At 46.5% G+C, this 408,856-nt stretch carries 388 protein-coding genes, 2 tRNA genes, 1 other RNA gene, 1 pseudogene, 4 riboswitches and 1 other annotated feature (1 of these 397 cut by a window edge); of the genes and pseudogenes, 114 read left to right on the top strand and 278 right to left on the bottom strand.

The features are described from left to right. Both GQ671_RS07470 and GQ671_RS07465 read right to left on the bottom strand, forming a co-directional pair. The coding region (locus GQ671_RS07470; RefSeq protein ID WP_246153191.1) for an adhesive domain-containing protein at nucleotides 1-1,538 on the bottom strand (1,538 nt) is incomplete at its 3' end. Between the two features lie 126 nt (nucleotides 1,539-1,664). Beyond that, nucleotides 1,665-3,308, bottom strand: a complete 1,644-nt coding sequence (locus GQ671_RS07465; protein ID WP_160654971.1) for a poly(glycerol-phosphate) alpha-glucosyltransferase — start codon at nucleotides 3,306-3,308, stop codon at nucleotides 1,665-1,667. Nucleotides 3,309-3,491: 183 nt separating this feature from the next. Next, nucleotides 3,492-3,591: riboswitch (TPP riboswitch) on the top strand. A 77-nt stretch (nucleotides 3,592-3,668) separates the two neighbouring features. On the opposite strand from GQ671_RS07465, the gene GQ671_RS07460 reads away from it, so the two are divergent. After that, nucleotides 3,669-4,259: a YkoF family thiamine/hydroxymethylpyrimidine-binding protein gene (locus tag GQ671_RS07460; RefSeq protein ID WP_160654968.1), complete on the top strand. Its 591-nt coding sequence runs from the start codon at nucleotides 3,669-3,671 to the stop codon at nucleotides 4,257-4,259. Nucleotides 4,260-4,302: 43 nt separating this feature from the next. On the opposite strand, the gene GQ671_RS07455 is transcribed toward GQ671_RS07460, so the two are convergent. From GQ671_RS07455 to GQ671_RS07445, 3 genes are all read right to left on the bottom strand, one after another. Then, entirely contained in the window at nucleotides 4,303-4,962 is a 660-nt protein-coding gene (locus GQ671_RS07455; RefSeq protein ID WP_160654965.1) for an O-methyltransferase, read from the bottom strand. A 66-nt stretch (nucleotides 4,963-5,028) separates the two neighbouring features. After that, on the bottom strand, nucleotides 5,029-6,303 hold the full coding sequence (locus tag GQ671_RS07450) for an MFS transporter (protein ID WP_160654962.1): 1,275 nt from the start codon (nucleotides 6,301-6,303) through the stop codon (nucleotides 5,029-5,031). Between the two features lie 43 nt (nucleotides 6,304-6,346). After that, nucleotides 6,347-6,868, bottom strand: coding sequence for a DUF1572 family protein (locus tag GQ671_RS07445; RefSeq protein WP_160654959.1), 522 nt, complete (start codon nucleotides 6,866-6,868; stop codon nucleotides 6,347-6,349). Nucleotides 6,869-7,513: 645 nt separating this feature from the next. Between GQ671_RS07445 and GQ671_RS07440 the strand changes: the two genes are divergently transcribed. The 7 genes from GQ671_RS07440 to GQ671_RS07410 all read left to right on the top strand — a co-directional run bounded on the left by GQ671_RS07440 (nucleotide 7,514) and on the right by GQ671_RS07410 (nucleotide 12,346). Beyond that, nucleotides 7,514-8,212 carry a class F sortase gene (locus GQ671_RS07440; RefSeq protein WP_160654956.1) on the top strand — a complete coding sequence of 233 codons (699 nt, stop codon included), beginning with the start codon at nucleotides 7,514-7,516 and terminating at the stop codon, nucleotides 8,210-8,212. A 96-nt stretch (nucleotides 8,213-8,308) separates the two neighbouring features. Continuing rightward, entirely contained in the window at nucleotides 8,309-8,878 is a 570-nt protein-coding gene (locus GQ671_RS07435) for an RNA polymerase sigma factor (protein WP_160654953.1), read from the top strand. Next, nucleotides 8,878-9,603: an anti-sigma factor gene (locus GQ671_RS07430; RefSeq protein WP_160654951.1), complete on the top strand. Its 726-nt coding sequence runs from the start codon at nucleotides 8,878-8,880 to the stop codon at nucleotides 9,601-9,603. Before GQ671_RS07435 ends, GQ671_RS07430 begins: the two co-directional genes overlap by 1 nt. A 118-nt stretch (nucleotides 9,604-9,721) precedes the next feature. Then, nucleotides 9,722-11,050, top strand: a complete 1,329-nt coding sequence (locus GQ671_RS07425) for a copper amine oxidase (protein WP_160654948.1) — start codon at nucleotides 9,722-9,724, stop codon at nucleotides 11,048-11,050. A 178-nt stretch (nucleotides 11,051-11,228) separates the two neighbouring features. Then, nucleotides 11,229-11,429, top strand: a complete 201-nt coding sequence (locus GQ671_RS07420) for a helix-turn-helix transcriptional regulator (protein ID WP_160654944.1) — start codon at nucleotides 11,229-11,231, stop codon at nucleotides 11,427-11,429. Between the two features lie 22 nt (nucleotides 11,430-11,451). Next, complete coding sequence (locus tag GQ671_RS07415) at nucleotides 11,452-11,946, top strand: hypothetical protein (protein ID WP_160654940.1); 495 nt, start codon at nucleotides 11,452-11,454, stop codon at nucleotides 11,944-11,946. Between the two features lie 10 nt (nucleotides 11,947-11,956). After that, nucleotides 11,957-12,346, top strand: coding sequence for a hypothetical protein (locus GQ671_RS07410; protein ID WP_211364897.1), 390 nt, complete (start codon nucleotides 11,957-11,959; stop codon nucleotides 12,344-12,346). A 38-nt stretch (nucleotides 12,347-12,384) separates the two neighbouring features. On the opposite strand, the gene GQ671_RS07405 is transcribed toward GQ671_RS07410, so the two are convergent. Beyond that, a complete protein-coding gene (locus GQ671_RS07405) occupies nucleotides 12,385-12,543 on the bottom strand; it encodes a hypothetical protein (protein WP_160654926.1) in 159 nt (52 codons plus the stop codon). 61 nt (nucleotides 12,544-12,604) lie between these two features. Beyond that, nucleotides 12,605-13,297: an iron-sulfur cluster repair di-iron protein gene (gene ric, locus GQ671_RS07400; RefSeq protein WP_160654923.1), complete on the bottom strand. Its 693-nt coding sequence runs from the start codon at nucleotides 13,295-13,297 to the stop codon at nucleotides 12,605-12,607. Nucleotides 13,298-13,478: 181 nt separating this feature from the next. Between ric and GQ671_RS07395 the strand changes: the two genes are divergently transcribed. Continuing rightward, nucleotides 13,479-14,339 (top strand): PPK2 family polyphosphate kinase, encoded by an 861-nt coding sequence (locus GQ671_RS07395; protein ID WP_160654920.1) that lies wholly within the window; start codon nucleotides 13,479-13,481, stop codon nucleotides 14,337-14,339. Between the two features lie 67 nt (nucleotides 14,340-14,406). Here the strand turns inward: GQ671_RS07395 and GQ671_RS07390 are convergent, their stop codons facing one another. Beyond that, entirely contained in the window at nucleotides 14,407-15,189 is a 783-nt protein-coding gene (locus GQ671_RS07390) for a glucose 1-dehydrogenase (protein WP_160654917.1), read from the bottom strand. Nucleotides 15,190-15,343: 154 nt separating this feature from the next. Between GQ671_RS07390 and GQ671_RS07385 the strand changes: the two genes are divergently transcribed. From GQ671_RS07385 to GQ671_RS07365, 5 genes are all read left to right on the top strand, one after another. Beyond that, nucleotides 15,344-16,006 carry a DUF1028 domain-containing protein gene (locus GQ671_RS07385; RefSeq protein WP_160654914.1) on the top strand — a complete coding sequence of 221 codons (663 nt, stop codon included), beginning with the start codon at nucleotides 15,344-15,346 and terminating at the stop codon, nucleotides 16,004-16,006. Between the two features lie 290 nt (nucleotides 16,007-16,296). Next, nucleotides 16,297-17,391 carry an iron-siderophore ABC transporter substrate-binding protein gene (locus tag GQ671_RS07380; protein ID WP_160654911.1) on the top strand — a complete coding sequence of 365 codons (1,095 nt, stop codon included), beginning with the start codon at nucleotides 16,297-16,299 and terminating at the stop codon, nucleotides 17,389-17,391. Nucleotides 17,392-17,437: 46 nt separating this feature from the next. Continuing rightward, nucleotides 17,438-18,421 (top strand): FecCD family ABC transporter permease, encoded by a 984-nt coding sequence (locus tag GQ671_RS07375; protein WP_246153201.1) that lies wholly within the window; start codon nucleotides 17,438-17,440, stop codon nucleotides 18,419-18,421. Beyond that, nucleotides 18,418-19,449, top strand: coding sequence for a FecCD family ABC transporter permease (locus GQ671_RS07370; RefSeq protein ID WP_160654907.1), 1,032 nt, complete (start codon nucleotides 18,418-18,420; stop codon nucleotides 19,447-19,449). Before GQ671_RS07375 ends, GQ671_RS07370 begins: the two co-directional genes overlap by 4 nt. Next, the gene (locus tag GQ671_RS07365; protein WP_160654904.1) at nucleotides 19,446-20,261 is read left to right on the top strand and encodes an ABC transporter ATP-binding protein; all 816 of its coding nucleotides are present in this window, start codon (nucleotides 19,446-19,448) and stop codon (nucleotides 20,259-20,261) included. Before GQ671_RS07370 ends, GQ671_RS07365 begins: the two co-directional genes overlap by 4 nt. An 80-nt stretch (nucleotides 20,262-20,341) precedes the next feature. Here GQ671_RS07365 and GQ671_RS07360 read toward each other — a convergent pair whose 3' ends face one another. Further along, nucleotides 20,342-20,899, bottom strand: a complete 558-nt coding sequence (locus GQ671_RS07360) for a GNAT family N-acetyltransferase (protein ID WP_160654902.1) — start codon at nucleotides 20,897-20,899, stop codon at nucleotides 20,342-20,344. A gap of 326 nt (nucleotides 20,900-21,225) precedes the next feature. Between GQ671_RS07360 and GQ671_RS07355 the strand changes: the two genes are divergently transcribed. Together GQ671_RS07355 and GQ671_RS07350 are read left to right on the top strand one after the other, a co-directional pair. Then, on the top strand, nucleotides 21,226-22,107 hold the full coding sequence (locus tag GQ671_RS07355) for a hypothetical protein (protein WP_160654899.1): 882 nt from the start codon (nucleotides 21,226-21,228) through the stop codon (nucleotides 22,105-22,107). 181 nt (nucleotides 22,108-22,288) lie between these two features. Beyond that, the gene (locus GQ671_RS07350; protein WP_160654896.1) at nucleotides 22,289-23,872 is read left to right on the top strand and encodes a hypothetical protein; all 1,584 of its coding nucleotides are present in this window, start codon (nucleotides 22,289-22,291) and stop codon (nucleotides 23,870-23,872) included. Nucleotides 23,873-23,911: 39 nt separating this feature from the next. On the opposite strand, the gene GQ671_RS07345 is transcribed toward GQ671_RS07350, so the two are convergent. Next, nucleotides 23,912-24,472, bottom strand: coding sequence for a DUF6241 domain-containing protein (locus GQ671_RS07345; RefSeq protein ID WP_160654893.1), 561 nt, complete (start codon nucleotides 24,470-24,472; stop codon nucleotides 23,912-23,914). 119 nt (nucleotides 24,473-24,591) lie between these two features. Then, a complete protein-coding gene (locus GQ671_RS07340) occupies nucleotides 24,592-26,244 on the bottom strand; it encodes a YhgE/Pip domain-containing protein (protein ID WP_160654890.1) in 1,653 nt (550 codons plus the stop codon). A 156-nt stretch (nucleotides 26,245-26,400) separates the two neighbouring features. On the opposite strand from GQ671_RS07340, the gene GQ671_RS07335 reads away from it, so the two are divergent. Beyond that, entirely contained in the window at nucleotides 26,401-27,003 is a 603-nt protein-coding gene (locus GQ671_RS07335; RefSeq protein WP_160654887.1) for a TetR/AcrR family transcriptional regulator, read from the top strand. 36 nt (nucleotides 27,004-27,039) lie between these two features. On the opposite strand, the gene GQ671_RS07330 is transcribed toward GQ671_RS07335, so the two are convergent. After that, on the bottom strand, nucleotides 27,040-27,597 hold the full coding sequence (locus GQ671_RS07330; RefSeq protein WP_160654884.1) for a GIY-YIG nuclease family protein: 558 nt from the start codon (nucleotides 27,595-27,597) through the stop codon (nucleotides 27,040-27,042). 183 nt (nucleotides 27,598-27,780) lie between these two features. Here GQ671_RS07330 and GQ671_RS07325 point away from each other — a divergent pair, with 183 nt between their 5' ends. Continuing rightward, complete coding sequence (locus GQ671_RS07325) at nucleotides 27,781-28,059, top strand: DUF5052 domain-containing protein (RefSeq protein ID WP_160654880.1); 279 nt, start codon at nucleotides 27,781-27,783, stop codon at nucleotides 28,057-28,059. A gap of 114 nt (nucleotides 28,060-28,173) precedes the next feature. Then, nucleotides 28,174-29,307 carry a M24 family metallopeptidase gene (locus tag GQ671_RS07320; RefSeq protein ID WP_407690715.1) on the top strand — a complete coding sequence of 378 codons (1,134 nt, stop codon included), beginning with the start codon at nucleotides 28,174-28,176 and terminating at the stop codon, nucleotides 29,305-29,307. 46 nt (nucleotides 29,308-29,353) lie between these two features. On the opposite strand, the gene GQ671_RS07315 is transcribed toward GQ671_RS07320, so the two are convergent. The 3 genes from GQ671_RS07315 to GQ671_RS07305 form a co-directional block, all read right to left on the bottom strand. Next, nucleotides 29,354-30,364, bottom strand: a complete 1,011-nt coding sequence (locus GQ671_RS07315) for a DUF916 and DUF3324 domain-containing protein (RefSeq protein WP_160654873.1) — start codon at nucleotides 30,362-30,364, stop codon at nucleotides 29,354-29,356. Nucleotides 30,365-30,443: 79 nt separating this feature from the next. Then, entirely contained in the window at nucleotides 30,444-31,145 is a 702-nt protein-coding gene (locus GQ671_RS07310) for a WxL domain-containing protein (RefSeq protein ID WP_160654870.1), read from the bottom strand. Nucleotides 31,146-31,190: 45 nt separating this feature from the next. Further along, on the bottom strand, nucleotides 31,191-33,002 hold the full coding sequence (locus GQ671_RS07305; RefSeq protein ID WP_160654867.1) for an Ig-like domain-containing protein: 1,812 nt from the start codon (nucleotides 33,000-33,002) through the stop codon (nucleotides 31,191-31,193). Between the two features lie 268 nt (nucleotides 33,003-33,270). Between GQ671_RS07305 and GQ671_RS07300 the strand changes: the two genes are divergently transcribed. Beyond that, entirely contained in the window at nucleotides 33,271-34,107 is an 837-nt protein-coding gene (locus GQ671_RS07300) for a DUF2382 domain-containing protein (RefSeq protein WP_160654863.1), read from the top strand. A gap of 145 nt (nucleotides 34,108-34,252) precedes the next feature. On the opposite strand, the gene GQ671_RS07295 is transcribed toward GQ671_RS07300, so the two are convergent. The 16 genes from GQ671_RS07295 to GQ671_RS07220 form a co-directional block, all read right to left on the bottom strand. After that, the gene (locus tag GQ671_RS07295) at nucleotides 34,253-34,420 is read right to left on the bottom strand and encodes a hypothetical protein (protein WP_160654860.1); all 168 of its coding nucleotides are present in this window, start codon (nucleotides 34,418-34,420) and stop codon (nucleotides 34,253-34,255) included. A 121-nt stretch (nucleotides 34,421-34,541) separates the two neighbouring features. Next, nucleotides 34,542-34,700 carry a hypothetical protein gene (locus GQ671_RS07290; protein WP_160654857.1) on the bottom strand — a complete coding sequence of 53 codons (159 nt, stop codon included), beginning with the start codon at nucleotides 34,698-34,700 and terminating at the stop codon, nucleotides 34,542-34,544. Between the two features lie 95 nt (nucleotides 34,701-34,795). Continuing rightward, nucleotides 34,796-35,617, bottom strand: a complete 822-nt coding sequence (locus GQ671_RS07285) for a PhnE/PtxC family ABC transporter permease (protein ID WP_160654854.1) — start codon at nucleotides 35,615-35,617, stop codon at nucleotides 34,796-34,798. Beyond that, on the bottom strand, nucleotides 35,617-36,429 hold the full coding sequence (locus GQ671_RS07280) for a PhnE/PtxC family ABC transporter permease (RefSeq protein WP_160654851.1): 813 nt from the start codon (nucleotides 36,427-36,429) through the stop codon (nucleotides 35,617-35,619). The genes GQ671_RS07285 and GQ671_RS07280 overlap by 1 nt, the downstream gene beginning before the upstream one ends. A gap of 11 nt (nucleotides 36,430-36,440) precedes the next feature. Further along, the gene (gene phnC / locus GQ671_RS07275; protein ID WP_160654848.1) at nucleotides 36,441-37,319 is read right to left on the bottom strand and encodes a phosphonate ABC transporter ATP-binding protein; all 879 of its coding nucleotides are present in this window, start codon (nucleotides 37,317-37,319) and stop codon (nucleotides 36,441-36,443) included. A 50-nt stretch (nucleotides 37,320-37,369) separates the two neighbouring features. Continuing rightward, entirely contained in the window at nucleotides 37,370-38,407 is a 1,038-nt protein-coding gene (locus tag GQ671_RS07270; RefSeq protein ID WP_160654844.1) for a PhnD/SsuA/transferrin family substrate-binding protein, read from the bottom strand. 100 nt (nucleotides 38,408-38,507) lie between these two features. Next, nucleotides 38,508-39,314, bottom strand: a complete 807-nt coding sequence (locus GQ671_RS07265; protein ID WP_160654841.1) for a PHP domain-containing protein — start codon at nucleotides 39,312-39,314, stop codon at nucleotides 38,508-38,510. Further along, nucleotides 39,311-40,009: a phosphonate C-P lyase system protein PhnL gene (phnL, locus tag GQ671_RS07260; protein ID WP_160654838.1), complete on the bottom strand. Its 699-nt coding sequence runs from the start codon at nucleotides 40,007-40,009 to the stop codon at nucleotides 39,311-39,313. The genes GQ671_RS07265 and phnL overlap by 4 nt, the downstream gene beginning before the upstream one ends. A 3-nt stretch (nucleotides 40,010-40,012) precedes the next feature. Next, nucleotides 40,013-41,206, bottom strand: a complete 1,194-nt coding sequence (gene phnM, locus GQ671_RS07255) for a phosphonate metabolism protein PhnM (protein WP_160654835.1) — start codon at nucleotides 41,204-41,206, stop codon at nucleotides 40,013-40,015. Between the two features lie 15 nt (nucleotides 41,207-41,221). After that, nucleotides 41,222-42,064, bottom strand: coding sequence for an ATP-binding cassette domain-containing protein (locus GQ671_RS07250; protein ID WP_160654832.1), 843 nt, complete (start codon nucleotides 42,062-42,064; stop codon nucleotides 41,222-41,224). Beyond that, nucleotides 42,061-42,903, bottom strand: coding sequence for an alpha-D-ribose 1-methylphosphonate 5-phosphate C-P-lyase PhnJ (locus tag GQ671_RS07245; RefSeq protein WP_160654829.1), 843 nt, complete (start codon nucleotides 42,901-42,903; stop codon nucleotides 42,061-42,063). Before GQ671_RS07245 ends, GQ671_RS07250 begins: the two co-directional genes overlap by 4 nt. Continuing rightward, nucleotides 42,900-43,970, bottom strand: a complete 1,071-nt coding sequence (locus GQ671_RS07240) for a carbon-phosphorus lyase complex subunit PhnI (RefSeq protein ID WP_160654826.1) — start codon at nucleotides 43,968-43,970, stop codon at nucleotides 42,900-42,902. Before GQ671_RS07240 ends, GQ671_RS07245 begins: the two co-directional genes overlap by 4 nt. Continuing rightward, entirely contained in the window at nucleotides 43,971-44,522 is a 552-nt protein-coding gene (phnH, locus tag GQ671_RS07235; protein ID WP_170288666.1) for a phosphonate C-P lyase system protein PhnH, read from the bottom strand. Nucleotides 44,523-44,542: 20 nt separating this feature from the next. Next, nucleotides 44,543-44,962 carry a phosphonate C-P lyase system protein PhnG gene (locus tag GQ671_RS07230; RefSeq protein WP_160654820.1) on the bottom strand — a complete coding sequence of 140 codons (420 nt, stop codon included), beginning with the start codon at nucleotides 44,960-44,962 and terminating at the stop codon, nucleotides 44,543-44,545. A 129-nt stretch (nucleotides 44,963-45,091) separates the two neighbouring features. Then, nucleotides 45,092-45,832: a GntR family transcriptional regulator gene (locus tag GQ671_RS07225; protein WP_160654817.1), complete on the bottom strand. Its 741-nt coding sequence runs from the start codon at nucleotides 45,830-45,832 to the stop codon at nucleotides 45,092-45,094. A gap of 482 nt (nucleotides 45,833-46,314) precedes the next feature. After that, a complete protein-coding gene (locus GQ671_RS07220) occupies nucleotides 46,315-46,836 on the bottom strand; it encodes a LolA family protein (protein WP_160654814.1) in 522 nt (173 codons plus the stop codon). Between the two features lie 296 nt (nucleotides 46,837-47,132). Here GQ671_RS07220 and GQ671_RS07215 point away from each other — a divergent pair, with 296 nt between their 5' ends. Further along, nucleotides 47,133-48,026 (top strand): phosphotransferase family protein, encoded by an 894-nt coding sequence (locus GQ671_RS07215; protein ID WP_160654813.1) that lies wholly within the window; start codon nucleotides 47,133-47,135, stop codon nucleotides 48,024-48,026. Nucleotides 48,027-48,088: 62 nt separating this feature from the next. Here GQ671_RS07215 and GQ671_RS07210 read toward each other — a convergent pair whose 3' ends face one another. Continuing rightward, nucleotides 48,089-48,514, bottom strand: coding sequence for a CBS domain-containing protein (locus tag GQ671_RS07210; protein WP_160654809.1), 426 nt, complete (start codon nucleotides 48,512-48,514; stop codon nucleotides 48,089-48,091). Between the two features lie 206 nt (nucleotides 48,515-48,720). On the opposite strand from GQ671_RS07210, the gene GQ671_RS07205 reads away from it, so the two are divergent. Further along, nucleotides 48,721-50,037, top strand: a complete 1,317-nt coding sequence (locus tag GQ671_RS07205; protein ID WP_160654806.1) for a S8 family peptidase — start codon at nucleotides 48,721-48,723, stop codon at nucleotides 50,035-50,037. A gap of 94 nt (nucleotides 50,038-50,131) precedes the next feature. Here the strand turns inward: GQ671_RS07205 and GQ671_RS07200 are convergent, their stop codons facing one another. The 3 genes from GQ671_RS07200 to nadX all read right to left on the bottom strand — a co-directional run bounded on the left by GQ671_RS07200 (nucleotide 50,132) and on the right by nadX (nucleotide 52,314). Beyond that, nucleotides 50,132-50,866 carry an MBL fold metallo-hydrolase gene (locus GQ671_RS07200; protein ID WP_160654803.1) on the bottom strand — a complete coding sequence of 245 codons (735 nt, stop codon included), beginning with the start codon at nucleotides 50,864-50,866 and terminating at the stop codon, nucleotides 50,132-50,134. Nucleotides 50,867-50,914: 48 nt separating this feature from the next. Beyond that, nucleotides 50,915-51,472, bottom strand: a complete 558-nt coding sequence (locus GQ671_RS07195) for a dihydrofolate reductase family protein (protein ID WP_160654800.1) — start codon at nucleotides 51,470-51,472, stop codon at nucleotides 50,915-50,917. 62 nt (nucleotides 51,473-51,534) lie between these two features. Beyond that, nucleotides 51,535-52,314, bottom strand: coding sequence for an aspartate dehydrogenase (gene nadX / locus GQ671_RS07190; protein WP_160654797.1), 780 nt, complete (start codon nucleotides 52,312-52,314; stop codon nucleotides 51,535-51,537). A gap of 169 nt (nucleotides 52,315-52,483) precedes the next feature. On the opposite strand from nadX, the gene GQ671_RS07185 reads away from it, so the two are divergent. Continuing rightward, nucleotides 52,484-53,524, top strand: a complete 1,041-nt coding sequence (locus GQ671_RS07185; protein ID WP_160654794.1) for an acyltransferase family protein — start codon at nucleotides 52,484-52,486, stop codon at nucleotides 53,522-53,524. Nucleotides 53,525-53,572: 48 nt separating this feature from the next. Here the strand turns inward: GQ671_RS07185 and GQ671_RS07180 are convergent, their stop codons facing one another. The 5 genes from GQ671_RS07180 to GQ671_RS07160 form a co-directional block, all read right to left on the bottom strand. Next, complete coding sequence (locus GQ671_RS07180; protein WP_160654791.1) at nucleotides 53,573-55,123, bottom strand: maltose/glucose-specific PTS transporter subunit IIC; 1,551 nt, start codon at nucleotides 55,121-55,123, stop codon at nucleotides 53,573-53,575. A 37-nt stretch (nucleotides 55,124-55,160) separates the two neighbouring features. After that, on the bottom strand, nucleotides 55,161-55,988 hold the full coding sequence (locus GQ671_RS07175) for a MurR/RpiR family transcriptional regulator (protein WP_322789463.1): 828 nt from the start codon (nucleotides 55,986-55,988) through the stop codon (nucleotides 55,161-55,163). Between the two features lie 42 nt (nucleotides 55,989-56,030). Then, nucleotides 56,031-56,699 carry an N-acetylmannosamine-6-phosphate 2-epimerase gene (locus GQ671_RS07170; protein ID WP_160654786.1) on the bottom strand — a complete coding sequence of 223 codons (669 nt, stop codon included), beginning with the start codon at nucleotides 56,697-56,699 and terminating at the stop codon, nucleotides 56,031-56,033. A gap of 539 nt (nucleotides 56,700-57,238) precedes the next feature. Further along, complete coding sequence (locus tag GQ671_RS07165) at nucleotides 57,239-58,705, bottom strand: 6-phospho-beta-glucosidase (protein WP_160654783.1); 1,467 nt, start codon at nucleotides 58,703-58,705, stop codon at nucleotides 57,239-57,241. Between the two features lie 10 nt (nucleotides 58,706-58,715). Next, nucleotides 58,716-60,632, bottom strand: coding sequence for a beta-glucoside-specific PTS transporter subunit IIABC (locus tag GQ671_RS07160; RefSeq protein ID WP_160654780.1), 1,917 nt, complete (start codon nucleotides 60,630-60,632; stop codon nucleotides 58,716-58,718). 166 nt (nucleotides 60,633-60,798) lie between these two features. On the opposite strand from GQ671_RS07160, the gene GQ671_RS07155 reads away from it, so the two are divergent. Continuing rightward, nucleotides 60,799-61,506 carry a GntR family transcriptional regulator gene (locus GQ671_RS07155; protein WP_160655068.1) on the top strand — a complete coding sequence of 236 codons (708 nt, stop codon included), beginning with the start codon at nucleotides 60,799-60,801 and terminating at the stop codon, nucleotides 61,504-61,506. A 105-nt stretch (nucleotides 61,507-61,611) separates the two neighbouring features. Here the strand turns inward: GQ671_RS07155 and GQ671_RS07150 are convergent, their stop codons facing one another. After that, nucleotides 61,612-63,546 carry an aconitate hydratase gene (locus GQ671_RS07150; protein WP_160654777.1) on the bottom strand — a complete coding sequence of 645 codons (1,935 nt, stop codon included), beginning with the start codon at nucleotides 63,544-63,546 and terminating at the stop codon, nucleotides 61,612-61,614. A gap of 203 nt (nucleotides 63,547-63,749) precedes the next feature. Here GQ671_RS07150 and GQ671_RS07145 point away from each other — a divergent pair, with 203 nt between their 5' ends. After that, complete coding sequence (locus GQ671_RS07145; RefSeq protein ID WP_160654774.1) at nucleotides 63,750-63,941, top strand: hypothetical protein; 192 nt, start codon at nucleotides 63,750-63,752, stop codon at nucleotides 63,939-63,941. A gap of 258 nt (nucleotides 63,942-64,199) precedes the next feature. On the opposite strand, the gene GQ671_RS07140 is transcribed toward GQ671_RS07145, so the two are convergent. Continuing rightward, nucleotides 64,200-64,622: an RDD family protein gene (locus GQ671_RS07140; RefSeq protein ID WP_160654771.1), complete on the bottom strand. Its 423-nt coding sequence runs from the start codon at nucleotides 64,620-64,622 to the stop codon at nucleotides 64,200-64,202. Nucleotides 64,623-64,804: 182 nt separating this feature from the next. On the opposite strand from GQ671_RS07140, the gene GQ671_RS07135 reads away from it, so the two are divergent. Then, nucleotides 64,805-65,080, top strand: a complete 276-nt coding sequence (locus GQ671_RS07135) for a hypothetical protein (protein ID WP_160654768.1) — start codon at nucleotides 64,805-64,807, stop codon at nucleotides 65,078-65,080. Between the two features lie 471 nt (nucleotides 65,081-65,551). Here GQ671_RS07135 and GQ671_RS07130 read toward each other — a convergent pair. The 11 genes from GQ671_RS07130 to GQ671_RS07080 form a co-directional block, all read right to left on the bottom strand. Next, a tRNA-Thr gene (locus GQ671_RS07130) sits at nucleotides 65,552-65,622 on the bottom strand. 210 nt (nucleotides 65,623-65,832) lie between these two features. Then, nucleotides 65,833-66,522 (bottom strand): copper homeostasis protein CutC, encoded by a 690-nt coding sequence (locus GQ671_RS07125; RefSeq protein ID WP_160654765.1) that lies wholly within the window; start codon nucleotides 66,520-66,522, stop codon nucleotides 65,833-65,835. 25 nt (nucleotides 66,523-66,547) lie between these two features. After that, nucleotides 66,548-67,495 (bottom strand): ROK family protein, encoded by a 948-nt coding sequence (locus GQ671_RS07120; protein ID WP_160654762.1) that lies wholly within the window; start codon nucleotides 67,493-67,495, stop codon nucleotides 66,548-66,550. A gap of 111 nt (nucleotides 67,496-67,606) precedes the next feature. After that, complete coding sequence (locus tag GQ671_RS07115; RefSeq protein WP_160654759.1) at nucleotides 67,607-68,992, bottom strand: M17 family metallopeptidase; 1,386 nt, start codon at nucleotides 68,990-68,992, stop codon at nucleotides 67,607-67,609. Then, on the bottom strand, nucleotides 68,982-69,980 hold the full coding sequence (locus tag GQ671_RS07110; protein WP_160654756.1) for an ABC transporter ATP-binding protein: 999 nt from the start codon (nucleotides 69,978-69,980) through the stop codon (nucleotides 68,982-68,984). The genes GQ671_RS07115 and GQ671_RS07110 overlap by 11 nt, the downstream gene beginning before the upstream one ends. Continuing rightward, a complete protein-coding gene (locus tag GQ671_RS07105; protein ID WP_160654753.1) occupies nucleotides 69,973-70,965 on the bottom strand; it encodes an ABC transporter ATP-binding protein in 993 nt (330 codons plus the stop codon). The genes GQ671_RS07110 and GQ671_RS07105 overlap by 8 nt, the downstream gene beginning before the upstream one ends. Before the next feature lie 11 nt (nucleotides 70,966-70,976). Then, nucleotides 70,977-71,807: an ABC transporter permease gene (locus GQ671_RS07100; RefSeq protein WP_380645464.1), complete on the bottom strand. Its 831-nt coding sequence runs from the start codon at nucleotides 71,805-71,807 to the stop codon at nucleotides 70,977-70,979. Between the two features lie 67 nt (nucleotides 71,808-71,874). Further along, on the bottom strand, nucleotides 71,875-72,795 hold the full coding sequence (locus GQ671_RS07095; protein ID WP_322789462.1) for an ABC transporter permease subunit: 921 nt from the start codon (nucleotides 72,793-72,795) through the stop codon (nucleotides 71,875-71,877). Between the two features lie 50 nt (nucleotides 72,796-72,845). After that, nucleotides 72,846-74,411, bottom strand: coding sequence for a glutathione ABC transporter substrate-binding protein (locus GQ671_RS07090; RefSeq protein WP_160654745.1), 1,566 nt, complete (start codon nucleotides 74,409-74,411; stop codon nucleotides 72,846-72,848). A 14-nt stretch (nucleotides 74,412-74,425) separates the two neighbouring features. Next, on the bottom strand, nucleotides 74,426-75,418 hold the full coding sequence (locus GQ671_RS07085) for an asparaginase (RefSeq protein WP_160654742.1): 993 nt from the start codon (nucleotides 75,416-75,418) through the stop codon (nucleotides 74,426-74,428). Between the two features lie 10 nt (nucleotides 75,419-75,428). After that, on the bottom strand, nucleotides 75,429-76,517 hold the full coding sequence (locus tag GQ671_RS07080; protein ID WP_211364895.1) for an ROK family protein: 1,089 nt from the start codon (nucleotides 76,515-76,517) through the stop codon (nucleotides 75,429-75,431). Nucleotides 76,518-77,076: 559 nt separating this feature from the next. On the opposite strand from GQ671_RS07080, the gene GQ671_RS07075 reads away from it, so the two are divergent. From GQ671_RS07075 to GQ671_RS07060, 4 genes are read left to right on the top strand one after another with little or no spacing between them, the layout of a single operon-like run. Beyond that, nucleotides 77,077-78,357, top strand: a complete 1,281-nt coding sequence (locus GQ671_RS07075) for an ABC transporter substrate-binding protein (RefSeq protein WP_160654736.1) — start codon at nucleotides 77,077-77,079, stop codon at nucleotides 78,355-78,357. Nucleotides 78,358-78,414: 57 nt separating this feature from the next. Further along, on the top strand, nucleotides 78,415-79,305 hold the full coding sequence (locus GQ671_RS07070) for a carbohydrate ABC transporter permease (RefSeq protein WP_246153190.1): 891 nt from the start codon (nucleotides 78,415-78,417) through the stop codon (nucleotides 79,303-79,305). Next, a complete protein-coding gene (locus GQ671_RS07065) occupies nucleotides 79,306-80,145 on the top strand; it encodes a carbohydrate ABC transporter permease (RefSeq protein WP_160654730.1) in 840 nt (279 codons plus the stop codon). A 19-nt stretch (nucleotides 80,146-80,164) separates the two neighbouring features. Beyond that, on the top strand, nucleotides 80,165-81,919 hold the full coding sequence (locus tag GQ671_RS07060; RefSeq protein ID WP_211364894.1) for a glycoside hydrolase family 2 protein: 1,755 nt from the start codon (nucleotides 80,165-80,167) through the stop codon (nucleotides 81,917-81,919). A 40-nt stretch (nucleotides 81,920-81,959) separates the two neighbouring features. Here the strand turns inward: GQ671_RS07060 and GQ671_RS07055 are convergent, their stop codons facing one another. From GQ671_RS07055 to GQ671_RS07040, 4 genes are read right to left on the bottom strand one after another with little or no spacing between them, the layout of a single operon-like run. Then, nucleotides 81,960-82,994 carry a family 43 glycosylhydrolase gene (locus GQ671_RS07055; RefSeq protein WP_160654724.1) on the bottom strand — a complete coding sequence of 345 codons (1,035 nt, stop codon included), beginning with the start codon at nucleotides 82,992-82,994 and terminating at the stop codon, nucleotides 81,960-81,962. Beyond that, nucleotides 82,991-84,466 (bottom strand): UDP-glucose--hexose-1-phosphate uridylyltransferase, encoded by a 1,476-nt coding sequence (locus GQ671_RS07050; protein WP_160654721.1) that lies wholly within the window; start codon nucleotides 84,464-84,466, stop codon nucleotides 82,991-82,993. Before GQ671_RS07050 ends, GQ671_RS07055 begins: the two co-directional genes overlap by 4 nt. After that, complete coding sequence (galE, locus tag GQ671_RS07045; RefSeq protein ID WP_160654718.1) at nucleotides 84,450-85,454, bottom strand: UDP-glucose 4-epimerase GalE; 1,005 nt, start codon at nucleotides 85,452-85,454, stop codon at nucleotides 84,450-84,452. The genes GQ671_RS07050 and galE overlap by 17 nt, the downstream gene beginning before the upstream one ends. 2 nt (nucleotides 85,455-85,456) lie before the next feature. Further along, a complete protein-coding gene (locus tag GQ671_RS07040) occupies nucleotides 85,457-86,641 on the bottom strand; it encodes a galactokinase (RefSeq protein ID WP_160654715.1) in 1,185 nt (394 codons plus the stop codon). Nucleotides 86,642-86,752: 111 nt separating this feature from the next. Here GQ671_RS07040 and GQ671_RS07035 point away from each other — a divergent pair, with 111 nt between their 5' ends. Genes GQ671_RS07035 through GQ671_RS07025 form a run of 3 tightly spaced genes read left to right on the top strand, consistent with a single transcriptional unit; the run spans nucleotide 86,753 to nucleotide 90,009 of the window. Further along, entirely contained in the window at nucleotides 86,753-87,841 is a 1,089-nt protein-coding gene (locus tag GQ671_RS07035) for an ABC transporter ATP-binding protein (RefSeq protein ID WP_160654712.1), read from the top strand. Continuing rightward, the gene (locus GQ671_RS07030; RefSeq protein ID WP_160654709.1) at nucleotides 87,838-88,851 is read left to right on the top strand and encodes an aldose epimerase family protein; all 1,014 of its coding nucleotides are present in this window, start codon (nucleotides 87,838-87,840) and stop codon (nucleotides 88,849-88,851) included. The genes GQ671_RS07035 and GQ671_RS07030 overlap by 4 nt, the downstream gene beginning before the upstream one ends. A gap of 15 nt (nucleotides 88,852-88,866) precedes the next feature. Then, entirely contained in the window at nucleotides 88,867-90,009 is a 1,143-nt protein-coding gene (locus GQ671_RS07025; protein ID WP_160654706.1) for an ROK family transcriptional regulator, read from the top strand. A gap of 166 nt (nucleotides 90,010-90,175) precedes the next feature. On the opposite strand, the gene GQ671_RS07020 is transcribed toward GQ671_RS07025, so the two are convergent. From GQ671_RS07020 to GQ671_RS06865, 32 genes are all read right to left on the bottom strand, one after another. Continuing rightward, a complete protein-coding gene (locus GQ671_RS07020) occupies nucleotides 90,176-90,967 on the bottom strand; it encodes a DeoR/GlpR family DNA-binding transcription regulator (protein ID WP_160654703.1) in 792 nt (263 codons plus the stop codon). A gap of 66 nt (nucleotides 90,968-91,033) precedes the next feature. After that, nucleotides 91,034-93,100 carry a bifunctional aldolase/short-chain dehydrogenase gene (locus tag GQ671_RS07015; RefSeq protein ID WP_160654700.1) on the bottom strand — a complete coding sequence of 689 codons (2,067 nt, stop codon included), beginning with the start codon at nucleotides 93,098-93,100 and terminating at the stop codon, nucleotides 91,034-91,036. Between the two features lie 100 nt (nucleotides 93,101-93,200). Then, nucleotides 93,201-94,874: a ribulokinase gene (locus tag GQ671_RS07010; RefSeq protein WP_160654697.1), complete on the bottom strand. Its 1,674-nt coding sequence runs from the start codon at nucleotides 94,872-94,874 to the stop codon at nucleotides 93,201-93,203. Between the two features lie 131 nt (nucleotides 94,875-95,005). Next, entirely contained in the window at nucleotides 95,006-96,772 is a 1,767-nt protein-coding gene (locus tag GQ671_RS07005; RefSeq protein ID WP_160654694.1) for an L-fucose isomerase, read from the bottom strand. Nucleotides 96,773-96,871: 99 nt separating this feature from the next. Further along, the gene (locus GQ671_RS07000) at nucleotides 96,872-97,984 is read right to left on the bottom strand and encodes an ABC transporter substrate-binding protein (protein WP_160654691.1); all 1,113 of its coding nucleotides are present in this window, start codon (nucleotides 97,982-97,984) and stop codon (nucleotides 96,872-96,874) included. Between the two features lie 28 nt (nucleotides 97,985-98,012). Then, a complete protein-coding gene (locus tag GQ671_RS06995) occupies nucleotides 98,013-98,993 on the bottom strand; it encodes an ABC transporter permease (protein ID WP_211364893.1) in 981 nt (326 codons plus the stop codon). Further along, complete coding sequence (locus GQ671_RS06990) at nucleotides 98,977-100,476, bottom strand: sugar ABC transporter ATP-binding protein (RefSeq protein ID WP_211364898.1); 1,500 nt, start codon at nucleotides 100,474-100,476, stop codon at nucleotides 98,977-98,979. Before GQ671_RS06990 ends, GQ671_RS06995 begins: the two co-directional genes overlap by 17 nt. Nucleotides 100,477-100,517: 41 nt before the next feature. Further along, nucleotides 100,518-100,946 (bottom strand): RbsD/FucU family protein, encoded by a 429-nt coding sequence (locus tag GQ671_RS06985; RefSeq protein ID WP_160655065.1) that lies wholly within the window; start codon nucleotides 100,944-100,946, stop codon nucleotides 100,518-100,520. Between the two features lies 1 nt (nucleotide 100,947). Continuing rightward, nucleotides 100,948-102,435, bottom strand: coding sequence for a rhamnulokinase (locus GQ671_RS06980; RefSeq protein ID WP_160654682.1), 1,488 nt, complete (start codon nucleotides 102,433-102,435; stop codon nucleotides 100,948-100,950). A gap of 31 nt (nucleotides 102,436-102,466) precedes the next feature. Further along, entirely contained in the window at nucleotides 102,467-103,120 is a 654-nt protein-coding gene (locus tag GQ671_RS06975) for a class II aldolase/adducin family protein (RefSeq protein WP_160654679.1), read from the bottom strand. Between the two features lie 333 nt (nucleotides 103,121-103,453). After that, on the bottom strand, nucleotides 103,454-104,482 hold the full coding sequence (locus GQ671_RS06970; protein ID WP_160654676.1) for a M42 family metallopeptidase: 1,029 nt from the start codon (nucleotides 104,480-104,482) through the stop codon (nucleotides 103,454-103,456). A 151-nt stretch (nucleotides 104,483-104,633) separates the two neighbouring features. Then, entirely contained in the window at nucleotides 104,634-106,385 is a 1,752-nt protein-coding gene (locus GQ671_RS06965) for a GMC family oxidoreductase (protein WP_160654673.1), read from the bottom strand. Further along, nucleotides 106,386-107,192, bottom strand: a complete 807-nt coding sequence (locus GQ671_RS06960; protein ID WP_160654669.1) for a gluconate 2-dehydrogenase subunit 3 family protein — start codon at nucleotides 107,190-107,192, stop codon at nucleotides 106,386-106,388. Nucleotides 107,193-107,421: 229 nt separating this feature from the next. Beyond that, nucleotides 107,422-108,558 carry a M24 family metallopeptidase gene (locus tag GQ671_RS06955; protein ID WP_160654667.1) on the bottom strand — a complete coding sequence of 379 codons (1,137 nt, stop codon included), beginning with the start codon at nucleotides 108,556-108,558 and terminating at the stop codon, nucleotides 107,422-107,424. After that, a complete protein-coding gene (locus tag GQ671_RS06950; RefSeq protein ID WP_160654664.1) occupies nucleotides 108,551-109,966 on the bottom strand; it encodes a sodium:solute symporter family protein in 1,416 nt (471 codons plus the stop codon). Before GQ671_RS06950 ends, GQ671_RS06955 begins: the two co-directional genes overlap by 8 nt. Before the next feature lie 221 nt (nucleotides 109,967-110,187). Beyond that, nucleotides 110,188-110,757 carry a YdcF family protein gene (locus tag GQ671_RS06945; protein WP_160654661.1) on the bottom strand — a complete coding sequence of 190 codons (570 nt, stop codon included), beginning with the start codon at nucleotides 110,755-110,757 and terminating at the stop codon, nucleotides 110,188-110,190. 119 nt (nucleotides 110,758-110,876) lie between these two features. Further along, nucleotides 110,877-111,881, bottom strand: a complete 1,005-nt coding sequence (locus GQ671_RS06940) for a GNAT family N-acetyltransferase (RefSeq protein ID WP_160654658.1) — start codon at nucleotides 111,879-111,881, stop codon at nucleotides 110,877-110,879. Nucleotides 111,882-111,937: 56 nt separating this feature from the next. Further along, nucleotides 111,938-113,092, bottom strand: coding sequence for an aminotransferase class I/II-fold pyridoxal phosphate-dependent enzyme (locus tag GQ671_RS06935; protein WP_160654655.1), 1,155 nt, complete (start codon nucleotides 113,090-113,092; stop codon nucleotides 111,938-111,940). A gap of 168 nt (nucleotides 113,093-113,260) precedes the next feature. Beyond that, nucleotides 113,261-114,430, bottom strand: a complete 1,170-nt coding sequence (locus GQ671_RS06930) for a glycosyltransferase family 4 protein (RefSeq protein ID WP_160654652.1) — start codon at nucleotides 114,428-114,430, stop codon at nucleotides 113,261-113,263. A gap of 73 nt (nucleotides 114,431-114,503) precedes the next feature. Further along, nucleotides 114,504-115,805, bottom strand: coding sequence for a hypothetical protein (locus GQ671_RS06925; protein WP_160654649.1), 1,302 nt, complete (start codon nucleotides 115,803-115,805; stop codon nucleotides 114,504-114,506). 12 nt (nucleotides 115,806-115,817) lie between these two features. Beyond that, complete coding sequence (locus tag GQ671_RS06920; RefSeq protein WP_160654646.1) at nucleotides 115,818-117,026, bottom strand: lipopolysaccharide biosynthesis protein; 1,209 nt, start codon at nucleotides 117,024-117,026, stop codon at nucleotides 115,818-115,820. Beyond that, nucleotides 117,016-118,863, bottom strand: coding sequence for a polysaccharide biosynthesis protein (locus GQ671_RS06915; protein WP_160654643.1), 1,848 nt, complete (start codon nucleotides 118,861-118,863; stop codon nucleotides 117,016-117,018). The genes GQ671_RS06920 and GQ671_RS06915 overlap by 11 nt, the downstream gene beginning before the upstream one ends. Nucleotides 118,864-119,624: 761 nt before the next feature. Beyond that, nucleotides 119,625-120,341, bottom strand: coding sequence for a CpsD/CapB family tyrosine-protein kinase (locus GQ671_RS06910; protein ID WP_160654640.1), 717 nt, complete (start codon nucleotides 120,339-120,341; stop codon nucleotides 119,625-119,627). A gap of 13 nt (nucleotides 120,342-120,354) precedes the next feature. After that, the gene (locus tag GQ671_RS06905; RefSeq protein WP_160654637.1) at nucleotides 120,355-121,029 is read right to left on the bottom strand and encodes a YveK family protein; all 675 of its coding nucleotides are present in this window, start codon (nucleotides 121,027-121,029) and stop codon (nucleotides 120,355-120,357) included. A 296-nt stretch (nucleotides 121,030-121,325) separates the two neighbouring features. Then, on the bottom strand, nucleotides 121,326-121,979 hold the full coding sequence (locus tag GQ671_RS06900) for a PIG-L deacetylase family protein (protein ID WP_160654634.1): 654 nt from the start codon (nucleotides 121,977-121,979) through the stop codon (nucleotides 121,326-121,328). A gap of 14 nt (nucleotides 121,980-121,993) precedes the next feature. Continuing rightward, nucleotides 121,994-122,899 carry a methionyl-tRNA formyltransferase gene (locus tag GQ671_RS06895; RefSeq protein WP_246153189.1) on the bottom strand — a complete coding sequence of 302 codons (906 nt, stop codon included), beginning with the start codon at nucleotides 122,897-122,899 and terminating at the stop codon, nucleotides 121,994-121,996. A 4-nt stretch (nucleotides 122,900-122,903) separates the two neighbouring features. Beyond that, a complete protein-coding gene (locus tag GQ671_RS06890) occupies nucleotides 122,904-123,497 on the bottom strand; it encodes a sugar transferase (RefSeq protein ID WP_170288657.1) in 594 nt (197 codons plus the stop codon). A 43-nt stretch (nucleotides 123,498-123,540) separates the two neighbouring features. After that, a complete protein-coding gene (locus GQ671_RS06885; protein WP_160654631.1) occupies nucleotides 123,541-124,308 on the bottom strand; it encodes a formyl transferase in 768 nt (255 codons plus the stop codon). Further along, nucleotides 124,308-125,279: a polysaccharide deacetylase family protein gene (locus tag GQ671_RS06880; RefSeq protein WP_160654628.1), complete on the bottom strand. Its 972-nt coding sequence runs from the start codon at nucleotides 125,277-125,279 to the stop codon at nucleotides 124,308-124,310. Before GQ671_RS06880 ends, GQ671_RS06885 begins: the two co-directional genes overlap by 1 nt. Nucleotides 125,280-125,686: 407 nt before the next feature. After that, on the bottom strand, nucleotides 125,687-127,090 hold the full coding sequence (locus tag GQ671_RS06875) for a PTS transporter subunit EIIC (protein ID WP_160654626.1): 1,404 nt from the start codon (nucleotides 127,088-127,090) through the stop codon (nucleotides 125,687-125,689). Then, the gene (chbG, locus tag GQ671_RS06870; protein ID WP_160654625.1) at nucleotides 127,087-127,839 is read right to left on the bottom strand and encodes a chitin disaccharide deacetylase; all 753 of its coding nucleotides are present in this window, start codon (nucleotides 127,837-127,839) and stop codon (nucleotides 127,087-127,089) included. The genes GQ671_RS06875 and chbG overlap by 4 nt, the downstream gene beginning before the upstream one ends. 24 nt (nucleotides 127,840-127,863) lie before the next feature. Continuing rightward, on the bottom strand, nucleotides 127,864-129,189 hold the full coding sequence (locus tag GQ671_RS06865; RefSeq protein ID WP_160654623.1) for a 6-phospho-alpha-glucosidase: 1,326 nt from the start codon (nucleotides 129,187-129,189) through the stop codon (nucleotides 127,864-127,866). A gap of 169 nt (nucleotides 129,190-129,358) precedes the next feature. Here GQ671_RS06865 and GQ671_RS06860 point away from each other — a divergent pair, with 169 nt between their 5' ends. Next, on the top strand, nucleotides 129,359-130,051 hold the full coding sequence (locus tag GQ671_RS06860; RefSeq protein ID WP_246153188.1) for a GntR family transcriptional regulator: 693 nt from the start codon (nucleotides 129,359-129,361) through the stop codon (nucleotides 130,049-130,051). Nucleotides 130,052-130,240: 189 nt separating this feature from the next. Here the strand turns inward: GQ671_RS06860 and GQ671_RS06855 are convergent, their stop codons facing one another. The 27 genes from GQ671_RS06855 to GQ671_RS06725 form a co-directional block, all read right to left on the bottom strand. Further along, complete coding sequence (locus tag GQ671_RS06855; RefSeq protein WP_160654619.1) at nucleotides 130,241-131,515, bottom strand: aminotransferase class V-fold PLP-dependent enzyme; 1,275 nt, start codon at nucleotides 131,513-131,515, stop codon at nucleotides 130,241-130,243. A gap of 161 nt (nucleotides 131,516-131,676) precedes the next feature. Next, complete coding sequence (kdgD, locus tag GQ671_RS06850) at nucleotides 131,677-132,615, bottom strand: 5-dehydro-4-deoxyglucarate dehydratase (protein ID WP_380645440.1); 939 nt, start codon at nucleotides 132,613-132,615, stop codon at nucleotides 131,677-131,679. Nucleotides 132,616-132,823: 208 nt separating this feature from the next. Continuing rightward, nucleotides 132,824-134,260, bottom strand: coding sequence for an aldehyde dehydrogenase family protein (locus GQ671_RS06845; protein WP_160654615.1), 1,437 nt, complete (start codon nucleotides 134,258-134,260; stop codon nucleotides 132,824-132,826). A gap of 547 nt (nucleotides 134,261-134,807) precedes the next feature. Next, entirely contained in the window at nucleotides 134,808-135,506 is a 699-nt protein-coding gene (locus tag GQ671_RS06840) for a FadR/GntR family transcriptional regulator (RefSeq protein ID WP_407690714.1), read from the bottom strand. Between the two features lie 211 nt (nucleotides 135,507-135,717). Then, entirely contained in the window at nucleotides 135,718-136,992 is a 1,275-nt protein-coding gene (locus GQ671_RS06835; protein ID WP_160654611.1) for a dicarboxylate/amino acid:cation symporter, read from the bottom strand. A 143-nt stretch (nucleotides 136,993-137,135) separates the two neighbouring features. Beyond that, nucleotides 137,136-138,326: a pyridoxal phosphate-dependent aminotransferase gene (locus tag GQ671_RS06830; protein WP_160654609.1), complete on the bottom strand. Its 1,191-nt coding sequence runs from the start codon at nucleotides 138,324-138,326 to the stop codon at nucleotides 137,136-137,138. A 301-nt stretch (nucleotides 138,327-138,627) separates the two neighbouring features. Beyond that, a complete protein-coding gene (locus GQ671_RS06825) occupies nucleotides 138,628-138,900 on the bottom strand; it encodes a YciI family protein (protein ID WP_160654607.1) in 273 nt (90 codons plus the stop codon). A gap of 124 nt (nucleotides 138,901-139,024) precedes the next feature. Then, entirely contained in the window at nucleotides 139,025-139,873 is an 849-nt protein-coding gene (locus tag GQ671_RS06820; protein ID WP_160654605.1) for a polysaccharide deacetylase family protein, read from the bottom strand. 16 nt (nucleotides 139,874-139,889) lie between these two features. After that, nucleotides 139,890-140,651, bottom strand: a complete 762-nt coding sequence (locus GQ671_RS06815; RefSeq protein ID WP_160654603.1) for an SDR family NAD(P)-dependent oxidoreductase — start codon at nucleotides 140,649-140,651, stop codon at nucleotides 139,890-139,892. A gap of 16 nt (nucleotides 140,652-140,667) precedes the next feature. Next, nucleotides 140,668-142,308, bottom strand: coding sequence for a sodium:solute symporter family protein (locus tag GQ671_RS06810; protein WP_160654595.1), 1,641 nt, complete (start codon nucleotides 142,306-142,308; stop codon nucleotides 140,668-140,670). Between the two features lie 113 nt (nucleotides 142,309-142,421). Then, on the bottom strand, nucleotides 142,422-143,093 hold the full coding sequence (locus tag GQ671_RS06805) for a helix-turn-helix transcriptional regulator (protein ID WP_246153187.1): 672 nt from the start codon (nucleotides 143,091-143,093) through the stop codon (nucleotides 142,422-142,424). 224 nt (nucleotides 143,094-143,317) lie between these two features. Beyond that, nucleotides 143,318-143,878: a sugar transferase gene (locus GQ671_RS06800; protein ID WP_160655054.1), complete on the bottom strand. Its 561-nt coding sequence runs from the start codon at nucleotides 143,876-143,878 to the stop codon at nucleotides 143,318-143,320. Nucleotides 143,879-143,946: 68 nt separating this feature from the next. Next, on the bottom strand, nucleotides 143,947-144,957 hold the full coding sequence (locus tag GQ671_RS06795; RefSeq protein WP_160654592.1) for an NAD-dependent epimerase: 1,011 nt from the start codon (nucleotides 144,955-144,957) through the stop codon (nucleotides 143,947-143,949). A gap of 21 nt (nucleotides 144,958-144,978) precedes the next feature. Then, entirely contained in the window at nucleotides 144,979-145,881 is a 903-nt protein-coding gene (locus tag GQ671_RS06790) for an ATP-grasp fold amidoligase family protein (RefSeq protein ID WP_160654589.1), read from the bottom strand. 24 nt (nucleotides 145,882-145,905) lie between these two features. Beyond that, nucleotides 145,906-147,126: a lipopolysaccharide biosynthesis protein gene (locus GQ671_RS06785; protein ID WP_160654586.1), complete on the bottom strand. Its 1,221-nt coding sequence runs from the start codon at nucleotides 147,124-147,126 to the stop codon at nucleotides 145,906-145,908. Between the two features lie 17 nt (nucleotides 147,127-147,143). Beyond that, the gene (locus GQ671_RS06780; protein ID WP_160654583.1) at nucleotides 147,144-148,538 is read right to left on the bottom strand and encodes an O-antigen polymerase; all 1,395 of its coding nucleotides are present in this window, start codon (nucleotides 148,536-148,538) and stop codon (nucleotides 147,144-147,146) included. Between the two features lie 32 nt (nucleotides 148,539-148,570). After that, entirely contained in the window at nucleotides 148,571-149,440 is an 870-nt protein-coding gene (gene galU, locus GQ671_RS06775) for a UTP--glucose-1-phosphate uridylyltransferase GalU (RefSeq protein WP_160654581.1), read from the bottom strand. 44 nt (nucleotides 149,441-149,484) lie between these two features. Continuing rightward, nucleotides 149,485-150,825 carry a UDP-glucose dehydrogenase family protein gene (locus tag GQ671_RS06770; RefSeq protein ID WP_160654578.1) on the bottom strand — a complete coding sequence of 447 codons (1,341 nt, stop codon included), beginning with the start codon at nucleotides 150,823-150,825 and terminating at the stop codon, nucleotides 149,485-149,487. 42 nt (nucleotides 150,826-150,867) lie between these two features. After that, nucleotides 150,868-152,034, bottom strand: a complete 1,167-nt coding sequence (locus GQ671_RS06765) for a glycosyltransferase (protein ID WP_160654575.1) — start codon at nucleotides 152,032-152,034, stop codon at nucleotides 150,868-150,870. 24 nt (nucleotides 152,035-152,058) lie between these two features. Further along, a complete protein-coding gene (locus tag GQ671_RS06760; protein ID WP_160654572.1) occupies nucleotides 152,059-152,922 on the bottom strand; it encodes an ATP-grasp fold amidoligase family protein in 864 nt (287 codons plus the stop codon). A gap of 184 nt (nucleotides 152,923-153,106) precedes the next feature. After that, on the bottom strand, nucleotides 153,107-153,970 hold the full coding sequence (locus GQ671_RS06755) for an ATP-grasp fold amidoligase family protein (protein ID WP_160654569.1): 864 nt from the start codon (nucleotides 153,968-153,970) through the stop codon (nucleotides 153,107-153,109). Further along, nucleotides 153,970-155,052: a glycosyltransferase family 4 protein gene (locus tag GQ671_RS06750; RefSeq protein ID WP_160654566.1), complete on the bottom strand. Its 1,083-nt coding sequence runs from the start codon at nucleotides 155,050-155,052 to the stop codon at nucleotides 153,970-153,972. The genes GQ671_RS06755 and GQ671_RS06750 overlap by 1 nt, the downstream gene beginning before the upstream one ends. A gap of 32 nt (nucleotides 155,053-155,084) precedes the next feature. Continuing rightward, on the bottom strand, nucleotides 155,085-155,936 hold the full coding sequence (locus GQ671_RS06745; protein ID WP_160654563.1) for an NAD-dependent epimerase/dehydratase family protein: 852 nt from the start codon (nucleotides 155,934-155,936) through the stop codon (nucleotides 155,085-155,087). 5 nt (nucleotides 155,937-155,941) lie between these two features. Continuing rightward, nucleotides 155,942-157,765: a polysaccharide biosynthesis protein gene (locus tag GQ671_RS06740; protein ID WP_160654560.1), complete on the bottom strand. Its 1,824-nt coding sequence runs from the start codon at nucleotides 157,763-157,765 to the stop codon at nucleotides 155,942-155,944. A gap of 20 nt (nucleotides 157,766-157,785) precedes the next feature. Further along, nucleotides 157,786-158,571: a tyrosine-protein phosphatase gene (locus GQ671_RS06735; protein ID WP_160654557.1), complete on the bottom strand. Its 786-nt coding sequence runs from the start codon at nucleotides 158,569-158,571 to the stop codon at nucleotides 157,786-157,788. Continuing rightward, a complete protein-coding gene (locus GQ671_RS06730; RefSeq protein WP_160654554.1) occupies nucleotides 158,568-159,278 on the bottom strand; it encodes a CpsD/CapB family tyrosine-protein kinase in 711 nt (236 codons plus the stop codon). The genes GQ671_RS06735 and GQ671_RS06730 overlap by 4 nt, the downstream gene beginning before the upstream one ends. Nucleotides 159,279-159,299: 21 nt before the next feature. Beyond that, complete coding sequence (locus tag GQ671_RS06725) at nucleotides 159,300-159,971, bottom strand: YveK family protein (RefSeq protein WP_160654551.1); 672 nt, start codon at nucleotides 159,969-159,971, stop codon at nucleotides 159,300-159,302. Nucleotides 159,972-160,237: 266 nt separating this feature from the next. Here GQ671_RS06725 and GQ671_RS06720 point away from each other — a divergent pair, with 266 nt between their 5' ends. The 6 genes from GQ671_RS06720 to GQ671_RS06695 all read left to right on the top strand — a co-directional run bounded on the left by GQ671_RS06720 (nucleotide 160,238) and on the right by GQ671_RS06695 (nucleotide 165,524). Next, nucleotides 160,238-160,855: a flavodoxin family protein gene (locus tag GQ671_RS06720; RefSeq protein ID WP_160654548.1), complete on the top strand. Its 618-nt coding sequence runs from the start codon at nucleotides 160,238-160,240 to the stop codon at nucleotides 160,853-160,855. Nucleotides 160,856-160,947: 92 nt separating this feature from the next. Further along, entirely contained in the window at nucleotides 160,948-161,388 is a 441-nt protein-coding gene (locus GQ671_RS06715; RefSeq protein ID WP_160654545.1) for a YtoQ family protein, read from the top strand. Next, nucleotides 161,388-161,870, top strand: coding sequence for a pyrimidine dimer DNA glycosylase/endonuclease V (locus tag GQ671_RS06710; RefSeq protein ID WP_160654542.1), 483 nt, complete (start codon nucleotides 161,388-161,390; stop codon nucleotides 161,868-161,870). The genes GQ671_RS06715 and GQ671_RS06710 overlap by 1 nt, the downstream gene beginning before the upstream one ends. A 168-nt stretch (nucleotides 161,871-162,038) precedes the next feature. Continuing rightward, nucleotides 162,039-162,308, top strand: a complete 270-nt coding sequence (locus tag GQ671_RS06705) for a hypothetical protein (protein WP_160654539.1) — start codon at nucleotides 162,039-162,041, stop codon at nucleotides 162,306-162,308. After that, nucleotides 162,292-162,666: a type II toxin-antitoxin system HicB family antitoxin gene (locus GQ671_RS06700; protein WP_160654537.1), complete on the top strand. Its 375-nt coding sequence runs from the start codon at nucleotides 162,292-162,294 to the stop codon at nucleotides 162,664-162,666. Before GQ671_RS06705 ends, GQ671_RS06700 begins: the two co-directional genes overlap by 17 nt. A 188-nt stretch (nucleotides 162,667-162,854) precedes the next feature. Continuing rightward, entirely contained in the window at nucleotides 162,855-165,524 is a 2,670-nt protein-coding gene (locus GQ671_RS06695) for a CDP-glycerol glycerophosphotransferase family protein (protein ID WP_160654534.1), read from the top strand. On the opposite strand, the gene GQ671_RS06690 is transcribed toward GQ671_RS06695, so the two are convergent. Both GQ671_RS06690 and tagD read right to left on the bottom strand, forming a co-directional pair. After that, nucleotides 165,521-166,684, bottom strand: a complete 1,164-nt coding sequence (locus tag GQ671_RS06690; protein WP_160654530.1) for a CDP-glycerol glycerophosphotransferase family protein — start codon at nucleotides 166,682-166,684, stop codon at nucleotides 165,521-165,523. The genes GQ671_RS06695 and GQ671_RS06690 overlap by 4 nt on opposite strands. Continuing rightward, on the bottom strand, nucleotides 166,677-167,072 hold the full coding sequence (gene tagD / locus GQ671_RS06685; protein ID WP_160654527.1) for a glycerol-3-phosphate cytidylyltransferase: 396 nt from the start codon (nucleotides 167,070-167,072) through the stop codon (nucleotides 166,677-166,679). The genes GQ671_RS06690 and tagD overlap by 8 nt, the downstream gene beginning before the upstream one ends. A gap of 137 nt (nucleotides 167,073-167,209) precedes the next feature. Between tagD and GQ671_RS06680 the strand changes: the two genes are divergently transcribed. From GQ671_RS06680 to GQ671_RS06665, 4 genes are all read left to right on the top strand, one after another. Further along, nucleotides 167,210-168,388, top strand: a complete 1,179-nt coding sequence (locus tag GQ671_RS06680) for a CDP-glycerol glycerophosphotransferase family protein (protein WP_281354837.1) — start codon at nucleotides 167,210-167,212, stop codon at nucleotides 168,386-168,388. Between the two features lie 35 nt (nucleotides 168,389-168,423). Then, on the top strand, nucleotides 168,424-169,245 hold the full coding sequence (locus GQ671_RS06675; protein ID WP_160655051.1) for an ABC transporter permease: 822 nt from the start codon (nucleotides 168,424-168,426) through the stop codon (nucleotides 169,243-169,245). Nucleotides 169,246-169,256: 11 nt separating this feature from the next. Then, the gene (gene tagH, locus GQ671_RS06670) at nucleotides 169,257-170,630 is read left to right on the top strand and encodes a teichoic acids export ABC transporter ATP-binding subunit TagH (protein WP_160654521.1); all 1,374 of its coding nucleotides are present in this window, start codon (nucleotides 169,257-169,259) and stop codon (nucleotides 170,628-170,630) included. Between the two features lie 79 nt (nucleotides 170,631-170,709). After that, nucleotides 170,710-171,465, top strand: coding sequence for a WecB/TagA/CpsF family glycosyltransferase (locus tag GQ671_RS06665; protein ID WP_246153186.1), 756 nt, complete (start codon nucleotides 170,710-170,712; stop codon nucleotides 171,463-171,465). 10 nt (nucleotides 171,466-171,475) lie between these two features. Here GQ671_RS06665 and GQ671_RS06660 read toward each other — a convergent pair whose 3' ends face one another. Continuing rightward, nucleotides 171,476-172,615, bottom strand: coding sequence for an O-antigen ligase family protein (locus tag GQ671_RS06660; protein ID WP_246153185.1), 1,140 nt, complete (start codon nucleotides 172,613-172,615; stop codon nucleotides 171,476-171,478). Nucleotides 172,616-172,917: 302 nt separating this feature from the next. On the opposite strand from GQ671_RS06660, the gene GQ671_RS06655 reads away from it, so the two are divergent. The 4 genes from GQ671_RS06655 to GQ671_RS06640 all read left to right on the top strand — a co-directional run bounded on the left by GQ671_RS06655 (nucleotide 172,918) and on the right by GQ671_RS06640 (nucleotide 176,105). Then, nucleotides 172,918-174,024, top strand: coding sequence for a glycosyltransferase family 4 protein (locus GQ671_RS06655; protein WP_160654515.1), 1,107 nt, complete (start codon nucleotides 172,918-172,920; stop codon nucleotides 174,022-174,024). Nucleotides 174,025-174,253: 229 nt separating this feature from the next. After that, the gene (locus tag GQ671_RS06650) at nucleotides 174,254-175,150 is read left to right on the top strand and encodes a hypothetical protein (RefSeq protein WP_160654511.1); all 897 of its coding nucleotides are present in this window, start codon (nucleotides 174,254-174,256) and stop codon (nucleotides 175,148-175,150) included. Nucleotides 175,151-175,165: 15 nt separating this feature from the next. Then, nucleotides 175,166-175,741 carry a hypothetical protein gene (locus GQ671_RS06645; RefSeq protein ID WP_160654509.1) on the top strand — a complete coding sequence of 192 codons (576 nt, stop codon included), beginning with the start codon at nucleotides 175,166-175,168 and terminating at the stop codon, nucleotides 175,739-175,741. 16 nt (nucleotides 175,742-175,757) lie between these two features. Further along, complete coding sequence (locus GQ671_RS06640; protein ID WP_160654507.1) at nucleotides 175,758-176,105, top strand: hypothetical protein; 348 nt, start codon at nucleotides 175,758-175,760, stop codon at nucleotides 176,103-176,105. Between the two features lie 74 nt (nucleotides 176,106-176,179). Here the strand turns inward: GQ671_RS06640 and GQ671_RS06635 are convergent, their stop codons facing one another. After that, nucleotides 176,180-177,358, bottom strand: a complete 1,179-nt coding sequence (locus tag GQ671_RS06635; RefSeq protein ID WP_160654504.1) for a glycosyltransferase family 4 protein — start codon at nucleotides 177,356-177,358, stop codon at nucleotides 176,180-176,182. Between the two features lie 160 nt (nucleotides 177,359-177,518). Next, complete coding sequence (locus GQ671_RS06630; RefSeq protein WP_160654502.1) at nucleotides 177,519-179,543, bottom strand: acyltransferase family protein; 2,025 nt, start codon at nucleotides 179,541-179,543, stop codon at nucleotides 177,519-177,521. Nucleotides 179,544-179,830: 287 nt separating this feature from the next. On the opposite strand from GQ671_RS06630, the gene GQ671_RS12990 reads away from it, so the two are divergent. Both GQ671_RS12990 and GQ671_RS12985 read left to right on the top strand, forming a co-directional pair. After that, nucleotides 179,831-180,466, top strand: a complete 636-nt coding sequence (locus GQ671_RS12990; protein ID WP_246153184.1) for an acyltransferase family protein — start codon at nucleotides 179,831-179,833, stop codon at nucleotides 180,464-180,466. A gap of 132 nt (nucleotides 180,467-180,598) precedes the next feature. Further along, complete coding sequence (locus tag GQ671_RS12985) at nucleotides 180,599-181,816, top strand: acyltransferase family protein (RefSeq protein ID WP_246153183.1); 1,218 nt, start codon at nucleotides 180,599-180,601, stop codon at nucleotides 181,814-181,816. Nucleotides 181,817-181,850: 34 nt separating this feature from the next. Here the strand turns inward: GQ671_RS12985 and GQ671_RS06620 are convergent, their stop codons facing one another. From GQ671_RS06620 to GQ671_RS06575, 10 genes are all read right to left on the bottom strand, one after another. After that, nucleotides 181,851-182,861, bottom strand: coding sequence for an accessory Sec system protein Asp2 (locus GQ671_RS06620; RefSeq protein ID WP_160654499.1), 1,011 nt, complete (start codon nucleotides 182,859-182,861; stop codon nucleotides 181,851-181,853). 65 nt (nucleotides 182,862-182,926) lie between these two features. Next, nucleotides 182,927-184,180: a nucleotide sugar dehydrogenase gene (locus GQ671_RS06615; protein WP_160654496.1), complete on the bottom strand. Its 1,254-nt coding sequence runs from the start codon at nucleotides 184,178-184,180 to the stop codon at nucleotides 182,927-182,929. A 383-nt stretch (nucleotides 184,181-184,563) separates the two neighbouring features. After that, a complete protein-coding gene (locus tag GQ671_RS06610) occupies nucleotides 184,564-184,824 on the bottom strand; it encodes a hypothetical protein (RefSeq protein ID WP_160654493.1) in 261 nt (86 codons plus the stop codon). An 86-nt stretch (nucleotides 184,825-184,910) separates the two neighbouring features. Continuing rightward, nucleotides 184,911-186,764, bottom strand: coding sequence for a hypothetical protein (locus GQ671_RS06605; protein ID WP_160654490.1), 1,854 nt, complete (start codon nucleotides 186,762-186,764; stop codon nucleotides 184,911-184,913). A 24-nt stretch (nucleotides 186,765-186,788) separates the two neighbouring features. Then, nucleotides 186,789-187,700 carry an ABC transporter ATP-binding protein gene (locus tag GQ671_RS06600; RefSeq protein ID WP_160654487.1) on the bottom strand — a complete coding sequence of 304 codons (912 nt, stop codon included), beginning with the start codon at nucleotides 187,698-187,700 and terminating at the stop codon, nucleotides 186,789-186,791. Between the two features lie 23 nt (nucleotides 187,701-187,723). Beyond that, the gene (locus GQ671_RS06595) at nucleotides 187,724-189,010 is read right to left on the bottom strand and encodes a glycosyltransferase (RefSeq protein WP_160654484.1); all 1,287 of its coding nucleotides are present in this window, start codon (nucleotides 189,008-189,010) and stop codon (nucleotides 187,724-187,726) included. An 11-nt stretch (nucleotides 189,011-189,021) separates the two neighbouring features. Beyond that, the gene (locus GQ671_RS06590; protein WP_160654481.1) at nucleotides 189,022-191,007 is read right to left on the bottom strand and encodes an acyltransferase family protein; all 1,986 of its coding nucleotides are present in this window, start codon (nucleotides 191,005-191,007) and stop codon (nucleotides 189,022-189,024) included. Between the two features lie 99 nt (nucleotides 191,008-191,106). Next, complete coding sequence (locus GQ671_RS06585; protein ID WP_246153182.1) at nucleotides 191,107-193,731, bottom strand: glycosyltransferase; 2,625 nt, start codon at nucleotides 193,729-193,731, stop codon at nucleotides 191,107-191,109. Further along, entirely contained in the window at nucleotides 193,731-194,627 is an 897-nt protein-coding gene (locus tag GQ671_RS06580; protein ID WP_211364892.1) for a hypothetical protein, read from the bottom strand. Before GQ671_RS06580 ends, GQ671_RS06585 begins: the two co-directional genes overlap by 1 nt. Nucleotides 194,628-194,669: 42 nt before the next feature. Continuing rightward, complete coding sequence (locus tag GQ671_RS06575; protein WP_160654475.1) at nucleotides 194,670-195,479, bottom strand: ABC transporter permease; 810 nt, start codon at nucleotides 195,477-195,479, stop codon at nucleotides 194,670-194,672. A gap of 288 nt (nucleotides 195,480-195,767) precedes the next feature. On the opposite strand from GQ671_RS06575, the gene GQ671_RS06570 reads away from it, so the two are divergent. Further along, nucleotides 195,768-200,498, top strand: coding sequence for an N-acetylmuramoyl-L-alanine amidase (locus GQ671_RS06570; RefSeq protein WP_160654472.1), 4,731 nt, complete (start codon nucleotides 195,768-195,770; stop codon nucleotides 200,496-200,498). A gap of 36 nt (nucleotides 200,499-200,534) precedes the next feature. On the opposite strand, the gene GQ671_RS06565 is transcribed toward GQ671_RS06570, so the two are convergent. Next, on the bottom strand, nucleotides 200,535-201,704 hold the full coding sequence (locus GQ671_RS06565) for a glycosyltransferase (protein ID WP_160654469.1): 1,170 nt from the start codon (nucleotides 201,702-201,704) through the stop codon (nucleotides 200,535-200,537). Nucleotides 201,705-201,895: 191 nt separating this feature from the next. On the opposite strand from GQ671_RS06565, the gene GQ671_RS06560 reads away from it, so the two are divergent. From GQ671_RS06560 to GQ671_RS06530, 7 genes are all read left to right on the top strand, one after another. Next, on the top strand, nucleotides 201,896-203,350 hold the full coding sequence (locus tag GQ671_RS06560; RefSeq protein ID WP_160654466.1) for an LCP family protein: 1,455 nt from the start codon (nucleotides 201,896-201,898) through the stop codon (nucleotides 203,348-203,350). 12 nt (nucleotides 203,351-203,362) lie between these two features. Then, a complete protein-coding gene (locus GQ671_RS06555; RefSeq protein WP_160654463.1) occupies nucleotides 203,363-203,827 on the top strand; it encodes a DUF2538 family protein in 465 nt (154 codons plus the stop codon). Between the two features lie 10 nt (nucleotides 203,828-203,837). Then, a complete protein-coding gene (locus GQ671_RS06550) occupies nucleotides 203,838-204,266 on the top strand; it encodes a GNAT family N-acetyltransferase (RefSeq protein ID WP_160654460.1) in 429 nt (142 codons plus the stop codon). Nucleotides 204,267-204,391: 125 nt separating this feature from the next. Further along, a riboswitch (TPP riboswitch) is annotated at nucleotides 204,392-204,490 on the top strand. Between the two features lie 115 nt (nucleotides 204,491-204,605). Continuing rightward, complete coding sequence (locus GQ671_RS06545) at nucleotides 204,606-205,598, top strand: ABC transporter substrate-binding protein (RefSeq protein ID WP_160654457.1); 993 nt, start codon at nucleotides 204,606-204,608, stop codon at nucleotides 205,596-205,598. 16 nt (nucleotides 205,599-205,614) lie between these two features. Beyond that, nucleotides 205,615-206,397 carry an ABC transporter permease gene (locus GQ671_RS06540; protein WP_170288656.1) on the top strand — a complete coding sequence of 261 codons (783 nt, stop codon included), beginning with the start codon at nucleotides 205,615-205,617 and terminating at the stop codon, nucleotides 206,395-206,397. Beyond that, a complete protein-coding gene (locus GQ671_RS06535; protein WP_160654454.1) occupies nucleotides 206,387-207,145 on the top strand; it encodes an ABC transporter ATP-binding protein in 759 nt (252 codons plus the stop codon). The genes GQ671_RS06540 and GQ671_RS06535 overlap by 11 nt, the downstream gene beginning before the upstream one ends. Then, nucleotides 207,138-208,199: an acyl-CoA dehydrogenase family protein gene (locus tag GQ671_RS06530; protein ID WP_160654451.1), complete on the top strand. Its 1,062-nt coding sequence runs from the start codon at nucleotides 207,138-207,140 to the stop codon at nucleotides 208,197-208,199. The genes GQ671_RS06535 and GQ671_RS06530 overlap by 8 nt, the downstream gene beginning before the upstream one ends. Nucleotides 208,200-208,229: 30 nt before the next feature. On the opposite strand, the gene GQ671_RS06525 is transcribed toward GQ671_RS06530, so the two are convergent. After that, the gene (locus GQ671_RS06525; RefSeq protein ID WP_160654448.1) at nucleotides 208,230-208,982 is read right to left on the bottom strand and encodes a MerR family transcriptional regulator; all 753 of its coding nucleotides are present in this window, start codon (nucleotides 208,980-208,982) and stop codon (nucleotides 208,230-208,232) included. A 158-nt stretch (nucleotides 208,983-209,140) separates the two neighbouring features. Here GQ671_RS06525 and GQ671_RS06520 point away from each other — a divergent pair, with 158 nt between their 5' ends. Beyond that, nucleotides 209,141-209,368, top strand: coding sequence for a hypothetical protein (locus GQ671_RS06520; protein ID WP_160654446.1), 228 nt, complete (start codon nucleotides 209,141-209,143; stop codon nucleotides 209,366-209,368). A 27-nt stretch (nucleotides 209,369-209,395) separates the two neighbouring features. Further along, nucleotides 209,396-209,695: a spore coat protein gene (locus GQ671_RS06515; RefSeq protein ID WP_160654443.1), complete on the top strand. Its 300-nt coding sequence runs from the start codon at nucleotides 209,396-209,398 to the stop codon at nucleotides 209,693-209,695. A gap of 44 nt (nucleotides 209,696-209,739) precedes the next feature. On the opposite strand, the gene GQ671_RS06510 is transcribed toward GQ671_RS06515, so the two are convergent. The 4 genes from GQ671_RS06510 to GQ671_RS06495 form a co-directional block, all read right to left on the bottom strand. Then, a complete protein-coding gene (locus GQ671_RS06510; protein WP_160654440.1) occupies nucleotides 209,740-210,156 on the bottom strand; it encodes a MarR family winged helix-turn-helix transcriptional regulator in 417 nt (138 codons plus the stop codon). Between the two features lie 220 nt (nucleotides 210,157-210,376). Beyond that, complete coding sequence (locus GQ671_RS06505; protein WP_160654437.1) at nucleotides 210,377-211,171, bottom strand: hypothetical protein; 795 nt, start codon at nucleotides 211,169-211,171, stop codon at nucleotides 210,377-210,379. Beyond that, the gene (locus tag GQ671_RS06500; RefSeq protein ID WP_160654434.1) at nucleotides 211,149-212,702 is read right to left on the bottom strand and encodes a hypothetical protein; all 1,554 of its coding nucleotides are present in this window, start codon (nucleotides 212,700-212,702) and stop codon (nucleotides 211,149-211,151) included. Before GQ671_RS06500 ends, GQ671_RS06505 begins: the two co-directional genes overlap by 23 nt. Nucleotides 212,703-212,797: 95 nt before the next feature. Continuing rightward, on the bottom strand, nucleotides 212,798-213,304 hold the full coding sequence (locus tag GQ671_RS06495) for a competence protein ComK (protein ID WP_160654431.1): 507 nt from the start codon (nucleotides 213,302-213,304) through the stop codon (nucleotides 212,798-212,800). Between the two features lie 208 nt (nucleotides 213,305-213,512). Between GQ671_RS06495 and GQ671_RS06490 the strand changes: the two genes are divergently transcribed. From GQ671_RS06490 to GQ671_RS06475, 4 genes are all read left to right on the top strand, one after another. Beyond that, on the top strand, nucleotides 213,513-213,992 hold the full coding sequence (locus GQ671_RS06490; protein WP_160654429.1) for a sigma-70 family RNA polymerase sigma factor: 480 nt from the start codon (nucleotides 213,513-213,515) through the stop codon (nucleotides 213,990-213,992). Nucleotides 213,993-214,087: 95 nt separating this feature from the next. After that, the gene (locus GQ671_RS06485) at nucleotides 214,088-214,294 is read left to right on the top strand and encodes a hypothetical protein (protein WP_160654427.1); all 207 of its coding nucleotides are present in this window, start codon (nucleotides 214,088-214,090) and stop codon (nucleotides 214,292-214,294) included. Between the two features lie 19 nt (nucleotides 214,295-214,313). Then, nucleotides 214,314-214,664, top strand: a complete 351-nt coding sequence (locus GQ671_RS06480; protein WP_160654424.1) for a spore coat protein — start codon at nucleotides 214,314-214,316, stop codon at nucleotides 214,662-214,664. Between the two features lie 197 nt (nucleotides 214,665-214,861). Further along, complete coding sequence (locus GQ671_RS06475; RefSeq protein WP_160655039.1) at nucleotides 214,862-215,038, top strand: YkvS family protein; 177 nt, start codon at nucleotides 214,862-214,864, stop codon at nucleotides 215,036-215,038. A 647-nt stretch (nucleotides 215,039-215,685) separates the two neighbouring features. On the opposite strand, the gene GQ671_RS06470 is transcribed toward GQ671_RS06475, so the two are convergent. The 7 genes from GQ671_RS06470 to GQ671_RS06440 all read right to left on the bottom strand — a co-directional run bounded on the left by GQ671_RS06470 (nucleotide 215,686) and on the right by GQ671_RS06440 (nucleotide 224,099). Continuing rightward, entirely contained in the window at nucleotides 215,686-216,540 is an 855-nt protein-coding gene (locus GQ671_RS06470; protein WP_160654421.1) for a bifunctional UDP-sugar hydrolase/5'-nucleotidase, read from the bottom strand. Between the two features lie 36 nt (nucleotides 216,541-216,576). Next, nucleotides 216,577-217,938: a TrkH family potassium uptake protein gene (locus GQ671_RS06465; RefSeq protein ID WP_160654418.1), complete on the bottom strand. Its 1,362-nt coding sequence runs from the start codon at nucleotides 217,936-217,938 to the stop codon at nucleotides 216,577-216,579. A gap of 216 nt (nucleotides 217,939-218,154) precedes the next feature. Next, entirely contained in the window at nucleotides 218,155-219,717 is a 1,563-nt protein-coding gene (locus GQ671_RS06460) for a S1C family serine protease (protein WP_160654415.1), read from the bottom strand. A 43-nt stretch (nucleotides 219,718-219,760) separates the two neighbouring features. Then, nucleotides 219,761-220,564: a TerC family protein gene (locus GQ671_RS06455; protein ID WP_160654412.1), complete on the bottom strand. Its 804-nt coding sequence runs from the start codon at nucleotides 220,562-220,564 to the stop codon at nucleotides 219,761-219,763. Nucleotides 220,565-220,818: 254 nt separating this feature from the next. Then, nucleotides 220,819-222,375 carry a peptide chain release factor 3 gene (locus tag GQ671_RS06450; protein ID WP_160654407.1) on the bottom strand — a complete coding sequence of 519 codons (1,557 nt, stop codon included), beginning with the start codon at nucleotides 222,373-222,375 and terminating at the stop codon, nucleotides 220,819-220,821. A gap of 10 nt (nucleotides 222,376-222,385) precedes the next feature. Continuing rightward, nucleotides 222,386-222,625: a YueH family protein gene (locus GQ671_RS06445; RefSeq protein WP_160654404.1), complete on the bottom strand. Its 240-nt coding sequence runs from the start codon at nucleotides 222,623-222,625 to the stop codon at nucleotides 222,386-222,388. Continuing rightward, nucleotides 222,612-224,099: a UDP-N-acetylmuramoyl-L-alanyl-D-glutamate--2,6-diaminopimelate ligase gene (locus GQ671_RS06440; RefSeq protein WP_160654398.1), complete on the bottom strand. Its 1,488-nt coding sequence runs from the start codon at nucleotides 224,097-224,099 to the stop codon at nucleotides 222,612-222,614. Before GQ671_RS06440 ends, GQ671_RS06445 begins: the two co-directional genes overlap by 14 nt. A gap of 159 nt (nucleotides 224,100-224,258) precedes the next feature. On the opposite strand from GQ671_RS06440, the gene GQ671_RS06435 reads away from it, so the two are divergent. Next, nucleotides 224,259-225,455, top strand: coding sequence for an MFS transporter (locus tag GQ671_RS06435; RefSeq protein WP_160655036.1), 1,197 nt, complete (start codon nucleotides 224,259-224,261; stop codon nucleotides 225,453-225,455). Nucleotides 225,456-225,569: 114 nt separating this feature from the next. Continuing rightward, nucleotides 225,570-226,715, top strand: coding sequence for a CapA family protein (locus GQ671_RS06430; RefSeq protein ID WP_160654395.1), 1,146 nt, complete (start codon nucleotides 225,570-225,572; stop codon nucleotides 226,713-226,715). 411 nt (nucleotides 226,716-227,126) lie between these two features. Here GQ671_RS06430 and GQ671_RS06425 read toward each other — a convergent pair whose 3' ends face one another. Both GQ671_RS06425 and GQ671_RS06420 read right to left on the bottom strand, forming a co-directional pair. Continuing rightward, entirely contained in the window at nucleotides 227,127-228,113 is a 987-nt protein-coding gene (locus GQ671_RS06425; RefSeq protein WP_160654392.1) for a nuclease-related domain-containing protein, read from the bottom strand. A 144-nt stretch (nucleotides 228,114-228,257) separates the two neighbouring features. Next, nucleotides 228,258-228,689, bottom strand: a complete 432-nt coding sequence (locus GQ671_RS06420) for a hypothetical protein (protein ID WP_160654389.1) — start codon at nucleotides 228,687-228,689, stop codon at nucleotides 228,258-228,260. 97 nt (nucleotides 228,690-228,786) lie between these two features. On the opposite strand from GQ671_RS06420, the gene GQ671_RS06415 reads away from it, so the two are divergent. The 3 genes from GQ671_RS06415 (at nucleotide 228,787) to tatC (GQ671_RS06405) (ending at nucleotide 232,204) form a co-directional block, all read left to right on the top strand. Next, nucleotides 228,787-229,563, top strand: a complete 777-nt coding sequence (locus tag GQ671_RS06415) for a gluconate 2-dehydrogenase subunit 3 family protein (protein WP_160654386.1) — start codon at nucleotides 228,787-228,789, stop codon at nucleotides 229,561-229,563. An 18-nt stretch (nucleotides 229,564-229,581) separates the two neighbouring features. Then, nucleotides 229,582-231,300: a GMC family oxidoreductase gene (locus GQ671_RS06410; RefSeq protein ID WP_160654383.1), complete on the top strand. Its 1,719-nt coding sequence runs from the start codon at nucleotides 229,582-229,584 to the stop codon at nucleotides 231,298-231,300. 85 nt (nucleotides 231,301-231,385) lie between these two features. After that, on the top strand, nucleotides 231,386-232,204 hold the full coding sequence (gene tatC, locus GQ671_RS06405) for a twin-arginine translocase subunit TatC (protein WP_160654380.1): 819 nt from the start codon (nucleotides 231,386-231,388) through the stop codon (nucleotides 232,202-232,204). 80 nt (nucleotides 232,205-232,284) lie between these two features. On the opposite strand, the gene galU (GQ671_RS06400) is transcribed toward tatC (GQ671_RS06405), so the two are convergent. The 4 genes from galU (GQ671_RS06400) to GQ671_RS06385 form a co-directional block, all read right to left on the bottom strand. Then, nucleotides 232,285-233,169 (bottom strand): UTP--glucose-1-phosphate uridylyltransferase GalU, encoded by an 885-nt coding sequence (gene galU, locus GQ671_RS06400; RefSeq protein WP_160654377.1) that lies wholly within the window; start codon nucleotides 233,167-233,169, stop codon nucleotides 232,285-232,287. Nucleotides 233,170-233,292: 123 nt separating this feature from the next. Then, nucleotides 233,293-234,159: a twin-arginine translocase subunit TatC gene (tatC, locus tag GQ671_RS06395; protein ID WP_160654374.1), complete on the bottom strand. Its 867-nt coding sequence runs from the start codon at nucleotides 234,157-234,159 to the stop codon at nucleotides 233,293-233,295. An 11-nt stretch (nucleotides 234,160-234,170) separates the two neighbouring features. Then, on the bottom strand, nucleotides 234,171-235,901 hold the full coding sequence (locus tag GQ671_RS06390; protein WP_160654371.1) for a GMC family oxidoreductase: 1,731 nt from the start codon (nucleotides 235,899-235,901) through the stop codon (nucleotides 234,171-234,173). Then, nucleotides 235,901-236,689 (bottom strand): gluconate 2-dehydrogenase subunit 3 family protein, encoded by a 789-nt coding sequence (locus tag GQ671_RS06385; RefSeq protein ID WP_160654368.1) that lies wholly within the window; start codon nucleotides 236,687-236,689, stop codon nucleotides 235,901-235,903. Before GQ671_RS06385 ends, GQ671_RS06390 begins: the two co-directional genes overlap by 1 nt. Before the next feature lie 82 nt (nucleotides 236,690-236,771). On the opposite strand from GQ671_RS06385, the gene GQ671_RS06380 reads away from it, so the two are divergent. Next, a complete protein-coding gene (locus GQ671_RS06380; protein WP_160654365.1) occupies nucleotides 236,772-237,179 on the top strand; it encodes a hypothetical protein in 408 nt (135 codons plus the stop codon). Nucleotides 237,180-237,350: 171 nt separating this feature from the next. Here GQ671_RS06380 and GQ671_RS06375 read toward each other — a convergent pair whose 3' ends face one another. After that, a complete protein-coding gene (locus GQ671_RS06375) occupies nucleotides 237,351-238,148 on the bottom strand; it encodes a M23 family metallopeptidase (RefSeq protein ID WP_160654362.1) in 798 nt (265 codons plus the stop codon). Nucleotides 238,149-238,269: 121 nt separating this feature from the next. On the opposite strand from GQ671_RS06375, the gene GQ671_RS06370 reads away from it, so the two are divergent. The 3 genes from GQ671_RS06370 to GQ671_RS06360 are packed head-to-tail and all read left to right on the top strand — an operon-like array spanning nucleotide 238,270 to nucleotide 241,345. After that, nucleotides 238,270-238,899, top strand: a complete 630-nt coding sequence (locus tag GQ671_RS06370) for a TetR/AcrR family transcriptional regulator (protein ID WP_160654359.1) — start codon at nucleotides 238,270-238,272, stop codon at nucleotides 238,897-238,899. Further along, the gene (locus GQ671_RS06365; RefSeq protein WP_160654357.1) at nucleotides 238,896-239,786 is read left to right on the top strand and encodes an ABC transporter ATP-binding protein; all 891 of its coding nucleotides are present in this window, start codon (nucleotides 238,896-238,898) and stop codon (nucleotides 239,784-239,786) included. The genes GQ671_RS06370 and GQ671_RS06365 overlap by 4 nt, the downstream gene beginning before the upstream one ends. Next, nucleotides 239,783-241,345: an ABC transporter permease gene (locus tag GQ671_RS06360; protein WP_160654354.1), complete on the top strand. Its 1,563-nt coding sequence runs from the start codon at nucleotides 239,783-239,785 to the stop codon at nucleotides 241,343-241,345. Before GQ671_RS06365 ends, GQ671_RS06360 begins: the two co-directional genes overlap by 4 nt. Before the next feature lie 86 nt (nucleotides 241,346-241,431). On the opposite strand, the gene GQ671_RS06355 is transcribed toward GQ671_RS06360, so the two are convergent. Next, the gene (locus tag GQ671_RS06355; protein WP_160654351.1) at nucleotides 241,432-242,166 is read right to left on the bottom strand and encodes an MBL fold metallo-hydrolase; all 735 of its coding nucleotides are present in this window, start codon (nucleotides 242,164-242,166) and stop codon (nucleotides 241,432-241,434) included. Between the two features lie 121 nt (nucleotides 242,167-242,287). Next, nucleotides 242,288-243,388: an AI-2E family transporter gene (locus GQ671_RS06350; protein WP_160654348.1), complete on the bottom strand. Its 1,101-nt coding sequence runs from the start codon at nucleotides 243,386-243,388 to the stop codon at nucleotides 242,288-242,290. A gap of 174 nt (nucleotides 243,389-243,562) precedes the next feature. Here GQ671_RS06350 and GQ671_RS06345 point away from each other — a divergent pair, with 174 nt between their 5' ends. The 3 genes from GQ671_RS06345 (at nucleotide 243,563) to GQ671_RS06335 (ending at nucleotide 246,491) form a co-directional block, all read left to right on the top strand. Beyond that, nucleotides 243,563-245,122 (top strand): alanine/glycine:cation symporter family protein, encoded by a 1,560-nt coding sequence (locus tag GQ671_RS06345; protein ID WP_160654345.1) that lies wholly within the window; start codon nucleotides 243,563-243,565, stop codon nucleotides 245,120-245,122. A 66-nt stretch (nucleotides 245,123-245,188) separates the two neighbouring features. After that, nucleotides 245,189-245,914, top strand: a complete 726-nt coding sequence (locus GQ671_RS06340; protein ID WP_160654342.1) for an alpha/beta hydrolase — start codon at nucleotides 245,189-245,191, stop codon at nucleotides 245,912-245,914. Between the two features lie 64 nt (nucleotides 245,915-245,978). After that, on the top strand, nucleotides 245,979-246,491 hold the full coding sequence (locus GQ671_RS06335) for a YjcG family protein (protein WP_160654337.1): 513 nt from the start codon (nucleotides 245,979-245,981) through the stop codon (nucleotides 246,489-246,491). Between the two features lie 105 nt (nucleotides 246,492-246,596). Here GQ671_RS06335 and fabI read toward each other — a convergent pair whose 3' ends face one another. The 6 genes from fabI to GQ671_RS06305 all read right to left on the bottom strand — a co-directional run bounded on the left by fabI (nucleotide 246,597) and on the right by GQ671_RS06305 (nucleotide 252,685). Further along, a complete protein-coding gene (gene fabI / locus GQ671_RS06330; RefSeq protein ID WP_170288654.1) occupies nucleotides 246,597-247,364 on the bottom strand; it encodes an enoyl-ACP reductase FabI in 768 nt (255 codons plus the stop codon). 180 nt (nucleotides 247,365-247,544) lie between these two features. Beyond that, the gene (locus GQ671_RS06325) at nucleotides 247,545-249,404 is read right to left on the bottom strand and encodes a cation:proton antiporter family protein (protein ID WP_160654335.1); all 1,860 of its coding nucleotides are present in this window, start codon (nucleotides 249,402-249,404) and stop codon (nucleotides 247,545-247,547) included. A gap of 10 nt (nucleotides 249,405-249,414) precedes the next feature. Continuing rightward, nucleotides 249,415-250,788, bottom strand: a complete 1,374-nt coding sequence (gene mgtE / locus GQ671_RS06320) for a magnesium transporter (protein ID WP_160654331.1) — start codon at nucleotides 250,786-250,788, stop codon at nucleotides 249,415-249,417. 78 nt (nucleotides 250,789-250,866) lie between these two features. Continuing rightward, on the bottom strand, nucleotides 250,867-251,661 hold the full coding sequence (locus GQ671_RS06315; RefSeq protein ID WP_160654328.1) for an NAD kinase: 795 nt from the start codon (nucleotides 251,659-251,661) through the stop codon (nucleotides 250,867-250,869). A gap of 28 nt (nucleotides 251,662-251,689) precedes the next feature. Beyond that, entirely contained in the window at nucleotides 251,690-252,313 is a 624-nt protein-coding gene (locus GQ671_RS06310) for a GTP pyrophosphokinase (protein WP_160654324.1), read from the bottom strand. Between the two features lie 27 nt (nucleotides 252,314-252,340). Then, entirely contained in the window at nucleotides 252,341-252,685 is a 345-nt protein-coding gene (locus tag GQ671_RS06305; RefSeq protein WP_160654322.1) for a UPF0738 family protein, read from the bottom strand. A 119-nt stretch (nucleotides 252,686-252,804) separates the two neighbouring features. On the opposite strand from GQ671_RS06305, the gene GQ671_RS06300 reads away from it, so the two are divergent. Genes GQ671_RS06300 through GQ671_RS06290 form a run of 3 tightly spaced genes read left to right on the top strand, consistent with a single transcriptional unit; the run spans nucleotide 252,805 to nucleotide 254,564 of the window. Further along, entirely contained in the window at nucleotides 252,805-253,407 is a 603-nt protein-coding gene (locus GQ671_RS06300) for a CYTH domain-containing protein (protein WP_160654319.1), read from the top strand. Beyond that, nucleotides 253,391-253,759: a globin domain-containing protein gene (locus GQ671_RS06295; RefSeq protein WP_160654315.1), complete on the top strand. Its 369-nt coding sequence runs from the start codon at nucleotides 253,391-253,393 to the stop codon at nucleotides 253,757-253,759. The genes GQ671_RS06300 and GQ671_RS06295 overlap by 17 nt, the downstream gene beginning before the upstream one ends. Before the next feature lie 13 nt (nucleotides 253,760-253,772). Continuing rightward, a complete protein-coding gene (locus GQ671_RS06290) occupies nucleotides 253,773-254,564 on the top strand; it encodes a DsbA family protein (RefSeq protein ID WP_160654312.1) in 792 nt (263 codons plus the stop codon). 432 nt (nucleotides 254,565-254,996) lie between these two features. Here GQ671_RS06290 and pepF read toward each other — a convergent pair whose 3' ends face one another. From pepF to spxA, 4 genes are all read right to left on the bottom strand, one after another. Further along, a complete protein-coding gene (gene pepF, locus GQ671_RS06285; protein ID WP_160654309.1) occupies nucleotides 254,997-256,796 on the bottom strand; it encodes an oligoendopeptidase F in 1,800 nt (599 codons plus the stop codon). A gap of 68 nt (nucleotides 256,797-256,864) precedes the next feature. Then, nucleotides 256,865-257,821 (bottom strand): competence protein CoiA, encoded by a 957-nt coding sequence (locus GQ671_RS06280; RefSeq protein WP_160654306.1) that lies wholly within the window; start codon nucleotides 257,819-257,821, stop codon nucleotides 256,865-256,867. 69 nt (nucleotides 257,822-257,890) lie between these two features. Beyond that, complete coding sequence (locus GQ671_RS06275) at nucleotides 257,891-258,541, bottom strand: adaptor protein MecA (RefSeq protein WP_160654304.1); 651 nt, start codon at nucleotides 258,539-258,541, stop codon at nucleotides 257,891-257,893. 176 nt (nucleotides 258,542-258,717) lie between these two features. Further along, complete coding sequence (spxA, locus tag GQ671_RS06270; protein ID WP_145284245.1) at nucleotides 258,718-259,116, bottom strand: transcriptional regulator SpxA; 399 nt, start codon at nucleotides 259,114-259,116, stop codon at nucleotides 258,718-258,720. Between the two features lie 298 nt (nucleotides 259,117-259,414). On the opposite strand from spxA, the gene trpS reads away from it, so the two are divergent. After that, entirely contained in the window at nucleotides 259,415-260,413 is a 999-nt protein-coding gene (gene trpS / locus GQ671_RS06265; protein WP_160654302.1) for a tryptophan--tRNA ligase, read from the top strand. 153 nt (nucleotides 260,414-260,566) lie between these two features. On the opposite strand, the gene fabF is transcribed toward trpS, so the two are convergent. The 7 genes and pseudogenes from fabF to GQ671_RS06230 all read right to left on the bottom strand — a co-directional run bounded on the left by fabF (nucleotide 260,567) and on the right by GQ671_RS06230 (nucleotide 269,132). Beyond that, nucleotides 260,567-261,808 carry a beta-ketoacyl-ACP synthase II gene (gene fabF / locus GQ671_RS06260; protein ID WP_160654299.1) on the bottom strand — a complete coding sequence of 414 codons (1,242 nt, stop codon included), beginning with the start codon at nucleotides 261,806-261,808 and terminating at the stop codon, nucleotides 260,567-260,569. Then, the gene (locus GQ671_RS06255) at nucleotides 261,801-262,763 is read right to left on the bottom strand and encodes a beta-ketoacyl-ACP synthase III (RefSeq protein WP_160654296.1); all 963 of its coding nucleotides are present in this window, start codon (nucleotides 262,761-262,763) and stop codon (nucleotides 261,801-261,803) included. Before GQ671_RS06255 ends, fabF begins: the two co-directional genes overlap by 8 nt. Nucleotides 262,764-262,875: 112 nt before the next feature. Continuing rightward, nucleotides 262,876-264,750 carry an oligopeptide ABC transporter substrate-binding protein gene (locus tag GQ671_RS06250; protein ID WP_160654292.1) on the bottom strand — a complete coding sequence of 625 codons (1,875 nt, stop codon included), beginning with the start codon at nucleotides 264,748-264,750 and terminating at the stop codon, nucleotides 262,876-262,878. Between the two features lie 297 nt (nucleotides 264,751-265,047). Beyond that, nucleotides 265,048-266,169 carry an ABC transporter permease gene (locus GQ671_RS06245; protein ID WP_322789461.1) on the bottom strand — a complete coding sequence of 374 codons (1,122 nt, stop codon included), beginning with the start codon at nucleotides 266,167-266,169 and terminating at the stop codon, nucleotides 265,048-265,050. Nucleotides 266,170-266,184: 15 nt separating this feature from the next. Further along, nucleotides 266,185-267,147 (bottom strand): ABC transporter permease, encoded by a 963-nt coding sequence (locus tag GQ671_RS06240; RefSeq protein ID WP_160654289.1) that lies wholly within the window; start codon nucleotides 267,145-267,147, stop codon nucleotides 266,185-266,187. A gap of 7 nt (nucleotides 267,148-267,154) precedes the next feature. Beyond that, a pseudogene (locus GQ671_RS06235) lies at nucleotides 267,155-268,086 on the bottom strand (ATP-binding cassette domain-containing protein). After that, a complete protein-coding gene (locus GQ671_RS06230; RefSeq protein WP_160654286.1) occupies nucleotides 268,083-269,132 on the bottom strand; it encodes an ABC transporter ATP-binding protein in 1,050 nt (349 codons plus the stop codon). Before GQ671_RS06230 ends, GQ671_RS06235 begins: the two are co-directional and overlap by 4 nt. A 489-nt stretch (nucleotides 269,133-269,621) precedes the next feature. Between GQ671_RS06230 and GQ671_RS06225 the strand changes: the two genes are divergently transcribed. After that, nucleotides 269,622-269,819 (top strand): YjzD family protein, encoded by a 198-nt coding sequence (locus tag GQ671_RS06225; RefSeq protein WP_160654283.1) that lies wholly within the window; start codon nucleotides 269,622-269,624, stop codon nucleotides 269,817-269,819. A 96-nt stretch (nucleotides 269,820-269,915) separates the two neighbouring features. On the opposite strand, the gene GQ671_RS06220 is transcribed toward GQ671_RS06225, so the two are convergent. Next, nucleotides 269,916-271,004, bottom strand: a complete 1,089-nt coding sequence (locus tag GQ671_RS06220; protein ID WP_246153181.1) for an NAD(P)H-dependent flavin oxidoreductase — start codon at nucleotides 271,002-271,004, stop codon at nucleotides 269,916-269,918. Nucleotides 271,005-271,206: 202 nt separating this feature from the next. On the opposite strand from GQ671_RS06220, the gene GQ671_RS06215 reads away from it, so the two are divergent. From GQ671_RS06215 to GQ671_RS06200, 4 genes are all read left to right on the top strand, one after another. After that, a complete protein-coding gene (locus GQ671_RS06215; protein ID WP_160654280.1) occupies nucleotides 271,207-271,758 on the top strand; it encodes a glycerol-3-phosphate responsive antiterminator in 552 nt (183 codons plus the stop codon). A 162-nt stretch (nucleotides 271,759-271,920) separates the two neighbouring features. Continuing rightward, nucleotides 271,921-272,739, top strand: coding sequence for an MIP/aquaporin family protein (locus GQ671_RS06210; protein ID WP_160654277.1), 819 nt, complete (start codon nucleotides 271,921-271,923; stop codon nucleotides 272,737-272,739). A gap of 50 nt (nucleotides 272,740-272,789) precedes the next feature. After that, complete coding sequence (gene glpK / locus GQ671_RS06205) at nucleotides 272,790-274,301, top strand: glycerol kinase GlpK (RefSeq protein ID WP_160654274.1); 1,512 nt, start codon at nucleotides 272,790-272,792, stop codon at nucleotides 274,299-274,301. Between the two features lie 69 nt (nucleotides 274,302-274,370). Continuing rightward, nucleotides 274,371-276,050, top strand: coding sequence for a glycerol-3-phosphate dehydrogenase/oxidase (locus GQ671_RS06200; protein ID WP_160654271.1), 1,680 nt, complete (start codon nucleotides 274,371-274,373; stop codon nucleotides 276,048-276,050). Nucleotides 276,051-276,180: 130 nt separating this feature from the next. On the opposite strand, the gene GQ671_RS06195 is transcribed toward GQ671_RS06200, so the two are convergent. From GQ671_RS06195 to clpB, 5 genes are all read right to left on the bottom strand, one after another. Beyond that, entirely contained in the window at nucleotides 276,181-276,960 is a 780-nt protein-coding gene (locus GQ671_RS06195) for an amino acid ABC transporter ATP-binding protein (protein ID WP_160655025.1), read from the bottom strand. Next, nucleotides 276,957-277,658, bottom strand: a complete 702-nt coding sequence (ehuD, locus tag GQ671_RS06190; RefSeq protein ID WP_160654268.1) for an ectoine/hydroxyectoine ABC transporter permease subunit EhuD — start codon at nucleotides 277,656-277,658, stop codon at nucleotides 276,957-276,959. Before ehuD ends, GQ671_RS06195 begins: the two co-directional genes overlap by 4 nt. Beyond that, nucleotides 277,658-278,320, bottom strand: a complete 663-nt coding sequence (gene ehuC / locus GQ671_RS06185) for an ectoine/hydroxyectoine ABC transporter permease subunit EhuC (RefSeq protein WP_160654265.1) — start codon at nucleotides 278,318-278,320, stop codon at nucleotides 277,658-277,660. Before ehuC ends, ehuD begins: the two co-directional genes overlap by 1 nt. A gap of 68 nt (nucleotides 278,321-278,388) precedes the next feature. Next, complete coding sequence (gene ehuB, locus GQ671_RS06180; RefSeq protein WP_160654262.1) at nucleotides 278,389-279,282, bottom strand: ectoine/hydroxyectoine ABC transporter substrate-binding protein EhuB; 894 nt, start codon at nucleotides 279,280-279,282, stop codon at nucleotides 278,389-278,391. A 246-nt stretch (nucleotides 279,283-279,528) separates the two neighbouring features. Beyond that, nucleotides 279,529-282,117 carry an ATP-dependent chaperone ClpB gene (clpB, locus tag GQ671_RS06175; protein WP_160654259.1) on the bottom strand — a complete coding sequence of 863 codons (2,589 nt, stop codon included), beginning with the start codon at nucleotides 282,115-282,117 and terminating at the stop codon, nucleotides 279,529-279,531. Between the two features lie 183 nt (nucleotides 282,118-282,300). Here clpB and GQ671_RS06170 point away from each other — a divergent pair, with 183 nt between their 5' ends. Continuing rightward, complete coding sequence (locus GQ671_RS06170) at nucleotides 282,301-283,122, top strand: undecaprenyl-diphosphate phosphatase (protein ID WP_160654256.1); 822 nt, start codon at nucleotides 282,301-282,303, stop codon at nucleotides 283,120-283,122. A gap of 134 nt (nucleotides 283,123-283,256) precedes the next feature. On the opposite strand, the gene GQ671_RS06165 is transcribed toward GQ671_RS06170, so the two are convergent. Beyond that, entirely contained in the window at nucleotides 283,257-283,565 is a 309-nt protein-coding gene (locus tag GQ671_RS06165; protein ID WP_160654252.1) for a metal-sulfur cluster assembly factor, read from the bottom strand. Between the two features lie 109 nt (nucleotides 283,566-283,674). Here GQ671_RS06165 and GQ671_RS06160 point away from each other — a divergent pair, with 109 nt between their 5' ends. Genes GQ671_RS06160 through GQ671_RS06150 form a run of 3 tightly spaced genes read left to right on the top strand, consistent with a single transcriptional unit; the run spans nucleotide 283,675 to nucleotide 286,698 of the window. Beyond that, nucleotides 283,675-284,487 (top strand): Cof-type HAD-IIB family hydrolase, encoded by an 813-nt coding sequence (locus GQ671_RS06160; protein WP_160654249.1) that lies wholly within the window; start codon nucleotides 283,675-283,677, stop codon nucleotides 284,485-284,487. Between the two features lie 19 nt (nucleotides 284,488-284,506). Then, nucleotides 284,507-285,349: a DegV family protein gene (locus GQ671_RS06155; protein ID WP_160654246.1), complete on the top strand. Its 843-nt coding sequence runs from the start codon at nucleotides 284,507-284,509 to the stop codon at nucleotides 285,347-285,349. A gap of 2 nt (nucleotides 285,350-285,351) precedes the next feature. After that, a complete protein-coding gene (locus GQ671_RS06150; RefSeq protein ID WP_160654244.1) occupies nucleotides 285,352-286,698 on the top strand; it encodes a CoA-disulfide reductase in 1,347 nt (448 codons plus the stop codon). Between the two features lie 105 nt (nucleotides 286,699-286,803). Here GQ671_RS06150 and GQ671_RS06145 read toward each other — a convergent pair whose 3' ends face one another. The 16 genes from GQ671_RS06145 to GQ671_RS06070 all read right to left on the bottom strand — a co-directional run bounded on the left by GQ671_RS06145 (nucleotide 286,804) and on the right by GQ671_RS06070 (nucleotide 307,325). Further along, nucleotides 286,804-288,207: an alpha-amylase family glycosyl hydrolase gene (locus GQ671_RS06145; RefSeq protein ID WP_160654240.1), complete on the bottom strand. Its 1,404-nt coding sequence runs from the start codon at nucleotides 288,205-288,207 to the stop codon at nucleotides 286,804-286,806. A 132-nt stretch (nucleotides 288,208-288,339) separates the two neighbouring features. Beyond that, complete coding sequence (locus GQ671_RS06140) at nucleotides 288,340-288,714, bottom strand: YisL family protein (RefSeq protein WP_160654237.1); 375 nt, start codon at nucleotides 288,712-288,714, stop codon at nucleotides 288,340-288,342. A gap of 54 nt (nucleotides 288,715-288,768) precedes the next feature. Further along, a complete protein-coding gene (locus GQ671_RS06135; protein WP_160654234.1) occupies nucleotides 288,769-289,671 on the bottom strand; it encodes a fumarylacetoacetate hydrolase family protein in 903 nt (300 codons plus the stop codon). 49 nt (nucleotides 289,672-289,720) lie between these two features. Then, nucleotides 289,721-290,830: a DUF418 domain-containing protein gene (locus tag GQ671_RS06130; RefSeq protein ID WP_246153180.1), complete on the bottom strand. Its 1,110-nt coding sequence runs from the start codon at nucleotides 290,828-290,830 to the stop codon at nucleotides 289,721-289,723. Beyond that, entirely contained in the window at nucleotides 290,820-294,263 is a 3,444-nt protein-coding gene (gene addA, locus GQ671_RS06125) for a helicase-exonuclease AddAB subunit AddA (protein ID WP_160654232.1), read from the bottom strand. Before addA ends, GQ671_RS06130 begins: the two co-directional genes overlap by 11 nt. Next, nucleotides 294,244-297,753, bottom strand: a complete 3,510-nt coding sequence (locus tag GQ671_RS06120) for a PD-(D/E)XK nuclease family protein (RefSeq protein ID WP_160654229.1) — start codon at nucleotides 297,751-297,753, stop codon at nucleotides 294,244-294,246. The genes addA and GQ671_RS06120 overlap by 20 nt, the downstream gene beginning before the upstream one ends. Nucleotides 297,754-297,796: 43 nt before the next feature. Next, complete coding sequence (lepB, locus tag GQ671_RS06115; RefSeq protein ID WP_160654226.1) at nucleotides 297,797-298,330, bottom strand: signal peptidase I; 534 nt, start codon at nucleotides 298,328-298,330, stop codon at nucleotides 297,797-297,799. 12 nt (nucleotides 298,331-298,342) lie between these two features. Then, the gene (locus GQ671_RS06110; RefSeq protein WP_170288652.1) at nucleotides 298,343-298,948 is read right to left on the bottom strand and encodes a TVP38/TMEM64 family protein; all 606 of its coding nucleotides are present in this window, start codon (nucleotides 298,946-298,948) and stop codon (nucleotides 298,343-298,345) included. Nucleotides 298,949-299,023: 75 nt separating this feature from the next. Next, nucleotides 299,024-300,346, bottom strand: coding sequence for a glucose-6-phosphate isomerase (locus GQ671_RS06105; RefSeq protein ID WP_160654223.1), 1,323 nt, complete (start codon nucleotides 300,344-300,346; stop codon nucleotides 299,024-299,026). 70 nt (nucleotides 300,347-300,416) lie between these two features. Further along, nucleotides 300,417-301,214, bottom strand: a complete 798-nt coding sequence (gene trpA, locus GQ671_RS06100; protein ID WP_160654220.1) for a tryptophan synthase subunit alpha — start codon at nucleotides 301,212-301,214, stop codon at nucleotides 300,417-300,419. Next, nucleotides 301,211-302,416: a tryptophan synthase subunit beta gene (trpB, locus tag GQ671_RS06095; protein ID WP_160654217.1), complete on the bottom strand. Its 1,206-nt coding sequence runs from the start codon at nucleotides 302,414-302,416 to the stop codon at nucleotides 301,211-301,213. Before trpB ends, trpA begins: the two co-directional genes overlap by 4 nt. Beyond that, on the bottom strand, nucleotides 302,400-303,023 hold the full coding sequence (locus tag GQ671_RS06090; RefSeq protein ID WP_160654213.1) for a phosphoribosylanthranilate isomerase: 624 nt from the start codon (nucleotides 303,021-303,023) through the stop codon (nucleotides 302,400-302,402). The genes trpB and GQ671_RS06090 overlap by 17 nt, the downstream gene beginning before the upstream one ends. After that, on the bottom strand, nucleotides 303,024-303,788 hold the full coding sequence (trpC, locus tag GQ671_RS06085) for an indole-3-glycerol phosphate synthase TrpC (protein ID WP_160654210.1): 765 nt from the start codon (nucleotides 303,786-303,788) through the stop codon (nucleotides 303,024-303,026). It lies immediately after the preceding gene. Nucleotide 303,789: 1 nt separating this feature from the next. Further along, entirely contained in the window at nucleotides 303,790-304,809 is a 1,020-nt protein-coding gene (trpD, locus tag GQ671_RS06080) for an anthranilate phosphoribosyltransferase (RefSeq protein ID WP_160655017.1), read from the bottom strand. A gap of 316 nt (nucleotides 304,810-305,125) precedes the next feature. Next, nucleotides 305,126-305,355, bottom strand: a binding site (T-box leader). A 98-nt stretch (nucleotides 305,356-305,453) separates the two neighbouring features. After that, the gene (locus GQ671_RS06075; RefSeq protein ID WP_160654207.1) at nucleotides 305,454-306,644 is read right to left on the bottom strand and encodes a MalY/PatB family protein; all 1,191 of its coding nucleotides are present in this window, start codon (nucleotides 306,642-306,644) and stop codon (nucleotides 305,454-305,456) included. An 81-nt stretch (nucleotides 306,645-306,725) separates the two neighbouring features. Continuing rightward, nucleotides 306,726-307,325 (bottom strand): TetR/AcrR family transcriptional regulator, encoded by a 600-nt coding sequence (locus GQ671_RS06070; protein WP_160654204.1) that lies wholly within the window; start codon nucleotides 307,323-307,325, stop codon nucleotides 306,726-306,728. A gap of 133 nt (nucleotides 307,326-307,458) precedes the next feature. Here GQ671_RS06070 and GQ671_RS06065 point away from each other — a divergent pair, with 133 nt between their 5' ends. After that, entirely contained in the window at nucleotides 307,459-310,761 is a 3,303-nt protein-coding gene (locus tag GQ671_RS06065) for an efflux RND transporter permease subunit (protein WP_160654201.1), read from the top strand. 68 nt (nucleotides 310,762-310,829) lie between these two features. Here the strand turns inward: GQ671_RS06065 and GQ671_RS06060 are convergent, their stop codons facing one another. From GQ671_RS06060 to GQ671_RS06035, 6 genes are all read right to left on the bottom strand, one after another. Beyond that, nucleotides 310,830-312,074, bottom strand: coding sequence for a Glu/Leu/Phe/Val family dehydrogenase (locus GQ671_RS06060; protein ID WP_160654198.1), 1,245 nt, complete (start codon nucleotides 312,072-312,074; stop codon nucleotides 310,830-310,832). Between the two features lie 70 nt (nucleotides 312,075-312,144). Continuing rightward, a complete protein-coding gene (locus GQ671_RS06055) occupies nucleotides 312,145-313,338 on the bottom strand; it encodes an ornithine--oxo-acid transaminase (protein ID WP_160654195.1) in 1,194 nt (397 codons plus the stop codon). Between the two features lie 72 nt (nucleotides 313,339-313,410). After that, nucleotides 313,411-314,952: an L-glutamate gamma-semialdehyde dehydrogenase gene (gene pruA, locus GQ671_RS06050; protein ID WP_160654192.1), complete on the bottom strand. Its 1,542-nt coding sequence runs from the start codon at nucleotides 314,950-314,952 to the stop codon at nucleotides 313,411-313,413. Nucleotides 314,953-315,250: 298 nt separating this feature from the next. After that, nucleotides 315,251-315,625, bottom strand: coding sequence for a S1 domain-containing post-transcriptional regulator Ygs (gene ygs, locus GQ671_RS06045; protein WP_160654186.1), 375 nt, complete (start codon nucleotides 315,623-315,625; stop codon nucleotides 315,251-315,253). A gap of 162 nt (nucleotides 315,626-315,787) precedes the next feature. Next, on the bottom strand, nucleotides 315,788-315,994 hold the full coding sequence (locus GQ671_RS06040; RefSeq protein WP_160654183.1) for a hypothetical protein: 207 nt from the start codon (nucleotides 315,992-315,994) through the stop codon (nucleotides 315,788-315,790). Nucleotides 315,995-316,117: 123 nt separating this feature from the next. Then, nucleotides 316,118-316,708: a peptidylprolyl isomerase gene (locus GQ671_RS06035; protein ID WP_160654181.1), complete on the bottom strand. Its 591-nt coding sequence runs from the start codon at nucleotides 316,706-316,708 to the stop codon at nucleotides 316,118-316,120. 190 nt (nucleotides 316,709-316,898) lie between these two features. Between GQ671_RS06035 and GQ671_RS06030 the strand changes: the two genes are divergently transcribed. The 7 genes from GQ671_RS06030 to mnhG are packed head-to-tail and all read left to right on the top strand — an operon-like array spanning nucleotide 316,899 to nucleotide 322,728. After that, complete coding sequence (locus tag GQ671_RS06030; RefSeq protein ID WP_160654178.1) at nucleotides 316,899-319,307, top strand: Na+/H+ antiporter subunit A; 2,409 nt, start codon at nucleotides 316,899-316,901, stop codon at nucleotides 319,305-319,307. Beyond that, entirely contained in the window at nucleotides 319,282-319,749 is a 468-nt protein-coding gene (locus GQ671_RS06025; protein ID WP_160654175.1) for a Na(+)/H(+) antiporter subunit B, read from the top strand. The genes GQ671_RS06030 and GQ671_RS06025 overlap by 26 nt, the downstream gene beginning before the upstream one ends. Continuing rightward, nucleotides 319,749-320,090, top strand: coding sequence for a Na(+)/H(+) antiporter subunit C (locus GQ671_RS06020; protein WP_160654172.1), 342 nt, complete (start codon nucleotides 319,749-319,751; stop codon nucleotides 320,088-320,090). Before GQ671_RS06025 ends, GQ671_RS06020 begins: the two co-directional genes overlap by 1 nt. After that, on the top strand, nucleotides 320,080-321,573 hold the full coding sequence (locus GQ671_RS06015) for a Na+/H+ antiporter subunit D (RefSeq protein WP_160654169.1): 1,494 nt from the start codon (nucleotides 320,080-320,082) through the stop codon (nucleotides 321,571-321,573). The genes GQ671_RS06020 and GQ671_RS06015 overlap by 11 nt, the downstream gene beginning before the upstream one ends. Beyond that, complete coding sequence (locus tag GQ671_RS06010) at nucleotides 321,574-322,053, top strand: Na+/H+ antiporter subunit E (protein ID WP_160654166.1); 480 nt, start codon at nucleotides 321,574-321,576, stop codon at nucleotides 322,051-322,053. Further along, nucleotides 322,050-322,349 (top strand): Na(+)/H(+) antiporter subunit F1, encoded by a 300-nt coding sequence (locus tag GQ671_RS06005; protein WP_160654163.1) that lies wholly within the window; start codon nucleotides 322,050-322,052, stop codon nucleotides 322,347-322,349. The genes GQ671_RS06010 and GQ671_RS06005 overlap by 4 nt, the downstream gene beginning before the upstream one ends. Next, nucleotides 322,342-322,728 (top strand): monovalent cation/H(+) antiporter subunit G, encoded by a 387-nt coding sequence (gene mnhG / locus GQ671_RS06000; protein ID WP_246153179.1) that lies wholly within the window; start codon nucleotides 322,342-322,344, stop codon nucleotides 322,726-322,728. Before GQ671_RS06005 ends, mnhG begins: the two co-directional genes overlap by 8 nt. Before the next feature lie 41 nt (nucleotides 322,729-322,769). Here the strand turns inward: mnhG and GQ671_RS05995 are convergent, their stop codons facing one another. The 6 genes from GQ671_RS05995 to GQ671_RS05970 all read right to left on the bottom strand — a co-directional run bounded on the left by GQ671_RS05995 (nucleotide 322,770) and on the right by GQ671_RS05970 (nucleotide 327,039). Further along, nucleotides 322,770-323,147, bottom strand: coding sequence for a PaaI family thioesterase (locus tag GQ671_RS05995; protein ID WP_160654155.1), 378 nt, complete (start codon nucleotides 323,145-323,147; stop codon nucleotides 322,770-322,772). Next, on the bottom strand, nucleotides 323,140-324,627 hold the full coding sequence (locus GQ671_RS05990; protein WP_160654152.1) for a leucyl aminopeptidase family protein: 1,488 nt from the start codon (nucleotides 324,625-324,627) through the stop codon (nucleotides 323,140-323,142). Before GQ671_RS05990 ends, GQ671_RS05995 begins: the two co-directional genes overlap by 8 nt. A gap of 11 nt (nucleotides 324,628-324,638) precedes the next feature. Then, entirely contained in the window at nucleotides 324,639-324,956 is a 318-nt protein-coding gene (locus GQ671_RS05985; protein WP_160654149.1) for a YuiB family protein, read from the bottom strand. A 71-nt stretch (nucleotides 324,957-325,027) separates the two neighbouring features. Next, a complete protein-coding gene (locus GQ671_RS05980; protein ID WP_160654143.1) occupies nucleotides 325,028-326,233 on the bottom strand; it encodes an NAD(P)/FAD-dependent oxidoreductase in 1,206 nt (401 codons plus the stop codon). Nucleotides 326,234-326,359: 126 nt separating this feature from the next. Further along, nucleotides 326,360-326,722: a HesB/IscA family protein gene (locus GQ671_RS05975; RefSeq protein WP_160654140.1), complete on the bottom strand. Its 363-nt coding sequence runs from the start codon at nucleotides 326,720-326,722 to the stop codon at nucleotides 326,360-326,362. A 53-nt stretch (nucleotides 326,723-326,775) separates the two neighbouring features. Beyond that, nucleotides 326,776-327,039 (bottom strand): YuzB family protein, encoded by a 264-nt coding sequence (locus GQ671_RS05970; protein WP_160654137.1) that lies wholly within the window; start codon nucleotides 327,037-327,039, stop codon nucleotides 326,776-326,778. Between the two features lie 103 nt (nucleotides 327,040-327,142). On the opposite strand from GQ671_RS05970, the gene GQ671_RS05965 reads away from it, so the two are divergent. Beyond that, a complete protein-coding gene (locus tag GQ671_RS05965) occupies nucleotides 327,143-328,201 on the top strand; it encodes an NAD(P)/FAD-dependent oxidoreductase (protein ID WP_160654134.1) in 1,059 nt (352 codons plus the stop codon). Nucleotides 328,202-328,244: 43 nt separating this feature from the next. Here GQ671_RS05965 and GQ671_RS05960 read toward each other — a convergent pair whose 3' ends face one another. Beyond that, entirely contained in the window at nucleotides 328,245-328,487 is a 243-nt protein-coding gene (locus GQ671_RS05960; RefSeq protein ID WP_145284074.1) for a NifU family protein, read from the bottom strand. 98 nt (nucleotides 328,488-328,585) lie between these two features. On the opposite strand from GQ671_RS05960, the gene GQ671_RS05955 reads away from it, so the two are divergent. After that, entirely contained in the window at nucleotides 328,586-328,894 is a 309-nt protein-coding gene (locus GQ671_RS05955) for a YuzD family protein (protein WP_160654132.1), read from the top strand. A 39-nt stretch (nucleotides 328,895-328,933) separates the two neighbouring features. Here the strand turns inward: GQ671_RS05955 and GQ671_RS05950 are convergent, their stop codons facing one another. From GQ671_RS05950 to GQ671_RS05935, 4 genes are all read right to left on the bottom strand, one after another. After that, on the bottom strand, nucleotides 328,934-329,476 hold the full coding sequence (locus GQ671_RS05950) for a biotin transporter BioY (RefSeq protein ID WP_160654130.1): 543 nt from the start codon (nucleotides 329,474-329,476) through the stop codon (nucleotides 328,934-328,936). A gap of 117 nt (nucleotides 329,477-329,593) precedes the next feature. Beyond that, complete coding sequence (locus GQ671_RS05945) at nucleotides 329,594-330,550, bottom strand: 2-hydroxyacid dehydrogenase (RefSeq protein ID WP_160654127.1); 957 nt, start codon at nucleotides 330,548-330,550, stop codon at nucleotides 329,594-329,596. After that, entirely contained in the window at nucleotides 330,551-331,354 is an 804-nt protein-coding gene (locus GQ671_RS05940) for a TIGR01457 family HAD-type hydrolase (protein ID WP_246153178.1), read from the bottom strand. Next, entirely contained in the window at nucleotides 331,305-331,736 is a 432-nt protein-coding gene (locus tag GQ671_RS05935; RefSeq protein WP_160654122.1) for a DUF86 domain-containing protein, read from the bottom strand. Before GQ671_RS05935 ends, GQ671_RS05940 begins: the two co-directional genes overlap by 50 nt. Before the next feature lie 88 nt (nucleotides 331,737-331,824). On the opposite strand from GQ671_RS05935, the gene GQ671_RS05930 reads away from it, so the two are divergent. Beyond that, on the top strand, nucleotides 331,825-332,091 hold the full coding sequence (locus GQ671_RS05930) for a DUF3055 domain-containing protein (protein WP_160654119.1): 267 nt from the start codon (nucleotides 331,825-331,827) through the stop codon (nucleotides 332,089-332,091). Nucleotides 332,092-332,140: 49 nt separating this feature from the next. Here GQ671_RS05930 and GQ671_RS05925 read toward each other — a convergent pair whose 3' ends face one another. The 6 genes from GQ671_RS05925 to GQ671_RS05900 form a co-directional block, all read right to left on the bottom strand. Further along, a complete protein-coding gene (locus GQ671_RS05925) occupies nucleotides 332,141-332,563 on the bottom strand; it encodes a YutD family protein (RefSeq protein WP_160655014.1) in 423 nt (140 codons plus the stop codon). 4 nt (nucleotides 332,564-332,567) lie between these two features. Beyond that, nucleotides 332,568-333,488 (bottom strand): lipoyl synthase, encoded by a 921-nt coding sequence (gene lipA / locus GQ671_RS05920; protein WP_160654117.1) that lies wholly within the window; start codon nucleotides 333,486-333,488, stop codon nucleotides 332,568-332,570. Between the two features lie 136 nt (nucleotides 333,489-333,624). Continuing rightward, entirely contained in the window at nucleotides 333,625-335,217 is a 1,593-nt protein-coding gene (locus GQ671_RS05915) for a Na+/H+ antiporter NhaC family protein (protein ID WP_160654115.1), read from the bottom strand. Between the two features lie 81 nt (nucleotides 335,218-335,298). Beyond that, nucleotides 335,299-335,461: riboswitch (Lysine riboswitch) on the bottom strand. A 48-nt stretch (nucleotides 335,462-335,509) separates the two neighbouring features. Beyond that, on the bottom strand, nucleotides 335,510-336,826 hold the full coding sequence (locus GQ671_RS05910; RefSeq protein WP_160654112.1) for a bifunctional metallophosphatase/5'-nucleotidase: 1,317 nt from the start codon (nucleotides 336,824-336,826) through the stop codon (nucleotides 335,510-335,512). Between the two features lie 10 nt (nucleotides 336,827-336,836). After that, a complete protein-coding gene (locus GQ671_RS05905; RefSeq protein WP_160654110.1) occupies nucleotides 336,837-337,658 on the bottom strand; it encodes a sulfite exporter TauE/SafE family protein in 822 nt (273 codons plus the stop codon). A gap of 75 nt (nucleotides 337,659-337,733) precedes the next feature. Further along, on the bottom strand, nucleotides 337,734-338,582 hold the full coding sequence (locus GQ671_RS05900; RefSeq protein ID WP_160654107.1) for a DUF72 domain-containing protein: 849 nt from the start codon (nucleotides 338,580-338,582) through the stop codon (nucleotides 337,734-337,736). 51 nt (nucleotides 338,583-338,633) lie between these two features. Between GQ671_RS05900 and GQ671_RS05895 the strand changes: the two genes are divergently transcribed. After that, entirely contained in the window at nucleotides 338,634-339,338 is a 705-nt protein-coding gene (locus tag GQ671_RS05895; RefSeq protein WP_160654105.1) for an ABC transporter ATP-binding protein, read from the top strand. Beyond that, complete coding sequence (locus GQ671_RS05890; protein ID WP_160654101.1) at nucleotides 339,335-340,096, top strand: ABC transporter permease; 762 nt, start codon at nucleotides 339,335-339,337, stop codon at nucleotides 340,094-340,096. The genes GQ671_RS05895 and GQ671_RS05890 overlap by 4 nt, the downstream gene beginning before the upstream one ends. A gap of 61 nt (nucleotides 340,097-340,157) precedes the next feature. On the opposite strand, the gene GQ671_RS05885 is transcribed toward GQ671_RS05890, so the two are convergent. Then, nucleotides 340,158-340,715 carry a thioredoxin family protein gene (locus tag GQ671_RS05885; RefSeq protein WP_160654099.1) on the bottom strand — a complete coding sequence of 186 codons (558 nt, stop codon included), beginning with the start codon at nucleotides 340,713-340,715 and terminating at the stop codon, nucleotides 340,158-340,160. 129 nt (nucleotides 340,716-340,844) lie between these two features. Between GQ671_RS05885 and GQ671_RS05880 the strand changes: the two genes are divergently transcribed. Next, nucleotides 340,845-341,786: an EamA family transporter gene (locus GQ671_RS05880; RefSeq protein ID WP_160654096.1), complete on the top strand. Its 942-nt coding sequence runs from the start codon at nucleotides 340,845-340,847 to the stop codon at nucleotides 341,784-341,786. A gap of 17 nt (nucleotides 341,787-341,803) precedes the next feature. Here GQ671_RS05880 and GQ671_RS05875 read toward each other — a convergent pair whose 3' ends face one another. From GQ671_RS05875 to GQ671_RS05865, 3 genes are read right to left on the bottom strand one after another with little or no spacing between them, the layout of a single operon-like run. Further along, a complete protein-coding gene (locus GQ671_RS05875; protein WP_160654094.1) occupies nucleotides 341,804-342,736 on the bottom strand; it encodes a prenyltransferase in 933 nt (310 codons plus the stop codon). A gap of 21 nt (nucleotides 342,737-342,757) precedes the next feature. Further along, nucleotides 342,758-343,084: a hypothetical protein gene (locus GQ671_RS05870; RefSeq protein ID WP_160654091.1), complete on the bottom strand. Its 327-nt coding sequence runs from the start codon at nucleotides 343,082-343,084 to the stop codon at nucleotides 342,758-342,760. Beyond that, nucleotides 343,081-344,622, bottom strand: a complete 1,542-nt coding sequence (locus GQ671_RS05865; RefSeq protein WP_160654088.1) for an NAD(P)H-hydrate dehydratase — start codon at nucleotides 344,620-344,622, stop codon at nucleotides 343,081-343,083. The genes GQ671_RS05870 and GQ671_RS05865 overlap by 4 nt, the downstream gene beginning before the upstream one ends. 295 nt (nucleotides 344,623-344,917) lie before the next feature. On the opposite strand from GQ671_RS05865, the gene GQ671_RS05860 reads away from it, so the two are divergent. Both GQ671_RS05860 and GQ671_RS05855 read left to right on the top strand, forming a co-directional pair. Then, on the top strand, nucleotides 344,918-345,451 hold the full coding sequence (locus tag GQ671_RS05860; RefSeq protein ID WP_160655011.1) for a M15 family metallopeptidase: 534 nt from the start codon (nucleotides 344,918-344,920) through the stop codon (nucleotides 345,449-345,451). Nucleotides 345,452-345,670: 219 nt separating this feature from the next. Further along, on the top strand, nucleotides 345,671-346,225 hold the full coding sequence (locus GQ671_RS05855; protein ID WP_160655009.1) for a M15 family metallopeptidase: 555 nt from the start codon (nucleotides 345,671-345,673) through the stop codon (nucleotides 346,223-346,225). A gap of 68 nt (nucleotides 346,226-346,293) precedes the next feature. Here GQ671_RS05855 and GQ671_RS05850 read toward each other — a convergent pair whose 3' ends face one another. The 14 genes from GQ671_RS05850 to GQ671_RS05785 form a co-directional block, all read right to left on the bottom strand. After that, nucleotides 346,294-347,163, bottom strand: coding sequence for a YitT family protein (locus GQ671_RS05850; RefSeq protein ID WP_160654085.1), 870 nt, complete (start codon nucleotides 347,161-347,163; stop codon nucleotides 346,294-346,296). Nucleotides 347,164-347,245: 82 nt separating this feature from the next. Continuing rightward, complete coding sequence (sufB, locus tag GQ671_RS05845; RefSeq protein WP_160654083.1) at nucleotides 347,246-348,643, bottom strand: Fe-S cluster assembly protein SufB; 1,398 nt, start codon at nucleotides 348,641-348,643, stop codon at nucleotides 347,246-347,248. A 5-nt stretch (nucleotides 348,644-348,648) separates the two neighbouring features. Further along, nucleotides 348,649-349,101 carry a Fe-S cluster assembly sulfur transfer protein SufU gene (gene sufU, locus GQ671_RS05840; RefSeq protein WP_160654080.1) on the bottom strand — a complete coding sequence of 151 codons (453 nt, stop codon included), beginning with the start codon at nucleotides 349,099-349,101 and terminating at the stop codon, nucleotides 348,649-348,651. Next, nucleotides 349,091-350,311, bottom strand: a complete 1,221-nt coding sequence (locus GQ671_RS05835; RefSeq protein WP_160654078.1) for a cysteine desulfurase — start codon at nucleotides 350,309-350,311, stop codon at nucleotides 349,091-349,093. The genes sufU and GQ671_RS05835 overlap by 11 nt, the downstream gene beginning before the upstream one ends. A 21-nt stretch (nucleotides 350,312-350,332) precedes the next feature. Beyond that, on the bottom strand, nucleotides 350,333-351,649 hold the full coding sequence (gene sufD, locus GQ671_RS05830) for a Fe-S cluster assembly protein SufD (protein WP_160654075.1): 1,317 nt from the start codon (nucleotides 351,647-351,649) through the stop codon (nucleotides 350,333-350,335). Between the two features lie 14 nt (nucleotides 351,650-351,663). After that, a complete protein-coding gene (sufC, locus tag GQ671_RS05825) occupies nucleotides 351,664-352,449 on the bottom strand; it encodes a Fe-S cluster assembly ATPase SufC (RefSeq protein WP_160654072.1) in 786 nt (261 codons plus the stop codon). Nucleotides 352,450-352,661: 212 nt separating this feature from the next. Then, a complete protein-coding gene (locus tag GQ671_RS05820) occupies nucleotides 352,662-352,997 on the bottom strand; it encodes a DUF4870 domain-containing protein (protein ID WP_160654070.1) in 336 nt (111 codons plus the stop codon). 146 nt (nucleotides 352,998-353,143) lie between these two features. Then, on the bottom strand, nucleotides 353,144-354,028 hold the full coding sequence (locus GQ671_RS05815) for a MetQ/NlpA family ABC transporter substrate-binding protein (protein WP_160654068.1): 885 nt from the start codon (nucleotides 354,026-354,028) through the stop codon (nucleotides 353,144-353,146). 38 nt (nucleotides 354,029-354,066) lie between these two features. After that, complete coding sequence (locus tag GQ671_RS05810) at nucleotides 354,067-354,762, bottom strand: methionine ABC transporter permease (protein WP_160654065.1); 696 nt, start codon at nucleotides 354,760-354,762, stop codon at nucleotides 354,067-354,069. Beyond that, on the bottom strand, nucleotides 354,759-355,778 hold the full coding sequence (locus GQ671_RS05805) for a methionine ABC transporter ATP-binding protein (RefSeq protein ID WP_160654063.1): 1,020 nt from the start codon (nucleotides 355,776-355,778) through the stop codon (nucleotides 354,759-354,761). Before GQ671_RS05805 ends, GQ671_RS05810 begins: the two co-directional genes overlap by 4 nt. A gap of 102 nt (nucleotides 355,779-355,880) precedes the next feature. Then, nucleotides 355,881-355,980: riboswitch (SAM riboswitch) on the bottom strand. Between the two features lie 38 nt (nucleotides 355,981-356,018). Further along, nucleotides 356,019-356,333, bottom strand: a complete 315-nt coding sequence (locus GQ671_RS05800; RefSeq protein WP_246153176.1) for a thioredoxin family protein — start codon at nucleotides 356,331-356,333, stop codon at nucleotides 356,019-356,021. After that, nucleotides 356,287-356,694 carry a toprim domain-containing protein gene (locus GQ671_RS05795; protein WP_211364891.1) on the bottom strand — a complete coding sequence of 136 codons (408 nt, stop codon included), beginning with the start codon at nucleotides 356,692-356,694 and terminating at the stop codon, nucleotides 356,287-356,289. Before GQ671_RS05795 ends, GQ671_RS05800 begins: the two co-directional genes overlap by 47 nt. 61 nt (nucleotides 356,695-356,755) lie before the next feature. Beyond that, nucleotides 356,756-357,136: a glycine cleavage system protein GcvH gene (gcvH, locus tag GQ671_RS05790; protein ID WP_160654057.1), complete on the bottom strand. Its 381-nt coding sequence runs from the start codon at nucleotides 357,134-357,136 to the stop codon at nucleotides 356,756-356,758. A gap of 68 nt (nucleotides 357,137-357,204) precedes the next feature. Then, entirely contained in the window at nucleotides 357,205-357,561 is a 357-nt protein-coding gene (locus tag GQ671_RS05785) for an arsenate reductase family protein (protein ID WP_160654054.1), read from the bottom strand. A 142-nt stretch (nucleotides 357,562-357,703) separates the two neighbouring features. On the opposite strand from GQ671_RS05785, the gene GQ671_RS05780 reads away from it, so the two are divergent. Then, nucleotides 357,704-358,021 (top strand): thioredoxin family protein, encoded by a 318-nt coding sequence (locus GQ671_RS05780; protein WP_160654052.1) that lies wholly within the window; start codon nucleotides 357,704-357,706, stop codon nucleotides 358,019-358,021. A 45-nt stretch (nucleotides 358,022-358,066) separates the two neighbouring features. Here the strand turns inward: GQ671_RS05780 and aroD are convergent, their stop codons facing one another. Next, a complete protein-coding gene (gene aroD, locus GQ671_RS05775) occupies nucleotides 358,067-358,810 on the bottom strand; it encodes a type I 3-dehydroquinate dehydratase (protein WP_160654050.1) in 744 nt (247 codons plus the stop codon). 249 nt (nucleotides 358,811-359,059) lie between these two features. Here aroD and GQ671_RS05770 point away from each other — a divergent pair, with 249 nt between their 5' ends. Next, the gene (locus GQ671_RS05770) at nucleotides 359,060-359,380 is read left to right on the top strand and encodes a DUF3243 family protein (protein WP_160654045.1); all 321 of its coding nucleotides are present in this window, start codon (nucleotides 359,060-359,062) and stop codon (nucleotides 359,378-359,380) included. Between the two features lie 44 nt (nucleotides 359,381-359,424). Here GQ671_RS05770 and GQ671_RS05765 read toward each other — a convergent pair whose 3' ends face one another. After that, nucleotides 359,425-360,882, bottom strand: coding sequence for a Mur ligase family protein (locus GQ671_RS05765; protein ID WP_160654042.1), 1,458 nt, complete (start codon nucleotides 360,880-360,882; stop codon nucleotides 359,425-359,427). Between the two features lie 101 nt (nucleotides 360,883-360,983). Further along, on the bottom strand, nucleotides 360,984-361,361 hold the full coding sequence (locus tag GQ671_RS05760; protein ID WP_160654040.1) for a YbgA family protein: 378 nt from the start codon (nucleotides 361,359-361,361) through the stop codon (nucleotides 360,984-360,986). Nucleotides 361,362-361,512: 151 nt separating this feature from the next. Between GQ671_RS05760 and GQ671_RS05755 the strand changes: the two genes are divergently transcribed. After that, nucleotides 361,513-361,968: a DUF305 domain-containing protein gene (locus tag GQ671_RS05755; RefSeq protein WP_160654037.1), complete on the top strand. Its 456-nt coding sequence runs from the start codon at nucleotides 361,513-361,515 to the stop codon at nucleotides 361,966-361,968. 278 nt (nucleotides 361,969-362,246) lie between these two features. On the opposite strand, the gene GQ671_RS05750 is transcribed toward GQ671_RS05755, so the two are convergent. After that, nucleotides 362,247-362,669 carry a universal stress protein gene (locus GQ671_RS05750; RefSeq protein WP_160654035.1) on the bottom strand — a complete coding sequence of 141 codons (423 nt, stop codon included), beginning with the start codon at nucleotides 362,667-362,669 and terminating at the stop codon, nucleotides 362,247-362,249. A 402-nt stretch (nucleotides 362,670-363,071) separates the two neighbouring features. Here GQ671_RS05750 and GQ671_RS05745 point away from each other — a divergent pair, with 402 nt between their 5' ends. Beyond that, the gene (locus GQ671_RS05745; RefSeq protein WP_160654033.1) at nucleotides 363,072-363,398 is read left to right on the top strand and encodes a hypothetical protein; all 327 of its coding nucleotides are present in this window, start codon (nucleotides 363,072-363,074) and stop codon (nucleotides 363,396-363,398) included. Nucleotides 363,399-363,543: 145 nt separating this feature from the next. Here the strand turns inward: GQ671_RS05745 and ssrA are convergent. The 16 genes from ssrA to GQ671_RS05665 all read right to left on the bottom strand — a co-directional run bounded on the left by ssrA (nucleotide 363,544) and on the right by GQ671_RS05665 (nucleotide 377,830). After that, nucleotides 363,544-363,909, bottom strand: a transfer-messenger RNA (tmRNA) gene (gene ssrA / locus GQ671_RS05740). Between the two features lie 71 nt (nucleotides 363,910-363,980). Beyond that, on the bottom strand, nucleotides 363,981-364,448 hold the full coding sequence (smpB, locus tag GQ671_RS05735; RefSeq protein ID WP_160654030.1) for an SsrA-binding protein SmpB: 468 nt from the start codon (nucleotides 364,446-364,448) through the stop codon (nucleotides 363,981-363,983). A gap of 2 nt (nucleotides 364,449-364,450) precedes the next feature. Next, nucleotides 364,451-366,793: a ribonuclease R gene (gene rnr / locus GQ671_RS05730; RefSeq protein ID WP_160654028.1), complete on the bottom strand. Its 2,343-nt coding sequence runs from the start codon at nucleotides 366,791-366,793 to the stop codon at nucleotides 364,451-364,453. A gap of 14 nt (nucleotides 366,794-366,807) precedes the next feature. Next, the gene (locus tag GQ671_RS05725) at nucleotides 366,808-367,554 is read right to left on the bottom strand and encodes an alpha/beta hydrolase (RefSeq protein ID WP_160654026.1); all 747 of its coding nucleotides are present in this window, start codon (nucleotides 367,552-367,554) and stop codon (nucleotides 366,808-366,810) included. Nucleotides 367,555-367,650: 96 nt separating this feature from the next. Next, a complete protein-coding gene (gene secG, locus GQ671_RS05720; protein WP_160654022.1) occupies nucleotides 367,651-367,881 on the bottom strand; it encodes a preprotein translocase subunit SecG in 231 nt (76 codons plus the stop codon). A 103-nt stretch (nucleotides 367,882-367,984) separates the two neighbouring features. Continuing rightward, nucleotides 367,985-368,950: a carbohydrate kinase family protein gene (locus tag GQ671_RS05715; RefSeq protein ID WP_160655002.1), complete on the bottom strand. Its 966-nt coding sequence runs from the start codon at nucleotides 368,948-368,950 to the stop codon at nucleotides 367,985-367,987. Nucleotides 368,951-369,079: 129 nt separating this feature from the next. Continuing rightward, a complete protein-coding gene (gene eno, locus GQ671_RS05710) occupies nucleotides 369,080-370,381 on the bottom strand; it encodes a phosphopyruvate hydratase (RefSeq protein WP_160654999.1) in 1,302 nt (433 codons plus the stop codon). A gap of 65 nt (nucleotides 370,382-370,446) precedes the next feature. Further along, complete coding sequence (gpmI, locus tag GQ671_RS05705) at nucleotides 370,447-371,973, bottom strand: 2,3-bisphosphoglycerate-independent phosphoglycerate mutase (protein ID WP_322789464.1); 1,527 nt, start codon at nucleotides 371,971-371,973, stop codon at nucleotides 370,447-370,449. After that, the gene (gene tpiA, locus GQ671_RS05700) at nucleotides 371,970-372,722 is read right to left on the bottom strand and encodes a triose-phosphate isomerase (RefSeq protein ID WP_160654018.1); all 753 of its coding nucleotides are present in this window, start codon (nucleotides 372,720-372,722) and stop codon (nucleotides 371,970-371,972) included. The genes gpmI and tpiA overlap by 4 nt, the downstream gene beginning before the upstream one ends. Nucleotides 372,723-372,758: 36 nt before the next feature. Next, entirely contained in the window at nucleotides 372,759-373,946 is a 1,188-nt protein-coding gene (locus tag GQ671_RS05695) for a phosphoglycerate kinase (RefSeq protein ID WP_160654015.1), read from the bottom strand. A gap of 102 nt (nucleotides 373,947-374,048) precedes the next feature. Next, nucleotides 374,049-375,053: a type I glyceraldehyde-3-phosphate dehydrogenase gene (gap, locus tag GQ671_RS05690; RefSeq protein WP_160654012.1), complete on the bottom strand. Its 1,005-nt coding sequence runs from the start codon at nucleotides 375,051-375,053 to the stop codon at nucleotides 374,049-374,051. Between the two features lie 32 nt (nucleotides 375,054-375,085). Further along, nucleotides 375,086-376,108, bottom strand: a complete 1,023-nt coding sequence (locus GQ671_RS05685) for a sugar-binding transcriptional regulator (protein WP_160654009.1) — start codon at nucleotides 376,106-376,108, stop codon at nucleotides 375,086-375,088. 120 nt (nucleotides 376,109-376,228) lie between these two features. Continuing rightward, nucleotides 376,229-376,486: a glutaredoxin family protein gene (locus GQ671_RS05680; RefSeq protein ID WP_160654004.1), complete on the bottom strand. Its 258-nt coding sequence runs from the start codon at nucleotides 376,484-376,486 to the stop codon at nucleotides 376,229-376,231. 2 nt (nucleotides 376,487-376,488) lie between these two features. Next, on the bottom strand, nucleotides 376,489-376,941 hold the full coding sequence (locus GQ671_RS05675; protein ID WP_160654001.1) for a threonine/serine exporter family protein: 453 nt from the start codon (nucleotides 376,939-376,941) through the stop codon (nucleotides 376,489-376,491). A gap of 11 nt (nucleotides 376,942-376,952) precedes the next feature. After that, nucleotides 376,953-377,717 (bottom strand): threonine/serine exporter family protein, encoded by a 765-nt coding sequence (locus GQ671_RS05670; protein ID WP_160653998.1) that lies wholly within the window; start codon nucleotides 377,715-377,717, stop codon nucleotides 376,953-376,955. A 41-nt stretch (nucleotides 377,718-377,758) separates the two neighbouring features. Further along, nucleotides 377,759-377,830, bottom strand: a tRNA-Arg gene (locus GQ671_RS05665). Nucleotides 377,831-378,010: 180 nt separating this feature from the next. On the opposite strand from GQ671_RS05665, the gene clpP reads away from it, so the two are divergent. Beyond that, the gene (gene clpP, locus GQ671_RS05660; protein ID WP_160653995.1) at nucleotides 378,011-378,604 is read left to right on the top strand and encodes an ATP-dependent Clp endopeptidase proteolytic subunit ClpP; all 594 of its coding nucleotides are present in this window, start codon (nucleotides 378,011-378,013) and stop codon (nucleotides 378,602-378,604) included. Nucleotides 378,605-378,713: 109 nt separating this feature from the next. Then, nucleotides 378,714-379,655, top strand: coding sequence for a TIGR01777 family oxidoreductase (locus GQ671_RS05655; protein ID WP_160653992.1), 942 nt, complete (start codon nucleotides 378,714-378,716; stop codon nucleotides 379,653-379,655). Nucleotides 379,656-379,706: 51 nt separating this feature from the next. Here the strand turns inward: GQ671_RS05655 and whiA are convergent, their stop codons facing one another. The 22 genes from whiA to GQ671_RS05535 all read right to left on the bottom strand — a co-directional run bounded on the left by whiA (nucleotide 379,707) and on the right by GQ671_RS05535 (nucleotide 404,746). After that, the gene (whiA, locus tag GQ671_RS05650; protein ID WP_160653989.1) at nucleotides 379,707-380,654 is read right to left on the bottom strand and encodes a DNA-binding protein WhiA; all 948 of its coding nucleotides are present in this window, start codon (nucleotides 380,652-380,654) and stop codon (nucleotides 379,707-379,709) included. 19 nt (nucleotides 380,655-380,673) lie between these two features. Further along, nucleotides 380,674-381,654: a gluconeogenesis factor YvcK family protein gene (locus GQ671_RS05645; RefSeq protein WP_160653986.1), complete on the bottom strand. Its 981-nt coding sequence runs from the start codon at nucleotides 381,652-381,654 to the stop codon at nucleotides 380,674-380,676. After that, nucleotides 381,641-382,525, bottom strand: coding sequence for an RNase adapter RapZ (gene rapZ, locus GQ671_RS05640; protein ID WP_160653983.1), 885 nt, complete (start codon nucleotides 382,523-382,525; stop codon nucleotides 381,641-381,643). The genes GQ671_RS05645 and rapZ overlap by 14 nt, the downstream gene beginning before the upstream one ends. A gap of 163 nt (nucleotides 382,526-382,688) precedes the next feature. Then, nucleotides 382,689-383,633, bottom strand: coding sequence for a thioredoxin-disulfide reductase (trxB, locus tag GQ671_RS05635; protein WP_160653980.1), 945 nt, complete (start codon nucleotides 383,631-383,633; stop codon nucleotides 382,689-382,691). Nucleotides 383,634-383,699: 66 nt separating this feature from the next. Beyond that, complete coding sequence (locus GQ671_RS05630; protein ID WP_160653977.1) at nucleotides 383,700-385,118, bottom strand: tetratricopeptide repeat protein; 1,419 nt, start codon at nucleotides 385,116-385,118, stop codon at nucleotides 383,700-383,702. Continuing rightward, nucleotides 385,111-385,599 (bottom strand): acyltransferase, encoded by a 489-nt coding sequence (locus GQ671_RS05625; RefSeq protein WP_160653975.1) that lies wholly within the window; start codon nucleotides 385,597-385,599, stop codon nucleotides 385,111-385,113. Before GQ671_RS05625 ends, GQ671_RS05630 begins: the two co-directional genes overlap by 8 nt. A gap of 3 nt (nucleotides 385,600-385,602) precedes the next feature. Then, a complete protein-coding gene (gene lgt / locus GQ671_RS05620) occupies nucleotides 385,603-386,430 on the bottom strand; it encodes a prolipoprotein diacylglyceryl transferase (RefSeq protein ID WP_160653972.1) in 828 nt (275 codons plus the stop codon). Next, complete coding sequence (gene hprK, locus GQ671_RS05615; RefSeq protein WP_160653969.1) at nucleotides 386,420-387,358, bottom strand: HPr(Ser) kinase/phosphatase; 939 nt, start codon at nucleotides 387,356-387,358, stop codon at nucleotides 386,420-386,422. Before hprK ends, lgt begins: the two co-directional genes overlap by 11 nt. Before the next feature lie 201 nt (nucleotides 387,359-387,559). Then, a complete protein-coding gene (locus GQ671_RS05610; protein ID WP_160653966.1) occupies nucleotides 387,560-388,717 on the bottom strand; it encodes a DUF4097 family beta strand repeat-containing protein in 1,158 nt (385 codons plus the stop codon). A gap of 1 nt (nucleotide 388,718) precedes the next feature. Then, a complete protein-coding gene (uvrA, locus tag GQ671_RS05605) occupies nucleotides 388,719-391,559 on the bottom strand; it encodes an excinuclease ABC subunit UvrA (RefSeq protein ID WP_160653963.1) in 2,841 nt (946 codons plus the stop codon). A 6-nt stretch (nucleotides 391,560-391,565) separates the two neighbouring features. Further along, nucleotides 391,566-393,545 carry an excinuclease ABC subunit UvrB gene (gene uvrB, locus GQ671_RS05600; RefSeq protein WP_160653960.1) on the bottom strand — a complete coding sequence of 660 codons (1,980 nt, stop codon included), beginning with the start codon at nucleotides 393,543-393,545 and terminating at the stop codon, nucleotides 391,566-391,568. Nucleotides 393,546-393,624: 79 nt separating this feature from the next. Then, nucleotides 393,625-393,861 (bottom strand): DUF2198 family protein, encoded by a 237-nt coding sequence (locus GQ671_RS05595; protein ID WP_160653957.1) that lies wholly within the window; start codon nucleotides 393,859-393,861, stop codon nucleotides 393,625-393,627. Nucleotides 393,862-393,864: 3 nt separating this feature from the next. Continuing rightward, a complete protein-coding gene (locus GQ671_RS05590; protein ID WP_160653954.1) occupies nucleotides 393,865-394,503 on the bottom strand; it encodes a YfbR-like 5'-deoxynucleotidase in 639 nt (212 codons plus the stop codon). After that, nucleotides 394,503-395,090, bottom strand: a complete 588-nt coding sequence (locus GQ671_RS05585) for a TlpA disulfide reductase family protein (protein WP_160653951.1) — start codon at nucleotides 395,088-395,090, stop codon at nucleotides 394,503-394,505. Before GQ671_RS05585 ends, GQ671_RS05590 begins: the two co-directional genes overlap by 1 nt. A 117-nt stretch (nucleotides 395,091-395,207) precedes the next feature. Then, complete coding sequence (locus GQ671_RS12945; protein ID WP_211364889.1) at nucleotides 395,208-396,341, bottom strand: C40 family peptidase; 1,134 nt, start codon at nucleotides 396,339-396,341, stop codon at nucleotides 395,208-395,210. Nucleotides 396,342-396,674: 333 nt separating this feature from the next. After that, entirely contained in the window at nucleotides 396,675-397,139 is a 465-nt protein-coding gene (locus GQ671_RS05565; protein WP_246153175.1) for a c-type cytochrome, read from the bottom strand. A gap of 339 nt (nucleotides 397,140-397,478) precedes the next feature. Beyond that, nucleotides 397,479-398,589 (bottom strand): peptide chain release factor 2 gene (prfB, locus tag GQ671_RS05560; protein WP_160653948.1). Its coding sequence is split into 2 segments (ribosomal slippage): nucleotides 397,479-398,516 and nucleotides 398,518-398,589, totalling 1,110 coding nucleotides; the frame shifts between segments, so codons are not numbered across the junction. A 17-nt stretch (nucleotides 398,590-398,606) separates the two neighbouring features. After that, nucleotides 398,607-401,129, bottom strand: coding sequence for a preprotein translocase subunit SecA (gene secA, locus GQ671_RS05555; RefSeq protein ID WP_160653945.1), 2,523 nt, complete (start codon nucleotides 401,127-401,129; stop codon nucleotides 398,607-398,609). 148 nt (nucleotides 401,130-401,277) lie between these two features. Continuing rightward, a complete protein-coding gene (gene hpf / locus GQ671_RS05550; RefSeq protein ID WP_160653942.1) occupies nucleotides 401,278-401,838 on the bottom strand; it encodes a ribosome hibernation-promoting factor, HPF/YfiA family in 561 nt (186 codons plus the stop codon). Nucleotides 401,839-401,893: 55 nt separating this feature from the next. Beyond that, a complete protein-coding gene (locus GQ671_RS05545; RefSeq protein ID WP_170288650.1) occupies nucleotides 401,894-402,559 on the bottom strand; it encodes a ComF family protein in 666 nt (221 codons plus the stop codon). After that, a complete protein-coding gene (locus tag GQ671_RS05540) occupies nucleotides 402,556-403,806 on the bottom strand; it encodes a DEAD/DEAH box helicase family protein (RefSeq protein WP_160653939.1) in 1,251 nt (416 codons plus the stop codon). Before GQ671_RS05540 ends, GQ671_RS05545 begins: the two co-directional genes overlap by 4 nt. Nucleotides 403,807-403,873: 67 nt before the next feature. After that, complete coding sequence (locus tag GQ671_RS05535) at nucleotides 403,874-404,746, bottom strand: DegV family protein (protein WP_160653936.1); 873 nt, start codon at nucleotides 404,744-404,746, stop codon at nucleotides 403,874-403,876. 100 nt (nucleotides 404,747-404,846) lie between these two features. Between GQ671_RS05535 and GQ671_RS05530 the strand changes: the two genes are divergently transcribed. Then, a complete protein-coding gene (locus tag GQ671_RS05530) occupies nucleotides 404,847-405,479 on the top strand; it encodes a YigZ family protein (RefSeq protein ID WP_160653933.1) in 633 nt (210 codons plus the stop codon). Here GQ671_RS05530 and GQ671_RS05525 read toward each other — a convergent pair whose 3' ends face one another. After that, complete coding sequence (locus tag GQ671_RS05525) at nucleotides 405,480-406,532, bottom strand: glycosyltransferase family 4 protein (RefSeq protein ID WP_160653930.1); 1,053 nt, start codon at nucleotides 406,530-406,532, stop codon at nucleotides 405,480-405,482. A gap of 144 nt (nucleotides 406,533-406,676) precedes the next feature. On the opposite strand from GQ671_RS05525, the gene GQ671_RS05520 reads away from it, so the two are divergent. Together GQ671_RS05520 and gdpS are read left to right on the top strand one after the other, a co-directional pair. Next, nucleotides 406,677-407,633, top strand: a complete 957-nt coding sequence (locus GQ671_RS05520; protein ID WP_160653927.1) for an LCP family glycopolymer transferase — start codon at nucleotides 406,677-406,679, stop codon at nucleotides 407,631-407,633. 22 nt (nucleotides 407,634-407,655) lie between these two features. Beyond that, the gene (gdpS, locus tag GQ671_RS05515; RefSeq protein ID WP_160653922.1) at nucleotides 407,656-408,702 is read left to right on the top strand and encodes a GGDEF domain-containing protein GdpS; all 1,047 of its coding nucleotides are present in this window, start codon (nucleotides 407,656-407,658) and stop codon (nucleotides 408,700-408,702) included. Nucleotides 408,703-408,732: 30 nt separating this feature from the next. Here gdpS and ytxJ read toward each other — a convergent pair whose 3' ends face one another. Continuing rightward, nucleotides 408,733-408,856, bottom strand: the 3' portion of a protein-coding gene (gene ytxJ / locus GQ671_RS05510) for a bacillithiol system redox-active protein YtxJ (RefSeq protein WP_160653919.1). 197 nt of this gene lie beyond the right edge of the window; the window shows 124 of its 321 coding nt (coding positions 198-321); its start codon lies off the right edge, out of view — the gene reads right to left on this strand; it ends in the stop codon at nucleotides 408,733-408,735.

The following is a 408,856-nucleotide window of genomic DNA, read 5'->3' as shown; positions in this document are numbered from 1 at the left end:
GTGCCGTCTTCAGCGATGATGCCTGTGCCAACCTGATTGCCGTCAGCATCGGAGACAACCACATCGTCGCCCGGTTCAGCGCCTGTTCCAGTGACTGCATAGCCGTCTGTGCTGTTGCCTGTGATGTCAGCCGAGTCAAGAACTGGAACTACATCATCGACATCTTCCGGTACGGTCACTGGCAGCGGCTCACTTACATTACCCGCATCATCGATTGCCTGTACTGTCAGGACTTCACCAGGAACAACGGCATCTGCCGCAACATCCACAGCGTAAGTGCCGTCTTCAGCGATGATGCTTGTGCCAATCTGATTGCCATCAGCATCGGAGACAATCACATCGTCGCCCGGTTCAGCGCCTGTTCCAGTGACTGCATAGCCGTCTGTGCTGTTGCCTGTGATGTCGGCAGAGTCAAGGACTGGTGCTGTAGCATCTTCGTCAAAAGTAATCACATCCGAACTTTGTAACGAGCTCAGAAGCTCTGCATCAATGACAGATGTGGTGATGCCTGCACCTTGAACTACGACATCTCCTTCAATACCAGCAGGGCGATTAACAAGTACGTTCGCGTTAACAGTAGTGTTTCCAACTACCTGAACACCTGCTAGTTCATTGCTTATATCAATTGCTCCACTAGTCAGATCTTGCTGAAGACCGTTAACAGTACTAGTGACACCAGAAACCAGAGGATTAACTATTGGGTTGATAACCAGGGTTTCCAGTATGCCACTTAAGAGAGGAGAGGAGTCCAACAAGGTTACGTTAACGTTGTCCACTGCTGTCAGAACATCGTTAAGTGCTGATTGAACGACATTTTCTACGGCAGCTTCTACATGATTGCCAAGGCCGTCCTCAAAGGTTACGACTACAGAGCCATCACCATTTATAACAACTTCAGCCTGCCCATTATACTGGGTAAGATCCTGCAATGCCGCATCAAGGTTATTCAAGCTCTCAAGAGCAGTACCCAGTTCGTCTAGACCTTCTACTTGGACGAGTCCTGCTAAACTAGTACCGTTGATGGTATTATCCAGAGTAGTGGTCAAGCCTGCAACCAGGTCATTGACAGATCCGGTAACACCAGCAATTGAATTGGAAAGCGCTGGTAGATCTTCTTCCAGAACAATCGGTAAGATTTCGACAGTGACATCTGCCGGACCATTGTTGGAAAGCTGTCCTGCCAACTCTTCTGCGTAAAATACAACAGAACGATCAGGATTTACCAGTTCCAAGTCGGCAAGACCAGTTCCTGTCAGCTGGAGGTTCAAGTTATAAAAGTCAGGGTTTCCACTATCCTGAAGGTCAGCATTTATATTTACATCTGATAATAATTGCACTTCTGCGAGTGAGGCAGCTTCTGCTACGTTACTCTGTCCTAGATTTTCGCCGAGGTATGTACCAGCAGCAGGAGCGATCAGCAGATTTGCGGCTACAAAGGCCATACCTGCTTTTTTCCTAAAGGAAAGGTCGGACTTGCGTTTGAATGCCTTCTTGTAATCATAATTATTGATTTTCTTCTTACTATGCTTACGGGACATTTTCTTCCTCCTCATAATATGAATATTCAGTCATTAACTTACTAAAAGTATACATTAATCACTTATTGTGTAAATGATTAATGTACATCTCATATACTAACAGACTTCCAAGGAAAATGTGTCAAATTAAGTAACTTTTTTATTATTTTTATAAAATTCCATGTATTGTATATATCCGGAAATATAATGCTGGATATCGTCGATTCTGACACGGTAGCCGTGATGCTTGATGAAGAAACTGCCTAAAATACTACCCGGATTCTTAAAATACATGGCAATTTCGGGATAGAAGTAGCCGGTTCTCTGGTAATCGACACGTTTTTCGATCGTCTTTTCAAACTTGTCTTTATTCAGGTGTTCTCCTATCAGATCATTCATCCCTTTTTCTTTCATCAGCTCGACCATTTTGTAACCGGCCATCAGCATTTCAAGAAATGTCGGGAATGTCGTTTCTCTCTGATAGATGAAATCGAGACGTCTGGATACATTTTTCAGTCCAAATACAAAATACTCTTCTTCAGGTTTCACCTTTGTCAGCTCATATGTGCAGTAGCTGAGCCAGTGGTCGGAATTTTTCCAGTAGTCATTGGCGATGAAATGGTCGAAAAGAAGTTCAACGGTTTCGAGCCATTTGGGATTCTCATCCATCTGATACAGTCTCATCAGTCCAAATGCCGCTTCCCCGTCATAGTAGATGACACGCTTTTCTTCCTTCACCGTCAGATTCGGGTAGTTCAGCACGTGGACGGTGTCCCCATCCTCTCCGATCATGCGCAGAGTACCATTGGCGATCTTTCTGGCCACACCCATATACTCATCACTACCGGTCATCATCATATACTTGGTCAGTGTTATGAGTGCGACACCATTCTGGCCCAGTTTGACTTCATTGATATTGTTAGTATCGTCAAATATATATGCAGACTCCGGTTCTTCAGGATCAATATAAAGATAATTATCAAGCAGGTAGTCGATGGTAAGTTTGGCCCATTCGATACCTTTTTTATCGTTTAGAAACTCGATTCCTTCGAGCAGCGAGTATGTTGTGGAAGTGTGCCTGAGCACATTATAGAACGCGATCCGCTTATCGAAGTGGGGGAACTTGCCGTATTCATATCTGCCGTCCGTATCTATCTGATCTTTCAGATAGTTTGTTGCGGTCTGTATCAGCCTGCGGTACTCGGACTTTTTCTGATGGCCGCCAATTTTCCTGATGCCATGCATATTACCGCCGGAGTTCAGCTCGAACATCTTGTCGACTTCAACGAGAAAGCCTTTCGTCTGAAACCGGATCACCGACTTGTTCAAATATTTCTTGTGGAAATAAATGCCTTTGTATGCCTTATATTTTTTTAGATATGTATTGATATTTTTTTCACTGACAAACATCTTCTTATCCTTATCGTTTGGAACCGGTCTGACGAAAGCATTCGCATTGATTTCTTCTGGCAGAAAAGCCAGACTGTAGTTTTTGTCGTAGGCAATACCATAATCGATGTAGTTGCGGCGTGTCTGCTGCATGTCATCCAGCACTTCCGAAAAAGGCGCCTCTTCTTCCGAAACGATGAAGTCGGCTTTGAGCCACTCGGTCGAATGTCCAAGATCGGATAATTTCTTCATTTCATCGTTGATCTTCTTTTGGAAAAAATTATTGTTCTTCACCTTGAAGACATGCGCTCTTCTATTCTTGAATCCTAAAGATATGATAATCCAGTCAGAGGTCAAAAGATCCTTCCTGTTGCGTAAATCCTCTATTAATCGAATGTTCATTGCTCTACCTCTTTCCACTGATATATAGTCTGAATCTTTAGTTACTTGTATGCCCTATTATATGCATAATGAGTAAAAATTGTAAAATAATCATCGGCTGCCATTATCATCAGACTCCGACTTACAACTTTACAATTTTTCCAATAGTCATTATCATTGGAAATGAAATGAAAACTGCATACCGATTTGCACTAGGGGCGCTGTCACAGGCTGAGACGGAGATTCCGGACCCTCAACACCCGATCTGGATAACACCAGCGTGGGAAAGTGCGGCGCGTATACGAAATCTTCTATACATCTGCTGCACTCCCTCGGGAAGTGCAGTTTTTTATTTTCAATAATATTATGGAGGTATGATGTATGGCAATGGAATGTGGAACAGAAAGGATTGCGGGCTGCCAGTTCAACTTGAGTGTGATGAGTGATGATTTTGTTGACGTCATATTAGGGTCACTGGATACGGTAGACATGTCGAAAGTCTGGCGCGACACGGATGATGTAACCACGTGTGTGCGCGGACGGCTCGAGCATGTATTCGATGTGGTCAAAGCGGTCTATATGCATGCGGTGAAAACCGGAAAGCATGTGGAGATGAGTGGTACATTTTCAATCGGCTGCCCTGGAGATTCCTCCGGTGATACGTATATGGACGCGACTGCTGAGCGTATGAATGAGGCGAACGTTTCTGATATTAGTCAGAAGGCTGGCTGTAAGTTCGCCCTCTACCCGATGAACACCAGCAACTATATGGATGTCATTTACGAACAAATCGACCTGTCGAAAGCGCGCGGTGTGGAAGTCAGCCCGAGCCACTATTCTACCCGGTTGGACGGGGAAGTGAATGATATATATAAAGCGATGGAAGAGGCTTTCACCAAGGTGCAGGAAGTGGTCAGCCATACGACGATGACATTCACCATTTCGGCGAATAGTCCTTCAAGCAAAAAATAGATGCACGACAAAAAATCTGGGTGACTAATCACCCAGATTTTCTCTATTTTACAACGCCCATCAGAAATCCATCGTATCCTTTCTGGCCAACGGTCTGTACTGCAGTTGTTTCGATACGGTCATCCTCCGCCAGCTGGTCGAACATGCGCCTGATATGCGGAACGGCTTTTTCCTCTGTGTCTTCAATGATTTTGCCACGGCGTACCACGTTATCCACGATGATGATGGCGCCCTTCTTCGACAGTTTCAACGCCCAGTTCAGGTACTCGGCATTGTTCTCTTTATCAGCATCAATGAAGATGAAATCAAATCGGGGATAGCCCTTTTCAAGAAGCACCGGGAGCGTTGACAGTGCCTCGCCTTCGATGACTTCGACCTTGTCTTCTACACCTGCAGACTCCAGGTTCTCCCTGGCCATTTCGGCATGCTTTGGATTTACTTCAAGTGTCGCCATGCGGCCTTCCTCAGGTAATGCACGCGCCAGCCAGACGGTGCTGAAACCGCCATGAGTACCGATTTCAAGAATCGTTTTGGCCTGCGTCATTTTGGCCATGAGATGAAGCATCTTGCCATGTGCGCGTGACACTTCAATTGTCGGCATGTCCGCTTCCTCGTTCTTCTTCAGAATATGCTCCATCGTATCATCCGTCATCACCAGTCTGTCTGCAAAATATTCATCCACTGCCCGCCACGTTTCTTCCATTTAAGAAACCTCCATCAATCTATTTCTGTATCCTTACCCGGAATGATAGTGATAGGAAACTATAAATTATGGCGAACCTTCAACTTTTTGTGGCCGTATCAGATAAAGCGCAGGAATAAGAATCAGGGAGAGGATGCCTCCAGTGAGTGAAAGCGATCCGAAACTCGCACCAGCAACGACCATGCCGGATAGGGCGCCGCCCGCTGCTCCGGACAGTGCGATAAGAACATCCACTGTGCCTTGGATACGGGCGCGGGACGCCGGGACTGTCGCATCGACGAGAATCGTGGTGCCGCTGATCAGACCAAGGTTCCAGCCGATACCGAGCAGCGTCAGTGACAGAATCATCATTGCGAGTGACTCCCCTGGTGCAGTTGCTGCAACGATGCCTGAGATGAGCAGGATCACTGCTGCTGCGATCGTCATCGCCACCCTGCCGATTCTATCGATCAGTATGCCTGTAAAAAGAGATGGCAGATACATGCCCGCCACGTGGAATCCGATGACCATGCCCACAGCACCAAGATCATGGCCATGATGGCCCATATGCACCGGCGTCATGGTCATGACAGAAACCATCACAATCTGGGTGACGACCATGATGAGCGCAGCAAGCACGATGCCATTGCGGTAGTTTGATATCCGTTCTGTATCATCCGCGGCGTTCGTCCGCTGACGCTCCACTTCAAGCCGCTGTGCCACCTTGAAGGGATCCGGACGCAGGAAAATCAGCAGCACAATGCCGGCCATGAAGAAGGCGGCTGATGCAAGTATGAATGGACCTGCCAGTTCCGGCACTCCGACGCTACGGGCGAATATACCCATCACTTCAACCAGGTTCGGTCCAGCGACCGCACCAAAGGTGGTACTGACCATTGCGATGCTGACCGCAGTTGCACGCTGACGTTTCTCGGCGAGATCCGTTCCAGCATAGCGCGCCTGCAGATTCGTTGCCGTCCCGGCGCCGTAGATGAATAAGGAAATGAAGAGCAGTGCCGGACTGCTTATGATTGCAGCTATAACCACACCTGCTGCACCAAGTCCCCCTGTCATGAAACCGGCAGCCAGACCCGTCCGGCGTCCTTTATTTTGTGAAAGCCTACCTATAAGTAATGCTGCAAGTGCAGAACCGAGCGTAAATAAACCGACCGGCAGGCCAGCCAGTGATTCCGTGCCAAGCATGTCCTGTGCCAGAAGTGCGCCGACGGTTATGCCAGCTGCCAGCCCTGCCCCACCGAAAATTTGTGACAGCACGACGATAAAAAGTGTCCGCCGATACAGCTTCTGCTTTTTTTCAGGATCCGTTATGTATATATCGAGGTGCTGTTCATTTCTTTTCATCTGATTTCTCCTCTATATAATGAAGAGGCGCCCATGGCGCCCCTTATTTTCCGTGTTTCAAATACTGTTCGGACTGTCCTTTCGGAATGCTCAATGACTGCCAGTCGGAACCTTTGACCTGCTTGCCGATGAACATCATCTGCCCGATGTGGGAGGCATAATGCGTATGCTGACGTTCGAGTGCCTCCAGTATTGTATGGTCTTCTCCCCGGATCTTCTGTGTCCTCAGCAAATCTTCAGCATCGAAACTTTCCAGTGTGGTCAGGAACAGCTGCCATCCCTCCTCCCACGCATCACTTACACCTTCAATTGTCTGCAGGTCATCCTCGAATTCACCATCCCGATGGCGATTTGGCTTCTCACCATCTGTTGTGAAAACATCCGTCCAGCGAGAATGCATATTTCCTCTGAGATGCTTGACCAGAATCGCAATTGTATTCGTATCTTCATTATACTGCCAATGAAGATCCGCTTCAGACAACTGTTCCAATGTACGATCGCCGAGACGCTTTATTTCCCGGAACCTTGATTTGATGACATTGAGATATTCCTGTTCAAATTTCATATGTCTCTCCCCTTATTTGTAGAAACTGTCTATTTAAATATAGATTATTTATGCTAGTATGCCAATGAAATGATGTTCCTCGAGGTTTATTGACACTTTTAATGGCGACGAAGATCGATATAGTGCCCAATTTGCACTGACCTAATCACTCAGTGCATGTTAGGCCTCCAATTTACATTGACCCAATCACTCAGTGCATGTTAGGCCTCCAATTTACATTGAACCAATCACTCAGTGTACGTTAGGCCTCCAATTTACATTGACCCAATCACTCAGTGTACGTTAGGCCTCCAACTTACACTGACTCAACCACTCAGTGTACGTTAGACCTCCAATTTACATTGACCCAATCACTCAGTGTACGTTAGGCCTCCAACTTACACTGACTCAATCACTCAGTGCACGTTAGACCGCCAATCTACACTGACCCAAATGCTCAGTGCACGTTAGGCCTCCAATCTACACTGACCCAATCACTCAGTGCATGTTAGGCCTCCAATCTACACTGACCCAAACGCTCAGTGCATGTTGGACACAAATTGTTCACCTGAACGGAACAATTTCATTTCAAAATGTGATCCGATCATGCCTATCCTGCGTATACTGTACAAATAAAGGATGATGATATGAAAAGGAGAGGGTTCCATGCGATATTTGTTATTTCTGATGATATTTCTGCTCGCCGCCTGTGGTAGTCAGGCGGAAAACGATGAGACCAGTCCGGAGGACAATGTAGCTTCTGATGCCACGGTTTCTGATGAATCCAGTGAGGAAGCAGAATCATCGGAAGAGCCGCAGCAGACGAAGGAATCAGAGACCGAGGAAAATAACTCCAGTGAACCGATACCGCCTGAAGAACGGGTTGAAATCATAAAAGATGAACGCGCAGGTCTCATCCCTGAGAGGATCGAAATTCCAGCCATCGATGTCGATGCATCCGTCAAGCACCTGGGTCTGCTTGATAATGGTGAGATGGCGGTACCGGAGTCACTGCATGATACGTCCTGGTTCGAGCGGGGATATGAAGTCGGGGCTCGAGGCAATTCGGTCATCGCAGGCCATGTCGATGACACGGTCAACCCCGGTGTCTTCAAGCAGCTTCATACACTTGAGCCTGGAGATGAGATCATCGTTCATGGAGAATCCGGCGACCAGCTGACATTCGAAGTGTACGACAAGCAGCTGTTCGACGCCGACGAAGCACCAGTGGAAAAGATATTCGGTTATTCGCAGCGCAGCCTTCTGAACCTGATTACTTGTGAAGGACCCTACAATTATGATGTCGGTGGGACACCGAACCGCTGGGTCGTCTATACTGAACTGGTAACCTCGCAGGAAAGCTAGACTTCATGTGTCTCAGCTTTCTTTTTTATTCCTTATTCACGAACTCTCCTTTCTATGTATATAATAGTATGAAGACTTCAAACAAAGGAGAATACTATGACGCAAACAGAGGCGGAACTGTATGAGCAGATTCAATCCGGGGATCGGAACGCACTTGAATCGCTCTATATGAAATATGAAAAACTGCTTTTTTCCTATGCTTTTAAAATGACATCGAATAGAGAAATGTCTGAAGAGATCGTACAGGATGTGTTCATGAAGGTATGGCACAAAAAAGGGGGGTACGATCCGAGCAAAGGCAAGCTTTCCACCTGGTTGATCACCATGACAAGAAATGCCACCATCGATGTTCTGAGACGGCAGAAAATACAGACATATGAATACGATGAGCGGGATGATGTCGATCCTGCGCAAAACGCACAGAGTTCGTCTGTCGAAGCAGCTGTCGAAGCCGGCGAAGACAAGGCGATGATCCAGAGTGCAATGGATGGTTTGAGCCGTGAACAGCAGCGCATCATCAATTTGTTCTATTTCAGAGCCTGCTCCCACTCGCAGATTGCCAAATCGCTTGATCTGCCGCTCGGCACCGTGAAAAGCCGGATCCGTCTGGCGCTGACCCATCTGAAGAAAAATATTGAAACCGTAAAGAAAGGGGGGGACAATTGATGAATCATAAAGAAGCTTGCGACCTGCTGATCGACTACTACAACGACCAGCTGGAGCCAGAGGAAAAAGAAGCATTCCGACAGCACCTCAAAACATGCGATTCATGTCAGGAAGAACTGGCGGAATGGGAGGCGCTGAACGCTGAACTTATAGAAGCGATTCCACTTGTCGATCCCCCGGAAGGCATGAAGAATCGTGTACTTGGCAATGTATTCTCCGAAGAAACACCGCAATCCGACCAAAAAGTACAACCAATGAAGAAAAAGCAAAGGTCATTCAGAGTGCCATTCATGGCCGTGGCAGCTGCGCTGCTGCTTTCTGTAATCGGTAACGTCTATATGCTTGCTGGGCGGGAAGAGACCAGAGATCTGGCACAAGTGCTGCTTGAAGAAGAAAGCGCAATTTCACTCTCCCCCGCTTCCGAAACGCTTGATATGGACGCCAAGGTCGCGATGCACGAAAGTGAAGAAGGACAGACGCTCGTTCTCGAGGCGACGAATTTCACCAACCTCAATGAAGATGAAGTCTATCAAGTATGGCTATTGAGAGAAGGAGAGCCTTATCGTGCCGGTACGCTTGTACCGAATGAAGAAGGTCAGGGCTACGTCGTCTTCAATCTGGATGAGGAAACCGAAATCGATTGGGACATGGTGGCAATCACTGTCGAACCATCTCCGCATAACCAGCTGCCCGAAGGCGATATCGTCATGTCGGCAGAGTTCTAAATCATATCGTTCCGGAAATTTCCGGAACGGTTTTTTTATTTTTTTAGAAAAATAGTGATCCAAATCAAATCCACTCACGTATACAGGGTGTAAACAAAACAAAGGAGTGTGATTTTGGATGAATTTCAAGAAATTGCTGATCGTACCAACAGCAGCCGCCCTGCTCGCGACGAACGCGGGTCTTGCACAGGCAGATACCCATGAAGAGACGATGGTGACGGTGGATACCGAAGCTGCTGATCTCAGATCGACATTGGACCACCTGCTGAGTGAACACGCCTTCCTCGCAGTCGAAACGATGAGAAAAGGTGCTGACGGTGCCGAAGATTTCGAAGATAGTGCCGCTGCACTAAGTATGAACACCGACGAACTTTCCAGCACAATCGGTTCTGTCTACGGCGAAGAAGCCGGACAGCAGTTCAAAACAATGTGGAGTGAACATATCGGCTACTTCGTCGACTATGTGAACGCAACAGCTGCAGAGGATGAAGCTGCCAAGGAAACCGCGCTGAATGAACTGTCACAGTACCGCGAAGATTTCTCCATGTTCCTTGAAGGTGCAACGGATGAACGCCTTGAAGCAGGCGCTCTAGCAGATGGTCTCCAGATGCACGTCAATCAGCTGATCGGCGCATTTGACGCTTACGTCATGGGCGATTATGAAACAGCATATGCATACGAAAGAGAAGCCATCCACCACATGTATATGGTAAGTAAAGGACTATCTACAGCAATTGCTGACCAGTTCCCTGAAGAATTCAATAACACGGATCCAGCAACGAAAGCCGCAGATCTGCGTTCCGACCTGAACTACCTGTTCAGTGAGCACGCTGGACTTGCAGCAATGGCGATGCAGAACGGCATTGATGGTGCAGAAGACTTTGAAGCATCGGCTCAAGCATTGAGCAACAACACGGCCGATCTGACGGAAGCAGTATCAGGCGTCTACGGCGAGGAAGCCGGACAGCAGTTTGATGCAATGTGGGCTGAGCATATCGGCTACTTCGTCGACTATGTAACAGCAACAGCTGAAGAAGATACTGCTGCACAGGAAGAAGCGCTCAACAACTTGAATATGTATAAAGAAGAATTCTCCAAATTCATGGAAACTGCAACCGAAGGCAATCTTCCAAGTGAAGATCTCGCTGAAGGACTGCAGATGCACGTCAACCAGCTGATTGGTGCATTCGATGCCTATTCCAGCGGTGACTACCAGGTAGCCTACGAACAGACACGTGAAGCATATCACCACATGTTCATGACAAGTGAAGGCCTGTCAGGTGCAATTGTAACGCAGATGCCGGATATGTTCATGTCCGAAATGCCTGAAGAAATGCCGAATACCGCAATGGCACCAGAACAGAACAATGCACTGTTGATCAGCATCATTGCCGGTATCGCACTGCTCTCAGCTGTACTGTTCAGACTTAGAGCAAGAAACCAATAATCAAGCGTTCCAACCCATACCAATAGATTGAACCATCAGCCAGCCCTTCCTCCAGGGGCTGGCTGTTTTAGTATCCAAAAATGTTTACATCTACATATTTCGTCTATATACTTATTAAAGGTAATATATATTGTACTTTTAGAACAATATAATACACTCTAAAAGGAAAGGTGATGTCATGGCAAAGAACTTGAAAATGAAAAGTGCGCGTGCCGCCCATGATTTCACACAAAAGGATCTGGCTCTAAAGACAGGCGTCAGCCGGCAGACCATCAATCTGATCGAAAAAGGAGAATACAATCCTTCACTCGCATTGTGCATCAAAATATGCAAAGCACTCGGCTGCACATTGGATGAACTATTTTGGGAAGAAGAATAAATGGCAAAGGATGGAGATATTCATGGAAAAGCTGTTTGACCGCTTCATAGGAGATGAACGCAAAAGAAAGGCGGCCGGAGATGCCGCCCTGATCACTCTGCTGCTCATGTGGGGATATATGATTATCCGCATGCTGCTTGTCGCAATGGAAATCTGGGAAACGAATATGGTACAGAATGATCTTTACTTCGTCATGCTGTCGATTATCATATTCAACGTCATTGCATTCAGAAATGAAACCGATGATCTGATCTACTCGCCAATAGCGAGAAAAGAACTGCCCTACAAGAAAGGACGCTTCTCCGGAAGATTTGGCATCTACCTGATGGAATCCATTGCCGGTGCGATTTTCATCACTATAGTGGAAATGCTGGTCAGAAGCCTCATCGATCGCAGTTTCAGCTTTGACTTTCTGATGTTCATCAGTAGTATCATCTCATTCACAATTATTCTGATTTTTGTTAATATTGTATCAGGTGAAATGCGCGTCAGACGTTTCCGCAAAATGGAAGAGTGATAAGGGGATGATGTTCATCAATATCCACAGAATACTTGCCGCGATGCTTGTACTTATCGTTACATTCATGATTGTCCTGGATCACTTTTCAGGTCTGCCCATCTCAACGATCGGAAGCCAGGCAGTCGCTTTCGTACTGCTCATTATCATTGCCATTATAGGCAGTATCGCCAACCATGTTGAATTTATGGAAACCGGCGTAAAAAGACAGGAGTCATGGCAGTTTGTTCTGCTCTTCGAGATGTACATTCTGTCCCTGATTGTAGTACTGAATCAATTCGGTGGCGAATCGCATATCGGTTTCTATCCAGGTTCAACCGTTTTCTGGTTCGCGATGGGGACTGCAGTGGTAAGCACGTTCTTCACGTACCGCAGAAATCAGAAAGCCGCCGTACAGTAAAAGGGAAGGCATCCTGGATGCCTTCCCTTTTACTGTCTTTAGCGGATGATCAGGTGTTTGACGAAAGTCCACACTCCCCAGAGTGCAAACTCGATGATCGTGTCAGGTTTTCTTTGAACGTTCAGCTGCAAGGGTTCATAGTCGTTTTTACGATATTCCACCAGATAGTCGTCTCGCCCAGTGTAGTGTCTACTCATTCATCACACCCCTTTTAATCATCATATCATTAACTGAATATTACAACAAATGAATTATGATCTACATTGCGCTTTTCACTCTTTCAAACAATACATTGTTTTCAAGATGGACGTGGTCAAATGTATCCTTCTCAATCTTTTCGAGTCTTGCATAGACCAGCTGATAGGTTCCGCAGGCTGCTTCATGCGGTGTGAAATCATCTGTAATATCCCGCATTTCCTTCAGTATGTCCCCGACTGCTTCATGATCGGCTTCGAGCCCATCGACATGCGGTTTTACTGTCTCGACAAGACCAGAAGCCGGGTCCTTCATAAATTCGATGATCAGTGGAAATACATGCCTATCCTCATCTTCCGTATGTGCGATCATTTCATTCTTCAAAGTTCGGTATAGCTCCTGAAGTCTGACGAGGTGGGGCTCACCCGGTCCATGCTTTCTGGCAAGCTTTGTCACATACGGCGTAAGTGCCGAAAGTTCGTTTAATAATTCCTGATGATACCTGTTCTGAATGAAAGTGATGATACCCGCCTCATCCAGGTATCTCACATCAAGGCCACCGCCTTCATGCTGGTCGATGCTGTTTATTTCCTCCATCACACTCTCAAGGTCGAGTCCTCGTGCTTCAACGGCTTCTCCGAGCGGCATTCTGCCGCCACAACAGTAGTCAATCCTGTTTCTTCTGAAAATATCTGCGCTTTTGGGAACTTCCTTGACGATATCACTGACCCACATCTTCTCACTGACTGCAGTCATATTAACACTCCCGTTTAAACATATATTTTTTATACATGTTCAATGTATCACATATCAAATGCTTTGAATCAAGACTTAAATGTGAATAATTGAACATTTAGTGACACCGTGCCCATATTACATGCACTTTGCGTTTAAATGGATCTGCCATGGGTACAACTCTACAAAGGAGCGGATGCAGATGAATCTGAATCGCTATAAGATAACAGGAAATGAAAGAATAAACCTGAACGACTACCCGACGACTGAAAATAAATCCCATGACAACGAAAAGATCAGAGATGAAATCATCCCGCCACTGGTGGATAGGCTTAAGGATCTTCATCTTAGAATGAACGCCGAGGAGAAGCATGGTGTACTTGTTGTACTGCAGGCACTTGATGCTGCCGGGAAGGATGAATCCATCAGTTATATATTTTCCAACCTGAATCCCCAGGGTCTGAAGACGACGACTTTGGGCAAACCGACGGAGGAAGAGATGAAGCACGACTATTTATGGCGGCTGCATGATGCCCTCCCCGCCCGGGGTGAAGTCGGTATTCTGAACCGTTCCCATTACGAGGAAGTCATCGCTCCCCGCATTCATGATGTACTTCTTGAAGGAGATTATCCCGAAGGTACAGATGAAAACACAATCTGGCCATTCCGTTTCGAGCAGATTAGAAATTACGAAAAGTATCTTCACGAAAACAACTTCCATATCGTCAAGTTCTTCTTCAATATGTCGAAGCATGAGCAGAAAGAACGTCTGCTTGAGCGGATGAAAGATCCGGATAAGCAGTGGGAGTTCTCCTTTTCCGATGTCGAAGAGCGTGAGTACTGGGATGATTACCAGAAAGTATTCGAAGAAATGCTGAACGAGACAGCCACCGATTACGCGCCGTGGTATGTCCTCCCCGCAGATGACGAGTGGCACAGCCGCCGCCTCGTCAATGAAATTATGGTCGATCTGCTAGAAAGACTGGACCCGAAATACCCGGAAATGACCGGGGAAGATAAAGAGAAACTGGAAGAATATATCAAGAGACTTGAAAGTGAATAGAAGCCAGAAATGAAAAAACCCGACTCCACTTCAGGAATCGGGCTTGATTGCTTCTACTTATTTTTCTCTAATATTTATAGGACTGTCCGCCATCAATCGGAATCGTTGCACCATTGATGAACTGGGATTCCTGACTGAGCAGGAAGGAGACGAGGGCTGCCACTTCTTCTGGCTTGCCGAAGCGTTTCATCGGATTGACGCTGACGAATTCCTTGCCGGCTTCCTCCCAATTGTCTCCACCCATCTGACGCAGGGATCCTTCGACCATTGCGGTCATGATGGCACCCGGTGCAATCGCGTTGATGCTGAGGCCGAATTCTCCGTATTCCACTGCAGAGTTTCGTGTCAGGCCGACGACACCGTGCTTGCTTGCTGCATAGCCTGACTGGTTGCCGACACCGCGGATACCGCCAACTGATGCTGTGTTGACGATGGATCCTGATCCCTGTCGCTTCATCACTTCAAGGACGTATTTCATACCAAAGAATACTCCGTTCAGGTTGATGCCGACCACTTTGCAGAATTCATCGCTGCCATAGTTCTCTGTCAGATTCTGCTTGCCTTCAATACCGGCGTTATTGAAGAATCCATCAATGCGTCCGAACTCGGATACCGTCTGATCAACATAGTTCTTTACAGCTGCTTCATCTGAAACATCGGCAGTGATCATCAGTACCTCGGCATCGGATACGTTATCTTTGATGATTTTCTGCGTTTCTTCAAGTGTTTCTGCATTCAGATCGACGAGTGACAGTTTTGCGCCTTCTTCTGCTGCACGGATGGCTGCGGCCTGTCCCAGTCCGCTTGCGCCGCCAGTAATCAGAATGATCTTGTTCTGTAATCTTCCCATTGTATGACCTCCTAGAGTTGTGTAACCACAGGGATGCGGTTTCATTCATTACGTTAGATTAAAAGTTACAAAAAGTAAACTGATTGGCACTTGTCATCATTTCATGTAGATTGGAGGTAAGCAGAAAAATAAACGCGTAAAGGGTGGTTATTCCATGATAGAATTCAATACTTTCTCCATTACGGCCAGGTGTCCGAAAACAGGACAGCTGGGGGTTGCGGTCTCAACAAAGCTGCCGGCTGTCGGCATGCTGGTTCCGTTTGTAAAGTCAGGAACTGGTGCGATCGCGACCCAGTCGTTTGTCAATCCGTATATCGGTATCAGAGGTCTGGAGTATCTCAGCTTGGGAATGGGCGCCGAGGAGGCGAAGGACAAAATCATCTCTGAAGAACAGGATCTCGAGTTCAGACAGTTTGCGATTGTGGATGCCGATGGTAATACTGCAGCTTTCTCAGGCAATCAGTGCGAAGGGTACTATAATCATTTCGAAGGAGATGGTTTTGTCGTGGCCGGCAACATGCTCGTCAATGAGAAAACACTGACGGATATGCAGCGGACGTTTGTCATCCATTCAGATCTGGAACTTTCGGAAAGGCTGCTCCGTGCCCTTCAGGCAGGACAGAAAGCAGGTGGCGATAAGCGCGGCAAGCAGTCTGCATCTCTCAAAGTCTACGATACGGAGGACTACCCGCTTGTGGATCTCCGCGTGGATGAGCATGAAGATCCGGTAGCGGAACTGACGCGCATATACGAAGTGGCGAAAAAGCAGCTCTTTCCATTCATGCCGGAAATGCCGAAAAAACACAACGGCAATTGAATACTATGAAAAAGCCTGACCTTCAAACCACCATCTGACATGGTGGTTTTTCATTTGAATCCTTATTTACATGTACCTTGCATACATATTTTATCTCTATTCAGAAATGTTTAAACTTTTGCTATAAGTTACTACAAACACACTTGACAGACGATTAGGAAAACTATAGATTAAGGTTAATTGGTAATGAGAATCATTTTCAATTGAGCGAAGACAAGTACATATTGACGAGGAGGACAGCGGCTACCCAGCAGTTATCACTCAATCATAGATCTGAAAGGAAGAATAGAATGAACAGAATCGGTAAACGACCATTTCTACCACTGATTGTATTTGCATTGATATTCGTATTCATCGTAGGTTGCTCCAGCCAGGAAGAAGCAGCTTCCACCGAGGAAGCAGGCTCTGATAGCGCTTCAAATGAAGAAAACACAGAAGAGAGCACTGAAGCATCAACGGACGAAAGCGCCGGTTACCCGCTTACAATCGAGCATGCTTTTGGCGAAACAGTAATCGAAGAAAAACCTGAACGTGTGGCGACCGTCCAGTGGGGCAACCAGGATGTCGCACTTGCCTTGGGAGTAGAGCCGGTTGGATTCTCAGCTGCCAACTTCGGTGTACAGGATGACAGCGGCCTCCTTCCATGGACGAAAGAGAAGCTCGATGAACTGGGTGTCGAAGATCCGAATGTCTTCCAGGATACGGATGGACTTGATTTCGAAGCCATTTCCGATTCCAACCCGGATGTCATTCTTGCAGCCTACTCCGGTATTACACAGGAAGACTACGATCTTTTGACTGAAATCGCACCGGTTGTCGCCTACCCTGAAGCAGCATGGGCAACATCATGGCGCGAACAGGTGACGATGAATGCCAGAGGCATGGGCATGGAAGAGGAAGGACAGCAGCTGATTGAAGAAACTGAAACACTCGTCGAAGAAAAACTCGCAGAGTACCCTCAGATTGACGGCAAAAAAATGGTCTGGACCAACTTCTCCGGGGATGACCTGTCACAGCTGCACATCTACACACCAGCAGATTCCAGAGTGAAGTTCCTGAATGAAATGGGATTGACCTTCCCTGAGAGTGTTACAGATCTCATTGAAGACCCTGAGAGCTATTCACTCAACTTGAGCAGTGAAAATGCCCAGGCACTCTCCGATGCAGATATACTCATCGGATATGGTGAATCAGAAATGCTTGAAACATTGCAGAATGATCCACTCCTTGGCGAAATACCTGCCATCAGGAGAGGATCGGTCGCCTTCATTGAAAGTGATTCTCCGATTGTTGCTGCCGGCACACCGAACCCACTCTCCATTTCATATACCATTGATGAGTATCTGGAACTGATTGGTGAAGCAGTTGACAAGGCCGCCGAGTAGCGTCCTCCCCCTGATACGAAAACGGAAGACACATGTTCCGGCACTACTGATAAGATGGTCACTGATATTTTTCATCCTCCTTGTCCTATCTGCCGCAGCTTCGCTGGCATTCGGCTCACGCATGGTCGGCATGGATGGGCTGATGGATGGACTATTCAACCCATCAGTGGAAACATATGAAGCAAATATCGTCAGAAAAAGAATCTCAAGAACAGTGTTCGCCCTACTTTGTGGGGCGGCACTTGGCGTTTCCGGAGCTTTGATGCAGTCAGTCACCCGGAACCCGATTGCAGACCCGAGCATACTCGGTGTCAACACGGGCGCCTCACTCTTCATCGTCTCTGGCATTGCGTATTTCAACATCAACAGTGCAGCCAGCTATATGTGGTTTGCTTTGGCAGGAGCAATCATTACCGCTGTTTTCGTATTCGGTATCGGGTCGCTCGGGAAAAATGGCGCAACACCTCTGAAACTTGTGCTGGCAGGCGCTGCAACAAGTGCTGCACTGTCCTCCCTGGTGACGGCAGTCATGATTCCGCGCTCACACGTCATGGACCAGTTCCGCTTCTGGCAGGTCGGCAGCGTCGGTTCCGGCAGCTGGGACAACATTACACTGTTCTCCCCTTTTCTGCTGACCGGCATTATCATCGCAGTCATCTGTTCACCTGCGCTCAATGCGATGGCGCTCGGGGATGAGGCAGCCAAAGGGCTCGGTGTCCGCACCGGTCTGATCCGTCTCGTTTCTTCATTTGGCGCCGTCATCCTATGTGGTGCAGCCACCGCCCTGGCGGGACCGATCGGTTTCATCGGACTGCTGTCGACCCACCTTGTGCGACTGATCCTCGGTCCGGATCTCAGAATGGTCATCCCCGCTTCTGCACTGCTCGGTGGTGTCATACTGACAGCTTCCGATGTGCTTGGCAGAATACTCGGCAGTCCGGGTGAGCTCGAAGTTGGCGTGGTCACGGCCTTTGTCGGCGCGCCGTTGCTGATTGCACTGGCCATCCGGTCGAAAGTAGGTGCGCTATGATGAATGACAGTATCACACTCATCAAAGCTGGAAGACGACAACGTCAGCGCCGCTGGATCATTGCTACCACACTACTTGTAATCCTGACGGTCGGATTATCGATGATGATGCTCATGCTCGGCAACACCATACACCCTGTCGGTGAAGTCTTCCGGGCACTGTCCGGTGAAACCATCCAGGGTGTATCCTTCGCAGTGACAACCCTTCGGCTGCCAAGAATGCTTGCAGCCATACTCGTCGGATTTGCATTCGGCATTGCCGGTGATGTATTTCAGACGATGCTGCGCAATCCGCTCGCCAATCCGAATGTGCTCGGCATTACAACAGGTGCCAGCGTGGCCGCAGTATTCTGCATTGTCATACTGGGTGCAAATAACTCGGTGATATCGACTGCCTCCATCATCGGTGGTCTCACCACGGTCATTGTCATGTATGTACTTTCCAGAGGAAAGGGGTTCTCGATCGGTAAACTTATTCTGATCGGCATCGGTATCCAGGCCATGCTGAATGCAGCCATATCCTACATGATGCTGATCAGCGCGGAGCAGGATATTCCATCTGTACTCAGATGGCTGAATGGCAGTCTGAACGGTGTAACAATGTCCGCTATACCAACACTTGCAATTGCGGTCGTTATACTCGTTCCGCTCATTCTCCTGTTCAGCAGAAGTCTCAGCATGCTTGAACTGGGAGAGCAGATGGCGACAACACTTGGCGTCAGAACCGATTTCACGAGAGTCATCCTGATACTCGGGTCAGTCGCGATGATTTCCATCGCAACATCCATCACTGGACCGATCGCTTTCATATCGTTCCTGGCCGGCCCGATCGCAAAACGGCTGAGTGGACCAGGATTTTCAAGTCTCCTGCCGGCGGGACTCGTCGGTATCGTGCTCGTACTGGCAAGTGATCTCGTTGGCCAGTTCGCCTTTACGACAAGATATCCGGTAGGCGTCATCACCGGCATCATCGGTGCCCCTTACCTGATCTATCTGCTTATAAGAATGAATCAAAAAGGAGAATTATGATGTCAGAACATGTATATAAAGCCGATGGCCTCGTAGCCGGCTATGATAATAAACCGATTCTTCACGATATCAGTCTTGAGATTCCGAGCAATAAGATCAGTGTCATCATCGGGGCCAATGCCTCCGGTAAATCGACACTGCTGAAAACGATGGCCAGACTGATCAAACCATCAGAAGGTGCACTTGAACTCGATGGCAGGCCGGTGTCCAAAATACCGCCGAAGAAGTTTGCCCAAGTGCTCGGCATGCTCCCCCAGTCGCCGATTGTGCCTGAAGGCATCAAAGTTTCGGACCTTGTCGGCCGCGGCCGCTTCCCGCACCAGTCCATGTTCGGTGGATGGTCCAACGCCGACTATGAAGCCGTCGCAGATGCGATGGAGGCAATGAATATCACGGAACTTGCAGACCGCAGCATCGATGAGCTCTCCGGTGGACAGAGACAGCGTGTATGGATCGCCATGGCGCTCGCACAACAAACGGACATTCTGTTCCTCGATGAACCGACGACGTTTCTCGATATCACCTACCAGATCGAGATTCTCGACCTACTGATGGACTTCAACAAGATCCACGGCACGACCATCGTCATGGTTCTGCACGACATCAACCTGTCGGCAAGATACGCCGACCATATCTTTGCGATGCGCAAAGGACAGCTGGTCGCAGAAGGCGCGCCGGATGATGTCATTACATCCGATCTTATCAAGCGGGTATTCGAACTCGAGTCCGTTGTAGTGGAAGACCCGATTTCAAGTACTCCATCCGTCATTCCGGTGGGCAGGCATCATACGAGAAGCGCAGCGATGGTATGAATGATATATATGTAACAGATCAGATCAATCATGTACCTAAAAAGGTCAACAGACATCATCTGGATGTCTGTTGACCTTTTTCAAGTATTATAATAATCACTCCGGATCATGCCATATAGTGCCGAATCACATATTCCCTGATTATTTACATCCGATCCTCGTGTCGTCCCTTCATAAAGCAGCCCGCATTTCTCCATCACTTTTCCGGAACTTGCATTTCTTACATCATATTTCGATTCAATCCGGTTCACTCCGACTTCTTCGAAAAAGAATTTAATGAGACGGCTGAGTGATTCTGTCATATAGCCTTTGCCCCACCACGGCTTGCCCATGCAATAGCCGATATGTACCATGTCAACCGAGTTGTCATGAGCCACTACGCTGATGGTACCGATCGGTCCTTCTGTACCGTGGGGCACGATGGCCCATTGGTAGAAATCATTTTTAACGTATTGCGACGTCCAGTGTCTCAGCGTCAGTCGTGTCACATCCATCGACTGATGTGCCGGCCATGTCAAATACTCTGTCACATCAGGATCCGATGCCCAGTTGTCGAACATCGCTTCAGCATCTTCCATTGCAAGCGGTCGTAAGAGCAGACGTTCTGTCTTTAGCTGTTTCGTTCCCAGATGATTCATGTGCATCACTCCTTGATTCAAGCATATCCTTATTAAATAGTAATCTGCAGAAAATTTAAAGTATTTATCATTCTAATCTCTGAATTCCAGTTTTAGATGGTTAGTATACGCATGTCGGGGCTATCTATATAGTATAGGCATTACTATTAATAGATACCTGCATAAACTGAGAAGAATGTATCGGCATCCAGTTCCATACATACATTGATATGCGGAAAAATAATACCTCCTCGGAAGATTAGAACGACTACCTCTCACCCCGGATAAAAAAGTTGAAGTTCCATTCTGGATATTGTGTAGAAGGTCAAAATATAAAGGAGCATTCGATGAAGAAACCCTTGAGTATTTTGCTGATGACACTATTCATTGCAGGTTGCAGCGGCAATGATGACACGAACGATACGCCGGATACGGAAGAACAGACAGAGGAGGCGACAACCGAGGAAGCAGTTGAAGTTACGTCCGAAGAGCCTTCAGAAGAAGCATCCGACGAGACGGCTCAGGATAATATGGGCTCACAAGCCGAAGAATCCGAAGAGGAAGTGACGGAGGAAACGGAAACAGAATCGATGGATGAACCGACCGAAGAAGGAGCGGGTGGATCTGTCTCGGGACCCTATGAACAGGACAGAGTTACACACCTCACTGCCGAAGACTGCATCATGAGCCGTCTCGATCCACAGTACTGTAACGGTCTGACACTCCAGCAGAAATTTCTCGCCTATCATGCACTGGCATTCCGGAATAAGCTGCCGACTTCACCGAATATCGGCTGTTTCGAATGCATGGTGGACTACTCGTTCGCTGTCATGGATGGCGATCAGGAATATATTCAGATTCCTGAGATGGATGGAAAAGGCGCCCCTTTCATGCCTGGAATTCAGACGTTCATGATTTCCTACGCAAATGAACTGGCGAATTACTTCAACGGCCACCCGGCCCGTCTGCCGGAATATATCGACAGGGACAGCCCCGCAATGACATACCTCTCAAATAACCGTGCATCCGGCAACTATGCAGACCACACCACACATGCCGTCGAAATAGAAGATATCGAGCAGATGAAAAGTGGACTATATGAAGTCCGCATGTTTCGTGAATATGAACATGCCACTTCAGATGGCGTCAGCAACAGTACTGTCGAATATACTGTGCGCAAGACATCCCACGCTTTTGAAATCATCGATTTCAGTGCGGTGGAAAACTGATGGAATGAGGCCACCATTTTGAAGGTGGCCTTTAAAATTACACCATAACACTATCATCGCATCCGAATTCAGCTCCTCCTTTCCATCATTTCATTAAGTGAACCTCCATTTATAGGGTAAAAGTAGGTTAAACCTGAAATTCATGCAACTAGAATTTCAAAGAGACCGAGAGGTGAAGATGATGAAATATCCATATGCCGCTGCATCCCACGGAGCATTGAAAGCAGGGAGACATGGTCGTGCACTGGCGCTGTTTCAGAAAGGGCTGACTTATCGCCTGGGTGAGAGTGAACCCTCCATCAATGTATATTTAAGGTTTTCACAGCATGCATACCTCCACAGCCAGCTGGATATGCTGGATCTCGCGAAGGACTATAAATGCTATCTCAGAAGTCTGGTCTATCGACATGAGAAAGACTATCATGCCGCCTGGAAAACAGTTGAGGGGATTGGTGACGAACGCCTGATCCCTCTCAAAGTCAAAATTCTCTGCGACATGCGCGAAAAGGATAAGCTGATGGCGTTGTCCAATGAAGGGGTGGATGTTCTGTCATATCTGGAATTGGACCGGCAAAAGTCACTGATTACAGCCATGGTCCGGAACCATGAAACTGCCATGGCAAGAAAGATAATCGACAGGACGAAACTGGACAGGGAGCGGTTATACGCTTTACTTGATACAGAAAGCTATCAGCCCGTCATCAAATATAGCTGGCAGTCAATCAAAGAGGAGCATTTGAATGTGGAGGCCGACCCGCTGCCCGAAGACTTGCCATTCTTACTTGAAAGAGTCGATATGCTGGAAACATCACTGCAGCATGCAGCATATGTCCATCTCATCAACCACTTTCATGACCGCCCCCAATACCACAGGATTCTTAACACGCATACGGTCCCCTTCATTGAAGACAATCCCGATCTGCTTGAATATATCACCATCGAGGCCCGCTATTCACTTAAATTCAAAACTGAATCGCTCGGTCCGGCCACTTCACAGCTCGATATGCTTCTCGGACATTATCATAGTGGCAACCACAGTAGAACGGTCACCCGTGCCATCCACCAAATATTGCCGGAGGTCAAGTTGAACGACAGCTACATCCGCTCGATCCGCAAGATGGTACTCGATGGCAATCTCGACCTCTACAACGAGAGGCTGATCCATCTGTTCAAAGAAGACAAAGAGGCGTACAAGGTCTTCCAGTACCCGGCGCTATTCCTCAATACGTCAGTCAACAGAGCAGTGGATAACTATGTTCATTTCCATTTTCCAAGCAGAATCCGGGAACGGATATTCCGACCCCTTGTGGTCGAGCTGGTGGAATCAACCGAGAAGACCACACTGCCAAGGTATTTCGTCAACTATCTGCAAAGAACCCGGCACAAAAAGCTTTCCAATATGTATATCCTCGTCCGCCACACCTATAGAAAAGGTGACAGAGTACAAGTTGAAGACTATGTCAGAGAACTGGTACCGGATAAACAGTTCAAGCTGAGGCTGTATCTGGCTAAATATCTTTATGGTTTCAATGAACTCGAAGATGCGCTGGCCGAGACCAAAGCTGCAGAACGTCTGAACAGTCAGGATGCTGAGCTCTATCAGCACTTCATCAAGATCTACAAACGCATGGGAGATACTGAAAACCTTTTGAAGTACACTGTGAAAATGAAGACAGACTATCCCAAAAAACTATCCGACAGTGAATACGAAAAAGTGAAAGCAGCTCATGAAAACTCAAATAATGACAGGACGCAATCACAGTAAATAAGCGGACATCCAGAGATGTCCGCTTATTCCTATATTCTAGTCAAAATGCTCGATCTTGTATTTCATCTCTTCCTCTGGTGTCAGCAACCTTATCGCCCTGCCGACACTGCCGTTACGTTCATTCCAGATGACATTATGTACTTCGACTGCATTGGAGAAGTCTCCATCCATCCAAGCCTCGAGGGTTTCCATGTAGAAATCCCGATATGCATAATCTGAATTTTTTGCTGTTTCATATTTCTGCTCCAGCCGCTCATCAGTGATTTCAAGGTGCCCCCACTTTTCGGATGCTCTTATTTTCTGATGGGTCATATGATGGAGGCTGTCTGCAAACTGGCGTTCACTCGGCATGCCTGTACTGGTAGCCTCGTCGGATACTTCAAATTCTTCCTCCGATTCTTTCAGCGTGTCCAGCTCCCTCGAAATAGACCCTGAGTTTGCTTCCGATGCACTCTCAGAGCCATTTCCAACCTTTTCTGTTGCCAACCAGTTCTGGGCACTGTCTGTGAAAAACAACATTATGATACTTGCCGCAATCAAACCGACGACAAGTATTGATGATAGACCCCACACTATGATTTTAGTCGATTTCTGCAAAATAGAACGTCCTCTCCTGATGTATAGTAATATAATGAATTAAATCCATATAATGGTTTTTATTTTATCATCAACTACTATCACAATGTAACCCCATCAGGAAAGAACGGTTATTGATTCTAGTATTCTACACGACTCATTGTACGTGTAATATTTTCGAACTTCGTGAATTTCCATTTCAGTGCATTGATGACTGTAAACAGTACAAGCCCGGCACCGATGACCACAACCAGGTAGATGAGTGCATCGCTCGTTGCGAGTGCAGCCTCGAAGTCGAATACGGCTTCACGCAGTGCTGTCACGACATAGCTCATCGGGAGTAATGGATGCAGATATTGGTATAGCGGCCCGGTCGTCTGAATCGGGAATGTGCTCGCACTGGATGATATTTGCAGAATCAAGAAGATGATTGCGATGAATTTACCGACGTTACCCAACAGTGCCACCATGACGGTGATGAACATCATGGCTCCGAGATTCCATAGGACGAGAATCAGAAGGAACATTCCAAGATTTTCGATTTTCAGGTTGAATCCGAATATCAGCACGGCAATGAGCAGTAGTGAAGTAATCAATGTCTGTGCCAAAATCAACAGTAGCTTGCTGATTGTCATATGCATATGGCTTTTGTAGTTCAGGGCAGCACGGTTGATCGGATAAAGTACACTGAAAGCGACACTGCCGAGGAACAGGCTGACAGAAATGATGAACGGTGCAAATGTCTGGCCGTAATTGTCGATATGCGTCACTTCGGATTCCACCACTTCCACCGGATCTGCGATGGAAGACGCATTTTCTTCGGTCAGTGATAACTCTTCCAGCTGTGCATTGCCTTCTGACACCTGCTCAATCATCTGTGTCAGCGAGTCATCCAATGCATTCAACCCTTCCGTAACAGACGCATTGCCCTCTGCAAGCTCACCTGTACCGGATGCGACGCCAGTGCCAAGGTCCTCTATACCGGACTGGACCGACTGGTTGCCTGAAATCAATTCATCTACACCAGCCTGCATCGATGCGACCGGCTGTGCCAGCTCAGGTGTCACCTGGCTTTCATACCCCGCCAGATTTTCATTCAGCTGGCTCAGCCCATTTGTCACCTGCTGATTTCCTGCTGCGAGATCCGAGGAAGAGGAATCGACATTTGTACCGATATCTTCGATACCGGTCTGAAGGTCTTCACTGCCGGTAATGAGCTCATCGATACCGGACTGCATTTCATTCAATGCATCGATCAGTTCAGTATTGCTTGATTTGATATCTTCAAGGTTTTCAAGTAGATTCTCAGTATAAAGTTCCGTAATCGACTGGCCGATCTCGTCTTTGATTGCTGTTCCGGCCTGGCCTCCCATGACAGATCCCAGGTAGTTGTACCCTGGATTCGTCTCTATTTCGATGGATACTTTTTTCGGTGTTTCGTCAAGCAGCGTTGCGGCATCGCTTGAAGCCGACTCTGGTATGACGACAACAGCGTACGCTTCACCCTGTTCCAACGAGGTATCGGCCGCTTCACGGTCTGACATATTCCAGTCGAATTTATCATTATCCTCCAGCGCTTCCGTAATATCTGCACCTAGGTTGATATCTTCCCCACCTACAGTTGCCCCTTCATCATGATTGACCACATGTATCTTCAGATTGTCCGTCTGGGAGTAGGGATCCCACATCGAGCCCAGGAAGATTGACGTATAGATTGCAGGAATCGTCGCTATCGCGAGTAGTGAGATGATCAGTATGGGCCTTGTCATCAGATGTTTAAAATCTTCGAACATTGCATTTCCTCTTTCCAAAGTATAATATATTAACAAACACTGTGTTCATTATTTTACTCGGTGTCGCTTAAAGTTCAACCATCAATAAATACACGAAAGTTGCTTATTCAACACATATTACGCAACTGTCGCTTATCTGGAAAGAAGAGAAAAGTTATGGTAAATGATAAAAAGGACCTGCGAACCATCAAAACTAAGCGAGCCATTGATGCTGCATTCACAAAACTCATTCAAGAAAAAGGATTTGAAGCAATGACGATTAAAGACATTGCTGAGGAGGCAGTAATTAATCGAGGCACATTCTATAAGCATTATCTGGATAAGTACGATCTGCTGGAATCTTATGAGAATGCACTGCTCCAGGGGGTCGCGGAAATATTGACACGTAATATTGAAGAAAAGCAGAATCCATTATCGATGGGCATGCCAAAGAAAATCGCCACACAAATGTTCGAGTACGTGGATGAGAATGCAGATAAGATTATTACCTTATTTAATAATCATGGGGGAAATCAGTTCGAACATAAAGTGCGCACTTACATGTACGACTACTATCAGACGCATAGTTATATGCTGGTTGATGAGACGAAATTACGCGTTGACCGGTCCTACTTGATTGCTTATATTACCAATGCACATGTCGGACTCATGCGGACGTGGCTTGAAACTGGAAGAAAGGAATCCAGTGAAGCACTTGCTGACATTCTTGAAATACTGACCGTCAAAGGACCATTCTACGCTGCGGGTCTGATCGATTAGAAAAGGAGCCTTAAAAGGCTCCTATACATTGATGATTTATGCTGTTGTGCGCTTATGGCTCGTTCGTTTTCTGCGTGCAGTATCAAGTTCATCATCTGTACTACCTAATGTCTGTTTCAAGTATTCCGGCACCTGATTATACGTGATGATTCGATCGAGCGTCTTCCTGAACATATAATTCTTTTCATCCGTAATTCTGTAGATGGCGATGCTCATGTTTCTTTTTTCAAGTACAGAATTGAACGGTTTCTCACGCTTCTCCTCACGGCTCACTTTCTTCTCGAACGGTTTGCTGAAATGCCGCTTCAGCCGTCTGGCGATATTGGTACTGTGTCCAACATAGAAGAGATCCGATCCTTTATAGATCATGTAGACACCAGTAAGTGTCTCCTCTTCCGAAAGATTGAATGCCTTCTGGAGCTTTCGATCCAGATCCTTAAGGTCGACAGCTCTTCTGCCATCATCCGTCTTGATGATGGATGGGGAGACCTGTGCCGATTCAATCCCCTTTTTCCAGATCTGGTTCGCATCCTTGCCGAACTGCTTCATGATGCTGTCCATTTCCTTATTCATATTGCGCAATTGTCTCGCCATTTATAATCACCTCATCGTCTATATTCCCCAAAAGCACCATAAAGATACATGATTCGATTGAATATATGATTCTGCCTCCTATCAATTTCCATATATATGCATATGTCATTCATCAAGTGGATATCTTCATGATAAAATAGAGATGTAATATTCAATCATATATGGTACATAAGGTGGAGGAAAATGAAGAAACTTCTAATGTCTTCAGTTTTAGCAGGAGCTGTTCTTTTGAGCGGATGTACAGTCTGGGATGACACTGTTACCAACTTCAAATCCAACACGGAAGGTCTCGATCGTAAAATCACCGTCTATAGTCAGACCGGCGAAGTGATTGCCGAGTACGAAGGCGAAAATGTCAGAACCGAAGTCAATGATGGCGGCCAGCTGATCATCAACCTCAATGGCAAGCGCGTCCAGGTGCTGAACGCCAATGTCATCATTGAAGAAAACACAGCAGAATAACGTAAATCCATCATGGTACACTCGTCAAATTGTGATGAGTGTACTTTTTGTTGTTGCGTAACATATGATAATATTTTTGTTTATTGTTACAATTCAGAAAAGGAGATGAATACATTGCAGATCAAACAACGGACAAACCGCTTGAAAACATTCATGAAAGATAATGCTATCGATGTCGCTTTCATTTCAAACTTTGAAAATCAGTTCTACTTCAGTGGACTGAAGGCCATCCTCTACTCGAGACCCATTCTGCTGGTCATCGAAAAGGAACAGGAGAGTCTTGTCATTCCGACACTCGAAGAAGCGCACGCAAAAGAGAAGACGGATGCTGACCATCTGTATGTTTACCACGAAGTCGAAAACAGGAAAGGCGGAATGTCATATCACGAGCAGGTCGATACCGTCATTTCAAAACTCGAACCTGGCAGCACGGTCGGCATCGAATACAATGCACTGCCGACGGATATTACACTGAAACTCATGGAACAGGGATTCGATATCCGTAATATCCAGAACGAGGTTGCGACGATGCGCGCAGTCAAAAGCGATGAGGAGATCGAGGCGATGCGCCACTCCGGCCGACTCGTCAGCAATGCATTGGAGCAGACGATTACAAATACAAAAGCGGGCATGTCGGAACTTGAAATCGACTACTACGGCAATGAGTATCTGTTCAAGGAAGTACCGAAGCATTTCCCGAACTCGACACTGGACTACTTCGTCATGTCCCCTTCCGGACTGTCCAGGACAAATATGCCGCATGTCTTCTCGAACACCAGACAGCTCGAGAATCAGGACATCATCATCCATAGCCGTCAAGTCGGACTCAATGGCTACCGCGCAGAATGCGAACGTACATACTTTGTCGGAGAACCAACAGAACGCCAGCGGGAAGTCTTTAACGTCATGGTGCGTGCACAGCAGGCTGCCCTTGATTTCATCAAGGTGGGTGTGACAGCGAAAGACGTAAACCAGCAGGCACTGGATGTCATTAAAGCAGCCGGACTCGAAGAATATGTTGTACACAGAACCGGACACGGCATCGGTGTGGGCTTCCATGAAGAACCTTCACTTCGCTTCGATAATGACCTTGTACTGGAAGCCGGCATGGTGTTCTGCATCGAGCCGGGCATCTACATTCCTGATGTCGGTGGCTTCAGACATTCCGATACAGTCGTGCTCACTGAACAGGGCACAGAAGTCATTACAGACTACCCGAAAAATATTGATTCATTGATTATCAGATAAAAATTATAGAGTCCCCGAGCAAATTTTGCTCGGGGACTCTATAATTTTATTTTTTACTTTGCTTCTTCAATCGTCTGATATAGAAGATCAAACCGGCGATGATGATCAGAAGTACAGCAATACCTGCTATGAACCAGTAATTTATAGACTGCTCATCTTCCAGCTCCACCGCTTCTTCGTTGATTGTTTCATCCTCTGCGCTAATCTGAAAACTTTCATCCCACTGCCATTTATTTTCACCATCTGTTGCGGTCATCTCCAACCGATATTCTCCCGCTTCAAGCGGTTCATTCTCCCAGTTGATGATAAATGGCATGACAGAATTCGGTGCCATTCTAATTCCTTCCTGCTCGACTGTACGGAGAGGAGATGTCTCCTCCTCACGGAACACATCAGCTGTTATGGATACTTCGGACATCATGACGGGCTGTGTATTGCGGACATTTGCCGTCACAGCAGTTCGATAGTTGACGAGACCAGGTATAACACTGGCCAATTCCAGCTCAGGATCGACAGTTTCATCGTTTTGGGATAATCTGACTCCGATAACGTAGGCATATTTATTCTGAATGCTGACACCTTCCGCTTCATCCACTTCCGCATCGGCCTTTTGAAAATGCAGTCCACCGAGTTTGATACCATCAAATGTTGTATCGTTCATATTGATTTGTGTCTCGATTGTCCTGGACTCTCCTGCTGGGATAGTCCATTCATTTGCGGACAACTCGACCAGCTCAGTTACAGGTTCAGTCAGGCTCTCATCGACTTCCTTCTCTTCATAGACAACCAGCCCATTGCTGTTCGTACTTGCGTTCAGCACTTCACCATTGACAGTAAGTTCCTCATTCTCATGGTTATAGATGGTGAGTGTCAACGTCTGTTCGTGATTCCGCTCCACTCGAAGATCATAGTACGTAACGGACGTATCCACTTGATTATCAGGCAGTTCTGCCTCAACCGAGAATCCTACTCTATCCTCTGCGCCTGCATCAGTCGTAAAACTGGTGCTCATGAGCACCATACCCAAAACCATAGCTGCTTGCATCAACCTGACCATTTTAAATCTCCTTCCAATCGTAAAACTAAAAAATATCCTCCTGACTTCACGTTAAAGTAATGTCTGGAGGAAATGTGTTTTATTGCGGTGTATTTTCTAGAGTCCAAGTAATCGTTGCTGTATGATCTCCGAGGGTTGCAGCTCCTGCTGGTACTTCGAGTGTTACATTATCATTTGACGTTGCACCAGTTGCTGATGGAAACCAACGCGCGATCCATGATCCTAGACCTGTGTCTGCACCTGCATTTACTACTGTTGAAACTGTACCATCAGAACTCAGTTCAATCGTATCAGATGGTGTGGGTGCGCCACTTGAGCTTGTAGTGTTCATTGTTGTTCCAGTTAGAGTAAGTTCTGCACCCGGCAAGGAAGAGATAGCTGTATCACCTTCACCGGTAGTAAAACTGCTCATTTCAGCAGTCACATGCCATCCTGCGCCAGTACCACGACGGTCCGTAACTTGTACAAACGGTCGCAAAGTCGTTGACTCATATGTTTCCAAGCTGGATTCAATCTGATGACTGCCAAATTCCAAGGATGATACATAATCGAGCGTCAAAGGACCAGTTTCTCCTGTAGGTGGGTTTGTAGGATCACCTGGCGTACCTGATTCTGGATCATACGTTTCTTCTGGTGTTGTTGGATCAAGCACATCCGGTGCGCCATCTCCTGGTGTAAATGTAATCTCAGCCTCGGAATCTGCAGCACTTGCAACGCTGCTAAGAGAAGATACGGAAAGTGACGTGACCAAAAGTGCTGTCAAAACTGTTTTGAATTTCATTTTTTTCTCCTTTTATATAATCTTTTAATTTGATATATCTATAACTTAAGGGGCATCTACGATGGTCCATGTAATCGTGGCACCGTAAGTGCCGACACGCACATCTCCTGGTGAGACTTCTACCAGTGGCCCTTCATTTTCAGGCCAATTGATTTCAGATATCGGATCATTGCCTGTCTGACCAGAGTAGACTTCTACAGGTTCGTTGTTCAATGACTGGCTGTTCGAGGCCGAATCGACGTAGACAAGCCCATCCGAAATTGTATGCATGCCATCAGAAGCTCTCAATTCTGTGGCTTCTGCCATGATGGTGAAGGGACTGCCAGCGCCTCTGGTGTCTATTACTTCGAGACTCCAATTAGTATCCGCTCTCGGTATCCTTGCTGATATGGATTCAATTGAAGTGGTCTCAAAAGCTATCCGGCCCGGAACAGTTTGGAAAGCAATAGTCGCCTCGATTACCGTTACCTCAGCAGATGGGCTTACATTGCCAGCTTCATCGACCAACTCGACAGTGATCACCGTATCAGGTGCTTGGGAAGGTATACTCACTGAAAAATTGCCTTCTGAATCCACACTACCTTCATACTCCTGCCCTTCTATCTTAACCAGAACTGTTGTGCCCGGTTCTCCGTTGCCCTCTACAGTCGTTTTATTACTATAGACCGGGTTGACGATGGGCTGCTCTGGTGGTGTTGTGTCCGGGGCTTCGAGAACGACAATTCTTGTCTCCGCACTTTCGTATCCCGAAGCATCGATGATACGCCCGACAATTTCACTCCCGACCTCTAAAGACGGTACTGAAACCGTAAAGTCACCGGTCCTATCAACTTGAGCTTCATAGGTATCACCGCTAATTTCCAACCTGATTGTCGTGTTCGGTGCACCAGTACCTGTAACTACTGTGTCTGTTGCATAAACCGGATCGTCAAATATTGGTGCTTCGGGACGGGTTGGGGCAGCCAAGGTCGTCGTTGCCGGATTCCCTGATATTACAGACAAATCGACCAATTGCCTCGTCGCTTCTGAATAGAATCTGTATTCTCCTGTGTCTGTCAGTGGCAGCTCTTCGAGATCGATGTTAAGAGTATAGGTGTAATAGGAAAGCAAACCTAGCGTAAGTAGATTCCTGACTTCCATATATACTTGGTTGCCTTCAATCTGAATCTGTTGGGTAGTGAAGTTTCCACGATTTCTGCTGACTAGTCCAGGCACATTATATGATGCTGTCAAATTGGACTTGGTAATCGTATTCATGATCTCAGGAGGTAGTGAAAAAATGGCATAGGCGTTCGATACAAGACCAAGGTTTAGAATACTATCCCCCCGGTATGTCAACGTGATTCTTTCCTTTCCATTCACCGTACTTCTCTGGGCATTCAATGTTGTATTGGTCAGGAGCCTGAGATCAAGCAATCCAGGATCTTGAACTTGAAAGGGCTGAAATACCACATCCTGTTCTTCCTCTTCTGTTAATTCCTCAGATGTTACTTCCTCTGTTTCTTCTTCTGGAACCGCGAGATCAGTATCCGGCACTTCGCTCGATTCTTCGATTACTTCTTGTGAGTCATCAACATCCGCCTCTTGCTGATCGACAGCTCCAGATGATTGCTCATTCTCCTGTTCCATATTTGGAACCCCTTCAATGGACACCTCACCGGATTCTGTCTGATCTAATTCATTCTCATCTATGTGTTCTTCTTCTGGTCGTGGATTTATATCTTTTATTTCTGTTGCATCTTCAGCTGAATTCTCGGTTTCACCATAAACATAGTTTTTGCTATCTATAGAAAATATGGAGAACCATACCAATAGAACGACAAACAGATATCGATTGCAGCAATTTTTATGTCTCATGATCCTCTCCCTTCGTTTTGGATTAAAAGTATTATAGCATGAAGTGTAAATTAATGGTATATATATTTTATATTTACATAAACACTATTAGTTTACATATAACAACTTAGTATATAATTACAACTTGATTTCAAAATACATGCTTTAAGCATATTTATTCTGATCTCATCAACCGTATCTCACTCCATTTCGTTTAATCCTATTATCCGGGGGTATCTAACTATTAAATATAATACGCATTAAGGTATAGACAATGGAGGCGTAACATATGGGAAGAATTGAATCATTCGCAAGTGAGACGGATCTGCTTGGCAGAATAGAGCATCTGAAATTGAATGGTGTACGGGAAGAACAGATGACTGTCGTTACCAACGAAAGTCTTGAGGGTACGAAACTGGAACATCTAAATGTGAATACGAGGAGTACCGAGGTGGATACTTGGGATCGGGTCGTTGCTTGGTTCGCTGACGAAGATCCCGAAACTCAGGTGATGAACAGCATGCAACTGACGCCGGAAGAGCAGGAGGAGTACAAGTCTGCACTGAAGGATGGCAAACTGCTGCTGCACATCGATGAGCGGACGGGTTCTGTAGATGAAAAGCCTGGAGCACCAAGCAGTAACTACACCTATAGGGATGAGGATACGCGTGCTGCTGGCCACAGAACGGCTGATCTCACTGCCAATAGATCATCATCTGCTGCCGAAGAGACGATGCAGCTTCATGAAGAAAGACTGAACATCGACAAGCAGAATGTCAAAGTTGGCGAAGTCGGCATCGACAAACATGTCGTGACGGAGCTTCAGGAATTTGACGTGCCGGTGGATCGCGAAGAAGTCACTGTGGATAGACTGCCAGTCGAAGGTAGTCCAACGGTCGAAGCATATAGCCGGGATGACTCTGATGATGAAGAGGGTGTCATGCGCATCCCGCTTACGGAAGAACGTATACGGATCGTTAAGGAAAAAGTGGTGACTGAAGAGATTGTCATCCGAAAAAACATCGTAACGGACAAGGAGCATATCTCAGAAGAAGTGCGTCGTGAAGAAGTGGACATCACAGAAACAGACAACAATTCAGTTCGCTACGATGACCGAAGAAGATAGAATCAGAATATTCTAAGGCAGTGCCGAATAATTGGCACTGCCCTTTTTTTATATATAGAAAATTTCATCGCAAACAAAGACTATGACAAAAAACACCCGGACCTTCGTGGTCCGGATGTTTGATAAATCTCTGCCTATAAAATAACTAGTCGTCCGCTTCGTTCTCATCATCCTCTGTTTCCTCTGCCTCATCTTCACTTTCATCCACTCCGGCACCGCCCGTTCCGGGGTCGAGTTCAACGTCTTCCTCCGAGCAGGCAGCCAGTGCGATGATGAATACAGGGACCATCAGAAGCCTCATCAATTTGGACATTACATTCACTCCTTGTCATAAAATGCTCTGATATGGAAAGTACCCGCAGCTGGTCTATGTAAACACCCGAACCTGCTGATCCGGATGATCTTAAGGATATATGACGCTGATAACAGGTCACCTAGTCCCCTTCTTCGTCGCCAGCATCGTTCTCTTCCATTTCTTCCTCTGCCTCATCTTCTTCGACTTCAGTCTCATCGACTTCCACCGTGTCACCGTTGCAGGCTGCCAGTGCCATCGCAAACATCGGTACCATCAGCAGCTTCATTCTTTTAGACATCATGTTCACCCCTCATCATAAATGCTTTGATTTAGAAGTACCCTGTTTATTCATGAATAAACCCCGACCACAATGGACCGGGGAGTAGTATAAGTTCATGCTGCTGCCTTCAGCTTGTTTGCAACCACTTCAAGCAGGATGGCAACAATCAGGATCATATAGGTGATCATGCCCACTTCGTTCATATCATAGTAAAAGCCGCTCGACATGAACAGTGCATACCCGATGCCCCCCGCACCTGCCGCCGCTCCCATCGCAACGGCGACTCCGAAATTGATTTCGAATCTCAGGAAAGTCCAGGCGATGAGAAATGATTTTGTCTGTGGGATGACGACATGGAACAAAATATGAAAATAATTGGATCCTGTTGCCCTCAGTGCCTCGATCTTACCTTCATCTATCTCCTCGAATGCTTCCGAGTAGGCCTTCACCAGATAAGCGATGGAGTGGAAGACCATCCCGATGATGGCTGCCACAGATCCGAGTCCTGCAGCAATCGCGAAGATAAGCACCCATAGTACTGTCGGTACCGCTCTGACGATGGTGATGAACGTTTTGATGGTCTGACTGACCCATGGTTTCGACAGGTTCATCGCTGCACCGAATGCGAGAAACAGTGAAATCACTGCGCCCAGTATGGTGGACAGGAAAGCCAGGGATAAGGTGATGATGACCTGCCATATGGCACTGCCGAGAGTAATCTGATTTAACTGGGGCATGAGGAACATGTCTCTTAGATTTACAAGCGTTCCGGTGATTGCGGGCCATAACTCGAGTCCTTTATAGTCCATCATGAAAAATCCAGCGATGGTGAAAAGGATGGTTGCGATGATGAGCATCCGGAACTTCAGCTGTCCCTTGTTCGGTCGGCTGATCTTGATCTTGCCTTTACTGCTGCGATCGACATATGTACTCATTATAGTATTTCCCTCCTTATCAGGTTGGAGATGGCCTCGATAATAAGGACGGCGACAACGATTGCGAGCGTGATGAGCGATACCATCTCATAGTTCAGCTGCTTATAGTAGAGATCGAACAGGTACCCGATACCCGTCCCGGTCAAAAGTCCGACAAGCGTGGCACTTCTGATGTTCGTCTCGATCATGAAGAGCACCCAGCTGAACATCTGCGGCATGCTTTCCGGAATTACAGCTTTTGAAATGACCTGAGGATACGTCGCACCCGTCGCTTTCAGTGCTTCGACCGTATCACCGGATGTTTCATCGATGGTTTCGATGAATGCTCTCACCAGGAAACCGAACGTCCCGAAGAACAGTGCCAGAAAGCCGGTCGCAGCATTTGTACCGAAGCTGAGTACTAGGATGAGTGCCCATGCGACCACGGGTATATTACGGCTGATGGATGCAACGAGCTTTGCAAAATACATCAGGAAGCCGTTGACGCTTGTACGCTTCGAACCGACAATCGCAAAAATCATGGCGAAGAATGCGGCTGTCGTCGTCGACACGATGGAGATGAGTATCGTTTCCCAGAGCAGTCGCAGTACAGTCGGCAACCGGCTTAATGTACTGCCACTGAAGTACATGTTGGCAAACAGCCACTGGAGCGCGGCAGGGATCGATGCCAGACCGTCGATATGATTGTAGTTGGTGATGCTGCCGCTCACAATGATCAGTGCGAGAAGGATGAGCCCGGTAATAAAGAGCTTCATGTGCTTCTTTCTTATGATATTGATGTCCGTCGCATGGATTGAACTTGATTTTTCCATCTGTACCACACCTATTCCACTATCAGCTCTTCAAGATTCGAGCCATATATGTGATTGATTGATTCAGCCGTAATGGCTTCCGGAACATCATTGAAGACGATGCTGCCGTCATTGAGTCCGATGATCCGGTCGGAATACTGCTTGGCGACATCCAGCTGGTGGAGATTGACGATAATGGTGATATCCTTCTCCCGTGAAATGCGTCTCAAATATTCCATGATGATCCTGGACGAATTCGGGTCGAGGGAGGCGATCGGTTCATCACACAAGATGATCTTCGGGTCCTGAATCAGTGCGCGGGCGATGCCGACACGCTGCTTCTGTCCCCCACTGAGTTCATCACAGCGACTATAGATCTGCTCTGAGATCCCAAGTTCCGAGATGATTTCAACAGCCTTCTCCTTCTCTGCTTCCGAATACATCGAGAAGATGCCTTGGAGGCTGCTCTTATAGCCGAGGCGACCATGCAGCACATTTTCGAATACACTCAGACGGTCGACAAGGTTATAGTGCTGGAATATCATACCGATGTCGGTCCGCATATGCCGCAGTGCTTTGCCCTTCATATTGAGGGTGTCTTTGTCCTGGAAACGGATGACACCGCTATTCGGTTCGATCATCCGGTTGATGATCCGAAGCAGTGTGGACTTGCCGGCACCGGAAGGACCGATGATGGAGAGTACCTCCCCTTTCCTGATGTCAAAAGAGATGTCTTTGAGCACTTTGCTACTTCCCGAATACGACTTGTCAATATTCTTGATTTCCATTATGACCGGTACGTCCTCAACCGACAGCTTCTCCTGCGCCGCTTCCTCGGGAAAAGGAAAGACGACTTCCTGCGTCTTTTTTTCCGCTGTATTATCTGGTCTGGTCAGCGTTTCTACATTCATCGATTACCCTCCAAAATAAAGAAGAGAGGCGTGCCTCCCTTCAAAAGTTTTTACTGTCCAAGCTCTCTGATCGGATCGAACCAGGAATCCTCCACATGTACGAACTGTTCTTCTCCAGATTTAGAAAAGAGTCCATTCATATCGGAATCTTCCGGCAGGAAGATGCTTTCATTATTCGCCACTTCTTCGGAGGTGAATGCCTCCGTGAGTGCTGTGATTGCTTCTTCATCAACTGTATTGCCATTGGCAATGAATGGTGCATTCAATACCGGTGTTGCTGACAGGATGCCGAATTCTTCTCCTGCAAGATCCTGGAAAGGCGCTTCTGCACCTTCAGAAACTTTGTAGATTGAACCTGGTACATTATCTTCGCCTTCTGAAAGTTCGACATAGTTCTCAACACAGCTGTCGCAGAATGCTGCGATATCCGCTTTGCCAGTCAGAAGATTCACTGCGGAACCTTGGTGCGTGTTGCCGAACATCACTTCATCGAATAGGGTACCGCTTTGGGCAAGCTGGTCGATCTCAAGGTTTTCATAGCCTTCCTTTTCACCGAAGTGGCTGACAAGTGTTGTACCCGGCACCTTGAAACCAGAAGTGGATGATGTGGATACGAATGAGAAGTTCTTGTCCTCGAAGTTATCCAGACCATATTCTCCTTCGCCACTTTCATATTGGCTCATATTCTCAGGTGTCGCTGCAAACCAGCTGTAGTAGAGTGCGTCTTCTTCTGTACCGCTTGGACCGGAAGCAACAGCAATCGGTGTCAGTGCGTCATTTCTCTCTTTTGCCTGTATGTAGCCTTCTGCGCCGGTGAATGCGATATCCGCATTGTCATTGACCAGACTTTCGATTGCGATTGCATAATCGGTTGTGAGTTCATGTTCCACTGTACGTCCGGTCGCTTCCTCGATGATGCCGCCGATGGCATCGCGTGCATCTGTAAGTTCATTGCCGGATTCATTCGGGTACCAGACCATCGTCAGTGGTTCTTCGCTCGATGCATTTACTTCTCCTTCGCTACTTTCGCTGTTGCATGCGGAAAGAACCAAAGTAAGTGACGTCAGACCTATTAACCATTTTTTCATCAATTGACAACTCCTCAGTTTTGTTTACATATTCATTTAACCTGAACCGTCTCAGCAGGTAAACATGCTTTACAAACTATTAACACAACTTAGCACAAAGTTAATCAAACGGATAAACACTTAACGAATGCTTATCGATTCCAACATTGACACTGTCGCCAAAGTCACCATGAAAGTCGGAACCGCCGGTGGTGAAAAGTCTGTACTTGGTACACAGCCGAGCCACCCTGTCGATGTCTTCTGCATCGTGATCCGGGTGATGCTGTTCGACACCATCAAGCTGTCCTGCTATTTCTTCAATGAGTTCATAGCTATTGAGCTGGCCCGGGTGGGCAATGACCACCTGGCCGCAGTCCAGCTTTACTGCCTCGATCACGTCGTGGACATCGATATACCGTATATCCCCTGAAGCCGGGCCCTGACCCTTGAACAGCTTGCGGTAGAGTGCTTTATATTCATGTGAGTCATAGTGTGCCGACGTGATATCCGCCATGATGTGCTGCTTGTAGATCGACTGGCCCGGTTCCAGCCTGCTTTGGATGCGGTACACATCGACATCAAAGCCAGCAGACCTTATCTGTTCAATCTGCCACAGCGAGTGTGCATGCCGCCGCTCAAGCAGAGGCTGGCAGAGTTCGCTTATATGCAGTGCATCAAGATCGTAATTGTAGCCGAGCACATGCACTTTACGGTCCCGCTTGAAATCATAGGCTGAAATTTCGATGCCTGGAATGAGTGCTATACCCAGCTGCTCTGCATACGGCAGTGCACGCGTATATGTTTCTGTCATATCATGGTCGACGAAGCTCAGCGTTTCGACGCCATTGTCCGCAGCACGGTCGAGCACCTTTTCTAAAGAGTCCGAGCCATCAGACAGGCTGCTGTGTACATGCAGGTCTATTTTCATGCCAGAGCGTGCCTCATCTCCTGGTTCGACATGTCATAGACCGAATCACACAGCCCCTCCATGAATTCCAGGTCATGGAAAATGCCGACCAGTGTCGTCCCTTCGTCCTTGAGCTTCGAAATGGCTTCACGGACCTTCACTTTGGATGCATGATCCAGAGAAGCCGTCGGTTCATCGAGTAGCAGCAACCTTGGAGCCTTGACGGTTGCCCGTGCAATATTGAGTCTGAGCTTCTCCCCACCACTGAATGTGTTCGGATAGTTGTTCCATAATGACTCCGGTATATCATAGTGCTCGAGTGCGGTTTTCGCTTGTGCTTCGGCCTCGACGAGACCCACACCCATTTCAAGGAGCGACTGGGTCACGAGTTCAAGACTTGTCGTTCTCGGCATTACTTTAAGAAACTGCGACACATAGCCGATCTCGGTCTTTCTCAAATGGATCAGCGCGTGATCGCTGATCTCCATGATGTCGACCGGTCCATTTTCCTTGGAATCATAGATGATTCTGCCGCCATCCGGACGGTATGTGCCATAGATGCTTTTCAAAATCGTCGACTTGCCGCTGCCGCTTCTTCCGACGATGCCGAGGAATCCACCCTGGGCCACATTAAGATTGATCCCGCTGATCGCTTCCCGGGTCTGACCGAGATGATGGATGGTGAATGATTTGGATAGATCTTCAACACTCAGCATGGGTTATGCCTCCTCATCGATTCTATAGTGATACTGGGAAATGATGGCGCCATCCACGATGCACTCGGTGACGACCGGATAGTCATTATGGCACTGGATGACATTGATATCCGCCTTCTTGCCGATCGCAATCGAACCGATTTCATGGTCCATATGGACCGCCCTGGCCGGATTGATGGTGATCAGCTTCATTGCCTCTTCAAGCGGATGATTGTATTCATTGTGCAGCTTATAGACAGAATGAAGCATCGCAGCCGGATAGTAGTCACTGCACAGTATGGATATGCAGTCTGCCTCGATGGCATCTTTAGCGTTCAGATTGCCGGAATGCGAACCGCCGAGCATGATGTTCGGTGCACCAGCCATCGTATGCTGACCGCGTGAATAGGCATACTTCGCCACCTCCATGGTGATCGGGAACTCACTGATCGTCGTACCGATCGTCTCATTGAAATCGATGCGCTCCGTGCGGTCATCGTCATGGGAGGCAACGGCGATATTATGTACCAGTGCGAGATCGGCCACTTCCTTCATTTCGTCGTATCCGATCTGTGCATAACCGGCCTTGTCGACGATTTTCTGCTCTATTTCCGTGTCGCTCATGTTCTGATAGCTTTTCACCGTATCACGGTAGATGGACAGGTTCCTGTACTGTCCCTGCCCCGGTGTGTGATCCATGAAACTGAGCAGGTGGACATTGCCGGCTTCGATATGCTGCTTCAATATTGGCAGCATTTCGATCGCATCCAGTTCGAAACGGGTATGCAGCCGGTGGCGGATCAGATGCTTTTCATGGTGGGTCCGGGCGATGGCCTGGATCAGCTTCTCCACATTGCGCGGCTCGCGGATCGGCTTATGTCCGAAAAGATCCTCCCGGTAGATCGATAGTGAATGGAACATCGTCGTGATGCCATGGGAGCTGAGTATGCGCTCCGATTCCCGGATACCCATATTGACGTCCATCAGCGATGTCGGACGCGGTGCCACAATGCCTTCGATGTAGTCCGAGTGGATATCGATGAATCCGGGAGACACATAGCCGCCTCTGGCATCGATCACTTCCGTGACGAGAGCGAGTGCCGTATCCGCTTCTGCCATCGGCACGATATCCACGATGTACTGTTCGTCGATGACGACTGCAGCGTTTTCCAATATTTCATCTTCTGTAATGATATTGCCGTTTATGATTGCTTTCATGAATAGTGTCCTCCCTTAAAGGATTGAATATACCAGCTGCTGGGTGTATGCATGCTGCGGGTCCTCAAGTATCTGATCCGTAATGCCCGATTCGATGACGGAACCATCCAGCATGACCATCGTACGGTCGCACAGCATGCGGATGATGGCGAGATCATGGGAAACGACGATCATGCTGATGCCGAGCTCCCGCTGGATCTCCTTGATGAGTTCAAGTACATCCGCCTGGACTGAAAGATCGAGCCCCGTCGTTACTTCATCAAGCAATAGCACCGGCGGGTAGTTGGACAGCGCCTTGGCGATCTGCACCCGCTGCTGCATGCCGCCGGAAAAGTTTACCGGTGGCTCATACTTGCGGTTCAGTGGAATGTTCACCTTCCCGAGAAAGTGGTCGCCGGTCGCTGTCATGTCACCGACATTGCGCGAACCGCTCGCGATGAGCTTTTCCGCAATATTACTGATGGCTGAAAACTCCATTTTGAGCCCGTAGACCGGATTCTGGTATACCATGCCGAGAATTTCATTTCTGATCTGCCGCTTCTGCCGGCTCGACAGCTTCAGCACATCTCGATCGCCATCGAGAAAATCAGCCAGATGATATTCACCGGAGGAGGCCTCCTGGTCGAAATAAAGCATCTTCATCAGTGTGCTCTTGCCACTGCCGCTCTCCCCGACGATGCCCAGAATCTCTCCCTTATGAAGATCGAAGGAAATATCGCTGCATGCATGGATGGTTCCGCACTCGGGACAGATATTCCGGTCGAGTACCGCATCTTCATCCATGCAGTAGGCGCATCCGTCGCCATAGTGTTTGCTGAAGTTCCTGACACAGAGTGCCACATTGTCCGCTGTCTTCATTTCACAGATCCTTCCTTGTTCATTTCTTCGATCATATAGCTTGTGTCGTTCGTCATGTAGTACGTCTCTCCTGTCGTTTCATCGATCAGCTCATCCATGTAGACGCCCGTCAGTCCGGACTCACGGCAGGTCACATCATCGAATGACTCCACTTCGAATGGATGGTCCAGGAATGCAAGGGAGGTGACTGTCGTATAGGGCGGGACCGCGTAGATCTTCTTTTCACGTCCGGCACCAAGCAGGATCAACCCATCATTGCCCTCGAGTTTCGGATTGTCGAACCTCGGGATGGGACTCGGTGCCATGACATAGCGGCCGCCCACAAGCACCGGGTAGTCCGCATCATCCGTAATGGAGCCGTAGCGCATGATCTGTTCGAAAAGTCTCAGCCAGGCACCACTGTATTCCTTGTCCGCATGGAGCTGCTTGGTGATCCGCTCTGAAGGCTCGACCGGACGCAGTGGCTCCGGAAGCGGCACTTGCAGCACCAGGATCTGATACGGTTTCAGTGGCACTTCCGGTATCCGGTGCCTCGACTGGATCAGCGTCGCCTCATCCGTATGGATGGTATCCGTAACGCCAGTCGTATCCTGGATCAGGCGTCTGATATTGACTGCGTTGACCGATTCGTCAGATCCCTGGTCGATGACCTTCAGTATATCCGCCTGTCCGATCAGGGACAGTGTCAGCTGCAAGCCCCCTGTCCCCCAACCTCTGGCGATGGGCAGTTCCCTTGAAGCGAACGGTACCTGATAACCTGGTATTGAGATGGCCTTCAGTGTTTTTCTTCTGATTTCCTTTTTCGAATTCTCATCGAGAAATGCGTAATTCTGTCTCATTGTCCGTCCCCTCCCTTCGTCTGGCGTACCCGATCGAGTACAGACTGGAATGTGACATAGTGCGGCAGCTTCAGGTGTGAAATGAACCCTGTGGATTCCACACTGTCGATATGCAGTAATACAAATTCATCATCACTTGTTGCAGCATTCCCGACCGGATGCTCCAGACTGTAGTCGAGAACACTCATGGCGATCGCCTTCGTCTCGTTCTGACCGAATGTCAGCCCGTAGCCGATCTTGAACGTTTTCTCCGTACTGCCCGTATCATCCATTTCGTCTTCATCGGCAGGCATGAATGCTTCCACTTCCGTCAGCTCGATATCACCGATATAGTACGCATCACCCGTATCGTACGGATCGATATGCATCGGCTGCTGGCCGACACGCACTTCTCCGATATTTGGATGCGAAGAGTAACCGTACCCGCGTATTTCAGCATAGCCGAGTGAAGTGACGGCCCCCGTCTGACCGCGTGTCAGCGACTGCAGCCGTTCACTTCTCGAGCTCGGGAATTCAATCGTCTGTTTCGTGATATCATCCGGTTCATTGTCATCTTCCGGCTTTTTGGTAAATAGACCTTCCTGCTCCAGGTAGTCGATGACCTTCGGCAGTGCATCGAGTGAGTAGGTGTATGATGCTTCCACCGCTTCATCATGCATGCCGGTAAATGACTGGTCGTCATCCAGCAGACGATGAGTGAAGTCCGGGGAAGCACCGAGGATCTGTCCGCCCGGAATGTCCTTGAAACTCGCCGACACCCGGCGCTCGACAAACATGTCACGCGTATTAGTCACTGTCGAATAATAGAGCCTCGGCAATGTAGAACGGTGTGCACGAAGCAGAAATACCGCCTCCTCCATGTTGCCTTCCGCCTGCAGGATCGACAGGGCTGCGAGATCGCGGTCATATAGACTTGCCTCCGACATGATCTGATTGATCAGCTGGTTCATGTTCGCCTTGATATGGGCAACCTCAATTTCAAACCCTTTCGCATGCTGCTTGTCCTTGTACATGCGGACCGATGCCTGAATGGCCTTCGTGCCACCTTTCACTGCAACATAACCCATCTAGACCACCTCCACTGAAGTCGTTCTCGGTATGACTGTCATATGATTATCACGGTCGATCAGAATCAGATCGATGCCGATCGGGAACTCGATGCATCGCGTGTCACGGATTGCCATCCACTTCGGATCGAGACTCATGGCAACTTCATTGACCGTCTTTATGCCGGGACCCTGAAGGCGATATGAATATCCGCTTCCGATTGAAGCCACTTCGATGATCAGAGTTGCAGACTTTTCAGGAGAAGCCAGTGTACCCGCTTTGATTGTCTCCATCATCTCTTCGGTCAGATCACTTTCCTTCATGACAATAAAATCCGCCACGCTGTAATCTTCCGTACATTTTGCACCGGTCAGTGTCATGAACTCCTCACGGTCACCCTGCGCTGTAGTCGCGAAGCATATCTCGTTATCTAAAAGCGTCATTACCGTTGCCAGGACTGCATCTGAAAACCGCGTAAAATTCGGCATTTCCATCCGGCCCGCTCCCACTTCACCGGGTCTTGAAAAGAGATCAATCAGCTTTCTGTAATGCTGCTGCGTTTCATGTATCATCGTTGTCACAGAATTACCTCCTATTCCGCCATCATGTCGAAATCGACTTTAGTCTTGAGAATTTCGTTTGTCCTGCTTTTTATAAATTCAGCTTCCTTCAATTCCAGTTCAGCCAGAATGTCGACCAGCTCCTCCTTTAGCACTTCAAGTTTGAAACACAGGTCGATGAAGCTCAGTGCTTCACTCAATTTTGCATGCGAACCCTTCACGACACCGAGTCCGACCGTCTGCCCCTGCCTGATCTTCGTTTCCGTCACGAGCATCTCGCCGATGTAGAACAGGCTGTTCTCTGCATGCTCCCTGACCTTGATCATCGTCAGCCCTTCAGCCGGTTCGGAAATGATATCGAAATCGACTCGGGTTTCATATGTATTGAAAAACTCAATTGCTTCGTTTTCTCCATGTTTGATGAATAAAGACGTCCAGCGTTTTCTTTCCATTGTCATCCCTCCATAACTACATCCTAACTTGTTGCCAAGCTGGTGAATTTTAAGAATGCGTAAACTTTGTTAAGAGAGGATGTGTTTTATGAATAAAAAAGAAGATGACCTTGAAGTCATCTTCTTAGATCAGTTCACAGAACCGAGGGAGTGCTTGAACAGGTCACTCCGGTAAAGGATGCGTGTCTGTTCCAGTTTTAGATTTTTATCGACATCGGACGTATGTGATTCATAGACAATCAGCGGCACCAGTTCATGACACTCGAGCTGCCGTTGCTCATTGAGAGTTGGAAATGTCGTATGGATCTGCGTACCACCCGATGTCAGATTGCGATACCCTTTGTGATTGTAGTAGTTGAAAATGGAGGACAACTGATCCACCTCCCTGCTGATATCCGGCACCGCGTCCTCACGGATGAAGGAAATATGGATGGCACAAGGCACGTGGTTAACGATACGCAGCCGTGCAACCTTGAATATGTCGACCTCCCCACCGACACCAAGTTCAGTACGGTGTTTCTCCTGTTCCTTATCACTCGCATAATCTGCAAAAATCACCCGGCTTTCATAAGGGACCCCCTGCTCATGCATCTTATCAGAGAAGCTGCGCTTCCCCGTCATATCCAGTTCAATGACCGGCATCTTTTCCTTCACAAAACGGCCGATGCCCTGCCGACTGTCGAGGAGCCCCATCTTCTCCAGCTGAAGCAGTGCATTCCTAACGGCAATCCGCTTCATATTAAAAGAATCAGCCAGTTCATTTTCGCTCGGCAGCTTGTCACCCGGTTCCAGTTCATGGTTCATGATCATCTCCTGGATGGCATTCCGTACAATGCTTTCGTTGGATATATTGAAATCAGGTTGGGTCATAGTGGATCCTCCGATTTTGATTAATATACGAACGACAGTAGCTTAATTTTAGTAAAAAAAGACTTTTAAAGAATTCTGCAAAGAACCTTTAAAAGTCTTTTTCTATTAAATACTATGTATATATATAACCTACGAAAACCTTTAGATGATCATAAAGAGCGTTAACTACCAATCCAAGAATAATTTGAATCATAGTATCAACCTCCTTATAAACTAAACATTCCACAGTCACAAAAGTTGAAACTACAAAAAAAATGATAAAAATTAAATAGTGTTTTCGTAGGTTATAATTATTAACACAATTAACATAACATTTTTCATTTTTAAAGTAAAGTCATGGTGGGCGACATCAAAAGACGTACTAAAAGTCCAGCCAATGAACTGTGAGATATAACATCTGTAATAGCTTCATACTTTACAGAAGCTCAAGTATAAACCCCAAAAATATACTGTATAAAAGCCTATCTTTATTTTGCATCGCTCTACTGATCGACGATCTCCACACCTTCCGGCAGTTCCAGGTGGAACAGATCCATCGATGGCTCGATTCCGTCAATGAACGTGACAACTTCATATACCATCCGCAGCCCTTTCTGGTTCATTACTTCCTTCAGAACCAGCCAATGCTCCGAGTCGATCCAGAGATCCACTTTCGTACCGCTATTTGCCGTCTCCCGCTTCGGCGTGAAGGTCAGACGATGCCCTCTCCTGTCGTTTACATCTTCCATCCCCGCCCGTGCAGAATTATGTGATCTCTTGTACCGCTCAATCTTCTGCTTCACCACTTCTGATGAAGCAGGGAGGCTGGTGCCCTGCACGAGACTTTCACTCCGTATCGCCATATCCTCACCTTCCATATAGATGATGGCGTCCTGATCATTTCCGGTTATATACTGTGTAGGTGCTCCCGCACGTTCTATCTCTTTACGCGTGTGGAGCTCGCCTTCCTCCCAACAGAACCATTCCCTTGTCAACGTCTCATCCGCCCGACCATTCGAATACATAGTGACTTTTGATTCGAGATAATAGTTCTTTATACATGTCACCTCCAGTATGCTGATTCAACTTCTCATGCACCCGATGACTGATTATTTTCTGATTATTCTATAAACTTAAGTATACAATAAATTACGTCTATATATTACATAATCTAGAAAATAAATAACCTTGTTATATTTGTATACGAACTATCACTTATATTTTCATCGATTGAATAATGCATATCATCAAAAATGCTCTATGTTATACTCATTTATAATATTTTTAAAAGGTACTCTACAATTTACGAGGAGGTTGAACAATGAACATAAAAGACCGTTTCACCCATCTCAATATTGCTTCCATCGATAAACTGGATAAGGGCTGGTCGAGTGACGATAAGTACATTTTGACGGATGAAGAAGGCAAGAAATTTCTACTTCGCTTAGACAAAATAGAAAAAGAGAATCAGAAAATAGCAGAATATGAATTGATCTTGAAATGTGAAATGGCTGGTGTTCCGGTTCAGAAACCGGTGGAACATGGGGCACTGGATGATCGGTACTACATATTGCTTGAATGGATTGAGGGTGAGGAAGCTTCTGAAGTGCTGCCCAACCTCACTGGTGAGCAGCAGTATAAACTGGGATTTGAGGCTGGAGAGTATCTTAAAGGAATTCACGCGCTACCGACTGTCCAGTTTACAACGGACTGGAGAGAGAAGTTCAACCGGAAAATCGATAATAAAATAAGGATATATGAACAATGTGAATATAAATATGAGAAGGGGCATCTGTTTATTGAATACATAGAAGACCATCGTCATCTTTTGAATGACAGGACACAAGTGCCCCACCACGGGGACTACCATTGCGGCAACATGATCATTGGCGATGATCTGAACCTGCATATCATCGACTTCAATCGCCATGACATTGGCGAGCCATGGGAGGAGTTCAATAGAATTGTCTGGTGTGCGGCCCAAAGCCCACGCTTTGCTGCGGGGCGGGTGGACGGCTACTTTGATGGTAAAATCCCACATGATTTCTGGCAGCTGCTTCTACTATATATCTGCACCAATACACTTTCTTCACTACCTTGGGGTGTCCAGTTCGGTGAAGCACAGATTCAGGTGTTCAGAGATCAGGCAGAAGGAATTCTGGATTGGTATGATGATCTGAATACAGTGATTCCAAGCTGGTACAATGAGAAATAAACTGGATTTTGCGCAAAATAAATACCAGGCCAAGGAAATCCTTGGCCTGGTATTTATTTATTCTATTTGTCCGGTTCTGCTGGTTTGGAAATTTCCTCTAGTGCTACTTCGGAGTCCTCTGGGTCTTCCTCGTCCACTGCCACGTCACCAAGGGAGACAATCCCTACGACTCTGTTGTCTTCGATAATTGGCAGACGGCGAATCTGCTGTTGTGCCATGATATTTGCTGCTTCTTCCACATCCATATCCGGTGTTCCTGTTACATTGTCGGAGGACAGGATGCGATTTACTGGCGTGTCGAGTGAAAATTGGGCGGCAATGCCCCGGATGACCAGATCCCGGTCTGTGATGATGCCTCTCAAGTTGCCATCCTCTGTGACAGGAATGGAACCGACATCCAGTTCCATCATTTTGGATGCCACTTCCTGGATTGTCGTTTCAGGTCCGCATGTTTCGACTTCAGTCGTCATAATCTCGTTGACTTTCATCAATAATGCCTCCTTCTGGTTTGCATTCATCTTGCATGTAATACATTTACCACGTTCTAAAGGAAGTTAATCATTATTCCAGGGTTGAATAGATTCTAGAATGTTTAAATAATTATAGTATGGAAATAATCCAAGTAGAAGAAAAACGCTTTATAAGGATGATGAGATTTTTTGGCAGTCGCTGGAGAAGTAAGGAGGAGAAGAGAATGGACAGTAGAAAAAGAATCTGGTTCGAAGAAAGTGGCAACAGATTGGACCCTGGTCTGATCGAACAGCTGCGCATCAGTCGAAAAAGCACTTTTCAGGCAGCAAGCAGTAGTGAAATTCCTGTCATTATAAAATACAGGCGCAGCTGCGGCGAAGAAGAAAAGGATGATCTGCTCAGAAAATGCAACATTGATTCCCATAACCACCTGGAGCAGGAAATCCGTATCATCAACAGCACAAAAGGTCAGCTTACACCGGAAAAGATCAAGGAAGTAAAGGATCATGAAGCCATTGAACGGATCTACTATGATCGGCCTGTTTCAGCTTATCTGGACATCACGGATACACAGATCGGGGCTCGGGGTATCAGAGAGAAACACAACCTAAGCGGAAAGGGCGTTACAATCGCCGTTCTTGATACAGGGATCCACCCTCATGCCGATCTGACAACACCGGAAAACCGTCTTGTTGCCTTCCGCGATCTGATCAATGGGGAGACTGAACCCTATGATGACAATGGGCATGGGACGCATTGCGCCGGAGATGCAGCGGGTAACGGTGCATCCTCCGACGGAGCGTATCAAGGACCAGCGCCCGAGTCCTCCGTGGTCGGTGTGAAAGTGCTCGATGGTGCAGGGGATGGAAAGCTGTCGACCATCATCGGAGGCATCGAATGGTGTCTGGATAATAAAGAGACGTACGATATTCGTATTCTCTCCCTTTCCCTTGGCGGACCGGCCTATGAGTCATTCAGAGAGGATCCATTGTCACTGGCTGCACAGGAAGCATGGCACCGCGGCATGATCGTCTGTGCCGCCGCAGGAAATAGCGGACCGGCTGCTGGAACCACCGGCACCCCTGGCATCAATCCCTTCATCATCACAGTCGGTGCATCAGACGACCAGGATACAGTCGAACGCTCTGATGATGCGATTGCTGAATTCTCCAGCCGCGGGCCGACCATCGACCAGTTCGTAAAACCGGATATATACGCACCCGGCACAAACATCATTTCACTACTGTCCCCCGGTTCTGCAGTGGAAACAGAATTGGCAGAACAAATCATTGATGAAGACTATATCCAGATGTCCGGCACTTCGATGGCGACCCCCGTATGTGCCGGAGTCATTGCGCTGATGCTTGAAGCAAATCCTGACCTGAGCCCGAATGATGTCAAAAGCATCCTGCAGATGACCGGTGAGCCGGTATTCGGTAATGAGTGGGGATACATTGATGCCGAAAGCGCTGTCGAGATGGCAATCCGCTACGCAGAAAACCAGCATCAATCCGCCTCAATGGACAGTCAATCACTGTAATTCAATTGCTTTGAAAATAAATATGGCCGACCAGTTTTACTCTCAACTGGCCGGCTTTCTCTGTTATGCAGGATTTTCATAATACCACTTCATTCTACACTTCTATCTCCATGCCCGCTTCTGCAAGCGTGACATTCTCCCCGCCGGCTGCTTTCGCAGAAGCAGCGAGTTCATCCAGATCACCATAATGCGGAAGATGGGAAAGAATCAATCTCTTCACACCTGCTTTGGCTGCCAGGTTCCCAACTTCCTCGGCATTCATATGCCCCATCTTTTCACCGTCTGTTCCGGCGTACAGACTGCATTCGGATATGAGCACATCCGCATCCTCTGTAAAACGGATGAGACTCTTTCTATAGCTTGTATCAGCAGTATAAACCAGCACACGACCATTATCATCAGTGATGCGCATGGCATATGTTTCGACCGTATGTGCATTCTTATGAAACACAATCGAGAACGGTCCGACTTTGAATGTACTGTCCTTCCCATATGGATGGAACCTATTGTTCTTCACCTTATTCACCTGTTTCTCGACGCCTTTGTCACTCGGACCATAGAAATTGAGCACCTTATCCACTCTGCCAAGCTGTGTACTGATCATGCGTCCGAATAGGAAAGCACCGATATCGACGGAATGGTCATAATGGTAATGGGAGAGGAAAACATGATGCAGATCATTCAAGTCGATATGATTCTGTACATGGGCAGCCACGCCACTCCCTGCATCAAGCAGTATAGAAAATCCGTCCTTTTGGACGAGATAGCCTGAAGTCGGTTCACTCTTCTTCGGAAAACCGCCCCACATGCCGATGACTGTACATTTCATAAACATACCTCCGCTTCATCCAGATAAAGTAGTTTATTCCAACGCGTTCTAATCTCTGCCATAGATCAGCTGTACAACGCCCGACTTGAAGACTCGCGTGTCTTTCAAGTCCAGGTTCAGCCGTTCATCAAGATTGCCAAACAATGGCTTGCCTGCGCCAAGCACGACCGGATGTATGGATAGACGGTACTCATCGATGAGTCCTTGATTGATGAAAACAGTTATCAGTTCAGCGCCGCCATACAGCCAAAGATCTTTTCCCGGCTGCTGTTTCAACCGATTGATCGTTTCAGGAATCCCATCATTGATATAGATAATATTATCGTGAGAATGGTCTTGTGTTCTCGAAAATACGTACTTCTCCTTGCTGTCCATCAGCTGCCACATTACCACCTCCGCGTCAGAAGCATCTGACCCGGGTTTAAGCGATTCTGCCAGTTCGTAGCTCTTCCTGCCATAAAGAATCGTATCGACCGAGGCCAGAAAGCTCATGAAATCCATATCCGGATCCATGATGCACCAGTCGATTTCTCCATTCTCCCCTTCAATAAACCCATCCAACGTCACAGCCAGATCAAGCACCACCCGGCGTTTTTCATTTTCCATATATGTCCTCCTTCCAATACCATTTAAAAGTCCAGTCCCTGATGGAACTGGACGCGCAGGTGCTAGCCACCAATAATGAAATTGCGGTTCATTCTCTCCAGTGTACCGAGTATGCTGATGGCGGCCAGGTAGCTTGTGTTCTGATTTTCAGGCAGCGGGTCATTCTCTATTGTGAATGACGCCTTGCCGAATACCCCCTTCACTTCTATATGATGGGTGTTTTTGTCCGTACGCGGGTCGGCAATGAGTATGACCTGCGTCCTTTCCATGCCGATGCCGGCCATCGCCAGGATGACAGCGACATTCATGTTTTTCGGAAAATGCTGGATGGCATCTGCCGCCTTGCCTTCGAAGACCGCCTTTTCCGCTTCTATTCTCTCATATGTCAATGCAGCGGCCGGCTTCCGCGTCGTCAGTTTGACACTTTCCAGTTCTCCGTGGGATTGCGCGTTCTGCAGGAGATCGAGACCTCCGATTGCACCGGATGGCAGATGCAATGCAGTATCATTTGTTTTTGCGATCTGCATCAGCTGTGCCACGGTCTCCCCGTCCGCCAGTGCACCCACACTGATCAGCATGGCATCCTTTTCACGCAGTACTTGAGGCAGCACCGACTTTGCCACTTCCACATTTGCCGCTTCTACAACGATGTCTATGTCCGAGGCCAGAAAGTCATCTAGGTCGGTATAAAGCTGTATACCGAATTCTCTTTCCAGATGCTGATACTTCTCCATATCCCTGACGAGCACACTATTGACCTTCAGATTTTCATGCGCATCATGATTGATCCGTCCAAGCATCACATTTGCGATTGCCCCGGCACCGATGATTCCGATATTCATGATCTTCACCCTTTCTTCATTTAAGTATCCCTTTCTACTCTACCCGAACTGGCGGAAGGCATACATTTAAATCGAAGGACCTGCAATCAGATTGTAATGATAATGAAATGTATAGTTATCTTGTTTGCGGGTATAAACTTTAAATCAAGAACTGATGAGAGGTCATTCCATGTCACAACGCAGAAGATTCACCGAAATCGATTCATTGAGGGGACTGGCAGCACTGATTGTCGTCTTCTACCATTATACCGTCTACTACGACGAAAAATTCGGTCATGAACAATGGGGACAGATCGACCTGTTCACCTTCGGCCACTATGGCGTGCAGCTTTTCTTCATCATCAGTGGTTTCGTCATATACATGTCTCTGATGAAAGTGAAATCCGTGTCGGATTTTGCCATAAAGCGATCCATCAGATTGTATCCGGCATATATGTTCGCTGTTGCACTGACATTTCTTATCGTTTCCCTGGCTTCAGCAGAATCCCTTCGGACGACATTTCCTGAAGCGATGGTCAACCTGACCATGCTGCAGGACTTCATACCGGCTGTAAAAAATGTCGACGGTGTCTACTGGACGCTCAGGGTAGAGATGACGTTCTATATCATCATGGCCATTCTATTGTCTATGGGATTGGTAAAGAAGACGATGGTGATTGCCGGAACCTGGCTTGCTGCGTCCACTTTCATTCGAATGATGAACGCTGCTCTGGCAACCGACCTGACTGCCTTCATCGAGAAGTACTCCATGTCGAACTACAGCCAGATGTTCATCATCGGCATGATGTTCTACTGCATATGGCAGCATGGCGGGTCCAAGCGGTACTATGGAATGATCACTCTGGCCATCGGCTACGACTTCATATTTGAAGGGATCACCAACGGGCTGTTCTCCATACTGTTTGTCATCCTCTTCCAGCTTATCCTGATGAACAGGATGCAGTGGTTGAACTCCCCGATACTGCTATTCTTCGGTACCATATCCTATCCCTTGTATCTGGTCCATCAGAATATCGGCTATGTCATCATATACAAGATGGAATCTGCCGGGTTTCTGAGCATCACTTTCATTCTTGTGCCATTTTTGGCAAGCGTGTTGATCGCCTACGGCATCCACCAGTACATCGAGAAGCCAAGTCAGAATGTACTGCTTGGCATGTATAAGGACAAGCGGGAGGGATATTTGAAGCATCCCCTGATCAAAAAATAGCGTTCATGCCCAGTGAGATGCCTCTCATAGTGCATGAACGCTTTTAAGTTAATTATTTTTACCATCTTTCTCCTGATTCAAATATTCTTCGAGATCATTCTTGATATTACTGACTTGTGGTCCATAAATGACCTGAATGCCGTTTCCTTTTTTGACGATGCCATTTGAACCTGTGGACTTTATTGCTCCCTCATCGACCTGGTCCATATCTTTCAATGTCACTCTCAAACGTGTCGCACAGTTGTCCAGTTCACTGATATTATCTTTACCACCAAGACCTTTTGCCAGTACCAGAGTACGCTCGTTGGCATTGACGATCTGCGTCATATCCTCTTCTTCCCTTCCTGGTGTCTTCAATTTCATTTTCTGTATCAGGAAGCGGAATGTTACGTAATACAGCAAGAACCAGACAATGCCAATCGGGATGACATAAAGGAAGTTTGTTTTTTCATTTCCTTGAAGTACACCGAATAGGATGTAGTCAATGAATCCGCCACTGAAGGTCTGTCCGATTGTAATGCTGAAGATGTCAGCCATCATGAATGCCAGTCCATCATAAAATGCATGGATGACGTAAAGGATTGGGGCTACAAAAAGGAATGAAAATTCTATTGGCTCTGTAATGCCTGTGAAGAAGGAAGTGAGACCGGCAGAAAGCATCAGACCTCCCACCACTTTTTTGTTCTCAGGCTTTGCAGTATGGTAGATTGCGAGACATGCACCCAGCAGGCCGAACATCATGGTGATGAATCTTCCTGACATGAAACGGGATGTGCCTTCAAAGAACTTTTCCACATCAGGATCAGCAAGTTGGGCAAAGAATATGTTTTGCGTGCCCTGAATCAACTGTCCACCAACTTCCAGTGATCCTCCCAGACCTGTTTGCCAGAATGGCAGGTAGAATATATGGTGAAGCCCAAAAGGCCCAAGAAGCCTCAGAATCAGTCCAAAGAAGAATGTACCGAGTGCACCTGTACCGGTCACAAGATCCCCTGCACTGAAGATTACCGACTGGATAGGTGGCCAGATGAAGTACATTGCTATACCCAGAAACATGGCAGAAAAGGAAGTGATGATCGGGACGAATCTGGATCCGCCGAAAAATCCCAGGAACTGAGGCAAAGTAATCTTATAGTACCTATTATGTAGGATGGACGTCATAATACCGACGATGATCCCGCCGAACACACCTGTCTCAAGACTTTGTATTCCTACAGTCGTCCCTTGGCCGACAGCTGCCAGATTATCTTCTGCAAGGCTACCGGTGATGGCAAGTATAGCGTTGATGGTCGCATGCATAACGAAATAGCCTAGTACTGCTGCCAGCCCAGCGGTGCCTTTATCATTCCTTGCCAGACCGATGGCCACACCGACCGCAAAAATGATGGGCAGATTGGCAAAGACGATGCTGCCGGCAGCAGCCATTATGCTGAACAGACTTTGAAGCCATACTATATCCAGGATCGGATAGGCCGCAATTGTATTGGGATTGGATAAGGCACCACCAATACCGAGGAGCAGACCGGCTGCGGGGAGTATCGCTATGGGCAGCATGAAGGATTTTCCGAATGACTGTGCTTTAGAGAATAGATTTTTCATAAATTTCACCTCTCATAATATATTTTCTGCTGATTTTTTAGTACAATTTATTTGAAATGTTTTCAGATATGTTCATCTTTGTTTCTTCTGCCTTTTTGAAATTATTGATCGTAAGACCGGTACAGATCAGATCGATAACAAACAGTTGAGACACTTTGGATATCAATGATCCACTATCTAATGGACTCTCCTTTGCCGAAGATTTGAGTATACAGTCGGCATGCTTTGTCAGCGGTGATCTACTGTAATTGGTAATTGCGATTACTCTGGCGCCCTTCTCTTTCGCTGCACGCACACTATCTACAGTGTCTTTTGTACTGCCTGTGATACTGATGGCAATCACTGCCGTTCCACTGTCCATGGAAGCCGTCCTCATTACTTGTGAATGGGGATCCCCGAAGACTTCAATATTCTTTCCAATCCTGAGCAGCCTGTTTTGCATATCAAGTGCAGCGATGGACGAAGCGCCCACTCCAAATGCGACTACATCTTTCGCGTGATCCAGGATTTCTATCGCCTTTTCGAGCGCTTCTTCCTCTATTACTTCATAGGAATTTTCAATCGCATTGACCATGTTCTGCTTAACTTTGAAAATATATGAATCATTGTCTTCTTCATCGCCTGCCAAATCGACTTCCTTGGCGAGCGAGAACTTGAATTCCTGAAAACCTTTGTATCCGATTTTTCTGAAGAAGCGTAGCACCGTGGCCTCTCCCACACCACACGACTCGGCAAGCTCTGTCAGGGAGTGGTAGATGACCAGGTCGGTTTTTGCGATGATGTAATCGTAGATTTTGGATTCGGATTTCGTATAGCTATTTTTATATTGCTCCAATCGGATGGTCGCTTTCAGATCTTCTGCCACTACATCCACTCCTTTCATTTCAAAACCTGTCATCATTGAATGCTATAATGCTTTTACAAACTTCTCGGTTATCAGTTGTGGCCGTGTAATTGCACTACCGACCACAACAGCATATGCGCCCAGTTCAAGTGCTTTGGCTGCTTTTTCCGGAGTGTCCATATTGCCTTCAGCTATTACAGGAACAGAAATTACTTCCACCATTTTCTGAAGAGTCTCCAATGGGGTATCACCTTCCGAATGTTCGGTGTATCCAACGAGGGTGGTTGCTACAATATTCACTCCCGCCTTTTCCGCTTCAATGCCTTCCTCTACAGTGGAGACGTCAGCCATGAAGATCTGTTCAGGGTACTTCTCCTTAACTCTCGCAAAGAAATCTACAAAGTGACTACCTTCCGGTCTGGTGATCTTTGTAGCATCCAGAGCGACAATCTCCATACCTTCCCCCACCAGCGCGTCCACCTCTTCCATTGTAGGTGTAATATAGACACCGCTATCTTCAAAATCTCTCTTTATGATGCCTATGATGGGAAGATCCACTTCCTTTTTTATCGCCTTTATATCTTTTACAGTGTTAGCTCTTATTCCTTTTGCCCCACCCTGGGAGGCTGCCAATGCCATTTTGCTCATAATGTGTGAACTATGTAGAGGTTCATCTTCGAGAGCTTGACAGGAAACGATTAATGATCCTTTTAGATTTTGCAAATCGTACATCTTTATACCACCTTTACAGTAAACGCTTTCAAACAATATATCATTTTGATTTTTAATTGTCAAAATAAATTTTATTTTGACAATTAAAAATCATTAAAAGAATCCAATTATACTTTTAAGAAAATAAAAATCTTTCAACTGGCCTAGTTGAGAGAGTTATTTATAATACCCATGAAATTGTGTATTAAATTACTATATAACGCCCTGTATCTAATTGTATGTACTCTTTATATTCGATGGTTCTCATAAATTTCACCGCCTTTATCATTTTAAACTAGGTTCCGATCTGTCATATAGGCGCATCAATTTCATCGAGAAGCCAAGTCAGAATGTACTGCTCTATATGCATAAGAACAGGCGGGACGCTTCTACAAAGAACGCGATGCTGAAGCGCTGATAAAGAAGCAGTATATTAAAAAAAGATGTCGCAGGCTGGTTAAAGCCTGCGACATCTTTTTACATATGCCATATCAAAGCCATATCTTTCAATCGGCTTTTTATGTTGAAAAACAGTTCCTGGTTGCAACTTCCGTCGCTATTCAGGAAAGTTCTGTCGATACTCTCGATTTCAGTTCGGAACCATTTGATTCTATTACAGACCTGTACCATTCAAAAGAGGCCTTCTTGCTCCGCTTCATCGTACCATTTCCTTCATTGTCACGATCGACATGGATCATGCCGTACCGCTTCTTCATTTCACCTGTGGTGAATGAAACGATATCCATGACGCCCCACGGTGTATACCCGATCAGTTCCACACCATCGTAGTTCACTGCTTTTTCCATCTCTTCAATATGGGCACTCAGATACTCTATACGGGCATCATCCTGGATGGTCCCGTCTGCTTCCACATTGTCTACGGCACCAAATCCGTTTTCCACAATGAACAGTGGAATCTGATAGCGGTCATACAGGCGGTTCAGTGCATAGCGCAGGCCGACTGGATCGATCGCCCAGCCCCAGTCGCTGGATTTGATGAATGGATTGTCGACGCCATGCGGGAGCCCGCCGTTCACTATGTCCCCTTTATTGTCTGCGGTGACCTGGCTATCTACCGTAGTGGACATATAGTAGCTGAAACCGAGGTAGTCGACAATTCCATTTCTCAATATTTCCTCGTCACCATCCAGGATTGGAATATTCAGTCCTTCCCTCTCGAATTCCTTGAGTGCATACTTTGGATATTCTCCCCGTACATGTACATCAGGGAAGAAATAACGATGTCTCATGTATTCCTCTGCAAGCATCACATCATCCGGTCTGGCAGAGTATGGATAGATTGGCACGTGGGAGACCATACCGCCGATCTGAAACTCTGGATTGATTTCCTTGCCTTTCGCTACAGCCAAAGCACTGGCCAACAGTTCATGGTGTCCTGCCGTATACATGACTTCTTTCGGATTTTCACCTTCTTCTACACTGACACCGGAATTCGTCCAGAGGAAGATTGGGTTATTATAGTCCATCTTATTGTTGATTTCATTGAAAGTCATCCAATACTTCACTTTATCCTTGTACCTTTCAAAGACGGTTTCAGCGAATTTGACAAAGAAGCCTACAGTCTCGCGGCTTTTGAATCCGCCGTATTCCCTTGCGATATGAAGCGGCATTTCAAAGTGGGAAAGTGTAATGACAGGATCTATATCATATTTGAGCAATTCATCAAACAGGTCATCATAGAATTTCAGACCGGCTTCGTTCGGCTCGGATTCATCTCCCCTGGGAAATATTCTCGACCAGGCGATGGATGTCCGCAGACACTGCAGTCCCATTTCGGAAAACAGCTTTACATCACTTTCATAATTATTGTAGAAATCAACTGCTTCATGATTCGGATAGAACTTGCCTGCCTCGATTGTTTCCGTAATCTCCCTCGGTACACCATGTGCACCTGCCGTCATTACATCCACGACACTTGGACCCTTACCGTCCTGGTCCCAGCCACCTTCGAACTGGTGGGCGGCGAATGCGCCGCCCCATTTGAAATCTTCTGGAAATCTACTCATGAAAATCCTCCTATTTTACTATTGTCAGCATGATTTTGTCAGCAGCAATCGTCTCTGATAATACGATATCTGCATAATCTTTCGTGTTCGTCACGATTACCGGTATGAGCGCTCTGAGACCCTTCTGGTCTATCATCTCCCTGTCGAATGCCATCAGCAGATCCCCGGCTTGTACATGATCCCCGACGGATACTTCGATATTGAACGGCTTCCCATCCAGTTCCACCGTATCCAGTCCGACATGTATCAGCACTTCCACGCCGCCCATCGACCTGAGCCCGATGGCATGCTTGCTCGGGGCGATAAATGTGACTTCGCCTTCAAATGGTGCTGTCACCTTGTCATCCTCCGGCTCGATCGCTACACCTTTGCCCATGGCTCCAGAGGCGAATACCTGATCCGGAATATCTTCAAGTCTCACGAGACTGCCTTTGACTGGTATCAATACGTTCTCTTCGTTCATTACATTCTTTGCTGTTGGCGCAGATGTCTCGAGGTCACCGGTTTCATTCTGCTCCTCGACCAGTTCGTCGCTTCCCGCCTGTTTGGCCGTGTCATCGCCGTATCCGAATATCTGGATCAGGATAACCGGCAGGACGATGGCGATGGCCACACCGATGAGTACACCCCAGATCGAGGATGGATAGTCGGAACTGATGGCATTGACGAGCGTCAGTGGACCCGGAAGCCCTGCATATGCGAAGTAGTATGGATTGAAAAAGCTTGCTACGATACATCCGATCGCACCGGAGATGCTTCCGATGATGAATGGCTTCTTGAATCTCAGTGTGATACCGTAGATGGCCGGCTCCGTGATGCCGAAGAGACCGGTTACGGCAGCAGACGTCCCCACCTGTTTAATTTCTTTGCGTTTCGTTTTGATGATCACTCCGAGTACCGCACCCACCTGGGCGATGACAGCAATCGTCTGATAGGCCTGGAAGGAATCCATGCCGTACTGGTCATAGTTGGCGAGTACCATCGGCGTAATACCCCAGTGCACACCGAAGATGACGAAGACCTGCCAGAATGCGCCGATCAGGGCACCGGCCAATGCAGGAAAACTATTGGATAGGACGTTGTATCCGTCCGCAATCAGGTTCGCTCCAGCTGCCGTCACCGGACCGATCACCAGCAACGCCAGAGGCACTGCGATGATGAGCGCGAAAAACGGCGTGAACAGTGGACGGATCGTTTCATTCATGATCCTATCGAGGAATCTTTCCAGGTACGATAACCCCCACACCAGGAATAAAGCCGGCAGGACAGTTGATGTATAGGTGGTTTCACTGAGCGCAAACCCGATAAACGAAACCGTCTCCCCTTCACCGACACGGCCAGCCAATTCAGTCAGCGTCGGACTCACCAGTGCGCCAGTGGCAGCAATTGCAATGTAGGTGTTCGATCTGAAGTGCTTCGAAGCTGTAATTGCAATCAGGATGGGCAGGAATACGAACGGTGCCCATGAAATCAGACTGAACACTTCATATGTTCCCGTTTCCGCAAACGCCGGAACGACGAGGTTTATCAGAATCAGCAGCCCCTGCAGAATACCGGCCGCCGCTAAAATGTAGATGAATGGCGCAAATACGGCTGACATGGTGGCAATGACCCGGTTCACAATCGTCCCTTGCGGCTTTTCACCTTCCACCTGGGTATTCGAATCCAGATCCGTCAGATCGAGAAACGCCTGATAGACCTCACCGACATGCTGTCCGATGACAACCTGGAACTGCCCGCCCCTTTCCACGACACTGATGACTCCAGGCATCTCGGAAACCACCTTCTTGGCTTCAGGACGATCTTCTTTCAAAACTATGCGTAATCGTGTCGCGCATCTCGCAACATTCGAGACATTTTCTTTCCCACCGACTGCATCCAGAATATCTCTGGCGAGTTTCGGATAATCTCTTACCTTCCCTGACATTTATACCACACCCTTTTGTTTGTTTGAGTTAATTATAATTGTACCGGTATAATTTATCAAGACAAATATAATTGATTTTAAACAAATCATTGCTTCATCGGTGTTATAATATAAAGGAACATATATAGATGGCTAAATAAAGGAATGTTATAAGATGAAGGATAAGATGCTGAAATACCAGAGAATTGCTGAAGATATAGAACACTACATCGTTCACAATAGATTAAAGCAGGGAGATAAGCTTCCTGTGCTTGAAGAGCTCAGAAGAAAGTATGAAGTCAGCAAAAGTACAATCACAAAAGCACTTGAGCTGCTGGAGATGAAAGGAATCATCTATCAGGTGAGAGGCAGCGGTATTTTTGTCAGACGACATAAGAGAAAAGGATATATCAACCTTGATGAAAATCAGGGATTCAGATCCGGTCTTGATGAATTCCAGCTTACATCTGAAGTCCTTAAACTTGAAGTGATGAACCCCTCGGAAGAAGTCATGACCAATCTCTCGATTTCAGCTGAAGAAGAAGTCTATTATGTAAAACGCCTGCGTTTCATCCATGGACAACGCCTGTGCATTGAAGAATCATACTATAAGAAATCAGTCGTTCCTTTTCTGAATGAACAGATTGTTTCCGAATCCATATTCAATTATCTGAAAGAAGGATTGAAATTGGAAATCGGCTTCTCGGATAACTTCTTCCACATCGGTAAACTCACAAAAACCGAAGCGAATTTGCTGGCATTGAGAACCGGAGATCCCGGCATGTATTATGAATCGGTCTATCACCTTACAAATGGTGAAGCATTCGATTATTCAAAGCTTGTCTATAATTTCCAGGAAGCACAGTTCTATCTGCAGATCAACAGTCTTTCGTGAGACAAAACACCCTCCTCGATATCCCATGGGAATGGAAATCGGGAGGGTCTCTTTAGTTATAAACAACTTAAAAAGGCTCTTTTACAGAGCCTTTCTTCTCCCATATTACTGTCTCTGCTTGGCCCAGTTGATGATGCCACCGGCCAGCAGGATATCGAGATGACGGCTGGTCATGCTGTGCTTGACGGTGATCTCTTCGCCCGAGTCCTTCAGCCGGATGGTGAATGTATTTCCGTCCCGTATCGCCTGGTGGACCTTCCTGAACTCGATGACATCCTCCTGTTCTATCTTCTTATGGTCTTCTGCGTCGACAAAGGTCAGCGGCAGAATACCGAAATTGATGAGGTTCTGCAGATGGATTCTGGCGAAGTTCTTGACCAGCACCACTTTTAAGCCGAGATACCTCGGGGCAAGTGCCGCATGCTCACGGCTGGAGCCCTGGCCATAGTTGTTGCCGGCCACAATCATGTGCCCGCCTTCTTCCAGCTTTTCCTCCGACCTTTCCGTATATGTCTCATCGATGCCTTCAAATACGAATGTGCTGATCTTTGGAATGTTGCTGCGGAATGGCAGTACCCTTGATCCGCCGGCGAGTATTTCGTCCGTCGAGATATTGTCCTCCATCTTGAGCAGCACCGGCATATCGAAGTTGTCCTCAATCGGATCGAAATCAGGAATGGAAGTGACGTTCGGCCCCTTCGTGATTTCTATATTGCTCGTATCTTCCGGAGGGGCTTCGAGCATTTCTTCCATTTTGATGGCTGCCGCTTCCGCTATTTCCGGATGTTCCATATCGAGTGTGCGTGGATCTGTAATGACACCGCTCAATGCAGAGGCTGCTGCGGTTTCAGGACTGCATAGGAAGACACTGTCCTCCTTCGTGCCGGAGCGTCCGGGAAAGTTCCGCGGCGTCGTCCTGAGACTGTTCCGTTCTGTTGCCGGCGCCTGGCCCATTCCGATACAGCCGTTGCAGCCTGCCTGGTGCAGTCTGGCACCTGATGACAGCAGGCTTGCGATATGCCCGTTCTCCACCAGCTGCTGGAGCAGCAGGCGTGATGTCGGGTTGATGTCGAAAGAAATGCCGTTCGCAATCTGCCTGCCTTTGACGATCTCTGCAGCAATCGCAAAGTCCCGATACCCTGGGTTGGCGGAAGAGCCGATGTATGACTGGTAGATCTCCTCACCGGCGATTTCCTCGACCGGCACGACGTTATCCGGACTGGTCGGCTTCGCAATCAGCGGCACCAGTTCAGACAGGTCTATTTCATCATGTTCATCATACTCCGCACCTCGGTCCGCCTTCAGTTCACTCCACTCATCCACGCGGCCCTGTGTATCCATGAAGCGTTTCACTTCCTTGTCTGATGGGAACACCGAGGTCGTCGCACCAAGTTCTGCTCCCATGTTCGCGATGACGTGCCGGTCCATTGCGGAAAGATCATCAAGGCCTGGGCCGTAGTATTCGATGATCTTGCCGACGCCGCCATTCACAGTATGCCTTCGCAGCATCTCGAGAACGACATCCTTTGCACTGACCCAGTCCGGCAGTCTACCAGTCAGTTTCACACCCATGACACGAGGCATCTCCACGTAGTACGGTTCCCCCGCCATGGCCATCGTAACATCAATGCCGCCAGCCCCCATCGCAAGCATTCCCATGCATCCGTTTGCGCATGTATGGCTGTCCGAGCCGAGCAGCGTCTTGCCGGGTATCGCCAGCTCCTGCATGTGTACAGGGTGGCTGACCCCGTTCCCCGGTCTGCTGTAGTGTACGCCGAATTTCTGTGCTGCACTCCTGAGGAACAGATGATCATCCGGATTACGATGATCACTCTGTATCAGATTATGATCGACATACTGTGCAGAGACTTCCGTCTTCACTTTATCTATCTCCATCGCTTCCAGTTCCAGCATCACCATCGTCCCCGTCGCATCCTGTGTCAACGTCTGGTCGATCTTCAGACCAATCTCTTCCCCGGGTGTCATATCCCCCGATACCAGATGTTCCTGAATCAACTTCTGAGTCACATTCAATGGCATATTACCGTCCCCCTTAATACTATTTACCGTTCTGATAAAAATATCCTCTATAGTTACTATTACACTAACCGAGTCATTATAAACTGAATATTCCAAAATCAGTTATTAAACTTCCTGAAAATACCGTGTGTCTTATACTCATGGCTACTGGAGTTGTAGGTTTTTTAAAGCAGTATATAATGTAATAAAAGGTGGCGATTACAGTGAAGATATATAATCTGAAGGATCTGGATAAACAGAACAATCGTCGAAAAGATATCGCAATCAAAGCCGTAAAAAAAGTCGATCCGGATTTCTATAGAGGTAAACGTAAATTTGATATCCCTAGAAAAACCGAAGGTAAGCAGAAGATTCTGGACAGGCTTGAAAGAGAAGAAAATGAGCTACTCCATTAGTCATGCGAGAGAAGACCTGTCGAATATTAGCATTGACGAACCTCTGAGAGACAGCAGATGATATCGGTTTTAATCAAGTAGAGTCAAACCTGAAGAAGGTTGATGGAGAAGCACTTGCGGCTTTTGAAGAGTGGATAAAAATAGCTTTAGAAAAACAATAAACAAAACGCGACAGAGGTTCCTCTCAGAACCTTTGCCGCGGTTTTTTACCGAATGGACGGATTATATATTATTCATGGAAATCTACAACCTACTGCTTTATTCCCAATGTTCCGGCCTGTCATGCGTGACATACGTGCCGGCAAGAAAATCGTGGAGACTGCGCTTGTCTTTTCTCAATCCCACCATGAATGCTGATACAACCAAAGCAATACCGAATGTCATGACATAGATGAACCCGCCAATGACTTCACGTACAACCATCGCTCCAAAGCCGACATTCCCACCATCTTTTTTCACGATTCTAATATTGAGCAGACGCTTGGCAACTGTATAACCGTATACGAATACCGGTAAAAGCACGAAATACAGTATGCTTGCTACACTCTCAATTGTCTGTGTCACCCGACTCCCTGTATCCATCTGGAACAGAAAGACAAACGTTCCGATGACCATTCCGATCAGCAGGGCATCAAGCAACCGTGCGCCGAGCCTTACCCAGAATCCTGCTACGTTTGACATTTTCGTACCTCCAAACTATTTCTCTTTCCTCCATTGTAGCACTGACATGCACTGTTAATATATACATTCCTTCAACAAAAAAAAGCCATCCTCGCTTATCCTAATGAACCTGGATAAAAAGTCACATGCCGGTCATGTGTCCTATGTTACAATAGCTGTAATATAATCGAGGGGGGTACGACATGGTAATCTTATTTCTACTACTCTGGCTCTTTACCGGAATCGCAACACTGATACTACTCATATTTTCTATCGTTCAGCAACTCAGAAATAAACCCACCAAATCATTATGGATATTTACAGCATGCACTTTTGTAGCTAACATCATATTTCTGGCTGCCCTAGCGTTTAGTGGTCAATTGACAGACATAAATTTTAATGCAGCTGCTATCCCCTCTGTACCTTCAATTGAAGAATCAAACAGCATCGACAAGGCGGAATATAAAGAGATGATTTAGATAAATTTTACAATAATGATTATGAAAAAGGTAAGAATTTAAAAGTTACTAATCCAGAAGTTCTTGCTATTGAACCTAGTAACGAAGAGTATGTCTAGGGAATAGGCAATATTATTCATGCTAAAGTGGATGATCATCCTGTAATTCTCTGAGGTATGGTAGGACACGATGGAATAGATATAGGAGATATCTATACATTTTAAGGCTCATCAGACGATAATGAAGATATCGGATTGATACTAGTTGATTTAGAATAAAAAATAAGCCACCTCATGGGTGGCTTTAAGTATGTCCGTAGACCCGACTATTGTTATATTCGCCTGTCCACATGGATTTTATATAAAGGGCATTGTGCCCCCAGGTGTTACTCAGACGTACCTCATTCTTCCCCGACAACGCTTGTACGCTGACCCCTCTTGCCTGTGCAGCAGTAGCGCAGACCGTTGCAATAATGACATCGAAATTCTTAAAAGCCGACAACGAGAATCGAACTCGTATTGCAGCCTTACCATGGCTGTGTTCTACCATTAAACTATGTCGGCACAAAATAAAGGGTTACGTATTATTGACGTAACGAAAACCAATAGTAACATACTTGGACAAAATGTACATGCTTTTAGAGCAGTCAGACGAAGATGGATGCCATTCAAACTCTAAGTACTATCATACTACAATGCGCTCAAATTTCCAGTGGCTTTTTAATGCAATATTACAACTCAGTATCCCCTCGGGCTGACTGGATACTGACAGCTCTACCCATCAGAGACAAGTTCTTTTATTAACAGGATCTTTTCCTTGGAGACTGGATGGTCGTAGGACCCGTTGTGTCTAATACCAGTACCGAAATGCATACTTCCAGGCTTAAGACTCTGGAAAATACGGTCTATATTATCAACTTTCAAGCCACCACCCGGCATTATCGTAATACCAGTACCATCTGCTTTTTCAGTCAGTCGAAGCAACTGTTCGATATTATCTGTGGCAGAGCCTTTGCCACCTGAAGTAAGAACCGTCTTAATCTGGGGATATTGTGAGAGAGTTTCCAATGCCTCCGACTGATCCTCTACTTCATCAAAGGCTTTATGGAATGTGACCTCCATTTCATCAGCCGGAGCCAGCAGTTGTTCCAGTGCTTCTGTATCGATCATATGATTTGTAGTCAATGCGCCAATCACGATACCATTTACTCCATGAGACTTTATCACCTCGATCTGCTCGGCCATTTTCTCTATCACTTCTGAATTGTAGTGAAAAGAATGGTCATCCAGACGCACCATTACATTAATGGGGATATCAGAGCAAAGCACCGCCCTCCTTACAAGTTCAAGATCCGGAGTCAGCCCGTCCTGATCCATCGATTCACAAAGTTCGATTCTATCCACCCCGTAAGAATTAAGATTTTCAACATCTTTAAGGTTTGTTGCGATACCTTCAATAATCATTATTCTCCCTCCATTCCATCATTGATTATTGCTTTATCATTCTTCCAGTCTGCTTATAAATCAGGTAGGCTGCCCCTGTGATGCCAGCATCATTACCTAAATGTGCTTTTTCAATAAGAGTGGTACTGGCTATTTTGCTTAGTGAGAATGTATAAAACGAACTGGCTATATCATCAATGAACTTTTGACCCGCACTAGATACCCCCCCGCCTATCAATATCTTCTGAGGATTCATCATTGAAGCATAGTTGGCTAGAGCGAATCCAAGGGATTCCACTGCGTGCTGAATAACATTCTGACAAGTTGCATTCCCTTCTTCTGCCAACCTGAAAACATCCTCAGCTTTCATCTCATCTTCCGAAATTCCTTTTTCAAAAGAAACGGCATGTTCATCGAAAGCGTCGAGAGCTGCTCTGACAATACCGGTGCTTGAAGCAATAGTATCCAGACAACCCTTTCTGCCGCAATTACATCTGTATCCATTCCTATCAACAATACTATGACCGATTTCTCCTGTTATTCCATTTTTGCCCCGGAAAAGATCGGAATCAATTATAATTCCTGATCCGACCCCTGTGCCTAAAGTGACAAGAATCATGTCCTGAACCTCTCCTGTATCCTTCCAGAATTCTCCTAAAGCTGCAGCATTCGCATCATTCTCCAGAACGACAGGAATATCGGTGTATCTCTTGAATGCCTCTGCAATGTTGAAATCCGATAGTCCCATGTTGACCGCTTCTATGATTGATCCATTTTGATGATCCACCAATCCAGGTACACCTATTCCTATACCGACACATTCCTCATATTCAGGAATATTTTCCTGGATTGAATGCCATATCAGCTCCACAAGCTCGTCCCCGCCTCTGACGGTCTTGATCTGCCACTTGCTTTTAAGGTTCCCATGCTCATCAAACATACCAAATTTAACATAAGTGCCACCTATATCGAGTCCCAGTATCAATGGTTCCATTTACCTCTTCTCCTTCAGTCCCGTTTCTGTGTTCGTATGATAATTTATCCGGTCTTTTGGAAAAATTATGCATCTGAATCAGCACTTTTCAAAGTGGCTCTCCACTCTTAACTACTTCCCAGACCCGGCTGCACCATTATTGAATTCCTTAACCATCTCACATAACAGTCTGACTCCGAAGCCTGCAGCCCCTTTAGTATAGTATCCTTCTATTTTCCAAGGACGCACAGTGTTGGCCATGTCAATATGTACCCATCTGATATGGCTCTCAACGAACTTATTAAGAAAGACGGCTGCAGTGATTGCTCCACCGAAAGGTGTACTGCTCATATTATTGAAATCCGCTGTATCACTCTCTAAATAATGTTCATATTCTGTAGACAGCGGCAATGGCCACACGTGGTCTCCTGTCTCTCTTCCGATCGACACTGCATGTTCAGTGATGAATCGCTCATCGTTCGATAGTATGCCTGCATACTTCAAACCAAGTGCACTCCCCACACTACCTGTCAGCGTGGCAATATCTATGATGTTTTTCGCACCCTGCTCTGTAGCATATAGAATTCCATCTGCTAGAATCAGTCTACCCTCTGCATCCGTATTACCAACTTCAACATGTAAACCGTTGGAATATTTAACGACTGCTGAAGGGACATATGCCTCACTGCCAGATAAATTTTCGACCATCGGAATGATTCCGATGACATTTACATCGATTTTATTATCCAATATGTTCTTGAGAGCACCCACAACTGCTGCGGATCCTCCCATATCCATCTTCATTTCACCTATATCAGAGGCGGTTTTAACATTGATCCCGCCTGAATCGAATGTCACTCCCTTGCCGACCAGAGCAGTGAGCGGTTTTGACGGATTATTCGCGATTCTTATTACGACAACCCTCGGTTTCCGGCTGCTGCCGCTTCCAACCATTTTTACCGCCTGCATACTCCGTTCCATTTCCTCTTCACTCATAATAGATACATTTGCATCTGTATTTTCAAAGATCTTAAAAATCTTCTCAGCATATGTATCTGGAGTCAGGTAATTGGCGGGTTCATTGCATAGATCCCTGGCAACAGAAATAGCTGCTGCCTGCTGTTTGGAATACTCCAGAGTTTGCTCGTATCGTTCATCATGACTGACCTTGCACTGTAATGTCTTTTCCTGGTTCAGATAATGCTCGAAACGATAGAGTGATAACTGAATTCCTTCATAGATGAGCCCAGCCAATGCCTGGTCTTTATTTTCTCCGAGAGACGCGCTGATACTCTCGAAATCGATAAATACTTCCGTCAGTTTATTGGCAATGATGGCTTTACCAATCTTGCCGCCTATAAATCTCCAGTCTTCCGATTTCTCCTGTTCGGCAGATATATATGAATAAAGAATACCGGTATTGTAATCGAAAAATACATCCCCCGGATTTATACTTTCGTTATTTAAAAAGGGCAGGAAATGGGTGGGGTTGTTGATGAACCGTACTTTATGTTGCATTGTTAATCATTCCTTCCTCGTATAGATGACATGCGACAGTCTGCTCATCATTTAAAATGCGTTGTCTGGGTATGATTGTCTTGCATTGCTCCATGGCGAATGGGCATCTCGTATGGAATTTGCAGCCTGAAGGCGGATTCGAAGCAGATGGTATATCACCCTGCAGTGAAACTTCTTCCTCTTCACCTGATGTTTCTCCGATTTGAGGAATAGCAGAAAGTAATGCTTTAGTATAAGGGTGCTTCGGATCGTTGAATATTTTCTCCTTTGATGAAATTTCAACAATATCTCCGAGATACATCACACCAATCCTGTCACTTATAAATTCGATGACGCTGAGATCATGCGACACAAACAGATAGGTCAGATTGAATTCTTCCTGAAGATCTTTCATCAGATTCAAGATCTGTGATTGAATTGAAACATCAAGGGCTGACACAGGTTCATCTGCGATTATAAGCTGTGGTTGTAGAATCAGTGCCCGAGCGATTCCAATCCTTTGCCTTTGGCCACCACTGAATTCATGGGCATACTTATTCAGATGATATGGATTGATTCCACATTTCTTCAAGAGCAGTTCAACCCGCTCCTCCTTCTCTTTTTCATTCAAATTTTTAAAATGGATATTCAAAGGTTCCATCAAAATTTCTTTTACCGTCATTCTTGGGCTCAATGATGCATACGGATCCTGGAAGACCATCTGCATCTCCTTACGCACTTTACGCCACTGTTTTGTACTCAAGCTGTCGATTTGATGATTATTAAAGATGATCTCCCCCGAATCGGCATCGATCAATCCATTGATCAGTCGCCCAGTAGTAGACTTACCACAACCCGATTCTCCTACCAGTCCAAATGTCTCACCTTGTTTTATATTGAAGGAGATGGAATCTACTGCTTTGACAACCTTTTTTTCTTTCATAAACCCTTCTTTGATCGGAAAATGTTTTTTCAGTTCTTTGATTTCAAGCAGGTACTCATTAGACATGGCTCATACGCTCCTCTGCTATCTGATCATAAAGAAAACATCTGCAGCTGATATTGTCCGTTTCATAGAAGTCCGGATGTTCAGCATGGCATCTATCCATTACAAAGTTGCATCTCGGTGAGAATGTGCATCCCTTTGGCATGTCGTTCAAATTAGGCACAGTACCCGGTATTGAAGATAGCCGCTCCTGATTATGACCCAGTTTGGGGATGGATTCTATCAGCCCCTTAGTATAGGGATGCTTGGGGTGGTTGAATAGGTCCCTGGTCTCGGCCGACTCGACAATTTCTCCTGCGTACATCACATTGACGCGGTCGCAGATCTTCGAAACGACGCCTAGATCGTGTGTGATGAAGATGATGCCCATACCTGTTTTTTTCTGAATGTCCTTAAGAAGCTTCAGAATCTGTTTCTGAATTGTAACATCAAGCGCAGTTGTCGGTTCGTCTGCGATGAGCAGGGAGGGATTACAGGAAATCTGCATGGCAATGACCACCCGTTGCCGCATCCCACCAGATAGCTGATGAGGGTATTCATTCATGATATCCTTCGCACGCGGGATCCCCACCGATTCAAGTGTCTCTACGGCATGCTGATGTGCCTGTTTTCTATTCAATTCCGTATGCAGCAGGATGACTTCTTTCATCTGTCTTCCAATTTTTAAAACAGGATTGAGCGTTGTCATGGGTTCCTGGAAGATCATCGATACTTCCTTGCCGCGGTATTTTCTCATCTGCTTTTCAGTCAGTTTGGTGAGATCCGTCCCTTTGTAGTTAACCTCTCCACTCAATATTTCACCCGGTGTATCATGAAGTAGTCTCATGATTGACAGGGCTGTAACACTCTTTCCACTTCCCGATTCTCCGACAATACCCAGGATTTCTCCTTCTTCCAGGTGAAAATCAATGCCGCGGACAACTTTTAGAGTATCATTTGAATTTTTGAAACCAGTCTGCAGGTTATTGACTTCAAGAAGTTTAGCCATTCTATTTCCCCCTAATCTTTCAGTTTTGGATCTAGTATTTCCCTGAGCCCATCGCCGAATACGTTAAAGGATAGCACAGTCAAAAAGATGATCAGGCCAGGAAAGAATACTACATGGAATGCACTGCCAATATAGTCTCTTGATGTACTCAGCATGGCTCCCCAGTCAGGTGTTGAAGGATCGGCTCCAAGACCGAGAAAACTGAGGCTTGCTGCTGCCAGTATCGTTGTACCTATGCTCATCGTGAAATACACCATGATCGAAGGGAGTGTTTCCGGGAAAATATGTTTGAAAATAATTCGTCTTCTGCTCGCCCCCATGGAGCGTGCGGATTCCACAAACAGCTGCTCTTTGACTTCCAGGGTCGTTCCCCTTACGAGCCTCGCAAAAGATGGAACGCTGAAAAATGCAACCGCTATTACAACATTTCTCAGACCGGGACCCAGTATTGCGACAATGCCGATAGCGAGGATGATATCAGGAAAGGCAAACAGAACATCACAAACCCTCATTATGAGCTTATCGACAAGTTTGCCGAAAAATCCACTTACCAATCCTAATATTGTTCCGATAACAGCCCCGATCAGGACAGCCGATACACTGACAGAAAGACTGATCTGTGTGCCTGCAAGAATCCTGCTGAATATATCCCGCCCATAAGCATCTGTACCAAAAATATGCGCTAAAGAAGGAGGAGAGAGGATATTACTGTAATCTGGCGCAGCCGGATTATAGGGAGTTATCCACGGGCCGATTATGGCCGCTATGATGAGAATCATTATAAAAATTGAAGAAATCAGAGTCACTTTTTTACGCGTGATTTCTTTAACTATCTTCTGCATTCTGCTTTTTCGCTTGGGCAGATCTTTAGGTGATTCCATTGTTACTGTATTCATGTGCTTCCCTCCCTCAGTCATACCTGATTTTTGGATTGACAAAGCCATAGATGATATCGACTATGAAATTGACTAATATGAACTGTAGTGCGAACAGTAAGATGAGTGCCTGTATCACCGGATAATCCCTGAACTGTATCGAATCTATCAGCAAAGTGCCGAGTCCAGGGAAACTGAATACTGTTTCTACTACTACAGAGCCCCCAAGTAAGAAACCGAATTGTAGACCGGTTACTGTAATGACAGGAATAAGTGAATTCTTCAGAGCATGACCAAACACGATTGAACCCTTGCCAAGTCCTTTGGAACGGCCAGTGCGTATATAATCCTGCTTCAGACTCTCAACAAGTGAGGATCTTGTAAAACGGGCAATTATGGCCATGATTCCTGCTCCAAGTGCAAAAGAGGGCATAATATAACTTTGCCAGCTGCCTGCTCCACCTGTTGGAAACCATCCAAGCTGAACTGAAAAAATCTGTATGATTACAAGTCCCACCCAGAAGTTGGGTAGGGAGATGCCCGAAATTGCCGTAAGCATACCCAGCTGATCCGGCCATCTGTTTCTGAAAGTGGCCGAGAGGATCCCAATAAGCATACCGACTACAGTCGCCCAGACAATACTTGCAAATGTCAATCCGAGCGAAGGAAGTATCCTGTCAGATATGATCTGAGCCACCGATGCACCAGATTTGATTGAAAAACCCAGGTCGCCGACAAAGAGTCCACTCATATATATAAAATACTGTTGAAGCAGAGGCTTATCCAGATTGAGGACGGACCGCGCCAGTTCTACTTCTTCCCGTGTCGCATCCTGTCCCGCCAGAAGACGTGCGGGATCGCCTGGTATGATATGTACAAACATGAATACAACAAAAGAGACAATAATAAGGAGAGGGATCAGATTCAATATCCTCATAAATAAATACCTGTACACTTGAATCACATCCTAAAATAATGGAGCTTCATAAAGAAGCTCCAATTTTTTTATTTTACTTGTGCATTTTTAACAATTACAGAACCGTCCGGTCCAACATAAACACCTTCAAGTGCTTCGCTTCTACCTGCAAGATTTGTATCACTTGCAAGGAAGAGCCATGGGGCATCCTGATATACTGTGGATTGGATATTGGAATAGATCTCCTGCTGTTCTGATTCGTCAGTCGTCAAATTCGCTTCCTTGATCCACTCGGTCACTTCCTCGTTGTCATAGTATGCAGTGTTTGCACCATTTGGAGGGAAGTATTCGTTACTGAAAAGACTGCGTGTCGCTCCGTCGGCATCACGGGAAGATGGCGACCAGCTTACATACCACATCTGTACTTTTGCATCATCAGGTGTTTCCGGTGTATAGATTTCATCGGATAGAGTGCCTTCCTCCATCGACTTCACTTCAACGTCAATACCGACTTCTGCAAGCTGCTGCTGGACGAATTCCATCCCTTTGATGGATTCAGAACTATTGTTACCCCATATTTCCGCTTCAAATCCATCAGCGTATCCGGCTTCTTCCAATAGCTGCCTTGCTTTTTCTACATCATATTCATACATCTCCTGGCTTTCATAATACTGTGTCTCTGAAGCCATGGTGGAATCCAGTGGATTCCCGAATCCATTTTTCACCACTTGGATGAAAGTCTCCTGGTCGATCGCATGGTTCATCGCCTGTCTTACCTTAAGGTCGGTATATGGATCCTTATAGGTGTTGATTGAAACATAACGTGCAATTGAAGATGGCGATTCTTCGACTAATATACCTTCTTCATTCTCGAGATCTGATGCATTCTGCTGTGGCAGAGGATATATGAAATCTGCTTCCCCTGTTTGCAGCATTGCAACTCTCGAACCATTCTCCGCAACAGGTTGGAATGTCAGTGTATCAACATTTGTCGATCCTTCATCCCAGTATTCGTCAAATTTTTCTACTGTCAGTGTTGTCCCCTGCTGCCACTCGACAAACTTGAAAGTCCCTGTGCCATCCGGCTCTGATCCTACGGTTTCTTCTTCTATAGACTGTACACTGGTCATTGGAACCATAGTAAATTTATTGAGCATTGCACTAAAAGGCTCTGTAAGATTAAAAGTGATATCATAATCTCCATCAGTTTCTACCGAATCTATATACTGGAAATTCCTTTCTGCTGAAAGGTTGCCGGACATGATTCGTTCATAGTTGGCCTGTACTGTTTCTGCATTGAATGCTTCACCACTATGGAAAGTTACACCCTCACGCAGTTTGAAATGATATTCAAGACCATCTTCTGAAACGTCATACTCCTCTGCAAGTGCGGGTACGATTTCTCCGTCCTCATCAAATGTGACAAGTGACTCATACATCGACTTCAGACCAAAAATTGAAACAGTGTCTGACGCATCATGTGGATCCATCGTTACAAAATTCTGTTCGATTGCAACTGTAATTTCATTCTGGCCATCGTTGCTTTCCCCTTCATCGGACCCAGTTTCCGCTTCGAGTTCGTCGTAGTCCCCGCCACAAGCTGCCAAAATGATGCCTACAACAAGGACAAGCATAAATAGAATACTTTTCTTCATGGTTCAAACCCCTTTTATATGTTTATTTTTGTTTCCCCTACAATCTCTCCAAAATCATTTCTGATGTATTGAGAGTCCAGTGATTTCAAACTACTGATGGTTTCTTCATTGCTGTAGTTAATTTTCTCCAGTAGTTTTGCCACGAGGATCGGCCAGACTCTTTCCGATCCACTGAGAACTTTCAGTGCAATACTGATTTTTTCACGTTTCAGAGCCAGACAGTACACACCTTCTGCGCCTCCTTTGGCCACTATGTTGTCATCTTCCAACAGCACAGTACAGATGAAGTTTTCTGAGGCGATTATTTCAGGTGATGCACTCATAAGTCTGACAATCTTTTCAACAGAATTTCTTAATTCATTCGATTCAATTTTTTCAGGATCGGCGAACTTCATGTAGGATATTGCCATATTCTGCAATGGAACCGCATGTACGGGTACCCCACAGCCATCTACTCCCGAAATGATATCCTCTTCCTTCACTTCCGCCAGTTCGGATAGGCTATGTAGAATCTCCTGCTGGATCGGATGATCCATGCTTTCATATCCATCACTTGGGATGCCTTTCATTTTTGCAAACCCCATGAATCCCAGGTGTTTCCCAGCACAGTTATGCATCAGTTTGCGTTTTTCCTTGCCCTCTTTGATATACCGGACTTTAGGACTCTCATTCAGTGGATAGCTTTTTGCACAGACCAGTTCGTTTTCATCCACCATCATTTTCACCCTGACGGAATTCAACGATGTTTCGTGGTAGGACTCACCTCTTTGGGAAGCTATGAAAAGTGCCGCTTCCTGATTGGTCAAGTTGTACTTTTCAATGATATCCGTCTTGAAAACAGGAACAGCCTGTATCGGCTTCATTGCCGAACGGTAGAAGAGAGGTGTGTGGATGTCCCCTGCCGAATAAATTAATTCATGATTCTCGTCTATTATGCATATTGAACCGGTATGAACATTTTCCTGAAGACCATTTCGATAGTCTATTGCTATTGCATGATGTTCCATGTATATCCTCCTATGCCAAATGTTCGATATAGTGTCTCTGAATCATCAGGGATGCACCCATCAAAGCACCTTCGTCTTTCAACTGGGTCAGCTCGATTTTTAAATCTCCATTTCTAAAAGCATCTACTTCATGATAGCCATTTTCCAACTTTTCATGAATATAACGATGGTTCTCTATCAGAATCCCGGATACGTAGATTGCAGAGGGGTTGTAGATTCTGACAATATTGTTGAGGGTCAGGATCATATACGACACTGCCTTATCTAAAATACTGATCGCCCATTGCTCATTCAGCTGCGCTTTCTCGATCAATTCCTCCATACTTTCTATGTCGTGGGATTTTCGAGCATCACTCAGCAGAAAATCTTTAGCAATGTACGTCTGTAGACAGCCATATTTTCCACATGTGCACCGGGGCCCCATCGGATCGAGTGTAATATGTCCGATTTCACCGGAAGCATTGCTGCTGCCGCGGTATATATCATCATTAGTGATCAGAGCAGATCCAACCCCATTGCCGAATCCGACCATTACCAAGCTGCTTTCCTTTCTGATGGAATAATGATTTTCCGCTAAAGCCTTCAACTTTAATTCGTTATCTACTTTGACGTCATAGTCAGTCGCCTCTCTGATCATGTCTGCAAGAGGAACATCTTTCCAATTAAACTGAGTGGAAACTTTTACGGTTCCTGTGCTGGGGTTGATGATTCCGGGCATCGCAATACCAATACCAGTAACCATCTCATCACCATCAAGTTGTTTTTCAGTCATCAGCTTCACCTCATGACTGATTACTTGTACTACTTTGCTCGCATCCATAGTAGCGGCAAAAACTCGTGCTTCAGAAATGATCTCTCCTTTCAGATTTATTAAAGCAATTGTGACTGTATCAATATCAATTTCTATACAGATGTTGACTATCCTCTTCTTATTTGGAAGTAGAAGATTCCTCTTTCCCTTATTAGGACCATTGGAGATGTCTTCCACTACCAACTTCGAATCAAGCAGATAGTTCACAATACGTGTAGATGAGGTTGGACTCATATTCATCTTCTTGGCAATGATGGATTTCGAAATGGGTCCATTTCTGATTATCATTTCCAGCACTTCTCTTCGGTTCTGTTGTTTAATATATTCTTGGTTCTTTACTACCATATTATAACCTCATGTTATCTATTATTGATTTTTAAGTATATTTAACATAGATATCTGTGTTTTATCTTTTAATTATTAACCTGATGTTAATAATATATTAAGCGTTTTCATGTGTCAATATGATTTCTGAATTTTTTAAAAGTTCGTCTGCTATCGATCCTGCTTATATCCACCTACATTAGAAACTTCCATATGGTATAGCAATGCATATGATTGACTCACACGCCTTTCCTTGACTATCCATTCCTCTGCCAGTTTTCTCTGCAAATCAAGTTTTATGGTAAGAAATATTTGAAACTTCTATTATATGGATGTAGCTATGGAATTCCTCTTGCAGGTTGATGAAGTAACTACCTTTGTGCTACCCCTTTATTAAACTGAATCATAAATAATTTAGACCATTTTATAAAAACGCTTACAATTAATATTGACAAAACTCTCTGACAAGTATAGATTAATAGTATACTTAATTAAATTAATTAATAAACTTAGGAGGTTAGGTATGAAGAAATTATACTTGTTGTTTACTCTCGTTCTCGCGCTCGTTTTAAGTGCTTGTGGAAACTCCGGTACGCCAGAGGAAGGGGCTGAGAGCAGTGAAGGCAGCGCCGCTACAGGTGGAGATGCCAGTACAGTCAAACTTTACGCACCGTTCTCCGGTCCTGATGGGGAAAACATGAAGCAGATCGTTGAAGACTACAATGGCTCCCAGGAAGAAACTCAAGTGGACTTGCAGATCGTTCCACAGACGGACTACTATACTACGCTCGATCTGACACTTAGTGGCGGTGGCGAAGGTGATCAGCCGGATCTCATGGTCATGCACGGCGACCAGATCCAGACATATGTTGAAAACGGCAGCCTTCAGGAAGTGGCACCACTTCTCGATGGAGACCTGAACGAAGAGGACTATCACGAAAAGGCGCTTACAGGCGCTGAACATGAAGGCACACTTTATGGCATACCTTTTGACATCCATCCACTCATGTACTTCTGGAACAAGGATCTGGTCGAGGAAGCTGGATATGAGCCGGACTTTGTACCGGCAGACAGAGATGAATTCGTCGAAATGACACAGGCGGTTTCTGATCTCGGGGATGACAAGCATGGTTTCGTCGTACCGACACTCTGGCCGCAGCAGTTCATCTTCCCGACCATCGTCTACCAGAATGGTGGCCAACTGATTGCGGATGGCGAAGTCCAGTATACGTCACCTGAAGTGACGGAAGCAGCACAGTTCCTGCACGACCTGATCTATGAGCACCAGGTTTCACCGACCAATGTTCAGCAGGATGGGGAACTGACACTGTTCCTGCAAGGCAGTAACGCCGTGATGCTGAATGGTCCATGGATGATGAACCAGCTTGAAGAATCCGGCCTGAACTACGGTGTTGCACCTGTACCGATGCTCGGTACGGAACAGGAAGCGGTATTCGCAAACTCACACAACTTCGTACTCCCGACAACAGTTGAGGACGAAGCCAAGATGACAGCCATCAAGGATTTCCTTGGGTATGTTGCAGAGAACTCCATGGAATGGGCTGAATCCGGTCAGGCACCGGCAGCCAAGGCAGTCTATGAAAGTGAAGAATTCCAGGACATGGAGTTCCAGTCCAATGTTGCTGAACAGTTCGACTACGTCCAGTTCGCACCTGAAGTTGCAGATTGGGGACCGGTTTCCGACCCACTCTTCCAGAACCTGAATGAAGTACTACTGGATGAGAAAGAAGTCGAGCCGGCCATGGAAGACGCCCAGCAAGCTTCACAAAGCAGCCTCGAATAGAATGAAATCAAGGGAGTTTATCACATGATAAGCTCCCTTAAATTTAAGGTGATAATTATGAAAAAAGACGAAAACAAATTGACATCAAGTTTATTCATCGTCCCCTATCTGATCATGTTTGTCGTTTTCCTCATCTTCCCTCTGGCATATGGTGCCTATATCAGTATGCATGAGTGGAGTCTGATTGGCGGCAAAGGGGAATTTGTCGGACTGGCAAACTACATGGAAATACTATTTTCAGACGGCACATCCAGTAATATCTTCATGAATGGTCTGATCAATACATTGATATTTGTCGTACTCAGTGTACCGGCACTCGTCGTACTGGCACTGATACTGGCACTGCTGCTCAATTCGCTGCCAAAAAGGATACAGCCGTTCTTCAGAACGGTCTATTTCATTCCCTACTCCATTTCGGTATCCATCATCGCCGTCATATGGCTATGGATGCTCGATACGAATTCAGGGCTCGTCAACCAGTTTCTCGGAAATTTCGGCATCGGACCCATCCCGTGGCTGACGGATACGAACTATGCCTGGTTCTCGCTCGTCCTTGCCACGCTCTGGTGGACGGTCGGCTTCAATATGATCATCCTGATCAATGCACTGAACGAAGTATCAGAAGAACTGTATGAAGCAGGCAGCATCGACGGTGCTTCGCCTTGGCAGAAGTTCGTCCATATTACGATGCCGAGCATCCGTCCGATCATGCTTTTTGTCGTGGTTACAACGACAATCGCTTCGTTCAACGTCTACGGACAGCCGTACCTGATGACACGCGGGGGGCCGGGGACATCTACTGAAGTACTCCTGATGGGGATTGTCAGGCAGGCATTCGAACTTCGGGATGTCGGTGTCGCTTCAGCAATGGCCGTCATCATGACGCTGATCATCATCTGCATTTCTGCACTGCAGTTCAAATTCCTGAGAAACAAGGAGGGCGTCTAAATGAAAAAAGTCAATTTGCTGAGAAATATCGGATTGATCATTCTGGCAGTCTTCTTTGCGATCTTCTTTGCCGTACCGCTCATATGGATGATTTCCACTGCATTCAAGACCGACATGGAAGCGATGCTTGGCGGCGTCAACATCATTCCGGAAACGTTCACGTTTGAAAACTTCAGATACTTCTTTGAAGGGGCAAACAGTGATTCTCCGGTGTTCCGCTGGATGTTCAACTCGCTATTCTCTGCAACCATGGGGACACTGATCATCGTCTCCATCGATGCGATGGCAGCCTATGCACTTGCACGCTTGAACATACCCATGAAAAAGGCACTTTTCGCCATCATCATCAGCACACTGATGGTCCCGTGGGTCATCACGTTCCTACCGATGTACATGCAGTTCAGCCAGTTCAATATGCTGAATACATACGGCGCACTCATTCTGCCGTATTCAGCCAACGCATTTGGTGTATTCCTGCTCTATCAGTTCTTCTCCACGTTTCCGAAAGAGCTTGAGGAAGCGGCACGAATCGATGGCGCCAACAAGTGGCAGATTTTCATGCGGGTCGTTCTGCCTTCCGCGCGGCCGCTGATGGCTACACTCGCCATTTTCTCATTCATGACCATCTATAATGACTTCCTATGGCCGCTTGTTGCAACGAATACACCGGAAATGAGAACAATTACGACCGGTATCGCCATCATGTCACAGGGCAGCTTCGTTTCTTCATATGGCAAACTGATGGCTCTGACGACCATCGCAACAGTACCGATTATCATCGTATTCATCATTGGACAGAAACACTTCATCCGAGGCATCACGCAGTCCGGCATCAAATAACATGAAGGAGAATCATCAAATGAGAGAAATGTATCCAAGACCTGACTTCAAAAGGGACGATTGGCTGAGCCTGAATGGCTCATGGGACCTGAAATTCGATGACGCGGATCAGGGTCTGAAGGAAAAATGGTACAGAGGGTTCACTAAAGAACATGACATCACGGTGCCTTTCGCCTACCAGGCCGAACTCAGCACAGTCCAAGACAAGGAGAACCACGATATTCTCTGGTATCAGACATCATTTACAGTCGATAATATGGACAAATCCCATATCCTCAATTTTGGCGCGGTAGACTATGAAGCGTCCGTCTATGTCAACGGAGAGAAAGTCGGCACACATACGGGCGGCCATGTATCCTTCAAGTACGATATATCGCCCTATGTGGTAAGAGGAGAAAATGAGCTCATACTGCGGGTGTTCGACCCGATGCAGGATGAGACGCTGCCGCGCGGCAAGCAATACTGGAAGCATGAGCCCGAATCCATCTTCTATACGCGGACGACGGGCATCTGGCAGTCGGTATGGATCGACATCGTGAATAAAGAGCATTTGGATGCCTTCAAGTTTACACCGGATATCGACAGAGGGTCCATCAATATTGAAACCTACTTCGACCATGTGGACCTTGACCAAACCAGAAGATTGAAGCTCACCATCACCTTCAAGGGCCAGGTCATCAGCGAAGATGTCTACACTATCACGAATCGGTACCTTTCAAGGGATATCAACATCAGAAACCTTTTCACCCAAAGAAGCAACATTCATGATGACGGCTGGTACTGGACACCTGAAAGTCCGAATCTATTCGACGTAAAGTGTGAACTGCTGGATGCGGATCATGACGCTCTCGACACTGTGGAAACCTACTTCGGCATGAGGAAGGTCGAAGTGATGGATGGAAAGTTCATGCTCAACAACAAGGCATACTACCAGAAGCTCGTGCTGGATCAGGGGTACTTCCCGAGAGGTCTGATGACGGCACCGAGTGATGATGATCTGAAAAAGGATATAGAACTTGCCAAGGAGATGGGCTTCAATGGTGCACGCAAGCACCAGAAGGTTGAAGATCCGATCTTCCTATACTGGGCAGACACGCTCGGCTTCCTCGTCTGGGGAGAGATGGCCAATGCAGCAGAGTATGATGCCCGTTATGTGGAAAAGATCACTAAAGAATGGATCGAGGTCATAGAACGCGACTACAACCATCCTTCCATCGTCACATGGGTGCCATTGAACGAGAGCTGGGGCATTTCTAGAGTTGCACACGACAGCAGACAGCAGAACCATTCCCTGTCCATGTATCATCTGACGAAATCCATCGATCAGACACGTCCAGTCCTGTCCAATGAAGGCTGGGAGCATACAATTTCCGACGTGTGCGGCATTCATAACTACCATGATGCAGAAGATATCAGACAGAACTACCAGGATGTCCAAAGTGCCATTTCACATACACCCGCCAATCGTCTCATCTACGCACGGGGATATGAATACAACAACGTACCGATCATGATCACCGAGTATGGCGGCATCGCCTATGTCATCGATGACACGGGCTGGGGCTATTCCAGCGTGGACTCGGCCGATGCACTGGTTGACGGCTACAGAGAGTTGACCGAAGCCATCGGTGATAGCCCGATCCTGTATGGATACTGCTACACCCAGCTGACAGATGTCGAGCAGGAAATCAACGGTCTATTGACCTATGATAGAAAACCGAAATGCGACCTGTCGGCAATAAAAGCAATCAATGACAATGTGCGTAAATTCTAGAATTGAACCCCCTTCGACCAAGTCGAAGGGGGTTCTTATGTCAATTGACGTCAGGGCTGTGATCTATTTCAACTTGCGGCTGTCCTGTCTCGACGACAGGCCAACCGTCCTCGAACGTCATCGGACTCATCATCAGTGGCCGCCTTGTTGCGCCCATCGGCAAATACGGGGTAGCTGTGTCGATGGCGTGATAGATCAGCCAGTAGTCTTCGCTGTCATCAACGACCATTGTCGAGTGACCCGGGCCGACGAATGTCTTGCCCTCGCCCTCGTCATTTCCAGACAGCAGTACTGTACCACGTGCGTTCATGATGTCTTCGCCATCCTGATTCAAGTATGGTCCTCTAATATCATCCGCCTTGGCCATTTCAAGCTGATACTGGCTCGCGATGCCATCACAGCAGCTGCCGGTCGAGCCGATAAAATAAAATTCATCCTCTTTTTCAAAGATGTAGGTCGCTTCGAAGGCGTCACCGGCAATCTGGAATTTCTCGCCCTTTGTCGTAAAGCCGTCATCTTCCAGTTCGATGCCATAGATGCCATGGAAGCTCCCCCAGAATAGATAGTTCGGCTCTCCTTTGACGATGAATGGATCGATGGAGTTTTCGACACCGATGTCCGCGCTTGTAAAGATCGCCCCTCTATCCGTAAAAGGCCCTTCCGGATTCTCGGATACTGCGAGTCCGATTCCAGGATCAGGGTCCCCCCAGATGGAATAGGAATAGTATAGATGGTACATGTCATCGAACTTGATGATTTCAGGTGCCCAGAGGAAGCCATTGGACTTCCAGTCGGGTGCCTCTTCCAGTGCCTGTCCGACATATTCCCATTCGATCAGATCTTTGGACCGTACGATCGGGATGAGTGGCTGCCCTTTCTCTTCATCCAGGTAATCTTCCGTACCGTATGCATAGAAATAGCCATCATCAGCCTCTATGATGGTTGGATCTGCAAGCGTCGGTTCAAATACCGGATTTGTATATCCTTCATCTCCATCCATCAGCAGCAAAGCGGCTGTCGCAACGACGGCAATCACAACGAGCCCGGCAATGATAAGCATCAGTCTTCTTTTCATGATGTCTCCTCCCCATGGTCGATGCTCTCAAAAAACTTCAGGAAGTCTTTTTCATTTTTGAAAACACCGCATGCTTCAAGTATGCGTTCAAACTTGATGCCGAGCTCCTTATGGAACACCGCTTCAAAGTGCGTCTTTATATGATCATCCCCATACTTGCTGCGCCACGATTCAATCCATTCGGCATGCGTACTTTCCCCCAGTTCACCCGTCGTAAAGAATTCCTGCAGCTTTTCCGCATCCTGCTTCAGACGCGCAGGCAGCACGGCCAGCCCCATGGCTTCGATCAAACCGATGTTCTCCTTTTTGACATGGAAGTCCTCGGGGTCGACATGGAAAAGGCCATGTGGACGTGCGTCCGTCGTACGGTTGTTCCTCAGAATCATGTAGAGCGTATATTCCCCCTCAGTCTTTCTCGCGATCGGTGTAATGGTGCTGTGCTGCGCCTCCGTGCGCGACAGGATATCGATTCCAGGGGCATCATACCGGTTCCATGCATCCATGATGACTGTTGACTGACGGATCACGGATTCCCGGTCCGCCCCGCTCACTTTGATGGTGGATAGCGGCCACTTGAGCAGTTCAAGTTTCACATCACTGGCAACTGTTTCATGGAATGCTGCCGCCTTCTCGACCGGAAAGACGTGACGCCCTGCCTGATAGTGCTCATGCGACAGCATACTGCCGCCGACAATCGGCAAGTCGGCATTGGAACCGATGAAGTAATGCGGAAACTGGTCGACGAAGTCAGTCAGATTACGGAAGGTCTGGGCACTGATCTGCATCGGGATATGGTCTTTCGATAAGACGATGCTGTGCTCACTGTAGTAGGAGTACGGTGAGAACTGGAAGTACCATTCTCCCCCGCCGAGCTCAAGCCTGATGATCCGATGGTTGGCACGCGGCGGGTGATTGATATGACCGATATAACCTTCATTCTCTCGGCACAAGAGACACTGCGGATAGTCACTATCCGTCGCAGCACTCTGTGCCGCCTCGATCTCCTCGGTCGACTTTTCTGGCTTCGATAGGTTGATGGTCAGTTCCAGTTCTCCATACTTGGATTCCGAGGAAAATGAAATGTTCTGGCTGATCCTGTTCTTCTGGATGTAGTTCGAGAATACGGCTATATCGTAGAAGTCATCGGTCGCCTGATGGATGCCGGATACCCTGTGCCCATAGAACCGCGCTTCAATGTCCGACGGTTTCGGCAGGAAGACGTTCATCATATTGCTGGCGACAAGGTCTCTGGTATACACCTTATCCTCTATGACGCCGGATTCAGCCAGCCGCTCTGTAATATATTCAATGAGTGTATTGGAATCGGTCTTGCCCATACCAGCATCCTCGTGAAAGAACATATGCTCAGGTATATAGGCCATCATCTGGTTATGGATGTATGTGCGGTCCCGTTCTTCCACAAGTCCAAGATTCATCGCATCATCAAAGATAAAATTAATCAGTGCCTTCATGCGTCACCCACCCATCCGGATTTTTCTGATGCCACTGCCATGCGTCCGTAATGATCTCTTCGATATTATCATGCTGCGGCTGCCAGCCGAGCGTGTCCATCGCCTTATCCGCATTGGCCACGAGCACCGAAGGATCACCCGGCCTTCTTTCGCGATATTCGAAATCAATCTCCCTGCCCGTCACCGCTTCTGCCGTCCTGATGATATCGAGAATGGAATATCCACGATTATAGCCGAGATTGAAAATATCCGACGCACCACCGTCCATCAGATACTTCAGCGCCAGAATATGCGCATCAATCAGATCCTCCACATGGATATAGTCGCGAATGCATGTACCGTCAGCCGTATCATAATCGTTGCCGAAGACATAGAGCGCGTCCCTTTTCCCGGATGCATATTCGAGGACAATCGGGATCAGATGGGTTTCAGGCTGATGCGACTCCCCGATGCTTGCATCCTTGCTTGCACCGGCCACGTTGAAATACCTGAGCGAAACAAAACTCAGGTCCGTTGTCCTGCTCACCCAGCTGATGATACGCTCCATCATCAGCTTCGATTCGCCGTAAGGACTCGTCGGGCGCTTTTGTGTCTCCTCATGGATCGGTACCGTCTCCGGTTCGCCGTATACAGCTGCCGTCGAACTGAATACGAGATGCCTGACGCCATATTGGTTCAGCTTCTCAAGCAGAGTGAGCATCGTCCCCGTATTGTTCTGGAAATATTTCAGTGGTGCCTCCATCGATTCCCCCACCAGGGAGAAGGCGGCAAAATGCAGTACCGCTTCTATTTCATTCTCTTCGAAAACACGATCCATGCGCGTGTCATCCGCAATATCACATTCATAGAACGCTGCACGCGAATCGACAGCCTGCCTGAATCCCGTCGACAGATTATCCACTACAACGACCTTTTCTCCGCTATCAAGCAGTTTCTTCACTGCATGGGAGCCGATGTAGCCAGCCCCTCCAAGTACAAGAATTGCCATACTTATGCATCCCCTTTTGAAATGATTGTCGGTCCCGTCGAAAGCGCCACCTGATACAGACTCGGCTTGTAGCCGATTGCCGCTTCATACTCTCGCTCGATGACCGTCCTGAACTGATCGAAGTGGTTCTTTTCGATCAGTGCAATGGCACTGCCCCCAAAGCCCGCGCCGGTCATCCTCGCACCCAGCACATAGTCGAGTGTCTTCGCGCTATCTGCAATCCGATCGAGTTCTGTTCCGGTCACTTCGTACATTGTCCGCAATGACTCATGGGAATCGAACATCAGATTCCCGAACATTTTCAAGTCGTTCCGATTGAAGGCTTCGATTGCCTGCAGTGTGCGCAGGTTCTCATCAATGACGTGGTACGCGCGCCTGTAGAGTGCTCGGCTGCTGAAAGCTTCCTTCGATGCTTCCAATACTTGGTGATCGTAGCCACACAGATATTTTTCATTCCGTGAAGTGAATACATTCAGTTCTGTCAGGGCCTGCTCGCATTCGGCCTTGCGGTGCTTGTATTCGGAACTGATCAGCTCCCGCGGTTTATTGGTATTGATGACGACAAATTCGTGTGTCCCGTCCTGATACCGGCATATTTCATAGTCCATTGTGCGGCAGTCGAGTGCGATGGCCGAATGTGATTCGCCAAACGCGATTGCGAACTGGTCCATGATGCCACTCGGCAATCCGAGGTAGTCATTTTCAATTGTCTGGCCAAGCGCGGCCATCTCCATGCGATCGAGTGTCACACCATACACATCGCTGATGATGTAGAGCATGAGCAGTTCGATCGAAGCGGATGAGGACAGCCCGCTGCGGTTCGGCAAAGTCCCGTAGATCGTAATATCAAGACCATGGGTGAGATGCGCCCGCTCCTGGGTCACTTTGAATGCACCTGCAACGTAGCTTGCCCAGTCGTAATTGCCGCTTTCGCCAATATCATCGAGATCGATCGTCACAATGCCCCCATCCGGAAAGTTATGAGAATAGACCCGGATCTGCCGGTCCTCCCTTGCGCTGATGACGGCATAGGTACCGAGATCGATTGCCCCCGGGAAGACGGTGCCGCCATTGTAGTCCAGATGCTCACCGATGAGATTGATCCGTCCGGGCGAAAAGTAGAGGTTCGCATTAGGTGTGCGCTGATGGATCTCATTATGTACTTCAAAAAGCATTTTCTGCTCCATATGATGACTCCTCTCTTTATTATTCTATTTTAAAGTGGTACTATAAACTTAATAAATTAATTTAATTAAGTATATAATAATAATAACTACTATTCAAGCGAGGGATGCATGATGGGATCAATCAGTTTCAAATCAATCAATAAGAAGTACGAGGATAAGTTTCATGCCGTTAAGGATTTCAACCTGGAAGTTGCAGATGGGGAGTTTGTCGTGTTTGTCGGACCGTCCGGCTGCGGCAAGTCGACAACACTCAGAATGCTTGCCGGACTTGAAGAAATAACAGAGGGAGAAATATGGATCGAGGACCGGAAGGTCAATAATGTCGAACCGAAAAACAGGGATATCTCGATGGTATTCCAGAACTATGCGCTCTACCCCCATATGAATGCCTACGACAATATGGCCTTCTCTCTGAAACTCAGAAAGACGAGCAAGAAGGAAATCGATCAGAAAGTGATGGAGGCCGCCAACATTCTCGGCATTACGGAGCTTCTGAAAAAGAAACCGAAAGCCATGTCCGGTGGCCAGCGCCAGCGGATTGCGCTCGGCCGCAGCATCGTCAGAAACCCGGCAGTTTTCCTGATGGACGAACCATTATCCAACCTTGATGCCAAACTGCGTGTACAGATGCGTTCCGAACTGACCAAGCTGCACAAGAATCTCAATGCGACAGTCGTCTATGTCACCCACGACCAGACGGAGGCCATGACCATGGCCAGCCGCATCGTCGTCCTGAACGCAGGAGAAATCCAGCAGGTCGGCACACCGCGAGATATCTACGAAAACCCGAACAACAGGTTTGTCGCAGAATTCATCGGCAGCCCGGCCATGAATATTGCCAGAGTCACGCTCGAAGGCAATACGATCGTCTGGGAAGACTTCCGCATCGAGATCCCTGCAGGCAGGCTCGGTAAAATCAAAGATTATAATAAAGATGAAATCCTGATAGGCATCCGACCGGAGGATATGCATGACGAACCGGTTTTCAGCGAAAACACCACCAACAACAAGATCAAGCTCAAAGTGGAGGCTGTGGAACTCCTCGGTTCTGAGACCATCATCTTCGGTGATATTAAAGGCCAGGAGATCAAAGTGAAGCTCGATTCGAGGTTCGAGTATGAAACAGGCGATGTCATCGAACTCGCCATGGATCAGAACAAAATATCATTCTTTGATATCGACACCGAGGAAGCACTATGAAAGTGAACGTAAAAAACCATGAAGACAATGGCGCATCGAATTTCATCGGCATCAGCATCATCAACGGCGACAGAAAGATCAGCTTCCTCAATTATGGCGCAAGAGTATGCGAATGGATTGTGCCTGACAAGGATGGGAAGCATGAAGATATTCTGCTCGGACACGAGGACCCGACCGACTACCTGGTCCACCCCTACTACTTCGGGGCAGCAATCGGCAGGACAGCCGGGAGAATACGAAACGGAGAAGCGGTCATCGGTTCGACACCTCTCAAACTGACACAAAATGATGGTCCGCATCATCTCCACGGCGGCAGTCATGGCTTCGATACGCTCTACTTCGACCATGAGATTGAAGAGCAGGAAGACCGGGTTTCCATCATCTTCAACAGTACGCTTGATGATATGACAGACGGATACCCCGGCAATCTCGATATCGAAATCCGTTACACGTATACAGAGGATGACCGGCTGACGATCGACTACCGCATCACGACGGATCAGGAAACACTGGTCAATCCGACGAACCATATGTATTTCAATCTGAATGGCGATCTGAAAGACGACATCTTGAACCATACAGTCAATTTCGGTAACGCCGAGTATGGAAAAGTGGACGAGATGGTTCTACCACTCGGAGAAAATGGTATAATCAAGAGTAATGAAAAAACCATCGCGTTCCGTGAACTGGTCGAATCGCCCGATCCCCAGTTCAGTCAGTTCAATGGACTGGATCATCCATTCATGATGACAGAAGAATCCGTCGTACTCAGTACTCCGAATGGCAGAAGCATCATTCTGGAATCGGAGGACCCGGTTGTTGTAGTATTCACATCAAACGACTTTAATTTCAGTGATGCCACCGGAAGACGCTTCTATCCATACTGTGGACTGACACTGGAAGCGCAGATGCCGCCGGATGACATCAATATGAACCCGTCATCGAAAACGATACTTCCGGCCGGTGGCACATTTGCAAAACGGACCGTATATCAATTCAACATTCAATAGTGAGGATGGAGTCAAGTGGAGAGAGCAACATTTGAAAGCATGAAAAATAAAAATAAAAACCTGGTGCTGAACTACATTCGCAGCAACGATGGTATCAGCAGGGCGGTCATTGCCCAGCAGTCCGGTTTGACTCCTCCGACCGTAAGTTCGCTCGTAAAATCGCTGCTGGATGACAACATCATTTTCGAATCGAGTATCGGTGAGTCGAAAGGCGGAAGAAAACCACGTCTTCTGAAGCTGAATAATGATGACAATAAAGTCATCGGTATCTATATCGGACCAAAATCCGTAGAGACCGTCGTCGCAAATATCCGTGGCGATATTGAAAGTACGCTGATTCATGATATCGACAGCTCAATCTCCATGGATGATCTGGAAGCACTGGTCGTGGCAAGCATTGAAGAAGTGATGAAGCCAAGGAATAACTATCTCGGTATTGGTGTGGCCATGCATGGATTTGTCGATGTGGAGACGAATACATCCGTCTACGCCCCACTCCTGCTTCAGATCAAGAACTTCAATTTCGACTTCCTCACCGATACATTCGGTCTGCCGATTCATGTCGAGAATGACGTGCGCTGTAAGCTATGGGCGGAAGTATCCAAAGTGCACTCCGACCATCACAACATACTGTATGTCAATCTTGGACATGGTGTCGGGGGAGCGATTCTAATCGATAACCAGCTCTATAACGGCAGCCATAACCTTGCCGGGGAAATCGGCCACTCCATCATCCAGGTCAACGGCAAGCTGTGCGAATGCGGCAGAAGAGGATGTCTGCAGGCCTACGTTTCAGGGCTCAGCATCGCCAATAAGGCCCAGGAAAAAGGAATCATCGAAGGCAACCAGACAGCCAAAGACCTGCTCCAGCTTGCCGATCAGGGTAACGCGGCTGCCAAGGAAGAGATCGCAAACGTCGGTACATATCTCGGTACCGCACTCATCAATCATATCAACGTGATCGATCCAGATCTCATCATACTTGGCGGCGGCGTCAGCAACCTTCATCCCTACTTCATGGAAACCTTGAACGAGGTGCTCGAGAACGGCAATGCCTCCGCCAGCTTCGGTCAGGCCAAGATAGAGATCAGTAAAATAAAAAAATCCGCATCCTCTCAAGGTGCGGCACTGCTCATACTGGAAAAGATATTCAGTTAGAAGCTGATATATACGGAATAAAATTCACCTGAGGATTGTTGATAACACAATCCTCAGGTGAATTTTTATTATATGTTTTATACACTAAAATCGCATAAAACCGAGAACACAAAGTGGTCTGTGATAAGTAACAATAATCAATACATAATATTACTTTCAATTCCTACTATAGTTCACTCGAAGATGCTTTATCTAAATTCACTTTAGTCATATCCAAAGCCCTATCTTTTAGATTTTTGAATATATTGGGGTTCACTTCACTATCTGTAATGATGTGATCAATCTCATCGAGACTACAGATGTTCGAAAAAGCCTTTACACCAAACTTGCTATTATCAATCATTACATACACTGTATCTGAAATCTCAATCATTTTTCTTTTAATGCGTGCTTGCTGTTCATTGGAGTCGCTGATGCCTCTCTCCAAATGAAGCCCTTTGCAAGAAATAAAAGCTTTGTTTACATGATAAGATTCCATTGAACTTTCTGCGAGCGGTCCAACAAAAGAAAGAGATTTTGTCTGCAATATTCCACCTGAAGATATTACTTCAATCTGCTTTTTATTGCTTAACTCCATTGCTACTTTGATCGAATTGGTCAAAACAGTCAGTGGGATATCTGGAAGTGCTTTTGCTACATACCATGCTGTCGAACTGGCATCGAGTATGACTTTGTCTCCTTCTTTAATCAGTTTAGCCGCTTCTAAAGCAATTTCTTTTTTTTCACTTACATTCATTATCTCTCTTTGAAAATACGGAATTTCTGAATTATTGACAGAGGAAACGTAGACAGCGCCACCATGGCTTCGAGCGAGCTTGCTTTCCTTTTCCAATTTTTCCAGATCTCTTCGTATGGTCTCTTCAGTTACAGAGAAAATATCACTCAATTCTGATACCCTGATGCTTTTTCTTTCTTTTACCAACTCAACTATTTTTTGATGTCTCTCAGCAACAAGCATTGCCACCCTCCTCTTTCTTATATTAAGTTCGTTATGTATAGGCTCCCTTGCAGGGAACCCTCTAAATTATCTGGTGAATGCTGCGGCTACGCCCCCATCGACAGTAATCATGCAGCCTGTAGTCTTTTCGGCTTTGGAAGAAGCCAGGAATGCGATTGATTCTGCTATGTCTTCAGGCAGGATGTTCACATTCAAAATTGTACGTTTTCTATAGTGCGACTCAAGATCATCTGAACCGATGCCGTAGGAAGATGCCCTCTCTTCCTTCCAGTTTGAATCCCAAATTTTCGATCCACGTATTACAGCATCGGGGAGTACAGAGTTGACGCGAATACCAAATTCTCCACCATCGGCGGCGATTGTTCTGGCAAGGTGTACTTCTGCTGCTTTTGCTGTACTATAGGCAGCTGCATTTTTTCCCGCATAGATTGAATTCTTTGAACCTACAAAAACCATGTTTCCGCCTATATCTTGATGCTTCATCACTTTGAATGCTTCTCTTGCTACAAGGAAGTAGCCGGTGACCAGTACACCTATATTCAGATTCCATTGATCCATGGTCGTTTCATCAAATGGACTGGAGCTTGCAAGTCCTGCGTTATTGACAATAATGTCAACACCGCCATATTCAAGGACTACTTCATGAATTGCATCAATTACTTCCTCTTCTTTGGTTACATCCATTTTGACTGCCAGAGCTCTGTTTGCTCCATAAATGCTATTTATTTCCTCAGCGAGCTCCCTGGCGCCTTCAATATTGATGTCTGCAACGACGACATGGGCACCTTCTGAAAGCAGACGCTTGCACGTCGCACTGCCGATTCCTCCAGCGCCACCTGTTACGAATGCAACTTTGCGGGAAAATTCTGCCTCCGGTGGTGATAGACTCAGTTTATAAAGTTCCAGTGGCCAGTACTCTATTGCAAATGACTCTGATTCATTTAAAGAAACAAAATTCCCTAGAGTAGTGGCTCCTCCCATGACAGCAACAGCTCTTTTATACAGGGATTCGCTTATATTTGCAGCAGAAGCACTTTTCCCTGTATTTATCATGCCGATTCCGGGAATGAGAATTACGCGTGGCACAGCTTCAAACATCTTATCATCTTCGGATTTATTACGTTCAAAATATGCGATGTATTCTTCCTTGAAAGAAGAAATCCCTTTTTCTATGCTCTCAATCAACTTATCGATGTCTTTGCTTTCGGGTTCCCAATCTATATATAGCGGTACTCGTTTAGTGTGGACAAGGTGATCTGGGCAAGCTGCACCAATCTGTGACAGTTCCTCTGCACCTCTGCTATTGACGAATGTGAGAACTTCTTGACTACTATCATTGGTCACTATCATACGCTTCTCTTCACTGACATGTCCGCGAATCACAGGTAGAACTTTTTTCAATACAGCCTTTCTTTCTTCTTCTGGAAGAGACTTGTATTTCATCCCTCCGAAAAGTTCCGTGTTTTTGGCTTTGTCATCAATATATCTTTCTGCTTCCTGGATGATGGCAACTGTCCGATCATAGCTTTCCTTTGACGTGTCGCCCCAAGTCACCAGTCCATGCTTCTCCATGATGACCAGTTCTGCTGATGGATTTGCTTTCACACCTTCTGCTATCAATTTAGAAAGTTTAAAACCAGGTCTGATATATGGCACCCAGACAAAACGATTTCCATAAATTTCTTCGGCAACTTCCTTACCATTGTCAGCGCACGCTATGCTGATGATTGCGTCCGGATGTGTATGATCCACATGTGTATACGGTAAAAATGCATGGAGCAACGTTTCAATGGAAGAACGGGGGTGTTTTCGATCAAGCATACAATGACTCAGATAATCCGTCATCTCTTCATCAGGCATGTCTTCTTTTTCGATCAGTGGTCTAATTTCAGCAAGTTTCAAAGCAGTAAAATTTTCAGCCTGCATTGTTGCCAGATCCGAACCGCTACCTTTGACCCACAATACCTCGACTTCATCACCTTTAAAATCAGTTTCTGTCGTTTTAACCGAAGTATTGCCACCACCCCAATTTGCCACTGAGCGATCCTGCCCGAGCAGGTTCGAACGGTATACTAGTTCTTCCAGACCGGTATTAAGATTATCTTCTTTGTCATTCCAATGATTTTTTACCATCAAATATCCTCCTATTACTATACCTGAATTTTATATATTGAAAACACATACATTTATTGCTATCGCTGAATAGGAAGGCAAAACATTCGCCTGGAAAAGCCTAATGCCAAATTTTGCTCTCTGTACGCAGTGATAACAATGATTTCATTACCTTTGAATCTTTGCCGAAATAATTGTACAGATCGTTGAAATGCTCATATATCTTTTCATATGCTTCTACATTTGCAGCTATGGGGGTGATATATTCATCTTTTATGCGTTTCATTTTCTCTGCTGCTTCTTCAATATTATCAAACCCACCCTTTTCTTTGCCTGCAGCTACCGCACCATACATTGCTGCGCCAATCGCCGGTGTCTGGCTAGTATCGGCAATTTTGATGGTCCGATTTGTTATGTCTGCAAAGATCTGCATGAGAAGGCTATTCTTGTTTGGTAGCCCACCACACGCATATAACTCCTCTATGAGAATTCCATTCTGTTCGAATGTATCGATTACTTTTCGAGTTCCAAATGCTAATGATTCCAGAAGTGCCCGATAGATTTCTTCAGGTTTGGTATCGAGTGACATTCCAACCAGAAGTCCACTTAACTCGGCGTCCACTAATGTCGTTCTGTTTCCATTCCACCAGTCCAAAGCCAAAAGACCGGATTCACCCGGTTTCAATATTGCTGCTTCACGCTCAAGCCAGTCATGCAATGAAAGATCTTCTAGATTCGCAGCTTCTTCAACATACTTTGGAACGCTGTTATTTAAATACCATGCGAAGATGTCTCCACCAGCCGGCTGTCCTGCTTCATAACCATAAAAGCCAGGAATGATTCCATCCTCTACGACACCACTGATCCCTTCGACATCGACTTCCTCTTCCCCCAGTACGAGATGGCAGATGGAAGTTCCCATTGCCATCACCATCTTCCCAGGTCCAGTAATTCCCATTGCAGGTACTGATGCATGCGCATCAATTATACTGACTGCTACTGCAGTTCCAACAGGTAATCCTATGTCTGCCGCCAGCTCTTCTGTAAGTTCACCTGCTTTAGTACCAAGTGGATGGATTTCTCCGCGCAATTTTGTCTCTGTCAACTTTTCGAGATCGGGATCAAGCGCTTTGAAAAATTCGTTGGAAGGGTACTTTCCTTTATTCCACAACGCTTTATATCCTGCGGCACAACTGCTTTTCATATAATTTCCTGTCATCATTGAAACAACCCAGTCCCCCGCTTCAACAAAACGATCTGCTGCTTCATATATATCTCGGGACTCTTCATGGATCTGCAGTATTTTAGGAATCATCCATTCCGATGAAATCTTTCCTCCATATTTATGTAAGAAAGGTTCTTTCCTCTCTGACGCAATATGATTCAACTTATTGGCTGCTTTCTGGGCGGCATGATGCTTCCATAGTTTCACCCAGCTATTCGGGTCTTCGGCGAACTTCGGATTCAGACATAATGGAGTGTTGCTATCATCGACCGGCAGCATAGTACAAGAGGTAAAACCCACCCCTATGCCTACAATCTTTTCTGGTGATACCCCTGATTTACGTACTATTTCAAGGATGCTTACCTTGATGAAACCGATGTAATCATCAGGATGCTGCAAAGCCCAATCGGGTCCTAGCCGAACGTCCGAATAGGGTAACTTTTCATTGATGACACCATGCTGATAAACAACAACATGATCAGCTATCTCCTGTCCATTTTCCAATGAGACAAGTACTGCCCTTGCAGATTCCGTGCCAAAGTCCAAACCGACTGCAAAGTTACCGTCCATTATAGTACCTCCTTTGTTAGATGCACATGCAAGGTCACGTGATGAAATATCATCATCACCTGTTCATTGTTTCTCATATTCAACAATAGAGAGGTTGCAGTCTCATTCAACAGCAACCTCTCCTCCTGCATCTATTTATACAGCGGTCCAAAACTGCTGCATGCACGGAAGTCTGCTGACTCTAAACCTTGTGTTCCGAACATGGACCATACGTGTGGACGAAACACTTCATCTTTTTTCACATTATGCATATTTACTGGTATTCTCAGCATCGATGCCAATGTCAGCAATTCTGATCCGATATGTCCATAGGACACAGCACAGTGATTGGACCCCCAGAAGTCCATTACATTATAAGCGGATGTAAATGCTCCATCTCCTGTAAGGTTTGGTGCAAACCATGTTGTAGGCCATGTCGGATCGGTTCTTTGATCTATTTCTTCGTGAACCTCGTCAGGCAATTCTATGGAATAGCCTTCAGCAATTTGAAGAACTGGACCCAGTCCTTTTACAATGTTGATTCTCGTCATCGTCATAGGCATCTCGCCTTTAGTCTGGTAACGTGTGGAGTATCCACCTCCACGAAAATACTGTTTATTGGCCGGATGAAATGTAGTATTGCTCATCATCGCATCGACTTCTTCGTCGGTGACTTCCCAGAACGGTTTAATCACCGGTTTACCGTCTTGCTTCTGCTGACCTGTTCCATCTAGAGCTGATGCTCCTGAATTTTTCAAATGGATGAGACCATTGGATGCTTTGCCACTCAAATCATGTCCGGTAACCCTTTTGACAGCTTCTGGGCTCCAATATGTGCGTACATCTGCAAAAATCTGGGAAGTATTCGTCAACAGATAGTTGAATAGCATGGCAACCCCATTGTTATTATCATTCTCTGTAGCCATAACATAAGGCGCACGTTTCCCATTCCAGTCAAAAGAACTGTTCAACATTGTTTCCATGAAATCGCCATTAGGGAAATGATCTGTCCATTGACGTTGTCCCTGGAAACCGGAAAGTATAGCGTCATGCCCCATGGCTTCTTCCTCGTAGCCTTTTTCAGCCAGCTTCTCGTTACCAACCATCAAGTCGCGACCAATAAGCGCCATTTTAACAACTGTTTCCCAGTTACTCTCTTTTTCATCGTCCGTGAATCGCTGGTCTTCTTCATTATTATCGAATCCCAGAGTGGCATTCTCTCTAGTCCATTCCAATGCTTTTTCATATTCTTCCACATCATATATTTCTTCATTGATACGACGAACAAACTCAGTCATATCCACATATTCATTACGCATACCTAAAAATTCCTGGAAGAACTCATCTTTGACGATTGATCCTGCGATTCCCATCGAAACAGTTCCCATCGATAAGTAGGATCTATCTTTCATCAATGCGACTGCTAATCCGGCTTTTGCAAACTTAAGAAGTTTCTCAGTCACATCTTCCGGAATACTATCATCATCAGATTCCTGGACATGCTCTCCATAGATTCCAAACGCCGGTACGCCTTTTTGGGCATAGGCTGAAAGCACAGCAGCAAGGTATACTGCGCCAGGCCGTTCAGTCCCGTTGAATCCCCAGACGGCATGCGGCATTCTGTTATCCAAATCCATTGTTTCGGTACCATAGCACCAGCAAGGGGTCACAGTAATTGTCAAACCTACATTTTCTTGACGAAACTTCTCTTTACAGTCGGCTGCTTCCTTGACACCGCCTATAGTTGTATCTGCTATGACACATTGAACATTTTCACCGTTTGGATATTTCAACGTGGTTTCGATCAATTCTTTGACACTTGTGGCCATGTTCATCGTCTGAGCTTCTAGAGATTCTCTTACACCACGTCTTCTTCCATCAATCGTCGGTCTAATTCCAATTATTGGATATCTATTCATTTGCGGTCACTCCTATGGTATTTGGATACTTAAAAGGGTCACCATTTTTATTCTTTCGTTATGGTAACCGCTTTAACATTACTACTAAAACTGCACTGACTATTCGTAAACTAGAGCTTGGATTTCATCAGACTCAATATTTTCACTGTTATACCATTTTGCTCCTGTGTCGACATCACTGACTTCTTCTCCTCTGGTTGCTTTTATCGCAAGATCCACTGTATTATATCCAATTGAAACGGGGTCTTGAGTAACTGATCCGTAGAACTTTTCAGACTGAATTGCATCCAATTGAAGTGCACCAGAATCAAAACCTACTGCAACGACTTTATCCGGACCAATACGGCCACCGGAGATCGCGCTATCTGCATTAATGATTGCTTTGGCGGCAAACTCATTGGAACCATAAATCGCAATTAAATCTTCCTTGTTCAGAAGGGTCTGTGCTTCAGTCTGTCCAGCCGAATCCGTCAATTGTGCCGGTACTCTCGTTTCAATAATAAGTTTTGCGTCTCCTTCTGACACACTATTACTCAGCTTCTGGTGCCCTGTAACGGCGACAGTTCCTTCACCAAGTTCTGCTTCGCTGAGCTCAACCATCTTTTCAATAAAACCTTGTGTGCGCTGAGTAATTGATAATGAATTTACTTCTTGAGCTACAACACCGATGCGGACATCTCCCTCAGCCCCACTCACTTGCTCTTCAATCGCAGGATACATACTCTCTGCTGCAAGTTCACCTGCAGCATAATTGTCGGTAGATGCATTCGCATCAATTGCACCTTCTGGCGCATCAGGCACACCGGAATCGAAACCAATTATCGGTATATCTTTTTCCATTGCCTGATTGATAGGTCCGAGAAGGGCACTTGTATCAAGAGCCGCCAATGCGATAGCATCCGGATTTTTGTTAACTGCGTTATTCAGCATTTCCACTTGTTCGGCGATTGCCGATTCATCTTTAGGACCTACGAACTTCATTTCTACACCGTTTTCATCTGCTGCTTCCTGTGCGCCCTGTTTTACTGCACGCCAGAAATCATGCTGGAAACCTTTAGCTACAACCTCAACGACCATACCTTCGCTTTCTCCTTCTGTAGCTTCAGCTTCAGAAGATTCTTCATCGGAGCCATTACCACATGCTGCAATTACACTTACTGTCAAAATCAGAGCAACGAACATCATGAATCTGTAGAAACCTTTGTTTTTCATCTTAATTCCCCTTATAATTTATATTTCACTACAGTTTGTTACGACGTCTTACATCGAAATAAACTGCAATAATTAACACAATTCCTGTTATGAACAACTGATAATGTGGTTGGAGATCTATATAAGGCAGCCCGACTTTCAGAACACTCATTATGAAGACCCCAATTACTGTTCCGAGTATCGAGCCGATTCCTCCACTCAGTGAAGTCCCTCCAATGACCACTCCGGCGATGGCATCCAGTTCAAAACCAGCACCTTCACCTGGCAATATAGTTGTGTAGGTCGCAGCATAGGCGATACCTGCAATACCTGCGAAAAGTCCACTGATGATATAGGCGACTGTCTCCCAACGATTGACATTGACACCTGAAAGTCTAGTGGCTTCCCTGTTACTTCCGATAGCAAAAATATATCTCCCTATCTTCGTCTTATTGAGAACCAGCGCGGCAAGCAGCGCAAATCCAATGAGTACGAAAATACCTACTGGAAAGTTGTTGGGAAGACGGAAGAGGTTTACATAATAGCCAGCATCGGAACCACGTAATGGAAACGTGACACTCTGCACATTCGAAATGATGGAACCAAGGCCTTGTGCAATCATCATCGTACCGAGTGTAGCAATGAATGGAGGAAGTTTAAATTTGGCAATTAGTATACCGTTGAAAAGTCCGAACAAGCCTCCTATGGCGATGATTGCTATGAGGACCAGCCAAATCGGCAATCCCATCTGAAAAAGCACTCCACCAATGATTGCTGCACACATCATAACAGTTCCTATTGATAGATCGATTCCTCCAGTGATAATTACAAAAGTTACTCCTATAGCCAGAAAACCAATATAATATGAAGCATCAAATATACTGACAAGCGTATCTGTTGATCTGAAGGATTCACTGGATACAGCAAAAAATATATAGATGGCTACGAGCGCCAGAATGGCTATGAATCGTTGTGATGCCACTGCATTTTTTATAGAACTGATGAATCCATTGCTACTGTTGCTTTTCAAGCATATCTCCCCCTTCCCGTGCTGTTGCATAGTGCAGTATCTTCTCTTGTGTTGCTTCATCAATTGACAGTTCTTTAACTTTCCTGCCTTCACACATTACAATGATCCGATCACTCATTCTTAATATTTCTGTCAGTTCAGATGAAATCATGATGATGGATTTTCCAGTTTCAACAAGTCTGTTCATCAGGCTGTAGATTTCACTTTTCGCACCGACATCAATTCCTCTCGTCGGTTCATCGAATATCAATATGTCACTATTGTGCTCCAGCCATTTTGCAATGACGACTTTCTGCTGGTTCCCCCCAGATAAATTTCTAAGGAGTTGCTTTGTTGAACTGGTTTTTATATTTAAGTCATCTATATATTTTTCACTGATTTCGTGAATACGATCATCTTTGATCATCATATTCTTCACATACTTATCAAGTGAGGGTTGTACAACATTGTCGGCGACACTCATTCCGGTAACAATACCAAACTGCTTCCTATCTTCTGAAAGATAACCGATACCTCTATCTGCGGCATCTTTAGGAGTTGAAATTATAACCTTCTCGCCATTGATATGAATCTCTCCGGAGTCCATTGCATCCGCCCCAAAAATCAGCCTGGCAACTTCAGTCCTGCCTGCTCCCATAAGTCCAGAAAAACCGAGTATTTCTCCCTTGCGGAGATCAAAGCTTACGTTTTTCACATCTTTATTGCTCAAGTTCCTGACGGAAAGTACCACTTCAGCATCCTGATCAACATTTGGTTCCAATTTTGGATCTTCGTACACCACCCGGCCGACCATCATGTTGATCAATTCATCCTTGGTTGTCTCCCTGGTTTCAACCTGACCGACATATTCGCCATCACGCATAATGGTGATCTTATCGGTAATTTTGAAAATTTCATCCATCCTATGGGATATATATACAATTGCTATGTTGTTGCTTTTCAACTTATCGATAATCTTGAACAGCTCTTCAATTTCGGTCTCTGTCAAAGAAGCTGTCGGTTCATCAAAAATGACTACCTTGGCTTCCATGGAAACAGCTTTGATGATTTCGACCATCTGCTGTTTTCCGACCGAAAGTTTACCCACTTTTACAGTCGGATCAATATCCATGTTGAATAGTTTGAAAAGCTCTGCAGTTTTTCTATTGATATAGTGATCATCTGTAAAGATTCTGGCCTTGGTACTCTCTCTGCCAATAAAAACATTCTGTGCGACTGTCAAATGGTTCATCAAGTTCAGTTCCTGGTGTACCACAGATATTCCAGCATCCTGTGATTCTTTTGGGTTTTTGAACGCCACAGGTTGTCCTTCATATTGAATGTTGCCTGCGTCCCGATGATGGATTCCCGTGAGTACCTTTACCAATGTGGATTTTCCGGCCCCATTTTCTCCCATTAGAGCATGTACTTCGCCTCTGTTCAAAATGAGGTTCGCTTTCTTCAATGCTTTTACTACCCCAAATGACTTATCGATTTCCTTCATTTCCAAAATTGTATCGTGATTCAATATCTTCACCCCCTGCTTTATGAAATAACCCCTTTTTTCAATATGATGTTGGCATATAATGCTTTTTCGCTTGTCGTAACAATTGCATAAGCTTCCTTGCTTCTTTTATAGAAATCGAAGCGATCAATATACTCAATCTGTACGTTCTCTTCTTCAGACGCCTTCAGGATTCTGTTGTAGGATTGCCATATCTCCGGATCCTTTGCTGCACTATCACCCACTGCCATCAATGAAACTGGAGTGTCGACATATGTATCAAGAGGGAACAGTTCCAAGATCGATTCCAATAGCTCTGTCGTCCCCAAACCATCACAACGTATCAGTTTATTAGCATGTGAAGCTGCTGGAAAGTTGCCATCTCCAATGACGACTTCATCCCCATGTCCCATTTCCATCAATATTTTCAATAGATATGGAGACAAGGTTCTCGGGATTTTTTTCAGGATTTCAAACGCCCCCTTTAACTTTGGATTGGAGAATTCTACTGTAGTTGGTATATTGCTTTTCCCAGTCTGGGAAGTTTCTCCCCTGATACTTTTTGAGGTCGAAAGAAGTCCTGACAATCTGCCTCGCTTCTGTAACATCTTTTATGACACCGAGAGATATCAACTGGACAGCACTGTTGCCGATTACCGTTGCTTCGACAGGGCCTGCTATGACTTCCAGACCACTTGCATCCGCCACCATCTGGCAAAGGATCTCTGCCTGGGAACCACCACCGACAATATATGCATTCTTGAATTCTCTGTCAGTACTATCCATAATCTCTTCAAATACATGACGATACTTCAAAGCCAGGCTTTCATAAATGGTACGGAATATTTCACCGTCTGTCTGTGGTACCTTTTGATTTGTCTTCGAGGCATAATTCCTTATTCGTGAAGGCATATCCCCGGGTGGCTGAAAATCAGCAGCGTCCGTATCGATAAAACAAGTGAATGATCCGGATTGTCTGATCAGATCCGTCACTTCATCATAGGAGTAGTGTCTGCCTTCCTTTTCGAACTGCTTTACTGTTTCCTGAAGAATCCATAACCCTGTTACATTCTTCAAAAAATGTGTCGTGTCATTGTAACCGCTTTCATTTGTGATGTTATAGTGTGCTGATTTGGAAGAAATAATCGGCTCATCCAATTCTGTTCCAATAAGTGACCATGTTCCACATGAGATAAATAGAAACGATGACTCCTCGGCAGGTACACTGCCCACCGCACTTGCAGTATCATGTGAAGTTGTCGCTACCACTGGCAATTGCGGCACTCCGACTTCATTAGCCAGAGTTTCTGAAATCCGTCCAATTATTTCTCCAGAATCTACAACCTTCTGAAAAATACCCCTTGGTAAATCCAATCTATCAATGATGTATGAGTTCCAATCTTTCCTATAGGGGTCAAAAAGCTGCGTAGTCGATGCGATCGTTTTCTCTGTACATTTAACACCCGTCAAGAGGTAGTTCAAAAGATCTGGCATAAGTAGTAGTGATTCAGCCTGGTTCAGATTCTCCTCTTTATATTTTTTTAAATACATGAGTTGAAAAATTGTATTGAAGTAAATGATCTGATTTCCTGTCATTTCGTAAAGTTCCTGCTGTGATAAATATTTTTCCACTTCATTGAGCATACCTTCTGTTCTCGAATCTCTGTAGTGTGCTGGGTTTTGGATCAGTTTCCCCTCTTTGTCAAGCAGAGCGAAGTCGACACCCCATGTGTCGATTCCGATACTTTCGATTTTCGTGTGGCTGCCGATGTTCATCAATACTTTTTTAATTTCTCCAAAGAGCTGTTCAATATTCCAGCACAGTGTATCATCACAAATGATTGGCACGTTTTCAAAACGATGTACTTCATCCAGCTGGAGCGTACGTCCATCATATGTACTTATGATGGCTCGCCCACCGGATGCACCAAAATCAAAAGACAACACTTTTTTAAGCATTATCTTCCACCCCCTTTTTTGATTTCGATTATCACAGTTTTTGTTTTTTCAGAAGACTTGAACGATACGTCTCTGCCGATAGATTTCGTAAATCATCACATTCTTCCTCTGAAAGTATATTTGGTTTGCCTACCATGGAAGAAATAGCGTAAACCTTTGCCGCCTCTTCGGTCAATTGCATGTAGAAAAAAGCTTCTTTCATTGTTGCTCCCACAGTGAGTACTCCATGATTTCTCATCACTACAGCCTGACTTTCAGCCACTACTTCCCCCACTGCTTCAGCAATAAGATGATTGGTAGGAATCACATAATCTATATAGGAAACCTTTTTTACCATTGCCGGATAGTCTGGGAACATGGGCTGGATCTCTTGGCCTGCTGAAGACACCGCTATCGAATATGTCGGATGTGCATGCAGTACTGCTTTGATTCCAGGACTTCTTCGAAAGCACTCCAAATGCATTTCCAACTCTGAAGAAGGTTTCAATTCACTCATAACCTCTCCTGTCTCCAGCTTGACTTTGACCCAATCTTCTTCTGTGATTTCTTTTAGATCGTATCCGCTTGGAGATATATACATATATGTATCATCCCGAACACTCAAGTTTCCGCCAGCTCCGACAACCAGGTTAGTATCGACCATTTTTGCTGCATACTTGGATAATTCTTTCAAAATTTCACTCATACAGGAAAACTCCTTTTCAGTAAGGATTATCATCATAAAGTAAACGCTTTCATTTATTTTTAAAAAAAAGATGTATCTGTATTTATACCTTATTGACTAAGAACAACTGAACCATGGAATATCTTTGTTTGTTTATTTATATGTTTGTTTACTTTTGATATTTCACAGTATATCAGAATAAAACAAAATAATAAAGCTAATTTTCAAAATTTTTATTATTTTTATTTGATACCTATAACTGGTAAACAGAAATAAATACAGAAAAATTAATATTACAAATAAAAACACCGCTAAGTCATCATAGTGACAAGCGGTGAGTCAGTCAATGGAATATTAGTTTTCTATATACGCCATAATCAGTTCAAACGTATTCTCTATCGCATCCGTATGTGTGCGCTCCATACCGTGACTGCTCGCAACACCTGGACCGATCAGTGCGGCTTTGATGTTTGCACCGGCACCGAGTGCTGCAGATGCGTCGCTGCCGTACATTGGATAGATATCGACCGCGTAGTTGAGCTCCTTATCTTTCGCATGATTGATAAGGTCTGTCGTCATACCGTAGTCATAAGGCCCTGATGAATCTTTTGCGCAGATGGATACGTCGAACTCTGTACATTCGAGATCCAGTCCGATACATCCCATATCGACTGCGAGAAGTTCAGTGATCTCCTCTGGAATCCATGCGGCACCGTGACCCACTTCTTCATAGGTGGAGAAGATGAACTTCAGGTTTGTGGCAGGGACGATATTCTCCGCCTTTAGTCCTTTCAGTACACTGACCAGGATGGCCACAGATGCTTTATCATCCAGGAATCTGGATTTTACAAAACCTGAATCCGTGACGACGACTTTCGGATCGTAAGCAATAATATCGCCATTCTGGATGCCCAACTCTTTAACATCCTCTTTGCTCGTGACACGTTCATCCAGCTTGACGACGAGGCCATCGATATCCCGTTCCTTCGTTGCTGCGTCCTTATAGACGTGAATGGATGGTGACTTGGATAGAATCGTACCTGTAAATACCTTGTCGTCGCGGGTAATGATATCGCAGTATTCCCCATCAAGCGTTGGTGTAAGCGGCCCGCCGAGTTTGGTCAATGACAGTGTGCCATCATCGTTGATGGAACGCACCATCAGACCCAGTGTATCCACGTGGGCACTGAGCCCCCGGGTACGTGAAGTATCCTTGCCTGCTACACTGACAACCAGGTTGCCCTTCGGTGTTGTTTCGGTATCATAACCGACCGATTCAAGTGTTTCGCGCACATGATCCACCGCGTGTTTTGTATATCCTGACGGGCTGTTGATCGACAGTAGTTCTGTCAGAAATGAAATCGTCTCTTCTTTTTTAAACATATTAGTATGTATGAACAAATCCGTATTTATTCATACGCTCCCCTCCATCCTATGTATAATACAATAAATAAAAAACTGACAGCGGCCATATTATAGCATACCTAAAACAAAGATAACTCTGGAGAGAATGTGTCTCCAGAGTTATTCATGTCTAAGCTCTCAGTGTCCCTTTCGCGGTAGCCAGCTGCTCACCATTTTCCAGGAATTCTTCGATGCCTTCTGCTGCTCTGTAGGAAAGTGCACCGATGGTTGGTGTCGGGTGGTGTCCACCGAACTGTGGAAATGCAGATCCACCAACGACAAACAAGTTATCGACATCCCACATCTGAAGATAGTTGTTGACGACCGATGTTTCCGGATCCTCTCCCATAACGACGCCACCTGTATAGTGGCCACCGGAATAGACGTGATTGAACTCTTCAGGCACTTCATCATCCTGGATGATATCGGCGCCCATCTCTTCCATGATCTCATGACACTTCTCCACACCGAACTGCGCAATGGCGCGCTCTTGAGAACCAAACTTATACGTCGCACGAAGGAGCGGGTCACCGTATTCGTCAACATATGTAGGATCAAGATCCAAATAGTTGTGCCAGTATGACATGGCAATATTCGTGTACCAGATTCTTAATGCTCTGTACGCGTAGTGTAATGAATCTGCCTTATACTGTTTTCCCCAGCTTGGCGTATCGCTTGGGCGGTTATTACTGCTCGAGATGGCTCCGAAACCGTATTGTCTCAGCTCAATGGCACCGCCGCCAATGAAATCAAGATCTGTGTGGTCGAAGTTATCTGCTGCATAATCTGTCACTGCCGCACCGAGTGCACCCGCGCCCATGTAGAGATTGAACCTTTCATTTTCAAATAATCCTTGGGTACCGTTGAACGCGGAGTTGTACTGACCATTGAAATTGCGACCCAAGGTGCCTTCCCTTGTTTCCGGATCATACTGTTCTCCGATATCTGAAAGCATCAGCAACCGGTTATTCGTAAAGGCAAATGCTGCCAGTACAACGACGTCTGCGGGCTGTTCATATTCTTCCCCTGTCGTTTCGTCGACGTACATGACACCCGTTGCTTTTTGTGTTTCCTCATCATAGAGTACCCGTCGGACATTGGCGCGTGTTCTAAGTTCAAAGCTATCCTGCTTCAAAGCAGTCGGCACAACTGTCGCAAGTGGATCCGATTTTGCTGCAAAGTCACACCCGGCTCTTGTACAGAACGAACAGTACATGCACGCATTCAGCTGCTCACCATCCGGGTTCTCGTAATTCTGAGATAAGTTTCCGGCAGCCACTTGGAATGGATGCAGGCCGAGATTCGCTGTCGCGTCTTTGAATAGTTTCAATGATGGTGTTTCCATAAGAGGTGGGTTCGGCCATGGACGGTTGCGTTCCGGTGCCAATGGATCCTGTTCACCAGAGATGCCAGCAGTATACTCCCACTTCTCATAGTACGGTTCCATTTCTTCATATGAAATGCCCCAGTCCTGCAAGTTCATATCGTCAGGAATCTTATCCTCACCGTAGCGATCGATCGTCTGGCTTCTGATCTCAAATTCATACGGCCAATACCGGTATGTTGCACCCGCCCAGTGGAGGCTGGCGCCACCGATATCCGTACCGAGCTGCATATCTTTCGTTGTTCTGATCGGCAGTGCCGTGTCATCCACTTCGTTTCTCGATGTGACTGTATCTCCGGATAGATTCTGCATGATGTGGTAGCGGTTATCAAAACGCAGTTCATCCTTCACACCAATGAAGTCACTGCGCTTTTTGCTACTGCCTTTTTCCAAGCCCACAACACTTCTGCCGGCTTTCGCCAGTTCTGCAGCAATAATACCGCCCGCCCAGCCCATGCCAACGACAACAACGTCTACTTTTTCAAGTTCTTCAGCCATCTATACTCCGCCTCCTTGATATGATCTTAAACTTTCAGGCTCAAGGGATTGGAATTCCTCTGACTGGATATCGTTTGTCCAGCCCATACGTGGACCAGGATACTCTATCATCTTCCATCCTTGCATATCTTTGTTGCCGCCATACGCGGGATCGGCATAGACACCTTCTATCGTCGTATTGCGCAGAAGTGAAAAGAAAGCCTCTGCGCGCATGCCCGGTACTTCCACATCGCCTGATTCAAACATTTTCAGCAATTCGTCTTGAGTTTCTTCGTCCAGGTTATGAAACGCTTCATCGTGCTCTTCCTGGCTGACTTCCTGCAGACGTCTGATGCCAAGCAGGAACATGTCGCCTCGATTCAATTTTTCCTGACGACCATGGGTATCGGACGCCATCGGTCTAAACGGCCCCATTTTATAATCGGTACCGTTCGCACCCCAAAAGCCGTACAGCTGCTTGTCGATGAAATAAGGCACACCCAGTGCGATTGCACCTGGACCGTTATCATCTTCTGGATAGATTCTCTCAGTCGCAGCAGCAAGTGTTTCAAAGTCCTCACTCCGACTGAAGAAAGTCCGTGCGTCGTACGTTTCTGCTTGTGCTGTCTGACCACCCTCAGCACCATCACTCCCGGTAGCGCTTTCAGGCTGTTGCGCATTATTCGAACCATGCTCCATCCCAACCAGACCGCCGAGTAGAGACCCACCAACAATACCACCGGCGGCGACACCGGATGTTTTAAGGAAATCCCGACGTGAGAATGTCTTTTCCTTGTGTTCCTTGCCTTTCCGTTCATTATTATCCATAATTACCCTCCTTTTTCCAAAAATTGATCTAGCCTCAGTTCCAGTCTATGGATTGTTCACAAGTTTGTCAAAGTGAACTGGGAACGGTTTCAATAGTATTCTCGCAAATTTCATTATCAGGTCGTTGTTTTTCTGAAATATTAATTCACAACAGCGATTATGAATAAAAGAATCCAGAAAACGAATGTTTTCTGGATTCTTGGTGCTTACATTTGCAGTACAATATTCTTCATTGCATAACGAGACTCTCCAGATCTCTCGGATATTCCGTGATAATGTCTGCGCCATCTTCAGTCAGGACAACCGTATCGGAATGTCTGAACCCACCGACGTCCGGGATATAGATACCGGGTTCGACACAGAATACCATATCCGGTTCGAGCACAAGGTCATTATCGAATCGGAGTGAAGGTTCTTCGTGCTGTCCGATGCCGATGCCGTGCCCGGTCCTGTGGGAAACATATGCTTCATAGCCGGCTGGACGAATGATTTCGAGAGCGGCTTCATTGACGGCTTTTGCCGTTACGCCGGGCTTGATGAAATCAAGCGCTGCGAGATGGGCTTCCAGCATGACTTTGAACTCCTTCTCCTGCGCTTCTGTCGGCTGGCCGATGAAGCATGTCCGTTCACATTCTGCACGGTAGCCGTTCAGGCCGACCTGACGGCTGTGGATGATGACGTCCCCTTCTTCCAGTTTCCGGGTGTTGGAGAAGATATGCGGCATGTTGGTCCGCGCGACACCTGAAGGAGACATGACGAAGAAGTCCAATGTCGAATCGGTGTAGTGTTCGGACACCGTATCGAAAAGATACTGGTTGCCGTGGTAGTCGATTTCAAGCTCCGATTCCCCTGGCTTGGAGTTCTCGATCGTGTGCTTGAGTGCACCGCTCACCAGTTCTCCGGAACGCTTGATCAGTTCGATCTCTTCTGCACTCTTGATGGCACGCATCTGTGCAATATCTTTCTGGATATCGACAAGTGTCCCATTTTTCTTTTTGATCGAGGAGGACAGTTTTACTGGCAGCGACTCACTTTCAATCCCAATCCGACCGCCATCATTCAGCCCGGACAGTACTTCATCGAAAAGCGTAAGATAATCTGTACTGCCACCGTCATTGCCTCCCACTTCATGGTAGACATGGATATGGTCAGCTGCCGTCTTCTCCCTGGCATGCTTTTCTTCAAGCTTCGGAATGATCAGGCTCTGCTGGTCCCGTTCAACAATCATGATGATGGGTCTCGAGTAGGTGATTGCTCTCAGTCCACTGAAATAGAACTGATTTTCAAAATTGAATATGATGACTCTATCGAGCTGCTTTTCTGTCATGAGTGCTCTCAAGTTCTCGATTCTTTTCGCTCTATCCATTTTCCGGTGCTCCCTTCAGTTCGTTATGCTGTCCTTTGGTGAACATCGCTACGACGAACAGTACGATGAAGGCGATCGGCACAGAGATGATTGCCGAGTTGATGCCTGTCGACTGGACGAAGAAGAACTCCCAGAACAATGTGGAAACGAGTCCGGACGCCATGGACGCAAGACCGGCAGCCTTGGTGACTTTCGGGAACAGGAAGACTGCGAGCAGTGCCGGTGTGATACCTGCGCCATATACTGTATAGGCATACATCTGTACGGACAGTACCGTCGGGAAATACATCGTCAGCAGGAACGCGATGATACCGAGGATCGGGATGAGAATTCTTGTGTAGACGAGCTTCTGATGATCATCGATATCTTTCTTCATGTACTTTCCAACAAGGTCATAGACGACACTGGTTGCAGCAGACAATAGATAGGAGTTTCCTGTTGTGACGATGAATGCAGTGAGTGCCGCAATCAGTATGCCGCCGATGACAACCGGCAGTACACTTGTGATCGCAATCAGTGCCATGCCCGGGTCGATGTCGGGAAACATGGAACGGGATATGAACGCGAGAATGGAGATCAGGGGTGTCACGATGATCAGACCGATGATCCAGCCGGCTGTACCGAGCTTTGTGGATTTGTCATTCATTGAAGAAGACATCCGCTGATAGATGTTCTGGTCCCCGAGCAGCAGGAACAGTGTCGGGATATAATACCCCATAAGCTGTATGAAACTGAGTGATCCGGTCGCGCTCAGATGACTCTCCGGCACATTCGATGTGATCTCACTCCAGCCGCCGCCGACGGATAGTGCGATCGGCAGTGCAATGATCAGGCCGAAGATGACCAGGAATGCACTGAATGCATCCGTCGGTGCGACTGACATCAAACCGCCGATGCCGGCCAGGAATATGATGATGACTGCAGCGATGATGGTCGCTGTGCCGACAGGGATACCGATTGAAATGTTCAGGATGTATGCCAGCCCCTGGTACTGGTATGAAACGATGCCGACAAAAGCAAGAATGATGATGAAGGCAGCGAGCAGGCTTGCCGCCCTGCCGTATTTTACTTCAAGTATTTCTGCGACGGTGTATTTACCGTAGTTTTTAATCTTTGATGAAATCAGGAAAATCGTCCCGATCCCGATGAGTGATGGCAGTGTCGACATGAGCGCCGGCCATATGCCGAAGGAATAGGCCAGTGAGTTCTGTCCACCCGTTACTGAACCGCTTCCCACCCATGTTGCAAGCAGTGTCCCCATCAGAACGACAGGGCCGAGCGACTTCCCGGCGAGTATGAAGTCCTCGCTTGAACTGATCTTTTTTGAGTAGTACATGCCAAGAAGCAGCATGAATACGCCGTAACCAACGACAAACCAGATAAGCACGGGTTGATTCGTAAATTCCATTTATTATTTCCCCCTTTGTTTTGTGGTGCCTATAACAACCTAACACAATACAATTCTTATTTCATCCTCTACTCTATCAACAAGTGTCACAAATCCTATAAAGTCAAGAGATAGGCTCAAAAAAATAATTTAAAAACACTTCTTAATAAAATATTTCAAGAATAAATAAAAAACATTCTGAAATTGTATGCCAATCCCAGAATGCCTCGTTTTAGATGTTATTACTCACTGAACCAGTATATGCCCATCCGATAGACCCACATCTTGATATATTCACTGGACCAGATATAGAATGCATCGCTGCCCTCATGCCATCTCCCATCCTGCTCTGATAGTGCTGAAATATACTTGAATTCAAAACTGCCATCGTTCAGCTTGTCATAGATGTACTTCGACCGTTTGATGTGATAGTCGCTTGTGACAATGAGGGCTGAATCCATGCCTCGATCCTCCATGATATCAATCGTAATGGTGGCGTTGGTATAGGTACTGATGGCTTCATCCTCCAGTATGAGTGCTTCTTCTGAAATCCCATATTCCATTGCGAGTGCCGAACTCTGTGTCGATTCTTCCGATTCGACTACAGGTGTAATCAGTACTTGATCTGCATAGCCATCCAGGTACAACTGGGCGGCTTTCTGCATTCTCGCTTCATCGCCTCCTCCAAGCATCACAATCAGATCACTTTCTACAGGCGCGTCAGAATAGTTATGGCTGAAACTTTCAATCAATGATAGGACAACCAGCATCAGCGCAATGCAAACCACAATAATTATGATTCTTATTTTCATAGGTCCTCCTGATCGAGCATAATGATGCAGATGAATTCTGTTTCACTATCAGCCCAGATGACATCACTCAAAATCAGAACTGCATTCCAAAACAGGATTCCTGGAATGCAGCCTCTGAATCAATTTTCTTTTACAGCGATACGCGGTGCACGATAGGCAGGGAAATAATCGGTCTTTTTATCGATACCTTTCTGCCGGCATAACGCATCATACGCTGTCCTATTCCATATTTTCATGCCGATATGGAATTCGAACTCGGTATGGTTTGAAAAACGCTTCTTGAACTTCAGGACGGAGTCGTCTTCAGCATTGGAGACACCCCCGCCGTAATGGACGAGGGAGAAGTCATTCGCCTTCGCCCAGTTCATCATCGTGTATTTCAGAAGGTAGGCTGGTGAATGATGAAGATGTTCCGCCAGGGTGCCATTCAGATGATCGTGGATGATGTCTTCAGAAATGAAGTACAGCCCCATCGCAATGATCTGACCTTCAAAATAGACGCTCGTTGTGACCAGCCTGTTTCCGAATTTCCTTTTCAATCCTTCGAAATACGCACGGTCGAAATAGTAGAAATCCGTCGCATGATGGCGGTCCATCGTATCATTATAGATTGCAATGAAGTCTTCAATATCGTGGAAACCTCTCGCCAGTATACAGGAGAACTTCTCATCTTTAACCAGTTTTCTGACACGCCTGCGTGCAGTCGCACAGAATTCACTTTGGAAGATGTCGGTGGAACTTATCAGGTCTGTGCCTACAGTCTTTCTCATATACTTCACATCATAGACACTTCTGAATGACTCCTGGTTCTGGAATAAAGGATGGAATCTCACAAACTCGGATACGATGCTGTGCTTATCGCAATAGTCCATAAGTGTCTCTTCAAAAACTTCGATAAGCTTTTTCAGATTCACATATTCGTGGACGACCGGTCCTCCATATCCATATGGCGTGATCAGATCATAGTACTTTTCACCATCTATTCCGGTATCAATTTCTCTTTTTATGGCCGTATGGGTAATATGACCATACTCGCATTGAATTTCAATGGAAATTGCCTCTCCGTGTTCTATCAGCTCGTTGACCTCTGCATACTCTTTTGTAAAATAGATATCTCTATTCACTGTCCGTCCTCCAAATAAGTAGATTCACCGCTTATCATTTCTGCGAAGTTGTGCCATCAAGCGAAAAGTTCCTGGGCAAGGATGCGTTCCCTGCACAGACCGATGACCTCATTTATTTCCGCTTCAGTCATCTTCGTATCCGATGGCAGGCAGATGCCGTGCTCGAACAGATACTTCGCATTGTCATCTCCACCGTGGAAATACTCGGACCCGTCAAATAGCGGCTGCATATGAAGCGGCTTCCAGACATGCCTTGCTTCGATATTGCTTTCTCCAAGATGTTCGATCAGCTCGCCTGCGCTGACACCCACCTTCTTAGGGTCGATGAGCATCGTGGACAGCCATCTTGTATGGTATGACCCTTCGATCTCCGGCATGAATTCGATACCGTCTACATCTCCAAGCCCCGCCACATACTTATCGAAAATATTACGCTTCTGCTCGATGCGTTCTTCCAGCACTTCCATCTGTCCTCTTCCAATGCCCGCACAGACATTGCTCAGACGATAGTTGTATCCAACCGTTTCATGCTGATAATAAGCCGCATTCTCTTTGGATTGGGTCGCTTTCTTCAAGGCCCTTTCTATGAGCACCTCATCATTTGAAATGATCATCCCGCCCCCTGATGTCGTGATGATCTTGTTCCCGTTGAAAGAAAAGATGCCGAATCTGCCGAAGGTTCCACTCATCCTGCCCTTGTAGACGGCCCCAAGGGATTCTGCTGCATCCTCGATTATTGGGACACCATACCGTCTGCATATTTCGCCGATTTCATCCATGCGTGCCGACTGGCCATACAGGTTGACGACAACGACCGCTTTTGGCTTTTTGCCGAGCATCTTGTAGTATTTCAAAGCCTTTTCCAAAGACTTTGGACACATGTTCCAGCTGTCCATCTCGGAATCGATGAATACCGGCTTGCCGCCATGATAGAGAATCGGATTTGCACTGGCTACAAAAGTGAGTGATGAACAGAGCACAATATCGCCCTGTTCGACTTTCAGGAGATCAAGTGCAATGTGGATGGCCCCCGTCCCACTACTTAAAGCACATGCTGCATTTGCTCCTGTAAATTCCTTGACCTGTTCCTCGAATCTATCAACATTTTCTCCCAATGGTGCAATCCAGTTTGTACTGAACGCTTCCTGGACGTACTTCGTTTCAGTGCCACCCATATGAGGTGATGACAAAAGGATTCTGCGCTTCGACATAATCTGGTCACCTCTCCCTTAATTGAATTGTCTTACCCGTTCAATTCCGCACATCTCCAGCTTCCCGACAAAGCCGATGATGTGTGCTTCACAACTATATGGAACGTCGCATGACTCAAATTGGTCTCTCTCTATCCATGCACGCTCCACTTGATAGTGCCCTGCGTCCTATGCTTTCGAATATGCCACTTCTTCGTCGCCTGCCGTACCCAGCGTATTGTAGAAATCGAGAACCTTCTGCTGTATGAGCTCCCTGTCGAAGTTCTCTTTGACGAATATGCGGGCATCACGTCCCATCTGCTCCCGTTTTTCAGGGTGGATGACCATATCTTCGATGGCTTTCTCCAAGCCTTCGGCATCATTGCTTCTCACTATCAGGCCCGTTTTGTCATCTACAATCGTGTCTCTGACACCTGTGGAATCAAAACCGATGACCGGTACAAGCATCGCCTGTGCCTCTATACTTACTGTACCGAACCCTTCGCGGTACGTAGGGAATGCAAATACGTGCATCATGCCGTAGTAGTATTCCGGTTCGTTTGTATATGCACACAGTAGAATCCGCTCATGAGTCTCGATCATCTCCTTGTTTTCCGGTCTGATCGGATCTCCCGCTTCGATGTCACCGGCAAGCAGCAATTTGACATGCTCATGTTTCTCACTGAGTTTCACGAAGGCTTCCACAAGTTCATTGGTTCCCTTATCTCTCGTGATTCTTCCCATATAGCCGATGATGAAGTCAGTCGGCTTGATATCCAGTTCTTCCTTCATCCGTGCCAGCCGATCCTGATCAATCACACGAGGATTGAACCGCTCCATATCCAGGCCATTGACACTCCCCTTGCCGATCCGGACCACCTTTTTCGGATCCACCAGTTTTCTGCCGACCATTTCCGCTTCCAGACTGTCGGAGAGTATGACGACATGCGTGCTGAGCAGACATGTCAGCTTCTCCGTCGTCTGCAGAATCAGTTTCTTCACCCCCGTCACCGTCTCCAGACGCAGTCCCCACTGGGCAAATATTCTTGTCTCTGTGCCGTTCAGGTAGCCGGCGATCATGCCGAGCAGTCCTGCTTTCGGTGTGCTGAAAACAATGATATCCGGTTTTTTCCGTTTCAGATATCTGTAGAGCGCATAAAGGGTGGTCACATCCCTATAGATGCTGATTTCACGTTCAAAAGGAATATGCGTGAGCTTCAGACCTTCGTAATGTCTTTCAGGCATATTGTTGCATACTACTTCCACTTGATAGCCATTTTTCTCAATGAAGTGTATCTGCTCATGGATGAACAGTGCACTCATGGAAGAAGTTACCCCATGAATAATTTTTTTCTGCATAAGCTACATCTCCCAAACCCCTGTTTATTAGCAGCCGCACCCGTCGGGCTGCTTGCAAGACGTCAATCAATGCCTATACTTGCTTTTCCTTCATCGGTATCCCCGGACGTTTCTTCTCTTTCTCTCTATTCGCCCATATGACACCGACTGCCACAATGATGATGTAGAATATTTTGAACCGGTGTCTGAGGGCCGTTCCGGCGTTCGAAATGCCGATGCCAAAAATGATCCAGGTCACAACAATACTCAGCAGGATGACACCAAGTATCGGACGTCTTCTGATGAGCCCGAAATTTTTGATGAATACAGCAAGTACGAAGAGATAGAAAACCCCATCCAGCATGAAAGCAATGAGATCATTCGGATTCCTGATTGTCCACGGCATCGGTGAACCGATGAAATAGAGTACCTTGATCGGTGAAAAGGCAACCATCTGGTAGATGTTATTGACCACCAGTCCGCTCAGGTAGGCACTGCCTCCAATATCATCCGTGAATGCGTCCAAGAGGCTGTCATTGCCCCTTTGGACCTGATCGATCTTGTCATAGATCGGTAGCGCTTCTATACTTTCCGGGAAGATCAGAACATATGTCGTCGCCAGTGCAAAGAGACTGAACGGAATCATCGATTTCAGTGTAAATCTGAACGCGTTTTGATTATGCTGGTAGAATATGAAGCCGAACATGTAGCCGACCACGACACCGATGACTGCTGTATGGAACGACGCGCCGATCAGAACGATGATCACACTCAGAATCGCACTGGTCCATTCCCGACCTTTGTACCATCTGACAAAATAGTAGAGTGATAGTGCCATCATCAGCGTGATGACCGCTTCCCTCACCAGTATGCTCGAGAATATGATCGAATGCGGGAAGAATGACATGACCCCGACCATCACAACCTGGATCTTCGGCGGGACATCCAGCATTCTGAATATGTGTATGACAAGCAGTATGGCGGACAATGTCATCAGCACGTTCAGGAACTGTGCGAAAAGCCGGTCGTCACCGTACATATTGAAGATGACTGCCAGAAATTTCGTGTATATGCCCCCGTACATCTCTGCATTCATCAGTGCCATCTTCTCGCTGATATACTGCGCTGTCTTATAGTAGCTTTCAGAATCGATGCCACTATGCGGAAGTTTAGGCACCTTCGGCTGCAGGTCATACAGTACCGTCCCAAGCCTTGCGAGGAATCCCACATATAAGATCATGAGAAACTTTGTGTATTTCAAATACAGTATGAAGAACAGCAGAAGTGCTGTGATGACAATGAATGAAACAGTCAGGTAAGTCGTATCTGCGATATAGAGTCTGAACAGATAGCCCATTACCACATAGATCAGTGCGATCAACCAGATGATCAGCATGCGCTCCGCCTCCTAGGAACCTACTTTGTATTTCCAATGGTAGACCAGCACGCCGACCTGGCCTGCGGCCAGAATCATATAGTTGATGATCACCACGATAAATGCACCGGTTAAGCCATAAGGGATAATGATGATGAACGAAAATATGACTGCTGCAATGAATGTGGTTCCCTGCAGGAGCAGCTGAAGATTGTAGATATTGAATATGCTGAGCGCCATCTCGAACAGTTTCGTATAGACGGTGAATATCAGCAGGATGCCAAGGAGCAGCATCTCATTCTGATAGCCCATGAATGCTTCCCCATAGACCAGAACGAGTATATCGTTGCCGAACAGGAGCAGTATGGCTTCCCCTGCAATGATGATGACGAGAAATATCCCGCATAGCCTGAAAAACGACCGGTAGAACTTTTTCACACTTGCCTGTGCTTCCTTCGCGAGCCCTGCCACCACACTCTGGTTGATGGCGACTACGATGTTGTTGGTGATGATCATGAAGTACAGGATTGTCGCGAAAACACCGAGTGTCTCGACGCTATGGTAGTGTTCAAGAATATACCTTGGAATGTTCGAAACAAGCGAGTTGAGCACTTCAACCATCGATAGACCGATGCCAAGGATGAAGATGTTTCTGAACTCGATCCGCTTGATGCCGATCTTCGCCCTCTGTTCCGAGTAGGAGAATCTGCGGTCATAAAAGTAGTAGATGAGCATCTGTGAAACAAGCAGGCTCAGTACCGCCAGCAGGAGTGACCTGAAAAAGAATGCCGTGACTGTAAACAGAATGATTGTGATGATGCTTTTGTATATCTTCGATCTTGCCATGAAATCGATTCTCGACTCTGCAATATTCTCCGTATAGATGAATTCTTCCTTGTTCTCATAACACTTGTAGAGGACGAAGACCATGAGACATAGACTTTCGTACATGTTCAGATCGACAAAAATCATGACAATCACTGATCCTGCGATAAAAGCGTAGTTGGTGATTCTTCTGAACTCCTGGAATATCACATAATCATAGGACAGCTTCCTCTGCGTCGGTACGAGTACCGACAGCATGAAGCGGCTGAACAATACAAGCGGGCCTGTCAGAGCCAGAAAATATGAGAACAGGCCCACTTCGTAGAGACCGAGCAGACGCGTAATCAAAATGACCTGTACCCACTGGTTGATGGCAAACAGCAAGGTCCCTACGATGTTCATGATTTTAGCTTGCATGTTCCTGGCCAAGTTCTTCCGGATTCATATTTTCCTGTCTGACAAACTGGATGATACGCTCCTTCATTTCATTCTCGTCAATAGACAGGAACGCTTTGATCTGTGTTTCAATCAGACTGAGCGATGATTCGGAAACTCTGCCGCGATAGATTTTTGCGTAGACCTGCTCGGGATGGATCTCCCCTTCTTTCAACAGCTCTTCGTACAATTTTTCTCCGGGACGTATACCGACGAACTCGACACCGATATCGTCTTCTGCAAAGCCACATAGGCGAATCATATTCTTCGCCAGATCGACGATTTTGACCGGTTCTCCCATATCAAGTACGAATACTTCGCCACCCTCTGCGATGGTCCCTGCCTGAATGACCAGCCTTGAAGCTTCCGGTATGGTCATGAAGTATCGTGTCATTCTGGGATCTGTCACTGTAATCGGACCACCGGCCTGGATCTGCTTCTTGAATTTCGGTACGACCGATCCACGGCTGCCGAGTACATTGCCGAAACGTACAGCCACAAGTGTCGTATCCTTGCACCCTTTATCCAATGCCTGGACGATCATTTCCGCCATCCGTTTCGTCGCACCCATGACATTCGGCGGATTGACTGCCTTGTCTGTCGAAATCATCACAAATTTATTCGCTTTGAAATGGCATGCCGCCTCTGCTGTATTCTTCGTTCCGACGACATTATTTTTCACCGCTTCGCGGGAGTTGTATTCCATCATCGGCACATGCTTATGTGCGGCTGCATGATAGACGATGTCCGGTCGGTACTTCTCGAACACTTCGAACATACGCTGTCGGTTCTGGACATCTGCGATGATCGGTACATAACCGATGCTGTCGTCCTTGTTCTGCAGCACTTCTTCCAGGATGGTATAGATACTGTTTTCACCATGCCCGAGCAGCAGTATCTGACGCGGTTTGAACTTCGCAATCTGCCTGACAATCTCGGAACCGATACTGCCGCCAGCACCTGTAACGAGAATCGTCTTGTCCGTCACCTGTTCTTCAATGCCTTTAATATCGAGTTCAACCGGCTCACGTCCCAGCAGGTCTTCGACCTGGACGTGTCTCAGTGCATTGACTTCGAGCTTTCCTGAAAGGACATCTTCAATATTCGGCATCGTCAGCACATCGACATTCTCAATATTGGCCAGTTTATGAATTTCCTTCAGCTCCACCTTGCTGAGAGAAGGGATGGCAATAACCACCTTCTTGATGTCGTATGTCTTGATCAGCCGTTCAATATCCTGGCGGTTGCCTTCCACTTTGACACCACCGGCAAGCTCCATATTCTTTTTGGCAGGGTCGTCATCCACGACAACGACCGGGTTCATCCCCATTACTGGATTATCCAGCATCTGTTTGATGAGAATCGAGCCCCCTTTGCCTCCACCAAAAACCAGTGTCCGTGTCATCTTTACGCCATGCGATCTACGCCCATTCATTTCATAGGTAATCACTTTCCAGAACAACCTGGATCCACCGATCAGTATCAGATGCATCATCCAGGTCACAAGCATCAGTCGCATAAATGCCGTGTCGAATAGCAGGAAAGTCAAAACGATCGTCGCCATGACAGACCCACTGACAGCCTGCGTAACCGAAATCAGTTCCCTGACACTCGCATATACCCATGCCCTGTGGTAAAGGTTGAAAATATAGGCAAACAGGTGATGGTTCACGAGCAGTATGACGGATGTGACTCCGAGCATTGTCAGTGAATAGTCCGAGAAGAATGGTATGAGAATATAGTAGCCGATAAACACCGAGAAGGTGACGATGAGCGAGTCGACAAGCAGAAAGAGTAAGTAACGTTTTCTAGCGTCCATAATATCCTCTTCTTTCCTTTTTATTACCCTTTATTCAATTGTCTTTGTTTTGCACCCTTTATACCTTTTTGACCTCTATCAACAATCCCACCTTGACCTCTCCAGGTGAAATCATCGTTAATTGATGTCTTCATGTTCAGGACAGTTCTGTCACAGAGCAATCATCTACTCCATCAATCCGTTGGCAGCACCCCTGTTGACAACCGAAAGCATTATTGCAAATAGATGATCGTCCCATACGGATACCCATCACACCTGGTAAGGGTGGTCTGGTATCGACTGTCTGAACCGTTGTTCAGTAAAAATTCCTAGATAAAGTCTTCCGTCATTCCAATAGATCCATGTCCAAAATGATTCTGTCCTTCTTTCAATCAGCCGGTTCACTATCACGTTGGCAGCACCCCTGTTGCCAATCGATGTATGATAACGGCATGATCGCTCATTATCGATATCTGTCTCATCTGGTAAGGATGATATATCGACTTTATAGATCCGGTTTCATTAATGCCTACTAGGAAGATTCGTTCGATCAACCTGATAAATTCATGTTTTCCTACCCGGTTACACCTTAATTTGTGAAACTTTCCTTCGTTACGAATGATGGTCACATCAAGAACTGTTCCGTCCCGTTTTCAACCACCCCTTTTAATATTTCGCCGACAGCACCCTTGTTGCCAACCGAAATTATTATGGTAAAGGTCATGCATTACTGCCTTTGCCTGACTCACCTGGTAAGGATGACTAGGCATCGATTATATCAATCAGCTTTCAGCAACCGCCTCCGAGTAATAGTATTGCTCATCTGCGCCATGCTTCATTTCACGATAGTTCAGTACGACACCGATGATGTTTGCTCCCGCCTTATCGAGCAGATCCTTTGCTTCCACCAGCTGGTCACGGTTGTTGTTTTCGACATCGGTCACAAGCACTACACCATCCGCCTGCTTGCATAGAAGCTGGGGATCCGTCACGGAAAGTATCGGTGGTGAATCAATGATCACCATCTCATAGTTTTCGGTAAGTGAATTCATGAACTGTGCCATCTTTTTAGAAGACAGGAGTTCTGATGGATTCGGTGGAATCGGCCCTGAAGTAATCAGATCGAGTGTGTCGAATTCGGTTCTGGTGATCAGGTTTCCGAGTGGTATGTCATTGACCATCGCCGATGACAATCCGATTCTATTTGATACTTCAAATGTGTAATGTGTTGTCGGCCGTCTGAGATCCCCGTCCAGCAGCAGTGTCTTCATACCAGCCTGCGCGTAGGCGATGGCCATATTCGCTGCAATGGTCGATTTGCCTGCACCCGATATGGCGGAAGTGAATAGTACGGAACTGATTGGGTTATCCACACCTGAGTACATGATGTTCGTCCGGATTGTCCGGAACTGTTCGCTTGCATTCGCATGTGGTTTGTTCGCAACGACTACATTTCTTGCCTGTTCGACTTCACTTTTCTTCTTCTTCCTCTTGAACATGAGTATTTCCCCCTTAGTCCTCAAATTTCGCGAGTGATCCAACCACTGGCAGACCGAGCACATTATACACATCGATCTCATTTTTGACCGACTTGTCGAAGTAGGCTTTTGAGAAGGCCCAGATCAGACCAAGGATCAGTCCGGCCACCATACCGATTGCGATGTTGATTAAAGGTTGAGGAGATACGGGGTCAATACCCGGCGCAACATCTGCTGGTGCGTAGATGGAAATGTTGTCCACATACATGATTTCCACGATGCGTTCTTTGAAGACGATCGCGACTTCATTTGATATTTGCTCTGCCTGCTGGGCTGATGCATCAGTGGCTACGATTGACAGTACTTGCGACTGATCCTGGTTGGTGACTGTAATCTGCTTTGAGAGTTCCTCGACAGTCTGGCTGAGTCCAAGGTTAGTGATGACATCTTCAAGTATTGTCTTGCTTAGAATAATGTCCCTGTAGGTGTGGATCAGCTGCAGATTGGTTTCGATATTCTCAAAATTGACAATTACACTATCACTCGGTGAACTGACAAGCATCTGCGTCTCTGCTTCGTATTTCGGAGTCATTATAAAGTAGGTGATGAGTGTGGCGAGAACACCCACTAGAAGCATCGACGAAATAATCGATAGAATATTCCTCTTTATAATGTCCAAAGCCTTTTCGACATTTACAGAATCCTCCATATTTTCCCTCCCAAACATAATTAAACTTTATCTCTATCTATAAGTTTCAACCAATATACCATGGTTCCATAATTTTTGGAATATTCAATTTGTAATTTTTACAAGTATTTTGTATTTTTTCACTTTCATGGACAACCTTATGAAACTCGACACTATTGTCAAACCCTTGATAATAAAGACAAAAACGCCTCGTATTCGGAATAGAATCCGTATACGAAGCGTTTATAAAGATTATATGATTTTAATTCCTGATTTCAACCAAGGCCAACTTTTTTTAACTTCTCATCCCGGTCCAACTATTTTTTAATCGAACGGATCAGCATGAAACTTTCTGCGTGATCCACACAGATGCTTGATCCACGTACCATCGATAAGGCGCGGATTGCGTCCAGTGATCTGGGATGCGGATAGCTTCTAAGCTGTGACTCGTAGCATGCCATCGCTTCCAGTTTCTTATCTATCGTACTGGTGATATCCATGTAGACGTTCGGTATGAACAGATTATCGACTGTCGGCGTGTTCCATTCCGTTTCGGACAATGTTTCATACACCATAATTTCCCGCAGGGCAGGCACATTGAATGGGCGCAGTGCGACCATGGCTGCATACGTCGTTTCCGCATGATCAAAGTTCATATCCCCTTTATGAGGCAGGAAGACGATCTCCGGCTCTACCTGCATGACAACATCATGGATTCTGGCATTGATTTCGCTGGTCTCCATATGCCGAAGACCGATCATCGGCAAGTGAAGAAAGAACGCCTCCTTCACGCCGAGTACTTCATGTGCTGCACTTGCCTCACTTCTTATTGTTTCAACTTCCTCAGGATCAGGCCCACTGGTCACTCCGCATATGTACACATCATGGCCTTCATTGGCATACTTGGCTATGGCACCACCTGCGCCCAGTACCTCATCGTCGTCGTGTGGTGCAAAAACCAGAATGTTCATATCCCCATCTCCATCTATTTGAATTTGTTTCCGTCTATGAATCTGAAGTCCGCTACCGTTTCGTAATCTTCTATACGCAGTATGCCGTCCATACACAGAACGTCGATCGTCCCTGAATCCGAACGGATGATCTGGCCCGGAATACCGATATACTTCGTATTCGGATGCACACTTGCTTCCCATACGATGACCTTATGATCCTTGTAGAAAAAGAACGCACCGGGATACGGTCTCGAAGTGGCACGCACCAGCCGATATATATCGTCAGAAGCAGCGCTCCAGTCGATTCTGCCATCTTCCGGCGTCCGCTTCAGTAGATAGGTCGCTTCATCTTCGTTTTGCGGTGTTGCCTCCACCGCATCATTCTTCAATTTTTCAAGCACCCGCTCGAGCATCCTCTCGAGCGCTTCATTGGACGCATGATAGACATCATGGGCATAGTCATTGTCACCGATCAGATACGTCTCCTGATCGATGATGTCACCCGAATCCATGCCTTCATCGATGAAGAAGAGGGATGACTTGGATTCCTGCTCACCCAGGATGACGAGCCACGGCAAAGCAGCCCTGCCCCGATACTTCGGCAATGCCGTCGGATGATAACCGATCACCCCCCGAGCGGCTGCATTGATGATATCCTCCTTGATCAGCTGGGAGATGCCTACGACAAAAATGTAGTCCGGCGATATCGCCTTGATCTGTTCCACGCATGCCTGATCATTGATGTTCCTGAACGTCATACACGGAATATCGTGCTTTTCGGCTATGACGGACAGATCCACATACCCTGACACATTCGACGAATACTGAGGATCAAGACCAAATACCATTTCAGGCGGATATGCATTATTGATCATCGCGTCCAGTACAATCTTGCTCGATTCCACAGACCCGATCAGAACTGTTTTCATCTTACCCATTCCTTCACCCCTTTGAGATCTTTCTTTCCGTCTTCTTGAAATTGCCCTCTCCAAACAGGACGATCAGAATCGTCTTCAATATGATCCCTACATCCTGCTTCAAGGAATGGGTGTCCACATACTCGATATCATATTCGATTCGCTCTTCCCATGTCAGATACGTATTGCCGTTGACTTGAGCAAGACCCGTCATACCGGGTTTGACATCCAGCCTCCTCCGCTGATACGCGTCATACTCCTCCACCTGCTGCTCTATGGTTGGACGCGGACCGACAAGACTCATGTCCCCTTTCAGAACATTCAGCAGTTGGGGCAGTTCATCTATTTTAAGACGTCTGATGAGCCGGCCAAAGCTTGTGATCCTCTCCTCATCCTTATCAAAATCGAAACTTTCCTCTGCTGAACGATCGACTTTCATGCTTCTGAACTTGAGGATGTCAAACAGCTTCTGATGCATCCCGACGCGTCGCTGTCTGAAGAAAAGTGGACCGGGCATTGTCACTTTGATGATGACACCCGTAATAAGCAGAAGTGGCGAGAGTACCAATAGGAAAAATGAACTGACGATAATATCTGCAGATCTTTTGAGATTCAGCAAGATTGCCCCCTTCTTTCGCCATTATTATTTGAAGTACACACCACTACCTGACCTTCTTGAAGATTCTGCCATACAGATAGCTCACGATGGTCGGATGGGACCATATGGCGCTTTCACCCGTAATCGGTTCTTTTATGATGAATCTATCGTTCAGTACAGATTGAATAATTTTATTATATTCGAGTAAAGCATGTGCAATCTGCAAGTGAGAGTATGTCAGAAAGTTATCCGCTTCGTCCACCTTCACCACTTTCTGATCAAGGACTTCTCCGGAATCAATCCCCTTATCCACGAAGTGTGTCGTGACACCGACCAGATCATCGTCATTGTTATAGAGTGCCCAGTACGCACCGTGAACCCCTCTGTACTTCGGCGTGATACCGACATGAACATTGACGAATCTGGCATCGGTCACACTTAATACATCTTCTTTTATGATCGGCGTCCCATTGATGATGATCAGGTCAGGATCCACTTCTCTGATCTTGCACTTCATCTCCTCCGAATTCACCGAATGGACGTGCGTGATTTTCTTTGCCGTTATATCATCAGGATTCAGATTGAATTTCCATTGGATCTCCTTGACTCTTGAATCCACTTTTTTTGCCATGAATATTTTGGAGTAGAGAACAAAAATGATCTGACCGATCACTTTAAGCAGCCCGAGCCGCTTGATTCTCTTCTTTAAAAACACTTGCCTGTTTTCCTTTTGGACGACAATAACCGCTTCAACATGAAAGTCCCTGCTGACATGGTTATAAATATAATTGGTACTGGGTCCCAAAGTGCAGATCATCATTATCTTCTCCATCAAGCTCTCACCTTCTCTACATAGGACTCCATGCTTTCGGAACTGAAACCGTATTTCTCCTCCAACGTTTTGAAATGGGCAATGATTTCCTCAAGGAATTGAAAGTTCTCCTCTGGAGAGGCCGAAAAATTATGCGGATGCCACCAAAGGTGGTAGTAGTGATTATTTTCCGCGGCTTTGGTCATCTCATTCTTGATTCTTCTCAGCTGCAGACCTCTCGAAACCTTGTTTGTCCGATTTAATGGTCTGAGAAAACGGCTCGCCTTGATATCAAACATCTCTTCATCGGAATCAGGATGCGGGTGTGTATGGTTGCCTGTAATATTAAAATAAAGATCCACCAGTCTTAATCCTCTAATGAAGTAATTATGTGTACTTCGGGGCTTGTAGATGAAATGATCAGGCGTGCCCCTGAAGATATTGATGTCATACTTTTTGATGATTTCAAGGTGGCCCGGGTTGAACTGGTTACGTGGGAATACAATACTTTCAATTTCTATACCTTTCTTGTCGGAAACTTCCATGGCCAGCTCCATATCCTTTGTAAACTCGTCTTCAGACTGCCCATCCTCCAGACATAGATAGTGGGAAAAGGTATGTGTGCCGATAGTCTGGTAATCACTATTCTTCAGTTCCTCGACGATATCGCCCGCAAAAAATACACCTTCACAAAAATTTTTTTCCTTAAGAAGGTTTTCATAGTTATAGTAATTGTCTATTTCCCGCCTGCTATACTTGGGCTTCAGGATACGCGGTGTCATCTCGCTCAGTTCCTTCTTATTTTCCAGCATCAATAGACCGACCGTAGCCCACGTCACTTTCATTTCATGCTTTTCAAATACTTCAATCATTCTTGACGCAACACTCCGCGTCAGATAAAATCTGTCGACGCATTCGTTGTAATCCGTAAAACCCAAATAGCCCCAATACAGTTCAAAATCCACTGAGATAATAAATGTACCGTTCTTCATTGAACACCCCTATCGTGTCATATTGAATTTTACTTTGAACCCGCTTTGCAACCTCCAGTATGATTTCACTCTGACCCCTCGGAGCGAAATCACGTTCCGTTCTAATAAATTCATGCTTTCCTACCCGGTTTTTTTGCCTGATCCACCCTGCTCCCTCACCTCCTTTATTGCAATATCCACTGTATTCAACTAACAATCCATGCAACAATAGCTATTGTGTATCATTAAACAATATTTGTAATTATACTTCTTTTACAAATATATCATGTTGTTAATATTTTTGGAATATTCAATTTAAATTATGGCACTTAAAGTCCCCCTTCAATTTACCTGTTTGAAGGGGGCTGCATTAAATAAGAGAAATGTTCCATCTCTTTCATCAACGTACAATATTATATCTATTTGTACTACTTATCGACTTGCTTTCCAAACTCTTCCGTTACGACGTTCGCCTGCGGCCCTATGATGACCTGCACATGCTGATCATCAACTTTGACCACTCCGTGGGCGCCGGTCTGTTTTATCTTATCTTCATCGACCAGACCAGCATCCTTCACGACAAGTCGCAGTCGTGTCATGCAGTTCTCATAGTCTGTAACATTTTCTTTACCACCAACATTTTCGAGAATTTTCTTCGCCATATACTCAAACTTCGAGTGGCCGAGTTTCAGATCCTGCTCGGATTCATCTGACTCCTGGTCGAATTCCACGTCTTCTTCCCTGCCGATCACTTTAATGTCTCTTCTCACAATCAGTGTATAGAATGTGAAGTAGTAGAGTAAGCCAAATGCGAGTCCTATCGGTATGATGAATATGCCATTCTCGGCGATTCCCAAGTTCAGTGCGTAGTCGATCGCACTGCCGCCCCATGAGAATCCATGCCGGATGCTCAGCATATACAGTGTTGCACCTGCCAGGCCGGTATACACTGCGTGAATGAAATATAGCAGTGGCGAAGTGAATATGAATGTGAACTCTATCGGTTCAGTCAGCCCTGCGACGACAGAGGTCAATCCACCTGAACTCATCAGAGCTTTGGTCTTTTCCTTTTTCTTCTTATGTGCTGCTCTCGTAATTGCGAGCGCAATCGCAGGGACACCGAAAATCATGACGATGAAGAAGCCGCCGAGGAAGTAGCCGGCTGTCGGATCACCATTCAGAAACCTTGTGATTTCTCCTGTAACCACTTCTCCATCCGCTGTTTCGTAGCTTCCAAGTCCGAAGTAGATGTAGGTGTTCAGTACATGGTGCAGACCGAACGGCAAGAGGAATCTGTTGAGGAAACCGAACAGGAATATGCCGAATGCCCCCATGCCGACCAGTGACTGGGCGAACGAATCAATACCCGCCTGCGCATACGGCCATACGAGTGCCGATAGACCGGCAACCGGAATCATGATGAGTATGATCAGTGTAATCGGCCATTTCTCACCCCCGAAGAACGAGAACATTGCAGGCAGCTTCGTATCTTTGAAACGATTATAGACCGCCGCTGCAATCAAGCCCGAAAGCACACCGCCAAATACACTCATATCGAGTTCCGGATTCATGGTCTCCAATCCTTTGTTCAGAATAGTGATGGCAAGGTATCCGGTAAGTGCCGGAATTCCCCTATCTTTCGTCTTCGCCAGCCCCATCGCAATACCAATGGCAATGAGTGCATCCATGTTTTCGAAAATAACACCGGCTGCCTGGAAAAGGGTGATATTGAGCAGATCCTCAGCACTGAGACGGAACAGTATACCGGCAATCGGCATGGCAACGATGGGAATGAGCATGGACTTGCCCAGGTTCTGCATGAACTTTTTCATCTCGCAACCGCCTCCCCTTCAAGTCCACTGAACGTGATCAGCTCAAACTGACCACTTTCCTTGAATTTTTCTATTACTTCAGTCGATGTCATCGCATCCAGCTCTTCAATCCTTGGTGTTGCATAGCTCGAACTGTTCATCAGGAACTTGTCGATATAGGCCGGGTGGCACATGATTTCAACAGAGTCATAGTCTTTATACTTTTCAAAGATGCGTTCACTGTCGAGAAGTACGACATCAGGCTGATACTCGAAATAGTCCGTCGTCGTCAGTCCATGGTCCCTGATGCCTGCGAAATTGTTTCTGACTGGCAATTGGTATTCTCGTGCCAGTTTGATGAACATCGTTTGCATCGCTTCCAGATTATTCACATGATGGTGACTATCCAGATGTGTCGGTCTAAGTCCGGTACTCAAAAATTTTTCTATCTGTGCCTGCCACTCGTCGTACAATTCATCCGGATCCACATGGAACTTTGCCTGGTAGTGATGAAGCTTCTTGAAGTCGCCATTCGAATCCACCAGCGTATGATGGCTATCGAGCAGCGGCCTTCCGCATGTCAGTGTCAGATGGACACCGATTCCTAAAGACGGATGTGATTTAGCGAGTTCAAATGCATGCTGGGCACCCGGCATGTTCGTCATTAATGTTGTAGATGTCAGTACGCCTTCCGTATGTGCATCGATGATGCCATAGTTCACAGCACGGGAATATCCAAAATCATCTGCATTGATAATAAACTTTATCATGATCATCCCACCCCAATTGTTTTTCTAATGTAGTTCCGGCCAATACCCCTTGTTCTCTTCAATCAGATCATCCAGTATGAGTTTCGCTTTTTCCACATCTGTGACCGTCCTGTTCAGCGTGAGTGCCTGAAGCGCCTTGTTATAACTCTTCTCGAAATAGGCATCGACGACCAGTTTTTCATATGCCAGCTGATTTTCCATCATCCCCTTATAGAAAGTTGGAACCTCTCCGACCGAAAATGGTCTGGGTCCGCTTCTGGCCAGCATTGCAGGCACTTCGACCATCGCATCATGAGGAATATTCGAGATGATGCCATTGTTCTTCACCATGACGATATAGATCTCGTTCATGTGATACATCAGTGAAGCTGCCGCCTTGACCATATAGACACCATGGACATCATCCGTCAGTTCAATACCTTCAGTCGACTGCGTCGAAATGATATGGTCACACTGATCATGCACGCGCCTCTGCCTGCCGTTAATCACTTGCCGTGCCCGGGTGTTATCCGGTACTTCCTTGGCAGCAAGTGCCTCCGGATACAGATAGTACTGAAGATAGGTGTTCGGCAGAAACTCCGGAAAATCCATCAGCATCTTGCGTGCCTGGGCAAATGTTTTCTTCCAGGATTCATCATTCGCTATTTCCTCGTCTGTAGGAACGAAACCTTCATTGATGATCTTCTCTTTGATCACTTCCGTATAGTCCGTGCCGTCTTTATCTTCAATTTTCGTAAACCAGCCAAAATGGTTCAATCCGAAATATTCAGGTACAAGATCCCATACATCCTTACCCAGCATATCCGCATAACTTTTCATGATTGCAATCGGCATATCACAAATATTCAGCAGTCTATCATCTTCGGGGAATTCCCTCTGGAGTGCTTCTGCGACAATGGCGGCCGGATTCGTATAATTCAATATCCACGCATCGTCCGTATAGGATCTGATATCATGAATCAGCTCGATCATATCTGGAATCGACCGCATGCCATATGCCATTCCACCCGGTCCACATGTTTCCTGTCCGACCACACCATACTTCAAAGGAATCTGTTCGTCTTTTTCTCGCATCTTGAGACCACCCGTTCTGATCTGCAGGAATGCAACATCCATATCCGTAAATGCTTTTGACTTGTCCGTCGTATATTCGAAAGTCTCCAGCTCCGGATAGCGTTCTTTCAGTATCACTGCCGTCGCTTTGGCGATCTTTTCCTGCCGTTCGGCATCCGTATCGTAGAATACGAGCTTATTCAAAGGTAAGGTTTCTTTTTCTGCAATCAGACTCATGACAATACCAAGTGTATAAGTACTGCCACCTCCGACAATGACCAGGTTCTTCTTCTCCATCATGAAACCCCTTTCATATTTATTAAAACCAATTTAACACAAATAATGAATTATAACAATACAAATATAATACAAATTAAATAATATGTATTAGGAGAGGGATACAAGTGGTAGAATGATAGTAATGAAACAGAGAGGCTGATTATGAATGTGGAAATCGACGCTACCTTTGTATAAGCAAGTAGCAAAGAAGATAAAGGACGATATTGTTTCGAATGATATCAATCGGGGGGAGGCCATCCCGACAGAAACAAAGCTCGCTGAAATGTATGGTGTGAGCCGGGTCACCGTCAGACAGGCAGTCAAGATGCTGGTTGAAGAGGGACTGGTATATAGTGTCCAGGGAAGCGGTACGTACATCAGTGATAAGAAGATCGAGCATGACATTCATAAGCTGCAAGGATTCACCGAGGAAATGATCAGCCTCCATAACAATCCATCGAATGAAATATTGGAATTCCAACTGATGCTGCCGTCTGAAGAAGTGAAAAACTACCTTAGGCTGACAAACAACCAGAAGGTCTACTATATAAAGAGATTGAGACTGGCAGATGAAAAACCGCTTGTGCTTGAAGAATCCTATATGCCGTATGAACTGTTTCCAGATCTTTCAGTGGATGTGATGAAAGTATCAAAATACGAATACATTGCCTCGAAGGGATTCAACATCAACAAGAGACATGCAGAGCTCACCCCGATTCTACCGAGCGATGAGCTGATCGAACATCTCCATCTGGAAAATAAAGACCCGTTATTGTTGCTTGAAGCATACTCGACCTTTGATGATGGAATGATTTTTGAGTACTCGAAAGTCTACTTCCACCCAAAAAGATATACATTCAAGTTTGTTTCTGAGAAATAGAACGATCCCCTCTGCGTCATATTGTGCAGAGGGGATTTATACGTTCTTATATCTGTTTCTCAATCAGTCTTCCTTCAACGGTCCGGCGGCCTTCACTTTTATTCTTGTCGCATTAACCGGCAAGTAAGCAAATAGAAATGTATTTAGCATGGCTGTATTAAAGTATTGCATTAACTCATGTTCGACCAATTACATTTGCGCAATTTCTCTGGTCGCTATAAGGAACTTATCGACGTCATCCGCTGAATGGCAGTGTATTGGTGAAACTCGAACTATGGATTTCAAACCTACAGCTTCCAGAATCCTCTTGGAATACAAGCTCGAATCTTCACGTGCAAAGACTGTGATACTCCTTTGTTCATAACATTCCACAGCTTTGCTGTTGGAAATATTATCGAAGGTCAACGCCAAAATCAAATCTTGATTCAGACCATTCCTGTTTTCAAAATGGACTTCTACATTATCGATATCATTAATTCCTTCGACTGCATCCGATCCATTGAGCAGTCTTTCCAGTATTGCCTGTTCCTGACTATGGATTCTGGTCATACCTTCCACTATCAACTCTCTACGGTCTGGGCTGCTATTATAGAATTCACCAATCATGCATATATAATCTATCACTTTCGAAAAAACAGCATAATGTGCTGGCGTCTTACTGCCTAGATCCCACTCATCCGGACTTGTTGCCAACAGACGATGGTGAGGGAGTGAGGCCAATCCATCTGATAACCATGCAAACCCCACCCCTCTGTTGCCAAACATCTTATAGGGTGCTATATTCAGGCCATCAACTTCCCACTCCTGTATATCTATCATCTTATGAGGGGCACCTTGAACTGCATCTACAATAATATATGTATTGGGATTCTTCATCCTGATGCTATTTGTATACTTCTTCATATCATGTATCGCCCCGGTGATATTGGAAGTTGAAATGAGTGACACAATACGTGTATTTTCGTCAATCAGATCAATCATATTCTCCAGCGGGATACTTCCAGTGGTTTTATCTGCTTCTGCGACTCGAACCTCATGACCAAACTTATTGGCTGAAAATTGACAGGCATCATAGGAGGATGGATGTTCAATGGCGGTTGTAACGATGTTTCCCGGGTTTGATTGGCCAGCAACAGTTGCGATCATTTCAAACATCAACTCAGATGCAGTCAAAGAAGCTGCGATCTTACCACTTTTGGCATTTATCAATAAATTCACGTCTTCTTTTCCTTTGATGATTTTATTCTGAATATCTTTAGCGATGCTGTGGGATCTTTCAGGAGAATCAGGAATCGCAGAGAGTTTTGCCTGCTCTTCAATCGCTGAGCGCAGTCTCAAGGTGCCGCCGGCATTTTCGAAAAATATCCTTTCCTTTCCTTCAGCATCTTCTTTCAAGTAGAAAAACTTTTCGGTTATCTTATCCTGAAGCTCTTGAGGGAAGAATTCAGTATTTCTTTTTGTCATGTTTTTGCCTCCAAATTGATATGTCCCTTAATAGATTTCAAAAATGCACATATTATAGAATATCCCCTCAACATTTAAAGAAATACTAGTTTATCCATAAATGTTGAGGGGATTGATTCATACTCTGAAGAGAATAATAGTCATTTATTAAGTTTGTCTGATCAGGTGATCTTAGCTGTATACTTCTCATAGATTTCGTTCGGATATTTTTCAAGGACAGTCTTCAGTACCGCTTCCATTTCCTTGAAGTGTTCAGGAGACACAGCATCAATCGGCGCCCGGACAGTCTGGCCGACTGGCAGGCCAACAATCTCCATACCTGCTTTTATCAAAGAGACGGCATAACCTTCACCTTTGACTCTGATTCTATTCAATGGAAGAATCACATCTTCGTAGATTTCTTTTGCCGTTTCTTTATCTCCTGATTTAAGTGCCTCGAAATACTTGCGGGAAACATGAGGGATATAGTTTGAAATTGCAGATGAATAGGACTCATACCCAAGTGGCATATATACGGCCATAGTCACTTCAGCCATCGGTATACCGTTAAGAAAATCAATTTCCCCGGTGAATCTATGCGAGAATTCACTATTCTTCTCCATGTTTCCATCACCATCCTTAAATCCGACCACCTGTTCAATCTGTGCCAGTCTAGCCAATGTGTCAGCACTTAGAATAGCATTATTTCTCTGGTAGACAATGGCATTCAAATCTGTGGTTTTCGCAATTTGTGCAAAGTATTCATATAACCCATTCTGCGAACCTTTTATCAAGTATGGTGGCATGATCAGATAGCCATCAGCGCCCTGCTCCTCTGAAATTTCTGCTCTTTTCTTAGCTTCCTGGATATTGCCACCTACACCAGTGTAGACGGGAACTTTCCCAGCGACTGTTTCAACACATAACTTTACAAGCTGTTCATATTCCTGAGTGTCTAAACTTGTATATTCTCCGGCACCGCAAGCTGGGAAAATTGCATCCAGCCCGCTCTCCAATAAAAACTCTACATTCATAACAAAAGCATCTGTATCAATCTCTCCATTTTCTTTCATTGGTGTTACAGGAAATCCTAGAATACCTTTTGGTGATGTTTTATGCATGATCATTTTCCTTTCCCGGCTTCATATATTTTTGATTAATAACTACTTGCGTCATTTAGAAATTTTCTGTAACACATCATTCATAATGAATGTGGACATTAACCAGTTTTGATTCCGGTTGTATGAGTTCTCAAGATGGATGAATCGACCAGATAAGCATTCATTATAAAATCTTTACCTTCTAAACTGTGAGATGATACGTTCTTGATCAACTGAAAAACTTTATTGCGCATGTTTGTGTGTTCGTGTAGAAATCGAGTGCGGCTTGTCCCTGTTCTCTTGAATGTGAGCTGGACTGCTTCATTCCACCAAAAGGAGACTGGTATTCCACGCCCGCTGTTTCCTGGTTCACACGTGCCATCCCTGCTTCTATGCGATCAAGGAATTTATGAGCATGTCCCAGATTTTCCGTAAAGATGGCAGCACTTAACCCATAGATCGTGTCGTTTGCCAGATTGATCGCTTCCTCGAAGTTTTCCGCTTTGGATACAGTCGCTACAGGGCCAAATATCTCTTCTTTGACGAGAGCGTGGTCAGAAGGTGCATCAGTGATTACAATCGGAGAGATATAATAGCCTTCCTGATCGAAATCTATTTCCTTTTCAGCAACAATGGTCGCTTCCTTACGGGCAAGGTCAATGTATGAATTTACTTTTTCATATTGTTCTTTGGATGCAACAGGACCAAGATACGCTTCATTATCTAGCGCATGGGATAGTTGGATCTCCTCCACACCTTTTTTCAAGCGGTCGATCACGTCCTCGTAAATCTCACTTTCTACGATGATTCGACTTGTTGCTGTACATTTCTGGCCAGCTGATTTGAACGCGCCACTCAGTACAATCGGAATCGTCTTATCCAGATTGGCATCCTTCATAATGACAGCAACGTTTTTTCCACCCATTTCTGTTTGGAACTTGATGTTCCGCTTTGCACAAGTTTCTGCCACATAAAGACCAGTCGCTTCAGAACCTGTAAACGAGAGGCCATCAATATCTGCTTCTTCCAGCATCGCTTTTCCTACGATGCTCCCCTTACCTACAACAAGGTTAAGTACACCGCTGTCGACCCCTGCTGCTTCAAATAGCTCTATCATTCTAGTAGCTGTGAGTGCGGCATTTTCTGCCGGTTTCCATATCACTGCGTTGCCGCATATCAATGCTGGAGCCATCTTCCATACAGGAATGGCGACCGGGAAATTCCATGGAGTGATCAGGCCAACTAAACCAAGTGGCACTTTTTTGGAATACTGAAGTACATCTACATCACTGGATGGAATGACAGTGCCCTCTGGTCTGACACCTTCACCTGCATAATAACGTAATAGGTGAATACCGCGAGTGACCTCCCCTTTCATTTCTCCAATAGGCTTGCCCATTTCCCGGCTTCCGAGTTCTGCAAGTTGAACCAGGTTTTCCTCCAAGGCAGTTGCCATGTTATAAAGGACTTCAGCTCTTTGAGCGCCTGTCTTCTGTGCCCATTTCTTCTGGGCACTTTTGGCTTCTTCAACTGCCTTGAGTACATCCTCCCTGCCTCCCTGATTAACCGTACCTATTTTCTCCTGCAAATCAGAAGGGTTGTATACCTCTACCTGACTATCTGCAGGTGTGCTCCATGAACCACCGATCCAGTTTCTAGTTTCCATTTGGCAATCTCCTTTGTTGTTTGGTGAACATATCCTAAGTATCCGTTTTGATGATAAAGAGTCTTAATACCGTCGAAGGCTGAAATAATAGCGAGTGGAAAGGAATACGAAAAACTTACCTTGAAATGCTTAAATCACGACTATTCGATTACTCCATTTTTATTGTGGAAAAGACATACTCACTATTGAAACCGTTTTCTCTAAATATGAAAGACACAGAATTTCACCTGCCTTTATAATTGTAATACAAATATAAAGTATATTAATTATAAAGTCAATATGTTCAAACAATTTAAAAAATAAAGTCGTAAAGGTTTGCGTCATTCCATTAAATAGGACACTGATATACTAAACCAATTGTGGGAATTCACTAGTGAATGGAAAAAGTGAAATCAGGCGCCCACGTGAACCACTATATTGGAAAGACAATTAGGAAATAGAGAGATTAAAAAAAACTGCCTACCCTCTAAAATGATTCGAGGATAAGCAGTTGGTATGCCTGTACTTATTTAGTCACTTGCATTGTCACTGCTAGGCGCAGTGCCTACTATTCGTTATAGTTTGCAAGTATTTTTTTTCTTACATATTGCAGATGACGATACATCTGTTTAAACGATTCGACCGGATCCTTACTCTTCAAAGCTTCGTAAATCGCCCTGTGATGCTCTACAGTGATATCACGTTCACGGATCACTATCAGACTATCTGTTTTCTGATGGGCGATGAGGAGCGAATCAATCATACCGCTCACTACTGGGTTGTTGGCGCTATCTGCGATGATTCTATGAAATTCCCGATCTATCGCACCATAGTCCCCATCCTCCGTATTTTCTATAGCCGTAATCGTCTCTTCGAGACTTGCCAGCTGCTCTTCTGTGATTTTCTCAGCTGCAAGGGTTACCAGGCCAAGTTCCAATGACATACGCGCCTCAATCACTGCAGGGACATTATTTATGGACAAAGCCAACATTGCCCTAAACGGATTACTGCCTATCTTTTTGTTTATAAATGTTCCACCGCGGGGTCTTCTAGTGATTATTTCAAGTGTTTCCAAAGAACTGAGGGCTTCCCTGAGGACAGGTCTGCTGACATCGAACATATGCATCAATTCCATTTCAGAAGGGAGCTTGTCTTCAGTCTTCAGACTTCCATCCATCAGCAGTTCTATAAATTTTTCCAGGACTTGACGAGAGAGTGTGTTTCTTGCTACCGATCCAACTTTGAAATCGCTCATATTTTCACCCAATTAATTTGCTTTCAACAATTTTATTGAAAAACTTCAGACTTCTTCTATTGATATATAATTGTATGACAAGATGACGCTTCAGTCAAGTTTGCCCACCATTACCATCGGCTTGGCATGACACATATTCCCCCATGCACTCAAGCCGAATTACTCATTCCAAATTGAGACACGAACTGTATTCGTATTGAGTGCTTTCATCTGGCCAAGAAATTTATTCTTTTGATGCGATAACCCCTTGCTCGAAAGCAGTACTTTCTTCACGTTCAATGACTGAAGTCACTCTTCTTTCCTCTATGTTTGCCACTGCAAGGGTAACAGCCATATCTCCAGTTACATTCAAAGTAGTATGCCCCATATCAATGATTCTATATATCCCAGCAATAACACCCATAATTTCGAGCGGCAGACCCATCGTCGTCAGTAGGATTGTAACCATTACAATACCACCGCCAGGAATCCCCGGTGATCCGATTGAGAGAAGCGTTGCGATTAGAACAATCGTGATCTGTTCCGTAAGTGTCATGTTGAATCCATAAAGTTGAGAGACAAACACGACGGCCATCGGATAGAAGTTTGCCGCCCCGTCCATATTGATCGTTGAGCCGATTGGCAAAGAGAATTTTGAAATACTGTTAGGCACTTTAAGATCTTTTTCAACAACATTCATTGTATAAGGCAAAGTCCCTGAACTACTCGTCGTACTCATAGTCAATGGCCAAATCTTGGCCGCTGCTTTATAAAACTCTTTTAGACTGCTCTTCGCTATAAATTTAACTATAAATGCATATACAAGGAAACATATGACTAGAAGTCCCACGTAATCCGCAATTATGAGTGTTGCAATGGATCCGAACATAAGGGAACCATATTCTACAAAAGTTGTTGAAATCAATGCAGCTACACCAATCGGAGAAAATTTCATGACAATCCCTGTAATGGTATACATGATTTCTGCACCATTGTTAACAAACTTTTTGAAGGTGCTTGCTTTCTCCCCCAGTAATACGATTGCGATACCTACAAAGATGGCAAATACGATAATCTGCATCAGATTTCCTTCTACAAAAGACTGGAACACATTCCTTGGAATCATCGATAGTAGTGTTTCAGATAGCGATAGTGACTCTGGAGCGCTTACCTCTCCTGTTATATCCAAATCTTCCCTGTTGATGCGACTACCCGGTCTCAGAACGTTCGCGATGATCAAGCCTACAGTGCCTGCAACAGCAGTAGTGGCTATGTAAAATAAAACGACTTTTAATCCTACACTCTTCAATGCAGAGAAGTCATCCAAACTCGTAATCCCACTAATAATTGAGAAAAACACCAAAGGTACAACAATCATCAGAATAAGATTTAAGAATAAATCACCGAGGGGACTTATGATCAATGCTCTTTCTTGAAATATCAGTGCAATGAGTATCCCTGCCACGAAACCAATCAGAACTTTAGTACCTAGTGACATATTAAATATTTTCTTCATCATGCCTCATCCTCCCACTTTGTTTTGGATTATGAAATACCATGCAGACTCAAATGGAATATATTAGAAATATTTTATGAAACCCCTTTCATAAAATGGCAGATATTCCATCTGAAATCGTTTAAAAGCTACTCCCTGTTAATAGATTACACATTCACGTTACTATTGATGTTCACTACAAATTCTTCTATTCGTTTCATTGCACTTAATAGCTGCTCTTCCGATGCTGCAAAAGACAAGCGAAGAAACCCTTCCCCTGCAGAAGAAAATATGGATCCTGGTATCAGGGCGACCCCTTTTTCGCTCAATAGGCGTTCTGCAAACTCGACTGAGTTCAAACCAGATTGCTTAATGTTCAGAAAAGCGTAGAATGCCCCTTCTGGCAACGAGCAAGTAATGCCTTCTATGCCGTTCAGACCCTTGTATACTAAGTCTCTGCGCTTATTATAGGCTGAAATCATTGCTTCGAGATGTTTTTGATCTCCCCTGATCGCTTCAATGGCACCATACTGGGTAAACGTTGGTACACAGGTGACAGCATACTGATGTACTTTCAACATAGGTGTTGTAAGCTTCTCACTCGCAGCGACGTAGCCCAATCGCCATCCTGTCATGGCATATGCTTTAGAGAATCCATTGATTGTTATCGTTCGCTCTTTCATTCCCGGAAGTGCACCGATTGAGAAATGACTGCTTTCCTCATGAATTATCTTTTCGTATATTTCATCCGATACGACAATCAAGTCATGTTCTGTCGCTATTTCAGCGATTCTCTCCAAAGTTTCTTTCGGATAGACTGCGCCCGTCGGATTATTCGGTGAGTTCAGCAGCACCATCTTCGTCCGATCTGTTATTGCGCTTTCAATGTCTCCAGGGTCTACGATCCAATCCTTATCTTCCGATGTTGCGATAGGAACGGGAACGGCATCGGTCATGTAAGCCAACTGATTATATGACAGGAAGGAAGGCTCGATAACCAAAACTTCATCGCCAGGATTGCAATGGGCCAGAAAAGCCAACAGTAATGCTTGAGCCGCACCAGAAGTAATGATGACTTCTTTGTCAGGATCTACTTCTATATCGTTGTCCACCTTTAACTTTTTTGCTATCTCTCTCCTTAAATCCAGTACACCCCGATTCGGTGCATAATGCACATTGCCTTGAGAAAGAGCATCTTGAGTTACCTGAACTATATTTTCGGGGGTCGTGAAATCTGGCTCGCCTATCTCTAAATGAATAATGTCATGTCCCTGCTGCTCCAATAGCTTAGCCTTTTCGGCCACTGCTCTTATCTGACCAAGTTGTACATGCTCTAAGCGCATTGCCTCATTTATCATATAGATTCTCCTTTATATTAGATAAAAGTAATTGTAAGACAAATACTATTGATTGTCAATAAGTAATCAGATAATAAAGAAAATTTTAAAATCAAATTTATCTCAAAGTATGTTATGTTGATTTATCATTTTCTAATCTGACTTAATTTTGTAGGAAACGAGACACCTTGATTCTAAATGAGTACATTCTTATCGTCTTTGTAATTTATAAATTTTAACTGCCTCATACCAGCACTTAAATTAGCACGCAAAAAAAAAGAGCAGAATCATCTGCTCTTACCATCTATCAGTGTTTCAACTTTTAAAAATCATGATTCGACACCATTTCCCATTCCCTTATTGTATAGCTTCTGGCACCTGTCTTTATATACGGGTCCGCTTCTACAATAGACTTTACTGACTCAAGACTATCTCCTTTATAAATGACAAGACCACCACTGCCATCGGAAAACTTTCCATTCATCAGAACGGTTCCTTCATTCCTCAAGTTCTCCAGAAACTCAAGGTGATCGGGTCTGTACTGGATGCTTTTCCCTTCATCCTTCATGGATAGAAACACTGCAAAATACTTCATCAACTCACCTCCGTTAAACTTTTATATTTCCAAGTATATAATACTATTTAGAGCAACATTAAATCAGTGATTAGCCGTATAATCGCTATTTCATCTTCCACTTGTACATGTAGTAGAACCTTATCTACTCCGGCTTATAAACTCCAAAATTTTCACCTTCACTATAACGCGTCGCAATATCAGTCATTCTGCAGAAACGCAAATCTTGATCTACCATACTATCCAGCCAACGTTCCAGACCTAATAGGCGATGACCACGACCGATCACTTGAGGATGCATGGTCACAACGGTTACACCATTGTCAAAGTCTCTTTGCATGTACTGTATATCCTCATTCCAATTGGTGAACATATCAGCTGCAGTTTTTAATCCAGGTATGGTTCCGGTAGGTGTCTTCAAGAATTCAAAATAGGGGTAATCATCCAGCGACCAGGATACAGGGATCTCCACTACTTTCGACTTTTCTCCAAATACATACTCTCCTTGCTGATCAACAGAGTCATTCTTCCTGCTCGTATACACAGAGTAGTCTTGCCCCATCTGGCTACTGTCATACTGTATTCCGAGTGTTTCCAGGTATTCAATCGTTTTATGTGATAAGTCCCAAGAGGGTGAACGGAATCCTTTTGGAGATACTTCTATTATATCTTCAACGGCCTTAATGGATCGTTCGAGCACTGCCCACTCTTCTTCAGGAGATAAAGCCGTCACATTTTCGTGCAGATAGCCATGCATGGCAATTTCGTGTCCATCTGCTGATATTTGTTTACAGACGTCGGGATACGTTTCCAGCGTATGTCCTGGAATAAAGAACGTACATTTGATATCCCTTTTCTTAAGGAGGGTTAGAATTCTAGGAATAGCCACGACTCCAAATTCTCCTCTCGATATCGGAGTCGCAGTATTCATACCCCGCTGCATCCACAACGATATTGCATCAAAGTCGAAAGTCACACAAATGTTTCCATTCATAATAATCTCCTTTACTTTAGTAAGACTTGTCCATGGAGCGGCCACCGTCAATGACAAATTCTGCTCCTGTTGTATAGCTTGATTTTTCCGATGCAAGAAATAGAACAGTTTGCGCGACCTCTGCTGTCTCACCCACTCGGTTAAGCGGCACTTTCTGAGCCAGTTCGTTCTCTTCTGACTCCTCTGTCTCGCTTCGTTGCCCTAGCATACCGGTTGCTACAAATCCTGGATAGATCGAATTGACACGTATATTGTAAGGCGCGCCTTCAACAGCGGCATGCTTACTTAAAGCACGTATACTTCCTTTACTTGCTCCGTACAATGATACGCCTGGAGAACCGACCAGTCCGGCTGTGGAAGACGTATTGATGATCGATCCATGTTTCTGTGTCATCATAACCTTCATAACATATTTTAAACCAAGGAAAGTGCCGTTTACATTAATACTCATGAGTTTGTTCCAGTCTTCCAGTGTCGTTTCAATCAACGGTTTTATCATGAATGTGCCAGCATTATTAAAAAGTACATCTATTTTTCCATACTTTTCGATTGTAGTATTTACAACGTTATTCCAATCTTCTTCTTTGCTGATATCATGCCGGATAAAGATGCCTTCTCCTCCATTTTCATGAACATGTTCGACAGTTTTTCTAACATCATTTTCATTAATATCAGTAGCAACGACAATCGCCCCCTCTTTTGCAAACAATATTGCAGTTTCTCGGCCAATGCCATTCCCAGCTCCAGTAATAATCGCCACTTTTTCTTTCAAGACCATAAAATCATCCTCCATATTACTCAGCTTTTTCTTTGTTTTTTCTAGGGAGTATATATATCAGGAGCATTATCATACTTGCCGTAAGCGCAATCACAGTAATTGCAATCAGTAATGGCCATAGTGCCAGGTTCGTAAGACTGGCAATAAATGCAACGAATAATACAACCACTACAAGGAGCCATGGTATATCTTTCTTTGTGACAGTAGAGAAATCAAATAACTCTGCTTTGAATTTTTCTGGTGCAGAAGTCAATAAGCTTCCGCCGACTGTTCCAATGAGTGAAAAAATAATACCAATCAACACCGCACTGACAGATGTCTCAAGCACAGTAGCAATAATCGTTGCGCCGCCTCCAAATGCTTGTCCTGTTATCGCGCCAAAAGCGTTCATCCTTTTCCAATAGATACCTGCCAGAACAGGTATGAAGGTTCCGCCTGCAAATATACCTAACGTACTCAAAAGCAGATCAAGAATCGAAGTCGCCATCAAGGCAGCCACTGTACTGAATACACCTATGATTACAAGAGATGTACGGGTGACCCTTAAACTTTTTTTCTCAGTAATACTTTCTCCTTTACTTCTTTTATGCCGCTCGTATATATCTCGAGAAATATGTATCCCAGATCCCAAAAGATTGGAGTCGATTGTAGACATGCAAGCACCGAGGATACCCGTGACGATAATCATGCCGATGACAGGGTTGGTCACTTCCATGGCCAGCATTGGATATACAGATTCGGCATTCTCCAGACCAGGCAGTATCTGCTTGCCTATTACACCGATCAACGCAAGACCGAAGGCCATGAAAAGACTGATTGTAAGCACCATTAGCAGGCTGACGCGTTGAATCGTTTTTTGAGTTTTTGCAGCATATACTCTTTGGATCTGGTTCTGTGAAATTGTATTCAGTGGCGCAAATGTAACCGCCCAGGCAATAATAATCAGGAATGTAACCCCGTTAGTGAGGCTTAAGAAATCAGGTCCCAAATCATTTGTCAGCGTTTCCATTCCACTTGATAGGAAATTGACATTATCAGAGCTATCAGACAGTAGTACAAAACCAAATACAATGATAAGTACCATACCAAATATCATGATCATCGATTGAACCCAGTCTGTAACTGCAACACCCATCAACCCTCCGAAAGTGGTATAAACAATTGTAACGACTGCAGTAATCAGGATGGCAACAGTGGTATCAATACCCAGTATTGAATTCAATATGGTACCAACACCCAATATAGCGCCACCAGCACCGCCTACGACTGCTATGAGTGAAAAAGTCGTTGTCAGATAGGCTGCTTGCTTTGAGAAACGTAGTTCCATGATATCGGGTAACGTAAACACTTCGTGCTTTGCTGCAACACCACGAATTTTTCCAGAAATAAAAAACAAAAGAAAGTACGCAGAACCCGCACATATGTTAATCCAAATAATATTGAATCCGTCATTATATACTTGCCCACTGGTTCCCAAATATCCATTTGCTCCAAATACAGTCGCAAATATCGTCGCAAATAGTATGCTGCCATTCATTCGATTTGATGCCACGTAAAAATCAGAACGCGTTTCATTCTTTTTAGCTGCGACAACACCAATTACAACCATTAAAACCAAGTATCCCAGTGGAATAAGATATGTCCAACTCCAATCCATAGAATGCCTCCTGTAAAATAATTTTTTGTTGACTTTAAATCATTCATACAGCTCATTACTGGCTACGATATTATTTGAAAGTCAGGAATATAAAGAGACTAGCCCTGTGGAGTCTATTTCAAGTGATCATTTTCCACCTGAAAGTTATTTTTTGAACGTATTTTTTGGAGATAATTATAAATAGTATATTTCGATACACCCATTACTGTAGCTAGATAATCGGTGGATCCCTTTATCATAAAAACCCCTCTCATTTCCAACTGACCTACACATTCAACTTTTTCATCCATACTCAAAAGAGTGGGAGGCTTGTTATACGTTTTTAATACCTCATTGACTATATTTTCTATCACTTCTTGTACATCTGTAGAGAATGTTTCTTGTCGTTTTTTCTCTTCATCAAATGTAGTCACACTCTGTATCTGACCCTCCAACTGAATGAGCAGACTGATATCAACATTTATACATAGAGCCCCGATAACTGTACCTTCTGATTCTCTTAGAAATATCGTCGATGATTTTAAAACTTTGCCATCTTTTGAAAAAGTTTTATAGTTGGTCATATCCTTTACCCCATCTTTAGCACTACGGTATTCTCTTAGAACCAAATCAGTAATAGGTGCGCCAACTTTTCTCTCCGTTATACTTCCTGATAAATATATCAACGACTTATCCATATCTTTGAAATCATGGACAGCAACTTCACAGTTATTACCGAATGTTGCGACTAGAATATCAGCAGTTCGAATAGCTTGATCAAATATACTATCCATACTTTTATCCAATGGATTACCTCCCTTATCCACTATTGTTACTTTTTACAATAACATTAAGAAGGTATAATTACAATAAAATTTTAAATATTCTAATTTTATTGTAACTACTGATATATTTGGACTTTAAGCCTATAAACATTGTACTTATGATTAAACAAATGAAAAGTACCTCCGAGCTGAATTTTAAACTCAGCTCGGAGGTACTTTTTTATAATCAACTCATGAAATAAGAATTAATGACTGACGCCTTCTGATGATATTACATTCTTAAATGTCTTCCATATAACCCACATATCAAAAAGGAATGTTTGGTTATCAACATAGTACTTGTCGAACCTTACTTTTTCCTCGTCACTGATTTCATCACGTCCCATTACCTGGGCGTAGCCAGTGATACCAGGTTTGACTTTATGTACCCCTGCTTCAGTCCGCATTCTAATGAGATCATACTGATTGTAAAGAGCAGGTCTTGGCCCTACTACTGACATTTCCCCTTTAGCCACATTAATCAGCTGGGGAAGTTCATCTATGGATGTTTTCCTGATGAACTTTCCGGTCATGGTAATGTAGGATACACCTTCTCCAAGCTTTGCTGTTTCAACATTAGGTGTGTCTACAGCCATTGATCTGAACTTATAGATAGTAAAATGCTCATTATTTAATCCAGGACGCTTTTGTTTAAATAAAATTGGGCCAGGAGAATCCTTTTTTATCGCAAAGCTAATTATTGCAAACAATGGAAGAAATATTATGATGCCACTAGTAGAAGAAGAAAAATCAAAGAATCTTTTCAGCAATGTATCTCTTCCTTTCAATCTTTTTTATCACTTAGCTAAAATAAAAATAGTTGAAGTACTAATAATTATTTTACATTATAAAATTCTTCGTACCAGTCTACAAACTTTTTAAGACCCTCGTCGATAGTCGTTGAAGGGTAAAAATCAGCAACTTTTTGAATTTCGTCTATATTGGCGAATGTCGCTCTTACGTCGCCAGGTTGCATCTCAACATAATTTTTCTTTGCTTCTTTGCCCAAATGTTTTTCCAAAGTATTAATGAAGTCCAATAATTTAACTGGTTGATTATTGCCTATGTTATAAACTTTATAAGGAGCATAACTGAAACTTGGGTTTGGAGTGACTTCTTTCCAATTTTTTGCACCTTCAGGCACTTTATCCAAGAGACCGATAATACCATCTACAATATCATCTATGTATGTAAAATCTCTCATCATATCACCTTGATTAAAAATCTTTATCTCTTTATCATTAGTTATATTTTCAGCAAAAGAGAAATAAGCCATGTCGGGTCTACCGTATGGCCCATATACTGTGAAGAACCTTAATCCACTTGTTGGTATATTATATAAGTGACTATAAGTATGAGCCATGAGTTCATTTGTTTTCTTAGTAGTTGCATATAAGCTTACGGGGTGATCTACGCTATCTTCTGTAGAGAACGGCATTCTAGTGTTGCCACCATAAACAGAGCTAGACGAAGCATAGATCAGATGTTTAATTTTATACTTTTTACTAACCTCAAGTACATTTAAGAAACCACTTATATTTGAATCAATATAAGCTTGAGGATTTGATATGCTATACCTCACTCCTGCTTGTGCAGCCAAGTTGATTATTATTTCCACTTGCTCTTCTTTCATACAATTATCTAAACAACTAAAATCGTTTAAGTCAGCTTTATAAAATTTGAATCTCGGAAAACTCTTCAATACTTTTAGTCTTTCTTCTTTAAGCTCAACATTATAATAACTATTCATATTATCATAACCAATTACATCATGACCTTTTTCAATTAGTGCAATTGACAAGTGCATCCCTATAAATCCCGCTGATCCCGTAACAAGTATTTTCATTGTAAATTGCCTCCTAATTATTTAACTCTGGGGTAAAGTAATCCATTCCCCTTTTAATTTTTCGTAGTAAGACGGAGTGTATCTATAATATCCAGCCCCTGGGAAGAAGGTTAACTCTCCAAAATAGATTTTGTCGTTAATACTGTATAAATCTACTCTTATAAAAGCCAAATTTTCCCCTAGTTTTTTAGCTAGTTCCAACATCTTATCCAAATTCTGTGGCTTGTTTATAATAAAATCAGGATCATTTTGAATCTCAATTTTTAAAGGCAATAGATTCCAGTTCAAATCATAGATATTCCTTTTGTGATTTATATAACGGTTAAAATCTACTTGAATAACTTTAGGCTCTCCATTAAAAACAAAAAACTTATAATCTTTCAGATCATTTCCTGATTCATCGACCATTAGTTTCTCGCATACTATTCTTGGTTCTACATCTTTGTAAGGCCACTCTCTATGGGGATGATACAAGTTTTTTTTCAACCACTTATCAAGAGTAGATTTTAACTTTGTATGATTTATTTTATTTTTATCATTACAAATGTATACGTGTCCTGAGGTATGAGTAGATTTTAGAACAAATTGAGATGGTAGTGCATCGAAATCTATTTCTTCATACCTTTTATAGACACCGTATAAAGGAATAAGATATTCTTCACCTATTTTTTCAGAGACATACTTACGTACTTCGTATTTATCAACAATAGAGTTATACTTGGGTTTTCTATCATTGACTTTCAGCCATTGAAGTTTTTCATTAAAACTTTTAGGATCTTCAAGATTCAACTTTTCTTTTGTAGCAATATAGTAATAGATTTTTAAATACAACTTATCAGGAACATACCTTAGCAATTTACTTTTTTTAATGACAAATAGCAGAACTTTGGATGGTCTTTTTATAAGCTTTAATATTCTTTTCATACAAATCTCCTTAATTAATAAAAACTATAAAGCTCCTATTTTTTTTAACTTGTAGACTGTGGCCATTCCCCTTAAAATCATTTGTAAGAAATTGGTGAAAATCATAGTATAAGCAGCACCGTACAAACCATAATAGTTTATTGATACTATACTAAATACTATTGTTGCTAATAATACCACTGTTGCAATAATAGGTTGAATATTAATATAATCAAGCGCAAGTAGGGCCAAATCAAAATTCCATCCTATAAAATTAAATATTAAAGAAAAACTTAAAATCGTAAGAATATCCTGATACTGAGCGTATTCTTGACCATAGAAAAAATCTAGAACAAACTCTCCCAAGAAATAACAAAGGATTATAGCAGTTAATCCAATACTAATAGCCAATATATTCAATTCGGCAAAGACTCTTTTCTTGAATTTATTGTAATTTTTGTTGCTTAAATATCTAGAGAGTGAAGGGAGAAAGGTTTGTGTAACAGCTAGCATTAGTGTGTTTCCAAGAACTAGAAGGTAAGAAACAGCTGAAAAATAACCTAACACTTCGACACCAAGTAAATGTTCTATAACATATCTCGGAAAATTCGATTGAAAAGAAACAATCATTAGAACTAGACCTAATGGAACTCCTTTTTTTAAAATCACTATAATACTTTCAGACTCCATTTTGTCATGAGGTAAATACCTTTTCGTTCTTGGCTTTTCAATAAAGAAGAAAAATATTAATTGAACCAATAATTGAACAGCGAGAGATAATACTAAATCTCTAGTAAAATACAAAAGAACAAAAAATATCCCAAAACTTAATAAGTGTTTTGATACCATTAACTTTCCAATAAAGCTTAATTTCTCACTTTTATGAGGAATGGCATAGTATATTTCTGAATGAAGATCAAAAATCTTTATTAGACCCACTAGAAGAATTACGTAACTCATAGAAGTAGAGAATAAAACCTCTATAATAACAAGTACTAGAACTGAGATTATTGTCAAAAAATCTCTCGTTTTACTAAAACTTGAAAAATCAACATTGTTTCCAGCAACATATATACTTCTTAATTTCATATGCATGAACATGGCTAATGGAGCACTTAGAGCAAACGCGAGAGAATATACGCCTACATCTTTTGGTGTTAGTAAATTCGCTATCATAATAAGCACTAACCACTTCAAGAAAGCTATTATTAGATTGGCAGAAAACACCCAGGAAATATTTTTAAAGAAAGTTTTTTTATTGATCATCATACCATCCTAAATTTCTAATATATCTTAGAGTTGTTTTCATTTTGCATACCTTTGTTTTTTATTATATTTAGGAATTTGTTGATAAAGTATATCGCTATAAACGTTATAAAATACCATAAAATCTCTATTTGATCAGAAGTAGCCAAAAAATTAAAAGCAGATACAATAATCATAATATAGAAAATCAAAGCCGAATCAGAAAATTTATTAACAACCATTTTATAATAGAACTTATTAATTAAATATCCTGTAACGAAAGCAATAAGAATAACACCTATAAATCCAAAGTTATAGAAAGCCAAACCATATGGCCCTGGCGGTAGACCCCAATACTCACTTCCCATTAAAGCTCTGCCGACAACACCACTTTCATCTATCGGGGGCTTGTTTTGCCATATAGAGCTTGGAATAGGTGCATATAATATATTCATTAGAATCGCGCCATATTGGTAGTCAATCTTACCTTCCATTAATGATCCTACTAAACTAGGTAAGATTTCGCCTCCTTGGATGCTCATACCTACCTTACTCAAAATTTCATAGACATTACTAAAATCTAACTGAAACTCATTGTACAATCTATAATTACCTAAAGCGATAGCAAATATCATCATGACGAAAGCTAATGGTAATAATGTTACAAATCTTAAATTTTTGTATTTATAATGGTAAAAAACTAAGTACGGAAAAACGGAACTAAAGAACGCAGTACTTCTTCCACCATAAGATACTAGAAAAATAAAAGTGATAAGTATGAAAAAAAAGGATAACTTCTTTTTACCAGTGCTTAACAGAAACAAAGAACCAACTGTTATTAGAGTAGTTAGTAGTTTAAAATATCCCATACCCGCATAAGCTTCAACCCTATTATTCAAACCTGATATTACACCTTGTAATCCACCTTGCAAGAAGAAAATCAATGCGTAGCTCAAAAGCCCAATAAAAATAAGTATTACACCTATAGCTTTAGTATTATCAACCTTAAAAAACTTTTCCTTCTTTATTAACTCTGTTTTAGTTCTTGTAGCAAACGCATAACCTGCATACATAAAAATATACCAAATGATAACTATAAGTATGGACCAGGAAAAATATGTCTCATGTAAAGCAGGATCTAACGTACCGTATCTAAATGAACTCTTGTTATAGTGAATATCGATCATATTAAATATATAAAAAAATTGAGTACTTATTAGAAATATATTGAAGGGATGGAATAGATCACGGAATAGAAACAATGGAAATACGGCTATAGTAATAAGTAGAATAAACATAATAAAATTATAATTATACTGTTCATAGTATACATATAGCATAAAACTTATTAGCAAAGCGTATACTAAGAAAGTAGTGAAAATTTCTTTATATGTAAAACTACTTTTTGTAAGATTGCTATAGTAATTTGACATGGATGAACTCCTAATAACAAATTAAATGATTTTTAAATATCGTTGCCTAATTGAAGAATGTATTTTCTTACATCTTCACCTATTTCATCATTGGTAAGAGCAAATTCAATATTAGTCTTAATGAAACCTAACTTTTCACCAACGTCAAACCTTTTTCCTTTGAAGTCGTATGCATAAACTTTTTCTTTTTCGTTAAGATATTGAAGTGCATCTGTAAGCTGGATTTCTCCTCCTGCTCCTTTTTTCTGCTTTTCTAAATACTCGAATATTTCAGGAGTAAGTATGTATCTACCCATAATTGCTAAATTAGAAGGGGCTTTCTCAATTTCTGGTTTCTCTACTAAATCTCTTACCTGATACAATCTTCCTTCGTTATCAATTGGATCCACTATACCATACCGATTTGTCTCTTCTTTGTTAACTTGTTGCACGCCAACAATAGAACAAAGGGTTCTTTCGTATTGGTCAATTAGCTGTTTCAATCCTGGTGTGTCTGCTTGAACTATGTCATCCCCTAATAAAACAGCAAAAGGTTCATTACCAATAAATTTCCTACCACACCAGATTGCATGTCCTAATCCTTTTGGTTCTTTTTGTCTTATAAAATGTAGTTCAACATTAGAAGGATAGTTTACTTTTTCTAACATTTCTATTTTATTCTTTTCTTCTAAGTTTTTTTCTAGCTCCAAGTTGTGATCAAAATGATCTTCTATTGCTCTTTTTCCTTTGCCGGTGACGATGATTATATCCTCTATACCGGATTCAATGGCCTCTTCAACAATATACTGTATTGTTGGTTTATCGACTATAGGTAGCATTTCCTTTGGCATTGCTTTTGTAGCAGGCAAAAATCTTGTACCTAAACCTGCCGCAGGGATAATTGCTTTTTTTATTTTCTGCATTTTTAATCCTCCTAAAATTTTTACTTTAACTACCAATTATGAAGTTAGCTCTTTATCGTTTTTCTGACAGTGGCCATTCGACCGATTGAGTGATACTCTATTCCTGCCTCTTCCATTTCTTTTAAGTTAAAAATATTTCTACCATCGAAGACTAGTGGCGTTCTCATCAATTTATTAAATGTCTTTGGATTAATTTCTTTTACTTCTGGCCACTCAGTGAATATAAAGCAGACATTTGCTTCTTCTAAAGCTTCATTTACACTCGAAACATAAGTAATGTTCCCATTCAAATTTTTACCTTCTGGGTAATGCTGCTTAAAGTTCTCTGCACCTACAGGGTCAAAAGCATATATATCTGCACCCTGTGAAAGTAGTAAAGGTAAATTCGTTAAAGATGCTGCTTCCCTTAAATCGTCAGTGCCCGGTTTAAAAGTAAGTCCTAAAACAGCTACTTTTAAATTTTTAAAAGTGATGAGCCGCTCACTTGCCTTATTATATAACTTTAATTTTTGCTCATTATTTATGGCAATAGTAGACTTGATTGTTTTAAGCTCATAACCGTTCTGTTCTCCTATATAATCTAATGCTTTAGTATCCTTCGGAAAACATGATCCACCATATCCAATTCCTGCGTTCAAAAACTGGCTACCTATACGCGAGTCATAACTCATCCCTTCAGCTACATCTTGGATATCTGCTCCAACCAATTCACAAAGATTAGCTATTTCATTCATATAAGAAATCTTCAGTGCTAGAAAATCGTTTGATGCGTATTTGATCATTTCTGCTGATCTTCTATTGACTGAAACAACTGGAAGATTAAAAGGTTTATATATTTCTTTAAGTATTTCTTCAGCCCATCCACTTTCGGTACCAATTATTATTCTAGAAGCATGTAGAGTATCGTGCACAGCTGAACCTTGGGCTAAAAATTCTGGATTGGATGCCACTTCTACTTTAACATCGTTAACTAAATAATCACTTACAAATTTTTCTACTTTATCATTAGTTCCAATAGGAACAGTGGATTTTACAACAATCAAGCAGTCTTTTTCCAATGTTTCTGCAATCTGTCTTGCTACTGTTGCGATATAAGATAGATCCGCTGAACCATCAGGCTGTTCTGGTGTTCCAACACCAATAAATATAACATCAGCATCTTTATAAGCATTCTTATAATCAATTGTGTAATCCAATCTTCCTAGTGAATAGTTTCTTCTCATCATCTCTTCTAGATCTTTTTCATAAATGGGAGAATTCCCGTCTTTCATGTAATCAACTTTATCACTATCTATATCTACACAAGTTACTTGATGTCCCACTTCCGCAAATGCAACGCCTGAAACCAAGCCGACATAACCAGTACCTGCTACAGCTATTTTCATATAAGTCCCTCCGTTGTTTAAACCGCTAATTAAAAATATTACCTATTCTTCTGATTGTGCAAACTTTTTAAAGAATGTAGATCTACGACCCTCTATTTTATGATAATAATAATCTTCAGCTACTTTAAAATTCCTTTTTGCCTGCTCAATTAAATTTGTTTCATTAAAACTTAATAACAAGTTTGCTATTTCTTCAATATTCATTTTTCTATTAAAAATATATTCTTTTTCTAATAGTTCAGGGATGCCGGCTGTATTAGCGCCAATTGATGGGAGCCCTCTACTCATTGCTTCTATGACAGCGCGCGGCAACCCTTCTTGTTTACTCGGTTGAGCGTATAAATCTATGCTATCCAACCATTGAAGTACTTCATCATGAGTTTTAGGGCCTAAAAACTTCACTTTGTCCTCGACCTTATTGCTTTTAGCTACTTCTCTTAGATAATCTTGATTGCCATCACCAACCAGTTGATATTCAAAATTATTAATTCCTTTTTCTTTCAGTTTTCCTAATGCTTCGATTATATACTGCTGACCTTTGTACTTTACAGCTACAGAAGCAGTAGTTCCAATCATTGTTTTATTACCGTCATTATTCTTTATTTTCGATATTCTTTCTGAAAGTACACTGCCATCCACTTCTTCTACTATTACGTTGGAACAATTTATCGAGTGACCTTTAGTAGGATATCTATTCTGAAGAAATTCATTCGTTACGTACAATGTATATTGAGAATTCCAAACTTCTTTTTTTACTTTTTTATACATGTATGGCGCTACTAATTTACCTGTAGCACTATGGTTCCAGTAAGCATCCCAAGGGCAGCCAACTAACTCAATTAAATAGGGTTTATTGTACTTTTTTACGTATTTTAAAGCTTGTAACCCTATCATGCTGTGCAATCTTACAATAACGTAGTCAGTTTCTCTAATTGCACTTTGCATTACTTGATTAGCCTTGATTTTATTTTTAAGTATTCCAGTAGGCGAATTAACGTCGGGAACTTCTTTGACAGTAAAATTTTCCAAAGTAAGTTCTGAGAAATTTTGTATCTCAGATTCATTAATTCTTTTTACTCTTATTAAAGCCTCAATATTTTCAGCTATTACCTTATATCTATTGAATAAATCGTTATTGTGGGCAATACCATAATAATGATTCGCATCATCTCTTCTTATTGGTCCATCGTGCACGAATAGAACTTTCATAAACTGTCTCCTCGTTAATATAAGTTAAGATTTTATTGATAGCATGTCCCCAAATATCTTTTCATACTTCAATGGTTTCATCTTGATATTGCAATTGTCAGGATATAGTGTTAATTCCCCAAAATATATCTTACCGTCTATGTTATACAAATCTACTCTCAGAAACTCGTGCCCTGTTGATAACTTTCGAGCTATGTTCAACATTTCTTGATAATTCTCAGGCATATCAATCGGCTCTTCGGAGTGAGGATTAGCAAAATATAAGTCATCTATAAATTCAAAGTTCTCAGCATAATACATATTTCTTTTAACTTCACTAAGCCGGTCAACATTCACTTGGACAATTTTAGGCTCTCCATGGAAACACCAGAATTTATAGTCATTCGTCTTTCCTTGAGCATCGCTAATATACTCTTCAATTACAAACTGTTTTTCCAAACCATCGTACTGCCACTCTCGCGTTCTTTTATATGCATCATACTTCAACCACTTATTTATGATTGTTTTTTGCTTTTCCCAGTTTAAAGTGCTTTTGTCTGTACAAATCAGGTTGTTTTGAGCACCAAATGTCATTTTCAATACAAAAGCGCTAGGCAACTCCTCGAAATTTACTTCTTCTGGATCTTTATACACCCCTACTAAAGGGATGAGATGATCTGAGCCAATTTCTTTTTCGATATGGCTTCTCACATGATATTTATCGACTAGTCTCTTTAACTCGATGTTTTTATCTGTCAACTTTTTATGGACCATCATATCATTGAAGTAGCCAGTTTTATTATGATTGGGAAGTCTCTTATGTCTAAGTACAAAAGTGACATGGCTATAAAACTTATCAGGAAGAAATGATATCGAATAGGATAGAATATTTTTGACCGCTTTATTCATCATACTTTTTCCTCAATACGAGAAATTTGGCTGGATATGATTTAACTACAATTATTCTTTCATAATATCTAATGAATAATTCATTGTTATGAGTGATATCATAATAACTATTCTTATCACCTCTTCTTATTGGTCCATCGTGTACGAATAGAACTTTCATAAACTGTCTCCTCGTTAATATAAGTTAAGATTTTATTGATAGCATGTTCCCAAATATCTTTTCATACTTCAATGGTCTCATCTTGATATTGCAATTGTCAGGATATAGTGTTAATTCCCCAAAATATATCTTACCGTCTATGTTATACAAATCTACTCTCAGAAACTCGTGCCCTGTTGATAACTTTCGAGCTATGTTCAACATTTCTTGATAATTCTCAGGCATATCAATCGGCTCTTTTGAGTGGGGGTGCCCGATATATAGATCATCTATAAATTCAAAGTTCTCAGCATAATACATATTTCTTTTATGCCTATTATGCCTATCGACATCTACTTGGACAATTTTAGGCTCTCCATGGAAACACCAGAATTTATAATCATTCGTCTTTCCTTGAGCATCGCTAATATACTCTTCAATTACGAAACGTTTTTCCAAACCATCATACTGCCACTCTCGCGTTCTTTTATATGCATCGTACTTCAACCACTTATTTATGATTGTTTTTTGCTTTTCCCAGTTTAAAGTGCTTTTGTCTGTACAAATCAGGTTGTTTTGAGCACCAAATGTCATTTTCAATACAAAAGCGCTAGGCAACTCCTCGAAATTCACTTCTTCTGGATCTTTATACACCCCTACTAAAGGAATGAGATGATCTGAGCCAATTTCTTTTTCAATATGGCTTCTTACATGATATTTATCGACTAGTTTCTTTAACTCGATGCTTTTATCTGTCAACTTTTTATGGACCATCATATCATTGAAGTAGTCAGTTTTATTATGATTGGGAAGTCTCTTATGTCTAAGTGCAAAAGTGACATGGCTATAAAACTTATCGGGAAGAAATGATATCGAATAGGATAGAATATTTTTGACCGCTTTATTCATTATACTTCCTCCCCAATACGAGAAATTTGGGCTAGATATGAGTTGACCACAATTGTTCTATCATACTCTGACTCTACTTTCTTCCTACTATTTTCGCCCAATTTGACTTTCTTCTCATATGAGAGATCAATAAATCTTTCTATAGCTTCTATCAAAGCAGTGATATTTCTCGTTTCCACCAAGTAGCCATTGTATCCTTCCTCCACAACTTCTCTGCAACCTGGACGGTCTGTTGTAATGAGTGGTCGACCACAAGCAGCACTTTCGAGAAGAACATTTGATAAACCTTCAGGATAAAATGAAGGATGGACTGTGCAATGCACTTTTTCCAGAAATGGTCTGATATCCCTTTGCATACCGTGATACTTGACTATACCTTCATTATGTAGTTGTTTTAATCTTGCTTCGTAATCTTCTTCGCAAAAACCTAATATATGAAAAACACTTTGAGGATATTTATTTCTGATGTGTTTTGCAGCAGCAAGATACTCTTCTATCCCTTTTGATTTCATAATTCTTGAAATGAAAACGAACTCAATACTTTCTTTTTGAGGGTATTCTTGTAACTTAAAATGGTTCAAATTGACCCCTGAACCAGGTAACATCTTGTGAGTTTCAGGGTAAATATTTTGATTTTCAAAAAAAAGCTGGTTTACTCTGTTTTGGAAATAAATAGTATCTATTTTTCTAAATGCTATTTTGTAAAGTAGAACAGTTAACCTTTGCATCAGACCTTTTTCTTCAACAGCTGTTCCTAATCCAGTGATATTGGCTATATAAGGTATCTTCAGCATTGAAGCAACAAAACCGCCGTAAATATTAGGTTTGATTGTATAAGTCAGAACTACATCAGGGCGGACATCTTTGAGTATTGTCCTATAATGTTTCATTAACGCTAGCTCTTGAAACATATTTTTACCATGTCTGTTGACCTCCGTTTTGATGTAGATGCAACCTAATTTGACAAGTTCATCAATTCTTTCACCGTATGGGGAAGATATATACACTTGATACCCTTCACTTATGAATGCTTTGACTATTTCTAAACGAAAGTTATATATTACAACGTCATGGTTCACCATGAATAATACTCTCTTTTGAGATTTAATTTTATCTATTTTTGTTCAGTCCTTTCAATCGCCTCTTCTAAAGAATATAAATTATATTTACTTGGGTAGCGACTGATTTCCAAATCGTATGCAAGATTACCGAATAATTTATTCACTATATTAATTTTGGGAATCAATTCCCGAATCAGTGGATTAAATATCCTAACACAAATTAAACGCCGATTTTGAGATTTAGCCATCAGTTTTACCAAATTAGTAGTAGTCACATGCTGGTCATTTTGAGGATAAAAGGTACCTTGAGCTCTGTCATCAATCAATAACCTAATAAACTCACACAAATTATATATATATATCATGCTTCTTTTGTTTTCGAACTTTGGAAAAAAAGGCATAAACTTAATGTATTTAGAAAGTTTCTGGTAGTTACCTCTTGAGTTTTCTCCAAACACCATAGGAGATCTTATAATGCTAACTTTGAAGTCATCACTTGCTAATTCTTTTAATGACTTTTCTGCCTTCAGTTTACTATTACCGTAAAAGTCCAAAGGAATTTCTTCAGTATTTTCATTAATTATTCGTTGTGTATTACCGTATACAATAATGCTACTAAGAAAAATAAATTGTTCAACGCCACTTGCTTTAGCTTTTTCAGCTACTTTTTCTGTAAGCTTAAAATTTACTTTGTAGTATTTATCTTCTAAGTCTTTATCAGTAGAAACATGTGCTAAACCCGCAACATGAACTATGCAATCATAACTATTGAAATTTTGCTCTTTCCATTCATCACTTCTCATACTAATACGAGTAATATTATAGTTTTGAGGATGCTTTGATAGCCAATCCGTCAATGAATTACCTACGTAACTGTTCATTCCAGTGATTAAAATCTTTTTCATGCCATTTACACCTCGCTTTTCTGCTTCTTCTCTTTATTGACAAACTGCAGAAGATGTTCTTTTGTTGATTCTTCAGAACTTAAAATTGATATAAATTCATTTAAATGAGTTTCATCTATGTCCTCTACCTTACCTCTGTAAATTTTCTTATATACTTGTTGAGAGTGAACTTCTTCCTCTTTTAATAATTCTTCATATAATTTTTCTCCCGGTCTAATGCCACTGAACTCTATACCTACTTCCTCTTCACTAAATCCGCTTAAGCGAATCATATTTTTCGCTAGATCTACAATTTTGACTGGCTCACCCATATCTAAGACAAAAACTTCTCCACCTTCAGCCAAAGTACCAGCTTGTATGACCAAGCGAGAAGCTTCGGGGATAGTCATAAAATATCGAGTCATCCGTTCATCTGTTACAGTTACAGGTCCACCTTGTTCAATTTGCTTTTTGAATTTAGGTATTACAGAACCTCGGCTTCCTAGAACATTACCAAATCGTACGGCAACAAGAGTAGTAGTCTCTGTATATTTTTTATCAAGCGCCTGAATTACCATCTCCGCTACACGTTTCGTAGCTCCCATCACATTCGGAGGATTAACTGCTTTATCAGTAGAAATCATTACAAACTTTTTAGCTTTATATTTACAAGCCGCTTCAGCTGTATTCTTTGTCCCTATGATATTGTTTTTCACTGCTTCTTTGGGATTATATTCCATTAATGGTACATGCTTATGAGCTGCAGCATGATAAACCATCTCAGGTTTATAACTGTCGAAAACCTCGAAAATTCTCTTTTTGTCTTGCACATCTGCGATTATGGGAATATATTGAACGTTGTTTTTAAGCAATGTCATTTCTTCTAGAATACTGTATATACTATTTTCACCATGTCCAAGCAACACGATCTGTCTTGGCTGGAATTTGGTAATTTGCCTTACAATCTCTGAACCAATACTACCTCCAGCGCCGGTAACTAGTATTGTTCTATCTCTAACCTGATCCTCTATACCTTCTGTATCAAGTTCGACTGGTTCACGGCCTAGTAAATCCTCAACCTCTACTCTTTTTAACTCATTGACTTCTATCCGGCCAGACATCACATCATCAATGTTAGGCATAATCATTACGACTAGACTATCGTGATTTGCCAAATTGTATATTTCATTCAGTTCGGTTTTACTCAAAGAAGGAATTGCTATAACCACTTTACTGATTTCATATTTTTTGATAAGTCGTTCAATATCTTCTCTAGTTCCCTCTACTTTAACTCCACCAGCTAGTTCCATTCTTTGTTTAACCAAATCATCGTCCACCGCAACTACTGGCATCATTTTCATTGCTGGGGTATCTAACATTTGTTTAATAAGCAGTGAACCACCTTTACCGGCTCCTACAACTAACGTCTTAACCATATCGTTTTCATCATTATGCTTACCAATAATATGGTGACGTGATACTCTCCAAGAAAGTCTAGACCCACCTATCAATATCAAATGCATCATCCAAGTAATAATCATTAATCTTGTAAATGTTGTTTGAAAAAGCAATAAATTTAATATGTATGTAGTTACAATTGAGGCTGTCACTGCTTGTGCAATTGCCATTAATTCTCTTACACTGGCATATTCCCATGCCCTATGGTAGAGGTTGAAAGCATATGCAAATACATGGTGACTAATGAGAAGTATTAAAGATGTGACTAGCAATACCGGCCAAGTATACTCCAAGAAAAATGGAGCCAATATGTAATAACCGATGAATACTGAAAATGATACTATGAGTGAATCGATGATCAGGAGAAGAATATATCGTTCTTTCGCTCCCATAATTACACGCTTCTTTCCGTTTAGAATAGTCCTAAAAACTTTTTCTTCTTTTTCGTTTGGTAATGTGTTTTCATCTTCTGTGGTGCTTTAACTTTCACTTCCTTATTATGAAGGATAGCATCTGCATTAAACTGTAAAACTTCTGTAAAGTTTTCTCCCAGTTCTTCAGCAACCACTTTATAAGCTTCTTTCAATAAGAAAGGTCTTATTTCTGTGCTATGGGCATCGCTCGATATGACATGAGCAAGGTTGTTTTGAATCATGGCAAGACTTGTTTCTTTCAAGTTTTGTCCTAACGCTCCTGTAATAGATGAAGCGGTAATCTGAGCAATCGCGCCTTTCTCTACAATTTCGTATAGTCTATCAGGATCTTTAATAATCGGCTTGCATCGCTCAGGATGCGCAATTACAGGGACATAGCCTTTCATCTGCAGGTCATATAACAGTTTTTCCACATAATTCGGTACCTCTGTAAATGAAAACTCAACCAGCACATACTGCGATTGGTTGAGTGGAATACTGACACCAGACTGCAGCTCACTCACCATGTCTCCATTGATACGTATCTCCTGGCCTGGATGCACTTTGATGTCTAGTTGATGATCTTCTATTATTTTTGTAAGCTCTTCCATTTTTTCTACAATCTTAATTCTCGGATTCAAGAAAGCCCCACTGTGATGGTGGGGAGTTGCGATAATGTTCGTTATTCCATTGTCAATTGCCTGCTTTAATAATGCGACTGCCGCTTCCTCAGTCTGCGGACCGTCATCAATACCAATCAGTACATGGTTATGAATATCTATCAAGACTCATCACTTCCATAGTAATAATAGTAATTATCATTTTTGGTATTCATCTTCTTGTTGTTCATGATTACACCTAGAATGTTCGCATCGGCTTTTTCCAGCAACGCTTTAGCATCCTGGAGTCGTTCTCTGTTATTGCCAGTGACATCCGTCACGAGCACTGTGCCGTCTGCTATTCTACTTAGCACCTGTGCATCCGTTACAGCAAGAAGCGGTGGTGTATCAATGATGACCATATCGTAATGCATGGAAAAAGTTTTAAGTAGGTGCATCATTTTCTTTGAAGATAGAAGTTCTGCCGGGTTTGGTGGTATGGGGCCACTCGTTACAACATCCAAATTTTCAATGATTGTTTCCCTGAGGATATTCTCCACCGGCATATCATTGACAATTGCTGTCGAGAGTCCACGCTGATTCGTCAATTCAAATGTATAGTGCATCGTCGGACGACGCAGATCCGCATCAACCAGCACAGTCCGCTTGCCTGACTGCGCATAAGTAAGTGCGACATTCGCTGCGGTCGTTGATTTACCTGCACTCGGTGTTGCGGAAGTGAAGAGTACTGTCTTGATTTCTTTATCGACACTCGAATACATGATATTCGTTCTAATGGAGCGGAACTGCTCACTTACAGGTGATTTCGGTTCTTTTTCGACGATGAGTTGTCTGGGACCGGAGGTATATGCATGCTTGTCTTTTCTGAACATGATTCTATTTCCTTCCTGCTTTTAGAATTTGGCGATGGTGCCGAGTACCGGCAGATCCAGATGCTTTTGCATTTCTTCTTCCGTCTTCACGCGTTTATCTAGGAATGCCCTCAGGAATGCGATGCCGAGTCCGAACAGACCACCAAGAATCATACCGATTGCGATGTTGATCAGTGGCTGCGGAGAAACTGGCGAGGGATCTTCTCCAATATCCGCTGGTGCCAAGATGGACACGTTATCCACATTCATTACTTCCATGACTCTTTGCTGGAAAACGTTCGCTACCTCATTGGCGATGGTTTCTGCATTTTCAGGATTTTCATTTGCCACGGTTACTGTCACCACTTGTGACTGATCCTGGTTATTGACCGTAATCTGTTCTGCAAGTGCGCTTGTGGATTGGTCGAGGTTGAGGTTTACGACAACATCGTCAAGCACTGTCGGACTTTTGATGATATCCCTATATGTATTGATCAGCTGAAGACTGGCCTGTATGTTCTGATTATCCACTGCCACTTCTGAATCCTGTGACTGGCTGACAAGTATTTGAGTATTGGCTTCATATTGCGGCGTCATAAGAAATGCTGTGGCGAATGCAGCGATGGCACCAAAGAGCAGCACAAGGGCGATAATCATCGCCAAATTTTTCTTGATTACTTCCAGAATGTCTTCCAGATTCAGTGTTTCTTCCATATTGGCCTCCAAAAATTATATGTATAAATAATATGTATGTTTACAACTACCCACTATATCAGATTATGCTTTATTTTTGCATCTATTTTTGAAGTTATTTACAGAAAGCGTTCTCTTTATCTAAATTTTTCGCCGTTTGTCCTCTTAAATTACTGAAGGCCTTACTATCCTATTGCTTTGGGTCAATCCTGCGGTGCTTTTTGTGTTTTCATTGTAAAAGATAAGGGCATAGTAATACGTAGAGAAAAACGAATGGAGGAATATTTGTGGCATTGAAAGCACTGATACTCAACACGACATTGAAATACGGAGAAGACGAATCGAACACAGAAGCACTTTCCAGAGAAGTTATGGATATACACGAGAAGGAAGGCGTCGAAACGGAAATCGTTCGCGTAAACGACTACGACGTCAGATATGGTATTGCGGATGACATGGGTGACGGAGATGAATTTCCGTATATCCTTGAAAAGGTGAAAGCAGCTGACATCGTCATCATCGGTACACCGATCTGGCTCGGTGAGAAGAGCAGTGTTGCGACGTTGCTTATCGAACGCCTGTATGGCAGTGCTTCTCTGACGAACGACAAGAGGCAGGCCATTTTCTACAACAAGGTCGGTGGCGTTGTGGTTACAGGCAATGAGGACGGCGCAAAACATGCGGCACAAAGCATCCTGTATGGTCTTTCCCATATCGGTTTCACCATCCCGCCGAATGTGGATACGTACTGGGTCGGGGAAGCCGGTCCGGGAGCATCCTATATGGATACGGACAGGGATAACGACTTCACGAAGACACATGTTCAGATGCTTGCCTACAATACGATGCACCTGGCACGTATCCTAAAAGAGCATCCGATTCCGGCAGAAGGCAATACCATGTAATACTGATATCATGCCCCACTTTTGTGGGGTTTTATTTTAAAGAAAATGGATTTACGGTATCATTGAAAGAAATAGCATTCAGGAGGATGATTATGGAACTTACAGTATACTTGGCAGGGCAGATTCACGACGATTGGCGCGAGGATGTCAAAAGTCTGGCTGGTGAGAAGAACCTGCCACTCAATTTCGTCGGCCCGCAGACGAATCATGACCGTTCAGACAATATCGGAGAGGATGTTCTTGGTGAACAGCCGAGACCCTTCTTCAAAGATGATGCCGCTTCTGCCATCAACAATCTTCGCACGCAGGTACTCATGCAGAAATCGGATGTAGTCATTGCCCTGTTCGGGGAAAAGTACAAGCAGTGGAATACGGCGATGGATGCGAGTGCGGCCGTAACACTCGGCAAACCACTCATCATCGTCCGTCCGGAAGAACTCATCCACCCGCTTAAAGAGCTATCCAACAAGGCGAACATTACAGTAGAGACAGTAGAACAGGCACTTCAAGTCCTCGCCTACATCTACGAGTAATGCAGGTTTTCAGAGTCAGCCCTTCGCATGAAGTGAGCGCGCGATACCTGGATAACCGCAGGCTGAGCAAGCAGGTGCTCGAGCTGTATCAGATTCTGCGGGTCAATCTCAGTCTGCTTGAGCTGCTGGATACGAACACGCGCTATCGGCACCACCCGATTGTGAACCATATTTACAATAATGGGTATCCGTATATCACCGACACGTTCCGATTCCTTATGGCATGTGATGAGGAACACCAGCGGCGCGGGGGCAAGCGCAGTCCACAGTTCCGTGAGGATCTTGAAGCATTGAAGCAGCTGATTGCCGATCATTCACATGTAGGCTTATGGAGTGATGATCCATTGCCGCCATTCTATGTGTTCGGCGAGGATAAGATCTATGGCAATGCAGCATATGATCTCTATGTACAGCTTTTGAATGACAAGTGGAAGAATGATACCATCGCACCGCGGTGCGGGGTACGATTAAGGACTGATTAATCAGTCCTTTTTATCTTGGAGAAACACAAAAATATATCATTCTGGAGGATTCAGATTGTTTTTCGCTTGAGTCTAACGTTGTGTTTTACTAATCATTCCAACTATATTTATTCACATCTCTCAGGAAAAGCGTTATAATAACTAAAAGACCCCATAAGTGGTGGCAGATTGTCACGCAAAGAAAAACTATACCAAAAAATCAATAACAACCCTAGGAATGTCAGCGAACGTGACTTCAAGTCTGCCTTGGCGACGTTTGGATTCACTTTGGATGCCAAAAGAGGAAAAGGTGGGCATCAGGTGTATTGGCACGATGTACTCTCTCCAAATATTATTCCACAAAGAACAGTAAATTTTACACGTCCAATGCGCTATCATATCATCAAGAAGTTGATTAATGATATTGAGGAAGTGATGAATTATGAAGACAATCGATGAGTATATGAAATTCAACTATCGAATGACAGTTGTCCCAAAGAAAGATTTTGATGCCTCTGAATATTTTGTTGCCTATTTTGAAGAACTTGAAGGTTTGGAAGGGGTCGGGGATACTTTCCTGGATGCTATTGAAGACTTGAACGTGGCAAAAGAAATCTGGTTCGAGAAGATGATTGATAACGGTTTTGAAATCTCTCTTCCAAGAAATTATGAAGAACAAAAGCCAGTCAAAATCACTTATAGAATTCCAGTTTCTCTAAACAGAGAAATAGAAGATTATATGAAGCGCGAAGGAGTTTCGAAAAACCAAGCGATCAATTTGCTGGTTTCTCAATCTCTTCAAAAGCAAAAACATTAAATAATTTAAAATAGTAGATGACTCTTAAAGGCTCACCACCCCCGACAGTGAAGATTTTCATCGTCGGGGGTTTCATATTAAATTCCGCCCTGTTTCATCTTCTTCACGCCTCTATCTACAAGATCGAAACAATTAGGTATAATAAGCCAAAGAGAGTACACTATAGTACGAATTGAGGAGGTGTAAACATGCGTACATTCAGAAAAAAGCTGACAGGCAGAGTAAGAAACAAAATCCCTCGTCGCATCAGAGAACGATTCATCAAGAAAGTGACACTGCATGATGTTGAATCATATGAATCCCATTTCATCATCAACCTGACACTGGAAAACTTCATAAAATATAGACTGAAACGCAGGCTGACAATCAAGTGGATTCATGCTGGCATAGAGCATATCCTCAATTACCGTATCGAGCAGAATCGTCTGCGAATCGAGGTGCCCTACTCGATGCTCGATAATATGGACGGACGAATGACTATCCAGCTGAACTTCGGGCAAAAGCAGATGATTGTTGGATCAGACGGAGAGGAAGAACATCAGAACCTATCCTTCTTTTCGAATGGTAAATATTTTAATGTCTCGTCCCAAGGGGGGATAGTGGTTACGCATATGCTGCCGGACTACCGCTTCAATATGACACAGACGGTTGAGGTTGCACATCTGACTGCCGCTTACAATCAACTTGAAGTGACTTTCAAAGAAGCAGTGGATTCAAGTTGCCATCTGGCATTCCTATATCAGAGCAAACTCATAGTACTTCAAAATGTCTCTCTGGATGACGGTGTGCTACGGACGCTACAATTCGGTGCATTGACTGAGGGGCATCCTGCACTCTATCTTCTTAGAAGCAATGAACTGACCCCAATCAGTTATGATGACAAAGCTCTCTCGATGGATACCATGAAGCATGACATTACATATATCCCAGAAGACGGGTACTTGAATGCAGAAATTTCTACCCACGAAATTGAGCTGACGCGGTTCGACACCACTCTTGAAGATGAACATATAAATATGCATTTAACATTCAATTCGACTGTTCTTCTGGATACACTGCTGATTGTTGATACTTCCACAGAAGAAGTGGCATCAGTCCCCTTTGCAACTTCCGGTAATCAATCACAGATGCAGGTGTCTGTCCCACTTTCCGTATTGGTCGATACCATTTCCAGAAAGAAACTGATGCTGCAGACTGGCGGGGCGAAGCCGATCCGTCTCCAGCTGAACATCAGCAATCTCAAGACCATCAGTTTTGATGGGCCTGTCCAGGTGGAATACAATCATGAGATGTTGAAGGTCTCGTTCTATGCCCGGAAGGATGGTTTGCTTGGATTCAACGTGTCGGAGCGTCCTTTAAGACGACAGGTGACACAGATCAATGACTTTACGATCCAAGGCTATATTAAAGGACAGGATGCATTCATAGACGCCACACCCTGCATTTCATTCATCGACCGCTATTCACTCGAATCAGTACGTGTTGAAATAGACAGCCTTTTCCGGATCGATCTCAGATCCATCGACCTGATCGACATCAAAAGCAAAGACAAGACGATCATCGACCTGTTCATTGAAATCGTCCATTCGAATGGTGCTGTACTGAGAAGAGAGAAGATCAAATTCAAAGGATCGGACTATAGGAAGGATACCCACTACGGCAGACATGAAGTGAAAGATTCGTCGGGTAATACACATTACCATCTGATCACTACGACACCTTTTGACAACTTGAAGATCGAGAGCTTCATGATCCCAAGGGACATTAATATCCCTTCCGACACAGATACGAAGGACAACAACATCTGGCTGCTCGGTGAACGGTATGATACTGCACAGGACAATGGCTACGCCATGTTCAATTGGCTGAAGGAAAACACGGATGTCGAGGCCTATTATGTCATCGAAGATACGTCGGAGGACTATCAGAAAATCAGGGACGAAGAGAATGTCCTCCGTTTCGGTTCGAAGGTGCACTTCGATGTCGCTTTTCGTGCCGGCGTGCTGCTTGGTACGCATGACTTGGAGAATCTGCTGCCATACAAGGCAGCTCGCGGGTTCTTCCATTATGAAGATACGGTCAAAGTGTTCCTGCAGCACGGCGTGCTCGGACGTAAACCGGTGGAATACCATCGGAAGTACTATGACCTGCCGTTTGATATATTCATCGTCAGCAGTGAAGCAGAAAAAAGAGATGTCGTCATGAATGCGATGGGCTACCGCGATGAGGAAGTTGCGGTGACGGGACTGGCACGCTTCGATATACTACCTCATGATAATGATCCGAAGGATATCCTGTTGATGCCGACGTGGCGCGACTGGATCAATACGGACGAAGCGTTTCTTGAGAGCGAATACTATGCGCGCTACCACAGTCTCATCCACAATACGCGGCTGAATCGGTTGCTTGAAGAGAACGATGTGCGACTGAACTTCTATCCGCACTACCGCGCGCAAGGGTACTTCAACCATGATCATCTGGATCTAGGTGCCAATATCCGCTTCATCCGCCTCGGCCAGCAGACCGTCCAGGATCTTCTAATTCAGCATGCGCTGCTGATAACCGACTTCTCAAGCGTCAGCTTCGACTTCACCTTGATGAACAAGCCGGTCGCCTACTATCATTTTGATGCGAAACGGTTCTTCAGGCATGGCAGCCTGAGACCTGTATCAGAAACATTCATCGGGGATATCGCACACACGGAGGAAGCACTCGTTGATGCCATAGAAACGTATATAAAAAATGGCTTCCGACCAAAAAATAATGATCTATCCGGTATATTCACATATCGGGATCATAACAACCGCAGACGAATCTATGAAACTGTCATGGACAAAGTAAAAAGGATGGGAGATTAGTCTCCCATCCTTTTGTAGTATACCGATTCAACGAGGCGGCGTGTCGCACTGCCATCGGCATACATATTCCATTTTCTATCGAATACTTCTATTGCTTCCCTATTGAATGTGTCTTCTTTGATGATATCGATGATACCTGATGTGCTCTGGACGACGGGTCCAGGGACAAAGGATGGATAGTCGAACCAGATGCCTCTGTCCCGCGCATACTGCTCGAGGTCATATGGATAGAAGATCATCGGTTTTTTCAGTGTACTGAACTCGAACGGAATCGATGAATAGTCGGTGATCAGAATGTCCGTAATGCTGAGCAGCTCGAAGATATCATATCCCTTTGAGACATCGGTGGCAAAGCCCGTGTTATGGAAGCCTTCAAAATCCACTGCAGGATGCAGATGGATGAGCAGGTGATGATCGTCACCGAGTGATGCGTGCATCGATTCAACATCGAGCGGCAGTGTGCATACTTCAAAATCGTCATCCCGGAACGTCGGTGCGTACAGGATGACCTGCTTCCCTTCCACTTGCGGCAGTCTGCTGCGCATCTTCTTTCTTGCAGCCTGTAGCCGATCCGTCGAATGGAAGAAGTCTGTCCGTGGCACTCCCGTTCTAAGCATATTATCATCCCGGAGTCCGAATGCCGACTTGAATATATCCGCCATGGCATCCGAGCTGACCGCAACCTGATGGAAGCGGCTATAGACACTTCTGAATCGTCTGTGTGCCGATGCCGATCGGTTCTTGATCGTCCTGTCCCTGAGACCGAAAAGCTTGACTGCCCCATTCGCATGCCACAGCTGGATGCATGTCGTTTCTTTTCTGAAGTCGCATGATGCCAGTATGACGTGATAGGAATCCACAAACACCACTTTGGATGTCGCAAGGTGGTAAATGCCCACCACATGATTGCGGATGCGTTTCGGTGAAAACGGGATGACGGACCGTTCGGGTACATTGCGGAAATTGCGTCTGCACCCCGGCTCCTTCAGCACGATGATTCTCGATGATGTCCTGTCCACCACTTTGTTGATCACCTGCTGGATATTGTCACCGAATGCCGACAGCATGACAGTCTTATTCTGGACCGGCAGCATTCTGCAGATGCGGAATATGAGACGTACAGCAATCAGATAGAGTCCGAGGGCTGCTTCCCTAATCATTTCTGTGTGACAGATCCTCTTTTGTCTTGGTCGTGGAAATGCCTCTGGTCCTTGGCAGGTAACGTACTTCGCAGTAGTCCTCGAGGAAGTCGAACTCCCCTTCCCAGTCACCGCCCATGACGAATAGGTCGATATCGTACTTTTTGATATCCTCGATCTTCTGATCCCAGCTGCATTCCGGAATCACTTCATCCACGAAACGGATGGCTTCGAGTATTTCTTTCCGCTGTTCATATGAATAGTATGCCTGCTTGTGCTTCAGTGTATTGAAATCATCTGATGATACTGCCACTGTCAGATGATCGCCAAGTGCCTTTGCACGTCGCAGTATGTTGATATGGCCCATATGTATCAGATCGAATGTGCCATAGGTGATTACTTTTTTCATGGTATGCCCCCCGATATACCCGGTTGATGATATAATTATTTAAGCTATGGTTAATATGGTAAAGATAATGTAAAGATTATACCATAAATGTCCAAATTAATATCAATACAGGTGTGGTGAAAATGAAGCTCATTAAAATGGCAACATTAAAATTGTACAAAATACTATTCCGGATGCTCGGCAGTTCATTCCATAAGGACTACCGCCTGATCATGTTCGAGAGCTTCCTCGGCAAGCAGTACAGCGATAGCCCCCGGGCGATCTACGAGTACATGTCAATCCAGTATCCGGAGTACCGGCTGATGTGGAGTGTCGACCGTAAGCATGCGCGCATATTCAAAGAATACGGCATTCCCTACGTTTCCCGCTTCACACCGAGCTGGATGATCTATATGAACAAGGCAACGCTGTGGGTGACCAACAGCCGCCTGCCGCTATGGATTCCGAAGCCGAAAGGGACAACATACTTGCAGACGTGGCACGGCACACCATTGAAGCGGCTCGGCACGGATATCGATACAGTACATATGCCGGGAACGGATACCGAGAGATACAAACGGAACTTTACAACGGAAGCGTTGAAGTGGGACTACCTTATCTCGCCGAACCGCTATTCTACGGACATATTCAGACGGGCCTTCCAGTTCGACAAGGAGGTGCTTGAGACGGGCTATCCCCGGAACGATCATCTGTTTACAAATAATGACGAGACAACCAGAGAGAACATCAGGAAAAGCCTCGGTCTGCCGGATGATAAGAAGATCATCCTCTACGCACCGACGTGGCGGGATGATTCCTACCATGAGCGGGGAAAGTATAAATTCGATCTGCAGTTTGATACGGAGAAGATGTACCGTGAGCTGTCCGACGACTATGTCATCATTTTGAGACTGCACTATCTGATTGCGGAGAATCTGGACCTATCCCGATTTGAAGGATTCCTGTACGACTTCTCAAAGTATGAGGATATACGCGACCTCTATGTCGTCTCCGACACGCTGATCACGGACTATTCATCGGTCTTCTTCGACTATGCCAACCTCGAGCGTCCGATGATCTTCTATACTTACGATATCGACAACTACCGGGACAAGCTGCGTGGTTTCTATTTCGACTTCGAGCAGGAAGCTCCCGGTCCACTGGTTCAGACGACAGATGCACTCATCGGGGCAATCCACGCTGCCGAAACCGCAAACTTCAACGAGAAGTATGATACGGCTGCCTTCCGGACACAGTACTGTGCTCTTGAGGATGGTAACGCCACAAAGCGCGTCTGTGACGAGATTGTTTGTCATTTAAATGATAAGATTGTATAATTCAACAACGATGAATGAATGGTTGTGAAAAACAGATGAAATCCATATGGATCGTATTGCGTGAACAGCTGTCCCACTTCTATCTGGTGAGACGGCTGTCCATGTATGACATAAAGAGCAAGAACCAGAACAACTACCTTGGTATCGTGTGGGAGATCCTCACACCGCTGATCAGCATATTGATCTACTGGTTCGTATTTGCGACGCTCAGACAGCGGGAGCCGATCGAGATGGGCGGGATGGAAGTGCCCTTCTTCTTCTGGCTGTTCATCGGCTTTGTCGTATGGACATTCTTCTTCCAAGGCAGCATCGAGGCATCGAAGTCGATCTACAAGCGGCTGAAGATGCTGTCGAAGATGAACTTCCCGCTCAGCCTGATCCCGAATATTACGATATTCTCGAAATTCTATACCCATATCCTCATGCTGGTGATTGCGTTCATAGTCTTCCAGTTTGCCGGATACTACATCAACATATACTACGTCCAGCTGCTCTACTTCGTGTTCGGCACCTACGTGCTGGTGTTTTCATTTTCACTGATCACCTCCACACTATCGACACTCGTCCGGGACGTGCACCTGCTGCTCAATTCACTTCTGCGCATGGCACTATACCTTTCCGGCGTACTATGGCCGCTGTCACTGCTGTCCGACTTTCCGACATTAATGCGCATCATGCAGCTGAACCCTTTGATCTATCTGATCGAAGGCTATCGTTCCGTATTTTTCGGTACCGAATGGTATCTCGTCACCCACTGGGAGATGACGCTCTACTTCTGGGGGCTCATTGCCGTGATGCTCGCCATCGGATCAGTGCTCCATATCAAGTTCAGACGGAATTTCATCGACTACCTATAAGAGGGATATAAATGACTAAAGCAATCATCACCAAAAATCTGACCAAACAATACACGCTCTATGACAGCCAAAAGGCGCGCATCGTGGACCTGCTCAGTCCACGCAGCCATGGCCGCACGTTTCATGCGCTGAACGGTGTCGATTTCGAAGCGGATAAGGGAGATGTCGTCGGTTTCATCGGTATCAACGGTTCCGGCAAGTCGACGCTGTCAAACATCATTGCAGGCATTGTGCCAGAATCGGGCGGTGAAGTACACGTCAACGGACAGACAGCCCTGATTGCGGTTGCTTCCGGCCTGAATGATGAGCTTACTGGTCGAGACAATATTGAACTTAAATGTCTGATGCTCGGTTTCTCAAAAAATGAGATCAAGGCACTCGAACCTGACATCATTGCATTCTCGGAACTGGAAAACTTTATCGATCAGCCAGTCAAGTCCTACTCGAGTGGAATGAAGTCCAGGCTTGGTTTTGCCATCAGTGTCAACGTCGACCCGGACATCCTGATCATCGATGAGGCACTGTCCGTCGGCGATAAGGCATTTGCCGAAAAGAGTCTCAAAAAGATGCTCGAATTCAAGGAACAGGGCAAGACGATGGTCTTCGTCAGCCATTCCATCAGCCAGATGAAAAGTTTCTGCGACAAGATCCTGTGGCTCGAATTCGGCCGGGTCAAGGCATTCGGTGAAGTGCGGGATATCCTGCCCCTCTACGAATCGTTCCTATTGAAGTGGCAGGCGATGTCGAAGGAAGAACGCGATGACTACCGCGCGCAGGTGATGAACCGGGATCCGAACGAGTACAACTATAAGCAGTACGGCAACCTCAAGATCCTCGATGATGGAGATGAGCTGTCCGCTGCGCACGGATACACTGTAGAGCCCATCAGCCGACTCGCCCACTTGAAAGCGCACGCTACACATATATATGAAACTCCGGACAGCACTGACAACCTGCTGGATGCTCAAAATTATAAAAACCGGGTATATTATGTTAAAAGGGTCGCAACCTACCAGTTCGAGAACTATTACCTGCTCAGCACAAAGCCCAGTGCCACCGAAGGTGTCATCGGGTGGATCAAAGCCATCGAGACGACCTCCCACGTCCATATCCATGTCGATTACGATCATCAGGACTTCGTTCTGCGTGGCAGAGGCTATGCATCAAGCGCTCCATGGGGCGGACACAGGCAGTATGTGCATGCATCACTGGCGGATCATGCGGATGCTTCATTCACTGCTTCGGAAACAGTACTGATCGGGAACAATGTATGGTACAGAGGATGCATCAAAGGGGAAGATGCGGAAGTCTGGATCCATAGTAACAATGTCATCAGTGGGACACATGATGAACAAAACGCGCGCATTGTCTCCCATCATCAATAAAGGATAATCGGTTTCTGGCCGGTATTTTCCTATGAACAGAGGGGATCGTATGACAGAACAATTTAGGAGCGTCCCAGTTATGGACATCGATTTTACGAATACAACCATGGATGTATTTCTCAATGAAACCATCCATCCATGTCTGACACAGGCACAGAAGTGCTTCATCGTCACTGCCAACCCGGAGATTGTCATGGCCACACGGCACAATGCCCGATTCAAGGAGACCGTCCAGTCTGCCGACCATGTACTGCCGGACGGCATCGGCATCATCAATGCGGCCAAGATGCAAGGCACACCGATTGATGAACGGATATGCGGTGTCGATGTCATGCACCACCTGCTCGCCCATGCTGCAGAGAACGGCTATAGTGTATTCTTCATCGGTGCACAGGAAGCTTCAAATAAAAAAGCGGTCGAAAAAGCACGGGAGAAGTATCCAGGATTGATCGTCGCAGGCAGATCACACGGCTACGCAGATCTCTACGATGAAGCATTCGTCAGAACCGTCGTCGAGGCGAAGCCTGATATCATCCTTGTCGCACTTGGCATGATGAAACAGGAAGGCTGGATCAGAGATCACATCGACCGGTTCGACAAAGGGGTATTCATGGGCGTCGGGGGCAGTTTTGATGTTCTGTCAGGCACGGCAAAGCGTGCACCATCCATCTGGATCCGATTCCAGCTCGAATGGCTGTACCGACTGATCAGACAGCCGAAACGCATCATACGTGTCGTAAAAGCCGGCCAGTTCATGCTGCTGCATGTCCCGATCATCCACAAGATCGGCAAAGTCATCGGCTACAATAAAAGCAGATCACGCAAGAAGCGCTGAGAATAATTTCTCAGCGCTTCTTTATGTCTATCGTATTCATATGTGCTTCCCTCAACGTCAACATGTAGGCCGTCAGGACGAAGAACAGGACAATTGGTGAAAAGTAGACGAACATGAACAGATAGTTGTATTCGAACATGCCGATCAATAGATAGGCCGTCATGAACAGGGAGATGCTCAGCGTATATTTCGTAATGGACAAGAGCCATATGGCACCGAGCACCAGGATGAACAGAATTACCGCAATGATGCCGTAGCGTCCAAGTGTATCAAACAGAATATTGTGCGCATGTGGAAAGTCCGAAAAATTGAAGTAACTGTGCCCTTCTCCAAACCACCGTTTATTATGCCAGACCGTCGCCCATAGTTCATAGCGTATAGACGTTAAAGCATTCCAGCTGAATGAACCATCGTTGAGACTAAGGCTTGATCCGATGAAGAACTGATAGATGCGTCCTGCAAATAGAATTAAACTTGCAACTGCAGCACCGATTGCTGCGCCAAGGAAGTATTTTTTCTGCCTCTTTGGTGTATGGTACAGGTTGATCCAGGCAAGCTGGAAAGCTGCAAGCAACAGAAACGTCCCCATTGCTGTCCGGCTTGTCGTAATCAGGCTGAGCAGCAGAAAGGACGGTAGCATATAAAGAATCATGGCCCGATTCGTTCGTGGTACAATCAGGAAACCCGCAGTGACCACCATTACCAATGTTGACCCTGATTCATTGAGCGTGTAGTCGACGATAAGCAGAGACGGCAGACTGATCAGTGCAGCGAGCACCAGGTATATGATCAGCTGCTTCGGTATTTTATAGAAGAGGATGACTGTCACCATCAGCAGTATCAAAACTTCAGTGAAGACGAAATGGTCGGCGATGAACATACTCAAAAATACGAAGGCGATATAGAGTCCCCACAGAGTGAGGAAAGCTTTTCTCAGCGGTGTCCATGAAAATGTGGAGTTTTTGTAGAGATAGGCAAGAATTGCGCCCAGTATCAGAATCATGAATGGATCCTGTGAAGACACCATACTTTGTATACCACGATAGTCGATCATGACGACATTTGTCGTAATGAACAGCAGCGTAAAAATCGCGATGAATAAGAGTGCTTCGTAAGTGAAGTATGAACGATGCATGTCGATTCTTGCCATAACTGAACCTCTCCCATTCTTCTGATACGTCATTTTAGCATGAAACGATTATAAAAGTATCTGAAAAGACAAAAGACCAATTTATTATTAACTTCTCTCATACCCATGATGCCACTGATATATTACAGAACATCTCAGATCAGTTTAAGATAAAATTAAAATAGCAGTATAACTATCCTGATAGAATGTTTCCATCAATTTCCATAATTTTTAATGGAAATCCTTTATTCATTTCTGAATTTATAGTTTAATGGTAATAATGATTCAGATTGATATCCTAACAATCATTGATGGAGGATGTTATGAAACTGTTATACATAGTCTATTTCAACGCACCGATGGGTGGTCTGCATGAAAACGTATTTGCCTCTGCACTGTATATGAAAAAGCAGAAGTGTGAAGTCCATGTTGTACTGAAACCCGGGCTGCTACAGAAGCGAATGGAAAGCCAGGGGATTAATACGATACCTACAGATTTTTCGAGTCCGGAGGATACTGTAGCGCTTATAGAAGATACAGATGTCTATTTTGATCTGATCCATTTCCATCCAGGCCCTTCGAAACATTCCGCTCTAATGTACGGCAGAAAGCACAATGTTCCTATAATCGAGACCTATCATGGGATGTGGCATGATGAATTGAGAAAGCATATTGATCAACTGAACGCAGTTATAACAGTATCAGAAGGCATCAAAGCAAACCTGCAGAGCAAAGTTAAAAAACATCATGAAAAATATTATGTCATGCCTAATGGATACGATAGAAAACTTTTCAAAAGGCCAAAATTCTACAATAGATCCTCAAGTGAACTGAACATTGGGTTGATCACCCGTTTTGATCAGGATAAACAGTTCATCATTGATATCATGCTTCTGGCGGTCAATCACATCGGGCATAAGAAGAATATGAAATTGAATATTCATATCGTCGGTGATGGTACATTCAAGGATGATTTCATAAACTTATGCAAGCAGTTTCTGCAGAACAGCCAGCATCAGGTCGAGTTCAAAGGATGGCTGGTGGATAAGCAGCTGAAAAAAGCATATCTCGATTGCGATATCATCATCGCGCCTGGCAGATCTGCCATAGAAGGAATGGCGTGCGGCAAACCCGTAATCGCAGTCGGCAGTAAAAATTACATTGGATTGATCAATCACGATAACTGGCAATCGGGTGTACATAACAACTTCGGTGGTGCAGGCTACAAGTTTAAGAATTATCAAGTTGGCAGTATAGAAAGTGATCTCGATTATCTATTTGATTATCCGGAGAGAATCAGGTCTGTAGGTGAGTTTTCATACAAGATCGCTTCACAGTTCTTCGATGCAGAAGCGATCAATAGAAACCTCTTCAATATATACAGAATCGTACTGCAGGAAGATGCGTTGAGAAAAGCCGCTGTGGAATAGTCTACAGTCTATATAACAAGTTGCAAAGTACCTGATTGGATATACTTCCTTCAAAATAGACACTTAACAGTGATAACTTTGAAGGAAGTTTTTCTATGCTAAAAAAACATGTTAATAAAGAATCCATTTATATTATTAACTAATGATACCTTCACATTTTTTTACATATTGATTAAATCCATACTGTAACTTACAATAAATATAAATTAATCGGTTATGAGGGATAATTTTGAAAACTTTATATGTTATACCTATTGTTTTATCTTTTATACTGGCTTATGTTCTTTTTAACACTTATACAGAAGTTTCTAAAATCAACCAATCCGTTAGTGATCTAAATGATGAAAAAGAGGAATTAGACAAGTCAATTTCAATGACTGCTGAAGCTCTAGAAAATAGAGAGTCTGAGATTACTAATACAGATTTCTATCCTTCAGACTATGATGAAGAAGCACCGGTAAGTGCGAATGAGAATACTGTATCGAAAAACACAGTAGAAAACTCTATTAACGATGAATTATCAATTGAAGAAACTCCTCAAGAAATCACAGATAGTAATTATTCGGATGCTGAGCAATGCATCATGTCTCAATTGACTGAGTGCGAAAATGTGCCAATGAACCAACAATTCGAAGCTTATAAGAGTCTAGTGGCTGAAAATATATTACCTCAAGCACCAGGCAGTGGATGCTTGGAGTGCGCTGTCAAATATTCTTTTGAAGTTCTAGATAGCAAAGAAAATGATAATACAGCAGATTTTGACCTATCTATCAATTTACAAGAGACTGAGACCTTTATCACAAATTATTTATTTGATCTCCCAAATTACTATAATGGTATTGATGATATTGCGTTAGATTACATACAACAAAGGTCGCAAGCATATAATACTGTTCTTTCAAATTTTGAAAGTGGATATTTTTCAGATCATATGACATATTCTGTCCTAGTAGATAACGTAGAACAGGTGTCTGACACTTCAGCAAATGCTTACGTATACCGAGAATATTCACATGACAATTCAAATGGTGTTTATGAGGTCTATGTAATGTATGAGATCGTAAAGAAAGATGATCAAATATATATATCGAGCTATACAGAGTTGGAAAATCTACCTGTTGATTAGAAGAAAGGAATAATCATGACCAAAAAAGCGATAAATTTAACACTAATCATATCTTTACTCTTAGTTATATTGATTGTGATTGCTTACCAAACCCAACCTGGAACAATTGAGAAGCATCAATCTCAATTGCAAATCGCTTATAACGATATAGACTTAAGGAAGAATTACTATAATGCTTTGGAGGAATTAAATAGTACAAATGAACTTCTCAGCAGTACTACATTACGAAATAGGAAAGAAGATAAGATACTTGAACTAAAAAGAACAGTATCTGAATCTGCAGATGTCGCATTTGATTTTTATCAATCATCCCTACATAGCGAAGATAATCAATACTATTTTTTAAATTATAGTGCTATGGACTACCCTTTATTGGTAGAAACTTTAAAAGATAACCACTCCATGTATATAGAGCTTATTGCTGATCACATTCCATATAGGATGGAGTATGAGCATAGGTACCATACTGAAAGCTATGAAGAATATTTAGAGGCACTCACTGACGCTGAAGAAGCAAGAACATCAAATAATACCCTGCAACTTAATACGAGTATAGATAAGATGGAACTAGCCACTCATTCGATGAATTGATGAAAAGGAGACTGTTATGAAAGAACAAATATATTTTTTAAAAATCGTAAGATACTTTTTTTTGATATTATTTATTGCAGCTATTGGAATGGGTACTTATCATCTGTTTGTTTATGAACAAAGTGAATCGTATTATGGGACCAGTAGAAATGCTTATGTTGGTGGTGACGCATATAACTACATTATCAACACAACCAGAGCCACTGCTTATTATGTAGCCGGTTTCGGATCCTTGATTGTAGTTTTTCTAAACGAAATTCTCATTACTATCTTATCCAGAACTATCCAAGAACATTCCAATGATATACTAGACCAATTGGACAGTGGCGATAGAATAACTGAGATTAGAAATGGGCTTAACTAAATCAAAAGAAATAGTTTAAAACATAAAACAGAGGGCGTTGGAAATTACCAATGCCCTCTGTTTTAGTACTACTACTATTTTACAAGAAGTTGTTCAAGCTTCTCTATATTATTCTCCCAGAGAAACTTCTCATCAAGCAGAACTTTGGAGTTTCTACGGTATGTCTCTTCTCGTTCTGCGTTGCTTCTGATTCCCGCTATTGCATTCACAATTTCTTCAGCTGTCGCTTTTTCTTTTGCAAACCCAACCTCATAGTTGTTGATCATCTGGTTCGTATAGCCTCCGAGATTAGTCACTACCGGAATCCCACAACCAATTCCGTCAATAATCTTACCCGGCAGTACATTCAGGAAAACATCACTTTCTTTCAGCAAAGAAAGTTGTACGCTGTGGCGACGGATCATATCGAGACATTCCTCACGGCTTTTCTCATTGTACGTATGGATATATTTGAATTTATGCTTCTTTATGTAGTCATTGAATTTATGCGCATTGACACCATAACCGACTACATTGAATATGATCTGCCGCTCTTCAAGCAGATGGGCCACATCTATCAGTTGCTCATAGCTCTGGGCAAAACCGATATTGCCAGTATAGATGACTTTGAATTCCTCAGGTACGGACTTGAAATCGACCTCATCTTCAGTAAAACCATTCGGTATGAATAATTGTTTTTTCAATGGCACCATCCTGGCAATATGTGCGCGAAACCCTTCGTTGTTGATGATAATATTATCGGCTTTCTGGTACATCCGCTTCTCCATGAACTTTAAGATTGGATAGATCCTATCAATATTGATCTTCTCAATGTCCCGGACACTGTCCGGCCACAGATCGCGGACTTCGAGTATTCTACGTGTCGATTCGATCTTCTTCTGGAAAAAGAAAGCGGACCAGGGAATGAATATATTCGGTGTCGTTACATATACGACATCATACTCATGCTGGTACTGGCGGACATAGGTCCTGACCTTATACGAAAGCTCAAGATAATAGAGCATCCGTGAGACCATGGACTTCCCCTGCTTATTACTCCGCATTTTTAATCTCAATATATCGTTCGAATCATTGATCTTTGGTTCATTCCAGTACTTGTCGTCCTGATACATTTTGGCATTCGGGTATGTCGGATGGGTGGTAAGTACTGTGACATCATGATTTTTTGACAGCTGTATGTACAGATTCTTGAATCTATTTGCACCCGAACCAATTTCGGGGTAGAAGTTTTGTGTAATAAGTAATATTTTCATTGAGTCACCTTTAAAGTATTTTAATATTATACAAGCAACTAGAATTGTAACATAACGAGGACATATACTTGTCACATCAATGGGAAATGAAAAAAAGAAAGGCCCTGAGAAAGCTTTTTATCATAAAAACTTCCTCAGGGCTCGGTTAGATAAATAAATTTTAACGTCCTGTATCCTTCAACTCATCCATCAGATCCTCCCTGACGATAGGACCTAAAGACTCGGCATAGCTTCTCGACATATGGAATCCGTCAAAGTATACGATCCGCTTTCCGATGATGGCTGGACAGCTGCCGTCCGGACAGAAATACTCCGAATAATCATATTCAGTGACATTGGAGGGTTTGTTCTCTACTCCCTCCCATTTGCTTGGCTGAGGGACATACTCCTGGGCGTCAACGGAACACTCTTCCCGGTCTATATTCCGAGGATTTGCACACATACTCATATCGAACAGGGGACGTGGATTATTCCTGATACCGAATATTTCAAGATCGTGGGTTTCCAACTCCCTGTACAGTTCAACCCGCTCAGGCTCGACTTCTGGAGATGCCGGTGTCCCTAAATCCGTATTCACGATGACCAGGTCTGGCTGGAGCTCGATGACCTTCTCTTTGGCCATCTTGTTCCACTCGGGGCAATACTCCGACATCTCCTCTCCAATGCCTTCCCCGTTGAAACGGCAGCTTATTTTGGTGATGTTGTATATCTTGATGTTTTCTTCTTCTGCGAAGGTCTGGAGTGTGCTCAGCCAAGGGACAACATGGGAGCCGCCCACCAGCACCACTTCGTATTCCGGATTTTCCAATTCACCGTATTCGCATACCGGCAAATCTTCCGAACCATCTTCATGATGACACCCAACTTCGTAGGTGATTGCCATATTGATATCCAGATTCGCAGGACTGGGCAGCAATTCGGTGTTTGCATCATAGGGGATGTCCATGCCGTTCACCACTGCCATCGCTCCTGGAAACTCCTCCGACCACCCTGCCGTGCTCTCGTCCACATCATCTTTGATCGAACTGCTCCAAACTGTGTTGGCTATGAAAACGGGGGCCGTCACAATAACTAATGCAGCAATTGCCTTGGAAGGATAACGATTCTTTTCCTTGATGCTTCTGATCGGTTTCTCGATCACATTGGTCACTGCCCAGGATAGCATGAATGATACCAGAATAATAAGGATGCCATGGAGGACCGGTACATTCCTTGTTTCCATGAGTGCATAATAGAATGCCAGTATTGGCCAATGCCATAAATACAGACCATATGAGTAGCCACCCAGCTTCAACATGGGTCTGGAACCCAGGAACTTTTCCACTCCGAATCTTGTCGGATTTTCTCCGGCTGCCAGGACAAGTACGGCTGCCAGTACGGGCCAGAGTGCGATAAATCCGGGGAACTGTCCACCCACATCAAGCAGAATGCCGCAGCTGACAAGTGCGATGAAACCGACCCAGCCCGCTACACTGCTTATCCCGGGCGAGAGCCTGATCCTGGTAATGACTAGGAACAGTATGCCGCCAAGCGCAAACTCCCATACTCTCGCTCCAGTGTCGAAATAGGCCCATGGCTGGTTTGAACCAGTAATATAGATCGAATAGCTCAAGGATGCTGCCGTCAGAACCGCCAGAATGATGAATAGTGTTTTTCTAATATCCCTGGTAAACTTCTGACTGATCCAAAGCGCGGATATGATGATAAAGAACCAGATGATATAGAACTGTCCCTGGATGCTCATGGCCCAAAAGTGCTGTACAGGACTCTTTTCATTGCTCTGGTCCAGATAATCGGTATTCGATAAAGCAAGCTGCCAGTTCTCAAAATAGAAAATTGAAGCAAATACTTCTCTTATCGTCTGGTTCCATTGAACTTCAGGAAGCAGGAAATAACCCGCTATGACAACGGTAAGCAGTACAGTGAAGGCAGCAGGAAGCAGACGCTTTGCAAGTCCCAGTATGAATTCGAAGAAATTGACTGTACCATCTCTCCCTGCTTTCGATAAAAGGGAAGCGGTAATGAGAAAACCGGATACTACGAAGAATACATCCACACCGCCGGATACCCTTTGCATCCATATATGATAAATCGCTACAAGCAGGGCTGCTACAATACGCAAGCCTTCGATTTCTGGTCTGAACTGCTTTTTCTCTCTATACATCTTCATATTTGATTTTGACATAATATGACCCTCTTTAAAGTTTTATAAAAACTCGATCTGCCATTACATCATGGGTGGTCGGGTACCCAGGCGTCCTTGATTTGTAGAATCCAATTCTCTTTTGCCACGCTGTCCTTCTGCTTAATTTTTTAAATATTATGAAAAATGTAATATGTCTTTTTAAATATATATAATAATGTGCAAGTAAGCAACTAAAATTTGAAAGTATTTCATTTGGGAATACTATATGATTATTACATATACTGGCGTATAATGAACAATTGAAATTCAAAACAGGAGACGCTTTCATGTATAAAATCATAGATTTAGAGAAAAGATTCCGTCCTGAGATTGAAGGATTACGTATCATTGCTGCGTTGCTGGTTGCGATCTACCATATATGGTTCGGACGTATATCTGGTGGTGTAGACGTTTTTTTCGTCATTTCAGGTTTCCTGATTACCACATCTATAATTTCCCGCTACAACAAGACTGGAGAATTTAAATTCTTCCCCTACATATCCAATCTTTTGAAACGCCTCCTGCCTTCGGTTCTGACCGTCGTACTGACCATCATTGTACTGAGTATATTCTTCTTGCCAAGAACAATACTTGAAAAGACTTTCAACGAAACCATTGCTTCCCTGCTCTACTATCAGAATTGGCAGCTTGCCCTGTCCAGTACCGACTATCTGGATCGGGAGCAGATGAAGACACCCCTGGAACACTTCTGGGCGATGTCCATCCAGAGACAGTTCTACCTGATCTGGTTCGTTGTCTTCTCATTCATTTTCTTCATATTGAAGCGGAAGATGAAACGAAATGGTCGTAGACTGATCAACACTGTGCTCGGACTGATGTTCATCCTCTCTCTCGGCTATTCGATATACCTGACTGAAGTCAATCAGCCGTGGGCCTATTTTGACGTCAGTACGAGAGTATGAGAATTTTCACTCGGCGGTCTTTTAGCCGTCAACCTTTCGAGAATCTCAATACCCGGTATACTCGGTGATATCCTCGGCTGGCTTGGCCTGATCGGCCTGATTCTGACAGGCATCCTCTTTGATGTCTCGTCCATGTTCCCGGGTTACATTGCCCTATGGCCGATGCTCTGTGCCGTAGTCATACTGCTGTCAGGCAACCTGGATACGAAATACGGCGTAAAGTCCTTCCTCGCCAGACCATGGATGATGAAGGCAGGCGGACTCGCCTTCGGCCTCTATCTATGGCATTGGGTACTGCTATCTTTCTATCAGTTTCATAACGAAAACGTTCCAAGCATATGGGTTGGCGTAAGCATCATCATCCTTTCCTTCCTGCTGTCATGGCTAGTGACACGCTTCATAGAGAAGCCAATCCGGTCCATGCAGATCGGTTTCCGGCCACTCGGTCTGCTTGCAGCCGGACTGGTCATAAACTTGACCATTGCATTCAGCCTATATCATCAATATGAGGCAAGCCTGCCATCGTTTGATGGTGACTTGGATATAAGTGAACATCCCGGTGCGATAATGATCAAGGAGAACATGGTTGCCGATGACGAAGAAACAGATTATATTCCTGCACCCGCCCAAGCCATGGAAGACCTGGCCGATTCCTACGAAGACAAAGTGAATCAGACAAGCACTAATGGCACATTGATTACAGAAATGTACGGTGTTCAGGAAGGTTATGAACACACCGTCGTCCTTGCTGGAAGTTCCCACTCTGCTCACTGGCTTGGCGCATTACAGCAGTTCGCCGAAGAGGAGAACGTCAGAATCATCAATATGACCCAGATCGGCAGCCGCTTCTCAACTGCCCATCCGGACGGCCCTCAGCAGCAGTGGAATGAAAACGCAATCGAGTACTTGAGGGAGAACAGCAGTCAAATAGATCTGGTTGTTGCCACTGCCGATATCGGCCTTGCCGATTACGCAGAAGTGCCTGAAGGCATGCGGGAACAGCTTAACAAGATTGGTGACGACGTCGGTATCCCTGTCCTCGCCATACGGGACAATCAACGTTTTGGGTTCAATATACCTGAATACCTCGAGCAGTATGGTTATGAAGCGACCAAAGAGGAAATGCTCAGCATTGAACCGATCAGTGAAACCATGCCTTGGTCACTTGTTGAAAACAAATCTCCGAATGTTCATCCCGTGGATTATACAGAATACTTCAAGGTCGATGATGAGTATGAACCGGTTATCGGAAATGTTCTGGTCTACTATGATGGGGGGCATATCAATAACACCTATTCAACAACAATGGGGCCGGTGTTGAGAGAAGATATCATGAATATTATCGAATAGAAAAAAAGCGCAGCTTCTATAAGCTGCGCTTTTACTATAGAATATAGTCTTCTACCTGTTTCTTCTCTCCATTGACACGAAGGAACACTTTAACAGATCGGATATCTTCATATCTGACTGGCACTGTATGCTTCCTATCAGTGTTATACATGATCTTGACGATCTTTTTGTCCTTCTTGTATACATAGATCGCCCAGTCTGTATTGTCGGTGGTGTTGTTTATCTTCACATCTATTTCTGTTTCTTCCCCTCTAGCAGTAACTTTCGGCCGCTCGATGAAGGTACGCGCAGTGATGCCTTTGACAGTACGTTCAAAATAGTCAGGAAAATAGTATTTGACGTTCTCATGACCCTCGTATCCTCTGAGATCAAGTTCATATAGTATCCCATGTGCGTCGAAGTGTCTGAGCATTGGGACCATATGCTGGCTATAATGCAGATCCCTGTTGCCCCCATGGAAATAGAACTGGCTGCGTGTCTCTTTGACAAGCAGTCTCTCCCGGAACTTCCGGTCCAATATTTCTGGTGCATCAGCATTGTTGTGTCCGATGATCTGGGTAAACAGCATTTCTTTGAGCTTTTCGTTCAAAGTACTCAAGTAGGTGCCTACATTGAGTTGACTGGCACCCGCGATGATATGGCCAGCGCCCAGAGTGAGACCAATAAGTAGTGCGCCGGTCCCTCCCTTTGATGATCCTGAGATGATCAGCTGTTCTTTGGCAACTTTCATCTCTTCAAGCTTCTCTTCAATCAGTGCGCAGACATCATCAAGATAGCTGGTGCTGCCCTCTGTTCCCATATAATACACAGGAACATTATCCACCGAATCTTTAATGAACAGCTTATTGATATGTATATCATTCAGCGTTCGCATATAGTTGTACTTGGCCGGAGCGCCATGTGTTTCCTTGCCATTGAAGCCGGAGAGCACAACGATTAGATGGTTGCTGTCTGCCTGGTTATATTGGAGGTAGTCTATCCTGTGGTTCTTCCCCCGGTAATAGTGTTCGTGTTTTTTAATATCATTTTTGAATTTATCCAGCATGATTGCATCATCCCTGTTGCTAAATTTATTTTAAAAAAGGAGAAGCGTTGCTTCTCCTTGAGTCATTAAAGTTTTTGAATGTTGCCGTAGTTGTAGTATTCAACTTCCTGGAAGTCGTTCTTCATGACGTTCTTCGTATCGAAGATATACTTGTTCTTCATTGTGGTGAAGTCCGAGTCGGACATATTCTTGAACTGGCTATGGTCACTCAGAACGAGGACCAGCGAACTGTCTGCAACTGCTTTCTTCACATCTTTCTCTACCCAGTCCATCTTGACGTGCGGATCATAGGCAACTACTTCGAGATCTTCTTCTTTTCTGAGCAGCTCGTAGATGTCGAATGCCGGGGATTCACGGATATCATCCACATCTCCCTTGTAGGTCAGACCGAATACGGTCACCTTTTTCCCATCCATTCTGGAAAGAATCTCTTTCGTATAGTCCACAACATATGCCGGCATGGAATTGTTGATCTCCCTTGCCTGCTGGATGAGCGGGGACTTATCCGGTGCTTCTGCGATGATGAAATATGGATCGACTGCGAGACAGTGTCCACCGACACCCGGTCCTGGCGTATGCAGGTTGACACGTGGGTGCTTGTTCGCCATTTCGATGACTTCGTGAACATTGATGTCGAGATGGTTACAGATCTTCGCCAGTTCATTCGCAAGCGCGATGTTGACATCCCTGTATGTGTTCTCCATCAGCTTGGACATTTCAGCAGTCTTGGCATTAGTCTCGATCATCTCACCTTTGACGAAAGTACCGTAGACCTTCTTGCCCGCCTCGACACACGCTGGTGTCATGCCGCCGATGATGCGGTTGTTGTAGATGAGCTCTTCCATGATCTTGCCCGGCAGTACACGTTCCGGACAGTGGACCACAAAAATGTCTTCACCGATGGTGAAGCCCTGTTCCTCGAGATAAGGGGCAACATGGTCGTCCATTGTTCTCGGTGCAATCGTAGATTCGACAATGACCGTATCCCCTTTTTTAAGAATCGGCACAATGCTCTTCACGCCGGACATGACAATTGAAATGTCACATGATTTGAATTCATCATCATTATTCGGAGTCGGTACAGCGATGATATAGACATCCGCTTCCTCCGGTTTTATGGATGCTTTAAAGGTTCCCTGTTCAAGCACTTCCTCCAAAGCTTCCTGTAGGCCCGGCTCCTCAATGTGGATCTGACCACCATTCAGCATATCCACTGCTTCCTGTTTGATATCCACGCCGACCACTTCCACACCATGCTTCGCAAACATGATGGATGTCGGCAAGCCGATGTATCCTAAACCTACTGTCGTTAGTTTCATATTAGAATCCTCTTCTCTTTCCAGTGTTTGTTAATATCATTAAATATTATAGCAAATTACACGGGGTTTTCAAATCCACACCATCAGCAGAATCTATATACGATAGTCGAAGTCTTCATCGAGCACATCCTTCAGCATGCGTTCCATGCCCGCTTTTGAAAGGGGGCACGTCTGGCTTCGGCATCAAAATAGTAATGGACATATAGTTTCGACATATCCAGCCCACTCTGTCCCATCTATTTCATGAGAGGATCCAGATGGCTTCTCATATCGTGGGGACAGAGTGTACTTTGAAAATAGTGGATCCGCGCGCATCGCGATAGTGTCTGAATGTCTCTGTAACCGACAGACAGTATCCATACTGCTCAACCACCCTTCCCCTATCAAGACTGCCATAAACATGAGGGATAATTTGTGCCCTGCCCACACCCGAACCTCAGGCCGGTACCATGCAATGTCGGGTCATCGATGAAAATCAGCGATCCTCGAAGACTATCCGTCCAGGTGCTTCCCATGAAGACCGGCGGACGTTTCTTTTCCAGGTTGATGGCATCATTCGATATGACAAGCATATGGTCCGTTCGTTTTCTGAGGCATAGAAGGAAATGATACGTCCTGTCTTCATTAATTACTTCAAGACGCATCTATCGATTGAACGGCAGCTTTACAGTTGTCAGCGCAGCACTTTCGACTGCCACTATTCTACTCTTTACCATATCCATCACATTCTTTATCTGATTGTCAGCATACCTGCTTTATACCACGAGGAACGGTCAAAATTCTTTGCATAATGATAGGATATCTTCATTTCCTCTCCGGCCTTCAACGTCACGTTTTTCCCTTCATGGTAGTCATTGATCGAGAACTTTTCGCCATTCAGCGCTATGAAGATGTTCTTTGAGGGGTGGTTATAGTAGCCTTCCAGCACAAGTGGTTTGTCAGATTCATCATTATTGGCCAGTGTCAGAGTAATCTCCTCATCCTTCAGCTTCGTCCCCTGAAGGGGTCTTATTTCAATATGATCAGCTTGTGCTGCCACTTCAAGGTTGCTGATGTCCCTGACATTGATCCCGTAATGGGTCAGTTCGACCCTGGCACGGGATGCAGAGCCTCTAGTCTGCGACGCTCCGTCATTCGCCTGCATTGCGATTCTATCCTCAAGCGTTTCATATCGGTTCGGAATGAAATAATTCAATATCGGCCATTTGTTTGAAACCACTTTATCAAAATATGTTCTATTCTTTCTTGCCTGGGTGTCCAGATACATGAACTGGTTCAGCATATGACGGTTGTTTACAAACACAAAGGTCTCCAGAACGTTATCTGTTTCCTGAGTAATGTTGCTATGCCAGTTGCCCATCCGTGTTTCCCAATACAGCATGACCGGCAGGTTATAACCATATAACGCGACCTGTTCCATATCCACTCTTTCTGCGAAACTTCGATACATATCCAGAAGCTTTTCAGGTTCTTTCCTCAAAGTTTTCGGTGCCCAATTGACAATAACATTAAGCAGTTCCTCATCTGTCTGTGCATTGATATGATTGGCACTGAATGGCAATTTGGCAATCTCGTATATTGTTGATTTGACATGAATGCTATTTTTCTCGAACTCACGATGTGTCAGGTGGCTCAGCACATAGGAGTGGGAAGATGAAGTATTGCGGCTGATTGTCTTTTCATAATCCTTAGGCAGGGGGTACTCATTGAAATAGTAGTAAGTGTGATTATCATCAATGTTGAGATTATACACAAGACGGTCCACAAGGTCCTTGTCCTTCCTATAGATTCTGCTGAACTGGGAATCAGGTGTATTCTCCAGATCAATCATATAGGTGAAATATTGCACCTTGTTCATTGTCGGTTTAGTGATGGCTAGTGATATTTTGGAATCATAGCCACCTGTCAATGACTGGTAGATAAGCGGATAATTGCGATTCAGCCATTCCACTTGTGGCTGGTAGAAGTCTATCGTCTTTGCCACAATCTCATCGACTTCTGACACTTTGCTCTGGGCTCTCGGGTAGTAGCGTATGAACTGCATTCCGACTGCGGAGTAGAACACATTCGGATTCATTTTGTATACGGATTGTGTGGAAGTATAATCAAGGAAGCCATTCATTTTAAATTTTTGTACTGAGAGTTCGATGTTATTCTCTCCTTCTACAACTTCCCTCACCAGTACCTCATGTGAACCCAATATTTCCTTGTTCCAATAGAATACTGGTCGGAGGCAGGTTGCGTCAGTGAACAGCACAGTATCAGACCCATCATCTGCAATGAGTATATAACGGCCATTGAGGAAATCCAGTTTTTCATAGAATGATTCTTTGTTCTCAGACTGGTAAAGCTGACAGAGCTCTGTCAGAATTTCAGAACTGGATCTATTGCCATCAGTTATATCCAGTATATATCCGATGAGAAGTATTCTGATACCATGATTGCTGCTGTCAGTCACCTCTGTCTTATCATCGTAGTAGAGATGGGCGGACGACAGTGCTTCCACGTGATCAAAATCATTCTGTACATTTACGAGTGCTCTTTTTGATAAGATAAATGGCTTACTTTGAAACTCACGATTCATAATATCATCCCCTTTGCGTCGCAATTAGAATATGTTCAGCTGGTGCAGCACACTGTAGACGAACAAGCCGAGAACCGAAATTGCAGGAATATAACGATAGAAGGGTCTTCTGTATTTTTTCACTTCCATCTGCTCACCCTGCTCCTGCTGCTTTCTGGTCATCTCGGACTTGTATGCAAGCTGCTCTTCTTTTGTCATGTCCTTGAATTCACGGATGAACTTGACGTACTTGCTGATGATCGGCGCCGCTTCGCCATAGTCCTCTATTTCCCCATAGTGAATCCAGAGAGCCTTATTGCACATCTTTGAGATTTGGGCTGCCGAGTGGGAGACGAAGAATATCGTCTTGCCGTCAGCCTGGAACTGTTTCATGCGCTCGATACACTTGTTGGAGAATGTCTCATCCCCGACCGATAGAGCTTCATCGACAATCAGTACATCCGGATCCGTATGGATGGCTATCGAGAATCCGAGTCTTGAGCGCATACCACTCGAATATGATTTTATCGGCTGCTTGATGAATTCTTCTCCCAGTTCGCTGAAATCAACGATATCCTGATAGCGTGCATCAATCGTTTCTTCACTCATTCCGTGCATCAGGCATTTCATTCGTATATTCTCTTCACCGGTCAGGTCATTGTTCAAACCGGCATTGATGGCAATCAGGGAACTTTTCCCATTGATACGAACCTTGCCGGTAGTTGCTACTGTAACCTGCCCAAGCAGATCGGACAATGTTGATTTTCCGGACCCGTTCAATCCGATGATTCCAACGGAATCTCCGCTCTGGACCTCAAAATTGATATCACGCAAGGCATAGTAAGGTTTTTCTTTATAGAAATGTCCCATAGTGAATAGCGACAGAAGCTTAGCTACTTTACTGCGGTTCAGATCATAGACTTTCGATACATTTTCAACTTTGACTTTATAAGTCATCTATAAGACCTTCCTTCATACAGCTAGAGTTCTTTATAAACCTGAAGAAGCTTATCTTTTTCAACATCCCAATTATACGTGTATTTCGCTTTTTTACAATTATCGCTGAATCTCTCCCGCATGGCTTCGTCGCGAACCATCATGTTGACCGCATCGGCAATGGCTGATGGTTTGCTTGCATCTATTGCGAGTCCCACCTGCTCACCTTCGACTACACTTCTGATTTCAGGAAAATCACAGCTCACCACAGGCACATGGGCCATCATGTATTCGAACAGCTTATTGGATGATGCCGAATAATGGTTATAATTGATGTTCTGCAATACCTGGAAACCAAGATAGGCATTGCGAGTATAAGATGGAAGTTCGGAAAGATGTACTTTCGGTACAAATTTGATGCGATCACCGAGATCCATTTCCGTCACCATTTTTTCAAGTTCTGTCTTCTGCCTGCCATCACCTAGAAATACGAGCGTACCTTCCTCTATCATGGGCATGGCCTGGATAAGCAGTTCAAGACCTCTACCCGGTTGGACGCCTCCTTGATAGAGCAGTATCTTTTCTTCTTCGGGAAGGTCGAGTGCATCATGGAGGTCTGCTTTCGGTTTCCTCTCGATATCAAACAGTTCCGAGTAGTTGTATAGCGTGTGCGGATAGTAGCCGTACAGTGCTTCATGTTTTTCTGCTCTTGTATGATTCTCAACTATCGTCTCATCGACGAATGGTAGGAGTGCGCCTTCCCATCTGGCAATCGTCTTTGGATTATAACCGGTGCGATCGGTCTGCACTTCATGTGAATCGTAGACCAGTTTCCTGCGTTTTAACCTCATCTTCGAACAGATTACCCCCTGGGTAAGGGTGTTGAGATCATGCGAATGATATATATCCGCATTCTGGCGATATCCTTCAATGATCATTCTGATACTTCTGGCAAGTTTGATCATATTGCGTCTTGTGCTATTATTCTTCACCGCACCATATGCGGCACCGAGGAAAATGAAATAGGCGGACATCAGTAGCCAGGATTTATAAAAAAGGGCTGGAGCGACAATCGTCGTTATTCCAGCCACACTGATGACAAACTCTTTCCTATTGTTCTGGTAGAGTTCCAGCAGCCAAGGGTACATCGGTACGCGATGAACCCGAAAGTGATCATTGACCACCTCAAAAGCTTTTGCACGCAAGTCCTTCTTATTCTCAATCGCTATAAGATTAACATCGTAGCCGTGTTCACTGAGAGTCACGCCTTCCCTCATGACACGTGCATCGTTCGTGAAATGATTCCATACAAACATCGTCACTTTTTTCATTTTATCACCTATCAGGATTCTAGTACTTTCATCAGATCTTCTCTCAATATCGGTGCGAAACTTTCAGCGAAGGTTTTTGTCATATGGTCATGGTCGTAATAGCCAATGACATTACCGATAATTGGTCCACAAGTATCTTCTTCACAAAAATATTCATGATAGTCTACATAATGTACATTCTCAGGCGGATTTTCAAGTTTGTCCCACGCAGATGGTGTTGGATAGACGGCATCCGTTTGGACTGAACAGTCCTCATGATCCGCCCCTTTGGCAGTGATACACTCTGGAATATCTTCATTGAAATATGGTGTGTCCCTGACAGCGAGTACTTCGATGCCATTCTCCTCTAGACGGTTGAACTGATCGAGATACCCTTGTGGCACCTCCGTTTCATCCGGACGCGCAATATCCGCAAGTGTTATTACCGCATCCACATCTGCTTCAACCAATTTCTGGACCACGTTCTCGTTCCACTCATTACAGTCTTCTGCACTGACCGGATCAAGTGAGAAGCGGCATCCACTTTTCGTCACATTCAATACTTTGATATTATCTTCTTCAGCAAAGACTTTCACCGGAGAAGTCCAGTGTGTGGATTTTGAGCCACCCACAACTGCTACTATATATTCAGGATTTTCGACATCACCGTATTCACAGAGTTCCACTTCCGCTTCATCAATGCCCTGCTGGCATCCATTCGTATAGGATTCCTCTTTGTCTTCCTTCACTTCGGACATTGCTGGTATCGGATCCTTCTCTTCGAATGAAGTCTGGTCGAACCCTTCGACATTGACCATGACGCCAGGGTATTCACTACTGCCCGCAAGATTTGCGGTTGCAGAGGACTGGTACTGACTGATGCCGAACCATGCACCGACAGCAATGACCAGTGTGACGACGAGTGCAAATATCGGCCTGAAGGCTTTTAATGTAAAATTGTTTTTGGAGATGTATCTGTTGATCGGGTTTTCGATCAGATTAGTCGACAGGAAGCTTAGACCGAGTGCCAGCAGGATGATTGCGATTCCGTGAATGACACTGACATCCTTGGTGTTAAATATAACATAATAGAAACTGAGCAGCGGCCAGTGCCACAAATAGAGTCCGTAGCTCAATCCACCAAGCTTGACCATTGCACGGCTGCCGAGGAACTTCTCTACACCGAATCTGGTCGGATTCTGACCAGCCAGCATGACAAAGACAGCCGCCATGACCGGCCATAGTGCCACATAGCTCGGGAAGCTGCCTTCGACATCGAGCAGCAGCCCTGTACTGATCAACCCTACAAGACCTATCCAGCCCATCATTGTGCTTATGATGCCCGGTAGTCTGATCTTGAAAATGAACAGCATCAACAGGCCACCAACTGCAAATTCCCACACGCGTGTCCTTGTATCGAAATAGGCCCATGGCTGGTTCACTGCAGTAAGATAGATTGAATACGCAAGTGATGTTGCAAACAGCACTGCCAGTATCGTGAAGAATATTTTCTTGAAAGCAAACTTCGTCTTATTGAATATGAGTATGGTCAAAGAAACAATCAGAAACCATATGACATAGAACTGTCCCTGGATGGACATCGCCCAGAAGTGCTGTACAGGACTTTTTTCGTTGGTCTGATCGAGGTAATCCGTACCTATGACAGCCAGTTGCCAGTTTTCATAATAGAAGAGGGATGCAATGATTTCCTTCATTGTATCAAAATGCCTGACTTCAGGCAGAATGAAATACCCTGCTACTGTAACAAAAATGAGAACCATCAGTGCGTTTGGCAGCAGACGTTTCAAAAGACCAAGAATGAACGTGGAAAATTTGACGTATCCATCTCTAGCATACTTCGACAGAAGGGACGTTGTTATCAGAAACCCTGAAACGACAAAAAATACGTCCACCCCTCCTGAGACACGCATCATCCATATATGATAGATTGCCACCAGAAGTGCGGCTATTATTCTGAGTCCCTCTATTTCGGGACGGTATTGCTTTTTTATTTCCAATCTCTCTCACCCGACTTATCATACTGATTTGGTTTATAAACAGTTTAGACTTTATAGGAAATCCTATAAAGTCTAAACTGTCCTTGATTACTGCACTTATCAACCGCTATATCCAACCTCGTTCTTCAGCTGCCGAATGGTTTCATCAAGTTCTTCACTTCCTGGTCTTGCATAGCTATCGTAAAGGCTGTAGATATCAAGGAAACGTGTAACCGCTTCATGCCGTTCCTCAGGCTTTATGCGGTCGAGACGTACAATGTACCAGCCTTTGACATAGAAGTTGAAGCGTTCCTGCATGTATGTCTCAAGCAGATTGTGCTTTTTCAGGAATGGAATGCGCTCTATCTCGAGTCGATAGTACTTATCGAAAAACTTCTTCCCTATCGTATTCGTAACCGAGCCACTGACAGCTGCATAATACATGTGTACAAATGTATCTACCGCCATAGCCTTATTGGAATGCAGCATGAGTTCCTGGAAGAACATCGTATCCTGTCCAGCCGCGCCCTCAACCATTCTGATGTCGTTTTTCTGGACCACTTCGGTTTTGATGATGACTGCCTGGATGCTCTGTGCTCTTAAACCACTATGTTTCATGAATTTATGTGTGTTATCGATGTAGTTCTGATCTTCATTATATTTTCTGACAGTACTTGAGTAGCGGAAACTGGCTTTTCTGTGGTTATCTTCTTTGATGATATTGCCAACCACCATATCAAGCTCTTCATGTTCAAGCAACTTATCGAGCAGATCGGCATACCCCTCTCCTGAAGCTTCATTGTCAGGGTCAAGATATGTCATATACTTTGTCGACACCATTTCTGCCCCTTTGTTTCGTGGACGGGAGGCACTGCCTGAACCTTCTTCAAAAGCGAAATAGCGGATATCCGGATTCCGTCGGCGCAATCTATCGATGATCTTGATGGTTTCTTCATCCGTACTTCCATCATTGATGAAAATGATCTCCATCTTGTCGAAAATCGATGCTCTTGTCAGGCTACGGTAGCATTTGTCTTCCAGATAGCGTCCATTGTTATGAATCGGCACTATGACTGAAAGCAGTTTTTCTGACACATTCTCCGATTTCGGATACTCTTTCATCACTTCTGTCATCGGAATTGCATAGCCCGTCTTTCCGGCAGGCTCCAGTCTTTCATCCATTAGATCAGCATCGAACATGGTCAGGAATTTATCACTCACTGTGCCGGTATAGTCATGCACATCTGTTCCAGTCTTGGTAATGAAATCAACATCAGTATATACAAAACCTGCAAGCAGATCCTCCAGATGATACTCCTCATAGATATATTCATCACTGAAGTATGTTATAAAATCATACAGTTTCAACACTTCGGATGTAACATCCGCCTTTTTCATCAGTGTCCTGTTTGCATACATCTGCCTATTGAAGTTCTCTTGTGCAAGATCCGATATCTCATCAACTACAACCAGTATTTCTTTAGCATTCAACTGTGTGCCTATACCGAAATTTCGTGCGTACTGTCCGATACGATGGTATGCAGTATCATTCAGCATCACCTGGCGAATACCTTTTGCTCTGATATCTTCATAGGCCGCTTCCGTATGGTTTCTAAGCATCGGCATGACATCCTCTTTAAGATTGACCATGAATAGATGCGGAAACTTATTGTTCACGCCCATGCTGTAGTTTGTCAGCATGAGGTTGCCCATTGCCTGCAGTTCGTATACCCGGTTTGCAAACATCGTTTCTGAGTATTTGACGGAGTTGACGTTGATGGCCCAGCGGAAAAGACGATGGGTGTTCATCAGATCTTCGTGCTGCATCGGATAGGTCAGATTTTCAATATAGCGTGAAGGGAACTGATAGCGTGTCCGTTTCAGATGCAGATTCCTATCAATGATCGTCAGATCGTAGCCGCTTTCCTTTGTCCCATCAAACATCTGTGACGATTCCTTGTTTCTGACCGGATATTTCTTCGTCCAGCTGCCGGCGAATATGACATGATCCTTATGCTCTTCAGCCATTCGAGAGCGGGATCCCACAGGATTATGATATTCAGGATTGACTCCGAACTCCATGACATGGACCTTGTCATTGTCGCAGTAGCTCTTGTACTCATCCACCATCTCTTCTGCAGACGTATACACGACATCACATTCCCTGGCAATATCTTTGAATAGGTCGTAGTTTACGGGATCCTCCTTCGAATAGAAGGCGACCGGGATGCCGAGATCCTTCGCATGCTGGATCAGTTCCATGAGACGCTGGCGCTTTCCGCTTCTAGGGGAAGCCACCTGCTCCCAGCTTTCGTCAAGGCCTCTCCATGTCGATGCGACAATAATGAAATCCAAAGATTTGCTCAGGCCACCGCCTTCTGAATTGATGTAATGGAAGTTGGCGACATCTTTATAGGAATGGTATAGAAACTCATCACAGATTATCCCGATGTCGAGTTTCAGCTTATCGAAGTAGCGGGAGCCATTACTTTTGCTTAGATTATTGAAATAGGGAGCAATTTCATTCAAAAATTCCACTTTGCCATCCTGATCAAACTTCTCATAATAATTATGGCGCGTATTATACATTTTTTCATTGCTCAGATGCTCTATAGCTCTCAGATAATCCTGATCGAGAAGTTTCGTATAATATTTCAGACGTTCCGACTTGTTCATTTCGCTCAGACTCTGAACCTCTTTGTTCGAGTCGACCATTTCCTGGTTCTCCTTCTTGAACTCAGACATTACTTCGCCCTCCTTTTTCGACGTTCCCAGAGCTTAACCTGTATCTTCCCAAGCTTGGATTCCCTCAGATTTTTATAAAGAGTTTCAATGCGCTGCAGACGCGCCTTCGCATTATCCGCATCCTGCTCCAACCTTATCTGTCTTCTCAGAAGCCCGTCGATGATCGCTTTGACTTTCTGGCGTTCATCGGTGTAGTACTGGTGTACATCCTCCTGAACCACCGGAGGCTCGTCGCCGACCTGGCTGAAATCGTAGTCAACATCAGCTTCATGCATCCAGGATACGAGCGAACCATGCTGGAGTTTTATGAGTTTGAGATCCGGAAAATAAAGAACAATCTTCGCTTCGAAGTCCTCTTCCCTTACCGGAAGCTCAATCGCAAAATTGGAATCCCTGAAGCGGGGGGCATCCGATTGGACGATGCAGGTATCATTCATGTTTCTGCCCTTCTGAAGCTCCCTGCTGTGTACCAGACCACGCAGATTCCCTTTTACAAACAGCATCTCGAGTTTGGTGCCATCGACTTCGACATAGGATTTCGAAGCAAGCAGACGATCCCTGAACTCGGTCATCATATCCATCTGACCCATTACTTTGCTGTTGAATGGATGCGCAGTGTATGTTTCAAGGTCAACTTTCACAGACTCTGTCACTTTCGGATAGACATAATGCGAATTCTTTATGCTTGTCCAGCCTCTGATTTCTCCGCCGTGCTTGAATAGCACAAAGAAAGTGCCGTTCATATACTTTACTGAAATAACAGTAACCAGACGATGATTGAATATCCCCAAAGGCTGCTGAGTCTGATCTATATCGAATTCGTTGTATATGTCCTGTTCAGGATCTTCATCCAGAATAAGCTGAAATACGTAGGGATCCTGGAGAATTTTCTCCATCTTGCTCTGTAGTTGGCCGTTCATCATTTTCTCAAACCTTTCCTATAAGTAGTCGATGAGTTTATTTCTGAATCTGTAATGGATGTGTACACCAATGTATAGCAGCAGCAGTGTAAATGACCAGAAGTATAGATGGTCTCCGAAGTCACCATAGAGTGGCGCTTCAGACAGTACAAATGAATGCCGGTAGTTCATGACGAGGTATGCAAAAGGATTGAATGCGGTAATCGTCTGCAGAACCGGATGCACTCCATCGAGAGACCAGAAGATGGGCGTCAGGAAGAAGAACATGCGAATGATGTTCTGCAGCACATTTTTCATGTCCCGAATGATGATGATGAGAGAAGACATAATAAGACCAAATGCAAAAATGAAACTGTACGACGCTACCAGGAAGTATATGAAACCGAGATAATGGACCGGCTCGGAGTAGCCATGCCAAAGACTCAGTATGACAATGATCGCAGTTGTCATCAGCAGGTTGATGATATTATTTACAACTGCAATCGATATGAGTGTACTGGATGGAAACTTCATTTTTGTAACCAGACTCAGCTGGCTTTGGATGGAGTTTGATGCTGCGTTTATACCTTGGGACAGGAACAGCCATGGGAAGAGCCCTGATATCAGATGGATGATGAATGGTATATCACCGACATCTCCTCTGACCCCGCGCAACCCCATTCCAAAAACAATATAGTAGATCAATACTTGCATTGCCGGCTGGAGTATATTCCAGAATACACCCAGATAATGGTTAGCATACTGGCTCTTGATCTGATAGATGCTGAGTTGCCAGATCAGGTGGCGGTGTATCCACTGCTCTCTTATAATGTCATAAATTTTCTTCATGCTAAGCCCTCGATTCAATAAGCTTAAAATCCAATTTCTTCGCTTATAATGATTAACATTCATATATCCCATCCGGAAATCGGATGCCTTTCATGCATCGACTATTAAAACCGAATGAATTTCCACTCGTATCATTATAATCTTTTAGAGTATGGATGTCATCCCATTACAAAATGCGTCCCACAATATTACATTTATATTACTTTTTAATGAATTTGGAAAACTTTCTACCTAACGCTGCAGAAATCATTTAAAATATAAGTGTAACAAACTTTTTAGGAGGTACAGATGAAATATAAAAATAGACTCATTGTTCCTACATTGATTTCTACTGCTCTCTTTGGTGCAGCACTGAACGCCGAGGCTGAAGAAATATCCAAGGAAGAAACGACACAACAGCATATAGATTCAGTTGAAGAAGCAACCGCCCTTGCAGAAAATGAAGAAATACAATCCCTTGAAGAAGAGGATACATATATAGAATCTGAGGATGCCGCGCCATCAGACGGTACAGAAGAGACAGAACAAGGTGCAGAAGTAGAAAATACCAGCACCGATGTGGAGACAGTCGAAGCGCCGGTCGAAGAGACAGCTGCAGACACCGTCGAAGAAGCCGTAACTCCCGGCAATGAGAAAGAAGTGACTGCCGAAGTCCCAGTCGAAGAAGAAAAACCGGAAACTACCACGGAACCAGAGAAGCCTGCAGCAGAAGCATCAACTGAAGAGACAGTTGCACAAGAACCAGATACAGTACCTGATGAATCGGAACAGACTGCTCCAGTCGAGGAACCGGTTATCAAAGAAAACCTGGAAACAGAAGCTGCGCCGGAACAAACGGTGGAAGCACCTGAAACAACATCTGAGAAGCCTGAAGACATCACAGCTGAGGCTCCGGTCACCGAAAATAGTGATGAGAGCACTGAAAAGGTTCAGGATGCTGAATCGGATCAAAACACACTTTCAAAAGAAAATGAGGAAGATGTAACTGATGTCTCGGAAGAGGAGCTTGCGGAAGAAGCAAGCGATGATACTGGGGAAAGCAGTGAGGATAAAACGTCCCCGGAAACTCAGTCTGATGAATCGGCAGAAGAAGAAATAGATGATGAAACTGAAGAGGAAGATAGTGAAAAAACGTCCAAGGAAAGTATGGACGTTGATGCAGAAGCACCACTTTCAGAGGAAGCAGTCTCTTTAAAAGAAGATGCAGATGAAATCATTGTAGATGAAACACTCGAAAAAGAACTCGTTACCATGCTTGCACAATACGATATAGAGCCTGATGCATCCGGATCTTTCTTCCAATCTACAGCTGCGTCATCACGGATGACACTTGCTCAGGCCGTTACAAACATCAACGACTACATCGATCGTAACAACTTCACTGCACCACGTATCACCTATAACCATATTGCAGGCCTGCCGAAGTATAACTATCGGAATGGCATCGGTAAACCTGAAGGTGTTGTACTTCATGAAACAGCCAATGATAGTTCAACCATCAATGGGGAAATCAGTTGGATGAGCAGAAATTACAGAAATGCTTTTGTGCACGCGTTTGTTGATAAGGACAACATTATTCAAGTCGCTGATACTGATCACTTAGCTTGGGGTGCTGGACCGAATGCAAATCCCAGATTTCTACATGTAGAACTCGTCAGACACAATAATACGCATGATTTTGCCAAATCCATTAACAACTACACCGATTACATTGCGAATTTGCTGTACAAGTATAAACTGCCAGTCGATAGTGCTGAAGCGGATGGAAAGGGTACACTTTGGTCTCATAGTGCTGTAAGCACCCATCTTGGAGGTACAAATCACGTTGATCCATATACGTACTTCAGCAAGTTTGGCTACTCCTACCGTGATGTAGAAAAGCTCATTGAAGAGAAGTATACAGACCTCTACAACAAGAAAACAACACCTAAAGTGACTATGCCGGTCACTACTTCCGATGCAAAGTATGTCGGAAGGATAAACGGATCAAACAAAGGCTTGTACGCAAGCGTCACAGACGTCAAGACAGCTTCTGCAGATGACCATACCAATAAGACTTTCTATGTCACCAGGAAAGCGACATACAACTATGATGACTACTACCTGGTGCAGAGCGACCTTGAAGACAGTTACGTCGGCTGGGTGCACGAAAATGACTTGAGAAAACTGGAGCGAACAGCTCCGACAGAGTATAAGAAAGCATTTTCTGTCAAAAACTCAAATAGTTATTTATTCGATACACCTTGGGGAACACCTACCCAGAGGGTGAGCCTGAAAGATTACAGCTCCAAGAAGTTCGTCTCAGACCAGATTATGAAAATTAGCAATACCAACTACCTTTTCGGACAGTTTGATGGTCGATCAGGATGGATCAAACTATCTGATCTGGAAGAGTATGTGCTCGCTGCGCCATCACCCGTTGCTACCACACCTGTGGAAAGCATTAATGCAGCAAGGCTGAAGGATGCAAGCAAGTCGGTCATCTACAAGTCTTATAAGGACAAGACCGGTACCGCACGTTCCCAGTTCGATGACTACACACTATTCACAAAAGAACGCGTAAATTATAACGGTAATGACTTCTATTCGCTCTATGACAGTAAAAATAATGCCTTCGTCGGCTGGGTGAAAGAGAACGATATGAATGTATATAGCAAATCGGCTGAAGTCAGCCATCAAAAGGACTATATCATCAACAATCTGGACAAACCGCTCCTCTCCGTTGCATTCGGCGATGATAAGCAGCAGATTGCGGACTACCGTTCCATTGGTTCATACCTTTTCAGCGCGCAAAAGAAGGTAACCGTCGGCGCACTTGACTACTATTATGGAACCGTCGGCAACAGTACCGGCTGGGCGCATTACGCACACGTTACACCAATTGAAGCGGGTGAACACAAAAGAGTCTCGGATTCCAGCGCCGCCCGTACGCGCAGTAGTTCAAGCAACAAGGTTTACGCTACACCGTATGCCACTTCAGCAAAAACGAATGGAAACCTTGATGACATGACCTTCAACACAAAAGAAAAAGTGACCTTCAGGGGCAAGGAATACTACTCGCTCTATAATCCGAAGGACGGCAAGCTGGTCGGATGGATGAATGGTGAAGACCTATCCACCCATCACATGACGCAGGAAAAGAAACACGTCAAATTCTACGTTGTCGATAACCTGAATAATTATCTTCTTGAGGTTGCCTATGGTGATAAGAACCAGCGTGTCGATTCCTACAGAAATACAGGGTCCCACCTATTCACAGCTCAGAAGCATGTCAAGGTCGGTGCTCTCGACTACTACTATGGACGGACAGGCGGAACCTATGGCTGGGCACATTTTGCCCATGTCACGCCACTGGATGAAGTACACCACGTAAGAACCAATGACAGCAGCGCAGTCAGGTTGAAGTCCAGTGGAGAACAGAAAGTGAAAGTTCTGCCGTATGACGTGGATGGTACTGCCAACCAGAATAATATGGACAGAACATTCTATACAAAGGAAAGAATCGAATGGAAAGACAATACTGTATATTCCATCTATGATGCTGTAACAAATAAAGCGGTCGGATGGGCGAATGCAGAAGATCTATCCATATACAGCATGTCTCAAGCAAAATCCCATAATGTGAACTATATCGTAAATAATATTGATAAACCGTTGCTGGCAGCTGCGTTTGGTGATGATAAACAGCAAGTTGGTTCCTATCGTAGTGTCGGCTCCTATCTCTTTGAAGCCGAGAAACAGGTCCAGGTCGGCAGCCTTCACTACTACTACGGAAAAATCAACGGTCAATACGGGTGGGCCCATTATAAGCATGTAACCCCTGAAAAAGAAATCGCAATCGATCGTAGAAGCAGTACGCATGCCGGACGTATCGGAGCGACTCTCGACAATGGTCTTTATACTTCAATCTATGATATCAAGGGTAAGCCGAACACCTCGTTTACGAATAGTACACTGTTTACAAAAGAAAGAGTAAGATTCAACAATCATGATTTCTATTCCGTATACAGCAATGTGGCTGATAATTTTGTCGGCTATGTAAGAGCAGAAGACATCAGCCTAAAATCGATGGCAACACCGAAACGTCATACCTCCGATTACCATATCACCAATGGTGAGAGCTATCTGATGGCTGTACCTTATGGCACATACAAGCAGAGAGTCAGTCAGCTTGCTAATCTGAATAGGGATGACTTCAAAGCGGAACAGTCCGTTGTAATTGATGGAAATACTTATTATTATGGGCATATCGGCAGCTACTCAGGCTGGGTATCAGCAGATAGTGTAGGAGAATATATTGTGAATACAGTTCCATATAATAAAAGTTTGGAAGAGGTACTCGACATCCAGATGCGTCTGAGTGCCAAACCACAGATCTGGGTCTCCGGTGGTGGTTGGAGAGATGCGACACGTGATGAGGTCAGAAATTACCTTGATACCTCAAACCAGAATTCCGATACTTGGAACTATACATTCCTGGATCTGAATCGTGCTCAAAACATTTCAAGTACAGAACTCAACAATAAACTGCTTGATGGCAAGGGTATCCTCGATAACCAAGGTCTGGCATTTGTCAGAGCAGCAGCGCAATATGGTGTCAATGAAGTCTATCTCATTTCTCATGCACTTCATGAAACAGGTAATGGAACGAGCCAGCTTTCCAAAGGTGTACGTCTGGACGAGAATGGTAACATCTCCGAAAACGGCACACTCTACTACAATATGTATGGCATCGCAGCATATGACCACAACCCTGTTCTCGAAGGTGCACGCTATGCACAGCGCATGGGTTGGGATTCACCTTCAAAAGCAGTCACTGGAGGCGCGCAGTTCATCTCAAGCGGCTACTTCAACCGCAATCAGACGACACTCCACTCCATGCGCTGGAACCCGGCAAGCCCGGGCACCTACCAGTATGCAACTGATATAAACTGGGCCTATGCTACGGCACGCAATCTTCAAAATTACTATAACCAGCTGGGTATCAATGGTCAGTACTATACAAAACATACGTTCTAACACAAATACCGCTCCTCTGATGAGGAGCGGTATTCTTTATCTGTCTATTTTTCTATATACCTGTTTCAGTACACCCTTCTCTTCATTCCAATTGTATTTCAACTTCGCCTTCTTTGTGTTCTCCTTGAAGGATAGTCGCCACTCATCATTTTCAATCAGCTTTTCGATGGTGGTCTTGAGCCCTCTGGTACTTTCCGGTTCTACCGTAAGACCGACCTGCTCCGTTTCTATGACCGCTTCTATCTCCGGCAGTTTGGAACCGATGACCGGCACATGGGCCATGATGTATTCGAACAGTTTGTTGGATGATGCCGAGTAGTGGTTGAAATTGGTGTTCTCGAGGAACTGGATGCCGATATCTGCCGATTTCGTATAGCGTCTGAGTTCCTTATATGGCACACGCTCGATGAAGATGACCTTATTCTCCATCTCGAGACATTTATGGTAGTCGATCAGATTGAGGCGTTCCTTGCCGTCGCCGATCATGATGAGACGCGCGCCTTCTATATCCTTGAAGGCATCGAGCAGCTTGAACAGTCCCCTGCCCTCCTGCATGCCGCCCTGGTAAAGGACAATTTTCACATCTTTCCCAATGCCATATTCTTCCCTGATCGGATAGGCTTCGACCGCGTCTATATCATAGAACTCCGAGTAGTTGTGCACTGGTGTCGGTCTGTCCTTGTACAGCCTTTTATGATAGTTGGCCCGGGTATCGTTTTCGACGATGACGTGGTCGACGAACTTGAGCAGGAAACCTTCCAGACGATAGATTCTATCGAATGAGTAGTGCGTCCGGCTTGTCTGTACTTCATGGGAGTCGTAGATAAGCGGCTTTCGCTTGAGCCTCAGCTTGGCACTCGCAATACCCTGGAGCAGTGTATTCAGATCATGGGAGTGATAGATGTCTGCATTGTTCTGGCGTCCGAGCATCATCATCTTGAACATTTCGAGCATGTTCGGCGCATGCTTTGTGAGTATTGTGGATTTTACTTTTCTCTGGATGAACTTCGGCAGCTCCACTTTCAGCGGCCGATTGACATATACATGGGGTGCCACAGTCTCGCTTGAAGCGAGATGCAGTTCGTCCATCTCCTTCTTGGCGATGACTGTCACTTCATAGCCTGCTTCCGTCAGCGCAGTCGCTTCCCGAAGCACTCTGGCATCATTGACGAAATTATTCCATACAAACATCGTGACTTTCTTCATACAGCACCTCTTTTGGCTATTCATTTATTACTTGTAGTACATGATCATCTTCTATATCATTATATAGAGTTTTGAATTTTGTGTGAGGATTGTTCATATCTATTCCATTTTATGACTCTCTCATATTATAATTAAAGAATGGCATTCTGTCATTACATACTAAATCATAAAAAAGTGGGTACTTGATCATTATGAAAAGAAAAATTTTCTATGGGGTGCTGATTTTCCTCGTGATTGCGCTGGTAGTCATTGGCGCATACATCTACAACCTATTCAATTCGTTCGAACAGGGTGTCAGCGACTCGTTTGAAGCAACCGATCGCGACCGGTCCGAACTGAGACTTGACGACATCGATCCGTCTCTCGACAGCTTTACAGTACTGATTCTCGGCATCGATGAAAGTGAATCGCGCAAAGAGAAGGACGGACTCAGCTCGGAAGATTTCCGTACCGATACCATGATTCTCGCGACATTTGACAAAACGCAGGATGAAGTGAAGCTGGTCAGCATTCCAAGAGATACACTGGCCTACTTCCCGGAGAACAACTACTACGACAAGATCACGCATGCCCATCGGGAAAATGGACCGGAAGGTTCCATGCGCGCAGTGGAATCACTTCTGAACGTGCCTGTCGACTTCTATGTCCGCGTCAACATGACAGCTGTTGTGGATATGGTCGATGCGCTCGGTGGCGTCGAATTCGATGTACCATTTGATATGAATGAGCCGAACCAGCTGGATAAGGGCCGTATCGAACTTGAAGCAGGCGTACAGGAACTGAATGGTGAAGAAGCATTGGCGGTCGTCAGAAGCCGACGTGTCGATACCGACCTTGGCCGTGGGCAGCGCCAGCTTGAGATGGTACAGAAAATACTCGGTAAAGCGAAAACGACCGGTGCGCTTACAAAATTGGATGACCTGATCGAAGTGGTGGCCGATAACACCAAGCATGACATGTCGAGTAAGGAGATACGCAGCCTTGCCGCCTACTATTCCTTCAATGATATAGAATTTGATACGACCCAGCTGCGCGGTGACGACTTCTGGTTCCAGGGCAATGGCGCCTACTTCTACTGGGCTAATGAGGAACACCTCTATCTGGTTTCCAAGAAGTTGCGGGAAATACTTGAGCTGGAAGAACCTGAACCATACGACCTGATGAACATCCGGTTGTCCGACTACATCGTGCCCTACCAGTATGTCGATGACTACTATCTTGATGAATTCGTACCTGAAACAGAGCCCTACTTCATGAGGGAAGGCTTCGAAAGCACACTCGGAGATGGATTCGACATTCCGGAGAACAATCCGGAAGATAGCATTGAAGGTGAAGAGAACATCGAGTCCTCTGAAGAACCCGATGGCGAAGGTGTACCACAGCAGGAGGACACAACCAAAGAGCCTGCAGGACAGGGAATACCACAGGAAGGTGCAACAACTGAAGAGGACAACTACTGGGACCCTGAGGACGGCAACGGTTCCGAAGGCATCCAGGAGGAAAGTACCGAACAGTACAACTACGAAGACAGCACTGAGCAGTATAATAACGAACAGGCCCCTGGTGAATACTACGAAGAAAGTACGGAGGAATTTGGCGGCACCGGAAACAACGACATCTATGATCGCGCACAAAATGAAGTCTAGGAGCGGATTGTGATGAGAAGAACCTATGACAAGGAAACGAATATCAATGAGATGTTCGATTACCTGGAAGACCAGATCAAGCACAGCGGCCAGTCTGCAATAGAGAATACGTACTACTACCAGAACCACGAGCACAAGGAGATGTTCCTCTCCATCAGAGGATACTTCGCTGAATCCCTGAAGAATCCCGAGGTGGATGCGGCATGCTATATCATCGCAATGCCGGACATCTACCGCCACATCAATATTTTCGAGCTGATTTCTCCGATGGACTGGATCAGGGAGGACGGACGGCTGTCCGCACCATTCAAGGCACTGAAGCCCCACATCCAGTATCTGGCGCTGGCAGCGGCTGAAGCAGAAGGCATGAAGTTCAACACGAAGCCTGCCCTGTCACTCGGTCTTGCCCACTGGAATCTGGAACAGCTGAAGATCTTCTGGCAGTTCACCGCCATCAGACGCAAGAATGCAATGTAAGGAGGATTCGATGGAAATCAAAGTCGCAGATAACAATATTCTGTACAACCAGTGTCTTGCCATCCGCAAACGTGTCTTCGTCGAAGAGCAGAACGTACCGATGGACCGCGAGGTCGACGAACATGAAGATGCATCGACCCACATACTGCTGATTGAGGAAGAACCTGTCGGGACGGTCAGATACCGTCCTGAAAATGACAAGCTGATCAAAATCGAACGCATGGCTGTACTGCCTGAAGCACGTGGCAGAAGACTCGGTCGTGAACTGATGGCATTTGTCCATTCACATGCGTCGGAGAACGGCTACACCCGTGCCAAGCTCGGTGCCCAGGTGCATGCCATCGACTTCTACAGGAAGCTCGGCTACACCGTCTCGTCCGATGAGTTCCAGGATGCGGGCATCCCGCATGTATATATGGAAAGAGATCTCACGCAGTAGAATACTTTTTGAAGACGCCTCCCGGTTCATGTGCTCCGGAGGCGTCTTTTGAATGTCCCGGATTTTATTCCTCTGCTGTTGGACTTGGGATTGCGGCATGATATAATGGATATATCAATTGAATATATGATACATAGGGGAGCCTCATAAGGCTGAGAAGGCAAGACCTGACCCTTTGACCTGATCTGGATAATACCAGCGTAGGGAATGTGTAGAGCATATACGGCATAAGTGTATGATCTTGCAGTTCTTGGCGCCTCCAGATACGGAAGGTGTCTTTTTTATATCCATATTCATATTGCTGGATGTGGGCACCGCTAATTTGAGAGGAGTTTCAATATGAAGAAAGTTCTATTGCCCATCATTCTTGCCCTGTTCCTATCGGCCTGCGGCAGTGATGACAGTGGCAGCTCGACAGAAACGGAAGCACTGCAGGAGATTACGTTCGTCCTCGACTGGACGCCGAATACAAACCATACGGGCATCTATGCCGCACAGGCGGAAGGGTTCTATGAGGAACGTGGACTCGATGTAAATATCGTTCTGCCGGGTGAAGCGGGTGCAGAACAGACTGTAGCGACCGGCAACGGCGACTTCGGCATCAGTGCCCAGGAGAACGTCACCCAGGCCCGTCTTCAGGGCGTGGACATCGTCTCCCTGGCTGCGATCATCCAGGATAACACTTCCGTCCTTGCCTCCCCTGAAGAACATGGACTTGAGACACCATCCGATCTTGAAGGCCAAACATACGGCGGCTACGGCTCACCGATCGAGGAAGAGACGATCGCCTCCCTCATGCAGGCGGACGATGCCGATATCAGTGAAGTGGATATACTGAACATCGGCGATACGGACTTTTTCACAGCCGTACAGCGTGATGTCGACTTTGCGTGGATCTACTACGGATGGACGGGCGTCGAAGCGGAACTGCGTGACTTTCCGCTCAATACGATCGACTTTACCGAATACTCGGAGGCACTCAACTTCTATACACCGGTTCTGATCACGAATCAGAATCTGATTGACAGTGATCCGGAAACTGTAGAGGCATTCACTGCAGCGACGGCGGAAGGCTACCAGTTTGCCATGGAACAGCCTGAATCAGCCGCAGAACACCTGATTGAAGCCGAGCCGGACCTTGATCCGGAACTCGTCAGAGCGAGCCAGGAGTGGCTTGTCGACGTCTATCAGAGTGATGCACAGTACTGGGGACACCAGTCACAGGACGTCTGGCAGAACTACAGCGACTGGATGTATGAAAATGAACTGATCGAGTCTGAACTCGATGTTGAAGCGGCGTTTACGAATGAATTTCTGCCCGGAGCTGAGTAAATTGGAGGAATAGGAAATGCGACGACTCTCATCATGGCGTCTCGGACCACCGATCATGGCGATACTTCTGATACTGGTCATCTGGCAGATTTGTGTCAGCCTCTTTGATATGCCTGCCTGGATGCTGCCAAGCCCCGTACAGATCATCCAGGAAGGCATCGCAATCTACCCGAGACTGCTCGGCCATACGCTATCGACCATACAGATTGCGCTTGGCGGATTCGCCATCGGTGTCTCCGTCGGCATCCTGCTTGCGGTAGCGCTGCACCTCGTACCACAAGTGAGACAAAGCGTCTATCCGCTCATGGTGCTCTCGCAGAATATACCGATCATCGCACTGGCACCGCTGCTCGTACTATGGTTCGGGTTCGGCGACCTGCCCAAAATCCTGATCATTACGCTCGTCTGCTTCTTTCCGGTTGCCGTGTCGCTGATCGACGGCTTCCGCCAGACCAGTCCGACACTTAAAAATTATATGCAGATGATCGGTGCTTCGCGCCGGCAGATATTTTTCAAGCTCGAGTGGCCGAGTGCACTGCCCTACTTCTTTTCGGGGCTGAAGATCTCCGCCACCTACAGTGTGATGGGTGCGGTCATTGCAGAATGGCTCGGCGCCCAGGAAGGTCTCGGTGTCTTCATGACGCTGGCATCCTCCGCTTTCCGTACGGATCAGGTGTTTGTTGCCATATTCGTCATCATGGCCATCAGCCTCATTCTGTTCGGTTTTATTCTGCTGCTTGAGAAGTGGCTCGTTCCGTGGGATACGGATCAGAAGGAGGCGCATAAAGATGGTGAATAAACTGGAGATTGATGGACTGACCCATACATTCGGCGGACAGAACAATGTCCATGTACTGGATGACCTGTCATTGAGTGTCGCAGAAGGTGAATTCGTTACGCTGCTTGGACCATCGGGCAGCGGCAAGAGTACAATCTTCAATCTGATCGGCGGTCTGTTCAAGCCGGATCAGGGGGACATCTTCATCGAAGGGGAGCGTGTCAACGGACAACGCGGCCATATCAGCTACCTCCCCCAGCAGGACTCACTGCTGCCATGGCGGACGATTGAAGACAATGTCGTGCTCGTACAGGAAATCACCGGCAAGGTGGACAAGGCAGCCGCCCGTGAATGGCTTGAGCGTGCCGGACTCGGCGGGTACGGCGCGTCCTACCCGGATGTTCTGTCCGGTGGCATGCGCCAGCGTGTCGCCTTCATCCGCTCCCTCCTGAGTCCACAGGAACTGATGCTGCTCGATGAGCCCTTCGGTGCACTGGATGAGCTGACACGCCTTGATATGCAGGACTGGCTGCTCAAAATCTGGGAGATGGACCGGCGGTCCGTACTTTTCATCACCCACAGCATAGAAGAGGCACTCTATATGTCGGACCGGATCCTCATTCTTTCCGACAAGCCGGCCCGAATCGTCAGAGAGATTGAAGTGCCTTTTGCCCGTCCCCGCCATCACGACATCACGCTTGATAATACATTCAATCAGCTCAAGCGGGAAATCTATCAGATGCTGAAAGTGGGAAACCAAAATGATTGATCAACAGATGATCGAAACCGTCCGTAAGCATGCTGGTGAAATGGAAGCAACCGGCAGTCTCGATGCAGCAGTTCTGGATCTGATCTACGATCATCGGCTGTTCAAGCTGTTCGTACCGGATGCGGTCGGTGGCAGGATGACACCATTCCCGGAAGCCATAAAGTGCTTTGAAGACACTGCCTACATCGATGGCAGTTTCGGCTGGCTTGTTCAGATCGGCTCCGGTGCCGGATTTTTCGCTACGGTCATGGATCCCCGTGCTGTCCGAGAACTGTTCAGTGCACGGGACTTCTATATTGCCGGCAGTGACCGTCCGCTCGGCGTAGCACAGAAGACATCGGACGGCTATATCATAAATGGCTCGTGGCCCTACGCAAGCGGCGCAGATCACGCGAGTCTATTCACGGCCACATGCCGGATTGAATCCGATGATTCGGGCGACGGCCTGCTGCGTGCGTTTGCGATGCTGCCGGACCAGGTTCATGTGGAACGGGACTGGAATGCCTTCGGTCTTCGTGCAACTGGTAGCCATACCATTCATGTCACCGACGCGCTTGTCCCGGAACACTACCGCTTCAACGTGGCGGATCCCCACTTCCATTACGACAACCCCGTCTACCATTATCCTTTCGAGCCTTTTGCCGCAGCGAATATCGCTGCGACAACCATCGGTATTGCAAGACACTTCTTCGATGCCGCGAGGCATCATATTGAAGAGAAAAAGACCTCATGGGCGAAGAACCGGTATGTCCATGCGATGAAAGTACTCGCTGAAAATGAAGCAGCATTCCTTGATGCCAGAGAGAATTTCCATAATGCAGTCGAAATCTCCTGGATACAGCATCAGCAGGGTGCCGCTCCGGAATCGGATGATATTCCCGTCCTCAGCAAAATTGTCGCCCATCATGCGGTCGATGGTGCCCAGACCCTATACCGAAATCTCGGCATGGATGTTGTCATGGCAGACCACCCGCTGAACCGCATCTATCGCGATCTGATGACCGCCTCCCAGCATGGTCTGCTTACAGATACGACAGGTGATATCATTATATAAAGAGAGGTCTGCCTTAAGGCAGACCTCTCTTTATTGCATATATTCCACAATCGCATCCCGCAGAAACTGTGCGGCGCCGGGTGCAATATCGTCATAGTATTTCCTGAAACGCTCGTCACCGACATACGTTTCGGCAAGCCCCCTGTGGGCATCCTTCGAATACGTCGTCCATGTGTACATCAGCCATTCCCTGTGCAGCACGGCTGCCTGCTCATACAACGATTCGGGTGGCTCTACGCTTGTTGCCCCTTCCTTCAGTACATCAGCCAACTTCTGCTCGAGCGCCTTCATCTCTCCGTAGTCCCGACGGGTCATATTCATCCACTTTTCGTTTGACCGGCTGATGGTCTCTTCTCCGTATTGCTCACGTATTTCCTTACCATACCTGGTTTCATTCTCTTCAAGCCTGTCTTTTTTGAAACCTTCGAATTTCTCCTGATCACTCATCTGAGTGCCTCCTTTTTTCGACCGGATGGTCTTCTCCACATTACTGATCCGCTCTGCGAGCCGATCCTGCTCTTCGAGAAGTGCCGTATGATGGTTCTCGAGTGCCACTAGTGCATCGAACTCTGGATCATCGATGATTCGCTTTATCTCTTCAAGACGCACACCAAGTGTCCGATAGAACAGGATGAGCTGCAGACGATCGACCGCCTCCTTGTGATAGATGCGGTAGCCATTTTGGGATCGTGTCGTCGTGAGCAAACCGATCTGGTCGTAGTATCTGAGTGTGCGTGTACTGACACCTGCAAGGGCGGCCAGGTCCTTCACTGTATATTCCATTCATTCCCCTCCTCGGTATCCATGATGAACGATGACGCTGCGTCAATGTCAACACCATTATCACTTCTTCATTCAAAATTGTTTACAGCAAACTCCTCGGGGTAATTCTTTATTAGATAGACACCCCCTGCTTCAGGTAAATAAAAAGGAGGATCGACATGGCTAAAAAAGATAGCAAGAAGAAATCCGAAACTGTAGAAAAACCGGATCTCGCGGTTCATGAAACCATCGAACTGCACGAGGTCATGACAGTCAAGCAGGCATCACTGATGAAATCAGACCTGATGGAATCACTCGTAGAGGACAGCAAATTGCGGGAAATCGTCCGCAAGGAGAAGAAACTGTCGAAAAAAGCGATCAAGGAATTGCAGGAACTGCTGCCATAGCGGCATAAAAAGAGAGGAGATGACAGGATGGAAATCGAAGAACAGCTTGAAAAAGCCGGAGAAAATAGAGACGAACTGATTGCGACGGAAATGCTTGTAACCGCCAAAGCAGCTGTACGTACATATGCGGTGGCGCTGACCGAGACTGCGACGCCGGAAGTCCGCACTGTACTGAAGCGCCAGCTGACACAGGCGATCAACCAGCACGCACGCATCGCGGATTACATGATGGACAACGGCATGTACCATGCACACAATGTCAAAGATCAGCTCAAGCATGACAAGAAAAAAGTGAAGACCGTGAAAAAGCTGGTCAAAGATAAATAGAATAAAGACCCGATGGAAATCATGATTTCCATCGGGTCTTTCTGTCATAGATGTATCTTCTGGAGGATGTCTGTCAATGCTTTCTTTTCATCGTAATCCAGTTTTTCAAGTACGTCATCAGTCATTTCACATATCTCTTCTTCAAGCTCTTCCAGAGCATCCCTGCCCTGCTGTGTAATTTCGAGGTATGACGCTCTCATATCATCCCGGTTCTGCCGTTTGATCAGATAGTTCTGATCGACGAGCTTCTGTACAGCACGCGAAATGGATGTCTGTTCCCGCTTCAGTCGATTGATCAGCACTTTCTGTGTCAATCCCGGCTCTTCAGCCACCATTTCGATGATGTAGAGCTGTTCTCTGGATAAAGTACCATTTTCTGTACGGAATTCGGCCATATGATCGATTTTTGCGTTGAGCAGATAGATATATCTGCATAGGTTTCGTGTGTTTAATTTTTCCATAGTTTTCGACCTGCTTTTCTAGACATGCTACTGTCGAATTGCATTATACATATTATTACGTTATACATATAATTATTCGTACCATAATTTTCAAAAGACACCCGACTGTCACAATAGTCCACTTTTATGTATGATATTTGAAATGTTCTCACTATGTACATTATACACATAATTATATTGTGCACAACATAGTTATGATGGAATTTTTGTCAATTGTGTCTCAGCGGATGTCTTCGAGCTGGGCACGCTCGATATATCCGATGGAGCACTGCTCCCCCATCTGCACATATGTCGGCACATGCATATCACTGCTTTCCAGATATGTGCCGGAAACCTGGAACTTGCCCATGATGACGACTAGACGATGGATCAGCAGGGCAATCAGATTGATATGGTTCTGTGAAATGGGCGGATGGTTCAGGTGTATCAATGGATTGCATGGATTGCGCGAAGGGAACCTGATTGTCCGCACCCACTTGAGCTCGGTGTCACTGAGCGCGTCCCGTGTTTTCAGTTCTATGTATACGATGGGGCTGCGATCCGCTTCCTGGAAGGCCTCCTGATACTGTGTACGGAAATGGAAGACCTCGATGCCTGATAGTTCCCGGCGCATCAGATACTGCTCCTGATCCTGCTGGACGAAGAATACCGTTCCCGGCACTACGGCGAGCGCATTCAATGCCTCATCATATTTTTCAACAGCCTGGACCACTTTCGAATAGTCGAGCAGCGTCTGGTTTGCGAGCGTCGATGTGTCATGTTTTGCCGTCAATGTAATACTGATATGCATATTACTCATATAGGCCTTGTCGGTGCCGCCAAATAGCGTGGACAGTCTGAGACTGTTCTTCTCGACACCTTCATGCCCCTTTATGGTCAAATTCTGTGCCATATCCCATGTTGTAAGCCCCTCGTCCACAAGATGTTCGATGAGATCCTTCACTGTGCGCTCTGCATCGATATGGACGGTTTCTATTTTCAATGCGGTATCCTTAATTTTTACCTTGAGCTTCATCCACGGCCCTCTCCTTCTCATACTCTACGATGTTTGATAATATATCCACTCTCAATTTGACGAGTTCCGGGTCTTCGTATAGAGATCTTACTTTTACATCCTTGAGCTGATTGCCCGACTCGGGCATCCTGCTGGTGACGAATTCCACGAATGTGATCGCAAAATCCTCCTTCGGGTTGGTCGCCTGGTACGGTTCATAAAAATCATTGATATTGTTGTTGTAGAATGCCTGGCGCTCCGGGTCCGACTTGAATTTATTTTCAATCCACGCCTCGCCATACCGGCTCCAGAACCGGTCGATGAAGTCCGACATCAGCGTGTCTTCTTTCAAATATTCAAGCTCTGTCCCATCATGGCTGAAATCTTCGATCGGCAGCGAGTAGACATGGACGAATTCATGGATCAGCGTGCGGTATTCACTCGGCCGGTCCTGATTGTCGCGGATGTCCATGCCGAACGTGACTCCGGATTCCGTAATATCGACATACGCAAGCGTCCCCCCTTCACCATCGGAAAACAGTTCGAACCGGTTGATGCTGTCGATATATTCATTCGGGAAGAAGGTGACGATCCTGTCCCAGACCTCCTCGTATTCCGCTTGTGAACCGACGGGCAGCTCTCTGTGGACTTCAGGGTCCGTAAGTGCATAGTCCCGGATGGTATATGTGATGTATGCAGTCCGCGTGCGGTTCTCGACAAACAGATGCGGTGCGTCCTGTATATCCATATATGCATGAAGCGCCTCGAGATGGTCATCGCCAAGCGCGCGGCACTCTGCGATGGTGCTGCAGTCGGCATGGTCCACTGCCTGATCCGGATCGATATATGTATCGTACGTCTCATCGTTGCCGGCGAGCCCGAGCGTGTACAGGACACCGAAGGCAAGCAGTGCCAGCAGTGCGCTTATGGCGACCAGCTGGGCAAGTACACGCAGGGCGGCATGAAATGGCGGCCTGACGGATTCCCTGCGGGTGCGTTCGACAGGTGCAGATCCGATGATGTCCTGTGCTTCCAGAGTGCGCGCGATTTCGCCAATATGCATATGATAGTCCGGCACACCGGAATCCGTCAGGACGTAGTTGTCGATACCGGTTGTATCGTAGGATGCATACTCACTGCACGTAAAGACGATTGCCGGAATGGAATGCCTTCTCGCATGGCTGAGCAGCATTCTGAAATCGCGTTCCGATATGTCCGTCGTCAGAACGAGCAGGTCGATATCCGTCATCTTCTTCAGACGGTCGTGGCTTACCGTCTCGAACACGTTGCTGCCCGGTACGACCGTGTCACCATCGATCAAGCCGTAGGATGCAGACACGCGGACGGCGAACTTCGGGTCGACCCCATATTCACGCAAGGACTGTTTCAGCGCTTTCGTATCGCGCGCGGCTTCTGTACTGAAATTCGTATGCAGATGGACGGCGTGGCGGGAATGGCTGCCGATAAGCTTTGCCACTTCGTGTCCGCCGATGAACGGGACAGTTTCCGATGTCCGATCAATATATATGCCACCGGCTGCCAGAATCTTCATGCCACCGCCCCCATCCCTGATTTCATTATGCTAAAATTCAGGCAAAATTTGAAGTAGAATATACAGAAAAATAAATTAATTTTATGCAGATGACCTCATATATTCGGTATGTGAGGACTGCGGGTCATGTAGAGCGTGCTCTGCTCTTTTATCTTCGTCGACCGGTCCAGCACTTTGAGTGCTTTTTCGTACTGCTTTTCACACATGCGATAATCGGCGGCCACCCCTTTCATCATACCATGGTTGAAGTGGATCATGGTGATGCCATCATCAGATGGCTGAAACTGCAGAAAATGATGCAGATTGACCCAGAATGGATTGCGGGTTCGGCTTACAGTAATTGGAAACAGCACAAACTGGATGCGTTCATCGATGACGATCGGTCCCATACGGTGGATGCCGTGCGCCGCCTTCAGATGAGCACGCTTGGCGCTCAGGTTGGTCGCATGGCAGTAGATGAGCAGTTCATCGATCAGCTTTTCACTCGGCTTTTTGGACGGCACGGGCGTCTCGCCATGATAGACCGCTTGAGCTAGGAACTCCGGGTGCTGCAGTGGTTCGATGTAGCACACCCGGGGATTGAGCAGTGATGTAGTATACATGATTCACCCCTTTGTTTATTTGCAACATCAATTATACCCTAACTTCACTTTATATAACATAATATTAACAATATTAAATAAAATGTTAAATTAATTCATATTTAATACATCATTCTGCTGGTGAGTACGTTCGCCGGCGGCAGGGGTTTATTTTAAGATACAGTCATCCGGAAATAAACGATGTATCGATACGTCACAGGACGACAGTATGAATGAGAAGATTCTTGGCTATGAACCGATGATCTACAGCATCATGGCGAAACTGAACATCCAGTTCGACCAGGACGACTATATGCAGGTGGGCCGAATGGCGGTATATAACGCCCTATCCACCTATGATGACATCGCAGCAAAAGGCGCAACGGAATCGCAGTTTGTATACACGCGCATCTACCAGCGGATGATCGACGAGATACGCAAAGTTTCAAGATATACGAATGCAGTCAGTGTGACTGTCGATGAACTGCTGTATGAGAGTGTCGGCGGTCGCACGGACTCCCTTGGCATGTTGGAGCTTGAAGGTGCATCACTCCATCTGGATGCCCATGAGCTTATGTGGCTGTCGTATACCCTGAAAGGCTACAGTGTACGGGAACTTGCCGAACTGTCCGGCTACAGCGTCTCAAGTGTGAAGAATTGGCGGAAATCGGCACGTGGCAAACTGCGCAAGCTGTTTGATGAAAGCTGATGCTGATCTGAATTTTATGACTATGAGCAAGGATGGTGCCTGATCAGAAAAGTCATGTTATTCTAGTTTCGTATATGAAATTGGGGAGGCAGCTCATGTCAGGAAAAGAGAATGATGACTTCAAACTTGGTATTCATGAAACACTAGAACTTCACGAAGTGACAACACAACGGCGGTCCACTTTGCTGAAAGCACATATGATGGATGCGGTTGTGAAAGATCCGGAGCTGAAAAGACTGCTGCGGCGAGAGACACAGAACTCTGAAAAAGCCATAGAGGAAATTGAAACATTTCTACCATAGATCCGAGGGAGGCCGAGTGATGGAACTCGATAGTATTTTGAAAAATTCTGGTTTGAAGACCGACGAGCTGATCGCAACAGAACTGCTCGTCTCATCCAAAGCCACCGTCCGCGCCTACGCTGTGGCGCTGACGGAAACAGTCAATCCGGAAATACGCGATATGCTGAAACGTCAGATGACACAGGCATTGAACCAGCATGCACGCATTACAGACTACATGGTCGCCAATGGCATGCACCATCCATTCGACCTCGAAAAGCAGGCGAAAAAGCACAAGAAGAAGCTGAAGAAGACACGCAAGATTCTTGCTAAAAGCGAACAGCCGAAATCCCACAACTTCAGAATGGACAGGCGGCGGATCGAAACCTGAGTTCATGGGACCCCGGTTCATATCGCCCGCCTTGTCCTTGTATTGACGGCTTTTTGAGCATATGAATGAAAGACGAAAGTGTAAGCGGTTACTTTTATTTTTACAAATCAGACCCAGTATTGATTGAAAAAAACGTAAAAAGTAGTATAATGTCTTACATCATTGATGTGGAGGTATGACGCATGGAGGAAGTAGAAATAGAAGCTGCGAAAGTCGGAAATATCGTGGAATTTGATGGTATGAGAGGAAAAGTCGAGAAGGTGAATGAAAACTCGGTCATCGTCGATATTACAATCAACGATAGTTTCGATGAACATGAGATGTTTGAAAAAACAGTAGTCAACCACAAACGTTATAAAATCATCGAAGGTTAGACTTCTCTAATTCTCAGTAGAGACATCATGTAGAGCCTCGCCATCTGGCGATCCGGCTTCACCGAGCTCTGCTGGAGCAGCTATAAATAGAGATGAAGCCACCCCCGATATGCTGGATCTGTTCCAGTATGTACGAGGGTGGCTTTTTTGTGCTCGTTTTATGAGGTTTTATTTTGATGTCTCGCTTGTGGGATTGGACGATGGCGAGTTGGACTCTTAACTCGCCATGGCAACACCTACGATGGCGAGTTGGCCCTCTAACTCACCATGGCAACCCTTACGATGGCGAGTTGGACTCTTAACTCGCCACGGCAACACCTACGATGGCGAGTTGGCCCTCTAACTCGCCATGGCAACACCTACGATGGCGAGTTGGACTCTTAACTCGCCATGGCAGCACTTACGAAGGCGAGTTGGACTCTTAACTCGCCATGGCAGCACCTACGAAGGCGAGTTGGCCTCTTAACTCGCCATGGCAGCACCTACGAAGGCGAGTTGGCCCTCTAACTCGCCATGGCAGCACACACGATGGCGAGTTGGCTCTCTAACTCGCCATGGCAACACCTACGATGGCGAGTTGGCACCCTCACCCCCCGATCCCACAAAAAAAGAAGCTCCCCCACCAGGGGGAGCTTCATCTTCGCATTCTATAAGTGATAGTGCACGAGGTCGAGCATGCGCTGGTCATCGCTGAGCTGGGAGATCTCACGGTCGATCCGTGCCACGGAATGGCTCAGAAATTCATAGGTGGTGGTGCGTGTCTTGAAGCTGAGCTCGACATGCATGACCTTACCGGTGTGATGATGATGGTACCTTGGAATATTCTGGCCGTCTTCGATTGAAAACGTCTCGTACGTATTCTCTTCGATATTCTCATCTTCACAGCTGCCGGTGATGAGCAGGCCGACGCCTTCCATATCCTGGACGATATCGCTGATTTCGTCATCGGCGTCCGAGATGCAGACAATGACGTAATCCGGATCTTCGGTGTCGTATATATAGCGGAGCCAGCGTTTTGCCGAGCTGCCGAGTGAAGACACATGGATCGTCGGGTTTTCATTTTCAGCTTCAGGACGGAAAGATCCGCCATATCCTCCCAGGATGGCGAGCTTCATGCCATTGATGCTGTAGATTTCGTAGGGTTCGCCGAAGAATGGCTCCTTGGTCATCGGATGGGTGATGTTGCAGTTCATCCACGGGAACTTCGAGAAGCTCATCGTGCGCCGCAGATGTGAGATGTTCGACATATCCTGATGATTGAAGACGCCGAAGTTGTAGCCCATATAGTTCATGCTCGTAATCGACGGATTGCGTGGCGCAATATACTCCTGGTCGATGCCGAGTGTCCCGCCGAGATCGCACAGGAGGATGTGATGGTTCTCCTCCAGGGCGACCTCCCGCTTGTATCTCGATACTTTGGACAGTGTGACGCCGGATTGTCTGCCCAGCCTGCGGTTGATATGCTGGGTCAGGATGAGGCTGACGCTGAAGAACTCTTGCATAGTCTCACTGGCTCCTTTCATACTCTAAAATGAAGTCTAGCCGATCAGGATGCGTTCTTTCGGGAAGTGGTACGGCAGTTCCTTCTGGCGTCCAGCCATCGAGAACAGGAATGAGATGAAGCCGATCCGGCCGATGAACATGAAGATCATGACGACGACCTTGCTCGGGGAGGACAGGTCATCGGTGATGCCGGTCGACATGCCGCACGTTCCGAACGCGCTGGTGATTTCAAAGATGACATCAATGAGGTCGAAGCGGCTGTTTTCGAACAGCACGACCGAGATGATGCCGGAAAAAACGAGCAGTGCAGCAAGTGTAATGACAGCGAATGCACGGTGCAGGTCCTCCTTGGCAATCTCGCGCCCGAAGATCCGGATGTCCGTCCGGCCCCGGCTGAATGCGATGAGGAACAATATCAGCAGTGCAAACGTCGTAGTCCTGATACCGCCACCCGCGGAACTCGGAGAAGCTCCGATGAACATGAATGCACTCATCAGCAGCTGGGTGGCATCGCTGAACTGGCTCGGATCGACGGTTGTCAGTCCCCCGCTCCGCGTGGTTGCTGAAGCGAACAGGCTGTTCATCATCGTCTTATACCATGAATCGCTCAGGAAATAGTGTCTTGATTCCATGACGAAAATGAAGAATGCACCGATGAAGAAAAGCAGTGCATATGTCAGCGTCGTCAGCTTGGCAAAAAGCGTAAAGCGGAATTTCCTATGCTCCTTCTTTTTACTCAGGAATCGCTGCACTTCGATCAGCACCGGATATCCGATGGCACCGAGCATGATCTGGATCATGACCGGCACCTGCAGTATGTAGGCCTCTTCAAAACCAAGCAGTGAGTTGCCGAACAAGTCCATGCCCCCATTGGTTGTAGCGGATACGGACAGGAATATGCCGTGCATGAAAGAATAGTACAGGTCATTGGAATCCAACATGAAGTAGGCGAAGTAGATGAGCGCACCGACGATTTCAATGGCGAGAAGTGTCTTGATGATGTCGAGCACCAGTTTGACCGCGCCCGCAAACTTGTACTGGTTGTTGTCGACCGCTATCTGCATGCGCTCCTTGAGACCGATGCGGCGGCCGAACAGCACCCATACCATCGTCCCCATCGCCATGATGCCGATGCCGCCAAGATTCATGATCAGCATGATGATGGCATACCCTGCGGTATTGAACGTTTCGGATATATTGATGGATGTCAGGCCAGTCACCGACAGTGCCGATGCAGCGACAAAGATCGTATCGATCAGTGCCGTCCCCTTTTCACCGCGATATAGGATGGGAAGACTCAGAACGGCGCTCGCTATGAATAATGCAATAAGATAGTATAATAATATGCCCCGCTGTGGAGTGAGGGAATCGAGGAACCTCTCCAGCCACTTAAACATTGCTTCCCCTTCTTTCCGATGCAACCGATTCTTTCGGTGCTTTCAAAAATACACCTCATTATTACGTACCGTGAACATGCATGTCAAGGTAAGATTCGAATCAGTTCTCTACTACCCTCTCTGTGCACTTTCCAAGCATATGAAAATGCCCCTTCAAAGCTTCCACTCTTTCGAGTGTCCATTTTGAAGGGACATTTCTGTTCCGATACTTTCAATCTATTCGAGCGTTGCTGTGGCCGTCTGGAGTTCACCATTGCGATAGTACTCTATTTCAAGCGTTTCACCCTGTGCTTTTTCATAGTAGAGGTACTTTCTCAGCTCGAGCATGTTCTGCACCGGCTCGCCGTCCAGGGAAACAATGACATCAAGCGAATCGAGCCCTGCTTCAGCGGCGGGTGTGCCGTCTTCGACATTACTGACGATGACACCGGAATTGACATCGTCCGGCAGGTTCATCTGGTTGACCAGCACCTCGGCAGGCACAGTATAGAGATCCTGAAGCATGACACCGAGATAAGGGCGCTGCACTTCGCCGTTCTCTTCCAGCTGGCTGACGATCTGCTCGACTTCATCCACCGGAATGGCAAAGCCGATGCCTTCGACTGTCGGCATGCTGATCTTCATGGAGTTGATGCCGATCAGGTTGCCGGCCTGGTCTACAAGTGCACCGCCGGAGTTTCCGGGGTTGATGGCTGCATCGGTCTGGAGTACGCTCGCTTCCCAGTCATAGTTGCCATCGCCATCAATGTCGACCGGTACACTGCGGTCAAGACCGGAGATGATGCCTCTCGATACAGAACCTGAGAAGGCCTGGCCGAGTGGTGAACCGATGGCGATTGCTGTTTCGCCGACAAGCAGCTGGTCGCTGCTGCCGAAATCGATTGCGTTTTCAATGTTGCCGCGGTCGACACGGAGGACAGACAGGTCGGTCCAGACATCGGTACCGATCAGTTCTGCATCAATCTGATCTCCATTTTCAAGGTTGACCTGCAGTTCCTCTGCACCTTCGACCACATGGTTGTTCGTGACGATAAAGGCGTCTTCTTCGGTCAGCTTATAGATGACACCGGAACCGGTACCCGCTTCCTCGGGTTCACTATCAGGCATTTCCTGATAGCCCGGGACGATCTGACCTGCTTTCTGCAGATTGATGACCGACACGACCGACTGCTTCGCCTTCTGTATGGCGGCAGTCGTATCCGAAATCTGCTTGTTCTCGTCACCGCTCTGCTCCTGAAGCTGTCCTTTGATGTCTTCTATTTCCTGGCGGTTCTCCTCAGAGATGCCGTCATCCGGATCCTGGGCGCCGCTGCCACCGCTGTCATTGTCATCAAAAAGATTGAACAGGAGGAGCATGGCCAACGCACCGATCAGTCCGGCCAGAAATGGCAGGAGCAGGCTGCTGAGACAGCCGCCTTTTTTGCGGCCTCCGCGGCCGCCATTGCCATCTGTCGGACCACGACCGGATGTGTTCCGTGTCGCGCCGCCCATGCTTGCGGGTGCACTATTGTCCGCATATCCCGCTTCGCCCGGCCCATAGTCACGCGACCCGTCCGTTCTGGACCTGTCATTGCCACTTTCTGCTGCCTGGGCTCTGTCCACGTCATCCATTGATGGATCCTGGACTGTGTCATCGTGTCTTTCTGGCGAAACGGCGTCTGTAGTGTCCTGTGGTGTCTGATCCGGTCCATCTGCATGCTTTGAACCATCGTCTGAAAATACACGTCTATTCCGACGATACTGATCTTTTGGAATGATGTGTTTCTGTGACCTTTCCAAAGGCGACCCCTCCTAAAAGTTTGTATCCCTCATTATAGAGGCTTTAGTGGATGCTTTCCACTTTTTTACCGTTATCATTGTCATTGCTCAGGAACCAGCCGGCCGTAATGATGATGACCATGACTGCCCAGAAGATGAGTTTCCATGTGACAGAGTGCGGGAAATCATGCGGAATGATATGGATGGCATCGTGCGCCAGTGTAAGCACCGCAAGCTTGACACCGACCCAGCCGACGATGATGAACGCTGCCACTTCGAGACCCGGCTTTCTGTTGAGCAGCTCGACAAACCATGTGGCGAAGAAACGCATGATGATGACACCGACGAGGCCGCCAATGAGCATGACCGTATACTGGCCGGCATTGATACCGAAGAAGTCTCCGCCGACTTCAGGAAGAGCGAGCGCAATGGCTGCTGCTGCCAGAATGGAGTCGATGGCGAATGCGATATCAGCCAGTTCGACTTTGAAGACCGTGAACCAGAAGCCCCCGCCCTTCTTCTTCGTTTCGTCGAGCACGATACCTTCCGTACCGGCTGTCGGTTCCTCCGGCTCCTTCTCACCCTGCTTCAGCTTGATCAGGTGTGAGATTGAAACATAGAACAGGTATAGTGCACCTGCTGCCTGCATCCACCACCACTGTACGAGCCAGACCAGCAGCAATATGGCGATCATCCGGAAAACGAATGCACCAAGCAGCCCGTAGAAGAGCGCTTTTTTACGACGGTCCTTATCCAGATGCTTGACCATGACGGCCAGTACGACGGCGTTATCTGCTGCGAGCAGGCCTTCCAGGACGACCAGAACGACAAGCACCCATGCATATTCCAGTAGAATTGCAAAATCCATTTCCTATTCCTCCTTTTTCTATGAACAAAAAAAGACCTTGATCCGGGAACGTCTGCACTGGTGGCAGGCATTCCGGTCAAGGTCTCACGATACAATACAGCGTATTGCTCAATGTACCGGGAAATTATCCGTCATGACGATACATTGATGGGTCGCCCCATTCGTTACTCCCCTTTTCCGATGAAAAGGCGCATGTTCAATTTTATTACTTATCTAAATATAGATGATTTGCTGCCGGAAGTAAAGTAATAATGCTAGAGCAGGTTATAGAGTTTTATTTCAGGATATTTTTCACTGAACCATCGCATGGCAAACTCGTTCTCGAACAGGAAGACCTGGTTGTCATGGCGGTCCAGTACCAGATTGGCACGGGCACTGTTCATGGCATCCGTAATGGCTTCTTCATTTTCTATCCAGCGTGCAATCTTCTTGCCGACAGGCTCCATGATGACGTCTGTATTGTACTCGTTCTTCATGCGGTGTTCGAAAACCTCGAACTGCAGCTGGCCGACCGCGCCGAGTATCGGCTGGTTCGTGTGCAGCGTCTTGTAGTACTGGATGGCGCCTTCCTGGACGAGCTGCTCGATGCCCTTGTAGAAGTGCTTCTGCTTGAGCACGTTTTTCGCGGACACTTTCATGAAGAGTTCCGGTGTGAATGTTGGCAGCTCCTCGAATTCCACCTTGCTGCCGTGATAGAGCGTGTCACCGATCTGGAAGTTGCCGGTATCGTACAGGCCGATGATGTCGCCGGCGTAGGCTTCGTTGACCGTCTCGGTGTCATCAGCCATGAACATCGTCGCGCGGTTCAATTTGCTTTTACGGCCGGTACGGGCGAGCGTGACATCCATGCCGCGCGTGAACTTGCCTGAAACGACGCGCAGGAATGCCAGGCGGTCGCGGTGACGCGGGTCCATGTTGGCCTGGATCTTGAAAATGAAACCGCTGAAGTCTTCATTCGTCGGTTCGACTTCCGTCTCTGCCTTCGTAGACCTCGATGTCGGCATCGGCGCATAGTCGACATACGTATCAAGGAATTCCTCGATACCGAAGGTGGACAGTGCAGAACCGAAGAAGACCGGTGTCAGATCGCCTTTTGAGATCTTCTCAAGGTCGAAGGCATCTCCCGCCTCTTCCACCAGCATGAACTCCTCGACGGCTGTCTGGAATGCCTCGTCTGCCTGGATGGCATGATCTTCCTTCAGCTCATAGTCGTCGTCCAGTGTCAGTTTTTCTTCCTCACGGTACGGGTTGATGGTGCGATCCTTGCGGTTGATGATGCCGAAGAAGCTCTGGCCCATGCCGATCGGCCAAGTCATCGGGTACGTTTCGATTTCAAGTGTCGACTCGATCTCTTCGAGCAGCTCGAACGGCTCCTTGCCCATGCGGTCGAGCTTGTTGATGAACGTAAAGATCGGAATGCCGCGCATCCGACAGACTTTGAAGAGCTTCAGTGTCTGCGGCTCGATACCTTTCGCGGCATCGATGACCATGACGGCCGAGTCGACGGCGAGCAGCGTCCGGTACGTATCCTCCGAGAAGTCCTCGTGTCCCGGTGTATCGAGAATGTTGATCTTGTAGCCGTCAAAATCGAACTGCATGACGGAACTCGTCACACTGATGCCACGCTCCTGTTCCACTTTCATCCAGTCGGATGTCGCGAACTTGCCGCTCTTCTTGCCTTTGACCGTCCCAGCCTGGCGGATGGCACCACCGAACAGCAGCAGCTTTTCAGTCAGCGTCGTCTTTCCGGCATCCGGGTGCGAGATGATGGCGAACGTCTTTCTTTTTTCTATTTCATGAGTCAAATCCATAATTTTCTCCTTACTTTGTAGGGATTGCTTTTGTAATGTCACGGGCAACGATTTCGCACGATGATTCATCCATCACATTGAACAGGTGGATGACGATCGCATCAATCTGTTCGTCTGCCGGGAGCGACCGGCTGTATTCGATGCTGAAATTGACATCCGGTATGCTGATGATATGCGTATCGCGGGCATCATGTGTGAAAATGAAGGCCTCGACTGCCCGGCCTTCGATATGCGTCTCAATCTGTTGCATATTCTTCCTCCCGGTACTTGCGGTAGGCACGGTCCAGTGCAATCAGATCATCGCGATGGGGCACTTTGATGTAGTTCTCCATGATCTGATAGGGTTCACGCCCCTTGCACGCCAGGACGATCGTATCGCCGGGCTCGGCAATATCGATGGCATACTCGATGCCTTCCGTGCGGTCGGTGAATGAATGGTAGTTGTCGTGGGCAGCGCCTGCAGCGAGTGCTTCGACGAGCATCTTGGGATCATCGTTCGCCGGGTTGTCCGGTGTGAATATCGCCACATCGGCCCGGGTCGATATGCGACCCATCTCGGCCGCTTTCGACAGGTCGCGCTCGCCGGTCATGCCGACCAGGAAGATCAGCCGCCCTGTGACGAATGGTTCGATCGTATCAATGATCTTATCGAGAGCATCCGGTGTATGTGCGAAATCGATGATGATATCGACTGGCAATGTCTTATCAAGCACTTCAAGACGGCCCTCCACCGGTGCCATCGTAGCGATGGCATCAACGATGCGCGGCAGCCTGTAGCCCTGCAGCCATTCGCTGATGATGGCGCACATCAGGTTCTGTATATTGAAGTGCCCGATGAATGGCGACTGGATTCGGAACGGACCTTCCGGGGTATTGAGTGTAAAATTGAAGCCTTCGAGCGTCCCTTCGATATCGGACGGCCAGAAATCAGCACGAGCCGTCATGCCGTAGGTGATGGTTTCGTGCGCCGTCATCGTCCGGTAGCGTCCGGACCATGGATCATCGTCGTTCAGCACGAGGTACTTGCGGTCCTTCAGGTTCTGCCCCATCTGGGAAAACAGCAGGCCCTTCATATATCCGTATTCATCCATCGTATTGTGGAAGTCGAGATGATCCTGCGTCAGATTCGTGAATATGGTGATATCATAATCGATGCCGTAAGTTCTGCCGATCTTCAGTGCATGGGAGGATACTTCCATCGTGAACACTTCCGTCTCACGCTCATGTGCCTCATACAGGCGTTTATGCAGGCGTGTCGTTTCCGGCGTCGTATTTGTACTGTCGTAGCGGTCTTCATTGAGCATGAAGCCGTTCGTGCCGAGGTAGGCACTGTTCTTGCCGAGCGCCCGGCTCAAGTTGTGTATCATCGTTGCGACGGTCGTCTTGCCGTTCGTACCGGTGACACCGATCATCGTCTGGGTTTCGTGCGGGAAGTCATATATATATTCCGCAAACAGCGCGGCCACTTTGCCCGGATCCTTTACGACCAGCAGGCCGATCGTGTCCGGCAGTGCCGCATGGCGGTCGCTCACGATGAAGCGGCATCCCGACTCGATTGCCTGGGGGATGAAATCGAAGCCATCCCGCTGGTGGCCTTTGATTGCAACGAAGACGGACGCCTTGTCCACTTCGCGCGAATCCACTGTAATATGTGAAACAGTTTCCGGGAAACTGCCGTATGTCTGCTTTATTTTCAAAAGGGAAATCAGAGTCTTCGAATTCATGTTCCATGCCACCTTTCAACTTTTATATTATACAATATAAGGGGGCGCTTTAATAGTAGGAATTGACAGAGCACCCCTTGATTTGTATCATCAAAACGTACAACTATAACTTGAGGAAAGCGCACTTTGCGAAAGGCAATGCGTCATAAAGGTGACAATATGGATAAAAATGATCATAAGAAAAGATTCTGGAAACTCGCTTTCATCCTCTGTCTGACAGAGATTGTGCGAGGCATGTTCATATTGAGCTATCTTCCAGCCCTGCCGACCATCGGCATCATATCGATCGGCCTGTCATCCATCGTCATTACGATGCACTATGTATTCGATGCTGTGACCAACATCTGGCTCGGCTTCATCATGCGCAAGATCGGGGCATGGTGGACGATGTTCCTGAGCTACCTCGTCGGCATCGGTGCCATGGTCGTGGTCATGTTCGACCAGAGCTTCCATGTGCTGCTCATCGCGGCCTGCCTGCTCGGCATCAGCGTATGTCCGATATGGATCATCGCATTGTCCAACGTAAAGGATGAAAACCGCGGTCGAGAGATGGGTCTGATATTCTTCTCATGGCTCTCGGGACTCGGTTCCGGCATGGTCATCATGAACTTCCTGATCGGCATCTTCGATGCCGCTTCAGTCTATGCGATGGGTGCCGTGTTCCTGGTCAACTTCATCGTCTTCCTCGTCATGCCCGGCGACTACAAGGTCCAGTCAAAAGACGGCGAGGCCGCCGGCCGCCGCAAACGCAGGCTGCCGCTCAAGGAAACGTGGGTCATCCTGCGCCGGCACATGAAGAACATGCCCGGCATCATGCTCCAGGGACTTGGCGTCGGCATGCTGCTGCCGGTGCTGCCGACCTACATCACGACACTGCTCGAACTGAACTATTTCGAGTATACATTCTTCATCCTGCTTGTGTTCGGCATCGTCGCCTTCAGCATGACAGTGCTGAGCCGCGCCCTCGACGTGCATACGGAAGGGTTCACCCGCACCATCATCGTGCTCGGATTCCTGGTCTATGCCGTCGGCGTCATCTGGTTCAGCACGCTTGAGACCGTATGGCTGATCTTCATCATCGCGAGTCTCATCGGACTGTCCTATGGCCTCATGCTGCCGGCATGGAATAAATTCCTCGCCGGTTCAATTGCCAGCAGTAAAAAAGAGGAATCGTGGGGCGTCATCAGCTCCATCCAGGGTGTCGGCGCCATGATCGGGCCGATGCTCGGCGGCCTGACTGCCGACCTTTTCGGCACCGTCACCGCAACACTCATGGCGAGCGGCATCATATTCCTCATCCTGTTCGTCTACTATGCCGCACTCTACATGCTCGAAAGACGGTCTGTCCAGGGATAGGCAGTAAGCTGATCTGTTTCACAACTGGTCCATCAGCACGGATCTCTGATAAACCGGCAAATCATTCCTCTATTCACCTGAAACCAGTATAATACATGTAAATGGGGTGTTTAAATGATAAGAATACTTATGTTTATGATGCTCAGCTGGCCTTTCGGGGGAGAGGTCGATTCTGCAGTCCATGAAGCTTATGCCAAGGATATCGGGCCGGTATCAGGAGAGAAGATCGATCATGTTGTCAGTACATACTTTGAAAAGTCGTTCACTTTTGCGGCTACCGGCGATGTACTGATCCATGATCACCTGTATGAAGACGTTGCGACCGAGTCGGGATATGATTTTATTTCGCGGGTCGATGAAGTGGCGCCTTATCTTAAGAACCAGGATCTTGTATTTCTGAATCAGGAGACGCCGATTGGCGGGGAGGAACTGCGCCTTTCCGGCTACCCTGCCTTCAATGCACCGCTTGAAACTGCGGATCTTCTTGAGTATCTGAATGCAGATATCGTCTCGCTCGCCAATAATCATGCGCTGGACCGGAGCACTCTGGGCGTGGAGAAGACGACAGAAATTCTGAATGAAAAAGGCATCGAATATGTCGGTGCCAATGCCAGTGCCGAAGATGCTGCGCGCGAGCGTGTAATTGAGGTGGATGGCATCGAGGTCGGCTTCCTTGCCTATACGTATGGCACGAATGGCATACCTGTGCCCCAGGGTCAGGAGTATCTGGTGAACTTCATCGACATGCCGACGATCCTCTCCGATATGGAGGCGTTACGAGACGCGGTCGACCTCCTTGTGGTCAGCATGCACCAGGGTGTCGAATATGCACCTTTACCACGGGAGGACCACGTCATTCAGTTTGAACAGATTGCGGAAGCCGGGGCGGACATTGTGCTGGGCCACCACCCGCATGTGCTGCAGCCGGTCGACATCTATGAACGGGAGGACGGCGGGGAGACCATCATCGCCTACTCGCTCGCCAACTTCTTCAGTGCCCAGCAGGACCTTCAGACGAAACTCGGTGGCATCATCGAGTTTGATGTCAGACATCAGGTGAACGGTGGCGAAACGGCGATCAATGGTATCCGCTTCATGCCGACCTATGTCCACAGCAACGAATATACGGATTTCGAACTTGTCCCACTGGCCGATGCAGAGGCATATGGAATGGCGGATGCAGCCGACATCTATTCTGATGTCAGTGAGCATATGCGCACCTACACTGACGAACTGGAAGTCGTCCAATATCTGGAGTAACACGAAGAACGCCCCAAAACCCGGGATGAAATCTTGGGTTTCGGGGCGTTTTGTATGAGATTGATGTGGGGTTGGGGTTGGGGTTAACTTGCCATGGTTTCGTCTGCGATGGTGAATTGGGGGCCCAACTCGCCATGGCGACGCGCGCGATGGTGAATTAACAGCCCAACTTGCCATGGCGATGCGCGCGATGGTGAATTAACGGCCCAACTTGCCAAGGCGACGCGCGCGATGGTGAATTAACAGCCCAACTTGCCATGGCGACGCGTGCGATGGTGAATTAACAGCCCAACTTGCCATGGCGACGCGTGCGATGGTGAATTAACGGCTCAACTCGCCATGGCGACGCGCGCGATGGTGAGTTGGACAGCCAGTCGATCAATGAACACTACACCACCAACCCACATTACCTTAATCTGCTAAAATCTTCTTATCTTTTTCATACTTGGAGTCATAGCCTTTTATTTTCAGCAGCTCTTTCAAGTTTGACGTATCAATTGTATAAGCTGAGTGCTTTCCTCTTCTTGCGAGTGTGCAATATTTATTCAGATAGCGTTCCATTCTTCGAACACTCACTTCTCCTCCTGTAATCCAACGGATGTTCTGTTTAGTGATGCTTTTCCCCGGAAATAAAATTGCAAAATCGGTGATGGCCTGCACTGTCTGGTATTCAATGGTCTCAGAGTGGCCGCACCGGGTGCACCGCGTCCGGAAGTGTTCCAAGCTAAGGCCAAAAGAGCCACACCGCCCGCAATACAACCCCGTCCTGATCCGTCCCGCCTCCACTTCCGGCGGTGTCATCGGATCGTCGATGATGCAGCTCCGGATAGTGTTTGACAAGGCTGCTGCACCCGGGCCGGCATGCTGCTGCGCAATATCACGCATGTAGTATTTCATCATCGAACGGGTGACGATGTGCTTTTCATTTTCATCCGAATCGATGGTGAGATTGAAGTGCGGATTGATGAAAGTCACTTTCCTGTCGATTTCGAATGGATGGCTGCTCCCATATTTCAGCCGTATGAGCTTGCCGGCGGTCCGGCTGGCCTGGGCAAGCGGGTCTTCGGAAATCTGGAAGCCATTGACCGACCAGCTGCCATTTTCGTATTGGTACATGCCGCTGTAATTCTTGATTTCATTGACGATCAGCCGGTCCTCACCCACTATCAGTGCATCGATCTGCAGTGTGGCGTTCTCGATCTTCAGCCAGAGGTCGCGGAAGATCAGCAGCTGCTCATGCCCGACCTCGTCCCACAACCGGTCATATATCTGCTCGCCATGGAAGCCCTGGCGCAGCATCTTCAGCCGTTTCCTCTCCCCCTCCCCGAGTTCCGTACGCCGTTCGAGCACCTCATGAAAATCAAGTTCCTGCGATTTCTCCCTCTCCGTCAAAAACATAAAACACCTCCTATACTATATATGGTGAAAAATAGCCATTTTGATTTTTTATTTTTGGGCAGTTTTACACTTTATGAAAATAAAAATCGGCATCCCCCTCATCCAACCCATGTAAACAGGAGGTGGGTGAAGGGAAATGCCGATCTATTTGATATATTCTTTTTCGAACTGTTCATAAAGGGTGTATTCGAAATAGTTGCTGTTCGCCTGGATATAGGCTTCGACGAGAAGGTAGGCAAAGAATGCGTAATAGACGCCACCAATCAGTGCCCAATGGCTGCCTCCCAGAAAGAAGAGGATAAGACCTGGCAGGATGATGAAGAGAATCAGGAGCGCAATACTTGCGAACCGGTAGAAGTTGGATGTGCGGATCTGATCGCGGACTTTACCGTTGATGTCATTCAGAAATCTGCTGTGGTTCTTTCTGGCTTCAGGTTCGAGCGATTCGAGCTGATTGGGTGTCAGGAATTCTGTAACTTCCGTCTCCCCGCTGATATCATGCTCGAGATATTTGATATCGACTCCTGGATGCGGTTTGAAAAGATATTTTGTAACTTGGCTTAAAGGGACTCGCATTATTTTTCCTCCTTGTGCAATTGACCATTATGCTTTACTATATAATTTTGTGAACGCACTTAAACATACCAACTTATTCTAATATAGAGGTGAAGATATGTCTAATCAGGAAACAGAAAAATCTTTTTCACGACGTAATTTCCTAAAGATGTCAGGTGTTGCGACAGGAACGCTTGTTACTGGAACATATTTGGGATCTCTGCTCAAGGATGATACATCAACAGAGATGCAGCAGACAGAGGTGCAGGACCAGGAGGCTGAGCAGCCGGCCGATGCCCCAGGGCAGGAGAATTTTGATCAGGCTTTCAAATATTTCCAGCATAAGGATGAATTCCAGACAATCGAGGCGGCAGCCGAGCGTATCTTCCCTGAGGATGACAATGGACCGGGCGCGACTGCACTTGGTGTCGCATGGTTCATCGACCATGAACTTGCAGGTGGCTACGGGGCGAATGCACGCGAATACATGAAAGGCCCATTCAAGCAGGGCACGGACTTCCAGGGTCCACAATATGCGCTTATCAGACGCGATCTTTTCGCAGAAGGCATACGTGTGATGAATGCAGAAGCGCAATCAAGACACGATTCAGCATTCTTCGATCTTGAAGGTGACCAGATGGACGAGATCCTGACCGAGATGCAGAATAATGAACTCGAAATGCTCGGCATCAAGTCGAATGACTTCTTTGAAGAGCTGCGCCTGGTGACACTTTCCGGTGCCTATGCAGACCCACTTTATGGCGGTAACAAAGGAATGAAGGCCTGGGATATGAAGAAATTCCCTGGCGCGTATATGAGTTACCATGATGAAATTGAAACTGAAGGATTTGTGGAAAAAGATCCACAGCCACTCTCTTCGCACATTTCGCACTAATTTTAGGAGGCAATTCCATTGGCAGAAACATTAGATAAAAGAGAAGTAGTTGTAGTTGGACTGGGATGGGCAGGCAGTATCGTTGCCGCTGAAATGGCCAAAGCAGGCAAGGATGTACTAGGCCTCGAACGTGGCGCTGAAAAAAAGACGGAAGACTACCTGCTTGCGCACGATGAATACCGCTATGTCGTCGGGCATGAAATGATGCAGGATCTATCCAAGGAGACCATTACCTACAGAAATAACCTGGAGGAAGAAGCACTGCCGATGCGTCGCTTCGGCGCTTTCCTCATTGGTACGGACGTCGGTGGCGGCGGTGTACACTGGAACGGTGACACATGGCGCTATAACCCGTACGACTTTGAAATCAAATCCCGTACCGATGAGAAATATGGCGAAGACAAACTGTCGGACGACTATCTCATCCAGGACTGGGGCATCACATACGAAGAGCTTGAGCCCTATTATGAAAAGTACGAGAAAACAGCAGGGGTCAGCGGAGAGCAGAATCCGATGGGACCTGAAAGAAAGATGCCTTACCCTACACCTCCGATGAAGATGACACCACTGCTTTCCGATTTCAAGGCAGCATGTGAAGCAGCTGGGGCGACACCTTTCAGAACGCCTTCCGGTAACATGTCGGAATCCTATACCAATCCTGATGGCATGACCATCAATGCATGCCAGTACTGTGGTTTCTGTGAAAAGTTCGGCTGTGAGTGGGGAGCGAAATCCTCTCCGATCGTTTCGACGATTCCGGTTGCCAAACAGCACGATAATTTTGAGATGCGTACACATGCCAATGTCGTCGACATCGTGAAGGAAGATGGGGAAGTTACCGGCGTACGTTTCGTCGACACAAGAACCCATGAAGAATTCATCCAGCCTGCAGATGTTGTCGTCATCACGAGCCACACGACGAACAACACCAAACTGCTTCTTCATTCCGACCTTGGCACACCATATGACCCTGAAACAGGTGAAGGTGCTGTCGGCAAAAACTATTGTCTGCACATCACACCATCCGTTACTGGTTTCTTCGATACAGAATATAACCTTTCCATGGGTGCCGGTGCACTGGGTGTCACAGTCGACGACTTCAATAATGACAACTTCGACCACTCCGACCTTGATTTCATCCACGGTGGATCGATTTCGATGAAACAGCAGGGCAAGCGTCCGATTCTTGAAAACGCTGTGCCTGACACTGTCGAGAAGAACTGGGGCGCGGAATTCAAGGCTGAATCCGTCAAGGCCTACAACCGCTCTGCGGGCGCCTGGGCACAGATGATCACTCTGCCATACAGAACAAACTACCTTTCCCTTGATCCAACATACAAGGATGACTACGGACGCCCTCTGCTCCGTCTCACCTACGATGTGACCGATCACGATAGAAACGTACACTCCTACATTGGTGACCGCATCGAGGAGATCATCGATGAAATGAATCCGATAGCCAAAAACAGAAGTGTACTGGATGAGCACTTTGACATCCTCCCAGCACACAACGACCACATTGTCGGCGGAACAATCATGGGAGCCGATCCGGAAACCAGTGTCGTCAACAATTACCTGCAGATGTGGGACGCGGACAACGTGTTCGTCATCGGCGGATCGAACTTCCCGCACAATGGTGGATACAACCCTACCGGCACAGTCGGTGCGCTTGCCTACCGTGCAGCTGAAGGCATTGAAAAATATCTTGATGATAATGGTCCACTCGTTGAGGACTGATCCATCAAATAATAATTGATACATGAGGCATATACGGTTTTACGTATATGCCTCTTAGGTTTATAATGGACGATAGGTGAGCGATATGAATAAAACTAAAAATACAAGAAAAGAAACACTCAACGAAGTAGCAAAGGATGGGGTTGAAGAAACAGAGGCCCGGCACAGGGTCACTGTGGACACCCCGGACGGCACACTGGTCGACCATCTGGATGATCTGAGGGGTACGCTGATCAAAACGATAGTCACCTTCGTCCTCTTCTTCATGCTGATCTTTCTGACCATCCAGTACTGGTTCCCCTATCTGACCAAAGGTCATGAACTGATTGTCAGGGGGCCGTTTGAGGTCATCCGATTCTACGTCCGTACTTCCGGAGCGCTCGGCATCGGACTCAGTCTGCCATTCATCTGCTATTTCTTCTGGCAGTTCATGCGTCCCGGTCTCGTCGAAAAAGAGACACAGTTTCTGAAATCATACTTTCCGCTGATGTTCCTGCTCTTTTTGGCAGGTCTATCATTCGGCTATTTCGTTGTCCACCCGGTCAGCTACTTCTTTCTGATCCAGATGGGCGAACGGAACTTCGATGTATTGGTTACAGCAGATGAGTACATGTCATTCCTGCTCCTGTCGACCATGCCCTTTGGTCTCATCTTCCAGCTGCCGATCGTCGTACTCTTCCTGCATCATATCGAGCTGCTTGATTCGACATTGATGAGATCCATCAGAAAATATGTCTATTTCGGGCTCATCGTCATTACTGCACTGATTGCACCACCCGACTTTTTCACACATATCATCACAGTGACACCGATGTTCATTCTATATGAAATAAGCATATATATTGTAAAAATAAGGGAACGCCGTGCATTGAAAAAAGCAGATGCATCACAAAAGTCCGAATAAAAAAGCGATATGACGGTTGTAATCCGAACTCTGCGGATCAGCCATCATATCGCTTTTCATTTTTGAATGACAGATGTTTTTCATCTGCCGTTCTTTTTTAATGCCTCTTCCATGAAATCGAGCAGTGTCTCTCTCATGTGTGATTTCAGTGCATATTCGATGGTCGTCTTGACGAAACCTGTCTTATCCCCGACATCATGCCGCTGCCCTTCAAAGTCGACCGCGTGAACATCTCCGCCGGACTGGATGACCGCATGTATCGCATCAGTCAGCTGGATTTCTCCACCTGCCCCTACCCTGCCCTTTTCAAGATGTTCAAACACTTCCGGTGTCAGAATGTAGCGTCCCATTATGGCAAGAGTCGAATCTGTCACACCGGGTGCGGGCTTTTCGTACATGTTGGAGAGGTGGTAGAGATTGCCTTTCTGTTCATCAAATTCCACAATACCGTAGCGGGAGGTTTGCGACGCGGGCACCTGCTTGACACCGATGATCGGGCTCTGGCATCGGTCATACTGAGCCATCAGCTGACCGATTCCAGGTGTGCCGTCTCCGTTATCGACAATGTCATCTCCAAGCAGTACAGCGAATGGTTCATCACCGATGAACTGTTTCGCGGTATGTATCGCGTGCCCGAGCCCTTGCGGCGACTTCTGTCTGACGTAGAAAATATTGGCCAGCCCTGTGGCATGTTCCACTTTTTCCAGCAGCTCATATTTCTCCTTTTGTTTCAGGTTCATTTCCAGTTCGATCTGATGATCGAAGTGGTCCTCTATCGCCCGCTTATGCTTGCCGGTGACGATGATGATATCTTCGATACCCGCAGCTACCGCCTCCTCCACGATATACTGGATGGTCGGCTTGTCCATGATCGGCAGCATCTCTTTCGGCATTGCCTTTGTCGCCGGCAGGAATCTCGTTCCGAGCCCGGCAGCTGGTATCACTGCTTTTCTGACTTTCTTCATATCTCATTCTCCTTCTCCGTGACTTTCCTCTTACTATAATAAACTATTTGTTCATATGGAACCTGGATATCATTCTGTGATGAGCCCTGCTGTCATACTAAAAAAGGAGGGCCGACGGCCCTCCTATCGTGATTCGGATTTTTTCTTCTCGGCAGCCCGCTTCTCCTTGCGCCTGACCAGGATGATGCTCAATTCGTACAGTCCGATCATCGGAAGCAGCGTGATGATATGTGTGAAAAAGTCGGGCGGTGCAATGATTGCAGTGATGACAAGCAATCCGAAATAGGCAAATTTCCTCGATTTCTTCATAAGATCAGAATCAAGCAGTTCTATATGATTCAGGAACAAAACAATCAGAGGTAATTGGAAAATCAATCCGAATGGAATCGTTGTAACGAGCAAGAACGACATGTACTCATCCGCTGTAACCAGTACGTCGAAATTCCGTTCCCCCATCTCGATCAGGAAAAAATAGCTGAGCGGATGGACAACGAAATATCCAAAAGCAATACCGATAAGGAAGAGTCCGAACATGAAGCCCATGGATCCTTTGAGAAACTGGGTATTCTTTTGTTCGATAAGTCCTGATCGGACGTATTGCCAAAGATACCAGCAGATGAACGGTACACTGAGTCCGAGACTCATCGCTGCCGAAGTACGGATGTAGAATCTGATGACTTCGAACGGTCCGAAGACGACGATATCCGTCCCCATGGAAACGACCGGGAACCACCAGCGCACTGTCGCAAATATGATGACGAACCATAGGACGAAAGTCACAGCCGATTTGATCAGCAGACTGCGCAGACTCTCGAGCTGCTCGACCAGTGGTTCGAATGGGTCATCTTCCGACTGGTCTGCTTTCTGCGATTTTGGCTTGATGACCGTTTCCTTAACATTCGATTTGCTGTCTGAAACTCCATTTTCATCTATTTCTTGTTTATTATCTTTATCTTTAGAGCTGCTGCCCGGGTCTTGCCTACGAACCATTTATAAACCACCTATTCTTCTTCGAGACGGCCGCCATTCTCAGCGTACTGAATTACACCTTCCGCACAGCGGTATGCCAGGGCACCGACTGTAGCAGTTGGATTATACCCACTATTATGAGCGAAACTTCCTGCGCCGACAACAAAAAGATTGTCGCGATCCCAGTGCTGGAGGTAGTTATTCGTGACACTTGTTTCCGGGTCGTCCCCCATCACCGTGCCGCCGGTGTTGTGGGTGGACTGGTATGGTGTAATATCGTAGTCTGTGCTCGCGGCATCAAGAACGACGTCGTTGGCACCCATCTCTTCCATGACTTCGCCCGCTTTTTCGGTAAGATATTTCTGGACGGCGAGATCCTGATCGGTGAAGTTGAATGTCAGCTGCACGAGTGGGACACCGTAGACGTCGTTGTATGTCTCATCGAGATCGAGATAGTTCTCACGATGGGGCAGTATCGCACACTGGCCTTGTACGCGAAGTGTCCGTGTGTAGCTTTCGATGGATTCCTTTTTGAACTCGCTGCCCCATGATGGTGTATCCGGTTTCGTCCGGTTTGTCGCAATCGGACGGTTGCCGGTCTGCGTGATGGCCATGTTTCCACCATGTAGAAAATCAAGGTCGGAGTGGTCGAAATTATCACCATTGAAGTCATCAAATGCCATGCCGAGTGCACCGGCACCCATGAATGTATTGAACTGCTCATCGAAGTAGCCCGTTGCGCCACCGAAGATCTGGTAGCAGTAGTTTCGGCCCAGTGTGCCCTCTTCTGTTTCAGGATCATACTGCTCGCCGATTTCAGATACTCTGAGGAGCTTATAATTATTGAAGACATAACTTGTCAGTACAACGACCTCCGCCGGCTGGATGAATTCCTCTCCGGTTCTGACGTCAACATATCTTACACCGGTCACCTTGGAATCATCGTCTTCATCCGTCAGTACTTCTACAACGTTGGAGTGTGTACGCACTTCGTAGTTGCCGGTCTTCCTTGCAGTCGGAATGACTGTGACTTCAGGAGATGACTTCGCTCCGTATTCACATCCGAAACGTTCACAGAATGCACAGTATTGGCATGCAGCAATCGATTCTCCATCCGGATTCTCATACGACTCGCTCAAGTTTGCGGAAGGCATCATGATTGGGTTGTAGCCCAGGTTGTTCGAGGCTTCCTCGAACATCTGCAGCGTACGCGTCTTTATCATCGGCGGTGTCGGATAGGCATCCGAGCGTTCTCCGGACAGTGGGTTCTCCTCTCCGGAAATACCGGCAGTCTTCTCAAATGTATCGAAATAAGGTTCGAGTTCATCGTATGTGATTCCCCAGTCCTGCAGCCTGTAGCCCTCATCGTCCCTCAATTTTTCACTTCCGTAACGCTCCTCGGTCATCGAGCGGATTTCAAAATCGTAGGGCAGGAAGCGCCATGTCTGACCGTTCCAGTGCGTCCCTGCACCACCAAGATTCTCACCAAGCAGGAAAGAACCAAGCTGGCGCATCGGCAATGCACGCTGATCCCGGTTGTTTCTGAATGTCAGTGTTTCCTTGGACATATCCTGCATCAGTTCATAGCGGATGGCATACTTGTATTCATCATGGATATTCTGATAATCTTCCGTGCCGCGTTCTCTTCCCCTCTCAAGACCGACCACCTTAAGACCTGCCTTTGCCGCTTCTGCTGCGATGATGCCGCCTGTCCAGCCGACACCTACCGTCACTACATCTACTTTATCGAGTTCTGTTGCCATTAGTGATCCCCTCCAAACAGTGGTTGTGGATTAATTTCCGTAAAGCTGTCAGTATCGATTTCCTGGATGTATGCATGCTGGTGGCCTGGGAAGTTTTTCATCTTCCAGCCTTCCATATTGAGGTTGCCTCGGTAGAGCGGATCCGCATATACACCTTCAATGGTTGCAGAACGCAGAAGTCTGAAAAAATCCTGTGGCTTGGCGGTATCAGCGGGAACACCCATATCCGCTTCGCCTTCCTGGAAGCGTGTAAGTATCTCATCCATCTGTTCACCATCCAGGTTGCGGAAATTATCATCGAACATTTCATTCGCTTCAGTGTCGAGCCGCTCGATGCCGAGCCTGAACAATTCCGAACGTATCAGCCTCGACTGATAGCCCTGCGTGGGTTCTCCTTCATAGAATGGCCCCTGCATATACTCCCTCGTATTATTTCCGTATTCACCGGCAAGCTGCATATCGAGAAAGAAAGGTGCACCGAGCGCGATTGCGCCAGGTCCCATGTCATCTTCCGGATAGATTCTTTCCATGGCCTGTGAAATCGTGTCGAAGGTCGCATCATTATGGAAGAAGATCCTGCCGGGATTGTAGTCGCCTGAGCCGGCGCCTTCAGAACCTTGATCTGCACTCTCACCGCTCGTACCTGCTTCTTCAGTCGGTGAATCAAGATTGAAGCCGACCAGTCCGCCAAGCATGGAGCCGCCTATGATGCCACCAGTCGCTACGCCTGTGGTTTTCAGGAAGTCACGACGTGAAAACTGCTTTTCTTTATTATTTTTATCTGCCATTATAAACACCCCTTTGATTTAAATGCTTTTTCAATATATAATGATATCAGAATATTCATATCTAGTGAAGGGGGTAAAAGTTTTGAGTTTTTTCAAGTATCTGACATGGGATAGTGCGCATATGGATCTGCGCTACGAGCAGGATCCTTATGACGGCCATATGAATATAACCAACGTCTACAAGGATTCACGCAAGATGGATATGGCAAGAATCAATGATGAATATTCCGGTCCCATAAGGGATGCGCAACGTGTCATCAATGCCAACCGTCTCGGTATGCTGATCATCTACCTTGCGCTCGTATTCCTGCCTGCGCTGATCACAAGTGTGATGCAGGAGAATGTTCTTCTTTTGGGCGTCATCATCGTCTATACTGTTCTGGCATATTTCGTTGTCGAAGCAGTCAACCAGGTGAAAATCAATCAGGTGCTGCATAAGCTTGACCAGGACCTGAAAACATCACCCGAGCCGGTCGATCAGAGCCGATAACTTCGCCTTGAAGCAGCTCTGCCAAACATCAATAGCCGAATATCAAAAACCGGATGACCATCCAACCTCTTCAGAATAAGGGTGGCACATCCGGTTTTATTTTGATTGATTTAGGATCAGACGTATTCAATATGCACTTTTTATACATTTACAAATGGAAAAACATCCATTTCATCTCTGTACTTCCTTTCCTCTTGATGTATCCAGGCTGCTGACCTTCCCCCACAGGTCACCGGCTCGGTCGGCCTGGCGGAAGTTGATGCCTGCGCGTTTTTTTCCGACGGCGATGCATTTCAGTTCATTTTTGACCATGATGCGTATCCACCATAGTCCTTCGTTGACAAAAAGCTTGTCGAAGCGAATTTTAGTACCTTCGGGCAGAACACCATCTGCAGACGCACGTGTCGATGGGTGATGCCGTATGCGTATCGGGCTGTCGGTTCTGAACTGTCCATGCCACAACCATGCGCTCTGATAGGCTTCGCCTCCGACATCTATTTTCAGCGGATTGATGCCGTTGCAGACGAATGCGCGCTCATTCGTAATATGACCATATGGCTGGAACTGGATGTGCAGGTGGCTTGCCATCCTTACGTTGTCATAGTTCGTACTCGACTGCAGACCGACAGTATCGCCCTGGCGCACCGATTGACCCATACGGACTTTCAGGTTGCGGGCGAGATGCCCGTAGATCACCTGTATACCGAGTGCTTTATTTGCCACGACGACCGTACCGCCGAAGTTTCCGAACTGCTTTGTGCCTGCGACCACCTCCCCGTCACATACCGACGGGACTGGTGCAAGATGAGCCTTGGCAAGGTCATAAGCCCGGTGATACCCCCCGCAGTAGGTATCATAATTATAGCCATCTACCGTATAATCACGCTTTCCCCATATGCCGCTTCTGTACTTGGATGGATCCGATGTGACGCGAAACCCCTGTCTGATCAGATATTCGATTGGATTCATGAATGCCCTCCTTACTGTGATGCTCCATATATCGAAATATTTGTGTAAAAAGTTATTGACCATGCTGGTCAATAGGACTAGAATTAAATTGACCAGTGTGGTCAGTTAAAAGGAGGAAAGTATGAAAACACCGTTTAGAAATCTGGCTGACAGTCAGCAGTATCATATTCTGACCACCGCCATGGCAGAGTTTTCGGAGCACGGCTACAAAGCCGCTTCAACCAATCGCATTGTCGGCGCCGCAGGCATCAGCAAAGGGCTGCTCTACTACTATTTCGAAAATAAGGAAGCGCTTTATCTGAGCACGGCCGAATTCGCCTATGATCACTTCACCACGCATCTGCTGGGGAGGTTCATGACAGAAGCGGAAGGCTTCATCGAACGGCTGGCCCGACTCTCCCGGATCAAGCATGTCTATTTTACGCAGCATCCGGAAATTGCCCGGTTTGTGACGCATATGTACTATGCCGAAGGGCTGCTCGAGGCATACCAGTCGAAGATGCAAAAACTGCGGGAATGGAGTCTTCGGGCAATGTATGACAATGTCGATATGACACTGTTCCGTACGGATATCGACCGGGAGACGGCGATGAAGATGATCGGCTGGACATTCGAAGGCTATATCAAGGAGATGGAGCAGTACTTCGAAAAGGAGGGCATCGATTTTGATCAGGTCGATACCTACTTCGAGCAGTTCGGCGGCTATCTCGACACAATGCGCAAGCTCTACTATAAGGAGGCAGGACAATGACAGTGCTTGAACTGAAAGGTTTGACGAAAACATTCGGAAAGACAGTTGCTGCACAGGATATTTCATTCGAGCTCGAGGCAGGTGAGGTCTTCGGTTTCATCGGTCCGAACGGTGCAGGGAAATCGACCACCCTGCGCATGATCATCGGTGCGCTCGCTCCGGATTCAGGTGAAATCCTGATGGATGGGAAGACGGTTGCCGGCAACCGCCATTACAAGCAGAACATCGCCTACGTGCCTGGAGATGTAAACCTGTGGGGCAATCTGACAGGTGAGGAGGTCATCCGCTTCTTCATGGAAGTGAGAGGCTATACCGATACGGCCAGGAAGGATCATCTGATTGCGCAGTTCCGCCTTGATTCCAAAAAGAAATGCAAGACCTACTCCAAGGGGAATCGTCAGAAGGTTGCGCTGATCTGCGCCTTTTTGTCGGATGCCCGCCTGCTCATCTTCGACGAGCCGACTTCCGGCCTCGATCCACTGATGGAGCGCACCTTCCACGAGCAGCTCTCTTCAGCAAAAGCGGAGGGACGCAGCATTCTGCTGTCGAGCCATATCCTCTCCGAAGTCGAAAAACTGGCCGACCGCATCGCCATCATCCGTGAAGGCAGAATCATCGAGACCGGACCGCTTGAAACACTGCGCCATATTACACGAACCGAGTATATTGTGAAAGCCGGGCAGAATCTTGCCGAAATGCAGAAACTGCCTTATGTCCACGATTATGAGGAGACCGGGGACGGGACACATATGCGCATCGACAATGATTCAGTCGGTGAATTCCTGGAGGCGCTCGCACTCCATCAGCCGCATCATTTGGAAACACTGCCGCCAAGGCTCGAGGATATCTTCATGCGCTACTATGAAGATGGCAGTGTGCCGTCATGAACGCCTTCATCGGCCTGACGCTTCGGGACGTATGGCTCCGTGTGCTGCTCTGGATTGTCGGCATCAGTGCACTCACACTGATTGTGCCCTTTGCATTCGAAGGATTGTACAGCAGTGAACAGGAACGGGAGGTGCTTCGGCAGACACTCGATAACCCTGCACTGATTGCCATGATCGGCCCTGTACCGGAAGGTGCCTATACGATTGCTGTGATGTTCAGCCATGAAATGCTCGTTTTCATGGCGATCATCCATGGGCTGTTCGGCATCATGATCGCCAATGCCGCGAGCCGTAGAATGGAAGACCAGGGTCTGGTCGAATACGTCAACAGTGCCGGTATCACACGACAGACGATTTTCATGACACAGCTTTTGCTCGGCACCGGCATGAATGTACTGCTCGGAATCGTCATCTTCCTCGGGACATACTTGTCTCCGGATGACTCTTTTACACTCGTAGGGTGTACGCTCTATGCCGCGGGCACGAGCCTGTTCGGTCTGATGTTCTACACACTGACACTCGTGTTTGCCCAGCTCCTTCCCAGTTCGGAATGGACATTCGGCATGGCACTCGCCATCCTGCTGCTGCTCTACCTGTACCGTGCCATCACTGACGTCGTAAGCCCTGAAATGTCTGTCGTATCGCCGTACAACTGGCTGACACGGCTCGAACCGTTCGCTTCCAACGAAGCAGTATGGCTGCTGCCGTTTCTGCTGATCGTCGTTTTAATCGGGCTCGCCTGGGTTTTATTCTCCAGGAGAGATCTCGGGGATGCATATTTCAGTATGAATCTGAATAAAAAGCCGCGGACCATCGGCTCCTACCCTCGTCTGATGATCGGCAGCATGAAAGTGCTCACAGCGAGCTGGCTCATCGGTATGATGCTGATTGGTGCTTCATATGGTTCGATATTCGGTGATCTTGATGCCTTCATCAATGAAAATGCGTTTCTTGCCGACAGTATGGCCGCTTCGGGCGAGGATCCCATCGGACAGTTCATCAGCGTCCTCATCATGATCACATCCGTCATCGGTGTAATACCGGCATTGATGGTCTCAGGCCGTATACTGCGTGAAGAGAAGCACGGCCGGCTCGAATGGCTGGAGTCTGCCGGGATGCGCCGCACGCGCATGCTGCTCGGTCATGGACTGTATGCCATAATCGTCGGATTTGCCGGTATTCTTATTGCGCTGCTCGGCATGTACGGCGCAAGCATGACGGTCGAAGGCATCGATATGACGGCTGGCGACTACGTCATTGCCGCAATCAACTACAGTGCGGGCGTCGTCTTATTTGTCGGATTGTCGATGCTGCTGATCGGACTTCGTGCCCGTCTGCATTTCGTGGTCTGGTTCTATCTGCTCTTTACATTTTTCATCAACTATCTTGGGCTGATCCTCGGACTCGACGATGCATGGCTTCTGGCCACCCCTTTCCACCACCTCGCAGCAATGCCGTCAGAAGAGATGGCCTGGACGCCGTGGCTGGCGATTCTAGGGATCGGGATTGTATTATCGGGTGCCGGAGTAATGCTGTTCAGACGGAGAGATGTCGGGTGACATCTCTCTGAACGACACGCACAATCTGATAGCCCATACAAAAATAAGAGTCCGAACCCGTTTGATCGAGGTTCGGACTCTTATTTTCAGATTTCAATCTTCATTCCAGCCTCTGCCAGCTTTATTACATTGACTGGATGCTGTTTGGCACTGTCGAGCAGTACTTCCAGTTCACCGTGATGAGGCAGATTGGCGAGGATGGTCATCTGGGCATCGGATTTTGATGCCAGGCGACCCGCATATTCGGCATTCATATGTCCCTCCGCACGGCCATCGAATCCTTCGTAGAGTTTGCAGTCGATGACGAGCACATCTGCACCGAATGCAAACCGCACAAGACTGCCGCGATAGCTGGAATCGGACGTATGGACGAATACACCACCCTCGTTATCGGTGACACGTATGGCATAGGTTTCCACTGGATGTTCATTGCGATGGAATTCAACCTGGAAAGGTCCGACGGTATAATTCTTGGTTGCACGGACCGGCATGAATGTGCTGTACTTTGCCCGGCGTATGGTCTTGACGATAGTGCCGCTTTCCGGTCCGTAGATTTTGAGGTTCCGTTCGGTACGTCTCAGCTGTCTGGCCATCTTTCTGGCGAGCATGAAGGCTTCGATATCTCCTGCATGATCATGATGATAGTGGGAAAGGAAAATATGATCGATATCATGGATGGAAGTGTATTTCTGAATGCTCGCAGCTACACCACTGCCTGCATCGAGCAGAATCGAAGTCCCGTCTTTCTGGATCAGGTAGCCGGACGTCGGCTCCATTCCTTTCGGAAAACTGTTCCACATTCCTATAATGATGACTTTCATAGCATCATCCCCTATGATCTTCTACTCCTACCCATACCCCTTTTTCACCTTGTGCAAGCAATACCGGCATAGCCTTCCATCTCATTCCAATAAAAATAGCGGGGTTTCCCCCGCCACCTGTCTATTGTGATTGTCCACCCTCGCCTGTTGTGGTGAACATCGTTTCCTTGAGATTGGTGCGGTATCTCCACATGTTCTGGATGATGGTCTTTACAACCGCATAGGTCGGTATCGCAATCAGGATGCCGATGAATCCGGCAATATTCCCCGCTGCAAGTACGACTGTGATGACTGTCAGCGGGTGCAGCTTGAGTGTCTGACCCATGACATTCGGTGTAATCAGATTGCTTTCAATCTGCTGGGCGATCAGTGTGATGAGTGATACCCAGATCAGCAGGTATGGATCCTGGATGACTGCAAGCAGTGCTGCAGGCAGAAAGGCAATCCATGGTCCAACGAAAGGAATCAGGTTCATGAAGAGTGCAAATATCGCCAGCAGCAATGCGTATTCGAGTCCTACTATTACGTATCCGATATAGAGGATGATGCAGAGTATGACGCTCACCAGCATCTGTCCTTGTATGAACGCCCGCAACGTGTGGTCGATATCATAAAGCATCTCAGTCAGAAACTGCTTCATGGTCCCTCTGAATGGGGATACCATGGATGGAATGAACTTCTCATGATCCTTGAGCATGAAGAAGAAGAAAAATGGTACAAGAATCAGCGTGATGAGCACACTTACAGTGCTGGTCACGATGGTGAATGCATTGCTTGCCAGATTGGAAAGCATCTGCGATCCCCGATCCAGTGCATCCTGAATGTACTGTTCCGGGTCGACCGGCAGCCGATCGCGGTAGGATAGTACAACGTTGAAAAGGTCTTGAATTTCATTCTGGATCAGTGGTGCACGGGCGATGAGGTTCTGCACCTGCTGCGTGACCATCGGCACGATGATCATTGCAAGTACTGTAAGCACCAGCAGTATGATGACGAATACTGCCAGGATGCTGGTCAGCCTGCCAGCCTTTCTTTTTTCCAGGAAACGCTGTATGGGTTCGGTAATATAATACAGCAGCCCGCCGAGCAGCAGAGGTACGAATATCGTCGTCACAATCGTGAAGACAGGTTCGAAAATGACCTGCACACGGATGACGAGCATGATGATCAGAAGTGTGATGATGATTGCGATACCGGTTTGAAACCAGACTTTCTTTGTCATATGCAACTGCTCCTCCTCCGACAATTTTAAAAGGTGTATACAGTGTATCATAAAAATACATTCGATATTAAATTTATATGGACAAATCATTGAAGTACAAGTATGATGAATATTGTCAGAATCTTCGTTAAAAAGGGGAAAACTCGCTGTCAAAGGGGAAAAGGGGGAAATACTATGCAAGGAATTGTAGATGTATTAAATGGATGGGTGTGGAGTAGTCCGCTTGTTTATGGACTGCTGGCCGTCGGACTTTATTTCAGTTTGAGGATGCGCTTCTTCCAGATCCGACACTTTAAAGAAATGATCCGCCTCATGTTTCAAGGGGAAAAATCACCAGTCGGGATTTCAAGCTTCCAGGCACTCGCAGTATCATTGTCCGGCCGTGTCGGTACAGGTAACATCGTCGGTGTCGCAACGGCCATCTTCATCGGTGGACCGGGTGCCATCTTCTGGATGTGGCTCATTGCATTCCTCGGCGCAGGCAGTGCCTTCGTCGAATCGACACTTGCTCAGATCTATAAGCAGAACGAAGATAAGCAATATCGTGGTGGTCCAGCCTACTACATAGAAAAGGGAATCGGCGGCAGACTTGGTAAAGTCTACGCCATCGTCTTCGCACTTGTAACGATTCTTGCGACCGGATTCCTGCTTCCGGGCATCCAGTCCAATTCCATCGCGGGATCCATGACCAATTCGTTCCCGGTACAGCACTGGGTCATCGGAGCTGCACTTGTTGTTCTCGTCGGGCTCGTCATTTTCGGCGGTATCCGTTCCATCGCGAACGTTGCTTCGGCGGTCGTACCTTTCATGGCACTCATCTACGTCGGGGTCGCAATCGTCGTGGTCATCATGAATATCCAGGAAGTGCCTGCGATGTTCGGTCTCATCTTCCGCAGTGCGTTCGGTCTGGAACAGCAGTTCGGCGGCATCGTCGGGGCCATGATCGCAATCGGCGTCCAGCGCGGCATATACTCCAATGAAGCCGGTCAGGGTACAGGACCGCACGCAGCAGGTGCTGCTGAAGTGTCCCACCCTGCAAAACAGGGACTTGTACAGGCATTCTCGGTATATGTCGATACACTATTCGTATGTACAGCGACAGCACTGATGATTCTGATGACGGGCATGTACAACGTATCCGACGGCAATGAAGGTCTCATTGTCGACAGTGGTGTCCATCAGGTATCTCCAGGTGGTGAAGAGAACTTCGGTGGAACAGTTGCCTATACACAGGCAGGTCTTGATAGAGCATTCAGTGGACAGGATACTTTCGACATCAACTTCGTCGGGTTCGGTTCCTACTTCATTTCATTTGCACTGCTGTTCTTCTGCTACACGACGATACTCGCCTACTACTATATTGCCGAAACGAACCTTGTCTATCTGACACATGGCCGCTGGCCGATTCTTAAAATTCTACTCGGTGTCCTCCTGATCGGCTCCGTATTCTACGGAACAGTCAGTTCGGCAGGACTGGCATGGGATATGGGTGACCTTGGGGTCGGACTCATGGCATGGCTGAACGTCATCGCCATACTGATCCTGCAGAAACCGGCACTGGCAGCGCTCAGAGACTTCGAGCGTCAGAAGAAAGAGAAAGGTTCCGGAAAATATGCAGTCTATACACCGGATCCATCAACAGTCAAAGAAGCGGACTTCTGGCATCATGACTATCCACAGCGTCTCAGGGAAGAAGCGGAATACAATCCGGATGTCAGAAAGCTCGACCGCTGATATATCATGAATTAATGTTTCGAAGGTGCCCCCTTATTGGTAAACTAGCCATAAGGGGGTTATTTTATGGAAATGGAACCAGGAAAGATACACACTATCAATTTCGAATCGGAAACACTCGGAGAGACTTATGAAATCCAGTACTATCTGCCGAAGAATTTTTCAGATCTGTACAAGCATGAGGTGATCATCACATTCGACTCGCAGGATTTCTTCAGATACGGCCAGGTAGAGAGAATATACGAAAAGCTGAGGAAAAACGAAGAGATCGAACGTGCCCTCATCATCGGCGTTCCCTACCCCAGCGTAGAGTGGCGCAATGACTACTTCAGCCCGAATGGTGCCCACCACGATGATTTCGTGACGTTTGTGGCAAGAGAACTGATCAGCTGGGTCGATGCGAACTTCCCGACGCTCAAAGTCGGAACATCCCGTACACTGATGGGAGATTCGCTTGCAGGCAGCTTCGCCTTTTCCGTCGCTGCTTCATATCCGGCTACATTCTCACAGGCACTGGCATTCAGTCCGTATGTGGATGATGCCTTCATCGAGCGCTTCCAGTCACAGATGTCTCTGATGCATCTCGATCTGTACCATACCATCGGACTAGAAGAAGATGATTTCATCACCATTTCAAAAGAGCAGGCGGATTTCCTGACACCGAACCGCAAACTGAATGACTATCTATCGTCGGAACCGCTTGAATATACGTACCGTGAACTTGACGGTGGCCACGTATGGAAGTCGTGGAAACCTGAGCTTGAACCGGCCCTGAAACATTTTCTTGGATGATTACTATGCTAACTAGTGAGAAATTTGCTATAATTAAGAATATAATTGATAGGGAGGAATCACGATGAAGTTCGGAGTAGCAATGTTCCCGTCCAAAGAACTGCAAGATAAAGTAAATCAATATAGAAAAAGATATGATACACATTATGCACTCATTCCCCCACATATTACGATCAAAGAGAGTTTTGAAGCAGATGAGTCGGAGAAGGAAGAGATTGCAAAATACTTGAGCGAGGTCGCTCGTCAGCATCCGCCGGCCGAGATCGAGATCAAAAAAGTCTCCAGCTTCTCCCCGAACTCTCTCGTCATCTATTTCAAAGTGGAAAAGAATGAGGCACTCGAGTCGTTGCATGATGCACTCAACACAGGTGACTTCCACGGTGAAAATAAACATCCGTTCGTGCCGCACCTGACCATCGCCCAGGGACAGACGACCCAGGAGTATGAGGATATTTTCGGACACTTGAGCATGATCGGCATCCAGCACAAGGAAACTCTGGATAAGATCAGCCTGCTCTATCAGCTGGAAAACGGCGTCTGGCAAGTCTACGAGACATATAGGCTCGGCGAAGGATAGGCATTAATGAACCCGTACCGTCAAAACAGACGTGTACGGGTTTTTCCATGTCCATTTTCAGACAAAAAAATGCAAAGCCCAAAATTGGACTTTGCATTTTGTGAATTATGCCATGATGTGGTAGCCGGAATCGACGTGAAGCACTTCACCTGTGATACCGCTTGAGAAGCCGCTCAGCAGGAAGGCAACCGTGTTGCCCACTTCAAGCTGATCGACATTGCGCTTGAGTGGCGCACGTTCTTCGATTTCCTTCAGGATCGACTTGAAGTCTCCGACTGCTGAAGAGCTGAGTGTACGGATCGGGCCTGCGGAAACCGCATTGACACGGATTCCGGACTCGCCGAGATCAAGTGCCAGGTAGCGTACGCTGGACTCGAGTGCTGCTTTCGCGACGCCCATGACGTTGTAGTTCGGCATTGCGCGCTCGCCACCGAGGTAGGTCATTGTCACGATGCTGCCGCCTTCGTTCATGATTGTCTTGGCATGCTTTGAAACAACAGCCAGTGAATAGGCACTGATATCGAGGGCATTCTTGAACCCTTCTCTCGTTGTTTCGCTATAGCCGCCCTGCAGTTCGTCCTTGCCGGCGAATGCAATCGCGTGAAGCACGCCATCGATACCGCCCGTCTTTTCACCGATTTCCTTGAATGAAGCTTCAACCTGCTCATCATTTGTTACATCACATTCAACGATGATGTCGTGGTTGCCTTCAAGTTCCCCGAGGAGTTTATCCAGTTCACGTCTGAAACGCTCATTCAGAATCGTAAACACCAGTTTTGCACCCAACTGGTCGAGTGCGCGTGCTGCGCCCCAAGCGATACTGCGCTTGTTGGCAACACCCATGATGACAAAAGTTTTACCTTCGAGATTCATAAGTATATACTCCCTTTTCAACTCATTGCGTGCCACAGTGTGCACTCACAATTATAGTTTGTTATTAGTACCTACTCCTAATCTACATTCTTTCAAATTGAATTGCAACAAAAAAGATGTTTCATGCAATATTCACATATGAAAAAAGCGTGTCACCCGAAGAGGGCCACACGCCATTGATCAGTAGAGTTCAAGTTCACGCTTCAATTCCTCCACATACTCTCTCGAGCCGGTCATGAAGATCCGATCGTCGACGAACAGCTGGGTGTCCCCATGAGGCACAAGCGATTCCTGCCCACGCAGTATTCTCAGGAAGATGATATCTCCGGTGAACGGGAAATCCCTGAGCATCATATCATCATAGCGATAGTTGTTCATCTGTATCTCGTAGATCGATGTCTCCTCGTCCGATAGCAGCTGCATCATATTCGGAGATTCTATCAGACCACGGAGCAGTGTTTTTGAGCTGAGCATCGTGGAGAACAGCTCGAACCCGCTTTCTTTGACTGCATTTTCCTGGGTCGGATCATCCACGCGGTAGATGATCCGTTCGACACCGTGCTGCTCAGCCATCTGAGCGACGCGCCAGTTGATATCGGAATCGTTCGCCCCGAGGACGACGATGTCGGCATCAAAAGCGTTGATGGCATCCAGACACTCCTCAGAATACTCGGGAATTTCATTGAAACTCAGATTTTCGGTGTTCTTCTCCCTCGAATCCGTATAGTTCTTATGGAAGACAAGCTTCACATGGTAGAGGCCACCGGCGATGCTGTGTGCGACCGGTACGGTCAGCTGGTTGTTGCCGATGATCGTCACATTGATCGAGCGCTCTTCATTTTCCCCTTCAGGATAGAGCTGTTTGAAGACGACCGGTGTAATGATGCACGCGATGACGGCACTCAGTATGAACATGCCGCTCTCGGCGCTCGTGATCATACCGATCTCCTCTGCAATCACTGCAGCCGCAATGATGAGCGACAGCGTCGATGTCAGCAGGAATCCTGCAGCAGTTACCCGTTTCAAATCGAAATATCTAAGCAGTATGCCGACCGGTATAAGCTTGCTCAACAGGAACGCCGCAAGCAGTACCGGTATCAGAATGAAGACGCGGTTATCCGAAAACAGTGACGGCAGATCGAGATCCACGCCCACCATGATGAAGAAGATGGGAATGAAGAAGCCATAGCCGAATGAATCCAGCTTGTGCACCGTATCCTGGTCCGGCTTCAGCAGACTGACGATACAGCCTGCAATGAATGCACCGAGTATGTTCTCGGCTCCTACGCCTTCGGCCAATGCGACCAGCATGATGATCAGCGCAAAGACGCCCCGGATGCCGATCTGCATCGTACCGTTATTGAGCTGTCTGATGAGCTGGGACTGGTGCATGACCCGTCCGAGGAAATAGAACAGTATGGCAAATCCGACAAGAATCGCCATCAGCCAGATCGGCTGGCTCGAATCCGCGTAGAGCTGCGAATAGAAGGCCAGCATGATCATCGTTGCCAGGTCCGCAATGACGGCAACCAGCAGGATCACCTGCCCCATCTGGGTAGTGATCAGGTTTGCCTCCTTCAATGTCGGCACAACAACACCAAGGGATATGGTGGATATGATGATGACGAGAAGGAATACATCGTCGAACACGCCGAAGCTTTGCATCATGAAGGCAAACAGAAAGCTCAGTGCAAGAATGCCCAGGAATATGCCGATAGTCAGCATCAGTGTGTTCGGCAGCGGTCGTTTCAGGAGTTTCGATTTCTTCTGGCTGGAAGATTTTTGCGTAAACGCATCGAAATCAATTTCCAGACCACTGAGAAACATCAGAAATATAAAACCCAGTGTGGAAAGTATATTGAGCCAAGGGTCGCTGGCATCGACAATATCAAGGAACGATCTTCCGATGATGACCCCGACTATGATCTCTGCAACCACCACTGGCAGAAAGCTTACTCTTAGTCTATTGATCAGAATTGGCGTCAGCAGTGCTGCAAGGACGACAATTGCCAATGATGCTACAGATGGTCCATGTTCCATTATTTTCTCCTTATAGCAGATAAGACATGAATGCATTCGCGAGTGAAAAATACACGAGCATACTGATGATGTCATTTGCTGTTGTAATAAATGGTCCGCTGGCAACTGCCGGATCGATATTCATGCGGCTCATGACGAGCGGCACTAGAGTTCCGAGCAGTGTCGCCAGTGTCATGGCAATCAGCAGACTCACTCCGACGATAATACCAAGAATCGGCGACCGATACAAGAGACTGATGATACCAAAAAGAATAAGGCCGCATACAAGTCCCGTAATAAGTCCTGACCCGGTTTCACGCAGTGCAAGCTTCATCTTGCTCGTATCTTTTATTTCCCCTGTCGCAATACCGCGCACGGCCACAGCAAGCGATTGGGTGCCACTGTTTCCGGCCATGCCTCCGATGATCGGAATGAAGGCCGCGAGCACAGCCACCTGGGCGAGCGTGTCTTCGAAAGTGGTCAGCATCGCTGCTGTGATCATGCCCATGAACGTCAGTCCGATCAGCCATGGCAGCCGCTTCTTTGCTGTCGAAAATGAAGAGTCCGAAGCCGGCTCGATTTCTGTCATACCGGCAAGCCTCGAGTAGTCTTCACTGGCCTCTTCATCGATGACGTCCATGATATCATCCGCTGTGATGATACCGAGCAGATGATCCTGGTAGTCGACAACCGGCATTGCCAGAAAGTCATAGTCACGCATGATCCGTGCCACTTCCTCCTGGTCCTCAGACACACGGACGGAGACGACACGCTCGACCATGATGTCCCCGATGTAGGCATCATCATCTGCAATGATCAGTTCCCTGAGGGAAAGGATGCCCGCAAGCTTACGGTCCTTATTCACAACGAATACATAGTAGATGGTTTCGGAGTTCGGTGCCATATTTTTCAGATGGCGCATGGCCTCACGCACTGTCATCAGCGAAGTGACGCTGACAAATTCGGTGGTCATGATACCGCCGGCGGTATCCTCCTCATAGTTCATGAGTTTGCGTATCTCCTGCGCATCCTCCCGTTCCATCAGCGTCAGGAATGAGGTGAGTTTCTCTTTTGAGACTTCACTAAGTATATCGACGGCATTATCATACTGCATGGCCCCGAGCATCTCCGCTGCGTAGCGTGCATCCATTGTATCGAACAGCACCTCAAATTCTTCCGGATCGAGTTCGAGGCTGTCAAAGAATTCAGCCACTTCTTCCGGACTGAGGAACTGATACATCCTCTGCCGGTCCTCCTCTTCGAGTTCGAGATAGAATTCACTCTGCTCATAATTGTGCAGATTGAAGAAGACGTCCCGGAACGTATCGATATGTTCTTCCCTCAGATGGACGAGCAGCGATTCATACTCAAGCTCGATTTCTGTTTTTTCTTCAATTTCAGCCATGATGCCACCACCTACGTATATTCTTATTCAACATAATATATGAAAAACTAAAAAAGCACTTCAACAGTGCTTTGAACTCTAGGAAATGAAGGAGTCGTGGACTCTCTTCCAGAATGGGAACGGTCTGAAACGGGCGAATCTCATCTTCTCGTCTGCGACCCTGAACTGGATCGATTTGACTCCCTTATGCACAAGATTGATATGATCGATTGTCATCTGATAGACTTCGCTGTTCACCGGCAGCACCTGGCATGTATGGTGCTTCGGCAGAACGAGCGGAGAGCCGACCGTACGGAACACCCTGTTGTTGATGGATGCAATCTCTGTAATCTGTATGGCTTCGATCGATGGGTGGATGAGCGCCCCGCCGAGCGCCTTATTGTAGGCGGTAGAACCGGATGGCGTGGAAATGCACAGGCCGTCTCCCCTGAACCGTTCGAAGTGCTGGTTCCTTATATCCACATCCATGACCAGAGTTGTCCCATTGTCGGTTCGAAGCGTCGCTTCATTGAGCGCCAGGTAGCGGGTTTCCGTACCTTCCGCCTCATAGCGGATGATCGTCTCGAGCAACGGATATTCAATGACCTGAAACTCGTCACTCTGTATGGCGATGATCAGACGCTCCACTTCCTGGGGCAGCCAGTCTGCATAGAATCCAAGATGCCCTGTATGTACGCCGACAAAAGCCGTATGATCAAGAAGATGCTGATAGCGGTGGAAGGCCTGGAGCAGCGTACCGTCGCCGCCGACCGAAATGACGATGTCGGGAACCTCCTGATCCGACGTCATGCCCATATCCAACATATAGTTCATCATCTTATCCTTCAGGGCATTCGATTTGGTATCTCCTTTGGAAACGATGAAAAATTTCATACCGCCACTCCTTTCTAGAGTCCATGCGCTAGCGCATATTGCGTTTTTTCGTGTAGTACTTCTGGGCATCCTGTATCTCTTCGCGGATCTCTGACATCTCCTGATCGAGAAGGTATGCCGCTTCTGCTGCATTCTGCAGGCGTTTCTTTATTTCCGGCGGGTACTCCCCGCTGTATTTATAGTTCAGTGTATGTTCAATCGTCGCCCAGAAATTCATCGACAGTGTCCTGATCTGGATCTCCGCCAGAATGCTGACCGTACCGCTCAGGCGTTCGACCGGATACTCGACGATCAGGTGATACGACCGGTAGCCGCTCTCCTTCGTATTGGCGACGTAGTCGCGCTCCTCGACCACTCTCATATCGGTGCGGTTGCGGATTTGTGCACAGATCACTTCGATGTCATCCACAAACTGGCACATTATCCGAACCCCTGCGATATCATACATTCCCTCCTGAAGTCGATCATAGGGAATATTACGTGCACTGGCTTTTTCAATGATGCTCTGCACCGGCTTTACCCTTGCTGTTACGAATTCCACCGGAGAAGACTGACGGTTGAGTTCATAATCCTGACGCATACCCTTCAGCTTCACCTTAAGCTCCTCGACAGCTTGCTTATAAGGTGCAAGAAACTTCTCCCATTGTTCCATCGCTTACACTCCAGTCCTAAACCCGTTCTATTGTATGAACTCTTCCTTGACTGCAATTTCAAATGCTTCCCCGTAATTGTTGTTGCCATCGATGTTTTCAACGAGGTAGTCCAGCTCATCCCAGAAATCGGTCAGTATCACATCCGTGTTCAGAATGATTTCCGCGCCGTGGTGCGTCCGCAGCATGGACCATGTCTCTTTCACAAAATGGACCCGCCTGAACTGCTCGCCATCATCGAGAAGATAGATGAACGTCATGTTATCAGAGTCGACGATCATGCGAGATGCTGCCTTCAGGCCTTCTGTGCCTTCATCTGCATAGCATTTCAGTGCTTCGTTTTCATATTTTATCTCTGTCACATATATATCCATTATTTTCACTCCTTGCGCCATTTATTCTACCATAGTATCCACCATTTGATAACGTCATAAACTGTTTACTTTACACTGCATTTCAAATTATAGATAATAATGATTGAGGAGTGGATCTGATGAAAGAACTGGAAATAGAATTTAAGAACCTTTTGACCGGGGAGGAATATGGACGCATGCACAATGCACTGTTCACCACAGCGCAGCCCATCGTGCAGACCAACTTCTATATAGATACCCCGGATCTTGCTTTGAAACACCATCGTCTTCTGCTCAGGATCAGGGATACAGGCGGCAAGCAGATCATGACACTCAAGGAACCGACCGTCAAAGGTGTCATGGAATATCATGGAGAAGTCGAAAATGATCTGAACTTCGACCGCAATATCCGTACGGACGAAGTTCCGGAACTGATCCTGGGCGAACTCGAACGTTTCAATATAGATACATCGCAGCTCAAGATCTATGGCGCACTGTCGACGGAACGGCGTGAAGTGCCCTATAGGGAAGGGCTGCTTGTACTGGATAAGAACAATTATCTCGACACCGAAGATTTTGAACTGGAATACGAAGTGGAGCAGTACGATAAGGGAGAAACACGATTCATGGATCTGCTCGAGCAGTACAGCATAGAACGGCGTGAGGAAAAGACAAAAGTCGAACGTTTCTACAATAAGCTTGAAAGCATTCGCTCGGGTGATAACTATGCCAATACCCTATAAGGATATCGGAGAGGAAAAACTGCACCGCATGATCGATATCTTCTACAGCCATGTGGCGGAAGATGCGCGTATCAATCATCTTTTCCCCGATGATCTGGCTGAGACAGCATACAAGCAGAAGCTGTTCCAGACCCAGTTCCTGGGTGGGCCCAACCTCTATAATGAAAAGTACGGACATCCGATGCTGAAAGCCCGGCACGTCCCCTTCCGCATTACACCGGAAGCGCGCGACGCATGGCTTGAAAACATGGCAAAGGCGATGGATGAAGTGGGTCTTGAAGAGGAATTGAAAACATTCATCATGGCACGTTATACACTGACAGCAAATCATATGGTGAATTCAATAGATTAAGCAGGGTGAGGACATGAACAGAACTGGAACACAGTCACTCGTACTCGAACCGACATCCCATCACATTGAAATCTTCTACTTCTTCGACCCTTTCTCAGCAGACTGCCGTGCATTGGAACCAATCATCAACAAGCTGCAGCTCGAGTATCGCGGTCATGTCACAATCAAGAAGATACTGGCGCCTTCATTGCAGGTGCTGACAAAATGCCAGGCCCAGTCCACCTCTGATATCGATAACATCGCGCTCGCCTATAAGGCGGCAGAAATACAGGGACGCAATAAAGCACGTGCATTCATACGCTACGTCCTCAATCGGATTGTTCCGACAAGAAACATATGCACCATACAGCATATGGAGGAAAGCGCCAGACTGGCAGGCCTGGATGTCCACGCCTTCATGGTCGATGCCCACTCCGAAGAGGTCCGCAGCCTTCTGAAGCGCGACCTCATGGTCTACCGTGAGATGGATATCGAAGCACTGCCTGCCATGATCTTCTTCTCCGGCGACATCGAAGCCGAAGGCGTAAAGGTGGAAGGCGTCTACCCCTATCATATATACACCTATATCATCAATGAACTTATCGACAAGGAAATAGAGAAACACCCTCTGCCGAGCATCCAGGACTATATAGAGTCCTATGAAGTGGTAAGCTTTCATGAACTGAAGACAGTCTTCGAATGGCGGACCGGCCTGCTGCTCAATGAACTGAAAAAGTTGCGGCTGCAACGGCTGGTTGAAGAATTTGAAACAGAAGATGGCATGTATTATCAAATACGAGGCGGCACATCTGTACTTGGAAGATAGTATTTCTACAAATTAAAAGTAAACGTGGAGACATCGGCTGTGCTGATGTCTCCTTTATTATGTACGCATGATTCCAAACGATACAAAAAGGCACGGTGATCGCAATGATTCACCGTGCCGCATATATATACTATTATTTTGAATAAATAAAAAAGCAGCACACCTTCTATAGTGTACTGCTCAAACAAAGGGGATGGGAGAAATTTTTCACTATATAAACAAAGGGGTATGTTTTAGTGATAAAAATTTCATGTCTAGAATATACCACGTATATAGCGCCCAGACAACATTTTGAGTACGTCTTCACAAGACTGTCATAATGAAAACGCATCCAATTTATAATCTGTACATAAAATGCATACATGACCGTTTTCCTTTATTATCAGAAAATTCCTCCCAATGAATAAAAATCCAATAGGAGGAATTCTTCTCTTACAGTTCTTTCAATAGTGCTTCAAACTGGTCGAGCTGGGACTCGAATACTTTCATTGCATTTTCAATCGGTTCGCTTGTCGTCATATCGACACCCGCATTTTTCAGTACGTTGATCGGATAGTCGGATGATCCTTTTTTCAGGAACTCGTTGATGTACCGTTCTGCAACTTCCTTGTCCCCTTCAAGCACCTGCTTCGACAGGCTCGCAGCTGCAGCATAGCCGGTGGAATACTGGTACACATAATAGTTCATGTAGAAGTGGGGGATTCTCGCCCATTCCACATCGATATACTCATCATATTCCACTGCGTCACCGAAGTACTTGCGGTTCAGTTCTCCGTATACCGCGTTCAGGCTGCCGGCAGTGAGCGGTTCTCCAGCTTCCTTCATGGAATGGATCTTATGCTCGAATTCTGCGAACATCGTCTGTCTGAAGACAGACCCTCTGAATCCTTCAAGCTGTTCATTCAGCAGATAGAGCTTCTTCTTCGTATCTTCGAGATTCTTGAACATGTAGTCGGCAAGCAGTGCTTCGTTGAAGTTGCTGGCCACTTCGGCGACGAAAATGGAATAGCCTGACGCATTGGATGGCTGGTTCTGCCTGCTGTAGTAGCTGTGTACACTGTGTCCGAACTCATGGGTCAGCGTGAACAGGTTGTTGACATTGTCCTGCCAGTTCATCAGTATGAACGGATTTGTGCCGTACGTGCCTGAGGAGTATGCCCCGCTTCTCTTGCCTTTATTTTCATAGACATCCACCCAGCGGTTGCCGAGACCTTCCTTGATGATATCGAGATACGTTTCTCCCATCGGCTCGAGGGACTTGAGCATCCAGTCCTTCGCCTCCTCGTAGGTCATCTCGAATTCCACATCTTTGATCATCGGTGTATAGACGTCATACATCCTGAGCTTGTCGACACCGAGCTGCTTTCTGCGCAGTTCCGTATAGCGGTGCATGAGGTGCAGATGGTCGTTCACGGTCTTCACAAGGTTGTCGTACACTTCTTCCGGGATGAAGTTGTTGGACAGCGCCTGATGCCTGGCGGAATCATAGCCACGTGCCTGCGCCTGGAATACGTGCGTGCTGACGACACCCTGCAGCGTCTGGCTGAGTGTATTTTTGAATGCACCATACGTGCTGTACAGATTCTCATATGCCGACTGCCTGAGCGTACGGTCGCTGGATTTGAGCAGATCGATGTAGGTGCCCTGCGTCAGCGCATGTGCATTGCCGTCTGCATCCACAGCATCCGGGAATTCGAGGTCGGCGTTGTTGAACATGCCAAACGTGGATGTCGGGCTCGACATGACTTCACCTGCCTGTGCCAGCAGTTTTTCCTCCTTGTCACTGAGGACGTGTTCACGCTTTTTGTTGAGCTTTTCGAGATCGAAGGAGAATTCGGAAAGGCGGGCATCCTGACGCCACGCTTCAAGCGTCTCCTGGTCGATCTTCATGATTTCAGGTACGAGGAAGCTCCATGCAGTATTGAACTTGACCACCAGTGTACGGGCTTTAGACTCCAGTGCACTGTAAGTATCATTTGATGTGTCCTGATCATGCTTCAGATGGGCATAGACGAACAGCTTGCCGATCTCATCACTGATTGCGCGTTCCGTTTCCAGCGCTTCCGCCAGTACTTCCGATGAATCGATCTTTCCCTGGAACTGTGCCTCTTCCCCGAGACGTCCTTCCAATTCTTTATACTTCTCTTCGAATGCTGCATCGGATTCGAAGATTGTTTCAAGATTCCAAGTATATTTCTCTTCCTGTTCTTCACGTGTAATGACTTTTGCCATGATTTTACCTCCACTTTTCAGATAATACAATTTTCTCAATATTCCTCATAAATTTCAAGTACCGAAACTTATTGTGAAATGTATAACGATTTATAGGCCTTGACCAGGCCCTTGAGTACTGTCTGCCTGTTCGGCATCTGCTGCATTGTGCGCAGCTGGATGAAGCGGCTGAACTGGTTCCAGTCGAATGTCCCCTTCTCCAGCGCATGCATGATATAGAGCTTCCATTCAAGGGGTGGATTTGTAATCCATCGTTCCGCTTCGACGCTGTAGCAAAGGTGCGCCGGCAGATTTTCCGGATCGAGCGACAATTGATATAGAAATGTCAGCGTCGGGTTCAGACGGCTCTTCTGCTGTCGCGCATGCCGGATCATGCGTCTGATATCACTCTGGTCCAGCCTGAGCGGTGCGGGGGCTGAGCCAGGTTGGTGGCCGGCGAGGTCTTCGGGATCAAGAAACGCGGCAGTGTATGCAAAACGGTTGCCCCCTCTATGATGCAGGAGAGTCCATCTGATGAGACGCCTTTGCGTGCTGGAATAGCTGAACAGTGATCCATTGAAGAGTGTCGACAGCTGGAAGTGTGTCGGGATGATGCAGTCCCGATCGATACGGAGTGCCGCTTCGTCAAGCAGCCAGATGACATCCATGCCGAGGGAATGATAGCCCTCAGACCGTTCGACGATCAGTTCCGGTGAAATCGTGGAATACTGTATTTCCAATGCACGGCTGTGGTTGATCAGCAGATCCGGAATTTGCTCGATCTCCTTCAAATAGTATTCCATTGCGACGGGAAATCTGTTCAGTGCCAGGTAGAGCGTGTGCTTTGCTTCCAGATGTGCCAATGATTCCTTTTTATAGAAATAGCGGATACAGTCGATGATGCGATGGTGGGAGAAATGCGGCGTCTTGACGCTGCCGGCTTTGAAGGTGACAGGTAACCCACAAACCGGACAGGAATAGCTCATCCCCTTCTGTGCTTCTTGTGCTGTGACTCTGATTCCATCCTTATCATGTGCGATGAACATATAAATAAAACCCCCTCTTCTATATATGGTAGAAAAGGAGGTTTTTGATTTATTTTTTATACAAGTAAATTAATTTTCTTTAAAAAACTTTCTTACTTTGTTTCTTACGTTCATACTCATGATGACTTTACCGTACTCCTCCACCACCATGCTGGATAGTTCGGCGGGAGAACTGTATTCGAGAAGTTTCGCTTCAATACGTTCCATATCCATGAAATCCATACGATAGTCGAAGAAAATCTGATAATAATAGTTGCCTTTATGTGCGATAAGCAGATCTTCGTAGCCGGTTTCGTCTACTTCCACTTCATGTGTATACTTTATAAGGTCTTCGAACTCATCGAATTTGACCATGACCGGTTCTTTTGTGACTGGTGTTACATCTTCCGAGTCCGTCGCGATATTTTCAAGGAACTGTTCAACATCATTATTATTTATATCCATAGGCGTCTGCTCCGTTGAGAATGGTTTATCATCCTGAGATTTGGAAACAACCACTTCGATTCCTTTATCGTAGGCATGTACTTGAATCCATAGCGGTCCTTCCATTGAAAAATCTTCTTCCTGCTCGTGGTTCACTTCATCCATGATGGACCAGAAGAACTCTTCTCCGCGTTTACGGTTCATCCATAGATCTTCTTTGTCAAACCCACGTTTCTCGATGTCCTGGTAGGTAATGAAAAACTTGATCGTCGATTCATCAATTCTTTCAATCCTCATACTTCTCACTCCTCTCCGTCAAGTATGATTCTTATCTATATTATACCTTATTCCGAAATGCTAAAACCACTTTTAGAATTGTTATGTCATTATACGCCAAAATACCCGTGGATTTCAAGCAATCCGCGGGCATCTAGATGGTAAGTATATTTGATGGTTATTGGGAAGAACAGCACTTACAGCTCAGCGAGACGCTTTGCTTCATTCAAGTGGAATGTCCTTACTGTGCGCGGGAGAAAACGACGAATTTCATCTTCGTTGTATCCTACCTGCAGACGCTTCTCGTCCATGATGATCGGTCTTCTGAGCAGACCAGGATTCTCCATGATCAATGTGTAGAGCTCCTGCATCGGCATGCTGTCGATGTCTACATTGAGTTTCTGGAAAGTCTTTGATCTTGTAGAAATAATTTCATCTGTTCCATCCTCAGTCATTCTGAGTATGGCTTTCACTTCATCAAGACCGAGTGGTTCAGAGAATATATTTCTTTCAGTATAAGGAATTTCATGTTCATGTAACCATGCTTTCGCTTTACGGCATGATGTGCAGCTTGGAGAAGTAAAAAGTGTTACCATACAACTCACACTCCAATTTCAAAAAGATTTGTAATATTGGTTTATACCCGGATTGACTGTTCTGTAATCTAATTTGACATTATTTTTTGTGAAACTTGATAAATTTCGGTATAAACTTTATTTACACTATGTACTATACAGGGTAAAGATTAAAACTAAATGAGAATCATGTAATAATCTCGCAAATTTTTAGAAAAATTACACTGTATTTATATCATCTCTCCTACAGCTCCTGATTGCAAGGTGCTCCGAATTTTATTATCATATAAATAATGACTAACATAAAGGTGATTACAAAATGAAAACATTATTTTCAGGCGTTCAGCCAAGTGGCATACCGACAATCGGAAACTACATCGGCGCCTACAAGCAGTTTGTGGAGATGCAGGATGAATACGATGCGTACTTCTGCATTGTCGATCAGCACGCGATAACCGTTCCTCAGGACAGACTGAAACTGAGGGAGAATACCCGGAAACTGGCAGCCATCTATCTGGCTTCCGGCCTTGATCCGGAAAAGATCACCCTATTCATCCAGAGCGAAGTGGCAGCCCATGCCAAGGCTGCATGGATGATGCAGTGCATCGGCTACATCGGAGAACTGGAACGTATGACGCAGTTCAAGGATAAGGCACGCAGGCAGAACCAGCGTGACGGTATCAGTGTCGGCCTGCTGACCTATCCATCTTTGATGGCTGCCGACATTCTGATCTACGGTACTGATGTCGTGCCTGTCGGTGAAGATCAGGGACAGCACCTTGAACTTACACGCAACATGGCAGAACGCTTCAATTCCAAATACAATGATATACTGACCGTCCCGGAAGTCAAGCACCCGGAAGTCGGGGGACGTATCATGAGTCTGAACGACCCGACGAAAAAGATGTCGAAAAGTGATGATAATCAGAAAGGATTCATCTCACTTCTGGACGATCCGAAAGCTGCGGCCAAGAAAATCCGCAGCGCGGTGACAGACTCGAGCAGTGAAGTGAAATACGACAAGGAAGAAAAGCCGGGCATATCCAATCTGCTGACCATCTATTCCGCGTTGACCGGAAAAAGTATCGCAGATCTCGAAAAACAATACGAGGACAGCAATTATGGTGTTTTCAAGTCGGAACTCGGTGAAGTCGTCGAGTCATTCCTGATCGACTTCCAGGATAGAGTGAACCATTACCTGGAAAGCGGAGAACTGGATGACATCCTGGATCAGGGCGCTGAAAAAGCCTCCACAAAAGCAGATAAGATGGTGGAGAAAATGGAACGTGCCATGGGGCTCGGCAGAAAACGCAGATAAATAGTACGGTGGGAAACGAATCAGGTTCATCCTGATTCGTCTTTTTTTGGTGATGCGTGGTTATCAACCAACGCGCAGAGAACACTTCCTCATATCCTTCCGTAACAAAGAAAACCTGTCTTCCCATATGAAGGGAAGACAGGTTTCATCTATTTATTCATCATACTTTTTGAATACGAGGCTGGCGTTGTGTCCGCCAAAACCGAAGCTGTTTGAAATGGCATACTTCAGATCCGCTTCTACTGCACCTTCTGTGACGTAGTTCAGGTCACATTCAGGATCCGGTGTTTCCAGATTGATTGTCGGGTGAACTTTACCGTCTCTAAGACTGAGCGTGGTAATGATGGCTTCCATTCCGCCGGTACCGCCGAGCAGGTGGCCTGTCATTGATTTGGTGGAGTTGACCAGCAATTTATAGGCATGGTCTTTGAAGACAGTGTGGATGGCCATCGTTTCGAACAGGTCGTTGTACGGTGTACTCGTACCGTGTCCATTGACGTAGCCGATGTCTTCAGGCTTGATGCCCGCATCTTTCATTGCTTCGGTCATCGCGCGTGCGCCGCCTTCGCCTTCTTCTGCAGGGGCTGTGATGTGGTGGGCATCACCTGTCGAACCATAACCGACAACTTCACCATAGATTTTTGCACCGCGTGCTTTAGCGTGTTCGAGTTCTTCGAGCACTACAATTCCTGCGCCTTCTCCGATGACAAAGCCATCTCTGTTCTTGTCATATGGACGGGACGCTCTGCTTGGATCATCTGTCGTTGTGAGTGCTTTATTGGCCTGGAAACCTGCCACACCCATTCGTGTGATCGGTGCTTCTGTACCTCCAGTGACCATCGCATCGGCCTGGCCGCGTTCAATGAACTTGAATGCTTCACCAATCGAGTTTGTACCTGTTGCACAGGCAGTTACCGTTGCACCGTTCGGTCCTTTAAGACCATGCTTGATGGATACCTGGCCACTTGCCATATCCGGAATCATCATCGGAACAAAGAACGGACTTACACGACGCGGCCCTCTTTCGTAGAGCACTTTGAACCCGTCTTCAAGTGCCTGGATGCCCCCGATACCTGAACCGATCCACACACCGATACGCTCGCGGTTGTCATCCGTGATATCGATGCCGCTGTCAGCAACAGCTTCATCTGAAGCGACCATCGCATATTGTGTGAAGCGGTCCATACGACGGGCTTCTTTCTTATCCATGTAGTTTTCAATGTCGAAGTTTTTAAGTTCCCCTGCGACATGGACATTGTAATCGCTGTTATCTATACGAGTGATCCTATCAACACCATTGACTCCCTTAAGGGCATTCTCCCATGTTTCGGGTGCGGAATTGCCGATTGGTGTCAACGCACCGATACCCGTAATTACTACTCTTCTCTTATCCATGAGTCTCCTCCTTATTGTCTCCCCAGGTCAGGCAGATTGCACCCCATGTCAGGCCGCCGCCGAAGCCGACCAGAACGAGAGTATCTCCTGATTTTATTTTACCATTTTTAATCTCGTAGTGGATACTTAATGGTATGGATGCTGCTGAAGTATTGCCGTATCTATCTACAGTTGTACTCATTCTTTCTGGTGGGAGGTCCATACGTTCGCGTGCAGCATTCATGATTCTTATATTTGCCTGGTGAGGCACCAGCATATCTATATCGTCTTTGACCAGTCCGGCCTTTTCAGTCACGTTTACACTCGATTCGCCCATCTGTCTGACAGCGAACTTGTAGACTTCACGGCCATTCATTTTTATATTGCCTGTTTCAGCTTCATCGTAGAGATACGGTCCACCCGCACCATTGCTGCCGAGTTCAAATGAATGCATGCCGTACCCTTCCGATACTTCGCCCATGACGACGGCGCCTGCGCCATCTCCAAATAGGACAGCTGTGGAACGATCCGCAAAATCGGTGATTTTGGACAGCTTGTCTGCACCGACAACAAGTACTTTCTTGTAAGTACCCGTCTGGATGAACTGCTGGGCTGTCACCATGCCGTAGATGAAGCCTGTGCAGGCTGCCAGCTGGTCCATTGAAGGTACTTGCCGCAGGCCAAGCCTGTGCTGCAGTACAGTCGCCACCGTCGGAAACTGGTGGTCGCCTGTAGACGTTGCCACGATGACCAGGTCAATCTCCTCTTTATCTACTCCGGAATTTTCGATTGCTTCCTTGGCAGCTTCATAAGCCATGTCGCTCGTATCCATGCCTTCTGCATAACGGCGTTCCTTGATTCCCGTCATTTCTGTAATCCATTCATCTGAAGTGTCAAGAATCTTTTCAAAATCATGATTGGTGAAAACTCTCTCCGGTACATATGTACCCAAGCCCAATACGCCGACGCTTTTCATTTGATCACACCTTATAATCTCATATTATCACTAGGTACTAATTTATCACATCAGAGGTTCTCATACAACAAAAAAAGCATCCATGCAATAGCATGGATGCTTTCAGTAAATCCTATTCCTGTGTTTCTGTAACGCCCCAGTTGTAAGGTAGTGTCTCTTCATTGTACTCGAGGTCGATGCTGTAGTTTACAACTCTTTCATTTACAGGGACAACATACGCTCTGTAAAGTGTTGGTACTACAGGCATTTCTTCAACCATAAGTTCCTGCCATTCGTTGTAGATTTCCTGTCTTGTTTCTACATCAAATGCATCTGGAGAGTTTCCTTGTTCCATCAGCTGAGTGCTCTCTTCAGTTTCGTAGCGTGGATAGTTGAATGGTACATCCGGACCATACAGACCATAAGGGTCAACGTCGGAGCCGACTCCCCATGCACCTTGATAGATGTCTACTGCTGGATCGTCATTTTCAACCATGTCGTAGAATGTGTTGAATTCGATCAGACGACCGTTAGTGAGCTGTACGTTCAGACCAATTTCTTTCCATGCCTGGATGTAGTAGTTGGCGAGTGGTTCAGCTGTGTCGCCACCGGACATGGAAGCAAAATTGATTTCGAGTGGCTCACCTTCTGGTGTTTCACGGAAGCCGTCACCATCTGTATCTTCGTATCCAGCTTCATCGAGAATCTGCTTCGCCTGATCAGGATCGTATTCCGGAACTTCCACTTCTTCATTGTGCCAGTCAGCATGGTAAGGCGTAATCAGAGTTGTTGCTTTCCAACGGAGACCGTTGTAGAAGCGTTCTCCAATAGCATCGTTGTCCATTGCGTGCCACATTGCACGACGGAGTTCAGGGTCGCCCATTTTCATTTCTTCAGGTGTGTAGTTGACACGCCCTTCTTCTTCGTTCCACTCACCCAGTTTGAAACCGATGTAAGTATAGGCACCTTCGATATTTGCCAGCCATTCAACACCTTCCATACCCTCTACATCCGGATACTGGTCAGTCGGGAAGTTGATTGCCAGGTCGATTTCGCCTGTCTCCATAGCATTTGCTACAGAAGATGGGGAAACGACGCTGAGTGTCACACCGTCAAGGTTCGGTTCGCCTCTCCAGTAGTCTTCAAACTTGGACATTACTACTGCTTCCCCTGGTGTAACAGAGTCAACTTGATAAGGTCCGATTCCGATTGGGTTCTCACGCGTTTGTGGTGCTTCAGCCATATCTGCAACTTCTACGCCTTCATAGTGGTGCTCAGGCAGTGCGTATGCCCAGAAGCCGCCTGCTGTAAGCGATGGTGCGAGTTCAGTGTATGTGAATACCGCTGTCTGCTCATCCACCACTTCGATACCTGAGATGGAATCCGCATCTCCCTCTTTGTATTCATTGTAGCCTTCGATCAGAGTGAAGCCGTCAGTCGCGCCACGGATACCCGGATACTCAGGGTGGCCGATCACTTCATAAGCATAGACATAATCCTGGATGGTAAGTGGTTCCCCATCATGCCAAGTGATACCCTCTTTAAGTGTAAATGTTACAGTATTATCATCTTCATTCACTTCGAATTCAACTGCGCCATCGTTTGTGTACTGGAAGTTTTCATCCATTGTGAACACAGGCTCGTCGAAAAGGCTGATTACTTCAAAGTCAGGGTTGCCCTGATAGAAGTTGAAGTTCAGAGTACCTTCGAATGGTGTATCGGAACTCAGGCCAACGTTGAGAGTCCCACCTTCTGCAGGTTCGCCTTCGTTTGATACCGTCATGCCGAAGTCCTCATAGTTGTATACGTCACCAGAAGCTGAATCCTCACCGGACCCTTCTTCTGTTTCTTCTTCAGTGCTTTCTTCTGTCGTCTCTTCTGAGCTTGCATCCCCAGAAGCTTCTTCAGTTGTTTCTTCTTCTGATGATCCTCCACCACATGCAGCAAGTGCAAGCACCATGATGAGCATTGTAAAGAACATCAGTTTTGACCACGAATATTTCGCCATCATACATCCTCCTTCTTTATTAGATATTTTAAACTGATATATACTCAAGTTCAGTTTAAGGCTGAAACTTAGTACCATAATATGTAAATAAAGCACTTATCTGAAATATGTGATTTATTCATCTATGCATAATATTATCATAATTATCTGAAATATCAACGATATATTAATAATATATTCTAATAAAATTGTATTTTGACACTTAATTGTTAATAATTCCTAAAATTGCGTTATTTCATTGCAAACGCTTACAATATATTTCATTCGCAAGGCCCCATTTCACATGGGGCCTTAAAATCAAGCCTGTCGCTGCCTGGCATCTCCTGCACGTCTCATCGCTTCACCGATGTTACGGACACAGAGCATAAGAACAAGTATCATGATCGCTGCCGGTACCCAGATCCACGGTCTGTGCTGCAGAGTCTGGGAGTTTGTCGCATAGGCCATCAGTGTACCAAGAGATGGGTAGTCTTCCGGGAAACCGAATCCGATGAAGGACAGTCCCGACTCTATACCGATGTTCGCGGCCAGTGACAATGTACCATTGACGATGATGATACCGACAAGGTTCGGCATGAGCTGTGTAAATACAATTTTGCCATGCGAACTGCCGAGCGTTTTGGATGCATTGATATAATCAAGTTCACGTTCCTGGATGGCAAGTGAGCGGACAAGCCTTGCGGTACCCGTCCACAGGAATGCTGCCATCATGAAAGAAAAGGTGAAGATATCATATGACGGTGTGATCGTAACAAATACGATGACGATCATAAGGAATGGCAGAACCATGAAAAAGTCCACGATACGCATCATGATATTGTCGATCTGACCACCGAAGTAGCCTGAAACCACACCATAGACGATACCGAAACCGACACTCATCAATGTAACGAGAATCCCGATTGCGAGCGAGTTTCTTGTACCGATGATCAGCTGGCCGAAGATGTCCCTACCGCCATAGTCCGTACCCAGCCTGAAAGTTTCATCCGGCGGCTGGTTGATGGCAAACAGGTCCACCATGACAATTTCCTGCCTATCGAGGAACATTGTCAGACCGAATACATATGCTGTAATGATGGTGAAGAGAATCAGTGAAAACAATGCAAGCTTATCTGCAATCACTTCCTGTATGATGATTCTCCAACCCGGTGTACTTCTTGGAAGATTTTTCGAATCGAGCGCACCATGGCCAGCTGCGCCATGCTGTATGTCCGCCTTGACGGACATGTCCATATCTCCTTTTTCATATGTGTGGTCGTCATTCGACCTGGCTTCGAACGGGTCCCCATCCCTCGGCATGTCATCACTTTCAGTATTGCGTCGATCCAGCTCCTGCTGACGGAGACGCGTTTCTTCATTGCGTGTTTCTTCTGTACGACCAGCGTCAGAATTCTGATTATAGTCATTTCTATTACTCACTTTATACGCCCCTCCCTATTTGATGCGGATCCTAGGATCAACGATACTCAGAATGATATCGGACAGCAGTGCGCCGACAATCGCCATGAACCCATAAAGCAGGATCAGAACGTTTGCCACACTGAAGTCACGTGTAGAAATGGAGTCGAGGAACAATCTGCCCATCCCCGGGTAGCTGTAGATCATTTCTATGAAAATGGAACCACCGAGCAGCGCAACTACCTCATAGCCGAAAAATGCTGCAATCGGAAGAATCGAGTTTCTGAAAACGTGCCTGTTATATACGGCGGATTCCTTCACACCCTTGGCGCGGGCCAGGATGATGAAGTCCTTCTGCTTTGTCTCGATGATGCCGCTCCTCAAGTACTGGACGGTACCGACCAGACCGATCAGGGCAATTGCGAAGCTTGGAAGTACAAGATGGTTGATTTTGCTCAGTACGTAATCCAGGCTTCCTGGTGCCACACCTGGTGCGACGGACCCTCCTGTTGGGAACCATCCGAGGTTGTACCCGAACACCCAAAGTATTACAAGGCCGAATATGAACTGCGGCGTTGCAAAGCCCAGATATGTGTAGCCAGTAATTGCATTATCAAGCAGGGAATCGTTATAGCGGCCGGACACAAGTCCGAGCGGCAGACCCAGCAGATAGATCAGCACTGTAGAGAACAGTGACAGCCATACTGTATTCATCAGACGGTCGCCGATGACATCCATGACCGGACGCTGATGGAAGATTGATGTCCCGAAGTCGCCCTGGAACATTGCGAATACCCAATCTCTGTACTGGATATACCATGGGTTGTTCAGTCCAAGTGCTTCTCTTCTTGCCTGGATCGCTTCTGCTGGTATGTTCGGATCGATCAGCCCGGATAATGCATCTCCAGGCATCAGGGATCCCATTATGAATACAAGGACACTCAATACGACGAGTTGCGGAAATGTGATCAGCAGTCTTCTTATAGTAAATTTCAGCATTTTTTCATCAACCTTTCACCGGTAGCGCGACTCTGTGCGTCTCTGAAACGGGTTGCAGCGGGAAAGCTTTGCCCTCTTCGTCAAGATGATCGACAAAGTTCTGATCATACTCTTCCTTGACTTTACGTCTCATGGCGAGGTTGCTTTCGATTTCATCCACATCGGTATCCGGAATGGCTGCAATCAGCCTTTTCGTGTAGATATGCTGAGGGTTGCTGAAGATATCTTCAGCCCTGCCCTCTTCTACAAGGCGTCCCTGGTACATGATGCCGATATGCTTGCACATATGTCTGACTACACCCAGATCGTGAGCAATGAACATCATTGTCAGGTTCAGGTCCTGCTGGATATCCTGCATGAAGTTGAGTACCTGTGCCTGGACGGATACATCCAGCGCCGATACCGGCTCATCTGCAATGATCAGCTTCGGATTCAATGCAATTGCACGTGCAACACCAATCCTCTGGCGCTGTCCACCTGAAAACTCGTGCGGGTATTTATAGAGGGAACCCGGTGGCAGACCGACTTTTTCAAGCAGTCTCAGCACTTCCGGAACAAGTTCGCTTCTCGAACGCTTATGATAGTTCTTGATCGGTTCCGCTACTATATCGAATACACGCTTACGCGGATTGAGTGATGAATATGGATCCTGGAAGATCATCTGGATATCATCCCTGACATCCACCGACTTCCCTTTTGTATTCAGCTTGTTTCCATCGAAATAGATTTCTCCACTGGTTACAGGATTCAAACCCATTACAGCCTTGCCTGTCGTCGTCTTACCGGACCCGGATTCTCCTACAAGACCATATGTCGTACCTTCAGGAATGCTGATGCTCACGCCGTCCACAGCTTTGACATGGTCTTTGACAGTATTGAAGAAGAGCCCCCCTTGATCGGGTAATGGACTTTCAGATCTTTGATTTCCAATAGGTTCATCGTGCGCTGCCTCCTTCGACACCTGTTTCAATCTGGTATTCCTCAACGCCCACATCAGGCTCCGATCCATCTTCCAGCGTAAAATGCTTATAGCATGTGCAGCGAACGAAGTGGTCATCTGCAATCTTCCGCAGCTGCGGGTTCTCTTCATGTGCAGATGCGCTGATCCATGGAATACGTGGTGCAAAGCGGCACCCTGTACGGTCCATCTTGTTCAGGGCCGGTACAACACCCTGGATGACGTGAAGTTTTTTACCGAGCATATCTTCAGACGGCAGCGAGTTCAGCAGAGAACGAGTATAGGGATGCTTCGGGTTCTTGAACAGTTCCCTGACCGGTGCAACTTCGACAATCTGCCCAGCGTACATGACTGCGACACGATCAGCCATTTCAGCCACGACACCGAGGTCATGGGTGATCAGAAGGACACCCGAATTCAAGTCATCCTGCAATTCCCGGATCAGATCCAGAATCTGCGCCTGTATTGTGACATCAAGTGCTGTTGTCGGTTCATCGGCAATCAGCAGTTTCGGCCGATTGGCGATTGCGATTGCAATGACGACACGCTGTCGCATGCCACCAGACAGTTCGTGCGGGTATGCTTCGGCAACACGGTCCGGCCTCGGAATACCGACACGCTCCAGCAGTTCAACTGCATATCTGTCTCTATCACTTTTCGATTTCGTGTTATGTATCTTGAGTGTTTCGACAATCTGCTGCTTTATTTTCATCAGTGGGTTGAGCGCCGTCATCGGATCCTGGAAGATCATTGCCAGGTCGCCCCCACGTATTTTATTCATCTTGCCTTCATTCTGTTCCAATAGGTTCTGACCTTGGAAATTGACTTCTCCTTCAATCCGGGCTTTTCTATGCAGGCCCATCAGTGAGAATGCCGTAGCACTTTTCCCTGAACCCGATTCTCCTACAAGCGCAAGGACTTCATTCGGCTTGATGCTGAAAGTCACATCATCAACTGCCGGAAAATACTTGGTCCCAATCTTGAAAGAGGTTGTCAGGTTATTTACTTCTATCAAATTTTCGGACATCTGTTTTCACCCATTCTTTCTTCGTTTCATAATTGTCGAGGCAATGGCTGATGCTTTACTGTATTCATGCTGTACCACCGATTATGCAGTGATGAATAATGATTCCGCATATCTCCTACTGCTTTATCTTTTGAATCATCAGGAATCGCCGTAACAGCAGAAGTGCGTCAGATCCATATATTCTGCATCTGCATATGAAATCACCTTAGTATATTGTAATCGTCAGAAAATTAATTTGCAACATTCGTTTTTTGAATTGCAACAATATTTAAGTTTTTACAGAAACTAAATATACACTAATGTATAAATCATTTCAACTTGTTTTCCATATTTTTACGTCTATAATGAAAGCGATTACAATTGAAAATATACCTCGTCGATCTTGCAGAATGGCAGTAGAATAATTTTTATTTACTCTCATTGATACTATACATCGAATACGTTTTAAGTTATTATTAGGTTATCTAAATTTGTAGTGGAGGCAGGACCATGCGGTATATCATCAGTTTCATCTGGGCACTTATGCTTACACAAATGGTTAACTTCGTACTGAACAGTCTTGGTGGTGGCGGACCTTACAATGTATGGAGTGGCGTACTTCTTGCAGTACTCATCACATTGGCAATCGTCATTCTCGATTTCATCCTGAAGCCGGACGATACGAACGAAGCGCAGCATAATCATTAACAACATAAAAAAAGACCCAACCGTCGGTTGGGTCTTTTTTTGTTCAACCATCAAGTACAGGTATGATTGCAAGTACAGATCAACAAGTTCCTTGCCCTATATCACTATGCCCAGCGCCTCCGTTTCGACAACCAGCTGCTGAACCAGTTCTGCAGCGGACACGTATCTTGCCATCGCTTTCCCCTGTCCTGCCAGCAGCATGGCATAGTCGGTACTGTTCTGTGCCTTTGATGCGTCCTGTATAGGTTGGGTCAGACTGCGCTGCACCGGATAATCCACCATTCCTTTCGCAAGTTCGGACATATCCTTGATGAATGTATTTTTGATCGCCCGGGCTGTACGTCCGGTGAATACACGTGTCAGTACAGAAGGTACATCCCTGTCGGCAGACAATGCATTCTTATGGACTGCATGCGCGCCACTCTCTTCAGTGGATATGAATGCTGTGCCAAGCTGGACGCCTGAAGCACCAAGCACCCGGGCTGCTGCGATTCCGCGGCCGTCCATGATGCTGCCGGCTGCAATGATCGGGATCGACAGGTGGTCTGCGGCTTCGGGAATCAGACTCATCAGTCCAATCAGACTATCATTCACCGGATCTAGAAATGAACCCCGGTGACCCCCTGCTTCTGCCCCTTGCAGAACGACTGCATCAAAACCTGCACGCTCCACCGTTTCAGCTTCCTTGACTGTCGTTGCAGTACCGATCAGTATGATGCCCGCTTCCTTCAGCCGTTCTATCTGCTGATGGGACGGGATGCCGAAGATGAAGGAACATACCGGCACCTGCTCTTCGATGATGACTTCGATCTGCTCGTTGAATTTATTTTCAACCTCTTCATAGGACACCGGAACTAAAGCCTCCTGGTCAAGATTGAACTTTTCGTAAAATGGCTTCAATGCTTCATATGCTTCTGAAATCCCCTGCTCGGTAACTTTGAATTTCCAGGGAACGAAGAGATTGGCGCCAAAGGATCTGATATTCTTTTTCTTCAGCTTCCGAATCATCTTTCTCAATTCTTCCGGAGCGATTCCACCTGCTCCAATCATTCCAAGTCCACCTGCTTTTGATACGGCACTGACGAGGCGGGTCGTCGTGATGCCTCCTGCCATCGGTGATTGGATGATGGCATGTTCGATGCCAAGCAGGTTTTTAAGCATATCATTATTACGTGATGTTTTCATGTCTCTTCCCCCTGTCCGAGCATCATTCCGGACGTATGTCTTGCATATAATATGTAGGTGGTCTGTCCACTTCTACTTATGATGCAATGTAGAGTATCTGCCATTATGACTATCTATACCCGAATTTTCAATTACTATACAATACCGCACCAATCCTCTATGATAAATTGGAATACTAAACTAGAAATGAAGGTGTAATGCCATGAATATCCTACCTGCAATCCGTTCCATGAAAGATTTCGAAAAACTGATCGGCAGCCGGTACAGGTCGTGCGTTGTCCTGGATATGCATATCGGACATCTGGAAAGTCATCTCACCACTATAAAAAAGCATGGATTCGATGTCTACCTGCATCTGGATCTGATCAAAGGACTTTCCGTGGATACCGCCTCCCTTGAATTCATCCACCAGAAGTATAAGCCGACCGGTATCGTCACTACACGGGGACGTGTCATCAAGAAAGCCAACCAGCTCGGAATGGAAACCATACTGCGTGTATTCGTCATCGACTCGTCGGCCATCGAAAAAAGCATAGAACTCATCAAACAGTCCGAACCGAAACTGATTGAAATACTGCCGGGAGTTGTACCGAAAGTGATTCATCTGTTCAAGCAGGAAGTGGATGCCGAAGTCATTGCAGGGGGGCTGATCGAAACACAGAGCGAAGTGGATGATGCGATTGCTGCCGGGGCAAAATATGTAACGACCAGCAACACCGAACTCTGGTTCAGTCCCGACAACCATTTATCGTGATTAGCAACAGGTGTTGACAGCGCTATCATTTTGAAGTAGGATTATAGATAAGTTAATAGGACACGGAGAAACGGAGCCCACATTATATAGCTTGTACATAGCTATCAGTGTGGGTTTTTTTATGTTTTATTAGCCAACAAACAAACAAAGGAGTGATTTGCAATGAATGTCTACATTGCAGAATTTATCGGTACGGCCATCCTGATCCTTTTCGGAGGCGGTGTTGTTGCCAACGTCAATCTCAAGGGGTCGCTGGCAAAAGGCGCTGATTGGGTGGTCATCGCATTCGGATGGGGGTTTGCGGTAACATTCGCAATCTATGCTATCGGACAGTTCTCTGACGCTCATATCAATCCCGCTGTCACACTCGGCTTTGCTTTTGCAGGCACTTTCGCATGGGGAATGGTAGTGCCCTACATCATTGCACAAGTACTTGGTGCCATGTTTGGTGCGTTCCTCGTATGGATGCACTTCATGCCACATTTCAAAGTTGAGGAAGATCCGGGCGCGAAACTCGGCGTATTCGCCACTGGACCTGCACTACCGAACTATGTGTCCAACTTTGCCAGTGAGATCATCGGTACGTTCATCCTTGTGATGGGGCTGCTGTTCATCGGAGCAAACGACTTTACAGAAGGTCTCAATCCGCTGATTGTCGGCTTCCTGATTACAGCAATCGGCCTCAGCCTCGGTGGTACGACGGGCTATGCCATCAATCCTGCACGTGATTTCGGTCCGAGGCTTGCCCACTTCATCATGCCGATTCCAGGTAAAGGGAAGTCCAATTTCGCTTATGCCCTCGTTCCGATACTCGGGCCTCTGGCAGGCGGCGCACTCGGTGCTTCAGTCTATAATGCGGTCTTTACCGCCAATGCTAATATCTTCCTGATCATTGCTATTGTCTTCACTGTTTTGGTTCTCGCTTTAGGGGTATTCCTTAATAAAAGCTTACTTAAAGGGAAAGCTGCAAAACTAATGTAAGTTATCAGAGTCACTCGATTCAATCTATTAATAAAGGGGAATGAATAAACATGGAAAAGTATATTCTATCAATCGACCAGGGGACAACAAGCTCCCGAGCCATCCTATTCAATAAGGATGGAGAAATTGTAGGCACTAATCAGGCGGAATTCAAGCAGTATTTCCCGCAGTCCGGATGGGTGGAGCACAACGCCAATGAAATCTGGAGTTCCGTACTTGCTGTCGTGGCAGGGGTCATGACAGAAAACGACATCCGGCCGGAGCAGGTCGAAGGTATCGGCATCACCAACCAGAGGGAGACTGCAGTCGTATGGGATAAGAACACCGGCCGGCCAGTCTATAACGCCATCGTCTGGCAGTCCCGTCAGACAGCGGAAATATGTGATGAGCTGAAGGCGCAAGGGCATGAAGAGACATTCCGCAATAAGACCGGACTACTGCTCGACCCTTATTTTTCCGGAACGAAAGTCAAATGGATTCTTGACAACGTTGAAGGCGCCCGGGAGAAGGCGGAAAATGGAGATCTGATTTTCGGCACCATCGATACTTGGCTCATCTGGCGATTCACTGAAGGTGCTGTCCACGTGACGGACTACACGAATGCCAGCCGTACGCTGATGTACAACATATATGATTTGAAATGGGATCAGGAGCTGCTTGATCTTCTCGAAGTACCGGCATCCATGCTGCCTGAAGTAAAGTCATCCAGTGAAGTATATGGCGAGACGACAACATCCCACTTCTTCGGACGCAATGTACCGATTGCCGGCGTTGCCGGTGACCAGCAGGCAGCACTCTTCGGCCAGACATGCTTCCAGGAAGGCGACGCGAAGAACACTTATGGCACAGGCTGCTTCCTGCTCATGAATACAGGTTCAGAAGCCATAAAGAGTGATAATGGTCTATTGACCACCATCGCCTACGGCATCGATGGCGAAGTGAAATACGCACTTGAAGGCTCCATATTCGTTGCTGGTTCCGCGATCCAGTGGCTGCGTGATGGACTGCGCATGTTCAATAGATCTTCACAGTCCGAAGCATATGCCAACCGCATCGAGTCCACTGAAGGTGTCTATATGGTTCCGGCATTCACCGGTCTTGGCGCACCATATTGGGATTCCGAAGCGCGTGGCGCGATATTCGGCCTCAGCCGCGGCACGGAAAAGGAACATTTTGTCCGGGCAACGCTCGAGTCACTCGCCTACCAGACAAAAGATGTGCTTGATGCTATGCAGAAAGACAGCGGCATCGAACTTGAAACATTGCGTGTCGATGGCGGCGCGACAGCCAACGACTTCCTGATGCAGTTCCAGTCGGATCTTCTGAATACCAAAGTTGAACGCCCTGAAGTGCTTGAGACAACAGCAGTCGGTTCTGCGTATCTTGCGGGACTCGCTGTCGGCTTCTGGCAGTCCACCGACGAGCTGAAGAAAGTCAGCGAAACAGACAGCGTATTCGAACCGAAGATGGAAAAGGAACAAAGGGAATCCCTCTATGACGGCTGGCAAATTGCCGTACAGGCGACCCAGTCCTTCAAGCCGAAGCATGGCAGAGATAAGTAAAGAAGCTACACAATAAAGACCTAAGATCCGCGCGGCCTTTATTTTTCTAAAAAACTAGGAGGAATTTCAATGCTGAACACATTAACTAGAAAAGATCAATTACAACATATGGAGAAAGTCGACTATGACATTGTTGTTATTGGGGGTGGAATCACCGGTGCAGGAATTGCCCTTGATGCTGCCAAGAGAGGAATGAAGGTTGCGCTTGTAGAAATGCAGGACTTTGCTGAAGGGACAAGCAGTCGCAGTACGAAACTGGTCCATGGCGGACTCCGTTACCTGAAGCAGTTTCAAGTTGGTGTTGTACGTGAAACAGGCATCGAACGTGCCATCGTCTATGAAAATGGACCGCACGTAACAACACCTGAATGGATGCTGCTCCCCTTCCACAAAGGCGGAACATTCGGGAAGTTTACAACAAGCATCGGTCTGCGTGTCTATGACATGCTGGCTGAAGTGAAACGCAGCGAACATCGCAAGATGCTGAGCGTGGATGATGTAGTGGAAAAAGAACCGCTCGTCAAACGCGACGGTCTGCTTGGTGGCGGATACTATGTCGAATACAAGACCGATGACGCCCGCATGACGATTGAAGTCATGAAACAAGCGGCGGAGTTCGGTGCTGATCCGATCAACCATGTCAAAGCAGTCGGTTTCATCTACGACCAGGGAAAAATTGTCGGCGTACATGCTGAAGACCAGATTGGCGGCGAAAAGTACCAGATTCTTGGACGCCGCGTCATCAATGCAACAGGGCCATGGGTAGATGAGGTCCGCTCCCATGATGACGAAGCCAAAAAAGGCAAAAAGCAGCTGTTCCTGTCAAAAGGTGTACACCTTGTATTTGATGAAAAGGATTTTCCGCTCAAGCAGGCAGTCTACTTCGATGCCAAGTCCGATGGACGCATGATTTTTGCCATCCCTAGAAACGGCAAGACTTATATGGGAACGACGGACACACATTACGAAGGAGACAAGGAGAACCCAGTCGCATCAGCAGAAGATCGCAAATACTTGCTGGATACGACAAACAATATGTTCCCGGGGCTCGACCTTGATGAGTCTCACATTGAATCCACATGGGCAGGCATCAGACCGCTCATCCATGAAGAAGGCAAAGATCCTTCCGAAATTTCAAGGAAAGATGAAATCTGGGAAGCGAAGAGCAATCTGATTACCATCGCCGGCGGTAAGCTGACAGGCTACCGACATATGGCACAGGAGATTGTCGACCTGGTTGCGAAACGTCTATTCCAGGAATACGGACTGAAATTCAAAAAAGCCGATACGAAAAACCAGCCGATTTCAGGTGGGGATGTCGGTGGCAGTGCCGGCTTCGAAGACTTTGTTGCACACATGTCAGAGCGCGCACCATCCTACGGACTGTCCATCACAAATGGACAGAGGCTTGCCAGACACTATGGCAGCAACGTCGAGCGCGTGTATGAAATCATCGGCAGTCTCGGTGCTGCATCCGAGCATTATGGTCTGCCAAAAGATATCCATGCTCAAATCATCTACAGCATCCAGCATGAAATGACGGCGAACCCACGCGACTACTTTGTCAGACGTACAGGAGATCTTTATTTCAACATCGCAAATGTTGAAAAATATAAAGATGCAGTCATCAGCGTGATGGGCGACCTTCTCGAGTGGGATGAAGAAACCCGCAGTAAAGAAAAGAAAGCGCTCGAGACAGCCTACCTTCAGGTCAAGGGCGGTACCGGCTTCGCACTTGAAAACGCATAGAACAGTTGATCATGACTCCAGAGGTGGCTCCCTCTGGAGTTTTTATTTTGCTGGCCATCCAGGACAACGGATGGGCGTTGGATCCACCATACAAAAAATCACCGGCCATCGGCCGGTGATTTTTTGTATTCTATACTTCTTCTTTTCTGAAACGTTTCAGGAATTCCTGCAGCCTCGGATTATCGGATTTGTTGATGACTTCATCAGCCGTGCCGGATTCCGCAATGACACCGTCATCGAGGAACAGGACACGATCTGCGATTTCCAGAGCAAAATCCATTTCGTGGGTGACGAGTATCATCGCCATTTCATCGTGTTCGGCGAGATCGCGGATGACTTGCAGCACTTCCCCGACGAGTTCCGGATCGAGGGCGGATGTCACTTCATCGAAAAGCATGATCTTCGGCTTCATGACAAGTGCGCGTGCCATGGCGACACGCTGTTTCTGTCCGCCTGAAAGATTGGATGGATAGGCCTCATACTTATCACTGAGCCCTACACGGTCGAGCATCTGCTTGGAAAGATCGACTGCTTCATCTTTTTTCATCTTCTTCACCTGCACCAGCGGCGTTACGCAATTATCGAGTATCGTCTTATGCGGGAAAAGGTTGAAATGCTGAAAAACCATGCCGATATCCTTCCTCACAGACCGCAGATGCTTTTCGTTTGCTGTTTTCTTCTTTCCTTTTACGTCCATCTTCCAGAGGTTCTCCCCGGCAACATAGATATCTCCATCAGTCGGCTCCTCGAGTGTCATCAGCAGACGGATGATCGTTGTCTTCCCTGATCCACTTGGACCGATGATCGCAATCTTTTCAGTTGGACGGATGTCCAGATTGATTCCCTTGAGTACATGCGTATCTCCGAATGACTTGTGAATTTCCTTATATTGTACAATCGGCTCCATTATTCAACCACCTTCACTTTCTTCTGCTTCTTCTCAAAACGCCGATTCATTTTATTTTCAAGTGCTCTGATCAGTAGTGCAGATGGATAGCTGAGCACGAGGAACAGTATCGCAACAATGGTCAGCGGTTCGATGTAGGACCATGTCTGGGCGCCATAGCTCCTTGCGATGCTCAGTATGCCTACCACACCGATTGTTGCCGCAAGCGGCACTTCCTTGAACAGGATGATCAGATAGTTCCCGAGCATCGGAATGGTCGGCGGCAGCGCCTGTGGCAGTACAATTTTCATCCACTTGTCCCGGGTCGAGAAGTTCAGCGCCGTCGAAGCCTCCCACTGTCCTTTCTCCACGCTCTCAATACCAGAACGGTAGACTTCGCTGATATAGGTGGAGAAATGGATGCCCAGCGCCAGCATTGCTGCAACGAATGGCGTAAAGGAAGTTCCGACATAAGGAACCATCGGCCACGCGAAATACAGAAAGAAAATCTGTACAAGCGGCGGTGTGGACCGGATGAACTCCCGGATCCAATAGATGATGAAATTGAACACCCTGGATGGTGTGGATTCAAGTATCAGCCAGATGAATCCTGCAGTAAGCGCCAGCAGATAACTGACAACTGTCAGACCGAGGGTGATTTTGAGACCTTCGAAAATAATCGGAAAAGCTTCGAGGAACGTTTCCCAACTCCAGTATGTCATCAGCTGGCCACCCCTCTTCTGGATATTTTTTCACCTTTCTTGGAAAGCCAGATGAGTGGCAGTGCAATGATGAAGTACATGATCAGAACCATCATATAGGCCATCGGTCCTTCAGAAAGGTTTGAAGAACGGTAGATGTCCCCATAATAGAGTATATCGGTCAGACCGATCAGGGAGACAAGCGCCGTCCCTTTAAGTATCTGGATGGAGTAGTTCCCGAATTCAGGCAGCATCAGCCTGAGTGCCTGTGGCAGTATGATATATCTCATGCGCTGGAACCTTGACAGGTTCAAAGCGATTCCCGCCTCTGTCTGTCCTTTATCGATTGAAAGAATGGAACTTCTGACTACTTCCGACATATATGCCCCGTAGTTCAGGGCTATCGCAATGACCCCGACCCACCAGTTGCTGCCGAGGTTGATATTGAACAGCATCGGCACAGCATAATAGAGCCAGAACAGTTGGACAATCAAGGATGTACCTCTGAATATTTCGACGTAGATAGTGGTGAAACCACGGATCAGTGGGTTTTTGACCAGCCTGGAAAGACCGGCGACAAAAGCCATGATGAATGCAAGCAGGGTGGATACCAGAAAGATACTGATTGTCGTCCACGCACCCTGGGACAGATACTCTAGTATATTCACCCCAGAACTGAACATTTTCCTCACTCCTTATTTAACAATAAAAAGGTCCAGTGTTTCCCTAGGAATAACTGGACCTGATAATTTTATTCTCCGGCACAAAGCTGCTCAGTTGTCATTCCATCGACTTCCACACGGTTATTGTCCGCTGTAAAGCCTTCGGAATCATCCAGGATTCCATCAATTGTGCCATCTTCCTTCAATGTTGCCAAGGCTTCGTTGTAGGCTTCACGCAGCCCTTCGTCTTCAAGGTTGAAGGCTGCAGCACCAAAACTCGGGATGCCTTCGATATCAGGTTGTTCGAAGTCTTCGACAATCTCAACATCTTCACTGTCGAGGGATTCATATGCTGCTCTGAGTGTCGCCTCCGTTGCTGCTGTAACATCTGCATTTCCCGACTGGACGGCTGAAAGCTGTCCAGGGATATCACCGACCGACATGATCTGGCTCGGATCCACGCCCTCCTGGTCCAGGAAGTCGAATTGTGTTGTTCCTTCCATCAATGCAACAGTCACGTCGGGGTTGTCTGCAATATCCGCATAGCTGTGGATATCATGCGGGTTGCCCGCTGCAACAACAAGTCCCTCACCATACTGCATTTCCGGTTCCGCGAATAGTGCATTTTCACACCTGTCAGGCAGAATCGCCATACCAGCGGTGATGACATCATACTGTCCGGCCTGTACGCCCGGAATCAGTTCGCCCCAGTCCGTCAGGTGACCTTCCACATTCTCGATTCCCATTTCTTCAAATACTGCTGTAGCGATGTCGATTGCTGCCCCTTCAAGCTCTCCGCTATCTGAATCCTGGTAGGCGTAAGGTGGTTCATTGGCAAATCCGACGTTGATTGTACCGCTTTCCTGGAGTTCAGCTAATTTGTCTGAACCTCCACCGGAGTCTCCAGATTCGGAATCCCCATTTCCACAAGCGCCCAGTACGAGTACAAAAGCGAGCATAAGTAATCGTGCATATTTCTTCAAAAAAATCTCCCCCTAGTAAGTTTATGATCTTTCCTACTCTTAAACATGTACATGATTATTATACAAGACTCAATAACTATGTCAAATTCAGGATTAAATGGGAGTAAAATCTTGAAAGGATCGTGGTGTAAAAAAGTGCTTACAACAATATTAATACAAGTTGACTGATAATTCAAACTCTATTGGAAAATCAACCTGTATTCAAGATAAAAAACCGTACCCACTCCTGGTGGGTACGGAATCATACTACATATCAAATTGAAGTGCACCATCGCGGTAGTCTATTTTTACATCAATGCCTTCTGTCATATCCGCTTCAATGAGCTTTCTTGCAAGCGGCGTCTCTATATGACGCTGGATGAAGCGTCTCAATGGCCTGGCACCGAACTGCGGCTCGTAGGCCTCGTCGGAAATCCAGTCCTTGACTGCATCGGTCACCTGGATGGTCATATGCTGATGTGCCAGGCGCCTGTTCAGGTCGTTGATCAATTTGTCCGTAATCAGCTTCATGTGCGCTTTTGATAGCGGGGTAAAGATGACGATATCGTCCATGCGGTTGATGATCTCCGGTTTGAAATACTGATGGATCTCCTTCATGACGTAATCTTTGGTGGCATCGGAAATCTCCCCGTCCTGCCTTACGTTATCCAGCAGATGGCCAGAACCGATATTCGATGTCATGATGATGATTGTGTTCCTGAAGTCTACTGAACGTCCTTTCGAATCCGTCAGACGGCCTTCATCCAGCAGCTGGAGCAGAATATTGAATACATCGGAATGCGCCTTCTCCACTTCATCCAGCAGGATGACGGAATACGGCTGGCGGCGGATGGCTTCTGTCAGCTGGCCACCTTCTTCATGACCGACATATCCCGGAGGCGCGCCGATCAGTCTTGATACGGCATGCTTTTCCATATACTCACTCATGTCGATTCTGATCATGTGCTTTTCGGAATCGAACATTGTAGCGGCAAGCGTCTTAGCAAGCTCGGTCTTGCCGACACCCGTCGGTCCGAGGAACAGGAAGCTGCCGATCGGACGATTCGGATCCTTGATGCCTGCCCGTGCACGGATGACGGCATCGGCAACGAGATCCACCGCTTCCTCCTGCCCGACGACACGTTCATGCATGATGTCCGAGAGCTTGAGCAGCTTATCCTTTTCCGTCTCGACCAGTTTGGATACCGGGATGCCGGTCCACTGGCTGACGATATAGCCGATTTCGTCTTCCGTCACCACTTCACGGATGATGCGGTTCTCACCGGCACTCTCCTCCTGCAGCTTTTCTTCCAGCTCACTCAGTTCACGCTCGAGCTGGGGCAGTCTGCCATGGCGGAGTTCAGCCGCCCGTTCAAGTTCATAGTTGTTTTCCGCATCTTCAAGTTCCTGGCGTGTGCGGTCCACTTCTTCACGTTTGTCATTGACCTTCTGGATCTGACCCTTTTCCTTTTCCACACGCTGGGCGAGCGCCTGCTGTGCTTCACGGGCTTCCGACAGTTCCTTCTGAAGTTCTGCAAGGCGTGTTTTTGAAACCGAGTCATCTTCCGATTTCAGTGCCTGCTCCTCTATCTCGAGCTGCATGACCCGGCGGTTGATCTGATCGAGCTCAGTCGGGTTGGAACCCATTTCCGTCCGGATCGTAGCACTTGCCTGATCCATCAGGTCTATCGCCTTGTCCGGCAGGAAGCGGTCCGTAATATAACGGTCGGACAGTTCTGCAGCCGCAACCAGTGCCCGGTCTGTAATTCTGACACCGTGGTGGACTTCATAGCGCTCCTTCAGCCCTCGCAGGATGGAGATTGTATCCTCCACATCCGGCTCTGGAATCTGCACTTTCTGGAAGCGGCGTTCCAGCGCAGAGTCCTTCTCGATATACTCGCGGTATTCATTCAGTGTCGTTGCACCGATGCAGTGGAGTTCGCCCCGTGCAAGCATCGGTTTCAGCATATTGCCAGCATCCATGGCACCTTCCGTCTTTCCTGCACCAACGAGCATATGGATCTCATCGATGAACAGGATGATGCGGCCATCGGATTCCTTCACTTCCTTCAGCACCGCCTTGAGGCGCTCTTCAAATTCACCACGGAATTTGGCACCGGCAACCAGTGCAGATAAGTCGAGTTCGAAAATGGTCTTATCAAGCAGGCTGTCCGGTACATCCTTGCGGACGATACGCTGTGCCAGCCCTTCCACGATTGCGGTCTTGCCGACGCCCGGCTCCCCGATCAGCACGGGATTGTTTTTGCGCTTACGGCTCAGAATGCGGATCGAGTTGCGGATCTCCTCATCCCGTCCGATGACAGGGTCCACATTTCCGCTGCGCACTTCCTCGACCAGATCGCGTCCATATTTTTCAAGTACTTCATATTGCACTTCCGGATTCTGTGTAGTCACACGATTACCTCCTCTGACTTTGTTTATGATTTCTTTGATCACTTCTTCTTTATTACCCACCATGTCTTTCATTACAGCTTCTGTCTGGATGCCTGAAAGGAGCATATGCTCGACTGAGACGTACTCATCCTCCATCTCGGCCATGATCTTCTCAGCCCGGTTCACCAGCTGTGTAAAGCCGTTCGACATATACTGACCGTATTCGACATTATCCCCTTTGACGACATTATATTTGGATAATTTTTCATCATATCTTTCAAGCATCCGGTCGACATCGATATTCGCACGTTCAAGCACATCGCGTGCCATGCTGTCATCCACGGTCAGCAGTGCTTTCATGACCGCTTCCACTTCAATCGACTGGAGTTTCATATCCACCGACATCGATTGTGCCCGTTCAATGATGGACTGGACGGTGTAGGTCATCCTGTTTATATCCATAAATATCACCTCTTTAATAAAAATAAAATACAATTACTCCCATTTGATAATGGTTATTATTTATTTGACCTTTTTTGACCTTTAATTATATTATACACTTACCCTATTATTTTTCAAGTAATCAATAGCTTTTAGCAGGCATTTATTTTATATTATAATTTAGGTTCTCTAGGAGGTTGGACAATGGATATCATTGAAATCATACGCTATATATTTTTAGGGCTGCTGCAGGGGTTCACAGAACCCATACCCGTATCATCAAGCGGTCACCTGGTCATCGCCCGGGAGCTCTTCGGCATAGAAGCCAGGGGATTGTCTTTTGAAATACTGTTGAACACTGCTTCACTCATTGCGGTCCTCTACATATACCGGAAGGATATTACAGCAATCATCGTGAATCTGAGCCGCTACATATTCAAAGGTGCCCGCGACGCGGAGGCTAAAGAAGACTTCCGCTACACCATCTACCTGATCATCGCCACCATTCCGGTCGGTCTGCTCGGCATTATGCTTGAGGATATCATCGGCGATAACGTCTCCATGCTGACGGTCGGACTGATGCTGATCGTAACCGGTGTGGCACTATGGTTCATCAAGAATAAACGCGGCGAGAGACGGGACGGGGACCTGAACATAAAAGATGCCATCATCGTCGGGCTATCCCAGTGTGTCGCACTGATGCCCGGAATCAGCCGAAGTGGTGCAACACTTGTCGGTGCCATGGGCGTCGGAATGAACCAGAAGAACGCGCTCCGGTTCGTCTTCCTGCTCTATATACCGGTATCACTCGGAACAGCACTCATCTCCATTGGAGATCTCGCCAGTGATCCTGAAATCGCCACGCTCGCACTCCCTTATGCACTGGCATTCATCGCCGCCATCATCGCTACCTACTTCGGCCTGAAGTGGCTGCAAGGTGTAATGGAACGCGGCAATCTGATCATATTCACATACTATTGCTTTGCACTGGGTGCATTCTCGATTCTGTACTCACTATTCACCTAAGGGATCAACGTACACGCGCATGCAAAATATATGAGAAGTCAGTCGACACATCTGTCGGCTGACTTTTTTGCTTCAATAATATCCGGCAATAAAAAAAGCCCTCCTGATTCAGGAGGACTTTACTATATGACAGCCTAGCTCACACCGAGTGCAATTTTAGCGTAACGGCTCATTTTATCTTTATCCCATGGTGGATTCCAAACGATGTTGACTTCTGTCTCTTCGACTTCAGGCAGTTCGGAAAGTGCTGTTTTTACCTGGTCCACAATCTGTGGTCCCATCGGGCAGCCCATGGATGTCAGAGTCATTTCAACGCCTGCTATACCATCTTCATCGAGATGTACACCATAGACGAGGCCAAGATTGACGATATCGATGCCAAGTTCAGGATCGATGACGTTCTCGAGTGCACCCATCATGCTTTCTTCCATTGCTTTATCCATTTATCTCACTCCTTCCAGAGTATATACTATTAATATATCAAAAAAATTACACTATATAAACATAAATGATATGATAGTTTTATGAATATTGACAAGGAGATCTAACGTAATGGAAAAACACCTTATATGCCTGGACCTGGATGGCACGCTGCTGACAGACGAAAAAATCATCAGCTCATTCACCAAAAAAGTATTATTTGAACTCAAAACACGCGGTCATGAACTCATGATTTCAACCGGCCGCCCCTATAGAGCGAGTGAACCCTACTATCGGGAACTCGGCATGGACACGCCCATCGTCAATTTCAACGGCGCCTTCGTCCACCATCCGCAGGACCTCTATTTCAAAACTGTACACGAAGAGCTGGACCTTGAAGTGGCCAGGGAAATCGTCAAACGTGTACCTGACCTGAACATACAGAACATCATTGCCGAAGTGAAGGACAACGTCTACATCCACTACCACGACGAAGTGCTGTTTGAAGCTTTCGGCATGGGCAGTCCCCAGATCAAGATCGGGGATCTGACGCAGAATATAGAAACCGGACCGACGTCGATCCTCATCCAGGCGGAGGAACCGGAAGTGCCGGGTATCCGCCAGGCACTGGATGACCTGTTTGCAGAAACAATCGAACACCGCCGCTGGGGTGCCCCGTACCCGGTCATCGAGATTGTCAAAAAAGGCATCAACAAGGCGGTCGGTGTCGACTACTGCCGCGGCTACCTCAATATCGACAGAAAGCACACGATCGCATTCGGCGATGAGGATAACGACACTGAAATGCTGCGCTATGTCGAGCATGGTGTCGCCATGGGCAACGCCATCGACGAAATCCACGAAGTCGCAAACCATAGAGCGGATACAAATAACAATGACGGCATCGGCCATTTTCTGAATGACTTTTTCAAATTGAAACTATAAAAAGAAGGGAGCAGATGATATGCAATTAATTGTAGACAGCTGTTCGGATATTTCCCTAGAGGCACTGAAAACGATGGATATTGAAATGATACCTCTTAAAATCACCATTGGTGATAAGGATTATCTGGACCAGCACGAAATTTCAAGTGAGGAAGTACTGCAGACCATTACGGACGGCAAGCGTCCGCTGACCAGTCAGGCCAACCCCGAGGATTTTACAAAAGTATTTCTGAAATATGTGAAACAGAATGAACCCATACTCTATATCGCGCTTTCCAGTGAACTCTCAGGAACGTATCAGAGCGCAGTCATTGCACGCGATACGATACTTGAAGATCATCCTGAGGCTGACATCACCCTTATGGATACGAAAGCGGTAAGCTATGGACTCGGCATGATTGTCGAACGTGCGCATGCTTATGTGGAAGAAGGACTCGGCAAGGATGAACTTGTGGCGAAAGTGGAGAAGGATGTCAAAGCCATCCGCCACTTCTTTACGGTCCACGATCTCGACTATCTGTCCCAAGGTGGCCGTCTGTCGAAGGGTCAGGCGTTCCTCGGTGGACTGCTCAACATCAAGCCGCTGCTTCACGTTGAAGAAGGCAGACTGGTGCCCCTTGAAAAACACCGCGGCATCAAAAAGGTGTACGGCAGTATGGTCCAGCACCTGATTGCAGACAATGTCTCGCATGATGTACATATCACGCAGGCCAATGCAGAGTCCCAGGCCGAACAGCTGAGGCAGAAGATACTTGATGAGACAAAAGTCACGGAAGTCAAAATCAGCACGATCGGACCGACAATCAGCAGCCATACCGGGAACGGTACAGTAGCAATGTTCTATTTCAATGAAGGAGTGTGACGATGCCTAAAGTGATCATTGTAGGCGGTGTTGCAGGTGGTGCAACGACCGCTGCACAATTGCGCAGGATCGATCCGGATATCGACATCACCATTTATGAAAAAGGACGCGATATCAGCTACGGCAACTGCGGTCTCCCCTACCATATCGGGGGCGAGGTGGCAGAGCGCGATCAGCTTATTGCGGCGACACCGGAAAGTTTTCTTGAGCGTGATATCATTGTCAAAACGCATCATCAGGTGATCGGCGTCGATGCGGGCAGCAAAACCATCCAGGTCAAAGATGTATTGAACGGGGGAACATTCGAGGCGGAGTACGATTATCTCGTTCTGTCGCCGGGCGGTGCACCACGCACCATCCCAACTCTGCTTGATGTGCCCCAGGCGTTTGTGCTCCATTCGCTTGAACATCTCGATGAAATCAAGGCGCATATTGAAAATAAGAACATTGAACGCGCTGTCGTTGTGGGCGGCGGGTATATCGGGCTTGAGATGGTCGAAAACCTTGTCAGGCGCGGCATCAGGGTGACCCTAGTCCATCGTGCGGAAAATCTGTATCATCCGCTTGAGTCTGATATGAGTGGTTTTATTGCCGATGAACTGGAAGCAAAGGGTGTCGATGTAAAGCTGAATGCAGAGATTCTGGACGTGGATGGCGATATTGCCACCCTGTCCACGGGTGAAGAGATTGATGCGCCGATGATTGTTGCCGGCATCGGCATTACACCACGGACCGACTTCCTGAAAGATTCGGATGTTGCCATGAATGATGCGGGCTATGTTTGCGTCGACCAGTACGGACGGACCAATCATGAAGAGATCTATGCCGTCGGCGATGCGATAGAAACTTCCTACCAGCATGTCGACCGTCCGGTCAACGTCGCACTGGCGTGGAGTGCCCACCGCATGGCCTATGTCATCAGCAACCAGATCAGCGGCGATAAGACGGCGCACTTCGAAGGACTGCTCGGTACCAACATCATCAGGTTCTTCGACTATGATATTGCTACACTGGGGCTCGAAATATCAGAACTAAAAGAGTATCCGCACTTCGTCATCGATCACAAGCAGAAGAATAAGGCGGGATATATGGCGGACAGCGTACCGATCCATGTCCGTCTCCATGTGGCTCAAAGTGACGGCAAGATACTGCGTGCAGCTGTCGTCGGCACCGAAGGCGTCGATAAGCGCATCGACGTCCTCTCCGCCCATATCCGTCTCGGGGGAACCGCCATGGATCTTGCCAATATCGAAGTCGCCTATTCCCCACCCTACTCCAGCCCAAAAAGTGTACTCAACATGGTAGGATACAAGACGATGGAAAAGATGAATAGACTGAAAGATGGATAAAGAATATGAAAATCCCTCCTGGATCTCCAGGAGGGATTTATTTTTGAAGTTGATAGGATCGGCTATTACCGTTTGTGCCATCGAAATCAATACAGAAAAGAAAATCTAGCGCTTGCGCTTTCTTGCCACAAGCCAGATGAAGATGCCGAATCCGCCGAAGATGAGGAGGCCGGCATAGAGGTAGCCGTTGTTGAATCCGCGTTCCTCAATGATTGCGTAGAGTTCTGTTTCCTCGCGGTCCAATACGGCGAGGAATTCTTCCCCTTCCATATCGCCGCTGCGCAGAAGATCGCCGATCAGCAGTCCACTGAGCATTTTTCCTTCGTCCTCAGCTTCCATCGGTATTCCGACATTCTTTGTCACGGAAGTATCGTTGATGTTTAAAATGAAGTCGACATCGGAAGTATGATAACGCTGGACGTAATGACCGTCTTCATTTTTTATAAGTTCACGCTCTGCCTGATACAGCTGCGGGTGTTTTGACAATACTTCATTGAGCGATACGATATAGTCGACGACTTCCTGATCGGTCCACAGATCCATCTGGGGGTGGATTCCCGGAACCTCATCGCCGCTGAAGGCAACTTCCGTACCATACTGGAAGGCGATGGAACCGGGGTAGCCGTACAGATAGGCTGTCAGCTGGCTGATGCGTTTTCCAGGAAACATGTTCGCTTCGACTGCATTTATGGTAAAACGCTCTGTGAACCAGTGGTCTGCAAGCAGCAGCGAATCATCCGTCGGGTAGTCTGGAATTTCAGTATCTGTTGTACTGAATGCTTCAACGATTGCGCTCCGCATGGCCGGATCGGTCGTTTGATCGAAACCTTCGGCAGTGAGGCCCCCGTCCTCGACGATTCCGTATGTCTTCACCCCATCCGGCATGAAGCTGCTGGCGTCGAGACCATCCTGGACGATATTCATGCTCAGACCATCGACGTCATAAGTATCGACGAATGTCCGGGCCATCGCCTGATATCGCACCTGGTTATCGGCATCAGTCAGATCGATGAAACGGGCGTCCACCATGTCATAATAGCTCTGCTGAATGTCATTGAGTACCGGATCATCCAGAGTTTCATAGCCATCGACTGCCGTTACCGGCATATCGACCACGACTTCCATGCCACGTTCGTGGGCGGCATCGATGAGACTCTGGAATGCCTCCGCCCCGCCGAATGCCGCTTCGATCTCTTCATAGTTTTCAACATTGTAGCCGAGATAGTCGTCATCGGCTTTGTCAAATACCGGAGAGAGCATCAGAGTGTCAAAACCCATCTCCTGTATGTAGCCCAGGTTGTTCTCGATGCCTATAAAGTCGCCACCGAACGGCAATGCCTCGCTCATATCCTCCGTAACGTTGATATCATTGGAATCATCACCATTCAGAAAACGGTCCACAATGATCGTATAGATGCGCTCAGCCTCTCCATCCTGTGCAGAGGCTTCGGGACTGAAGATGCCAACGCCTGCAAGCAGGACCGCCATATATATCACTAGTTTCTTCATTGCTATCCTACCTTCTATTTTTATAATGACAGTATACTAGATAAAATTTCAAAATAAGCCCATGTCAATAAACGTTCACAAATTTACATTAAAAAAGGCACTCTGTAAAGAGTGCCTGAACCCTTCGGCAGCCTATGAGAAAAGTGCGCTCAACGGACCTGCCGGCAAATAGATGCCAAGGGCGATTGTCACAATCAGAAATACTGTCAGTATGATGACCATTGTTCGGCCGGTTCCGGATTTGCGCTGCCTGACCAGTGCCATCTCCATCAGCCCGATGGAAACGAGGCCCGCCAGGAACTTCAGACCGTACATCATCTGGTCGCTGCTGCCGAAATCGAGGAACATCATCAGACCTGTGAAGATCACTATGAGGTAGATGAGTCTCAAAACCATATGCAGCGGTTTCGAGTAGGTCGACTGGCCATCCGGAGTATCCACTGAATTGTATGTGATGATGAATAGGATGACTGCCAGCACGATTGCTGTCAAATGCAAGTGTATCATCGAATCTTCCTTTCAAATATGAATCATCAATATCTTATCATATTTCAGGACAGATTACTTGCCGATATATGTCGTCAATGTACCGATACCATTGATCGAAACGCGCACTTCATCACCGGGCTGCAAATACTCGGGCGGCTTCATGCCTGCACCCACTCCGCTTGGTGTACCTGTAGCGATGACATCGCCCGGCTCGAGCGTGACATACTTGGATACTTCCGCAATCAGCTCATCCAGTTTCAGCACCATTTCCCTGGTACTGCCATCCTGGCGGATCTTGCCATTGACTTTCGTGACGATGGACGTCTGCTCCGGGTTCGGCAGCTCATCCTTCGTGACGATGAACGGTCCCATCGGACATCCACCCTTCAGGCTTTTTGAAAGGAATGCCTGATGATGCTCTTTCTGAAGATCTCTTGCTGTAATATCGTTGATGATCGTATATCCATATATATAGTCAAGCGCCATTGAACTCTGGATCTTCTCGGCACGCTTGCCGATGACCACACCGAGCTCCCCTTCATAGTCGAGCTGTGACGTGATGTCCTGATGATTCGGGATGGTCTCCTCGTCCCCCACAAGACTTGTCGCCGCCTTTGTGAATACGTACAGGCTGTGCACTTCGTTGTTCAGCTCTTCCGCGTGGGACTTATAGTTTCTTCCGAATGCGATGACGTTGTTGGGTGGCGTCACGGGTGCGCGGAATGTAATTTCGTTGAATGGCGCCTTGTACTTGTCTGCTTTGCCTGACTGCTGTGCCTTTTCCACTAATTTTCGGACATGTTCCTGGAAATCCAATGTGTGGTACTTGGAAATACCTTCTAACAATGTTTTGGGATAATTTTCTTCATCTCCAAAAGCTTCAAAAAGCTTCGGAAGAATCCATGCACTTTCCTCACGTTTCACTTTAACGCCATAGTACGTATGATCCCGATAATCGAATGTTAGAAATTTCATGGAATACGCTCCTTAATATGTGTATTTCTTTTATTATAACAGACTATATCTATTTGTTGATTCCATTTTCAGAATTATTGGTGAATAAATTTTCCAGGCTGCTTATCTGATATCTATGCATGACTGTCGCGAGCACCATGAGGAAAATATAGAGCATGAGCGCAATCCAGACCATGCCGGTGATTTCCACCTCTCCATACAGCCGCATTCCGATACCGTAGAATATCAGCATGAAGATGACGTTGGATAAAATATAGAGTGTCAGTGCATATCTTCCCATGCGCCGGAAAATTTCGAGAATCCGTGCCGGCACCATCGTGGTCAGCTGGATCAGCAGTACAAAATATCCGAGTGCGAGTACCGGTCCGCCGAAGTTTTCTGCCAGCAGCCGGCCGCTGTAGCTGCCGAGTGTCAGCACCTGGATGATTTTTATCGCTATGCCGCCGCCTGCCAGGAGGATGAACAGCAGTGTATTGAGCAGAAGGTTCGATCTGGCGAATCTTGCAATGCCGACCTGGCCAAGGCTTATGCCGACAAGAAGCCATGGCAGTACGGTGAAAACGAGCGTATACAGTGTACTTGCACCATTGCCCGAAAAGATTTCGATATTCAGGCCAATCATCGCAAAGTAATCGGAGTTCGTAAAGACACTTGTGTAGTTGTTGACGTCCTGCAGGGCCGTATAGATGATGTCGCTTGGTGAACCGATATTGGCAAAAAAGCCGACCAGTATATTCGCCACCAGATGGAACAGGAAAAGCGCCATGCCTGAAATGAATGTGACTGCAAATCCGGTGCGCAGGAAAAACAGGGCGACCAGTGTCATCAGTGCAAGGCCCGGCAGAAAGTCGAAGGCAAAGATGAAAAAGGTCTGGACGATGCCGAGCGCGAGTACGAAGGCCGTAATCTTGGCCAGGTTGCCGATGCCGTAGTCCTTGAATTCATGGATGGTGTAGCCGATGGCAAGTGCCACGAGCGGCACAATGGCACCACCGATGAATATATCGAGCACCTGGTAGCTGCTCAGATTGCTGCCGCTCAGGTATTCATATGGATTCACTGCTTCAAAGGGCATCATGTAATACAGGCCGTTCAGCAGCAGTACACCTATAAAGATGATGCCGAGCAGCATGCTTGGACGTTGTCTGTCATTTATCAAATCTGATCGCTCCATAGTCAAAGAAATATAGATATACCGTAACATCTTTCTGCAGCGCCTGCATCAGCGACCGTCTGTATATATCCATCTGGGTGCTGTACCGACCGATCAGATCCGCTTCCGTCAGCCCGGTATGCTGGACGCGGTCGGTCTTGTAGTCGATGATGACGAAATCATCATCCATTTCAAGCAGTGCATCGACGATGCCCTGCACCATCTGGAGATCGAAGTCCGAATAGCCGATGGCTTTCTGGTTCATGATGAATGGTATTTCGGTATGGATCGAGCGCTGTTGTTCCAGCAGGCTGTGCATCGTACCATCACCGAGAAATTTATGAATGTTCCGGATCATCTGCGTCCGGTGTTCTTCTGTGATCAGCGGGTCGTCCGAAGTCTGCTCCATGATCATCCGTTCAATGTATGAGCCTTTCGCCTCATCTTCGAGCTTGCGGAAATCGTCATAACGGTTGAGCAGATGCATCATCATCTGGTGCATCATCGTACCAAAGACCGGTGCATCCATTGTATCGTTGCGGAAGTTCGGTGCTCTGAAATTCGGCGTCCGGTCGTGCCGGATGATTGCACTGTCGTCAGGCGGTGTCTCGTTCCGCCGTTTGATCTCCGTCACCGACTCCTTGTACACCGTCTCTGTCGCTTTCATGTGCGGATAGCGATAGAGGATTCGTTCTTTCAGCAGCTGGTTTTCGCCTATTTTCATCGCTTCAATGTCGGCCAGTGAGGTGTGCTGGATTGCCTGGGGCTCCGCTTCGACCTCTTCAACATGGTGGATCTGGAGCGCCTCCATCGGTGTATTGACGAGCACAGGTGCCAGCAGATCCTGGATGCTGCGAATCGACAGGCGGTCGTCGGCGTGGACCTTGCCTCCCTCATACGTGAACTTCTCCGTCATCTCGGTTTTGTAGACAAGCGGGATGATCAGCTGGTCGATGGCGCGCGTCATCGCAACATAGACGAGGCGCATCTCCTCGCTGATCCGCTCCTGCTGGATCATCTGGCGCACCACCTGACCATGGATGCTCGGCAGGATGACCTGATTATCGGGTAAGAAGCTCTTGAAGGCGATGCCCGCATCCGGATGGATGGTCACCTTCTTCATCAGATCCATCATGTTCAGCTGCCTGTACAGACCGGCATAGATGACGTAGCTGAATTCCAGTCCTTTGGATGCGTGTATTGTCATGACACGCAGCGTATCGGCGTCATCGGAAACTGTATTCTCCTCACCGAAATCCTGTCCATCCTGGATCATGCGATGGATGTACGCAATGAACTCATATAATGAAAGATGCGACATCTTTTCGAATTCGATGGCCTTTTCGATGAATCCGTTCAGATTGGCACGACGGGTCAGTCCGCCTTTCAATCCCGCGAAGTACTCGACAATGTTAAGCTCCACGTAGATTTCATCAATCAGCTCCGGCACGCTCATGTATCTTGCATAGGACTGCAGTGTACCGAGTGTATCCATGAACTCCTCGATCTTCTTCATGACGAGCGCCGGACCTTCGTACTGCACCAGTGCTTCATGCATGTAGTCGCAGTCCGAGACCGCACGGATATGCGCAATGTCGTTTTCGGTGAAGTTGAACATCGGCAGCCTCATGGTGCCGACAAGGTGGTCATCCTGGAGTGGATTATCGACGATGGACAGTATGCTGATCATCGTCCGGATCTCGAGTGTATCCAGATAGCCGGAACGATTATTGACGAACACCGGAAGCTCCGCTTCAGACAGCAGTTTGCGATAGGCTTCGTTATCTCTCGTATTGCGTGTCAAGATGACGATATCACTGTAGTCGGCCCCTTTCTTCCTGAGCTGCTTCACTACTTGTGCAATATGAAGTATTTCGGCATCATCTCCGCGACTCTCGGCATCATCGATGATATGGCATTCCGATTTCAGGGGCGGGGCATCCAGATGGTTGCCCTGGACAAGCTGGTGGGTCTCGTCGTACTCCACTTCCCCGACCTCCTTGTCCATGATGCGTTCGAATACCGCATTGGTCAGATCGATCACTTCCCCGCGGGAACGGAAGTTATGATTCAGGCTGATGAGCCTGCCGCTGTGAGGTGCACCGAAGCGTTCGGACTTCTCGATGAAAAGTGACGGATCGGCCTGCCTGAACTTATAGATGGACTGTTTGACATCGCCCACCATGAACAGGTTGCCTGTCGCTTCATCACCGGTTTTAAGAGACTGGATGATCGCTTCCTGGACCCGGTTGATATCCTGGTACTCATCAATCATGACTTCCTTGAAGCGGCTCTGGTACAGCTTTCTTACTGCCCCATCTTCAGCATTCAGGATGGCCAGTGCATAGTGCTCGTAATCGGAGAAGTCCATTTCATTGCGCGAGCGCTTCTGATTCTGGAAACGCTCGATGACGTCAGTGACGATATGGATCAACGTATTGCTCGGCCCGTTCATCGGCGACATTTCCTGCGCGACACTTTCAATCGTATAGTTACGTGCATCCTTTATTTCCATATACCGCTTCTTCACCCGGTTCTGCAGCGCAAGCAGCTGTGTTTTGGCATCCGGGTCCTCGATATTCTTGATGAATGCGGTCCGTCCGTCCTTGAGTCCAAACGGCGGCAGTTCGACGGGTACACCGTTCCGGTTCGCCTCCATCGACTGCATGACCGTCTGATCAAGCGCCGTAAGTGCATCGAATGCGTCGCGGACCTGTGTATCCTTGATTGAGCTGTGCGTTACGGTGTTATAGTGGCCGCGGAGCAGATTGACGTCATTCACCAGCGCATCGAGCTTCAGCTTTATATTGTGGTCATGGGCATCGAGAATCGACTGCAGATGCGCCGTATTGTGATACTGGTCGATATTGCGCGACAGATAACCACGCGGGTCGGGACTTGCCACTGCGGTATAGTACAGGTCGCGGACCGTGTTCAGCAGACCGTCATTGTTCTTGTCGGTCGAGAGCATCATGGCGAGTGTATTGAAGCCCTCTTCCCCTTCCGAGTAGTATGATTCAAGCACATTCGAGATGACCTGATCGAGACGGATCTTCATCTCGACATCTCCAAGCGTCCGCATATCAGGCGACAGGCCGATGGTGTTGTAGTGCATCTGGATCAGATGCAGACAGAAGCTGTGCAGTGTGGAGATATGGGCTTCCTTCAATTTGAGCATTTCGTTGTAGATATCCGGGTCCCGCTTCTCCTGGTAGGCTTCCCGCAGTGCCTTTTCGATCTTATCCTTCATGTCCCTCGCACTCATATTGGTGAAGGTGGCGACGAATACACCATCGATGCCGTAGCGTCCGTCAAGCACCCGCCGGATGATCCGTTCGACCAGGACCGTCGTCTTTCCGCTGCCTGCAGCAGCTGCGACCAGGACATCCGACCCTTCGTACTCAATTGCTTCAAGCTGTTTATCTGTCCACTGGACCATCGATCGACACCTCACTTTCAAATAGACTGACTGCTTCATCGTTCAATTCATTTTTCCGTATATCCTGCCGGTTCATCAATGCATCGATATGGCATGCCGATTTGAAATCGCACATCTCACATGCCAGCCGCCTGTTTCCTGCATCCATCGCCATCGGTGAAGCGAGCACTTCGCCCCCATATATGTCATCGGTCGCATTGCGGTACATGTCCATGATGCGTCCGGCATAATGGTCAAACAGCTCGGGACTGAAGTATTTGCCTTTCGTACGTGCATTGATCTTGCCGTTTTTGGATACTGATATCGGCAGGTAGTCACCGTATTCCTTGAAGTCCTCGAGACCGGACAGCATGGCACTGATACCTACCGAGCTGTCATCGAGCGTCGCATCGTAGGCTTCGCTCTCATTGATGAAGACGCCATCCGGACGCATGCGCTTCCTATGCTCGCGGGCCATGTCCTCAGCCGATGCTTCATCGTCAAGGGAGAGGAGCGGATCCTTCACCGGGAAGAACAGCATGCTGTTCGGCATGATCCTGTCCTTGCCGAAGTGCGCCGGCCCCTTTGTCATCAGAACATGCATATAGGTCATCATCTGAAGCTCAAGACCGTTCAGCACACCTTCACGCGAGATGCTTCTGGCGCTCGACTTGTAGTCGATCAGATTGACGTAGGCGCCCGCCTCTGTTTCGTACATGTCGACACGGTCGATCTTTCCGCGCAGGTGGATCTCGTAGCCGTCATGACTCGTCAGTGTCACTTCATCCATCGGACTGTCCTTGAAACCGAAGGAAAGTTCCACATCGGCAATTCTGTATTCTCCGAGGTTCTCAATGTCCTTCATGAACAGGAGCAGCTTGATGATGGCATCCCTTGCGCGTGATTTGAGCGACTGGTAGTAGCCGCTATGCTCAAAAATGCCGAACTGGATGGCCTGGGAGAACCGTTCGATGGATTCCGTCACCTGAGCCTGTATTTTTTCCATATTATGATCAAGCGTATAGTCGAGGCCTGTGACGACATCATACAGCACTTCGTGGTACAGGTTACCCAGTTCAAGCGGCGCCACCTGGTACGGTTTTCTGATGTTCAGTTTCAGTCCATATCTGCTGAAGTGCTGGAACGGACACCTGAAGAAGGACTCGAAGCGGGAAACACTGGCATTCATCTCCTCTGAATAGAGTGCCTCGGCCACTTCACGCGACAGTGTACCTGCACGGTTGTCATAGGTCAGGTTACGCCTGAGCCTCGGGTATACATCGTGCCAGCGTTCCTTCATAAGCACATGGTAGGCCTCGACCCATCCTCTGTACTCCGGCAGCCTGAGAAACTCTGAAGGATCGCTGACGGGTGCCGTCATCATCTCGCGCACTTTCAGATGCAGCGTGGGCTCCATGCTTTCCACCGAAGTGATGAGACGGGATGGATTGAATCGATCGTACTCGCTCGTGCGCCTGTACTCGTAGTTCTTCACCCTCGCCTCTCCCGGCAGCATCTCATCGAGGAAAGGACTGATCTTCGTCACTTCGCCTGATGGCAGTGTGGCAGACCAGCTGAGATAGAGGCCTTCGGTCGCGCGTGTCACACCAAGATAGAACACGAAGCGTTCGTCCTGGCTGAGTGTCCGTGAGCTTGGCGACAGTTCGATGTCGGCATTCTCGAAAACCATCTTCTCCTCGTCCGAGATGAGATCGGTATTGCGGCTCTCACGCGGCATGACGTCGCGGTTCAGACCGATGATGAAGATGTATTTTTTATTTTCCACCTTGGACAGGTCAAGCGACCCGACCATCACCTGATCGATCGTCGATGGCAACAGGCTGAATTCAGCATTTTTCAATCCATCGATGAATGTCTCATAGAAGAGCGCAAAAGAGACCTGCTCGTCATCGAACACTGTATAGGCATCATCCAGCAGACGGATGAACATGTTGTAGGCCTGCTCGGTCTCGTCCCTTGTCTGGATTTCGTGACGCGCGTCCAGCATCTTCATCTCTTCTGCAAGCTTGTCTAGTATGTCTTCCTCAAGCACAAAGTTGTAGATGGTATCGATATAGTCCCGCACAGTCTGCTCTTTCCTGAACTCCTTGAACATCCGTTCGAGCTTTTGGAGCACCTGATTTTTGAACTTTATCACGCCGGCATAGGCGTCACTTCTGTCCACCCGTCTGACTCCGGAATCGGTCACTTCCATATGGTAGCGGAACTGGTCGTCATCGAACAGTGCAGCGCCATTCAGACCCCGTTCGAGGGCAAAGTTCTCCAGCTGGTCGATATAATGCCGTTCCGAAGATTCGCATAGATATCCCGTCTTCAGCACGTTCATGAAGGCGCCGAATTCGTAGTTTCTCATATAGCATTCGAGCAGGCTCATGATGAACTGGACGAAGGGATGGGCATGCATCGGCACCTTCTTGTCGATATGGTAGGAAATGTTGAACCTTCTGAAAGCCGAATGGATGACCGGTTCGTAGTTCGTGTCCCTGTAGAGCACACCGATATCCGTATAGTATGCTTTACCATCGAATACGAGAGACTCGATTTCCCGTGCCACATCACTGACTTCCTCAAGGGTATTCGGGGCTTCTGTAAAAGTGACGCCATCGTAGTCGTAGATCGACTCCCCAAGATCGAAGTAGCGTTCAACCTGGATCAGACCGCTTCTGTTTGAACGTCTGAAGCTCTCACCGAAATGCTCGAATGTCAATCTGTCATCGCCGATGAGATAGCGCAGGCGCTCGATGACTGCATCTGTCTTTCTGAACAGCTGCTTATTCGTACCCTGATGGGTCAGCAGCAGATTGATATCACGGACCCGGGTTTCAAGTGCCTGGATCAGCGCAAACTCGCTTTCCGTAAAGTTGTGGAAGCCATCGATATAGATGACTGCATCCTCAAGTGAACGGATGGGCGTATCCGAATACAGCAGATTGATGAACTGGTCGGTCAGATTGATGTCCTCGATCTGAAGCTCTGTAATGCGTTTTTCCCAGCTGCGGTAGATGATCTCAAGGTCATGCATCTTGTCCTGCACGCGCCCGGAAGGTGCATCCACCCTTTCAAAATCATCCGGTGACACCCGGTAGGAGCGGAACTCGCTCAGCATATCGAGCACCTTGCCCGAAAACTTTATGTACTGCGCACTGTCACGGTAGAAATCGAATTCCGCCTTCATTTCATTCATCATCTTATGGATCAGCATGATATGTCCGCTTTCCGACAATGCATCGCGCGTGGAATGGCCCGTTTCATTGAAAACATGCCACATCAGCCGGGCGAAGCTGAACACTGCTGTACGCAGGCTGCCGACACCGGGATTCTCATCCGTCGGATTGGTGATGATGTTCTCATACCTGAGCGTATTCTGTGTCGGGGTGATGATATATATGCTTGAACCAAGCGGTGCCTCGCTTGTGATCGATTCGATCTCCTCGAACATGCGGCTTGTCTTGCCGGTGCCACTGATTCCCGTCCAGATATTGATTCCCATATATCCCTCTCCTTATGCAAAAGACACCCCTCGGGGTGCCCTTTTATTCAAAATTCACTGCAATCCTGTTCAGTGGCCAGAATCTCAATTGTACTTCCCCGACAATCTGCGATTCGTCCACCGTACCGAAATCCCTGCTGTCCCGGCTCACCGGCCGATTGTCGCCAAGCACGAGGTATTCTCCTTCAGGCAGCGCCTCGCCCTCGACCCCAAGCTCCGGCAGGGTGAAATTATCCATGTACGTATCTTCAGTATGCACAACATAGTCCTCTTCGAGCGGTTCACCGTTCACATGGACCTGCTTGTCTTCCATGGTCACCGTATCTCCCGGTGTACCGATGACCCGTTTGACGTAGGCCGGACCTGCTTCCGAATGGAAGACGACGACCTCCCCTGTCTCATACTCGCTGAAGTGCTGCATGAATTTATTTACAACCACGCGATCCTCATCTTCAAAAGTCGGATCCATGCTCAGGCCGTCCACAGTATAGGAGACGAATAGAAACGATCGGATAATGACGATGAGTACGACAGCAACAATGATTGCGACCAGCCACTCACCAATTTCCTTCTTCACTCGACTTCACCTCTATTTCTCTAGTTTGCTGTTGATATATCTCTGGTACCACTTTGAAAAGAAATAAAGCAATACCAGGAAAACAATTGAAATGGTCAACTGTAGCGGTGAAGTGAAAAATGATGTGATATCGTATCCGACGACTGACATCAGCAGAATCATGATCGCTTTTGCTACAACCAATATACATAAGTATACGCTTTTTCTAAGATTCGATAAAGCCGCAATGACATTGATGACTGAACTTGGAGTAAATGGTATGGACAGGAGGATCAGCAGGAAGACGAACCCCTTCTGATCGACGAATTTCAGCATTTTCCCGAGTCGTTCGTGTTTGACTATGTACCGCTGGGCCGGCTTCCTGAGAAAATACCTGACTGTCAGAAAGACAAGATAGCTGCCGAGTACAGTACCAGCGTAGCTTGTCAGAAAGCCTAAAACAATCCCGTATGAATTGAGATTGATGATGACAATCGCGAACAGTGGCAGAAAGGGCAGGAAGGCTTCTCCAAGTGTAAGCAGAAAACCGACAATGATGCCGAGTGATTCTACATCTTCGAACAGTGATTCCAGACCTTCCTGCGTCGTCAGTTTCTCAAACAGATTCTGAACTTCCAATTGTATGACCTCGCATATCTGATAAAGGCTATATTACAGTGTAATATAGCCTGATTACCATCAATTATATAATTTTTACTTGAGCCTGTCATTCAATTGCTTTCTGAGGTCCTCGAACCCTGATTTCCCAAGAAGTGCAAACATGTTCTGCTTGTATGCCTCGACACCCGGCTGGTTGAATGGATTGACGCCGAGCAGGTAGCCGCTCATCGCACATGCAAGCTCGAAGAAGTAGGCCATATAGCCGAATGTGTATGCATCGAGTTTCGGAACAGTGACAATCATGTTCGGTACACCGCCATCCACATGGGCGAGTACGGTACCTCTCATGGCCTGGTGGTTCACCTCGTCCACGGTCATGCCCTCGAGGTAGTTGAGACCATCGAGATCCTGTTCTTCCGCTTCAATCGTCACGTCACTGAGTGGCGTTTCAACATTGATGACCGTCTCCATCAGCATGCGTCTGCCTTCCTGGATGTACTGGCCTAGCGAGTGCAGATCCGTTGTGAAGTTTGCACTGTGCGGCAGAATGCCCTTGTTGTCCTTGCCTTCACTCTCGCCGAAGAGCTGCTTCCACCATTCGCCGAAGTAGGACAGGCGTTCGTCATAATTGATCAGCATCTCCACATCGTAGCCTTTATTGTAGAGAGCGTTGCGGACGACTGCATACTGGTAGGCCGGGTTGCTTTCTAAAGACGCTTCCTGAAGCTCGTCCATGGCGGCACGTGCACCTTCCATCATTGCTTCGATGTCTATGCCGGATGCAGCGATCGGCAGCAGGCCGACAGCAGTCAGTACCGAGTATCTGCCACCCACATCGTCCGGTACGACGAACATTTCATATCCTTTTTCACGGGCGAGCGTATTGAGTGCGCCCTTTTCCTTGTCGGTCGTCACATAGATGCGTTCTGCCGGATTATCGTACTTCTCTTCAAGCAGTTTCTTGAAGACACGGAACGCGATGGCAGGTTCCGTTGTCGTTCCGGATTTGCTGATGACATTGATTGAAAAGTCCTTGTCACCGAGGTAGTCCTTCAGTTCATTCATATAGTGGCTTGAGAGATGATGGCCGGCAAATACGATCTCCGGGCCATCATTGCCGAATGTCGGCGTCAGCATTTCGACTGCCGCTTTTGCACCCAGGTAGGATCCGCCGATTCCGATGACGACAAGTACGTCGGAATCCGATTTGATTTTTTCAGCAGACTGCAGGATGCGGGAGAACTCTTCCTTATCGTAGTTTTCCGGGAGTCCCACCCAGCCCAGATAGTCGCTGCCTGCACCTGTGCCACTATGGATCATGTCATGTACAGTTGAAACAAACGGCGACAGGCCGGAGAGTTCCGCTTCGCTCATGAATGGCGTTACATTGGAATAATCGAATCTGATATGTGTCATAGTATCCTCCAAAAAGTTTTTTCCATGCTTATACAATTATATTGTATTTAAAACCGGAATACCATTTCAATCAATTTGATGCATTTATCGCAACATCCGTACTTTCCGGGATGAGCGCCTTTATTCCATCAATGTCATTCTCCTGCATCAGCTCAACAATCCGGCTGCCGACGATGACACCATCACAGTGTGATCCGACTTCCTCTGCCTGGTCATGGGTACTGATGCCAAAACCCGCACAGACCGGCACATCGCTCATTTTTGAAATGCTTTCCAGATGATCGTAGAGTGATTCGTCAAATCCATCTCTTGCGCCTGTCGTTCCTCTGACCGTCACCGCATAGATGAAGCCTTCAGCCCCTTCCATCACTTCCCTGATGCGTGCTTTCGAACTGCTCAGCGTAATGAACCGGATCATGGCGATATCGTATGCTGTAAGTGGCCCACTGAATTCCTCCGCTTCCTCAAGCGGCACGTCCGGCATGATGACACCGGAAACTCCGGCTTTACTAGCCAGTTCTGCAAATGGGGCGGCACCGAGACGAAGCACCGGGTTCGCATAGGTCATGAGCACTACCGGAATCGAAATTTCATCCTTGATCCGGGCTAGTTCTGCGAGGATGCCCCTCAATGTGACACCTTCAGCCAGTGCACGCCTGCCTGCTGCCTGGATGACCGGCCCATCCGCTACCGGATCGGAAAACGGAATGCCGAGCTCTATGACCGAAGCCCCTGCCGCCTCAAGCGACAGCATCTGATGCTTCAAGTTCGAAAGGCCTCCGTCTCCGGCCATGATATAGGCGATGAATGCTTTTTTCCCTTCGTTTCCCAGTGATTCGAAAGTCTGCTCCATTTTCATTCTGCTCATAGTTCCCTTCCTTCCTCACGTGCTTTGATCTGGGCGACATCCTTGTCGCCACGTCCTGAGAGGCAGATGACCAGGATGTCATCAGGTGACATTTCCGCTGCCATCTTTTCGGCATGGAACACCGCATGGGCACTCTCAAGTGCCGGGATGATGCCTTCAGTATAGGAGAGTGATCTGAACGCTTCGAGCGCCTCTTCATCGGTCACATGGGCATATTCGGCACGCCCGATATCCTTCAGGTAGCTGTGCTCCGGTCCAATGCCGGGATAATCTAGGCCAGCTGAAATCGAATAGGCTTCCTGCACTTGCCCGGCCTCGTCCTGCAGCAGATGCATCTTCGATCCATGCAGGATACCGATATGCCCTTCATTCAATGAAGCGGCGTGCTGGCCGCTCTCGATGCCATGACCCGAAGCCTCAACACCAACAAGACGCACATCTTTATCATCGATGAATGGATGGAACATGCCCATGGCGTTGCTGCCCCCGCCGATGCAGGCAACAACAGCGTCCGGCAGTCTGCCTTCCTTATCCAGAATCTGTTCCTTCGTCTCCCTGCCGATGACGGATTGGAAATCACGGACAATCTGTGGAAATGGATGGGGGCCCATCACGGAACCGAGGATATAATGGGTATCCTCGACATTGGCCACCCAATAGCGGAGCGCCTCATTCACGGCATCTTTGAGTGTACCTCTGCCCTGGTCCACACTGACCACTTTGGCGCCGAGCAGCTCCATCCTGAATACATTCAGCTCCTGCCGCTTCACATCCTCCTTGCCCATGAAAATGACACATTCAAGCTTGAGCAGCGCACATACCGTTGCCGTTGCGACACCGTGCTGACCAGCACCTGTCTCCGCAACCACCTTCTTTTTGCCCATTTTTCTAGTGAGCAGTGCCTGACCGATCGTGTTGTTGATCTTATGTGCGCCGGTATGGTTCAGGTCTTCACGCTTAAGATAGATTTTCGCGCCGCCCGCCTTTGCTGTCAGCTCTTCTGCAAAATAAAGTGGGGATTCCCGACCTACATAATCCTTCAAGTAGTGATCAAGCTGCTGCTGGAAAACTTCATCGTGCTGTGCTTCCTTATATTCCGCCTCGAGTTCCTTGATGGCACCCATCAGCGTTTCCGGTACGTATCTGCCGCCGAAATCTCCATAATGTCCGCTCTCATTCGGCTGTTTATAGGTCTGTTCCATTTCTATCTACACCTTTCATCTGTTCCATCAGTTCATGGATTTTATTTTCATCTTTCACACCATCGGTTTCCACACCACTCGATATATCCACACCCGCCGGAGTAATCGCCTCGTACGCTGCCCGGATGTTTTGGCTGCTGATGCCGCCCGCCATGATCAGCCGGTGCCGATCTAGTGCCGGATCATCCAGTGCCGACCAGTCGAAAGCATGACCCGTGCCACCTCGGTACTTGCCGGGTGGACTGTCGATCAGTATATGATCCGCTTCGTATCGAAACATCTCTTCTATACTTTCCTGTCCAATGGAAAACGCTTTGATGACTGGCATGCCGAGTGCTTTGACATAGTCCTTCGATTCATCGCCATGCAGCTGGACGTAGTCCAGTCCGACCGTTTCATATGCATGTGCCACTTCATCGGCGGATGCATTGACGAACACCCCGACACACTGGATGCGTCCTCTGACTGCATCTGCTATCTTGCGTGCCTGCATCATGTCAAGTTGGCGGCGACTCGGTGCAAAGACGAAACCGATCATGTCTGCCCCTGCTGCAATCGCCCATTCGGCCGCCTCTATCGATTGAATGCCGCAGATCTTTACTTTCATCTACAGCGCCACCTTGAGGGATTCTATAACCTGCTCAGGATCTTCTGCACGCATCAGCGTTTCACCAACCAATAACGCACGGGCACCGGCCGCCTGCATGCGTTCCGCATCTTCTTCAGTCCGAATACCGCTTTCTGAGATAAAGATTGTATCCGCATTGCCATATTCCGACAGGAGCTGCTCGGTGTTCGCGATATCTACCTCGAATGTTTTCAGATCTCGATTATTGATGCCGATGAGTTCAGGTTCAAGTTTCAGAGCTCGTTCCATTTCTGCTTTCGTATGGACCTCGACGATGCATTCCATGCCGTAGCTGCCGGCATAATCATAAAGTCGTGCGATAGTTTCATCGTCAAGCGCTGCAACAATAAGCAAAATGATATCTGCGCCATAGAGATACGCACGATCAATTTGTCGCTCATCTATAATGAAATCCTTGTTCAGCACGGGGACATCAACTGTGCATTTTACAGTTTCGAGGTCTCTGAGTGACCCTTTGAAATAGTTGCGGTCCGTCAGAACGGAAATGACATCGACGCCGCCTTTTACATACTTCTCAGCTTGTGCTTTTGGATCGATACCAATATTAATATCCCCTTTTGATGGTGATGCCCGTTTCACTTCGCCGATGATCGACATTGTTGTTGCATTTTCCAGACGTTTTACAAAGGAAACTGGTCTGCGACTCCTCACAACTTCCTGTGTACTCATCGCCTCTACTTCAATACGTTTATGTGAAATGATCTCTTCGAGTATTGCTGACATACTAGATTCCGCCTTTCTGTGTATAGTCGATCAGATGATCCAGCTTGGAGAGCGCTCTGCCTGAATCGATGCTCTCTCTCGCTTTTTCGATGCCTGCACTGATCGTATCAGCCACCCCTGCGCTGAAAAGACCGATGCCTGCATTGAGCAGCACCGTATCACGCTGGGCGGGTGTTGCTTCGCCGGAGAGGACATTGGTAAGGATTTCTGCATTCTCCCGACTGTCTCCACCTGTAATTTCTTCTATTTTGTAAGTCGGCAGTCCGACCGATTCCGGTGTGAATGTCATGCTGGTGATGTTCCCGTCATCGAGCACTGTCATATGGTTCTCACCGAGCAGGGACGCCTCATCCATCGATCCTGCACCATTGATTACGACTGCCCGCTTTCTGCCGAGCCGCTTCAGTACGTGCGCCATCATCTCGACCTTGTCCTTCTTATAGACACCAAGAAACTGGTAGTCGAGCTTTACGGGATTGATCAGCGGACCGATCAGATTGAATATGGTCGGTACACCAAGATCATTCCTCACCTTCATGACCTGTTTGATTTTTGGATGGGCATGTGGAGCAAATAGAAAGGCAATGCCATTCGTATCAAGCAGCACGTCAATATCTTCCGGATCGAATGATAATGACACACCGACTTCCGACAGGACATCCGAGCTGCCGGTCCGGCTGGTGACACTGCGATTGCCGTGCTTGGCCACCTTTACGCCTGCACCTGCCAGAACGAAGGCCGATGTTGTCGAGATGTTGAAGCTGTTGGAGCCGTCACCGCCCGTCCCGCAGTTGTCCATCACACCTTCAAGGTGCCTATGGATCGGCATGGCGTGTGTACGGAGCACTTCCACAAGTGCTGCAATCTCCTCCACCGTCTCACCCTTGGCTTTCAGACCCATCAGGAATGCTGCAACTTCGCTATCGGTCACTTCTTCTGTCAAAAGTATCGATACCGCTTCATACATTTCTTCAAAGTCCAGATCGATACGTTCGGATATTTTTGCCAGAAATGGTCTCATGCTTCTTGTCACTACTGTTTTCACTGCTTCTGATTTCATCATTTCTACCTCCCAGAGTATAAAAAATCCCCCATAGACATACATGTCTATGGAGGACGATATCACCGCGGTGCCACCTCGCATTGAGCGCATTGCGCTCCAGCTTCGTATCGCGTAACGTGCGAAGGACGGACGCATCCCGATCAGGCCCATTCATAGTACAAGCATGCATCGGATCTCAACTCCCCCGACTTTCTGTGCCATGCAGCGTACTACTACTTGTTCTGATATGCGTTATTTTTTCTTTTTTTGAATACAAAAAGCTCCCCTGTCTCTTAAAAAGGACGGGGAGCCGTGGTGCCACCTTTATTGACCGGTTGTACCGATCCACTCAAGATACGGATGCATTGCACCAGTATCAGCCATGTAACGTTGGGTAGACGCCAGTGCCTTGTCAGCAGCTGGTTATACAGAAGTCCATTCACAAAATCATTGCACCGGTTCGCACCAGCCACCGGCTCTCTTTGGCATTGAGAAATTGCTACTTCTCTTCTTCAATCAATATTATTCGTTTGATTGGATATCATATTAATACATGTCGGAGATAATTACAACCCTGAACTCTTAAAAAATTCATTTTATTTCAGAATACTGCGTCTTTTCATCTAGTGCAGATCTTCAAATGCCTTTTTGATGCGGTTCATCGCCTCTTCAAGGACCGAGCGGGGAGAAGGTACACATATCCTCTGGAAGTCATTACCTTCCTCGCCGAACATCTTCCCATCTTCAAGAAGCACGTTCGCTTCGTTGTAGATGCGGTCATGAACTTCCTTTTCGGAAATGCCATAGCCGCTGAAATCCATCCAGAGGACATACGTACCGGCCGGACGATTGACTTTGACCTTCGGCATCTCACGCTCCAGGAAATCGATGATGAAATCGATGTTGCCATCGATATATTCGCTCACCTGCCGGAGCCACTCGTCCCCCTCGTTATACGCTGCAATCAGTGCAGCAACGGTGAATGGACTCGGCAGACTCATGCCCTGTTCCTCCTGGAACTTCTTCCTGAGTGCTTCATCGGAAATGACAACGTTCGTACAATGCAGTCCCGCCAGGTTGAATGTCTTATTGATGGCAGTCAAAGTAACAATATGATCGGTGTGTTCTGAAGCTTTGATGATTGGGGTGAATGACTCACCCACTCGGATCAGGTCCCCATGAATTTCATCGGCAATGATGATGACATCATTGTCGTGGCAGATTTCTGCGAGTCGCTTCAGTTCATCCGGACGGACGATGTTGCCGGTCGGATTATGCGGGTTGCACATGATGAACATCGAAGTATCCGGTTCCTTGGCAAGCGCCTCGAATCCTTCGAAATCGATGCTGTAGCGGCCCTCTTCATCACGGATCATTGCATTATTCTTTACGACACGATCATTATTTTCTATTGCTGAGGTGAACGGCGGATATACCGGGCGCTGTATGATGATGCCATCGCCCTTTTTGGAATATGCCTTGACCGCTATATTCAACGAATGGACGGTCCCGGGTGCGTAGATGATTTCCTGCTTTTTTATGTACCAGTCATATTTGTCGGAAAACCATTTCTGTATGGATTCGTAATAAGCATCCGGGGCAATCGTATAGCCGAATATCTGATGATCGACTGTCTTCCTTAGTGCTTCGACAATCGGCTCGGCCACCTGGAAATCCATGTCTGCAGTGAACAGCGGGATCGTGTCTTCATCGTAACGCTCGGTCAGTCCGAACTCCTTGATCATCTCTCCCCCATCCCACTTCATGGCATAGGTATTTCTTCGGTTGATCGGTGTATCGAAATCGTATTTCAATCTGATCGCTCCTTCCAGTATTCGCATATGATGCAATTATAAACTCAAAAGATGCATATATGAAATAATTGAATCGCAATGCTAACTGTCGGTCTTCCGGTCAGTCAGCATGCGCGTAGTAATATTCATCAGGCCTTCGTGGGAAATCCGTTCGTAAAGCGCACTTAGCTCATCTTCTGATATATTGCTGTCATTTTCCACCCATAGCTGGTACATGTTGATCATGCCGGAAATATGATATTCAATAAGATATTCATATTCATTGATTTCCCGTATATCAAGTTCACGGACAAAGTTCATGATGATTCCCCTCACTCTTGCCTTCAGTTCATGGGTGAACTTCGGGTCTCCGCCGGGTCCAAGCAGAATGGCAATACGCTCTCCGTGGTTTTTAATGTACTCGGAAACGCCATTGATCGATTCCTGGATCTTGCCATCATTATTCTGTATTTCTTTCAGCGGGTCTATTATCATATCTTCTGAAGGCATCAATGCCGATTTTTGTATTTCGAGCACTTCGTATACATCCGAAAAATATGTATAGAACGTCCCCCTGTTATATCCTGCCAGATCGGTAATATCCCTGACAGTGATCTTTTCAATCGGCTTCTCTATATAAAGAGACCAGAATGCCTCCAGAAGATTGTTACGCGTCTCTTCTTTCCGACTTATTTTTGACATACCTTTCCTCTTTTCAACACTTAGCATTGGATTGTTCATTGAATCAAATATATAATATAACTTATTATTAAACATTGTACAACATGTTGTTGGATTAGGATATCCATTATAAATTTAATAGGAGTGAAAGTGCTTGAAACTAGCGGATTTTTCGATAAAAAGACCCAAATTCACCATCGTTGTCATGATTATTCTGATACTGCTTGGTGCCGTATCACTGACACGTCTGCCACTTCAGCTTCTGCCGAACGTGCAGCCGCCCGTTGCTGCAGTGGCCACAACCTACCAGGGCGCCGGGCCTGGGGAAGTCATGGAGGATGTCACCCAGCCACTTGAAGCGGAGCTCTCGACCGTCAGTGGTTTGCAGAATATCACGTCTCAATCCCAGGAGAACTCTTCCATCATTATTCTTGAGTTCGGTTATGATATGACGATTGCCGAAGTTGAAAATGAAATTACGCGCACCATTGATAACGTGAACTTGCCAGATCAGGCAGGAGACCCCTCATTCCTGGAATTTGATATTACAATGTTCCCGAGTATGACACTTGCTGTAACTTCTGAAAATGAAGGTATAAGCGCGTTCCAAGGTCAGGTCGATGATCTGATCAACCAACTTGAAAATATTAACGGTGTGGCCTCCATCAGTGAAACAGGCAATATTACTGAGGAGATCAGTGTTGTGCTTGACATTGAAGCACTCGAGGAATATCAACTCAGTCAAAGCGATGTGGCCGGCATCATCGAGGCGAATAACATCTCCATTCCAAACGCGACCATTGTCGATGAAGAAGCAGGAGAAGCCATCACTACACGTACCGTCAGTAATATTGATGGTGTGGAAGCCCTGGAATCACTCGTACTGGCCGATCTCCCTGAAGGTGCTGGTACAATCACTCTGGATGACATTGCAGATGTGTCCGTTAGTGAAGTTGACAATAACGTGATTACACGGTTGAACCAGGACGATGCGATGCAGATTGAAATGAGTCTATCTTCAGATGCCAATGCATCCACGGTCAACTCGGAGTTCCGTTCTGTACTGGATGAAGAACTCGCCAAGGATGAATTTGAAAATCTGACAGTCGAGACGCTCTACGATGAAGGTGAATATATTGATATTGCCATCAACAGTGTTTATTTATCACTCATCAGCGGCGCCATACTCGCCATGGTCGTATTATTTGCATTCCTGAGAAACTTGAAGTCCCCGCTTATCATTGGTATTGCGATTCCATTCTCCGTCATTACAACGTTTGCGCTCCTATTCTTTACGGATATCAGCATCAATATGATGACACTGGGTGGTCTGGCACTGGGTATTGGTATGCTTGTGGATAACGCCGTCGTTGTTATTGAAAATATCTATCGACATCTGTCGATGGGCAAATCGCCAAAACAAGCAGCAAGCGATGGTGCCAAAGAGGTGGCCGCAGCGATCACTGCCTCATCCATGACGACTGCTGCAGTATTCCTGCCTGTTGTATTTGTAAGCGGACTAGTCGGGCAGCTATTCACACCTTTCGCCATTACAGTTGTATTCAGCCTACTGGCTTCGCTGTTTGTAGCATTAACCGTCGTACCTATGCTTGCCAGTCGCATTCTCACGGCTCCGCCTGAGAATGAAGAAAATAAGCGTCAGAACCGTTCCTACATGAAGGGTATTCGAAAGTTGTCACGTTGGACAATGGCCCACCGTCTTCTGGTCTTGATGCTGACAGCACTCATCCTTGTGATTGGTGCCATTGGCATCTACATCCAAGGCATCGATCTTTTACCAGAAAGTGATGAAGGGGCATTCACAATCGAAGTCGAAATGCCTCAGAATTCCATTTTGGCAGATACTGAAGAAACCGTTCAAAATATAGAACAGAAACTGGAAGACTACTCTGAAATTGATATTTACATGAGTACAATCGGATCCAGCTCAACGATGAGCCCTGTTGACGAGACGAATGTCGGAAATATCATGGTTACACTTATCGACGCCGGCGATCGTAGTACGACAACCAATGATTTCATCGATGAGATAGAAAGTGAAATTGTAAATGTCAACACGAATGCCGATATTAGCGTATCCCCGATGTCTCAAGCAGGCACCGGTTCTGATCCAAATACTTTGACCTTGAACATCGCTGATGAAGATTCCGAACGTCTCATGGAATCCGAAGAGACCATCATTGAAGCATTAGAGGATGACAGTGAGATCGAGAGCGTTACTTCTAGTCGCGAAGACATGGTAGAGGAACTTCAAGTCAGAGTCGATCGATCTGCAGCACGTGAAAATGGTCTGCAACCGGCAGAAATCGGTAATTCCATTTACGAAGCGGCAAATGGTATCTCTGCTTCAACTGTCGATGACGACAGTGGGTTCTTGACCATCAATGTTAAATACCCAAACAATATTCTATCCAGTGTTGAATCTTTCGAGAATATCCAACTTGCGAACAGTCAAGGGGAATACGTCTCCATCGGAGATGTTTCAGAACTTGAAGAAGCTAATGTGTTACCGCTGATCAATCGAGACAATCAGAGAGAAACATCTGAACTGACTGTTAGATACGCTTCTAATATGAGTCTGAATGAAGCAGGTAGACATGTGGAATCCATAATTGCCGACGCAGACTTCAGTGAAGAGACCGATACCAATATAGGTGGAGATCTTGAAATGCTGACAGATGCGATACCACAACTGGCTCTTGCTGTTATACTCGGCATCATCTTCATCTATCTTGTAATGGTCGCCCAGTTCGAATCATTCAAGCATCCATTCGTTGTAATCCTGACTCTGCCGCTCAGCATCATCGGTGTCATGTTCTCACTGTTGATCACAAATAATCCGCTCAGTGTCATTGCCGTGGTAGGAATCATCCTGCTGCTTGGCATTGTGGTCAACAACTCGATTCTCCTTGTCGATTACATCAACCAGCAGAAGGAAAAAGGCATGCCGACACTTGAAGCGATCGAAAAGAGTGTCCAGGACCGTTTCCGTCCTATTGTCATTACCGCGTTGACCACTGCACTCGGTATGCTGCCGCTTGCGATTGGTATCGGTGAAGGGGCCGAACTTGTTGCACCGATGGGAGTTGTTGTTATCGGTGGACTGGTCAGCAGCACATTCCTGACGCTGTTCATCATTCCGATCATCTACAGCTATTTCGACAGTGAGACAAGAAAGATGAATAAGAAGTACATGACTCCGGACGGTGAGATCATTACGCAGAAAGAAATTGATGCACAAAAACGTGAAGAACAAAAAAATACTTCAACAGATGACTATGAGTATAGTTATTCTTCATCAGAAACTGATGTCGATCGATATGACGCACCAAAGGTACAAGAAGATCATCCATCATCCAATGATGCTGATGAGCACTATATTAATGAATTACAGCAGTTGCTCGATAAGATGAAAAAAGATAGAAGAACTGACTAGGGAATACACAAAAGCGGTTCATCCATTTAGAAAATGGATGAACCGCTCTTTTAGTATATTAGGAAAATCTATGCCCAGCCTCTGTAGCGTGCAGCTTCCGCTGTACGTTTGATACCGATGATGTAGGCTGCAAGACGCATATCAATATGGCGTTTTTCGTGAAGATCATAGATGTCATTGAACGCTTTCTTCAGCTTGATTTCGAGCTTCTCGTTCACTTCATCCTCATCCCAATAATAGCCCTGATTGTTCTGCACCCATTCGAAATAGGAGACGGTCACGCCGCCTGCAGATGCCAGAACATCCGGCACGATGAGTTTCCCGTTATCGGTAAGGATACGGGTCGCTTCTTTTGTCGTCGGGCCATTGGCTGCTTCACAAATGATATCAGCTTTGACATCATGCGCATTATCCTCAGTGATCTGATTGGCGATGGCTGCCGGAATCAGTACATCACAGTCGAGGCTGAAAAGCTCTTCATTCTTCAGTACATCATCGAACAGGTTCGTCACCATGCCGAAGCTGTCACGACGGTCGAGAAGGTAATCGATATCGAGACCATTCGGGTCATGGAGTGCACCGTTGGCATCGGAAATGCCGACGATATTGGCACCTTTGTCGGAGAGGATCTTCGCCAGGAAGCTGCCGGCATTGCCGAAGCCCTGGATGACGACCCGGATATCCTCCATCTTCATGCCACGCTTTTCAAGCGCCTGCTGCAGACAGATGATGACACCCATTGCTGTTGCACGGTCCCGTCCTTGGGAGCCGCCGAGAACAAGCGGTTTTCCGGTGATGAACCCAGGAGAATTGAACTCATCGATCATGCTGTATTCGTCCATCATCCATGCCATGATCTGGGAGTTGGTAAAGACGTCAGGTGCCGGTATATCCTTGGTCGGGCCGACAATCTGAGAAATGGCACGTACATACCCGCGGCTGAGCCTTTCAACTTCGGCAATGCTCATCTCCCGCGGATCACATACGATGCCGCCTTTACCTCCGCCATACGGCAGGTTCACGATACCCGATTTCAAAGTCATCCACATCGATAGTGCGACAACTTCTTCCTCATTGACATCGGGATGGAATCGCACGCCTCCCTTGGTCGGTCCAACAGCATCATTATGCTGAGCACGGTAGCCGGTGAAGACTTTCACGGAACCGTCGTCCATACGTACTGGAATACGCACTTTAAGAAGACGCAGCGGTTCTTTGATCAGTTCATACATTCCCTCATCAAAGCCGAGTTTGTCCAGAGCTTCATGGATGATGGCCTGTGTGGAAGTGATAAGATTAGATTTATCTGACATTTTATATCCGCCTCTTTTATGGAACTGTTTTCACTGCTATTGTAACACATTAAATACTGTTTGAAAGGGGTTATTTGGTGAGGACCTGCTTCACTTTTTCAATGGCCCAGTCCAGATCCTCCTGGGAAATGACGAGCGGAGGCGCAAAGCGGATGACCGTATCATGTGTCTCTTTGCACAGGATACCCAAACTTTTCAGCTCCTCGCAATACGGGCGTGCAGATTCTGTCAGATCGACCCCGATGAACAGGCCGCGCCCTCTGACTTCCTTGATCAGCGGTGTGTCGATCTTCTCAAGTTCATTTTTGAAATACTCACCGAGTTCACGTGAACGTTCCACAAGATCTTCATCTATCAGTACGTCCAGTGCAGCTTCGGAAACTGCACATGCCAGTGGGTTTCCGCCGAATGTGGAGCCATGGGATCCCGGATTGAAGACTTCAAGCACTTCTTTGTCAGCTACGATGCATGAAATCGGGAAGACACCGCCGCCTAGCGCTTTACCGAGTATGTACATATCTGGCTTGACATCATCCCAGTCTGTTGCAAACATCTTACCGGAGCGGCCGAGCCCCGACTGGATTTCGTCAGCGATAAATAGAATGTTGTGTTCGTCGCATAGCTCTCTCACTGCTTTCAAAAAGCCTTCTGGTGGAATGTTGATGCCAGCTTCACCCTGGATCGGTTCCAGCAGGATCGCTGCAGTATTTTCAGTCACTGCATTCTTGATCTGTTCAATATCACCAAAATCAACAAGCTTTATACCATCAAGCAGTGGACCATAACCTCGACGGTACTCCGCTTCTGATGACAAGGAGACAGCAGCCAGTGTGCGTCCGTGGAAGTTCTGATTCATGGCGATGATTTCCGCCTTGTTATCTTCTACACCTTTGACATCATAGGACCAGCGGCGTGCTGCTTTGATTGCCGTTTCAACCGCTTCAGCTCCGGTGTTCATCGGCAATACCATTTCCTTGCCTGCAAGCTTGCATACTTTTTCATACCATGGACCAAGTCTGTCGGAGTGGAATGCTCTGGATGTCAGAGTAAGCTTGTCTGCCTGATCTTTCAATGCCTGGATGATTTTCGGGTGCCTGTGCCCCTGGTTGACTGCAGAATATGCACTGAGCATATCAAGATATCTGTTGCCCTCCGGATCCTTTACCCATGCGCCCTCTGCTTCCGAGATGACAACCGGGAGTGGCTTGTAGTTTGGTGCCCCATACTGTTCTGTCTGATTGATGATTTCCTGTGATTTCGTCATTGTCTCATCCTTTCCAAAAAACAGCGGGTATGTGCCCGCTGTTCTGATTGTAATTTTTGATTGAAATGCATTTTAGAACTGTTCTGAACTCGTCTTGCCCTGCATGTGGAGTGTCAGGTAATCCGGGCCGCCTGCTTTGGAATCCGTACCGGACATCTTGAATCCGCCGAACGGCTGGTAGCCGACGATTGCCGCTGTACAGCCACGGTTGAAGTATAGGTTGCCGACATGGAAATCGCGGCGCGCCTGTTCGATATGCTCACGATTTTTCGTGATGACCGCACCTGTCAGACCGTAGTCGGTGGAATTGGCATAGTCGATGGCCTGATCGAAGTCCTTCGCTTTGGCAAAGCCGACCACCGGACCGAAGATTTCCTCCTGCATGATCCGATCGTCATGCTTCAGACCTGAGAATACTGTCGGATGGACGAAGTGGCCTGTTTCATTCTCTGTCTCTCCGCCTACCTCGAGTTTACCTTCTTCTTTACCGATTTCAATATACTTCTGAATTTTTTCAAGTGAAGAATCATCGATGACCGGACCGACGTCGATGTCCGATTCCGGATTGCCGACTTGAAGTTTCTTCGTCTTCTCCACTACCTTTTCAAGCAGTTCATCATGGATGTCATCGAGTGCAATGACACGGGAACATGCCGAACATTTCTGTCCGCTGAAACCGAATGCTGAAGCGACGATGGCTTCAGCTGCAAGCTCAAGATCGGCATCGGAATCGACAACAATCGTATCCTTGCCGCCCATTTCTGCGATGACACGCTTCAGGTGTGTCTGACCTTCCTGGACGACAGCAGCCTTTTCAAAGATGCTTGTACCGACATCACGGGATCCTGTAAATGAAACGAAGCGCGTATCCTTGTGTTCGACAAGGTAGTCGCCGATGTCTCTTGAAGAACCAGGGATGAAGTTCACGACGCCTTTCGGCAGCCCTGCCTCTTCCAGTACTTCAACAAATTTGTAGGCAATGACTGATGTACGGGAGGATGGCTTCAGCAGTACTGTATTGCCTGTTACCGCAGCTGCTGCCGTAGTACCCGCCATGATGGCAAAAGCGAAATTCCATGGAGAGATGACAAGACCGACACCCAGTGGAATATAGTGGAACTGGTTGTATTCACCTGGACGGGATTCAACATGGTCGCCATTCTTCAATTTAAGATGGTTACGTCCATAGTACTCGAGGAAGTCGATGGCTTCCGCTGTATCTGCGTCCGCCTCTTTCCATGGCTTGCCGCCTTCTTTTACAAGAAGCGCCGTAAATTCGAATTTCCGTTTGCGGATGATGGCTGCTGCTTTGAACAGTACATCGGAACGGAATTCGAAAGAAGACTTTCTCCATGTCTCAAACGTTTCAAGCGCCACGTCCATCGCCTGCTGGGCATGTTCCTGGCTTGCCTGGGACAGCTGACCGATCGTCTCATCTTTATGTGCAGGGTTGTAGGATTCTTTCTTGTCATCTGTCATGATGCGCTCTCCACCGATGATCAATGGATAATCCTGACCGAGATACCCCTTTACTGTATTCAGACCTTCTTCAAGTTTCTGACGGTTTTCCTCTTTCGAAAAATCCGTGAATGGCTCATGTTTGTACGGTATCATTGAGATAACCTCCTTTAAATATTGAACTCTATACATAATAATGAACGTTTTGTCAGACTTTTTCAAGCTTTTTGATAAAGGTGATGTGAGCGCTTCAGTGTGCTCTGCAAAGGTATTCAGCACGATGGATATCTATGCTCATATGGTCGGATGGATACCATCCGCATGGTTGGTTGCGCTTTCATTAATGAAAAGGATATACAATTTCCAGAATAAACAGAAAGCCTGCAGATCAATGATCTGCAGGCTTTCCTTCTTACAAACGGTGCACTTCTTTGCATGTACTCGGCCAGACATTCTACTTCATACGTCGTTTCGCCATTTCTATCCACTGCGGCATCTTTTGTCTAAGAGACTCGAAGCCATATTCTTCCGTATCCTTGATCTGATCCAAGACTGAACGCCTGTCCCGTTTTCTCTCCTCATTCCTGAAATATTCGTTATCTTTCAGGGTAAGGTTCAGTTTGCCATTCTTGTCCACACTCAGCACTTTCGCCTTGACGATCTGGCCTTTGGATAAAAACTGATTGACATCGTGGACATAATCGTTCATCACTTCTGAAATATGAATGAGCCCTTCTTGATTATCAGGGGTTTTGACAAAAGCACCATACGGCTGGATACCGGTTACTTTGACCTTTACAAACTGGCCTTTCCGATATTTTTTTGTCACATGGATTACCCCACTAACTTTCAGTAGTCATACGCATCCATTATTTTATCATAATAGGAAGTGATTATCTAATCATCGGCCGGACGTATACAAAAAACGCAAGGATTGCCTACCCCGTGGCTCCCTGCGCTTCTGGTGATACAGGCTGTTCTGCAGCGTTCACTACGATCTCCTTGATCTATCCCTGTCTTCCTGTTCCATTCTTTCCATTACCTGCTGTTCGAAATCCCTCATCTTCTCTTCCTGCCGCTCGGAGTGGCGCTTGACGATGCGATAGGCGATGTAGGCGAGCAGGATTGCAAGCCCGACAACAAGCAGGGCTGGTATATATTCGGTTTTATCATCAGGAAAATATAAAAACTCCATCATAGTCGATCACTCACCTTTACTGCCTACAGTATATCAAAAACCCATTCCGAGTAAATTGGTGATTAATGACCATTTTGTGATCATTTGAAATGAAAAAGAGGGCTCCGGGAGCCCTCCATCTTTCTATTCAGCTATGCTGATTGCCTCGATGACGACATCCTGCATCGGGCGATCCTGTGGTCCTTTTTTGACATCGGCAATCTTCTCGACAACATCCATACCATCAATCACCTGACCGAATACTGTATGACGCTGGTCAAGCCATGGTGTACCTCCATGCTTTTCGTATGCTTCGATGATTTCAGCCGGATAGCCTGCACCTTCCAGCTGGCTGAGCATCTGCGCCGGCACTACTTTTGCCTGGACGATGAAGAACTGGCTGCCATTGGTGCCCGGTCCCGCATTCGCCATGGACAAGGCGCCGTAGAGATTGAAAGCTTCTGTTGAAAACTCATCCTCGAAGCTGCCGCCGTATATACTTTCTCCGCCCATGCCGGTACCAGTCGGGTCACCACCCTGGATCATGAAATCCTTGATGACACGGTGGAAGATCTGACCATCATAATAGCCATTTTTAGCGTGCGTTGTAAAATTCTCGACCGTCTTTGGTGCGATGTCCTTGAAAAGCTTTACTTTCACGTCACCGTGATTTGTCTGGATGACAGCCTGTACTTCATTGCTGCCAACTTCGGATGAGAGCTGGGGATAAGTCATATTAGTGCCTCCTGGGTTTCATTTATTGCAGATTCTGTGCTTAAAATATGAAAATTCTATGACAGACAACTGCTTTTTTCCTATTTATACTATACAGCCATTTTTACTTTTTTCAAACCCTAATACATTTATTTAACCTCTGCAGTACTGTATAATCATTCTATATGATGTTTAAAAAGGAGGATATATTTTGACGCTAATACATCTGGCGATCATACTGCCGGTACTTGCTGCCGTAGTGGTACGCATCATCTACAAGTATTATCGACGTCTGCATCTGGGCTGGTTCGTACTGCCGGTACCCCTGATCATAGTCATATACTTGATGACATTCATTCCTCGTGTAAGCAATAACGAGGTGGTATATGAAACAATGCACTTCATGCCGAGAATCGGTATGAACTTTGATGTCTACATAGACGGTCTTGGACTTCTATTTGCGATACTGATTTCAGGAATTGGTGCACTTGTTGTACTCTACTCGATCGGCTACCTGTCGAGAGAAGAGCATCTTGGCAATTTCTATGTCTACCTCCTCATTTTCATGACTGCCATGCTCGGTGTCGTACTCAATGATAATGTCATCATGCTTTATCTTTTCTGGGAACTTACTTCAATCTCCAGTTTCCTGCTCATCGCATTCTGGCACACACGTGAACGGTCGCTCTACGGTGCCCAGAAATCCATGCTCATCACCATGTTCGGTGGATTCATGATGCTCGGTGGTTTCCTGCTTCTGCAGAACATCACCGGTACGGCAAGCATCAGAGGCATGCTGGAATCAGTCGCCCTGATCCAGGAGAGCCCGCTGACACCATTTGCGATTGTACTCATCCTGCTTGGTGCATTTACAAAGTCAGCACAATTCCCGTTCTACGTCTGGCTGCCGGACGCGATGGAAGCACCGACACCCGTCAGTGCGTACCTGCACTCGGCCACGATGGTCAAGGCAGGCATCTATCTCGTCGCACGCCTGACACCACTGTTCGCTTTCTCGGAAACGTGGGTATGGATCATTCTGCTCGGCGGTCTGATTACAATGACCTGGGCTTCCTTCAATGCCATCAGCAAGGATGACCTGAAAGCGGTCCTTGCATTCTCCACCGTTTCCCAGCTCGGACTGATCATGTCGCTGCTTGGTCTTGGTGCACTCAGTGTTCTGACCGGGGCAAATGAAGCGCATTTCTCAGTCGCTGTTGTTGCAGCGGTGTTCCACCTGATCAACCATGCAACGTTCAAAGGGGCGCTGTTCATGCTGACAGGCATTGTGGATCATGAAGCGGGAACAAGAAGCCTGAGGAAGCTGGGCGGACTGCTGACAGTCATGCCCATATCATTCACACTGACAGTCATTACCGCGCTGTCCATGGCAGGACTGCCACCGTTCAACGGATTCCTGTCCAAGGAGCTTTTCCTTGAAGCCATGATTGATGTCAGGGAAGCGGATTTCGGTTCTCTGGCAAGTGTCAGCTTCATCTTCCCGCTTCTTGCAATCGTCGGCAGCATCTTTACATTCGTCTATTCGATACTGTTGATCTACGGCGTATTCTTTGGAAAACGCACTTATGATACACCTAAAGAACCACATGAAGCCCCAGCGCTCATGCTGATTTCACCGATCTTCCTGTCAGTTCTGGTTCTGCTCTTCGGCTTCTTCCCGAACATTCTTTCAGGAACGATCATCGATCCGGCTGCAATGAGCATCATGGCGTCCGATACACCACTCGGCACCCATCTGTACATGTGGCATGGTTTCAATAATCCTGCATTATGGGCAACCGTCGCCGTTGTCATCATCGGTGCTCTGCTCTTCTACTTCAAGGACAAGTGGACATTCATCTATGACTACCATAAGGAACGCTTTACTCTGAACCACCTGTATGACCAGGGCCTGATCTACAGCCGTCTTGGTTCACATAAGGTGACGGACAGCTATATGTCTGGTTTCCTACGGTCTTATCTGGCCTATATCTTCCTGTTTTTCATCATCATGGGTGCATTGACATTCCTGAATACAGGTATTCAGCTTGATTTCAGCAATCTTGCGCCAGTAGGAATACAGGAAATCATTGTTGCCATCATCATACTTGTATCACTGGCTGTAATACTTGCTACGAAATCCCGTCTTGTTTCAATTATTATGCTTGGTGCAATCGGTTTTGCCATGTCTCTATTCTTCGTGTTCTTCAGATCTGCAGACCTTGCGCTGACACAACTTGCCATTGAGACAGTGACAACCGCTCTATTCCTGGTGTGCTTCTACCACTTGCCGAAACGAAGCCGTCATGAAGAACGGGTCCGCTTCAAGATGACGAACTTCCTGATTGCGGTCGGTGTTGGTGTCATGGCAATCCTTCTGGGACTTTCTGCCTACTCGAATCGCCTTTTCGATTCGATCAGCCAGTTCCACATTGATAATGTATACGAACTTGCTGCCGGCGGTAACATGGTCAACGTCATACTTGTCGACTTCCGTGGTTTTGATACATTATTCGAAACACTCGTCTTCGGTATCGCAGGTGTTGGAATATACGGTCTGATGAAATTAAGACTGAACAGAAAGGATGAGCAGGATGAAACACACGCTAAAAAAGACTGAGACCGAAAAGGGTCAAAAGCAGATGAATGATGTATTTCTGCAATTCGTTTCCAAAGTGGTCTTTTTTATTGTCATAATGTTCTCATTCAACCTGTTCTTTGCAGGTCACTATACACCAGGAGGAGGCTTCGTTGGCGGATTGCTTGCTGCTTCTGCTCTGATTCTCCTTCTGATTGCATATGATAAGAAGACATTGCAAAAAATGCTGCCAATCGATTTCAGAATGGTCCTTACTGTCGGACTGCTTTTCGCAGCAGGCATTCCGACTCTTTCATTCCTCTTCGGAACACCATTCTTTACACATCAGCACACCTATATTGAAGTGCCTGTTTTCGGTGAAATTGCACTTCACTCAGCCGTCCTATTTGATATCGGCGTATTCTTGACTGTTGCTGCAACATCACTTTTCATCATTGTACTTGTTGGGGAGGCTGAAAACTGATGGAGATTATTACAATTGTATTAGCCGGCATCCTGATCGGTTCTGCTGTATATCTGATGCTATCCAAAAGTGTCATCAGAATCATCATCGGAACTGCGGTAATGAGCCACGGCGTCCATCTTATGTTTTTGACGATGGGTCAACTAAAACGTGGTAATATACCTGTCCTTGATGATGATGTATCAAACTATGCCGATCCACTCCCTCAGGCATTGATTCTTACAGCAATCGTCATCGCGTTCGCCCTGACCGCCTATACACTGGTACTGGCACTCAGAAGCTACCGGGAACTCGGTACAGACAATGTTGAAGAAATGAAAGGAGTTCCACATGACGACTAACATACTACCTCTTTTGCCGATCATGATTCCTTTTTTCTCTGGCATCATCATGCTGTTTGTAGGAAAACGGCCGATCGCGCATAGAGTCATCGCGGCAATCAGTGGGTTGCTTCTTATATTTTCAGCACTATGGCTGATCATCGAGGTCTATCAGAACGGCACAATGGTGACATTCCTTGGGAACTGGGCTGCGCCTTTCGGTATCAGCCTGGTCATTGATATGGCCGCAGCACTCCTCGTTACAACGACCGCCATCATCACATTCTTTACCATCATCTACTCTTTCCAGACGATCGGTATCGAAAGGGAAAACTATTACTACTACGTGATGATCATGTTCATGATCACCGGAATCAATGGTGCATTCTCGACCGGTGACATATTCAATATGTTTGTATTCTTCGAAGTATTCCTGCTTGCCTCCTATGTACTGATTACTTTGGGCGGTACAAAAATACAGCTTCAGGAAGGTTTCAAGTACATCGTTGTGAACATCATATCTTCCAACTTTTTCGTACTCGGACTGGCCTATCTGTATTCGGTGACTGGATCATTGAACATGGCTGACATCAGCAATAAACTCGCCGGTTTTGATGGCAGTTTCAGCATCATGAGTCTGGTTGCTGTCGTCTTCTTGTTCGTCTTTGCAACAAAGGCAGGGGTGTTCCCCCTCTACTTCTGGCTTCCAGGCTCGTATTACGCTCCGCCAATGCCAGTCCTCATCCTCTTTGGTGCTTTGCTCACCAAAGTCGGGGTATATGCCATTGCACGGACATACAGCCTGTTCTTCATGGACAATACAGCTTTTACGCATCAGATGCTGCTGTTTTTGGCACTCATCACCATCGTCATGGGATGTATTGGGGCACTCAGCTTCTCTGATATGAAAAAAGTCATCATCTACAACATCATCATCGCCGTCGGCATCATTCTGGTGGGCATTGCGATGATGGATGAATCCGGCATGCTTGGTGCCATGTACTATCTGATCCATGACATGATCATAAAAGCTGCACTCTTCATGCTCGTCGGTTTTCTGATCTATCGTACAGGACAGACGAATGCAGATCGGCTCGGCGGCTTGATAAAAGAACATCCTGTCGTCGGGTGGATGTTCTTCCTGGCTGCATTGGCACTTGCAGGAGTTCCACCTCTATCAGGTTTCTACGGAAAACTTTTCATTGTACAGTCTACATTTGAAAACGGCCAATACGTCGCTGGTATCATCGTCCTGGCTTCCAGCCTGGTTGTGCTCTACTCTGTCGTAAGTCTTTTCATCAAAGCATTCTGGGGCGAAGATATGGATTTCACGACTCTAAGACCCGTCAAGAGCGATAAGATCCTATTTGCCTCCATTGCCATGGTAATCGTATCAATTGCTTTCGGCCTGGCTGCCGATGTACTGTATCCGTTGTTTGAAATGGCTGCACAATCTTTTTATGACCCATCCTCTTATTCAGAATATATAACGGAGGTGGAATAGATGGCTTTACAAATACTCATCAATCTCGCCCTGGCTTTTCTATGGATGTTCATGGCTTCGAACTTTTCTGTGGCTTCATTCTTTGCGGGTTATATACTCGGCTTTCTGGCGATCTACATGCTCAGAAACTTTCTTCCGGAAGCAATCTACACCAAGAGGCTATATGCCATAATTCGTCTCTGCTTCCTGTTCATCTGGGAAATGACCAAAGCGAATATCGATGTTATAAAAATCGTACTCAGTCCAAAAATGGATATACGTCCTGGATTTTTCGCCTATCCATGTGAACTCGAAGAAGAATGGTCGGTCAGTCTTCTATCCGCACTCATCACCCTCACACCAGGTACTGTCGTCGTCGCAATATCAGATGATCGGTCCACCCTGTACATTCATGCCCTGAACATGAAAGACAAACAGGAGGAGATCGATTCAATCAAGTCCGGGTTTGAAAATGCGATCAGTGAGGTGAAACAGGCATGAATACATTTCTAAACGTCATTATCATACTGAGCATCATAATCGTTGCCCTATCCATGCTCGGCATGGTGTACCGGATGATCAAAGGACCTTCACTTCATGATAAGGTTGTTGCACTGGACGCATTCGGCGTTCTACTGATGGCGATGATTGCACTGGTCGCAATGCAGCTGCACACCACTTATCTGCTGGTTGTCATCCTATTGATCGGAATACTTGCATTCATTGCCACCATCGCATTCGCGAAATTCCTGGAGAGAGGTGTGATCATCGACAATGATAGAGATTATAATGACTAGTATCATCACCTTCTTCATACTCGCCGGTGCTTTTCTGGCAGCAGTCAGTGCGATCGGGGTCATCCGCCTGCCGGATGTCTACTCCAGACTCCATGCATCCTCGAAAAGCTCCACGCTTGGTGTAATGATGATGATGCTTGGTGCTTTCCTCTACTTCTGGTTCATTGATGGGTATGTGGACAGCAAACTGTTTCTGGCCATACTCTTTATATTCATCACAGCTCCTGTATCGGCACACATGATGTCACGCAGTGCTTTCCATTCCAATGTCAGCCCTTATAGAATGACGATCATCAATGAGCTTGCAAGGGATGAAGAAGGCGCAACGGATCTGCCGAATGAACCTGAAGCACATGAAAACAGGGAAAATAAAGAATGACACATAAAAAGGATGGATTCCTTAGGAATCCATCCTTTTTTTCATCTCTTCTTTTTTACTGCCATTGTACATCGGGAGAGACAGACAAGACTCTCTTCCTCATCTGTAATCTCGATCTCCCATATTTGTGTGCTTCTGCCCTGATGGCGGCATCTTGCTGTGGCAGTCAGTATACCTGACTGCTTCGTCTTTATATGGTTCGCATTGATTTCCATGCCGAAGGTGATTTCATCTTCTTCGATGATTGCTGCGGCACCCATGCTTGCTGCCGATTCGGCAAGCACAACATTGGCACCGCCATGCAGATACCCGAACGGCTGCAGCACTTTGGCAGAAACCGGCATCTCCATGACCATAAGGCCGGGTGATTCAGTTACTGTGACGATATCCAGAAGCTCGATCAGACCAGTCCTATCCATGGAAGTGACCTGTTTCAAACATCTTTACAATGGTATGGATCATCACACCGGTAGCCCCTTTCGGCCCGTAAGGCGTCGCTTTTGAAGTCGTTCCCGTTCCAGCGATATCGAAATGGATCCATGGGGTGCCATTTGCAAACTGCTTGATGAAGCAGGCGGCAAAGGACGCACGCCCCGGCTTCTCGACATGGTTCGTCAGATCTGCAACTGCCGACTGGCGTACGCTTCTCTCTTCTATTTCTGAAATGGGCAGCTGCCAGACAGCTTCTCCGGTCTGCTCTGTCATTTCGATCAATGGATTCAGGAAGGCAGCATCCTTATTCGTAAAGACACCCGTCCGCTCGTCACCGAGCGCTGCCACTACAGCACCTGTCAGTGTAGCAAAATCCATGATCAGACGCGGAGAGTACTGCGACGCATGGAATACCGCATCTCCAAGTACGAGGCGCCCTTCCGCATCCGTGTTCTTCACTTCGACCGACTGGCCGCTGTAGGAAGTATAGACATCATCAGGTCGCATGGCATTGCCATCAATCATATTTTCCGCCAGTGCAACAACCGCGATGATATGTACAGGCAAGGACATATTCGATACTGCGTGGACCATCCCGATGACATTGGCGGCACCGCCCATGTCATACTTCATCTCAGGCATGCCTGTCTTTGACTTGATGGAATAGCCACCAGTATCGTATGTGATGCCTTTTCCTACAAGTGCCACAGGCTTATAGCCTTTTGCGTCCGGATGGCGGTATTCAATTGTCACAAGACGCGGCTTGGCGCTTGATGCTTTACCGACTGCAGTAATCAGACCGTAGCCCTCTGCTTCAAGTGCCACCTCGTCTTTGACACCTCCGGTAACATAAGGATGGGACTCGAAGATTCCAGCAATCTTGTCTGCCATGACTTCAGGCGTCATCAGATTCGGTGGTGTCTCGCTGAAATTCCTGGCCATGATGATCCCTTCACCGAGTCTTCTGTAATGGGTTACAGTCTCTTTGATATCTGCACTGCTTGTTATTGAAAAAGCTGCCGTTTCACTGAAAAGAGGCGCCTGATCCACCTTATAGGAATTGAATTCATACACGCTGGTCTCCGACATGATTCCGAGCAGCTCAGCCGCCATATGCGAATCGACAGGAAATGTGTCGAGCAGTATCTGTCCTTTGACCGTATCCGTATCCTTAAGGAACTGGAACATGCTGCCGAGTGCCTCCGATAGCTTGACCCGATCGAGCATGCGGACATCACCAAGACCGACAGCAATGACTTTACGGTAGTCACGCTGTATGATCGCACCGGTAGTTGTTACGGTACCGAATCCGGTCGACAGCACATCTTCTTTGATGATTGCTTCCAGCTGCCCATTGAGCAGTGTGTCGACCTCTTCATAGTTGGCCATCTGTGCGGGCTCATGAGGCAGCCCGATTATAATTGGTTCTTCTGTTGCAACATATTTGTCACGGAATTGAAATTCCATCATTCTTCCTCCTAGAACATCTGGTATCCGGCTTTACGCAGATACCGGATCGTCATGCCTGCCAGTATCGTTCCGATCAGACCACTGCCGAGCATAAGAATATCAGCAATGTGCAGGTTGGCAAGCCTTTCTCCCAGAGTACTGAAAGCCTCGGATGTATTTGTGAAATATTCTGCTGATGATATGCCATCAACGATGAGCAGGACGATAAAAGGATAGACGCCCACCATCAGCCATGTCATTTTCAATATCATATTCAGAATGAAGCTGATGCCATAGAATAGGACAAAGAAAAGCAGCATGGATATTGCAAGTTGTATAATTGACATTTTCTATTACCCTCCACATGAAAAAAAGCATGGGCATTGAATCAATACCCATGCCTGTGTTACCGGTTTTATCAGAGCATCTTGCCTTTTGAAACGGCAAGCATCGGTCCACCAATCTTGAATATTGCTCTGGAATCGATGACGCGCTTCATGAACGCAGCCTTGCGGCCTTTGATCTCACGACCCATTACAAGACCGATGCCATCTTTGGAACCGAGTGAGCAGACCGTACCACGGTCATTGTAGGAGAACTCCTCAAGTTTTTCACCTTTTAATGACAGTTGGATATTTTTGGCTGTATGCTCGCCAAGCTGCATTGCAATCTGAGCAGTTGTCGGCCAAGGACGGGATTCTTCACCGTTCATGACTGCTGCCACATCGCCGATTGCGTAGATGTTGTCGTAGCCTTCGATGCGCAGATCAGCATTTACAATGATACGTCCACGTTTGACACCGTCGAATGATTCATCCATCAGCCTGTTGCCGCGTACACCTGCTGTCCAGATGATGCTGCTCGCTTCGAGCTGCCGCTTTTCACCATCCACTTCAACAACGAAGCCATTCTCATTGGCAGCAACAATCGGTGTGCCGACCATGAAATTGACGCCACGGTCCTTCAGGTACTGCATTGCGTAGTCGACGAGGTTTTCAGGGAACATCGGCAGCATTTTTGGTGCTGCTTCGACACAAGTGAGTTTCACTTTATTGTAGTCGATACCGTGGCGTTCGCAAAGTTCAGGAATGCTCTCCACGAGCTCACCGAGGAATTCAATGCCCGTAAAGCCGGCACCGCCGACAAGAATGGAAATATCCTTATCATCATTGGACTGCTTGTATTTTGCAAAATTGCGCTCGATTTCCTGGCGTGCTGCAAGTGCAGTCTGCGGATTGACAAGGGAATGTGCATGTTCTTGCATGCCTTCGATGCCGAAAGTCTCACTTTCGAAACCAAGTGCAACGACAAGAATGTCATAGTCGAATGTGCCCTGTGTCGTTTCCACCTGCTGCGCTTCCTTGTCGATAGCAGTGACTTCAGCCGGTACGAAGACGACTTTCTGAGTGTCGATGACTTTATTGATCGGGTAGACGCCCTCTTCCCAATCGATTGTACCTGCTGCTGTTTCATGCAGCCAGGTCGCTTCGTAGTGATATTCGTCCTTATTGATAAGTGTAATGTCGGCATCTTGATGAGATAGCAGTTTTTGAAGTTTGGCCACAGTCTGCAGACCAGCATATCCTGCACCCAGCACCAGAATTTTCTTTCTCTCAAAGCTCATTATTAAGTCACCTTTTCTCTCCGATATTTAAATTCCACATAAATTTAGACATAATGAAATCGCTAATATTATTCTCTTATAATATTAGCGATTTTCTTCACATATATCAAGCGGTTTGCTAAATTATCAGCAATCCGGCTGGGGTGTTCCGGCGTTCGACTCCGTTCTGAATGATGAGCCGCAGCCACAGGAGAGTGTTGCGTTCGGATTTTCAATTGTAAAGCCGCCGCCCATCAGCGACTGCTTGAAATCTATTACAGTCCCATCGATGACAGGAATGTCATACTTGTCGAGCAGTACTTTGACACCATGGAACTCGTATACTTCGTCGTTTTCGGATTTTTCCATTTCTGCTCCCATGCCATAGGTCAGCCCTGTGCAGCCGCCACCCTGGACCTTGAATCTGAGATAGCCTTCTGCCATGTCGTTGCCTTCCAGCATATCGCGCACTTCGTATGCCGCACTTTCGGTCAGAGTTATATGAGACATTTCATCACCTCTTCTAACTTTTTGATTATATTAATTATAAAGTAAATACCGGACTAGTTCAAATCATCAGTCCAATCCTCAATCTGGCTCTGGTTCCTGTCTATTCTCCTATAGACCTTCTCAAGCAGCTTCTCCGGTGTCATCGCGCTGACGATCTCGCCGTCCACAAGTACAAAGAATGCCTTGCTGCATAGGCCGCAGCTATTCAGGCATCCGTAGTCCAGTACATCGATTTCCGGGTCCTCATCCAAAGTGCGATACACCGCTTCGGTCCCCTTAAGCATGTTCGATGAACAGAACTCCACAAGGGTAAACATTGCAATCCCTCTTTCTCAGTATTATTACCTGCATCGATTGTAGTTTATACTGTTAAACATTATAATGAAAGTAATAGAATTTCTAAACAAGGCGGTACTGACTATGAAAAACATTGTGTGTCTCGGAGGCGGGTATGGCAATATGCGTTTCATTCAGCGCATTCTGCCCAAATTGCCATCCGACTCTACTATTACGCTCGTTGACAAAAACCCGTTTCACGGGTTGAAGACAGAATATTACGCACTTGCTGCTGGAACAAAAAGTGAAAAGAAAGTCCGGGTGGACTTTCCGGATGATGATAAGGTCAATATTGTATATGATACGATCAAAAGCATCGATCTCGAAGGAAACAAGGTCATTCTCGAAAACCGGACGCTCGGCTATGACACACTCATCATCGGACTCGGCTGTGAAGACAAGTACCATGACGTCCCGGGCGCCAGTGAATATACCTACAGCATCCAGACGTTAAGGCAATCCCGTGCCACCTACGAGAAGATCGGTTCATTGAGCCCGGGTGCCAAGGTCGGCATCATCGGTGCCGGACTCAGCGGTATCGAGGTGGCCAGTGAACTGCGGGAAGCCCGCAGCGACCTCACCATCAAGCTGTTCGACCGTGGCGACCGCATTCTGCCGATGTATCCGGCACGTCTCAGCGCCTATGTCAAAAGATGGTTCGATGAAAATGATGTTGAAGTCATTCCGAATTCCAACATAGTCAAGGTCGAAACAGACAAGGTCTATAACAATAATGACTCCCAAGACCTTGATATGATCATCTGGACAGCGGGTGTACAGCCGGCGGAAGCAGTACGCGGGATGCCGGTCGAATTCGGAGCCGGCGGCCGTGTTGTCCTTAACCAGTACCATCAGATTCCAGGTTTCGAAAATGCCTATGTCGTCGGTGATTCCGCAGCACTCGAGCACGCCCCTTCCGCACAGGTGGCAGAAGGCCAGGCGGAGCAGATTGCAGAAGTCATCGATACGCTTATAAAGGAAAAGCCACTTCCGTCCGAGATGCCGGAAATAAAGATGCAGGGCATTCTCGGTTCACTCGGCTCGAAGGAAGGGTTCGCCTATCTCAAGGAACGGACCGTTACAGGCCGCATTGCACGCATGCTCAAAAGCGGTGTGCTGTGGATGTACAAGCTCGGCAATTAAAGAACAGCCCCCGCCATTGGCGGGGGCTGTTCTCGTATATGGTCTAGAATACCTGCTCGACTTCCACAAAACCTGGTACTTCCTCAAGCAGTGCACGTTCAATGCCTGCTTTAAGCGTAATGGTAGAACTTGGGCAAGTGCCGCAAGCACCAAGAAGGCGCAGCTTGACAATACCATCTTCTACATCCACGAGTTCACAGTCTCCGCCATCTCTAAGTAGGAACGGACGCAATTTATCAAGTACTTCATCGACTTGTTCAAACATTGTATCTTGGCTAGTAGTCATGAAATTCACTCCTTATTCTTTCGTACGCAAATGATCATATGTATATTATAATGGATATGAAAAGAAAAATCCATCATCTGAAAGGCGGATGTTATTCTATGAAATATGTGATCAACGTCTATGGACGTGATGTCATCTGTGCCAGTTGCGTCAATGCGCCAGGATCAAAGGATACCTATGAATGGCTTGAAGCGGTCCTCACGCGGAAGTATCCTGAAAACGACCTGAATTTCAGCTATATCGATATCGATCGGAATGACAATCTTTCCGACTTTGACGAAAGCATCATCGAACGCATCAATGATGATGAACTGTTCTATCCACTCGTCACTATAAATGATGAAATTGTTCAGGACGGTCATGTGCAGCTGAAGCCGATCCAGAGATTGATGGAAAGCCAGGCATGAGCCTTGCCACTGGAATATCCAGTGGCTTTTTTCGTTCAGTCAGCTGCTTGCAAGATCAAGGCCGCGTGCATGCAGTGTACGCGCAAACAGGCTGGTGAGCACGGCGACTACGATGTCCTTCACTATGAATGGCAGGACCGCCACTTTGAAGGCTTCAACTGCACTCACAGGTGTTCCGATAACACTATTCATGATGAAAATGAAATACAGGAACCCGATCAGAAAGACCGCGAACAGCGCGATCAGCGTAAAGCTGACTGTACCGGCAAGCGGAGTCCTATAGGCAGTGCCAAGTCCTGCAAAAAAGGCAGCTGGTATCAGGCCGATTATGAATCCGAATGTTGGAGAGACAACTGTTGCGAGACCACCGCCACCGGCAAAGACCGGCAGGCCGACAAGCCCCATGAGCAGATAGACGAGCGCGCTCATTGCACCAAGTTTCGGTCCGAGAAGCAGACCTGCAAGAAGTGCCATCGGTACCTGGAATGTTACAGGTACAGGACCGATCGGCAGTCGGATCTGTGCACCGACCGCAATCAATGCTGCAAATAGAGCGATGTAGACCAGATGTTTTGTTGACATGGAATCCCCTCTTTTCTAATTAGAATACCATCATAACATCGATCGCATCATTTGTTAACTTATTTTTATTTAAGGTTGACAATTGCTGTGAGAATAAAGCCCCCTTAGGGGCGGATCCTACTTCACAGGCGTGATCGGCTTGCCGCCGTTCAATACTTCCATTACGTTGTTGACACACAGGTTCATCATGTTATTCCTCGTATCGACTGAAGCACTGCCGATATGCGGCAGCAATGTCATGTTGTCCATGCCGACAAAAGGATGATCCTTGCCGATCGGTTCGTTTTCAAATACATCCAGGGCGGCACCTCTGATCTGGCCCTGTTCTACCGCTTCGGCAAGGTCTTCTTCAACTACATGGGCGCCCCGTCCGATATTGATGAAGAATGCACTCTCTTTCATGCGCTCGAACGCCGCCTTATCAAAACGGTACTTCGTCTCGTCCGTCAGCGGTGCTGCACATAATATGAAGTCGGAAGCGGACAGCAGATCGTCGAATGAAACGAATTCTGCTCCAAGAGAGTCACCGAGTTCGGACTGGCTGCGGTTATGATAGAGTACTTTCGTACGGAAACCGCTCAGTCTTCTGGCGAACGCCGCTCCAATCGAACCCATGCCGAATATGCCCACTGTTTTGCCGAATATATCGGTGCCGGCCATATGGTATGGGCTCCATCCGGACCATTCACCTGCCATCAGCTGACGGTTCGCCTCAAGCACCCGGCGGGCAGATGTAAGCATCAGGGTGAATGCCAGCTCTGCAGTCGTTTCTGTCAGGACGTCCGGCGTATTTGTAATGATGACTTTGTGCGCCCTCGCCGACTCGAGGTCGATATTGTCATAGCCGACCGCAAGATTGGCCACAACTTTCAGATTTTGTGCATTCGACAGCATCTCTTCATCGACCTTATCACTGAGCATGGCCAGTACACCATGAGCATCCGATGTCTCTTCAAGGAAGCGTTCGCGTGGCATCGGTTTTTCTGCTTCGTTCCATACAACCACCTCAAAGTCCTTTTCAAGCTTCTGGATCATCGTCGGATTGATCTTTCGGGTGATTACGATCTTCTTCATCTATTCCACACTCCATTCACTCAGTTGATTGATCATGTATTCAGGCTGTCTGGCCTGTTCCTTAACCTCTTCTGCAGAAGTGACACCAGTATTGACGTGGAGCGTATCCACGCCATTGTCGAGCCCGGTCCGGATGTCCGTATCATAATTGTCACCAACAAGCAGAACGCGCTCCTTTTGCAGCCCAAGCGCCCGGACCGCCGCTTCAAGGATGATGCCTTCAGGCTTGCCGATGACGATCGGGTCCACATCGGTCGTGCTTGCGAGTACGGAGACGAGGGAGCCATTTCCAGGCAGGAACCCTTCATCACTCGGGAACTTCCTATCCGGATTGGTCGATATGAAAGTTGCACCTGCTGAAATCAGACGGGCACCGAGTGCCAGTTTCTCATAGGTAAGCGCTGTATCGAGCCCCATCACGACAAAATCCGGCTTATCATCTGTAATCACACAACCCACTGCTTCGAGAGTCGATTTCAGACCATCCGAGCCGATGACGTGAACCGATGCCCCTGGTGCCTCCACTTCCAGATAGGCTGCTGTCGCCATGGCGGATGTATAAAGTGTCTCCGGATGGATATCAAAACCCATGTCGATCAATTTCTTCGCGGCCTCTTCCTGTGTTTTGGTTGCATTGTTGGTCAGAAAGACGTAGGGGATATGTGCTTTATTCAGTCTGTCTACAAAGTCGATGGCACCGTCGATGACCGTATTTCCATTATACATCGTTCCATCAAGGTCGATCAGATATCCGTCATACTTCATGCTGGTCACCTCGAAAAGCTGTAATTGCCTGACCTTCATTTTCAAAGAAGCTGAAGACATTTCTCCTATAGTCCTGATAGGCTGATAGATGTTCCAGAAAATTGATCTTCATCTCTTCATGATCAAGTTTCGTGTAGTTGCGGGTCAGTTCGCTGCGCCATTTGAATGTTGTCTGGAAATGCCGGTTGTCCGACTCCGGTATGACCCCTTCATTTTCCATGATATCCATGACATCCTTATAGCTGCCGGGATCACGCAGGATGAATGCATCTATGATCATGTTGCCGACATCTACGACTGCTTCAATCAGCATATGGCATGACCGCTCAAGAGCAAGACCATCCCTTTCTTCAAATGCCTCTGTCAGAAGCTCTATATAATCCAGACGTTCAATCAGTACGTCCTTATCTACAAAATACATTCTTTAACACCCCTATCATCGTTCTTTTGTAACTCTCTCAATAATATGATAGCATAATTCCAGTACACTTGAACTGGAGGCGAACTCTTTGATCGACTTCTTTCTTTATGATGAATCGGAAGATACGAATACACGCTATGTCAGCTTCGTCGGAGAGCACTCCCGATATGACCTGGCCATCATCCAGACCGACCGCTACTTCGGCAAAAGTCTGGTACTGAACACCCAGAGCAGCAAGTTCGGCATCATCGGGGCCGATGATCTCGAAGAGGAAGGGTATATTGCCCATATACTCGGGCTTAGTGACGAGGAGGCCGCCGAAGTGGAGGCGTTCCTCTCGGAAATCATCGTCTGATGAATATTAAAAATCAAGCCTGCATTCCCTTTCTGGGAATGCAGGCTTTTTACTGTTCGTCCGTATGCTGGCGCGCAGCAAGTGTTCTGCTATTTGTCGGTCTGGGTTCGTTTTCTTCGTACGCTTCTTCATTTTCCACATCATCCACCGGTGCATCAGCAGGTTCGTCCGACTCCTCTTCGCGCTCTTTCATTTCCGTTTTGGAAATCTTTCGCAGGACGAAGTAGGCACATCCGAAGTTGCAGTATTCATAGAGATAGTCCTCAATGGCACTATACTTCTTGTCCCGCTCGACCTTCTTCTTATTGTCCCTGTAGAAGCCGGTCAGCCTCAGCTTTTCGTAGCCGATGTCTCCGACAATATAATCATACTTGTTGAGCACTTCGCTGTATTTGCTGTCAAACTGTGTTTCATCAAAAGCATCCCGGTAGTTCTCGACCAGTTCGAAATTCATATGGTCCACCGTAATCATAGTTCTACTCACCTTTCAATAGTTCATCGCCTTTGGCCTGCTTCGCCTTGGCCGCTTCATTCACCTGCTCATCGGCATGGTAGCTTGAACGCACCATCGGTCCTGCCTGACAGTGTTTGAAACCTTTTTCCATCGCCACTTTTCTAAGTTTGCCGAATTCGAGTGGTGTATAGTATTTCTCGACTTTAAGATGTTTTCTCGAAGGCTGCAGATACTGTCCGATTGTCATGATGTCCACATCATGTGCTCTCAGATCGTCCATTGTCTGGTGGATTTCCTCCACCGTCTCCCCCAGACCGACCATCAGACTCGATTTAGTCGGTATTTCAGGACACATCTCTTTGGAACGCTGCAGGAATTCAAGCGTCCTGTGATACTTCGCCTTTGCACGCACTCTCGGCGTCAGACGCTCGACGGTTTCGATGTTGTGATTCATGATATCAGGTTTCGCATCTATCAATGTCTTCAGACTATCATACTCGCCGCCCATGTCGGATGGCAATACTTCGATGGTCGTAAACGGGTTCTTCTCGCGCACTTTTCTCACAGTTTCTGCATAGACGGCGGACCCGCCATCTTTGAGGTCATCTCTCGCCACTGCAGTGATGACCACATGCTTCAAGTTCATCAGCTGGACGGATTCCGCCACACGGTTCGGCTCATCCCAGTCGAGCTCATTCGGGAGGCCGGTCTTTACAGCGCAGAATCTGCAGGCACGTGTACATACCGCACCAAGTATCATGAAGGTCGCTGTACGGCGCTCTCCCCAGCACTCATGGATATTCGGACACTTCGCCTCTTCACACACGGTATGCAGGTTCTTCTCCCGCATCATCTTCTTCAGACCGGTATAGTTCTTGTTCGTATTCAGCTTGATCTTCAGCCAGTCGGGTTTTCTCAGAATCTCTTCGTTTTTTGTGGCCATGGCATAATGCCCCCTTATGTAGATGTCATACTCATATTATCATAATTATAATGGCAAAGTAGGAAAAATTTAAATTGTTAAAATTATTGGATGAATAAAAAACCTCCACTCGGAAGTGGAGGTTTTACAGCTGATATTATGATTGTGCATTCCTTCTGGCAATCGGCGTATAGACGACTTTCGCTATGATGAAGACCAGTATGATCAGTACCAGCAGTACACCAAGAGACAGCAGAAGGCTTGATGTCAGTCCGAGGACCAGATAGCCGACAAGCGCAATCAGTGCAGATCCGACTGCATATGGCAGCTGTGTCATGACGTGGACGATATGATTGCACCCTGCACCTGTCGAGGACAGGATGGTGGAGTCGGATATCGGTGAACAGTGGTCTCCGAATACCGCTCCGGCCAGTACAGCTGCGATGCTTGGCAGCAGCAGGTCCGTTTCACCGAGAGAAATCATGATTTCACCGGTGATCGGAATCAGAATACCGAAAGATCCCCAGCTCGTCCCTGTTGCCAATGCCATCAGACAGGCCACTGCGAAGACAACCGCAAGCAGGGCACCGGTCGGCAGGCTGGAGCGTTCGACCATGGCGCCGAGCAGTTCCCCTGTGCCAAGCTGACCGATCAGATCCCCGATCATCCAGGCCAGTGTCAATACGAGGATGGCCGGGAACATCGCCATGAAGCCGGTCTTTACACCAAGCCAGATCTCGCTCCGGCCGAAATCATTGTCGTGACGTGTATCCTTGAAGAAGTAGAACAGGCTGAGTGCCAGACCGACGATGCCGCCGATGACAAGCGAATGTGTGACAAGTGTATTTTCGAAAATGCTGAAGATATCCACGGAGCCGCCAGTCATTGCGCCTGTAATGAACATCGCTGTGATGACAGTCAGCGCAAGACCGAGAATCGGGATGATCAGCGCTTTCGCCGAGCCATCCTGATGCACCGGGAGTTCCTCATCCGTTTCTCCAGGTACTTCCCGGGGGTTTTCAACGACCCGTCCTTCATTGAGTGCCAAAGCTTCATGCTTGCGCATTGGACCGATATCAAATCGTGTAGCAATGACAATGAACATCATTGCGATGGCCGTCAATACATAGAAATTCATTGGAATCATGTAGACGAACGCCTGGAATGGCGAAATGGCAACGAGACCTGCTGCTGTGAGAAGCGGTGCCACAAGCCCCATGATGCCGGCCCCCCAGCTTGATATCGGTGCGATGACGGAAACCGGTGAAGCGGTCGTATCGATCAGATAGGCAAGCTTTGCCCGCGAAACGTTGTATTTGTCAGTAAGCGGTTTGGCCACCTGGCCGACGATCAGTGCACTGAAGTAGTCATCGATGAAGACGATGATGCCGAGCAGTGCTGTTGCGAAGTTTGCTCCTCTGCGGGACTTGACCTTTGTCAGCGCCCACGCAGTGAACGCCTTGGCGCCACCTGACATGTTGATGAAAGCTGTCATGATACCGAGCAGACTGAGGAAGATCAAGATGAAGGCGTTCCATGTATTGATGGCACCATCATCGATAAAAATCATGGCAAAGCTGCTCCATATTATTCCTAAGGTTTCAAGGATGCCTGCACCGGCAACGACAAATGCCGAAGTGATGATGCCAACACCAAGACTGATTCCCACTTTGCGCGTCAGTACCACAAGTACCAGTGTGAGCAGTGGTGGGATGAGGGAGATGTACTCCCAGTTAAGTATATTTTCCATATATATCCTCCTGAAAATTATTTGGACTACAAAAAAGACATCACAGCAGCATTACAGAATCAGCCACCATGACGTCTTTCACCAGGTTGTAGCGCATCATCGCAATGACAGTGCCAAGCCTGTTCGACCTGACCCCAGAACATCACCCCGCCGGGCGCATCCTTCGGCAACTGCTCCTTTCCATGAGTTCAAAGCATGCCTGCTCCCCCATGTACTCCTAGCCGTTGCGACCTCTACTTTTTCGTTCTTCAATTGTTATAGAATATTATAGCATATATTGCATGTTTTTCAACTACAATTCCGAGCCGTAGATCTTGACGATATCCCTCAGGAATTCAGGCATCTTGTACACTTTCTTCGAGTATCGGAACTGAGGGAATATCCTGCCGAATGTATACATGTCCAATGTACCGAGCGTATAGTGCCTGCGGTCCTTGATCACTTCTCCATTGATGTAGTACTCCCGTTCGGACTGGACGTAGCCGATATTCTCGGCAACAAAGCAGCCGAATATATCACCTCTGAAACCAAGCCCCCGTATGATCTCATCCTTGAATTCGTGCTGGGATGCCTGGTTGAAGATTTCTTTCAGTTCCCGTCCTGTCAGCTCGATCTGGACCGTGTTGATGGCATGGGGCAGAACTTTGTGCAGATCATATTCCGTCAGCGTGCCGCCCTCGAACGACTTCACAATGAGACCCGTATGGACCAGACCTACATCGCTGTCTGTAAACAGGCGGACCATGCGGGCGAGCGATGTGATGAAACTGCTCGTAGAATAGAGTCTGCGTTCAATCGGTGCAGCGGAATCCTTGATGACAGTGGACAGCATGTCCCGGCCGATTTCGTAATAATGATCATCGCTGCTGGTAAGCAGGTCCGTGTCATAAAGGTGGGCACGCTTGCCGACAAGCTGCTTCCCTTCAAACTCGAGCGTCACCTCGCCGACATAGTCACCGTAGCGTCCGGCAGCTGCAAGAAGCGTGTCGCCGATCCATTCGCCCTGTTCAAAGTAGTGATGGGTATGCGAACTCAATATGACGTCTATTTCAGGGAACATCATCGCAAGCGATTCATCGTCATACCTGCCCAGATGGCTCATCATGACAATGCAGTCGACTTCTGTATTGATTTCGCGGATCGCCCTGAGAATCCAGTCGAAGCTCTCCGACACTTCCCAGCCGAGTGCCTTGTAGAAAGGCGTGAATTCGACGGTGGCCGCAATGAACCCGAACTTGATGCCGTTGACCTCTTTGATGACATACGGTTTGAAGTAGGGATCCTCACCGCCCACTTCGCGCAAGTTGGCGCAGATGACGTCGAAATCCGCATTATCATACAGGGCTTTGAGATCATCCTTCTGCAGCGTGATGCCTTCATTATTACCGATGGTCGCCACTTCGCATCCAGCTTCATTAAGTATGTCGATATTGCCCTTGCCGAGTGTCGCTTCGGTATAGGGATGCGATCGGTCGACATGATCTCCGAGGTCGACATACATCATATTATTCTTATGCTGACGTTTTTTATTGTGCAGAAAGTCTTTAATTTTCAAGTAGTTGTATAGATGACTATGAATGTCATTTGTATGGAAAAGCTTCACTTCCATCGAATCACCTCTATATGATGGTCTGTAGAATCATGTATACGCCAAGCAGCAGCAGAACAGTACGCAGCACGACAACCATTGTATCGGAATTGAAACGCCGATTGATCGATACACCGATCTTGGCACCGATGAAGGCTGCTGGAACGATGAAGAGCGCGTACCAGAAATCCACATTGCCCTGCAGCACATGGCCGACGGCAGCTGCTGATCCGGAAAAGAAGACCATCATCATGCTCGTTCCGATGGCGATGGATGCCGGCATGCGGAATACGAGCAGCATGAGCGGTGTCATCAGCGCCCCACCACCTATACCGAAGAGGCCTGTGAAGAAACCGACGATGAATGTTGAAATAATGGCGATATATGCAGGAAAACCATAGTGGTGGACATCACCCATATTGTCAACGTGCGGCTCCATATAGCGTTCGTTCTGAAAGATGGAAATCGGTTTGATCCTATCCCTTATGATAAGCAGTGTGCTTAGAAAGATCAGAAATATGCCAAAGTAAAGGTTGAAGCTGTCAATAGTGAAGAACTGGCTGGCGTAGGATCCTATGAAAGCACCGGGCATGATGCCGATAAGAAACCGCAAGCCATTTTTCATATCGACCTGGTTGCTCCGTCCATAGGAGATCATTGCAGACAGGCCGATGACAATCAGGACGAGACTTGAAGTACCGACGGCACTCTGGGGGGTGATGCGTTCCAGTATTCCTGCATTGATACCAAAGAAAATGAGCAACGGTACAATGATGACGCCACCACCGATGCCGACCAGGGCACCCAGGGTCGATGCAAGAAGTCCGATCAGTATGAGGATGATGTATTCCATTCGTATTACTCCTTTAGAGAACCAGAAGATTCTGGTCGTAGTTATCCCTCGGAATTTCCCCTTTGTCTTGATACACTAGAATAATTTCAACTGTTTCGGTGACAGCCCGTCATAGCGTATCCCCATCAGTGCCATGAGATCCTGGGCGTTGCCTGCGGCATGTCCGCCGGAGTTGTTGTTGAAAACGATATAGATATCCTTGGTCTTATGCTTCAGAATTTCGATCTGTTTCCTAAGCCATTCCAATTCTTCTTTGTTATAATCATATAGATATCTCACGTTGCGCCATTCCTCGCTGGTGCGGTCCTTCTGAGTCCACCCATGTACATTACGCCCATGGAGCCTGATGAAGGCCGTCCGATTTGTCACGCGGTTGACAAAGGGAATGCTGCCCATCCCAGCCTGGGGTTCATCACAGATGCTGTGGATGATATTATTAGCGTCGAGAAATGACAATGTCTCTTCCCGGTACTGTTCCTGGAACCATGTCTGGTTCCTGAACTCGACGGCCACCTTGTATGGCTGAAGCTGCTCTGTGGCGTATTTTACATAGCGGATGTTCTTGTGGTTGCAGTCGAACCATGGAGGAAACTGAAGAAGGACGAAGCCGAGTTTGCCTGCCTTGTCCATCGGGCGCAGCATGTCACGGTACGCACTGAAGACATCCTTGATGGAATCATAGTGGTCGCGATAGTCACTGTGTCCGGTCATGTACTGGTGGGCTTTGACAACAAATTTGAATTTGTCCGGTGTTTCATTACACCACTTTTCAACTGTTGATGTACGCTGGATGGCATAATAGGTGGAATCCAGCTCAACAATCGGAAAATAGCCGGCGTATGTAGCCAGTTTATCTTTTTTATTTGAAAGGTCCGCATAGAGATCGTGATGATCTCCCCAGCCTGTCAATCCAATATAAATCATAAAAATCACCTTGCTTTATTGTAACACAACTTTTAAGGAGCACACTTCAATATGAGTATAATCGAATTTGAAAATGTAAGCCATCAGAACATCCTCCATGATATCAGCGGCCACTTCAATGAAGCCAGAATTACAACTTTTGTCGGCCCAAGTGGTGCAGGCAAGACGACATGTCTGAAGCATATCAATGGTCTCCTGTCCCCGGATTCCGGCAATATATTCTTCAAAGGGAAAAACATCCAGGATATGGATATGATTGAACTGAGAAAGCGCATCGGCATGGCTTTTCAGAGTGCACCGATGATCGGCGGCACAGTATATGACAACCTCAATCTGCCGAAAGCCATATTCAATGAAAAGCTGCCGCAGGACCGCGCAGTAGAGCTGCTGCATCGTGTCGATCTCGGAGGCATTCCACTGGATCAGAAAATCAAGTCACTGTCCGGTGGTGAGAAGAGCCGCGTGTCGATTGCCCGCACGCTTGTCAACCGTCCCGAAGTTCTGCTGCTGGATGAAATCACCGCAAGCCTCGACTACCGCATGGTAAAGGAAGTGGAGCGCCTCATTATCAGACTGCAGCGCGAGTACAATGTCACTGTCATCTGGATCACCCACGATCTTGATCAGGCCCGGCGTGTCAGCGATGACATGTGGTTTCTCGCAGGCGGGAAACTCATCGAATACGGGGATGCTTCATTCATTGATGACTCCGACAATCCACTCATCAAAAAATTTCTCGAGGGGGAAGCACTTTGACATACGCACAGCTCTCCCTGTCACTCATATTCATCGCCATTCCACTTGGACTGGCCCTGGTGCTGAAACTGGGACTGGAAAAAGATATCATCATCGCGACCGTCCGGTCGATCATACAATTGCTGATCATCGGCTATATTCTAACATTCGTGTTCGAAAGTGATGATCCAATCTTCATCATCCTGATGATCCTGCTGATGATCGCTGCAGCAACACAGAATATCATTAAAAAAGGAGACGGCATCCCGGGCATCACCTGGATGATCGTCCTCACCCTTGTCGTTGTGGAAGTCGTGACGATGGGCATCATGCTCGGATTCGGCATCATCCCATTCGTCCCGGAGGAAGTCATCCCGATCAGCGGAATGGTCATCGGCAACTGCATGGTACTCTCCCTTCTATTCCTGAATAAATTCAAAGATGAAGTCGACCGCAGTGACGAGACCATCGAACTCATACTTTCCATGGGGGGAAAGCCGAAAGTGGCCGTCGATAAAAGTCTGAAGTCCGCCATACAGACCAGCATGATACCGACGATCGAAGCACAGAAGACGATGGGTCTCGTCCAGCTTCCGGGTATGATGAGCGGACTGATCATCGGCGGTGCCGATCCGATGGAAGCTGTCATGTACCAGCTTCTGATCCTGTTTCTGCTATTGACCACAGCCGCCATGTCATCCGTCATGGTCGGATATCTGGCCTACCCGAAGCTTTTCAATGAAAAAATGCAGTTCATCGGACTGCAGTATAGGAAATAAGGCTGGCTTAAAGATCAAAAGAGGTGCCCCGGGCGGGGCACCTCTTTTGTCATGCTGTCATTCAGATATTTTTCTCAAGCTTCTCCTTGATGCTTCCATAAGTCTCATGCCACATTTCCTCATCGCTGACAAAACGCGCTGTCAATGTTTTGATGGCTTCTTTGAATGCTGCATCATATTCCGGTGTTTCTTTATCCGGCAATCCACCCATCAGCTGATCGACTGCGTTTTGGACCGCTTCTGCACGTGGCCTCCAATGCGTGACTTCTTCGCCATTTTCATCTATAAAAATGAATATTGGAATGGAGCGTGATTTGCCGTTGGTCAAGTACTGGTCCATGAGTTCCAGGTTGCTGTCCCTCAGAATCATGCGTACCTGCATGTGGCTCTTCTCTGCAAGATGAAGCAGGATGGGGATATTCATCATGGCATCCCCGCACCAGTCCTCTGTAATCGCAATCACTCGGAGAGACCGTGCTTCAAGGCGACGGAAAAAGTCATTGTCTTCCGGGATCTGGAACTTGTCGTATACTTTCTGCAAGTTCTGCCTGTGCTGTGCCATGCCTTCTTTATACGTTTCAGTTACGATTGCCTGATCGTACCAATGATCAAGTGCCATTCTTTTCTCCTCCAATGTCTATATCATGCCCCCAGTATAGCATGAGAGCGTCGTAGACGTTTATTGCTGGGCATTGAATTCCCGGACGGTTTCGACTATTCTTTTGATAATGGGAAAGGAGACATATGTATGACAACTGGATCGAAACATATTCGTGGTCTGATTTTTGTTCTGATTGGCGCTACGTTATGGGGAATAGGTGGAACGGCCGCCGACTACATATTCAGGAATACGCCGGTTACCGTGGAATGGTATGTTGCCTTCAGGCTCACTGTGAGCGGCATCATTCTTCTTGCTGCGTACTGGCTATTTTCAAGAAAGCAGCAGCCGGTTCGTCTGGACCGGCGCACCCTCGCCATGCTCGTCATCTACAGCCTATTCGGAATGACGATGGTCCAGTATTCGTTCATGGCAGCGATCGGTCATGGTAATGCAGCCATTGCCACAGTACTTCAGTATACCGGTCCCATCTACATCATTCTATGGCTGGTCATACGCAAATTTTCAAAATGGAGTTATGCCGATGGACTCATCATCATCGCCATGATTGCGGGTGTCATACTACTTGCTACAGACGGCAATTTTTCAGCACTCATCGTTTCTCCCCCTGCGCTCATATGGGGACTGATATCGGGTGTGGCACTCTCCTACTATACCCTTCATGCACAGATACTGCTCTATCGTCTGCATCCGCTTCAGCTCGTCGGTGGGTCTATGTTCATCGGCGGTATTGTAATGAACTTCATTCATCCTCTCTGGCAGTTCGACCGTGAATTCGAGTGGACCGCAGCTTTGATCATGATTCTGCTTCTATCAGTAATGATTGGAACCACGCTGGCTTTTCTTCTATATATCAGCAGTCTGAAGCATATCTCATCAAAAGAAGCAGGCATTCTCGGGACATTGGAACCTGCATCAGCAGTCGTCAGTTCCGTCTTATGGCTGAACATCAGCATAGGCTGGTATCAGATTCTGGGCATTGCCATCATACTCGGAATCGCCCTATTCATCTCTGTGGGTCGTAAAGACAAAACAAACAAGGAAGACATTCCGGATCCACAGGATTCATGATTCATACAGCGGCTCTTCTACATGGTCGGGAATAGGCCGAGCCATATTGCTGTTGCCATCGCAAGCAGCAGAAGCACTTTTTCGTATGCCGTGACCTGCTCCACATTATCCACATCTATCTTCAGAACCATGTAGATTCCATATCCGAGCAGGAGCAATGTACCGACTGCTGCAACCGGACGGTCCCAGATGACCGAGATTGCCAGCAGGCCGACAATGATCAGATAGAGCAGTGCCGGTGTCGGGGCTGCTTTCATGCCGAATTTCTTTGCCGCCCACACGACAGTCGTCTGCTTCGTCGGTGTGGCATGCCGATCGGCTTTTATATCAGGTACATGATGGATCATGACCCAGGCCATGCACCATAGTGCATTGATCAGTGCATTCTGCCATGCCCATAGTGGAATGCTGTCCAGCATGAGCCATGGCGCCGCAAGGCCGAGCAGCAGAATCGATGGGAAGAGGCTCAGCCATTCACCAAGAAACGGCCGGTATGCAAAGCGGAAAGGTTTCAGTGAATAGCTGATCGCCCCCCACAGCCCGACAATTGTAAGTATCGCGAGTTCCATCTGTCCAAATATGATGAAGAGCGCAGCTGCGATCAGCAGGAGCAATGTAACAGCGATCCCGATACGCACCATCATGTTGAAGGACATGACGCCGTTCTGCAGTACTCGGCTGCCACCGGAAAGCATACCCGGACTCTCCTGATCTGTTCCTGATTTAAAGTCTACAATATCGTTGAATACATGTGTCAGTACCCCATGGACAAGCAGCGCACCGACTACCAGCAGCAGAAACAATAGGAAAAGATCGACCTTTGATATATCATAACCGAATGCCAACGGCAGTACGGTCGATATGATGGTCGCAATGCTTGATGTCACTACGGCAACTACCCTGAGCAGCATGCCGAACCCCTTTAGACTGAATGATTCCTGTTTTTCCATAACCTTACCCCTTTCGTCCTCTTACGTCGTTTCCTGTTCCATCTTTTCCAATGCACGCTCAATCTCACGCTTCCAGCGTTTTCTGCCATTGACGACGAATTGCAGTGACTCACCGTCCTGCAAAATGATTTCCAGACCGTTCGGAATCGGAATCATCTTCATCATGTGGTGGCTGATCAGATTGACTGATGCCACATCCCACAGAGCGATTTCCGTCTGTCTTCTGTTCAGATTCATGGCATGTGGCATATGATATATATGTTCAGAGGTCAAGTGCAGCTTACCGCCGACTGCCACACCATTTCTGAAAAGGTTGCCGTTGCCGCTTTTGATTGCCTTCTCCTTCATCCATTCCCCTCCAGCTGTTTAAGCACTTTCCTGCTCGATGCAATGATATCATCCGGCGTCACCCCATAATGTGAACAGTCGATTGCCGCCTGTTCTCCTGAAGCAGCATGGAGATAAACAGCTGCTCGCATCGCATCATCTGGTGCTGCACCTTGTGCAAGGAAGGCAGTGACCATGCCTGTGAGAACATCTCCACTGCCACCTTTGGCCAGAGCATCGTTCCCGAGCGGATTCACCCATGTGCCATGCGGCGTCGCTACAATGGTACGGTGGCCTTTAAGCACGAGATTCACATTATGCTCGCTGGCAAAACTTTGGGCGATGTCCAATCGATCCGCTTCCACTTCAGCTACAGATCTGCCGGTCAGGGTTGCCATTTCACCAGGATGTGGTGTCAGAATGACCGGGCCTTTATAACGGTCCAGCAGCTCCAACTGGTCTTTTACATGGAAAAGCCCGTCCGCATCGATGACGACCGGCTGTTCATCAAGATGGCCGATGATATCCCTGATGAGTTCCGGTCCCTGGTCGAAACGACCCATGCCGGGTCCGATGGCCACTGCAGTCACTTTTTCAAAAAGTGCTTCTTCGACCCCCGCTCCGGTGAAATGGCCGGACTCACTCGGCAGAGTACGGACGAGTGCAGTCTGATTCTGGCTGGCAATGACCGGATATACCTCTTCAGGGATGACCAGCGTGGATAGACCTACGCCGCAATGGAATGCTGTATGTGCACTGTAGATCGGTGCACCGACAAAGGGTTTCGAGCCGCCGAAGACAAGTGCATGGCCAAACGTTCCCTTATGTCCGAACTGCGGCCTCTTCGGCAGAGACGCTGTTGCAAGTGCCCGGGTAATGACTTCCGGCAGATTCATCTCCAGATCATCCGCCAGTCCTTCCGGTACGGAGATATTCTTCACCTGCCAGTTGCCGATTACAGATGGACCATCCTGCAGGAAGAATCCGAGCTTCGGCATTGTAAAAGCGTATGTCTCATCTGCTTCAACTGCTACATTTTCCACTTTTCCTGTGTTGCAGTCGAGTCCCGAAGGTATGTCGACTGCAATGACATGGAAATCATGCGAATTCACTTGCTCAATGATCTGATTGAGTGGCTCCCTTACCGCACCTTTCACGCCTGTACCGAGCATCGCATCAACCAGTACTTCCGATTGCTTCAGTGTTTCATCCAGACTCGACAACCCTTCTTCCATCAGATGAAGGGATAGTTTGCGCCGCGTATGAATCTGGTACTGTGTCCTTGCATCCCCTTCGAGCTTTTCCTCGTCCGCAAGCAGCCAGACGTCAGGTGTGTATCCGGCATCGAACAGCCTTCTGGCAATGACAAAACCATCCCCACCGTTATTTCCACTACCGACCAATACGGTGATATGTACAGATTGATCCGGATATGACCGCATGATTTCTTCAGCAATCTGATTGCCGGCAATTTCCATCAGTACCGCACCGGAAATACCAATTTCCTTCATTGCGTATCTTTCGATTTCAAGCATCTCTTCCCGACCTGCAATCTTCAATGTAACCCTCCATTCAGTCTTTATGTCATTATACCCTTATTTCTGGAAAATAAATAATCCCCCTGAAATTCCTGCTATCAAGATCAGACCCTTGCCGCATGCTGGTCATACCCGTCTAAGGACAGTTGAATATTAGAGAAATATTACAGGGGAATTAATGTTTCTTTTCAAATCATGAAAACAGGTTCTGAAAATCTTTCGGAGATGCTATGATAGCAAAGTTGCATTTTAAATGAGATATTACACAAATGAGGAGATGGACCATTCCATGCTAAGTAGACTCAAACCCCTATATATGATGTTTTTCAGTTTTATTTCACTGACAGGCATGCTGTTCGCTGATCTGGATACTGTTGCTGTAGAAGAGAAAGGTGAGAATACAGACAAGGTGGAACTGGATTTTGAAGAAATGCCCGATGCACTCCACCCTGAAGTAGAAAAGAAAGCCGAGGCACTCGAGGAAAAGGCAAAAGAGAAAGACATTAAAATTACGATAACATCCGACTTCCGTTCCTTTGAAGAACAGGATGCGCTATTCAGCAAGGGCAGATCACTTCCCGGTGAAATCGTTACAAACGCCCGTGGCGGGGAATCCTATCACAATTATGGCCTCGCCATCGACTATGCAATCGAAGCGGATGGGGAAATCATCTGGGATGTTGAATATGACGGCAATGACAACGGGAAAGCCGACTGGTTGGAAGTGGCTGACATCGCCAAGGATCTTGGTTTCGAATGGGGCGGAGACTGGGAGTCTTTCAAGGATTACCCACACCTCGAAATGAATTTCGGCTACTCCATCCGTGAGCTTCAGAAAGAATATAGATAGCAATCCCAATATAACGAAATGATGAATGGTGCACTGGTATATAATATGCCAGTGCTTTTATTTTGCAACGAGAACACTTTTTGAAATAAAAATTGTTAATTTTCTCAAAATAATATTACAATTGTATTACCATTTAAGGCTATTTATTGAAAACTGGTGCTGCAATGGTATGGTAAGGAGGCAAGTCAAATTTACATATGAAGGAGAAAGATAATGCTTATGAAAAAGAACATCAAATCTCTATCTGCAGTACTTGTCGCACTGTTAGCCGTATCGAGCTTCATCCTGACAGCGACTGAAACTGTTTCAGCTGAGCAGTGGAATGAAAATACATATGAAACGCCCGAGCCGGATGGTCTGCACCCGATTGTTGCAGAGCACGCGGAGATCCTTAGGCAGAGAGCGGCCCAGATCGGTATCGTCATCAGATTTACAGATGGTTTCCGTTCTTTTGAAGAACAGGATGCACTCTTTGCACAAGGACGCACTACTGCAGGTAATATTGTAACGAACGCCCGCGGCGGACAATCCTATCACAACTATGGTCTTGCAGTCGACTATGCAATTGAAGTCGGTCCAAACGTCATCTGGGATATCGAGTACGATGGCAACGGTAATGGCAGATCAGACTGGTTTGAAGTTGCACAGATCGCCAAGGAACTCGGATTCACCTGGGGCGGCGACTGGGAAAGTTTCAGGGACTACCCGCACCTGCAGATGGATTTCGGCTACTCCCTATATAATCTGCAGACAGGCAACCACTACCTGTACTAGAAAAATACATGATGAAACCCACAACGATGAAGTTGTGGGTTTTTAATATGGTCTGATCTGAGTAAACCTTACTGATTAATATCCTGCTTTATAAACGAACCTTTTCTCACATCGGCTACATCATACACAGCAAGAAAAGCTTGTGGATCGAGTCTGGCGATTATCTCTTTCAACTTCTGTTCTTCCAACCGGTTAATGATGCAAGTGACTTGCGTGAGTTTCGTTCTAGTGTAGCCACCATGGATTTCATTATAGGTACATGTCCTTCCAAGCTCTTCCCTTATCGTTTCAATAATTGGTTCAGGATGTATTGTGATGATGGTGAATGTTTTCGATCCACTGAGTCCTTCTTCAATTAAATGTATCACTTTCGAAGCGATAAAGTAGGCAATTGCTGAGAGTATGGCACCTTGAAATCCAAATACAGTAGAGACGAGCAAGAATACGAATGTATTCAGGAATAGAATCAAGTCGCTCGTTCCGAATGGCAATTTTCTCGAAAGCAGTACAGCGAACATGTCGATACCGTCAAGGGCACCACCATTACGCAACGCAATACCCATACCTAGACCGATGATGACACCACCAACCACAGTGATCAAAAGGGAATCCCCTTCGATAATGACCGGTATATGATGCATGATTGCAGTAAAGTACGCCAGGGATAGAATACCGACAACAGACAAGGCTGCAAACTTGGTACCAATCTGGCGGTATCCGAGCCAGATGAATGGAATATTCAAGATAGCAATCAAAAAACCGAGTGGTATGTCGAATAATGTGGAACCAACAATACTTATGCCGGTTACACCACCATCCGATACTTGGTTGGGAATAAGTACAGACTCAAGACCATAGGCCGTGATGAATGCACCAGCGATCACCATGACAACGCGACCAATAAAAATAAGAACCTGTTTTTTCGTAGAACTTTTCATGAATGTCAAACTTCCTTTTTTCTAGTTCATTTCTAACAAAAAAACTCCCTGCCACAGTGTGACAGGGAGTCCATTACTGTTATTAACCGATGGAGCCTTCCATTTCGAAGGAGATCAGACGGTTCATTTCAACCGCATATTCCATTGGCAGTTCTTTTGTGAATGGTTCGATGAAGCCCATGACAATCATTTCTGTCGCTTCGACTTCGCCGATACCGCGGCTCATGAGATAGAAGAGCTGTTCTTCGGATACTTTGGAAACTTTCGCTTCGTGTTCCAATGAGATGTTGTCATTCAGAATCTCATTATAAGGAATCGTATCTGAAGTGGACTCGTTATCCATGATGAGCGTGTCACATTCGATGTTGGAACGTGCGTTATCTGCATTTCTACCAAAGTGGACCTGTCCTCTGTAGGACACTTTACCACCTTGTTTTGCGATGGATTTGGAAACGATTGTAGATGATGTGTTCGGTGCCAGGTGGATCATCTTCGCTCCGGCATCCTGCAGCTGTCCTTTACCTGCAAGTGCGATGGACAGTGTCATGCCACGTGCGCCTTCGCCTTTTAGGAATACTGCCGGGTACTTCATGGTGATCTTGGAGCCGATGTTGCCGTCGACCCATTCCATTGTACCGTTGGCATCAACGAATGTACGCTTGGTAACAAGGTTGTATACGTTGTTCGCCCAGTTCTGGATTGTCGTATAACGGCAGTATGCATCTTTCTTGACGATGATTTCAACAACTGCTGAGTGCAGTGAATTCGTCGTGTAGACAGGTGCAGTACAACCCTCAACGTAGTGTACGCTGGATCCTTCATCACAGATGATCAGTGTACGTTCGAACTGACCCATATTTTCGGAGTTGATACGGAAGTACGCCTGCAGTGGCGTATCCAGTTTGACATTTGGTGGGCAGTAGATGAATGAACCACCGGACCATACTGCTGAATTGAGTGCAGCAAACTTATTATCCGTATACGGGATGACTGTCGAGAAGTATTCTCTGAAAAGATCTTCATTTTCATGAAGCGCAGTATCTGTATCCTTGAAGATGACGCCTTTGTCTTCGAGGTCCTTCTCCATGTTGTGGTACACAACTTCGGATTCATACTGTGCAGAAACACCTGCAAGATACTTTTGCTCTGCTTCAGGAATACCGAGTTTGTCAAACGTACGCTTGATTTCTTCCGGTACTTCATCCCATGAGCGTTCTGTGTTCTCGGATGGTTTTACATAGTATGTGATTTCATCGAAGTTGAGTTCGGAAAGGTCGCCACCCCAAGTAGGCATCGGCGTTTTATAGAAATGTTTCAGCGATTTGAGTCTGAAGTCGAGCATCCATTCGGGCTCTTCCTTCATTTTGGAAATTTCGCGTACAATTTCTTCTGTCAATCCACGATCTGAACGGAAAATAGATACGTCTTCATCATGGAAACCATATTTGTAATCCTCAATTTCCGGTGCTTTTTTAGCCATATAACTCACTCCTTATTATTATTGCTGTCTGAGGTTTTAACCCCTTTTTCAAGTGCTTTCCATGAAAGGGTTGCGCACTTGATGCGTGCTGGGAACTGGCTGACGCCCGACAGGGCTTCGATATCTCCCATGTCTTCGTTCATATCGTAATCTTCGCCCAGCATCATTCTGCTGAACTCGTCCCCCATGGCGAGTGCTTCGTCGACTTTCTTGCCAGTAATGGTTTCTGTCATCATCGATGCACTGGCAATGGAGATGGAGCAGCCTTCACCATCGAATTTGACGTCTTTAACAACATCATCGACGACATTCAATGTCAGACGGATACGATCTCCACAAGTCGGGTTGTTCATATCCACAGTCAGTGTGCCATCTTCGACAGTGCCCTTGTTGCGCGGGTTCTTGTAGTGGTCCATGATGACTGAACGATAAAGCTGGTTGAGGTTGTTAAAATTCATAAGAGAAAAACTCCTTCGTTCGCTTGAGCCCTTCTATAAAGACGTCAATCTCTTCTTTAGTATTGTATATATAGAAACTTGCTCTTGCAGTTGATGATACCTGAAGCCACTTCATCAGCGGCTGGGCACAGTGGTGGCCGGCCCTGACGGCAATCCCTTCACTGTCAAGGGCGGTGGCAAGGTCGTGTGGATGGACATCAGAAAGGTTGAAAGTAATCAGTCCGGCACGCTTGTCCGGGCCATAGATTTCGATACCTTCCATTGAACGCATGCGCTCGAGTGCATAGTCTACGAGTTCCTGCTCATATCCCAGAATGGTTTGTGGGCCGATTTCTTCGATGTAGTCGATTGCACGGGCAAGGCCGATCGCTTCGGCAATCATTGGTGTACCTGCCTCGAACTTGACCGGCAAGTCGGTCCATGTGGAAGTTCTGAGATCTACGAAGTCGATCATGTCTCCACCATATTCGATCGGCTCCATATCATCAAGCAGTTCGCTTTTGCCGTAGAGTACACCGATGCCTGTAGGACCAAGCATCTTATGGCCGCTGAATGCATAGAAATCAACATCCAGGTCCTGCACGTCCACTGACATATGCGGTACCGCCTGGGCACCATCAACGGAAATATAGGCATCATTCTTGCGGGCGATCCTGGCAATTTCCTTGATATCATTGATTGTACCAAGCACATTGGAGACGTGGGTGATGGCAACAATCTTCGTCTTTTCACCAATCGTCGCTTCCACATTCTCCATTGTAAACGTGCCGTCCGCTTCCATCGGAATAAACTTCAATTCCGCCTGCTTGCGCTTTGCCAGTTCCTGCCACGGCACAATATTGGCATGGTGTTCCATCTCTGTCACTACAATTTCGTCGCCTGGTTCGATGACCATGTCACCGAAACTGCGTGCGACAAGATTGAGTGCTGCAGTGGTCCCCCGCGTGAATATGATTTCCTCATAACGCTTGGCATTGATGAATGATCTTACTTTCATACGTGCCTTTTCGTAACCATCTGTTGCTTTTGTGCCGAGCGTGTGCACACCGCGGTGCACATTGGAATTGTATTCCTTATAGTAGGCAGTCATTGCATCTATTACAGGTGTGGGTGTCTGGCTCGTCGCTGATGTATCCAGGTAGACGAGTTCTTTGCCGTTGACCTGCTGATCAAGGATCGGGAAATCCTTTCTGACATTTTCGATATTCATGCGGGAAAACCCCTTTAAAGCTTATTTTGAGAGTACTTTCAACTCGATGACTTCCTTAAGTTGTCTTTTGACGGATTCAATCGGCAATGCACTGACTACCGGATCAAGGAAACCGTGGATGACAAGTCTTTCCGCTTCCTTCTTTGAAATGCCGCGGCTCATCAGGTAGAAGAGCTGGATTGGATCCACACGGCCGACGGAAGCTGCGTGGCCTGCTGTAACGTCATCTTCATCAATCAGAAGAATCGGATTGGCATCACCACGTGCTTTTTCACTCAGCATCAGCACTCTGGATTCCTGCTGGGCATCACTGCCTGCAGCACCATGCTTGATATGGCCGACACCATTGAAGATGCTGGATGCACTGTCTTTCATGACGCCATGCTTCAGAATATGTCCAATAGAGTCTTTTCCGTAGTGGATGATCTGTGTTGTAAAGTTGAGCTTCTGGTCGCCACGCCCTACAACAACAGTCTTCAGATTGGAGCTTGAGTTATCACCCATCAGATACGTTGTATTGTCATTGATGACATTGGAGTCATTCATCAGGCCAAGTGCCCAATCGAGCGTTGCATCTCTGCCGACGATACCGCGTCGGTTGATGTAGCCGGTAAATCCTTCAGCAAGGAAATCCACTGCACCGTAGTCGATTTTGGCATTGTCTTCGGCAATGACTTCGGAAATGATATTGATCTGCTCATTGGATTTATCGACTGTGGAAAGATAGTTCTCTACATAAGTCAGCTCGGAACCTTCGTCTGCCACGATAAGTACGTGATTGAAAAGGGAAGTCTTTTCGTCATCGTGCAGAACTACCATCTGTACAGGATCTTTGACCTGCACATCTTTAGGTACATATACGAACAGTCCACCATTGAGCATCGCTGTGTGATATGCTGCAAGTTTGTGCTCATCGATTTTGACACCTTCGGTCATGAAGTACTTTTCGACAAGCTCAGGATGATTTGCACTTGCTTCGATGATGTTTTCAATCACTACACCCTGATCGAGCAGTTCATCGGAAACCTGCAGGTACGCCGGTGTGTTGTTATGCTGTACATATACATTCTTCGTATGTTCAATGTCGAGCAGATTTTTTACTGATTCCGGCAGTTCTTCAAGAGAACCGTAGACTGCACTGTCTGTTACAGGCTGGGAAACAGTGAAGAAATCCCATTTATTTATTTTTGTCTTATCCGGTTTGGGCATTTCAAGGTTTTCAATAGTTGCCAATGCTTCTTTCTTCTTGCTGATGAGAAGTTCAGATTCTCCGCGTGATTCTGCACGGGAGATGACTTCATCAGCGTTAATAACAAATTCATTAACTTCAGTAGCCATGGTCATCCTCCTGTCTATTCTACATCTGCAGCGATAGTTTCGTCTTCAATGCCAAGTTCTTCCTTGATCCAGTCATAGCCTTCAGCTTCAAGGCGACGGGACAGTTCTTCACCGCCGGATTTTACGACACGTCCCTGCATCATGACGTGCACATAGTCAGGTGTGATGTAGTTCAGAAGACGCTGATAGTGTGTGATGATCAGTGCGCCGAATTCTTCGCCGCGGAGTTCGTTTATACCTTTGGATACGACTTTAAGTGCATCGATGTCGAGACCGGAGTCGATTTCGTCCAGGATGCCGAATTTAGGTTCGAGCATCATGAGCTGCAGAATTTCGTTACGCTTCTTCTCACCGCCGGAGAATCCTTCATTCAGGTAACGTGTTGACATGTCGAGATCCATTTCCAGATAGTTCATGTTCTTATCAAGCTTTTTGATGAACTGCATCAAGTTGATTTCGTCGCCCTCTTCACGCTGTGCATTGATTGCAGAACGGAGGAAGTCGGAATTCGTTACACCGGAAATTTCGGATGGATACTGCATGCCGAGGAAGAGACCTGCCTGCGCACGCTCATCCACTTCCATCTCAAGTACATTCTCTCCATCAAGCAGCACTTCACCTTGAGTCACATCGTATCTCGGGTGACCCATGATTGCCTGAGCCAGCGTGGATTTACCCGTACCGTTCGGTCCCATTACAGCATGGATTTCTCCCTGCCTGATTGTGAGATCAACACCTTTGAGTATTTCTTTGCCGTCTATTTCGACGTGTAGACCTTTGATTTCTAGAACAGAAGCCATTTATTAACCCTCCAACAGATAATTTATATAATATTCTCCATACCAGTTTATAATAATTATAAATAATAGTCAAAGTCTGATATGGGATTTCATTTACTACTACATTATAACGTAAATGCGCCACACTTTAAACCTTTAGACTTTCTCAGAAAGCCCCTGGACGACAAAATAAACCCCACGACTGATAATGATCATGGGGTAAATGAAAATGACTATTTGATGATATCAAGCGTGAATGGCGGTTTGTACATTATGCCATCATTGGCCTTGATGGCACCGATGATCAGAAATACGTAGAACAGCACAGTGACGATCGGACCGATGATCAGACCGATGAGAATAAAGGATGAAAGCCAGGCCACAAACATGTAGATCGTGTAGGAAATACCGAAATTGGCCACGTGACGCAATGCTTCTGCTGTTACTGGATCATCGTCCTTCTTCAATACCCAGATGAGCAATGGTCCGACAACTGCTGTAAACGCTGAGACGATGAACGATACCATGACAAGCGCTTTGTCGAAAAGCTGAGCATTCTGTGCATTCATTTTTCTTCCCCCTTCCGGGTTTGGTTATACTATAAATATACTCCTTAAATGGAAAAAGTAACAGTGATAAGGATGCCAATTGATAATTCCTGTCTGTTTTTTTCAATTGAAAAATCCCTGGGCCACATGACCCAGGGATGTTACTGCTATTGTACAGGAATCACTGCACCTTCGTAGTTATCTTCGATGAACTGTTTGATTTCATCGCCTTGAAGTACTTCAACAAGTTTCTGAATATCCTCACGTTCCTCGTCGCCAGTACGTACTGCAATCAGGTTGGCGTAAGGGGACTCTCCGCCTTCTACTACGATGGAGTCATCAACCGGATTCAGTCCACCATCAAGTGCAAAGTTGGAGTTGATGATGACTGCTGGTGCTTCATTGTTTTCATACATTTCAACGAGCAGTTCCGGAGCTGTCTGATTATTGAATTCGAAGTCTTTTTCGTTTTCAGTGATATCATCGAAAGTTGCATTCTGGATTTCGATGCCTTCTTCAATTTCAATCAGGCCAGCATCAACGAAGAATGACAGGAAACGTCCTTCTTCAGCAGGATTATTGGATACGAGGATCGTCGAACCATCCGGCAGATCCTCCAATGAATCGTAATCCTGTGAATAGACGGCCATCGGTTCGATATGGACATTGCCGGCGCTGGTGATATCATAGTCGTGAGATTCCTTCTCTGTTTCAAGGTATGGTGTATGCTGGAAGTAGTTCGCATCAACTTCCTCATCTGCAAGCAGACGGTTTGGTGTTGTATAGTCATTGACAATCGCTATGTCGAGTTCAATTCCCTCTTCTTCGAGAATTGTCGCTGCTTCTTCCAGAATTTCAGCATGTGGAGCCGGGGATGCTGCGATGGAAATCGTGCCGCCCGCCTCTTCAGTCTCTTCATTTTCAGCCGTTTCGGATGTTTCTTCACTTTCTTCACTATCTTCAGTTGTAGATTCTTCCGAACCACCGTTACCGCATGCAACCAGAATGGCCGCAAAAATTGAAATGACAAACAATAAGAAAATTTTCTTCATTATACTTTCCCTCTTTCCTGATTGATTTATTTTTATGATTATCGCTTATCGACCGCTTTTGCAGTCAGATCACCTAGAATCTGGATGATAAAGACAATAACCAGAATTACTACTGTTGCAACCAGAGTCACATCACTCTGGTTTCTTGTGAAACCGACCATATAGGCCAGATTGCCAAGCCCGCCTGCTCCGATGACGCCTGCAATCGCAGTCGATCCGACAAGCATGATGGCAGTGACAGTGATGCCTGAAATCAATGCCGGCAGTGATTCCGGCAGCAGCACCTTGCGGATGATCGTCCATGTGCCGGCGCCCATGGACTCTGCTGCTTCTATTACGCCTTTGTCGATTTCCTTCAATCCAATCTCGACCAGACGTGCATAGAATGGCGAGGCGCCGATGATGAGTGCCGGCAGTGCACCCTGTGATCCCATGATCGTCCCCATGACCACTTTTGTGAATGGAATGAGCAGGATGATCAGAATAATGAAGGGGATGGCTCTGAACAGGTTTACGAGAAATGCCGTGACACCGTAAACCGGACTGCTGGCTGCATGTCCACTTTTCGAGGAGAGGAACAGGATGATGCCGAGCACCAGTCCAAAAATGAACGTAAAGACCGTTGAAATGACAGTCATGTATAGCGTTTCATATGTTGCTGTTAAAACGTCGTCCCACTTCACGTTCTCTAGTGAGAACATTTCAGCGAACGCATTGATAAATCCAATCATCATCCTTCTACCTCCACTGTTACATCGTGCTCAGCCAGTTCTTCTTCCAGTTTCAAAAGATCCGTTTCATTGATATCGATCGCTACATAGAGGTGACCGTATGATTCATTGTTGGTCCGCTTGATATTGCCTGAAAGAATATTGAGATCCAGATTGTACTTTTTGACAACCTGCGAGACAATCGGCGCTTTCGACTGGGAACCGACAAAACCGAGCTTGAGTATCTTAGATGTCGGGAACATTTCCCTGACTTCCTCGAACGAGAGAGCGGTCTCCTCATCGTTGATGTCGTCTTTTACGAACCGCTTCGTCACTCCATGCTCCGGATTCTGGAAAAGCTTGAGTACAGGACCGGTTTCAACCACCCGTCCACCTTCCATTACTGCTGCACGGTCACAGATCTTGCGGATGACATGCATTTCATGCGTAATCAGTACGATGGTCAAGTTCATCTCATCGCGTATTTTGACCAGCAGATCCAGTACTTCATCCGTCGTTTCCGGGTCGAGCGCACTCGTCGCCTCATCGCACAGCAGCACTTCCGGTTCATTCGACAGCGCCCTGGCAATTCCGACACGCTGCTTCTGTCCGCCTGAAAGCTGGCTCGGATAATTGTCTTCCCGGCCCGTGAGGCCGACCAGCTCGATCAGTTCCGCGACACGCTGCTGCCGGTCCTTCTTCGGAACACCGGCGATTTCAAGTGGGAAACTGATATTTTCCGCAACAGTTCTCGACCAGAGAAGATTGAAGTGCTGGAAGATCATCGATACTTTCTGGCGCTTCTTCCTAAGCTTCGCACGGGTCATCGTACTGATGACATCCTCTCCGATCACCACTTCACCGGAGGAGGGCTGTTCCAGCCCATTCAGCATTCGGATCAGTGTGGATTTGCCTGCACCCGAATAGCCGATGACACCAAAGATCTCGCCCTGACGGATGTGCAGTGTAACATCATCCACTGCCTGTATATTATTGCTCTTTGTCTTGAAAATTTTAGTTGCATTGCGAATGTCGATCATATGCCTCATCCTGACTTGTATATTGGACAGCATGGCTATCCTTTCCATAAAAAACAAAAAACCTACTCAAAAGTTGAGTAGGCATTGGTTTGATCCATCAGCCTCTCATCTTCGATCAAATGATCATGTGAATTGGCACCTTGTCGCAATGACGGTTGCCGTGGTTTCGTAGGGCACTTCCCTCCACCACTCTTGATAAGAGTTTTTATTAGATTGTCATTAATAATAGCACCTGCATTCCTATTCGTCAACAAGGAATTCGTCCATTACTTCAGTCAAGTAAGGAACAGAATGGAATGCATAAATTTCCTTCACGAGTTCGCCCTTTTTGAATAGCAGCAGTGTCGGAGTGGATCTGATCTCATAGGTTTCAATAAAGTCCTTCTGATAATTCAGATCTATTGACGCATATGAGAAATCTCTCATTTCCGCCACGACATCGAGCATTCTTTCAGCGATCTGACAGTTGGCGCATATCGGCGCATAGCCGAAAATAATGAGCGTTTCCTCAGACTGAATACGGCTGGTAATATCTTGTGTTCTGGATTCTTTCATCATTACTGAACTTACCTTTCATGATCAAGCTTGTATCTACATAGAAATCATGCCTCATGAGGAGGTTTGCGAGATAGTCCCTCGGACAGCGGCCCACCTCACCGAACTTCGGGTCAATATATATATGTGTGCTTTCGCTCAAGTGCTTTTTAAACCATTTCCTGATGTTTCTTCCCTCTTTATCCGCATCTGACAGGATATAGATTTCAGAGCCATTCAGCTGGTCGAGAATATCATCCAATTTTGAGATACCCATTGTACCATGGGTACATATGATCTGTACAGGTTCAATCAGGACTTCTTCGATACGCCGTTTATCAGTCTTTCCTTCGACAATAAGCACTTTATCGGAAAAATACATAGTCATCACCCTTGGTATGATATTTTAAAAAAACTCCAGACCGGGTCCAGAGTTTACACTTTTATGCGTCCACCATTTCATTGTAGGCGTCAGCATTCATCAATCTATCAAGTTGGGATTCATCGGATAGTTCAACAACAACCATCCATGCTTTTTCATATGGAGATTCATTGACAAGCTCCGGGCTGTCTTCCAGTCCTTCATTGATTTCAACTACAGTACCACTTACAGGTGCGTAGAGTTCAGAGACCGTCTTGACGGATTCAACGCTGCCAAAAGACTCGCCGGTAGTGAGTGTGTCACCTTCAGCAGGCAGTTCTACAAAAACAATATCACCGAGCTCTGATTGAGCAAATTCAGTAATACCGATTGTCGCCTTGCCATCTTCGACTTTGACCCATTCATGATCTTCTGAATACTTGTATTCTTTAGGTGTTGCCACGACAAAAACCTCCTTTTTCTACTACACTCATATAATCTCATAAGTCCCACTATGAAGGCAAGGTTAATCTAGCTGTTCACGAGCTGCCTGTATTCAGCCTCTTTGAAGCCGAGCAGCACACTTGTACCATCGTATACCAGTGGACGTTTGATCAGCATGCCGTCCGAGGAAAGCAGTGCAAGTTTCTCATCCTGTGACATTCCATCAAGACGATCATTCAGATTGAGGTCTTTATACTTTTTACCCCTTTTATTGAAAAGCATGTCTATATCCGTACCGGAAGTTTCAACCAGTTCACGAAGCACATCGGCACTGGGTGGATTTTTCACCATATCGATGCTGTCGAACTGGACGTCGCTTTCCTGAAGATACTTCTTTCCCTTACGGCACGTCGTGCATTTTGGATATTCATAAAATGTAATCATTCGTCATCCTCCAGAAGATTTCCTACTCTTAATATACGTAAAAGCTGTTCGATATTGCAAGCAGAATAAGCATGTATCTTCCATATTCCCACCAAAAAATGATAGAATGAGGCTTAAATAAATTGATAAAGGAGTACTTATGATGGAAGCTATCAGACAGTATGATGACTATAAAGAAAAAATACAGGGCGATGACAAGATCATCATCAAATTTTTCGCAGACTGGTGTCCGGACTGCACTCGCATGAACATGTTCATCGACCCGATTCTTGAGGAGTACAACCAGATCGACTGGTACGAACTCAATCGTGATGAGCTCCCTGAAGCGGCAGATGAAAATGATGTCATGGGCATTCCAAGCCTGCTTGTTTTCCAGAATGGAGAAAAACTCGGCCACCTGCATTCTGCAGATGCCAAATCACCGGAATCAGTCAAAGATTTCCTGCAGAACAATCTATAGATATGACAAACGTCCAGCTCAGTGAGCTGGACGTTCTTTTAATACCTATTCGAATATCTGCAGATTGTTTTTCAGGTCCTGCACATGGAATTGTCCAGGTGCCGCCTTGTGAGAAATGTAACCATAGGTCAGACAGGAACCGAAAACGCCGCCTGCAACACGTGTAATCTTACCGAGCTCTCCCATGCTGATGCCGACAACCTGGCATTTAAGCTGCTGGCGCGCATCATGTACGGCAGTCAGAATACTCAGGACATCACGGCCATCCGCAGGGTTGTAGGCAAGTTTCAGTATATCACCGCCACGTTCATGCATATCCTTGTAAGTCGCCATTATTTCATCAAAGTCCGGGGTGTCCCTGAAATCATGCTGGCTCAGTACAACCAGGATTCCTTTCCGCTTTGCTTTTTCAACAAGTGCATCAACGATATCCTCATACATGAAGAACTCGATATCAATCAGCTGGATATCACACTGGTCAAGCACTGAGTTGAGCAGTGATTCGTACTCGACCGCCGTCTTCTGGCCCTTGCCGCCTTCACTCTGCGTCCGATACGTATAGAGAATCGGATAATCTTCCAATTTATCGATAATGTGATTGACGAGTTCCAGATGTGCTTCATGACTCAGTGCATCAAACGCATCACTTCTGATCTCGACAATGTCGACTGCCGAAGGGTTATCCAATACACCCTTGATTTCCTCATCCACCGTCTCTTTCGAATGATTCGAGAAGGAAACAACCACTTTAGGCTGTCCACTCCCGATATCCACGCCTTTAACATTCATACATATCCCTCTTATCATCACTATTTATTTATATACAATATAGAAAGTATAGGGAAAATTCAAATATAATATAAAACTTCTGCCTTTAGACATAAAGATGTTTAAGTATGGCGGGAAAAGGCTATCATATGACTAGAGCATTAATCATCCGGGAAAAATCATTTCAACCGGAAGCTCAGGATACTGCACTCCCAAATTGGAAACGTTGCGTAACGCTACGACATTAGAAAATTATAGGAGGAATCGAGAATGGCTAACGAAGAAGTGAATAATCCAGAACAGAAAGCACAAAACATGGATCAGGAAGACAAAGACCAGATTCTTGAGAGCTATAACAAGTTCATCAACTATCTTGGAGACCAGGTTTCCAAAGGTGAAAAGATGGGCATGGATGAAGACCAGCTATCCAAAGCAGCGAAAAGAGTTGCCGATTATCTTGCTAAAAATGAAGAGCCGCGCAACCGCGAGGAACAGGTTCTGAAAGAGCTTTGGAAATCAACGGATAATAGCGAAGAAAAAGATACAGTAGCAAAAGTACTTGTCAGAATGGCCCAGAAAACAAACGGCTAATAGGTACTCAAGCATATAAAAAGACACTTCTACGAAGTGTCTTTTTATTTTTCCAGATAATTGTAGATGAACGCCTTGTCATCATGATCCAGTAGATCGCCGCGATAATGCTGAGGTTCATTGATGCCCGTCAGCAGGATGATGGACTCATCATCTGCTTGTTCAATGGCCTGTACAATGCCTTCCTGACGTGAGATTGCGCCAATTGTGTTCGTCTCGTTATATGTTTTAGGCAATGATGACTGCATCATCCTTACAATTTCATATTCATCCTCATAACCGATCTGCTCTGCGGCGAGGACGAGACGGTATAGGTTTTCAGGTACCATCTCCATTGTCATCCTGATTTTCTCATATCCGCGCAGACCGATGCCTGTCACCATGACAATCAGCTTCTTATCCACCTTTTCAGCGTACTTCACTGCATTGATGATGGACTCGTTGATTGCAATCGGTGTATGGGCGAAATCCAAAATGAAGTTATACTCGTTCTTCGAGAAAAGTTCGAAGCGATGGACTGGAGGGCTGATCTTGCGGGAAGCTTCAATGACGGAGCCTGCATCATACCCAAGCTTCAAGAGCGTAAATATGCTTGTTGCCAGATTGATATAATTATGTTCGCCGAGGAACTGCGGTTTCACTGTGTGTTTCACATCTCCTACATGGAGTTCGATATGGTCGATGGCAGTGCTGAACCGGTAGTAAGTATCCTTATACTTTGAAAAATGGAATGAGTCATCCATGATACTCTGATATTCAGACACATCCCCATTGACTAGACACTGATCACTTAATGAGGCGAGTTTCAGCTTGGATGCCAAGTAATTTTCCATCGTCAGGTGATAGTCCAGATGCTCTGGACTGAAGTTATTGAAGACGCCGATTTCGTTCCTAATGAAGTCCGTCCGTCGCTGATCGAGTGCAATCGATGTCGCTTCATAGACGATGTAGTCATAATCACGCAGTGAGAAATACTTGATGACCTCTGCAAACTCGAAGTGCATGGGCGTCGTCGGGGTCGAGTGTGTAAATTCCACTTTTTCGTATTTATGATCAAAAATTCCCAGTGTTCCTACTGTCGCCACTTTGAGTCCAAGCTCTGACAGAAGACGGCCGATGAAGTGGCTGGTTGTTGTCTTGCCATTAGTCCCTGTAACGGCGATATACTTCAGCTGATCTATATAATCTCCATAGAAAAGCTCCACCATTTTGATGGACACATCATTATAATCACTAATATACAGGATGGTCACATGTTCATGGAACGCTTTGAATGTATCCACCTCAAAATCCGTGATGATGAGGGCCGGATCATACTCGAGGGCCGCTTCCACATACTTCTTTGAATTCTTTGAAGCCTTCAGCATGAATACATCTCCTGCACGGAGGTTCTGGTACATTGAAGTGACACCGTGAACCTCTTTTTGAGTATGTAATGATTCTGATGAATCATGATTGATAATATTCCCTTTAATCGCTTCTATAACTTCTGATACTTTCATTAAATTCCCCTTCAACAACTTCTTGGTAAATTTACTCGCGACACTTTCTTCAACTATAAAGCAAATGAAAGAAATATAAAACTGTATATAGAATATTTCTTTTATTCCTCCGATTGCAGCAGTGATGACTGGAGCAGATAGTCCACTTCATACTTTTCTGACAGGTGATGCAGAAATGTAATAAGTGTCGCACCAGCTATGTTACCCGACAGGAATGCCCGTTTCATTTCCCGATACTGCTCTTTTTCCGCTTCATTGCATATATTCTTGAAATACCCCCACATATGATCGAATGCATTGGTCATCGACCCCTGTGCTGGTGGTACCGCTTTGGCAGATTCAATCAGTGATACCACTGTTTCGAAAGTCGGTTCATTTTTCAGAGCAGCACGTATCCGTTCATAATGGCTCTGGCTATGATACATGACACTGTACTTCTCATGTGCCCATAGCTGTTCGATACGCCCTCGTTCCTTCATGGAGCACCACCCTTCAGAAGTTAATTACCCAAAATAAGAAGGTTGTAATCCTGCAAGTAAAAGTAATAAAGGGAAGTTTATAAAAGAAGTCGGTGGGAATAAGCAATAAGATCAGTAAAAAAAACTATTATTGAAAAAGGAGAAGGTCAAAATGAAAAAATACGGCAACTTTTTCGCCATGGTACTGACATCAACACTCATCATGTATGTTCTGATGTATTCCACCGTCTTCCAATGGAACCATCTTTTCTTCAGTGAGATGCGTACATACATGGGCATCTATATGGGGGCGACCATGGCCATTGTCATGCTGTTCTTCATGCGGCATATGTATACGAACAAAAAGGTGAACATCGCCATATACGTAGTCAGTGCCTTATTGATTGGCGGATCATTCTGGATGGCCCGCAGCCAGCAGTTTGTAGATGATGTCGACTACATGCAGGCGATGATTCCTCACCATTCCATTGCCATCCTGACCAGTGAACGTGCACAGATCACAGATCCGAGAGTAGAAAAACTTTCAGAGGAAATCATAGAAGCACAACGTGAAGAAATTAGTGAAATGAAGAAATTGATTGATGACCTTGAAGAAGAGGAAGATTAGGATAAGAAACAATTTCCCTATTATAAAGGTGAACTGAACTTTCATTTATTAGACGTAGCTAACGGTTAAAAATATAATTTCTACAAAAAATACGTGAATAAGTAAAAACTTAAGTTCTTTTTAAGATTTTAATAGTCTCAAGAAGAAAGAAAATTCATCCATAAAAGTATATAGAGAAAAGGTAAAGGGCATCCGGCAACGAATAAACGGAGATTATAAAAGTCCGCAACCATAGGGTTGCGGACTTTTATAATGGAAAGCCAAATTTTAATTCACTACTATTTGACAATCAGAACGGGTGTATTGACACGTTTTGCCACTTTATGTGTAACGTGTCCAAGAACATGTTTTATATCACGTTTCGAACGTCTGTTGCTCATGACGACAATCTCATAATCATTTTCATTTATCTCTTTCATAAGCTCATTGACTACACGTCCCGCTTTGAAACGGGTTGTATAGTTCACACCAAGTTCATCCAACTGATCGGTAAAAGGTTTGAGTTCTTCAATTTTGTCGTTGGCAATATCATTAAAATGCTTGCCTCGGTACTTTACGTTATCGACCTGTTCACTCTCCGGAATCACATTGAAAATCGTAATTTTCGCTTCTTCGCTATTGTCTGTCAGTTTCGCCAACTGTTCCGGGATATTATAGAAGGAATTTCCAAAGTCGTAAGGGAGCAGTATACTCTTGTACATTCTCACACACCTCTCTGTCTTTCATAATTTTTCTGAATTCAAACCAGTATTTTTTTACCTTTACTGGAGTCTACCCTCGGTCATATTGAACAAAACTAGAAAATAAATATCTTATTATAAAAGTCTATGTAAATATTTTGTACATAGATACAGTAGGTTCATTAGAACTTTTTACCTATGTCATGTAGAATTTACAGTAATTACTATTACTATTACTATAATATTATCCACCCCTTAGTAGTAAAAATATTCAATAAAAGGATGATCAATATTAAAAAATTAATTTTTTTACTAATAATGATAATTTCTATAAGTCTTGTAGCTTGTTCTTTTTCGGATGAACTTTCTGATAACGTCTACAGTGTACATGCCATTTCAGAGGAGGACCAAGGGGACTTAGCTATGTTCAAAGTTTATTTTGAGAATGGTCGTGCCATACTTGTTGATTCTAACGATGGTATAGAAGGGTCTTATAATTTTGATAATGACACTTTAGAAATGAATTTAGAGGGTGATAAGAATCGACTTGACTTCGTAATTGAAGATATAAAGTTAGTTGAAGAAGATAATTATGTAGGTAAATTCGAAAGCTTCGTAGCTGAAACAGAAGATCAAAAGAATCAATTAGGTACAGATCTTTTAAATAATCGTGTAAAAGATAATGAGGGAAGATATAGAGAAGTGAGATTAATAAAGAGTGATGATCAATCAATAGTTGATGAAGAATAGGCAAATATACTAGGTGGCGAGTCTAAATTTATGTAGGGACTGCTAATCTACTATGTAAAATAAAGATTTAAGAGTGCATTCACAAGGCCAGTGAGAAGGATAAGAAAAATAAAAAAAGGCTCAACCGCGGGGGTTAGAGCCTTTCATATGGAGACGGCGGGAGTCGAACCCGCGTCCAGAGACTTTGGCACAACTCTTTCTACGTGCGTAGCCTATTTTTTAGTTTCGCATGGCTGGTGGTAATAGACAGACCCCAGATCCATGCTAGTCTGATTGATCTCTTCACCCAGGTCTGCAGACGGAAGACCGGGGTGCGTATCCTATTAAGGTTGAATCATCCGATCAAGACGCATAGGAAACGTCATGGGATGATGCAGGCTACTCTTAGGCAGCTACTGCGAAGTTGTTTTGTTTGCCAGTTATTATTAACTGAGTATCGTTGATGACGAAGCCGATACCTCCGACACGCTTAAGTTGCTCAAACAGCCCCTGTCGAATCCGGAACGTCCCCGGATTAAAAGCACGTCTTATCGAGACGTATACTATATTATAGCAGAACAGTCTCCATTTTTCAAGATTCCGCTACTGCATACGGTCTTTCATCGCACGGTCGATATCACGCTTCATCTGTTTCTTCTTCAAGTCTTCACGCTTGTCATACTTCTTCTTGCCTCGGGCAACGCCAAGCAGCACTTTGCAGAAGCCGTTCTTGATATAGAGCTTGAGCGGAATGATCGAGTAGCCGGGATCCTGTGTCTCTCCGAGCAGCTTGTCGATCTCCTTCCGCTTCAGAAGCAGTTTGCGTGTTCTCAAAGGATCATGGTTATAGCGGTTGCCTTCTTCGTAAGGCGCGATATGCATGTTGTACACATACATCTCGCCTCTATAGACACGGGCATAGGAATCCTTCAGATTGGCTGAGCCGCGTCTGATGGATTTGATTTCCGTGCCCCTGAGTTCAATTCCCGCTTCAATCGTATCCTCAATAGTATAATCATGTCTTGCTTTTCTATTTTGGGCAAGCGGTTTGTCATGCATCTTCTTTTTCATAACTATTTCTTCTTTCCGTTACTTTTTTTCGCACCTTTGTAGAAAGGCTTCTTGTTGCCCTTGCTTTTGTCATTAGGCTTTTTGCCATTCTTCTTTCTGCCACCATTGCCTTTATTCTGACCATTGCCACTGCCTTTGTTCTGTCCGCCGCTTCCCGGCTTGGTCTTCGCTTTGATCTCCACAGGTCTATCCCTACGTTCTCTTGGCTGGCGATCCGGCATGCCGACGACTTTGAAATCGATCAGACGCTCTTCCAGGTTGACGTTCAGTACTTCAACTTCTACCGGATCACCGATACGGTAGACAGTACCTGTACGGTCGCCGATGAGTGCCATATGACGTTCGTGATACTGGTAATGGTCGTCTGTCATATAGGAGACATGTACAAGTCCTTCGATTGTATTCGGCAGTTCGACGAACATGCCGAAATTCATGACACCGGCAATGACACCTTCATACGTCTCACCGACGTGCTGGATCATGTACTCCGCTTTCTTCAGATCATCCGTATCCCGCTCTGCATCCTGGGCACGTCTCTCCCTATTGGATGTATGCTCGGCGATATCCGGCAGTTCGGAGGCGATCTGATTCACCGTTCTCTGACCCGTCTTGCCTTCGATCAGATACTTTCTGATCAGTCGGTGCACTACAAGGTCCGGGTAGCGTCGGATCGGCGAAGTGAAGTGTGTATAGTACTCCGCGGATAAACCGAAGTGTCCCAAGTTTTCTTCAGAATAGCGTGCCTGCTGCATGGAACGGAGCATCAGTGTACTGATGACCATTTCTTCCGGTCTTCCTTCCACTTCTTCGATGATCTCCTGCAGTGCGCGCGGGTGGATTTCGTTTCCCTTTCCTTTGACGATGATGCCGAAGTTCGTGATGAATTCGAAGAACTGTCTCAGCTTTTCTTCTTTCGGATCTTCGTGAACACGGTACAGGAAGGGTACTTCCATCCAATGGAAGTGTTCTGCCACTGTTTCGTTTGCTGCAAGCATGAACTCTTCGATCATCTTCTCACCGACGGAACGTGTACGCAATACCACATCTGCCGGCGTCCCATCAGCTTCTACAAGCACCTGGGCTTCATTGAAATCAAAATCGATGGCACCGCGCTTTTCTCTTCTGCCACGCAGAATCTTCGCCAGTGCCTCCGCATTCTGCAGCATCGGATAGACGTCGCTGAATTCCTGGATCAAGCTCTGATCTTCTTCATCAAGCATGCGGTTGACCGCATCATATGTCATACGTCGGTCGGAGTGGATGACACTCTGGAAGATATCATGATTGACTACCTTGCCATCGCGGTCGATTTCCATACGGCAACTCATCGTCAGTCGATCCACATGAGGGTTCAATGAACAGATGCCATTCGACAGGCGGTGCGGTATCATCGGTATGACCCGGTCGACGAGATACACACTCGTCCCCCGTTCGTACGCCTCCTTATCAAGCGGCGCTTCTTCTTCGACATAATAGCTGACGTCTGCGATGCTGACGATCAGTTCGTAGTTGCCATTATCCAGTGCTTTGATGGAGATGGCGTCATCAAGATCTTTTGCGTCTGCTCCGTCGATTGTGATGGTGAACTCATCACGGAGGTCCGTACGGTCCTTGAGTTCATCTTTACTGATGGTCTCAGGCACCGCTTCAGCCGCTTTAAGCACTTCTTCAGGGAATTCGATTTCAATCCCGTGCTGATAGATGATGGAGAGGATGTCCACGCCTGGATCATTTTTATGACCGAGTATCTGAATGACATGACCTTCCGGATTATCGTCATTGTTCTCACGGTATTTTGTGATTTCCACAAGCACCTTGTGCCCATCTATAGCACCGAGGTTCTGTTTTCCCGGAATAAAGATATCATCGACAATTTTTTTGGAATCCGGAACAACGAAACCGAAATTCTTGTTTGCATGATACTCCCCGACGACACGGGTGATGCCACGGGTCAGTATGGACGTAATCTGCCCTTCACGGTTATCGCCCTGGGACTGCTTCTGCACTTCGACCAGTACGGTGTCTCCGTCCAGTGCCCCGTTGATGGCGTTTGGTGGAATGAAAACATCCTCAAGTTCCTTATCTTCCGGACGAAGGAAACCGAATCCTCGCTTGTGCATGGACAGCTTCCCCTTGATCAGGTCCGTTTCGCTCATCTTCATAAATTTATCTTTTTTAGTTCTATGGATTTCTCCAGACGCCTCCAGGGCAACAATATCCTTTACCATTTCCTTGAAGTCTTCAGAATCGTATGCTGAAAGTTCCTGCTGGAACTGGTCCATTGTCATTGGCTTGTATTCTTCAGAGCCAATCAGTGTCAAAATCTTTTCTCTATAGCTACCCATGAATCTGCCTCCTATTACGCATTCCAGTCCAACTGGCCCATAAATGCGTGTATATCTTCGAAAAGTTGCTGTTTTTCCTTATCTATTGTCAGAACATGTCCGGACTCGGGGTACCACTTGAGCTGCTTCTCTTCATCTTCTGTCGAAGCTTCGTCATGGATGATGTTTGCAGAATCCGGGTTGATCATCTGGTCCTGTTCGGATTGGGCCACAAAAAGAGGAATGAAAACATCCGGCAGACTATCCTTGGCGAGTGTAATCATATCTCGTACTTCATCCAGCATTTCAGTCGGCTCGAACCATGACATTTCCCGTTCAATCTCTGCTTCCGTCTTGCCTTCCATTCTCTTGAATCCACGGGCATATTCCAGAACACCTGCATACATCGTCTCCCGGTCTTTCAGGTACATCGGACTGCAGATCGTCGCTATGCCGACGACGTCCCGTACTGTGGCGAGCCGCACTGCAAATACTCCACCAAGGGATAGGCCGGCAACGAAAATCTTCTCATAGCCACGTTCCACCAGAAAATCATAGGCTTGGAGCACCTCCGACCACCAGACATGGGGACTTGATTTCAGCAGGTTTTCAGGTGGTTCTGCATGTCCCTCGTAGTGGGGTGCATATGATGTGATGCCTTGTTTCTGAAGATAGCGTCCAAGTTGTCTGACATCCGATGAATTACCGGTGAATCCATGAAGCAGCAGCACTGCCTGCTCTCCTTCTTCAAAGAAAAATGGTTGCGGTAACTGTATCTTCATTATTTATACCCTACTTTCAATTCGTTAATTTCATTGTACGTCAAAAACTGCTCTTAGAAAAATAAAAACCCCCTATATCATAGGAGGCTCGATTCATTAGCTTAAATATGTGAGCAGCAGCATGATCATGAAGAACAACAATGACAATATGACCGTTGCCCTATGAAGTATAAGATCCATGCCCCGCGCTTTTTGTTTACCAAATAATTGCTCTGCACCGCCACCGATTGCACCTGAAAGGCCGGCACTTTTCCCTGACTGTAGCAATACCACTGCAATTAAAGATACACAAACGATAATCAGAAGCACGACGAGTAATGTTTGCATGTGGTAATCCCTCCGAATGATATTAACATTAAAAATTCTATCAGAAATACGGATGGATTGCAAACGTATCCGGAAAAGGTGTTTTCACACTATCAGCTATGCATTATATGCTGCTGGTGAAAGCATCGATCTCATCAGGAACAGGAATGCTTGTGATGGCACCTTTCCTTGTTGTGGACAGCGCACCGACTGCATTCGCAAAACGGAGGACTTCAGGCCCATTCTCTCTCAGTATTTCCATAACCGGCTTCGTATTGGACGAGAGCTGATACAGTACAGCACCGATGAAGGCATCACCTGCACCTGTCGTGTCCACCGTCTCCACTTCATATCCCGGATGTTCACAATAGCCGCCTTCCCTATAGATGATTTCACTGCCCGACGGGCCCTTCGTATAAATGACTGTTTCTACGTGATCTGCAAAAAGGGCACTCACAGCATCAGATTCATCCTGTATGCCGGTGATGAACTCCAGTTCCTCATCAGAAACTTTTACGATATCCGCAAACTTCATAAACTCACGAACGGCTTCACGGCACGCATTCTCGTCCTCCCAGAGGGGTAATCGGATGTTCGGATCGAAAACCACAGTACCTCCAGCTTCCCGCACCTTTTCGATGACCACGCGATGCGTCTCCTTCATGTCACTCTCCACAAGGTCGACCGAGCAGAAATGAAGCAGGTCAGCCTTATGGAACTCTATATCGCTGACTGCAGATTCGTCGTACAGGAGATCAGCCGACGGGTTCCTGTAAAAGGAGAAGTCCCTGTTCCCGGTGTCATCGAGCGATACGAATGCCAGACCCGTATTCGCTTGTCGTGTACGTGTGATGTAGTCTGTATGTACACCTTTCGACTCAAGCAGTTCGAGAATACGGTCGCCGAATGCATCCGTCCCGAGCTGTGTCAGTAGATGCGACTCTCCGCCGAGGATGGCATGTGCTGCTGCAACATTCGCCGGTGCACCGCCGACCTGTGGTTCAAATCCATTGATATCCTTCAGTTTCTTCCCCTTTTCAGTAGGAATGAAATCGATCAGTGCTTCTCCAATTGTGTAAAGACGTCTCACCATTACCATCTCCATTCTTGTCCTATTGCCAAGAATTATATCATACGAGGCCTTTCCAATATCAGTATAAAAAAACAGGCCGGGGTCACCCCGGCCTGGAAGTCCTCCCTTGACGCGGGAGGTTTGGAACTATTGCTCATCCAGGTTGTAGAATGAAGCAAGTCCTGAGTATTTTGCTGTTTCGAACAGCTCGTCTTCGATTCTGAGGAGCTGATTGTATTTTGCTACACGGTCTGTACGTGATGGTGCACCTGTCTTGATCTGTCCTGCATTGACAGCAACAGCGATATCAGCGATTGTCGTATCTTCCGTTTCACCGGAACGGTGGGAGATGACTGCTGTATATCCGGCACGTTTCGCCATTTCGATTGCTTCGAATGTCTCAGTCAGTGTACCGATCTGATTCACTTTGATCAGAATGGAGTTGCCGACGCCTTCCTCTATGGCACGCGCAAGCTTCTTCGTGTTTGTAACGAAGAGGTCATCACCGACAAGCTGGACTTTGGAACCGAGCTTTTCTGTCAGAAGTTTCGTACCTTCCCAGTCATTCTCATCCAGTCCATCTTCGATTGAGATGATCGGATACTTCTCGATCATGTCAGCATACCAGTTGACCATCTCTTCAGATGTGTAGGATTTGCCTTCACCTTTAAGTTCATACTTCTTTGTTTCCGGATCATAGAACTCACTGGATGCAGCATCCATTGCGAGACGGATCTGTTCGCCAGGCTTGTATCCAGCTTTTTTCACTGCTTCGATGATCGTAGACAGTGCTTCCTCATTGGAACCGAGGTTAGGTGCGAATCCACCCTCATCACCGACGCCTGTGTTGTAGCCTTTGTCCTTCAGTACTTTTTTCAGGTTGTGGAAGATCTCAGTACCCATGCGCAGTCCTTCCTTGAATGATTCGGCACCGACCGGCATGATCATGAATTCCTGGATGTCCACGTTGTTATCCGCATGCTCCCCACCATTGATGATGTTCATCATCGGTACTGGAAGCTGAACTGCATTGAATCCACCCAGATATTTGTAGAGTGGCTGTCCAAGGAAATCTGCAGCAGCTTTTGCTACAGCCATTGATACACCAAGAATGGCATTGGCGCCAAGTTTGCCTTTGTTTTCAGTACCATCAAGTGCAATCATCATTTTATCGATGGACACTTGTTCAAGTACACTGAAGTCACCATCGATAAGTTCAGGTCCAATGACTTCGTTGACGTTCTCAACTGCTTCTTCAACACCTTTTCCGAGGTAGCGTGTGTCGTCTCCATCACGTAGTTCAACAGCTTCGTATTCTCCTGTGGAAGCACCTGAAGGAACCAGTGCGCGACCGAAAGCGCCGCTTTCTGTCAGTACTTCCACCTCGACTGTCGGATTACCCCGGGAGTCAAGAACCTCACGTGCGTAAACATCTGTAATTAATGGCATAGCAATGTCTCCTTTTTTGTTGGTTTCTATATCATTACCCGAAAAGATGAACTTTTCGGCAATAATCATCTTATCAGACTTTCGCCTGTCATTTCTTCCGGTTGTTCAATCCCCATCAGATCAAGCATTGTCGGGGAAAGATCCGCCAGACGACCGCTTTTCACTTCTGCGCCTTCTTGGGTGACGATCACCGGTACAGGATTTGTCGTATGTGCAGTCATCGGTTCTCCACCAAGTGTTGTCACTTCGTCAGAATTGCCATGGTCTGCAGTAATGATTGCTGTACCGCCTTGAGCAATTATCTCGTCCACGATCGGCCCGAGACATTCGTCCACCGCTTCGATGGCTTTGATTGTCGGTTCAAGCTTGCCGCTATGTCCAACCATGTCCGGATTGGCAAAGTTCAGGATGATCATATCGAGGTCTTCTTGTTTCAGTTCCTCAAGACATCTGTCCCGCACTTCATAGGCACTCATCTCAGGTTTCAGGTCGTACGTCGGCACTTTCGGTGAATCTACAAGTACTCTGCGTTCTCCATCAAATTCCTTATGGCGGCCCCCACTCATGAAGTAGGTGACATGCGGGAACTTTTCGGTCTCAGCAATGCGCAACTGTCTACGGCCGGCTTTTGATACAACCTCGCCGATGGTGTTGACGATGTCCTTTTTCTCGAAAACTACATCTGCCAATACATTATCACTATATTTGGTGAAAGTGACAAATTTAAGATCGGCGTATTTCCTGTCAATCTCGAATCCCATGAATTCCTGGTTGGTATATATTTCAGACAGTTGTGCGGCACGGTCGGGACGGAAGTTGTAGAAGATGACTGCATCATCATTCATTACACCCCGGTCATAGTCGCCATCATGTCCGAAGACGATGAACGGCTTGACGAATTCGTCATAGATACCTTCGTCGTAGCTTGCCTGGATGCCTGCTTCGGCACTTTCAAATCTTTCTCCGACACCGTTCGATATGGTCTGATATGCCATTTCCTCCCGGTCCCAGCGCTGGTCGCGGTCCATGGCATAATATCTGCCGCTGATTGTGGCAAATTCACCGATACCGATTTCCTTGAAGCGCTTCTCGGATTCCTGCACATATCTGATGGCGGAATCCTGTGAAACATCCCGACCATCCAGGAAGGCATGGACATAGACGTTCTTCAGCCCTTTTTCCTTGGCCATCCGGAGTATTGCGAACATGTGCTCATAGTGGGAATGGACGCCTCCGTCACTCAGCAATCCCATGACGTGCAAAGCACTGTCGTTTCCATTGACGTGATCCATCGTATTGAGGAGCACTTCATTATCATAGAAATCTCCATCTTCGATGGATTTGTTGATCCTTGTCAGACTCTGATAGACAACACGTCCGGCACCGATATTGAGGTGACCGACTTCTGAATTGCCCATCTGCCCTTCCGGCAGACCGACATCAAGGCCACATGCACTGAGTTCATTATGAGGGTACTTGTCGAAGAACCGGTCGAAATTAGGTTTGTTGGCCGCCTTGACGGCATTCCCTTTTTCCTCATCCCTGTTGGCGAAGCCATCAAGAATGATCAGACCTACTGGTTTTGACATTATTTAGCACCTTCCAACAGTTGAACGAAGGAATCCGGCTTAAGGGAAGCACCACCGACGAGTGCACCGTCAATATGCTCCTGTGCCATGTACTCCTTAACGTTTTCTGGTTTTACAGAACCGCCATACTGGATACGGACAGCTTCAGCTGTTTCGTCATCGTACAGGGAAGCAACCGTCTCACGGATGACACCACACATTTCATTGGCATCTTCACTTGTTGCGGACTTGCCTGTACCAATTGCCCAGATCGGCTCATATGCAATGACAGATGATTTGACCTGATCTTCCGTCAGACCATCCAATGCTTTTGAAACCTGGTCCTTCACCTTTTCCGTAGCCTTACCGGATTCACGCTCTTCATCGGACTCACCACAGCAGATGATCGGTACCAGATTTTTAGCATGCAGTGCATGTGCCTTCTTGTTCACTGTTTCATCCGTTTCATTGAAATGCTCTCTGCGTTCGGAGTGGCCCACGATCACATACTGTACGCCCAGGTCCTGGAGCATGGACGGAGAGACTTCTCCGGTATATGCGCCACTGTCTTCAAAATGACTATTTTCAGCGCCCACACCGATTTCCAGATTTTTCGTCTTTTCAACCAGCGAAGGCAAGTGGATGAATGGTGCACATATCGCACTTTCCACTTCAGAACTTTTTGGCAGTTCGCCAAGAGCGTCAATGAATTCGTTTCCTTCTGAAATCGTCTTGTTCATCTTCCAGTTTCCTGCTATAAATGGGGTTCTCATAATCTTCCTCCTCATATTGTTGAAATCACGCGCTGTCTATTTATCATCGATTACGGAAAGTCCTGGGAGTTCCTTGCCTTCCAGGTATTCGAGAGATGCACCGCCGCCTGTGGAGATATGGGAGAAGTCATCTGCATATCCAAGATCCATGGCTGCTGCTGCAGAGTCACCACCACCGATGATTGTTGTCGCATCATCCAGTTCAGCGATGGCCTTGCATACGCCGATTGTACCTTTGGCGAAATTCTCCATTTCAAATACGCCCATCGGACCATTCCATACGACTGTCTTTGCACCTTCAAGTACTTCCTTGAATCTCTCAACCGTCTTCTGACCGATATCGAGGCATTCCATGTCGGCAGGAATTTCGTCTACAGAAACTGTTTTGTGCTTGGCATTCGGGTCGTAGTCCTCTGCTGCAACAACATCGACAGGCAGTACAATCTTATCGCCGGCTTCCTCAAGCAGTGTTCCGGCCATGTCCACCTTATCCTCTTCAAGCAGCGACTTGCCGATTTCCTTGCCCTGCGCCTTGAAGAATGTATAGGCCATGCCGCCGCCGATGATGACACGGTCCGCCTTATCAAGGACGTTCTTGATGACACCAATCTTATCGGATACTTTCGCACCACCGAGAATAGCGACGAATGGGCGTTCAGGTGCATCAATTGCACCACCGATGAAGTCGATTTCCTTCTGCATCAGATAGCCGGAGACCGTTTCCAGATTCGTACCGATGCCTACATTCGATGCATGGCTTCTGTGAGCTGTGCCGAACGCATCGTTGACGAAAATATCACCAAGTGAAGCCCAGTACTTGCCGAGTTCTTCATCGTTGCCGCTCTCTTTTTTGCCATCAACATCTTCAAAACGAGTGTTTTCAAACATCAGGATGCCGCCGTCTTCAAGATTGCTGATACCTTGTTCAAGCGCTTCTCCACGTGTATGAGGGACGAATGCAACGTCTGTATCCAGCAGTTCGGTCAGTCTTTCGGCAACCGGCTGCAATGTCTTGTCCTTCTTGTCTTCCTCCGTCTTCACTTTGCCGAGGTGGGAGAAAAGGATGACCCTTCCACCCTGCTCAATGATATACCTGATTGTAGGGAGTGCCTGTACAATACGGTTGTCGTTCGTGATCTCCCCATCCGACATCGGGACATTCAAGTCAGCGCGAAGCAGTACTTTCTTGCCTTTCAGTTCAACATCTTCTACAGTTTTTTTCATTGCCGTGCCTCCTATGCTTTTCTGTTCATTTCCATTATACCCATCTATAAATCGGAATAAAATAAAAACGGGCGGTTCCCCGCCCGTTTTATCTATCATCGATTACTGATTGCTTTTCACCAAGTGGTTAAGTGTTCTGACAAGCTGGGCAGTATAGGACATTTCATTGTCGTACCATGCAACTGTACGTACGAGCTGTTTGCCATCGACTTCAAGGACACGTGTCTGGGTCGCATCAAACAGCGAACCTTCTTTGATGCCGATGATGTCAGAAGAGACGATCTCATCTTCATTGTAGCCGAAGGAAGGGTTCTTCGCAGCTTTCATCGCTTCATTGACTTCTTCAACAGATACTGATTTATCGAGTACTGTCGTTACTTCTGTCAGGGAGCCAGTTGCTACCGGTACACGCTGCGCGCCACCGTCAAGCTTGCCTTCCAGTTCAGGAAGTACCTGACCGATTGCTTTTGCTGCACCTGTGGAGTTAGGCACAACGTTTACTGCTGCTGCACGTGCACGACGGTAGTCGCCTTTAGGGTGCGGAGCATCCAGTGTATTCTGGTCGCCTGTATATGCGTGGATTGTCGTCATCAGTCCACTTTGGATACCGAACTTGTCGTTCAGTACTTTAACAACCGGCGCCAGGCAGTTTGTTGTACATGAAGCAGCGGAAACAACTTCCTCTGAACCATCAAGTACATCTTCATTTACACCGTATACGATTGTTTTCATGTTGCCTTTACCTGGTGCAGAAACAAGTACTTTCTTCGCACCGGCTTCGATATGCTTTCTCGCGCCTTCTTCGTCTGTGAAGAAACCAGTACATTCAAGCACTACATCGATATCGAGTTCACCCCAAGGCAGTTCTGCCGGGTTTTTCTGGTTGAATGACTTGATTTCATTGCCATTGATCTTGAAGCCGCCTTCGATCTGCTCGACTTCACCTTCGAAACGTCCCTGAGTTGTATCATATTTGAAAAGGTGTGCAAGGAAATCGTCGTCTGTAAGGTCGTTTACTGCAACTACCTGCATATCATCGTAATTCTGAATTTCTCTCGCTGCCAGTCTTCCGATACGTCCAAATCCATTAATTGCTACTCTAACCATGTGTAATGGCCTCCTTGATTTCATATATAATATTATTTGCTATCCAACAAAAATTGCGCGATGGTCTCATCAATGAAAAGCATGGTATTCTTCGGTGCAATCTTCATGTAGGCGCCGACGGCTTCCTTCTTGCTGCTCCCGCCTGCAACGGCCAGTATGGCCTGCTTGCTTTCCAGGTCCTCAAGCTGAAGACCGATCGTCCTGACTTTACTGACGATATCGCCACAAGCGTTGAAGTAGTAGCCGAAAGCTTCGCCGACGGCTTCCTTCTCTTCAAGCTCTGAAAGCGTCTCCCGGCTGACATTGCGTCGATGCGCCATCGTAAATGCTTCGCCGATGCCATGGATGACATAGTGGGACTGCCTATTCAGTTCAGCGACTTCCATCACCGAAGGCTCGGCCTTAAGCGATTCAAAGACGTTTTCACCGACATTATCAGGAGCATAGAGCACCTTATGCTCCCCACCAGCAGCCATTGCGAGACGACTTGCAATGGAATTCGCCTGATTGACAATCTCTTCCCCAAGCCCGCCGCGGGCCGGAACAAAAAGCACATGTTCTTTGACAGTTTTAAGGTGGTTGCCGACATTCGCCATCGTAGAGCCACCTGCTACAGAAATGATTGCGCCATCAAAGAGCATCTTCTGGAGCTCTTCGGCCATCAATTTCGGCAGTGCCTGCTGCAGTTCAGGATTATCGTCCGCATCACCACGGATAATGAAGAAATCCTGCAGTGCGTACTTTTCCTTCAATCTGCGTGCAAGATCCGTTCTGCGATCGAGCGTCGTCATGAAAGGTGAAAGATCCTGCAATGCTTCAATGCCCGCCTGGGAAATGGATATGCCCTTCTTATCAATGACAATCAGATCCAGATTCTGAAGTGTGTCCACTTCTTTTCTCAGAACCCTTTCCGTCATGTTAAGCTGTCTGGCAAGTGTCCGGCGTCCGATGGGCTGATGCGAATCAATCTGCTTCAGAATGCTTGAGCGTTTCTGCAATTCCATGATGATTTCCGGAGCTATGCGTTTCTGGATGTCCAATAGCTTTTGCCACATGAGACTCAACACCTCTCGTTAAAGTGAGACGTATGACGTCCCACTAGGGACAAAAAATAATTACACACTTAATATATCAATAGATATTAAATAATGCAATTATTTATCTTCGCTATTCTGTTATTTACCCACGTGGGTCTTCAAGTAATCATAGACGTAGGCGAAATCGATGATGCCTTCCTGCACTACATTGCCTTCATGCACGAGTACAGGTACACGGATCATGTATTCCTCCTGCAGCGCATCATCCTTATCTATATCCACAGCACTCATTTTGACATCATTGTATCTCAGTTCGGACAGGGCAAGATTGATCTGTTCTTTTCCTTCGTCGCATAAAGGACATTGCTTTCTTGTATAATATGTCATTTCCAGCATATTCATACCCCTTCTTTTTTCAGTTTCTTTCTGACTGTCTGTAATACCTGGTCAGTCATTTCGGTGCTGATGATGCCCATCGCGATGGCTAATGAAATCAGAGCTGCTTCAAATCCGTACTCCAGAGCGGTCATATAATCTTTCAGTACAACGTGCCGCATGGCATTATAGGCAAGCCCGCCGGGCACAAGCGGAATGATGCCGCAGGTGATGAAGGCGATGATCGGCATCTTCTTATGCCGCGAGTAGAAGATTGCGATCACGGACAGGCCGATTGCACCCAGATATGAAGCCAGAATCAGATCCATCCCGGCTTCCCGACAGACGTAGAAGACAATCCAGCCGAATGCGCCGGTTACACCGCAGCTTGCCAATGCCTTTCTCGGAGCATTGAAAAGCACGCCGAAACTCGCAGAGGCGAAGAAGCTGAGTATAAATTGATAGAAATAAACCATCCGTATTCCTCCTATACCAGCAGGAATACCAGACCGACGCCTGCACCGATGGCAATGGCTGTCAGGCCTGCTTCCGCCCCTTTGATCACTCCGGCCATCAGATGGCCGCGGATCATCTCCCGGATTGCATTTGTAATCAGTACACCCGGCACCAGCGGCATGACGCCGGCAATGATGATTGTGTCCAGCATGGTGCCATAACCGTTTCCGACAAGAACGATCGATACGACCGCTATATAGAGGGCTGCAAAAAATTCGGTAAAGAACTTGACCTTTGCATAGCGCTGGATGCCTTCCATGATGAGAACGCCGCCGGCACCGGCTATGAAGGCAGCCGGCAGGTCGGTGACTACACCATCAAACAGCAGCAGGAACATAAACCCGATGGCACCGCCTGAAAGGACAACCAGCCAGAAAGGAAAGAAAATCGTGTTATGGATGGTCTCGAGGCTGCTGATCGCCCGCTTCAGAGGCAGACCGGCTGAAATCCGTCTCGATAGTTCATTGACGCTCATTATCTTCTCAAGATTATTGGCCCGCTCATCAATGCGCACTGTCTGTGTCAGGGCATAATCGTTCAGAGAAAAAATAATGACCGTGGGAGTGACGAATACCTGGGCATTTTCGATACCGTAACTGGACGCGATGCGCAGCATCGTATCTTCAATACGGTATGTTTCAGCTCCACTTTCCAACAGCATCTTGCCACAATTGACGGCAATGTAGAATACATCGCGCACAAAATCTTCGCTAAGGACTTTATCTGGAGCTTCCATAACCTCAAGTTCGCCACTCACACGGCCCACCTCGATCTTAGCACCCCCGGAGAGGATCGAACTCCCATCTCAAGAACCGGAATCTTACGTGTTATCCATTACACCACGGGGGTATGATTAAATTATATTGCGTATTCGCAATAAAGCAAATATAAGTATAGCAATAAATAAAGATGAATTAAAGGCTTAATTTTACTCTTCGGAGTACAAAGTGTTTCTTTTGACCTTATTTGACTAATGTGGTATAACTGAATCAGTGAAAAAAACTCAACACAATATCAGGAGGTAATACAATGAATCTCATTCCTACAGTTATTGAACAGACGAACCGCGGGGAACGTGCTTATGACATCTACTCAAGACTGCTGAAAGACAGAATCATCATGATCGGTACAGGCATCGATGATAATGTTGCAAACTCCGTAGTCAGCCAGCTGCTCTTCCTGCAGGCACAGGATCCTGAAAAGGATATCTTCCTATATATAAACTCACCAGGCGGCAGCGTCACTGCCGGCATGGCAATCTACGATACAATCCAGCATATCAAACCGGATGTACAGACAATCTGCCTCGGCATGGCAGCATCCATGGGCTCATTCCTGCTGGCAGCAGGTGCCAAAGGCAAGAGATTCGCCCTGCCGAACGCTGAAGTGATGATCCACCAACCACTCGGCGGTGCACAAGGTCAGGCGACGGAAATCGAAATCGCGGCCAAGCACATACTGAGAACGCGCGAGAAACTCAATAAGATTCTTGCTGAACGTACAGATCAGCCACTCGACAAAATCGAGAGGGATACAGATCGCGACTTCTTCATGACAGCAGACGAAGCAAAAGAATATGGACTTGTCGATGAAGTCATGGAACCTGAAAAACTTCAGAAATAGTCAGATGATCAAAAAGCCGGGAGAATTCCCGGCTTTTTTTATTTTTTTCCTTAAATATCGATTATGACCTGCTCTTAGAGGTTATAATCACACTAAGGAGCGTGATGATATGAATGTACTGATTACGGGTGGCACGGGATTCGTCGGATCGAAGCTCGCAGAGATATTGAAGCAGGAATACGACCATGTCTATATACTTACCCGCAGCGAGCGCACTTCCGAACATCCATATGTCCATTATGTAAAGTATGATCCGGATCATCCGGAGGATGATGCATGGATGGAGGAGATGCCGCTTAAAGTGGATGTCATCTTCAACCTTGCCGGGGCCTCGCTGCAGGAAAAGTGGACAGATCAGCATAAAGAAGACATCTACAATTCGAGGATCGATGTGACACGCATGCTCAGACGCTATGCATCTCAGGCGGAAGTCACACCTGGTGTGCTCGTCAATGCCAGTGCCATCGGCTACTACCCCGTGAGTAAAAGTGTACGCTACACCGAAGCGGACACTTTTGCAGCCCACGATTTCCTATCGACAGTAGTGACTGCATGGGAAAATGAAGCCCGAAGATTCGAAGATCTCGGCGTGAGGGTGGTCTGTGCCCGTTTCGGACTTATCCTTGACTCAGAAGAAGGTGCACTGCCGAAAATGAGTATTCCATACCGTCTGGGTGCCGGTGGCCCCCTTGGCAGTGGAGAACAGTGGTACAGCTGGATCCATATCGACGATGTACTCAACGCCCTGCTCTATACCGCAGTACATTCGAACATCAGAGGACCGGTCAACATGACGGCACCGATGCCGCTGAGACAAAAGCAGTTCTCAAAATATTTAAGTTCCGCCCTCGGGCGTCCGGACTTTTTCAAAACACCGGCTTTTCTGATCAGGAAAGTGCTTGGGGAACAGTCCATACTGATACTCAAAGGTCAATATGTGCTGCCCGAAGTACTGATGGAAAATGACTTCAAATTCGTTTTCCCTACACTGGAAATCGCCCTTGAGAATATTTTCGACCTAGAAGACAAGAAGAAGACGGTGGCCGACTGATTATATCCTGAAACGACAAACGCGTGTACTTATTTAAAAGTACACGCGTTTTTATTTGAATATGATCTCTTCACCGCTTCTCAGCTTATCTGCAATGGTATCCAGTTTTCTCAGCCGATGGTTGATTCCGGATTTTGATATGGTGCCTGTTGACACCATCTCGCCAAGTTCCTTCAAGGATACATCCTGGTGCTCCACACGCAGTCGGGCAATTTCCTTGAGCCGCTCGGGCAGTTCTTCAAGACCGATCTCCTGATCAATGAACTGGATGTTCTCGACCTGCCGCATTGCAGCACCGATCGTCTTGTTCAGGTTTGCCGTTTCACAGTTGACCAGCCGGTTGACCGAGTTTCTCATGTCTCTGACAATCCGTATATCCTCGAACTTGAGCAGCGCCTGGTAGCCGCCGATCAGGCTCAGAAATTCTGCAATCTTCTCCGCTTCCTTCAGGTAGGTGATATAGCCCCGCTTGCGCTCTATATGCTTGGCATTGAGTTCGTAGCCGTTCATCAGCTCGGTCAGGCTTTCTGCATGTTCCTCATATAAAGAGAATATCTCCAGATGGTAGGCGGATGTCTCGGGATTATTCACTGATCCACCGGCCAGAAAAGCACCGCGCAGATAGCTGCGGATGCAGCACTCGTTGTTTTTGACTGTATCACTGACTTCGTGGGAGAGCACCCCACCCTTCATGATGTTGAGGTCCTCGAGGACCTTTCTGCTATCCTTCTTGATCCGCGAAATATATACATTATTCTTCTTGAGCTTCATTTTTCTCCGTACGAGCAGCTCTATTTCCACACCGTACAAATTACGAATCAGTGTGAATATTCTTCTGGCGATCGCCGCGTTTTCAGTCTGTATATTGATGATCCACTCTCCATTGAAATGACTCAGTGCGCCATTCATCTTGATGAGTGCGGAAAGTTCACTTTTCATGCAGCATGGCTCCACTTCGATCCTCGACAATTCATTTTTCATCTCGGAAGCAAATGACATGCAATCACGCCCTTATCGTTTATTTCTTATACTGCAGTGTGCTGATTTCCTTGAGGGCAATATCATATATGATTTCTGCCAGCACCTTATTGTCATGACGCACCGCACCTTCGCCATCAATTTCGACCAGTCGGTGGTCGGTTATGACCGTGGCTCCCATCTCACCCAGACGGTCCCGATCACTTTCCACTGCAGTCATATCATTGCGATTGTAATAGTCGGATATGCGACCTTTGATATCCTCTTCGTTCAGGATGATGAAATCGATGACGTTCTGTCCCATATGCGTGTTGATCGCATCCAGATGATCCGCCGCAGAATAGCCGACGGTCTCACCGATCTGGGTCATGATATTGGATACATATACTTTGATTCCCGGCGCCTTGCCGATTGCTTCCTTCATGCCTTCCGGTATGAGGTTCGGAATGATGCTCGTATACAGGCTGCCCGGTCCAAAGACGATGACATCCGACTTTTCGATGGCTTCGATGGCTTCCGGTGTGGCAACAGTATCATTCGGTATGAGATAGACTTCCTCTATCTTCTGCTTCACTTCGGGAATATAGCTCTCCCCGACAATGATCGAATTGTCTTCCATGCGCGCCGCAAGCTTCGGACTGATGTTGGTGGACGGAATGACCGTCCCCTTTACATTGAGAATTTTACTCAGTTCTTTGACAGCTACGGCGAAGTCACCTGTCATGTCATACATGGCAGCAAGCATCAGATTACCGAGCGCATGGCCGCCAAGCGCTTCTTTTTTGAATCGATAGGCAAACAGGTTCTCAAGTTTCGTCTCCACGTCACTCAAGGCCGTCATGACATTTCTGATATCCCCCGGTGCCGGCATATCAATCTGGTCACGTATGATTCCGGTCGACCCGCCGTCATCAGCTACAGATACGATGGCGGATATATCAACAGGGTATTTCCTCAGTCCTCTGGCCAGTACGCTGAGACCTGTTCCACCACCGACAAGTGTAATTCTAATCTTTTTCATTTTCTGAGCCTTTGACCGGTGCATCCCTATGCACCGCCCGGATTGCAAAGTCGAAATCCTCACCGATATCCTTTACCAGCTTCTCAGCAAGCGTCACCGAACGATGCTGGCCGCCTGTACATCCGATGGCGATGACGAGCTGGGATTTGCCCTCCTTCATGAATTGCGGAAGCATATACTTGAGCAGATCATAAAGTTTCGCATAGAATACCTTCGTTTCCTTCCACTTCAGGACATAGTCGGACACCGGCTTATCCAGTCCTGTCTGTGGACGCAGTACGTCAACATAGTGCGGATTCGGAAGGAAGCGCACATCGAATACGAGATCTGCATCAATCGGAACACCGTGCTTGAAGCCGAAGCTCATCACATTCACATTGAACGCAGGGCGGTTCTCACCAGCACATTTGTCGAACATCATGCCTCTGAGTTCCTTTGCCGATGTATTTGTCGAATCAAGAATATGGGTTGCGCGGCCTTTCAGTTCATCCAGCAGTTCACGTTCCTTCGTGATGGCATCAAGCAGGTTCATTTCATTATCCAGCGGATGCGCCCTGCGTGTTTCCTTATAGCGGGTGACAAGACGATCATCCGAAGCATCGATGAAAAAGATTTCCAGAGCGAGGTCGCTGTGGTCCCTCAGCTTTTCAATCTCTGCAACAAGACGGTCGAAGAACTCCTTTCCTCTCAGATCGATGCCAAGACCGACACGGTCCATCTGGCCGTCTGTCGTCTCCATCAGTTCGACCACTTTCTGAAGCAGAATGGGAGGCAGATTATCGATGCAGAAGTATCCCATATCCTCCAGTGCTTCGATGGCTACAGATTTTCCGGCACCGCTCATTCCTGTTACAATAATCAACTGCTTCATTGGCCCACGTCCCCTTAAGTAATTTATGTGTGCTTTCTATTAATTAAATCATGTCAGAAGCTTTGTAGCAATATTATATGATCCCCATGCTGGACGCTGCCTTTCATTCCCCGGCTTATGAGGATGACAAAAAAATTCCCCAGGAAGAGACCTGGGGAGGTGGTTATTTGCTTTCCTGCATGTCTGCGAGGTGCTCGATATAATGCTGGACATTCTGGGCGGCGATGCTGCCGTCTCCAGTTGCAGTGACAATCTGGCGCAACGTCTTATTGCGCACATCACCGGCTGCAAAGATGCCCGGTATGGCAGTTTCCATTTCATCATTCGTCTCCACGTATCCGAGTGAATTCAGTATACCCAGGTCTTCGAACGGTGCCGTCAGAGGTTTCATACCGACATATACAAAGACACCGTCTGCCTTGAAGTCGTACTCGGAGCCAGTGTTCTTATCAAGCAGAGTTACACTCTCAACTCTGCTCTCACCATTGATGGCCTGGATTTCCGTATCCCAGATGAAATCGATCTTATCATTTTTGAACGCACGGTCCTGAAGGATCTTCTGCGCACGCAGCTGATCCCTCCTGTGGACAATCGTCACTTTGCTGGCGAATTTGGTCAGGAAGACGCCCTCTTCCACTGCTGAGTCACCGCCACCGATGACAACCAGCTCCTTCTCTTTGAAGAATGCGCCGTCACATACAGCACAGTAGCTGACACCGCGCCCGCCGAGAGTATCTTCACCTTCGACACCGACCTTCTTGTATTCAGCACCTGTTGTAATGATGACCGCACGCGTGCGGATTTCTTCACTGCCTGTTTTCAGTACTTTGAATTCTCCATGGTCTTCAACAGATTTGAGATCTCCATATTTATATTCGGCACCAAATTTTTGGGAGTGCTCGAACATCTTGGTGGAAAGTTCCGGCCCTGTAATAAAATCGAATCCAGGGAAGTTCTCCACTTCTTCCGTGTTTGCCATCTGTCCGCCCGGCATGCCGCGTTCCAGCATGACCGTTTTCAAGTTGGCACGGGAAGCATAGACAGCTGCTGTCATTCCTGCCGGTCCTGCACCAATGATGACGACATCGTAGATATTTTCTTCAGTCATGAGACAAAACTCCTTTTCTTCTATATCGACTCTAAAATATTATATAGAAATTCGAGTCAATTTTCATCAAATCTGCCTGACAGCCTCAAGCGCCTTGTTCAACCTGTACAGACTCGTATCGAAATTATCGACAAGCGACCGCTTGGTGATTTTTCTGCCGCGCTGATGGAAATACAGGGTAGCGGCTGTGAATGCGCTGATATCCTCAAGCTCCACCTTGCTGTCGTACAATGTATGGAACGTCTCTATCCAGGCCAGCTGGTCGTCCTCATTTTCATATCCTGCTTTCCTCATGGCCTCGAGGCCTTTATGCATGCGCCCGAGCCGGACCAGCTTGAGACCCTGGAATAGAAATGAAATATAGAGCTTTTCATAATCCTCGAGTGATTCGATAGTGTCCCATACCTCATGGCCAAGTATGGCATCACGCGGTACGATATTGTAGATCTTGTACAGTCCGAGCAGTCGTCTGTAAGGATCATCATCTTTCAGATATTCCGTTTCCAGTTCTGTAATACGTGCTGTCGCCTCATGGCGCTGCCATGGACTGTGCATTTCATTCACCTGATGGAATGTCTGCATCCTATCCCAGAACATATGCGATTCCTCCACATGTCCGATATGATAGCTTGCATGACTCAGGGCATGCAGCAGCTGGAAGCTGATGAACACCTGATTCTTATAGAGTGGGAAGAGCAGTTCATAGGAGCGTTCGTACTGCTGCAGGAAATTAAGCACCAGACCAACCTTGAACCTTGCATCATCATCAAGCGGCTGGACTACTTCCAGCTTCTTCAGGAAAGCCTGGTACTTCTCCTCTTCTCCTGTATGATAGTAGAGAAGTGTCATATGGCTCAGTGCATGCATATCCGTCCGATCTTCCTTGAGCAGCTGCTCAAGCAGTTCATGTGCCTCTTCAAAGCGGTTCAGGAACAAAGCAGCCATCGCCTTCTGGTTGCGGAACTCCCTCTCCTCCTGGATGGACACGGGAATTGTGTTGAGGTAGTCGAGCGCCTCTTCGATCCGTGCATTCATGAAAAGATGCTGGAACAGATGCTGGCCGGTAAAACGGGTCGCTTCACGCTCCACTTCATCCTCATCCTGTATGCTCACCTCGAACATCTGCTCGAGCTCTTCATCATAACCTGAGTCGGGTTCATATTTTACATACTCCACCCCAAACAGGAAAGCCTTGTTCGGATCGTTCATGATCGTATAGAGCTGGCTCAATATAAAATAAAATTCAGCATCATACTGATGCTGAATGAAGGCATTTATCAATATATGTTCAGCTTCTGCTCCACGTCCATTTTCAGCAAGCAGGTATGCGTACTGGGAAAGGTAGGCCAGATTATTCTGATCGAGCTCATAGGCCTTCTGAAAACTTTTCAGTGCCGCATGCTTCTTATTCTGTTCAGTTTTTTTCAGTCCCTGATTAAAATGGAATTCTCCATTCTGATCAAAGGGAATCACTTTCCTATTCATTATTCCTACTCCTTACTATAAGCGGGTTGCCATAGCAGATTGAATGATCGGGCACATCTTTGGACACGACACTGCCCGCTCCGATGACTGCGTGAGCTCCGATGACCACACCCGGCAGAATGGTGACATTCGCTCCGACCATGGTATCATGCCCGATGCGTACATCTCCGACCCTGTACTCATCCACCAGATATTCATGCGTCAATATTACTGTATTATAACCGATTATACTGTTTTTGCCAATGTGGATGCGCTCCGGATACATAAGATCAGGCATCGCTTTGAAGGCAAGCGATACGTTGTCTTCGAGCTTCATTCCAAGAAGGTTCGTATACAGCCGGTGCTTCCATTTCGTCGAAGGACAGTAGCGGCCGACCTCGATTACAATGAAGTTTTTAGCGACTTTGAACCTGGATATTGTACGATACATATGCCATAGCGGATTTATGCCACCCGCTTTCACTCTCTTCACTCTTCTCATGTATCATCTTCCTTTATATACGCCTTCTGTTTCACCATACTTCGGCAGCTTGTACTTCATACTGCGGTAGATCCACACTGCTGCTGCAGCAATAACCAGCAGAATTGAAATGAACTGGGCTGTGCGCAGGCTCTCCCCGATCATCAGACTATCCGTACGCATGCCTTCGATGAAGAAACGTCCCACAGAGTAGTAGATCAAATAAAGCAGGATGGTCTGTCCGATTGCAAGCTTCGGACGAATCAGTATCAGAAGGACGAAGCCGACGATGCTCCAGATCGATTCGTATAGGAAAGTCGGATGGTAGTATGCACCATCTATGTACATCTGATTGATGATCCAGTCAGGAAGTAGCAGTGAATCGAGAAATTCCCGTGAAACTTCTCCACCATGCGCCTCCTGGTTCATGAAATTCCCCCAGCGTCCGATCGCCTGGCCCAGTATGATGCTTGGTGCAGCAATATCAGCGAGCTGGAAAAAGCTGAAGCCTTTGATGCGGGCATAGATGATACCTGCAAGGAAACCGCCGATCAATCCGCCGTGGATTGCCATGCCACCTTCATTCACCATGATGATGTCCAATGGGTTCTGACTGTAATAGTCCCACTGGAATACGACATAATAGAGTCTCGCGCCGACAATGGAGGCGATGATGATATAGAACATCAGATCCATGAACAGGCCTTCAGGAAGCCCTTTCCTATCTGCTTCACGGTTGGCGAAAAAGTAGCCGAGCAGCATGCCCGAAGCGATGATGATACCGTACCAGTAGATGCTGAGCGGTCCGAACTCCAATGCGACCGGACTCAGTGGCGGTGTGTTATAGATCATCAATCATTCCCCCGTTGACTTGAATCTGCCTGTTCAATCTATCATTGAATTCCTGGGCGGCGTCGTACCCCATATGCTGCATGCGATGGTTCATTGCCGCTACTTCTATGATGCCTGCCAGACTTCGGCCGGGACGGATCGGGATTGTCTTCTGATCAACTTCCGAATTGAGAATATGCAGCTTCTTCTGATCCAGACCGAGACGTTCATACGTTTTCCCGGATTCCCAAGTTTCGAGATTGACATTGAGCATGACGCGTTTCTCTTCAAGAATACTGCCGGCACCAAAAAGCGTCATGACATTGATGATACCAAGTCCGCGTATCTCCAGAAGATTACGAATCAGCGGCGGCGCAGAGCCCATCAGTACATTTTTCGAAACTTCCTTGATTTCGACATTATCATCTGCCACAAGACGGTGCCCGTTCTTCACAAGTTCAAGGGCAGTCTCACTTTTACCGACACCACTTTCACCGGTGATCAGTACTCCGATACCGTATATGTCGACCAGTACTCCATGCATGTTCGTCTCCGGAGCAAGCGCCTTTTCAAGAAAGTTCGACATGCGGCTGATGAAGTTCGTCGTGTTGTCTTCTGTGATAAGCAATGGGATGTGCGTCTGGTTGCACGCCTCGATCAGTTCCAATGGCGCGCCGAGATCACGTGTCACGATGATGCATGGTGTCTCCTTGCGGCATAGGCGCTTCGAACGGTCCTCCCGTTCCTCCTCTGTCAGCATCCGCTTGAAGAAGGATGTTTCTGTCATTCCAAGCACCTGTACCCTGTCAGATGAATAGTGGGAGAAATACCCAGCCACTTCAAGCCCAGGCCGTGATACATCTATATTGACGATCTCCTTATCGATGCCTTCGTTACCGGAGATGATCTTCAAATTGAATTTATCTATGATTTTTTTTACTGTAAGCATTCGGTCACCTCGGTGATTTATTACCTCAACTATAAAGAATCGTAAAATCTTTTTCAATATATCGGGTTGTAAAGATGGGTCAATTCGCACGGATTTGTTTTTTCCTTCACATCGCAGCCACATTTGAAACAGTACAGCAGTAGATCGGAAATGCAGAAAAACCTGGCACACTCGAGTGTGCCAGGTTTTTCTGCTATGATATCAGCTTCGGTGCAGTGTAACACTGCCGAACTTGGTACCCACTTCGAGAAGCATTGCCTTGTCGTCCGACTGGTTCACAAGCATGAGCTCCTTGAAGCCGATATCCTGCGACTTCATGAACCTGACATCCAGATCAGGCGGATAGTTGATCTGGCCGACGACTGTGCTCAGTCTGCCTTCCAGTGCACGGTCATGAGGTACATTGATGTTGATGCTGCCCATATTCGCATTGATGGTTGCAGACTCCGTCTGTCCCTGCAGGGAGATGTTCACTGAACCGTTGGATGATACAGTAACGTCCTGCGCATTGAGCGTCTCGGTATTGACCGTACCGAGCATGGAAATCAATTCGAGTGCACCGTGTGCGCCTCCGCTTACATCAATATTGCCTCTTGAAGTACGGACGAATGCATTGTTGCTGGCAACTGCATCGAGCTCGATATTGCCATTCAGAAGGTCCACTGTCAGATCACTGAATTCCTGACCTTGGATGCTGACATTGCCGTTCGAGCCGGATACGATCAGCCGATTGATGATGGAAGGGTTGACGTGTAGTTCCACATTGACCCTTGCCGCACGTATATCGGATACGATGAGGAGTTCATCATTCTTTACTTCACAGATGATGTCCTGGAAGTAGTTTCTGTCATTATCAAGCTTGCGATAGAACGGTGTCACTTCAAATTTTGCGGTGGTCACCTTGTCTGTCGGCACCACTTTGACATTACCGTTGGTAATATCGACGGATATATTGGAGTAGCTGTCTTCAACTGTTTCAATCAGGCGGTTCTTCGACCCCTGTGTGAACATCGAATCGATTGTACTGTTCTTGACATTATCGAATGCCTTTTCAAAAGTCTTGTAAACTTGTGCAGTCTGCTTCTGACTCCCCATTTTGTTCTTGACCTGGTTGAACGCTTCGTTGGCCTTATCAGTATTGACATATTTCTGAAACTCATTTACGAACTGCTGGAAAACGTCTTTCTGTCCGTCGCTCGTCTGGCGACGGCTGCTTTTGTGCCCGGCATCTGCTTGCTGCTGGTAGGAAGTCTGGCCCGTATCCGACTTGGATTCTATTGCGTCCAAGAGACGGACTGCCTCTTCAGATGTAATCTTGCCTTCTTCCAGCATTTTCAAAATGCGGTCTTTGTTATCCATTTCAATCCCCCTGATGGTTTCTCTCCAACCATTTTTTTAGATGATAGCCTGTGTAGCTGTCCGCTTCTGCCATGACTTTCTTTACGGGACCATTCACGACAATCGTGCCACCGCCGTCGCCACCTTCGGGACCAAGGTCGGTAATATGATCCGCCACTTTGATGACATCCAGATTGTGCTCGATGACAATGACTGTATCCCCATTGTCTACAAGTCTCTGGATGACTGTGATCAGCTTGCCGATATCCTCCGAATGCAGTCCTGTCGTCGGTTCGTCCAATATATAGAGCGACCTTCCGTCAGAACGCTTATGCAGCTCGGAAGCCAGCTTTACGCGCTGCGCCTCTCCACCGGATAAGGTTGTGGCAGGCTGTCCAAGACGGACATAACCCAGTCCGACATCGAGCAGTGTTTTGAACTTGCGTTTGATCTTGGGCATGTTTTCAAAGAAGTAGTATGCTTCCTCCACTGTCATTGCCAGTACATCTGCAATGCTGTTATCTTTATATTTCACTTCCAGTGTCTCTCTATTATAACGTTTTCCGTCACAGACTTCACATGGTACGAATACATCCGGAAGAAAATGCATTTCGATTTTGATGATGCCATCGCCTCGACAGGCTTCGCATCGTCCACCTTTGACATTGAAGCTGAAGCGTCCCTTCTGATAGCCGCGGACTTTTGCTTCATTGGTCTGTGCAAATACATCGCGTATGTTATCGAATACCCCAGTGTAGGTTGCCGGGTTGCTCCGCGGTGTACGACCGATCGGCGACTGGTCGATATCGATGATCTTTTCGATGTTTTCAGCACCTTTGATCTCCTTGTGCTCACCCGGTATATGCTTCGATTTATACAGCTTCGTATGCAGGCCCTTGTACAGGATTTCATTGATCAGTGTACTTTTCCCTGAACCCGATACACCTGTTACGACATTCAGTACAGACAGCGGTATCTTGACGTTGACGTTTTTCAGGTTGTTCTCTTTGGCACCTTTTATTTCAAGGCTCCGCTTCATATCGGGCTTCCTGTATGTCTCAGGCAGCGGTATCTTCTTTTTGCCGCTCAAGTACTGTCCTGTGATGGAATTATCGTCGTTCATCACTTCTTCCGGAGTCCCTTGCGACATGATCTGTCCACCATGTTCACCGGCGCCGGGGCCGATGTCGATAAGATGATCGCTTGCGAGCATGGTGTCTTCATCATGTTCTACGACAATGAGCGTGTTGCCGAGATCCCGCATGTCCTTCAGTGTACTGATCAGGCGATCATTGTCCCGCTGGTGCAGGCCGATTGAAGGTTCATCGAGAATATAGAGCACGCCGCTCAATCTGGATCCGATCTGGGTCGCCAGCCGGATGCGCTGCGCTTCACCACCGGAAAGTGTTCCACTGCGCCGGTTGAGTGTCAGATAGTCGAGCCCAACATTATAAAGGAAAGTCAGACGTTCATTGATCTCCTTCAGAATCGGGGCGGCAATCTGACGATTCTTTTCGGACAGCTCAAGATTTGTAAAGAACTGGAGTGCCTCTTTGACGGGCTCATCGACTGCTTTTCCGATATGGCGGCCATCGACTTTGACTGCCAGCGCTTCTGCATTAAGACGGTAGCCCGTGCACGTCTTACACTCGATCTCTCTCATATATCTGCTCATGACATCCCGTGTATATTCGGAGGGACTTTCCTTGTATCTGCGCTCGATATTGTTGATGATGCCCTCGTACGGCATTTTGCGCTGACGGGCAACACCATTGCTCTGATTGAATGTATAGCTGATCATTTCGCCTTTTGAACCAAACAGGATGATGTCTTTTTCCTTCTTCGTCAGGTTTTTATAAGGCTTCTGCATATCAATCCCGAAGTGTTCACAAGTCTGTTTGAGCAGTGTCGGATAATAGTCGGAACTGATCGGCTGCCAAGGGTTCAGCGCACCTTCCTCGAGTGTCAGTGAAGGATCCGGGATGACCAGCCGTTCATCCACAGCCATTTTTATTCCAAGGCCATCACAATCAGGACATGCGCCATAAGGTGCATTGAATGAGAATAGTCTCGGCTCCATTTCGGAAACGGTAAATCCGCACTCCGGACAGGAGAAATGCTCGGAGAAATGCATATCTTCACCATCGATCACATTGACAGTGACATTCCCTTCACCTTTTTCAAGCGCAGTCTGCATCGAGTCACTGAGACGGGATTCGATGCCTTCGCGTACAGCGAGCCGGTCGATAACGACATCTATGCTGTGCTTCCTATTCTTCGTCAGTTCGGGAACAGATTCGATATCGTACATTTCGCCATCAACGATGACACGTGCATAGCCTTCCTTCGCAAGCTGTTCGAAAATCTTCTCATGCATGCCTTTTCTGCCTCTGACAATGGGAGCAAGCACCTGGATTTTCGACCGCTCGGGCAGGGTCATGACCTGATCGACCATCTCCTGGATGGTCTGTGATGTAATTTCTATACCGTGAATCGGGCAGTACGGTGTTCCTGCACGTGCATAGAGCAGACGCAGGTAATCATAGATTTCCGTAATTGTCGATACCGTCGAACGCGGGTTGTTGCTTGTCGTCTTCTGATCGATGGAGATGGCAGGAGACAATCCTTCAATGGAATCGACGTCCGGCTTCTCCATCTGTCCAAGAAACTGTCTGGCATAGGCACTCAGTGATTCCACATATCGCCGCTGCCCTTCAGCATAGATTGTATCGAACGCAAGTGATGATTTGCCGGAACCCGACAATCCTGTCATCACAACGAGCTGGTCCCTTGGAATATCGACGTTGATATTTTTGAGATTATGCTGTCTGGCGCCTCTGATGCTGATATTTTTATTTTTCAAAAATGATCACCCTTCTGCTTTCAGTTCAAATAATGCATCTCTCAGCTCCGAAGCTGTTTCGAAGTCGAGGTCTTTTGCGGCCTGCTTCATATCTTTCTCCAGCTGAGCCATTACCTTTTCTCTTTCCTTCTTCGTCATCTTCGCTTTTTTGCGTGTGCTGCCGTCTTTTTCATCCCTGTCTTCCTTCACTTCAACCTGAGCACTGATGCTATCACGGATTTCCTTCTGGATGGTCTGTGGCGTAATGCCATGCTCTTCATTATATGCCAGCTGTGTTTCTCGTCGCCGCGCGGTCTCATCCAGTGCATACCTCATGGAGTCGGTGATCTTGTCACCATACATGATGACGTGACCGCTGCTGTTACGGGCGGAACGGCCGATGGTCTGGACCAGGGCACGGCTGGAGCGCAGGAAGCCCTCCTTATCAGCATCCAGTATCGCAACGAGTGATACTTCAGGGATGTCTATCCCTTCACGGAGCAGGTTGATGCCGACAAGTACGTCATAAGTTCCCATACGCAGTTCACGGATGATCTCTATACGTTCGAGCGTCTTGATTTCAGAGTGCAGATACTGCACCTTGATGCCGGATTCTTTCAGATAGGCTGTCAGATCCTCAGACATCTTCTTCGTCAATGTTGTAATCAGTACGCGTTCATCTTTCTCTGAACGTGCAACGATTTCTTCAAGCAGGTCATCGATCTGATGCTCGGATGGACGCACATCGATTGTCGGATCGAGCAGACCCGTCGGTCTGATGATCTGTTCGACCATCTTTTCAGTGCGCTCCATTTCATATGGTCCTGGTGTGGCGGATACATAGAGCAGCTGGGTAGCTTTCGATTCGAACTCCTCAAACTTGAGCGGGCGGTTATCGAGCGCACTCGGCAGTCTGAAACCATGATCGACCAGTACTTTCTTCCTTGCCTGGTCACCGTTGTACATGCCTCGTATTTGCGGTACCGTTACATGGGATTCATCTATCATGATCAGAAAATCATCAAAGTAGTCGAGCAGTGTGTAAGGTGTCGATCCCATCGGACGCAAAGTGAGGTGGAGCGAGTAGTTTTCTATACCTGAACAGAATCCCATCTCCCGCATCATTTCAAGATCATAGTTGGTCCGCTGTTCAAGACGCTGCGCTTCAAGCAGCTTGTTGTCATCGCGCAGAATCTTAAGCTGTTCTTCCAGTTCCTTTTCGATCCGTTCGATGGCCACTCTCATCTTCTCTTCACGCGTAACGAAGTGGGAGGCCGGGAAGATTGCAAAATGCTCCCTTTCCGCCATCACTTCACCTGTCAGATGATTCACTTCCCGAATGCGGTCGATTTCATCACCGAAAAACTCGACACGGATACATTGCTCATCCCTTGAAGCTGGAAATACTTCCACTATATCTCCTCTTACCCTGAATGTTCCTCGTCTAAAATCAATATCATTACGTGCATACTGGACATCCACCAGCTTGCGCAGAAATTCATTGCGATCCATCTGCATGCCGACACGCGCACTCACTACCATATCATTATATTCTTCCGGATTACCGAGGCCGTATATGCAGCTGACGGAGGAGATGATGATGACATCATCCCTTTCAAAAAGTGAACTTGTGGCGGAGTGGCGCAGCTTGTCTATTTCATCGTTGATCTGTGCATCCTTCTCAATGAATGTATCCGTCTGCGGCACATAGGCTTCCGGCTGATAATAGTCGTAATAGCTGACGAAGTACTCTACCCGGTTGTTCGGAAAAAATTCCTTGAACTCGCTGTACAGCTGTCCGGCAAGTGTTTTGTTATGCGCGATTATCAGTGTCGGTTTGCCGACCTCCTCAATCACCTTGCTCATCGTATATGTTTTCCCGGTACCTGTCGCCCCAAGGAGTGTCTGGTGCCTGTTGCCGGATTTGATCTGTTCTGTCAGTTCTTTTATCGCTTTAGGCTGATCGCCCGCTGGTTTGAATTTGGAAACGACTTCAAATTTTGCCATTCAACTCTTCCCCCATTTTTTACTCACACACTATTCTACAAAATAAAAATAGAAATAACAAACATTTGTTCGGTTATTTCTATTCTTCATCTATTTGATCTACTTGAAAGATTTCCACCAGCATATAACCGATGACTATGGAAAGGGCATCAATGAAAATGACCCATTCCGAATGATAGAACCCTCGATATATCGACACGCCGAAAATGACGAATGTTAATAGAACGGCAATGAACTTATTGCGTGTCAATCGTGCAAAAACCACAACAGTAACCGCTGGAACGACCATGGCCATCATATACCAGTATAGCGCCATTCATCAGATCTCCTTGTCCATGATGGATTCTGTAATATCCATCAGTTCAGTTTTTGGTATGAACCGCTCTTTCAGCATGTCTGTAAGTATGTTCTCAAGGAAATCCTGAACGCAGACAAGGTGGGAGAATTTTTTAATCGTAATCAGCGACATCTCGTATATTTCAAAAAACAGAGGTTCGGGATTACGCTTCTGGATCTCACCAAAGGACTCATAAAGCAGATCGATCTTATCTGCTACAGACAAAATCTGTCCTTCCAGTGTGCCATCCTTCCCTTCCTGCAGACGCTTCATATAGATTGCCTGGTATTCCGGTGGAAACTCTTCCTCGATGAAGCGGCTTGTCATGCTCTCCTCCACTTCCTTGAAAAGTGTGTTGAGTTCCCCGGAAGCGTACTTGACCGGCGTCTTGATATCTCCTGTAAAAATTTCAGGGTAATCATGATTCAATGCTTTTTCGTACAGACTCTTCCAGTCGATTTCACTGCCATGATGCTCCTCCACTGTACCCAGGTACTGCGCAATCTTTGTCACTTTGAAAGAGTGCGCCGCAACATTGTGTTCCTGATATTTGAATTTTCCCGGACACCGGATCAGCTTTTCCAGATCGTTCAAGCTTTTAAAATACTGGTGAACACCCATTAGGATTCCTCCTTGACGTAATTGATATAGTTATTGATCAGTTTCTGTTCCACTTCGCCGATATAGGCTCTGATGACCTCACCTTCCTGATCTACGAAAAAGGTGGTCGGCATCAGATTGATTTTGAAAGCATCGATGGATGCTGATTCATCTGAAAACTCATATATCGGATATTGGACATCAAATTCCTCCAGAAAGGCATCCCTGTTGGCTGCCTTGTCATCGACATTGATGCCGACAATTTCTACCGGTTCACCCTGATGAGACTGATAAAATTCATTCAGCTCCGGTGTTTCCCTTCGGCATGGATCACACCATGAAGCGAAAAAATTGATTACAGTCACTTCATTGGAGCGGATGATCAATCCGAGAGATTCGGAGTCATTGATGATACCTTCCACCTGTTCCTCCATTATATTCATGCCGACTGCGTGGTGGTTGTCCCGGCCTTCGGAATTCTGCAGGGTTTCTAGCGACTGTTCCCTGAGACCTTCTTCAGACATATTGATCACCGCAGCAATACCCGCACCGACAATCAGGAAGAACACAGCTAGTACAAGTATTATAAGTACACTTTTCTTTTTCATCTTTCAACATACCTTATTATTTATTTAGCCTAGTTTAACATAACATCCCGATGCTTACATTGTTCAGACATGCAAAAAGGCCAGAACAGAGTTCTGACCTTGAAGATTTCATATATATTAGTATCTGAAGTATCCGTCGACTGTACCGTGTACGTAGCTTACTGAACGTTGTCCAACACCTGCTGATGGGTTGAGTGCATCAACCATCTGGCCATTGCCGATGTAGACTCCAACGTGGGAACCACCATTGAAGAATACAAGGTCACCAGGCTGTGGATTGGAAACTTGTGTACCTGCAGACATCTGAGCCGCTGCAGTTCTTGGAAGGCTCTTGCCTTTGTAAGCTTTCATGAACTGCTGAGCGAATGCTGAGCAGTCTACTGCAGTTGCAGAATTGCCGCCGTATACGTAGGATTTCCCAGCTGCTACAGAGTGTGCAACAGATGCTGCGTTACCACCAGTGGAAACCTGTTGTGTCTGTGCTTGCTCAGCCTGCTGTTGCTCTGCTGCTTCCTGCTCAGCCTGACGCTGTTCGATTCTTTGCTGACGTTCAGCTTCAGCTTGTTCTGCTGCAGCCTGTTCTGCTGCTCTTTGCTCAGCTGCACGTTGTTCAGCTGCCGCTTGTGCTGCCTGATTGTTGTTCTGAGCTGCAGGGGCAGATGGCTGTTCCTGTGCAGTTTCTACAGTTTCTTCAACTGCCGGTGCTGCTTCAACTACTTGGTTTTCTTCAACTACTTGGTTTTCTTCAACTTCTGGTGCTTCTTCAACTGCCGGTGCTTCCTCGACTGCCGGTGCTTCCTCGACTGCCGGTGCTTCCTCGACTGCCGGTGCTTCCTCGACTGCCGGTGCTGCGCTTGCAGCTACGATCAAAGTTTTGCCAGCATAGATCAGATCAGAGGAAAGGTTGTTCCATTCCATGATTTCATGATAGTCGACATTGAATTTCTGTCCAATTTCGAAAAGTGTATCTCCAGGTTCGATAACATATGTACCGTTACCAGTTTCTTCAACTACCTCTACCTCTTCAGCTGCTTTTTCTTCAGCATCAAGTTCAACTACGTCTCCAGGGAAGATAAGATCTCCTGAAAGACCGTTTACTTCTTTAAGTGTAGATACGGATGTGCCACTTTCATTTGCAAGACCCCAGAGTGTGTCACCATTCTGTACCGTATATTCTGCTGCAGAAATATTGTTTGACGCTATGCCTGTAAGTGCAGTTACTGTTGCAACTGATAGCAATGTTTTCTTCATAGTAAGTAATTCCTCCTAATTTTCTTAAAACCCTTGGTAAATTTATTGTTTATATTATGACCCGACCGGGTACTGTATATATAGTTAAGAATGTGTTAATTCATGTCTTTGTGATTACGTTCCACACTATAGCACACAAAAAATACTCTGTGGGTGTTTGTAACCCACTTGTAATATAAACGAAATGACTGAAATACACTGTAATACTTGCAGATTTATTATGTATATACAAATCAAAACCGGCTGAGCGCCTTGCTCAGCCGGTTTTTCATTGCCGTATGAATGCGACATTCCCCTCATAGGGTTAAAGTTGCAGAAAGATTTGTAACATTACTACTCCCCTGTCTGGGAAGCCAACCATTGTGCAACGGCATCGAGTTCCTCCTGATCTGTAACCAGTCCAGCCGGCATGGCGCCTGGGCCTTCTTCAATTACACTGCGGATTTCGTCCTCGGAAAGTCTATTGCCGACATCTGTAAGGTCAGGACCTGAAGCGCCTTCCATATTTTCACCATGACACTGAACACAGCTGTTGTTCTGATAGACTTCCATTGCAAGTTCCGAATCTGCTGCATCTGCTCCCGACTCGGATGACTCGTCGGATCCTTCTTCAGTAGAAGCTTCCTCGGAACTTTCTTCTGAAGATTCTGTGGCAGTGTCGTCTCCAGACTGTTCACTTGCACCTTCACCCGCATCATCCACACTGTCAGGCTCTGTACCTTCATCGGCAGAATCGCCTCCACATGCACCAAGTACAAGCACCATTGCTAAACTCATCATCATCCATAGCTTTTTCATCTAATCTCTCCTCGCTAATTTGGGTTCCCTCGTCTGCCTGCACATATCAGGCTAAGTAAATACGTCAACATCACAATATGCTGATCTTCAGTTGAATAACCTTCATTGACCCAATGCATCCTTATGGACAGCTTCATGTTCCAGCTGTTGCATTCGTCCTATATTAGCACCATACCCCAAAGCATAAAGTGTTTAAACCATATCGTCCACATTAATGAAAAATCACAATTTCTTATGGTGCATGTCCATAATTTTTCAGAACGCCACATTGCTCTGTGCCATTTTCAATATAAAATAGAAATGCCCACCCCCGAAGGGACAGGCATTTGATGGAAGTTTTTAGTTTTCATCCATTGTGGATCGCAGGTAGGCATTGATGAAAGGACCGATATCTCCATTCATCACTTTATCGGTATTGCCGCTTTCTACATTTGTACGATGGTCCTTGACCATGGAATACGGATGGAATACATAGGAACGTATCTGGCTGCCCCATCCGATTTCCTTCTGTTCACCTTTAATCGCATCGATTTCAGCCTGCTGCTCTTCCAGCTGGCGCTGATACAATTTGGATTTGAGCATCGTCATGGCCTGATCGCGGTTTTTGATCTGCGAGCGTTCGTTCTGGCATGTGACGACGATGCCGGTCGCGTGGTGGGTGATACGGACCGCAGAATCGGTTGTATTGACGTGCTGTCCACCGGCACCACTCGCACGGTATGTGTCGACGCTGATATCTTCCGGCTTTATCTCTATTTTGATATCGGTATTTTCAAACTGAGGCGTCACTTCACATGATACGAAAGAAGTATGGCGTCTGCCGGATGAGTCGAATGGAGAAATACGCACCAGACGGTGAACCCCCTTTTCCGCCTTGAGCAGTCCATAGCTGTTCAGTCCCTTGATCAGCAGTGTGACACTTTTAACTCCTGCTTCATCGCCGGACTGGTAATCCAGAGTTTCCACTCTGAAGCCCTGCTGGTCGGCATAGCGCTGATACATTCTGAGCAGCATCTGCGCCCAGTCCTGGGATTCGGTTCCCCCTGCTCCCGGATGCAGTTCAAGGATGGCATTCAGTGCATCGTGTTCACTGTTGAGCAGGATGTTCAGTTCAAATGCTTCGATTCTGGCCTTGACCTGCCCGACATTCTCTTCCAAACTCAGGTGCATATCTTCATCCGTCTCCTCTTTCAACAGCTCATGGGATACTTCAATATCCTCCACTGCCGCTTCGATGCCGCGGAACTCATCGACCACCTTTTTCAGGTTGTTATTTCTGTCGATGACCTGCTGGGCTTCCTCCTGATTGTTCCAGAAGCTTGGATCGGACATTGTTTCCTCATATTCCCTGATTTGCGTCTCTTTTTCCTCTAAGTCAAAGAGACCCCCTGAAGTCATCGAGTTTCCCGTGCATATCTGCGATGAAATGTCTTATCTCGTGCAATTCCATAATTATCCCTCTTTCGTCTATTTACCGTGGCAATTCTTGTATTTTTTTCCTGAACCGCATGGACAGGGGTCATTGCGACCGATTCGCATTTCTTTTTTGACCGGGCCCTTCTTGACCTTTTCCTTGCTGTCACCAGCCTGCATCTCACCTTTTGAGATGACCTGTTCCCGCTTGATTTCCTCGTCTGACTTCACTTCCGTCTTCAGAACATATCTGGCCGTATCATCCTCGATGGACACCAGCATGTCCTCGAACATCTGCAGCCCTTCGTTCTGATATTCACGCAGCGGGTTGATCTGTCCGTAGGAACGGAGATGGATGCCTGTTCTGAGCTGATCCATGCTGTCGATATGCTCCACCCATTTCTGGTCGATTGTGCGCAGCATCATCATACGCTCGAACAGCCTCATTCTTTCCGTGCCGAGCTTTTCTTCCTTTGCTGTCAGCTCGCTATCGACCTTACCAAGGATCAGCGTGGCAATCTCTTCATTCTCTTTGCCTCTGACATCGGTGATTTCGATGTCTTCTTCAGTCAGATACGTATCTTTGACTGTCCGGATGAATTGTTCGTAGTCCGTCAGTTCTTCATCATCCAGTATATAGTAGCTGACCGTACGCTCGATGGAAGATTCTATCATGCCCATAAGCTGGTCACGGACATCTTCCTTATCGATGATCTCATTTCTTTCCTGATAGATGATTTCCCTCTGGCGTCTCAATACATCATCGTATTCGAGCAGTCTTTTACGGGCATCGAAGTTGTTGCCTTCCACTCGCTTCTGCGCGGATTCAACTGCTCTTGAAATCATTTTCGATGTCAGTTCCTCTTCTGCCATTCCGAGACGCTGCATCGTATTCTGCATGCGTTCGGATCCAAAACGTCTCATCAGGTCATCTTCAAGAGACAGATAAAATGTACTGACACCGACGTCCCCCTGACGCCCTGAACGTCCACGGAGCTGGTCATCTATACGTCTGGACTCATGGCGTTCGGTACCGATGACTGCAAGTCCGCCAGCCTCCTTGACCGCGTCCCCGAGCTTGATATCCGTACCGCGTCCTGCCATATTGGTCGCTATGGTCACCGCGCCCTTCTTGCCGGCACTGGCGATGATCTCCGCTTCCCTTCCATGGTTCTTTGCGTTAAGGACGTTATGACGGATGCCTTTTTTGCGGAGCATTTCGGAAATGTATTCACTTGTCTCAACTGCTACTGTACCGATCAGTACCGGCTGTCCATTACGGTGGCGCTCGACCACCTCTTCGACAACATGCTTGAATTTATTCTCCTTGGTCGAGTAGATCTTATCGGTATGGTCGGTTCTTGCAATCGGACGGTTTGTCGGTATGACCGTCACCTTCATATTATAGATGTTCAGGAATTCCTCTTCCTCGGTCTTTGCAGTTCCTGTCATGCCGGAAAGCTTTTTGAACTGCCTGAAGAAGTTCTGGAATGTGATGGATGCCATTGTTTTCGATTCGTTCTGGATATCCACGCCTTCTTTTGCTTCGATTGCCTGGTGCAGACCATCGGAGAAACGGCGACCGCTCATCTTACGTCCCGTAAACTGGTCGACGATGACGATCTTTTCATCTTCCACGACATAATCGATATCGTTCTGCATCGAGAAGTGGGCCTTGAGCGCCTGATTGATATGGTGGAGCAGATTGACGTGCTTCACATCATACAGGTTGTCCACCTTGAACCACTTTTCCGCCTTTTCCATGCCTTCATCATTCAGCTGGATATTCTTGGTCTTGATATCATAGGTAAAATCTTCGTCTTCCTTCAGCATCTTGACGAATGCATTCGCCTGGATATACTGCGTATTCGACTGGTCTGCCTTCCCTGATATAATCAATGGCGTACGTGCTTCATCGATCAGGATGGAGTCGACTTCATCAATGATGGCATAGTTCAGTTTTCTGAGTACACGATCCTTCTTATAGGTGACCATGTTATCCCTTAAATAGTCGAAACCAAGTTCATTGTTTGTTGTATACGTAATATCGGAAGCAAATGCCTCCCGCTTTTCTTCACTGTTTTTGGCATTCAGGTTCAATCCGACGCTCAGTCCGAGGAAATTGTACAATACCGCCATCTCCTCCATCTGTGTAGCGGATAGATATTCATTGACTGTGATGACGTGGACACCGTCACCGGTCAATGCATTCAAGTATACAGGCATCGTCGCTGTAAGCGTCTTACCTTCACCTGTCTTCATCTCTGCAATGTCGCCTTTATGCAGCGTGACACCCCCCATGATCTGAACCGGGTAAGGTTCCAGTCCGAGCGTCCGCTTGGCGGCTTCCCTTACAGTGGCAAATGCTTCGGGCAATATATCATCGAGAAGCTTATCCTGCTGTTTTTCGTCCTTGGCTTCACTGAGTCTGCTTTTGAATTCGTCTGTTTTCGCCTGCAGTTTTTCATCACTGAGCCTGGCGATTTCCTCTTTATAGCTTTCCACTTTATCGGCAATCTTTTTGAGAGAGCGCAGCTCCCGTTTATTGCCGTCATAGACTTTGTCCAAAATACCCATGGATTTCTCTCCCTCGCTGTATCTCACTGTTAATTCATCTAATAATAATAGCATTAAACAGGGTAAAAATAAAACGAATCGCCATCACGCCAAAACCCTGACTGCATGCAGTCAGGGTTTTGCTGTTACCCGTTCAGGGCCAGGCTTTCTAATTTGTTTCAATCAGGCCATACTTGCCATCATTTCTTTTATAGACAATGCTTGTACCCTCTGTTTCCCTATCGTTGAAAATAAAGAAATCGTGGCCAAGCATATTCATCTGCAGTACTGCCTCTTCGGAATCCATCGGTTTCAGCTGGAACTGCTTGGAGCGTACAATGTCCATTCCTTCGTCTACATCCTCTTCAGGCTTGCCGTTGGCATTCGCCTCAAGCGCTGCGAAGAATTCCTGTTCAGGATTCTTTTCCCTGAACTTACGGTTGATCTTCGTCTTATGCTTGCGGATCTGCCTTTCCAGTTTGTCTATGACCAGATCGACAGCAGCATAGAGGTCATCATGTCTTTCTTCCGCTCTTAATGTAAGATCTTTCATAGGGATTGTGATTTCAACTTTGGCCTTCTTATTACTGTAGGTCTTGATGTTGACGTGGGCATGCGTGTTCGGAGCGTTTGTGAAGTAACGTTCCAACTTGCCCACCTTCTCCTCAATGTGGTTTCTGATTGCATCTGTTACCTCGATATTTTCTCCACGAATTTCACATCTGATCATGATGAAACCCCTCCTTGAGTACGTTATTCTTCCTATTCCCAGTATACCAAAATCCTCACGCTTTTGAAAACGTTAACACATCGATGGCGGCAGGCCTTGATGTGTAGAGCTTCTCCATCGCCTGATGAACTGTAATGCCTGTCGTGTATATATCATCAACGACGAGGATGCGTCTGCCTTCAATTTCAGCCGCCTTCTTTATGAAAAACGGATTCTCCTGGCGGCTTCTGGCATTTTTGCCGAGTTCCGACTGACGCTTGATCCGACTGGTCCCGAGCAGTTCTTCGTACTTGATGCCTTTAGCATCAAGGACCATCGCCGTCTGATTGTATCCTCGCTCCAACATGCGGGCTGTGGAAATGGGAATTGGAGTGATTACATCATATTCCCCGTAACGATCCCGAAGAAACATGGCAATTACTTCCGCCAGGACACAATCTCCCATGAATTTATACCGATGGAACAGCATCTTGGAAACTTCATTATAATCGAACAGACATGTAACCTTTCCCGGGGGCTGGTATCGTTCCGAAAGAAACACGCAGTCGAGACATTCTGACTCCTCATCCGTCATTCTCCGATGGCAAAATGTACAACGCCTGCCGGTCCGCCACCTGGAAATTTCCTTCCGACAGTTTTCGCATAGTGGCTCCTGTGCCCTGAACAGATTGATGATATCCATCTGGGCAAAAAGTGCCTCGTGACAGTAGTAGCAGATCATGTGTCCACCCGGGCTGCATTGAATCCGCGGATTGTTCTGAATGTGCGACGGATGGCAGAAGTCTGATAGTGGGCAAAAAACCAAATATTCCCCACCGGATCTGTCTGTTTCCTGCCGACCCGACCGCACATCTGTATCAGACTTTCCGTATTGAACATTTCTGCATGGACGATGATTGCGTCCAGCCGGTCGAAAGTGACACCCCGCTCGAGAATCGTAGTAGACAGAAGCACCCTGATCTCCTTATTCCGCATCTGTTCAACCTTGCTGGTTCTTTCAGGGTCCCCGCTATATACCGATGCGGATGCAGGATACACTTCCCTGACCACTTTCAACAGTGTCTCCATCATGGAAATCTCGGGAATGAAGATCAGTACGTAACGCCCTGCTTCAATGATGTCTCTGATAAGCTTCATCAGTTTTTGTGGTGCCCTGCCCCGGTTGAGGTCTCGCCGTATATCATGCCAGACCATCTTCGGTATGGCCAGATCCTGACCGTGGTATCGCCTCGGCAGTGTAATGACGCCTTCTTCCCCCACTTCCTGGATCAGCTGCCTGGAGGGTGTCGCTGTCATGAAGATCAGAGTCGCCTTGCTGGTCGATGCGCGGCGGATGGCCTGCATGAGGATGGGATCTTCCGGTAATGGGAAGGCATCGGTCTCATCCACGATGATGAAGTCGAAGTGATCGATGAAGTTGAACAGCTGATGCACCGTGCACACGGTGAAATGGTTGTTGTGGACATGTTTGACACCATCATACATCAGATCGATGTCACTCGATGCAAACGCCTGGCCAAGGCGTAGATGCACCTCCTTCACTACATCTATCCTTGGAGAGATGAAAGCCACGTTCAGACCTTCCGAACGTGCCCATTCTATGCTCTGAAACGTCATCTCCGTCTTTCCTGCACCTGTTACAGCATAGAGCAGCAGTGACCTGCCTGACCTGAGTGCTTTCATGATACGGTCTGAAGCATACGCCTGCTGGCTGCTGAGATCGAAATCCAAGTGGTATGGACTGGCGCTCTTTCTTCTTGAAGTCGGCCTGCACCTGATTGGCTTCATACTGTCCGAGCGCCCAAGGCTGACACATTTCATGCAATAGGTCACACGTTTTCCGTCAAGTGGGGAATCGTAGCTGTAGAAGTGCTTTTTTGAACTGTTGCCACACCGATGGCACAGGGGCACTTCCGCGTCGACGCCTGCAGTTTTGTATATGGTATCTCCTCTATGATCCAGTATCATTGATCGTCTCCCTATTCAATGTAATAAAAAAAGACGCAGCAAAAATAGCTGCGTCCCTACCTCTTATTCAGTATGCCGTATCCACCTCATAGGTTGTATAGCCGAGACCGAGTGCACCCTCACCAAGATGCGTCGCAATCACCGGCCCAAAGTAGCTCAGCCTGAAGGTGATCTCCGGATACTGCTGTTGCAAACTTTCCATCCATTGCTGTCCTTCTTTTTCAGCATTGCTGTGGATGACCACAGCTGTGACAGGCTTGCCTTTATGAAGCGCCATCTCATCGGCGAAAACTTCTTCCACCCGTTTCATGGCCTTCCTCTTTGTCCGTATCTTTTCGAATGGCACAATTCTGCCGTCTTGAAATTCGAGGATCGGCTTCACTTTGAGCAGACTGCCAATCAGCGCCTGTGCGTTCGTCAGACGCCCACCCTTCTGGAGGTTTGATAATGTATCCACTATGAAATACGCATTCGTATGCTTGCGCCGTTTCATTTCCTCAAGCTGCAAAAGCAGATCATCGAGCGGCATCCGATCTTTATTCTGTGCAGCATAAAGTGCCAGGAACCCCTGGACATAGCATGCAATTTCAGAATCGATGGCGTGGACTTCGATGCCCTCTACACTCTGGCCCGCAGCCATCGCATTCTGATATGTACCGCTGATCTGGCTCGAAAGATGAACACTGATGACATCAGTACAGCCTTCCGACCTCAAGGATTCCAGCAAGAGGATATAATCGCCGATTGATGGCTGGCTCGTTCTCGGCAGCTTCTCCATTTCACGCATGCTGTCGAAGAATGTTTCATTGTCTATATCTTCACCCTCTTTATACGACTGTTCGCCAATGATGACGTTCAGCGGGATGGTACGGATATCATATTTTTCTTTCAGACCTCTTGGGAGGTAGGATGTTGAATCCACTACTACCGCAATTTTCATACTGGTTCCTCCAATTTCACCATTCACACTCAATATTCAGTCTACTACAACCCTATCGATTCCGTCCATGTGTTACTATATTTTCTAGAGGTGAACATACATGGAACAGCAGTATATGAACAGAGTGGATACAACCACTGAAATGGTCATCAGCAAATCAAGATTCATCGCCCATATCGCACGTACGGATACCGAGCAGGCAGCGAAGACTTTCATCGACTCGGTCAAACTGGAGCATAAAGGCGCCAACCATAACTGCAGTGCCTATATCATTACACAGAGTGCACTGATTCAGAAGGCGGATGATGATGGTGAACCTTCCGGAACTGCAGGTGTACCGATTCTTGAAGTACTGAAAAGAGAAAGTCTCTACAATGTGACCGTCGTAGTGACCCGATACTTCGGCGGTATAAAACTGGGGGCGGGCGGTCTGATCCGTGCATATTCCGGGAGTGCGTCGGACGTTGTGAATGCTGCAGGAAAAGTGGTTGAAATAGATGTGCTGCCGTACAGGATTACGATGGACTACACCTACACGAACCGCTTCGAACATGAGCTGGAAGGGGCGGATATCATCATCAGGGATACCGCCTATACAGACAAGGTCACCTATACGGTACATGTCAGGCAGAGCGATGCCGAATCGTTCCTTGAACGCGTCCAGGAAATCACAAAAGACACTTTCAGTCTGGAAGCATTGGACATGATCCGGGCCGAAAGTGCCGTGGAATGACTATAGGAAGATACGATGGAACAGTTTTCTGGCAAAATCCAGTACCGGCCTCTGGTTTGTATCGATCAGATTGGTCGACTCCACAATGATCTCCGTCGTCAGAATAAGGAGCAGAATGATGATGATCGCCCCGGGAATTGTGGAAAGGTAGAGGATGATGCTCGCACCGGAATACAATACCGCAATAAAGTAGATCAGTACGACACTTTCGGTATGTGTATAGCCGAGGTTCTGCAGCCGATGATGGAGGTGGCTCCTGTCCGCCTTGACGAGCGATACATTGCTCCGATACCGCCTCAGTGCTGCAAAGAACATGTCTATGAACGGCACCGCCAGTATGATGATGGGAAAGAACAATGAAATCATTGTAATGTTCTTGAAGCCCATCAGTGATACCACACTGATGATGAAGCCGAGCAGCATCGCCCCGTTATCTCCCAGGAATATTTTCGCCGGGTGGAAATTGTACACCAGGAAACCGAGGCAGGCACCGATCAGAATGACACATATCATCATCACGAAGACATTGCCCTGCAGTATGGTAATGAAGCCTATAGTGGATAGTGCAATGACCGATACACCCGTAGCCAGTCCATCCAGACCATCAACAAGATTGATGGCATTGATGATGCCGACAATCCAGAGTACAGTGATTGGGATGGCCAGAATGCCAAAGTCGATCTCCATACCAAAAGGCGTCACCCGGTCGATGATGATACCGTGTGAAACCGGCACCAGACTCGCTGCAATCTGTCCAATCAGCTTAAGGCCCGGCTTCAGGTCATATTTGTCGTCCACGATTCCGACGATGACAATGACGATTCCGCCAAAGATGAGGGCTTTGTATTCAGCCTCGATCGGTCGGGATATGACGACCCCGATGGCAAAGGAGATGAGTATGGCCACGCCTCCCATGTATGGAATCGGTTTTAAATGAACTTTTCTGTTATTAGGATGATCGACGAAACCGAATCGTCGACTGCCCCATATGAAAATCGGCATCAGAATCAGGGAAATCAGAAACGATACCGTCAATAGGAATAGAGTATACATATCATCACCGTCTTAAATATTTCCAATCCACTATATCACATTCCACTTTACTTATGGTGCGTCCACCCATTTTTGTACATTTATATTTTTCATTGACAGCCGATTCGTTGTATAATTATGTCACTATGCCAAAGGAGATCTATAATGAAAAGAATAGAAAAAAAACGAATGCACCCTGCTTTGAAGGTCCTGATCGCAGTGGTTCTCGTTTCAGTCATCGTATTTGCAGGAATTATCGCCTATGTGTACTTCCAGTTGAAAGGTGCGGCCAATCAGGTATTTGATGACGGATTCGCCAGCTCCACTTCGGAATTGAGAGAAACGGATGTCAGCTTCAACAATGAGGATTCAATCTCTGTTGTCCTGTTTGGAACTGATGATGATGAAGCACGTAACGAAAGCGGGATGGGACAGCGTTCCGATACGATCATGGTCGTCACACTGAACCCGGATACGGATCAGGGGAAAATATTAAGTATTCCACGGGACACGCGGACTGAAATCGCGGAACGCGGCACAGTCGAAAAAATTAATCATGCCCATGCCTACGGGGGGCCAGAGATGGCAATGCGTACTGTGGAGAATTTCCTCGACATGCCAATCGACCACTTTGTTTCCATCAACATGGATGGATTCACAACAATCATCGATGCCATAGGTGGAGTCACTGTAACGAGCCAGGACACTTTCCAGCAAGGGGACTATCAGTTTACAGCAGGAGAGACATATGAAATGGATGGAGACATGGCACTCGCCTTCTCAAGAAGCAGAAAGTCAGAAGGTGCTGGTGGTGATTCCGGACGCCAGATGAGACAGCAGCTGGTGGTACAGAGTATTGCCCAGGAAATATTAAGCCTTCAAACCATCACCAATTTCAATTCGGTGCTTAGTGTGCTATCCGATAATGTAAGAACGGATGTCCCATTCGGTGAACTGAATGCCTTACGTTCAAACTATCAGGAGCCAGCCCGCAACGTTGAACGTCTGACACTTGAAGGAACGGACCAGAGACTGGATGATGGACTATGGTACTTCCTGCCGGATGATGACTCCTATAATCAAGTAAGGAATGAAATGCGCCAGAATCTGGAACTGGAATAGCAAGGACAGGAGGAGATAGTATATGCTCATTGATTTTGTACTTAATATATCAATAACCATCAGCGGCATATACTTGTTCCATCGCCTTCAGTATCTGGAAGACCGGAGAATCATCGATTCCGATATATTCCAGGCACTGCTGATGACTACCTTGTCAGTGCTTCTGCTCATGGTGCCGATTGAGATCCAGGGCATAACCTTCAGCCTCTATTTCATTCCACTGCTCATTCTTGTCAAATACAGTGTGCCTTATCTGATGATCATCTCAGTGGGAATCGTCTTTCTATTCCACCATCTGATCTTCAATTTCGACTGGCAGCCCTACCTTGTATTTCTAATACTGTATGTACTGATCATGCTGGTACTGCCGTTTCTCAACTTTCAGAAACTGAAGGAACTTACTGCTGCAGTCATCATGTTCACGGCATTATATGGGTTGAATATCCATTTATTCATCCAGCCGCTCACCCTTTTTCAGGTGACGATATTCATATTGGCAAGTACAATCGTAATGTTTTTTGCGATGATGATGTATGAAGACATCAATAAGATACTGGGACTGCTGAAGCGTTACGAAGAGGAAGAATACAAGGATTTTCTCACCCAGCTGGGAAATGTGAAGGCACTTGATAACAGCGTGGAAGAGATGCTGGACAAAAGTAGTACGGTCAGTCTCCTGCTCGTCGACATCGATAATTTCAGCCTGATCAATGAACAGCACAGCCATGCATCGGGAGATGCACTGATCCGGCAGATGGCCAGCCTTCTGAACAACTATGTCCCAAACGGCGGCATGCTGTTCAGAAGCAGTGGGGAGGAGTTCTCGATGATCACACCGGACCTTTCCTTCGACAAGACTGTGAGGCTTGCGGAAGCTCTCCGGAACAGCGTGGAACGGGCACACTTTCACATCAGCGATCGGGAAACAGTCCATCTGACAGTATCTATAGGCATCGCCTACCAGGCCGTGTCCTCGGATACGAAAGGGATGCTTTTCAAGGAAGCCGACGATATGCTGCATGCAGCAAAGAAATATGGACAGAATCGTGTCATGTTCAATCCCATATAAAAACCAGGATTGCGTATAGCAATCCTGGTTCTAGTCTTCTACTGAAGAAAGGTTATTGAGTGTGATATTCTGATGGGAGTCGCTCCATTTGAGCTTGCCTGCCTCAAAGTAGAAAGCCTGTGGAGATTCATGCCTGACATCGAAATGTTCAGCA

This window comes from Salinicoccus hispanicus (assembly GCF_009831115.1).
In the GTDB taxonomy this organism is placed as follows: domain Bacteria; phylum Bacillota; class Bacilli; order Staphylococcales; family Salinicoccaceae; genus Salinicoccus; species Salinicoccus hispanicus.
Note: the sequence above shows the minus strand (reverse complement) of the source record. Positions and strands in the feature narration are given on the sequence as shown.

What these genes read in the sequence shown, in the direction of transcription:
- GQ671_RS06765 (WP_160654575.1), bottom strand. Translation starts at nt 152,034, where the DNA reads ATGAAAGTTCTATTCGTGCACGATGGACCAATAAGAAGAGATGATGCG.
- GQ671_RS06495 (WP_160654431.1), bottom strand. Translation starts at nt 213,304, where the DNA reads ATGTATACTACATCACTGCTCAATCCCCGGGTGTGCTACATCGAACCA.
- gap (WP_160654012.1), bottom strand. Translation starts at nt 375,053, where the DNA reads ATGGTTAGAGTAGCAATTAATGGATTTGGACGTATCGGAAGACTGGCA.
- GQ671_RS05625 (WP_160653975.1), bottom strand. Translation starts at nt 385,599, where the DNA reads ATGAGAAGAGTGAAGAGAGTGAAAGCGGGTGGCATAAATCCGCTATGG.
- trpD (WP_160655017.1), bottom strand. Translation starts at nt 304,809, where the DNA reads ATGAGACCATTTCTGGCAAAAATATCCGAACGTATCGATCTGGACTTT.
- GQ671_RS05680 (WP_160654004.1), bottom strand. Translation starts at nt 376,486, where the DNA reads ATGCTGGAAATGACATATTATACAAGAAAGCAATGTCCTTTATGCGAC.
- GQ671_RS07185 (WP_160654794.1), top strand. Translation starts at nt 52,484, where the DNA reads ATGTCACAACGCAGAAGATTCACCGAAATCGATTCATTGAGGGGACTG.
- GQ671_RS06020 (WP_160654172.1), top strand. Translation starts at nt 319,749, where the DNA reads ATGGAGATTATTACAATTGTATTAGCCGGCATCCTGATCGGTTCTGCT.
- GQ671_RS06905 (WP_160654637.1), bottom strand. Translation starts at nt 121,029, where the DNA reads ATGGAGGATTCTGTAAATGTCGAAAAGGCTTTGGACATTATAAAGAGG.
- GQ671_RS06200 (WP_160654271.1), top strand. Translation starts at nt 274,371, where the DNA reads ATGCTGAACACATTAACTAGAAAAGATCAATTACAACATATGGAGAAA.
- GQ671_RS05960 (WP_145284074.1), bottom strand. Translation starts at nt 328,487, where the DNA reads ATGACTACTAGCCAAGATACAATGTTTGAACAAGTCGATGAAGTACTT.
- GQ671_RS06250 (WP_160654292.1), bottom strand. Translation starts at nt 264,750, where the DNA reads ATGGCGAAATATTCGTGGTCAAAACTGATGTTCTTTACAATGCTCATC.
- spxA (WP_145284245.1), bottom strand. Translation starts at nt 259,116, where the DNA reads ATGGTAACACTTTTTACTTCTCCAAGCTGCACATCATGCCGTAAAGCG.
- GQ671_RS05915 (WP_160654115.1), bottom strand. Translation starts at nt 335,217, where the DNA reads ATGGAAAATATACTTAACTGGGAGTACATCTCCCTCATCCCACCACTG.
- GQ671_RS07060 (WP_211364894.1), top strand. Translation starts at nt 80,165, where the DNA reads ATGAGAGAAATGTATCCAAGACCTGACTTCAAAAGGGACGATTGGCTG.
- GQ671_RS06930 (WP_160654652.1), bottom strand. Translation starts at nt 114,430, where the DNA reads ATGCAGAAAAAAATTATTCATGGGGTAACTTCTTCCATGAGTGCACTG.
- GQ671_RS06900 (WP_160654634.1), bottom strand. Translation starts at nt 121,979, where the DNA reads ATGAACATTCTGGTTTTTGCACCACACGACGACGATGAGGTACTGGGC.
- GQ671_RS06610 (WP_160654493.1), bottom strand. Translation starts at nt 184,824, where the DNA reads ATGCGTCTTGAAGTAATTAATGAAGACAGGACGTATCATTTCCTTCTA.
- phnH (WP_170288666.1), bottom strand. Translation starts at nt 44,522, where the DNA reads ATGATACATGAAACGCAGCAGCATTACAGAAAGCTGATTGATCTCTTT.
- GQ671_RS05645 (WP_160653986.1), bottom strand. Translation starts at nt 381,654, where the DNA reads ATGAAAAAGATTAGAATTACACTTGTCGGTGGTGGAACAGGTCTCAGC.
- rnr (WP_160654028.1), bottom strand. Translation starts at nt 366,793, where the DNA reads ATGGGTAGCTATAGAGAAAAGATTTTGACACTGATTGGCTCTGAAGAA.
- GQ671_RS07210 (WP_160654809.1), bottom strand. Translation starts at nt 48,514, where the DNA reads ATGAAAGTCAACGAGATTATGACGACTGAAGTCGAAACATGCGGACCT.
- GQ671_RS06815 (WP_160654603.1), bottom strand. Translation starts at nt 140,651, where the DNA reads ATGGTCTTGAAAGAAAAAGTGGCGATTATTACTGGAGCTGGGAATGGC.
- GQ671_RS07240 (WP_160654826.1), bottom strand. Translation starts at nt 43,970, where the DNA reads ATGGGTTATGTTGCAGTGAAAGGTGGCACGAAGGCCATTCAGGCATCG.
- glpK (WP_160654274.1), top strand. Translation starts at nt 272,790, where the DNA reads ATGGAAAAGTATATTCTATCAATCGACCAGGGGACAACAAGCTCCCGA.
- GQ671_RS06345 (WP_160654345.1), top strand. Translation starts at nt 243,563, where the DNA reads ATGCAAGGAATTGTAGATGTATTAAATGGATGGGTGTGGAGTAGTCCG.
- GQ671_RS12990 (WP_246153184.1), top strand. Translation starts at nt 179,831, where the DNA reads ATGTATAAAATCATAGATTTAGAGAAAAGATTCCGTCCTGAGATTGAA.
- GQ671_RS06875 (WP_160654626.1), bottom strand. Translation starts at nt 127,090, where the DNA reads ATGAAAAAGTTCATGCAGAACCTGGGCAAGTCCATGCTCATTCCCATC.
- GQ671_RS06490 (WP_160654429.1), top strand. Translation starts at nt 213,513, where the DNA reads ATGAATGAGAAGATTCTTGGCTATGAACCGATGATCTACAGCATCATG.
- GQ671_RS07405 (WP_160654926.1), bottom strand. Translation starts at nt 12,543, where the DNA reads ATGAGTAGACACTACACTGGGCGAGACGACTATCTGGTGGAATATCGT.
- GQ671_RS06165 (WP_160654252.1), bottom strand. Translation starts at nt 283,565, where the DNA reads ATGGATAAAGCAATGGAAGAAAGCATGATGGGTGCACTCGAGAACGTC.
- GQ671_RS06140 (WP_160654237.1), bottom strand. Translation starts at nt 288,714, where the DNA reads ATGATACACTTGCATTTGACAGCAATCGTGCTGGCAGTCATCCTATTC.
- GQ671_RS05590 (WP_160653954.1), bottom strand. Translation starts at nt 394,503, where the DNA reads ATGGGTGTTCACCAGTATTTTAAAAGCTTGAACGATCTGGAAAAGCTG.
- GQ671_RS07285 (WP_160654854.1), bottom strand. Translation starts at nt 35,617, where the DNA reads ATGAGTACATATGTCGATCGCAGCAGTAAAGGCAAGATCAAGATCAGC.
- GQ671_RS06955 (WP_160654667.1), bottom strand. Translation starts at nt 108,558, where the DNA reads ATGGATAGAGCGAAAAGAATCGAGAACTTGAGAGCACTCATGACAGAA.
- GQ671_RS06295 (WP_160654315.1), top strand. Translation starts at nt 253,391, where the DNA reads ATGCCAATACCCTATAAGGATATCGGAGAGGAAAAACTGCACCGCATG.
- GQ671_RS06970 (WP_160654676.1), bottom strand. Translation starts at nt 104,482, where the DNA reads ATGTTTAAAAAAGAAGAGACGATTTCATTTCTGACAGAACTACTGTCG.
- trpB (WP_160654217.1), bottom strand. Translation starts at nt 302,416, where the DNA reads ATGGAACAGACCTATAAACAGCCGAATGAGAGCGGACATTATGGAGAT.
- GQ671_RS07180 (WP_160654791.1), bottom strand. Translation starts at nt 55,123, where the DNA reads ATGAAAAATCTATTCTCTAAAGCACAGTCATTCGGAAAATCCTTCATG.
- GQ671_RS06920 (WP_160654646.1), bottom strand. Translation starts at nt 117,026, where the DNA reads ATGCAAGCTAAAATCATGAACATCGTAGGGACCTTGCTGTTTGCCATC.
- GQ671_RS06730 (WP_160654554.1), bottom strand. Translation starts at nt 159,278, where the DNA reads ATGTTCAGAAAAGACAAGCATGCATATACCTCCGGTCCCAGACAACTC.
- GQ671_RS05820 (WP_160654070.1), bottom strand. Translation starts at nt 352,997, where the DNA reads ATGAATGCACAGAATGCTCAGCTTTTCGACAAAGCGCTTGTCATGGTA.
- GQ671_RS06925 (WP_160654649.1), bottom strand. Translation starts at nt 115,805, where the DNA reads ATGCTGATCATCTGGTTGATCGCACTGATCTATGTGGTAATGGGCTAT.
- hpf (WP_160653942.1), bottom strand. Translation starts at nt 401,838, where the DNA reads ATGATCAGATGTGAAATTCGTGGAGAAAATATCGAGGTAACAGATGCA.
- GQ671_RS06515 (WP_160654443.1), top strand. Translation starts at nt 209,396, where the DNA reads ATGGAAATCGAAGAACAGCTTGAAAAAGCCGGAGAAAATAGAGACGAA.
- GQ671_RS07195 (WP_160654800.1), bottom strand. Translation starts at nt 51,472, where the DNA reads ATGGAAAATGAAAAACGCCGGGTGGTGCTTGATCTGGCTGTGACGTTG.
- GQ671_RS06360 (WP_160654354.1), top strand. Translation starts at nt 239,783, where the DNA reads ATGAACGCCTTCATCGGCCTGACGCTTCGGGACGTATGGCTCCGTGTG.
- GQ671_RS12985 (WP_246153183.1), top strand. Translation starts at nt 180,599, where the DNA reads ATGTTCCCGGGTTACATTGCCCTATGGCCGATGCTCTGTGCCGTAGTC.
- GQ671_RS05630 (WP_160653977.1), bottom strand. Translation starts at nt 385,118, where the DNA reads ATGAATAGGAAAGTGATTCCCTTTGATCAGAATGGAGAATTCCATTTT.
- GQ671_RS07465 (WP_160654971.1), bottom strand. Translation starts at nt 3,308, where the DNA reads ATGAACATTCGATTAATAGAGGATTTACGCAACAGGAAGGATCTTTTG.
- clpB (WP_160654259.1), bottom strand. Translation starts at nt 282,117, where the DNA reads ATGGATATAAACAGGATGACCTACACCGTCCAGTCCATCATTGAACGG.
- lgt (WP_160653972.1), bottom strand. Translation starts at nt 386,430, where the DNA reads ATGATCTATAACACACCGCCACTGAGTCCGGTCGCATTGGAGTTCGGA.
- GQ671_RS05910 (WP_160654112.1), bottom strand. Translation starts at nt 336,826, where the DNA reads ATGGAAGTGAAGCTTTTCCATACAAATGACATTCATAGTCATCTATAC.
- tagD (WP_160654527.1), bottom strand. Translation starts at nt 167,072, where the DNA reads ATGAAAAAAGTAATCACCTATGGCACATTCGATCTGATACATATGGGC.
- GQ671_RS06825 (WP_160654607.1), bottom strand. Translation starts at nt 138,900, where the DNA reads ATGAAGTATTTTGCAGTGTTTCTATCCATGAAGGATGAAGGGAAAAGC.
- GQ671_RS05810 (WP_160654065.1), bottom strand. Translation starts at nt 354,762, where the DNA reads ATGATGATTGGATTTATCAATGCGTTCGCTGAAATGTTCTCACTAGAG.
- GQ671_RS06005 (WP_160654163.1), top strand. Translation starts at nt 322,050, where the DNA reads ATGAATACATTTCTAAACGTCATTATCATACTGAGCATCATAATCGTT.
- GQ671_RS06425 (WP_160654392.1), bottom strand. Translation starts at nt 228,113, where the DNA reads ATGTTTTTGACGGAGAGGGAGAAATCGCAGGAACTTGATTTTCATGAG.
- GQ671_RS07135 (WP_160654768.1), top strand. Translation starts at nt 64,805, where the DNA reads ATGGTAATCTTATTTCTACTACTCTGGCTCTTTACCGGAATCGCAACA.
- GQ671_RS05655 (WP_160653992.1), top strand. Translation starts at nt 378,714, where the DNA reads ATGAATGTACTGATTACGGGTGGCACGGGATTCGTCGGATCGAAGCTC.
- GQ671_RS06745 (WP_160654563.1), bottom strand. Translation starts at nt 155,936, where the DNA reads ATGAAAAAGATTTTAATCACTGGAATGAACAGTTACGTAGGTAATTCA.
- GQ671_RS07125 (WP_160654765.1), bottom strand. Translation starts at nt 66,522, where the DNA reads ATGATTATTGAAGGTATCGCAACAAACCTTAAAGATGTTGAAAATCTT.
- GQ671_RS07460 (WP_160654968.1), top strand. Translation starts at nt 3,669, where the DNA reads ATGGCAATGGAATGTGGAACAGAAAGGATTGCGGGCTGCCAGTTCAAC.
- GQ671_RS07365 (WP_160654904.1), top strand. Translation starts at nt 19,446, where the DNA reads ATGATGTCAGAACATGTATATAAAGCCGATGGCCTCGTAGCCGGCTAT.
- GQ671_RS07280 (WP_160654851.1), bottom strand. Translation starts at nt 36,429, where the DNA reads ATGGAAAAATCAAGTTCAATCCATGCGACGGACATCAATATCATAAGA.
- GQ671_RS05540 (WP_160653939.1), bottom strand. Translation starts at nt 403,806, where the DNA reads ATGATACTGGATCATAGAGGAGATACCATATACAAAACTGCAGGCGTC.
- GQ671_RS06980 (WP_160654682.1), bottom strand. Translation starts at nt 102,435, where the DNA reads ATGCTTAAAAAAGTGTTGTCTTTTGATTTTGGTGCATCCGGTGGGCGA.
- GQ671_RS05595 (WP_160653957.1), bottom strand. Translation starts at nt 393,861, where the DNA reads ATGGCGCTATACTGGTATATGATGGCCATGGTCGTTCCAGCGGTTACT.
- GQ671_RS07050 (WP_160654721.1), bottom strand. Translation starts at nt 84,466, where the DNA reads ATGAAGGCACTGATTAATTTTATCTTTGATGATGCGATGAATCTTGGA.
- GQ671_RS05565 (WP_246153175.1), bottom strand. Translation starts at nt 397,139, where the DNA reads ATGAAAAAGCTATGGATGATGATGAGTTTAGCAATGGTGCTTGTACTT.
- GQ671_RS06230 (WP_160654286.1), bottom strand. Translation starts at nt 269,132, where the DNA reads ATGTCCGAAAATTTGATAGAAGTAAATAACCTGACAACCTCTTTCAAG.
- GQ671_RS07455 (WP_160654965.1), bottom strand. Translation starts at nt 4,962, where the DNA reads ATGGAAGAAACGTGGCGGGCAGTGGATGAATATTTTGCAGACAGACTG.
- GQ671_RS06025 (WP_160654175.1), top strand. Translation starts at nt 319,282, where the DNA reads ATGAAACACACGCTAAAAAAGACTGAGACCGAAAAGGGTCAAAAGCAG.
- GQ671_RS06910 (WP_160654640.1), bottom strand. Translation starts at nt 120,341, where the DNA reads ATGTTCAAGAGGAAGAAGAAGAAAAGTGAAGTCGAACAGGCAAGAAAT.
- GQ671_RS05995 (WP_160654155.1), bottom strand. Translation starts at nt 323,147, where the DNA reads ATGGATAGGACTGGTCTGATCGAGCTTCTGGATATCGTCACAGTAACT.
- GQ671_RS06420 (WP_160654389.1), bottom strand. Translation starts at nt 228,689, where the DNA reads ATGCGAGTCCCTTTAAGCCAAGTTACAAAATATCTTTTCAAACCGCAT.
- addA (WP_160654232.1), bottom strand. Translation starts at nt 294,263, where the DNA reads ATGGTCCAGTGGACAGATAAACAGCTTGAAGCAATTGAGTACGAAGGG.
- GQ671_RS07380 (WP_160654911.1), top strand. Translation starts at nt 16,297, where the DNA reads ATGAACAGAATCGGTAAACGACCATTTCTACCACTGATTGTATTTGCA.
- GQ671_RS06525 (WP_160654448.1), bottom strand. Translation starts at nt 208,982, where the DNA reads ATGGAATATACAGTGAAGGACCTGGCCGCCCTTGCAGGTGTCAGTACA.
- GQ671_RS06595 (WP_160654484.1), bottom strand. Translation starts at nt 189,010, where the DNA reads ATGAAAAAAGTGACGATGTTTGTATGGAATCATTTCACGAACGATGCA.
- GQ671_RS06680 (WP_281354837.1), top strand. Translation starts at nt 167,210, where the DNA reads ATGGCAACATTAAAATTGTACAAAATACTATTCCGGATGCTCGGCAGT.
- GQ671_RS12945 (WP_211364889.1), bottom strand. Translation starts at nt 396,341, where the DNA reads ATGAAGAAAACATTGCTATCAGTTGCAACAGTAACTGCACTTACAGGC.
- GQ671_RS05870 (WP_160654091.1), bottom strand. Translation starts at nt 343,084, where the DNA reads ATGAAGGAGAAGGCAATCAAAAGCGGCAACGGCAACCTTTTCAGAAAT.
- GQ671_RS06845 (WP_160654615.1), bottom strand. Translation starts at nt 134,260, where the DNA reads ATGGAAACTAGAAACTGGATCGGTGGTTCATGGAGCACACCTGCAGAT.
- GQ671_RS06040 (WP_160654183.1), bottom strand. Translation starts at nt 315,994, where the DNA reads ATGATGGAGTTTTTATATTTTCCTGATGATAAAACCGAATATATACCA.
- fabF (WP_160654299.1), bottom strand. Translation starts at nt 261,808, where the DNA reads ATGGATAAGAGAAGAGTAGTAATTACGGGTATCGGTGCGTTGACACCA.
- GQ671_RS06325 (WP_160654335.1), bottom strand. Translation starts at nt 249,404, where the DNA reads ATGGAACATGGACCATCTGTAGCATCATTGGCAATTGTCGTCCTTGCA.
- GQ671_RS07410 (WP_211364897.1), top strand. Translation starts at nt 11,957, where the DNA reads ATGTTCATCAATATCCACAGAATACTTGCCGCGATGCTTGTACTTATC.
- GQ671_RS05765 (WP_160654042.1), bottom strand. Translation starts at nt 360,882, where the DNA reads ATGAAAGTATCAGAAGTTATAGAAGCGATTAAAGGGAATATTATCAAT.
- GQ671_RS05835 (WP_160654078.1), bottom strand. Translation starts at nt 350,311, where the DNA reads ATGAATATCGAAAATGTCAGAAAGGATTTCCCGATCCTTGATCAGCAG.
- GQ671_RS07225 (WP_160654817.1), bottom strand. Translation starts at nt 45,832, where the DNA reads ATGACCCAACCTGATTTCAATATATCCAACGAAAGCATTGTACGGAAT.
- fabI (WP_170288654.1), bottom strand. Translation starts at nt 247,364, where the DNA reads ATGAATCTCGAAGGTAAAACTTTTGTCATCATGGGTGTTGCCAACAAG.
- GQ671_RS05935 (WP_160654122.1), bottom strand. Translation starts at nt 331,736, where the DNA reads ATGTATTTTGTAGATAAGGACGTACTGATTGAACGTCTGGATTATATA.
- GQ671_RS06975 (WP_160654679.1), bottom strand. Translation starts at nt 103,120, where the DNA reads ATGAGTGAAATTTTGAAAGAATTATCCAAGTATGCAGCAAAAATGGTC.
- ehuD (WP_160654268.1), bottom strand. Translation starts at nt 277,658, where the DNA reads ATGACATACTGGAGTTGGGAAACGTTCCTCGAAGCTTTTCCGATTATT.
- GQ671_RS05725 (WP_160654026.1), bottom strand. Translation starts at nt 367,554, where the DNA reads ATGAAGATACAGTTACCGCAACCATTTTTCTTTGAAGAAGGAGAGCAG.
- GQ671_RS06310 (WP_160654324.1), bottom strand. Translation starts at nt 252,313, where the DNA reads ATGGAACAATGGGAGAAGTTTCTTGCACCTTATAAGCAAGCTGTCGAG.
- GQ671_RS06220 (WP_246153181.1), bottom strand. Translation starts at nt 271,004, where the DNA reads ATGAAAACATCACGTAATAATGATATGCTTAAAAACCTGCTTGGCATC.
- GQ671_RS07445 (WP_160654959.1), bottom strand. Translation starts at nt 6,868, where the DNA reads ATGAAATTTGAACAGGAATATCTCAATGTCATCAAATCAAGGTTCCGG.
- clpP (WP_160653995.1), top strand. Translation starts at nt 378,011, where the DNA reads ATGAATCTCATTCCTACAGTTATTGAACAGACGAACCGCGGGGAACGT.
- GQ671_RS05800 (WP_246153176.1), bottom strand. Translation starts at nt 356,333, where the DNA reads ATGAAAGAATCCAGAACACAAGATATTACCAGCCGTATTCAGTCTGAG.
- GQ671_RS07270 (WP_160654844.1), bottom strand. Translation starts at nt 38,407, where the DNA reads ATGAAAAAATGGTTAATAGGTCTGACGTCACTTACTTTGGTTCTTTCC.
- GQ671_RS05905 (WP_160654110.1), bottom strand. Translation starts at nt 337,658, where the DNA reads ATGGAATACATCATCCTCATACTGATCGGACTTCTTGCATCGACCCTG.
- GQ671_RS06885 (WP_160654631.1), bottom strand. Translation starts at nt 124,308, where the DNA reads ATGGAGAAGATAATGATGATCTGCACTTTGGGACCCAGTACCAATTAT.
- GQ671_RS07350 (WP_160654896.1), top strand. Translation starts at nt 22,289, where the DNA reads ATGAAATATCCATATGCCGCTGCATCCCACGGAGCATTGAAAGCAGGG.
- GQ671_RS05530 (WP_160653933.1), top strand. Translation starts at nt 404,847, where the DNA reads ATGGAACAGCAGTATATGAACAGAGTGGATACAACCACTGAAATGGTC.
- GQ671_RS06750 (WP_160654566.1), bottom strand. Translation starts at nt 155,052, where the DNA reads ATGGTGAACCATGACGTTGTAATATATAACTTTCGTTTAGAAATAGTC.
- GQ671_RS07005 (WP_160654694.1), bottom strand. Translation starts at nt 96,772, where the DNA reads ATGAATAGATATCCAATAATTGGAATTAGACCGACGATTGATGGAAGA.
- pepF (WP_160654309.1), bottom strand. Translation starts at nt 256,796, where the DNA reads ATGGCAAAAGTCATTACACGTGAAGAACAGGAAGAGAAATATACTTGG.
- tatC (WP_160654380.1), top strand. Translation starts at nt 231,386, where the DNA reads ATGAATAAAACTAAAAATACAAGAAAAGAAACACTCAACGAAGTAGCA.
- GQ671_RS05970 (WP_160654137.1), bottom strand. Translation starts at nt 327,039, where the DNA reads ATGTTTACCCTTGTGGAGTTCTGTTCATCGAACATGCTTAAGGGGACC.
- GQ671_RS06215 (WP_160654280.1), top strand. Translation starts at nt 271,207, where the DNA reads ATGAATATCCTACCTGCAATCCGTTCCATGAAAGATTTCGAAAAACTG.
- trpS (WP_160654302.1), top strand. Translation starts at nt 259,415, where the DNA reads ATGAAAACATTATTTTCAGGCGTTCAGCCAAGTGGCATACCGACAATC.
- GQ671_RS06135 (WP_160654234.1), bottom strand. Translation starts at nt 289,671, where the DNA reads ATGAAATTTCTAACATTCGATTATCGGGATCATACGTACTATGGCGTT.
- GQ671_RS07015 (WP_160654700.1), bottom strand. Translation starts at nt 93,100, where the DNA reads ATGGTAAAAAATCATTGGAATGACAAAGAAGATAATCTTAATACCGGT.
- GQ671_RS06740 (WP_160654560.1), bottom strand. Translation starts at nt 157,765, where the DNA reads ATGGGAGCGAAAGAACGATATATTCTTCTCCTGATCATCGATTCACTC.
- GQ671_RS06340 (WP_160654342.1), top strand. Translation starts at nt 245,189, where the DNA reads ATGGAAATGGAACCAGGAAAGATACACACTATCAATTTCGAATCGGAA.
- GQ671_RS05695 (WP_160654015.1), bottom strand. Translation starts at nt 373,946, where the DNA reads ATGAAAAAAACTGTAGAAGATGTTGAACTGAAAGGCAAGAAAGTACTG.
- GQ671_RS06435 (WP_160655036.1), top strand. Translation starts at nt 224,259, where the DNA reads ATGGATAAAAATGATCATAAGAAAAGATTCTGGAAACTCGCTTTCATC.
- GQ671_RS07390 (WP_160654917.1), bottom strand. Translation starts at nt 15,189, where the DNA reads ATGGGAAGATTACAGAACAAGATCATTCTGATTACTGGCGGCGCAAGC.
- GQ671_RS06880 (WP_160654628.1), bottom strand. Translation starts at nt 125,279, where the DNA reads ATGAAGAACGGTACATTTATTATCTCAGTGGATTTTGAACTGTATTGG.
- tatC (WP_160654374.1), bottom strand. Translation starts at nt 234,159, where the DNA reads ATGGTTCGTAGGCAAGACCCGGGCAGCAGCTCTAAAGATAAAGATAAT.
- trxB (WP_160653980.1), bottom strand. Translation starts at nt 383,633, where the DNA reads ATGACTGAAGAAAATATCTACGATGTCGTCATCATTGGTGCAGGACCG.
- secA (WP_160653945.1), bottom strand. Translation starts at nt 401,129, where the DNA reads ATGGGTATTTTGGACAAAGTCTATGACGGCAATAAACGGGAGCTGCGC.
- GQ671_RS07170 (WP_160654786.1), bottom strand. Translation starts at nt 56,699, where the DNA reads ATGTACGATTTGCAAAATCTAAAAGGATCATTAATCGTTTCCTGTCAA.
- GQ671_RS07020 (WP_160654703.1), bottom strand. Translation starts at nt 90,967, where the DNA reads ATGCTTGTTGCTGAGAGACATCAAAAAATAGTTGAGTTGGTAAAAGAA.
- GQ671_RS05545 (WP_170288650.1), bottom strand. Translation starts at nt 402,559, where the DNA reads ATGATCTGCTACTACTGTCACGAGGCACTTTTTGCCCAGATGGATATC.
- GQ671_RS05755 (WP_160654037.1), top strand. Translation starts at nt 361,513, where the DNA reads ATGAAAAAATACGGCAACTTTTTCGCCATGGTACTGACATCAACACTC.
- GQ671_RS06370 (WP_160654359.1), top strand. Translation starts at nt 238,270, where the DNA reads ATGAAAACACCGTTTAGAAATCTGGCTGACAGTCAGCAGTATCATATT.
- phnL (WP_160654838.1), bottom strand. Translation starts at nt 40,009, where the DNA reads ATGCTGAGTGTTGAAGATCTATCCAAATCATTCACCATCCATCATCTC.
- GQ671_RS05770 (WP_160654045.1), top strand. Translation starts at nt 359,060, where the DNA reads ATGGCTAACGAAGAAGTGAATAATCCAGAACAGAAAGCACAAAACATG.
- GQ671_RS05745 (WP_160654033.1), top strand. Translation starts at nt 363,072, where the DNA reads ATGTTCAAAGTTTATTTTGAGAATGGTCGTGCCATACTTGTTGATTCT.
- lipA (WP_160654117.1), bottom strand. Translation starts at nt 333,488, where the DNA reads ATGGCCACAAAAAACGAAGAGATTCTGAGAAAACCCGACTGGCTGAAG.
- GQ671_RS07090 (WP_160654745.1), bottom strand. Translation starts at nt 74,411, where the DNA reads ATGAAGAAAAGTATTCTATTTATGCTTGTCCTTGTTGTAGGCATCATT.
- GQ671_RS07435 (WP_160654953.1), top strand. Translation starts at nt 8,309, where the DNA reads ATGACGCAAACAGAGGCGGAACTGTATGAGCAGATTCAATCCGGGGAT.
- GQ671_RS06655 (WP_160654515.1), top strand. Translation starts at nt 172,918, where the DNA reads ATGAAACTGTTATACATAGTCTATTTCAACGCACCGATGGGTGGTCTG.
- GQ671_RS06935 (WP_160654655.1), bottom strand. Translation starts at nt 113,092, where the DNA reads ATGTCGAAGCGCAGAATCCTTTTGTCATCACCTCATATGGGTGGCACT.
- GQ671_RS06660 (WP_246153185.1), bottom strand. Translation starts at nt 172,615, where the DNA reads ATGGCAAGAATCGACATGCATCGTTCATACTTCACTTACGAAGCACTC.
- GQ671_RS05925 (WP_160655014.1), bottom strand. Translation starts at nt 332,563, where the DNA reads ATGATTACGGTGGACCATATGAATTTCGAACTGGTCGAGAACTACCGG.
- kdgD (WP_380645440.1), bottom strand. Translation starts at nt 132,615, where the DNA reads ATGCATAAAACATCACCAAAAGGTATTCTAGGATTTCCTGTAACACCA.
- GQ671_RS06795 (WP_160654592.1), bottom strand. Translation starts at nt 144,957, where the DNA reads ATGAAAATACTTGTTACGGGATCAGCGGGATTTATAGGGATGCACTTG.
- GQ671_RS07355 (WP_160654899.1), top strand. Translation starts at nt 21,226, where the DNA reads ATGAAGAAACCCTTGAGTATTTTGCTGATGACACTATTCATTGCAGGT.
- eno (WP_160654999.1), bottom strand. Translation starts at nt 370,381, where the DNA reads ATGCCATTAATTACAGATGTTTACGCACGTGAGGTTCTTGACTCCCGG.
- GQ671_RS05895 (WP_160654105.1), top strand. Translation starts at nt 338,634, where the DNA reads ATGAGTATAATCGAATTTGAAAATGTAAGCCATCAGAACATCCTCCAT.
- GQ671_RS06035 (WP_160654181.1), bottom strand. Translation starts at nt 316,708, where the DNA reads ATGACTTATCCCCAGCTCTCATCCGAAGTTGGCAGCAATGAAGTACAG.
- GQ671_RS05850 (WP_160654085.1), bottom strand. Translation starts at nt 347,163, where the DNA reads ATGAAAAGTTCTACGAAAAAACAGGTTCTTATTTTTATTGGTCGCGTT.
- GQ671_RS06470 (WP_160654421.1), bottom strand. Translation starts at nt 216,540, where the DNA reads ATGCAAGAGTTCTTCAGCGTCAGCCTCATCCTGACCCAGCATATCAAC.
- sufC (WP_160654072.1), bottom strand. Translation starts at nt 352,449, where the DNA reads ATGGCTTCTGTTCTAGAAATCAAAGGTCTACACGTCGAAATAGACGGC.
- GQ671_RS07305 (WP_160654867.1), bottom strand. Translation starts at nt 33,002, where the DNA reads ATGAGACATAAAAATTGCTGCAATCGATATCTGTTTGTCGTTCTATTG.
- GQ671_RS06465 (WP_160654418.1), bottom strand. Translation starts at nt 217,938, where the DNA reads ATGTTTAAGTGGCTGGAGAGGTTCCTCGATTCCCTCACTCCACAGCGG.
- GQ671_RS07440 (WP_160654956.1), top strand. Translation starts at nt 7,514, where the DNA reads ATGCGATATTTGTTATTTCTGATGATATTTCTGCTCGCCGCCTGTGGT.
- GQ671_RS07200 (WP_160654803.1), bottom strand. Translation starts at nt 50,866, where the DNA reads ATGAAATGTACAGTCATCGGCATGTGGGGCGGTTTTCCGAAGAAGAGT.
- GQ671_RS06895 (WP_246153189.1), bottom strand. Translation starts at nt 122,899, where the DNA reads ATGGGTAAGATGAAAACAGTTCTGATCGGGTCTGTGGAATCGAGCAAG.
- GQ671_RS07000 (WP_160654691.1), bottom strand. Translation starts at nt 97,984, where the DNA reads ATGAAAAACAAAGGTTTCTACAGATTCATGATGTTCGTTGCTCTGATT.
- tpiA (WP_160654018.1), bottom strand. Translation starts at nt 372,722, where the DNA reads ATGAGAACCCCATTTATAGCAGGAAACTGGAAGATGAACAAGACGATT.
- aroD (WP_160654050.1), bottom strand. Translation starts at nt 358,810, where the DNA reads ATGAATGTTAAAGGCGTGGATATCGGGAGTGGACAGCCTAAAGTGGTT.
- sufB (WP_160654083.1), bottom strand. Translation starts at nt 348,643, where the DNA reads ATGGCTAAAAAAGCACCGGAAATTGAGGATTACAAATATGGTTTCCAT.
- GQ671_RS06225 (WP_160654283.1), top strand. Translation starts at nt 269,622, where the DNA reads ATGCGGTATATCATCAGTTTCATCTGGGCACTTATGCTTACACAAATG.
- GQ671_RS07220 (WP_160654814.1), bottom strand. Translation starts at nt 46,836, where the DNA reads ATGTATTCGAATGGTCGGGCGGATGAGACGTTGACAAGGGAATGGTTC.
- GQ671_RS06830 (WP_160654609.1), bottom strand. Translation starts at nt 138,326, where the DNA reads ATGATAAATGAGGCAATGCGCTTAGAGCATGTACAACTTGGTCAGATA.
- GQ671_RS06365 (WP_160654357.1), top strand. Translation starts at nt 238,896, where the DNA reads ATGACAGTGCTTGAACTGAAAGGTTTGACGAAAACATTCGGAAAGACA.
- trpA (WP_160654220.1), bottom strand. Translation starts at nt 301,214, where the DNA reads ATGAGCAGAATGAAAATGGAGCAGACTTTCGAATCACTGGGAAACGAA.
- GQ671_RS06550 (WP_160654460.1), top strand. Translation starts at nt 203,838, where the DNA reads ATGGAAATCAAAGTCGCAGATAACAATATTCTGTACAACCAGTGTCTT.
- GQ671_RS06300 (WP_160654319.1), top strand. Translation starts at nt 252,805, where the DNA reads ATGAAAGAACTGGAAATAGAATTTAAGAACCTTTTGACCGGGGAGGAA.
- GQ671_RS06545 (WP_160654457.1), top strand. Translation starts at nt 204,606, where the DNA reads ATGAAGAAAGTTCTATTGCCCATCATTCTTGCCCTGTTCCTATCGGCC.
- GQ671_RS06500 (WP_160654434.1), bottom strand. Translation starts at nt 212,702, where the DNA reads ATGAAGATTCTGGCAGCCGGTGGCATATATATTGATCGGACATCGGAA.
- GQ671_RS05585 (WP_160653951.1), bottom strand. Translation starts at nt 395,090, where the DNA reads ATGAAAAAGAAAAGTGTACTTATAATACTTGTACTAGCTGTGTTCTTC.
- GQ671_RS05535 (WP_160653936.1), bottom strand. Translation starts at nt 404,746, where the DNA reads ATGAAAATTGCGGTAGTAGTGGATTCAACATCCTACCTCCCAAGAGGT.
- GQ671_RS06990 (WP_211364898.1), bottom strand. Translation starts at nt 100,476, where the DNA reads ATGAAGGAAATCGATAAGTCATTTGGGGTAGTAAAAGCATTGAAGAAA.
- GQ671_RS07250 (WP_160654832.1), bottom strand. Translation starts at nt 42,064, where the DNA reads ATGAAGACAGCGGACAATGTGGCACTCTGTGTCAGGAACTTCAGCAAA.
- GQ671_RS06620 (WP_160654499.1), bottom strand. Translation starts at nt 182,861, where the DNA reads ATGCTGGATAAATTCAAAAATGATATTAAAAAACACGAACACTATTAC.
- GQ671_RS06605 (WP_160654490.1), bottom strand. Translation starts at nt 186,764, where the DNA reads ATGAATCGTGAGTTTCAAAGTAAGCCATTTATCTTATCAAAAAGAGCA.
- GQ671_RS07330 (WP_160654884.1), bottom strand. Translation starts at nt 27,597, where the DNA reads ATGGCGAGACAATTGCGCAATATGAATAAGGAAATGGACAGCATCATG.
- GQ671_RS06355 (WP_160654351.1), bottom strand. Translation starts at nt 242,166, where the DNA reads ATGAAAGTCATCATTATAGGAATGTGGAACAGTTTTCCGAAAGGAATG.
- GQ671_RS05990 (WP_160654152.1), bottom strand. Translation starts at nt 324,627, where the DNA reads ATGGAATTTCAATTCCGTGACAAATATGTTGCAACAGAAGAACCAATT.
- GQ671_RS07065 (WP_160654730.1), top strand. Translation starts at nt 79,306, where the DNA reads ATGAAAAAAGTCAATTTGCTGAGAAATATCGGATTGATCATTCTGGCA.
- GQ671_RS07415 (WP_160654940.1), top strand. Translation starts at nt 11,452, where the DNA reads ATGGAAAAGCTGTTTGACCGCTTCATAGGAGATGAACGCAAAAGAAAG.
- GQ671_RS07150 (WP_160654777.1), bottom strand. Translation starts at nt 63,546, where the DNA reads ATGCCATTGAATGTGACTCAGAAGTTGATTCAGGAACATCTGGTATCG.
- GQ671_RS06170 (WP_160654256.1), top strand. Translation starts at nt 282,301, where the DNA reads ATGGATATCATTGAAATCATACGCTATATATTTTTAGGGCTGCTGCAG.
- GQ671_RS06570 (WP_160654472.1), top strand. Translation starts at nt 195,768, where the DNA reads ATGAAATATAAAAATAGACTCATTGTTCCTACATTGATTTCTACTGCT.
- GQ671_RS05785 (WP_160654054.1), bottom strand. Translation starts at nt 357,561, where the DNA reads ATGATTACATTTTATGAATATCCAAAATGCACGACGTGCCGTAAGGGA.
- GQ671_RS07425 (WP_160654948.1), top strand. Translation starts at nt 9,722, where the DNA reads ATGAATTTCAAGAAATTGCTGATCGTACCAACAGCAGCCGCCCTGCTC.
- GQ671_RS06540 (WP_170288656.1), top strand. Translation starts at nt 205,615, where the DNA reads ATGCGACGACTCTCATCATGGCGTCTCGGACCACCGATCATGGCGATA.
- GQ671_RS07325 (WP_160654880.1), top strand. Translation starts at nt 27,781, where the DNA reads ATGAAGAAACTTCTAATGTCTTCAGTTTTAGCAGGAGCTGTTCTTTTG.
- GQ671_RS06950 (WP_160654664.1), bottom strand. Translation starts at nt 109,966, where the DNA reads ATGGAATTTACGAATCAACCCGTGCTTATCTGGTTTGTCGTTGGTTAC.
- mnhG (WP_246153179.1), top strand. Translation starts at nt 322,342, where the DNA reads ATGACTAGTATCATCACCTTCTTCATACTCGCCGGTGCTTTTCTGGCA.
- GQ671_RS06575 (WP_160654475.1), bottom strand. Translation starts at nt 195,479, where the DNA reads ATGAAGAAAATTTATGACATTATAAGAGAGCAGTGGATACACCGCCAC.
- pruA (WP_160654192.1), bottom strand. Translation starts at nt 314,952, where the DNA reads ATGATACCGTACAAACATGAGCCATTCACGGATTTTTCGAAAGAGGAA.
- GQ671_RS06855 (WP_160654619.1), bottom strand. Translation starts at nt 131,515, where the DNA reads ATGACAAAAAGAAATACTGAATTCTTCCCTCAAGAGCTTCAGGATAAG.
- GQ671_RS07265 (WP_160654841.1), bottom strand. Translation starts at nt 39,314, where the DNA reads ATGAAAATAGACCTGCATGTACACAGCAGCCTGTCTGATGGCTCGGAC.
- GQ671_RS07450 (WP_160654962.1), bottom strand. Translation starts at nt 6,303, where the DNA reads ATGAAAAGAAATGAACAGCACCTCGATATATACATAACGGATCCTGAA.
- GQ671_RS06070 (WP_160654204.1), bottom strand. Translation starts at nt 307,325, where the DNA reads ATGTCAAAAATAAGTCGGAAAGAAGAGACGCGTAACAATCTTCTGGAG.
- GQ671_RS07080 (WP_211364895.1), bottom strand. Translation starts at nt 76,517, where the DNA reads ATGATAATCAGAAATGGACCCATTTCGAAATCCATCATTGCCAAGAAG.
- GQ671_RS05685 (WP_160654009.1), bottom strand. Translation starts at nt 376,108, where the DNA reads ATGTGGCAAAAGCTATTGGACATCCAGAAACGCATAGCTCCGGAAATC.
- GQ671_RS07295 (WP_160654860.1), bottom strand. Translation starts at nt 34,420, where the DNA reads ATGTCCAAATTGATGAGGCTTCTGATGGTCCCTGTATTCATCATCGCA.
- ric (WP_160654923.1), bottom strand. Translation starts at nt 13,297, where the DNA reads ATGACTGCAGTCAGTGAGAAGATGTGGGTCAGTGATATCGTCAAGGAA.
- galU (WP_160654377.1), bottom strand. Translation starts at nt 233,169, where the DNA reads ATGAAGAAAGTCAGAAAAGCAGTGATACCAGCTGCCGGGCTCGGAACG.
- GQ671_RS06600 (WP_160654487.1), bottom strand. Translation starts at nt 187,700, where the DNA reads ATGACTTATAAAGTCAAAGTTGAAAATGTATCGAAAGTCTATGATCTG.
- tagH (WP_160654521.1), top strand. Translation starts at nt 169,257, where the DNA reads ATGACTAAAGCAATCATCACCAAAAATCTGACCAAACAATACACGCTC.
- GQ671_RS06585 (WP_246153182.1), bottom strand. Translation starts at nt 193,731, where the DNA reads ATGTCTGAGTTCAAGAAGGAGAACCAGGAAATGGTCGACTCGAACAAA.
- GQ671_RS05875 (WP_160654094.1), bottom strand. Translation starts at nt 342,736, where the DNA reads ATGGAAAAACAGGAATCATTCAGTCTAAAGGGGTTCGGCATGCTGCTC.
- GQ671_RS05945 (WP_160654127.1), bottom strand. Translation starts at nt 330,550, where the DNA reads ATGAAGAAGATCGTAATCACCCGAAAGATCAATCCGACGATGATCCAG.
- GQ671_RS06145 (WP_160654240.1), bottom strand. Translation starts at nt 288,207, where the DNA reads ATGAAGAAACTAGTGATATATATGGCGGTCCTGCTTGCAGGCGTTGGC.
- GQ671_RS05520 (WP_160653927.1), top strand. Translation starts at nt 406,677, where the DNA reads ATGAAAAGAATAGAAAAAAAACGAATGCACCCTGCTTTGAAGGTCCTG.
- GQ671_RS05950 (WP_160654130.1), bottom strand. Translation starts at nt 329,476, where the DNA reads ATGTCAACAAAACATCTGGTCTACATCGCTCTATTTGCAGCATTGATT.
- GQ671_RS05675 (WP_160654001.1), bottom strand. Translation starts at nt 376,941, where the DNA reads ATGGTTTATTTCTATCAATTTATACTCAGCTTCTTCGCCTCTGCGAGT.
- GQ671_RS07160 (WP_160654780.1), bottom strand. Translation starts at nt 60,632, where the DNA reads ATGTCAGGGAAGGTAAGAGATTATCCGAAACTCGCCAGAGATATTCTG.
- GQ671_RS06700 (WP_160654537.1), top strand. Translation starts at nt 162,292, where the DNA reads ATGAAGACAATCGATGAGTATATGAAATTCAACTATCGAATGACAGTT.
- GQ671_RS07010 (WP_160654697.1), bottom strand. Translation starts at nt 94,874, where the DNA reads ATGGACGGTAACTTTGCAGTCGGTTTGGACTTTGGCACGGAATCTGCA.
- GQ671_RS06335 (WP_160654337.1), top strand. Translation starts at nt 245,979, where the DNA reads ATGAAGTTCGGAGTAGCAATGTTCCCGTCCAAAGAACTGCAAGATAAA.
- GQ671_RS05795 (WP_211364891.1), bottom strand. Translation starts at nt 356,694, where the DNA reads ATGTATTTTTCCGATAAAGTGCTTATTGTCGAAGGAAAGACTGATAAA.
- GQ671_RS07385 (WP_160654914.1), top strand. Translation starts at nt 15,344, where the DNA reads ATGATAGAATTCAATACTTTCTCCATTACGGCCAGGTGTCCGAAAACA.
- GQ671_RS05780 (WP_160654052.1), top strand. Translation starts at nt 357,704, where the DNA reads ATGGAAGCTATCAGACAGTATGATGACTATAAAGAAAAAATACAGGGC.
- GQ671_RS06240 (WP_160654289.1), bottom strand. Translation starts at nt 267,147, where the DNA reads ATGCTGAAATTTACTATAAGAAGACTGCTGATCACATTTCCGCAACTC.
- galE (WP_160654718.1), bottom strand. Translation starts at nt 85,454, where the DNA reads ATGGCAATTCTTGTACTTGGAGGGGCTGGCTACATCGGCTCCCATGCA.
- ehuC (WP_160654265.1), bottom strand. Translation starts at nt 278,320, where the DNA reads ATGTTCAGTTCTGGGGTGAATATACTAGAGTATCTGTCCCAGGGTGCG.
- GQ671_RS06060 (WP_160654198.1), bottom strand. Translation starts at nt 312,074, where the DNA reads ATGTCAGATAAATCTAATCTTATCACTTCCACACAGGCCATCATCCAT.
- GQ671_RS06535 (WP_160654454.1), top strand. Translation starts at nt 206,387, where the DNA reads ATGGTGAATAAACTGGAGATTGATGGACTGACCCATACATTCGGCGGA.
- GQ671_RS06725 (WP_160654551.1), bottom strand. Translation starts at nt 159,971, where the DNA reads ATGGAAGAAACACTGAATCTGGAAGACATTCTGGAAGTAATCAAGAAA.
- smpB (WP_160654030.1), bottom strand. Translation starts at nt 364,448, where the DNA reads ATGAAAAAGAAGATGCATGACAAACCGCTTGCCCAAAATAGAAAAGCA.
- GQ671_RS07040 (WP_160654715.1), bottom strand. Translation starts at nt 86,641, where the DNA reads ATGGAGCAGAAAATGCTTTTTGAAGTACATAATGAGATCCATCAGCGC.
- GQ671_RS06350 (WP_160654348.1), bottom strand. Translation starts at nt 243,388, where the DNA reads ATGACAAAGAAAGTCTGGTTTCAAACCGGTATCGCAATCATCATCACA.
- GQ671_RS06820 (WP_160654605.1), bottom strand. Translation starts at nt 139,873, where the DNA reads ATGAATGGAAACATTTGTGTGACTTTCGACTTTGATGCAATATCGTTG.
- GQ671_RS06675 (WP_160655051.1), top strand. Translation starts at nt 168,424, where the DNA reads ATGAAATCCATATGGATCGTATTGCGTGAACAGCTGTCCCACTTCTAT.
- GQ671_RS06915 (WP_160654643.1), bottom strand. Translation starts at nt 118,863, where the DNA reads ATGGACGCTAGAAAACGTTACTTACTCTTTCTGCTTGTCGACTCGCTC.
- GQ671_RS06560 (WP_160654466.1), top strand. Translation starts at nt 201,896, where the DNA reads ATGAAAAGAAAAATTTTCTATGGGGTGCTGATTTTCCTCGTGATTGCG.
- GQ671_RS05760 (WP_160654040.1), bottom strand. Translation starts at nt 361,361, where the DNA reads ATGAAGGAACGAGGGCGTATCGAACAGCTATGGGCACATGAGAAGTAC.
- GQ671_RS06505 (WP_160654437.1), bottom strand. Translation starts at nt 211,171, where the DNA reads ATGAAGCTCAAGGTAAAAATTAAGGATACCGCATTGAAAATAGAAACC.
- galU (WP_160654581.1), bottom strand. Translation starts at nt 149,440, where the DNA reads ATGCAGAAAATAAAAAAAGCAATTATCCCTGCGGCAGGTTTAGGTACA.
- GQ671_RS07335 (WP_160654887.1), top strand. Translation starts at nt 26,401, where the DNA reads ATGGTAAATGATAAAAAGGACCTGCGAACCATCAAAACTAAGCGAGCC.
- GQ671_RS07075 (WP_160654736.1), top strand. Translation starts at nt 77,077, where the DNA reads ATGAAGAAATTATACTTGTTGTTTACTCTCGTTCTCGCGCTCGTTTTA.
- GQ671_RS06090 (WP_160654213.1), bottom strand. Translation starts at nt 303,023, where the DNA reads ATGAAAGTAAAGATCTGCGGCATTCAATCGATAGAGGCGGCCGAATGG.
- GQ671_RS06565 (WP_160654469.1), bottom strand. Translation starts at nt 201,704, where the DNA reads ATGAAGAAAGTCACGATGTTTGTATGGAATAATTTCGTCAATGATGCC.
- GQ671_RS06385 (WP_160654368.1), bottom strand. Translation starts at nt 236,689, where the DNA reads ATGGCAGATAAAAATAATAAAGAAAAGCAGTTTTCACGTCGTGACTTC.
- GQ671_RS07315 (WP_160654873.1), bottom strand. Translation starts at nt 30,364, where the DNA reads ATGGTCAGGTTGATGCAAGCAGCTATGGTTTTGGGTATGGTGCTCATG.
- GQ671_RS07140 (WP_160654771.1), bottom strand. Translation starts at nt 64,622, where the DNA reads ATGTCAAACGTAGCAGGATTCTGGGTAAGGCTCGGCGCACGGTTGCTT.
- GQ671_RS06555 (WP_160654463.1), top strand. Translation starts at nt 203,363, where the DNA reads ATGAGAAGAACCTATGACAAGGAAACGAATATCAATGAGATGTTCGAT.
- trpC (WP_160654210.1), bottom strand. Translation starts at nt 303,788, where the DNA reads ATGTCAGCAATACTCGAAGAGATCATTTCACATAAACGTATTGAAGTA.
- GQ671_RS06645 (WP_160654509.1), top strand. Translation starts at nt 175,166, where the DNA reads ATGACCAAAAAAGCGATAAATTTAACACTAATCATATCTTTACTCTTA.
- GQ671_RS07310 (WP_160654870.1), bottom strand. Translation starts at nt 31,145, where the DNA reads ATGAAATTCAAAACAGTTTTGACAGCACTTTTGGTCACGTCACTTTCC.
- GQ671_RS06690 (WP_160654530.1), bottom strand. Translation starts at nt 166,684, where the DNA reads ATGATTAGGGAAGCAGCCCTCGGACTCTATCTGATTGCTGTACGTCTC.
- GQ671_RS07120 (WP_160654762.1), bottom strand. Translation starts at nt 67,495, where the DNA reads ATGGAACCATTGATACTGGGACTCGATATAGGTGGCACTTATGTTAAA.
- GQ671_RS05610 (WP_160653966.1), bottom strand. Translation starts at nt 388,717, where the DNA reads ATGGATAACAAAGACCGCATTTTGAAAATGCTGGAAGAAGGCAAGATT.
- GQ671_RS07420 (WP_160654944.1), top strand. Translation starts at nt 11,229, where the DNA reads ATGGCAAAGAACTTGAAAATGAAAAGTGCGCGTGCCGCCCATGATTTC.
- rapZ (WP_160653983.1), bottom strand. Translation starts at nt 382,525, where the DNA reads ATGAAGCAGTTGATTATTGTAACAGGAATGAGCGGTGCCGGAAAATCT.
- uvrB (WP_160653960.1), bottom strand. Translation starts at nt 393,545, where the DNA reads ATGGCAAAATTTGAAGTCGTTTCCAAATTCAAACCAGCGGGCGATCAG.
- GQ671_RS07395 (WP_160654920.1), top strand. Translation starts at nt 13,479, where the DNA reads ATGAATCTGAATCGCTATAAGATAACAGGAAATGAAAGAATAAACCTG.
- GQ671_RS07165 (WP_160654783.1), bottom strand. Translation starts at nt 58,705, where the DNA reads ATGAGTAGATTTCCAGAAGATTTCAAATGGGGCGGCGCATTCGCCGCC.
- phnM (WP_160654835.1), bottom strand. Translation starts at nt 41,206, where the DNA reads ATGAAAGCAATCATAAACGGCAATATCATTACAGAAGATGAAATATTG.
- GQ671_RS07300 (WP_160654863.1), top strand. Translation starts at nt 33,271, where the DNA reads ATGGGAAGAATTGAATCATTCGCAAGTGAGACGGATCTGCTTGGCAGA.
- sufD (WP_160654075.1), bottom strand. Translation starts at nt 351,649, where the DNA reads ATGGCTACTGAAGTTAATGAATTTGTTATTAACGCTGATGAAGTCATC.
- chbG (WP_160654625.1), bottom strand. Translation starts at nt 127,839, where the DNA reads ATGATAAAGTTTATTATCAATGCAGATGATTTTGGATATTCCCGTGCT.
- GQ671_RS05975 (WP_160654140.1), bottom strand. Translation starts at nt 326,722, where the DNA reads ATGTCTCATATAACTCTGACCGAAAGTGCGGCATACGAAGTGCGCGAT.
- GQ671_RS06160 (WP_160654249.1), top strand. Translation starts at nt 283,675, where the DNA reads ATGGAAAAACACCTTATATGCCTGGACCTGGATGGCACGCTGCTGACA.
- GQ671_RS06810 (WP_160654595.1), bottom strand. Translation starts at nt 142,308, where the DNA reads ATGGATTGGAGTTGGACATATCTTATTCCACTGGGATACTTGGTTTTA.
- GQ671_RS06155 (WP_160654246.1), top strand. Translation starts at nt 284,507, where the DNA reads ATGCAATTAATTGTAGACAGCTGTTCGGATATTTCCCTAGAGGCACTG.
- GQ671_RS06510 (WP_160654440.1), bottom strand. Translation starts at nt 210,156, where the DNA reads ATGGAAAAATTAAACACACGAAACCTATGCAGATATATCTATCTGCTC.
- GQ671_RS06485 (WP_160654427.1), top strand. Translation starts at nt 214,088, where the DNA reads ATGTCAGGAAAAGAGAATGATGACTTCAAACTTGGTATTCATGAAACA.
- GQ671_RS06780 (WP_160654583.1), bottom strand. Translation starts at nt 148,538, where the DNA reads ATGTCAAATTACTATAGCAATCTTACAAAAAGTAGTTTTACATATAAA.
- GQ671_RS07215 (WP_160654813.1), top strand. Translation starts at nt 47,133, where the DNA reads ATGAACATAAAAGACCGTTTCACCCATCTCAATATTGCTTCCATCGAT.
- GQ671_RS06945 (WP_160654661.1), bottom strand. Translation starts at nt 110,757, where the DNA reads ATGAAAATAAGAATCATAATTATTGTGGTTTGCATTGCGCTGATGCTG.
- GQ671_RS07055 (WP_160654724.1), bottom strand. Translation starts at nt 82,994, where the DNA reads ATGAAAAGAAGACTGATGCTTATCATTGCCGGGCTCGTTGTGATTGCC.
- GQ671_RS06440 (WP_160654398.1), bottom strand. Translation starts at nt 224,099, where the DNA reads ATGAATTCGAAGACTCTGATTTCCCTTTTGAAAATAAAGCAGACATAC.
- GQ671_RS05670 (WP_160653998.1), bottom strand. Translation starts at nt 377,717, where the DNA reads ATGGAAGCTCCAGATAAAGTCCTTAGCGAAGATTTTGTGCGCGATGTA.
- GQ671_RS07100 (WP_380645464.1), bottom strand. Translation starts at nt 71,807, where the DNA reads ATGCAGAAGATAGTTAAAGAAATCACGCGTAAAAAAGTGACTCTGATT.
- GQ671_RS07245 (WP_160654829.1), bottom strand. Translation starts at nt 42,903, where the DNA reads ATGAGACAGAATTACGCATTTCTCGATGAGAATTCGAAAAAGGAAATC.
- GQ671_RS07230 (WP_160654820.1), bottom strand. Translation starts at nt 44,962, where the DNA reads ATGGAAAGAAAACGCTGGACGTCTTTATTCATCAAACATGGAGAAAAC.
- mgtE (WP_160654331.1), bottom strand. Translation starts at nt 250,788, where the DNA reads ATGGCTGAAATTGAAGAAAAAACAGAAATCGAGCTTGAGTATGAATCG.
- secG (WP_160654022.1), bottom strand. Translation starts at nt 367,881, where the DNA reads ATGCAAACATTACTCGTCGTGCTTCTGATTATCGTTTGTGTATCTTTA.
- GQ671_RS06430 (WP_160654395.1), top strand. Translation starts at nt 225,570, where the DNA reads ATGATAAGAATACTTATGTTTATGATGCTCAGCTGGCCTTTCGGGGGA.
- GQ671_RS06960 (WP_160654669.1), bottom strand. Translation starts at nt 107,192, where the DNA reads ATGGATAATAATGAACGGAAAGGCAAGGAACACAAGGAAAAGACATTC.
- GQ671_RS06450 (WP_160654407.1), bottom strand. Translation starts at nt 222,375, where the DNA reads ATGGATTTGACTCATGAAATAGAAAAAAGAAAGACGTTCGCCATCATC.
- GQ671_RS05965 (WP_160654134.1), top strand. Translation starts at nt 327,143, where the DNA reads ATGAAAAACATTGTGTGTCTCGGAGGCGGGTATGGCAATATGCGTTTC.
- GQ671_RS06615 (WP_160654496.1), bottom strand. Translation starts at nt 184,180, where the DNA reads ATGAAACTAACGACAGTAGGTTTAGGATACATCGGCTTGCCGACATCC.
- GQ671_RS06755 (WP_160654569.1), bottom strand. Translation starts at nt 153,970, where the DNA reads ATGAATAAAGCGGTCAAAAATATTCTATCCTATTCGATATCATTTCTT.
- GQ671_RS07085 (WP_160654742.1), bottom strand. Translation starts at nt 75,418, where the DNA reads ATGGAACATCATGCAATAGCAATAGACTATCGAAATGGTCTTCAGGAA.
- nadX (WP_160654797.1), bottom strand. Translation starts at nt 52,314, where the DNA reads ATGAATATCGGAATCATCGGTGCCGGGGCAATCGCAAATGTGATGCTT.
- GQ671_RS07340 (WP_160654890.1), bottom strand. Translation starts at nt 26,244, where the DNA reads ATGTTCGAAGATTTTAAACATCTGATGACAAGGCCCATACTGATCATC.
- GQ671_RS07155 (WP_160655068.1), top strand. Translation starts at nt 60,799, where the DNA reads ATGCTGAAATACCAGAGAATTGCTGAAGATATAGAACACTACATCGTT.
- GQ671_RS05880 (WP_160654096.1), top strand. Translation starts at nt 340,845, where the DNA reads ATGACAACTGGATCGAAACATATTCGTGGTCTGATTTTTGTTCTGATT.
- GQ671_RS06835 (WP_160654611.1), bottom strand. Translation starts at nt 136,992, where the DNA reads ATGATGAAGAAAATATTTAATATGTCACTAGGTACTAAAGTTCTGATT.
- GQ671_RS06415 (WP_160654386.1), top strand. Translation starts at nt 228,787, where the DNA reads ATGTCTAATCAGGAAACAGAAAAATCTTTTTCACGACGTAATTTCCTA.
- GQ671_RS06305 (WP_160654322.1), bottom strand. Translation starts at nt 252,685, where the DNA reads ATGGATATATATGTGACAGAGATAAAATATGAAAACGAAGCACTGAAA.
- GQ671_RS06965 (WP_160654673.1), bottom strand. Translation starts at nt 106,385, where the DNA reads ATGGCTGAAGAACTTGAAAAAGTAGACGTTGTTGTCGTTGGCATGGGC.
- GQ671_RS05750 (WP_160654035.1), bottom strand. Translation starts at nt 362,669, where the DNA reads ATGTACAAGAGTATACTGCTCCCTTACGACTTTGGAAATTCCTTCTAT.
- GQ671_RS06150 (WP_160654244.1), top strand. Translation starts at nt 285,352, where the DNA reads ATGCCTAAAGTGATCATTGTAGGCGGTGTTGCAGGTGGTGCAACGACC.
- GQ671_RS06760 (WP_160654572.1), bottom strand. Translation starts at nt 152,922, where the DNA reads ATGAATAAAGCGGTCAAAAATATTCTATCCTATTCGATATCATTTCTT.
- phnC (WP_160654848.1), bottom strand. Translation starts at nt 37,319, where the DNA reads ATGAATGTAGAAACGCTGACCAGACCAGATAATACAGCGGAAAAAAAG.
- GQ671_RS07035 (WP_160654712.1), top strand. Translation starts at nt 86,753, where the DNA reads ATGGGATCAATCAGTTTCAAATCAATCAATAAGAAGTACGAGGATAAG.
- GQ671_RS06275 (WP_160654304.1), bottom strand. Translation starts at nt 258,541, where the DNA reads ATGAGGATTGAAAGAATTGATGAATCGACGATCAAGTTTTTCATTACC.
- GQ671_RS06580 (WP_211364892.1), bottom strand. Translation starts at nt 194,627, where the DNA reads ATGGAGAAAATTCTCCAGGATCCCTACGTATTTCAGCTTATTCTGGAT.
- GQ671_RS07105 (WP_160654753.1), bottom strand. Translation starts at nt 70,965, where the DNA reads ATGGCTAAACTTCTTGAAGTCAATAACCTGCAGACTGGTTTCAAAAAT.
- GQ671_RS06390 (WP_160654371.1), bottom strand. Translation starts at nt 235,901, where the DNA reads ATGGCAACAGAACTCGATAAAGTAGATGTAGTGACGGTAGGTGTCGGC.
- GQ671_RS06785 (WP_160654586.1), bottom strand. Translation starts at nt 147,126, where the DNA reads ATGATCAATAAAAAAACTTTCTTTAAAAATATTTCCTGGGTGTTTTCT.
- GQ671_RS06280 (WP_160654306.1), bottom strand. Translation starts at nt 257,821, where the DNA reads ATGTTCATCGCACATGATAAGGATGGAATCAGAGTCACAGCACAAGAA.
- GQ671_RS05980 (WP_160654143.1), bottom strand. Translation starts at nt 326,233, where the DNA reads ATGAGCTTTGAGAGAAAGAAAATTCTGGTGCTGGGTGCAGGATATGCT.
- GQ671_RS06770 (WP_160654578.1), bottom strand. Translation starts at nt 150,825, where the DNA reads ATGAAAATAGCTGTAGCAGGTACTGGTTATGTCGGCTTGGTTTCAGGC.
- GQ671_RS07110 (WP_160654756.1), bottom strand. Translation starts at nt 69,980, where the DNA reads ATGTCTAATGAGTACCTGCTTGAAATCAAAGAACTGAAAAAACATTTT.
- GQ671_RS06290 (WP_160654312.1), top strand. Translation starts at nt 253,773, where the DNA reads ATGAACAGAACTGGAACACAGTCACTCGTACTCGAACCGACATCCCAT.
- GQ671_RS05815 (WP_160654068.1), bottom strand. Translation starts at nt 354,028, where the DNA reads ATGAAGAAAATTTTCTTATTGTTTGTCATTTCAATTTTTGCGGCCATT.
- GQ671_RS05860 (WP_160655011.1), top strand. Translation starts at nt 344,918, where the DNA reads ATGATGTTTTTCAGTTTTATTTCACTGACAGGCATGCTGTTCGCTGAT.
- GQ671_RS06375 (WP_160654362.1), bottom strand. Translation starts at nt 238,148, where the DNA reads ATGAATCCAATCGAATATCTGATCAGACAGGGGTTTCGCGTCACATCG.
- GQ671_RS07370 (WP_160654907.1), top strand. Translation starts at nt 18,418, where the DNA reads ATGATGAATGACAGTATCACACTCATCAAAGCTGGAAGACGACAACGT.
- GQ671_RS06665 (WP_246153186.1), top strand. Translation starts at nt 170,710, where the DNA reads ATGGACATCGATTTTACGAATACAACCATGGATGTATTTCTCAATGAA.
- GQ671_RS06210 (WP_160654277.1), top strand. Translation starts at nt 271,921, where the DNA reads ATGAATGTCTACATTGCAGAATTTATCGGTACGGCCATCCTGATCCTT.
- GQ671_RS05885 (WP_160654099.1), bottom strand. Translation starts at nt 340,715, where the DNA reads ATGGCACTTGATCATTGGTACGATCAGGCAATCGTAACTGAAACGTAT.
- GQ671_RS06630 (WP_160654502.1), bottom strand. Translation starts at nt 179,543, where the DNA reads ATGTCAAAATCAAATATGAAGATGTATAGAGAGAAAAAGCAGTTCAGA.
- GQ671_RS05525 (WP_160653930.1), bottom strand. Translation starts at nt 406,532, where the DNA reads ATGTATACTCTATTCCTATTGACGGTATCGTTTCTGATTTCCCTGATT.
- GQ671_RS06710 (WP_160654542.1), top strand. Translation starts at nt 161,388, where the DNA reads ATGCAGGTTTTCAGAGTCAGCCCTTCGCATGAAGTGAGCGCGCGATAC.
- GQ671_RS05855 (WP_160655009.1), top strand. Translation starts at nt 345,671, where the DNA reads ATGAAAAAGAACATCAAATCTCTATCTGCAGTACTTGTCGCACTGTTA.
- GQ671_RS06015 (WP_160654169.1), top strand. Translation starts at nt 320,080, where the DNA reads ATGACGACTAACATACTACCTCTTTTGCCGATCATGATTCCTTTTTTC.
- GQ671_RS06530 (WP_160654451.1), top strand. Translation starts at nt 207,138, where the DNA reads ATGATTGATCAACAGATGATCGAAACCGTCCGTAAGCATGCTGGTGAA.
- GQ671_RS05985 (WP_160654149.1), bottom strand. Translation starts at nt 324,956, where the DNA reads ATGTCAATTATACAACTTGCAATATCCATGCTGCTTTTCTTTGTCCTA.
- GQ671_RS06480 (WP_160654424.1), top strand. Translation starts at nt 214,314, where the DNA reads ATGGAACTCGATAGTATTTTGAAAAATTCTGGTTTGAAGACCGACGAG.
- GQ671_RS07360 (WP_160654902.1), bottom strand. Translation starts at nt 20,899, where the DNA reads ATGAATCATCTGGGAACGAAACAGCTAAAGACAGAACGTCTGCTCTTA.
- GQ671_RS05805 (WP_160654063.1), bottom strand. Translation starts at nt 355,778, where the DNA reads ATGATCGACATTCGCAATGCAACTAAAATTTTCAAGACAAAGAGCAAT.
- GQ671_RS06640 (WP_160654507.1), top strand. Translation starts at nt 175,758, where the DNA reads ATGAAAGAACAAATATATTTTTTAAAAATCGTAAGATACTTTTTTTTG.
- GQ671_RS05955 (WP_160654132.1), top strand. Translation starts at nt 328,586, where the DNA reads ATGAAATATGTGATCAACGTCTATGGACGTGATGTCATCTGTGCCAGT.
- GQ671_RS06635 (WP_160654504.1), bottom strand. Translation starts at nt 177,358, where the DNA reads ATGAAAATATTACTTATTACACAAAACTTCTACCCCGAAATTGGTTCG.
- GQ671_RS05940 (WP_246153178.1), bottom strand. Translation starts at nt 331,354, where the DNA reads ATGAAGGTCAGGCAATTACAGCTTTTCGAGGTGACCAGCATGAAGTAT.
- GQ671_RS07430 (WP_160654951.1), top strand. Translation starts at nt 8,878, where the DNA reads ATGAATCATAAAGAAGCTTGCGACCTGCTGATCGACTACTACAACGAC.
- sufU (WP_160654080.1), bottom strand. Translation starts at nt 349,101, where the DNA reads ATGAATTTTAACAACCTCAACCAGCTTTATCGTTCAGTCATCATGGAC.
- GQ671_RS06865 (WP_160654623.1), bottom strand. Translation starts at nt 129,189, where the DNA reads ATGGAGAAGAAGAACCTGGTCATTGTCGGAGGTGGCAGTACTTATACA.
- GQ671_RS06715 (WP_160654545.1), top strand. Translation starts at nt 160,948, where the DNA reads ATGGAACTTACAGTATACTTGGCAGGGCAGATTCACGACGATTGGCGC.
- whiA (WP_160653989.1), bottom strand. Translation starts at nt 380,654, where the DNA reads ATGTCATTTGCTTCCGAGATGAAAAATGAATTGTCGAGGATCGAAGTG.
- GQ671_RS06455 (WP_160654412.1), bottom strand. Translation starts at nt 220,564, where the DNA reads ATGGATTTTGCAATTCTACTGGAATATGCATGGGTGCTTGTCGTTCTG.
- GQ671_RS06255 (WP_160654296.1), bottom strand. Translation starts at nt 262,763, where the DNA reads ATGAAAAGCGTCGGCGTATTGGGCTTGGGTACATATGTACCGGAGAGA.
- hprK (WP_160653969.1), bottom strand. Translation starts at nt 387,358, where the DNA reads ATGCTTACAGTAAAAAAAATCATAGATAAATTCAATTTGAAGATCATC.
- gdpS (WP_160653922.1), top strand. Translation starts at nt 407,656, where the DNA reads ATGCTCATTGATTTTGTACTTAATATATCAATAACCATCAGCGGCATA.
- GQ671_RS07030 (WP_160654709.1), top strand. Translation starts at nt 87,838, where the DNA reads ATGAAAGTGAACGTAAAAAACCATGAAGACAATGGCGCATCGAATTTC.
- GQ671_RS06120 (WP_160654229.1), bottom strand. Translation starts at nt 297,753, where the DNA reads ATGGGAATCAATATCTGGACGGGAATCAGTGGCACCGGCAAGACAAGC.
- GQ671_RS07070 (WP_246153190.1), top strand. Translation starts at nt 78,415, where the DNA reads ATGAAAAAAGACGAAAACAAATTGACATCAAGTTTATTCATCGTCCCC.
- GQ671_RS06315 (WP_160654328.1), bottom strand. Translation starts at nt 251,661, where the DNA reads ATGAAATTTTTCATCGTTTCCAAAGGAGATACCAAATCGAATGCCCTG.
- GQ671_RS06055 (WP_160654195.1), bottom strand. Translation starts at nt 313,338, where the DNA reads ATGACGAAATCACAGGAAATCATCAATCAGACAGAACAGTATGGGGCA.
- GQ671_RS06445 (WP_160654404.1), bottom strand. Translation starts at nt 222,625, where the DNA reads ATGCAACAGATTGAGACGCATATCGAAGGCCGGGCAGTCGAGGCCTTC.
- GQ671_RS05900 (WP_160654107.1), bottom strand. Translation starts at nt 338,582, where the DNA reads ATGATTTATATTGGATTGACAGGCTGGGGAGATCATCACGATCTCTAT.
- GQ671_RS07290 (WP_160654857.1), bottom strand. Translation starts at nt 34,700, where the DNA reads ATGTCTAAAAGAATGAAGCTGCTGATGGTACCGATGTTTGCGATGGCA.
- GQ671_RS06105 (WP_160654223.1), bottom strand. Translation starts at nt 300,346, where the DNA reads ATGACACATATCAGATTCGATTATTCCAATGTAACGCCATTCATGAGC.
- GQ671_RS07205 (WP_160654806.1), top strand. Translation starts at nt 48,721, where the DNA reads ATGGACAGTAGAAAAAGAATCTGGTTCGAAGAAAGTGGCAACAGATTG.
- GQ671_RS06520 (WP_160654446.1), top strand. Translation starts at nt 209,141, where the DNA reads ATGGCTAAAAAAGATAGCAAGAAGAAATCCGAAACTGTAGAAAAACCG.
- GQ671_RS07115 (WP_160654759.1), bottom strand. Translation starts at nt 68,992, where the DNA reads ATGCAACATAAAGTACGGTTCATCAACAACCCCACCCATTTCCTGCCC.
- GQ671_RS06695 (WP_160654534.1), top strand. Translation starts at nt 162,855, where the DNA reads ATGCGTACATTCAGAAAAAAGCTGACAGGCAGAGTAAGAAACAAAATC.
- GQ671_RS06790 (WP_160654589.1), bottom strand. Translation starts at nt 145,881, where the DNA reads ATGAAAAGAATATTAAAGCTTATAAAAAGACCATCCAAAGTTCTGCTA.
- GQ671_RS06010 (WP_160654166.1), top strand. Translation starts at nt 321,574, where the DNA reads ATGGCTTTACAAATACTCATCAATCTCGCCCTGGCTTTTCTATGGATG.